Annotated in this window: 452 protein-coding genes, 6 tRNA genes and 1 pseudogene (1 of these 459 running past the window's edge); 252 read left to right on the top strand and 207 right to left on the bottom strand. The window is 58.0% G+C overall.

Annotated features, from left to right (window positions below; all coding sequences use genetic code 11):
* Positions 1-467 carry the 3' portion of a GNAT family N-acetyltransferase gene (locus GS611_RS09510; RefSeq protein WP_371732239.1) on the top strand. 127 nt of this gene lie to the left of the window's left edge, so only the last 467 of its 594 coding nucleotides appear in the window; its start codon lies beyond the left edge, outside the window; the stop codon is at positions 465-467.
* Here GS611_RS09510 and GS611_RS09505 read toward each other — a convergent pair.
* The 3 genes from GS611_RS09505 to GS611_RS09495 all read right to left on the bottom strand — a co-directional run bounded on the left by GS611_RS09505 (position 464) and on the right by GS611_RS09495 (position 2,556).
* Positions 464-1,459: a hypothetical protein gene (locus tag GS611_RS09505; protein ID WP_171634986.1), complete on the bottom strand. Its 996-nt coding sequence runs from the start codon at positions 1,457-1,459 to the stop codon at positions 464-466. The genes GS611_RS09510 and GS611_RS09505 overlap by 4 nt on opposite strands.
* Before the next feature lie 14 nt (positions 1,460-1,473).
* Positions 1,474-1,944, bottom strand: a complete 471-nt coding sequence (greA, locus tag GS611_RS09500) for a transcription elongation factor GreA (protein WP_170346321.1) — start codon at positions 1,942-1,944, stop codon at positions 1,474-1,476.
* A 231-nt stretch (positions 1,945-2,175) separates the two neighbouring features.
* Positions 2,176-2,556 carry a VOC family protein gene (locus GS611_RS09495; protein WP_171206067.1) on the bottom strand — a complete coding sequence of 127 codons (381 nt, stop codon included), beginning with the start codon at positions 2,554-2,556 and terminating at the stop codon, positions 2,176-2,178.
* Between the two features lie 85 nt (positions 2,557-2,641).
* Between GS611_RS09495 and soxR the strand changes: the two genes are divergently transcribed.
* From soxR to GS611_RS09475, 4 genes are all read left to right on the top strand, one after another.
* The gene (soxR, locus tag GS611_RS09490) at positions 2,642-3,097 is read left to right on the top strand and encodes a redox-sensitive transcriptional activator SoxR (protein WP_171634984.1); all 456 of its coding nucleotides are present in this window, start codon (positions 2,642-2,644) and stop codon (positions 3,095-3,097) included.
* A 136-nt stretch (positions 3,098-3,233) separates the two neighbouring features.
* Positions 3,234-4,880, top strand: a complete 1,647-nt coding sequence (locus GS611_RS09485) for an electron transfer flavoprotein-ubiquinone oxidoreductase (protein ID WP_171634982.1) — start codon at positions 3,234-3,236, stop codon at positions 4,878-4,880.
* Positions 4,881-5,025: 145 nt separating this feature from the next.
* Positions 5,026-6,696: a tetratricopeptide repeat protein gene (locus tag GS611_RS09480; protein WP_171635168.1), complete on the top strand. Its 1,671-nt coding sequence runs from the start codon at positions 5,026-5,028 to the stop codon at positions 6,694-6,696.
* Positions 6,686-7,507 (top strand): 4-(cytidine 5'-diphospho)-2-C-methyl-D-erythritol kinase, encoded by an 822-nt coding sequence (locus GS611_RS09475; RefSeq protein WP_171634980.1) that lies wholly within the window; start codon positions 6,686-6,688, stop codon positions 7,505-7,507. The genes GS611_RS09480 and GS611_RS09475 overlap by 11 nt, the downstream gene beginning before the upstream one ends.
* Here GS611_RS09475 and GS611_RS09470 read toward each other — a convergent pair.
* Positions 7,500-8,498 (bottom strand): polyprenyl synthetase family protein, encoded by a 999-nt coding sequence (locus tag GS611_RS09470; RefSeq protein ID WP_171634978.1) that lies wholly within the window; start codon positions 8,496-8,498, stop codon positions 7,500-7,502. The genes GS611_RS09475 and GS611_RS09470 overlap by 8 nt on opposite strands.
* A 56-nt stretch (positions 8,499-8,554) precedes the next feature.
* Here GS611_RS09470 and GS611_RS09465 point away from each other — a divergent pair, with 56 nt between their 5' ends.
* The 3 genes from GS611_RS09465 to GS611_RS09455 all read left to right on the top strand — a co-directional run bounded on the left by GS611_RS09465 (position 8,555) and on the right by GS611_RS09455 (position 9,826).
* Complete coding sequence (locus GS611_RS09465) at positions 8,555-8,770, top strand: DUF2007 domain-containing protein (RefSeq protein WP_152456800.1); 216 nt, start codon at positions 8,555-8,557, stop codon at positions 8,768-8,770.
* Positions 8,767-9,546, top strand: a complete 780-nt coding sequence (locus GS611_RS09460; RefSeq protein ID WP_171634976.1) for a tRNA1(Val) (adenine(37)-N6)-methyltransferase — start codon at positions 8,767-8,769, stop codon at positions 9,544-9,546. The genes GS611_RS09465 and GS611_RS09460 overlap by 4 nt, the downstream gene beginning before the upstream one ends.
* A 115-nt stretch (positions 9,547-9,661) precedes the next feature.
* Positions 9,662-9,826 (top strand): YdcH family protein, encoded by a 165-nt coding sequence (locus tag GS611_RS09455; protein WP_083445267.1) that lies wholly within the window; start codon positions 9,662-9,664, stop codon positions 9,824-9,826.
* Here GS611_RS09455 and GS611_RS09450 read toward each other — a convergent pair.
* The 10 genes from GS611_RS09450 to GS611_RS09405 all read right to left on the bottom strand — a co-directional run bounded on the left by GS611_RS09450 (position 9,823) and on the right by GS611_RS09405 (position 17,827).
* Positions 9,823-10,689 carry a DMT family transporter gene (locus tag GS611_RS09450; protein WP_171634974.1) on the bottom strand — a complete coding sequence of 289 codons (867 nt, stop codon included), beginning with the start codon at positions 10,687-10,689 and terminating at the stop codon, positions 9,823-9,825. The two genes, GS611_RS09455 and GS611_RS09450, sit on opposite strands and share 4 nt — an antisense overlap.
* The gene (locus tag GS611_RS09445; protein WP_171634972.1) at positions 10,686-11,633 is read right to left on the bottom strand and encodes a transcriptional regulator GcvA; all 948 of its coding nucleotides are present in this window, start codon (positions 11,631-11,633) and stop codon (positions 10,686-10,688) included. Before GS611_RS09445 ends, GS611_RS09450 begins: the two co-directional genes overlap by 4 nt.
* A 298-nt stretch (positions 11,634-11,931) precedes the next feature.
* Positions 11,932-12,654, bottom strand: coding sequence for an acetoacetyl-CoA reductase (phbB, locus tag GS611_RS09440; protein ID WP_171634971.1), 723 nt, complete (start codon positions 12,652-12,654; stop codon positions 11,932-11,934).
* 186 nt (positions 12,655-12,840) lie between these two features.
* The gene (locus tag GS611_RS09435; RefSeq protein ID WP_170346332.1) at positions 12,841-14,016 is read right to left on the bottom strand and encodes an acetyl-CoA C-acetyltransferase; all 1,176 of its coding nucleotides are present in this window, start codon (positions 14,014-14,016) and stop codon (positions 12,841-12,843) included.
* Positions 14,017-14,206: 190 nt separating this feature from the next.
* Positions 14,207-15,040, bottom strand: coding sequence for an EAL domain-containing protein (locus GS611_RS09430; protein ID WP_171634970.1), 834 nt, complete (start codon positions 15,038-15,040; stop codon positions 14,207-14,209).
* A 103-nt stretch (positions 15,041-15,143) separates the two neighbouring features.
* A complete protein-coding gene (locus tag GS611_RS09425; protein ID WP_171634969.1) occupies positions 15,144-15,332 on the bottom strand; it encodes a hypothetical protein in 189 nt (62 codons plus the stop codon).
* 93 nt (positions 15,333-15,425) lie between these two features.
* Positions 15,426-16,397 (bottom strand): sterol desaturase family protein, encoded by a 972-nt coding sequence (locus GS611_RS09420; protein ID WP_170346335.1) that lies wholly within the window; start codon positions 16,395-16,397, stop codon positions 15,426-15,428.
* The gene (locus tag GS611_RS09415) at positions 16,394-16,780 is read right to left on the bottom strand and encodes a hypothetical protein (protein ID WP_171634968.1); all 387 of its coding nucleotides are present in this window, start codon (positions 16,778-16,780) and stop codon (positions 16,394-16,396) included. The genes GS611_RS09420 and GS611_RS09415 overlap by 4 nt, the downstream gene beginning before the upstream one ends.
* A gap of 59 nt (positions 16,781-16,839) precedes the next feature.
* A complete protein-coding gene (locus GS611_RS09410; protein ID WP_152456810.1) occupies positions 16,840-17,169 on the bottom strand; it encodes a hypothetical protein in 330 nt (109 codons plus the stop codon).
* 91 nt (positions 17,170-17,260) lie between these two features.
* The gene (locus GS611_RS09405; protein WP_171634966.1) at positions 17,261-17,827 is read right to left on the bottom strand and encodes a TlpA disulfide reductase family protein; all 567 of its coding nucleotides are present in this window, start codon (positions 17,825-17,827) and stop codon (positions 17,261-17,263) included.
* Positions 17,828-17,848: 21 nt separating this feature from the next.
* Here GS611_RS09405 and argH point away from each other — a divergent pair, with 21 nt between their 5' ends.
* The 5 genes from argH to GS611_RS09380 all read left to right on the top strand — a co-directional run bounded on the left by argH (position 17,849) and on the right by GS611_RS09380 (position 23,586).
* Complete coding sequence (gene argH / locus GS611_RS09400; RefSeq protein ID WP_171634964.1) at positions 17,849-19,237, top strand: argininosuccinate lyase; 1,389 nt, start codon at positions 17,849-17,851, stop codon at positions 19,235-19,237.
* Positions 19,219-19,434 carry a hypothetical protein gene (locus GS611_RS09395; protein WP_224854660.1) on the top strand — a complete coding sequence of 72 codons (216 nt, stop codon included), beginning with the start codon at positions 19,219-19,221 and terminating at the stop codon, positions 19,432-19,434. Before argH ends, GS611_RS09395 begins: the two co-directional genes overlap by 19 nt.
* Before the next feature lie 87 nt (positions 19,435-19,521).
* The gene (locus tag GS611_RS09390; RefSeq protein ID WP_171229797.1) at positions 19,522-19,677 is read left to right on the top strand and encodes a hypothetical protein; all 156 of its coding nucleotides are present in this window, start codon (positions 19,522-19,524) and stop codon (positions 19,675-19,677) included.
* A 62-nt stretch (positions 19,678-19,739) separates the two neighbouring features.
* The gene (gene lysA / locus GS611_RS09385; RefSeq protein ID WP_171634961.1) at positions 19,740-21,005 is read left to right on the top strand and encodes a diaminopimelate decarboxylase; all 1,266 of its coding nucleotides are present in this window, start codon (positions 19,740-19,742) and stop codon (positions 21,003-21,005) included.
* A 37-nt stretch (positions 21,006-21,042) separates the two neighbouring features.
* Positions 21,043-23,586, top strand: coding sequence for a TIGR02302 family protein (locus GS611_RS09380; RefSeq protein WP_371732238.1), 2,544 nt, complete (start codon positions 21,043-21,045; stop codon positions 23,584-23,586).
* 3 nt (positions 23,587-23,589) lie between these two features.
* Here GS611_RS09380 and GS611_RS09375 read toward each other — a convergent pair whose 3' ends face one another.
* Positions 23,590-24,330: a zinc-ribbon domain-containing protein gene (locus GS611_RS09375; protein ID WP_171634958.1), complete on the bottom strand. Its 741-nt coding sequence runs from the start codon at positions 24,328-24,330 to the stop codon at positions 23,590-23,592.
* Between the two features lie 182 nt (positions 24,331-24,512).
* On the opposite strand from GS611_RS09375, the gene GS611_RS09370 reads away from it, so the two are divergent.
* The 4 genes from GS611_RS09370 to GS611_RS09355 are packed head-to-tail and all read left to right on the top strand — an operon-like array spanning position 24,513 to position 27,418.
* The gene (locus GS611_RS09370) at positions 24,513-25,190 is read left to right on the top strand and encodes a cell division ATP-binding protein FtsE (protein WP_152456816.1); all 678 of its coding nucleotides are present in this window, start codon (positions 24,513-24,515) and stop codon (positions 25,188-25,190) included.
* Entirely contained in the window at positions 25,187-26,086 is a 900-nt protein-coding gene (locus tag GS611_RS09365) for an ABC transporter permease (protein WP_171634956.1), read from the top strand. Before GS611_RS09370 ends, GS611_RS09365 begins: the two co-directional genes overlap by 4 nt.
* Positions 26,086-26,829, top strand: coding sequence for a 1-acyl-sn-glycerol-3-phosphate acyltransferase (locus GS611_RS09360; RefSeq protein ID WP_171171175.1), 744 nt, complete (start codon positions 26,086-26,088; stop codon positions 26,827-26,829). Before GS611_RS09365 ends, GS611_RS09360 begins: the two co-directional genes overlap by 1 nt.
* Positions 26,813-27,418: a pyridoxamine 5'-phosphate oxidase family protein gene (locus GS611_RS09355; protein ID WP_171634955.1), complete on the top strand. Its 606-nt coding sequence runs from the start codon at positions 26,813-26,815 to the stop codon at positions 27,416-27,418. The genes GS611_RS09360 and GS611_RS09355 overlap by 17 nt, the downstream gene beginning before the upstream one ends.
* Positions 27,419-27,438: 20 nt before the next feature.
* Here the strand turns inward: GS611_RS09355 and GS611_RS09350 are convergent, their stop codons facing one another.
* On the bottom strand, positions 27,439-28,032 hold the full coding sequence (locus tag GS611_RS09350) for an NAD(P)H-dependent oxidoreductase (protein WP_171171173.1): 594 nt from the start codon (positions 28,030-28,032) through the stop codon (positions 27,439-27,441).
* Between the two features lie 102 nt (positions 28,033-28,134).
* Here GS611_RS09350 and GS611_RS09345 point away from each other — a divergent pair, with 102 nt between their 5' ends.
* Entirely contained in the window at positions 28,135-28,713 is a 579-nt protein-coding gene (locus GS611_RS09345) for a TetR/AcrR family transcriptional regulator (RefSeq protein ID WP_171634954.1), read from the top strand.
* A 21-nt stretch (positions 28,714-28,734) separates the two neighbouring features.
* On the opposite strand, the gene lpdA is transcribed toward GS611_RS09345, so the two are convergent.
* The 10 genes from lpdA to mdh form a co-directional block, all read right to left on the bottom strand.
* Positions 28,735-30,123 carry a dihydrolipoyl dehydrogenase gene (gene lpdA, locus GS611_RS09340; RefSeq protein ID WP_171634953.1) on the bottom strand — a complete coding sequence of 463 codons (1,389 nt, stop codon included), beginning with the start codon at positions 30,121-30,123 and terminating at the stop codon, positions 28,735-28,737.
* A gap of 71 nt (positions 30,124-30,194) precedes the next feature.
* Positions 30,195-30,464, bottom strand: coding sequence for a hypothetical protein (locus tag GS611_RS09335; protein ID WP_152456823.1), 270 nt, complete (start codon positions 30,462-30,464; stop codon positions 30,195-30,197).
* A gap of 2 nt (positions 30,465-30,466) precedes the next feature.
* On the bottom strand, positions 30,467-31,981 hold the full coding sequence (gene odhB, locus GS611_RS09330; RefSeq protein ID WP_171634952.1) for a 2-oxoglutarate dehydrogenase complex dihydrolipoyllysine-residue succinyltransferase: 1,515 nt from the start codon (positions 31,979-31,981) through the stop codon (positions 30,467-30,469).
* Positions 31,982-31,984: 3 nt separating this feature from the next.
* Complete coding sequence (locus tag GS611_RS09325) at positions 31,985-34,942, bottom strand: 2-oxoglutarate dehydrogenase E1 component (protein ID WP_171634950.1); 2,958 nt, start codon at positions 34,940-34,942, stop codon at positions 31,985-31,987.
* Positions 34,939-35,481 carry a DUF805 domain-containing protein gene (locus tag GS611_RS09320; protein WP_171634948.1) on the bottom strand — a complete coding sequence of 181 codons (543 nt, stop codon included), beginning with the start codon at positions 35,479-35,481 and terminating at the stop codon, positions 34,939-34,941. The genes GS611_RS09325 and GS611_RS09320 overlap by 4 nt, the downstream gene beginning before the upstream one ends.
* Positions 35,478-35,990, bottom strand: coding sequence for a DUF805 domain-containing protein (locus tag GS611_RS09315; RefSeq protein WP_171634946.1), 513 nt, complete (start codon positions 35,988-35,990; stop codon positions 35,478-35,480). The genes GS611_RS09320 and GS611_RS09315 overlap by 4 nt, the downstream gene beginning before the upstream one ends.
* Positions 35,991-36,112: 122 nt before the next feature.
* A complete protein-coding gene (sucD, locus tag GS611_RS09310; protein ID WP_152456828.1) occupies positions 36,113-36,994 on the bottom strand; it encodes a succinate--CoA ligase subunit alpha in 882 nt (293 codons plus the stop codon).
* 13 nt (positions 36,995-37,007) lie between these two features.
* Complete coding sequence (locus GS611_RS09305; protein ID WP_171634943.1) at positions 37,008-37,835, bottom strand: glycosyltransferase family 25 protein; 828 nt, start codon at positions 37,833-37,835, stop codon at positions 37,008-37,010.
* Positions 37,836-37,932: 97 nt separating this feature from the next.
* On the bottom strand, positions 37,933-39,126 hold the full coding sequence (gene sucC, locus GS611_RS09300) for an ADP-forming succinate--CoA ligase subunit beta (protein ID WP_152456830.1): 1,194 nt from the start codon (positions 39,124-39,126) through the stop codon (positions 37,933-37,935).
* A 309-nt stretch (positions 39,127-39,435) separates the two neighbouring features.
* Complete coding sequence (mdh, locus tag GS611_RS09295) at positions 39,436-40,398, bottom strand: malate dehydrogenase (RefSeq protein ID WP_117870353.1); 963 nt, start codon at positions 40,396-40,398, stop codon at positions 39,436-39,438.
* Positions 40,399-40,565: 167 nt separating this feature from the next.
* Here mdh and GS611_RS09290 point away from each other — a divergent pair, with 167 nt between their 5' ends.
* Positions 40,566-41,321 carry a sulfite exporter TauE/SafE family protein gene (locus GS611_RS09290; protein WP_171634941.1) on the top strand — a complete coding sequence of 252 codons (756 nt, stop codon included), beginning with the start codon at positions 40,566-40,568 and terminating at the stop codon, positions 41,319-41,321.
* On the opposite strand, the gene GS611_RS09285 is transcribed toward GS611_RS09290, so the two are convergent.
* Positions 41,322-41,627 carry a hypothetical protein gene (locus GS611_RS09285; RefSeq protein ID WP_171634939.1) on the bottom strand — a complete coding sequence of 102 codons (306 nt, stop codon included), beginning with the start codon at positions 41,625-41,627 and terminating at the stop codon, positions 41,322-41,324.
* Between the two features lie 170 nt (positions 41,628-41,797).
* Here GS611_RS09285 and GS611_RS09280 point away from each other — a divergent pair, with 170 nt between their 5' ends.
* The 13 genes from GS611_RS09280 (at position 41,798) to GS611_RS09220 (ending at position 51,615) form a co-directional block, all read left to right on the top strand.
* Positions 41,798-42,655 carry a CoA ester lyase gene (locus tag GS611_RS09280; protein ID WP_152456833.1) on the top strand — a complete coding sequence of 286 codons (858 nt, stop codon included), beginning with the start codon at positions 41,798-41,800 and terminating at the stop codon, positions 42,653-42,655.
* A gap of 6 nt (positions 42,656-42,661) precedes the next feature.
* On the top strand, positions 42,662-43,216 hold the full coding sequence (locus GS611_RS09275) for an NnrU family protein (protein ID WP_171634936.1): 555 nt from the start codon (positions 42,662-42,664) through the stop codon (positions 43,214-43,216).
* Positions 43,217-43,228: 12 nt separating this feature from the next.
* Complete coding sequence (locus tag GS611_RS09270; protein ID WP_171634933.1) at positions 43,229-43,435, top strand: DUF1737 domain-containing protein; 207 nt, start codon at positions 43,229-43,231, stop codon at positions 43,433-43,435.
* Positions 43,435-44,463: a MaoC family dehydratase gene (locus tag GS611_RS09265; RefSeq protein WP_171634931.1), complete on the top strand. Its 1,029-nt coding sequence runs from the start codon at positions 43,435-43,437 to the stop codon at positions 44,461-44,463. The genes GS611_RS09270 and GS611_RS09265 overlap by 1 nt, the downstream gene beginning before the upstream one ends.
* Positions 44,464-44,517: 54 nt before the next feature.
* Positions 44,518-45,180, top strand: a complete 663-nt coding sequence (locus GS611_RS09260) for a DUF1194 domain-containing protein (protein ID WP_171171150.1) — start codon at positions 44,518-44,520, stop codon at positions 45,178-45,180.
* A gap of 214 nt (positions 45,181-45,394) precedes the next feature.
* Entirely contained in the window at positions 45,395-45,781 is a 387-nt protein-coding gene (sdhC, locus tag GS611_RS09255) for a succinate dehydrogenase, cytochrome b556 subunit (protein WP_152456838.1), read from the top strand.
* A gap of 13 nt (positions 45,782-45,794) precedes the next feature.
* The gene (gene sdhD, locus GS611_RS09250) at positions 45,795-46,166 is read left to right on the top strand and encodes a succinate dehydrogenase, hydrophobic membrane anchor protein (protein WP_117870336.1); all 372 of its coding nucleotides are present in this window, start codon (positions 45,795-45,797) and stop codon (positions 46,164-46,166) included.
* An 18-nt stretch (positions 46,167-46,184) separates the two neighbouring features.
* Positions 46,185-47,990, top strand: coding sequence for a succinate dehydrogenase flavoprotein subunit (sdhA, locus tag GS611_RS09245; protein ID WP_171634928.1), 1,806 nt, complete (start codon positions 46,185-46,187; stop codon positions 47,988-47,990).
* 24 nt (positions 47,991-48,014) lie between these two features.
* Entirely contained in the window at positions 48,015-48,614 is a 600-nt protein-coding gene (locus GS611_RS09240; protein WP_171634926.1) for a class I SAM-dependent methyltransferase, read from the top strand.
* Between the two features lie 147 nt (positions 48,615-48,761).
* Positions 48,762-49,388 (top strand): sulfotransferase, encoded by a 627-nt coding sequence (locus tag GS611_RS09235; RefSeq protein ID WP_171634924.1) that lies wholly within the window; start codon positions 48,762-48,764, stop codon positions 49,386-49,388.
* Positions 49,389-49,419: 31 nt separating this feature from the next.
* The gene (locus tag GS611_RS09230) at positions 49,420-50,199 is read left to right on the top strand and encodes a succinate dehydrogenase iron-sulfur subunit (RefSeq protein ID WP_152456842.1); all 780 of its coding nucleotides are present in this window, start codon (positions 49,420-49,422) and stop codon (positions 50,197-50,199) included.
* A 121-nt stretch (positions 50,200-50,320) separates the two neighbouring features.
* Positions 50,321-50,461 carry a hypothetical protein gene (locus GS611_RS09225; protein WP_171634922.1) on the top strand — a complete coding sequence of 47 codons (141 nt, stop codon included), beginning with the start codon at positions 50,321-50,323 and terminating at the stop codon, positions 50,459-50,461.
* A 290-nt stretch (positions 50,462-50,751) separates the two neighbouring features.
* Complete coding sequence (locus GS611_RS09220) at positions 50,752-51,615, top strand: DUF1989 domain-containing protein (RefSeq protein ID WP_171634920.1); 864 nt, start codon at positions 50,752-50,754, stop codon at positions 51,613-51,615.
* A gap of 37 nt (positions 51,616-51,652) precedes the next feature.
* Here the strand turns inward: GS611_RS09220 and deoD are convergent, their stop codons facing one another.
* From deoD to GS611_RS09205, 3 genes are all read right to left on the bottom strand, one after another.
* Positions 51,653-52,363, bottom strand: coding sequence for a purine-nucleoside phosphorylase (gene deoD / locus GS611_RS09215; protein ID WP_171634918.1), 711 nt, complete (start codon positions 52,361-52,363; stop codon positions 51,653-51,655).
* A 17-nt stretch (positions 52,364-52,380) separates the two neighbouring features.
* Complete coding sequence (locus tag GS611_RS09210; protein ID WP_171634916.1) at positions 52,381-52,698, bottom strand: H-NS family nucleoid-associated regulatory protein; 318 nt, start codon at positions 52,696-52,698, stop codon at positions 52,381-52,383.
* A 124-nt stretch (positions 52,699-52,822) separates the two neighbouring features.
* On the bottom strand, positions 52,823-54,817 hold the full coding sequence (locus GS611_RS09205) for a protein meaA (RefSeq protein WP_256420053.1): 1,995 nt from the start codon (positions 54,815-54,817) through the stop codon (positions 52,823-52,825).
* A 117-nt stretch (positions 54,818-54,934) separates the two neighbouring features.
* On the opposite strand from GS611_RS09205, the gene GS611_RS09200 reads away from it, so the two are divergent.
* From GS611_RS09200 to GS611_RS09175, 6 genes are all read left to right on the top strand, one after another.
* Complete coding sequence (locus tag GS611_RS09200) at positions 54,935-56,299, top strand: 1-acyl-sn-glycerol-3-phosphate acyltransferase (protein ID WP_171634912.1); 1,365 nt, start codon at positions 54,935-54,937, stop codon at positions 56,297-56,299.
* A 136-nt stretch (positions 56,300-56,435) separates the two neighbouring features.
* Positions 56,436-57,719 (top strand): crotonyl-CoA carboxylase/reductase, encoded by a 1,284-nt coding sequence (gene ccrA / locus GS611_RS09195; protein ID WP_171634911.1) that lies wholly within the window; start codon positions 56,436-56,438, stop codon positions 57,717-57,719.
* A gap of 368 nt (positions 57,720-58,087) precedes the next feature.
* Complete coding sequence (locus GS611_RS09190; protein ID WP_171634910.1) at positions 58,088-58,807, top strand: LuxR family transcriptional regulator; 720 nt, start codon at positions 58,088-58,090, stop codon at positions 58,805-58,807.
* 83 nt (positions 58,808-58,890) lie between these two features.
* Complete coding sequence (locus GS611_RS09185) at positions 58,891-59,529, top strand: acyl-homoserine-lactone synthase (RefSeq protein ID WP_171634909.1); 639 nt, start codon at positions 58,891-58,893, stop codon at positions 59,527-59,529.
* Positions 59,530-59,589: 60 nt separating this feature from the next.
* Positions 59,590-61,122: an ATP-dependent RecD-like DNA helicase gene (locus GS611_RS09180; protein ID WP_171634908.1), complete on the top strand. Its 1,533-nt coding sequence runs from the start codon at positions 59,590-59,592 to the stop codon at positions 61,120-61,122.
* Positions 61,119-61,847, top strand: a complete 729-nt coding sequence (locus GS611_RS09175; protein ID WP_171634905.1) for an SDR family oxidoreductase — start codon at positions 61,119-61,121, stop codon at positions 61,845-61,847. The genes GS611_RS09180 and GS611_RS09175 overlap by 4 nt, the downstream gene beginning before the upstream one ends.
* 3 nt (positions 61,848-61,850) lie before the next feature.
* Here the strand turns inward: GS611_RS09175 and GS611_RS09170 are convergent, their stop codons facing one another.
* The 14 genes from GS611_RS09170 to trpS form a co-directional block, all read right to left on the bottom strand.
* Complete coding sequence (locus tag GS611_RS09170) at positions 61,851-62,618, bottom strand: TIGR02186 family protein (protein WP_171634903.1); 768 nt, start codon at positions 62,616-62,618, stop codon at positions 61,851-61,853.
* Positions 62,619-62,620: 2 nt separating this feature from the next.
* Positions 62,621-63,541, bottom strand: coding sequence for a sulfite exporter TauE/SafE family protein (locus GS611_RS09165; RefSeq protein ID WP_171634900.1), 921 nt, complete (start codon positions 63,539-63,541; stop codon positions 62,621-62,623).
* 91 nt (positions 63,542-63,632) lie between these two features.
* Positions 63,633-64,556 (bottom strand): sulfite exporter TauE/SafE family protein, encoded by a 924-nt coding sequence (locus GS611_RS09160; RefSeq protein ID WP_171634897.1) that lies wholly within the window; start codon positions 64,554-64,556, stop codon positions 63,633-63,635.
* A 90-nt stretch (positions 64,557-64,646) separates the two neighbouring features.
* On the bottom strand, positions 64,647-65,615 hold the full coding sequence (locus GS611_RS09155) for an ABC transporter permease (protein ID WP_171634895.1): 969 nt from the start codon (positions 65,613-65,615) through the stop codon (positions 64,647-64,649).
* Complete coding sequence (locus tag GS611_RS09150) at positions 65,615-66,709, bottom strand: ABC transporter permease (RefSeq protein WP_171634892.1); 1,095 nt, start codon at positions 66,707-66,709, stop codon at positions 65,615-65,617. Before GS611_RS09150 ends, GS611_RS09155 begins: the two co-directional genes overlap by 1 nt.
* Position 66,710: 1 nt before the next feature.
* The gene (locus GS611_RS09145; RefSeq protein WP_171634889.1) at positions 66,711-68,240 is read right to left on the bottom strand and encodes an ABC transporter ATP-binding protein; all 1,530 of its coding nucleotides are present in this window, start codon (positions 68,238-68,240) and stop codon (positions 66,711-66,713) included.
* A gap of 95 nt (positions 68,241-68,335) precedes the next feature.
* Entirely contained in the window at positions 68,336-69,334 is a 999-nt protein-coding gene (locus GS611_RS09140) for a BMP family protein (RefSeq protein ID WP_171634886.1), read from the bottom strand.
* A gap of 139 nt (positions 69,335-69,473) precedes the next feature.
* On the bottom strand, positions 69,474-69,908 hold the full coding sequence (locus tag GS611_RS09135) for an N-acetyltransferase (RefSeq protein WP_171634883.1): 435 nt from the start codon (positions 69,906-69,908) through the stop codon (positions 69,474-69,476).
* Positions 69,905-70,495 carry a tRNA (adenosine(37)-N6)-threonylcarbamoyltransferase complex dimerization subunit type 1 TsaB gene (tsaB, locus tag GS611_RS09130; protein ID WP_171634882.1) on the bottom strand — a complete coding sequence of 197 codons (591 nt, stop codon included), beginning with the start codon at positions 70,493-70,495 and terminating at the stop codon, positions 69,905-69,907. The genes GS611_RS09135 and tsaB overlap by 4 nt, the downstream gene beginning before the upstream one ends.
* A complete protein-coding gene (locus tag GS611_RS09125; RefSeq protein WP_152456863.1) occupies positions 70,485-71,048 on the bottom strand; it encodes a NifU family protein in 564 nt (187 codons plus the stop codon). Before GS611_RS09125 ends, tsaB begins: the two co-directional genes overlap by 11 nt.
* Before the next feature lie 69 nt (positions 71,049-71,117).
* Entirely contained in the window at positions 71,118-71,711 is a 594-nt protein-coding gene (locus GS611_RS09120) for a 2-hydroxychromene-2-carboxylate isomerase (RefSeq protein ID WP_171634881.1), read from the bottom strand.
* Positions 71,712-71,720: 9 nt separating this feature from the next.
* Positions 71,721-72,176, bottom strand: coding sequence for a universal stress protein (locus GS611_RS09115; protein ID WP_171634880.1), 456 nt, complete (start codon positions 72,174-72,176; stop codon positions 71,721-71,723).
* Positions 72,177-72,253: 77 nt separating this feature from the next.
* Positions 72,254-73,117, bottom strand: coding sequence for a branched-chain amino acid aminotransferase (locus GS611_RS09110; protein ID WP_171634878.1), 864 nt, complete (start codon positions 73,115-73,117; stop codon positions 72,254-72,256).
* A 59-nt stretch (positions 73,118-73,176) separates the two neighbouring features.
* On the bottom strand, positions 73,177-74,205 hold the full coding sequence (gene trpS, locus GS611_RS09105; protein WP_171634876.1) for a tryptophan--tRNA ligase: 1,029 nt from the start codon (positions 74,203-74,205) through the stop codon (positions 73,177-73,179).
* An 86-nt stretch (positions 74,206-74,291) separates the two neighbouring features.
* Between trpS and GS611_RS09100 the strand changes: the two genes are divergently transcribed.
* Positions 74,292-74,978, top strand: coding sequence for a rhomboid family intramembrane serine protease (locus GS611_RS09100; RefSeq protein ID WP_171634873.1), 687 nt, complete (start codon positions 74,292-74,294; stop codon positions 74,976-74,978).
* Here the strand turns inward: GS611_RS09100 and murJ are convergent, their stop codons facing one another.
* From murJ to GS611_RS09085, 3 genes are read right to left on the bottom strand one after another with little or no spacing between them, the layout of a single operon-like run.
* On the bottom strand, positions 74,979-76,520 hold the full coding sequence (gene murJ, locus GS611_RS09095; protein ID WP_171634871.1) for a murein biosynthesis integral membrane protein MurJ: 1,542 nt from the start codon (positions 76,518-76,520) through the stop codon (positions 74,979-74,981).
* Complete coding sequence (locus GS611_RS09090) at positions 76,517-79,336, bottom strand: [protein-PII] uridylyltransferase (protein ID WP_371732237.1); 2,820 nt, start codon at positions 79,334-79,336, stop codon at positions 76,517-76,519. The genes murJ and GS611_RS09090 overlap by 4 nt, the downstream gene beginning before the upstream one ends.
* Positions 79,296-80,456, bottom strand: coding sequence for a penicillin-binding protein activator (locus GS611_RS09085; protein ID WP_171634868.1), 1,161 nt, complete (start codon positions 80,454-80,456; stop codon positions 79,296-79,298). The genes GS611_RS09090 and GS611_RS09085 overlap by 41 nt, the downstream gene beginning before the upstream one ends.
* A gap of 88 nt (positions 80,457-80,544) precedes the next feature.
* Between GS611_RS09085 and rsmI the strand changes: the two genes are divergently transcribed.
* From rsmI to gshB, 3 genes are all read left to right on the top strand, one after another.
* Positions 80,545-81,402 carry a 16S rRNA (cytidine(1402)-2'-O)-methyltransferase gene (gene rsmI / locus GS611_RS09080; RefSeq protein WP_171634866.1) on the top strand — a complete coding sequence of 286 codons (858 nt, stop codon included), beginning with the start codon at positions 80,545-80,547 and terminating at the stop codon, positions 81,400-81,402.
* 1 nt (position 81,403) lies between these two features.
* Complete coding sequence (locus GS611_RS09075) at positions 81,404-81,775, top strand: YraN family protein (RefSeq protein ID WP_152456873.1); 372 nt, start codon at positions 81,404-81,406, stop codon at positions 81,773-81,775.
* Positions 81,776-81,836: 61 nt separating this feature from the next.
* A complete protein-coding gene (gene gshB, locus GS611_RS09070; protein ID WP_171634863.1) occupies positions 81,837-82,769 on the top strand; it encodes a glutathione synthase in 933 nt (310 codons plus the stop codon).
* On the opposite strand, the gene GS611_RS09065 is transcribed toward gshB, so the two are convergent.
* From GS611_RS09065 to cobU, 4 genes are read right to left on the bottom strand one after another with little or no spacing between them, the layout of a single operon-like run.
* Positions 82,766-84,280, bottom strand: coding sequence for a YifB family Mg chelatase-like AAA ATPase (locus tag GS611_RS09065; RefSeq protein WP_171634861.1), 1,515 nt, complete (start codon positions 84,278-84,280; stop codon positions 82,766-82,768). The two genes, gshB and GS611_RS09065, sit on opposite strands and share 4 nt — an antisense overlap.
* A 47-nt stretch (positions 84,281-84,327) precedes the next feature.
* A complete protein-coding gene (locus tag GS611_RS09060; protein WP_171634859.1) occupies positions 84,328-85,209 on the bottom strand; it encodes a glutathione S-transferase in 882 nt (293 codons plus the stop codon).
* A 58-nt stretch (positions 85,210-85,267) separates the two neighbouring features.
* Positions 85,268-85,846: a histidine phosphatase family protein gene (locus tag GS611_RS09055; protein WP_171634855.1), complete on the bottom strand. Its 579-nt coding sequence runs from the start codon at positions 85,844-85,846 to the stop codon at positions 85,268-85,270.
* Complete coding sequence (cobU, locus tag GS611_RS09050; RefSeq protein WP_171634852.1) at positions 85,843-86,364, bottom strand: bifunctional adenosylcobinamide kinase/adenosylcobinamide-phosphate guanylyltransferase; 522 nt, start codon at positions 86,362-86,364, stop codon at positions 85,843-85,845. The genes GS611_RS09055 and cobU overlap by 4 nt, the downstream gene beginning before the upstream one ends.
* A gap of 99 nt (positions 86,365-86,463) precedes the next feature.
* On the opposite strand from cobU, the gene GS611_RS09045 reads away from it, so the two are divergent.
* The 6 genes from GS611_RS09045 to GS611_RS09020 all read left to right on the top strand — a co-directional run bounded on the left by GS611_RS09045 (position 86,464) and on the right by GS611_RS09020 (position 93,034).
* Entirely contained in the window at positions 86,464-87,342 is an 879-nt protein-coding gene (locus tag GS611_RS09045) for an RNA polymerase factor sigma-32 (RefSeq protein ID WP_152456879.1), read from the top strand.
* The gene (locus GS611_RS09040; protein WP_171634850.1) at positions 87,339-88,163 is read left to right on the top strand and encodes a ChaN family lipoprotein; all 825 of its coding nucleotides are present in this window, start codon (positions 87,339-87,341) and stop codon (positions 88,161-88,163) included. Before GS611_RS09045 ends, GS611_RS09040 begins: the two co-directional genes overlap by 4 nt.
* A gap of 63 nt (positions 88,164-88,226) precedes the next feature.
* Positions 88,227-89,423 carry a bifunctional phosphopantothenoylcysteine decarboxylase/phosphopantothenate--cysteine ligase CoaBC gene (gene coaBC / locus GS611_RS09035; RefSeq protein ID WP_171634848.1) on the top strand — a complete coding sequence of 399 codons (1,197 nt, stop codon included), beginning with the start codon at positions 88,227-88,229 and terminating at the stop codon, positions 89,421-89,423.
* A gap of 15 nt (positions 89,424-89,438) precedes the next feature.
* Positions 89,439-89,894, top strand: a complete 456-nt coding sequence (gene dut / locus GS611_RS09030) for a dUTP diphosphatase (protein WP_171634845.1) — start codon at positions 89,439-89,441, stop codon at positions 89,892-89,894.
* Positions 89,894-90,943, top strand: coding sequence for a HesA/MoeB/ThiF family protein (locus GS611_RS09025; protein WP_171634843.1), 1,050 nt, complete (start codon positions 89,894-89,896; stop codon positions 90,941-90,943). The genes dut and GS611_RS09025 overlap by 1 nt, the downstream gene beginning before the upstream one ends.
* Before the next feature lie 75 nt (positions 90,944-91,018).
* On the top strand, positions 91,019-93,034 hold the full coding sequence (locus GS611_RS09020) for a M3 family metallopeptidase (RefSeq protein ID WP_171634841.1): 2,016 nt from the start codon (positions 91,019-91,021) through the stop codon (positions 93,032-93,034).
* A 2-nt stretch (positions 93,035-93,036) separates the two neighbouring features.
* Here GS611_RS09020 and GS611_RS09015 read toward each other — a convergent pair whose 3' ends face one another.
* From GS611_RS09015 to GS611_RS08990, 6 genes are read right to left on the bottom strand one after another with little or no spacing between them, the layout of a single operon-like run.
* A complete protein-coding gene (locus GS611_RS09015; RefSeq protein ID WP_171634838.1) occupies positions 93,037-93,969 on the bottom strand; it encodes a glyoxylate/hydroxypyruvate reductase A in 933 nt (310 codons plus the stop codon).
* 15 nt (positions 93,970-93,984) lie between these two features.
* Positions 93,985-95,124, bottom strand: a complete 1,140-nt coding sequence (rodA, locus tag GS611_RS09010; RefSeq protein ID WP_171634836.1) for a rod shape-determining protein RodA — start codon at positions 95,122-95,124, stop codon at positions 93,985-93,987.
* Entirely contained in the window at positions 95,121-97,070 is a 1,950-nt protein-coding gene (gene mrdA / locus GS611_RS09005; RefSeq protein WP_171331337.1) for a penicillin-binding protein 2, read from the bottom strand. Before mrdA ends, rodA begins: the two co-directional genes overlap by 4 nt.
* On the bottom strand, positions 97,067-97,603 hold the full coding sequence (locus tag GS611_RS09000; protein ID WP_171634834.1) for a rod shape-determining protein MreD: 537 nt from the start codon (positions 97,601-97,603) through the stop codon (positions 97,067-97,069). The genes mrdA and GS611_RS09000 overlap by 4 nt, the downstream gene beginning before the upstream one ends.
* On the bottom strand, positions 97,596-98,498 hold the full coding sequence (mreC, locus tag GS611_RS08995; RefSeq protein ID WP_170346418.1) for a rod shape-determining protein MreC: 903 nt from the start codon (positions 98,496-98,498) through the stop codon (positions 97,596-97,598). The genes GS611_RS09000 and mreC overlap by 8 nt, the downstream gene beginning before the upstream one ends.
* Positions 98,499-98,556: 58 nt before the next feature.
* A complete protein-coding gene (locus tag GS611_RS08990) occupies positions 98,557-99,603 on the bottom strand; it encodes a rod shape-determining protein (RefSeq protein WP_039523195.1) in 1,047 nt (348 codons plus the stop codon).
* 155 nt (positions 99,604-99,758) lie between these two features.
* Between GS611_RS08990 and GS611_RS08985 the strand changes: the two genes are divergently transcribed.
* Complete coding sequence (locus GS611_RS08985; protein ID WP_171634832.1) at positions 99,759-100,544, top strand: 23S rRNA (adenine(2030)-N(6))-methyltransferase RlmJ; 786 nt, start codon at positions 99,759-99,761, stop codon at positions 100,542-100,544.
* Between the two features lie 177 nt (positions 100,545-100,721).
* On the opposite strand, the gene GS611_RS08980 is transcribed toward GS611_RS08985, so the two are convergent.
* Positions 100,722-102,290, bottom strand: a complete 1,569-nt coding sequence (locus GS611_RS08980; RefSeq protein WP_171634829.1) for a 2-isopropylmalate synthase — start codon at positions 102,288-102,290, stop codon at positions 100,722-100,724.
* A 288-nt stretch (positions 102,291-102,578) separates the two neighbouring features.
* On the opposite strand from GS611_RS08980, the gene GS611_RS08975 reads away from it, so the two are divergent.
* The gene (locus GS611_RS08975) at positions 102,579-103,244 is read left to right on the top strand and encodes an SDR family NAD(P)-dependent oxidoreductase (RefSeq protein WP_171634821.1); all 666 of its coding nucleotides are present in this window, start codon (positions 102,579-102,581) and stop codon (positions 103,242-103,244) included.
* Positions 103,245-103,248: 4 nt separating this feature from the next.
* Here GS611_RS08975 and GS611_RS08970 read toward each other — a convergent pair whose 3' ends face one another.
* Entirely contained in the window at positions 103,249-104,730 is a 1,482-nt protein-coding gene (locus tag GS611_RS08970; protein WP_171634818.1) for a 2-isopropylmalate synthase, read from the bottom strand.
* 153 nt (positions 104,731-104,883) lie between these two features.
* Here GS611_RS08970 and GS611_RS08965 point away from each other — a divergent pair, with 153 nt between their 5' ends.
* From GS611_RS08965 to GS611_RS08955, 3 genes are all read left to right on the top strand, one after another.
* A complete protein-coding gene (locus tag GS611_RS08965) occupies positions 104,884-106,542 on the top strand; it encodes an NAD+ synthase (RefSeq protein WP_171634816.1) in 1,659 nt (552 codons plus the stop codon).
* Between the two features lie 311 nt (positions 106,543-106,853).
* Positions 106,854-107,078: a hypothetical protein gene (locus GS611_RS08960; RefSeq protein WP_245218113.1), complete on the top strand. Its 225-nt coding sequence runs from the start codon at positions 106,854-106,856 to the stop codon at positions 107,076-107,078.
* Positions 107,079-107,215: 137 nt separating this feature from the next.
* Complete coding sequence (locus GS611_RS08955; protein ID WP_171634811.1) at positions 107,216-108,547, top strand: FAD-binding oxidoreductase; 1,332 nt, start codon at positions 107,216-107,218, stop codon at positions 108,545-108,547.
* Between the two features lie 4 nt (positions 108,548-108,551).
* On the opposite strand, the gene GS611_RS08950 is transcribed toward GS611_RS08955, so the two are convergent.
* On the bottom strand, positions 108,552-109,484 hold the full coding sequence (locus tag GS611_RS08950) for an MBL fold metallo-hydrolase (RefSeq protein ID WP_171634809.1): 933 nt from the start codon (positions 109,482-109,484) through the stop codon (positions 108,552-108,554).
* A 116-nt stretch (positions 109,485-109,600) separates the two neighbouring features.
* Between GS611_RS08950 and GS611_RS08945 the strand changes: the two genes are divergently transcribed.
* Both GS611_RS08945 and gltX read left to right on the top strand, forming a co-directional pair.
* Positions 109,601-110,035, top strand: coding sequence for a DUF1801 domain-containing protein (locus GS611_RS08945; RefSeq protein WP_171634807.1), 435 nt, complete (start codon positions 109,601-109,603; stop codon positions 110,033-110,035).
* 75 nt (positions 110,036-110,110) lie between these two features.
* Positions 110,111-111,436: a glutamate--tRNA ligase gene (gene gltX, locus GS611_RS08940; RefSeq protein ID WP_171634804.1), complete on the top strand. Its 1,326-nt coding sequence runs from the start codon at positions 110,111-110,113 to the stop codon at positions 111,434-111,436.
* Between the two features lie 51 nt (positions 111,437-111,487).
* On the opposite strand, the gene GS611_RS08935 is transcribed toward gltX, so the two are convergent.
* Positions 111,488-112,057, bottom strand: coding sequence for a gamma-glutamylcyclotransferase family protein (locus GS611_RS08935; RefSeq protein WP_171331328.1), 570 nt, complete (start codon positions 112,055-112,057; stop codon positions 111,488-111,490).
* A gap of 93 nt (positions 112,058-112,150) precedes the next feature.
* Between GS611_RS08935 and GS611_RS08930 the strand changes: the two genes are divergently transcribed.
* Positions 112,151-112,597, top strand: coding sequence for an Rrf2 family transcriptional regulator (locus tag GS611_RS08930; protein WP_170346430.1), 447 nt, complete (start codon positions 112,151-112,153; stop codon positions 112,595-112,597).
* A gap of 2 nt (positions 112,598-112,599) precedes the next feature.
* On the opposite strand, the gene GS611_RS08925 is transcribed toward GS611_RS08930, so the two are convergent.
* Both GS611_RS08925 and GS611_RS08920 read right to left on the bottom strand, forming a co-directional pair.
* The gene (locus GS611_RS08925; protein WP_171634801.1) at positions 112,600-115,128 is read right to left on the bottom strand and encodes an ABC transporter permease; all 2,529 of its coding nucleotides are present in this window, start codon (positions 115,126-115,128) and stop codon (positions 112,600-112,602) included.
* Positions 115,125-115,820 carry an ABC transporter ATP-binding protein gene (locus GS611_RS08920; protein ID WP_171634799.1) on the bottom strand — a complete coding sequence of 232 codons (696 nt, stop codon included), beginning with the start codon at positions 115,818-115,820 and terminating at the stop codon, positions 115,125-115,127. Before GS611_RS08920 ends, GS611_RS08925 begins: the two co-directional genes overlap by 4 nt.
* A gap of 27 nt (positions 115,821-115,847) precedes the next feature.
* On the opposite strand from GS611_RS08920, the gene GS611_RS08915 reads away from it, so the two are divergent.
* A complete protein-coding gene (locus GS611_RS08915) occupies positions 115,848-116,513 on the top strand; it encodes an arylesterase (RefSeq protein ID WP_171634795.1) in 666 nt (221 codons plus the stop codon).
* 18 nt (positions 116,514-116,531) lie between these two features.
* On the opposite strand, the gene GS611_RS08910 is transcribed toward GS611_RS08915, so the two are convergent.
* The 3 genes from GS611_RS08910 to GS611_RS08900 form a co-directional block, all read right to left on the bottom strand.
* Complete coding sequence (locus GS611_RS08910; protein ID WP_152456903.1) at positions 116,532-117,086, bottom strand: L,D-transpeptidase; 555 nt, start codon at positions 117,084-117,086, stop codon at positions 116,532-116,534.
* Positions 117,087-117,249: 163 nt separating this feature from the next.
* Entirely contained in the window at positions 117,250-117,456 is a 207-nt protein-coding gene (locus GS611_RS08905) for a cold-shock protein (protein WP_152456904.1), read from the bottom strand.
* Positions 117,457-118,070: 614 nt separating this feature from the next.
* Positions 118,071-119,105: a fatty acid desaturase gene (locus GS611_RS08900; RefSeq protein ID WP_171634793.1), complete on the bottom strand. Its 1,035-nt coding sequence runs from the start codon at positions 119,103-119,105 to the stop codon at positions 118,071-118,073.
* A 309-nt stretch (positions 119,106-119,414) separates the two neighbouring features.
* On the opposite strand from GS611_RS08900, the gene rplO reads away from it, so the two are divergent.
* From rplO to GS611_RS08815, 17 genes are all read left to right on the top strand, one after another.
* Positions 119,415-119,888: a 50S ribosomal protein L15 gene (gene rplO, locus GS611_RS08895; protein ID WP_171634791.1), complete on the top strand. Its 474-nt coding sequence runs from the start codon at positions 119,415-119,417 to the stop codon at positions 119,886-119,888.
* A gap of 109 nt (positions 119,889-119,997) precedes the next feature.
* On the top strand, positions 119,998-121,362 hold the full coding sequence (gene secY / locus GS611_RS08890) for a preprotein translocase subunit SecY (protein WP_171634788.1): 1,365 nt from the start codon (positions 119,998-120,000) through the stop codon (positions 121,360-121,362).
* The gene (locus tag GS611_RS08885) at positions 121,359-122,003 is read left to right on the top strand and encodes an adenylate kinase (protein WP_152456908.1); all 645 of its coding nucleotides are present in this window, start codon (positions 121,359-121,361) and stop codon (positions 122,001-122,003) included. The genes secY and GS611_RS08885 overlap by 4 nt, the downstream gene beginning before the upstream one ends.
* A 200-nt stretch (positions 122,004-122,203) precedes the next feature.
* Positions 122,204-122,572: a 30S ribosomal protein S13 gene (gene rpsM, locus GS611_RS08880; RefSeq protein WP_008757392.1), complete on the top strand. Its 369-nt coding sequence runs from the start codon at positions 122,204-122,206 to the stop codon at positions 122,570-122,572.
* A gap of 15 nt (positions 122,573-122,587) precedes the next feature.
* Positions 122,588-122,977, top strand: a complete 390-nt coding sequence (gene rpsK, locus GS611_RS08875; protein ID WP_008757289.1) for a 30S ribosomal protein S11 — start codon at positions 122,588-122,590, stop codon at positions 122,975-122,977.
* A 114-nt stretch (positions 122,978-123,091) separates the two neighbouring features.
* Positions 123,092-124,108: a DNA-directed RNA polymerase subunit alpha gene (locus GS611_RS08870; RefSeq protein ID WP_117870179.1), complete on the top strand. Its 1,017-nt coding sequence runs from the start codon at positions 123,092-123,094 to the stop codon at positions 124,106-124,108.
* A 130-nt stretch (positions 124,109-124,238) separates the two neighbouring features.
* Positions 124,239-124,661, top strand: coding sequence for a 50S ribosomal protein L17 (gene rplQ, locus GS611_RS08865; RefSeq protein WP_170687292.1), 423 nt, complete (start codon positions 124,239-124,241; stop codon positions 124,659-124,661).
* 159 nt (positions 124,662-124,820) lie between these two features.
* On the top strand, positions 124,821-126,206 hold the full coding sequence (locus GS611_RS08860; RefSeq protein ID WP_171634785.1) for a trypsin-like peptidase domain-containing protein: 1,386 nt from the start codon (positions 124,821-124,823) through the stop codon (positions 126,204-126,206).
* Between the two features lie 3 nt (positions 126,207-126,209).
* Positions 126,210-127,520, top strand: a complete 1,311-nt coding sequence (locus GS611_RS08855; protein WP_171634782.1) for an AAA family ATPase — start codon at positions 126,210-126,212, stop codon at positions 127,518-127,520.
* A 54-nt stretch (positions 127,521-127,574) separates the two neighbouring features.
* Positions 127,575-127,775, top strand: a complete 201-nt coding sequence (locus GS611_RS08850; RefSeq protein ID WP_216598224.1) for a hypothetical protein — start codon at positions 127,575-127,577, stop codon at positions 127,773-127,775.
* Positions 127,776-127,895: 120 nt separating this feature from the next.
* The gene (locus GS611_RS08845; protein WP_171634779.1) at positions 127,896-128,939 is read left to right on the top strand and encodes an RluA family pseudouridine synthase; all 1,044 of its coding nucleotides are present in this window, start codon (positions 127,896-127,898) and stop codon (positions 128,937-128,939) included.
* Positions 128,936-129,607 (top strand): HAD-IA family hydrolase, encoded by a 672-nt coding sequence (locus GS611_RS08840; RefSeq protein WP_171634777.1) that lies wholly within the window; start codon positions 128,936-128,938, stop codon positions 129,605-129,607. The genes GS611_RS08845 and GS611_RS08840 overlap by 4 nt, the downstream gene beginning before the upstream one ends.
* 3 nt (positions 129,608-129,610) lie before the next feature.
* Positions 129,611-130,318: an ATP12 family chaperone protein gene (locus GS611_RS08835; RefSeq protein ID WP_171634773.1), complete on the top strand. Its 708-nt coding sequence runs from the start codon at positions 129,611-129,613 to the stop codon at positions 130,316-130,318.
* Positions 130,319-130,523: 205 nt separating this feature from the next.
* Complete coding sequence (locus GS611_RS08830) at positions 130,524-131,540, top strand: amino acid ABC transporter substrate-binding protein (RefSeq protein ID WP_152456916.1); 1,017 nt, start codon at positions 130,524-130,526, stop codon at positions 131,538-131,540.
* A gap of 126 nt (positions 131,541-131,666) precedes the next feature.
* Positions 131,667-132,899 (top strand): amino acid ABC transporter permease, encoded by a 1,233-nt coding sequence (locus tag GS611_RS08825; protein WP_171205994.1) that lies wholly within the window; start codon positions 131,667-131,669, stop codon positions 132,897-132,899.
* Between the two features lie 3 nt (positions 132,900-132,902).
* Complete coding sequence (locus tag GS611_RS08820; protein WP_171205993.1) at positions 132,903-134,201, top strand: amino acid ABC transporter permease; 1,299 nt, start codon at positions 132,903-132,905, stop codon at positions 134,199-134,201.
* Between the two features lie 12 nt (positions 134,202-134,213).
* The gene (locus tag GS611_RS08815) at positions 134,214-135,005 is read left to right on the top strand and encodes an amino acid ABC transporter ATP-binding protein (RefSeq protein ID WP_171634770.1); all 792 of its coding nucleotides are present in this window, start codon (positions 134,214-134,216) and stop codon (positions 135,003-135,005) included.
* A 49-nt stretch (positions 135,006-135,054) separates the two neighbouring features.
* Here the strand turns inward: GS611_RS08815 and GS611_RS08810 are convergent, their stop codons facing one another.
* The 12 genes from GS611_RS08810 to rpmH all read right to left on the bottom strand — a co-directional run bounded on the left by GS611_RS08810 (position 135,055) and on the right by rpmH (position 145,560).
* On the bottom strand, positions 135,055-135,552 hold the full coding sequence (locus GS611_RS08810) for a histidine phosphatase family protein (protein ID WP_171634767.1): 498 nt from the start codon (positions 135,550-135,552) through the stop codon (positions 135,055-135,057).
* Positions 135,549-136,235, bottom strand: coding sequence for a ferredoxin (locus GS611_RS08805; RefSeq protein ID WP_171634765.1), 687 nt, complete (start codon positions 136,233-136,235; stop codon positions 135,549-135,551). The genes GS611_RS08810 and GS611_RS08805 overlap by 4 nt, the downstream gene beginning before the upstream one ends.
* A 24-nt stretch (positions 136,236-136,259) precedes the next feature.
* Entirely contained in the window at positions 136,260-137,123 is an 864-nt protein-coding gene (argB, locus tag GS611_RS08800; protein ID WP_171634762.1) for an acetylglutamate kinase, read from the bottom strand.
* Between the two features lie 60 nt (positions 137,124-137,183).
* Positions 137,184-137,837, bottom strand: a complete 654-nt coding sequence (yihA, locus tag GS611_RS08795; RefSeq protein WP_171634759.1) for a ribosome biogenesis GTP-binding protein YihA/YsxC — start codon at positions 137,835-137,837, stop codon at positions 137,184-137,186.
* On the bottom strand, positions 137,834-138,571 hold the full coding sequence (locus GS611_RS08790) for an MOSC domain-containing protein (protein ID WP_171634756.1): 738 nt from the start codon (positions 138,569-138,571) through the stop codon (positions 137,834-137,836). The genes yihA and GS611_RS08790 overlap by 4 nt, the downstream gene beginning before the upstream one ends.
* The gene (yidC, locus tag GS611_RS08785; protein ID WP_171634755.1) at positions 138,568-140,391 is read right to left on the bottom strand and encodes a membrane protein insertase YidC; all 1,824 of its coding nucleotides are present in this window, start codon (positions 140,389-140,391) and stop codon (positions 138,568-138,570) included. Before yidC ends, GS611_RS08790 begins: the two co-directional genes overlap by 4 nt.
* 126 nt (positions 140,392-140,517) lie before the next feature.
* Positions 140,518-142,050, bottom strand: a complete 1,533-nt coding sequence (locus GS611_RS08780; RefSeq protein WP_171634752.1) for a bifunctional diguanylate cyclase/phosphodiesterase — start codon at positions 142,048-142,050, stop codon at positions 140,518-140,520.
* Between the two features lie 61 nt (positions 142,051-142,111).
* Complete coding sequence (gene ttcA / locus GS611_RS08775) at positions 142,112-143,005, bottom strand: tRNA 2-thiocytidine(32) synthetase TtcA (RefSeq protein WP_171634749.1); 894 nt, start codon at positions 143,003-143,005, stop codon at positions 142,112-142,114.
* A gap of 43 nt (positions 143,006-143,048) precedes the next feature.
* Entirely contained in the window at positions 143,049-144,665 is a 1,617-nt protein-coding gene (locus GS611_RS08770) for an acyl-CoA dehydrogenase family protein (protein WP_171634746.1), read from the bottom strand.
* A gap of 67 nt (positions 144,666-144,732) precedes the next feature.
* Positions 144,733-144,978, bottom strand: a complete 246-nt coding sequence (gene yidD, locus GS611_RS08765) for a membrane protein insertion efficiency factor YidD (RefSeq protein WP_152456928.1) — start codon at positions 144,976-144,978, stop codon at positions 144,733-144,735.
* Entirely contained in the window at positions 144,975-145,400 is a 426-nt protein-coding gene (gene rnpA, locus GS611_RS08760) for a ribonuclease P protein component (RefSeq protein ID WP_171634743.1), read from the bottom strand. Before rnpA ends, yidD begins: the two co-directional genes overlap by 4 nt.
* A 25-nt stretch (positions 145,401-145,425) precedes the next feature.
* Positions 145,426-145,560: a 50S ribosomal protein L34 gene (gene rpmH / locus GS611_RS08755; protein ID WP_005980833.1), complete on the bottom strand. Its 135-nt coding sequence runs from the start codon at positions 145,558-145,560 to the stop codon at positions 145,426-145,428.
* Positions 145,561-145,855: 295 nt separating this feature from the next.
* Between rpmH and GS611_RS08750 the strand changes: the two genes are divergently transcribed.
* The 9 genes from GS611_RS08750 (at position 145,856) to GS611_RS08710 (ending at position 154,304) form a co-directional block, all read left to right on the top strand.
* Entirely contained in the window at positions 145,856-146,587 is a 732-nt protein-coding gene (locus tag GS611_RS08750; RefSeq protein ID WP_152456930.1) for a TVP38/TMEM64 family protein, read from the top strand.
* A 3-nt stretch (positions 146,588-146,590) separates the two neighbouring features.
* A complete protein-coding gene (locus GS611_RS08745; protein ID WP_171634740.1) occupies positions 146,591-148,009 on the top strand; it encodes an NAD(P)/FAD-dependent oxidoreductase in 1,419 nt (472 codons plus the stop codon).
* A gap of 18 nt (positions 148,010-148,027) precedes the next feature.
* On the top strand, positions 148,028-149,410 hold the full coding sequence (locus GS611_RS08740) for a sensor histidine kinase (protein WP_253284979.1): 1,383 nt from the start codon (positions 148,028-148,030) through the stop codon (positions 149,408-149,410).
* A 65-nt stretch (positions 149,411-149,475) separates the two neighbouring features.
* Positions 149,476-149,552 (top strand) — tRNA-Arg (locus tag GS611_RS08735).
* Between the two features lie 571 nt (positions 149,553-150,123).
* Positions 150,124-151,473 carry a DEAD/DEAH box helicase gene (locus GS611_RS08730; protein WP_216598223.1) on the top strand — a complete coding sequence of 450 codons (1,350 nt, stop codon included), beginning with the start codon at positions 150,124-150,126 and terminating at the stop codon, positions 151,471-151,473.
* Positions 151,474-151,532: 59 nt separating this feature from the next.
* Positions 151,533-151,742 (top strand): cold-shock protein, encoded by a 210-nt coding sequence (locus GS611_RS08725; RefSeq protein WP_170329064.1) that lies wholly within the window; start codon positions 151,533-151,535, stop codon positions 151,740-151,742.
* 577 nt (positions 151,743-152,319) lie between these two features.
* Positions 152,320-153,108 carry a hypothetical protein gene (locus GS611_RS08720; protein ID WP_171634738.1) on the top strand — a complete coding sequence of 263 codons (789 nt, stop codon included), beginning with the start codon at positions 152,320-152,322 and terminating at the stop codon, positions 153,106-153,108.
* A gap of 183 nt (positions 153,109-153,291) precedes the next feature.
* A complete protein-coding gene (locus tag GS611_RS08715; RefSeq protein WP_171634736.1) occupies positions 153,292-153,981 on the top strand; it encodes a hypothetical protein in 690 nt (229 codons plus the stop codon).
* 74 nt (positions 153,982-154,055) lie between these two features.
* Positions 154,056-154,304, top strand: a complete 249-nt coding sequence (locus GS611_RS08710; RefSeq protein ID WP_171634733.1) for a ParB N-terminal domain-containing protein — start codon at positions 154,056-154,058, stop codon at positions 154,302-154,304.
* Here the strand turns inward: GS611_RS08710 and GS611_RS08705 are convergent.
* The 4 genes from GS611_RS08705 to GS611_RS08690 all read right to left on the bottom strand — a co-directional run bounded on the left by GS611_RS08705 (position 154,296) and on the right by GS611_RS08690 (position 158,214).
* Positions 154,296-155,309: a fatty acid desaturase gene (locus GS611_RS08705; protein ID WP_171634730.1), complete on the bottom strand. Its 1,014-nt coding sequence runs from the start codon at positions 155,307-155,309 to the stop codon at positions 154,296-154,298. The genes GS611_RS08710 and GS611_RS08705 overlap by 9 nt on opposite strands.
* A 72-nt stretch (positions 155,310-155,381) precedes the next feature.
* The gene (locus GS611_RS08700; protein ID WP_171634728.1) at positions 155,382-155,588 is read right to left on the bottom strand and encodes a cold-shock protein; all 207 of its coding nucleotides are present in this window, start codon (positions 155,586-155,588) and stop codon (positions 155,382-155,384) included.
* A 378-nt stretch (positions 155,589-155,966) separates the two neighbouring features.
* Complete coding sequence (locus tag GS611_RS08695) at positions 155,967-156,542, bottom strand: carboxymuconolactone decarboxylase family protein (RefSeq protein WP_171634725.1); 576 nt, start codon at positions 156,540-156,542, stop codon at positions 155,967-155,969.
* Between the two features lie 157 nt (positions 156,543-156,699).
* The gene (locus GS611_RS08690; RefSeq protein WP_171634724.1) at positions 156,700-158,214 is read right to left on the bottom strand and encodes an ABC-F family ATP-binding cassette domain-containing protein; all 1,515 of its coding nucleotides are present in this window, start codon (positions 158,212-158,214) and stop codon (positions 156,700-156,702) included.
* A gap of 370 nt (positions 158,215-158,584) precedes the next feature.
* On the opposite strand from GS611_RS08690, the gene GS611_RS08685 reads away from it, so the two are divergent.
* Together GS611_RS08685 and GS611_RS08680 are read left to right on the top strand one after the other, a co-directional pair.
* On the top strand, positions 158,585-159,217 hold the full coding sequence (locus GS611_RS08685) for a tyrosine-type recombinase/integrase (RefSeq protein ID WP_171634723.1): 633 nt from the start codon (positions 158,585-158,587) through the stop codon (positions 159,215-159,217).
* A gap of 320 nt (positions 159,218-159,537) precedes the next feature.
* Positions 159,538-161,451 (top strand): DUF3604 domain-containing protein, encoded by a 1,914-nt coding sequence (locus GS611_RS08680; RefSeq protein ID WP_171634722.1) that lies wholly within the window; start codon positions 159,538-159,540, stop codon positions 161,449-161,451.
* 454 nt (positions 161,452-161,905) lie between these two features.
* Here the strand turns inward: GS611_RS08680 and GS611_RS08675 are convergent, their stop codons facing one another.
* The 12 genes from GS611_RS08675 to GS611_RS08620 form a co-directional block, all read right to left on the bottom strand.
* Positions 161,906-162,508 carry a hypothetical protein gene (locus GS611_RS08675; protein ID WP_171634721.1) on the bottom strand — a complete coding sequence of 201 codons (603 nt, stop codon included), beginning with the start codon at positions 162,506-162,508 and terminating at the stop codon, positions 161,906-161,908.
* A gap of 338 nt (positions 162,509-162,846) precedes the next feature.
* Positions 162,847-164,268, bottom strand: a complete 1,422-nt coding sequence (locus GS611_RS08670; protein ID WP_171634719.1) for a DUF2779 domain-containing protein — start codon at positions 164,266-164,268, stop codon at positions 162,847-162,849.
* A 144-nt stretch (positions 164,269-164,412) separates the two neighbouring features.
* Positions 164,413-165,156, bottom strand: a complete 744-nt coding sequence (locus GS611_RS08665) for a DCL family protein (protein ID WP_171634718.1) — start codon at positions 165,154-165,156, stop codon at positions 164,413-164,415.
* A 3-nt stretch (positions 165,157-165,159) separates the two neighbouring features.
* Positions 165,160-167,790: a DEAD/DEAH box helicase gene (locus tag GS611_RS08660; protein WP_171634716.1), complete on the bottom strand. Its 2,631-nt coding sequence runs from the start codon at positions 167,788-167,790 to the stop codon at positions 165,160-165,162.
* On the bottom strand, positions 167,787-168,734 hold the full coding sequence (locus GS611_RS08655) for a DUF1837 domain-containing protein (protein WP_216598222.1): 948 nt from the start codon (positions 168,732-168,734) through the stop codon (positions 167,787-167,789). Before GS611_RS08655 ends, GS611_RS08660 begins: the two co-directional genes overlap by 4 nt.
* Before the next feature lie 200 nt (positions 168,735-168,934).
* A complete protein-coding gene (locus GS611_RS08650; protein WP_171634713.1) occupies positions 168,935-169,459 on the bottom strand; it encodes a hypothetical protein in 525 nt (174 codons plus the stop codon).
* Positions 169,460-169,815: 356 nt separating this feature from the next.
* The gene (locus GS611_RS08645) at positions 169,816-170,625 is read right to left on the bottom strand and encodes an NAD(P)-dependent oxidoreductase (RefSeq protein WP_171634711.1); all 810 of its coding nucleotides are present in this window, start codon (positions 170,623-170,625) and stop codon (positions 169,816-169,818) included.
* Positions 170,613-171,515: a hypothetical protein gene (locus GS611_RS08640; RefSeq protein WP_171634709.1), complete on the bottom strand. Its 903-nt coding sequence runs from the start codon at positions 171,513-171,515 to the stop codon at positions 170,613-170,615. The genes GS611_RS08645 and GS611_RS08640 overlap by 13 nt, the downstream gene beginning before the upstream one ends.
* Positions 171,516-171,568: 53 nt before the next feature.
* Positions 171,569-172,564 (bottom strand): substrate-binding domain-containing protein, encoded by a 996-nt coding sequence (locus tag GS611_RS08635; protein WP_010437236.1) that lies wholly within the window; start codon positions 172,562-172,564, stop codon positions 171,569-171,571.
* Positions 172,565-172,620: 56 nt separating this feature from the next.
* Entirely contained in the window at positions 172,621-173,607 is a 987-nt protein-coding gene (locus tag GS611_RS08630; RefSeq protein WP_216598239.1) for an ABC transporter permease, read from the bottom strand.
* Positions 173,608-173,609: 2 nt separating this feature from the next.
* Positions 173,610-175,175 carry a sugar ABC transporter ATP-binding protein gene (locus tag GS611_RS08625; protein WP_171634704.1) on the bottom strand — a complete coding sequence of 522 codons (1,566 nt, stop codon included), beginning with the start codon at positions 175,173-175,175 and terminating at the stop codon, positions 173,610-173,612.
* 136 nt (positions 175,176-175,311) lie between these two features.
* Complete coding sequence (locus tag GS611_RS08620) at positions 175,312-175,983, bottom strand: GntR family transcriptional regulator (protein ID WP_010437239.1); 672 nt, start codon at positions 175,981-175,983, stop codon at positions 175,312-175,314.
* Positions 175,984-176,008: 25 nt separating this feature from the next.
* On the opposite strand from GS611_RS08620, the gene GS611_RS08615 reads away from it, so the two are divergent.
* From GS611_RS08615 to GS611_RS08555, 13 genes are all read left to right on the top strand, one after another.
* On the top strand, positions 176,009-176,959 hold the full coding sequence (locus tag GS611_RS08615; protein WP_253284978.1) for an SMP-30/gluconolactonase/LRE family protein: 951 nt from the start codon (positions 176,009-176,011) through the stop codon (positions 176,957-176,959).
* Between the two features lie 26 nt (positions 176,960-176,985).
* The gene (locus GS611_RS08610; RefSeq protein WP_171634701.1) at positions 176,986-178,020 is read left to right on the top strand and encodes a sugar ABC transporter substrate-binding protein; all 1,035 of its coding nucleotides are present in this window, start codon (positions 176,986-176,988) and stop codon (positions 178,018-178,020) included.
* Positions 178,021-178,104: 84 nt separating this feature from the next.
* Positions 178,105-179,628: a sugar ABC transporter ATP-binding protein gene (locus GS611_RS08605; protein ID WP_171634698.1), complete on the top strand. Its 1,524-nt coding sequence runs from the start codon at positions 178,105-178,107 to the stop codon at positions 179,626-179,628.
* Positions 179,625-180,626, top strand: a complete 1,002-nt coding sequence (locus tag GS611_RS08600) for an ABC transporter permease (protein WP_050606102.1) — start codon at positions 179,625-179,627, stop codon at positions 180,624-180,626. Before GS611_RS08605 ends, GS611_RS08600 begins: the two co-directional genes overlap by 4 nt.
* Position 180,627: 1 nt before the next feature.
* Positions 180,628-181,416: an SDR family NAD(P)-dependent oxidoreductase gene (locus tag GS611_RS08595; protein ID WP_050606103.1), complete on the top strand. Its 789-nt coding sequence runs from the start codon at positions 180,628-180,630 to the stop codon at positions 181,414-181,416.
* A gap of 22 nt (positions 181,417-181,438) precedes the next feature.
* Entirely contained in the window at positions 181,439-181,933 is a 495-nt protein-coding gene (locus GS611_RS08590) for a lactoylglutathione lyase family protein (protein WP_171634696.1), read from the top strand.
* Complete coding sequence (locus GS611_RS08585) at positions 181,926-182,957, top strand: C-terminal binding protein (protein ID WP_171634693.1); 1,032 nt, start codon at positions 181,926-181,928, stop codon at positions 182,955-182,957. Before GS611_RS08590 ends, GS611_RS08585 begins: the two co-directional genes overlap by 8 nt.
* A 12-nt stretch (positions 182,958-182,969) precedes the next feature.
* On the top strand, positions 182,970-183,659 hold the full coding sequence (locus GS611_RS08580) for an RraA family protein (protein WP_171634691.1): 690 nt from the start codon (positions 182,970-182,972) through the stop codon (positions 183,657-183,659).
* Positions 183,640-184,560, top strand: coding sequence for a 2-dehydro-3-deoxygalactonokinase (locus tag GS611_RS08575; RefSeq protein ID WP_171634689.1), 921 nt, complete (start codon positions 183,640-183,642; stop codon positions 184,558-184,560). The genes GS611_RS08580 and GS611_RS08575 overlap by 20 nt, the downstream gene beginning before the upstream one ends.
* Positions 184,557-185,183: a 2-dehydro-3-deoxy-6-phosphogalactonate aldolase gene (locus tag GS611_RS08570; RefSeq protein WP_171634687.1), complete on the top strand. Its 627-nt coding sequence runs from the start codon at positions 184,557-184,559 to the stop codon at positions 185,181-185,183. Before GS611_RS08575 ends, GS611_RS08570 begins: the two co-directional genes overlap by 4 nt.
* The gene (locus GS611_RS08565) at positions 185,180-185,881 is read left to right on the top strand and encodes an SDR family NAD(P)-dependent oxidoreductase (RefSeq protein ID WP_171634685.1); all 702 of its coding nucleotides are present in this window, start codon (positions 185,180-185,182) and stop codon (positions 185,879-185,881) included. Before GS611_RS08570 ends, GS611_RS08565 begins: the two co-directional genes overlap by 4 nt.
* A 9-nt stretch (positions 185,882-185,890) precedes the next feature.
* Entirely contained in the window at positions 185,891-186,409 is a 519-nt protein-coding gene (locus tag GS611_RS08560; RefSeq protein WP_171634682.1) for a 2,4'-dihydroxyacetophenone dioxygenase family protein, read from the top strand.
* On the top strand, positions 186,390-186,803 hold the full coding sequence (locus GS611_RS08555) for a methylglyoxal synthase (RefSeq protein ID WP_171634680.1): 414 nt from the start codon (positions 186,390-186,392) through the stop codon (positions 186,801-186,803). Before GS611_RS08560 ends, GS611_RS08555 begins: the two co-directional genes overlap by 20 nt.
* Before the next feature lie 24 nt (positions 186,804-186,827).
* Here GS611_RS08555 and GS611_RS08550 read toward each other — a convergent pair whose 3' ends face one another.
* The 4 genes from GS611_RS08550 to GS611_RS08535 form a co-directional block, all read right to left on the bottom strand.
* On the bottom strand, positions 186,828-187,973 hold the full coding sequence (locus GS611_RS08550; RefSeq protein ID WP_171634677.1) for an alpha-hydroxy acid oxidase: 1,146 nt from the start codon (positions 187,971-187,973) through the stop codon (positions 186,828-186,830).
* Positions 187,974-188,020: 47 nt separating this feature from the next.
* On the bottom strand, positions 188,021-189,304 hold the full coding sequence (locus GS611_RS08545; RefSeq protein ID WP_171634675.1) for a TRAP transporter large permease: 1,284 nt from the start codon (positions 189,302-189,304) through the stop codon (positions 188,021-188,023).
* A 10-nt stretch (positions 189,305-189,314) separates the two neighbouring features.
* Positions 189,315-189,800, bottom strand: coding sequence for a TRAP transporter small permease subunit (locus GS611_RS08540; RefSeq protein WP_171634672.1), 486 nt, complete (start codon positions 189,798-189,800; stop codon positions 189,315-189,317).
* A gap of 78 nt (positions 189,801-189,878) precedes the next feature.
* Complete coding sequence (locus GS611_RS08535; protein WP_171634670.1) at positions 189,879-190,877, bottom strand: TRAP transporter substrate-binding protein; 999 nt, start codon at positions 190,875-190,877, stop codon at positions 189,879-189,881.
* Positions 190,878-190,994: 117 nt separating this feature from the next.
* On the opposite strand from GS611_RS08535, the gene GS611_RS08530 reads away from it, so the two are divergent.
* Complete coding sequence (locus GS611_RS08530; RefSeq protein WP_171634668.1) at positions 190,995-191,666, top strand: GntR family transcriptional regulator; 672 nt, start codon at positions 190,995-190,997, stop codon at positions 191,664-191,666.
* A 511-nt stretch (positions 191,667-192,177) separates the two neighbouring features.
* Here the strand turns inward: GS611_RS08530 and GS611_RS08525 are convergent.
* Together GS611_RS08525 and GS611_RS08520 are read right to left on the bottom strand one after the other, a co-directional pair.
* Entirely contained in the window at positions 192,178-192,900 is a 723-nt protein-coding gene (locus tag GS611_RS08525; protein ID WP_171634664.1) for an AAA family ATPase, read from the bottom strand.
* 315 nt (positions 192,901-193,215) lie between these two features.
* Positions 193,216-193,869 carry a GntR family transcriptional regulator gene (locus GS611_RS08520; protein ID WP_171634661.1) on the bottom strand — a complete coding sequence of 218 codons (654 nt, stop codon included), beginning with the start codon at positions 193,867-193,869 and terminating at the stop codon, positions 193,216-193,218.
* A 213-nt stretch (positions 193,870-194,082) separates the two neighbouring features.
* Between GS611_RS08520 and GS611_RS08515 the strand changes: the two genes are divergently transcribed.
* From GS611_RS08515 to GS611_RS08455, 13 genes are all read left to right on the top strand, one after another.
* Entirely contained in the window at positions 194,083-195,159 is a 1,077-nt protein-coding gene (locus tag GS611_RS08515; RefSeq protein ID WP_216598221.1) for a Gfo/Idh/MocA family protein, read from the top strand.
* 100 nt (positions 195,160-195,259) lie between these two features.
* On the top strand, positions 195,260-196,270 hold the full coding sequence (dctP, locus tag GS611_RS08510) for a TRAP transporter substrate-binding protein DctP (protein ID WP_171634656.1): 1,011 nt from the start codon (positions 195,260-195,262) through the stop codon (positions 196,268-196,270).
* Between the two features lie 30 nt (positions 196,271-196,300).
* On the top strand, positions 196,301-196,876 hold the full coding sequence (locus GS611_RS08505) for a TRAP transporter small permease (protein WP_171634653.1): 576 nt from the start codon (positions 196,301-196,303) through the stop codon (positions 196,874-196,876).
* Positions 196,873-198,168 (top strand): TRAP transporter large permease, encoded by a 1,296-nt coding sequence (locus GS611_RS08500; RefSeq protein ID WP_171634650.1) that lies wholly within the window; start codon positions 196,873-196,875, stop codon positions 198,166-198,168. Before GS611_RS08505 ends, GS611_RS08500 begins: the two co-directional genes overlap by 4 nt.
* The gene (locus tag GS611_RS08495; protein WP_171634648.1) at positions 198,168-200,060 is read left to right on the top strand and encodes a bifunctional sugar phosphate isomerase/epimerase/4-hydroxyphenylpyruvate dioxygenase family protein; all 1,893 of its coding nucleotides are present in this window, start codon (positions 198,168-198,170) and stop codon (positions 200,058-200,060) included. Before GS611_RS08500 ends, GS611_RS08495 begins: the two co-directional genes overlap by 1 nt.
* A gap of 8 nt (positions 200,061-200,068) precedes the next feature.
* Positions 200,069-200,884: a citryl-CoA lyase gene (locus GS611_RS08490; RefSeq protein WP_171635154.1), complete on the top strand. Its 816-nt coding sequence runs from the start codon at positions 200,069-200,071 to the stop codon at positions 200,882-200,884.
* Entirely contained in the window at positions 200,874-202,061 is a 1,188-nt protein-coding gene (locus GS611_RS08485) for a Gfo/Idh/MocA family protein (protein ID WP_253284976.1), read from the top strand. The genes GS611_RS08490 and GS611_RS08485 overlap by 11 nt, the downstream gene beginning before the upstream one ends.
* Positions 202,051-202,725: a hypothetical protein gene (locus GS611_RS08480; protein WP_171634643.1), complete on the top strand. Its 675-nt coding sequence runs from the start codon at positions 202,051-202,053 to the stop codon at positions 202,723-202,725. The genes GS611_RS08485 and GS611_RS08480 overlap by 11 nt, the downstream gene beginning before the upstream one ends.
* Positions 202,718-203,908: a Gfo/Idh/MocA family protein gene (locus GS611_RS08475; protein ID WP_171634640.1), complete on the top strand. Its 1,191-nt coding sequence runs from the start codon at positions 202,718-202,720 to the stop codon at positions 203,906-203,908. The genes GS611_RS08480 and GS611_RS08475 overlap by 8 nt, the downstream gene beginning before the upstream one ends.
* Positions 203,909-204,062: 154 nt before the next feature.
* On the top strand, positions 204,063-204,977 hold the full coding sequence (locus GS611_RS08470) for a sugar phosphate isomerase/epimerase (protein WP_171634638.1): 915 nt from the start codon (positions 204,063-204,065) through the stop codon (positions 204,975-204,977).
* The gene (locus GS611_RS08465; RefSeq protein WP_171634635.1) at positions 204,958-206,367 is read left to right on the top strand and encodes an aldehyde dehydrogenase family protein; all 1,410 of its coding nucleotides are present in this window, start codon (positions 204,958-204,960) and stop codon (positions 206,365-206,367) included. The genes GS611_RS08470 and GS611_RS08465 overlap by 20 nt, the downstream gene beginning before the upstream one ends.
* Positions 206,367-208,148 (top strand): thiamine pyrophosphate-binding protein, encoded by a 1,782-nt coding sequence (locus tag GS611_RS08460; protein WP_171634632.1) that lies wholly within the window; start codon positions 206,367-206,369, stop codon positions 208,146-208,148. Before GS611_RS08465 ends, GS611_RS08460 begins: the two co-directional genes overlap by 1 nt.
* Positions 208,149-208,724: 576 nt before the next feature.
* Positions 208,725-209,866, top strand: a protein-coding gene (locus GS611_RS08455) for an IS3 family transposase (RefSeq protein ID WP_171634630.1) whose coding sequence is annotated in 2 segments (ribosomal slippage) — positions 208,725-208,971 and positions 208,971-209,866 — 1,143 coding nt in all. Because the reading frame shifts where the segments join, the coding sequence is not laid out codon by codon here.
* A 355-nt stretch (positions 209,867-210,221) separates the two neighbouring features.
* On the opposite strand, the gene GS611_RS08450 is transcribed toward GS611_RS08455, so the two are convergent.
* The 4 genes from GS611_RS08450 to GS611_RS08435 all read right to left on the bottom strand — a co-directional run bounded on the left by GS611_RS08450 (position 210,222) and on the right by GS611_RS08435 (position 213,810).
* On the bottom strand, positions 210,222-211,232 hold the full coding sequence (locus GS611_RS08450; protein ID WP_171634627.1) for a DUF2955 domain-containing protein: 1,011 nt from the start codon (positions 211,230-211,232) through the stop codon (positions 210,222-210,224).
* The gene (locus GS611_RS08445; protein ID WP_171634624.1) at positions 211,222-212,178 is read right to left on the bottom strand and encodes an HlyD family secretion protein; all 957 of its coding nucleotides are present in this window, start codon (positions 212,176-212,178) and stop codon (positions 211,222-211,224) included. The genes GS611_RS08450 and GS611_RS08445 overlap by 11 nt, the downstream gene beginning before the upstream one ends.
* Positions 212,179-212,282: 104 nt before the next feature.
* Complete coding sequence (locus GS611_RS08440; protein WP_171634622.1) at positions 212,283-213,362, bottom strand: AI-2E family transporter; 1,080 nt, start codon at positions 213,360-213,362, stop codon at positions 212,283-212,285.
* 178 nt (positions 213,363-213,540) lie between these two features.
* Positions 213,541-213,810 (bottom strand): potassium channel family protein, encoded by a 270-nt coding sequence (locus tag GS611_RS08435; RefSeq protein WP_348539722.1) that lies wholly within the window; start codon positions 213,808-213,810, stop codon positions 213,541-213,543.
* 421 nt (positions 213,811-214,231) lie between these two features.
* Here GS611_RS08435 and GS611_RS21285 point away from each other — a divergent pair, with 421 nt between their 5' ends.
* Complete coding sequence (locus GS611_RS21285; RefSeq protein WP_171634617.1) at positions 214,232-216,883, top strand: AsmA family protein; 2,652 nt, start codon at positions 214,232-214,234, stop codon at positions 216,881-216,883.
* 474 nt (positions 216,884-217,357) lie between these two features.
* On the opposite strand, the pseudogene GS611_RS08425 reads toward GS611_RS21285, so the two are convergent.
* The 4 genes and pseudogenes from GS611_RS08425 to GS611_RS21000 form a co-directional block, all read right to left on the bottom strand.
* Positions 217,358-218,259: pseudogene (locus GS611_RS08425) on the bottom strand (IS5 family transposase).
* A gap of 63 nt (positions 218,260-218,322) precedes the next feature.
* Positions 218,323-219,651, bottom strand: a complete 1,329-nt coding sequence (locus GS611_RS08420; protein ID WP_171634614.1) for a sensor histidine kinase — start codon at positions 219,649-219,651, stop codon at positions 218,323-218,325.
* Complete coding sequence (locus GS611_RS08415; protein ID WP_171634612.1) at positions 219,651-220,310, bottom strand: response regulator transcription factor; 660 nt, start codon at positions 220,308-220,310, stop codon at positions 219,651-219,653. The genes GS611_RS08420 and GS611_RS08415 overlap by 1 nt, the downstream gene beginning before the upstream one ends.
* A gap of 38 nt (positions 220,311-220,348) precedes the next feature.
* Positions 220,349-220,960, bottom strand: coding sequence for a hypothetical protein (locus GS611_RS21000; RefSeq protein WP_216598220.1), 612 nt, complete (start codon positions 220,958-220,960; stop codon positions 220,349-220,351).
* 210 nt (positions 220,961-221,170) lie between these two features.
* Here GS611_RS21000 and GS611_RS08405 point away from each other — a divergent pair, with 210 nt between their 5' ends.
* A complete protein-coding gene (locus GS611_RS08405) occupies positions 221,171-222,292 on the top strand; it encodes a hypothetical protein (RefSeq protein ID WP_171634068.1) in 1,122 nt (373 codons plus the stop codon).
* A 239-nt stretch (positions 222,293-222,531) separates the two neighbouring features.
* On the opposite strand, the gene GS611_RS08400 is transcribed toward GS611_RS08405, so the two are convergent.
* Positions 222,532-222,717 carry a hypothetical protein gene (locus GS611_RS08400; protein ID WP_171634610.1) on the bottom strand — a complete coding sequence of 62 codons (186 nt, stop codon included), beginning with the start codon at positions 222,715-222,717 and terminating at the stop codon, positions 222,532-222,534.
* A 597-nt stretch (positions 222,718-223,314) separates the two neighbouring features.
* Here GS611_RS08400 and GS611_RS08395 point away from each other — a divergent pair.
* The 8 genes from GS611_RS08395 (at position 223,315) to GS611_RS08360 (ending at position 232,733) form a co-directional block, all read left to right on the top strand.
* Complete coding sequence (locus GS611_RS08395) at positions 223,315-223,692, top strand: nuclear transport factor 2 family protein (protein WP_171118898.1); 378 nt, start codon at positions 223,315-223,317, stop codon at positions 223,690-223,692.
* Positions 223,693-223,878: 186 nt separating this feature from the next.
* Complete coding sequence (locus GS611_RS08390) at positions 223,879-225,672, top strand: alpha/beta hydrolase (RefSeq protein ID WP_171634607.1); 1,794 nt, start codon at positions 223,879-223,881, stop codon at positions 225,670-225,672.
* A gap of 273 nt (positions 225,673-225,945) precedes the next feature.
* Entirely contained in the window at positions 225,946-226,932 is a 987-nt protein-coding gene (locus GS611_RS08385) for a zinc-binding alcohol dehydrogenase family protein (protein WP_171634604.1), read from the top strand.
* 577 nt (positions 226,933-227,509) lie between these two features.
* Complete coding sequence (locus tag GS611_RS08380) at positions 227,510-228,856, top strand: substrate-binding protein (RefSeq protein WP_171634601.1); 1,347 nt, start codon at positions 227,510-227,512, stop codon at positions 228,854-228,856.
* Positions 228,857-228,961: 105 nt separating this feature from the next.
* Entirely contained in the window at positions 228,962-229,993 is a 1,032-nt protein-coding gene (locus GS611_RS08375) for a branched-chain amino acid ABC transporter permease (protein ID WP_171118891.1), read from the top strand.
* A 3-nt stretch (positions 229,994-229,996) separates the two neighbouring features.
* Positions 229,997-231,202, top strand: a complete 1,206-nt coding sequence (locus GS611_RS08370; RefSeq protein ID WP_171118889.1) for a branched-chain amino acid ABC transporter permease — start codon at positions 229,997-229,999, stop codon at positions 231,200-231,202.
* Between the two features lie 10 nt (positions 231,203-231,212).
* On the top strand, positions 231,213-231,968 hold the full coding sequence (locus tag GS611_RS08365; protein WP_152459074.1) for an ABC transporter ATP-binding protein: 756 nt from the start codon (positions 231,213-231,215) through the stop codon (positions 231,966-231,968).
* Between the two features lie 9 nt (positions 231,969-231,977).
* Complete coding sequence (locus GS611_RS08360; RefSeq protein ID WP_171634599.1) at positions 231,978-232,733, top strand: ABC transporter ATP-binding protein; 756 nt, start codon at positions 231,978-231,980, stop codon at positions 232,731-232,733.
* 491 nt (positions 232,734-233,224) lie between these two features.
* Here GS611_RS08360 and GS611_RS08355 read toward each other — a convergent pair whose 3' ends face one another.
* From GS611_RS08355 to GS611_RS08340, 4 genes are read right to left on the bottom strand one after another with little or no spacing between them, the layout of a single operon-like run.
* Entirely contained in the window at positions 233,225-234,022 is a 798-nt protein-coding gene (locus tag GS611_RS08355) for an ABC transporter permease (RefSeq protein WP_171634597.1), read from the bottom strand.
* Positions 234,019-234,771 carry an ABC transporter permease gene (locus GS611_RS08350; RefSeq protein ID WP_152459071.1) on the bottom strand — a complete coding sequence of 251 codons (753 nt, stop codon included), beginning with the start codon at positions 234,769-234,771 and terminating at the stop codon, positions 234,019-234,021. Before GS611_RS08350 ends, GS611_RS08355 begins: the two co-directional genes overlap by 4 nt.
* A gap of 9 nt (positions 234,772-234,780) precedes the next feature.
* Positions 234,781-235,545 (bottom strand): transporter substrate-binding domain-containing protein, encoded by a 765-nt coding sequence (locus GS611_RS08345; RefSeq protein ID WP_171634594.1) that lies wholly within the window; start codon positions 235,543-235,545, stop codon positions 234,781-234,783.
* Positions 235,546-235,586: 41 nt separating this feature from the next.
* Positions 235,587-236,384: an ABC transporter ATP-binding protein gene (locus tag GS611_RS08340; RefSeq protein WP_171634592.1), complete on the bottom strand. Its 798-nt coding sequence runs from the start codon at positions 236,382-236,384 to the stop codon at positions 235,587-235,589.
* A 77-nt stretch (positions 236,385-236,461) separates the two neighbouring features.
* Between GS611_RS08340 and GS611_RS08335 the strand changes: the two genes are divergently transcribed.
* Genes GS611_RS08335 through GS611_RS08320 form a run of 4 tightly spaced genes read left to right on the top strand, consistent with a single transcriptional unit; the run spans position 236,462 to position 240,686 of the window.
* Positions 236,462-237,118: a TetR/AcrR family transcriptional regulator gene (locus GS611_RS08335; RefSeq protein WP_216598219.1), complete on the top strand. Its 657-nt coding sequence runs from the start codon at positions 236,462-236,464 to the stop codon at positions 237,116-237,118.
* Positions 237,115-238,299, top strand: coding sequence for a pyridoxal phosphate-dependent aminotransferase (locus GS611_RS08330; RefSeq protein WP_171634589.1), 1,185 nt, complete (start codon positions 237,115-237,117; stop codon positions 238,297-238,299). The genes GS611_RS08335 and GS611_RS08330 overlap by 4 nt, the downstream gene beginning before the upstream one ends.
* A complete protein-coding gene (locus GS611_RS08325) occupies positions 238,296-239,900 on the top strand; it encodes a 5-guanidino-2-oxopentanoate decarboxylase (RefSeq protein ID WP_171634587.1) in 1,605 nt (534 codons plus the stop codon). Before GS611_RS08330 ends, GS611_RS08325 begins: the two co-directional genes overlap by 4 nt.
* A 3-nt stretch (positions 239,901-239,903) precedes the next feature.
* Positions 239,904-240,686 (top strand): dimethylarginine dimethylaminohydrolase family protein, encoded by a 783-nt coding sequence (locus GS611_RS08320; RefSeq protein ID WP_171634585.1) that lies wholly within the window; start codon positions 239,904-239,906, stop codon positions 240,684-240,686.
* Positions 240,687-240,951: 265 nt separating this feature from the next.
* On the opposite strand, the gene GS611_RS08315 is transcribed toward GS611_RS08320, so the two are convergent.
* From GS611_RS08315 to GS611_RS08295, 5 genes are all read right to left on the bottom strand, one after another.
* Positions 240,952-241,827, bottom strand: a complete 876-nt coding sequence (locus GS611_RS08315; RefSeq protein WP_171634582.1) for a copper resistance D family protein — start codon at positions 241,825-241,827, stop codon at positions 240,952-240,954.
* A 2-nt stretch (positions 241,828-241,829) separates the two neighbouring features.
* Positions 241,830-242,120: a copper resistance CopC family protein gene (locus GS611_RS08310; protein ID WP_371732243.1), complete on the bottom strand. Its 291-nt coding sequence runs from the start codon at positions 242,118-242,120 to the stop codon at positions 241,830-241,832.
* Between the two features lie 61 nt (positions 242,121-242,181).
* Positions 242,182-242,613 (bottom strand): cytochrome c, encoded by a 432-nt coding sequence (locus GS611_RS08305; protein WP_171634577.1) that lies wholly within the window; start codon positions 242,611-242,613, stop codon positions 242,182-242,184.
* Positions 242,614-243,643: 1,030 nt separating this feature from the next.
* Positions 243,644-243,719: transfer RNA gene (locus GS611_RS08300), tRNA-Ala, on the bottom strand.
* Positions 243,720-243,862: 143 nt separating this feature from the next.
* Positions 243,863-244,189 (bottom strand): TIGR02300 family protein, encoded by a 327-nt coding sequence (locus tag GS611_RS08295; protein WP_171634574.1) that lies wholly within the window; start codon positions 244,187-244,189, stop codon positions 243,863-243,865.
* A 100-nt stretch (positions 244,190-244,289) separates the two neighbouring features.
* On the opposite strand from GS611_RS08295, the gene GS611_RS08290 reads away from it, so the two are divergent.
* From GS611_RS08290 to GS611_RS08280, 3 genes are all read left to right on the top strand, one after another.
* Entirely contained in the window at positions 244,290-244,985 is a 696-nt protein-coding gene (locus tag GS611_RS08290; protein WP_245217951.1) for a M48 family metallopeptidase, read from the top strand.
* Between the two features lie 30 nt (positions 244,986-245,015).
* Entirely contained in the window at positions 245,016-245,663 is a 648-nt protein-coding gene (locus GS611_RS08285; RefSeq protein ID WP_170346010.1) for a GntR family transcriptional regulator, read from the top strand.
* 113 nt (positions 245,664-245,776) lie between these two features.
* On the top strand, positions 245,777-246,907 hold the full coding sequence (locus GS611_RS08280) for a lytic murein transglycosylase (protein ID WP_171634569.1): 1,131 nt from the start codon (positions 245,777-245,779) through the stop codon (positions 246,905-246,907).
* 3 nt (positions 246,908-246,910) lie between these two features.
* Here GS611_RS08280 and GS611_RS08275 read toward each other — a convergent pair whose 3' ends face one another.
* On the bottom strand, positions 246,911-247,873 hold the full coding sequence (locus tag GS611_RS08275; RefSeq protein ID WP_171634566.1) for an acetyl-CoA carboxylase carboxyltransferase subunit alpha: 963 nt from the start codon (positions 247,871-247,873) through the stop codon (positions 246,911-246,913).
* Positions 247,874-247,976: 103 nt separating this feature from the next.
* Between GS611_RS08275 and GS611_RS08270 the strand changes: the two genes are divergently transcribed.
* Positions 247,977-248,147 (top strand): hypothetical protein, encoded by a 171-nt coding sequence (locus GS611_RS08270; RefSeq protein WP_171634564.1) that lies wholly within the window; start codon positions 247,977-247,979, stop codon positions 248,145-248,147.
* On the opposite strand, the gene GS611_RS08265 is transcribed toward GS611_RS08270, so the two are convergent.
* Positions 248,123-248,719: a LysE family translocator gene (locus GS611_RS08265; RefSeq protein WP_171118858.1), complete on the bottom strand. Its 597-nt coding sequence runs from the start codon at positions 248,717-248,719 to the stop codon at positions 248,123-248,125. The two genes, GS611_RS08270 and GS611_RS08265, sit on opposite strands and share 25 nt — an antisense overlap.
* Before the next feature lie 73 nt (positions 248,720-248,792).
* Here GS611_RS08265 and GS611_RS08260 point away from each other — a divergent pair, with 73 nt between their 5' ends.
* Together GS611_RS08260 and GS611_RS08255 are read left to right on the top strand one after the other, a co-directional pair.
* Positions 248,793-249,245: an Lrp/AsnC family transcriptional regulator gene (locus GS611_RS08260; protein ID WP_171634561.1), complete on the top strand. Its 453-nt coding sequence runs from the start codon at positions 248,793-248,795 to the stop codon at positions 249,243-249,245.
* Positions 249,246-249,364: 119 nt separating this feature from the next.
* A complete protein-coding gene (locus GS611_RS08255) occupies positions 249,365-249,943 on the top strand; it encodes a PA14 domain-containing protein (RefSeq protein ID WP_171634558.1) in 579 nt (192 codons plus the stop codon).
* Positions 249,944-249,986: 43 nt separating this feature from the next.
* Here the strand turns inward: GS611_RS08255 and GS611_RS08250 are convergent, their stop codons facing one another.
* A complete protein-coding gene (locus GS611_RS08250; RefSeq protein ID WP_171634556.1) occupies positions 249,987-250,949 on the bottom strand; it encodes an L-malyl-CoA/beta-methylmalyl-CoA lyase in 963 nt (320 codons plus the stop codon).
* 295 nt (positions 250,950-251,244) lie between these two features.
* On the opposite strand from GS611_RS08250, the gene dgcN reads away from it, so the two are divergent.
* The 3 genes from dgcN to GS611_RS08235 all read left to right on the top strand — a co-directional run bounded on the left by dgcN (position 251,245) and on the right by GS611_RS08235 (position 254,158).
* On the top strand, positions 251,245-252,246 hold the full coding sequence (gene dgcN, locus GS611_RS08245) for an N-acetyltransferase DgcN (RefSeq protein WP_171634553.1): 1,002 nt from the start codon (positions 251,245-251,247) through the stop codon (positions 252,244-252,246).
* A 75-nt stretch (positions 252,247-252,321) separates the two neighbouring features.
* Entirely contained in the window at positions 252,322-253,287 is a 966-nt protein-coding gene (gene dgcA / locus GS611_RS08240) for an N-acetyl-D-Glu racemase DgcA (protein WP_171634551.1), read from the top strand.
* 10 nt (positions 253,288-253,297) lie between these two features.
* Positions 253,298-254,158, top strand: a complete 861-nt coding sequence (locus GS611_RS08235; RefSeq protein ID WP_152459035.1) for a D-amino-acid transaminase — start codon at positions 253,298-253,300, stop codon at positions 254,156-254,158.
* Positions 254,159-254,381: 223 nt separating this feature from the next.
* Here the strand turns inward: GS611_RS08235 and GS611_RS08230 are convergent, their stop codons facing one another.
* Positions 254,382-255,284 carry a LysR substrate-binding domain-containing protein gene (locus GS611_RS08230; protein WP_171634549.1) on the bottom strand — a complete coding sequence of 301 codons (903 nt, stop codon included), beginning with the start codon at positions 255,282-255,284 and terminating at the stop codon, positions 254,382-254,384.
* A gap of 172 nt (positions 255,285-255,456) precedes the next feature.
* Between GS611_RS08230 and ugpB the strand changes: the two genes are divergently transcribed.
* The 7 genes from ugpB to rpsD all read left to right on the top strand — a co-directional run bounded on the left by ugpB (position 255,457) and on the right by rpsD (position 262,367).
* Positions 255,457-256,767, top strand: coding sequence for a sn-glycerol-3-phosphate ABC transporter substrate-binding protein UgpB (ugpB, locus tag GS611_RS08225; RefSeq protein ID WP_170346022.1), 1,311 nt, complete (start codon positions 255,457-255,459; stop codon positions 256,765-256,767).
* 61 nt (positions 256,768-256,828) lie between these two features.
* Positions 256,829-257,710: a sn-glycerol-3-phosphate ABC transporter permease UgpA gene (gene ugpA, locus GS611_RS08220; protein WP_152459032.1), complete on the top strand. Its 882-nt coding sequence runs from the start codon at positions 256,829-256,831 to the stop codon at positions 257,708-257,710.
* A 20-nt stretch (positions 257,711-257,730) separates the two neighbouring features.
* On the top strand, positions 257,731-258,567 hold the full coding sequence (gene ugpE, locus GS611_RS08215) for a sn-glycerol-3-phosphate ABC transporter permease UgpE (protein ID WP_152459916.1): 837 nt from the start codon (positions 257,731-257,733) through the stop codon (positions 258,565-258,567).
* A 3-nt stretch (positions 258,568-258,570) separates the two neighbouring features.
* A complete protein-coding gene (locus GS611_RS08210; protein ID WP_171634546.1) occupies positions 258,571-259,626 on the top strand; it encodes a sn-glycerol-3-phosphate import ATP-binding protein UgpC in 1,056 nt (351 codons plus the stop codon).
* A complete protein-coding gene (locus tag GS611_RS08205) occupies positions 259,626-260,561 on the top strand; it encodes a glycerophosphodiester phosphodiesterase family protein (protein ID WP_171634543.1) in 936 nt (311 codons plus the stop codon). Before GS611_RS08210 ends, GS611_RS08205 begins: the two co-directional genes overlap by 1 nt.
* Before the next feature lie 624 nt (positions 260,562-261,185).
* Positions 261,186-261,506 carry a hypothetical protein gene (locus tag GS611_RS08200; RefSeq protein WP_171634541.1) on the top strand — a complete coding sequence of 107 codons (321 nt, stop codon included), beginning with the start codon at positions 261,186-261,188 and terminating at the stop codon, positions 261,504-261,506.
* Between the two features lie 240 nt (positions 261,507-261,746).
* Entirely contained in the window at positions 261,747-262,367 is a 621-nt protein-coding gene (gene rpsD / locus GS611_RS08195) for a 30S ribosomal protein S4 (protein ID WP_152459028.1), read from the top strand.
* Positions 262,368-262,497: 130 nt separating this feature from the next.
* Here the strand turns inward: rpsD and GS611_RS08190 are convergent, their stop codons facing one another.
* Positions 262,498-262,959 (bottom strand): Lrp/AsnC family transcriptional regulator, encoded by a 462-nt coding sequence (locus tag GS611_RS08190; RefSeq protein WP_171634539.1) that lies wholly within the window; start codon positions 262,957-262,959, stop codon positions 262,498-262,500.
* 102 nt (positions 262,960-263,061) lie between these two features.
* Here GS611_RS08190 and GS611_RS08185 point away from each other — a divergent pair, with 102 nt between their 5' ends.
* The 4 genes from GS611_RS08185 to GS611_RS08170 all read left to right on the top strand — a co-directional run bounded on the left by GS611_RS08185 (position 263,062) and on the right by GS611_RS08170 (position 267,374).
* A complete protein-coding gene (locus GS611_RS08185; RefSeq protein ID WP_171634536.1) occupies positions 263,062-264,477 on the top strand; it encodes an aminotransferase class V-fold PLP-dependent enzyme in 1,416 nt (471 codons plus the stop codon).
* Between the two features lie 64 nt (positions 264,478-264,541).
* Entirely contained in the window at positions 264,542-265,627 is a 1,086-nt protein-coding gene (gene hisC / locus GS611_RS08180) for a histidinol-phosphate transaminase (RefSeq protein WP_171634533.1), read from the top strand.
* Complete coding sequence (locus GS611_RS08175; protein ID WP_171634530.1) at positions 265,624-266,544, top strand: prephenate/arogenate dehydrogenase family protein; 921 nt, start codon at positions 265,624-265,626, stop codon at positions 266,542-266,544. The genes hisC and GS611_RS08175 overlap by 4 nt, the downstream gene beginning before the upstream one ends.
* Entirely contained in the window at positions 266,541-267,374 is an 834-nt protein-coding gene (locus tag GS611_RS08170) for an extensin family protein (protein WP_171634528.1), read from the top strand. The genes GS611_RS08175 and GS611_RS08170 overlap by 4 nt, the downstream gene beginning before the upstream one ends.
* On the opposite strand, the gene GS611_RS08165 is transcribed toward GS611_RS08170, so the two are convergent.
* Entirely contained in the window at positions 267,371-268,369 is a 999-nt protein-coding gene (locus tag GS611_RS08165; protein WP_171634525.1) for a DUF2125 domain-containing protein, read from the bottom strand. The two genes, GS611_RS08170 and GS611_RS08165, sit on opposite strands and share 4 nt — an antisense overlap.
* A 66-nt stretch (positions 268,370-268,435) precedes the next feature.
* Here GS611_RS08165 and GS611_RS08160 point away from each other — a divergent pair, with 66 nt between their 5' ends.
* The 3 genes from GS611_RS08160 (at position 268,436) to GS611_RS08150 (ending at position 271,960) form a co-directional block, all read left to right on the top strand.
* Positions 268,436-268,966, top strand: a complete 531-nt coding sequence (locus tag GS611_RS08160) for a gamma-glutamylcyclotransferase (protein ID WP_152459021.1) — start codon at positions 268,436-268,438, stop codon at positions 268,964-268,966.
* A 69-nt stretch (positions 268,967-269,035) separates the two neighbouring features.
* Positions 269,036-270,214, top strand: a complete 1,179-nt coding sequence (locus tag GS611_RS08155) for a biopolymer transporter ExbB (RefSeq protein WP_152459020.1) — start codon at positions 269,036-269,038, stop codon at positions 270,212-270,214.
* 3 nt (positions 270,215-270,217) lie between these two features.
* On the top strand, positions 270,218-271,960 hold the full coding sequence (locus tag GS611_RS08150; RefSeq protein ID WP_171634523.1) for a peptidoglycan -binding protein: 1,743 nt from the start codon (positions 270,218-270,220) through the stop codon (positions 271,958-271,960).
* 49 nt (positions 271,961-272,009) lie between these two features.
* Here GS611_RS08150 and GS611_RS21105 read toward each other — a convergent pair whose 3' ends face one another.
* The 3 genes from GS611_RS21105 to gloB form a co-directional block, all read right to left on the bottom strand.
* A complete protein-coding gene (locus GS611_RS21105) occupies positions 272,010-272,897 on the bottom strand; it encodes a YHYH protein (RefSeq protein ID WP_171634519.1) in 888 nt (295 codons plus the stop codon).
* Positions 272,898-273,035: 138 nt separating this feature from the next.
* The gene (gene clpA, locus GS611_RS08140; RefSeq protein WP_171168952.1) at positions 273,036-275,360 is read right to left on the bottom strand and encodes an ATP-dependent Clp protease ATP-binding subunit ClpA; all 2,325 of its coding nucleotides are present in this window, start codon (positions 275,358-275,360) and stop codon (positions 273,036-273,038) included.
* Between the two features lie 174 nt (positions 275,361-275,534).
* Positions 275,535-276,302 (bottom strand): hydroxyacylglutathione hydrolase, encoded by a 768-nt coding sequence (gene gloB, locus GS611_RS08135; RefSeq protein ID WP_171634515.1) that lies wholly within the window; start codon positions 276,300-276,302, stop codon positions 275,535-275,537.
* A gap of 61 nt (positions 276,303-276,363) precedes the next feature.
* On the opposite strand from gloB, the gene GS611_RS08130 reads away from it, so the two are divergent.
* The 7 genes from GS611_RS08130 (at position 276,364) to GS611_RS08100 (ending at position 282,723) form a co-directional block, all read left to right on the top strand.
* Entirely contained in the window at positions 276,364-277,098 is a 735-nt protein-coding gene (locus GS611_RS08130) for a class I SAM-dependent methyltransferase (protein ID WP_171634510.1), read from the top strand.
* A 300-nt stretch (positions 277,099-277,398) separates the two neighbouring features.
* On the top strand, positions 277,399-277,959 hold the full coding sequence (locus tag GS611_RS08125) for a F0F1 ATP synthase subunit delta (RefSeq protein ID WP_171634507.1): 561 nt from the start codon (positions 277,399-277,401) through the stop codon (positions 277,957-277,959).
* On the top strand, positions 277,960-279,498 hold the full coding sequence (atpA, locus tag GS611_RS08120; RefSeq protein WP_152459013.1) for a F0F1 ATP synthase subunit alpha: 1,539 nt from the start codon (positions 277,960-277,962) through the stop codon (positions 279,496-279,498).
* Positions 279,499-279,513: 15 nt separating this feature from the next.
* Entirely contained in the window at positions 279,514-280,392 is an 879-nt protein-coding gene (locus tag GS611_RS08115; protein ID WP_171634503.1) for a F0F1 ATP synthase subunit gamma, read from the top strand.
* A gap of 18 nt (positions 280,393-280,410) precedes the next feature.
* Positions 280,411-281,835, top strand: a complete 1,425-nt coding sequence (gene atpD / locus GS611_RS08110; RefSeq protein ID WP_152459011.1) for a F0F1 ATP synthase subunit beta — start codon at positions 280,411-280,413, stop codon at positions 281,833-281,835.
* 12 nt (positions 281,836-281,847) lie between these two features.
* On the top strand, positions 281,848-282,258 hold the full coding sequence (locus GS611_RS08105) for a F0F1 ATP synthase subunit epsilon (protein WP_171168948.1): 411 nt from the start codon (positions 281,848-281,850) through the stop codon (positions 282,256-282,258).
* Between the two features lie 114 nt (positions 282,259-282,372).
* Positions 282,373-282,723 carry an H-type lectin domain-containing protein gene (locus GS611_RS08100; protein WP_171634501.1) on the top strand — a complete coding sequence of 117 codons (351 nt, stop codon included), beginning with the start codon at positions 282,373-282,375 and terminating at the stop codon, positions 282,721-282,723.
* Positions 282,724-282,767: 44 nt separating this feature from the next.
* Here GS611_RS08100 and rpiB read toward each other — a convergent pair whose 3' ends face one another.
* Together rpiB and GS611_RS08090 are read right to left on the bottom strand one after the other, a co-directional pair.
* Positions 282,768-283,217, bottom strand: coding sequence for a ribose 5-phosphate isomerase B (gene rpiB, locus GS611_RS08095; RefSeq protein ID WP_171634498.1), 450 nt, complete (start codon positions 283,215-283,217; stop codon positions 282,768-282,770).
* Between the two features lie 103 nt (positions 283,218-283,320).
* The gene (locus tag GS611_RS08090) at positions 283,321-284,340 is read right to left on the bottom strand and encodes a ribose-phosphate pyrophosphokinase (protein WP_117872500.1); all 1,020 of its coding nucleotides are present in this window, start codon (positions 284,338-284,340) and stop codon (positions 283,321-283,323) included.
* A 107-nt stretch (positions 284,341-284,447) separates the two neighbouring features.
* Between GS611_RS08090 and GS611_RS08085 the strand changes: the two genes are divergently transcribed.
* Both GS611_RS08085 and GS611_RS08080 read left to right on the top strand, forming a co-directional pair.
* Entirely contained in the window at positions 284,448-285,050 is a 603-nt protein-coding gene (locus tag GS611_RS08085) for a 2-hydroxychromene-2-carboxylate isomerase (protein ID WP_171634494.1), read from the top strand.
* Positions 285,047-285,880 (top strand): alpha/beta fold hydrolase, encoded by an 834-nt coding sequence (locus tag GS611_RS08080; RefSeq protein WP_171634492.1) that lies wholly within the window; start codon positions 285,047-285,049, stop codon positions 285,878-285,880. The genes GS611_RS08085 and GS611_RS08080 overlap by 4 nt, the downstream gene beginning before the upstream one ends.
* On the opposite strand, the gene GS611_RS08075 is transcribed toward GS611_RS08080, so the two are convergent.
* Genes GS611_RS08075 through GS611_RS08065 form a run of 3 tightly spaced genes read right to left on the bottom strand, consistent with a single transcriptional unit; the run spans position 285,867 to position 288,303 of the window.
* Entirely contained in the window at positions 285,867-286,901 is a 1,035-nt protein-coding gene (locus GS611_RS08075; RefSeq protein ID WP_171634490.1) for a low specificity L-threonine aldolase, read from the bottom strand. The genes GS611_RS08080 and GS611_RS08075 overlap by 14 nt on opposite strands.
* On the bottom strand, positions 286,901-287,374 hold the full coding sequence (locus GS611_RS08070) for a YcgN family cysteine cluster protein (protein WP_171206268.1): 474 nt from the start codon (positions 287,372-287,374) through the stop codon (positions 286,901-286,903). The genes GS611_RS08075 and GS611_RS08070 overlap by 1 nt, the downstream gene beginning before the upstream one ends.
* Positions 287,371-288,303, bottom strand: a complete 933-nt coding sequence (locus GS611_RS08065) for a bifunctional riboflavin kinase/FAD synthetase (RefSeq protein ID WP_171634487.1) — start codon at positions 288,301-288,303, stop codon at positions 287,371-287,373. The genes GS611_RS08070 and GS611_RS08065 overlap by 4 nt, the downstream gene beginning before the upstream one ends.
* A 260-nt stretch (positions 288,304-288,563) precedes the next feature.
* On the opposite strand from GS611_RS08065, the gene GS611_RS08060 reads away from it, so the two are divergent.
* Both GS611_RS08060 and GS611_RS08055 read left to right on the top strand, forming a co-directional pair.
* On the top strand, positions 288,564-289,145 hold the full coding sequence (locus GS611_RS08060; protein WP_171634484.1) for a methylenetetrahydrofolate reductase C-terminal domain-containing protein: 582 nt from the start codon (positions 288,564-288,566) through the stop codon (positions 289,143-289,145).
* Positions 289,142-290,131: a methylenetetrahydrofolate reductase gene (locus GS611_RS08055; protein ID WP_152459000.1), complete on the top strand. Its 990-nt coding sequence runs from the start codon at positions 289,142-289,144 to the stop codon at positions 290,129-290,131. The genes GS611_RS08060 and GS611_RS08055 overlap by 4 nt, the downstream gene beginning before the upstream one ends.
* Positions 290,132-290,206: 75 nt before the next feature.
* On the opposite strand, the gene GS611_RS08050 is transcribed toward GS611_RS08055, so the two are convergent.
* The 5 genes from GS611_RS08050 to GS611_RS08030 form a co-directional block, all read right to left on the bottom strand.
* On the bottom strand, positions 290,207-290,650 hold the full coding sequence (locus tag GS611_RS08050) for a MaoC family dehydratase (protein ID WP_117872517.1): 444 nt from the start codon (positions 290,648-290,650) through the stop codon (positions 290,207-290,209).
* A 101-nt stretch (positions 290,651-290,751) separates the two neighbouring features.
* Positions 290,752-291,627 (bottom strand): TIGR01459 family HAD-type hydrolase, encoded by an 876-nt coding sequence (locus GS611_RS08045; protein WP_171634481.1) that lies wholly within the window; start codon positions 291,625-291,627, stop codon positions 290,752-290,754.
* Between the two features lie 102 nt (positions 291,628-291,729).
* Positions 291,730-292,806, bottom strand: a complete 1,077-nt coding sequence (locus tag GS611_RS08040; RefSeq protein WP_171634479.1) for a DUF389 domain-containing protein — start codon at positions 292,804-292,806, stop codon at positions 291,730-291,732.
* Between the two features lie 132 nt (positions 292,807-292,938).
* Positions 292,939-293,859: a manganese-dependent inorganic pyrophosphatase gene (locus GS611_RS08035; RefSeq protein WP_171634476.1), complete on the bottom strand. Its 921-nt coding sequence runs from the start codon at positions 293,857-293,859 to the stop codon at positions 292,939-292,941.
* A 110-nt stretch (positions 293,860-293,969) separates the two neighbouring features.
* Complete coding sequence (locus GS611_RS08030) at positions 293,970-294,950, bottom strand: TraB/GumN family protein (RefSeq protein ID WP_171634473.1); 981 nt, start codon at positions 294,948-294,950, stop codon at positions 293,970-293,972.
* 110 nt (positions 294,951-295,060) lie between these two features.
* Between GS611_RS08030 and GS611_RS08025 the strand changes: the two genes are divergently transcribed.
* From GS611_RS08025 to GS611_RS08000, 6 genes are all read left to right on the top strand, one after another.
* On the top strand, positions 295,061-295,735 hold the full coding sequence (locus GS611_RS08025; RefSeq protein WP_171118784.1) for a DUF2161 domain-containing phosphodiesterase: 675 nt from the start codon (positions 295,061-295,063) through the stop codon (positions 295,733-295,735).
* 152 nt (positions 295,736-295,887) lie between these two features.
* Complete coding sequence (gene groES / locus GS611_RS08020) at positions 295,888-296,175, top strand: co-chaperone GroES (protein ID WP_010441779.1); 288 nt, start codon at positions 295,888-295,890, stop codon at positions 296,173-296,175.
* Positions 296,176-296,228: 53 nt separating this feature from the next.
* The gene (groL, locus tag GS611_RS08015) at positions 296,229-297,872 is read left to right on the top strand and encodes a chaperonin GroEL (RefSeq protein ID WP_171634470.1); all 1,644 of its coding nucleotides are present in this window, start codon (positions 296,229-296,231) and stop codon (positions 297,870-297,872) included.
* A 243-nt stretch (positions 297,873-298,115) separates the two neighbouring features.
* Complete coding sequence (locus GS611_RS08010) at positions 298,116-298,958, top strand: DMT family transporter (protein WP_171634468.1); 843 nt, start codon at positions 298,116-298,118, stop codon at positions 298,956-298,958.
* A gap of 38 nt (positions 298,959-298,996) precedes the next feature.
* Entirely contained in the window at positions 298,997-299,770 is a 774-nt protein-coding gene (locus GS611_RS08005) for an alpha/beta fold hydrolase (RefSeq protein WP_171634466.1), read from the top strand.
* Positions 299,767-300,918: an alpha-D-ribose 1-methylphosphonate 5-triphosphate diphosphatase gene (locus tag GS611_RS08000; protein WP_171634461.1), complete on the top strand. Its 1,152-nt coding sequence runs from the start codon at positions 299,767-299,769 to the stop codon at positions 300,916-300,918. Before GS611_RS08005 ends, GS611_RS08000 begins: the two co-directional genes overlap by 4 nt.
* A 67-nt stretch (positions 300,919-300,985) precedes the next feature.
* Here the strand turns inward: GS611_RS08000 and GS611_RS07995 are convergent, their stop codons facing one another.
* From GS611_RS07995 to GS611_RS07980, 4 genes are all read right to left on the bottom strand, one after another.
* Entirely contained in the window at positions 300,986-302,053 is a 1,068-nt protein-coding gene (locus GS611_RS07995; protein WP_171634459.1) for a 5-(carboxyamino)imidazole ribonucleotide synthase, read from the bottom strand.
* A gap of 2 nt (positions 302,054-302,055) precedes the next feature.
* Positions 302,056-302,811 (bottom strand): NAD(P)-binding domain-containing protein, encoded by a 756-nt coding sequence (locus GS611_RS07990; protein WP_171634456.1) that lies wholly within the window; start codon positions 302,809-302,811, stop codon positions 302,056-302,058.
* Positions 302,808-303,293 (bottom strand): 5-(carboxyamino)imidazole ribonucleotide mutase, encoded by a 486-nt coding sequence (gene purE, locus GS611_RS07985; protein ID WP_171634452.1) that lies wholly within the window; start codon positions 303,291-303,293, stop codon positions 302,808-302,810. Before purE ends, GS611_RS07990 begins: the two co-directional genes overlap by 4 nt.
* A gap of 76 nt (positions 303,294-303,369) precedes the next feature.
* Complete coding sequence (locus tag GS611_RS07980; RefSeq protein ID WP_152458986.1) at positions 303,370-303,594, bottom strand: YdcH family protein; 225 nt, start codon at positions 303,592-303,594, stop codon at positions 303,370-303,372.
* A 163-nt stretch (positions 303,595-303,757) separates the two neighbouring features.
* Between GS611_RS07980 and GS611_RS07975 the strand changes: the two genes are divergently transcribed.
* The 3 genes from GS611_RS07975 to GS611_RS07965 all read left to right on the top strand — a co-directional run bounded on the left by GS611_RS07975 (position 303,758) and on the right by GS611_RS07965 (position 305,376).
* On the top strand, positions 303,758-304,171 hold the full coding sequence (locus tag GS611_RS07975; protein WP_058275530.1) for an Hsp20 family protein: 414 nt from the start codon (positions 303,758-303,760) through the stop codon (positions 304,169-304,171).
* Between the two features lie 5 nt (positions 304,172-304,176).
* Positions 304,177-304,401, top strand: coding sequence for a DUF1150 family protein (locus GS611_RS07970; RefSeq protein WP_171168916.1), 225 nt, complete (start codon positions 304,177-304,179; stop codon positions 304,399-304,401).
* A gap of 84 nt (positions 304,402-304,485) precedes the next feature.
* The gene (locus GS611_RS07965) at positions 304,486-305,376 is read left to right on the top strand and encodes a PhzF family phenazine biosynthesis protein (protein ID WP_171634449.1); all 891 of its coding nucleotides are present in this window, start codon (positions 304,486-304,488) and stop codon (positions 305,374-305,376) included.
* A 51-nt stretch (positions 305,377-305,427) separates the two neighbouring features.
* On the opposite strand, the gene GS611_RS07960 is transcribed toward GS611_RS07965, so the two are convergent.
* The 4 genes from GS611_RS07960 to trxB form a co-directional block, all read right to left on the bottom strand.
* Positions 305,428-306,264 carry a hypothetical protein gene (locus tag GS611_RS07960; RefSeq protein ID WP_171634446.1) on the bottom strand — a complete coding sequence of 279 codons (837 nt, stop codon included), beginning with the start codon at positions 306,262-306,264 and terminating at the stop codon, positions 305,428-305,430.
* A 126-nt stretch (positions 306,265-306,390) separates the two neighbouring features.
* Positions 306,391-308,112, bottom strand: a complete 1,722-nt coding sequence (locus GS611_RS07955; protein ID WP_171634444.1) for a bifunctional sulfate adenylyltransferase/adenylylsulfate kinase — start codon at positions 308,110-308,112, stop codon at positions 306,391-306,393.
* Positions 308,113-308,308: 196 nt separating this feature from the next.
* Complete coding sequence (locus GS611_RS07950; RefSeq protein ID WP_171634441.1) at positions 308,309-310,000, bottom strand: adenylate/guanylate cyclase domain-containing protein; 1,692 nt, start codon at positions 309,998-310,000, stop codon at positions 308,309-308,311.
* A 215-nt stretch (positions 310,001-310,215) separates the two neighbouring features.
* On the bottom strand, positions 310,216-311,157 hold the full coding sequence (trxB, locus tag GS611_RS07945; RefSeq protein WP_171634439.1) for a thioredoxin-disulfide reductase: 942 nt from the start codon (positions 311,155-311,157) through the stop codon (positions 310,216-310,218).
* A 227-nt stretch (positions 311,158-311,384) separates the two neighbouring features.
* Here trxB and GS611_RS07940 point away from each other — a divergent pair, with 227 nt between their 5' ends.
* Positions 311,385-311,885, top strand: coding sequence for an Lrp/AsnC family transcriptional regulator (locus tag GS611_RS07940; RefSeq protein ID WP_152458979.1), 501 nt, complete (start codon positions 311,385-311,387; stop codon positions 311,883-311,885).
* A gap of 119 nt (positions 311,886-312,004) precedes the next feature.
* Here the strand turns inward: GS611_RS07940 and GS611_RS07935 are convergent, their stop codons facing one another.
* The 5 genes from GS611_RS07935 to lgt form a co-directional block, all read right to left on the bottom strand.
* Complete coding sequence (locus tag GS611_RS07935) at positions 312,005-312,787, bottom strand: Hint domain-containing protein (protein ID WP_171634436.1); 783 nt, start codon at positions 312,785-312,787, stop codon at positions 312,005-312,007.
* 334 nt (positions 312,788-313,121) lie between these two features.
* A complete protein-coding gene (locus GS611_RS21265) occupies positions 313,122-313,250 on the bottom strand; it encodes a hypothetical protein (protein ID WP_256367481.1) in 129 nt (42 codons plus the stop codon).
* 267 nt (positions 313,251-313,517) lie between these two features.
* Complete coding sequence (gene pgeF, locus GS611_RS07930; RefSeq protein ID WP_171634433.1) at positions 313,518-314,276, bottom strand: peptidoglycan editing factor PgeF; 759 nt, start codon at positions 314,274-314,276, stop codon at positions 313,518-313,520.
* Positions 314,273-315,340 carry a class I SAM-dependent methyltransferase gene (locus GS611_RS07925; RefSeq protein WP_171634427.1) on the bottom strand — a complete coding sequence of 356 codons (1,068 nt, stop codon included), beginning with the start codon at positions 315,338-315,340 and terminating at the stop codon, positions 314,273-314,275. The genes pgeF and GS611_RS07925 overlap by 4 nt, the downstream gene beginning before the upstream one ends.
* Positions 315,337-316,224 (bottom strand): prolipoprotein diacylglyceryl transferase, encoded by an 888-nt coding sequence (gene lgt, locus GS611_RS07920; protein ID WP_171634422.1) that lies wholly within the window; start codon positions 316,222-316,224, stop codon positions 315,337-315,339. Before lgt ends, GS611_RS07925 begins: the two co-directional genes overlap by 4 nt.
* A 97-nt stretch (positions 316,225-316,321) precedes the next feature.
* On the opposite strand from lgt, the gene GS611_RS07915 reads away from it, so the two are divergent.
* From GS611_RS07915 to GS611_RS07895, 5 genes are all read left to right on the top strand, one after another.
* The gene (locus GS611_RS07915) at positions 316,322-316,570 is read left to right on the top strand and encodes an accessory factor UbiK family protein (RefSeq protein WP_152458974.1); all 249 of its coding nucleotides are present in this window, start codon (positions 316,322-316,324) and stop codon (positions 316,568-316,570) included.
* A 321-nt stretch (positions 316,571-316,891) separates the two neighbouring features.
* Positions 316,892-317,392 (top strand): YbjN domain-containing protein, encoded by a 501-nt coding sequence (locus tag GS611_RS07910; protein WP_152458973.1) that lies wholly within the window; start codon positions 316,892-316,894, stop codon positions 317,390-317,392.
* Between the two features lie 39 nt (positions 317,393-317,431).
* The gene (gene proC, locus GS611_RS07905; RefSeq protein WP_171634418.1) at positions 317,432-318,247 is read left to right on the top strand and encodes a pyrroline-5-carboxylate reductase; all 816 of its coding nucleotides are present in this window, start codon (positions 317,432-317,434) and stop codon (positions 318,245-318,247) included.
* On the top strand, positions 318,240-318,578 hold the full coding sequence (locus GS611_RS07900) for a tRNA-binding protein (protein WP_171634415.1): 339 nt from the start codon (positions 318,240-318,242) through the stop codon (positions 318,576-318,578). The genes proC and GS611_RS07900 overlap by 8 nt, the downstream gene beginning before the upstream one ends.
* A complete protein-coding gene (locus GS611_RS07895; RefSeq protein WP_171634412.1) occupies positions 318,578-319,528 on the top strand; it encodes a D-glycerate dehydrogenase in 951 nt (316 codons plus the stop codon). The genes GS611_RS07900 and GS611_RS07895 overlap by 1 nt, the downstream gene beginning before the upstream one ends.
* On the opposite strand, the gene GS611_RS07890 is transcribed toward GS611_RS07895, so the two are convergent.
* A complete protein-coding gene (locus GS611_RS07890; RefSeq protein ID WP_171634409.1) occupies positions 319,525-320,103 on the bottom strand; it encodes a thymidine kinase in 579 nt (192 codons plus the stop codon). The genes GS611_RS07895 and GS611_RS07890 overlap by 4 nt on opposite strands.
* A gap of 354 nt (positions 320,104-320,457) precedes the next feature.
* Between GS611_RS07890 and GS611_RS07885 the strand changes: the two genes are divergently transcribed.
* Both GS611_RS07885 and GS611_RS07880 read left to right on the top strand, forming a co-directional pair.
* Positions 320,458-320,919, top strand: coding sequence for a hypothetical protein (locus GS611_RS07885; protein WP_152458969.1), 462 nt, complete (start codon positions 320,458-320,460; stop codon positions 320,917-320,919).
* A gap of 166 nt (positions 320,920-321,085) precedes the next feature.
* A complete protein-coding gene (locus tag GS611_RS07880; protein WP_171634406.1) occupies positions 321,086-322,888 on the top strand; it encodes a hypothetical protein in 1,803 nt (600 codons plus the stop codon).
* Between the two features lie 18 nt (positions 322,889-322,906).
* Here the strand turns inward: GS611_RS07880 and GS611_RS07875 are convergent, their stop codons facing one another.
* Entirely contained in the window at positions 322,907-324,031 is a 1,125-nt protein-coding gene (locus GS611_RS07875; protein ID WP_171634403.1) for a beta-ketoacyl-ACP synthase III, read from the bottom strand.
* Between the two features lie 159 nt (positions 324,032-324,190).
* Between GS611_RS07875 and GS611_RS07870 the strand changes: the two genes are divergently transcribed.
* The 4 genes from GS611_RS07870 to GS611_RS07855 all read left to right on the top strand — a co-directional run bounded on the left by GS611_RS07870 (position 324,191) and on the right by GS611_RS07855 (position 329,854).
* Positions 324,191-324,658, top strand: coding sequence for a MarR family winged helix-turn-helix transcriptional regulator (locus GS611_RS07870; RefSeq protein WP_171634400.1), 468 nt, complete (start codon positions 324,191-324,193; stop codon positions 324,656-324,658).
* Complete coding sequence (locus GS611_RS07865) at positions 324,655-325,692, top strand: efflux RND transporter periplasmic adaptor subunit (protein ID WP_171634398.1); 1,038 nt, start codon at positions 324,655-324,657, stop codon at positions 325,690-325,692. The genes GS611_RS07870 and GS611_RS07865 overlap by 4 nt, the downstream gene beginning before the upstream one ends.
* 11 nt (positions 325,693-325,703) lie before the next feature.
* The gene (locus GS611_RS07860; RefSeq protein WP_171634396.1) at positions 325,704-328,745 is read left to right on the top strand and encodes an efflux RND transporter permease subunit; all 3,042 of its coding nucleotides are present in this window, start codon (positions 325,704-325,706) and stop codon (positions 328,743-328,745) included.
* A 248-nt stretch (positions 328,746-328,993) separates the two neighbouring features.
* A complete protein-coding gene (locus GS611_RS07855) occupies positions 328,994-329,854 on the top strand; it encodes a hypothetical protein (RefSeq protein WP_171634393.1) in 861 nt (286 codons plus the stop codon).
* Between the two features lie 53 nt (positions 329,855-329,907).
* Here the strand turns inward: GS611_RS07855 and carB are convergent, their stop codons facing one another.
* Complete coding sequence (gene carB / locus GS611_RS07850) at positions 329,908-333,252, bottom strand: carbamoyl-phosphate synthase large subunit (RefSeq protein ID WP_171634390.1); 3,345 nt, start codon at positions 333,250-333,252, stop codon at positions 329,908-329,910.
* 177 nt (positions 333,253-333,429) lie between these two features.
* On the opposite strand from carB, the gene GS611_RS07845 reads away from it, so the two are divergent.
* The 4 genes from GS611_RS07845 to aspS all read left to right on the top strand — a co-directional run bounded on the left by GS611_RS07845 (position 333,430) and on the right by aspS (position 337,683).
* The gene (locus GS611_RS07845) at positions 333,430-334,557 is read left to right on the top strand and encodes an aminodeoxychorismate synthase component I (protein WP_171634384.1); all 1,128 of its coding nucleotides are present in this window, start codon (positions 333,430-333,432) and stop codon (positions 334,555-334,557) included.
* On the top strand, positions 334,512-335,159 hold the full coding sequence (locus GS611_RS07840) for an aminotransferase class IV family protein (RefSeq protein WP_171634381.1): 648 nt from the start codon (positions 334,512-334,514) through the stop codon (positions 335,157-335,159). The genes GS611_RS07845 and GS611_RS07840 overlap by 46 nt, the downstream gene beginning before the upstream one ends.
* Entirely contained in the window at positions 335,156-335,827 is a 672-nt protein-coding gene (locus tag GS611_RS07835) for a CPBP family intramembrane glutamic endopeptidase (RefSeq protein WP_348539720.1), read from the top strand. Before GS611_RS07840 ends, GS611_RS07835 begins: the two co-directional genes overlap by 4 nt.
* A gap of 77 nt (positions 335,828-335,904) precedes the next feature.
* Positions 335,905-337,683: an aspartate--tRNA ligase gene (aspS, locus tag GS611_RS07830; protein WP_171634377.1), complete on the top strand. Its 1,779-nt coding sequence runs from the start codon at positions 335,905-335,907 to the stop codon at positions 337,681-337,683.
* A gap of 172 nt (positions 337,684-337,855) precedes the next feature.
* Here the strand turns inward: aspS and GS611_RS07825 are convergent, their stop codons facing one another.
* Positions 337,856-338,575, bottom strand: a complete 720-nt coding sequence (locus GS611_RS07825; RefSeq protein ID WP_171634374.1) for a response regulator — start codon at positions 338,573-338,575, stop codon at positions 337,856-337,858.
* A 136-nt stretch (positions 338,576-338,711) separates the two neighbouring features.
* Between GS611_RS07825 and mce the strand changes: the two genes are divergently transcribed.
* The gene (mce, locus tag GS611_RS07820) at positions 338,712-339,116 is read left to right on the top strand and encodes a methylmalonyl-CoA epimerase (RefSeq protein WP_170346086.1); all 405 of its coding nucleotides are present in this window, start codon (positions 338,712-338,714) and stop codon (positions 339,114-339,116) included.
* A gap of 24 nt (positions 339,117-339,140) precedes the next feature.
* Positions 339,141-339,413 (top strand): DUF1467 family protein, encoded by a 273-nt coding sequence (locus GS611_RS07815; protein WP_117867937.1) that lies wholly within the window; start codon positions 339,141-339,143, stop codon positions 339,411-339,413.
* Positions 339,414-339,419: 6 nt separating this feature from the next.
* On the opposite strand, the gene GS611_RS07810 is transcribed toward GS611_RS07815, so the two are convergent.
* On the bottom strand, positions 339,420-340,118 hold the full coding sequence (locus GS611_RS07810) for an EI24 domain-containing protein (RefSeq protein WP_171634371.1): 699 nt from the start codon (positions 340,116-340,118) through the stop codon (positions 339,420-339,422).
* Positions 340,115-340,693, bottom strand: coding sequence for a nitroreductase family protein (locus GS611_RS07805; protein WP_171634367.1), 579 nt, complete (start codon positions 340,691-340,693; stop codon positions 340,115-340,117). Before GS611_RS07805 ends, GS611_RS07810 begins: the two co-directional genes overlap by 4 nt.
* Before the next feature lie 135 nt (positions 340,694-340,828).
* Here GS611_RS07805 and GS611_RS07800 point away from each other — a divergent pair, with 135 nt between their 5' ends.
* The gene (locus GS611_RS07800) at positions 340,829-341,104 is read left to right on the top strand and encodes a DUF167 domain-containing protein (protein ID WP_171634363.1); all 276 of its coding nucleotides are present in this window, start codon (positions 340,829-340,831) and stop codon (positions 341,102-341,104) included.
* On the opposite strand, the gene GS611_RS07795 is transcribed toward GS611_RS07800, so the two are convergent.
* Entirely contained in the window at positions 341,092-341,340 is a 249-nt protein-coding gene (locus GS611_RS07795; protein WP_170346090.1) for a hypothetical protein, read from the bottom strand. The two genes, GS611_RS07800 and GS611_RS07795, sit on opposite strands and share 13 nt — an antisense overlap.
* Before the next feature lie 120 nt (positions 341,341-341,460).
* On the opposite strand from GS611_RS07795, the gene GS611_RS07790 reads away from it, so the two are divergent.
* From GS611_RS07790 to GS611_RS07770, 5 genes are all read left to right on the top strand, one after another.
* A complete protein-coding gene (locus GS611_RS07790; RefSeq protein WP_171634361.1) occupies positions 341,461-342,168 on the top strand; it encodes a M48 family metallopeptidase in 708 nt (235 codons plus the stop codon).
* Complete coding sequence (locus GS611_RS07785; RefSeq protein WP_171206242.1) at positions 342,165-342,533, top strand: YigZ family protein; 369 nt, start codon at positions 342,165-342,167, stop codon at positions 342,531-342,533. The genes GS611_RS07790 and GS611_RS07785 overlap by 4 nt, the downstream gene beginning before the upstream one ends.
* Positions 342,534-342,602: 69 nt before the next feature.
* Complete coding sequence (locus tag GS611_RS07780) at positions 342,603-342,854, top strand: DUF6455 family protein (RefSeq protein ID WP_171634356.1); 252 nt, start codon at positions 342,603-342,605, stop codon at positions 342,852-342,854.
* Between the two features lie 14 nt (positions 342,855-342,868).
* Positions 342,869-343,138, top strand: a complete 270-nt coding sequence (locus tag GS611_RS07775; protein WP_171634354.1) for a DUF6455 family protein — start codon at positions 342,869-342,871, stop codon at positions 343,136-343,138.
* Entirely contained in the window at positions 343,138-343,398 is a 261-nt protein-coding gene (locus tag GS611_RS07770; protein WP_171634351.1) for a DUF6455 family protein, read from the top strand. Before GS611_RS07775 ends, GS611_RS07770 begins: the two co-directional genes overlap by 1 nt.
* Here the strand turns inward: GS611_RS07770 and GS611_RS07765 are convergent, their stop codons facing one another.
* On the bottom strand, positions 343,399-343,641 hold the full coding sequence (locus GS611_RS07765; protein ID WP_171634349.1) for a CDGSH iron-sulfur domain-containing protein: 243 nt from the start codon (positions 343,639-343,641) through the stop codon (positions 343,399-343,401).
* A gap of 229 nt (positions 343,642-343,870) precedes the next feature.
* On the opposite strand from GS611_RS07765, the gene GS611_RS07760 reads away from it, so the two are divergent.
* The gene (locus GS611_RS07760; RefSeq protein ID WP_050604769.1) at positions 343,871-344,059 is read left to right on the top strand and encodes a hypothetical protein; all 189 of its coding nucleotides are present in this window, start codon (positions 343,871-343,873) and stop codon (positions 344,057-344,059) included.
* A gap of 136 nt (positions 344,060-344,195) precedes the next feature.
* Here GS611_RS07760 and GS611_RS07755 read toward each other — a convergent pair whose 3' ends face one another.
* Positions 344,196-344,555, bottom strand: coding sequence for a hypothetical protein (locus tag GS611_RS07755; protein WP_171634344.1), 360 nt, complete (start codon positions 344,553-344,555; stop codon positions 344,196-344,198).
* Positions 344,556-344,667: 112 nt separating this feature from the next.
* On the bottom strand, positions 344,668-346,056 hold the full coding sequence (gene rimO, locus GS611_RS07750; RefSeq protein ID WP_171634341.1) for a 30S ribosomal protein S12 methylthiotransferase RimO: 1,389 nt from the start codon (positions 346,054-346,056) through the stop codon (positions 344,668-344,670).
* A 40-nt stretch (positions 346,057-346,096) separates the two neighbouring features.
* Between rimO and GS611_RS07745 the strand changes: the two genes are divergently transcribed.
* Entirely contained in the window at positions 346,097-348,106 is a 2,010-nt protein-coding gene (locus GS611_RS07745; protein ID WP_253284975.1) for an AsmA family protein, read from the top strand.
* A gap of 47 nt (positions 348,107-348,153) precedes the next feature.
* Here the strand turns inward: GS611_RS07745 and GS611_RS07740 are convergent, their stop codons facing one another.
* The 4 genes from GS611_RS07740 to GS611_RS07725 are packed head-to-tail and all read right to left on the bottom strand — an operon-like array spanning position 348,154 to position 352,719.
* On the bottom strand, positions 348,154-349,650 hold the full coding sequence (locus tag GS611_RS07740; RefSeq protein ID WP_171634338.1) for a phosphomannomutase/phosphoglucomutase: 1,497 nt from the start codon (positions 349,648-349,650) through the stop codon (positions 348,154-348,156).
* A 15-nt stretch (positions 349,651-349,665) separates the two neighbouring features.
* On the bottom strand, positions 349,666-350,499 hold the full coding sequence (gene kdsA / locus GS611_RS07735; RefSeq protein WP_171634335.1) for a 3-deoxy-8-phosphooctulonate synthase: 834 nt from the start codon (positions 350,497-350,499) through the stop codon (positions 349,666-349,668).
* A 5-nt stretch (positions 350,500-350,504) separates the two neighbouring features.
* Positions 350,505-352,082 (bottom strand): capsule biosynthesis protein, encoded by a 1,578-nt coding sequence (locus GS611_RS07730; RefSeq protein WP_171634331.1) that lies wholly within the window; start codon positions 352,080-352,082, stop codon positions 350,505-350,507.
* Entirely contained in the window at positions 352,060-352,719 is a 660-nt protein-coding gene (locus GS611_RS07725; RefSeq protein ID WP_152458943.1) for an ABC transporter ATP-binding protein, read from the bottom strand. The genes GS611_RS07730 and GS611_RS07725 overlap by 23 nt, the downstream gene beginning before the upstream one ends.
* Positions 352,720-352,967: 248 nt before the next feature.
* Here GS611_RS07725 and GS611_RS07720 point away from each other — a divergent pair, with 248 nt between their 5' ends.
* Both GS611_RS07720 and GS611_RS07715 read left to right on the top strand, forming a co-directional pair.
* Positions 352,968-353,555 (top strand): uracil-DNA glycosylase family protein, encoded by a 588-nt coding sequence (locus tag GS611_RS07720; protein ID WP_171634328.1) that lies wholly within the window; start codon positions 352,968-352,970, stop codon positions 353,553-353,555.
* A complete protein-coding gene (locus GS611_RS07715) occupies positions 353,548-354,336 on the top strand; it encodes an SseB family protein (protein ID WP_171634324.1) in 789 nt (262 codons plus the stop codon). The genes GS611_RS07720 and GS611_RS07715 overlap by 8 nt, the downstream gene beginning before the upstream one ends.
* Before the next feature lie 60 nt (positions 354,337-354,396).
* On the opposite strand, the gene yghU is transcribed toward GS611_RS07715, so the two are convergent.
* Entirely contained in the window at positions 354,397-355,275 is an 879-nt protein-coding gene (gene yghU / locus GS611_RS07710; RefSeq protein WP_171634320.1) for a glutathione-dependent disulfide-bond oxidoreductase, read from the bottom strand.
* 235 nt (positions 355,276-355,510) lie between these two features.
* On the opposite strand from yghU, the gene GS611_RS07705 reads away from it, so the two are divergent.
* The gene (locus tag GS611_RS07705; RefSeq protein ID WP_171634317.1) at positions 355,511-356,029 is read left to right on the top strand and encodes a YHS domain-containing (seleno)protein; all 519 of its coding nucleotides are present in this window, start codon (positions 355,511-355,513) and stop codon (positions 356,027-356,029) included.
* A gap of 49 nt (positions 356,030-356,078) precedes the next feature.
* Here GS611_RS07705 and GS611_RS07700 read toward each other — a convergent pair whose 3' ends face one another.
* Both GS611_RS07700 and metF read right to left on the bottom strand, forming a co-directional pair.
* Entirely contained in the window at positions 356,079-356,744 is a 666-nt protein-coding gene (locus GS611_RS07700; RefSeq protein ID WP_171634313.1) for a J domain-containing protein, read from the bottom strand.
* A 230-nt stretch (positions 356,745-356,974) separates the two neighbouring features.
* The gene (gene metF / locus GS611_RS07695; protein ID WP_171634310.1) at positions 356,975-357,841 is read right to left on the bottom strand and encodes a methylenetetrahydrofolate reductase [NAD(P)H]; all 867 of its coding nucleotides are present in this window, start codon (positions 357,839-357,841) and stop codon (positions 356,975-356,977) included.
* Between the two features lie 94 nt (positions 357,842-357,935).
* Between metF and GS611_RS07690 the strand changes: the two genes are divergently transcribed.
* Both GS611_RS07690 and GS611_RS07685 read left to right on the top strand, forming a co-directional pair.
* Positions 357,936-358,841 (top strand): LysR family transcriptional regulator, encoded by a 906-nt coding sequence (locus GS611_RS07690; protein WP_171635145.1) that lies wholly within the window; start codon positions 357,936-357,938, stop codon positions 358,839-358,841.
* A 98-nt stretch (positions 358,842-358,939) separates the two neighbouring features.
* Complete coding sequence (locus GS611_RS07685) at positions 358,940-359,725, top strand: inositol monophosphatase family protein (RefSeq protein ID WP_171118687.1); 786 nt, start codon at positions 358,940-358,942, stop codon at positions 359,723-359,725.
* An 18-nt stretch (positions 359,726-359,743) separates the two neighbouring features.
* On the opposite strand, the gene GS611_RS07680 is transcribed toward GS611_RS07685, so the two are convergent.
* Both GS611_RS07680 and putA read right to left on the bottom strand, forming a co-directional pair.
* A complete protein-coding gene (locus tag GS611_RS07680) occupies positions 359,744-360,487 on the bottom strand; it encodes a rhomboid family intramembrane serine protease (protein ID WP_171634305.1) in 744 nt (247 codons plus the stop codon).
* Positions 360,488-360,529: 42 nt separating this feature from the next.
* Entirely contained in the window at positions 360,530-363,928 is a 3,399-nt protein-coding gene (gene putA / locus GS611_RS07675) for a bifunctional proline dehydrogenase/L-glutamate gamma-semialdehyde dehydrogenase PutA (RefSeq protein ID WP_171634302.1), read from the bottom strand.
* Positions 363,929-364,036: 108 nt separating this feature from the next.
* On the opposite strand from putA, the gene GS611_RS07670 reads away from it, so the two are divergent.
* Complete coding sequence (locus GS611_RS07670; protein ID WP_171634300.1) at positions 364,037-364,519, top strand: Lrp/AsnC family transcriptional regulator; 483 nt, start codon at positions 364,037-364,039, stop codon at positions 364,517-364,519.
* 84 nt (positions 364,520-364,603) lie between these two features.
* Complete coding sequence (locus GS611_RS07665; RefSeq protein WP_371732234.1) at positions 364,604-365,116, top strand: hypothetical protein; 513 nt, start codon at positions 364,604-364,606, stop codon at positions 365,114-365,116.
* Positions 365,117-365,230: 114 nt separating this feature from the next.
* Here GS611_RS07665 and GS611_RS07660 read toward each other — a convergent pair whose 3' ends face one another.
* Positions 365,231-366,004, bottom strand: a complete 774-nt coding sequence (locus tag GS611_RS07660) for a FadR/GntR family transcriptional regulator (protein WP_171634297.1) — start codon at positions 366,002-366,004, stop codon at positions 365,231-365,233.
* A 335-nt stretch (positions 366,005-366,339) separates the two neighbouring features.
* On the opposite strand from GS611_RS07660, the gene GS611_RS07655 reads away from it, so the two are divergent.
* From GS611_RS07655 to dld, 4 genes are all read left to right on the top strand, one after another.
* A complete protein-coding gene (locus GS611_RS07655; RefSeq protein ID WP_171634294.1) occupies positions 366,340-367,389 on the top strand; it encodes a TRAP transporter substrate-binding protein in 1,050 nt (349 codons plus the stop codon).
* Between the two features lie 120 nt (positions 367,390-367,509).
* Positions 367,510-369,573, top strand: coding sequence for a TRAP transporter large permease subunit (locus GS611_RS07650; protein WP_171634291.1), 2,064 nt, complete (start codon positions 367,510-367,512; stop codon positions 369,571-369,573).
* 12 nt (positions 369,574-369,585) lie between these two features.
* Positions 369,586-370,737, top strand: a complete 1,152-nt coding sequence (locus tag GS611_RS07645) for an alpha-hydroxy acid oxidase (protein WP_171634289.1) — start codon at positions 369,586-369,588, stop codon at positions 370,735-370,737.
* A gap of 18 nt (positions 370,738-370,755) precedes the next feature.
* Positions 370,756-372,435: a D-lactate dehydrogenase gene (dld, locus tag GS611_RS07640; protein WP_171634286.1), complete on the top strand. Its 1,680-nt coding sequence runs from the start codon at positions 370,756-370,758 to the stop codon at positions 372,433-372,435.
* A 722-nt stretch (positions 372,436-373,157) separates the two neighbouring features.
* Here dld and gph read toward each other — a convergent pair.
* Entirely contained in the window at positions 373,158-373,817 is a 660-nt protein-coding gene (gph, locus tag GS611_RS07635; RefSeq protein WP_171634282.1) for a phosphoglycolate phosphatase, read from the bottom strand.
* A 206-nt stretch (positions 373,818-374,023) separates the two neighbouring features.
* On the opposite strand from gph, the gene hemP reads away from it, so the two are divergent.
* Positions 374,024-374,191: a hemin uptake protein HemP gene (gene hemP / locus GS611_RS07630; protein WP_083445319.1), complete on the top strand. Its 168-nt coding sequence runs from the start codon at positions 374,024-374,026 to the stop codon at positions 374,189-374,191.
* Positions 374,188-374,664, top strand: coding sequence for a hypothetical protein (locus GS611_RS07625; protein WP_171634277.1), 477 nt, complete (start codon positions 374,188-374,190; stop codon positions 374,662-374,664). The genes hemP and GS611_RS07625 overlap by 4 nt, the downstream gene beginning before the upstream one ends.
* Positions 374,665-374,714: 50 nt before the next feature.
* Here the strand turns inward: GS611_RS07625 and GS611_RS07620 are convergent, their stop codons facing one another.
* The 8 genes from GS611_RS07620 to GS611_RS07585 form a co-directional block, all read right to left on the bottom strand.
* Positions 374,715-377,780: an aminotransferase class III-fold pyridoxal phosphate-dependent enzyme gene (locus GS611_RS07620; RefSeq protein WP_171634275.1), complete on the bottom strand. Its 3,066-nt coding sequence runs from the start codon at positions 377,778-377,780 to the stop codon at positions 374,715-374,717.
* A gap of 106 nt (positions 377,781-377,886) precedes the next feature.
* Entirely contained in the window at positions 377,887-378,759 is an 873-nt protein-coding gene (locus GS611_RS07615) for an NAD(P)-dependent oxidoreductase (protein WP_171634271.1), read from the bottom strand.
* Positions 378,760-378,860: 101 nt separating this feature from the next.
* Positions 378,861-379,250, bottom strand: a complete 390-nt coding sequence (gene cueR / locus GS611_RS07610) for a Cu(I)-responsive transcriptional regulator (RefSeq protein ID WP_171634268.1) — start codon at positions 379,248-379,250, stop codon at positions 378,861-378,863.
* Positions 379,247-381,715: a heavy metal translocating P-type ATPase gene (locus tag GS611_RS07605; protein ID WP_171634263.1), complete on the bottom strand. Its 2,469-nt coding sequence runs from the start codon at positions 381,713-381,715 to the stop codon at positions 379,247-379,249. Before GS611_RS07605 ends, cueR begins: the two co-directional genes overlap by 4 nt.
* 80 nt (positions 381,716-381,795) lie before the next feature.
* On the bottom strand, positions 381,796-382,560 hold the full coding sequence (locus tag GS611_RS07600) for an SDR family oxidoreductase (protein WP_171634261.1): 765 nt from the start codon (positions 382,558-382,560) through the stop codon (positions 381,796-381,798).
* Positions 382,557-383,489, bottom strand: coding sequence for an SDR family oxidoreductase (locus tag GS611_RS07595; RefSeq protein ID WP_171634257.1), 933 nt, complete (start codon positions 383,487-383,489; stop codon positions 382,557-382,559). Before GS611_RS07595 ends, GS611_RS07600 begins: the two co-directional genes overlap by 4 nt.
* Positions 383,486-384,388 carry a bile acid:sodium symporter family protein gene (locus GS611_RS07590; protein WP_171634255.1) on the bottom strand — a complete coding sequence of 301 codons (903 nt, stop codon included), beginning with the start codon at positions 384,386-384,388 and terminating at the stop codon, positions 383,486-383,488. Before GS611_RS07590 ends, GS611_RS07595 begins: the two co-directional genes overlap by 4 nt.
* Positions 384,385-385,701 carry an NAD(P)/FAD-dependent oxidoreductase gene (locus GS611_RS07585; protein ID WP_171634252.1) on the bottom strand — a complete coding sequence of 439 codons (1,317 nt, stop codon included), beginning with the start codon at positions 385,699-385,701 and terminating at the stop codon, positions 384,385-384,387. The genes GS611_RS07590 and GS611_RS07585 overlap by 4 nt, the downstream gene beginning before the upstream one ends.
* Before the next feature lie 65 nt (positions 385,702-385,766).
* Here GS611_RS07585 and GS611_RS07580 point away from each other — a divergent pair, with 65 nt between their 5' ends.
* A complete protein-coding gene (locus GS611_RS07580) occupies positions 385,767-386,426 on the top strand; it encodes a TetR/AcrR family transcriptional regulator (protein WP_171634248.1) in 660 nt (219 codons plus the stop codon).
* Positions 386,427-386,682: 256 nt separating this feature from the next.
* Positions 386,683-387,378: a THxN family PEP-CTERM protein gene (locus GS611_RS07575; protein ID WP_209832326.1), complete on the top strand. Its 696-nt coding sequence runs from the start codon at positions 386,683-386,685 to the stop codon at positions 387,376-387,378.
* Positions 387,379-387,768: 390 nt separating this feature from the next.
* Here the strand turns inward: GS611_RS07575 and GS611_RS07570 are convergent, their stop codons facing one another.
* A complete protein-coding gene (locus GS611_RS07570) occupies positions 387,769-388,389 on the bottom strand; it encodes a pyridoxamine 5'-phosphate oxidase family protein (protein WP_171634247.1) in 621 nt (206 codons plus the stop codon).
* A 12-nt stretch (positions 388,390-388,401) separates the two neighbouring features.
* Positions 388,402-388,866, bottom strand: coding sequence for a nuclear transport factor 2 family protein (locus tag GS611_RS07565; RefSeq protein ID WP_171634244.1), 465 nt, complete (start codon positions 388,864-388,866; stop codon positions 388,402-388,404).
* Positions 388,867-389,158: 292 nt separating this feature from the next.
* Here GS611_RS07565 and GS611_RS07560 point away from each other — a divergent pair, with 292 nt between their 5' ends.
* The 3 genes from GS611_RS07560 to GS611_RS07550 all read left to right on the top strand — a co-directional run bounded on the left by GS611_RS07560 (position 389,159) and on the right by GS611_RS07550 (position 392,484).
* On the top strand, positions 389,159-389,722 hold the full coding sequence (locus GS611_RS07560; protein ID WP_171634241.1) for a TetR/AcrR family transcriptional regulator: 564 nt from the start codon (positions 389,159-389,161) through the stop codon (positions 389,720-389,722).
* A gap of 142 nt (positions 389,723-389,864) precedes the next feature.
* Positions 389,865-391,022 carry an acyl-CoA dehydrogenase family protein gene (locus GS611_RS07555; protein WP_171634238.1) on the top strand — a complete coding sequence of 386 codons (1,158 nt, stop codon included), beginning with the start codon at positions 389,865-389,867 and terminating at the stop codon, positions 391,020-391,022.
* A 190-nt stretch (positions 391,023-391,212) separates the two neighbouring features.
* Entirely contained in the window at positions 391,213-392,484 is a 1,272-nt protein-coding gene (locus GS611_RS07550; RefSeq protein WP_171634233.1) for an FAD-dependent oxidoreductase, read from the top strand.
* Positions 392,485-392,486: 2 nt separating this feature from the next.
* Here GS611_RS07550 and GS611_RS07545 read toward each other — a convergent pair whose 3' ends face one another.
* Positions 392,487-393,188 carry an SDR family oxidoreductase gene (locus GS611_RS07545; RefSeq protein ID WP_171634230.1) on the bottom strand — a complete coding sequence of 234 codons (702 nt, stop codon included), beginning with the start codon at positions 393,186-393,188 and terminating at the stop codon, positions 392,487-392,489.
* Positions 393,189-393,291: 103 nt separating this feature from the next.
* On the opposite strand from GS611_RS07545, the gene GS611_RS07540 reads away from it, so the two are divergent.
* Entirely contained in the window at positions 393,292-394,143 is an 852-nt protein-coding gene (locus tag GS611_RS07540) for a LysR substrate-binding domain-containing protein (RefSeq protein WP_171634228.1), read from the top strand.
* Here the strand turns inward: GS611_RS07540 and GS611_RS07535 are convergent.
* Positions 394,134-395,036 (bottom strand): LysR family transcriptional regulator, encoded by a 903-nt coding sequence (locus tag GS611_RS07535; protein ID WP_171634225.1) that lies wholly within the window; start codon positions 395,034-395,036, stop codon positions 394,134-394,136. The genes GS611_RS07540 and GS611_RS07535 overlap by 10 nt on opposite strands.
* Positions 395,037-395,111: 75 nt before the next feature.
* Here GS611_RS07535 and GS611_RS07530 point away from each other — a divergent pair, with 75 nt between their 5' ends.
* From GS611_RS07530 to GS611_RS07510, 5 genes are all read left to right on the top strand, one after another.
* Positions 395,112-398,324 (top strand): reductive dehalogenase, encoded by a 3,213-nt coding sequence (locus GS611_RS07530; protein WP_171634222.1) that lies wholly within the window; start codon positions 395,112-395,114, stop codon positions 398,322-398,324.
* Between the two features lie 125 nt (positions 398,325-398,449).
* Positions 398,450-399,316, top strand: coding sequence for a xanthine dehydrogenase family protein subunit M (locus GS611_RS07525; protein WP_171634219.1), 867 nt, complete (start codon positions 398,450-398,452; stop codon positions 399,314-399,316).
* Positions 399,313-399,792 carry a (2Fe-2S)-binding protein gene (locus tag GS611_RS07520; protein ID WP_171634217.1) on the top strand — a complete coding sequence of 160 codons (480 nt, stop codon included), beginning with the start codon at positions 399,313-399,315 and terminating at the stop codon, positions 399,790-399,792. Before GS611_RS07525 ends, GS611_RS07520 begins: the two co-directional genes overlap by 4 nt.
* The gene (locus GS611_RS07515; RefSeq protein ID WP_171634214.1) at positions 399,792-402,047 is read left to right on the top strand and encodes a xanthine dehydrogenase family protein molybdopterin-binding subunit; all 2,256 of its coding nucleotides are present in this window, start codon (positions 399,792-399,794) and stop codon (positions 402,045-402,047) included. Before GS611_RS07520 ends, GS611_RS07515 begins: the two co-directional genes overlap by 1 nt.
* A complete protein-coding gene (locus GS611_RS07510; protein WP_117868042.1) occupies positions 402,040-402,285 on the top strand; it encodes a MoaD/ThiS family protein in 246 nt (81 codons plus the stop codon). Before GS611_RS07515 ends, GS611_RS07510 begins: the two co-directional genes overlap by 8 nt.
* On the opposite strand, the gene GS611_RS07505 is transcribed toward GS611_RS07510, so the two are convergent.
* Positions 402,282-402,986 (bottom strand): DUF374 domain-containing protein, encoded by a 705-nt coding sequence (locus GS611_RS07505; RefSeq protein ID WP_171634212.1) that lies wholly within the window; start codon positions 402,984-402,986, stop codon positions 402,282-402,284. The genes GS611_RS07510 and GS611_RS07505 overlap by 4 nt on opposite strands.
* 141 nt (positions 402,987-403,127) lie before the next feature.
* Between GS611_RS07505 and GS611_RS07500 the strand changes: the two genes are divergently transcribed.
* Positions 403,128-403,203 (top strand) — tRNA-Trp (locus tag GS611_RS07500).
* A 427-nt stretch (positions 403,204-403,630) separates the two neighbouring features.
* Here GS611_RS07500 and GS611_RS07495 read toward each other — a convergent pair.
* Positions 403,631-404,398 carry an alpha/beta fold hydrolase gene (locus GS611_RS07495; protein ID WP_171634209.1) on the bottom strand — a complete coding sequence of 256 codons (768 nt, stop codon included), beginning with the start codon at positions 404,396-404,398 and terminating at the stop codon, positions 403,631-403,633.
* 378 nt (positions 404,399-404,776) lie between these two features.
* Here GS611_RS07495 and lptF point away from each other — a divergent pair, with 378 nt between their 5' ends.
* The gene (gene lptF, locus GS611_RS07490) at positions 404,777-405,916 is read left to right on the top strand and encodes an LPS export ABC transporter permease LptF (protein WP_171634206.1); all 1,140 of its coding nucleotides are present in this window, start codon (positions 404,777-404,779) and stop codon (positions 405,914-405,916) included.
* A gap of 3 nt (positions 405,917-405,919) precedes the next feature.
* Here the strand turns inward: lptF and GS611_RS07485 are convergent, their stop codons facing one another.
* A complete protein-coding gene (locus tag GS611_RS07485) occupies positions 405,920-406,753 on the bottom strand; it encodes a LysR family transcriptional regulator (protein WP_171634203.1) in 834 nt (277 codons plus the stop codon).
* 101 nt (positions 406,754-406,854) lie between these two features.
* On the opposite strand from GS611_RS07485, the gene GS611_RS07480 reads away from it, so the two are divergent.
* The gene (locus GS611_RS07480) at positions 406,855-407,457 is read left to right on the top strand and encodes an HD domain-containing protein (RefSeq protein WP_152458899.1); all 603 of its coding nucleotides are present in this window, start codon (positions 406,855-406,857) and stop codon (positions 407,455-407,457) included.
* 39 nt (positions 407,458-407,496) lie between these two features.
* Here GS611_RS07480 and speB read toward each other — a convergent pair whose 3' ends face one another.
* From speB to GS611_RS07425, 11 genes are all read right to left on the bottom strand, one after another.
* Positions 407,497-408,339, bottom strand: coding sequence for an agmatinase (gene speB / locus GS611_RS07475; RefSeq protein WP_171634201.1), 843 nt, complete (start codon positions 408,337-408,339; stop codon positions 407,497-407,499).
* Positions 408,336-409,505 carry a carboxynorspermidine decarboxylase gene (gene nspC, locus GS611_RS07470; RefSeq protein ID WP_171634198.1) on the bottom strand — a complete coding sequence of 390 codons (1,170 nt, stop codon included), beginning with the start codon at positions 409,503-409,505 and terminating at the stop codon, positions 408,336-408,338. Before nspC ends, speB begins: the two co-directional genes overlap by 4 nt.
* 52 nt (positions 409,506-409,557) lie before the next feature.
* Positions 409,558-409,752 (bottom strand): hypothetical protein, encoded by a 195-nt coding sequence (locus GS611_RS07465; protein ID WP_171634195.1) that lies wholly within the window; start codon positions 409,750-409,752, stop codon positions 409,558-409,560.
* 60 nt (positions 409,753-409,812) lie between these two features.
* The gene (locus GS611_RS07460) at positions 409,813-411,036 is read right to left on the bottom strand and encodes a saccharopine dehydrogenase family protein (RefSeq protein WP_171634192.1); all 1,224 of its coding nucleotides are present in this window, start codon (positions 411,034-411,036) and stop codon (positions 409,813-409,815) included.
* Positions 411,037-411,061: 25 nt separating this feature from the next.
* A complete protein-coding gene (gene speA / locus GS611_RS07455) occupies positions 411,062-412,951 on the bottom strand; it encodes a biosynthetic arginine decarboxylase (protein ID WP_171634190.1) in 1,890 nt (629 codons plus the stop codon).
* Positions 412,952-413,052: 101 nt separating this feature from the next.
* A complete protein-coding gene (locus tag GS611_RS07450) occupies positions 413,053-414,138 on the bottom strand; it encodes a DUF1513 domain-containing protein (protein ID WP_171634186.1) in 1,086 nt (361 codons plus the stop codon).
* A 3-nt stretch (positions 414,139-414,141) separates the two neighbouring features.
* Positions 414,142-415,152 carry an imelysin family protein gene (locus GS611_RS07445; protein WP_171634184.1) on the bottom strand — a complete coding sequence of 337 codons (1,011 nt, stop codon included), beginning with the start codon at positions 415,150-415,152 and terminating at the stop codon, positions 414,142-414,144.
* A gap of 3 nt (positions 415,153-415,155) precedes the next feature.
* Positions 415,156-416,703: a di-heme oxidoredictase family protein gene (locus GS611_RS07440; protein WP_171634181.1), complete on the bottom strand. Its 1,548-nt coding sequence runs from the start codon at positions 416,701-416,703 to the stop codon at positions 415,156-415,158.
* On the bottom strand, positions 416,663-417,148 hold the full coding sequence (gene bfr, locus GS611_RS07435) for a bacterioferritin (RefSeq protein WP_170346155.1): 486 nt from the start codon (positions 417,146-417,148) through the stop codon (positions 416,663-416,665). The genes GS611_RS07440 and bfr overlap by 41 nt, the downstream gene beginning before the upstream one ends.
* Entirely contained in the window at positions 417,096-417,389 is a 294-nt protein-coding gene (locus GS611_RS07430; protein WP_170346156.1) for a bacterioferritin-associated ferredoxin, read from the bottom strand. Before GS611_RS07430 ends, bfr begins: the two co-directional genes overlap by 53 nt.
* Positions 417,390-417,474: 85 nt before the next feature.
* A complete protein-coding gene (locus GS611_RS07425) occupies positions 417,475-418,746 on the bottom strand; it encodes an imelysin family protein (protein WP_171634176.1) in 1,272 nt (423 codons plus the stop codon).
* 249 nt (positions 418,747-418,995) lie between these two features.
* On the opposite strand from GS611_RS07425, the gene GS611_RS07420 reads away from it, so the two are divergent.
* Positions 418,996-419,553, top strand: a complete 558-nt coding sequence (locus tag GS611_RS07420) for a DUF2796 domain-containing protein (RefSeq protein WP_171634173.1) — start codon at positions 418,996-418,998, stop codon at positions 419,551-419,553.
* A 472-nt stretch (positions 419,554-420,025) separates the two neighbouring features.
* On the opposite strand, the gene GS611_RS07415 is transcribed toward GS611_RS07420, so the two are convergent.
* A complete protein-coding gene (locus GS611_RS07415; protein ID WP_171634170.1) occupies positions 420,026-420,976 on the bottom strand; it encodes a GlxA family transcriptional regulator in 951 nt (316 codons plus the stop codon).
* 167 nt (positions 420,977-421,143) lie between these two features.
* Here GS611_RS07415 and GS611_RS07410 point away from each other — a divergent pair, with 167 nt between their 5' ends.
* The 4 genes from GS611_RS07410 to GS611_RS07395 are packed head-to-tail and all read left to right on the top strand — an operon-like array spanning position 421,144 to position 425,618.
* Complete coding sequence (locus GS611_RS07410; RefSeq protein WP_171634167.1) at positions 421,144-421,854, top strand: GntR family transcriptional regulator; 711 nt, start codon at positions 421,144-421,146, stop codon at positions 421,852-421,854.
* Between the two features lie 7 nt (positions 421,855-421,861).
* Positions 421,862-422,779 (top strand): dihydrodipicolinate synthase family protein, encoded by a 918-nt coding sequence (locus tag GS611_RS07405; protein ID WP_171634164.1) that lies wholly within the window; start codon positions 421,862-421,864, stop codon positions 422,777-422,779.
* A 5-nt stretch (positions 422,780-422,784) separates the two neighbouring features.
* Entirely contained in the window at positions 422,785-424,281 is a 1,497-nt protein-coding gene (locus GS611_RS07400) for an aldehyde dehydrogenase (RefSeq protein WP_171634161.1), read from the top strand.
* Positions 424,278-425,618 carry an FAD-binding oxidoreductase gene (locus GS611_RS07395; protein WP_171634158.1) on the top strand — a complete coding sequence of 447 codons (1,341 nt, stop codon included), beginning with the start codon at positions 424,278-424,280 and terminating at the stop codon, positions 425,616-425,618. The genes GS611_RS07400 and GS611_RS07395 overlap by 4 nt, the downstream gene beginning before the upstream one ends.
* Positions 425,619-425,628: 10 nt before the next feature.
* Here GS611_RS07395 and GS611_RS07390 read toward each other — a convergent pair whose 3' ends face one another.
* The 4 genes from GS611_RS07390 to GS611_RS07375 all read right to left on the bottom strand — a co-directional run bounded on the left by GS611_RS07390 (position 425,629) and on the right by GS611_RS07375 (position 429,830).
* On the bottom strand, positions 425,629-426,363 hold the full coding sequence (locus GS611_RS07390; RefSeq protein ID WP_171634155.1) for an SDR family NAD(P)-dependent oxidoreductase: 735 nt from the start codon (positions 426,361-426,363) through the stop codon (positions 425,629-425,631).
* Positions 426,360-427,091: an SDR family NAD(P)-dependent oxidoreductase gene (locus tag GS611_RS07385; protein WP_171634152.1), complete on the bottom strand. Its 732-nt coding sequence runs from the start codon at positions 427,089-427,091 to the stop codon at positions 426,360-426,362. The genes GS611_RS07390 and GS611_RS07385 overlap by 4 nt, the downstream gene beginning before the upstream one ends.
* A gap of 15 nt (positions 427,092-427,106) precedes the next feature.
* Positions 427,107-428,210 carry a mandelate racemase/muconate lactonizing enzyme family protein gene (locus GS611_RS07380; protein WP_171634149.1) on the bottom strand — a complete coding sequence of 368 codons (1,104 nt, stop codon included), beginning with the start codon at positions 428,208-428,210 and terminating at the stop codon, positions 427,107-427,109.
* A gap of 72 nt (positions 428,211-428,282) precedes the next feature.
* Positions 428,283-429,830, bottom strand: coding sequence for a trimethylamine methyltransferase family protein (locus GS611_RS07375; RefSeq protein ID WP_171634146.1), 1,548 nt, complete (start codon positions 429,828-429,830; stop codon positions 428,283-428,285).
* A gap of 227 nt (positions 429,831-430,057) precedes the next feature.
* Between GS611_RS07375 and GS611_RS07370 the strand changes: the two genes are divergently transcribed.
* The 3 genes from GS611_RS07370 to GS611_RS07360 all read left to right on the top strand — a co-directional run bounded on the left by GS611_RS07370 (position 430,058) and on the right by GS611_RS07360 (position 432,666).
* Complete coding sequence (locus GS611_RS07370) at positions 430,058-431,530, top strand: NAD(P)/FAD-dependent oxidoreductase (protein WP_171634143.1); 1,473 nt, start codon at positions 430,058-430,060, stop codon at positions 431,528-431,530.
* Positions 431,531-432,517 (top strand): alpha/beta hydrolase, encoded by a 987-nt coding sequence (locus GS611_RS07365; protein ID WP_171634140.1) that lies wholly within the window; start codon positions 431,531-431,533, stop codon positions 432,515-432,517.
* A 72-nt stretch (positions 432,518-432,589) separates the two neighbouring features.
* Positions 432,590-432,666, top strand: a tRNA-Met gene (locus GS611_RS07360).
* Between the two features lie 385 nt (positions 432,667-433,051).
* On the opposite strand, the gene GS611_RS07355 is transcribed toward GS611_RS07360, so the two are convergent.
* Positions 433,052-433,126, bottom strand: a tRNA-Thr gene (locus GS611_RS07355).
* A gap of 83 nt (positions 433,127-433,209) precedes the next feature.
* Here GS611_RS07355 and GS611_RS07350 point away from each other — a divergent pair.
* The 21 genes from GS611_RS07350 to GS611_RS07250 all read left to right on the top strand — a co-directional run bounded on the left by GS611_RS07350 (position 433,210) and on the right by GS611_RS07250 (position 450,196).
* Positions 433,210-433,365, top strand: a complete 156-nt coding sequence (locus tag GS611_RS07350) for a hypothetical protein (protein WP_171118532.1) — start codon at positions 433,210-433,212, stop codon at positions 433,363-433,365.
* A gap of 6 nt (positions 433,366-433,371) precedes the next feature.
* Complete coding sequence (gene murA / locus GS611_RS07345; protein ID WP_171634135.1) at positions 433,372-434,640, top strand: UDP-N-acetylglucosamine 1-carboxyvinyltransferase; 1,269 nt, start codon at positions 433,372-433,374, stop codon at positions 434,638-434,640.
* Entirely contained in the window at positions 434,637-435,113 is a 477-nt protein-coding gene (locus GS611_RS07340; RefSeq protein WP_171634131.1) for a DUF2948 family protein, read from the top strand. Before murA ends, GS611_RS07340 begins: the two co-directional genes overlap by 4 nt.
* Entirely contained in the window at positions 435,114-435,635 is a 522-nt protein-coding gene (locus GS611_RS07335; RefSeq protein ID WP_171634128.1) for a GNAT family N-acetyltransferase, read from the top strand.
* Positions 435,636-435,696: 61 nt separating this feature from the next.
* Entirely contained in the window at positions 435,697-436,998 is a 1,302-nt protein-coding gene (gene hisD, locus GS611_RS07330) for a histidinol dehydrogenase (RefSeq protein WP_171634124.1), read from the top strand.
* 98 nt (positions 436,999-437,096) lie between these two features.
* The gene (locus GS611_RS07325) at positions 437,097-437,576 is read left to right on the top strand and encodes a UPF0262 family protein (RefSeq protein WP_171634121.1); all 480 of its coding nucleotides are present in this window, start codon (positions 437,097-437,099) and stop codon (positions 437,574-437,576) included.
* A 3-nt stretch (positions 437,577-437,579) separates the two neighbouring features.
* Entirely contained in the window at positions 437,580-438,032 is a 453-nt protein-coding gene (locus GS611_RS07320; protein WP_171634118.1) for a low molecular weight phosphatase family protein, read from the top strand.
* A 2-nt stretch (positions 438,033-438,034) separates the two neighbouring features.
* Complete coding sequence (locus tag GS611_RS07315) at positions 438,035-438,433, top strand: ketosteroid isomerase-related protein (RefSeq protein ID WP_152458860.1); 399 nt, start codon at positions 438,035-438,037, stop codon at positions 438,431-438,433.
* Positions 438,426-439,019, top strand: coding sequence for a GNAT family N-acetyltransferase (locus tag GS611_RS07310; RefSeq protein WP_171634115.1), 594 nt, complete (start codon positions 438,426-438,428; stop codon positions 439,017-439,019). Before GS611_RS07315 ends, GS611_RS07310 begins: the two co-directional genes overlap by 8 nt.
* 62 nt (positions 439,020-439,081) lie before the next feature.
* Positions 439,082-439,351 (top strand): DUF4242 domain-containing protein, encoded by a 270-nt coding sequence (locus tag GS611_RS07305; protein WP_171634110.1) that lies wholly within the window; start codon positions 439,082-439,084, stop codon positions 439,349-439,351.
* Positions 439,352-439,418: 67 nt separating this feature from the next.
* Positions 439,419-440,294 carry a carbon-nitrogen hydrolase family protein gene (locus GS611_RS07300; RefSeq protein ID WP_171634107.1) on the top strand — a complete coding sequence of 292 codons (876 nt, stop codon included), beginning with the start codon at positions 439,419-439,421 and terminating at the stop codon, positions 440,292-440,294.
* Positions 440,295-440,385: 91 nt separating this feature from the next.
* On the top strand, positions 440,386-440,604 hold the full coding sequence (infA, locus tag GS611_RS07295; RefSeq protein WP_005978431.1) for a translation initiation factor IF-1: 219 nt from the start codon (positions 440,386-440,388) through the stop codon (positions 440,602-440,604).
* A gap of 11 nt (positions 440,605-440,615) precedes the next feature.
* Positions 440,616-441,194 (top strand): nucleoside triphosphate pyrophosphatase, encoded by a 579-nt coding sequence (locus GS611_RS07290; protein ID WP_171634104.1) that lies wholly within the window; start codon positions 440,616-440,618, stop codon positions 441,192-441,194.
* The gene (locus GS611_RS07285; RefSeq protein ID WP_171634097.1) at positions 441,191-442,213 is read left to right on the top strand and encodes a ribonuclease E/G; all 1,023 of its coding nucleotides are present in this window, start codon (positions 441,191-441,193) and stop codon (positions 442,211-442,213) included. Before GS611_RS07290 ends, GS611_RS07285 begins: the two co-directional genes overlap by 4 nt.
* The gene (locus GS611_RS07280) at positions 442,210-442,392 is read left to right on the top strand and encodes a DNA gyrase inhibitor YacG (protein WP_171634093.1); all 183 of its coding nucleotides are present in this window, start codon (positions 442,210-442,212) and stop codon (positions 442,390-442,392) included. The genes GS611_RS07285 and GS611_RS07280 overlap by 4 nt, the downstream gene beginning before the upstream one ends.
* A 79-nt stretch (positions 442,393-442,471) precedes the next feature.
* Positions 442,472-442,546, top strand: a tRNA-Phe gene (locus GS611_RS07275).
* A 99-nt stretch (positions 442,547-442,645) separates the two neighbouring features.
* Positions 442,646-443,827 (top strand): site-specific integrase, encoded by a 1,182-nt coding sequence (locus GS611_RS07270; protein ID WP_253284974.1) that lies wholly within the window; start codon positions 442,646-442,648, stop codon positions 443,825-443,827.
* 55 nt (positions 443,828-443,882) lie between these two features.
* Complete coding sequence (locus GS611_RS07265; RefSeq protein WP_253284973.1) at positions 443,883-444,491, top strand: hypothetical protein; 609 nt, start codon at positions 443,883-443,885, stop codon at positions 444,489-444,491.
* 92 nt (positions 444,492-444,583) lie between these two features.
* On the top strand, positions 444,584-444,952 hold the full coding sequence (locus GS611_RS07260; protein ID WP_171634089.1) for a hypothetical protein: 369 nt from the start codon (positions 444,584-444,586) through the stop codon (positions 444,950-444,952).
* Positions 444,953-446,195: 1,243 nt separating this feature from the next.
* Positions 446,196-448,994 carry a DNA polymerase gene (locus GS611_RS07255; protein WP_253284972.1) on the top strand — a complete coding sequence of 933 codons (2,799 nt, stop codon included), beginning with the start codon at positions 446,196-446,198 and terminating at the stop codon, positions 448,992-448,994.
* Between the two features lie 299 nt (positions 448,995-449,293).
* Positions 449,294-450,196 carry a hypothetical protein gene (locus tag GS611_RS07250; protein ID WP_171634086.1) on the top strand — a complete coding sequence of 301 codons (903 nt, stop codon included), beginning with the start codon at positions 449,294-449,296 and terminating at the stop codon, positions 450,194-450,196.
* A gap of 168 nt (positions 450,197-450,364) precedes the next feature.
* Here the strand turns inward: GS611_RS07250 and GS611_RS07245 are convergent, their stop codons facing one another.
* The 4 genes from GS611_RS07245 to GS611_RS07230 form a co-directional block, all read right to left on the bottom strand.
* A complete protein-coding gene (locus GS611_RS07245) occupies positions 450,365-451,261 on the bottom strand; it encodes a hypothetical protein (protein WP_171634083.1) in 897 nt (298 codons plus the stop codon).
* A gap of 626 nt (positions 451,262-451,887) precedes the next feature.
* On the bottom strand, positions 451,888-452,226 hold the full coding sequence (locus GS611_RS07240) for a hypothetical protein (RefSeq protein ID WP_171634080.1): 339 nt from the start codon (positions 452,224-452,226) through the stop codon (positions 451,888-451,890).
* Between the two features lie 17 nt (positions 452,227-452,243).
* Positions 452,244-452,687 carry a hypothetical protein gene (locus GS611_RS07235; protein WP_171634077.1) on the bottom strand — a complete coding sequence of 148 codons (444 nt, stop codon included), beginning with the start codon at positions 452,685-452,687 and terminating at the stop codon, positions 452,244-452,246.
* 170 nt (positions 452,688-452,857) lie between these two features.
* Positions 452,858-453,538: a recombinase family protein gene (locus tag GS611_RS07230; protein ID WP_171634075.1), complete on the bottom strand. Its 681-nt coding sequence runs from the start codon at positions 453,536-453,538 to the stop codon at positions 452,858-452,860.
* Positions 453,539-453,770: 232 nt separating this feature from the next.
* Here GS611_RS07230 and GS611_RS07225 point away from each other — a divergent pair, with 232 nt between their 5' ends.
* The gene (locus GS611_RS07225; RefSeq protein WP_171634071.1) at positions 453,771-454,199 is read left to right on the top strand and encodes a hypothetical protein; all 429 of its coding nucleotides are present in this window, start codon (positions 453,771-453,773) and stop codon (positions 454,197-454,199) included.
* Positions 454,200-454,286 lie beyond the last annotated feature (87 nt).

The following is a 454,286-nucleotide window of genomic DNA, read 5'->3' as shown; positions in this document are numbered from 1 at the left end:
TTGAAATCGCATTGAACCCGGATTTCGCGCTGGTTGCACGGGATGAAGCGGGCCGGATGCTGGGGCTGGCAGGTTTCAAGACACGCGACGGCTCTTTTGCGGGGGGCAATATGTCTGATCTGGCGCGGGTCTATGGCTGGTTCGGGGCGACCTGGCGCGCCTTGGTTCTGAGCGTGCTGGAGCGCGAACTGAAACCGGGCGTGTTCCAGATGGATGGCATTCTTGTCGCTGCCGAGGCGCGCGGCAAAGGAGTGGGCACGGCATTGCTGAATGCCATCAAGTCCGAGGCCCGCAACCGAGACATCTCAGAGGTTCAGCTTGATGTCATCGACACGAACCCCCGCGCCCGCAGCCTTTACGAGCGCGAGGGATTCCAGCCCTGGGGTCAAGAAAAAACCGGACCGCTGAAGTATCTGTTCAATTTCAGCAGCGCGACCAAAATGTCGTGGATTGTCGGGGCGGATTAATCAAACGTGCCCGCCACGCGACCCAGCAACATGAATGCGCGGGCCGTTCGGGTTTCACCCAGTTCACTCAGTTCCGCATCGCTTGCCGTGGGTTCGAACTCGGCCATCATCTTGTCAAACCGGCGCAGGAAATGGTGCGCGGCGTCGCGGAAAATCGGATCCTGTTTCATCCGGGCTGCCGTCAGCGCAAGTGAGGATCTGTCGCGTACCCCCCCCAGCGCCGCCACGGCGCGCCCGCGTGTGCCCTGGGCGAACTGGCGCCAGATTTCTGGCCGGGCCTTGTCGGGCCGCAGGTCATCCATGTAGATTCCTTCTTGGCTGAGCAGCGTCAGAACATCCTGCGAAGCTTGCACAAGCTGTGCCGTCTTGCGGTCCTTCAATGCAACACGCAGCGCATTGAACCCCTCGGTGTCATCCTGCGTTTCGGGGAAGTTCAGGGCGCGGATGAAAACCTCGGTACTCAGCGGCGGTGTGATCTCTTCCGCAGGTGTGCCCAGCTCCAACGAGGTCTGGTCGCCCTGAGCGGAACTCTGCGCGGCCGTTGCAGAGCGCGCTGTGCGTTTGGTCGAGAACGTTGCCAGGGCGTCTTCGGTTTTCCGTGTGGCCGCAGCGATTTCATCCAGCTTTTTTGTCACCGCAGGTTCATAGGTGCTGGAGGCGCGCTGCTGCTGCGCCACATAGGCCTGCCGGATCGCGTCGATTGCCGTTTGCAACCGCGCACTTTCCTCTCGCATCACCCGGCTGGCGCGCATCGCGGTGGCCGCAACCCAGATCATCGCCACGGGCATGAACACGGCCAGAAAGGCGACGACAAAGCCGCCGTTCTGCCCCTGACCGGGCAGCACGAGAAAGACGACCGACACCACCAGCCATATCAGGCTGAGTACCAGTGCGGCAATCTCGATTTCGGTGACAGCCGGAGTCTTCGGGCGATCATAGATGCCCAGCGACGTCGGCTTTTCGGTTTCCGGGTCAGGTTTTGGCCCCGACATTACATGCGCTCCGGTCAGGCGTACTCGATACTCAGGATTTCGTAAGAGCGCACGCCTCCGGGGGTGCGCACTTCGACACTGTCCCCTTCATCTTTGCCGATCAGGGCGCGGGCGATGGGGGATTTGATGTTCAGCAGGCCGTTTTCGATATTGGCCTCGTATTCACCAACGATCTGCCAGGTCTTTTCTTCATCGGTATCTTCGTCGACCAATGTGACTTTTGCGCCAAACTTGACCGCACCCGACAATTTTGCCGGATCGATGACATCGGCCAGCGACAGAATACCTTCCAGTTCCTTGATGCGACCTTCGATGAAACCCTGTTTTTCGCGGGCTGAATGATATTCGGCGTTTTCCTTCAGGTCGCCCAGCTCGCGCGCCGAGGCGATGGCTTCGATGATCGCCGGGCGTTCAACGGATTTGAGGTTCTTCAGCTCAGCCTCGAGCGCGGCATTGCCCGCAGGCGTCATCGGGATCTTTTCCATACTCTCTACGTCCACGCATAAATTGAGTCGCCCCGCCGCACAGGAGCGTCGGGGCGAATGTTAGATTGGCAGTTACCTGACCCAAATGCCACGTGAATTGCAAGAGGTGACAGCGTCAGCAGCGGTCAATTCGCGACTTCGCGCCGTTTTGATTTGGGGTGGGGCCTGTGCCGATGATCCGGATGCCGCGACCTGCGCCAACGCTGCGATGGGGTGCAAAGCCAAATCATCTCAATCATATTGCACCACTTCGAACTCGATCCCGTTGTCATCGCGAAAATAGAACCGGCGCCCTGGTTCGTAATCGGCATGGTTGTGGGGCTCGAATCCTGCCTTGCGAACCTTGTCTTCGGTGGCATCGATGTCTTCGACCAGAACACCCACGTGGTTCAGCCCGCCGATCACATCATAGCTGCTTTCATCCGACTGTTTCGGGTCATCAGGTTTGTAAAGCGCCAGATACGTATGGGCCGAGCCGACATGCACGGTGTATCCGCCGGCAATTGCGGGGCCTTCCCAACGGGTCTTCCAGCCAAAGACCTTTTGCATCCAATCGGCCGAGGCTTTCGGGTCGCGGACAGTGAAGTTGGTGTGTTCAAGCGTCGCCATCATGGGATCTCCTGTGTTTTTTGGCTTGTCCCGACTCAGCGTAATTTCTAAACCTAACTTTAGGTCAAGGAATTTTCATGAGGGTTTGATGGCGGTATCAGAGGGGCTGGCGATTGGCGCATTGGCCCGGCGCACAGGTCTGGCCGTGTCGGCCATCCGGTATTACGAAGCGCAGGGTCTGATTTCGCCCTGGCGCAACGCGGGCGGACAGCGGCGCTATCAGCGGGCCGATATTCGGCGACTGAGCTTTGTCATAATTGCGCAGCAGTTCGGCCTGACCCTGCCTGAAATCCGTCAGGTGCTGTCGGGCCTGCCAGGAAACCGCACGCCGACGCCCCAGGACTGGAAGGCAATCAGCGTACAGCTGAGGGCCCATCTGGATCAGCGAATCGACACCCTGATGCGGTTGCGCGACAATCTGGATGGCTGCATCGGATGCGGGTGTCTGAGCCTGCCGAAATGTGCGCTCTACAACCCCGATGACCGGGCAAAATCGCATGGTAGCGGTCCCAGGTACCTGATGGGGGATGCACCAGAGGGGTGATGTGTCGAATAGCGCCCTTGTTACGCCGTGTTTCGATTGACCAATGTCTTTCCGACCATGTAATCAGCCGTGAAACAAAATTGCGCAGATCATGCGGTGACAGCGCCAATTCGGAAAGTTAGCTAGGGAGCCCGCGATGGCCGAGATTGAACGCGAAGCGATGGAATACGATGTGGTGATCGTGGGTGCAGGACCTGCGGGCCTGTCGGCGGCCATCCGTCTGAAACAGCTGGATGCCGACCTGAACGTTGTCGTTCTGGAAAAGGGTTCCGAGGTTGGCGCGCATATCCTGTCGGGCGCGGTTCTTGATCCCTGTGGTCTGGACGCGCTGATCCCGGATTGGAAGGAAAAAGGCGCGCCGCTGAATGTGCCCGTGAAGGACGACAAGTTCTACATGCTGGGTGAAGCAGGCCAGGTCCGCATCCCGAACTTCCCGATGCCGCCGCTGATGCACAACCACGGCAACTACATCGTTTCGATGGGCAATGTGTGCCGCTGGATGGCGGAACAGGCCGAAGAACTGGGTGTCGAGATCTTTCCGGGCATGGCGTGCTCGGAAATGGTCTATGGCGACAATGGCGAAGTCAAAGGCGTGGTAGCAGGTGTTTTTGGTCTGGAGGCAGACGGTTCCTACGGCCCCAACACCGAACCGGGGATGGAGCTGCACGGCAAATATGTCTTCCTGTCAGAAGGTGTGCGCGGGTCGCTGTCCAAGGAAGTGATCGCCAAATACGACCTGTCTGCGGGCAAAGAGCCGCAGAAATACGGTGTCGGCATGAAAGAGATCTGGGAGATCGACCCTGCCAAGCACAAGGAAGGCAGCGTGACGCACACGATGGGCTGGCCTTTGGGCAGCAACGCAGGCGGCGGATCCTTCATCTATCATCTTGAAAATAATCAGGTCTATGTCGGCTTCGTGGTGCACCTGAATTACAAGAACCCGCATCTGTACCCCTATATGGAGTTCCAGCGTTTCAAGCACCATCCCATGGTGGCCGATCTGCTGAAAGGCGGCAAGCGGGTCGCTTACGGCGCCCGTGCGATTACGGAAGGCGGCTATCAGTCGATGCCGAAACTGGTCGCGCCGGGCGTGGCGCTGTTGGGCTGTTCGGCGGGCATGGTCAACGTGCCGCGCATCAAAGGCAACCACAACGCTATGCTGTCGGGCAAAGCTGCGGCCGAGGCTGCTTTCGAAGCGATCAAGGCCGAGCGTTCGGGCGATGAGCTGACGGCTTACGAGACCGAAGTTCGCAATGGTGCGATTGGTTCCGACCTGAAAAAGGTTCGCAATGTCAAGCCGATGTGGTCGAAATGGGGTCTGACCGCCAGCCTGATGTTGGGTGGTCTGGACATGTGGACCAACACGTTTGGCTTTTCGCTGTTCGGCACGTTGGGCCATGGCAAGAACGACGCGGAATCGACCGAGGATGCCAGCAAGCACCAGCCAATCGATTATCCAAAGCCGGATGGAACGCTGTCCTTCGATCGTCTGACGAATGTCTCGTTCGCAGCGACAAACCACGAGGAAAGCCAGCCCTGCCACCTGCGTCTGGCCGATCCCGAGATCCCCGTGAAGGTCAACCTGCCTAAATACGATGAGCCGGCACAGCGGTATTGCCCGGCAGGTGTGTATGAAGTGGTCGAGGATGAGAACGGCCCGCGATTCGTCATCAACTTCCAGAACTGCGTCCACTGCAAAACCTGCGACATCAAGGATCCCAGCCAGAACATCACCTGGACCACACCGCAGGGCGGCGACGGTCCAAACTATCCGAACATGTAAGCAAAAAACGGGCAATGGCTGCGCTGTGAAGGCTCTGCCATTGCCTCTTGCCTGCCGAAGCCCTAGCTTACCCCTCAGTCAACGATAGCAAGGCAGGATTTCGGTGTTTTCCCTGGTTCGTCGCGCGGCTTTGTCCGTGCTGTTCATGTCGTCGGTCGCAGTTCCGGCCTATTCGGAAACGGGCGCCGGGTCTTATCTGGCCGGGCGGCAGGCGATTTACGAAAACGACTATTCTGCCGCTGAAAGATACTACGCTCAGGCTCTCAGGTTTGATCCCCAAAATGCGCTGTTGCAGGAAAGCGTTGTCGTTGCACGCATCGCCTTGGGGGAAGTGGCGCGCGCGCTGCCGATCGCCCAGCAGATCGAGGAAGCAAACCTGCCCAGCCAGGCTGCGCGTATGGTAATTTCGGCCAATCTGATCACCGATGGGAAATTTGACGACCTGCTGGCCCGTGACCCTGAAACACAGGGTGTTGGTCCCCTTGTTGACGGCCTGATGATCGCCTGGGCCCATCTGGGGCAGGGTGAGATGACCAAGGCGATGGAACAGTTCGATTCTGTCGCGACACAGGATGGTCTCAGGGAGTTCGCGCTTTACCACAAGGCGATGGCATTGGCGTCTATCGGTGATTTCGAAGGCGCCGAGGCGATACTTGCCGGCAATGATGGAACGGTTGCCCGGTTCTCTCGTCGTGCTGCTTTGGCCCGCACCGAGATTCTGTCGCAGCTGGATCGCAACGAAGACGCCGTTCAGTTTCTGGACGATGTGTTTGTGGCGGGCAGTGACCCGACCATCGAGTCGTATTTGAGCCAGTTGGCGGCGGGTGAAACATTGCCGTTCACCCATGTCCGATCCGCTCAGGACGGCATGGCCGAGATTTTTTTCACCGTCGGTGCCGCATTGAACAGCGAAGCATCAGCCGATTACGTTCTGCTGTACGCACGCCTGGCCAGTTTCCTGCGCCCCGATCATGTGGATGCCATTTTGCTGAGCGCGGATCTGCTGGACAACTTGCAGCAATATGATCTGGCGGTTGAGGCATACCGCCAAGTCCCGGCGGACAGCAACGATCACCATGCGGCCGAATTGGGCCGCGCCGAAGTTCTGGACCGTTCGGGAAAAACCGATGCGGCCGTCGAGGTGTTGCAGAACCTGGCTGCGCAGGACCCTGATTTTCCGGGTGTGCATGTCGCTTTGGCAGATTTGCAGCGCCGACAGGAAAACTATGCCGCTGCCGTGGCCTCTTACGACACTGCGATCGCGCTGACGGATAGCGCGGCGGGTGGGAATTGGTTCCTGCATTACGCACGTGGCATCAGTCATGAAAGGCTGAAGCACTGGGATCAGGCCGAAGCTGATTTCCGCCGGGCGCTGGAACTAAACCCGGATCAACCTCAGGTTCTGAATTACCTTGGGTATTCTCTGGTTGAGCGCAAAGAAAAGCTGGATGAAGCATTGGACATGATCGAGCGCGCAGTAGCTGCGCGTCCGGACAGTGGCTATATCGTGGACAGTCTGGGCTGGGTACTGTTCCGTCTGGGGCGTTATGACGAGGCCGTCGAACACATGGAACGTGCGGTTGAGCTGATGCCGGTGGATCCGGTGGTCAACGATCATCTGGGTGACGTCTATTGGGCTGTCGGGCGCGCGCGCGAGGCCGAGTTCCAGTGGAGCCGCGCCTTGTCCTTCATCGACCCGGAAGACACCGACGGTGAAGCCGATCCGGATCGAATCCGGCGCAAGATCGAAGTCGGGCTGGATGCCGTTCTGGCCGAAGAAGGTTCGGAGCCATTGAAAGTCGCCAATGGAAATTAAGGCGTTTGCGCCCGCCAAGATCAACCTGACCCTTCATGTGACTGGCCGTCGAGACGACGGCTATCACCTGTTGGATTCGCTGGTTGTATTCGCCGATCTGGGTGATCGGCTGACATTCACCCCCGGCCCCGAATTGTCCATGGACGTGCGCGGCGAGTTTGCCGGCGGAGTCCCCACGGACAGCCGAAATCTGGTCTGGAAGGCGGCAGAAGCTGTCGGTTGGACCGGTCATATTCAACTGACCAAGTCCTTGCCCCATGGGGCGGGCATTGGCGGAGGGTCGTCTGATGCCGCGGCCACGCTTGGGGCCCTGGCAGATCAGGGCCACGACCTTCCGCGGGGCCTGCCGTTGTCATTGGGGGCGGATGTCCCCGTCTGCCTGGAAGGTCGGGCGATCAGAATGCAGGGCATTGGCGATCGTTTGACGGCGGTGAACCTTCCGCACCTGCCCGCCCTTTTAGTCAACCCAAATGTCCAGGTGCCCACCGGTGCCGTTTTCAACGCGCTGGCGTCCAGAGACAACCCGCTAATGCCTGAAAGCATGCCTGAGTTTGACAATGCTGATGAGTGCGCCCAGTGGCTGCGCAATCAACGCAACGATCTGCAGGTGCCCGCCATGAACATCGCACCTGAGATCGAGCAGGTGTTGGACGAGTTGCAGATGACCAATCGCGCGCTCATGGTGCGCATGTCAGGGTCAGGATCAACCTGTTTTGCGTTGTATCCGACGATGAAAGACGCGCATTTTGCGGCCTATGAGATCGGCGCAGCCCATCCTGATTGGTGGTGCCGCGCCACGCAGCTCAGTTGAGACGTGAAACCACGTAATCGGCCAATTCGCGCAGCAGACTGCGAATATCGTGGTCAGGCAATACATCCAAAGCGGCTTTGGCCTTGTTTGCCCAACCCAAAGCGTCTTGCCGGGTTTCTTCCAGCGTGGCGTATTTGTTCATCAGACCCAGCGCCTGATCCAGATCCCCGTCCTGTTGGCGGCCCTTTTCGATCGTACGTTCCCAGAAGGCGCGTTCTTCCGGCGTGGATTGCGCCACGGCTTTGATGACGGGCAGGGTCAGTTTCCGTTCACGGAAGTCATCGCCAACATTCTTCCCGGTTGCCTTGCTGTCGCCCTGATAATCCAGCAGGTCATCGGCAATCTGGAACGCGATGCCCAGTGAATCGCCATAGTCGAAAAGCGCTTTGACCTGCTCTTCCGAGGCACCTGCGATCACGCCGCCCACTTCGGTCGCGGCTGAAAACAAGGCCGCCGTCTTGCCACGCACGACCTGAAGGTAAACGCTTTCATCCGTACTCAGATCGGTTGCGGCCGTCATTTGCAGCACTTCGCCTTCGGCAATGGTTGCAGAGGCATTGGCCAGAATATCCAGAACGCGCAGCGAGCCCGTTTCCACCATCAGCTGGAAACTGCGTGAAAACAGGTAATCGCCAACCAGAACACTGGATTTGTTGTCCCAAAGCAGATTGGCGGTCGGGCGGCCCCGTCGCTGTGCGCTTTCATCCACGACGTCGTCATGCAGCAGGGTGGCGGTGTGAATGAACTCGACCGTCGCGGCAAGGCGCACGTGATGGTCGCCGGAATAGCTAAACAGGCGTGCTGCGGCCAGTGTCAGCATCGGGCGCAGGCGTTTTCCACCTGCTTCGACCAGATGCCGCGTCACTTCCGGGATGCGTGGCGCATGGTCCGATGCCATCCGCGTGCGGATCAGCCCGTTCACGGCCTCCATCTCGCCCGCCAGAATTTCAGCGAGACGCTCATGCGGTTTTGAGATCATGTCGACGGTCATCACACTCCTGATACAAGGCTCGACTTTCGCCTCGCCTTGCCCTTACATCCATCCCCATGAAAGAACTGTTGCGCAGTACCGATCCGACAATCCTGGCCTTTGCATCCGCTCTCCTTGAGGGCGAGGATATAGACTGCTTTCAGATGGACGTAAATATGAGCATCCTCGAAGGTGGTATCGGGATTTTCCCTCGTCGGCTGATGGTTCGGTCCGAAGACCTGACCCGGGCCGAGCGTGTGATGCGCGACAACGAGATCCCGCTGGGCCGATGATGCGCTTCGACGACAATGAATTGACGTGCAACGATTTCCTTGGTGGCCGGGTGCGATTGCTGCAACCTGCGTCAGGTTACCGCGCCGGGGTAGACCCTGTTCTGCTTGCCGCATCGGTCCCTGCAAAGGCCGGGCAATCCGTGCTTGAACTGGGATGTGGCGCGGGGGCTGCCATTTTATGCCTGTCCGCGCGGGTGGCGGGGCTGCAAATGGTTGGGATCGAATTGCAACCGGCCTATGCGGATTTGGCCCGCCGCAATTCGGAAATCAACGGCTGTGATCTGGACGTGATCGAGGCTGACCTGAACGCTTTGCCTGATGACCTCCGACAGCGGCACTTTGATCACGTAATCGCGAACCCGCCCTATTACCGTTCTGGGGCGCATAGCCCCGCCAGCGACACAGGGCGAAGCATTGCACTGGGCGAAAATACGCCTCTGATCGACTGGATCACCGTTGCGGCCAAACGCCTTGCCCCTCGGGGGTTCCTGCACGTGATCCAGAAAGCCGACCGTCTTCCCGATATGCTGACGGCTTGTGAGGGGAAACTGGGTTCAATCGAGGTGCTGCCGCTCAGCGCGCGGGTGGGCCGCGAGACCGAACTGGTCATCCTGAGCGCCCGCAAAGGGGGACGCGCGGCATTTCGCCTCCATGCGCCGTTGATTCTGCACGCCGGTGAGCGCCACGAAAAAGACGGTGAAAGCTATACCGAGGCGGTCTCAGCCGTGCTTCGACAGGCCGCTCCGTTGCCTCGGAACTTGTGCCATCGGCAATGACCAGCCGAATTTGTCGGATTTGTTACAGATTCTGTGCGTCTGCAGCGTGACAGGGTGGAAACGATGTGGTCAAATTCTTACGTGACATACAGACACATAAACAAGGAGGATCGCAATGAGCGTGAGCGCACATCTGACGGAACTGAAGAAAAAGCACGAATCTCTCGGTCTAGAAGTGGAACAAGCCCAACGCTCGCCAGGTATCGATGATCTCCATATTGCTCAGTTGAAAAAGCAGAAGCTCAAGCTGAAAGAAGAGATCGAACGCCTGTCCGCTTAAGTTTTCAGGCTGGCGCGGGCCGCTATCAAGGCCCCGCCGGTGATCAGAAAGGCCGCGATCGCAAGCCCCCAGGACGGGGTCGTGATCCCGGCCACCACCAAAGCAAGGGTCGACAGTAACGGGGCCGCATAGGATGAGGTTCCGAGAATTTGGATGTCGCCTTGCTTGACGCCAATGTCCCAGACGTAGAACGCCAGCCCGACGGGCCCAAGGCCGAGTGCCAGCACCGACGCCCAGCCCAGTGCCGTATCGGGCAGTACAGTGTCTTCCACAGCCAGATGCAGCAGACCCGAAGCCAGTGCAGCCGCAAGGCAGAATATTGAGACGGAACTGGTCGGCGTGCCCTCCAGTTTGCGTGATAGAACGGAATAGCCCGACCATGTCAGTGCGCACAGCAAGGCCAATGCGTATCCGGGCAGGTATTGGGCCTGAAAGCCCGCGCCGCCACCCCCGGCAATGATTACAGCGGCCCCTGCGAATCCAAGGCATGCCCCGATCAGGTGGCCGATACGCAGATGCTCACCCGGAAGCAGGCCCGACAGAAGCACAATGAGCAGAGGCCAGAGATAAGCGATCAGCCCGGCCTCGGCAGCCGGCGCCATGCGCAGGGCCGAAAAATACAGCGCGTGATAGCCAAATAGGCCCAATGCGCCAAACAGGTAGGTCGTCCAGGGAACTTGCTTTAGATCGCTCAAACCACCTGTCGCCGTTGCCCAGACAAGCCCAAGCGCACCGCCAATCGAAAAGCAGATCGTGTTCAGCAGCAGGGGCGGCGTGGGCACCGACCCGACAGTGAACAACGCCAGCAAGGCCCATAGCAAGACAGCCACGAAGCCGATGGCCGTTGCGCGCATTTTGGTCATGGGCGGGAAACCTCTTCAATCGGTACAATTTTGAACTCATCCGATATATGCGCGGTTTTTTCAATCTCGGTCAGGAACCAATCGCGAAACGCCGCGATCTGAGGTTTCTTTTCAGCCCCCGGCAGGCACAGAAACCGGAACCGGCCTTGTGTTTCCAGGGCCACCTTGAACGGTGCAACCAGGCGGCCTTCGGTCAGGTCCTTGAGAATCATGGCGCGTCGCCCCAGTGCCACGCCGACACCGGCAACAGCGGCATCAATCGCGTGATCGGCATTGGAAAAATGCGCGCCATGGGTCGGAGTAAAATCCACCCCCACGGCACGGAACCAAGCGGGCCAATCGCAAGGCGGGGTCAGAAAGCTGATCGAATCGTCATGGATCAGCGGGGCGTCGCGCAGGCTGTCTGGCGTGGTGAATTGTTCTGCAAGTTCCGGTGTCATGACCGGGGTCAGCCATTCCTTTCTGACGGGAACGGAATACAGCCCGTCATCGGCCGAATTCCCGAACCGGATGGCGACGTCCACGTCGTCCCGCTCCAGATCCATGTTGCGCAGCGTGGCCGAGAATTTCAGATCGATCTCGGGATGCGCCCGAGCAAATTCGTAAAGCCGCGGCGCTAACCACTTGGCGGTCAAAGCTGGGCCCGCGGTGACGGTCAGGCTTGTGTCATCTTCCTGTCTGCGCACCGCACGCCATGCGGCTTGCAAGGTGGCAAACCCTTCTGCCGCACCAGGCGCAAGGGCACGGCCCGCCTCGGTCAGTTCTACGGCGCGGTTCAGACGACGAAACAGCGGCCGCCCCAGGTGTTCTTCAAGCGACTTGATCTGAAAGGACAGGGCGGCTGGCGTCACATGCAGCTCTTCCGCCGCCTTCGAAAAAGACATGTGCCGGGCTGCGGCGTCAAAAGCACGCAACGCGGTCAGCGGAGGCAGATAGTCACTCATAGTGAAGAAAAACTTAACTGAAGTCTCAAGAAAGCTCGTTTGTCGTGTTTTTTTTTAGCCTCCATATTCACATCAGGTCAAATAAAACTGATTTGAAAAGGAGGCTGTCATGATCGAGATGACAACAAACCCCGCCGCCCAGATGGCGATCCTGCGTGCCCACCAAGAGCGCAGCAGGGTGATCTGGCAGTTTTGGGGATGGATATTCGGTTCCCGCTGATCGCAGCGCGCGCGTTCTTACGGGATCAGAAAGGGCCGGCCCAAAGGGACCGGCCCGTTTTTAGTTCACAACTCTGGATCAGACGAAGAACTGCGCACCGTTGGCCGAGATCGTCGAACCGTTGATGAACTGCGAATCGTCCGATGCCAGGAAGACCACGCAGCGCGCGATTTCCTCTGGCTCACCCAGGCGGCCGGCGGGGATTTGGCCAATGATGGACTCGCGCACCTTCTCGGGCACAGCCATGACCATTTCGGTTGCGATATAGCCGGGGCAGATCGCGTTGGCAGTGATCCCTGCCCGCGCGCCTTCCTGCGCCAGGGATTTTACGATGCCCAGGTCACCCGCCTTGGTCGCTGCATAGTTCACCTGAGCGAACTGGCCTTTCTGACCGTTGATCGAGCTGATGACGATGACACGACCGAACTTGCGCTCTCGCATGCCGGGCCAGACAGGGTGCACCGTGTTGAACACGCCGGTCAGGTTGGTGTCGATCACGTCTTTCCACTGATCAGGTGTCATTTTGTGGAATGGTGCATCGCGGGTGATGCCGGCGTTGGCGACGACCACATCGATGGGGCCAACCTCGGCCTCAACCTTTTCAATACCTGCTTTGGATTCGTCATAATCGGCGACGTTCCACTTGTAGGTCTTGATCCCGGTTTCTTCAGTGAAATTTGCGGCGGCTTCGTCATTTCCCGCATAGGTGGCCGCAACGTTGTATCCTTCGGCTTTGAGCGCCTTGGAAATTGCTGCGCCAATGCCGCGGGAACCGCCGGTAACGAGTGCTGTTCGTGCCATTTATGACTCCTTCAATTTTAGTCGTCTTAGTAATGCTGTTACTCTGAGAGATGGTTGTGCGCAATATTGTTTCGTCTTGAATCTTGGTTTCCGGGCGGCAATATCGTCGCATCCAACGGTTGGAACCTCAATGTAACAAAAAAAGGCGCCCACCGGGCGCCTAATTCTATTTGATTGCCAACGCGCTTAGTCGCGCTCCACACAAAGGGCAACGCCCATGCCGCCGCCGATGCACAAGGTCGCCAAACCCTTTTTTGCATCGCGACGCTTCATTTCGAATAGCAGGGTGTTCAAAACACGGCACCCCGAAGCACCGATCGGATGGCCGATGGCAATGGCGCCGCCGTTTACGTTCACGATCGACGGATCCCAGCCCATATCCTTGTTCACCGCGCAAGCCTGCGCGGCAAAGGCTTCGTTGGCCTCGACCAGGTCCAGATCGTCTACCGACCAGCCTGCTTTTTCCAGTGCCTTGCGCGATGCATAGATCGGGCCGACGCCCATGATCGACGGGTCCAAACCGGCGGTCGCATAGGACGCGATGCGCGCCAGAGGTTCGATTCCCCGCTTTTCAGCGTTTTCGGCTGACATCAGCAGCGTCGCGGCCGCACCGTCGTTCAATCCCGAGGCGTTGGCAGCTGTGACCGAACCGTCCTTGGTGAAGGCTGGACGCAGTTTGGCCATGGCTTCCATGGTTGCGCCATGACGGATGTATTCGTCCTTGTCCATCACGATGTCGCCCTTGCGGGTCTTGATGGTGAAGGGCACGATTTCGTCTGCGAACTTGCCGGCCTTTTGTGCTGCTTCGGCCTTGTTCTGCGAAGCAACGGCGAATTCATCCTGCATCTCGCGGCTGATCTGCCATTTCTCTGCAACATTCTCGGCAGTCTGACCCATGTGATAGCCGTTGAAAGCATCCCACAAGCCATCGCGGATCATTGTGTCGATATACTTCATGTCGCCCATCTTGTGACCGGCGCGCAGCGCGGCGGCGTGGGGCGACAGCGTCATGTTTTCCTGACCACCAGCAGCGACGATTTCCGCGTCTCCCAGCTGAATATGCTGGGCGCCCAAAGCAACGGCGCGCAGGCCCGAGCCACAAACCTGGTTGATTCCCCAGGCCGCGCTTTCCTGCGGCAGACCGGCGTTGATGTGGGCCTGACGTGCGGGGTTCTGTCCCTGGGCGGCTGTCAGAACCTGCCCCATGATGGTTTCGCTGACTTCGCCTTTTTCCACTCCGGCGCGCTCGACAACTGCTTCCAGAACGGCAGCGCCCAGATCATGGGCAGGTGTGTTCGCAAACGAACCACTGAAGCTGCCAACACCTGTTCGTGCGGCGGATGCGATTACTACGTTGGTCATATGATCAGTCCTTTACCGTCATGGGACAGCGGAATTTCTGACGGCGCAGGTCGAAAGATGTCCTCTCGAAACAAGAGCGCCCCGTGATCCCCCGCTCAAGTACTCTTGCAATAGCGTAACGCTGCACATGCAGCAACGGGCAGCTTGTCTCAGTGTCGGAAATGGTAGGAAAATGTCGATGAACAGGCAATCAACTGCCTGTTTTTGATCTGTTTTCCTGCTTCCAGGGTTCCGCAACACTGGGTGCGCCATACAAGAATCCTTGCAGGCAATCCACGCCACTTGCCACCAAGAAAGCGGCATCCTCCTGCGTTTCAACCGATTCGGCCGTGACCAGAATTTCGAATTCACGGGCCACCGCGATCAGGGCCCGCACCAAAGTCTGGTTGTCGGGATCGTTGCTGATGCCCCGCACGAACTGGCCATCGATTTTGGCTGCGTCGAACAGAAACTCGCGAAAATGGCGAAAGCTGAAATTGCTGGCGCCAAAGTCATCCAGCGCAAAAGCGATGCCGCGATCCTGCAAGCGGTCCATGAAGTCGACAACCAGCTCAGGCACTTGCATGGCCGAGCTTTCGGAGATTTCGAGGATCAAGCGTTCGCCCAATCCGGCATCTCGTTTCAGGAATCTGTCCAGTATTCTGGACCAGTTGGAATAACCGATCGAGCGCGCAGACATGTTGATCGACAGGCGTATTTCCGGGTTCCTCGCCAATGTGCGCAACCCAAGCTCCAACGCGACGCAGTCCAGATCGCGGCCGATAGGAGTGTTTTCGACCTGAGGCATGAATTCTCGCGCCGGGATGACGCGGCCGGTTTCGTCCAGAACCCGAATGAACCCTTCGTAAAACGCGACTCGGTACGGGGCGTGCGCCTGTATCACCGGCTGAAAAGCCAGTTTGCACTGCTTATGCTTCACTGCATCGGTTGCCATCTGCACAACCAAACGATCCCGCGTCGAAACGGCCGTATTCAACGGACTTTCCGACCCCTCAGGCAGATGTGCCAGTTTTTTATTTCCCATAAGCGCGGATTCCCATGTGTCCGGGACAGGTGTCCGGTCACAGTCTCGGGGCAAAGAGATGAATCTGCGGTTAAGGGTTCGGAAAAATTTCCGTCTCGCGGGCTCAGCGGGTGGATTGCCACGCGCGTGTCAAAGAAGCTGCCGCGCCAAGTATCGCGCCCATCGCACCTAGCGCCATCATTGCAAAACCCAATGCGATCAGGGCTGCAACGGCGCCCCCAAGGGCTGCGAGCATGGCCATCAACAGGCCGAACAGGCCGAAAAAGGTTGAAATGGTTGTCAAACGATTCATACAGACCCTCGCTCACTCACACACGGCGACTGTCGTCTGATATGGCGCTCAATGGCCGAGATTCAAGGCACAATCAGGGTGCAGCCGGCTGTTTCAAGCCTGTTCTGCTTGTCCGCTGGGCAGCTTTTTGTCCAAATGCTCAAAACCGGGCGTTCCGCGGTCTTCCGGGTGGCGCGCCAGATGCTTGGCCTTGATCTGTTCCGAACTGTCCCGGCTGCCGTCATGGCTGTACCCAGGTGGGGCAAAGCAGTAGGCCAGCCGCTGTTTCAGGGTCAAACCCGGCTGGGTCGCGTCGCGCCAGATGGCCACCCATTCGTGAAAGGCCACCCGCAGGGGATTGAAAGTGCCGATATTGTGCACCAGGCCATAGTCCACCCGGTCGTCCTCCTGCTCGGGGACGAAGGTGCCGAACAGCTTGTCCCAGATGATGAACACCCCGGCATAGTTGCAATCCAGGTAGCGTGCGTTGCGGCCGTGATGGGCGCGGTGGTGACTGGGGGTGTTCATTACCGCCTCGAACCAGCGGGGCATCTTGCCGATGGCCTCGGTGTGAATCCAGAACTGATAGATAAGATTGAGGCCACCGACGAACAAAACCATCGCAGGATGGAACCCAAGCAGGATCAGTGGGGCGCGTACGACCATCATGAAAGTAAACGTATAAGTCCAGGTCTGCCGCAGCGCGGTCGTCAGGTTGTAGTGCTGCGAGCTGTGATGGTTTACGTGGCTGGCCCAGACCCAGCGGATGCGATGGCCAAAGCGGTGGACCCAGTAGTAACGCAGATCGTCCAGGACAAAGCACAGGATGATAACCGGAATTGACGTACCCAGGTTCATCGGCGTGATCTGCCACAGCCACATGAAAAACGCATAGGCGATAAAGCCCAGCAAAAAGCCCGATGCGATGTTGCCGGCCCCCATGATCAAAGAAGTCACCGCGTCGCGTGTTTCATAACGCCCGCCTTTGCCTTTGACTGCGATCCACAGAAACTCGGCCAGAATCGCTGCGATGAAAAAGGGAACGGCCCATTGCACCGCATCGGGAAAACTAATTTGGTCTGTCATGCGGGCTCCATCAGGTCTCGCCAGTGATGGCGTTCGAAATCGTCCAGTCGGATGAGTGTTTTGGGCACCGAGAATTCGTGAAACAGAATCTCAAATCCTTCCGGATGATCCAGAAGATCATAGTCCAGCAGATGCCGGGCCACGGTGTCGGCCCCGAAGGACCAAAGCAACCCATTGCCTGAACTGGTGCGCACCATCGCGGCGTGGCCATCATGGGAAACCGTGACATCGACCACATCATCGTCCGGAAAGTGACGTGCCCATTGTGATCGTGCAATGTCGGGCGTCAGCATCACTTGCTGCGATTTGCCGGTGAGATGCAATAACAGGGTGACACCAGCTATGCCGCCGACGACCAGCGTCAGTAGAATTTCAAGTGGCATTCCATCCTCCTGAGCGCAGAGTGCAAAGGAGTTGAAACTCTGTCAAAGGTGGCGTTGCGTCAGCTGTTTTCCAGCCGTTCCAGTATCTCGTGTTGCACCACACGTTCGACGAAGGGCACCAGCCCCTCGGGGCCGGATGTACGATCCTTCAGATGGATGCAGATATCCGGGCGCCGGGCGGCAATTATGCCCACCATTTCACCACGGATCGTGTCGTCAAGCCCCGCGCCCAAGATGGCGCAGGCAATTCGGGGCTCGGCATCCAGCTGTTTCCGGACCTCGTCCGTGTCATGTGCGCCCAGCCACTGAATCGGCAGATGATCCAGTTGCCGTGCCACATCACCGATCACATTTGGCAACCGTCCGATCAAAAGAACCACCGGCTTCATCGTCGCCTCCTTCCTATAAGGTCACAAACGAAAACCGGCCCAATTGGGCCGGTTCGAGTGTATCACAAACAGGCGGACGCTGCGCCATTCGTCAGCTATTGGATTCCACAAGCGTCGAGATAATCGCCTTCGCACTGTCCGAGTTCCACTCGGCGTCGCCGATCAGCCGGGCGATTTCCTGCCCTTCGGGGTTCAGGATGACCGTGATCGGCAAGGCGATGACGCCGAACTCACGGGCAGCGGCTGAACTGGGGTCCTGGTGACGGGGCAGGTTGGCGATGCCGTTCTCTTCAAAGAACTTTTTGATGCCGGCAGGCGAGTTGCGGCCCGTGGCCAGTGTCAGAACCTGAAACTTGTCGCCGCCGAACTCTTCCTGAAGTTCAGCGATCTGAGGCATCTCTTTGCGGCAGGGCGCACACCAGGTGGCCCAGAAATTCAGCAGCACATACTTGCCCTCATAATCGGCAAGCGTGCCGACACCGCCGTCATCTTCCAGCTGGAATTCGATTGATTTGGCGGGTTTCGGTTCCTTGTGCAGGATCAGACGTTTCAGGCTCTCTTCCCGCAGAGGGGCCAGCGTCTCGGCATCGGTCGCCAAGGCGGCATTTGCACCCAGCGCAAGGGCCATATAAAGGGGGATCAGACGAAATAGGCGCATATCAACTCCGGGTTTTCTTACATGACCGATCAATCCTCGAACCAGATGTGGGGCGGCCGCTTTGCCGCCGGTCCAGACGCGATCATGGAGGCAATCAACGCCTCGATCGGGTTCGATCAGCGGATGGCAGCCCAGGACATCGCAGGCTCGCGCGCCCATGCGGCCATGCTGGCAGCCACAGGCGTCATAAGTGATAGTGACGCCGAAGCCATTCGGGAAGGGCTGCTCACCGTTTTGTCAGAAATCCAGAACGGAGAGTTCCAGTTCTCGACCGCGCTGGAAGACATTCACATGAATGTCGAGGCACGTCTGAAAGAGATCATCGGAGAGCCCGCAGGCCGTTTGCACACAGGCCGGTCACGCAATGACCAGGTCGCAACCGATTTCAAGCTCTGGGTTCGTGATCAGCTGGACGCTGCTGAGAGCGGCTTGCTGGCCCTGATCCGCGCGCTTTTGGCGCAGGCCGAGGCCGGGGCTGATTGGGTCATGCCGGGCTTTACCCACCTGCAAACGGCGCAGCCGGTGACATGGGGCCATCACATGATGGCCTATGTCGAGATGTTTGGCCGTGATCTGTCCCGCGTTCGTGACGCCCGCGCCCGGATGAACGAATCGCCACTGGGTGCTGCGGCGCTGGCCGGGACATCGTTCCCCATCGACCGCCATATGACGGCCGAGGCGCTGGGCTTTGACCGGCCTGCCGCCAACTCGCTGGACGCCGTCAGCGATCGTGACTTCGCGCTGGAGTTCCTGTCCGTGGCCTCGATCAGCGCCGTGCATCTGTCGCGGTTTGCCGAGGAACTGGTGATCTGGTCTTCGGCGCAGTTCCGTTTCGTTACCCTGTCGGATCGGTTCTCAACCGGATCGTCGATCATGCCGCAGAAGAAAAACCCCGATGCGGCAGAGCTGATCCGCGCCAAGGTGGGTCGGATCTTTGGCGCCAACACGGCGCTGATGATGGTGATGAAGGGCCTGCCGCTGGCCTATTCCAAGGACATGCAGGAAGACAAGGAACAGGTCTTTGACGCCGCCGACAACTGGATGCTGGCGCTGGCCGCGATGGAAGGCATGGTCAAGGACATGACCGCCAACCGCGACAGCCTGGCCGCCGCCGCCGGCTCGGGCTTTTCCACCGCGACCGATCTGGCCGACTGGCTGGTTCGGGTGCTGGGCCTGCCCTTCCGCGACGCGCATCATGTTACCGGATCGCTGGTGGCCATGGCCGAGAAGAAGGGCTGCGACCTGCCCGATCTGACGCTGGACGACATGCAATCGGTCCATGCCGAGATCACAAATGACGTCTACTCTGTCCTTGGAGTCGAAAATTCTGTAAACTCACGCCAGTCCTATGGTGGCACAGCTCCTGATCAGGTGCGTGCTCAGGTTGAACGATGGAAGGCAATGGTGTGATGACCGTGCTGCGCGCGATTCTGATTGCAGGGTCCGGCCTGATGCTGGCCGGATGCGGAGCCGATGGTGAGCCCGTTCAGCCAGCGCCCGCTCAGCCAACTGTCAGTGCAACCGTCGGTGTCGGCTCTGGCGGAGCGTATGTAGGCGGTGGCGTAGGTCTGAGCCGTGGCCCGCTGGGGATCTACCTGGGATTCTAAACCACTTTCATATTGCGCATCGGTTTTATATCCACCAACGTGAGTTGGCATGTCGGTGCGCATGTCATCCAAAGAAAAGATACTGAAATGAGAACACTAGGACTGTTTCTGGTATTTGCGGCTTTGACGGCTTGCGAACCTACATCGGCAAGACGCCCGGAACCTGCGGCAGAGCCCAAACAATCGGGCACCGGAGTTTCGATCTCGGGCTATGGCCGGGTTGGAGTTTCGACCCGAAATTAAACTTGGTCGATGGGTTCGGAATCCATTGATCCGAAGCTATCTTCTGGTCTAAGCGCGCAGACATGGATCATTTTCTCTACCGCGACGGCGCGCTATTCGCCGAGGATGTCCCTGTCTCCGAAATCGCTGCCGCGGTCGGAACGCCGTTCTATGTCTACTCCACAGCAACCTTGCTGCGGCATTTTCAGCTGTTTGACGATGCGCTTGACGGCACGGACCACCTTGTCTGCTATGCGATGAAAGCGGCCAGCAATCAGGCGATCCTGAAAACTCTGGCAAAGGCGGGCGCAGGGATGGACGTGGTTTCGGGCGGGGAATACCTGCGCGCCAAGGCGGCGGGCGTTCCGGGCGACAAAATCGTGTTCTCTGGCGTGGGTAAAACGGCGGATGAGATTCGTACCGCACTGACCGGCGGCATCCGTCAGTTCAACGTCGAATCCGAGCCCGAGATGGAAGTGATCAACGCCGTTGCACTGGAATTGGGTGTGGTTGCGCCGATTACTGTAAGGGTGAACCCGGATGTCGATGCCAAGACCCATGCCAAGATTGCCACAGGCAAGTCCGAGAACAAGTTTGGCATTCCGATTGCCCGTGCCTCGGAAGTTTACGCCCACGCTGCCAGCTTGCCGGGGTTGGAGGTGATCGGCATCGACGTCCATATCGGCTCGCAACTGACCGAACTTGAGCCTTATGAGCTGGCCTACACAAAAGTAGCCGAGCTGACCGAACGCCTCCGTTCTGAAGGTCACAACATTCGGCGTCTCGATCTGGGTGGCGGTCTGGGCATTCCTTACACCCGGTCGAACAACGCACCCCCCTTGCCGATTGAATATGGTGCGCTGGTCAAGAAAACATTGGGCCATCTTGGCTGTGAGATCGAGATCGAGCCGGGCCGCCTGATCGCGGGCAACGCCGGGATCATGGTTAGCAAGGTCATCTACGTGAAATCAGGCGAAGGTCGCGATTTTTTGATCCTTGATGGGGCGATGAATGACCTGATCCGCCCGGCAATGTACGAAGCTTACCACGATATCGTCGCGGTGCAGGAACCTGTCGCCGGTGTGGAACAGCGCCCTTATGACATCGTGGGCCCGGTCTGCGAATCCGGTGACACTTTTGCCAAACAACGCAACATGCCGCCGCTCAAATCGGGTGACCTGATCGCCTTCCGCAGCGCGGGTGCCTATGGCGCGGTGATGGCCAGCGAGTACAATACCCGCCCGCTGATCCCCGAGGTTCTGGTCAATGGTGATCAATTTGCAGTCATTCGTGAACGACCAAGCTTTGACGAAATCATAAACCGCGATACCATACCTTCATGGCTTTGACGCGATGACCGCGCGGGCCTAACCCCGGAGGCCCGTCTTGTCCGACCGTTCAAACCTGCCCATTCCGCGCCTGTCCGTGTGGCTGACTCATGTCGGCATGGTGGCAGAACAGGTGTTGCGCGCGTTCTGGCCGGCGTTCTCGATTGTACTTGTTCTGCTTGCGGCTTTGATGCTGGGGCTTCAAGATGTTGTTTCCGTGGAAATTGTCTGGGCGGTCGGCGCGCTGTCCTTGGGGTCGTTTTTGACAGCTGCGGTGCTTGGCCTGAGGGGTCTCAAGTTGCCTTCGCGCGCCGAGGTTTTGATGCGGCTGGATGAGACCTTGCCGGGACGCCCAATTCAGGCCTTGATGGATGATCAGGCTATCGGTGCGGCCGATCGGGATTCTGTGGCGCTGTGGCAAGCCCACAAAGCCCGGATGGAGCAACGGGTCGCGACGGCCGAGGCCGTGAAACCAGACCTTCGGCTGGCATCGCGAGATCCTTATGCACTGCGCTACGCGGCGTTGCTGGCTTTTGTCGTAGCGCTTGTTTTCGGCTCTTTGTGGCGCGTGGGGTCTGTGGCGGACATGGCCCCGGGCACTGCTGCCGCCGGGCAGGGGCCGACTTGGGAAGGATGGGTCGAACCCCCGCGCTATACGGGCCTTCCAACGCTGTATCTTGCGGACCAAACGGATGCAGAGCTTGCCGTTCCCAAGGGCAGTCGCGTTACCTTGCGGCTTTATGGTGAGGTTGGCGCACATAGCCTGACGGAAAACAGCTCGGCCCTGGGGGCCGAGGCGGCGACCGACCCCGAGCAGGAGTTCGTGGCAGAACGCTCTGGCCAATTGCGCATCGACGGGCCAGCGAGGCGGGAATGGGCCGTTGAGATCATTGACGACACGGCACCACAGATAGCCGTGGCTGGATCGGCTGAGGCCGAGGCGGGCGGGCAGATGAAGCTGCCATTCGTCGCAGGAGATGACTATGGTGTGGTTGCAGGCTCTGCCCTGATCGAACTGGATCTGGCTGCCGTTGATCGCCGCTATGGTCTGGCGGCAGAGCCCGAACCACGCGAAGCGATCGCAGTTGAACTGCCTATGCCGATCACCGGCGACCGGGTGGATTTTGCAGAAGATCTGATCGAGGATTTCTCGCAACACCCATGGGCGCATTTGCCGGTTCGGATCACCTTGATGGCCACGGACGCGGCGGATCAGCAATCGTCTTCCGAACCTTATGTGACCGATCTTCCGGCCCGTCGGTTCTTTGATCCGCTGGCCGCTGCGGTGATCGAACAACGGCGCGATCTGCTGTGGTCGCGATCCAATGCGCCTCGGATCGCGCAACTGCTGCGGGCTGTATCTCATCTGCCAGAGGACTTGTTTCGTTCGGAAACTGCCTATTTGCGTCTGAGGGTCGTGCTGCGGCGGCTTGAGACCTTTGATCAATACGGGCTGAAACCCGAACAGCAGGCAGAGATCGCCCAGGCGCTCTGGGATCTTGCCGTGTTGATTGAGGACGGCACGCTTGCGGATGCGCTGGAACGGATGCGGCGCGCGCAGGAACGTCTGACCGAAGCAATGAAGAACGGCGCCAGCGACGAGGAAATCGCGGAACTGATGCAGGAATTGCGCGAAGCGACGCAGGATTACCTCCAACAACTGCAACGGTTGGCCCAGCCGAACGGCGAAGATGGCGAGCGTCAGCAGGGCCAGAACGGCGAGTCCCTGCAAATGACGCAGGATGATCTGCAACGCATGATGGACCGCATTCAGGAGCTCATGGAACAGGGCCGGATGGCCGAAGCCCAGCAGGCACTGGAAGAGTTCCAGCAGATGATGGAAAACATGCGTGTGACTCAGGGCCAGGGCGGAGGGCAGCAGTCCGAAGGTCAGCAGGCCATGGAAGGTCTTGCGGAAACTCTGCGCGAACAACAAGGGCTGAGCGATCAGGCCTTCCGTGATTTGCAGGAACAGTTCAACCCGGGCGCTCAATCCGGTGAAAGCCAGGGCAATGAGGGACGCAATGGCGGGCAAGGCCGGGGGCAAAGCCACGAAGGTCAGGGCGGTCAGGGGGAAGGCTCGGATCAGGCTGGCGAAGGCCAGCAGGGTCAAGGCTCACTTGCGGATCGGCAGCAAGCGCTAAGAGATGAGCTGAGCCGCCAGCAACAGGGTTTGCCCGGCGCCGGTACGCCCGAAGGTGACGCCGCGCGCGAGGCGCTGGACCGGGCCGGGCGCGCCATGGACGAGGCGGAACAGGCCCTGCGTGGGGATGATCTGGCCGAAGCCATCGACCGGCAATCCGAGGCGATGGAAGCCCTGCGCGAAGGGATGCGTTCGTTGGGTGAGGCGATGGCGCAGAACCAGCAGAACCAACCGGGGCAAGGAACGCAGGATGGCGACATGCAAGCCAACAATCGCGATCCGCTGGGCCGAAATCCGGGTGCCGCCGGTTCGATTTCAACAGATGAGAATTTGCTGCAAGGCGAAGACGTGTATCGCCGGGCGCGGGAACTGCTGGATGAAATCCGGCGCAGAACCGGGGAATCGGACCGCCCCCAGATCGAACTGGAATACCTGAAACGTTTGTTGGAGAGGTTCTAGACCTCAGTTCTGGGCACCGGATCCAGCCTGTGCTTCAAGCCAGATACGCGCCTGATCCACAAGCGACACGTATGAGCTGAGCAACGGGTCGGCCTGAGGGACCGCTTCGCTGATCTGTTGGGCATTGCCATAGATCAGATACAGAACCACGCCGATGATCAGCATCAACGCGAAGCCGCGCAGGAATCCGCCCGATTTGCGGGGTGGCTGCGGGACCTCTTCCGACTCGTCAGATCGCATTGTCGAATTGATGGCTTCAACATCCGGCAGCGCGTCTTTCTGCCCGGCATCGACAGCGGTTTCCGAAGCCGAAGGCCGCTTGGGGCGCACCTTGGGTTCTGGTGGCGTATCCAGCCCCAGATCGGGCTGGCTCTCAAGGCTGCTGCCTTCCTGCGCCCGCAATTCCGCTTCGCGGGCAGCTTCCTCTTTCAGAATGCTGGCAACGGACGGATCGACATTCCCTGTAGGCGCAGCGGGTTCTTCAACTTCTGGCTTGTCTTCGGATACCGCTTCTTCAACAGGACCCGGTTCGGCGTCCTGCGGAGCGTCGACCACGTCGGGCGATGTGTCATCCTGTTCGGGGGTTTCCGCTTTTTTGTCCGGTGCGCCTGCGGCTTCGGCAGGGTGCTTCGCTTGAAACCAGGTCTGATCACAGTTGGAACACTGTACGTCGCGGCCTTCCTCGGGGATGACCTCGTCAGGAACCTCGTACTGCGCGCTGCAATTCGGACATGTAAGACGCATGCTGCCTCCTCGGCCGGGCGAAGGGCCGATAATAGTTTTTTCAGGAATGATATTCGGTTAAGACCCAACAGCAAAGAGCGTTTTCGGTTTCGCGGGTCAAGTGTCACCAATTGGACCCGGTAGAGCCATTGAAACCATCACCATGCTCGGGCAAGAAGAGCGGCAAAATAACGGGGGCACGTGTGATCGAGCTGGAAAATGTCAGCTACACCTACGGTGGCGGCGAGTTGCTGAGTGATGTCTCGGTACAATTGCAGCCGGGTTCGTTTCACTTTCTGACCGGGCCTTCCGGGGCGGGCAAGACCACGTTGCTCAAGCTGTGCTATGGTGCCCTGCTGCCGAGCTCGGGGCGGTTGAGCGTGTTTGACCAGGATATTTCAACCCTTGATCGCGACCAGCTGGCCGTATTGCGTCGCCGCGTTGGTGTCGTGCATCAGGATTGCCAGTTCCTTGACCACATGACGCTTGCCGAAAACGTCGCGTTGCCGCTGATGGTGTCCGGGCGTTCGGAAACATCCGAGCAGGAAAACCTGACCGAGCTGCTCAGCTGGGTGGGTCTTGGCGCCAGGCTCGAAGCGCTCCCGCCTGAACTGTCCGGCGGCGAGCGGCAAAGGGCCGCTCTGGCGCGTGCCGTCATATTGTCGCCTGACGTGGTTTTGGCGGATGAGCCGACGGGCAATGTTGACTGGGAAATGTCGCAACGGCTGCTGCGTCTTCTGATCGAACTGAACCGGATGGGCAAAACCGTCCTGATCGCCACCCATGATCTGAGCCTGATCCGCGCGGCCAAAAGCCAGGTACAGGCCCGTGTCCTGCGTATTTCGCAGCGCAAGCTGCAACTGGCGGGGGCGGATCTATGATCAGTCCTGATCTCAAAAATCTGTTGCGCGGTGACAAACGGGCAGACCGGGTTGTTCCCCCAACGGGATATACGGCACACCTGACTCTGTTTGTCGCGGGTGCGATGGCGTTTCTTGCAGTATTCGCACTGGCCCTGTCTCTGGCTTCGGGGCGCATTGCGGATCGCTGGGCCTCGGAACTGGCCGGAGCTGCAACCCTGCGCATCAACGCGCCAGCGGAACAGCGTGCGGCCCAGACCGAGGCCGCGCTGACCGTTCTGAGCCAGACGCCTGGCGTGGCCTCGGCCCGTGCTTTGACGCAGGAAGAGCAGGCGGCGTTGCTTGCCCCTTGGTTCGGGCCGGATCTACCGCTGGATACGCTGCCCGTGCCGCAGCTTATCGAGATTATTGAAACCGAACCGGGCATCGACGTGGCTGGGTTGCGTTTGCGACTGGGGGCCGAGGTGCCGGGCGCCGTGCTGGATGATCATACGCGGTGGCGGGAGCCTTTGGTTGATGCGGCGATGTCCCTGCGTCGTCTGGGGTGGATTTCGATCCTGCTGATCGGTGGTGCGACCGCGGCCATGATTACTCTTGCCGCCAACGCGTCGCTTGCCGCAAATGCCCAGATTATCGAAGTGCTGCGCCTGGTCGGTGCACGCGACGGGTTCATAGCGGGCGCATTCGTAAGGCGGTTTACATATCGCGCATTCTTTGGGGCATCAGTCGGTACATTGCTGGGCATGACCGGTGTTCTGATGCTGCCCGAAGCCTCGGAATCGGGTGGTTTTCTGGCTGGCGTCGGCTTTCAGGGCAAAGACTGGGCGTTGCCGGTTCTTATTCCGATCCTTGGTGCCATGGTCGCGTTTTTTGCTACCTGGGCTGCGGCCCGACGCAAATTGAAGGAGCTTTCCTGATGTTGATGGCTGTTCAATGGGTTAGGTCATTGATCTTCATGATCGTGATCTACGCCTGGATGCTGATCCTTGGCATTGTCTTTCTGCCCTATGCACTGTTTTCCAAGGCTGGCGCCCTGAGGGCGTGCAAGACCTACGCGCGCAGCACCATGTGGCTGGCTCGTTGGATGGTTGGCATTCGGTGTGAAGTGCGGGGTAGGGTCCCAACGAATGAAGTGGTCATAGCCGCAAAACACCAGTCTTTTCTTGATATCATCATAATTTTTGATGCGATTCCGCACGGCAAGTTCATTATGAAGCGCGAGCTTTTGTTTACACCCGTCATTGGAATGTATGCGCGGCGACTTGGCTGTATTCCGGTCAATCGCGGCAAGCGCGGTGCTGCGGTGACCAAGATGGTCAAGGATGTATCGAAAGAGTTTTCGGAACCCGGGCAGCTTGTGATTTACCCGCAAGGGACACGTGTGGCGCCCGGTGCGAAGAAACCTTACAAGGTTGGAACAGCCGTTCTTTACGAAGGGCTCGGCTTTCCCTGCGTTCCGGTCGCGACGAATGCCGGCGTCTTCTGGCCCCGAACGGGTGTCATGCGCAAACCGGGCCTTGCGATCGTCGATTTCCTCGACCCAATCGAGCCGGGTGTTGGTCGGGACGAATTCCTTGCCCGGCTGGAAGATGTGATAGAAACGCGTTCCAACGAGTTGATGCGGGAAGTGGGGTTTGATCCGGATGGAGCACATTCGTGACATCGAAACGCTTGAATCTTTGTATGGTCGGCCCGGTGCTCCGTCCTTGCGAAAGGTCGTTCATCAACTGACGCCCCTCTATCGCAAGTGGATCCTTGCATCGCGCCTCTGTTTGCTCAGCACGGTTGGTCCTGAAGGTGTGGATGGTAGCCCTCGGGGCGATGATGGCCCGGTGGTGAAAGAGCTGGATGCGAATACGCTGGCTCTGCCGGACTGGCGCGGCAACAACCGTCTGGACAGTTTGCGCAATATCGTGCGCGATCCACGTGTTTCGCTGATGTTCCTTGTTCCGGGGTCCAACAACGTCGTTCGGGTGAACGGGTTTGCGCGGGTAACGGCGGATGAGACCCTGCGGCATCAATTCGAGAAGGTCGGCAAACGCCCGGCGACCGTTATCGTCGTTGAAATCGCCGAGATATACAGCCAATGTGCCCGTGCTTTGATCCGGGCGCGCATCTGGTCAAGCGGTGATGACAGCGGCGATCTTCCCACGATAGGTCAGCTTCTGTCCGAGGCATCAGACGGCGCGGAAGGCGGCGCGCAATATGACGAGGAATGGCCTGCACGCGCCGCAAAAACGATGTGGTAGATGTGGGTGTCGGCTGTGGTTCAAACCGCAGCGGCCCCGATCCTTGATACTTTTTCCACCCAGCGATCTACGCTGCCGGGCTTGGGATAGCTTGCGCCGGAAAAATAGGTGAAACGGGTTGGTTTGAAGCCGACGAACCCAAGAATCTGGTCCCGTACCTGACGGATTAGCGCCTGCCGGTATATCAGGCGCATGAACCATCCCGGGGTGTCTGACGTCAGGATGACGCGTGCAGTACGCCCAGTCAGCATGGGCGCCGGAAATCCGATCTTGGTGGTGTTCCGTGTGTCAAAGGTTCGTCCCGGAATGAACATTCGGTCGATCAGTCCTTTGAGTTTGGCTGGAAGGCCGCCCCACCACATCGGGGTGGTCAGGACCAGGTGGTCGCTCCACTCAAAGTCCTGAAGCACTTGTTCCAGAACCGGCTCAAGCGGTTTGAAGTCGTGATAATTGCCCTGACCGAAATCAAAATCGAATTGCAGATCGCTCAGATGAACCAACCGTACATCGTGCCCGTTTTTGCGGGCCGCGTCTCTGTATGTTTCGGCAAATGTGCGTGACAGGCTGCTTTCTGCGGGGTGTCCGTCAAGGATGAGAATCTTTTTCGGTTGCATCGGGTATCTCCTGAAAAATGACCGTGGTCAATTTATAGAATCAAAAAATGACTACGGTCAATAAAAATTTGACCACGGTCAGAAATTATGCGATTGAGCCGTATGCAAAAGACAATTCAGAAACGTACGATCAAGACCCGCGCCAAGCTTCTCTCGGCCGCTGAAGAGGTCATCCGCAATGGCGGATATGAAGCGTTGCGGGTGGAAGAGGTCGTGAAGGCCGCTGGGGTCGCGAAGGGCACCTTTTTCGCGCATTTTCACGACAAGGATGCGCTGATGGAAATTCTGATCGCAGACAAGCTGAACGCCTGTCTGGATCAGGCCGAGGCCGGAACACCGCCCAAAACTGTTGCAGAAATCGTCACTGCGCTGGAACCGGTTCACAGTTTCATGACGTCCGAGCGATATGTATTCGATTTGTTGATCAGGTATTCCGGTGCTACGGCTGTCGCCGAAATAGGACCGGTGGCCTATTGTTTTGAGCGATATTTCCGCATCGTGATGCTGTGGCTCGAAGATGCAGAGGTGCGCAAGGATGTGCCACCCGAGTTGTTGGCCGAAGGTGTGCAGGCCTTTGCCATTCAGGCCATGTCACTAAGATTCTGCGCATTGCATTCCGCGACGACATTCACCGACAGGTTGAAGACCTATCTGGATGCCTGGTTGCCCCCGACAGGCTGATCGCTGCCGGGGGCAAGGTTGTCAGCTGTGGATCGGACCGTCGCCGCAGGCCAGTGCGGCCTCGCGCACGGCCTCGGAATAGGTCGGGTGCGCGTGGCAGGTCAGGGCCAGATCTTCGGCGGATGCGCCGAATTCCATCGCCACGCAGACCTCATGGATCAGGTCGCCTGCGCCGGGGCCGATGATGTGGCAGCCCAGGATACGGTCGGTTTCCTTGTCGGCCAGGATCTTGACGAACCCGTCAGAGGCAAAGTTGGCTTTGGCGCGGCCGTTGCCCATGAACATGAACTTGCCGACCTTGTAGGCACGGCCTTGTTCTTTGAGCGTCGCCTCGGTTTCACCAACATTGGCGACCTCGGGCCACGTATAGATCACACCCGGAATGACACCATAGTTCACATGCCCATGCTTGCCCGCAACCTGTTCCGCCGCGGCCATACCTTCATCTTCGGCCTTGTGCGCCAGCATCGGGCCTTCGATCACGTCGCCGATGGCGTAGATGCCCGGTACGTTGGTCTGCCAGTCCGCACCCACCTTGATCTGGCTGCGCGGGGTCATCTCGACGCCCAGAGCGTCCAGCCCCAGACCATCGGAATAAGGCTTGCGCCCGGTGGCCACCAGCACGGTATCGGCGTCGATCACATGCTCGCTGTCGTCCTTGAGCAGCTTGTATGTCACTTTGGCCTTGGTCTTGGTTGCTTCGGTTTTCTGCACCGCTGCACCCATGATGAAGTTCAACCCCTGTTTCTTGAGGATACGCTGGAATGTCTTCTGCACCTCAGGGTCCATGCCCGGCGTAATGTCCTTGAGGAATTCGATCACCGTTACATCTGCGCCCAGGCGGCTGTACACCGAACCCAGTTCCAACCCGATCACACCCGCGCCGATCACCACCATTTTCTTCGGGATCTTTCCCAGAGACAGCGCTCCGGTTGAGGTCACAACGACTTTCTCATCGACTTCGACACCGGGCAGCGAGGACGGTTCGGAGCCTGACGCAATGATAATGTTCTTGGTTTCATGGATTTCATCGCCAACCTGAACTTTGCCGGCCGCAGGGATCGAGCCCCAGCCTTTCAGCCAGTCGATCTTGTTCTTCTTGAACAGAAACTCGATGCCCTTGGTGTTGCCCTCGATCACCTCATCCTTGTAGGCCTGCATCTGTTTCCAATCGACCGAAGGCGATTTGCCCTTCAGGCCCATCTTGGCAAAGTTGTGTTCGGCTTCATGAAGCTGATGGCTGGCATGCAGCAGAGCTTTTGACGGGATGCAGCCCACGTTCAGACAAGTGCCACCCAGCGTTTCGCGCCCCTCGACCACAGCGGTTTTCAAGCCCAGTTGAGCGCAGCGGATCGCGCAGACATAGCCGCCGGGTCCGGCGCCGATTACGATGACGTCATAGTTTGCCATTACATTCTCCTAAACCGACCGGACGATCCGGCGCTTTCCCGACCCGATCTGGCGGGTCGGGAATATCTTTGTCAAACGGGTTCCAGCAGCTTGATCGAGATATGCGCAATGCCGCCTCGTTCATGGTGCATTGCCAATTCTTCGGATCCGAAAAATGCCTTGGCCTTGTCCAGGTTGATCACCTCGAACATCGCGATCGCATGGTCCTTCTGATCGGGGTCGCGCCAGACATGCAGGTCGCGGATACCCGCGGCCTTGCGCATCGGCTTGTCCTCGCGGAACACTTTCAGCCAGGCGTCGAAATCGGCCACATCGGCCTGCCAGAGTACATGTGTCGCCATGGTCACAGATCCATCAGCAGGCGGCGCGGATCTTCAAGCGCCTCTTTCACGCGAACCAGGAAGGTTACCGCGCCCTTGCCGTCAACAATGCGGTGGTCATAGGACAGGGCCAGATACATCATCGGACGGATCTTGATCTCGCCATTGATGACCATCGGTCGTTCCTGAATCTTGTGCATGCCCAGAATGCCCGACTGCGGGGGGTTCAGGATCGGCGAGGACATCAGCGAGCCGTAGACGCCACCGTTCGAGATTGTGAAGGTACCGCCCTGCATCTCGGCCATCGAAAGCTTGCCATCGCGGGCGCGCTTGCCCTTTTCGGCGATGGCTTTTTCAATGGCTGCAAACGACATGCTGTCCGCGTCGCGAATGACCGGAACCACCAGACCCTGCGGCGTGCCGGCCGCAACGCCCATGTGAACGAAGTTCTTGTAGACGATGTCGGTGCCATCGATCTCGGCATTGACCTCGGGCACTTCTTTCAGGGCATGGCAGCAGGCCTTGGTGAAGAAGGACATGAAGCCCAGGCGCACACCGTGCTTCTTCTCGAACTGGTCTTTGTACTGATTGCGCAGGGCCATGACTTCGGTCATGTCCACCTCGTTATAGGTGGTCAGGATCGCGGCGGTGTTCTGCGCATCCTTCAGGCGCTTGGCGATGGTCTGACGCAGACGGGTCATCCGTACACGCTCTTCGCGAGCCTCATCTTCGGCAGCAACCGGTGCGCGCGGAACCTGAGCAACGGGCGCCGGCGCAGCCGCCGCAGGTGCGGGGGCCGAAGCAGCCGCGACTGCCTTGGCGACATCTTCCTTCATGATGCGACCATCGCGACCGGTGCCGGTGACCTGATCGGCTGACAACCCGGCTTCGGCCATCGCCTTTTCGGCAGACGGCGCATTTGCAACATCCTTGCCGGTGCTTGCCGCAGCAGGAGCCGCGGCAGCAGCTGCCGGTGCAGGGGCTGCGCCTGCGGCCGCGCCCGAGATGACTGCCAGCTTGGCGGTTGCATCAACGGTTGCACCTTCCGGCGCGACGATTTCCGCCAGAACACCCGCAGCCGGGGCGGGTACCTCGACCGAGACTTTGTCGGTTTCCAACTCACACAGCATCTCGTCCTGCGCGACGCTGTCGCCGACTTGCTTGAACCAGGTCGAAACAGTCGCCTCAGTCACAGATTCGCCAAGCGTGGGCACCATCACGTCAACCGACCCGCCCGATGCAGAGGGTGCGGCCTCGGGGGGTGCTGCGGCTGTTGCCGGGGCAGGCGCGGCCGCACCTTCACCGGCAGCAATCGTCGCCAGCAGAGCATCGACACCAACCGTGTCGCCTTCGGCGGCCACAATCTCACCCATCACGCCAGCTGAGGGAGAGGGCACTTCGACCGTCACCTTGTCAGTCTCCAGCTCACACAGCATCTCATCCATGGCGACCGCATCACCGGGCTTTTTGAACCATGTTGCAACAGTGGCTTCGGTGACCGACTCGCCAAGCGTGGGAACACGAACTTCAATCGTCATCGCTTATTTTCCTTCGAGGCTCAGCGCTTCGTTAACCAGCGCTTCTTGTTGGGCTTTGTGTTGGCTGGCCAGGCCCGTCGCGGGCGAGGCCGAGGTTGCGCGACCGACATAAGCCGGACGGGTATGTTTCGCGCCGATCCGGGACAGAACCCATTCGATATTGGGTTCGATAAAGGTCCACGCACCTTGGTTTTTGGGCTCTTCCTGACACCAGACCATTTCGGCATTCTTGAACCGTTCAAGCTCGTTGATCAGAGAATGCGCCGGGAAAGGATAGAACTGTTCGATCCGCATCAGATAAATGTCGTCGATGCCGCGAGCATCGCGTTCCTCCAGCAGGTCGAAATAGACTTTTCCGGAACACATCACCACACGTTTGATCTTGTCATCCGCCACCAGTTTGGTGTCGGAATTGCCCTTCTGTGCATCATCCCACAGTACCCGGTGGAAGCTGGATCCGGTGGTGAAATCATCGGCGGTGCTGACGGCCAGTTTGTGACGCAGCAGTGATTTCGGTGTCACCAGGATCAACGGCTTGCGGAATGTCCGGTGCAGTTGGCGGCGCAGGATGTGGAAATAGTTCGCAGGCGTCGTGCAGTTCGCCACAATCCAGTTGTCCTGACCGCACATTTGCAGGAACCGCTCCAGCCTTGCCGACGAGTGTTCGGGGCCTTGCCCCTCGAACCCGTGCGGCAGCAGACAGACCAGGCCGGACATCCGCAGCCATTTCGATTCACCCGAACTGATGAATTGGTCGAACATGATCTGCGCGCCGTTGGCGAAGTCCCCGAACTGGGCTTCCCACAGGACCAGCGCATTTGGTTCGGCCAACGAGTATCCGTATTCGAAGCCGAGCACTGCATATTCGGACAGCATCGAGTCGATCACTTCGTAATGCGACTGACCTGCGCGAATGTTGTTCAGCGGGTAATACCGTTCTTCAGTTTCCTGATGAACGAATCCGGAATGGCGTTGGCTGAAGGTGCCGCGCGTGGCGTCCTGCCCTGCAAGGCGTACCGGGTAGCCCTCGGTCAGCAAGGATCCGAAAGCCAACGCCTCACCAGTGGCCCAGTCAAAGCCTTTACCGGTTTCAAACATCTGTTTCTTGTGCTCAAGCAGACGACCAACCGTCTTGTGCATGGCAAATCCGCTTGGTGCGCGGGTAAGGGCATCCCCGATTTCGGCCATGGTTTCCGGCGTGATCGCCGTCTCGCCGCGCATGTATTCGTCTTTGTTCTTGTCAAGATGCGACCAGCGCCCATCCAGCCAATCGGCCTTGTTGGGTTTATAGTCCTTACCGGCCTCGAATTCGTCGTTCAGATGAGCCTGGAAGGCCGCTTTCATATCCTCGATCTCACCCTCGGGGATCAGGCCATCCTTGACGAGGCGCTCAGTGTACAAAGACAGCGTGGTCTTATGCGTCTTGATCTTCTTGTACATGATCGGGTTGGTGAACATGGGCTCGTCGCCCTCGTTGTGACCAAACCGGCGATAACAGAAGATATCCAGAACCACGTCCTTGTGGAATTTCTGGCGGAACTCGGTCGCCACCTTGGCTGCATGAACAACTGCCTCGGGGTCATCCCCGTTCACGTGGAAGATCGGCGCCTCGACCATCAGCGCGATATCCGTCGGATAAGGGCTGGAGCGTGAAAAATGCGGCGCGGTGGTAAAGCCGATCTGGTTGTTCACCACGATATGCATTGTCCCGCCGGTGCGATGCCCGCGCAGACCGCTCAGGCCAAAGCCTTCGGCCACGACGCCCTGACCGGCAAAGGCTGCATCGCCGTGCAGCAGAATGGCCATGACCTTGGTGCGGTCCGTGTCGCCCAACTGATCCTGCTTGGCGCGGACCTTGCCCAGAACCACAGGGTTCACCGCCTCAAGGTGCGACGGGTTCGCCGTCAGCGACAGGTGCACGCTGTTGCCGTCGAACTCGCGATCGCTTGAAGCACCGAGGTGGTATTTCACGTCGCCCGAACCATCCACGTCTTCGGGTTTGAAACTGCCGCCCTGGAATTCGTTGAAAATGGCGCGGTACGGTTTGCCCATCACATTGGCCAGAATGTTCAATCGGCCCCGGTGCGGCATCCCGATCACGATATCACTGAGCCCGAGCGCGCCACCACGTTTGATGATCTGCTCCATCGCCGGAATAAGCGCCTCACCGCCATCGAGACCAAAGCGCTTGGTGCCCATGTACTTGACGTGCAGGAATTTCTCAAAGCCTTCGGCCTCGACCATCTTGTTCAGGATAGCTTTGCGGCCTTCCTTGGTGAACTGGATTTCCTTGCCATAGCCCTCAATGCGCTCTTTCAGCCAGGCGGCCTCTTCCGGGTTCGAGATATGCATGTATTGCAGCGCAAAAGTACCGCAATAGGTCCGTTTCACGATCTCGACGATCTGCCGCATCGAGGCGACCTGAAGTCCCAGAACGTTGTCGATAAAGATCGGGCGATCCATATCGGCATCGGTGAAGCCGTAGGTTTTGGGATCCAGTTCCGGATGATTGCTGGCCGCGCGCATGCCAAGGGGGTCAAGGTTGGCGGCCAGATGGCCCCGGATCCGATAGGCCCGGATCAGCATCAGCGCCCGCAGACTGTCCAGCACCGCGCGCTTGATCTGGTCATCGCTGACTTCGACACCTTTGTCGGTGGCCTTTTCCTTGATCTTCTTGCCTGCGGCCTTGGCGTCAATCTCGGCCCACTCGCCGGTCAACGCACCGGTCAGATCATCCGCTGGCATGGGCGGCCAGTCGGTTCGCGCCCACGAAGGCCCCTCGGCCTCGCGCTGAACATCAGGCGCGGCGTCACCCATGGCCTTGAAGAACTCGACCCAGGCAGCGTCTACCGCACCGGGGTTCTTGGTGTACTGCGCATAAAGCTGTTCCAGATATTCGGCATTATGCCCCTGCATGAAGCTGGAGGCGTGAAAGGCAGTATTGGGCGAGTGTTCGGTCATTGGGCTACCTCATGTGGGTTGGGACCGTATTGATTGGTGCCTGGCTGGCTGGGGCGGGTCAGCCACCACAGCACCAGGAGGGGCGACACCACCAGAACGATAAGTGTCGGGATGACGATCAGCAATGTTGCGCGGGTAAACAAAATGTCGAGCGTTCCGCCATGCTGAAAACTCGAGGCGATCCCGATACCAAAGATCAGGACGGCAAAGGCCCCGAGGATCAGCAGGATCGGCAGCAGAGCATACAGCCCGCTGCGCCCGGTATCGTGCATCCGCCGCCACGCAACGGCCAGATGCGGGAAGAAGACGATCAGGCCGACGATGCTCTGCACCGGAGCCGAGGACGTTGCGGTGACGGATTTCACCTCATCGCTTTCGGTGATCGCGACCTGAGTGAAGAACTGCCAGTCGATGATGCCGGCAATGATGTTCCAGATCACGATGAACAGGAAAAAGAACCAGTACTCGGGCCGCGAGGCACGACCTGAGAAGGTGAAGACATTGGCAAAACAGGTGCGGATGGCGTCGGAGAAGGTCATGGTGTCACTCCTCCCTCGGGCGCTCCGAAGCGATTGCTTTGCGGATCTGATGCTACAAGCATCATGCCAAGAACGTTGGCTGCAACCAGTGCGCTTGTGATAAATCCAATAAGGAGCGCTGCGGCGATAAGCACGATGACGAACAACCCGAGAAAGAGGATGCCGAAACCGCTACCGGCTAGCAGGACGAACCCAAGCCAGTATGTCACCTGATAACCTAACCAGAGAATAATTAAAGGCATGAATGGATAGAATGCCTGACGACCCTCCTCACCAGTATCTTGCAACCGGCGGCTCATGGCCGATAGCAGAGGGACACAGGCTACCATAACGACAAACAGTTGCCAGATGCCCCAAATCTCGGCTTTCTGCCATTTAAGCTGTGTTGCTGTTACGATCGGCAAGACAAGCGCGACCGGTGCAAACCACCAGAATTCTGAGCGTGTGGCTCTGCCGGAGCAAACAAAGGTTTTCCGAAATCCGGTCGATATGGCCTGCATTGGTACCATCAATACCCACCTGCCCGGCGACACCGCCGGGCAGCGCCCGACCGCCCCCATGGGCGGGCGCTTTGCACCCACCCGCGGTCGGGCGCTGCCCTCAGCACATATGCGCTATGGGCAATCACAGCTTACCCAATCGCTTCCAGCACAGCCTCGCCCAGCTGAGCCGGGCTTTCGGCCACGACGATCCCAGCACTGCGCATGGCTTCGATCTTGTCCTCGGCACCGCCCTTGCCGCCAGCGACAATCGCGCCCGCGTGGCCCATGCGGCGGCCCGGAGGGGCTGTGCGGCCCGCGATGAAACCGGCGGTCGGCTTCTTGCGGCCCTTCTTGGCCTCATCCGCCAGGAACTGCGCGGCTTCTTCCTCGGCCGAACCACCGATCTCACCGATCATGATGATCGACTCGGTCTCGTCATCGGCCAGGAACCATTCCAGCACGTCGATATGCTCAGTCCCTTTGATCGGGTCGCCGCCGATGCCCACGCAGGTGGACTGGCCCAGACCCACATCGGTGGTCTGCTTGACGGCCTCATAGGTCAGGGTGCCCGAACGCGACACAACACCGACCGAGCCGCGCTTGTGGATGTGGCCGGGCATGATGCCGATCTTGCAGGCGTCGGGTGTAATCACACCGGGGCAGTTCGGGCCGATCAGGCGGGATTTGCTGCCTTCCAGCGCGCGCTTCACCTTCATCATGTCCAGCACCGGGATGCCTTCGGTGATGCAGACGATCACCTCCATCTCGGCATCAATCGCTTCGAGGATCGAATCCGCAGCAAACGGCGGCGGCACATAGATCACGCTGGCATTGGCTTCGGTCACATGCTTGGCCTCGTGGACCGAGTTGAACACGGGCAGGCCCAGATGCTCCATCCCGCCTTTGCCGGGGGTGACGCCGCCGACCATCTTGGTGCCATAGGCAATGGCCTGTTCGCTGTGGAATGTACCCTGCGAGCCGGTAAAGCCCTGACAGATCACTTTGGTGTTTTCGTCGATGAGGACTGCCATTTTGTCCCTTTCTCTAGGCGGTGTTGGATTGATTGGGTTCAGTCGCCGGCAGAACCTGCGGCGCATAGGTAATTTTCTCGAGCGTGGCACGTCCCAGGGCCAGGTTGGCCGTGGTACGCAGGCCGCTGCTGATTTCAGCGATGCCACGCCTTACTTTTTGCCGGATCAGAGGCCAGCCTGTTGGCCGCGCGCGCGGTGCACCCATATTGTATTCGCCGGGCGCTTCGTTGCCCTGTTCGACCATGGCCGGGATCACCTGATAGATGTTGATCTGACGCGCCGCCGGCGAGGCGGACGGGTTGAACAACAAACCATCCAGCGTGATGTCAAAGGGTTTCTGGGCCAGAAAGTGCCGGGCCGCTTCGCGTGTCAGCGCATAAGCTGCACCACCGGGATGGCGCGAGCGCATCAGGCGCAGTTCCCGCCCCAAATGGGACAACCGCTTGCGTCCAAGTGCCACGTAAAGCTTCGTGCTGCGCCAGCGTTCGAACCGGACGATATCGGCATCTGCGGGCCACCATGACGCATCATTCAACCAGTCGGCCAATTCCGGTGTCAGAAACACATCATCTTCGAGGATCAAGGCCTGTTCCGCGCCCGAGGCGATCAGCGCCTCCCATGCTTTGGCATGGCTGAGGGTGCAAGCCATGTCCTTGGTATGGAAATAGCCCCACGGCCCCTCGGCCTTGCATTCGCGCAGGAAATCCTCACGGGTGGCGGCATCGCAGTCAACAGCGTTGACGCGCGTCGCCGACAGGCCTGCCTTTTGCAGCTCCTGCTCCATCAAACGCGCCCGCCCTGTGGCGCGTTCCAAGCCTATGAGGAAGATTGGGATGGTCATCAGATCGATTGCTTCTTTCAGCCTTGCGCGGCAATGTTTTTCAGCTTGGTTTTAACCGCGATGGGGCGGGCCCGAGGCCAGCCCCACTTGAACAAGCTTAACCCTTAACCGCCTTCACGATCTTTTCGGCGCCGTCCTTCAGGTTGTCCGCCGCGATCACGTCCAGGCCAGAGGTGTTGATGATCTCTTTGCCCTTCTCGACATTCGTACCTTCCAGACGCACAACCAGGGGAACCTTCAGGCCGACCTCTTTCACCGCGGCGACAACGCCCTCGGCGATCACGTCACAGCGCATGATGCCGCCGAAGATGTTGACCAGAATGCCTTTGACCTGCGGGTCCGAGGTGATGATCTTGAACGCCTCGGTGACCTTCTCTTTGGTGGCGCCGCCACCCACGTCGAGGAAGTTGGCAGGCTCAGCCCCGTACAGCTTGATGATGTCCATCGTCGCCATCGCCAGACCGGCACCGTTGACCATGCAGCCGATCTCACCATCCAGTGCGATGTAGTTCAGGTCGTACTTGGAGGCTTCCAGTTCCTTGGGGTCTTCCTCGGTCGTGTCGCGCAGTTCGGCGATGTCCGGGTGGCGGTAGACCGCGTTGCCGTCAAAGCCGACCTTGGCGTCCAGCACCTTGAGATCGCCGCTGTCCGAGACGATCAGCGGGTTGATTTCCAGCATCTCCATGTCCTTCTCGACGAAGGCTTGATAGAGCTGACCCATCAGTTTGACGCATTGCTTGACTTGCGGGCCTTCCAGACCCAGCGAGAAGGCGATGCGGCGACCGTGATACGGCATGTAACCGGTGGCCGGATCGACCGAGAAGGACAGGATTTTCTCGGGCGTCGCTGCGGCCACTTCTTCGATGTCCATGCCGCCCTCGGTCGAACAGACGAAGGAAATGCGGCTGGTCTGGCGGTCCACCAGCAGGGCCAGGTACAGTTCACGCTCGATGCCCGAGCCTGCTTCGATATAGATGCGGTTGACCTGCTTGCCTGCCGGACCGGTCTGATGCGTGACCAGTGTACGGCCCAGCATCTTTTTGGCTTCTTCAGCGGCTTCTTCAACCGATTTGGTCAGACGAACACCGCCTTTTTCACCGGCGTCGGCCTCTTTGAACGAACCCTTGCCGCGACCACCTGCGTGGATCTGTGCTTTGACAACCCAAAGCGGGCCGTCCAGCTCACCTGCTGCGGTTTTGGCTTCTTCGGCGCGCAACACGGCGCGACCATCGGACACCGGTGCGCCATAGCTGCGAAGGAGGGCTTTGGCCTGATATTCGTGAATGTTCATCGAAACTGTCCCGTCTGACTGCGTTTAATCGTTATAGGGGTGTCTAGCGGGCAAGTTTAAAGGGTTTTTTGATGCTCGATGGGTTTTTAGCGAAGATTTTCAACATTTGTGATCACGGGTTTTTAGGGTGTGATCACAAAATTTCTGATGCGGCAAAACGATTCGAAAAAACTGCGCCGCGTCAGAAAATCACATTCGAAAAAAGGGATTTGCGGCGTTTGCGCCAACATTTGCGACCGGGACATGCGCGGACCAAAAGAAAACCGGCCCTGAAACGGGCCGGTCTGTTATTCGGACTTCAGAGCTGTTTTACGCCAGCGAGCTGTCAATGCCCTTGCATGCGTCGATCAGACCCTTCACGGCGTTCACCGAGTTGTCGAACCCTGCCTGCTCGTCTTCGTTCAGCTTGATGTCAACGATACGCTCGACGCCGCCTGCGCCGATCACGGTCGGAACACCGACATAGAGCCCGTCTACACCCAGTTCGCCGTTGCAGTAGGCCGCGCATGGCAGAACGCGCTTCTGGTCTTTCAGATAGGCTTCGGCCATTTCGATCGCCGACGTTGCAGGCGCGTAATAGGCCGAACCGGTTTTCAGCAGGCCAACGATTTCGGCGCCGCCGTCACGGGTGCGCTGCACGATGGCGTCCAGTTTCTCTTGCGTGGTCCAGCCCATCTCGACCAGATCAGGCAGCGGAATACCGGCAACGGTCGAGTAACGGACCGACGGCACCATGGTATCGCCGTGGCCGCCCAAAACGAAGGCGGTGACGTCGCGCATCGAGACGTTGAACTCTTCCGACAGGAAGTGTGCAAAGCGCGCCGAGTCGAGCACCCCTGCCATGCCGCAGACCTTGTTGTGCGGCAGGCCCGAGAATTCGCGCAAGGCCCAGACCATCGCGTCCAGCGGATTGGTGATGCAGATCACGAACGCGTCGGGTGCGTGGGCTGCGATGCCTTCACCGACCGACTTCATGACTTTCAGGTTGATGCCCAGCAGATCATCGCGGCTCATGCCCGGTTTGCGGGCCACGCCTGCGGTCACGATGCACACATCCGCGCCAGCGATATCGGCATAGTCGCTGGTGCCTTTCATCGAGGCGTCGAACCCTTCCGAAGGGCCGGATTCAGCGATGTCGAGCGCCTTGCCCTGAGGCAGCCCGTCTGCGATGTCAAACAGGACAACGTCACCCAGTTCTTTGACAGCTGCGAGATGTGCGAGCGTGCCACCGATGTTCCCCGCGCCGATCAGCGCAATCTTGGGTCTGGCCATTTGGAATTTCTCCATATCCGGTCGGTATTGAAATCGCGGTCGTGCTAGTCGTTAAAACGTCAATAGGCAAGAGTTCTGCGACGTGGCATACAACCGCATACTGTTTGCAGGCCCCGCTTTGATTGCGCTAAACGGCCTTTGAGACAAGCCAAAACCGGGACTGTCACATGTTCGAATTGAACTTGATGTTTTTTGCCGTGGCGATCCCTGCCGTGATCTTTGCCGGTATTTCAAAGGGCGGTTTCGGTTCCGGCGTGGCATTTGCCTCGTCGTCGATTCTGGCCTTGATCCTGACGCCCGGGCAGGCTTTGGCCTTGATGCTGCCAATCTTGATGGTGATCGACGTGGCCACGTTAGGTCCCTATTGGAGGCGGTGGAGTTGGCCGGATTCCCGTCTGCTGATCCTTGGCGCGCTGCCCGGTGTGGCGGTGGGTGCGTGGCTTTACCGTGCAACGGATGATGATCTGTTGCGTCTGCTGATCGGTGGCATCTCGGTCGGGTTCGTAATCTGGCACATCGCGCAGTCGAAAGGGTTGGTGCGCGGGTTTGCCAGGCGATTGCCGCCGTCTTCCGGTTTGTTTGCCGGGCTGGTCGCGGGTTTCACAAGTTTCGTCAGCCATGCCGGCGGTCCTCCGGCAGCGGTCTATCTTTTGTCGCAACGCCTGACGAAAACCGAATTTCAAGCCAGTACGGTACTGGTTTTCTGGGTGATCAATATCGCGAAATTCATACCCTATGCGTATCTGGGTATGTTCACATGGCAGACGTTATGGGCGGATTTGCTGCTGACACCCTTTGCGATCCTGGGGGCATGGCTGGGCGTCCGGGCACATTTCATGTTGTCCGAACGCCTGTTCTTCGGGCTTGCCTATGTGCTGTTGACGCTCACCGGCAGCAAGTTGATCTGGGACGCGCTCACCTGATCAGGCATTGGGTGGCAGCGCCTCGGCCACCTCTTCAAAAGCCTGACCCGAAGCCACAAGGCAGGTGATCCCGTTTGGCAAAGTCGCCGTGATCGTCCAACTGCCGGTTTCGTCCGAGGCAAAAAGCTCCATGACGGCGCCTTTTCGGGCCAGTCCCAAACCCCTGCGCGTTTCGCCGTAGGCCTCGTGCAACCGTTCCAGCACAGCCTCTCTGGGCGCACAGTTTTGACCCTGAGCGTGCACATGTTGCGCGGCCAGGACCATGATCCCAAGCCCCATCGTCATCTTGAACACCGTCTTTTGCATGCCGCACCCTTTTTGATTCCAGCTGCCGATCAGGGTGCGTGGCAAGGGACGAAATCCGGTTAAGGGAACGCACGTTGCGTCGGGTTTGCTGCGGTGCGGCGATTTTGTGCTTGAACTTTCCTGCAAAAAATGTCCCATTCCGCGCAACTTTATTTCAATGGGAGTGGTCCATGGATCCTCGTCTGCGCCCCTATCGTTCGGTTCTCTACATTCCTGGTTCGAGGGACCGGGCCCTGGACAAGGCCCGATCTTTGCCTGTGGATGCGATCATCTTCGACCTGGAAGATGCAGTTGCAGCGGACGAAAAAGAAAACGCTCGCGAAACGCTGAAAGGGGCCTTGGCCGCTGGGGGCTATGGTGCGCGGGTCAAGATCGTCCGGATCAATGGGCTGGACACCGAATGGGGGCGTGCCGATGCCGAGGCGGTGCGCGACATGGATGCCGATGTTGTCCTGTTGCCCAAGGTGAATTCGGCGGCTGACGTGGATGCTCTGGCGGCGATCACCGGAGAATTGCCGATTTGGGCCATGATGGAAACGCCGCGCGGAATGCTGAACGCTGCCGAGATCGCGGCGCATCCGCTGATGGCCGGATTCGTGATGGGCACAAACGATCTGGCCAAAGAGCTGCAAACCCGCTTTCGCCCCGATCGCCTGCCGATGATGACTTCGCTGGGTCTGTGCCTGTTGGCCGCCAAGGCCGAAGGGCTGATCATCATTGATGGCGTTTACAACGCTTTCAAGGATGCCGAGGGTCTGGCCGCCGAGTGTGCGCAGGGCCGCGACATGGGCTTTGATGGCAAAACACTGATCCATCCGGCCCAGGTCGATGTGGCCAACACGGCCTTCGCACCATCGGATGACGAGATCGATCTGGCCCGCCGCCAAATTTCGGCATTCGAAGAGACCGAAGCGCAAGGGCAGGGTGTTGCCGTCGTGGATGGCAAGATCGTTGAAAACCTGCACGTTGCAACGGCCCGTGAAATTCTGGCAAAAGCAGAGGCGATTTCAGCTTTGCAAGCGGGGTAAGCCAGCATGGGCTTTGTTCTTCTGATCTTGGGCGTGGCACTGTGGTGGGCCGCGCATCTGTTCAAACGTGTGGCGCCTGAACGCCGTGCCGCGATGGGCGACGGGGGCAAGGGTGCAGTAGCCCTGGCGCTGGTAGCGTCGATCCTGCTGATGGTGTTCGGCTATCGCATGACCGACTTCATCTATGTCTGGGCGCCGCCGACCTTCCTGATTCACGTCAATAATCTGTTGGTTCTGATCGCGATCTTCATGATGAGCCCCGCGGGCACCAAAGGCCGGGTGCTGAACAAGTTTCGCCATCCGATGCTGGGTGGTTTCAAGCTGTGGGCCTTTGCGCATTTGCTGGTGAACGGAGATCTGGCCTCGATCATCCTGTTCGGCGGTCTTCTGGCATGGGCCGTGGTCGAAGTTGTTGTGATCAACAAGACCGAACCCGACTGGACGCCCAGTGAGCCGGGAACCTATGGCAAGGATGCCATGTTCTTTGTGGCGTCGATCGTGCTGCTGGGGATTATCGGATATATCCACGGCCTGGTCGGTCCGTCTCCGTTTGGCTCATGAGGACCTGACCCCATGGCGAAACTCTATCGTTTGTTGACCGAAGAAGACACGTCAGCCTTCTGCCACAAAGTGTCAGATGCGCTGGCGAAGGGATGGGAGCTGTACGGCGACCCGTCCTATGCCTTTGACTCAGCCAACAATGTAATGCGGTGTGCGCAGGCTGTGACCAAAGAGGTCGACGCCGACTATTCCCCCGACATGAAACTGGGACAGCAGTAATGGTAAAAACAAATCCGGGCCGATTCTTCGAGGATTATTCTGTAGGGCAGGTGTTGCATCACGCCGTGCCGCGCACAGTGACCGAGGGCGAACGCGGTTTGTATCACGCGCTTTATCCCGCGCGTCACGCGCTGTATTCTTCGGACGAATTTGCCCGGGATTGCGGTTTGCCGGAAAGTCCGCTTGATGATCTAGCGGCGTTTCATCTGGTGTTCGGCAAAACGGTTCCGGATGTCTCGTTGAACGCGGTTGCCAATCTTGGCTATGGTGAAGGCCGCTGGCTGAAACCCGTCTATGCCGGTGATACCCTGCGATCTGTGTCCGAGGTGATTGGCGTCAAACAGAATTCCAACGGGAAAACAGGTGTCGTCTGGGTCCGCACCCGTGGATTGAACCAATTGGACGAAGTCGTCATCGAATATGTCCGTTGGGTGATGGTGCGCAAGGCAGACGTGAATGCGCCAGCGCCCGAAACGGTTGTTCCCGAATTGAAGAAGGCCTTGACGCCCCAGGATCTGATCGTGCCCGAAGGTCTGGATTTCTCGAATTACGATTTCGCTTTGGCCGGTGAAGCGCATCGATGGGGCGACTATGAAATCGGAGAGAAAATCGACCACGTGGACGGCGTCACCGTGGAAGAGGCCGAACACATGCTGGCCACGCGATTGTGGCAGAACACCGCCAAGGTGCATTTCGATCTGACGTTCCGCCCGGAAGGCAGGTTGATCTATGGCGGGCACGTGATCTCGATGGCGCGGACATTGTCGTTCAATGGGCTTGCGAACGCGCAGATGATTGTCGGCCTGAATGGCGGCGCGCATGCCAACCCATGTTTCGCGGGCGACACGATCAAGGCCTGGTCCGAAGTTCTGGATAAGGCGGAAACCGGTGTTCCCGGCGTGGGTGCGATCCGCCTGCGTCTGGTGGCGACAAAGGGTGGTGATCCGTTCGTGTTGAAGAATGACGAGGGCCGGTATTTGCCGGATGTGCTTCTGGATCTCGATTATTGGGCGCTCATGCCGCAATAGGCCTGCTGACGGTAATGTGAGCCATTTGCGTGCAAGCCGTGTTAGGCTTGCACCATGCATATTCTGCGCGCGATATTGACCAGCGTTTGTCTGGCGCCGGCGGCTCAGGCCTGCGATCTGGCGCTGGCCTTGGCGGTTGATGTTTCCGGCTCGGTCGACGCCAGCGAGTTTCGTATCCAGATGGACGGGTTGGCCGCTGGTCTGCGCGACCCGATCGTGTCCGAGGCATTGGTTCGTGGTCAGGCTCAGTTGATGCTGGTGCAATGGACCGGGTCGTCGCGCCAGCAGGTCACAATCCCCTGGACTCGAGTCGACAGTTTCGCGGCGCTGGATCGTTTCGCCGATCAGGTTGCCGAAGATCCACGCATCTGGCGGAACTTCTCGACCGCGATTGGCGAGGCGCTGCACACGACGCTGGACGCGTTTGAGTCCGTATCCGATTGCAAACGGAGACTGATCGATCTGTCTGGGGACGGCGTATCCAATGAAGGCGTCGAACCGACGCAAGTTCACGCGGCTTTGCGGGACCGAGGCATTGTCGTCAATGCGTTGGCCATTGAAGAAAGTGAACCGGACCTGACGGCCTATTTCTTTGAGAATGTCATCGTGGGCGAAGGCGCTTTTGTCGTTTCGGCCTCGGGCTTCGCGGACTACCCGGAACGAATTCGCAAGAAACTGCTGCGCGAAGTGACGCAGCAAACAGCGGGCCTGAAATGACAGTCAGGAGATTCGTGATCACATGCCTTTGATCTTGAAATCGCTAACATTGATGAAGGGGAATGTTAAATGTGATCACGACAATATTTTGTGTGATCACATACCGGAATAATCCGTCAAATTGCGCTGAATTTAGTGGTTTTTGCACCCGCAGCACGTGACAGTGTCGCAAAAAACAGTAAAACGTTCGGTAGCCAACCGAAAAGGAGCCGCCATGGCCGATGTAAATCGGGGCAACCGCCCACTTTCGCCGCACCTGTCGATCTATCGTCCACAGCTGACGTCGGTCACATCCATCCTGACACGCATCACCGGAAACGCGCTACTGCTGGCGGCGCTGCTGATCGTCTGGTGGTTTCTGGCCGCAGCAACGTCGCCCGAGGCCTTCGCCGTTGCGAACGGAGTGATTACTTCGGTGCTTGGCGATCTGGTGATGGCTCTGTCCGTATGGGGTCTTTGGTATCACACGCTGGCCGGTGTACGGCACCTGATCTGGGACAATGCGATTGGGCTGGACCTTCCCACAGCGACAAAGCTGGGCTGGGCCGTTGTCATCGGATCGGTCGTGCTGACCCTTCTGACCCTTGTCATCGTCGCGTGATTGGAGGCCTGACATGCGTTATCTGACCGACCGCAAACGCGCCGCTGGCCTTGGCTCGGCGAAATCCGGCACCGCCCATTTCTGGGCGATGAAAGTCAGCTCGGTGGCTCTGCTGATCCTTGTGCCTTTGTTTGTTTTCACCTTCGGCCCGGTTCTGGGTCAGCCGTTTGACGTGGTACTTGAATACTATTCGCGGCCCTTCCCTGCCATCGTAGCAGCACTGACGCTGGCAGTTGGCTTCAAACACTTCGCAGACGGTGCGCAGGTGATGCTTGAGGACTATGTTCACGGCACGCTTGAAAAGGTCCTGATCATTCTGGTGACCTGCCTGTCCTACGGTGCGGCTGCGGCCGGCATCTTCGCCATCGCGCGCATTGCCCTCTAATTCCCGGAGCTGAAAGAAATGGCTGCATACGAATACGAAACGCATGAATATGACGTGGTCGTTGTTGGCGCCGGTGGGGCCGGTCTGCGGGCGACATTGGGTATGGCGGAACAAGGCCTGCGTACGGCCTGCGTGACCAAGGTTTTCCCAACCCGTTCTCATACCGTGGCCGCGCAGGGTGGCATTGCCGCGTCGTTGTCGAATATGGGCCCCGACCATTGGCAATGGCACATGTACGATACCGTCAAGGGCTCGGACTGGTTGGGCGATACCGACGCGATGGAGTACCTTGCCCGCGAGGCGCCAAAGGCGGTCTACGAGCTGGAGCACTATGGCGTTCCGTTCAGCCGTACGGAAGAGGGCAAGATCTATCAGCGCCCCTTCGGTGGACACACCACTGAATTCGGAGAAGGTCCTGCGGTACAACGCACCTGTGCAGCTGCCGACCGGACCGGCCACGCGATTCTGCATACACTGTATGGGCAGTCGTTGAAGAACAACGCCGAGTTCTACATCGAATATTTCGCCATTGACCTGGTCATGTCCGAAGACGGTCAATGTCAGGGTGTCGTCTGCTGGAAGCTGGACGATGGCACCATGCATGTCTTCAACGCCAAGATGGTGGTATTGGCGACCGGCGGCTATGGCCGTGCCTATTTCAGCGCCACCTCGGCCCATACCTGCACCGGCGATGGCGGCGGCATGGTGGCCCGTGCCGGGCTGGCCTTGCAGGATATGGAATTCGTTCAGTTCCACCCTACCGGCATCTACGGTTCGGGCTGTCTGATCACCGAAGGCGCGCGCGGCGAAGGCGGGTACCTGACAAACTCGGAAGGTGAACGGTTCATGGAGCGCTATGCGCCCCAGTACAAGGACCTCGCACCACGCGATTACGTTTCGCGCTCGATGACCATGGAAATCCGCGAGGGACGTGGCGTAGGGGCCGAAGGGGATCACATTCACCTGAACCTCAGCCACTTGCCTGCCGAAGCTCTGGCGGAGCGCCTGCCCGGTATCTCGGAAAGCGCCAAGATTTTTGCGGGTGTGGATGTCACGAAGGAACCGATCCCGGTTCTGCCCACCGTGCATTACAACATGGGCGGTATCCCCACGAACTATTGGGGTGAGGTTCTGAACCCAACTGCCGAGGATCCGACTGCGGTCGTTCCCGGTTTGATGGCCGTTGGCGAAGCCGGTTGTGCCTCGGTCCACGGTGCGAACCGACTGGGGTCGAACTCGCTGATTGACCTTGTGGTCTTTGGCCGGGCGGCGGCGATCCGGGCTGGCAAGGTTGTCGACGCCGAATCCCCCAACCCGGTTCTGAACCAGGCGTCGGTCGACAAGGCGTTTGACCGTTTTGATGCGGTGCGTAACGCCAGCGGTTCAATCCCAACCGCCGATCTTCGGCTTGAGATGCAAAAGACCATGCAGGCGGATGCGGCCGTGTTCCGAACCGCCAAGACCATGGCCGAAGGCGTCGAGAAGATGACGGCGATTGCCGCAAAGATGGACGACCTGAAGGTCACAGACCGTTCGTTGGTCTGGAACAGCGATCTGATGGAAACCCTTGAACTGACCAACCTGATGCCAAACGCGCTTGCCACCATCGTCGGCGCCGAGGCCCGCAAGGAATCCCGAGGGGCCCACGCGCATGAAGACTTCAGCGAGCGTGATGACGAAAACTGGCGTGTTCACACGGTCAGCCGGGTCGAGGGCAACAAGGTTGAGCTCAGCTATCGTCCGGTCATCGTTGATCCGCTGACGACCGAGGACCAAGGCGGTATCAGCTTGCAGAAAATCGCGCCCAAAGCGCGGACGTTCTAAGGGCTGGTCAGGAACAGGGGCGAGATGGCAGAGTTTTCTTCGACCGATTATTGGCAACGCCGATATGAGCGCGGCAAGACCTCGGGAGCGGGGTCTTACGGGCGTCTTGCTGTCTACAAAGCGAATTTCATCAACACGATGGTCGAGATGGAAGGCGTGGACTCGGTTGTAGAATTGGGATCGGGCGACGGAAATCAGGCGCAATTGTTTGATATCCCGAATTATACCGGTCTAGATGTCTCGGACCTCTGCGTTCGGCGCTGCAACGAAGTTTTTCGATCCCGCCCCAATTGGGTGTTCAAAAACGCCGATTCCGAGGTTGAGCCGCATGACGTTTCTCTTTCGCTGGATGTCATTTATCATCTGACCGAAGACAGCGTTTTCGAAAACTACATGCGGCGGTTGTTCGGACTGGCAAAGCGTTTTGTCGTTATCTATTCGTCTGATTTTGACCAGAACCCTTCCAACCAGCATGTGCGCCATCGCCCGTATTCCCTGTGGGTTGAAGAATTCATGCCCGGCTGGCAGCTCTATTGTGAAGAAGAGAACCCGTTTGCCGTCAAAGGGCATGCGCATGCCTCAAAGAACAGCTTTGCCGCGTTCAAAGTGTTCGAGCGGAGTTGAACGTGTGACTGGCGCAAGCACCATATCAACCCGGGAAGCCAAACAAGCCGCTTTTGATCATGTCACATGCCGGAGGGGCGTTCAAAAAAGCGCAAGTCATGGTGAAATCCCAGGCGTGCCAAGGCGTATGCTTTGCTGGTGCCCGCAATGACGGTCGAGAAACTCAAATCCGGGCAAAGCGATCCCAAGATCATCCTGATCGGCTTGAACCGCTGTGCGACGACCTCGTTTCACAAGCTGTTTCAGAACAGCGGGATTCCTTCGGTGCATTGGGAAGATGAACAGGGTCTAAACCTTGCACATCGGATGGTAACCAATATTGCCATGGGGCGCAGACCGCTGGATGGGTTTGGTGCCGTCCGGGCCTTCACCGATATCGCCTTTGTCAATTCGCGCTTCATGCTGGACGGCGCGCGTTTCTTTCGAGAGCTGCACGCGGCTTACCCCGACGCCTTTTTCTTGCTGAACACGCGCAATCGCGATGACTGGATCGCATCACGTGCCAACCATTCCGGCGGTAGGTACCTAGAGCGATGCTGCAAGGCCAATGGACAGACGGCCGACGAGGTAAAACGGGGCTGGGCGCATATGTATGACGTGCACCATTCCGAGGTCGAAGCTTTCTTTGACGACAACCCGCGCTTTCTGCGCTTTGATATCGACCGGGACGATCCGCAAAGCCTTGCGGATTGGCTTTCGCCGGATTTCGACGTGAACATCGCCCATTGGGGGCATTATAACCGAGGGGCGTCTGAATGCGCCCGGACAGGCTGAAAGGCGGCCTTGTGCTGAATGGAGAATTGACATGGTTCAACTGACCCTGCCCAAGAATTCCCGGATTACCACCGGCAAGACCTGGCCAAAGCCGGACGGCGCCACGAACGTGCGCAAGTTCCAAATCTATCGTTGGAACCCCGATGACGGGCAGAACCCGCGTGTCGACACCTATTTCGTTGATATGGATACGTGCGGTCCGATGGTACTGGACGCGCTGATCAAGATCAAAAACGAGATCGATCCGACGTTGACGTTCCGCCGGTCTTGCCGCGAAGGCATCTGTGGATCTTGCGCGATGAACATCGACGGGATCAACACACTGGCCTGTATCTATGGCATGGATGAGATCAAGGGCGATGTGAAAATCTATCCGCTGCCGCATATGCCGGTGGTCAAGGACCTGATCCCTGATCTGACTCATTTCTATGCCCAGCATGCGTCCATCATGCCGTGGCTGGAAACCAAGACCAATCGCCCTGCGAAGGAATGGAAACAATCCATCGAAGATCGCAAGAAGCTGGATGGTCTTTATGAATGCGTGATGTGCGCCAGCTGCTCGACCTCATGCCCCAGCTACTGGTGGAATGGTGATCGCTATCTTGGCCCCGCGGCCTTGCTGCATGCCTATCGCTGGATCATCGACAGCCGGGATGAAGCCACTGGTGAGCGTCTGGATGAACTGGAAGATCCGTTCAAGCTCTACCGCTGTCACACCATCATGAACTGCGCCAAGACCTGTCCGAAAGGTCTGAACCCGGCCAAGGCGATTGCCGAGATCAAGAAGATGATGGTCGAGCGCGCGGTCTAAACACAGGCCCGATTTGCGATTTTCGCATGTCCATCTTGCAAAAATAGGCGATGCAGCCCCGGCTGCATTGCCTTATTTTTTTGGCAGGGAGGAGTGATGAGCTTTAGTCAGGATCACTCCAATGAGCAAAGACACATCCAAACGGAAAAGCGCCGCCCAAGACGCGCTGGAACTGCTTGAACAGGCATGGGCCTATTACACGCCCGAACCTGCGAAGGCTGACAAGGAACCAGAGCTTTTCGAATACGCAAACGCAGCCTGATGCAGGCGGCAAGGCTTGCAAACTGACGGTTTATCGGCAAAGCAGAGGGATGCCTGTTCTTCTGCTTCTTCTGGCGGCCGGCGTGTTTGCCTATTTCCTCTGGCGCTCGCGCCATTCCGGGCTGACACGTGATTGCAGGTGGCGGCAGGACAAGAGCCACGGCATCTGGCGGTGCAGCTTCTGCGGTGCCAAAATCACTGCACTGGACCAACCTTTGCAGTGTTTGAAGGCGCGTGACCCCTGAAAGATAGGGCTTTCCGAGGGTTGAATAATGCGCCACTCTACCCGGCATGACCGTTTCAGAAAACACTCTCCACCCGCCTGAAGATGCCGAAGCCCGTCGCGCGGTTTCCCCTGTCATCTGTTACCCGAACGAGGCATTGCCGCGACCGGATGTGACTTGGATGAAGTCCCTTCGCGAACGCGCAAGCAAAACGGGCGAAGTGCTGGTGCCGCCACGTGATGCACGTTGTTTTGAAGTGCCTGCCGGCCATTTCTTTCGCATCACTTCCGTCGAGGGGCCGCAGGTTGGCGATCTGAACCTCTGGAACCGAAACGACCTGTCGGAACGCTTCTATTCCGGAAAAACCCGGGCGCTGCATGGCACGCATCTGACCACCGGAGAGCGGATGTGGTCCAGTTTTCCTCATCTGCGCCCGATGGCCACGATTATTGCGGATACGCTGGAGTGGTACGGGATCGATTCCTATGGGGGGTCGGTTCATGACGTCATCGGCACGCGATGCGATCCGTATACGGGCAACCTTTTGTCCGGTACGCAATATCATCATTGTTGCCACTCCAACCTGACCCGCGCGCTTGCGGATCACCTCAATATTCCGCTGACCGAAGCCGAACCAGCGGTGCACGACGTACTGAACGTCTTCATGTGTACCGGTTTCACCCGCGACACGGGTCAGTACTTCATGAAAGCCTCACCCGTGCGCCCCGGAGATTTTCTTGAATTTTTTGCCGAGATTGATTTGCTGGGAAACCTCAGCGCCTGCCCGGGCGGGGATTGTTCCTCGGAACATTCCTCGGACACGGCTGCATGCCACCCCTTGCTGGTCGAGGTATTCGCTCCTGCCAGTGGTGATTTGAAGGGGTGGGACAGCCCTGCGAGCAATGGTTATGATCGCTCGCACGGGCGTTAGCAAAGGCAGGCACCCGTTTCCTCGTGCCTGCCCACCATCAGCTGTTGGGGAACGCAGCCTGAAGCGCAATTTCCACCATTTCACCAAAGCTGCTTTCACGTTCTGACGATGGCAGGGCCTCTCCGGTCAACAGGTGGTCGGAAACAGTGAGAACGGCCAAGGCGCGGCATTTGTGGCGCGCCGCCAGGATATAGAGTTCGGCCGCTTCCATCTCGACCCCCAGAATGCCGTGACGCACCATCTGTTCATTGAGATCTGGACGTTCGTCATAAAAGACATCTGACGAGTAAATTCCACCAACATGGGTCGGCGTTCCCTTGGCGGCAGCCGCTGTGGCGGCAGCTTGCAGAAGCCCCCAATCGGCGCAGGGCGCAAAGTTGAGCTCTTTCATGATGCCGCGCGACGGCGTGCTCAGCGTGGTTGATGTCATGGCCAGAATAACGTCACGAATTTTGACGCTGTCCTGCATCCCCCCGCAGGATCCGATGCGGATCAGGGTTTTCGCATCGTAATCGCGGATCAACTCGTTTACATAAATGGAAAGGGACGGCATTCCCATGCCGCTTCCCTGAATTGTTACGGGGTTTCCCTTCCAGTTTCCGGTAAAGCCAAGCATTCCCCGAACGTTATTGACCTGTTTGGCATCATCCAAAAACGTCTCGGCCGCCCATTTCGCCCGGTAGGGATCCCCGGGCAATAGAACGGTTTCAGCTATTTCGCCTTTTTCGGCGCCAATATGAATTGTCATTTTCCAAATCGCTCAGATTAGATTTCCAGATCAGAAATATCCGCGCCTGCCGTCAGCGCGTCATGCACCCATTGAGGTTTGCGGCCGCGACCGGTCCAGGTTTGATCGGGATTCTCCGGATTACGGTATTTAGCCTTTGTTTTTGTTGGCTTAACACTGCGCGACGTTTCTTCGGACAGTTCAGACAAAGAGAAGCCGAATTCTGCCGCAGCCTTTTCTGCAGCTTTCAAAGCCTCCTGACGTTCGCGTTTTTCTGCCCTGACCAAAGCTTTTTCAATGTCATTGCGCAAAGCCAAAAGGTCTTTGCGCGACATATTCTCAAGATTGATCCCCATCATTCTTCTCCATCAGATAATAACTACGGTGCACATGAGCGCGCACCGTAATTCCAATTATCAGCGTATTCCATCCCGAATTTTTCAGAGACGGAAACAGGAGAAAAAGTGCCTTGCAGCTAATTTACTCTGCGGCGAGGTTCCGAGGATCCGCCAGAGTAACAATATCGCCCATTATCGAATTGAGTTCGAAGTTTTTCGGGGTGTAGACCTTGGCCACACCCATGGTTTTCAGTTTTTCGGCATCTTCGTCCGGAATAATGCCGCCCACCACTACTGGGATATGAGATAACCCTGCCTGCCGCAGACGTTCCATGACGTCTTTGACCAGTGGAAGGTGGCTGCCGGACAGGATCGACAGTCCAATGACATGCGCGTCATCTTCGCGGGCGGCCGCAACGATTTCTTCGGGTGTCAGGCGAATGCCCTCATAGCTGATGTCCATACCGCAATCGCGGGCACGGAAGGCGATCTGTTCGGCACCGTTGGAATGGCCGTCCAGCCCGGGTTTGCCTACAAGGAACTTCAGACGCCGGCCCAGCTTGTCGCTGACGGCATCAACGGCGGCACGCAGGTCGTCCAGCCCTTCGGTCTTGTTCGAAACAGACCCCGAAACACCAGTTGGGCCGCGATAGGTTCCATAGACTTTGCGCATTTCTTCGGCCCATTCGCCCGTTGTCGCGCCGGCCTTTGCGGCGGCAACGGACGGTTCCATGATGTTTGCCCCGGTCTGTGCCGCTTCACGCAGCGCGGCCAGGGCAGCGGTTACGGCCGCTTCGTCCCGTTCTGCGCGCCACGTGTTCAGGCGGTCGATCTGTTCTTGTTCCACGGCAGGATCAACAACCATGATGCCACCGTCTTCGGTTTGCAGGGGTGATGCCTCGCCTTCGATCCATTTGTTCACACCAACAACAACGGTTTCATTGCGTTCGATCCGGTTCAGGCGTTCAGCGTTGGAATCCACCAGTCGGGACTTCATGTATTCGATCGAAGCGACCGCGCCGCCCATCGAATCCAGGTTGGCCAGTTCGGCCCGCGCGCCTTCTTTCAACTCTTTCACCTTGGCATCGACAGCGGGGTTGCCATCGAACAGGTCATCGTATTCCAGGAGATCGGTTTCGTAGGCCAGGATCTGCTGCATCCGCATCGACCACTGCTGGTCCCACGGGCGCGGCAGACCCAGCGCCTCGTTCCAGGCGGGCAACTGCACCGCTCGGGCGCGGGCATTCTTCGACAGGGTAACGGCCAGCATCTCGATCAGGATGCGATAGACGTTGTTTTCGGGCTGCTGCTCGGTCAGGCCCAGAGAGTTCACCTGCACGCCATAGCGGAATCGACGGAATTTCGGATTTTCAACGCCATAGCGTTGTTGCAGGATCTCATCCCAAAGATCCACGAAGGCACGCATTTTGCACATTTCGGTGACAAAGCGGATGCCAGCATTCACAAAAAAGGAAATCCGGCCGCATAGCGCCGGGAAATCCTCGGCAGGTACACGTGGGCGCAATTCGTCCAGCACGGCGATGGCAGTGGCTAGGGCATAGGCCAGTTCCTGCTCTGGGGTCGCACCTGCCTCTTGCAGGTGATACGAGCACACGTTCATCGGGTTCCATTTCGGAACATTGGTATAGCAATACTCGGCCACGTCCGCGATCATCTTGAGCGACGGCTTGGGCGGGCAAACATAAGTGCCGCGGCTCAGGTATTCCTTGATCAGGTCGTTTTGAACTGTGCCCTGTAGTTTGGATACATCCGCGCCTTGCTCTTCCGCGACGGCGATATAAAGCGCCAAAAGCCATGGCGCAGTGGCGTTGATCGTCATCGATGTGTTCATCTGCTCAAGCGGAATCTGGTCAAACAGAACCCGCATGTCGCCCAGATGACAGACCGGCACACCGACCTTGCCGACTTCACCGCGGGCCAAGGTGTGGTCGCTGTCATAGCCTGTTTGCGTGGGCAGATCGAAGGCCACGGACAGACCGGTTTGGCCTTTCGCAAGATTCCCCCGATAAAGCGCGTTCGAGGCTTTGGCCGTGGAATGACCGGCATAGGTTCGGATGAGCCAGGGGCGATCTTTCTGCGTCTGCGTCATAGCGGGGCCTCGCGTTTCAGTGGGCAATAAAATTACGTCTTAAGGTTCTAAAGCGCAATTTTCGGGACATGTCAATTCGCTGCGTTGCGGCATGTCGCAATTGTTCAGATTGTGGGCGGCTGTGATTGGTGGCAATCTGCCGCCATGACGCAAACCGTGGAACTTCCGCTTTGGCTTTTCGTGCTGATCGTGGTCTTTGCCATGGTCACTTTCGCATCGCATTTCCTGTTTCCATCCGTCCGCTGGTTTTTCCGTCGCAGACTGGAACGCGCGGTGGCGCGCCTGAACCAGCGCCTTCAACGCCCGATCCAGCCCTTCAAGCTGGCGCGTCGGCACGACATGATCCAGCGCTTGATTTATGATCCGCAGGTCGGCCAGGCGGTTCAGCAACATGCCCGTGAAACCGGCATGCCCGAGGCCGTCGCCTCGGAGCAGGCACGTCGTTATGCCCGAGAGATCGTTCCGTCCTTTTCCGCCTTCGCCTATTTCAGCTTTGCGATCCGGTTGGCCCGCTTGCTGAGCAACACATTCTACGAGGTGCGGCTTAGCTATCAGGACGAAGAATCCGTCAGGAGCATTGACCCCGAAGCTACCGTTGTCTTTGTCATGAACCACCGGAGCAACATGGATTACGTTTTGGTCACGTATCTTGCAGCCCGACATTCTGCACTGTCTTATGCTGTCGGAGAGTGGGCCCGGGTCTGGCCGCTCAGCCGATTGATCCGGGCGATGGGGGCGTATTTTATCCGGCGCAAGTCCGGCAGCGAACTCTATCGTCAGGTTCTATCCACCTATGTGCGCCACGCAACCGAAGCCGGCGTAACTCAAGCCATGTTTCCAGAAGGCGGGCTGAGCCTGACCGGGGCTATTGCGCGCCCCAAGCTTGGACTGCTCAAATATATTATGGATGGAACGTCGCCACAGGGGCGCGATGTGGTGTTTGTCCCGGTTGCCCTGAATTACGACCGTGTGTTGGAAGACACCATCCTGACCCGCGCAGCACTTGGGACAGAGCGACGGTTTCGCGCACGGATCGGCGTCATCACGCGCTGGATAGTGAAACAGATCTGGCGTCGTTTGATCGGCCGATACAAGCGGTTCGGTCTGGCGTCCGTCCGGTACGGCAGGCCGATCTCTCTCAGGGAATTCCGGGCTGAAGGCAGTGACGACATGATGACGGATTTGGCCCGGGCGCTGATGCAGCGTATCCAGCATGCTATTCCGCTGGTGCCGGCACCAGCGGCCTGTTTGCTGGTGCGCGACAACGGCCCGATGTCCGAAGAAGACGTGCTGTCACAAATCCGACAGATGATGGAGCGCGATGATCCGCAGACCAAGGACAATTCGCAGGCCATATCAAATGCTCTGGATCAACTGGTTGAACGCCGGATTCTGAACCGACAGGGGAATATGCTGTCCGTATCAGGTCAGCGCGGCGATCTTCTGGACTATTACGCCGCATCCGTCCCAACGGATTCAAGTTACCAGGTTTCTGCAGCCGCAAAATAGCTTTCTGCAACCGCTGGGTCATAAAATTACAATATGGCACCAAAAACGGTTGCAATATTACTCATCGACCAATATTCCAGTCTGTGAAGCGCGCGATTCTGCGTCGCGGCAAAGGCACTGAACAGAGGAGGCCGGCATGGCTTTGGACACCGAAAGTGGTATCGCGTCGTACGAGGCACCTGAAAAAGATCTGTATGAAATGGGTGAAATCCCACCCATGGGATATGTCCCAAAGCAAATGTACGCTTGGGCCATTCGCAAAGAACGTCATGGTGAGCCGAACACCGCCATGCGGCAGGAAGTTGTAGATGTTCCAACCTTGGACAGCAACGAAGTGTTGGTTCTGGTTATGGCCGCAGGGGTCAACTATAACGGCGTCTGGGCCGCTCTGGGGCAGCCGATCAGCCCGTTTGACGGTCACAAAGCACCCTACCATATCGCGGGTTCGGATGCGTCGGGCATCGTTTGGGCCGTTGGCGACAAGGTGAAGCGCTGGAAAGTTGGCGATGAGGTTGTGATCCACTGCAACCAGGACGACGGCGATGACGAGGAATGCAACGGCGGTGATCCGATGTATTCGCCCAGCCAGCGGATCTGGGGCTATGAAACGCCGGATGGCTCGTTCAGCCAGTTCACCCGCGTGCAGGCACAGCAGCTTATGCCGCGCCCCAAGCATCTGACATGGGAAGAAGCGGCGTGCTACACCCTGACGCTGGCAACCGCATACCGGATGCTGTTTGGCCACGAGCCACACGATCTCAAACCGGGTCAGAATGTCCTGGTCTGGGGCGCATCCGGGGGTCTGGGGTCCTACGCAATCCAATTGATCAATACCGCAGGCGCAAATGCAATCGGTGTGATTTCAGACGAAAGCAAGCGTGATTTCGTTATGGGGCTGGGCGCCAAAGGTGTTCTGAACCGTCGCGACTTCAACTGCTGGGGTCAATTGCCCACGGTCAACACACCGGAATATGCCGAATGGTTCAAAGAGGCCCGCAAATTCGGCAAGGCGATCTGGGACATAACCGGCAAAGGCAACAATGTTGACATGGTGTTCGAACACCCGGGTGAAAGCACTTTCCCGGTATCGACCTTCGTTGTGAAAAAAGGCGGTATGGTCGTGATTTGCGCCGGAACATCGGGTTTCAACTGTACATTCGATGTGCGCTACATGTGGATGCACCAAAAGCGTTTGCAGGGCTCGCACTTTGCTCATCTGAAGCAGGCGGCAGCCGCGAACAAGCTGATGGTCGAGCGCCGCCTTGACCCCTGTATGTCCGAGGTGTTCACCTGGAATGACTTGCCCGAGGCCCACATGAAAATGCTGCGGAACGAGCACAAGCCGGGCAATATGTCCGTTCTTGTTCAGGCGCCGCGTACTGGTCTGCGTACCCTCGAGGAAGTCCTGGACGCAGGTTGATAACGCGCCAGGGTTGTAGACAAAAAACGCCCGCGAATCACTTTGCTGGTTCGCGGGTCTTTTGTGTTTTTTAGGCCTCTGACAATCTTTCAAATGCTTGCAATTTTGCCCATCGCTATTTTTGGGGAGTAGAAACCGGTGAATAGGCCAAAAAAGATCATACATGTTATGGTTGTGTTAACCCTTCGTTAACTGTTTCAGAGAGACCCTGATGGCGCAAAATGAGTGGATATTGGACGTATTGTCGGACCTCAATGCTTTCGCCGTTGCGAATGGTTTGACCGCGCTTGCAGAGCAGCTTGATGACACAAGACTGATCGCGGCTGCCGAGATTGCGTCCTTGAAGAACGAGGCACGAGCGCCCGCGAATGGCAACGAAGGTCGATTTGGGTCAAATCCTTCAGGATTTGGAAAACACCAACACGCTTGAAGAACTCAGCGCCGTAGCTGAGCGTTTGCGGGACGCGTTGAAGGTCGAGCACCTGACGTATCACTGGGTTGACGGTGCCGGAGATCAATACGGCTACACCACCTATTCAGACGCCTGGGATGAGCGCTACAGGGAAAAAAACTATCACCGTATCGACCCTGTGATCTTGGGGTGTTTCCAGCGGTTTCATCCGGTTGACTGGAAGTCGTTGGATTGGTCCGGCAAGGTGGCAAAGGCTTTCCTTCTGGATGCGCAAAACCATGGCGTTGGAAATCAGGGGTATTCCATCCCAATTCGGGGTCCAAATGGTCAGTTCGCCCTGTTCACGGTCAACCACAGTTGTGATGATCAAACCTGGAAGAACTTTATCTCGACTTACGGGCGAGATTTGATTCTTGTTGCGCATTACATAAATCGCAAGGCGCTGGAGTTTGAAAAAGACAGGCAGCCGGACTGCCCGCGCAGCTTGTCGCCAAGGGAAATCGACGCGATCACACTTTTGGCGTTGGGATACAGCCGCGCCCAAGTGGCCCATTCCCTGACGATTTCCGAGCATACGTTGCGCGTTTACATTGAAAGCGCGCGCTCAAAGCTGGGCGCACATAACACAACCCACGCAATCGCCACGGCACTCAGCCGGGGATTAATAGTGGTTTAAGAGGCGAACGGCCTCCACACGCAAAATTAACCACGACTCTGTACTCCCTTCGTTCCTGCACAGGACGACAAGGGGAACAAGTCATGTTGCGTTATCTATATGCCGATGAGATACACAGATTTCCGACTCTGGCAGAGGGGATGTTCAAAGATCGTGCGGATCAGTTCAAGACCCGGTTGGGGTGGGATGTCCACGTCAACGAGAAGGGCGAAGAACGGGACGAATACGATGATCTCAATCCGCTTTATGTCATCTGGGAAGAGCCGGATGGCAGCCACGGAGGGTCGATGCGTGTATTGCCTACGACCGGTCGGGTGATGATCAATGAGGTTTTTGGTCATCTGAATGGCGGCAAGCCGATTTGCAGCCCCCTGATCTGGGAGGTCACCCGGTTCTGCCTGTCCCGAACAGCCAGCCCGCATACTGCCGGCGCCATCATGTTGAGCGGCGGTGAAATGATGGAAGGTTTCGGCCTGACGCATATTGCCGGTGTATTCGATGCCCGGATGATCAGAATCTATCGCCTGATTGGGTCATCGCCCGAGGTTCTGGGAACCCAGGGCAGCGGGCGCGATCAGATTTCAGTCGGATTGTGGCCCTATTCCGCGGATGACTGCAACCGTGTGGCAGAGCGTGCGGGCATCCCGCGCGACCTGTCTCGGATGTGGTTCAAGGCCGCATTCGGGCCGAAGAGACAGCACCGGTTCGCCCTGTCCGCTTAAGTGTCGGAAAACGCCAATCGACATCTGGTGATGGCTGGCGCGGCCCTGTAGGGTCGCGCCATGTCCTTGCCGAATGTAACGTTCTCAGATGATCAGGCCGCCGCGTATGACAGCATCGCCGAGATGCTGCGGGCAGCAGGTGTTGATCTGGAAGATGATGCCCTTCTGAAACTGCCGGGCGCAGGAAAATCCGGTGTGATGGCCGTGATCGGCAAAGCCGGCTCGGGCAAAACACTGCTGTTGGCCGAGCTGTACAAGGCACTGGCAGAGACGGGTGTTCAGATCGTGTCCGGCGATTATGAAAGCCGCAAATCGAAAGACAAGCGCAGCCTTGCCATCCTGGCCCCGACGAACAAGGCTGCAAGCGTTCTGCGATTGCGCGGCGTGCCTGCGACCACGATTCACCGAATATTGTACACGCCGGTTTATGATCCGGAATATGAGCGCATTGCGGAATGGCTGGCCGGCAATGACGAACGCCCCGATATCGAAGGTTTGACGGATGAAGCCTTGGATCGTGCGGCTGCTTTTTACCAAAACAACAAATCGATCCCCGGGGCGTTGGCCGCCGCCGGTTTGCGAGGGTCGGATTTCATCACCGGGTGGAAGCGCCGTGATGAACCGCTTGATATCGGGTTCGTCGATGAGGCGTCGATGCTGGATGACCGCCAGTTCGATGATCTCAAAGAGATTTTTCCGACCCTTCTGTTGTTCGGCGATCCGGCTCAGCTGGCACCGGTAAATCAGTCCGGCAGCATGGTGTTCGAGGCTTTGCCCGAGCCCAGGAAGCTGACACTTCAGCGCGTGCACCGCCAGGATGCAGACAACCCAATTCTGGATCTTGCGCATGCGCTGGCTGACCCGGCAATGGGCTTCGAGGATTTCGAGCGACTGATCGAAGAAACAGCCCGTCGGGATGATCGGGTTGTCTGGGGCCAGCGGGTTGAGGTCGATCTGATGGCCCGAAGCCCGGTTCTCGTCTGGCGCAACGCCACGCGCATTCGTTTGATACAGGCCTTCAGGCAAGTTCACGGCGCACCGGATACAGAATTGCTGGCAGGTGAACCGCTCATTTGTGATGGGATCGAATTGCCCCTGAAACATCGCAAGAAACGGCTGGACCTTGAGGCGCGTGGGCTGATCAAAGGAGCTCAGGTGGTATATCTGGGGCCGGGACGAAAGCCGGGGTTCTCGCGTCTTCACGTGGTGGGGGCCGAAGACCCGCAGGTCAGTGCAGCGTCTATTGTGCAGATCGAAAAACCGGACGAGGAAGAGCCTTTTATTCCCTACGCTGCCCGCATGGGGGCGACCTTTTTGCACGGAGCGGCCGTGACGATCCACAAGGCGCAGGGGTCACAATGGGATACGGTTCAGGTGTTCGCTCCGGACCTCTATGCCGCCGCTCGTATGGGCCGGACCGAGGCCGGACAGCCATTGTGGAAGCGTCTGGCATATGTCGCGATCACGCGCGCGCAAGAGCGGTTGATCTGGGTGGTGCGAAATCGCCTGTCAAAGCCCACGCACCCCCTGCGTGTGGATGACTTGAGGGCGATTCCGGCGGCGTCGCTGACATTGGAGGCGGAAGAGACATGAAATCCATCATCGTAACGGGTGCCAGTTCAGGTATCGGCCGGGCAACGGCCCTGCTGTTCTTGTCCCAAGGGTGGACGGTCGGGCTGTTGGCGCGCAGCAAAGACAAACTGGATGCTCTGGCAAAAGAGCATCAGGCAGCCATCGTCCTGCCTGCGGATGTGACCGACCCGAATGCGGTTGGACAGGCTTTTCGGTCTTTTACAGACCGCACCGGGCGGCTGGATGTTCTGTTCAACAACGCCGGGATCTTTGCGCCGGGCGGCACGATCGACGAGATCGCTCTGGACGATTGGTACCAAAGCGTCAACGTGAACCTGAACGGCATGTTCCTCTGCGCGCGTGAAGCTTTCAAAATCATGCGTCACCAAAATCCACAGGGCGGCCGGATCATAAACAACGGCTCGATAGCGGCACATGTTCCGCGCCCGAATTCGGTACACTATTCGGCCACAAAGCACGCCATTACAGGGCTGACGCGCAGCCTTTCGTTGGATGGGCGTCGCTTTGGAATCGCCTGCGGGCAGATTGATATCGGAAACGCGCGTACACAGATGGTTCAGGGCCTTGTTAACGCGGCGCAAGCCGCTGGCGAGACACCGGACCCGACGATGGCCGTGGAAGACGCCGCGCGTTCGGTTCTGCATATGGCAAGCCTGCCGCCCGAGGCCAACGTGCAGTTCATGACCGTCATGGCCACAACCATGCCCTATATCGGCCGAGGATGACGGTTACTTTTCTCGCAACAGCCGGAAGGCTGTCGAGGCGCCCCAGCCTGCCGCGATCGCTATAACCAGCGACATCAGACCGTACCAGACGGGTTGCTGGCGGGACATATTGTACAAAAAACGCTCTAGGCCAACTTTCCGAACATCAATGATCGTTTCATATTGCGAGACGACCTCTCCGCCACGGGTCAGGAAAATCCGGGCGGTATAATCGCCTTCGGTCAGGTCGGCGGGCATATCGATCGAGGTGCGGAACAGGGTCTGTTCATCCACTGCCACGGTATTTTCGCGGATCGAATACAGGTGTTCGTGTTCTCGAATTCTTATTACGGCGTCTGCAAAATCTTGTGCGCCCCGGATATGCATCGCGGCACCGACCGAGCGGATCGCGCGTTCGATCGAAATCCGGTAGCGCAGGTCTTCGGTGTCGGACAGGATGTCGTCAAAGGGTCCGCTGGTTGCGACGGCGTAAAAGCTGGGTGCAAGATCGACAAGAACACTGTCGGTGTTCACCCAGATCCCAAGCTTGCGTTCCTTGCGTCGCACGGTGACAGGCTCGGACGGACCAGCAACCGCGACGATGACTTCGACCGGAGGGCCTGAAGGGATTGGGGTTTCCCGCTTGATTGCCCCAAATATCAGAAGTTCCGATCCGTCGAATGTCGCGGTGATGGCAACCCGGTCCTGGCTGAGACCAAGGACAACCTGCTCTTCCGCCGCCAAAGCGGGCATGCAGAACAAGCACAGGGCGGCAATAAACGAACGCAACATCCTCAGTGCCCTCCACCGCTGCCAAGCGAGTAGAGCTCGGCAGGTTCAATAAGCAGATCAAGTGCCAGCTTGCCACATACGGCCAGTACCAGAGCGGCAAGCAGCACGCGCAATTGTTCCGCCGGCATGCGGGCTCCGATCACGGTTCCGATCTGGGCGCCAATGACGCCGCCCACCAGCAACAAGACCGCCAGAACAACATCAACCGTATAGTTGGTGGTGGCGTGCAGCATCGTGGTGAAGGCTGTCACAAAGATGATCTGGAACAGCGACGTGCCGACAACGACCTTGGTCGGCATACCCAGCAAATAGATCATGGCAGGAACCATGATGAAGCCGCCGCCAACGCCCATGATCGCGGACAAAACCCCAACGCACAGACCGACCAAAGCTGGCGGGATGACCGAGATATACAGGCCCGAGGTGCGGAAACGCATTTTGAAGGGCATGGCATGGACCCAGCCCCGCTGCCGACGCTTGGCAGGGGCCGCGCCGCCTTTCTTGGCTTTACGCAGGGCCCTCAGGCTTTCGACAAACATCAGGCTGCCGATGACGCCAAGAAAAACAACGTAACAGAGTGTCACCAGCAGATCGACCTGACCCAGGCTTTTGAGATAGTTGAAGACAACCACGCCCAGAGCGGCCCCAACAAGCCCGCCAACCAGCAATACCGTTCCCATCTTGAGGTCCACGGTCTTTCGTCGGAAATGTGCCAGAACTCCGGAAAAGGATGATGCGACGATCTGATTGGCTTCGGTAGCAACAGCCACCGCCGGCGGAATACCGATGAAGAACAGCAGCGGGGTCATCAAAAAGCCGCCACCGACACCGAACATGCCGGACAGGATGCCGACCATACCGCCCAACCCCAACAAGAGGAAAGCGTTTACTGAGACTTCGGCGATGGGCAGGTAAATGTGCATGGTACCGTTACTTTGCGTATGGCCGTGGCTTGCCTGTTATGGGTTGAGATTTCAAGGGTGGTAATTGTCGTGTGCCGTGGGTCAAACAACATCAAACTCCCCCGGGTTCCGCCAAAGAAAAGATCTCTTCTGGCGGTAGAAAAAGGTCAAACCCGATTTTACCGGCGACGCCCATGACAAGAAGCGCCAAAAGGATACGCAATTGTTCGGCTTTCAGACGTGCACCAATCTGCGTTCCCAATTGCGCACCCAAAACACCGCCCAGCAACAGGAACAGGGCGAGGACAACATCGACACTGTAGTTGGTCGACGCATGTATCATCGTTGTGAACCCGGCAACGAAAATGATCTGGAACAGGGATGTCCCGATAACCACCTTTGTCGGGATGCCAAGGACATAGATCATTGCGGGAACCATGATGAACCCACCGCCGACTCCCATGATCGCCGACAGAACACCAACGCCGAAACCGACCAGCGCCGGAGGTATGACAGAGATGTAAAGTCCAGACGCCGGGAACCGCTTCTTGAACGGCAGGGCGTGAACCCAGGTTCGCTGACGTCGCTTGGGGGCAGGACCATTGCCTGACCGGCTGGCCTTTCGGATGGCCGCAAGGCTTTCGATAAACATCAGGGTTCCGATGGCGCCCAAAAACACGACATAGCAAAGCTGTACCGCCAGATCGACCTGCCCGAGATGCTTCAGGAAATTGAAAACCACCATTCCAAGGGCCGCACCAAATAGCCCTCCGGCCAGCAGAACGCTTCCCATTTTCAGGTCCACGGTCTTGCGTCTGAGATGGGCCAGCAAGCCCGAAATAGACGAGGCAACAACCTGATTTGCTGATGTGGCCACAGCAATCGCCGGGGGTATGCCGATAATGAACAGCAACGGGGTGATCAAAAACCCGCCTCCAACCCCGAACATGCCGGACAGAATGCCGACAGCCCCGCCGATCCCCAAAAGCAGGAATGGGCTGACAGAAACTTCTGCTATGGGAAGGTATACGTGCATACCCTCTTAGAACGGTTGCGGCATGCAAAATCAACTCTGCATGCCGCTCCGCAGCGAACAGGACTGAAACTCAGTTCGGAACTGGCCTTATCAGCGCTCTTTGACGTAGGGTTCTCCGCCCGCCCGAGGTGGGATGGCTTTGCCGACGAACCCGGCAAGAATCACCACCGTCAGGATATAGGGCAGGGCGTCCATCACCTGCACGGGAATCACGACGCCACCCAGGTCGATATTTTGGAACCGCAGCGCGATCGCTTGCAGCAGACCGAACAGCAAGCAGGCCCACATGGCATGCCACGGGCGCCACTTGGCAAAGATCAGAGCGGCCAAGGCGATAAAGCCACGACCAGCGGTCATTTCCTTGACAAATCCTGCCTGCAAGGCCGTAGCCAGATAGGCGCCTGCAATACCGCAAAGCACACCACAGATGGCGACAGCGGCGAACCGCAGGCCAACAACCGAGACACCGGCGGTGTCCACTGCGGCAGGGTTCTCACCCACCGCCCGCAGGCGCAGACCGAACCGGGTGCGATACAGAATCCACCACGTGGCCGGAACCATCAGGAACGCGACATAAACCAGGATCGAGTGGCCCGAGAGCAATTCGGAATAGATGGGACCAATAATCGGCACACCGCTGAGGGACTCGGCGAATGGGAAGTTGATCGGTTCGAACCGGCCCCCGCCAAACAGGGAGGGTGTCCGCCCACCTTGCTGAAACCAGCTTTGCGCGACCAGGACAGTCAGGCCCGAGGCCAGAAAGTTGATGGCCACGCCCGATATCAATTGGTTGCCCCGAAATGTGATCGACGCCAGCCCGTGCAGGCCCGACAGCAACAATGAGGATGCGATACCGGCCAGCAGGCCCAGCCACACGGACCCTGTGACAGCTGCGATTGCAGCCGAAAAGAACGCTGACATCAACATTTTGCCTTCGAGACCGATGTCGAAAATCCCGGCCCGTTCCGAAAACAGACCGGCCAGACAGGCAAGCAGCAGTGGCGTGGACAGGCGAATGGTCGAATCCAGAACCTGAATGAGGGTTACGAAAAATTCCATCACTCAGCCCTCTTCCGCATACCCAGGAACAGCTTTTCAAGCGGCATGCGCACCATGTTGTCCAATGCGCCGGTGAACAGGATGACCAATGCCTGAATGACCACGATCAGTTCCCGCGGAATCGAAGCCCACAGCGCCAGCTCGGCGCCGCCCTGATACAGAAATCCGAACAAGAGCGCGGCCAGAAACACGCCGAACGGATGTGAACGCCCCATCAGAGCCACGGCGATGCCAATGAAGCCCGCGCCCTCGGTCGAGTTCATAACAAGTCGCTCGGCCTCGCCCATGACGTTATTGATGGCCATCAGCCCCGCCAGTCCGCCGGAAATCAGCATCGCGACAATCGTGATGCGCACAGGTGAAATACCGGCATAGACAGCGCCAGTCTCGGAATGGCCGTAAGCCCGGATTTCATAACCCAGACGCGTGCGCCAGATCAGTGCCCAGACAACGACGCAGGCAAGCAATGCGATGAAAAAGGTGATGTTCGCCGGGGCGCCACGGAAAACAACGTTCTCTGCGGTCGAGAACATTTCCTGGAAAGAGGGCAGATGCACGCTTTCAGAGAACCGCGCGGTGGCCGGGTCCTGCGACCCTTGGGGGCGCATGACATTGACCAGCATGTAATTCAGGAAAGCAGCGGCGATGAAGTTGAACATGATCGTGGTGATCACGATATGGCTGCCGCGCTTTGCCTGAAGATAGGCCGGAATGGCTGCCCAGAGCGCGCCGAACAGCATCGATGCCGCACAGGCGGCAAGCAAGGCAATGCTCCAATGCGGCCAGTCGACATAAAGACAGACCATGGCCACGCCCAGCCCGCCCAGCATCGCCTGACCTTCGCCCCCGATGTTGAACATACGGGCATGGAAGGCGACGGCCACCGCAAGACCGGTAAACATGAAGTTTGTCGCGTAATAGAGCGTATAGCCCCAACCATAGGTCGATCCCAGCGCACCAGTGACCATCAGTTTGACGGCTTCGACAGGGTTTTCGCCGATGGCGAGGATGACCAGCGCCGAAAGGATTGCGGCCAGTATCAGACTGATCAGCGGGATCAGAACGACATCGGCCCATTTAGGCATTTTTTCCATGTTACGCGGCCTCTCCCGCAACACCGGCCATCAGAAGGCCCAGTTCTTTTTCATCTGTCTCATGGGGCAGGCGTTCTCCCATGATATGTCCGTCAAACATCACCGCGATCCGGTCCGAGAGCGAGAAGATTTCTTCCAGTTCGACCGATACCAGCAGGATTGCCTTGCCCTGATCACGCAGCGCGACAATCTGTTTGTGAATGAACTCGATGGCGCCGATGTCCACGCCCCGCGTGGGTTGCCCGACCAGCAACAGGTCGGGGTTGCGTTCAATCTCGCGGGCGACAACGATTTTCTGCTGGTTGCCGCCCGAGAAACTCTTGGCTGCCAACCAGGGATTGGGCGGGCGGACGTCGAATTTTTCGATCTTGGCTTCGGTATCGGCGCGCAACGCAGCGTTGTCCATGAATATACCGCGTTTATAGGCCGGGTCGCGGTGATACCCGAAGGCCACGTTTTCCCAGGCGTGGAAGTCCATGATCAGGCCTTCGCGCTGCCGGTCTTCGGGCACGTGGGCAATGTGTTGCGCGCGGCGGGCCTGACCATCTGATCCGGCCCCACTCAGTGCCAGCGGTTCGCCGTTCAGCTTGATCGTGCCCTGTCCGGGGCGCATTCCACCAAGAACTTCCAGCAGTTCGGATTGACCATTGCCCGCCACGCCGGCGATGCCGACGATCTCACCTGCGCGCACGGTCAGGTCGATGTTTTTGACCCGTTCAACGCCCGCCGAATCAAAAACGCTGAGATTTTCGATCTCAAGAATGGGTTTGCCGGGCGTCGCGGGCACTTTGTCGACTTGCAGCAGAACCTTGCGGCCGACCATCAGTTCGGCCAACTCCTCGGGGCTGGTCTCGGATGTTTTGACCGTGGCCGTCATTTGCCCGCGCCGCATAACCGACACCGTGTCGGTGTTTTCCATGATCTCGCGCAGTTTGTGCGTGATCACGATGACTGTTTTGCCCTCGGACCGCAGTCGGTCGAGAATGCGGAACAGCTGATCGGCTTCGGCTGGGGTCAACACGCCGGTCGGCTCGTCCAGAATCAGAATTTCTGCCTTGCGGTACAGTGCCTTCAGGATCTCGACCCGCTGCTGCATCCCCACGCCAATCTCGTCGATGCGCTTGTCGGGATCGACAAACAGTTCGTATTCTTCCTCGAGCTCTTTCAGCTCTTTGCGGGCTTTTGCCAGTGATGGCGCCAGCAACCCGCCATCCTCGGCGCCCAGTACGATGTTTTCCAGAACTGTGAAATTTTCCACCAGCTTGAAATGCTGGAACACCATCCCGATGCCCGAGGCGATGGCAGCCTGGCTGTCCGGGATGTCGGTCTTTGTCCCATTGATCCAGATCTCACCTTTGTCGGCTTTGTAAAAGCCGAAGAGAATGCTCATCAACGTGGATTTGCCCGCGCCGTTTTCACCGATGATCCCATGGATCGTACCGGGTGCAACGCTGATCGAGATGTCTTTGTTGGCCTGAACTGGCCCAAAGGCCTTGGATATCCCTTTGAGCTCAATGGCTGGGACGGTCATGTCTTGCCCTCAACTGCCGAGAAACCCATCCAGCTGTCCGCTCGGATGGCGAAGTGGGTGGCGAGGCGGAAGGCACTCTCCCGCCCCGCGCGTAATCAGAACTGCAGTGCCGGGCAGCTGTCGTTCTCGTAATAGCTTACAACATTGATGTCGCCGTTGATGATCGCCTTGCGGGCTTCGTCGACGGCGTCGCTCATGCGAACCGAAACAAGCTCTTTGTTGTTTTCATCCATGGCAACGCCAACCCCATCTTCGGCCAGACCCATGGTGAAAACGCCGGTTTCGACGTTTTCGCCTGCTTTCATCGCTTCATAAACAGCGACGTCCACACGCTTCAGCATCGAAGTCAGCACTTTGCCTGGGTGCAGGTGATTCTGGTTGCTGTCCACACCAATCGACAGGATGTCTTCGTCAGCTGCAGTTTGCAGAACGCCTACGCCGGTTCCGCCGGCAGCAGCGTAAATCACATCAGCGCCCTGGCTGATCTGTGCTTTTGTAAGCTCCGAACCTTTTACCGGATCGTTCCAGGCAGCAGGCGTTGTTCCTGTCATGTTGGCAACAACATTGATGTCTGGGTTCACGGCCTTCGCGCCCTGGGCATAGCCGCATCCGAAATGGCGAATCAACGGGATGTCCATGCCTCCGATGAAACCAACGGTGCCGGATTTCGATGCCATGGCGGCCATCATGCCGACGAGGTAGGACCCTTCGTGCTCGGCAAAGCCAATCTGGCGGATGTTTGGAGCGTCCAGCCAAGTCACGTCAACAGCGACGAATTTGGTGTCGGGGTAGTCACTTGCAACAGCGGCCAGGGCGTCAGCGATTCCGAACCCCATGGTGATGATCGGATTTGCACCGGATTCCGCAAAACGGCGCAGGGCCTGTTCGCGCTGCGGTTCTGCCTGAATTTCGATTTCCAGATACTTGCCGCCGGTTTCATTCGCCCAGCGCTGCGCGCCGTTATAGGCGGCCTCGTTGAAGGACTTGTCGAACTTGCCGCCCAAGTCAAAGATCACCGCCGGCTCGGCCAGAACCGCTCCGGCTGACATTGCGACCGCAGCGGCAGCACCCATCAAGGATTTCATCAGGGTCATTTCAGTCTCCCAATATTATTTTGTTGGCACAGGGTCAGATTAGCCCCGTTCACCCACTTTTAGCGAGCATAACTGTTGTGATGGCGGGTATTAAGGGGGTTTGCAACCACCATGGTCAAATGAATTCTGACCAAATGGTCTAAAAAACGGGCGATTGCCGTTGGGGCAGGCGGCATTCCATTACAAGTGCATCAATTTTTTGGCCCGTTTCGCGTGCATAGTACGCCTTGCGCAGCCCGCACTGCCGATATCCGCATCGATCGTACAGGGAGATGGCCGCAATGTTGTCGGCCGCGACATCCAGAAAGGCACGCGTTGCCAGCAAATCGATCGCCTGATCATGCCATTCCTGCATGAGTCGAAGTGCCAGGCCCTGCCTTTGAAACGAAGGGTGGGTCGCAATTGTCAGCAACTCGGCTTCGCCCGCAATCACCTGAAACAGTGCAAAGCACCGGGAATCTCCGACGGCATAAGTAAAGCGGTTTTTAAGAAGGGCGGCGAATTCGTCTTCTGTCCAGCCGCGCGATTGCGAAAACGCTGCGGCATGGGTCGATGCCATCTCGTGCGGTGTCATTCGTTCAGCAGGACAGGGGGTGTATCGCGGGACGGAGCCGCATCGGCGGGCCTTACGTACAAAGGTGCAGGTGGCAAGCTGGTGCGATCCCAGTGCCGTGCGGCCAGCCGGGCGATGGCTTGTGCCAGCAAGGCAGGGTCAGAGCAGGAATACAACGGCCCGCCAAGTTCCGCTTCGGCCCGAGGCAAGAGACACGGATCGGCACCGGGCATTTTCACATAAACCTGATCGCGCGGGGCAGGGATCGCCGGTATCTGCCCGTCTTCCGCCAGCTCACGCAAGGCATCGAAGCCGGAAACTCCGACCGCAGGGATTTCAAGCCCAAGTGCAAGACCGCGCGCGGCCGAGACCGAAATACGGATGCCGGTGAAGTTACCGGGCCCTATCCCAACGCCGATCGCGTCCAAACTGGCCCAATCACATCCGGTTTCCGCCAGCACGCCTTCCAACAGCGGAAACAATCGTTCGGCTTGTCCGCGTGACATTGCTTCGGCACGAGACGTCACGATTTCGCCATCACGCAACAAAGCGGCCGCGCAATGCGCGGCCGATGTGTCAAACGCCAGAATCGTCGGGTTAGACGGCAACAGGGCGAACCTCGGTCACTTCCGGAATGTAATGGCGCAGAAGGTTTTCGATACCCATCTTCAGGGTCAATGTCGAAGACGGGCAACCCGCGCAGGCCCCCTGCATGTGCAGATAGACCACGCCGCGATCAAACCCGTGGAACGTGATATCACCCCCATCCTGAGCCACGGCAGGACGCACACGGCTGTCCAGCAAGTCCTTGATCTGGTTGACGATATCAGCGTCCTCACCAGAGTGCTCGGCATGGCCCGAGGCCCCGGCGGAATCTGCGCCCATAACAGGCTGGCCGGATTGATAATGCTCCATCACCGCGCCAAGAATGGCCGGTTTGATGTGGTCCCACTGTACGTCGTCCGATTTGGTAACGGTGACAAAATCGTTGCCAAAAAACACGCCAGTCACACCGTTGACCGCAAATATGCGTTTGGCCAGAGGCGATTTTTCGCCCGCTTCCGCAGTTGGGAAATCCGCTGTTCCAGCTTCCAGCACCGTTTGGCCGGGCAGGAATTTCAACGTGGCCGGATTGGGGGTGGATTCGGTCTGGATGAACATGAGGGCGCTCCGTCTGATGTGCTTCTGATATGCGCGCAGGCGCACGGGAAGTCAAGATTTGGAACGATTCTAAATTGCGGAAGAGTATTCTAATGCGTCATCCAGACGGTCATCGCCCCAGAACAACTCTTCCCCGGCCAGAAAACTTGGTGCACCAAACAGACCAAGCGCCTTGGCGCGGGCAGATTGTTCAAACAGGGCCTGTTTTATGTCCGTGTCCCCTGCGCGGTTCATCACGCTGCTGTGCACCCCTGCTTCGTCGAGGCAGGAAGCCAGAACGCTGTCCTCGGAGATATTCTGCCCGGCGCCGAATTCGGCGCTGAAGACGGCCCGAACAAACGCCGCCCGTTCCCGATGATCCTCGATGGCCAGAACCAGACGCGCTGCCCTGAGCGAATTCTGCGGAAAAGGATCGGGCTTTGCAAAAGGAAGCCCGCGCGCCTTGCACAGACGTTCCATATCGCGCCACATGTACCGGCCTTTGGCCGGATACAGGTTGAAAGGTGAGGTGCGCCATCCCTGTTCCGCGAAAATCGGACCCAACAGGAACGAGTGCCATTCAATGGCGACGCCTTTGTCTTGCGCGGCCGCTTCGATCCGCATCGCGCTGAGGTAGGAATAGGTCGAGGCGAATTCGAACCAGAACTGTATCGTGTTCGCCATCGCCGCTCCTCAGGTTATTTCTTCCAGTTTCTCTTTGCTCAGATTACCTGGAACGATCGTGATCGGAATCGGCAGGCTACCCGAGTTCTTTGTCAGTTGAGTCACCAACGGACCGGGACCTTTCTTGTCGGTCCCCGCCCCAAGAACGAGAACACCAATCTCGGGATCGGACTGAACATGTTCGATGATCTCTGGCACGGGATCGCCTTCGCGAATGGCCAGTTCAGGTTCCACGTTCTGTTTGTCCCGCATCCATTTGGCAAACACTTCGAAATGCGCGTGGATACGTTCGCGGGCTTCTTCACGCATGGTTTCGGCCACACCGATCCAGTGATTGAACTCGTCAGGCGGGATGACGGAAAGGACCGTCACACCACCTCCGGTATGGGCAGCCCGCATTGCGGCAAACCGCATCGCGTTCAGGCATTCGCGGCTGTCATCCAGAACGACTAGGAACTTACGCATGGGTATCCTCTTTAGGTTTCCGGGATCATGCCCGACCGATCGCGCGCTGGCAACTCGGGCAAGCCTGGGGCATTGCGCTAGCGTTCGCTTGCAGCCCAATCCCAATAGAGCGCGCGGGCACGGCGAGCAATAGGACCCACCTGAAATTGCGTATCCTCCAGCGCAGTTACCGGTGTGACCTTGCTCATGTTTCCGGACATGAAGACCTCGTCGGCCTCGTGGAAATCCTCGAAGCTCAGAACCGTTTCGTGGACCTTCACACCATCCGCGCGCAGGTTTTTGATATGCCGGGCCCGGGTAATGCCGGCCAGGAAAGTTCCGTTCGGGATCGGTGTAAAGACTTCGCCATCCTTCACCATAAAGATGTTGGCCGTCGCCGTTTCCGCTACATGCCCCATCGCATCGGCCACCAAAGCGTTGGAAAAGCCTTTCGAGCGTGCCTCTTGCAGCATGCGGGCGTTGTTGGGGTAAAGGCACCCCGCTTTGGCGTTTACGACCGCGCTTTCCAGAACCGGGCGGCGGAAGCGCGTGGTCGACAGAGTGGCCGACGAGGTTTCCGGGGCCATTGGGATTTCTTCCAGGCAGATGGCAAAACCGGTGCTGTTTTCCTGCGGGACTATTGCCGTGCTGTCACCGTCGATTCCCCAGTACATCGGACGAATGTAAACGGCTGTGTCCGGGCTGTAGGCCTGCAACCCTTCGCGTACCAACTCGACCATCTGTTCGGTCGTCATGGTCGGCGTCAGCATCAAGGCTTCGGCTGACCGGTTCACCCGTGCGCAATGGGCCTCCAGATCCGGGGCCACCCCGTCAAAATACCGCGCGCCATCAAAGACCGAAGATCCCAGCCAGGCGCCATGATCCGCCGCGCGCATGATGGGTGCGTCCCCCTCATGCCATTGGCCTTGAAAATAGGTCCGGATGTTCGTGCCGGTTGCCATGACGCCCTCCTTTGATTCAGGCAAACCCTAGGAGGGCGTCAGGCGAAGGTCCAGTGCAATCAGCGTGATGCGGCGCCGACCATGCCAACGATTTCGTAGGTCTTTTGCAGGATCGGAGCAGCGATTTCACGTGCGCGCTCGGCACCGCGGGCGAGAATCCGGTCAATCTCGGCCTGATCCCCCATCAGACCTGACATTTCGGTCGAGATCGGAGCCAGTTTCGCCACTGCCAGATCGGCCAGCATCGGTTTGAACTCACCGAACTGCTTGCCGCCTACTTCGGACAGAACCTGTTCGATGGTTTGATCGTTCAGGGCCGCGTAAATATTGACCAGGTTACGCGCCTCGGGGCGGTCCTCGAGCCCTTCGGCTTCTGACGGCAGAGCATCGGGGTCGGTCTTGGCTTTGCGGATTTTCTTGGCAATCGCTTCGGCGTCATCCGTCAGGTTGATCCGGCTCATGTCAGAAGGGTCGGATTTCGACATCTTCTTGGATCCGTCCCTCAGGCTCATGACACGTGTGGCCGCACCTTCGATCACTGGCTCGGTGACGGGGAAGAAATCGACGCCGAAATCGTTGTTGAACTTGATGGCGATGTCGCGGGTCAGCTCAAGATGCTGTTTCTGGTCTTCGCCGACCGGTACGTGGGTTGCGTGGTAGATTAGAATGTCCGCAGCCATCAGAGCAGGATAGGCAAACAAGCCAAGCGAAGCGTTCTGCTGGTTCTTGCCGGCCTTGTCCTTCCATTGGGTCATGCGCTGCATCCAACCCATACGAGCAACACAGTTAAATATCCAAGCCAGTTGCGCGTGTTCCGGCACTTGGCTTTGATTAAACAAAATCGATTTTTCGGGGTTTAGTCCAGAAGCGATGTAACCGGCACAAAGCTCCCGCGTTGCATGCTGTAACTCGATTGGATCTTGCCAGACCGTGATTGCATGAAGATCGACCATGCAATAGATGGTTTCAAATTCCTCGCTTTGCATTCTCACCCAGTTCCGAAGCGCACCGAGATAATTGCCGAGGTGCAGGTTACCCGAAGGCTGTGCGCCGGAAAACACGCGGGGCGTGAACTGGGTCTCGGTCATCAAAGGGAACTCCTGTCTGGAAAAATCAGCCTCCGTCGCTTACCCATGAGGCAAAGGGACGTCAACAGCCGCGAAAGGCCATCCCAATGAGCAGTGAGCATTACACACCCGCCGTTAACCCGTTGCCGCCCGTTGTGGTGGCGCTGGTTCTGTTCATCATCGGCGTCGAACTGGCCTTCACGCTGGGATCGCGCGGTTTGATCGGAGGACCGGCGGCCGTGGGTTGGCGTCTGGACGCGATACAGCACTATGCCTTCTCGGCGGATATTTTCGATTGGATGGTGCTGAACGGGCGTTGGCCGTTCGAACATCTGGTCCGGTTCGTGACCTATCCCTTTGTATCCGCCAACTTTACGCAGGCGATTTTTGTCTGTGTCTTCGTTCTGGCGATGGGAAAAATGGTTGGTGAGGTTTTCGGTGGTGTCCCCATGCTGCTGATCTTCGTCGTCTCGGGGATTGGCGGCGCGTTGAGTTATGCCGTTTTGCTGGACCCGCGCTATCCCCTGATCGGAGGGTTTCCACCTGTTTATGGCCTGATCGGAGCATTCACGTGGTTGTTGTGGCGCAAACTGTCGCTTGTGGGGGCAAATCAGGCGAGGGCGTTTCAGCTGATCGCCGTTCTGATGGGCATTCAGTTCCTGTTTGGTCTGATCTTCGGCGGAAACGTGGAATGGGTCGCCGATCTGGGCGGGTTTGCCACCGGCTTTGGCATGTCATTTCTGGTGGCGCCGGGGGCCTGGGCCCGGATCGTCGGGCGCATCCGCCGCGATTGATCAGGCCCGGCGCAAGGCGCGTTTGAACTCTGACAATTTGAACGCTCCCAGGACATGACCAAGACAGAAATACGAGACGGCGGCGACCACGATCAGGACCAAAAGCGCAAGATAGCGCCAGCCGGGAATGTCCAGCGTCCAACCCAAGAAGTGGATCAACGCAAACAAGACCGCGCCCATGCCGACCGAGGCAAGAACGATCCGTCCCGCACGTGCCCTGAAACGGTCATCGAAACGCGCTTCTTCGCCCATGCGACGTGCCCCGATCGCCAGAAGAACAACCATGGCCCAGCCGGCAGTTGACGCGGCAATCGCAGGGGCGATCCAACCCACCAGCGGAAATAGGCCAAACGCCAAGGCCGCGTTCACGACCATTGCGACCACCGCATAACGGAACGGGGAACGCGTATCCTCGCGCGCAAAGAAAAGGGGTTGCAGCAATTTTTGCAGCATGAATGCAGGCAGACCGATGCCATAGATCGCGACCGCCAGCGCTGTCGCAGCGGTATCCTCGGGGCTGAACTGTCCCCGTTCGAACAGCACCGAAACCAGCGGGTTCGGGATGATCAGGAACGCCACGGTCGACGGCAGCGTCAACAGCAGCATAAATTCCCCGGCGCGGGAAAACGCGTTGCGGGCTCCTTCCTTGTCGTTGACGCGCAGGCGGCGGGACAGGTCTGGCAGCAGGACAATGCCAATGGCGATTCCGACGACGCCCAAAGGCAGTTGGTACAGGCGATCCGCGGCAAACAGCCAACTCACGGCCTTTTCAGTCTTTGATGCCACCAGTTGTCCGACCACCAGATTGACCTGCGTAACCCCCATGGCCAAGGCGGCGGGAACCGCGATGCGGACCATCCGGCGCATCTCGGGCGTCAGGTGGGGCAGGCCGGGTCGGATACGGATACCGGCACGCTCGGTCGCCACCCAGACCAGCACCAGTTGTGCGACGCCGGCGACCGGAATGACCGAGATCAGCCATCGTATCACCTCACCGCCAGAGATGGCCCCGGCGATCAGCGCGGTGCAGGCAAAGATGTTCAGCAAAACAGGTGCCGCTGCGGCCGCTGCGAACCTGCCGGTGGCGTTCAATACACCCGAAAATAACGCCGCCAAGGACATGAAAAGGATATACGGGAACACGACATAGCCATAGTCCACGGCCAGGCCGAAACGTTCATCCCCATGGAACCCTTCGGCCGTCAGCCACACCAGACCCGGCATGAAAACCATGGCCAGCCCGACCAGCGCCAGAACGGCCACGGCCAACAGGTTGAACGCATCCTGCGCGAACCCCTGGGGGTTCTCGTCCGCCTCCAGCCGTTTCGAGAACATGGGCACAAAAGCCGCGTTAAACGCGCCTTCGGCGAAAAAGCGGCGGAACATGTTCGGCAGGCGAAAGGCCGCGACGAAAGCATCCATCACCGGCCCGGGGCCGATGAAGGCGGTCAGCAGAATTTCCCGCAGAAACCCCAGTATTCGACTGGCCAGCGTCCAGAAACCGACCGTAAACAGGCCTGAAAACAAACGGATTTGCTTCATGAGGCCGCACGCTCGGCGCCTTCGGTGATCGCCTTGCGCAGCTTGGCCTCAAGCCCACGTTGCTTGTTTTCCGAATGATATTTCAAGCCGAACATATCCTTGACGTAAAACGTATCGACCACCTGTTCGCCATAGGTCGCGATCACGGCATTGGCGATGTAAACATTCGCTGCCGCGAGGGTCCGGGTCAGATCAAACAGCAGACCCGGACGGTCGCGGGTGTCCACTTCGATGATCGTGTATATTTCAGAGCCGTCATTGTCGAAGGTGATATGCGTTGGAACGTTGAAGGCACGCTCGCGTTTCTTGATCTTGTCGCGTGATTTCAACGCCTCCTTCGCAACCACTTCGCCGCGCAGCGTCTTGTGGATCATCTGCGTAAGACGTGGCAGGCGTGAGGCTTCAAACGGGTGCCCTTCGGCGTCCTGAATCCAGAATGCATCGGTGACATAGCCGTCTTTGGTCGTATAGCTGCGCGCATCCACGACATTCGCGCCGACCAGGGCCAGCGCGCCGGCAATGCGGGCAAAGATACCGGGGTGGTCGCCCATTGCAAAACAGGCTCGGGTTGCGTCGCGATCCTCGTCCGGTTGCAGGCGGATCTCCATCGCGCCGGGGTCGCCGCTTTGTTCCAGCGCACGCAGCATGTTCGCAAACTCGACATGTGTGGCCAGATTGAGACCCTGCCAATACGGGTCATAGTGGCGCCCCGTCTCGGATTTGAGATCGGCCTTGGACCAGGCCGCCAGTTCGGTGCGCAGGGCCTTTTTTGCCTCGGCGCCGCGATTGGCGCGGTTGAGGTCCTCCATCCCGGTCTCCAGCGCGCGCTTGGTTTCGGCGTGAAGGGCACGCAAAAGCGTGGCTTTCCAGTTGTTCCAGGTGTTCGGTCCCACGCCGCGAATGTCGCAGACGGTCAGAACGGTCAACAGGTCCAGCCGTTTGACGGTTTGAACTGCCTTGGCGAAATCGCGCACTGTGCGGGGGTCTGAAATGTCACGTTTCTGTGCCATGTCGGACATCAGCAGGTGATAACGCACCAGCCATTCGACCGTTTCCGAATCTGCTTTGTTCAGGCCCAGTCTTGGTGCCACCTTGCGCGCGATCTGTGCTCCAAGAATCGAGTGATCCTCGGGTCGCCCCTTCGCGATATCATGCAGCAACAGGGCGACATATAGCACCTTGCGATTGACCCCACCTTTCAGAATCGAAGAGGCAAGAGGCAGCGATTCAATCAACTCTCCGCGTTCGATCTGGGCCAGGTTCACGATGCACTGGATGGTATGCTCGTCCACCGTATAGCTGTGGTACATGTTAAACTGCATCATTGCCACGATGGGCTCGAACTCGGGCAGGAAGGCTGACAGCACACCCAGTTCGTTCATCCGCCGCAAGGCACGCTCTGGGTTGCCGTGTTTCAGCATCAGGTCCAGAAAGATGCGCCGCGCCTCTTTGTCATTGCGCATTTCGTCGTCGATCAGATGCAGATTTGCCGCCACCAGACGCATGGCATCCGGATGGATCAGCATTCCTGTTCGCAAGCCTTCTTCGAACAGGCGCAGAAGGTTTACCTTGTCGGACAGAAATTTGTCAGGGTCCGCTACGTCCAGACGACCGTGAACAACCCGGTATCCCGCTTTGATCCGCCGGCGTCTGCGAAAAATGCGCTCCAGCAATGGTGCGCCTTTCACGTGCAGCGCCTCAAGCTTCGTCAGAAAAATCCGCGTCAACTCGCCGACACGCGTGGCCTCGCGGAAATAGCGTTGCATGAACACCTCGACCGCCCGGCGACCGGCGTGATCTTCATAGCCCATGCGCGCTGCAACCTCGACCTGCATGTCAAAAGTCAGTTGCTCGGTGGCGCGACCCGTCACCAGATGCAGATGCGAACGAACGGCCCAAAGAAATTCTTCGGCCTGAACGAAGGTCTTGAACTCTTCCGGGGTGAACAGACCCAAAGGCACAAGTTCGGCCACGTCCTGAACGCCATAGATGTACTTTGCGATCCAGTAGAGGGATTGGAGGTCGCGCAACCCCCCTTTGCCCTCTTTCACGTTGGGCTCGACCTTGTAGCGTTCTCCCTGTTTCAGGTGCCGCTCATCTCGTTCGTTCAGTTTGGCTTCGATGAACTCCCGCTCGGTTCCTTTGAACAGCTCGGTTTTCAGGCGCCGTTCAAGCTCGTCGGCCAGCGCCTTGTCACCCGCCAGATAACGTTGTTCAAGCATTGCTGTGCGGATCGTGAAATCCTCGGTGCCCAGCCGAAGGCAGTCTTTGATCGTGCGCGAGGAATGCCCGACCTTAAGCCTGAGATCCCAAAGGATATAAAGCATCGATTCGATGACGCTTTCGGCCCAGGCCGTGATTTTATAGGGGGTCAGAAACAGCAGATCGACATCCGAAGAGGGCGCCATTTCACCGCGCCCGTATCCGCCAACGGCCAGAACGGCGATCTTTTCACCTTGCGTTGGCGTCGCAAGCGGGTGCAGGCGCGTGCTGGAGACCAGCATCGCGGTTCCGACCAGCTGGTCCGTCAGGTAAGTATAGGAGCGGGTCAGCGCGCGCGCGTCGAACGGACGCTCGCTGAAGGCATCGGCGATGGCTTTGCGACCCGCTTTCTGAGCGTCGCGCAGAATGCGCACTGTTTCAGAGCGCATTTTGCTATTGTCAGAGCTGGTCTCGAACACCTCGGCCAGCGCATCATTGACGCTGACGCTGTCAAAGATGTTTTCGGCAGGGCAAATTAGCGCGCCATCCGGCGCCATGGTCTCGCCCGATCGCTCAGAAACCGGCACCAGAGAAGCTTTGCGGGGCAGGGTCAATCACAACCACCTGTTTATTCTGAATCGTCGCTACGGCAAGGCCGCGTTCATTGGTGCCGTTCGGGCGGAGGCGGAAGATACCGCCAACACCCTGGAAACCGGCATTTTGGGTCAGGGCAGCACCGGTCAGCGCATCGGATTTGCCCTGGCTGACCAAAGCACCAATCGCCGCAATGCCGTCATAGGCCAGACCGCTGATCGGATGAGGCGCTTCTCCATATGTCGCGTTATACCGTTGACGATAGGCTTGGGCCTTTGACGGGTCGGGCAGGGCGAACCATCCCCCTTGCACGCCTGGCAGCTCCAGCGTTTGCGGGGGGATATCCCAACGGGTCAGACCGATGAATTGTGTCGTCGCCGGAGAAACGCCGGCCTCAGGCAGCAATTGCGAGAAAAGTGGCAAGGCACCCGCTGTCGTTGCCGTCATGAAAATCGAGTCCGCCCCTGTCGAATCGACGGTGGCCTTGATGGTGGGAACCGAGTTGATAACACCCTGTTGCGACCGGTCGTATCCGACCGTTCCCGCATTGTTGACCCGGCTGTTTGCCAGTGCATTGGCGATGGCAGCTTGCCCCACTTGCCCCGCGGCATCATTGCTGTGCACGATAACCGTGTTCGTTTTGCCTTGCCTGCCCGCATAATTTACCAGCCGGTTGGCGGTGTTTTCAAAGGTCGGTCCAAGTACAAATACATTGCCACCCGCAATGCTGGTGTTGTTCGAGAACGACAGGACATTCACGTTATTGTTCAGTACGGCCAGCCCGGCAGCGTTTGCCGCCTGGGCGTAAACAGGGCCGACAATGATCTTGGCGCCTTCGGCAACGGCCTGCTGGGCCACCGCTGTCGCCGTGGTCGGATTTCCTGCCGTATCGTAAACACGCAGGTCGATTTTGACGTTAGGCAGATCGGACATTGCCATACGGGCCGCATTCTCAAGGCTCTGCGCCAGCGCGGCGTCGCCCGAGCGGGGAACCAGCAAAGCAACCGGAACAGGATTCGACGTGTCAATCGAAGGGCCACCCCCAACGCCGCCGGGCTCACAAGCGGCCAGAAACGCTGCGGTCGTCAGGGCAATGGCGGCTTTCGCCAGCTTGCTTACGGGCTTGCAAACGGTAAACATCTAAATGAAAACTCCCTGATCCGGCGGCTGTGAATGCTTCTGTTCTGTTGAGCCGCGATAATAAACGTCACGCTGTGAGGGTCCAGCTTTGAATTTCCAAAAGATCAGATTGGCTGCGGGCCTGTATTTTGTTGCCACTCCGATCGGAACCGCGCGCGATATTACGCTCAGGGCGCTGGATGTTCTGGCCTCGGCCGATGTGATAGCGGCGGAGGACACCCGGAGCCTGCGGCGGTTGATGGAAATCCATGGCATCCCGCTGGAGGGTCGGCATATCCAGGCCTACCATGATCACAGCGGCGCCGGGGCGCGTGGCAGACTCATGGATGCCCTGGCGCAGGGGCAATCTGTCGCCTATGCATCCGAGGCGGGTATGCCACTGATCGCTGATCCGGGATATGATCTGGGCAAGCAGGCGGCCGAAGCCGGGCATATGGTGACCTGTGCGCCCGGGGCATCCGCTGCCATAACAGCGCTGACCCTGGCGGGCCTGCCAACGGATTCATTCTTCTTCGCAGGTTTCTTGCCCAATGCATCGGGCGCACGCCGGACTCGGATTGAGGCTTTGAAAAACATACCAGGCACCTTGGTGTTCTACGAATCCCCCAAACGCGTCTCGGCCAGCCTTGCAGATCTTGCGGATTGCCTGGGGGCAGACCGTCAGGCGGCCTTGTGCCGTGAACTGACGAAAAAGTTCGAAGAAATCCGCCGTGGAAGACTGGCCGATCTGGCGGCAGAAATTCAGGAAAAACCGGTCAAGGGTGAGATCGTTCTGCTGGTGGACCGTAGTCATTCGCAAACTGTTAACGAATCCGACGTAGAAGAGGCTTTGAAGCGAGCTTTGGAAACCCACTCGGTTCGGGACGCAGCGGATCTTGTGTCAGAAATGTATGATCTGCCGCGCCGTCCGATTTACCAGAAAGCTCTGAAACTGGGAAAGGGATGACATGGGGCGGCGTGCAATTCAGGGCTCGGTTTCCTATCAGGCGGGGCAGTCGGCCGAGCTTCGGGTCGCCTCGGACTATGAGCGCCGGGGTTTTGCAATTGCGCATCGCCGGTGGCGGGGTGCCGGTGGTGAAATCGATCTGATTGTGCGGGATGGCGACGGGCTCGTGTTCATCGAGGTCAAGAAAAGCTCCAGTTTCGAAAAAGCTGCAGCCCGGATCAGTCAAAGACAAATTGACCGAATCTGTGCCTCGGCCGCGCAATACTTGGAAAACGAACCGGGTGGGCAATTGACCAATGTCCGATTTGACGCGGCACTGGTAGATGGCACTGGCGCGGTTCAAATCATCGAAAACGCCTTCGGTCACGCCTAAGCCCCATTGAACCCTCAGGCCTGCTGGGCCATGTATCTTGCGTGAAACTGAGGGACACGACATGAAAATCGCCTTTCAAATGGACCCGATCGGGGCCGTGGACATCAACGCCGACAGCTCATTCCGTCTGGCGGAGGAGGCGCAGGCGCGCGGTCATTCGTTGTTTTTCTATGGGCCGGATCAGCTGGCCTATCAGGAAGGTCGTATCACGGCGCGCGGCCATGACATGACCGTGCAGCGGGTCGCCGGCGATCCGGCGATTCTGAGCCCCGAACGTGAAGTTGACCTGGCCGATTTCGACGTGGTCTGGCTGCGTCAGGATCCACCCTTTGACATGCATTACATCACGTCCACCCATCTGCTGGACCGCCTGAAAGGGCAAACGCTGGTGGTCAACGACCCGTTCTGGGTGCGGAACTATCCTGAAAAACTGCTGGTTTTGGATTTCCCTGACCTGACGCCGCCGACAACGATTGCCCGTGACATAAAAACGATCAAGGCGTTCAAGGAAAAGCACGGCGATATCATCCTAAAGCCGCTTTATGGCAATGGCGGTGCGGGCGTGTTCCGACTGGATGCCAATGACCGCAACCTGACCTCTCTGCACGAGCTGTTCACGGGGTTCTCGCGCGAGCCTCTGATCGTGCAAAAGTTCCTGCCGGATGTCAGCAATGGCGACAAGCGGGTGATCCTCGTGGACGGTGAACCGGTTGGCGCAATCAACCGGGTGCCAGCCGCGGGCGAAACGCGGTCAAACATGCATGTGGGCGGACGCCCGGAAAAGGTCGGGTTGTCAGAGCGTGATCTGGAGATCTGCGCCGCCATCGGACCGCTACTGAAAGAAAAAGGCCAGATTTTTGTCGGGATCGACATCATTGGCGACTATCTCACCGAAATCAACGTGACCTCGCCCACCGGCATTCAAGAGCTGGAACGGTTCGACGGCGTGAACATCGCCGAGAAGATCTGGCAGGCGATTGAAGCCAAGATCTAGGCCATGACCCGGGCGCTGATGCGAAAGCTCAGCGCCTCTGCAACATGTGGCCTGCGGATGTCGGCTGAACCGTCCAGATCGGCGATCGTCCGCGCCACCCTCAGGATCCGATGAAAGGCACGCGCCGATAGGCCGAACCGATCTGCGGCCTTCAGCAAAACGGCTTTTCCTTCTGCATCGGGTGTTGCGATCTGTTCCAGAACTTTGCCTTCGGCGTCGGAATTCTGACGCAGGTCCGGCATTCCCCGAAACCGCTCTGCCTGTATGGCGCAGGCGTTTTCAACCCGCGCGGCAACTGTCGCCGAGCTGTCGCCGGATGGGGGCAGATCAAGATCGGTGAAGCCCACAGGCGGAACTTCGATCCGCAGGTCGAACCTGTCCATCAGAGGCCCCGAGATACGGTTCAGATAATCCTCGCCGCAGCCGGGTGCGCGAGAGCAGGCGCGCGATGGATCCGTCAGGTAGCCGCATTTGCACGGGTTCGCGGCGGCCACCAGCATGAAACGGCAGGGGTATTTCACGTGGGCATTGGCACGCGCCACCATGACTTCTCCGGATTCTATTGGCTGGCGCAGGGTCTCCAGAACCGTACGGGGAAATTCGGGGAACTCATCCATGAACAGCACGCCGTTATGCGCCAACGAGATCTCACCGGGCTTGGCACCTTTGCCCCCGCCGACAATGGCTGCCATCGAGGCCGTATGATGCGGTTCCCGAAATGGACGCGTGCGGTTGATGCCGCCTTCATCCAGCAACCCGCACAGGGACTGGATCATCGAAGTTTCCAACGCTTCGACTGCGGTCAGCGGTGGCAAGATGCCCGGAAGCCGTGCGGCCAGCATGGATTTGCCCGACCCCGGCGTGCCGATCATGATCAGATGGTGACGCCCGGCTGCCGCGATTTCCAAGGCGCGCTTGGCGCGTTCCTGCCCCTTTACATCGCGCAGATCCCGCACGCTGGGCGCCAGATTCACCTCGCCGGGTTGTGCCGCCGGCAAAGGGCACTGTCCCGAGAAATGGCGGACAACATCGCCCAGGGAACCCGCGCCGATAACCTGAGTGGCGTCGACCCATGCAGCCTCGGCGCTGGAGGCTTTGGGACACAGCAACATGCGATCTTCTGACGCGGCCGTCATGGCCGCGGGCAGGGCGCCGACGACAGGCACCAGAGATCCATCAAGCGACAACTCTCCCAGTGCAACTGTTCCTTCGGCGGCATCGGCTGGGATGACCTCGAGTGCCGATAACAGTGCGACTGCGATGGGCAGGTCGAAATGGCTGCCTTCCTTGGGCAGATCCGCAGGAGACAGGTTGATCGTAATTCGTTTCGACGGCAGAGCGATGGCCATCGCACTCAGCGCGCTGCGGACACGGTCGCGGGCTTCGGACACGGCTTTGTCGGGAAGGCCAACGATGGAAAAGGCCGGCAAGCCGGGCGATACGGCACATTGCACCTCGACCGGGCGGGCTTCGACGCCGTGAAAGGCAACAGTGTGGGCGCGGGCGACCATGGCAGTCCTGTTCTTGGTTAACAGGGTGTTGCTGCCATGATTGTGGTTTAAGAGTCGTTAACGGTTGCGCGCAATGCAGCGAATTTTGGCCACGCGTCGGGATCGGCAATTGTTTTGTCGCGGCAGAATGGATTGCAGAAGCCCCAGCATTTTCCATCCAACTCCAGAAATTCCGCAACGGGTTTGCCGGAATACGGGCAAACTTGGTTGATTGACGGGCCGGAGACCGGCTTGGCGGTTGAAACCCCTCCGATCGGCCAGGGCTTGGACGGCAAATCCTGACGATAGGGAAAAGGGTCGTATCTGACAGTCAGGCCCATTGCGCGCCATTGTCTGACGGCGGGGTCTGACAACAGGTCCAGGCAATAGGTCCGGTTCGCCTTGGAAACTGGCAGCCCATATCCGATGATCCGCGCTGCGACAGGTGAGTAAAACACGTCCACCAGCGAATACGCGCCGAACAACGGGCCTTGTCCCGCACCGGACACTTTGCGTGCATGGTCCCAGAGTATTTCGATGCGTGCCAGATCTGCCAGTGTTTCATCTGAGGGGTCGAAACCTTGCCAGACGTGCAGCAATTGCATCGGGCATTCATCCCGCATGGCACCAAACCCTGCCACCATCTCGGCGCATAGCCAGCGGGCGGTTGCCCGGGCGGCGGGATCTGATGGCCACAACCCGGCATCAGGGTGGCGCTCGGCCAGGGTTTCAGCCATGGCCAGGCTTTCGCCCACCACAGTTCCTTCCGGCAGGCGCAGGGCAGGCACAAGTCGCGCTGGGGCCAAGGGCTCCATATCCTGTGCCATGGTGCCCGAATACAGGCCAATCATGTGGCTTCTGTAGGGAAGGTTGAATTTCTCAAGCATCAACCAGCCACGCATTGACCAGCTGGAGAAGAGGCGGTCGCCGATATGCAAATCATATGTCATACGCAGACGATGCCGCAGGTTCGCAACCCGGTAAAACAGTGATTTGTGTGGGGTCTGTTCACGGAAGGTGATTGATCGTACCGACGGACCACCTGCCTGCGTCGATCAGGATATCCGTTACCGACAGGTTGTCGATTCGGTGTGAAAAGGTCTGTTGTCCGTCCAGATCAAGGGCGCGCTGCACCTGAGTAAGGATAACGCCGAAATGCGCGACGATGACCAGATCGCGGCCTGAATGTACTGAAACAAGCGTGTCGATCGCCGCATCAACCCGATTGCGGACGTCGTTCCAGCTTTCACCTTTCGGAGCGCGGACATCGCCGGGGTTGTCCCAATATGAAAAGGCCAGTTCCGAGTCTTCGGCTTCGATTTCGGAAAATCCGCGCAACTCCCAGTCGCCAAAATGGATTTCCCGCAAGCCCGGATGATGGGGAAGGCGTTGACGTTGACCTTGTATGGCCGTGGCGGTGTCAACCGCCCGTGACAGATCGGACGAGACCACAAGCGCCTCGGGCGGCAAATGGTTGTGCAGACGTTTCAGTGCGGCTGTATCGCTAAGGTCAGCGGGCAGGTCGGACCAGCCGACCATGGTTTTCGCATGTGTCGGCCCGTGTCGAACAAGGTGAAGGCGCATCACGGCATTTGCCCTTTCAGAACCAAGGGCAACCCGGCAGTGATCTGCACCACCAGATCGGCCTGCGCTGCAAGCGCGATGTTCAGCCGCCCCTGTGCTTCGCGAAACCGGCGGGCCAGGGCGTTGTCCGGGACAATGCCGTGGCCAACTTCGTTCGAGACGATCACGATTTGCGCAGGGCATGCACGAAGGGCGTCAAGCAGGGCGGTTTGTGCCGCTTCCAGATCGGTTTCGGCCAGCAGGTGGTTGCTCAGCCACATGGTGGCGCAGTCAATCAGGCAAATCTGATCGGGCGACAACGTGGCCAGAATCGGCCCCGGGTCGAAGGGTTCTTCAACCGTGGTCCAACCGTCGCCGCGCTGCTCAAGATGGCGCTCAATCTTCTGGCGCATCTCGTCATCAAACACTTGTGATGTCGCAAGGTAAACTCGGCTTTTCCCCTGAGAAACAACCAGTTCTTCGGCGAAAACCGACTTGCCCGACGCGGCCCCGCCCAGAACCAAGGTTAAATCCGGCGACACAGTACTTACCTATAGTTGATCCGTTTGGTGCTGTTTTGCGTAATGGTCATAGGTCGGCAAAGCAAGTCTGACCAGTACCTGCAAACAGGGGAGAGGTTTATGGCACTGGATAATGCGACGGACTTTTCGATGTCCCGGCAAGCAATGAAGGCCGAGCTGCTGGATGCGGAAACCGAACTGAAACTGGCTTATGCATGGCGTGATGAGCGTGATGAACAGGCGTTGCACCGTCTGATCACCGCCTATATGCGTCTGGCGATTTCGATGGCGGCCAAGTTCAAGCGCTATGGCGCGCCGATGAATGATCTCATTCAGGAAGCAGGCCTTGGCCTGATGAAGGCCGCAGACAAGTTCGACCCAGATCGCGGCGTGCGGTTTTCGACCTATGCCGTATGGTGGATCAAGGCAAGCATTCAGGACTATGTGATGCGGAACTGGTCCATGGTTCGGACCGGGTCAACCTCATCTCAAAAATCGCTGTTTTTCAACATGCGTCGCGTTCAGGCCCGGCTGGAACGGGAAGCCGCCACCGAAGGGCAGGAATTGGACCGTCATCAGTTACACCAGATGATCGCCACGGAAATCGGTGTGCCGCTGCGCGACGTCGAGATGATGGAAGGTCGTCTGTCCGGCTCTGATTTTTCGCTGAATGCGGTGCAATCCGCTGATGAAGATGGGCGCGAGTGGATCGATGCCCTGGAAGATGACCGCGAGCAGGCAGCCGAAGCAGTTGAACACAGCCATGATACCGAACAGTTGCGCAAGTGGCTGTTGACGGCGATGAATGCCTTGAATGATCGCGAGCGTTTCATTGTGCGCGAGCGCAAGCTGCGAGACCCTGCGCGAACCCTGGAAAGCCTGGGAACCGAGCTGGGTCTGTCAAAAGAACGTGTACGACAGCTTGAAGCCGCAGCCTTTGCTAAAATGCGCAAGAACCTTGAAGCCCAGTCGCGCGAGGTGCAACACTTCATCGCATGAAACAGTTTGCGATTCTTGCGTTTGTTCTGGGTCTTACGGTTGCGGCAGCGCGACCGGGGCTGGCAGATAGACTTGTTCCCGCTGATGCCATGTCCGCGATGCGGGACGCCGATGTCTTGATATTGGGGGAAGTTCACGACAACCCGACGCATCATTTGGTGCAGGCCGAGGCGCTTGAAGCTGTTTCACCTTCGGCCGTCGTCTGGGAAATGGTCACGGAAGAGGGCGCGCAGAGACTCGCTCAGAAAGCTGTGTCAAACCCGGAAGAACTGAGCCGCATTCTGAAATGGGCTGAAAGTGGCTGGCCGCCGCTCAGCATGTATTATCCGGTGTTCGAGGCGTCAGGCGCGCCGGTTTACGGGGCTATGGTTCCGCGAGCTGCCGCGCGTGCCGCGATGGAACGCGGTGCCGCCACGGCGTTGGGGGCAGACGCGGCGCGTTATGGCCTGACGGTGCCTCTATCGCCCGAAGAACAGGCCGCGCGCGAAGCCGACCAGTTGGCGGCGCATTGCGATGCGCTTCCGGCTGAAATGTTGCCCCAGATGGTAGCGATCCAACGATTGCGCGATGCTGTGCTGGCCCGTGCCGTGGTCCGTGCGATGGACGAAACCGGGGGTCCGGTTGCCGTGATTACTGGAAATGGTCACGCGCGAAAGGACCGGGGCATACCGACCTATCTAGCGCGCCTCAGACCAGGTTGGAAAGTCGTGGCCGTCGGACAATCCGAGGATGGAGCGATCGACGGAGAATTCGATATCGTGATTGATAGCCCCACGGCCGAGCGCGAAGACCCCTGTGCGGCATTTCAGGTTCAGAATTAATCGCTGGAACTACCTGCGGGCCTTGCCTAATGTCGGGGCCGACCGGGACGGGAAGGGCTGAACATGCTGTCATCCAAACGCATTCTGCTGATTATCGGTGGCGGAATCGCGGCCTACAAATCGCTGGACCTGATCCGCAGGTTGCGCGAGCGTGGCGCGGACGTAACCCCTGTATTGTCGCGCGCTGCGGAAGAGTTTGTGACGCCGCTGTCCGTATCGGCTCTGGCAGGTGAAAAAGGCTATCGCGATCTGTTTGATCTCACCGATGAGGCCGAGATGGGGCATATTCAACTGTCCCGCTCTGCGGATCTGATCGTCGTGGCCCCCGCAACGGCGGATCTGATGGGCAAGATGGCCGCAGGGTTGGCCAACGATCTGGCCTCGACCCTTCTGATGGCCACGGACACACCCGTTCTGTGTGCGCCCGCGATGAATGTGCGGATGTGGACCCACCCGGCAACACAGCGAAACCTGAAGCAGCTGCAAGCGGATGGCGTGCGCTTTGTGGGCCCGAACGAAGGCGACATGGCCTGTGGCGAATACGGCCCGGGGCGCATGTCCGAGCCGCTGGAAATTGTCGCGGCGATTGAGGCTCGGTTGTCTGCGGGGCCTTTGACGGGCAAGCGGGTGCTGGTGACGTCCGGCCCGACGCATGAGCCGATAGATCCGGTCCGGTATATAGCCAACCGCTCGTCCGGGGCCCAAGGTGCCGCCGTAGCCCGGGCGCTGGCGGAATTGGGGGCCGAAGTAACCTTTGTGACTGGCCCGGCAGACGTGCCGCCCCCGGCGGGTGTGCGGGTCGTACCTGTCGAAACCGCGCAACAGATGTCTGATGCGGTTGATGCAGCTCTGCCCGTCGATGCCGGAATATTCGCGGCTGCGGTCGCGGACTGGCGTGTCGCCAGCGCGTCGGACAAGAAGCTGAAGAAAAGCCGCGATGGCCTGCCGGTACTGGAATTCACCGAAAACCCGGACATTCTGAAACGTGTTTCCGGGATGGGCGCGAACCGTCCGCCATTGGTTGTCGGCTTTGCGGCCGAGACGGACAATGTGATTGAACACGCCACGGCCAAGCGTCTGCGCAAAGGCTGTGACTGGATCGTCGCCAACGATGTCAGCCCTGCAACAGGCATTATGGGCGGGTCAGAGAATGCGGTCATCCTGATTTCGGACAACGGGGCCGAGGAATGGCCCCGTATGGGCAAAGACGAAGTTGCCCGGCGTCTGGCGGCGAAAATCGCGGACGCGTTGGCAGGCTGAAGGAAAGGCAAGGGCATGGTTGCAATCCGGGTGATCCGCGAAGACGGGGCAGACCCCGCCGTGGCGCTTCCCTCTTACGAAACCTCGGGGGCGGCCGGCGCGGACGTGCGTGCCAATCTGCCCGACCGCGCGCCGATTACGCTGGACCCCGGTCAGCGGGCGTTGGTGCCGACCGGCCTGCGCATTGAAATCCCGCAAGGGTATGAAGTTCAGGTTCGGCCCCGCTCGGGCCTTGCGTTGAAACATGGGATTACACTGCCCAACACGCCGGGCACCATTGACAGCGACTATCGTGGGCCCTTGGGCGTGATCGTGATGAATGCGGGCCAGGAACGGTTCGAGATCGCCCACGGAGATCGTATCGCGCAGCTTGTGGTCGCGCCGGTGGTGCAGGCCAGGTTTGAACTGGCTCAGGCGCTGGGCGAAACAGATCGTGGGGCTGGCGGTTTCGGCTCGACCGGGCGCGGCTGATGCTGTTGGTTTTCATCCTGGCTGCGGGGCTTTGGGGCGTCGGTTATATCGCCGGCACGTCGAAAAAAGCGCGCATGGTTTCCGTGAGTGTGTTGTTGGCCGGCGTCATACTGTCCCATCTGATCTTGCCGGATGGGCACCCTCTTCGCGAAGCAACGGGTGGGTCTGCGGCGCTTTGGCTGATCCTCGTGGGTTTCGCGGCGCTGGCTTTGCTGTATGGCAGAATACTCAAAGCCTTACGCAACCGCGCAGTTTCAACTTCGGAACCGGAGCCCGACATGCCCTCGGACCGATTTACCGAGGCCGAGCTGGACCGCTATGCCCGCCATATCGTTTTGCGCGAACTGGGTGGGCCCGGTCAGAAAAAACTTAAGAAAGCCCGCGTACTGGTGATCGGCGCAGGTGGTCTGGGCGCACCTGCGCTGCAATATCTGGCGGCTGCGGGTGTCGGCACGATCGGGATCATTGACGATGACGTCGTCGAGAATGCCAACCTGCAACGACAGGTTATTCACCGGGACGCGGATATTGGAATGCCCAAGGTCTTTTCGGCCCAGCGGGCAATGGAGGCGCAAAACCCGAACGTCGTTGTTCTGCCCTATCACCGCCGCTTGAGCGAGGAAATCGCCACCGACCTGTTTGCAGACTTCGATCTGATTCTTGACGGAACCGACAATTTTGAGACCCGGTATCTGGCAAACCGAACCGCTGTCGCGCTGGGCAAACCGCTGATTTCGGGGGCTTTGTCGCAGTGGGAAGGTCAACTGAGTGTGTTTGACCCCACCAATGGCAGCCCCTGCTATCAGTGCATCTTCCCAGAGGCCCCGGCCCCCGGTCTGGCCCCGTCCTGTTCCGAGGCCGGAGTGATCGGCCCGCTGCCGGGCGTCGTCGGATCAATGATGGCGGTCGAGGCGATCAAGGTGATAACGGGCGCCGGCATGGCGCTGCGTGGCGAGATGCTGATCTATGACGCGCTGTACGGTGAAAGCCGCAAGATTGTTCTGACCCGCCGGGGCGATTGCCCTGTTTGTGACATGAGAAACGATTAACCTTTCTTCACATGGGTTGGGTGTTCTGGAACACCCGGCCGTGGCGACATAGCTATGGGATCAAAGGAGATCCGCATGACCAACCCGATCCTGTCCAACTGGACCACACCGTTTGAAATCGCCCCTTTTTCCGATATCTCGGATGATGATTTCTCGCCGGCACTGGAGCAGGCGATGAAAGAGCATAACGCCGAAATTGACGCGATAGCGGCAAATCCGGATACCCCCACATTCGCCAACACGATCGAGGCGCTCGAGGCTGCGGGCGGGCAACTGGACAAGGTTCTGTCGGTCTTCTTCACGATTGCGGGCGCGGACAGCAACCCCAAGCGGGAAGAACTGCAACGCGCGTTTTCCCCCAAGCTTTCGACGCATTTTTCGGGCATTTCTTCCAACAAGTCGCTGTTCAAGCGTGTGGCCGACCTATGGGCACGGCGCGATGATCTTGACCTGACCGAGGAACAGGCGCGTGTGCTGATGCTGACCCACCGGGGCTTTGTGCGTGCCGGTGCGGCTTTGGAAGGGGACGAAGACACCCGTATGCAAGAGATCAAGTCGCGCCTTGCGTCGCTGGGCACCTCGTTTACCCAGAACCTGCTGGCGGATGAGCGGGACTGGTACATGGATCTGACCGAAGGGGATCTGAACGGCCTGCCGGATTTCGTCGTGGACGCGGCGCGTGCCGCGGGGCAGGAGAAGAAAGCCAAGGGGCCGGTGGTCACCTTGTCACGGTCGCTGATCGTGCCGTTTCTGCAATTCTCGCCCCGCCGGGACCTGCGTGAAAAAGCCTATCGCGCCTGGGCCGCACGCGGTGCCAATGGGGGCGAGACAGACAACCGAGACATCGCGGCCGAGATTCTGGCCTTACGCCAAGAACGTGCCAAGCTTCTGGGCTATGACACGTTCGCCGACTACAAGCTGGAAACCGAGATGGCGCGCACGCCGGATCGGGTGCGTGAACTGTTGATGCAGGTTTGGGAACCGGCCAAGTCCCGCGCAGACGCCGACGCGGATGTTCTGACGCAGATGATGCAGGAAGACGGCATCAACGGCCCGCTGGAAGCTTGGGATTGGCGGTACTATGCTGAAAAGCGGCGCAAGGCGGAACACGATTTGGATGAGGCCGCGTTGAAACCCTATCTGCAACTGGATCGTATGATCGAGGCTTCGGTTGCCTGCGCCAACCGGCTTTTCGGGCTGGATTTCAAACCGTTGGACGTACCCCTCTATCACCCGGATTGCCGGGCTTGGGACGTTACCCGCGACGGGCAGCATATTGCCGTATTTATCGGAGACTACTTTGCACGAGGGTCCAAGCGGTCAGGCGCCTGGTGCAGCGCGATGAGGGCGCAGGCCAAATTCCCGAAGAAGCAGACACCGGTTGTCATCAATGTCTGCAACTTTGCCAAAGGGGATCCCGCCTTGCTGTCCTATGATGACGCGCGGACCCTGTTTCATGAATTCGGCCATGCCCTGCACCAGATGCTGTCCAACGTGACATATGAAAGCATCTCGGGCACGTCCGTGGCGCGCGATTTCGTAGAATTGCCCAGCCAGCTTTACGAACACTGGCTGGAAGTGCCCGAGGTTCTTGCCGAGTTTGCGACCCATGCGGAAACGGGCGAGCCGATGCCGCAGGAAATGCTGCAAAAGGTGCTGAAGGCGGCCAATTTCGATCAGGGATTCCAGACGGTGGAATATGTCGCCTCGGCCCTTGTTGATCTGGCCTTCCACGATGGCGAGGCACCGGCAGATCCGATGGCGAAACAGTCAGAAGTTTTGGCCAGGTTGGGGATGCCGAAAGCCATTGGAATGCGCCACGCTACTCCGCATTTCGCGCATGTCTTTGCAGGCGATGGCTACAGCTCGGGGTACTACAGCTATATGTGGTCCGAAGTGATGGATGCCGACGCCTTTGCCGCCTTTGAAGAGGCGGGAGGTGCCTTTGACCCCGAACGCGCCAAAGCGTTGGAGGACAACATCCTGTCCACTGGCGGTTCGCGCGAGGCAGAAGACCTGTATCTGGCGTTCCGGGGAAGATTGCCGGGGGTTGACGCCCTGTTGAAAGGCCGCGGTCTGATCGCGGCCTGAAATCAGTAGCCCAAAGCGCGATCCACCAGGTGCACGAAGGGCTCTCCGGCTTCGCCACGCCGGATGTTTTCGCAAATGACCTGCGCGGCTGTGACCGGGCGGGTCTCGGACGCGATATGAGGGGTCACCGTCACGTTCGGATGTGCCCAATACGGATGATCGGGGGGCAGGGGCTCGACCCGGAACACATCCAGCGTCGCGTGACCGACCTGACCCGCGTTCAAGGCATCCAGCAGCGCATCGTCATCGATCAGGGGTCCGCGACCCGGGTTGATGATCCGCGCGCCCTTGGGCAGCAGGGCCAGCGTTTCAGCATTCAACGCGTTTTCGGTGGCAGCGGTGTCAGGCAGCAGCAGAACCAGTATCTCGGCCCGGGAAAGCGCGTCACGCAGACCGTCAGGACCATGCAGGCAGGTTACGCCGGGGATGCCCTTGGCGGTGCGGCTCCAGCCTGTGACCGTGAAATTCAGCGAGGCCAGGGTGCGGGCCGCGGCTTTGCCCAACGCGCCGAGGCCCAGAATGCACACTTTGCGCTCTTGCGCCAAAGGTGGGGCATCCGGGGCCCAGACGCCATCCTGGATGGTGATGTGGCGATCCATTCCCAGATGATAGCGCAGCACATGGCCCACCACCCATTCGGTCATACCTTGCGTCAGCCCGTGATCCACCATTCGCGCCAAGGGGACGGTCAGAGTGTCATTGTCCGCGATCTTTTCAACCCCGGCCCAGAGGCTCAGAACCGCCTTCAGGCGTGTAAAGGGCGAAAAATCCAGTAACCCGCCATTCGGAGCGTAGACAACGTAATCGACCTGATCCGGGTCAAATTCCGTACCGAGCCGCGCCTCAACGCCGGCCTCCGCAAGGTATCGAGTGAGCAGCGGTTCATACACGGGCCACAGGGCAGGGCGCGCGGAAAACAGTACGTTTACGGGCATCGGGGGCCTTTCGGATCAGCGGGGACGATGGATATGAGCGCTTTGGACGATGCCGAACGCGGCCATCAGCACCAGCATGGCCGATCCGCCATAGCTGACCATTGGCAGTGGGACGCCCACAACCGGTGCCATGCCCATCACCATCGACATGTTGACGGCAAAGAACAAGAAGAAGTTTAGCGCGATGCCCAGAGTAACCAGTGACGAGAACCGATCCTTGGTGGCCAGTGCGGTCGCCATGCAGAACACAAGGATCAGGGCATAGAGAATCAAGAGCGTGATGCCACCGACGAATCCGAATTCCTCTGCGAGGGTGGTGAAGATGAAATCGGTGTGTTTCTCGGGCAGGAAGTTCAGCCGGGATTGCGTACCCTGCATGAAACCGCGCCCGTTCCAGCCCCCGGAACCAAGGGCGATCTTGGATTGCGTGATGTGATACCCGGCACCCAAAGGATCGGTAGAGGGGTCAAGAAACGTGTCGATCCGGCGGAACTGATAATCCTTGAGCAACTGCCATTCGGTCCCGCGACTGTTGAACACGGCGGCGATCAGGCCCACGACGGCGGCAATGACGGCTGCAAAGTAGGCCCAGTGGACACCCGCAAGAAACATCAGCCCGCCACCGGCAGCCAACAGCAGGATCGACGTGCCGAGATCCGGCTGTTTCAGAACCAGCAGGGTTGGCAGGACAATCAGGGCCACGGGAACAAAGACCCAAAGAGGGCGCGACGTCTTGTGCGATGGCAGCCAGTCGTAATACGCCGCCAGAACCATGACCAGGGCCACCTTCATGACTTCTGAGGGTTGCAGGCGCATGAACCCAAGGTCGATCCAACGCTGCGCGCCCATGCCGATGGTGCCGAACAACTCCACGAATACCAGCAACGCGACCGACCCGAGATAGGCCAGCACGGACATGTTGCGCCAGAACCAGATCGGAACCAAAGCAATGATGAACATCGCGATCAGGCCAAGCCCGAACCGCTCCATCTGTGGTTCTGCCCAGGGTGTCCACGACCCGCCTGCAACCGAATACAGCATCAGGAACCCTGCGCTGGCCGTGCTGATCAGCAACAGGGTCAGCGGCCAGTTCATGTACAGGAATTTCCGAAACCCCGACGGAGTGGATTTCACGGCATATTCAAGATAGCTCATGCGCGGTCCTTTCCGTCGGGACGCGCTTTGGGGCGACGGTCGCCCTCGAGCCGTTTTTGCTGTTCCTTGATCCGCTCGCGGTCGGCAACCGGATATGCCTCAAGCGGCGGGGTACCGTTGTAGAGCGCCTGAAGCATGATATCGCGGGCCACCGGTGCCGCCGCCTTGGACCCGCCGCCGCCATGTTCAACGACCACGGCAACCGCGTATTTCGGATTGTCATAGGGCGCGAAGCAGACGAACAAGGCGTGGTCGCGACGCTCCCATGGCAGGTCTTCGTTGCGGATCACGCCGGCGGCACGTTCGGCCTTGGTGATGTTGCGGACCTGGCTGGTGCCGGTTTTGCCGGCCATGCGGAACTCGTCCGCGATGATGCGGCTGCGATAGGCCGTCCCACGCCGATCGTTCGAGACCGAGTACATGGCCTTGCGCACCTGTTCCAGATTGTAGGCGTTGATGTCCAGCGGTTCCCCTGCGCCCGAAGGCTGTTCGACACCGTCGATCGAACGTACAAGGCGCGGTGTCACCGATCGGCCGGTGGCGATACGAGCCGTCATGACGGCCAGTTGAAGCGGTGATGCCAGCATGAACCCTTGCCCGATGGACGCGTTGGCCGTGTCGCCCACCAGCCAATCCTGACCGTGTGTCCGCTGCTTCCATTCCTGATTGGGGGCAAGTCCAGCGGCGACCGCCGACATCGGAATATCGTGTTTGACGCCTAGGCCCAAAGTACGAGCCATTTCGGATATCTTGTCGATCCCGACCCGCAAAGCCACGTCGTAGTAATAGACGTCGCAGCTGCGTTTCAGCGACAGGTTCAGATCGACCGTGCCATGCCCGCCGCGCTTCCAGCAGTGGAACCTGCGGCTGCCGACCTTTAGATGCCCGGGGCAATACACTGTGTTTCCAGGGCCTATCACGCCGGCCTCCAGCGCGGCCAATGCGGTGACCATCTTGAAGGTCGACCCCGGAGGATAAGTGCCTTGCACGGACTTGTTGGCCAGAGGGCGGTACTTGTCCCCCGTCAATGCCCGATAATCCGCGACCGAGATACCGCGCACAAACAGATTTGGATCAAAACTGGGTGTAGAGCTGACAGCGCGCAGGTCCCCGGTTTCGCAATCCAGAACAATTGCCGCCGCGCTCTCTCCTGCCAGCCGCGCTTGCGCATATTGTTGCAGGTCGGCATCGATCGCCAATTGCAAGTCCGCACCCGGCTGACCTTCCTGCCGGTCCAGCTCGCGCATGACCCGCCCTGTGGCATTGACTTCGACACGCTTTGCACCGGCTTTGCCACGCAGGGCTGTTTCCTGCTTGGCTTCCAACCCGACCTTGCCAATCTGAAACCTGGGAATTCGCAAAACCGGCTCGGGGTCTTCGAGCTTGCTGAGATCGTAGTCGCTGACCGGGCCGACATAGCCGACGATATGGGCGAAATCCTCATAGCGTGGGTATTGCCGTGTCAGGCCCACTTCGGGCGTCACACCCGGAAGGGCCGGGGCATTGACTGCGACTTTCGAGATGTCTTCCCAAGTGACCTGATCCGCCAGAGTGACCGGCAGGAACGGGGCTGATCGGCGCATTTCGGTCCGGGCGCGTTCGATCTCATCATCGTTCAGCGGGATGAGTTCCGACAATTTGGCAATCACCTTGTCGACGTCACCTGCGTCTTCACGCACGATGACGATGCGATAGGATGGTGAGTTCTGACCGATGATTTGACCATTGCGGTCATAGATACGTCCACGGGTTGGCGGGATGAGTCGAATGTTGATGCGGTTTTCTTCGGCCAGCAGGCGGTATTCGTCGGCCTGATCCACCTGCATGAAACGCATCCGTGCGGCCAGCCCGCCGATAAAAGCCGCCTGCAAACCGCCCAGCAGCAGCGCCCGGCGTGGCAGGCGTTTATAGGCAAGGCCCTGCGACTTGGGTTTGCGTTGTTTCATGCTCCGCCCCCTACGGCTCCGGCATCCGCAGCAGACAGGCGGTGGACGCCAAATACGCTTTGGCTCAACAGCACGATGAACGGGTAGAAGGCGATTGTCAGCACAAGTTGCATAACGACTGGCCACAAAGCGGCCTGCTGCACAGACAAGATCGACAAAACGACTCTGTTCGTCAAAAAGACCATGGCAATCACCACACCGACAGACATCCATTCTCCGACAAACCCAGTGTCCTTCATACCCGGAGCGGCAGAGCGCAGATAGGCTGTGCCAAACACCACCAGCGCAGCCAGAAGGCCGGGCGGGCGTTGCAGCAACAGATCCGCCATCAGCATGACAAACGCGACCAGCAGCGTGGGCACATAGTCGGGGCGCCGCAATACCCAGGCAAAGGTCAGCGCAATCAATACATCAGGAAAAGGCCAGCGATCCGGTTGCGCATCAAGCGGCAGCAAATGCAGAAACAGAACGACAAAGGCCAGCGCAACGTAAAGGCCGCGCATGGCCCAGTTGTATGAGGCGGGCCTATCCATCGCTGACCTCATCCGGCACAAGCGCAGTTTCGGGCCGAGTTGGCCCGACGATCCCACCCGGATCCTGAATCGGCGGGGGCGAATGGAAGCGCAGAACACGAAGAAACTCGAGCCGTTCAAAATCTGCTGAAAGGCGAACGCGCAGGCGGCCGCCCGGATCTGCGGCGATCTGGCCGATCAAAAGGCCTGCCGGAAAAACGCCACCGTCGCCGGATGTGATCACCCGATCACCGGGGCGGACCAGCTCTCGGTTTTCAAGAAACTCGACCACTGGGGCCGGAGTATTGTCTCCTTTGATCAACGCGGTCTGGCCAGAAGGCTGAATTGTTGCCGGAATGGCACTGGTGGCATCCGTCACCAGGATCACCCGAGCCGTGTCTGGCCCGACGCCGGAAATTCGGCCAACCAGCCCGATTCCATCCATCGTGGCCCAGCCATCAACGATCCCGTCGCGTTCCCCCACATTCAACAGGACGGACTGCCGAAAGGGTGATCCGCTGTCGGCCATCACAACACCCGTGATGTATGTCAGGCGCGGGTCGAGGCGGACATTGTTCAGATCCAACAGCCGCGCATTTTCCTGCTCCAATTGCAGTGCGGCCTCTTTCCAGGCACGCATCAGGCGCAGTTCGCTGCGCAGCTCGCGGTTCTGCTCGCTCAGACGCTGGTAGCTTTGGAAATCGCGCACAAGGTTCACAGCGGCGGTCACGGGCACCATGGCCCAATCCATCGACGGTACGACCGCGTCCACCACCTGCGCGCGGAACCGCTCGACGCGCGGGCTGTCGATCCGCCAGACCAGAAAGATACCCAGCAAGCACAGGATGACGATCCCCAGCAACAAGCGGCGCAGAGGGGTCGTGTAGTCATCGCGCTGTGATCGGTCTTTTGCCACAGGTTACCTTCCCGTGCTGCTCGTGCCGAATTCAGACTGCCCCTAAAAGGTGCGCGCCTCAGCTTTCGTAGTCAATCGCGTGGCGCAGCTGTTTTTCGTATTCTAGCGCCTTGCCGGTGCCCAAAGCCACACAATTCAGGCTTTCGTCCGCGATGGACACGGCCAGGCCGGTCTGTTCGCGCAGGGCCAGATCCAGATCACCCAGCAATGCACCACCGCCTGTCAGCATGACGCCCCGATCCACGATATCGGCGGCGAGATCGGGCGGAGTGGTCTCCAGCGCGGTCATCACCGCTTCGCAGATCTGCTGGACGGGTTCCGACAGCGCCTCGGCGACCTGGGCCTGGCTGATCTCGATTTCCTTGGGTACGCCGTTCAACAGGTCACGACCCCGGATATGCATCGACTGGCCGCGGCCATCATCAGGCATCCGCGCCGTGCCGATCGTCGTCTTGATGCGTTCCGCAGTGGATTCACCGACCAGCAGGTTCTGCTGACGGCGCAGGTACGAGATGATGGCTTCGTCCATGCGGTCGCCACCTACGCGGACCGAGCGGGCATAGACGATGTCGCCCAGCGACAGAACGGCCACTTCGGTCGTACCACCGCCGATGTCGACGACCATGTTGCCGGTCGGGTCGGTGATCGGCATGCCCGCGCCGATGGCGGCGGCGATCGGTTCCGCGATCAGGCCCGCGCGGCGCGCGCCTGCGGACAAAACCGACTGACGGATTGCGCGTTTTTCGACTGGGGTCGCACCGTGAGGTACGCAGACGATGATCTTGGGTTTCGAAAAGGTCGAACGTTTGTGCACCTTGCGAATGAAGTGCTTGATCATTTCCTCGGCGGTGTCGAAGTCGGCGATCACGCCTTCACGCATGGGGCGGATGGCTTCGATCGAACCGGGCGTTCGTCCCAGCATCAGCTTGGCATCTTCGCCGACGGCCAGAACTTTCTTAACGCCGTCCTTGACGTGATAGGCTACGACCGAAGGCTCAGACAGGATGACACCGCGCCCCTTGACGTAAACCAGCGTGTTCGCCGTTCCAAGGTCGATGGCCATGTCCGCTGTGAACAGGCCGCCCAGATTGCCAAAGATCCCCATGTTTCCCCTGATCCTGTATGTCGGTTTTTCTACTGCCCGCGACTCGACGGTTCCGGGACGGATGACTTATAGGGTGCCATCACGCCCGGTAAAAGGGCTGATTCCGCGACAATCAGCACCTTTCCGCCTTATTGAATGGGACTTTAGAAGGCAAAATGCTCTCTTATCAACATATTTACCACGCCGGGAATCTGGCTGATGTCCAAAAGCACGCATTGCTGGCCTGGGTGCTGAATTATTTGACGCAGAAGGACAAGCCGCTCAGCTATGTCGAAACGCATTCCGGGCGGGGGCTGTACCAGTTGGACGCGGACGAATCCATGCGGACGGGCGAGGCGGCGGCGGGAATCGAGCGCGCGAAACGAGAAGGGTGGTTCGGCCCCGGACATCCGATGGCGCGGGTTCTGGAAAACACACGGGCCCGGCACGGCGACGCGGCCTATCCGGGATCGCCGATGATTGCAGCACATCTGTTGAGGGATCAGGACAGTCTGCATTTTGCCGAGCTGCACCCCCAGGAACATGCCGCGCTGTCTTTGGCTATGTCGCCGTTCGGGGCGAAGGTGTATCGGCAGGACGGGTTTGAACTGGTGCAATCCCTGCTGCCTCCGACGCCGCGTCGGGGGCTATTGCTGATTGACCCAAGCTATGAGGTGAAGACCGACTACGATCGACTGCCCGCAGCGATTGCCAAACTGCACCGGAAATGGAATGTCGGGGTGATCGCGCTGTGGTACCCGGTTCTGAAGGACAAACGCCACGCCCGGATGATCGCGACGCTAAAAGCGCAAAACTTCCCCAAGGCCATTTGCCATGAGGTGACATTCCCACCGGTGCGCGAGGGGCATCGGATGGTGGGGTCAGGGATGTTCATTCTGAACGCACCATTCGGCATCGAGGAAGAGACGACACGCCTGTCGCAGCTATTTGCAGGTCTCTGAGGCCAGCCAAAGAAATGCAACCGATACTCCCGCCCTGTTTGCCTGCATCAGAGATGCCGTCAAACATGTTGGGCCCGGCAGCGCGCCGCAGGCGCGCTGCCGGGCCCAAAGCTGCAAGGGTGCTCGGCGCAGCCGGGCACCCGCAGGTGCGGGAGCCCCTCACCGCGCCAATTATGATCAGGTCAGGTCTTTGTAGCTGATTTCGCGGGCATCCGCGCCCGGGCCGGTCTTTTCCCGGCGCACGATCAGGCGGTTCAGCGCGTGGATATAGGCTTTGGCCGAAGCCACGACAGTATCCGTGTTCGCCGACTGACCCGTGGCGATCATGCCATCTTCTTCCAGCCTGACCGAAACCGTGGCCTGCGCATCGGTGCCTTCGGTCACCGCATGAACCTGATACAGCTGCAAACGGGCCGTGTTGGGGTAAATCGCACGGATCGCCTTGAAGGTTGCGTCTACCGGCCCGTCACCGTGTTCAGTTGCGATGACGTCCTTGCCGTCGACTTCCAGCTCGACAGTCGATTCCGCCTGGCCGCCGGTGCCGCAGGTGACTTTCATCGACACCAATTGCAGATAGTCGTCCGCCTCGTCCAACGTCATCAGCGCAATGAGATCGTCGTCGAACACTTCTTTCTTGCGATCCGCCAGATCCTTGAACCGCACGAAGATGTCTTTGAGTTGATTGTCGCCAACTTCAAAGCCCAGCGTTTCCAGTTTGTCGCGCAGAGCCGCGCGGCCCGAGTGCTTGCCCAGAGGCAGGGACGTGCCCGACAGGCCGATATCCTCGGGGCGCATGATCTCGAAATTGTCGCGGTTCTTGAGCATGCCGTCCTGATGGATGCCGCTTTCGTGGGCAAACGCGTTCTTGCCGACGATGGCCTTGTTGAACTGCACGTTGAAGCCCGACACCGTAGCGACCCGGCGCGAGATATGCATGATCTTGGTCGTGTCGATCCCGGTGTGGAAGGGCATGATGTCATTGCGCGTGCGCATTGCCATCACGACCTCTTCCAGGGCGGTGTTGCCGGCGCGTTCGCCCAGGCCGTTGATGGTGCATTCGATCTGGCGTGCGCCACCGATGACCGCCGCCAGCGAATTCGCTGTCGCCATGCCAAGGTCGTTATGACAATGGGTGGCAAAGATCACCTCATCTGCGCCCGGAACCGTTTCGATCAGGCGTTTGATCAGGTCAGCGGATTCCAGAGGCGCAGTATATCCCACGGTGTCGGGGATGTTGATGGTGGTTGCCCCGGCCTTGATCGCGATTTCGATGACGCGGCACAGGTAATCCCATTCGGTCCGGGTTGCATCCATCGGCGACCACTGCACGTTTTCGCACAGGTTGCGCGCGTGGCTGACCGTTTCGTGAATTTTGTCCGCCATCTCGTCCTGAGTCAGGTTCGGAATGGCGCGGTGCAGTGGAGAGGTGCCGATGAAGGTGTGAATGCGGTTCTGTTCCGCGTGTTTGACCGCCTCCCAGCAGCGATCGATATCGGCGAAATTGGCGCGGGCCAGACCGCAGATGCGGCTGTTTTTGGATCGTTGCGCGATCTCGGTTACCGCTTTGAAGTCACCTTCGGATGCGATCGGAAAACCGGCTTCGATGATGTCGACGCCCATGTCATCCAACAGTTCGGCAATCTCGAGCTTTTCGTCATGGGTCATGGTCGCGCCGGGGCTCTGCTCGCCGTCGCGCAAAGTGGTATCGAAGATCAAGACGCGGTCTTGGTCGGTCACGTTGGTCATGGGAATCTCTTTCTTGTCTGTCCTAAAGCCTGTTGGCGCGCTGGCGTCCTCCTCTGAGCGGGCGCGCCGGATGGCACGCTCAGAGGCGGATTAGGATCAGTAGGCCACGCAGAACCGCGCCGCGAGGGGCGGCTTTGGCAAAAGGGATATCTGCGCAGTTGATCATGGCTCTGAGGTTATACAGACGCCGCCGGGAATGAAAAGAACCAATTTTCGACAAGTTGCGGTGCAGGGGGTTGGAAATTCCCGTCCCTTGATTGATCCGTCCATGCCGCTAGCTGGTCACAGATGGATACTGCTTTGATCATTGGTGCGTCCGGCGGGATTGGTGCGGCCGTACGCGAGCAATTGGAGGCACAGGGCGTTGCGGTGACGTGCCTCTCGCGCTCTGTCGAGGGGTTCGATCTGATGGAGCCAGATCAAGCGAGCCGGATGCTTGATCGCTTATCGGGCCCGTTCGATCTTGTTCTTGTCGCTTCCGGGGCGCTGGAAATTTCAGGCAATGCGCCCGAAAAGACCATTCGATCTGTTTCGGCAAGGGCAATGATGGACCAGTTTGCTCTGAATGCCGTTGGTCCGGCGTTGGTGCTAAGCCGGGCCCATCAGTTGTTGCCGCGACAGCGGCGTTCGGTATTTGCTGTATTGTCCGCGCGGGTCGGGTCCATTGGCGACAATCGGATGGGCGGCTGGATCAGCTACCGCGCGGCCAAGGCCGCGGTCAATCAAATCGTCCATACTTCGGCAATTGAATTGGCCCGGACCCATAAACAGGCGATATGTGTTGCGCTGCATCCCGGCACGGTCAAGACAGAGTTTACTCGGAAATATCTGGGACGGCACCCTGCCGTTGAACCCGGTGAAGCCGCGCGCAACCTGATGTCCGTGATCGGCGGGTTGCGCCCGGCGGATACCGGTGGGTTCTTTGACTGGGCCGGAAAACCTGTTCCCTGGTGAGCGATCATTCGCCAGACGGATCTGGTTGTGCCGCCTCTGAATCCGGGTCTGTCTGCTGTGCCGGAGCGTCTGCGCCGCCCTGCTGGTCCGGGGTTTGATTTGGCAAAACACCGTTTTCCCAGATACCGGTTTCTTCTTGCCCGTTGGCATAGCGCATGGTTCCGCTGCCCTGCCTTTTGTTGTCGACAAAGTTGCCCTCATAGACGTCGCCGTTCGAATAGGTCGCTATGCCTTCACCGTTGATTTTGCCTTCGGACCAGTCGCCGACATACTTGAACCCGGCAGGGGTCACGATTTCTCCTTTGCCGTGACGCTTTCCGTTCACGAAGTCCCCGGTGTAGACCGTGCCGTCAGAGTAGGTCGCCTTGCCTTTTCCCTGACGGACCCCGTTGACCCAGTCTCCGTCATAGATCGAACCGTCCGCGCGGGTCATCACACCCTTGCCGTTGCTTTGCGCGTTTTTGAACTGGCCCCTGTAGATCATGCCGGTGGCATAGGTCGCCGTACCCTGACCTTCGATAACGCCAGCGATCCACTCACCCTCGTAAGTGGAGCCGTCGGGATAGGTAATGCGGCCGTTTCCTTCCGCCAGATCGGCCACGAAATCGCCCACGTAAACCGAACCGTCGGGATAGGTCAGCTCACCCAGGCCTTCTATCTGACCCTGGTTCCAGTCGCCGGTGTACACAAATCCATCGGTTCCGGTGAACGTGCCCTTGCCATGGCGGCGATCATCGACAAAGTCGCCCTCATAGACGTCCCCTGACGCGTGAGTTACTTTGCCTTTGCCCTGACGGCGCCCCTGCACAAGCTCGCCTTCATACACATCACCATTGGCATAGGTCAGGCGACCAGTTCCGGTGATCTGGTCCTGCGTCCATTCGCCTTCGTACACCATTCCGTCAGGCATCGTCTGGGTGCCTGTGCCATCGCGCAAGCCGGCGTTGACATCACCTTCGTAAACGCTGCCATCGGCATAGGTGATCGTGGCCTTACCTTGCCGCTGACCGTCCACCCAGTCGCCACCGTAGACATATCCGTCGGGAAAGGTCAGTTTGCCCTTGCCGTGCCGTTGCGCGTTCCTGAACTCACCCTCATAGCGCGAGCCATTGGCAAATTCAGCGATGCCCGTGCCGTTAATGGATCCGTTGGACCATTCACCGTCATAGCTGCTGCCATTGGCGTAAACGATCTTGCCGCGCCCGTCCGGCTGACCTTTGACGAACGCGCCTTCATAAACCGATCCATCCGGGTACTTGGTGACGCCTTGGCCTTGAATTTCGCCTTCCACCCACTGGCCGGTGTATTCGAACCCGTTGGGCAGCCGATACGTACCCGTCCCGTGGCGCAGGCCATTCTCATAAGTGCCCTCGTAGACGCCGCCCACTTCGTCATCCTTGACGATAATCGTGCCGTCCTGCGCAACAGCGGTCGCAGCTGCCAGGCTCATGGCCACAGCCCCAATTGAGTTTCGGATCACGTTCATTTTGGTCCTGCCTGCCGGATCATCGTTGGTTGCATCCCTGGGCGCAAAACTAGGACACCGTCGAGGGCAGGGCAACGGGTTTTGCCGCATTGGCCTTTTACTCGCGCGGTGATCTGCTAAATGGCAGTAGGACTGACGAGGCAAGAGGGCAGCATGGCCGACCGTTTCCGTATCACTCTGGCGCAACTGAACCCGACCGTAGGGGATATCGACGGCAATGCGGCCAAGGTCGTTGCCGCGTGGGAACAGGGCAAAGCGGCGGGCGCCGATCTGGTGGCGTTCCCCGAGATGTTCATCACCGGATACAACACGCAGGATCTGGTGCTGAAGCCGGTGTTTCATCGCGCGGCCATGGATGCGGTCGAGACTCTGGCCGGAAAATGCGCCGATGGACCCGCGATTGCCCTGGGTGGTCCGTGGGTCGATGATGGCAAGTTGTACAATGCCTATCTGATCCTGAAGGGGGGGCGGATCACCAGCAAGGTTCTGAAGCACCACTTGCCGAATGAGACTGTTTTCGACGAAGTGCGCCTGTATGATGCGGGTCCTCTGGGCGGTCCGTATTCGGTTGGCAACTTCCGGATCGGCAGCCCCATCTGCGAGGATAGCTGGCACACTGACGTCGCCGAAACGCTTGAGGAAACCGGGGCCGAGTTTCTGCTGATCCCCAATGGGTCGCCCTATTTTCGGAACAAATACGATGTACGGCTGAACCATATGGTCGCGCGCGTGGTCGAAACGGGTCTGCCGCTGATCTACCTGAACATGGTCGGCGGGCAGGACGATCAGGTCTTTGACGGCGCCAGCTTCGGTCTCAACCCGGGCGGGGAGCTGGCCTTCCGGATGCCGGTATTCGACGAAGTGGTTGCGCAGGTGGATCTTGAGCGTGGCGACGATGGCTGGCGCATTGTGCCGACAGAAATCGTGCCCCAGCCGGATGTGTGGGAGCAGGATTATCGCGCGATGGTGCAGTCCCTGCGGGACTATATGTGCAAGACCGGTTTCAAAAAAGCAGTTCTGGGACTGTCCGGAGGGATCGATTCCGCGTTGGTGGCGACCATCGCGGTGGATGCCATCGGGGCCGACAATGTTCGCTGCGTGATGTTGCCGTCGGAATATACCAGCCAAGCGTCATTGGACGATGCCGAGGCCGTCGCCAAGGCGCTGGGTGTGCACTATGACCATGTGCCGATTTCGGAAAGCCGGGCTGCCGTCACCAACACGCTCGCTGCGCTATTTGCGGGGTTGGACGAAGGCTTGACCGAGGAGAACATTCAGTCGCGCCTGCGCGGGCTTTTGCTGATGGCGATCTCGAACAAATTCGGCGAAATGCTGTTGACCACCGGCAACAAGTCCGAGGTCGCGGTGGGCTATGCCACGATCTATGGTGATATGAATGGCGGCTACAACCCGATCAAGGATCTGTACAAGACCCGCGTGTTCGAAACCTGCCGCTGGCGCAACGCCAACCATCGAGACTGGATGATGGGGCCTGACGGAGAGGTCATTCGCCCGTCCGTCATCGACAAACCCCCCAGCGCCGAACTGCGCGAAGATCAGAAGGACAGTGACAGTCTGCCGGACTATCCCATACTGGACGCGATACTTGACATTCTGGTCGATCAGGATGGCTCCATCGCGGATTGCGTCGCCGCCGGATTAGACGAGGCGGACGCGCGAAAGGTCGAGCACCTGATCTATATCAGCGAGTACAAACGGTTCCAGTCCGCTCCGGGCACACGCTTGAGCAAGCGGGCATTCTGGCTGGACCGGCGGTACCCGATCGTAAATCGCTGGCGTGATCGTCACTGAAATCGAAGCCAAACCCGTCAGATCGGAAACAGTGGAGTTTTCGCGCTGCGCATTGTCCCCTGATCGAGGAGCAAAGCCCGTGCGCCGGGGCGAAAAAGGCCATCCCTGGCTTGCTTGGGTGACATTTTTCTGACACATTTTTGCTTGGAAGTTGCCCAATGTGGGGCGGATGCGACGCATTGTTGTTGATGGCGAGGGCCTGACGTGGTGATCGCGGCGTATCCGGGGTTGGATGTCTGAGTGAATGGTTTGGTGTTAAAATGTACGAGAATGTTGAAAGATCGCTTCCTGCGCCTTTGAAATGGCGCACAATGGAATCTTTGCCGCAAGATTTCGATGAAGAAAAGCTGGATGCGGCAATTGCCGATCTGTTGAATGAGCAGCGGCAGTCGGAAGATCAGAAAGCGGCCATGTTGCGGCCAGAGTTTCCGCAATTGCTTCCACAGGAAGACGTATCCGCGCAAGCGGCGCTGAAGGAAAACCGGTTGTCCGCGATCTTGCGTCAGAAATGGGCGGAACTGTCCGGCGCAGCGTAACCTTTGGCCCCGCGCTATTAACCTCAGGCGTCTGGGTCACAGAAGCCGAAAATCGTATGTTGCGGTGGCAGTTTGTATTGCCCATGCTTTGTCTTTTGGTCTCCATAGCGGTCCAAGTGACAGAGTAAGGCTTATTGATGACCGCGCCCAAACCGACTCCTGTAGAACCTGATCTTGCCCTGCCCAAAACCGTGGATGTCGTGGTCATCGGCGGCGGAATCATCGGCGTTTCAACCGCATTGGAACTGGCAGAGCGGGGCGCTTCGGTTCTTTTGTGCGAAAAAGGGCAGATTGCAGCCGAACAAAGTTCTCGCAATTGGGGTTGGGTCCGTCTTGGGATGCGGGACCCAAGAGAGATACCCCTGATGCAGGAATCGTCGCGCATCTGGCAGACGCTCGATGACCGGCTGGACCGCAAGACAGGTTACACCCGATCCGGTATCCTTTTTGGCGCATCCGGCAAGCGGGATGCCGGCAACATGGAACGTTGGCTGCACCATGTCGAAGGATTGCAGACCGGCGCGCGGATGGTTTCGGGCGGTGAGTTGGAAGACCTTTTGCACGGCAACCAATCGGGCTTTGAATCCGCTTTGTACATGCCGCAGGACGGTCGTGCCGAACCTCAATGGACAGCCCCCGCCATTGCCGAAGCTGCGCGGGCTCGGGGCGCGGTGATCATGACGAATTGCGCCGTGCGCAGTTTGGACATTCAGGCTGGACGTATCGCCGGTGTTTTCACCGAGCGCGGCAAAGTTACCAGCGGCCGCGTCGTTCTGGCCGGGGGTGCGTGGTCGCGCCTGTTTGCAGGAAATGCTGGGATCGAGCTGCCGCAGTTGAAGGTTCTGAATACGGTCCTCCGCACATCCCCTATCGCAGAGGGGCCCGAGGCGGCGTTGTGGTCGGATGACTTTGCGATCCGAAAACGGGCAGATGGCGGGTACACTATTGCGTCCGGTCATGAGAATACCGTGGACATCGTGCCGGACAGTTTTCGATTGGCGATTCAGTTCCTGCCGGCTTTTGTGCAGGAGTGGAAATCTCTGCGCTTTCGCCTGTCCAAACGCTGGACGATCGAAGCACAACAGAACCGAAGATGGCTGCCAACCGATGTGACACCATTCGAACAGTGCCGGATCCTGGACCCTGAGCCGTCTCAAAAAACGTTGCGACGCGCCTGGGCCAGTGCATGCAAGGGATACCCCGCTGTGCAAACAGGCGAGATCGTACAAAGCTGGGCAGGTATGATCGATGTGACGCCGGATGCCATTCCCGTCATCTCGGGCGTGGATGATCTGCCGGGAATGTACATTGCCACGGGGTTTTCGGGCCATGGTTTCGGAATCGGGCCCGGGGCGGGGCGGCTGATGGCCGATCTGGTTGCCGAAACAACGCCTTGCGTGGACCCGGCCGCCTTTCGCTTGTCGCGGTTCAGTGACGGTTCAAAAGTACGGCCGGATCCGGGGTACTGAACGCTCAGCCCATCATCTGGTAGCTGACCGGGACAAAGCGAAAGCCTTCTCCACGGGTCTCAACATACCCGGCGCCGGGGAATGGCATGTGATAGCCGACCATAGGTACCTTGTCGGCAGCCAGCATGCCAAGAACATCACGGCGTGCGTCAGTGGCTGCGGCCTTGTCCATGTCAAACCGGACTTCCCATTCGGGATGGGCGAAAGACCAGACATAGTGGTTGGCCAAATCCGCCGTCAGCACCAGACGTTGCCCGTTACTTTCCAGATGGTAGACCGTGTGGCCCGGTGTGTGGCCATAAGCGGCCACTGCGGTAATGCCCGAGGCAACCTCGCCTCCGTCTTCGACAAAGGTCATTTTCTCGGCCAGCGGTGTGACTTTTTCAGCGACCAGATCGCCCACGCGATTGCCTGCGTCCTGCGCAGCCCAGAAATCATACTCCGGAGACGCCGTCACGTAGCGCGCATTGGCGAAGGTGGGCGCGCCTTCGGTGGTCATGCCACCGATATGGTCAGGGTGCATATGCGTTATCACGACCACATCGATCTGATCCGGGGTCACACCCGCATCTGCCAGCGCGGCCTGTATGCCACCTTGCCCCAGACCGGTATCAAACAGAACCAGCTCTGATCCTGTGTTGACCAGTGAGGGGGTAAAGAAAAACTGTGCGACGTCTGCCGGAATGAAGTTTTCAGCCGAAACCTTGGCAAATTCATCGTCCGTCGCTCCGCCCCCAAAAATCTCTTTGGCTCCGTCGCGTGGAAAGCTGCCATCCAGCAGGGTCGTGACCGTGAAGTCGCCAATATGAAATGACCTTGCGATGGTCGAGTTTGCTTTGGTTTCCGGGCTGGCGGCCAGAACCGGTGCGGCCGCAGCAGCAAACGGCAAGGCAGCGGCACTTCCCAAAGCGGCGCGGCGTGTAAGTTTTATTGTCATCTTCGTTCTCCCTGTCAGGACATCAATGTTGCAGTTAGGGCGTCGAGAGTTTCTTGCCAGTTTATACGCCATTCAGATGGGGTGCATGGATGAATAATACGTGTTAATTTTTGTTCATGGCGCGATCAGACAATAAGACAGTTCCGACAGATCAAAGCGTCGAGAATTTCCTGAAAACGGTTCAACCGGCGCGCCGTGCTGAAGACGCGCACCAGCTTGACAAGTTGTTTCGCGCCACCACCGAGTTTAAACCGGTCATGTGGGGCCCGTCGATCGTCGGGTATGGCCGCTACCATTATCGCTACAAAACGGGTCGTGAAGGGGACTTTCTGGCAACCGGTTTTTCGCCGCGCAAATCAGCTTTGGTGATTTACACCATGCCGGGTTACGCAGATTTTGCGGATCTCATGGCCAGATTGGGAAAGCACAAGCTGGGCAAGTCCTGTCTTTACGTCAACAAACTGGCGGATATCGACAGGGGTGTTTTGCGCGAACTCATTCGCGCCGGACTGGACGACCTCGACAGGGTGTGGCCGGTGAAACCTTTCTGAATCACCTGATGGATCAAGCGGCGGCTGGACAAAATCGCGCCTTTGTGACAAGAGCCGCGCCAACAGGAGACACCCATGACAACCACCCGTTTCGCCCCGTCGCCCACCGGTTACATCCATGTGGGCAACCTGCGCACCGCCCTGATGAACTATCTGATCGCCCGCAAGGCAGGCGGCACTTTCATCTTGCGTATCGACGACACTGATCCTGAGCGGTCGAAAGAAGAATATGTCGACGCCATCAAGCAGGATATGGAGTGGCTGGGCCTGCATTGGGACCGGATTGAACGTCAGTCCGAGCGTCTGGACCGCTATGCCGAGGCCGCCGACAAGCTGCGCGAGATGGGCCGGTTTTATGAAGCTTTCGAGACGCCCACCGAGCTGGACCTGAAGCGCAAGAAGCAACTGAACATGGGCAAGCCTCCGGTCTATGATCGCGCCGCGCTGAACCTGTCGGATGCCGAGAAAGAGGCCCTGCGCACTGAGCGCGGCAACGGCGTCTGGCGCTTCAAGCTGGATCATGAACGGATCGAATGGACCGATGGCATCTTGGGTGACATCTCGATCGATGCGGCGTCCGTTTCGGACCCGGTGCTGATCCGCGGCGATGGTCAGGTTCTTTATACGATCGCGTCGGTGGTGGATGACACCGAGATGGGCGTCACGGATGTAGTGCGCGGCTCGGACCATGTGACCAACACGGCGACGCAAATACAGATCATCAAGGCGCTGGGGGGCACCTGCCCGCGCTTTGCCCACCATTCGCTGCTGACCGGCCCGCAGGGTGAGGCGCTGTCGAAACGTCTGGGCACGCTGGCGTTGCGCGATCTGCGCGAGCAGGGTGTGCAGCCTATGGCGCTGCTGAGCCTGATGGCACGTCTGGGCTCGTCTGACCCGGTTGAGCTGCGCTCGGAAATGGCCGAACTGATCGAAGGGTTCGATGTGAACCGGTTTGGCGCCGCGCCGACCAAGTTCGATGTGCAGGACCTGTTCCCGCTGACTGCCAGGTATTTGCAATCGCTGTCGCTGTCCGATGTGGCCAGTGCCGTTGCGGATGCCGGTGTTCCCGATGAATTGGCAGAACCTTTCTGGGCAATGGCCCGTGAAAACATCACCACCCTGGCCGATCTCAAGGGCTGGTGGGAGCTGTGTCGTGACGGGGCCGATCCCCTGATCGCCGATGAAGATCGGGAATTCATTACCCAGGCGATGGCTTTGCTGCCCGAAGGCCCGTTCGATGGTGACACGTGGGGCACCTGGACCAAAGCCGTGAAAGAGGCAACCGGTCGCAAGGGCAAAGGCCTGTTCATGCCACTGCGCAAAGCGTTGACCGGCATGGAGCGCGGCCCGGAAATGGCTGCGCTGATGCCGTTGCTACAGGTGATCCGCGCGCGCGGCTAACGTGGTGGCACACCAATTTTCTGGGCCACGTCATCGGCGTGGCCCTTTTTGTTACGCCGGCTGTACGAACCGAACCGACAAACTTGTCAGGCGGTCATCGACAAAATCACGTTCGACAGGTTTAAGTTGCTGGTGGCGTGGGTAACGCGGTTCGGCGCGATCATTCAGGATCGGGGCGTCCCAGCCTGTTGTCGTCTCAAAGAATCGATCCGCGCCGTCCTCGCCGAATGCCCGCAAGTAACCCTGCACGACAACATCGATATAGCTGAGCAGCAACGGGTGGTGATTGCTGGGCTGGCTGTGCCGATCCTGCGGGACGGCGTAGACAGCTATTTCGACGTCGTGCGTCAGGGGATGTGAAACCGACTGCGTTGCAGGAATCCGGTCATACGCCCATTCCCGTTCATCCAGCGCGGCCCAGTCATTATTGGGAACATGCGCAATCATGCCTTCGATCTCTGACTTCGGGTCGGGCACGGCAGTCAGAAACGCCACGGGTCGCAGATCGGTGTGCCGCCAGGCCCGCCGCCAACCCTTCAGTCGCGCGGGGCGCGGATCGGGGAAATCATGCGTCGCGAGGTTCACGAGGCTGCCATAGCCAAAGAAATAGGGGTCGGCCATCCAAGAAGTGTCCTTTGGGTCGATTGATGTATGTCAAACCGCTTTTTTCCCGGACATGCAATAAGGTTGCATCTTGAATTTAGGGAGGCCCTCATGCGGATTACCAAAAGGACGAATATCGCTGTGCGCCTGTTGATGTATTGCGCAGCTCACCCGGACAGGCTGGTCACGAAATCCGAAATCGCCGAAGTGTGCAACATTTCGGAAAACCATCTGGCGCAGGTGATCAATCAGCTGAGCCAGCTGAACTATCTGAGCACACAGCGCGGTCGTAACGGTGGCATGTCACTGGCGCGCCCCGCGGATCAGATACGCATCGGTGCGGTGTTCCGGCATGTTGAAGGGGCTTTGCCCATTGCCGAGTGTTTCGCCGACGCGGACAACACGTGCCCGCTCACGGATGCCTGCCGGCTGAGGCTTGCGCTTCAGGACGCGGCAGAGGTGTTCTATGCGTCCCTCGACGATGTTACCCTGGATGCGCTGGTATGTGACAATGATCCGCTGCTGAGGCTCTTGCAGCCCGTGGCCTGCGTGCGCTGATTTCAATCGCTCGCGCGCAATATGCGCGCCGGACGCACCGAAAGTGGACGCAGGGCAAATGCCAGCCCAGCACATAACGTGACGCCTATCCCGGCCAGAACGATGCCGAAGGCCGATGACCAGATGACCGTGAACTCTGTGTCGAAGATGTAGGTGGCAACGGCCCAGCCGCCCAGAATGCCAACGAACAGCGCGACGCAACCCGCGGCGGCCCCAAGCAGAACGGATCGCAGGCCAAAGCTGCGCAGGATACGGCCACGGTCCGAACCCAATGTCCTGAGGATCGCTGCTTCGTATCTGCGGGCAGGTTCGCCCGCCGCCGCTGCGCCGATCAGAACCAGAAATCCGGTCAGCAGCGATACTCCTGCACCGTACGAGGTCGCTGCGGCGATGCCTGCCAGCAGGCCCGAGACGCGATCAATGGCGTCGCGCACCCGGATGGCCGTGATATTGGGGAACTGGCCGGCAAGATCCCGCAGGATGGCCGCTTCGGCCTGTTCTTCGGCATAGACCGTCGCGATAAAGCTGTGCGGCGCACCGGCCAGCGCCGAGGGGTTCATCGACATGACAAAGCCCATTCCCGCGGTAGAGAAATCCACCTCGCGCAGGGACGTCAGCTCTGCCGTGATGTCACGCCCCAGGATATTGACGGTCAGTTGGTCGCCCAGGTTCAGGCCCATCTCTTCGGCTTCTTCTGCGGCAAAGCTGACCTGCGGCGCACCCGCGTAATCTTCGGCCCACCATTTCCCTGCGGTCAGGCGTGCGTTCGGCGGCGGTTGAACCGAATAGGTCACGCCGCGATCTCCTTCCAGCACCCAGTGATCTCCGGCCACGTCCCGAGCGGGCCGGCCGTTGATCTGCGTGATGATCCCGCGCAACATCGGCGCGCTTTCAATGCGGCTGACCGCGGGGTCGCTTTGCAGGCGTTTGGTGAAGCCGGGCATTTGATCTTTCTGGATGTCCACAAAGAAGTACGACGGCGCAACATCCGGCAGGTTGCCCGAAATGGCGTTGCGCAGGGTCCCGTCGATCTGCCCGACCGCAGCCAGCACCGACAGGCCCAGCCCCAGTGACAGAACCACAGATCCTGCACCTTCGCGTGGGTCCGAGATGGCCGACAACGCCCATCTGACTGTGGGCCGCCCGCGGGCCAACGCAGTCCCGACCCGGGCCAGTTTGCGAATGGCATAAGCGGCGAGGGCCAACAGCGCCAGTGCACCGACAAGCCCGCCGCCGGTCCAGACAGTAAGCCGCGTCGAGCCGCTGAACCATGATGCCAGGGCGATCAGCAACAACAGCCCGGCAGCGGTTGCCACGACGTAAATCAGACGTGGAAAGGGGCGGGCCGAGCTCAGCGCGTCGCGAAACAACGTCGCGGCGCGCACATCCTCGGTACGGGCCAATGGCCAAAGGGTGAACAGGAACGCTGTGAGCAGACCGTATATTGCCGCCTCGATCAGCGGCTGTGGATAAAGGGAAAACACTGCTGGAACCGGCAATTGGCTTTCCAGCAGCGGGGCCAGAACAAGCGGCGCCAATCCACCCAGCGTCAGGCCGATCGCGATCCCGAAGACGGACAGAACGCCAATTTGAATCATGTAGGTTTGAAAAATGGTGGCGCGATCGGCCCCCAAGGTGCGCAGTGTCGCAACGGTTTCCGTCTTCTTCGCCAGATAAGCACGCACGGCGGCAGAAACGCCGATGCCGCCGACGGCAAGTCCGGACAGACCGACAAGGACAAGAAATGCACTCAGGCGATTGACGAACTCGGATATCCCGGGGGCACCGTTGCGCGCATCCGTCCAGCGCATTCCCGTGCCTTCGAATGCCGCGTCAGCCCTTGCGGATACATCCGAAAGATCTGCGTTCCGGGGCAGGATCATCCTGTATTTTGTTGAAAACAGTGTTCCGGGTTCCAGCAGACCGGACGCCTGCAACGCCTGGGTTCGCACAAGGGTGCGCGGCCCAAGGCCAAACCCATCCGCCGCGCTGTCGGGCTCGTCCAGCAAGGCAGCCGTCAGGATGAACTCTTGCGTCCCAAGTGAAAACCGATCACCGACGGACAACCCAAGCCGGTCCATCAGCACAGGTTCCATCACGGCCCCGGGCAAGCCGGAACTGCCGTTCAGGGCGTCTTCCAGCGGGATCTCGGGTTCCAGCCGTACCGAGCCGAGAAGTGGGTACGCGTTGTCGACCGACTTGACCTGAGTCAGCGCTCGTTCCGGACCTGTCGCGCCGGGCACAACGGCCATCGAGCGGAAATCGACAACCTCGGACATCCGGACGGATGTCTGTTGCATCCAGGCGCGCTCGGCCTCATCGGCAAAACGATAGGTGAATTCAAGTTCGGCATCGCCCCCCAGCAGCGAGGCCCCTTCTTGCGCAAGCCCAGCCTGTATGGCTTGCCGCACCGACCCGACGGCCGCGATGGCTGCGACCCCCAACGCCAAGCAGGCCAGAAAGATCCGAAAACCGCTCAGGCCTCCGCGCAGCTCGCGGCGGGCGAGCCGCCCGGCTATCCGCAGGCTCATTCCGCGGCCTCCTGCCGGGTCTCTTCGGCGATCCTGCCGTCACGCAACCGAACGACCCGGTCACATCTTTCGGCCAATGAATGGCTGTGTGTCACCAGAACCAGGGTTGCATCGTATTTCCGGCGCAAACCAAACAGCAAATCAACAATTGCGGCCCCGTTGGTTTCGTCCAGATTCCCGGTCGGTTCATCAGCCAACAGGATTTTGGGGCGCGGCGCAGATGCTCGTGCCAAGGCAACACGCTGTTGTTCTCCGCCCGACAGTTGCGCCGGGTAATGATCGCGACGGTGCGACAGGCCAACGGCGTCCAGCTCTTGCTTGGCCCGGTCGAACGCATCCTTGTGCCCCGCCAGTTCCAGTGGGGTTGCTACGTTTTCAAGCGCGGTCATCGTCGGGATCAGGTGGAAGTTCTGAAACACCACCCCCATACTATCGCGTCGAAACCGGGCTAGAGCGTCCTCATCCATGTCGGTCAGCTCCTGACCCAGCGCCATGATTTGACCGCGCGTCACTTGTTCCAACCCCGCCATCAACATCAGCAGCGAAGACTTGCCCGAGCCAGAAGGCCCGATAAGCCCCAGAGTCTCGCCTTTGCCCACAGTCAACGTAATGTCATGCAGAATATCGACCCGCCCGGCATTGCCATCCAGTGACAAAGAGGCATCTTGGAGGGCGAGAACAGCAGTCGTCATGGGTCTACCCGAAAAAGGAGCGGTCTTTTGGGATATGGAGCGATCACCGCATTGCGCAAGGCTTTGATAGCAGGCCTTTTCACGTGGTGCGGTTTTGCGGCCACAGCCGAACAAGTGGTGATTGCGGCATTGGGGGACTCGCTGACTCAGGGCTATGGGCTGGTGGAGGAAAGCGGGTTTGTTCCGCAGCTTGAACGCTGGTTGCAGACGCAGGGCGCGGATGTCCGCGTCATCAACGCAGGCGTTTCGGGTGACACGACGGCGGGCGGGGCCGCACGTGTGGACTGGACCCTGACACCGGATGTGGATGGCATGATCGTTGCCCTTGGCGGCAACGACCTGCTGCGGGGGATCGACCCTGCCGTATCAAAGGCTAATCTGCGCAGGATCCTGGACGTGGCGCGGGGCGTGAATGTACCGGTTCTGCTAATCGGTATGCAGGCGCCGGGCAACTACGGGGCCGATTACAAGCAAGCTTTCGACGGGATGTACCCAGACCTGGCGAAAGAGTTCGACGTCCTCTTCACCGCCAGTTTCTTTGAAGGTCTTGCGGCAGAGGGCGACCCCGGTGCGGTATCGCAGTTCATGCAGTCGGACGGAATACATCCAAACGCGGATGGGGTGGCAAAGATCGTTGAATCACTGGGGCCGTCCGTTCTGAAGCTTGTTGATCAGGCGGGTCAAGCGGAATAGGCGCCCATCCATGGGCACCTAGACGACCGTGACAACTGTTCCGATCGGGACCCGGTTGTACAAATCGATCACATGCTCGTTCAGCATCCGTATGCAACCGTTGGACACTGCCCGGCCAATGGTCTGCGGCTGCGTCGTGCCGTGGATGCGGAAATAGGTATCGACACCGTTCTGGAACAGGTACAGCGCGCGCGCGCCCAGCGGGTTATCTCCGCCGCCGGGTTGGACATAGTCATTGTCCTTGAATTTGGCGTAAGCGACGGGATCACGTTCGATCATCTCATCCGTCGGGCGCCAGGTCGGCCATTCCTTTTTCACATCGATGGTGGCCGTGCCGGTAAACTCCAACCCCGCTTTGCCGACGCCGCATCCATAGCGGATCGCCTTGCGAGGTTCCGTGACGAAGTAAAGGTAGAACGACCGGGGCGCGACCAGCAGCTGTCCTGGTACGAACTGTTTCTTGATGCGCACGAATTGCGGCGTCGGATCATACTCGACCGCCTTTTTGGCGCGGGCGATGCCCGGCAACATGCTTGCTGCTGTTCCGGCCAGAAAAATACGGCGTGTAAACATCGAAACCCTCGTCGAATGACCAATGAAACTGAAACCAATTTCATCATCATATGATATTTGGTCAATTCTAGGGCAGTCATCACGTGGACGTGATGTGTCCTGTCTGCCACCCGAGGTTGTGGCGGGAAAGGGGCGAGGGGGATCCCCTCACCCGATATCAAGCTCAGGCCAGCTGGATGCTGTCGGCGCTTTCGCGGCCGTCACGACCGGCGCGCAGCTCGTACGTGACTTTCTGGTTGTCGGCCAGACCGGTCAGGCCCGAACGTTCGACAGCCGAGATGTGTACGAATACATCTTTGCCGCCCTCTTCCGGTGCGATGAAGCCGAAGCCTTTGGTGGTGTTGAACCATTTTACGGTGCCTGCTGGCATATCCGTGTCTCCTGTTTGAGTGCTGCCCACGGAGTTGCGGCAGCCTGGCGTCGTCGGTCTGTATCGATAGACTGACTGCCGATGAAGGAGACAGTAGGTCGAATAGAAAAACGTAAGCTCTTTGCATATGGCATCGGGGCGGGGGTGTGACAAGGGATTTCGTTCGATTTGTGCAAGGGCATGACCGATTTCTGCCGTGCCCACATGCGCGGGGGGCGAGTATTATTTTACGGTGCCCACGCCTTGCCCAGTGTCGACGAACGGGTTGAACGGCCGCATTTGGTCATCACAAATGCCGTGCAGAGTGGTGTTCATGTCACCAGATGGTCACGCGACCTTTTCGCAGCAATGCAGGGCGCGATGCGGTTTGCGTCAATCGTGATCGATGTCCCGTCCAGGCGTCGGCGACCAAACCAGCCGCGATCCGGATGAAGATGTCTTTATCTCGCCTGCGTTTGCTTCGGCTGAATACTGGTTTGTGACGCGCGCATTCTCTGTCAACATAACGCCCACCAAAGTCGTCGCGATGGATGGAGATTGTCCCGCGCCACACGCCTGCCGTTGACGCAAGGCATGCGCTTTGATTTCAGAAATGAAAGCGCCGGGCATGCCTGTTACCCATAAAGTGCGCGGGCCTCGGCGAAGGACAAAAGACGACGGTTCTTCTCGTCCCACAGGTGAAGCCGCGCATTGGCGAGGCTTTCCCGGATGGTCATTCGGTTGCTGTTTGCCAGTTCTTCATGATCGCGCAGCACTTCGGTCAGACGGTAGAACGGAATGCGGCTGTAGAGGTGGTGTACATGGTGGATGCCGATATTGGCACTGAACCACTGCAACACCGAGGGCAGGATATAGTGCGAACTTCCGTGCAGCGCCGCTTCATGCAGTTGCCAGTCTGCATCGGCGTCCCAATGCGTGTTCTCGAACTGGTGTTGTACATAAAACAGCCAAACGCCGGCCGTTGCGGCAATCAGAGTCGACGGCAGAAAGATCAGCAACATCGGCATCAGCCCGCCAAAATAGTAGATGGCCACAAGGGCAACCAGAATCGCAAGATTCGTCGCCATCGCGCTGACCCAGAACCTGACGCTGTCTGTCAGGCCCAGCGGAAGGCGGTTTTGAAACAGGAACAGATAGCCAGGGCCAAGCACGAACAAGGTGATCGGGTTTCGGTACACGCGGTACCAGAACCTGTTCAGTGGTGTTTTGGCCCGATATTCCGCCACGGTCAGGGTGTGGATATCGCCCATCCCGCGCTTGTCCAGGTTGCCGGAACTGTTGTGATGCGTGGAATGCGTGCGGCGCCAGACATCATATGGTGTCAGTGTCAGAACCCCGATGCCGCGCCCGATCCAGTCGCTGACGGCGCGGTTTTTGAAGAACGCGCCGTGCCCGCAATCATGCTGGATGGCAAACAAGCGCAACAGAAAGGCAGCATTGAGGACGGAAATCACAAAGGCCAGCCAATAGCTGACTGACAGTGACATCCAGGACAAAGCCCACAGCCCGAAAAAGGGGACAATGCTCACGCCCAGCTCAAAAGAGCTGCGCATTTGGTCCGGTTCGCGATATTTGGCAAGCGTTGTTACCCAGTCACGTGCGGCGGTGGTCTCCGGCTTGTCGCGGAGGGAGAGAGAGGGTTCAGTCATATGCCTGCCAGTCAAGTGTTTGCAGGCCACCGGATAGACGACCCCCCCGACATAGCAAGCGGTTTTTGTAAAGGTCGCCGCATTTCACGGTCACTTTTCGGTCAAAGGCCGGCAGAGGTGCCCTTTGCGTAACACTGGGCTCAAGACCTCATGCCGGCATCCCGCGGCGCAGGACAATCTACAGGCTTGTCAAGTGCGGTCATCGGGCCTATACGCCTGCGGTGGCTTTCCGCCACGAGAATCAAAACCAAGAAATGCCGTGTTTGGCCCATCACGCTTCGGGGTCACATCCGGCTTAGGAGAAGCGATATGAAACTGAACGAACTGCGCGACAATCCTGGCGCCGCACCGAAACGCACCCGCGTTGGCCGTGGTCCCGGTTCCGGCAAAGGTAAAATGGGTGGCCGTGGTATCAAAGGCCAGAAATCCCGTTCGGGTGTGGCCATCAATGGCTACGAAGGCGGCCAGATGCCGCTGTACCAGCGACTGCCCAAGCGCGGCTTCAACAAGCCGAACCGCAAGGAATTCGCCGTTATCAATCTGGGCCTGATCCAGAAATTCGTCGACGCCGGCAAGCTGGACGCTTCGGCTGCGATCACCGAAGACGCTTTGGTTGCGTCCGGTCTGGTGCGCCGCAAGCTGGACGGTATCCGCGTTCTGGCCAAAGGCGAAATCAGCGCCAAGGTGAACCTTGAAGTAACCGGTGCTTCGAAATCTGCCGTCGAGGCAGTTGAGAAAGCGGGCGGTTCACTGAAGGTCACAAAAGCTGCTGCGGCAGAGTAATCGCTTGTGAGCGGGCAAAGACCCGCTTACATAGACCTCAGAGTTTTCCAAGACGCCGTCCGAGCCGGAAAACGGTTCCGGGCGGCGTTTGCATAAGAGAGACCGATTTATGGTATCAGCAGCAGAACAAATGGCAGCCAACACAAGCTGGGCTGCTTTGGGCAAGGCCACCGATCTGCGCAACCGCATCCTGTTCACGCTGGGTTTGCTGATCGTCTATCGTCTGGGCACCTTTATTCCGGTGCCGGGGATTGACGGAGCAGCTTTGCGCGAATTCATGGAGCAGGCGGGGCAGGGCATCGGCGGCATGATTTCGATGTTCACCGGCGGGGCGCTGGGGCGGATGGGTATCTTTGCCCTCGGCATCATGCCTTACATCTCGGCCTCGATCATCGTTCAACTGCTGACATCCATGGTTCCCGCGCTCGAACAGCTCAAGAAAGAGGGCGAGCAGGGGCGCAAGAAGATCAACCAGTACACCCGGTTCGGCACCGTGGCTCTGGCCACCGTTCAGGCCTACGGTCTGGCCGTTTCGCTGGAATCGGGCGATCTGGCGACTGATCCGGGGCTCTATTTCCGCATGTCGACCATGATAACGCTGGTTGGCGGCACCATGTTCCTGATGTGGCTGGGTGAACAGATCACCGCGCGCGGGATCGGCAATGGTATCTCTTTGATCATCTTCGTCGGCATCATCGCCGAGGTTCCGGCTGCTCTGGCGCAGTTCTTTGCAAGCGGCCGCAGCGGAGCGATCAGCCCTGCCGTGATCGTTGGCGTGATCGTCATGGTAATCGCGGTCATCACCTTCGTGGTGTTCATGGAGCGCGCCCTGCGCAAGATCCACATTCAGTATCCGCGTCGTCAGGCCGGTATGAAAATCTACGAAGGCGGCTCAAGCCACCTGCCGGTCAAGGTCAACCCTGCGGGTGTCATTCCGGCGATCTTCGCCAGCTCGCTGCTGCTGCTGCCGGTCACGATCTCGACCTTCTCGTCCGGTGCTGCCAACGGGCCGGTCATGTCGTGGCTGCTGGCCAATTTCGGCCCCGGACAGCCGCTGTATCTGCTGTTCTTCGCGTCGATGATCGTGTTCTTCGCCTATTTCTACACGTTCAACGTGTCGTTCAAGCCGGACGATGTGGCGGACAACCTGAAAAAGCAGAACGGGTTCGTGCCCGGTATCCGCCCCGGCAAGAAAACCGCCGAGTATCTGGAATACGTGGTCAATCGCGTGCTGGTTCTGGGTTCGGCCTATCTGGCCGCCGTGTGTCTGCTGCCTGAAATCCTGCGGGGCCAATTTGCCATCCCGTTCTATTTCGGTGGCACCTCGGTTCTGATTATCGTCTCTGTGACCATGGACACGATCCAGCAGGTTCAGAGCCATCTTCTGGCGCATCAATACGAAGGGCTTATCGAAAAGTCCCAGCTGCGCGGCAAAGGCAAGAAACGCGGCAGGAAGGGACCCTCTCGTCGATGAATATCATTCTGTTGGGCCCCCCGGGGGCCGGGAAAGGAACGCAGGCGCGTCATCTGGTGGAAACACGCGGGATGGTGCAGCTCAGCACCGGAGATATGCTGCGCGAGGCCAAGACCAGCGGAACCGAAATGGGCCAGAAGGTTGCTGCGATCATGGACGCGGGCAAGCTGGTCACCGATGAGATCGTGATCGGCCTGATTGAAGAGAAACTGACCACCGAAAAAGGCGCCGGTTTCATCTTTGACGGTTTCCCTCGCACTTTGGCACAGGCCGACGCGCTGTCGGCTCTGCTGACCAAGCTGGGCCAGTCCCTGCATACCGTGATCGAGATGCGCGTGGATGACGATGCTCTGGTGGAACGGATTACCGCACGGTCAACCTGTGGCGGATGCGGTGAGGTCTATAACGACAAGACCAAGCCGATCCCGGCTGACGGCAAGTGCACCAACTGCGGCAAGGAAAATGACTTCGTTCGTCGCGCCGACGATAACGAAGACAGCCTGCGCACGCGGTTGATGGAGTACTACAAGAAGACCTCTCCGCTGATCGGCTATTACTACGCCAAGGGCGATCTGCGCCCCGTGAACGGGCTGGCGGACATCAAGGAAGTCACGGCGTCGATCGAGGCCATTCTCGGCTGATTTCAATATGGGCTTGACGGCACCGCCAAAAGCCCATATCGACCCCCATCCCTAAAGGGAATCAAGACCGCGTGCGGGATTCGTCCCAACCGCCCCGACCACCTCGAATAATGCTGAACCCTCTGGCCACACTGCCACGGTAAAGCGTTGTGAAAAAAGGTTCTGGAGTTACGGAACCGCAACGAAAAGGAAAGTGACACGTGGCACGTATTGCCGGCGTAAACATCCCGACTGCAAAGCGGGTACCTATCGCCCTCACATATATCACCGGTATCGGAAACACTTCGGCCAAAGCGATCTGCGAAGCCGTGGGCATTGAAGCGCACCGTCGCGTCAACGAACTGTCCGACGCCGAAGTTCTGGCCATCCGCGAGCACATCGATGCAAATTTCACCGTTGAAGGTGACCTGCGTCGCGAAGTTCAGATGAACGTCAAACGTCTGATGGACCTGGGCTGCTATCGCGGTCTGCGTCACCGCCGCAACCTGCCGGTTCGCGGTCAGCGTACCCACACCAACGCTCGTACCCGCAAAGGCCCCGCAAAGGCCATCGCTGGTAAGAAGAAATAAGGGAGGGTCTGACCGATGGCACGTGACAAGACTCGCGTTAAGCGCAAAGAGCGCAAGAACATCGCATCGGGCGTTGCCCATGTGAATTCGACCTTCAACAACACCAAGATCCTGATCTCGGACGTACAGGGCAACGCCATCTCGTGGTCGTCTGCCGGTACCATGGGCTTCAAGGGATCGCGGAAATCGACCCCCTACGCCGCTCAGATGGCTGCCGAAGACGCAGGCAAGAAGGCGCAGGAACATGGCGTTAAGACGCTGGAAGTCGAAGTTCAGGGCCCCGGTTCGGGCCGTGAATCGGCACTGCGCGCGCTGGCTGCAGTGGGCTTCAACATCACGTCGATCCGCGACGTGACACCGATTGCTCACAACGGCTGCCGTCCGCCGAAGCGTCGTCGCGTCTAAACGATTTTGAATTGAGCTGGGGCTGTGTTTCTGCACGGCCCCAGCACGTCATTTTGAACCTCGGGCGTCTGCACCTTGTTGGTCATGGGGCGCGGACAGGAATGGAGGGATTACATGATCCACAAGAATTGGGCAGAATTGATCAAGCCGACCCAGCTGGAAGCCAAGCCGGGCAATGATCCTGCACGTCAGGCCACCCTGGTTGCCGAACCGCTGGAGCGTGGCTTTGGTCTGACCCTGGGCAACGCCCTGCGCCGCGTCCTGATGAGCTCGCTGCAAGGCGCGGCCATCACCAGCGTCCAGATCGACAACGTTTTGCACGAGTTCTCGAGCGTCGCAGGCGTTCGCGAAGACGTCACCGACATCATCCTGAACCTCAAGCAGGTTGCCCTGCGCATGGAAGTCGAAGGCCCCAAGCGCCTGTCGATCAATGCCAAAGGCCCGGCAGTCGTCACCGCGGGTGACATCAGCGAAAGCGCCGGTATCGAGGTTCTGAACCGCGACCACGTCATCTGCCACCTCGACGATGGCGCTGACCTGTTCATGGAACTGACCGTCAACACCGGCAAGGGCTATGTCTCGGCCGAGAAGAACAAGCCTGAAGACGCGCCTATCGGCCTGATCCCGATTGATGCGATCTATTCGCCGGTCAAAAAGGTCGCTTATGACGTTCAGCCGACCCGTGAAGGTCAGGTTCTGGACTATGACAAACTGACCCTGAAGATCGAAACCGATGGTTCGATCACGCCGGAAGACGCACTGGCCTTTGCCGCTCGTATCCTTCAGGATCAGCTGTCGATCTTCGTCAACTTCGACGAGCCGGAATCGGCAAGCCGTCAGGACGAGGACGATGGTCTGGAGTTCAACCCGCTGCTGCTGAAGAAGGTGGACGAGCTGGAACTGTCGGTCCGTTCGGCAAACTGCCTGAAGAACGACAACATCGTCTATATCGGCGATCTGATCCAGAAGACCGAAGCCGAGATGCTGCGCACTCCGAACTTCGGTCGCAAGTCGCTGAACGAGATCAAGGAAGTTCTTTCCGGCATGGGCCTGCACCTGGGCATGGATGTCGAGGACTGGCCGCCCGACAACATCGAAGATCTGGCGAAGAAATTCGAAGACGCGTTCTAAGCGCGTCTTCCCCAATGCCCGGCCCGAAGTGGGAATATCCGGGGACAATATGGGCATTTCCGCCCCAAGGAGAGCCGGTGACACGCATCGCCGGCCAGACAAAGCAAAACGCGAAAGAAGGAACTAGAAAATGCGTCACGCACGTGGTTACCGCCGCCTGAACCGTACTCATGAGCACCGCAAGGCGCTGTTTGCGAACATGGCTGGCTCGCTCATCGAGCATGAGCAAATCAAAACGACTCTGCCCAAGGCAAAAGAACTGCGCCCGATCGTTGAAAAACTGATCACTCTGGGCAAGCGCGGCGACCTGCACGCCCGCCGTCAGGCCGCAGCACAGCTGAAGGAAGACAAAGACGTCGCCAAGCTGTTCGAAGTTCTGGGCCCCCGCTACGCCGAGCGTCAGGGCGGTTATGTCCGCATCCTGAAAGCTGGCTTCCGCTATGGCGACATGGCCCCGATGGCGATCATCGAATTTGTTGATCGTGACGTCGACGCCAAGGGCGCGGCCGACAAAGCCCGCGTTGCCGCCGAAGAGGCAGCAGACGAAGAATAAGATCTGACCCAGGGTCAAGGTCGAACCTCCGTTCGGGAAACCGGACGGAGGTTTTTTCGTTATGGCATGCCGGCATGTTGCGGGGCATACCCGACCGCCGACTTGCAATTCGGATTTTGTGTCAGCATATCTGGGCCAATCGCAAAAAACGGAGCCACCATGATCCGCGTAATGCTGACCCTTGTTGCCTTGACCTGCGCGACGCAAGGAATGGCCGAAACGAAAGTTCCGCAGTCACAGGCCGAGATTTCGTTGGGATTTGCCCCGGTCGTGAAACAGGCATCACCGGCGGTTGTGAACATCTATGCCAAGATCGTCCGGCAGGGCCGGGCAAGCCCGTTTTTCTCGGACCCGTTCTTTCAGGATTTCTTTGGCCGGGGATTTGGCGAACCACGTCAGCGGGTTCAAAACTCGTTGGGTTCCGGGGTTATCCTGTCGGACGATGGGTATGTTGTTTCCAACTATCACGTGGTTGGCTCTGCGACCGAGATCCGGGTTGTCACCACGGATCGGCGCGAGTTTTCGGCCGAGGTTGTGCTGGGCCATGAGGAAAGCGATATTGCGATCCTGCGCTTGAAGGAGGCCGAAGATCTGCCCTACCTGACCCTTCGCGATTCCGACCAGGTCGAAGTCGGAGAGCTGGCGCTGGCCATCGGAAACCCGTTCGGGGTGGGGCAGACGGTATCTTCCGGCATCATCTCGGGGCTGGCGCGCACGGGCACGGCAACCGGGAATGGCCGCGGATATTTCATCCAGACGGATGCGGCAATCAACCCGGGCAACTCCGGTGGGGCGCTGATCGATGTGAATGGCCAGCTTATCGGGATCAATACCTCGATTCTGACCCGATCGGGTGGGTCAAACGGAATAGGCTTTGCCATCCCCGCCAATCTGGTGGCGCAATTCCTCAAGCAGGCGCAGCAGGGAAACGAAACCTTCGTCAGCCCGTGGGCAGGAATGTCGGGTCAACATATGAGTGCGGATATCGCGGAATCCCTTGGTTTGGCCATCCCGTTGGGCGTTGTGGTCTCTGATCTGCATGAGCTCAGCCCTTTGCGCGACGCAGGGTTCAGAGTTGGAGACGTGGTAACCCATGTGGACGGGGATGAGGTCAATTCACCCGCCGAGATGAAGTTTCGGATGTCGGTCGCCGGAGTGGGCGGAACCTCGGTTCTGACCCGTCTGCGCGGCGACCAAAGTGACCAGGTTGAGGTGGCGCTTATCAAAGCCCCCGATGTTCCGGCCGCCGAAGAAACGACGTTGAACGACAGAACCGTTCTTCCGGGGTTGGTGGTGTCCCGGGTCAACCCCGCGGTGATCACCAGGATGGGATTGCCGCTGTCGCTGACGGGTGTCGTCGTGGTGGATCCCGGCCCGTATGGCGGAAGGGCGGGATTGCGAACCGGTGATATTCTTGAAAGCATCAATGCCGATGAGATCCAGCGCCCCCGGGACGTTGAGACCGCGCTGACCGATCCGGGCCGTTACGTGCAGATAGGTCTGGTGCGCGGGGGGCGGTCCGTCTCTTTGCGGTTCCGGCTGTGACCTGTGAGTGATCTGTTCGATACCGGGGCGGCAGAACCCGCCGCTTCTCCTCACCGGCCTCTGGCTGACCGGTTGCGGCCTCGATCCCTGGCCGAGGTGATCGGGCAGGAGCAGGTGCTGGGCCCCGAGGCCCCTCTGGGTGTCATGCTGGCGGCAGGCAGTATGTCCAGCCTGATCTTCTGGGGCCCACCCGGAGTTGGAAAGACCACGATTGCACGGCTGTTGGCACAGGAAACCGATCTGCATTTCGTTCAGATCAGTGCGATCTTTACCGGTGTGCCGGATCTGAAGAAAGTCTTCGAGGCCGCGAAAATACGCCGCCAGAACGGGCAGGGCACCTTGTTGTTCGTGGACGAGATTCACCGCTTCAACAAGGCTCAGCAAGATGGGTTTCTGCCCCATATGGAAGACGGGACAATCCTGTTGGTCGGCGCAACCACCGAGAACCCGTCATACGAACTGAATGCCGCTGTGCTCAGCCGGTCGCAGGTGCTGGTGCTGGAACGGCTGAGCCTTGCCGATCTGGAGCGTCTGACCCAGCGGGCCGAGAAAGAGCTGGGCCACGCGTTGCCATTGACGCCTGCCGCCCGCGATGCGTTGCAAGGGATGGCCGATGGCGACGGTCGGGCTTTGCTGAACCTGATCGAACAGGTTTCGGCGTGGAAGGTGGATGCGCCGCTGGGCCCCGATGCGCTGTCTACACGTTTGATGCGGCGGGCTGCAAAATACGACAAGTCTGGTGATGAGCATTACAACCTGATCTCGGCCCTGCACAAGTCGGTGCGCGGATCTGATCCCGATGCGGCCTTGTATTGGTTCGCGCGCATGCTGACCGGGGGCGAAGACCCGCGGTATCTTGCGCGCAGGATCACACGCATGGCGGTCGAGGACATAGGCCTGGCCGATCCGCAGGCGCAGGCCATTTGTTTGCAATCGTGGGAAACCTACGAACGTCTGGGTTCACCCGAGGGCGAGTTGGCGCTTGCTCAGGCGCTGGTCTATCTTGCCCTGGCGCCAAAATCCAACGGCGCCTATGTCGGCTACAAGGCGGCAATGCGGCTGGCCAAGCAATCCGGCAGCGAGCCACCGCCCAAGCATATCCTGAACGCGCCGACCTCTTTGATGAAGGAACAGGGTTACGGCGCGGGCTATGCCTACGACCACGATGCCGAGGACGGGTTTTCCGGTCAGAACTACTTCCCCGAGACGATGAAACGCCCGGTTTTGTATCAGCCGGTCGAGCGCGGTTTCGAGCGTGAGCTAAAGAAACGCTTCGATTATTTTGCCAAGCTGCGGACACAGCGGAACAGCTAGTTACGCGGGGTCAATCGTAAAGGTTCCGCGGCGCCACAGGCGACTGGATTGAAATTGGACGCTTCCCCTGGGTCAACGCTTGCAGCGGAGGACTTGATATGCCGGTCGATCATCGAAACGCGTGGAATGCCGGTTTGTGACGCGCTTAAGGTTGAATGGGCCAACGGGTTGGATGTCATTCGCCGCGAAGGAACCGCTGGTGCGACCCGTTTCCGGGACGGAGCAAGGCGGCACGGCGACTTCTCGAACATCTGAGATCCAGAGCCAGATACCTTGACTCTTGCCGCGTTGCGCGCGACAGACGCCCATGATTTCTGGGACACGGATAAACACGCAATCCGGGCGGATCACCCGCGCGGAACAAGGGGTAATGGCATGAGTGGCGTGCAGATGATTACAGTCGCTGAAGGTGATGGGGACCAACGCGTGGATCGCTGGCTGCGCCGCCTGTTTCCGCATGTCAGCCAGGGGCGCATTGAAAAGATGTGCCGCAAGGGAGAATTGCGTGTTGACGGTAGCCGCGCCAAGGCCTCGACCCGGCTGGAGGCCGGGCAGGTTGTTCGCGTGCCGCCCTTGCCGGACGCTGATCACAAACCGGCTGAGGCCAAGCATCACATCTCGGATGCGGATGCCAAGATGATCCAATCCTGCGTGATCTACCGTGACGATCACGTTCTGGCGCTGAACAAGCCGCATGGTCTGCCGGTGCAGGGCGGCAGCGGGCAGACAAGGCATGTTGACAGCCTGTCCGAAGCGCTGCGGTTCGACTATGACGAGAACCCTCGGCTGGTCCATCGGTTGGACAAGGACACGTCAGGTGTTCTGCTGCTGGCCCGCACCCGCGAAGCCGCCAAGGGTTTGACGGCCGCTTTCCGCCACCGCGATACGCGCAAGATCTACTGGGCGCTGGTTGCCGGGGTGCCGACACCGTATCTGGGTGAGATCAAGACCGGCCTTGTCAAGGCGCCTGGTCATGGCAAGCACGGCGAGGGCGAAAAGATGATCCCCGTGCATATGAACGAAATTGACAGCACTCCGGGCGCGAAACGCGCGCATACGCATTACGCAACCCTTTATCGAGTTGCCGGCCGCGCCGCCTGGGTCGCGATGGAGCCGATCACCGGACGTACGCACCAGTTGCGGGCGCATATGGCCGCAATCGGACATCCGATTATCGGCGACGGAAAATACGGCGGTTCGGGTCAGGAAAACCTTGGCGACGGATGGGGTGCGCAACTGGGTGGGATCATCAGCAAAAAGCTGCATCTGCACGCACGGCGGCTGTCCTTCCTGCATCCGGTGACGCGGAAACCAGTGACCGTGACGGCGCCCTTGCCCGAGCATATGAAGCACAGCTGGGACACGTTCGGATGGAGCGAGGATCTGGCGGCTGATGACCCGTTTGAGGCGCTGCAATGAGCGCACCCTTGCGGCTGGTCCTGTTCGACGTCGACGGTACTCTGGTCGACAGTCAGGGCAGTATCGTTCATTCCATGACCGCCAGCTTTCAGGCCGCCTTCGTGCCGGTTCCGACGCGAAAGGCGATCCTGTCCATTGTTGGCTTGTCGCTGCCGCATGCCATCGCCCGGTTGGCGCCGGAACAGCCCCTCTCGGTCCAGAACGATCTGGTCGACGGGTATAAAGAGGCCTATCACGCCCATCGTCTTGAATTGGGCGCGGCAAGTTCGCCGCTGTACCCCGGTGCGCGCGAGGCGATTGAAGCGATGCATGCCATACCCGAAGTGCTTCTTGGCGTAGCAACCGGCAAGTCGCAGCGCGGGTTGGACGCATTGATCGAAGCCCACGGGCTGGAACCGTATTTCGTGACCCGGCAGGTCGCGGATCACCACCCGTCAAAGCCGCATCCGTCCATGGTGCAGACCGCATTGGCGGAAACCGGGGTCGATCCGGCCTGTGCAGTGATGATCGGCGACACGAGCTTTGACATGGATATGGCTGCGGCCGCCGGTGTTCGCGGCATCGGCGTCACCTGGGGCTATCATGACCGATCGGCTCTGACCGCAGCTTCTTGCATTATCGAAACCTTTGACCAGTTGCCCAATGCGCTGGCTGGGATGTGGGATTGAAAGATGAGTGACTGGAAACCGAAACGCTTTTGGAAGGACAGCACCGTTGTCGCGGTTGATGGCGGCTTCACCGTCGAACTGGATGGCCGCAGGGTCAAAACACCCGCCAAGGCAGACCTGATCCTGCCAACCCGCCCCATGGCCGAAGCGGTGGCAGGGGAATGGGACGCGCAGGAAAAAGAAGTTGATCCTGCCGTGATGCCGTTCACCCGTTCTGCAAATGCAGCGATTGACAAAGTCCGCATCCAGCACGGGGAAGTGGCCGACATGCTGGCCGATTACGGCGATTCCGATTTATTGTGTTATCGCGCAACCCACCCGCAGGAGTTGCAGGATCGTCAGAGCGCCGAATGGGACCCCGCCCTGGATTGGGCCGAGACCGCGCTGTCTGCCCGTCTGGTTCCGGTTGCGGGCGTCCTGCATCAACCGCAGCCGGAATCCGCCCTGGCGACATTGCGTTCTCGAGTGCACGGGCTGGATGCGTTCCAACTGGCCGCTTTTCACGATCTTGTCAGCTTGTCGGGGTCATTGATTCTTGGCTTTGCGGCCGCCATGAATTGGCGCAATCCGTACGAAATATGGCGCATTTCAAGATTGGATGAAACCTGGCAGATTGAACAATGGGGCCATGACGAAGAAGCCCATCAGGTTGCCGAGGCCAAGAAAGCAGCCTTTATGCATGCCAAACGCTTCTTTGAATTATCGGTTTGATCCTAAATTCCGGTTTTTTGAGCAAATCTGTAAACAGCTTGGGGCCTGATCCATCGATTTCGATGATCCGGCCCTTGACGTTTGTTTATGAATACGCCCAAACTCGGTGCCACTAAAGGGGAGACACCTTTGGGGTAACCTATCCGGCATCCACTTGCCGGGCAGAGCCGTCTCGGACGGGGCGGAAAATCAGGAAGAGGTAAAAATGAAAAAATCCGTAATCTTGGGCGCGGCAACGATTGCCGGTCTTGCTGCTGGCGCAGCCATGGCAGGGACCGTTGACGACGTTAAAGCACGCGGCAAGCTGAATTGTGGTGTGACCACCGGTCTGGTTGGTTTTGCTGCGCCCGACGCAAATGGCGAATGGCAAGGCTTTGACGTATCGCTGTGCCGCGCCGTTGCTGCTGCCGTTCTGGGTGACGCCAACGCCGTTGAATTCGTTCCGACCACTGGTAAGACACGTTTTACCGCTCTGGCCTCGGGCGAGATCGACATGCTGGCAAGGAACACCACCTGGACCTTCAGCCGCGACGTCGACCTGAAGTTCGAATTCACCGGTGTGAACTATTATGACGGTCAGGGCTTCATGGTTCCCAAGGCGCTGGGCGTCAGCTCGGCCAAGGAACTGGACGGCGCCCGTGTCTGCATCCAGACCGGCACCACCACCGAGCTGAACCTGGCCGATTTCTTCCGCGCCAACAACATCAGCTACGAGCCGGTTCCGATCGAAACCAACGCCGAAGCGCAGCAGCAGTACCTGGCTGGTGCATGTGACGTTTACACCACCGATGCATCGGGCCTCGCCGCAACCCGCGCCACCTTCGAAGCGCCGGACGAGCACATCCTGCTGCCCGAAATCATCTCGAAAGAGCCGCTGGGCCCGCTGGTCCGTCATGGCGACCACGAGTGGGGCGACGTTGTTCGTTGGACCCTGAACGCACTGATTTCGGCTGAAGAGCTGGGCGTGACCTCGGCAAATATCGACGAGCTGAGCGCTGGCACCGACAACCCGGAAATCAACCGCCTGCTGGGTACGGAAGGCACTCTGGGTGAAATGCTGGGTCTGGACGCCGACTGGGCGGCCAAAGCGATCAAAGCTGGCGGCAACTATGGTGAAATCTTCGCCAAGAACATCGGTGAAGAAACACCGATCGGCCTGGCGCGCGGCCTGAACGCACAGTGGACCGAAGGCGGCCTGCTGTACTCGCCGCCGTTCCGTTAAGGCATCAATGGAAGAGGGCGCGGGGCAACCTGCGCCCTCTTCTACAATAAATTGCTGCGGGCAGATGCAGAGCGGGGAAAACCTCGCCGAAATGAAACAGCTCGCAAGCCACGGGGATCCCAAAATATGTCGACTATGACTGACCCACCGAAAGCTGATTTTCGGTTGTCTATGCTCATAAACGATACCCGCTATCGCTCTCTTACATTTCAGGTGATTGCGGCCATCGTCATTGCGCTTTCCATCTGGTATCTGGGCAACAACCTGATCCAGAACCTCAGGGCCGCAGGGCTCAATATTTCCTATGCTTTCCTCGGCGATTCCGCCGGGTACGACATCAACCAGCGTCTTGTTGAATATGACAGTCAGTCATCGCATGCACGCGCGGCACTTGTCGGTTTGCTGAACACTTTGCTCGTGGCCTTCCTGGCCTGTATCACCGCAACGGTTTTCGGTGTGATCGCGGGTGTTCTGAGACTGTCGAACAACTGGCTCGTGTCGAAGCTGATGGCAGTATATGTCGAGATCTTTCGGAACATCCCGGTTCTGATCTGGATCATCATCATCTTCACGATCATGACGGCCGTGTTGCCGGCGCCCAGCGCGTTCCGGGGGGAAAACCCGACGTCTTCAATGCTGTTTGGGTCCTTTGCCTTTACCAATCGAGGCATTTATTTTCCCCGTCCCGAGTTCGCCAATGGCCTGTTTGCATCGACAGCCCTGAACTGGTTGCTGGTCATCGCCGTCCTGATCGGATCGTGGTTCGTCAGTGGCGAAGTCGAAAAACGCGCGACCAAGAAGCAGGAGGAAACCGGCGAGCGTCCCGCGACGCTGTTGCCGAAACTGGCAATCTGGCTGGTGCCTTTTGTGCTGTTGATGATCATCATGGGCCTGACCTGGGATGTCCCCGAACTGAAGCGCTTTAACTTCAGCGGTGGAATGAATGCCGGCGGCCCCCTGATTGCGCTGTGGTTTGCCCTGTCGATCTATACCGGTGCCTTTATCGCGGAAAACGTGCGTGCGGGTATTCAGGCGATCAGCAAAGGTCAGACCGAGGCTGCCGCCGCGCTGGGCCTGCGTCAGGGACGGATCATGAAACTGGTCATCCTGCCCCAGGCATTGCGGGTCATCATCCCGCCGCTGATCTCGCAGTATCTGAATATCACCAAGAACTCGTCTCTCGCGATTGCCGTTGGCTATGCGGATATCACCGCAACACTGGGTGGTATTACTCTGAACCAGACCGGCCGGGCGATTGAATGCGTTCTTCTGCTGATGTTGTTCTACCTCACGGCCTCGCTGCTGATTTCGACGGGGATGAACATCTACAACGCTTCCGTCAAGCTGAAGGAGCGCTGAGCCATGAGTGATCAAGCAACAAACCCGATCGCCTTCGTGGCCGAAGGCACCATCCCGCCCTCACCGCCGCCGGCAAATGAGACCGGCGTCATCAAATGGCTGCGCGAGAATCTGTTTTCAGGGGTCGTCAACTCGATCCTGACAGTTCTGTCGCTGATCTTGATCTACATTCTTCTCAAGAATACCTTGCCATGGATTCTGAACGGAGTGTGGAATGCCAACTCGCTCGCGGAATGCCGCGAGATTCTGGGGGACAAGACCGGAGCCTGTTTCGCGGTTCTGACGGAACGCTGGCCGCAGCTGATCTATGGGTTCAAGTACCCCGTCGATGCCTATTGGCGGCCGAACCTGGCCTTTGTGCTGATGCTGGTGGCGATTGCGCCGGTGCTGTTCTTTGACTTGCCTCGCAAGATGCTGTTGTTCACTGCGGTCTATCCCTTCCTGGCTTTCTGGCTGATCTGGGGTGGCACGATCCTCGTGCCTCTGGTTGCGCTTGTTGGCTGCATGGCCGCCGGTGGTGTCTTCCAGAAGCTGGGCAACAACAACTTTGCCGCCGGGTTCTTCGGAGCGATTGTGACGGCACTGGTCATCTGGAACGTCGGAGGGGCCCTGATCCCGGAAGGCGCATCAGAAAACGCGTGGCTGACGGCCGTTCCCAGCCGTGATTTGGGCGGTTTCATGCTGAACATGATGCTGGGCGTGACCTGTGTGTCGCTGTCGGTACCACTTGGGATCGCACTGGCCTTGGGGCGACAGTCGAACATGCCGCTGATCAAGTGGGTCTGCGTCATCTTCATCGAGTTCATCCGCGGCGTGCCTCTGATCACGCTGCTGTTCGTGGCTTCGGTGATGCTGGCCTATTTCTTCCCGCCTGACAGCACGGTCGACCTGTTCCTGCGCGTTGTGATCATGATCACCATGTTCTCGTCCGCCTATATCGCCGAGGTGATCCGCGGCGGTCTGGCAGCGCTTCCGCGCGGGCAGTACGAGGCCGCAGACAGTCTTGGGTTGGATTATCCGCAGGCGATGCGGCTTATCATCCTGCCGCAGGCGCTGAAGATCTCGATCCCCGGGATCGTGAACGTGGCCGTGGGCCTGTTCAAGGATACGACACTGGTTTCGGTCATTTCGATGTTCGATCTGGTGGGTATGATCCGGGGACCCATCCTGGCGTCGACTGAATGGAACGGCGTCTACTGGGAGCTTCTGGGCTTTGCCGCGCTTCTGTTCTTCGTCGTCTGTTACGGCATCTCTCAATATTCTCAGTGGCTCGAGCGTCGCCTTGCCACAGATCATCGTTAAGGAGTTCAACACATGTCTGAACTTGCAATTGACCGCGAAATCGACCGCTCCAAGATGCAGGTGAGCGACGAGGTCGCCATCGAAATCAACAACATGAACAAGTGGTACGGGTCCTTCCACGTGCTGCGCGACATCAATCTGACCGTCAATCAGGGCGAGCGGATCGTGATCGCGGGCCCGTCAGGGTCGGGCAAGTCCACCCTGATCCGCTGCCTGAACGCACTGGAAGAACACCAGCAAGGCAAGATCGTGGTGGACGGGATCGAGCTGTCGAATGACCTGAAGAACATCGACAAGATCCGGTCCGAGGTTGGAATGGTGTTCCAGCACTTCAACCTGTTCCCGCATCTGACCATTCTGGAAAACTGTACGCTGGCCCCGATCTGGGTGCGCAAGACGCCCAAGAAAGAGGCTGAAGAGAGGGCGATGCACTTCTTGGAAAAGGTGAAAATCCCCGAGCAGGCTGACAAGTTTCCCGGTCAGCTTTCCGGCGGTCAGCAGCAGCGTGTGGCGATTGCCCGCTCACTGTGCATGATGCCACGGATCATGTTGTTCGATGAACCGACATCGGCGCTGGACCCCGAGATGATCAAAGAGGTGCTCGACACCATGATCGAACTGGCCGAAGAAGGTATGACCATGCTGTGCGTGACGCACGAGATGGGCTTTGCCCGTCAGGTCGCCAACCGCGTGATCTTCATGGATGCCGGTCAGATCGTGGAACAGAATGAACCCGAAGAGTTCTTCAACAACCCGCAAAGCGAGCGGACCAAACTTTTCCTGAGCCAGATTCTGGGTCACTGACCTGCACAAAGGCTGAATAAATGAAGGCGGGGTATTGCCCCGCCTTTTTCTATTCGATCAACTCACGCGGGATGGTGAACCCCAGCACTGTCCCGGTTTGCCATCGGACCTCGGCCCAGCTGTTTATTTCGAACGACATGACGGTTGTTGCACAGGTTGGATAATCGAAAAAGCGTGTATGATTTGGCGGTTGCCGCACCAGACGGTTGGCAAAATCGGCGATCCCGGGATTGTGGCCCATCATCAAAACAGCCGGTTCCGTAGCACCTGAAAGTTCCCGCAGCATGACCTTTGAATCAGCGTGGTAGAGCGCGCTGTGAAAGCTGACTTTTTCGGCCTGCAAACCCATGCGATCCCATGTCTCGCGGGTGCGGGTTGATGTAGAGCTTAGGACTTCATCCGGCAACCAGTCGTGGTGACGCAACCAAGCAGCGATGGCCGGGGCTGACTTTCGTCCACGTTTGTTCAGCGGGCGGTCATGATCGCCAAGACCCGGGCTATCCCAGCTGGATTTCGCATGACGTGTCAGGATCAGAATTCGGGTCATGACGGATGAAAGGCTTTCATGTGATGGGCCGATTGTTCCGGGTCGCGTCCTGCGCCCGCGCTCAGAGGGCAGGCAAGGCGGGCCAGACACCCGCCCGCCATACAGGTCTGACCTTCAGCAGTGCCCAGATGGTCGTGGCATGCAGCGACGTCATATAACTCCTGCGCGTTCAGCGCACTGACCGGACAGGTCGTCGTGCAAGGCGCGGCGCAGGTTTCGCAAGGCGACACGCCGGAAGGTGTTGGGATGGCGAACTCTTTGGCAAAATGCAGTGCGCCCCGATAGGAAATCATCATCCCAACGGTATCATGCACCAATGCCCCGACCGGGCTGCTGAACGTTCGCCCAGACTTGAGTGCCCAGTCAATGAATGGCGTGTACGGAGGGCCGCCGAACGGGAAATACGCCTGTGCGCCGAGCCTTTCGGCCATCTGACCGACGACCCTTTTCGACCATCGGTCAACGGGGTCGGCCCGGTGCCATTCCGGTGAGGCTTTCAGTACGGGCCAGAATTCCGGCCCGGCCCCCAACAGGATCAGCGTGCCGGTTTCGAGGTCTTTGGCTGCAACGTGGCGAGGATGCAGTGCGCCCATGACCAACAAACCAGTATCAAGGGCGGCGTTTTCAACCTGTTCATAGGGCGTCGCGTCAGGATCAGAGGAAGGCTGTACAAGATGTGTCATGTCTCCTCCTCCTCTCTTGCGGGGTCAGTCCGGGCGTATCAGCGACCCGGCCCCATGTTCGGTGAACAGCTCCAGCAGCACGGCATTGGGTGCGCGCCCATCAAGTATGACGACAGCCCGAACGCCGCTGTGCAGGGCGTCCAGTGCGGTTTCTGTCTTGGGTATCATACCGCCTGCAATGGTGCCTTCGCGGGTCATTTCCCTTATCTGACCGGCCTTGAGTTCGGTCACGACATCGCCCGCCGCGTTCTTGACACCGGAAACATCCGTCAGCAGCAACAGACGGTCTGCCTTGAGCGAAGAAGCGATTGCTCCGGCTGCCGTGTCGCCATTGACGTTGAATGTTTCACCGTCGCGGCCTGCACCAAGCGGGGCGATGACCGGGATTACGTCATGTGAAAACAGATCATGCAGGATCTTCGGATTCATCTCGGCAGGAGTGCCGACAAAGCCCAGCGATGCATCCGTCTGATTGCAGACCATCAGGCCTGCGTCCTTGCCAGACAGGCCTACGGCTGATCCGCCCTGATCATTGATCGCCTGTACGATGCGCTTGTTCACGAGCCCGGACAGAACCATTTCGACCACTTCAACCGTGGCCTTGTCGGTCACTCGCTTGCCGTTCACGAATTCGGATTGAATGTCCAACTTGCCCAGCATTGCATTGATCATCGGACCACCGCCGTGGACGACCACCGGGTTTACACCCACCTGGCGCATCAGAACCACGTCCCGGGCAAAGCTTTCCATCGCCTCGTCGCTGCCCATGGCGTGTCCGCCAAGTTTGATGACGACGATGGCTCCGTCATAGCGCTGCAGATAGGGCAGGGCGCTGTTGAGTGTGGCTGCGGTGGCGATCCAGTCCCGGTTCATATCTCGTGTCTTCATTGCTAAAGTCCTTCTGGAAAACCGTGTTAGGACCTTTGCCCCACGCTGCCAAGGGTGAAGCTATTCCAGATGCGCAATGATGGACCGCAGGGTCGCAATGCCGTCACCCTTTTCGGAAGAGGTAAGCACGATTTCCGGAAATGCCGCGGGATGTTTGGACAACGCGGCCCGGGTTTTTTCCAGAACCTTTTCACGATCCTTGGCTTTGACCTTGTCTGCCTTGGTCAGAACGCATTGAAATGTCACGGCGCTGGTGTCCAGCAACTTCATAATTTCGTCATCGACCGGTTTCACCCCGTGGCGCGAGTCGATCAGGACAAAGGCGCGGCGCAGTGTCTGGCGCCCGCTGAGATATTGTTTCAGCAGCTTCTGCCACTTCTCGACCACTTTCACCGGGGCGTTTGCATAGCCATAGCCCGGCAGGTCCACGAGATAGAGTTCAGGGCCTTGGGTGAAAAAGTTGATCTCTTGCGTGCGGCCGGGCGTGTTGGATGCGCGGGCCAGACCCTTCGTGCCGGTCAAGGCATTGATCAGGCTGGATTTGCCCACGTTCGAACGCCCCGCAAAACAGACTTCCAACCGGTCAGGTGCGGGCAGGCCATTCATGGCGACAACGCCTTTGACGAACTCGGACGGGCCTGCAAACAGCTTGCGGCCTCGCTCCAGGGCGAATTCATCCGGGTCTTCGGCCAGGGGGAAGGGAAGCGTGGTCATAGCACCTGCACCTCATCGTTGACGCGGATTTCGCCGCCCTGAACGACCTCGGCGTAAACGCCGAAATCCTGATGGTCCCAGCTGTTCAAGGCGCGCAGGGTGTCTGCGTCCCTCTCACCGGTTTCGGGATTGGCGGTGGTGGCCATACATCGCGTGATCCGCTCGCGGACGCGAAGCACGGCCTCGCCAATGCGCAGGTCCCGGCCCAGCCAGTCAAACTCATCCCACAACGGCAGACCTTCGAACCAGAAATTGCCGCGCCACCGAACAATGGACAGAGTCTGGCCCAGCTTCTGTTCGACTGCGCGATGCGATGCCATGTTGCACAGGCTGATCGATGGAAAGTCGCTGTCCGTCATACCGCGCCCCGGAACCCGAACGATCCGGGCAGATGCAGCGCGGTTCGCCGGCATAAGTGGCTTTACCCAGTCCAGAAAAGCTTCTTGTTCGGTGTCCGGCGCAAAATCGAGATCCGGTCGCTGCGGGTGGCGCAATGTAACCCGGTCGCCCTGCAATTCGGCCGAAATGGCCATCAACTGAGGCGCTTTTGAACCGCGGCTGAAATTGAAGCAGGGTGCCCATTCCGAACCATCGGTTTTGGCGGCCTCATGAGCGACCGCCCAAACGCGATCCCCGGGCATGGTCTGCCCGGGGATGAGTGTGACTTGGCTCAGGGCTTCTCGCCCATGGCTTTTGATCGGGTGGCGCCAAAGGCTTGAGACCGTTCCGCTCATTTGTTGTCCGTTTTTGGCGTCCGCTTGAAACCGGACTTTATGTTTCCGAATACATCCGGCTTATAGCCCTGGCTGCGCATGATCAGATATTGCTGTGTGAACGTGATCGTGTTGTTCGCGATCCAGTACACGACCAGACCACTGGCGAAACCACCCAGCATGAACATGAAGACCCAAGGCATCCAGGCAAAGATCATGGCCTGCGTCGGATCGGTTGGCGCCGGGTTCAGTTTCTGCTGCAACCACATCGAAATACCCAGCAGCAGCGGCAGAATACCGATGAAGATCAGCGCCATCAGGCTGTCAGGTTGCGGCCCGGCCCATGGCAGCCAGCCAAAGAAGTTGAAGATCGAGGTTGGATCAGGTGCGCTCAGGTCCCGGAACGGGCCGAACCATGGGGCCTGACGCAGTTCGATCGTCACGAAAATCACCTTGTACAGCGAGAAGAAGATCGGAATCTGCAACAGAATAGGCAAGCAGCCTGCGGCAGGGTTCACCTTTTCCTTTTTGTACAGCTCCATCATGCCCTGCTGCATTTTCTGGCGATCATCGCCTGCGGCTTCTTTTAGGGCCTCCATTTGCGGCTGCAATTCCTTCATCTTTGCCATCGAGACGTAGGACTTGAAGGCAAGCGGGAACAGGATGGCCTTTATGATCAGCGTCAGGCCGATGATCGACCAGCCCATGTTTCCAATCAGGGCATTGATGTTGTGCAGCAGCCAGAAGATCGGCTTGGTCAGGAAGTAGAACCAACCCCAGTCGATGCTGTCGATGAACTTCTGAACACCTTCCGCCTGATACTCCCGGATAGTTTCCCATTCCTTGGCACCGGCGAACAGTCTGGTCGTGACCTCTTCCGTTGTACCGGGAGCGACTGTCAGTGTCGGCAGCACCGTTTCCGTTTGATAAATTTTGCGACGTGAATCGTATTTGGCAGCGGCCTTGAACGCTGCACCCTCGGCCGGGATCAGGGTGGTCATCCAGTAGTGATCCGTGAACCCAATCCAGCCGCCTTCTTTGACCTGATAGACCTCGGCCTGTGCGCGTTCATTGGGGTCGATATCGAAATCGCGCACATCGCCATAGTCGATCTCATCCAGAACGCCGTCAGCCATGACCATGACGCCTTCGTGAAGAATAAAGAAGTTCTTCAGGCCCGGCAGGTCACCGTCTTCGCCCATGCCGTGGCGTGCCAGAATGCCGTAGGGGGCCATGCCGACCTCGGCGTCCGTGGCGTTCTCGACCGACTGGGTGACCGAGAACATATAGTCTTCATCCACGGCAATGGTGCGGCGGAAGGTGAGGCCGTTACCATTGTCCCAAGCCAGCGTGATCGGAGTGTCAACACCCAGAGTTTCGCCCTGCTCAAGCGTCCAAAGAGTGTTCGGGCCGGGAACGTCCGTGACCGACAGGCCCGCGCCGGGGGCCCAGCCATAAAGCGCATAATAGGCAGAGTCACTTCCAACCGGGGACAGAAGTTCGACGATCGGAGAATCCTCAGCCAGTGAAACCTTGTAATCCTTCAGCGACAGCTCATCAATTCGGCCACCGGCAAGCGACAGGCTGCCCGTCAGGCGGGGCGTGTCGATGCTCACGCGGGGCGCCTCGGCTTCGGCTTCAGTGGCGCTTGCAGTTGCTTCGCCGACCGTTCCGGTATCAGCGGCGCTGGGCGTCTGAACCTCATTCCCTTCGATGCTGGCGATTTCAGCCTGTTCCGTGGTTGGCGTCTGTTCCGGCGGAGGGAACAGCACGAACCAGACCAGGATCACGAGAAAGCTGAGCGCGGTTGCGAGGATGAGATTCTTGTTCTGATCGTCCATCTGGGACAGCCACCTTGAGCAGTGAAAGACACCCGCAGGGTTCAACAGAGTGCAGGCCCAAAGGTCAAGCGGAATCGCTCGTTATTTCGTCACGGATTGGTCTTCTGTGGCGCAGTTTCCGGTTCTTCAGCCCGTTTGCCGCCCGATTTTGGGCATTCCGTCGATCTTGTCGCGATGAGACGTGATCCAGTCCTCGGTTTTTTCGAAAGGCATGGGCTTGCCGATGCCAAACCCCTGAACATGGTCACATCCCAATTGCGCCATCAAGGCGTGTTCTCCGGGCGTCTCGACGCCTTCAGCAAGGGTTTCCAGATTCAGCCGTTCTGCCATGGTCAGAATTGCGCTGGCCAACTGCTGCTGGCTTGGGTCCTGGTCCGCCTTTGTCACGAAAGAACGGTCGATTTTGATCCGGGACACGTTGAACCGCTTGATTGAAGCGATCGAGGCATGCCCTGTGCCGAAATCGTCCAGATCGATACAGCACCCCATCGCGGCCAAGCCCGTGACATTGCGGGTGATTACGTCATCCGGTCCTCTGGAAAACACGGTCTCCAATACTTCGACCGCCAATCTGTCCGGGGTCAGATCGCATTGATCCAATTCCCATTTCAGGCGGTCGATCAGCCCCGGGTCGCGCAATTCGTCCGACGAGAAGTTGATGCCGATGCGTGGTACGGTCAGACCGGCGCGATCCCATTCGCGCATTGCGCAAAAGGCGTGATGCCGCATCGCCTGTCCCAGTTTGCCCATCAACTCTGCCTGTTCGGCAAAGGGCAGAAAGATATTGGGGCCCAGCACTCCCTTTGCCGGGTGTTCCCAGCGGGCCAGAGCCTCGAACCCGGACACACGCCCGGTATCCGTCGAGATCTGCGGTTGAAACCATGGTCTAATTTCACCGCTTTCCAGCGCCGCATCAAATTCCTTGCGCAGATTGGTTCTGACCTGAGCTCGGCGACGTGTTTCGGACGAAAAGGCACGAATCGTTGACGGCCCGTTTTGCTGTGCTTCTTGCAGCGCGTTGTTAGCAGCGTTGCACCAGTCTTTCGCGGTGCCGTCGGGGACATTGCTGCTGAGGCAGAAACCGATGGAGCAGGACATGTAAACTCCGGTTCCGTTCAGCATGATGGGGTCTTCGACCGCGGATTGTATTCGTCCCGACATCTGAATGCAGGTTTCCAGATCAAGCTGTTGCGTCGGGTGCAGAACAACCATCATCTTGTTTCCATCGATCCGGGTTGCGGTGTCACTGGAGCGGATCATGGACATGATGCGCAAACAGAATTGCTGCGCCACATGGTTCGCTGCTGCTTGGCCATGCAGATCGAGCATTTGCATATAGTCGTCCAGGATCACAGCGAAACAGGCCGACGTTTCACCTTTGCGGCGACTATCCCAGAGCACCTCAGCCAGAACGGTTTCGAACTGGTCATTCGGCAGCAGGCCACCCTGTTGCCGTTTCCTGTCTGCCGGGTTGGGGGCCATTGCCCCTATGCCGGCAATCATCAGGGGCAAGCCCAGGGCCACCGCGACCAAAGCGCGTTCACCGCCAAGCCAGAACGCCCCCAGGCTTGTTGCCGGAACAAAGGCCAGAAAGGCTGGGCCGTATGCCACGTTTCTAAAAGCTTCAATAATACGGTCGACGAAAGGATGATTCCGCATCGGGTCCTGACCTTGGGCATGAATGGTATGCCGAGCCTAGGAAACCAGTCTGAGTCAGTCGTTAACGCAGAAGCGGTATTTCTTCCAAATTTTCCGATTTTTCGTCAGAGTTTATGGAAAGATTAACAAAATCAAAGAGTTTCGCATCCAACAGGTGCGACGGGCGCGCGTTTGTTAACGCGCGGAACATAACCTGACGCCGACCTGGACTGTTCTTTTCCCACTGGTCGAGAATCTGTTTGACCTGCTGCCGTTGCAACCCGTCCTGACTGCCGCACAAATCGCAGGGGATGATCGGATACTGCATGGCCTTGGCAAATTTCTCGCAGTCGGCTTCGGCGACGTGGGCAAGCGGGCGAAAGACAAAAAGATCTCCCTCTTCGTTCACCAGTTTCGGTGGCATGGTGGCCAGACGGCCTCCGTGGAAGAGGTTCATGAAAAACGTTTCGAGAATATCGTCGCGGTGGTGTCCCAGCACGACGGCGGAACAGCCTTCTTCCCGGGCAATGCGATACAGGTTGCCGCGGCGCAGTCGCGAGCACAGGGCGCAATATGTTCGGCCCTGCGGGACCTTGTCCATCACAACAGAGTATGTGTCCTGATACTCGATCCTGTGTGGCACACCCATGCGGTCCAGAAACTCGGGCAGGACCGTTGCCGGAAATCCGGGTTGTCCCTGATCCAGATTGCAAGCCAGAAGATCGACGGGCAACAATCCGCGCCATTTGAGTTCGTAGAGGACAGCCAGCAGCGTATAACTGTCCTTGCCGCCCGACAGGCAGACAAGCCAACGCGGCGGTGTGCCGTCCTTGTCATGGGCGGACGGGTCCACCATCCCGTATTGCTCGATCGCTTCGCGGGTCTGGCGCACGATGCGTTTGCGCAGTTTCTTGAACTCGGTGGTCGAGGGCGCGCCGGCAAAGAGCGGGTGGATATCGTCTGCATCATCAAACATGCGCTGCCCCTACAGCAGATGGCGCAACCGGGCAAGTGGCGGGTCAGCCAAGCCGCGCCAGCAGGGCGCCGGTATCCAACCCGGCTACTGCTCCGGGAATGCGGCCGCTGTCATCGGAAAGACGTGTGGCAACAAAGCCGTCAGCCACAGCGCCGGGCGCATGGCGCAGCAATTGCGAGGCCGTCAGCAGCAGTGCCGTACGTTCAGCGTACCAGCGCGCTTCGGCCTCGGGCGGAAGACCGGGCCAGCGGTTGCGATGCGCGGTCAGAGCTGCGTCATACCTTCTGTCCGTGCCTCTTACCGCATCCAACTCGGCCCCCAGAACCTCGGCGGCCAGCGCCTCACGCGTCAGGGTGCGCAGGATATCGAGGCAGATCACATTGCCTGACCCCTCCCAGATGCTGTTCAGGGGCGCTTCACGATAGATCAGGGGCAAGGGCGTGTCTTCGACGTAGCCCATGCCGCCCAGTATCTCCATCGCTTCGACGACGACGACCGGGCAACGCTTGTTGTTCAGGAACTTGGCCAATGCGACGCCGATCCGGGCAAAGGCCTTGTCTTCGGGTGTCTGGCCGTCAAATGCCTGCGCCACACGCATTCCCAAGGTCACAGCGCCTTCCCAGTCCAGAACAAGGTCGGACAGGACCGCACGCATCAGCGGTTGATCAATCAATCGGCGCTGAAATGCGCTGCGGTGTTCCACCCAATGATGCGCTGCGCTGAGCGCGGCACGCATCAGCCCGGCCGGTGCCATGGCTGTATCAAGCCGCGTGTGGTGCACCATTTCCAGTATGGTGCGCACGCCCGCGCCTTCTTCGCCCAACTGATAGGCCAGCGCGTCATGATACTCGATTTCCGAGGATGCGTTGGATTTGTTGCCCAGCTTGTCTTTCAGGCGCATCAGGTGGATCGCATTGCGTTCGCCTTCGAGCCAGCGGGGCACCAGAAAACAGGTCAACCCGCCGGGCGCCTGCGCCAGTGTCAGGAACCCATCCGACATTGGCGCGGAACAGAACCACTTGTGCCCTCGCAAGCGCCAATGATCCCCGTCGCGTGCCGCAATGGTCGTATTGGCGCGTATGTCCGAACCGCCCTGTTTTTCGGTCATCGCCATCCCCAGCGTCGCGCTGGTCTTTTGACCGATCGGTTCCTTCGAAGGATCATAGTGGCGGGCCATGAGTTTTGGCTGCCAGAGCGAGGCAATGTGTTCATTGGCGGCCAGTGCAGGGATTGCTGCATAGGTCATGGTCATCGGGCAGCAATGCCCGGGTTCGACCTGTCCGGCCAAATAGACCATCGCCGCATGGGTCGCATGCCCTCCGGGTTGTCCATCCCAGGCCAGTGCGGCATAGCCCGCCGATTGGCTGATCTGCATCATCTGATGATAGGCCGGGTGAAACCGCACCTCGTCCAAGCGCCTGCCGCCGGGATCGAACAGCCGCAACTCTGGCAAATGCCGGTTGGCTTCCCGACCCAGTTCCCGCGTTTCTTCGGTTCCGAGTGTTTTGCCATATGCCGCCAGCTCCAAAGCGCGCGCGCCCGCTGTCTTTGCTGCGTCTTGCAGGACCGGATCGGACAGCCAAAGATCGGTGCCGCCGCGCGTGGGCGGTTGGTTCAGGACATCGTGGGTTGGCAGGGTGTCGCGCGCTGGGGATTTCATAGGGACCTCGGGTTGTGCAGGTCCAACTGTTCAGGCGCGGCACTTGCCGGTCAAGTCTGACGAGGGGTCAGGACGAAGGGTCGTTATGCTTGTCGTCAGGTACCGGATCATATCCGTCGCCGCCCCAAGGGTGGCAACGGCAGATCCGGTGAGCGGCCAAGTAGGATCCTTTGACCGCCCCGTGTTTCTCCAGCGCCTCAAGCGCATAGGCGGAACAGGTGGGTTGGTAGCGACAGTTGAAACCGACCCATGGGCTGAAGATCAGCCGATACGCCCGAACAGGCAGGGCGACGATATGGGACAGGAAGGTCATTTTTCAGCCGCATGCACCTTGCGGAGCGCATAGCGCAGGTCGTCCAACAATGCGTCATAGGGGCGGTTGGCGGTAACTTCGGCACGGCCGATCAGAACGTAATCCCACCCGTCGCGGCCGGCTTCGGGCAACACGGCCCGCGCGGCTTCGCGCAGACGGCGCTTGGCGCGGTTGCGGGCCACGGCATTGCCCACTTTTTTCGAGCAGGTGAACCCCACGCGAATCCCGATGCCCTCGCCGAGGCCACGCTTGCGGGCCTGCACCATCATCGAAGACGTGCCTTGTCGGCGGGCACGCGCCGCTTTCAGAAAGTCGGACCGTTTCTTGAGAACGGTCAGGGGTGCAGATGCACAAACGGACGCCGCCGGGGGCTTGTTCCCGGGGTGGTTCCTACCAACCTCAGGGGCCTCCGGCGGCGTCATGTTCATAACCTGATCGGTGAGCGGTTTACGCGCTCAGCGATTTGCGGCCGCGTGCGCGGCGTGCATTCAGGATCTTGCGGCCGGCCTTAGTGGCCATGCGCGCGCGGAAACCGTGGCGGCGTTTGCGAACCAGGTTCGAAGGCTGATAGGTGCGTTTCATCGCTCCGTCTCCAATCTATGCGGTCGGGTGCGGCGCGGATTCGCCTGCCCGTGGTGTTCGAAGCCCGTCCTCTACTGCCAAGCGGGGGGTAAGTCAAACCCCAACGGCCAGGTTTTCGCAGCTTTTGCAACAATTCTGTAACCGGCAACGGCAAAAGGTTTCAAAATACCCGTTTATCGCCGAAATTCCTCACATTCGGTGCCACAAAGATCAAGGCCCCGTGATCCCCCTATTGCTGGCCCGTCAGTCAGCGCATCTTGGGCACAAGATGAAGCACAAAGAACCGGAAAATCTGATGTCCGACACAAGCCAGGCGCCGCGCAACGGTTTCGCACGCCACATTCCGCTGCTTGTAATCCTGAGCGTAGCCGTTGTCGGCTTTTTCACGCTTGGGGATTACCTGACTTTCGAGACCTTGCGGGACAATCGCGAGGCGCTTCTGGCGTGGCGGGACGGTCACTATTGGATCATGGCAGCCGCTTTTGTCGCCATATACATCGTCATAGTGGCCTTTTCACTGCCCGGTGCCGCGGTGGCTTCGATGACGGGCGGTTTTCTTTTCGGTCTTTTTGCGGGAACTGTTTTCAATGTCGTGTCCGCCACCATCGGTGCGTCGGCGATCTTTCTGGCGGCGCGCTGGGGCTTGGGCGAAGCCCTGACGTCGCGCCTGGAATCATCAGAAGGCACGGTCAGAAAACTGAAGGACGGTCTGCGGGAAAACGAAATCTCGGTGTTGTTTCTGCTGCGTCTGGTGCCGGTGGTGCCGTTCTTTGTTGCCAATCTCGTGCCGGCTTTGGTCGGTGTGAAGTTCCGCAATTTTCTTTTGACGACCGCGCTGGGCATCATTCCCGGAGGTATCGTGTACACTTGGATCGGGGTCGGTTTGGGCGGTGTATTCGACCGTGGGGAAACGCCTGATGTTTCGTTGCTGTGGGAACCGTTCGTGATCGGGCCGATTATCGGGTTGTGTATATTGGCCGCCTTGCCCATCGTTTTCAAAGCACTGCGCGCGAAAAGAGGCACCTGAACCATGAAAGAGTTGAAAACCGACCTCCTGGTCATTGGCGCCGGGTCCGGAGGATTGTCCGTCGCCGCGGGTGCCAGCCAGATGGGCGCGGATGTTGTCCTGCTGGAAGGGCACAAGATGGGTGGGGATTGCCTGAATTTCGGCTGTGTCCCGTCGAAGGCGCTGATCGCAAGCGGCAAAGCGGCCCATGCTCAGGCGCATTCCGTTCGTTTTGGCATCGCTGATACAATCCCTCAGGTCGATTACGCCGCAGTAAAGGATCATGTTCATGATGTGATCGCGCAGATCGAACCGATGGACAGCCAGCAGCGGTTCGAAGGCTTCGGCGTGAAGGTCATTCGCGAATATGGCACGTTCATATCCCCTGAAAAGGTGCAGGCCGGGGATCATGTCATCTGTGCACGTCGCATCGTCATCGCGACCGGTTCATCACCGCTGGTGCCGCCGATTCCGGGGTTGGACACGGTGCCCTATTATACGAACGAAACCATCTTTGACTTGAGAGAGCGGCCAGATCACCTGCTGATCATCGGGGGCGGCCCGATCGGGATGGAGATGGCGCAGGCCCATATACGCCTCGGCAGCAAGGTGACGGTCGTCGAAGGGTTCAAAGCCTTGGGCAAAGACGATCCCGAGGCTGCCTCCGTGGTGCTGGATACCCTGCGCAGTGAAGGCGTGGACATCCGGGAAAACGCCATGATCGCTCAGGTGCACGGAACAGAGGGCGCTGTGGAGGTCGTTGCCGAAAACGGTGAAATTCACCGGGGCTCTCATCTTTTGATCGCTGCCGGTCGCAAAGCCAATATCGAGCGTCTGAACCTGGAAGCAGCCGGAATTGAACGCACAAAAACCGGCATCAGAACGGATGACGCGTTGCGCACGGCCAATCGCCGCGTCTATTCGATCGGAGATGTAACGGGTGGCCTGCAATTCACCCATGTTGCAGGGTATCATGCAGGTGTCATCATTCGTTCGGCCCTGTTCGGTCTGCCGTCCAGGGCGAAAACGGCACATATCCCTTGGGCCACCTATACGGATCCAGAGCTGGCCCAGGTCGGACTGACCGAAGCTCAGGCCCGCGAGGCGCATGGAGAAAAGCTCGAAATCGCCCGCTTTGACTATCTCCACAATGACCGGGCGATTGCCGAGCGCAAAACCAAAGGCTTCGTCAAGGTCATGGTCGTGAAAGGCCGACCCGTCGGCGCCACAATCGTCGGGCATCAGGCGGGTGAGTTGATCAACTTGTGGTCGTTGGCTTTGGCCAATAACCTGAAGATGGGGCAGATCGCCGCCATGGTTTCACCCTATCCGACGATCGGAGAGCTTAACAAACGTGTGGCGGGTGCTTATTTCTCGCCAAGGCTGTTTGAGAATCAGACAGTTAAACGAGTGGTCCGGTTCGTCCAGCGCTGGATTCCCTGACCTGAGGAGGGGCGCAAATTGAACTCGCTGTCGGGCCGATTTCTGATCCTGACGACGGTCTTCGTCATGTTGGCCGAGGTTCTGATCTTTGTCCCGTCGATCGCCCGGTTCCGCGAGGACTTTCTGCTGAACAGGCTCGAACGCGCGCAGATCGCCTCGCTGGCTTTGCTGGCGGACGACATGCTGGCCGAAGATCTTGAGGCAGAACTGCTGGAAAACGCAGGCGTCTACAATGTCGTATTGCGACGGGATGAGGTTCGGCAACTGATGCTGTCGTCGCCGATTCCTGATCCAATCGCCGACACGTTCGATTTGCGGGATGCAAGCCCCTGGATTCTGATCCGGGATGCGATTAGCCGCTTTCTCAAACCCGAAAACGAAGTCATCCGGGTCATCGGAGAACCGGTCAAGGGGGCGGGCCTTCTGATCGAAGTCACCATGGATAGCATGCCGTTGCGAATGGCGATGATTGACTACGGGTTGCGTATTCTCGGTTTGTCCTTTGTGATCTCCATCATCACAGCGTTTTTTCTGTTTCTCGCCGTGCGAGTCGTACTTGTGCGGCCCATCAAAAGCGTCGTCGGCTACATGCAACGCTATGCCAGTGCGCCAGAGGACGCGCGTGGCATAATCTCGCCGAACTCGAAGGTGACGGAGTTGCGAGAGGCCGAGGAGGCACTGAAGATGCTGCAAACGGACCTGACCCAGGCGCTCAAACAGCGGGAAAGGCTGGCGCAGCTTGGGGGGGCCGTCGCCAAAGTCAGCCATGACTTGCGCAATATCCTGACGTCGGCGCAGCTGTTTACCGACCGGATCGAGGCCAGCGATGATCCGCTGGTGCGGCGGATGGCGCCGAAACTGGTGAATTCCATCACCCGGGCCGTGTCCCTTTGTGAAAGCACATTGGCCTTTGGCCGCGCGGAAGAACCCGCGCCCACTCTGACTATGGTTCCGATCCGCGCAATCGCGGCGGATGTCGCGGCCAGCGAACAACTCGCCGTCGCGGATGCCTGCGTCGAAATCGTGAACGAAGTGCCGGACGCGCTTGTGGCCCGCGCCGACCCCGAACAATTGTACCGCGTCATCATGAACCTCGTGCGCAACGCAAGACAGGCTCTGGTTGCCTCGGGAAAACCTGGCCGGATTACGATTGCGGGGTGTGAATACGACGATGCTTGGTGCATCGAAATCCGCGACACGGGGCCGGGTCTTCCCCCCAAGGCGCGCGAAAACCTGTTTACACCTTTTCAGGGTGGGGTCCGAAAGGGTGGCTCGGGTCTGGGGCTGGCAATCTCGCAGGAGCTGGTGCGCGGCCATGGCGGGGACCTGGTTTTGAAAGAGACCGGACCCGAGGGAACAGTCTTTGAAATCAGCCTTCCGCGCGGGGATATGACTTTTTGATTTTTTTTTTGAAGAATCGGCTTGCACGTCTCGGGCAGCAGGTCTAAACACCGCCTCACCAACGCGGACCGATAGCTCAGCTGGATAGAGTACTTGACTACGAATCAAGGGGTCGGGGGTTCGAATCCTCCTCGGTCCGCCACTGGTTTCCTGTTGAACGTCACACGAACCTGACCCAACCGTCACAGTTGGACCAGAAACAAGGTGGACGTTCGACACTGGAAGGCACCCCAAAAAATTCTCCTATTGGAAACGAAAACAGTGCTTGAGCTGCTGATCAGTTGCTGGAGCTAGAAATTAGTTCCAACTTCTTGGGTGTTGGTTAGCTGTTACTCGCGGCCCAGAGCCGACATCCAACCCGCTATCTTGATGCTGCAGTTGCACCCGCTTTGCGGACATTCAAACCGCACATGATAAACCTACCCAAAACCGCGCTTTCGCCGCATGGTTCATGGACGCGCAAGACGCGGGCAAACCCAACCTCGGGCAAATATTTGCTCTCAAATGAGTTGTTGCTTTCTTAACCTTTGCCCTGTAGGGGAAGCGCAACGCCGCGTGTGGATGACCAAATCAGCGGCAAAGTATTCTCGCCCGTGATCCCCAGATCGTTGTCTTGAATAGCTCCTTGAGAGCAACGAAACGACGGCGGCTATTTCATACGAGCTTCCCAGTAGATTAGAGAGACCAAGTGCCGATAGCGGTGAACCGCGTTTATGGCACGAGACCAAACGCTTTTGACGACATTTGACACCCTCGGCCTTGCCGAGCCCATCCTGAAGGCCATCAAGGCTCAAGGATATTCGACCCCTACGCCCATTCAGGCCAAGGTCATTCCGCTGCTGCAATCTAAGCGCGACGTGATCGGCATTGCCCAGACCGGCACAGGAAAAACCGCCTCATTTGTATTGCCCCTGTTGCATCGGATTGAATGTGAAATATCGAAACCCGCTCCAAAACACTGCAACGCATTGATCCTGACGCCCACGCGCGAGCTTGCGGCGCAGATCGTGGACAACATCCGCGCTTACAGCCAGTTCAGCCGCATTTCCACGACCTTGGTCGTCGGAGGCGTGCGTCCAGGAGGGCAGATCAAGGCCCTCAGTGCCGGCATAGACATCGTGGTGGCAACACCAGGACGCTTGCTCGACCACCTTGACACAGGCGTCATCGATCTGTCCGCGACCAAAGCCATTGTGGTGGATGAGGCTGATCAGATGCTGGATCTGGGCTTTCTGCCCAGCATTCGCAAGATCATGGCAAAACTGCCCGAGAAACGCCTGACGGCACTGCTTTCGGCAACAATGCCGGGGCAGATCAGAAAGCTTGCCGATGACTTCCTGAACGATCCGGCAGAGGTTCAGGTGGCGGCTGTTTCAACGCCGATTGAACGGATCGCGCAGAGCGTCCGGCATGTGGCCAAGCAGGACAAACGCCGTGTTCTGGCAGATATTCTGTCGGACAAGGACGTGCATCGTGCGGTCGTGTTTACACGCACCAAACGCGGTGCCGACAACGTCTGCAAGTATTTGTTTGCCGCCGGGATCAACTCCGCATCCATTCACGGGAACAAAAGCCAGCCTCAGCGCGAACGTGCCATGGCAGGTTTCCGATCAGGCGCAACTACCGTCCTTGTGGCCACCGATATTGCGGCACGGGGCATCGACATCGACGATGTGTCTCATGTGGTGAATTATGAGCTTCCGAATGTGCCGGAATCCTACGTGCATCGCATCGGCAGGACCGCTCGCGCAGGCAGAACCGGCACCGCAATTTCACTGTGTGATCGCGAAGAGATGTCCCTCCTGCGGGATATCGAAAAGCTGATCGGCAACAGGCTGCCAAGCGGCTCAGAAGCGCAAGACGTGCCTGCAGAGCAAGGCCGCGATGAGAAGCTGCAGCCCCGTACTACCAAAGCGGAATTTTCAGCCAAACTGCGAGCGGTAGACCACGTAGCACGCAAGCAGAACGGATACAAACAACACAAGATCGATCCGGCTCAGGCGCAAGACGGTCTTATGCGAATGCTCTCCAATATTGGTGAGTTCACCCAACCTGCTGCATGAGCGCAGCAAGCAGCCTGGCCAATCCTGGTAGGCGCAAATGTCATTGAAAGGATAATCTCATGACTACCGGAACAGTAAAATGGTTCAACGAAACCAAAGGCTACGGCTTCATCGAGTTGGATAACGGCAGCGGCGACGCGTTCGTACACATCAGTGCCGTTCAGCGCTCTGGCCTCGATAGCCTGAAAGAAGGCGCAAAGGTCGGCTTCGATCTGAAAGAAGACCGGATGCGCGGCAAGACCTCCGCCGAAAACCTGCAATTGCAGTAGGCAATTCACAAACGATGCCAGATAGCGGTTGCTATTGCCGCTGTCTGGAAGCACAGCCAAAGACTGGTTGATCGGTTCGGATTGGGATTGAGACACAATATGTAAGCGGTCACCTATTGGTGGCGTATTAATAGCTTCGAGCTTCTGCCAGCCCTTAGCAGAGCTCGGTCCCTGTTAGTTCGTCAACGGCCACGTTTCAAAGGTGATGTCACGCTGAATTTTGTCTCTCAATTATTCTCTAAGCCTCCTGGTCAAACACCAGTCTCTAGAATGAGATATCTCCGCAGCAAAGGCTTCGTGACGACGGTGCGGCCTTGACTCTATGCTGGCTAAGAACCACAAGAGTGTATTGGTAAAAATTACTCGATGCCGCGATGCTGCCGGCTTCGCAAATCCAATGGCCTTCAGACTAACTGTAGCATGTGCCCCAGCATAGGAACGGGTTTCGCTGGGGTTTTCGCTATGAGCTCGTTCCTCGCAAGCATTCGCAACCGTCACATGACATGCTCCAGTCATCGCGTGACCCATGAAAGAAGGCGCCGAATGAACAGCACATGGCTCATAAACAGCGTGCTTGATGCTCGATAGATCAGGTCTTACGCTCCGTTTCGATCAGTCTTTCATCGTGTTTACGCGCTGCATTCTTTGTTTGATCCCGACACTTTTGGTGTTTCTCTCAGGAACGCAGCTTCCTGCCCAGGTCGCGGGCAATGCCGATGGGTCTGTTTGTGACGAAGGTTTCGAAAACGAGAACGGATCCTGCCAAAGAACAGACTTACCAGAAAACGCATTTTTGACGGGTAGCGCCTATGGCAGCGGCTGGGAATGCAATCACGGTTTTCAGATTGTCGGAGAACTCTGTGAGGAAATAAGAGTTCCTGAAAATGCCTATCTTGCATCAACCGGAGATCAGTGGGCGTGCAATCGGCTGTTCCAGCGTGCCGGAGAAGAGTGTGAAGAAGTGATTTCGCCCCAAAATGGGTACGTCGAAACCCGGTTTGGCGTGCAGGAAATACACTGCAACTGGGGATTTCGTAAGGAGAACCAGGATTGTGTTGCAATAGAAGTCCCAGAAAACGGTCGTCTGAGCGACAGAGGAAGCTCGGATGGTTGGGTATGCCTCAGAGGTTACAGGGCAGCGGATAGCGGCTGTGAGCCCGTGGCAGTTCCACAGCATGCATATCTTGCGCCTGAAACTTATTCCGGATGGAAGTGCGAACGTGGTTTTCGCGCAAACCGAGACAGGTGCGTTGCGATCCTTGTCCCTTCAAACGCGCATTTGAATCGAAGAGGTGATGGTTGGGAATGTAATCGGCCGTTCACGAGACAGAACGACAAGTGCACCGAAAATGTGGCGCGACAATAAGTTGGTGGAAACCAAAGCCGCCTGACAAATCCGGAAGGACTACGCCGTGAACCATAACTCGATTGACGAAAACCTGGGTAAAAGTCTCAAAGCCGAAAAGGCGCGTCGCCGGTCCAATGGGATAAAGATATCTATTGCATCGGCGGTGTTTGTCGCAGCGATAGTTGTAGTGGTGTTTCTCTGATGCGCAAAAATACCCGTCAAATAACCCTTTCTGGTTCAAAGATGTCAGCTCGAGGTCTGGAACAACGAGCATTTCAGGACCGCAGTGTTCGTAAGTCGCGGAACGCTGACGTATCAGGAGTGATTGAGGAAGAGTTTGGAAAGTACTTGATCAAGGCCGGCGTTCTGAGCGGCGATAGTGTTGCACGGGCATTTCCCAAACCGCCGGCAAAAACGCAGACAATGATTGCCGATGCAGTTGGAGAAACACCAGCATTGGCTATAGAAGCCTTAAAAGAAATTCTCGAAGAACGAGACAGGAAGCGTAGCGGTCAACGCCGTTTGGAGGGAAACTCCGGAACCCTCGTTCCCAGTGAAAGAGAATATGCCGAGGCATTGCGCCAGATCAGGCTCACCCCCGCGCAGGTCACATTGCTCAAAGCACTCACAATCGCAGGCAAGGAAGGTCTGACTATTGGTCACTTGTCTCAGGCAGCTGGTTACAAATCGCGCGAGGCCTCCATCAAGGTTTTCAAGAAAATCGGACTATTGATCGCAGAATATCTGGAACTGGACCTACCCGAAGCCGGATCGGTACAGAATGATGGCGCCGCTCAGGTCCTGGCATTTTCTCACATCGAAAGTGACGATGAGCCAGCAACTTGGATTATGCATCAGGAACTGCGCGACGCTGTTCGTTCGGTTCTATGACGTACGTTCCAGCCCCCGCTTTTGAAGCGAGCTCTGAACCGGAACAAATGCACGAAAGGTTGCTCACGTAGCTAATGTTGGAGAAAAGACCATATCCGCTCGACCTGATCTATGTTCCTATGAAACGGGCGAAAACGCTTGATCAACAAAAAGTTCTGACGCTGGCCGAAGATATCCTGAAGAACGGCCAGAAGACCCCGATCCAGATACGCTCGGACAACAAGAGGTTCGTGCTGATTGAAGGCCTTCACCGACTAGAGGCCATTCGCGCCCTCGGAGGAGATACTGTCGAAGCCTACTTGGTGCGCGCCAGATTACACTAAATTCTTGTTGGGATTGGCGTTCGACAAAGCCTCGGAAAATGTTAGCAGACGTTGACTTCTTTCATCCCAAAGATGCAATCGTGCACAATGAAAGCTCTCATATAGAGTAATACGCTGGCAATTTTCCAACTCCGAATGGTCGCGCAAAACCTCGTTTAGCCGATAGAACGGTATGCGACTGGCAAGGTGGTGAACATGGTGCACACCAATATTGGCAGAGAACCAGCGCAGGATGCCGGGCAGGGCATAGTGAGAACTTCCATAGAATGCGGCGTTCTGAAGATTCCACCCTTCTTCCCGCTCCCAGGATGTATGTTCAAACTGGTGCTGAATGTAGAAAAGCCAAATACCAATCGACGCGGCGACGATCATGGTTGGCAGGAATACATAAACCAATACATCCAGGCCCCCGGTCCAAAAAATCAGAGCCAGGACCACCGCAATCGCGGCGTTTGTTCCCATAGCACTTGCCCAATACAGCCAGCCTGACCGCATGAACCCAAAAGGCAAACGATTTTGAAGAAAGAACGTGTAGACCGGTACGATACAGAACAGGAAGAAGGGGTTCCGGATTAACCTGTAAGCGGCACGCCCGACCCACTTTCGCTTCAGATATTCCTCTACAGTTAACGTAGGGATATCGCCCATCCCGCGCCGATCAAGGTTGCCGGTTGAGGCGTGGTGAATCGCGTGGCTTTGTCGCCAGACGTCATAAGGTGTGAGGGCGAGAACACCCAAGACCCGGCCTGTCCAATTGCAAACGGTACGGTTCTTAAAAAATGATCCGTGACCACAATCATGCATGATGATGAAGAGACGCACCAGAAATGCAGCGTTAAGGGTTGCCAGTGGAATAGCGACCCAGACACCAAGGGAAAGCGCAAACCACGCTGCGCCCCATAGCGCGAAAAAAGGGATAACAGTAATTGTCAGTTCAAAAACACTACGCTTCGTATCGGGTACGCGGTATTGAACGAGCGCCCGGGTCAATTCCTGCTGTTGCAACTGACTTGTTCTCCAACGGCTCTTGGGAACCCTCTGAGCAACCGGGCACCCCAAAAGGATGCCCGTAGCAGGCTATGCGAGTGCCAGGTTGGAAGCGCTGTCGCGTCCGTCACGGCCAGCTTCGACGTCGAAGGTAACCTTCTGGCCATCCTTCAATTCGCTGATGCCGGAACGTTCAAGTGCTGAGATATGCACGAAAACATCGCGCTTGCCATCTTCAGGCTCGATAAAGCCAAAACCTTTGGTCGAGTTGAACCATTTTACTGTGCCATTTGCCATGGTGGAAGTCTCCAATTGCGTGTCGCCCGCATCAATGCGGCGACCCGGCGTGGTCGGTCTAAATCGAAAGACTGAACGCCGAATTGAGGAGACAGCAGGTCGAAAAAGAAAAACGTAAGCTTTATGTATATGGACTTCGAGTACCCACAATACAAGCATTGATGCGGTGGAGGACAACAGAGAGATCCTGCCTGCCTAGCAAAACTTAGGTAAGGTGTCGCTGTTCGCTGTCTTTCGAATACGTGACTGGAGCGGGACGAAGCGCCAATACGCTGCACTTGTGCCTAAGTCCGTTTTCGAAGAATGGACGCGGCGCAAAACGGTGGTAATTGTCTGTGACAGGAAAGTATGAGTTTTGTCGTCAGGCACCACCTGACTCTACGCAGAGGCTTGCTGCTTTGTCATCTCTAAGAAAACCAAGTAGGAGTCCTTAGCCGCGTCTGGGCCAGCTTTCTGCAAGGTGTGACCCTGAGTACGCCCACCATAGTCAAAGGTGACGCCGCCGCCTTCGACGATGCGGTTCATCATGTTAAAAAGCCCGGTTACCTCAATTGCTTCGAACAGCGCTTCCTCAACCCACCCCTGTTCAAGAACGGCATCGACATCGGCCTGAACGAGTTTGTTTGGCAAGGTGTTGAGCTTCTCGACATAACGCAGCATCGGTTTCATCTTCTCTGAAACATCCGAAGCCTCGATGTCTTCCAAAAGCTGTTTAATAAGACCGGGATCAATGCCTAACGTTTCAGCATGGATCACGTGCGAACCATAACAAAATCGGCAGGAATTGAGCCCTGATACAAACGCTGCAATGAGCTCCCGTTCTCCGATGGTCAGTTCTCCGTTAGACCGAAGGACTGAGTTCACAAAAGTCATCAAGGGTTCAATATTCTTGGGAAAGCGTGCCAAAAGGTCTCGAAGGTGAGCGCCTTCTGGCAGAGAAGGCAATCGCGGCATTCTTCGAACTCAATTGTTTGGGTTTTTGAACATACCACGGATCGCGTGCGAGTCATCTTTCGGCCAGACGCGAAACAAAGTGAGCTTTGGCTTAAATCACACGAAAGTCCGTTTCGATGCCTTCCGCACTGCACAAAATGTTGGAACAAAATTATCACTACGAACCCATCTCACTTGCCAAAAACGGCTCGGGGCTGCCCGTTTCTTCCAGACCTTTATCTGTGACAAGCCAAAACCGATTGCCAACATTTCGCAAAAAGCTGCGGTCGTGACTGACAAGCAAACATGAAGCGCCGTGTGTGATCAGTTCATCCTCCAGAGACTCTTGTCCTTCAATGTCGAGATGGTTCGTCGGCTCATCAAGTAAATAGAAATTCGGATTTTTGAGCCGCAATATCAGCATCGCCAAGCGCGCCTTTTGCCCCCCAGACAGTGCACCGATTTTGGTGCCTTGCATCTGTATGTTCACACCGGCGCCCGCCAAAACGCCACGTGCGCGTTGATCACCAATGTCAAACTGCCCCGTAACAGCGACCATCGGTGTGTCGCTGTCCGAAAGCTGGCTCAGATGCTGGTCTGAATAGGCTGGCACGACCGAAGGGGCACATTTGACCACCCCACTATTCCCTGAAAGTGCACTTTGCACCATCTTTATCAATCGGGTTTTGCCGGTGCCATTGGCCCCCAGAAGCACGATGCGATCTCCTGGCAAAATCCATTTCCGCCCGGTCTTGTACAACAAGCGACCGTCAGGCGTCTCAACCCGTGCGTCATCTAATGTGACCAGAGCTTTGGCATGAGTTCCGCTGTTGACCAGTCTGATATCACCAGCGCTGCGTTCGTAGTGGGCAGGTTTGGCAGATGCTTCAATCTGCGCCGCGCGATCATTTAGCTGTTTGGTCTTGTTCACCAGAAGATCAGACCCAGAATTGATGCCGATGTTCTTCAGCTTCGCCGCCTGCTTGCGTAGCTGCTGCGCTTTGTTCAATTCATTGGCAAACCGCCGTTGGTCAGCAGCATCCGCTTCATCAAGCGCCGCCCGTGCTGCCGAAAATGGGAGTGAAAATACACGTGACTTTTTCGCGCGCAAAAACAGCGTTTTGTTGGTGGTCGCATCAAGAAATGCTCGATCATGAGAGGTCACTACAATGGGCACTTCACGTGGCAAGGCAGACAACCAGTTCTGGAGCAAGCCTATACGATGCAAATCCAAATGATTGGTTGGTTCATCCAGCAATAGGATATCTGGCTCCTGAATCCACGCGGCAGCCAACAATGCAGTCCGCTGCCACCCACCGCTCAATTCGTTGAGCAGGCGATGCTGCAACTCGAGCGGAACACTCAGATCACCAAGCACGACATCCACACGCCAGCTTTCGTATTCTGCCTGCTCGGCAGGAAGGGCACCCAGCACCCACTCATAAAGCGTTTTGGCATAGGCGCGTTCCGGCACGTATTGGGTTACATATCCCGCTCGCAAACCGCGCGCCCGGACGATACTCCCGTTGGTCGGTTCAGATTGGCCGGCCATGCATTCCAAAAGTGTTGTCTTACCGCGCCCATTTGCGGCAACCAATCCAATACGATCACCCTTGGAAATTGTCAGGTTCAGTTCATCGAAAAGGAGGTCGCCACGGATTACGCTTAAAGCGTTGATGTTCATCACAGTCATCAGAGTCTCTGCTCATAGAAAGGGGTGCCGAAGTGCGGCTTTGGGCAGACCGATAGAAAGGTTGTTTCTCGGGCCCGCCCTGCAAACGCATTTACAGGGCGAAACGGGGACCATGCTGAAGTCGGCGGGTGATACGCATGTTCAGCTTGTGCCCTCCCGTTGTAGATTGTGACTATGTGCTCAGACCTTAAAAAACAATTCCCGTCTCATCAAGCGGCTCGACAAGAAAAGCAGACCTTTGCCGGATTGCAAAAAAACCGGTTTGGGCTCTTGATCCAACATCGGATGCGGCGCGGCATGTTGTGATAGGATACTCTGGTCAACGTCAGGTTGTCGTTTTGGGAGGACATGGCGGATCGGAGGATCAGCCATGGAAACACCAAACTTACCTGCCATTCGTGCGCTTCGGCCAGCCTGGAACAAAGGACGCATCGTCGGTCAGAAGCGACCATTGAAACCAAAGCATGTCTGGGCAATCCGCGTCCGACTTGACCTGGCCGAAAACCATCGCGACCTTGCGCTGTTCAACATTGCGATCGATAGCAAGTTGAGGGGCTGTGATCTGGTGAAGATGAAAGTCGTCGACGTCATGGCGTCCGGTCAGATCAAAGAAAGGGCGTCGGTCTTACAAAGCAAAACGCAGAAGCCGGTGCGCTTCGAAATTTCTGAAGGCACACGCGCCTCGGTTGAGAAATGGATGGAAGATGAACTCATGGTCGGCTCAGAGTACCTGTGGCCGGGTCGGTTCCATGAGCGCCTGCACATCTCAACCCGGCAGTATGCAAGGATTGTCCGCGACTGGGTTACGTCGATCGGTCTCGAGGCGAGTGCTTACGGTACCCATTCGATGCGCAGAACCAAAGTCACCCAGATATACAAGAAGACTGGCAACCTTCGAGCCGTTCAGCTTCTTCTCGGTCACACCAAGATGGACAGCACGGTCCGGTACCTAGGCGTTGAACTCGAGGATGCGCTGGCCATCGCCGAAGCCATTGAAATCTAGCGTATTTGGGTCGCCTTCATTGGCGGCCCATTCCGGACATTCACCAACTGGTCGACCTGCTGCGGCGCGGCCCGTGGAACCTGCCATTCGCTGCAAATGCAAAATCTCGACGTCTGCGAACCACAGGATGCGGACTTTGCATCCATCTGCATTCTTGCTCCTCTGGGCTGCAATCAACCCAAAGCGGTCCTTCAAAAACGAGTCTTGGACAGGTCCACGCGCGCGGATGGGGGACGGCGGACCCCACTCACTTGAATATTTGATTTTATGCATGCTTTGTCATACACTTTTGCTTTGGTTTTTTTGTCTGGGGGGCAGTCATGAAAACTCATTTTGAACCCACGATTATGTTGCATGCTGCAACCGCCTTGGCGCTTTCATTAGGAACGCAAGCAGTTGGCTTTGAAGGCGAAGTACCTCCAGATAAGGTGGTTCCTGCACAGACCTACTCTCCGTTTGTCGACCGATCTTATCCTGATCAGGTTCTATTTGGTGATCTTCACTTCCATACTGAAATCTCATTCGACGCAGGGCTTGTTGGGACTTCTTTGAACATCCACGACGCCTTCCGCGTGGCCCGCGGTGAGAGGATAACCTCAAATACCGGACAACCTGTTCAACTCATTAGGCCCCTCGATTTCCTCGCGATTACTGAACACGCGGAAATGTTGGGACTTGCGACCGCCGTTCGAGCAGCTGACCCTCGGCTTTTGGCGGACGAATGGGGTCGTTTGACTTACGAAAGGTTCAATTCCGGGCAAGAAGGTCGGATGGAGGCGTTCGCTGATATCATCGAAATCGCATCAATCGAAGGGCGAGACCCGACCGCTGGATTGGATTTGGACGGTGACCTTTGGCAACAAATCGTGGAAACGGTCGACGAATACTACGAACCCGGCGTCTTCACATCATTGGCTGGGTACGAGTGGACATCAACTCCGAGAGGTAACAATCTCCACCGGGTGGTGATCTTCGGAGACGGCGCCGATAAGACCGGTCGAACCCGCCCATTTACCTATTTTGAAAGCGAAGACCCTGAGCCGTTGTGGGACTATCTGGCTGCGTACGAAGAAGAGACGGGTGGAAGCGCAGTATCTGTTCCCCATAACGGAAATATATCCAATGGAATAATGTTCGCGCCTACGAAATTCGACGGTACACCTATGGACGCGGAATACGCCGCCAAACGCATTCGTTGGGAGCCGATGCATGAGGTAACCCAGATCAAGGGGGACGAGGAAACGCACCCATTCCTGTCACCTGATGATGAGTTTGCGGATTTCGAAACCTGGGACGTTGCGAATATCTCGGGCACCGTCGCAAAGACCCCTGAAATGTTGCGCTACGAGTATGGGCGCTCTGCCTTGAAGGTCGGGCTCGAAGTTCAGCGGGAGACAGGCGTTAACCCCTTCAAGTTCGGCTTCTACGGCACGACGGACACGCACACCGCGCTCCCAACCACGCGGGAAGACAACTACTTTGGTAAGTACCAACACACAGAGCCTTCAGCGAACCGTCACAACTTTGATGTAATCCCGGCCGAAGACCCGGCATTGCGCATCATTACGGCGCAAGAATCGGCTGCAGGCCTCACCGCTGTTTGGGCGCGCGAAAACACCCGCGAGGAAGTCCACGGAGCAATCAAGCGCAAAGAGGCCTACGCTACGACCGGACCGCGAATGCGAGTCCGGGTCTTTGGCGGTTGGAATTTTGATGCCGATGATCTGTACGCCTCGGATTTTGTTTCCAACGGGTATAAGAACGGCGTGCCGATGGGCGGAGACCTTAGGAACGCGCCGGATGGGGTTTCTCCCAGATTCCTGATCCGGGCGCTGCGCGACCCAGACGGCGCGAACCTCGACCGAGTCCAAATTATCAAAGGCTGGATCGACGAGAGTGGCGAAACTCATGAGCGGGTCTTCGACGTGGCCGTCTCCGATGGCCGAGAGATTGGAGAGGATGGCCGTGCACACGAACCAGTAGGCTCGACGGTAGACATTGGAAGCGCGACATACAGCAACTCAATCGGTTCCGTGGAACTCGCCGGTTATTGGCAAGACCCAGATTTTGACCCGAACAACAACGCGTTTTACTATGTGAGAGTGATCGAAATTCCAAAGCCGCGATGGACGACCATAGACGCAGCTTTCTACGATATACCGCTGCCCGAGGCGGTTCCCGCAGAAGTCCAGGACCGTGCTTACACATCGCCGATCTGGTTCAGCGCTGAATAGTGAAGCTAGTATTGCGACAAAGCTGGTTTTGAGCAATTTCGATTCCCACGGAACACGTCGGCAACCAGTTCCAATGGCTCGGAAACGTCCAAAGCGTGAGGACGCCTTCTGGCTCTGTTGCAGTACAAATCAAACCCGTTCTGATGCCACCGCGTCTGCTCGCTGGTAACGCCGGCAGTGGCCGCACGCTGTTCTTTGCAAAGTCAACTTTCTGCGCATTGCTGTCATTGGGCATCGTGCAGCATTGGTCAAAATGGGCTCGATGCCGACATCGGAGCAGGTGCGGCAAGTCCCTTGCCCCATGTCATACTGCCACCGAGGACGGCCCACAACTGCCTATGGTCGAACCTGTTTCTGCTGCAGTGCAGCTTCCCCAAAGCTGACTTTGGACTGCGGAACAAACTTGGAACTCAAACCCGCGGAGAGTATCAAAACACAATTCGGCAAAACCCGCTCAAAATCGCGCATCGTTATGCGCCGATGCAAACGCGTGGTAAAGTGCCCATGCCTCTTCATCATTGCCGAGTGCAACCTGGTTCAGCACTTGTAGCAACATAAGTGACCCAGGCGTTATACGGTCCACATCGAATTCCTCGCCTGCCAATTCCGGATCGGTCGCTAGATCGACATTAAAGATCCACCATCTATCGATTTTGGCAACAAGGTGAACCAGCTTGGGGAACAGACTTTCGAAATCATGCTCAATTGTGCCGCCGAGCACGTTTCGCAGTTCATGTGCTAGACGATTTCGTTCTTCGGTCAACTTTCGGATTGAAACCTCATCGTCTTCATCGATCGCCTCCATTTGTCGAAGCCATGCGACACTCGCTCGAAACGGATCGTTCTTACCTTTAGGATCCAGCGACAAGACCTTCTCACGATAGTCTGGGCTCGGCTTCCAGCCGTCGTTATTAGTCCAAGTGTTTGAATAGAAGTCATGTGTCCGATCTTTTATCGCACTCAACAGCATCTCATGGGCAACGAGAAACAAACCAGTTCGCAAGAGCCGGGTTCGAACTACATCCGGATTAAGAAAGTCCGCCCAGTCATCCGCCATATGATGGTGTTATAGGGGTTTGGGTTACGAGGCAATCTGAACGCCTTGAAAGACGGAAACGGGCCGCGCAAAAGGCTGTTGAACGTGCATCTTGGATGCAGTGGGTGCAGCTCGTGTTACCGATAAGTCGCTGGATCCACAGATATGGACGTATGACGCCTGCCCCAAGCTTAATGCGGTGAGAATGAGCGATATGCGGTCGTACCCCGCCAAGACAGTTTACTCGAGAAAACCTGTTCCGAACCTGGAAAAAATGAACAAGACCGTTTGGTGCCCTGCATACGTTGACCGACCTACAAAGGAAAGTCACTTGTCGGCATACCACGGATAGGTCCCAATCAGACGCGTTCCATCTCTTCAAAAATCCGAACCATGGCGTAGGTATCAAGTTTGCAGTATTCCAGCATGTTCGCCTTAAGCACATCACGTTCTTCACCATCTGGCATCGCGATGAGCCTCTCCCAGGCCTCCATGGCATCCGTGCCATTGGCAACCTCCATGCCAGCGTAGTCCAGATCACTTGCCAGAACCGGCAAGACCTTCTTAATGGATGTCGACCCGCCGAAGGCGATGTCAACATAGGCCGACGCAAATATGTCTTCGAGGTCAAGCGTCCTATCGATCAAGCTGTGCAGGAACTCTGCCTTATCAGGAAACTGCTTTGCCATGGTCTTGTTCTGGGTGTTCTCAAATGAAGCATGCCACGAAATGACACTGCCCTCCGGCCCGATATATTGCTCCATGTGTTCGATCATGGCACGCGGCAAAGCAGCCTCGTCAGCCAAGTATTCGACGTGAACCAACTGCGTGTCATCAGCCGTGCGTTTGATGTGTAGCGAGTATTGGAACGGGATCGGCGCTTGCGGGCGCGCGCCGTCCACAAGCGGGATCGCGGAGGCATAGGTTTCATAGTCGAGGAAGTAGAGCGGGTATTCCGCCTTGCTGAACCAGCGCATCAAAGCCGCCTGATCAATCACGGGCTCTTTGAGCTGCGCTGACCGCAGGACGTAACCCTGCTTTTCAGTGACTTCGTCAAGGCCGATCTCGTCCAGATCAAAGCGTCCCTCGCCAACGAACGCCTCAAGTTTGGCTTTTGAGATGCGGGGGAGATTGTAGATTGAAGGTTTTGGGATGCCCTTGTTGAAATGCTCGAAGCTGTCGCAATGGTTCGCTTGGCTTAGCGTCAGGCATGAGCAATTGGTTTCGTCAATTTTCTCAGCCTGAAGCAGATCCAAGGCTTGATCGATTTCAATTCCCGTTTCGGCCTCGACTTCTCGCACCTCGGACGTGACGTTGGCAAAGGTCAAAAGCGCGCCGGGATCGACCTCGCCGTCACGTAGATAGTCGCCATTCAGATGAACGATGAAGATGTCGCGAACGTCTTGTCCAACCTCCTCGGCGATGATCATCTGAAAGCAGGCATCCTTGACCTGATTGTGCTTTGCGTCTGTCTTTACCCTGGTCGAAGATTTGATCTCGTAGAGATTGACGGAGCCGTCTTCGTTCTCTCTAACCATGTCCGATTTGGCGTAAAGGCCACGGCCTGTTTGGAATACCGTTTGAAAAGAGAACCGGGCGGCATCCTCGCCAAGTTCGACCAATTCGCGCACATAGGCTTCCACTTGATAGCCCTCAGCGGCAAGCTTCTTAGCATAATCGGAAAACTCGCCGTTCGGATAAGCCTCAGGTTTATGTTTCAGCAGCCAAAGGGATTTTGGGCAATGCAGGAATTGGATGAAGTCTGTTTTGGAAATGTGCATCGACGACTCTAGCTAACTCAATATCCTCACTGTACCGCAGGCCACCGCTCAATCACAGGAAAAGAACTGGACATACCCTCCACTTAGAAGGGAGTACCCGAAATGGATCTATGATTGTGTCTAGTGTTTGAGCGCTTTGGCATTTCAAGGTTCCAATCGAACTGCACGATTCACTAAACGCCCCTGATCAAGAAACGCGCCATGTGTGGGGTCCTTGCTCACAACATGAAGAACCGCCTTTTTGTGGTGAAAGGTCCTGAACGCCGTTGCGTCGTTCTCATCTAGAAATGAAGTAGAAATCTGCGAGTCGCCCGCCGTTGTCAGGCGTTCCTTCAAATCGGCTTTGGCCCAACCCTGTTGTTGGCGAAACTCCTCAACAATTTGTCCGAACTGAGGATCAGCATGTCGTAGCTGTGCTTGGGAGAAGGAAATGAGCACGCCAGACACATCACACGCAATCTTACCGTCAGCGTCGGAAAAATGGTCAAACTGCCGTTGCTTTGCTGCCGCAAGGTCAGCGCCGACGGCTGAGCGGCAGGCAGCATAGTATTCTTCTATGGCTGTCGCGGGTGTGCCCCTGATCGCCTTCGGACAAGAGAAATCCGTTTCAGTGCCATCAATTCGCACGACCCAGAAACCGGGGGACGAGTATCCTTCGCCGCGGTTGAGCCGCCGTTCAAAGTGGTGGATACCCGGCCCAACCTTTGATGGGCCACCCAGCTCAAGCAAGTCATAGCGTTCCAGAATGGCAACAAGGTCGTCGTGGTCCTCTAAGCGATCAACGATTTGATCGTTCTTGTAACGGCCAAGCATTTCTTTGAAGTGTTGCAAAGCCTCCTTTTGGGTTCGCCAAAGTTTACCGTTTGGCAGTTCGATAGGCTTGACCAAAGTCTACGTCCCTCCGTCTTCAGCGACACCCACTTCATTCGGTTGAAGGATTTTGGTGCGCACTTCCCGCAATACTATATTCGGCAGTTCTAACGCTTCGAGATTGTCTTCCCGTTCTCTTAGCCATGCGATGCATTCCTCTTGGCTTAGGCGATCGAGAGCAATTCGCTCGTAAAGCGCAACGGCGCTAATCCGCGATAGACCAAACTCCATTAGGGAGACGAGCGTCTGCGTCGAGACACCAAACTCAAGAGCGACACCGAGGTCCAGATCATCATCGATCAAGTCCTCTCGCCCCTCCGCAATCAAGTGTAGTTTCAGGACGTCCAGATAAGCTCCAAGGTATTTTGGTGCACGGAACCTAGCGGTCTGCTCTATGAGTTCCATCGTGTTGCGTATAACGTTGGCGATGTTGTAGGACTGCCCGTTTCTCTCGTGATATTCGGTGCGACGTCGAATGATCGTGGCAAGTGAGAAACCTCTCAGCCATTCGATCACGATCAAGGCGTGCAAAGGGACCAGTCCCGGCGGTTGAAACGCCGGAAAGACCTTCGCGTTGACAATTTCCATGACGGATACAAAGCGGTCGTACGCGTCATCACTTTCGGCCGGCGCTGGCAGCAGGTCTTCGAGGTCCCCCGTAAATGACCTAAACCAGTCGAGCAATCGCTGCAGGCTAACAATACTGACACCAGGATGTCGAATGGCAACCTCGACGGGGATATCGACTGCTCCGGCCAATTGCGCCAGTACCGTTTCAATCTTTTCTATGTCGGCTTGAGCGTGCCGCTTTGCAAAGGGAGCCGAGGTGATCGTGCCGATGCGGAGAAATGTTGTCAGCAGATATGCGGCTACCTGTTCGTATTTTGCAGCGGTTTTGAAGTCATCTTCCGGGACGCTGGTGTGGGTCTCAAGGAATTCCGTGAGCTGATCTGGCTCGTTCATGACAGCGTCGGTTTCACGCTGTATTGGGTACTTTGATCGCTTAGGAACACCCGATGGCCAAGCGCTTGTGTCGCTCGGCTTTATACATATGATGTTTCCCTGAAACTCATTTCCCCACCGGCCTGCTCGTCCGGCGAGGTTCCAGAAATCATGTGGTTCCATCGGAATGCCGCGACCCTTCTTCGGGTTGCGGACAATGATCGTCCTGCAGGAGAGGTTGACACCTTCGATCAGGGTAGATGTGCAAATAAGGAACTTGATCTTTCCTTCGCGAAAAAGCCGTTCGACTTCCAGTCGCACGAGCGAAGGCATGTTACCGTAATGGAACGCCACGCCCTTCTCTACGAAGTCTGCCAACCTGTAGCGGCGATGCACACATTTACGGATCAGATCCGCGAGGTCCGAAAGCTCTTCGCTTTCATCATCGACCACATTCGTGAGCTGAGAAATCAGGTGGGCGAGGTCCTCGGCTTCTGCAGCACCATTGGCGTAGACAAGTGTCCCTCCGCGCTTTCCGACCGCGGCGGCGATGAAAGCCAACTGCTTCTTTACACCCATTGGCTTGCTTTGAAGATAGAGAGTCCCGAGGTCGTGCAAGCTTTCGCCATTGCGGAGCCGCAGATTCCACTCCTTCGGTTTTCGTCGAACTTGCTCCGCGAAGATGACGTTCTGAAGAACAGTTGGAGTGTCACTCTCGATCGACTTGCGGTCCACACCTTCAGGCGCATCTGTCAGAAGCTCGGCCGGGTTTTGCGTTGCCGGGCTCACGAAGACGGCTTGTAGAGACGGATTGATGCGCGTCAGCCGTTCGATGGCGTCCTGAAGAACGACCCCACGCTGATTGTCCCCGATTTTGTGCGCCTCATCCACCACGAGAAGATCGGCCTTGATCTCGTCGTCCAATGCGTTTGCCAAGAGATGAAGTCTCTCCTGCGTAAGCACAAAAACAACCTTCGATCCACCCGCTACTGCGGACAGATACTTGTCAGCCAAAGGCAGGGAAGTCACCTCGACTGTGTTTGCACCGAACTCCTTTTGGGCAGCCCGGACACTTTCCTCAACTTCGGTGACCAGTGCGCGCGTTGGCGCAATGTATACGGCCACATTGCATCCAGCGTCGAAAAGCGTGTTGAGGAGCCACCGCGAGACGAGAAAAGTCTTTCCCGAGGCAGTCGGTGCTGAGGCTGACATCCAAGCACTCCGCTCTCGGGCACCTTCCCAGAAACCGAGTTGGAAATCATTTACGGGAATACGTTGCCCGGTAGCATCGAGCAGCACCGAGTGCTCAAGCGTGCGTCGCTGCGCTTCCAGCCTCTGCGACACACCAAGGCGCTCGTGCAACCGGTCGGTGAGGACTTCCCGCGCTTCCCCAAGCGCTACTGCGCGATGGTTGCCGAGTTTCTCAAAAAGGATTGCACCGGCATCTCGGACGATGCTTTTGTCCGACATCAGTATTGCCGAAGTTGCGATTCTAAGCGCGGCGACAGTGTGCTCTCTAGCCTCCGATTGCGATAGGACGCTACCGGCGAGAAGCAATCGATCCCAGTCAAGCTCGGCGACCAATTCTTCTGCATTGAATGATGGCGTGAAGTTATCAAATTCCTTGACTACGGTGATCCGCGCGATGTGCTCAAGCTCTTCTGCAACACCGTTCTGAAGTAGCCATTCTCGGAGCTCGTTTGGTGTCATTCAGTGAGCCCTAAAGTTTGCCGGAACAGGGTTCGGAATGCATCAACCGACGGCAACGGAACACAGAGAAGCTGGATTTCAAACGCACTCAGTTTTTCGGCTGTTAGGTGATTGGAGACGTTCTGTAGGATCTTCTTAATTTCCAGCTGCGCCTCGTCGATCATCTCGTCGGCCACTTTCTGAGCATCGTCTGCGGGATAGAAATTAACATCGAAGCAAACGAGCGCTACACCGCAATATCTCACACGGTTAGATTTCGGAGAGCTTTTGTCGAAAAATGCCTTCAGAGCGTTGGTCAATTCGGGATCATTGAGGTCGGCCTTGTCGCTCAACAACACAAGGTCGCGCTCCCTGACCGAACCTTCATGATTATCCTCTATCAAGAACGGCGCCAGAGATCTCAGACATTCTCGAATCGCATCCGCTGCGTTCTGATACATCTTCGACTCGCCCCAGTAGAGCTTTAGAAGGCCGTCCTCGGTTATCCCAGCATGGACAGCGTCTGCTCCGTGATAGTGCATCTGCGGGTCCGTCTTCAGGTCCATTTTACAGAGGATTTGAGGCAATTCGAGAAAACGTTCTGCCAATAAGAAAAGCAATAGTTCGCCACCTTCGCCGGTCTTGGCCAAATCGGTGAAGGTCGCCTTCGCTTCGTGGAAGAGACCCATTATTGCCCGCGTAGAATTGTGCTTTTCGTCTCGCTCCTTTGCTTGCGCCATCTTGCTGCGCGGTATGGCGTAATCTGTCAAGGAATCCCGCATGTACTCGACCAACCGGATCGGGTTGATTTTTCCATTACCGTCGAGTGTCAGGCAGTGACAGTGCACCCGAACTTGCTGCCCTTCAATATGAATGTCGCGATCGACCAACTGAAGGTGAACTCCAATTTCTTCTGGATCACCGGAAAGTATATCTAGGAAATGTTCTAATGTTAGTTCAGTCAAAGGGGACACTCAAAAAACCTAAAGGTAGTATGCAATTACTTTGAATAACGCTGCAATTGAAATTTGGAATAATGGACCGTGAACAGTTGGAAAAGTCACTCTAGATACGGCCGCAGTTGCAGGACATTCGGTTGTCCGCTTTCATTATCGAGACCAGATTGTTTGCATCTGCAGCGAATGACCGGATTCCGCCCTGCATTTCAAGGCGTTTTGGCTTTTGTGCCCCAAGAGGTTGTCATCCAGGCGGGTAGTACGAGAAGAAATGCGGTCAGCAGAGAACCTGCAAGCAACAAGTCGTGATACAATTGGTGTGACTGCCACCCACCGATCGAGCGTTGAAACAGTTCGATTGCGATTACAGCCGCTGCGGTCAAGTAGGCGGTAAAGATCGTGTTCTCAACTGCCCGACGTGCAGGCGTAAGCTCGTTCCTTAGCCTTTCTCGGCTTGAAACTCGAAAGCGCCTTATTCTCGCGAGCAGGTTTCTTTGCAAGGGGCTTTGATCGAGAGTTTCAGTCAGTTTTTCCGCCTTGTGCATTTCACGATACTGGGCTGTGATTAAACAAGGATCTTCCTCTGGGTCAAATGGGTTTACGTCGAGGCCGCTTAATCTGCAGAGAGTTCGACGCAGATGCAGTGGCATCTGGGTAATCGCATTCTCGTAGTTATGTATCGTTTTTTCTGTGCATCTAAGAAGACTGCCCATCTCCTTCTGAGTAAGGTTCATGCTCGTCCTCAATCTAAAGAGCCTTTCCCGGTATGCAATGGCGGTGACGCGCAACGTCGCAACCTTTATCTGCACGCAGGATCAATGACGCCTATCAGCCGGAGTGGAATGATGGTGCGATTGACCCGCAGATAAATGGATCACTCAACCAGAGATCGCTTCACATAACACCCGTTCAGCGACGTTTGCGGTTTGTTATCGAAGTATCTAACATCAATGGTTGCCAAATCTGGCGCTCGTTATGTCGCTGTCCGTCGACCGCGAAGAGGACAACGCTGACCTTTTCAGCGCTTACTTCGATGTGAGGTTTCGGAAACTGATTGCGCGACGCGAAAACAATACCCGGGCCTTGTACTCTACCAATCCGGAAAACGTGTTGTGAAATAGCTGGGGAGCCGGACTGTAAACAGCTGCTGCAGCATTGATCTCAAGGAAATGCCCACTGTTATTTTTGCGGGGCTTCCATCCTTTGGAGAATAGCCAATCGCTTGTCGTGTTTCGGTGATGTCCCAGCGCATACCTGGGTTATCTGACATTAGGTTCAGGGCTGCGAAGGAAATATCCTTGGCATCTATTGCGGCGCGCATTCCGCCTAGAAAGTCCCGATCACTCAACCACATTTCCTGACCCCACCGGCCCATCGCCATGTGTGTGCCGGGTTGGTTGCCGTGAGTCCATTGCGTCCAGCCGATGCGCAAGCAGATGACCGACAGTCCGTGATGCTCGGCGAAATAGGCCCCTGTCCGTTCACAGAATAGTTTTGACATGCCATAGGCGTTTACTGGCCCTGGTGATGTCGTGCTGTTGAGCACCTCATGCGTGAACCTTTTGTCGCCGTGAACCCAGTTGGAGCTGGCAAGAACCACGCGGCTGACGCCCATGGCTGCCGCATGGTGATAGAGAGAAAGCGTTGCATCCATATTGTGTTTGATCGCGGAGGCCCAAGTGGCGGAGGGCTCTCGGTCTCCGGCAAGATGCACGATAACGTCCACTCCCTTAAGCAAACTGACCCAACTGCTGTCGTCGGACAGGTCTGCGGTGTGAATGTCGGGATGGTCAACGGGGCGAATGTCGATGCCAGAAACGGTGTAGTCGGGGTCGCTTTCTAGCGCGTCAAAAAGTTTGCGGCCGAGATGCCCACCAGCGCCTGTAATCAGGACATGCATGACAGGAACTCCTTGTTGTTTGCGAGTCCCAATGGCATTTGGGATGCATCTTCCTCCGCCAAGACGCGGAACGTCTGTCGAAAATTCAGCGTTTCATTCGGTGCGAGGTTGCGTGCCGGGGAGTGCCACTCCGCTTCGCAATAGGCGTAATCGCCCGAGTTAAAGACCTCAAACGGAAAGTCGTGTGCAAATTGATCGCCCTGTTGAGGTTCTGGTACCGAGCACATTAGCAACGGGGTATCAGCGCCGCACCGTATCAATGTACGACCGTTGGGGTTCGGTAGCCCGACCTTGAATTCCTGCTGTCTGTTGCAATCCACGACAATGCCGTTGCCGTGCGTAGCTATCATCCCTTCGGCAGAGCCAAAAACAGGATAAAATGCAGGGTCTTCCAATTCGACACCGACCTTGGTGGGGGTGTTAAGCATCATGACTGACCAAATGCCGGTCAGGCGCGAGGAGGTCCCATGGTTGACCACGATGTGTTCTATTTCCCAGCTTTCCGCCGAGGTCAGCGTGATGCGGCGCGACACTGACAAGTGCGAGGTCGGGCATAATGCGCTGGTCATGTCGATACGAGTGCTGCTTCTTGAAGTGATCTGGTAAGAGCCGCTGTCCAACACGGGAAACGGAGCGCCGTTTACCCAGGATGCATCTGGGGCGATCCACGTCTTCTCGCCGCCCCAGAGTGGAAAACCAAATTGTGGAGAGCGTGTGGGCAGATCAGTAAGCCGTGTGTCATCGACATCCAAACCGTCGAGATCTGCGTTTTGAAATAGGAGGGAGCGACCTTGGAAGTTTATATCCCATAAGCGGCCCCCGATGCCGGGCAGGAGTGTCAGCTGCAGATCGTTTTGCTGCAGGTGAAGAACGCTCCATCTGTCCGACATTTAACCCCCTCCTATCGGTTTCCCGGCGCGATAGAATGCACCGGGACAATCCCTTAGGTGTGCTTGAACTGGACGACGTTCTCGGCAGTGATCGGCATAACCCCGGTTTCAACACGCTCTGGCAAAGGATTGATGCCAGCCGCCTTCCAATCGGGCAAGACCTTCAGCGCGTCAGTGTTCTGCCAATGCATCATGTGGAAGGCGAGAAAGATCTCCAGATAGGATTTCTGAGCCACAGCGCCGTGAATTGTGCCGTCTTCGATATAGGGAAGCATATCATCATTTCGGTCCATCGCGACGATCTTGATGTCCTTGCGTCCCGCCTCATTGACTGCAATTGCCGCGCCTTTGCCGCTGTCTCCGTCCGTGCCGCCAATGCCAACAATATCCGGGTTCGCCTGAATTGCCTGAAGGTAGGCTGTCGGCGCATAGGACGGGTCGGCCTTATCGTTGACGACGTCGACGACCTCGATATCCGGGTATTTCTCGGCAAAGATTTGTTTGTACCCTTCGACACGCTCCAATGTGGAAGGGGCAGGGAAAGTGCCGAGGATAACCTTGCCTTTCCCGCCAATCGCTTGCGCCAGCATCTCGCCGCCGACACGTCCTGCCTGAACGCCGTTGATACCAAGGAATGTGGACCGGGGACTGTCGGGAATATCGCCAATACAACATGTGACTGGAATGCCAGCCTCTACCGCACGTTCGACGCCGGGGGCCAGAGTGGCTGGATCACCGGGGAAGATAAGGATGCCTGCGGGACGTCTTGCGATCAGTTCATCCAACTGGCGTGCTTGTGCGGCCGTGTCGAAATCCAACGGGCCCGTGAATGTGGCCTTGATGCCCATCAGTTCCTCAAGGTCTTCCATCGCATTTCGATAGTCCACCCAGAACGGCACCTGCGTGACGATGGACAGGAACACATACTCCTTGCCGGCCGCTTGCGCCATGGCTTCTTTGGACAGCATGGGCAGTCCGAACGCTGCGGCCAATCCAGCGGTGGTGCCCGCTGTCAGCAGCCTGCGCCGATTCACATTCAATTCAGTCATCGTAGTCTCCCTGTTTTGGATCTTTAGTTGTTGTTGAGTTTTGGAAAGCTTCGGGCTCAGCCCCGTTTGCTTCGGATCAGCATGTCCAAGGCGACCGCTGTAACGAGTACACCGCCGATGACGATCATCTGCCAGTAGATCGATACGGCCAGCATCGTCATAGTGTTGTTGATCAACGCGACGAAAACGACGCCGAGGAAAGCACCAAGAATAGTACCTTCGCCGCCGCGTAGGGATGCGCCACCGATGACAGCCGCTGCCAGAACCTGAAGTTCGATACCGTTTCCTGCCGTGGGCGTGCCGCTCATCAGACGGGAGGCCAGCAATACACCCGCCAAAGCAGCCAGAATACCGGTCAGTGCGTACAGAATGATACGCACGCGTGTGACATGGATGCCTGACAACATCGCGGCCTTTTCATTGGCGCCGATGAAATAGACCTGACGGAAAAAGCGCGTATGGCGGACGGCTAGGTCAAACAAAACGACGAGCAGAATGGTGAACAAGACGATTACCGGAAAGCCGCCTATGTCAGCTTTGCCGATCCAGGCAAATGATGCCGGCAGGCTTGAGACAGAAAAACCTTCGGTCAGGACAAGAGCGATGCCTCGCGCGATCGACATCGTGCCGAGGGTCGCGATAAGCGGATTGATCCCGAGGCCGGTCACGAGCAAACCGTTGACTACCCCGACAATTCCACCCAACACTAATCCGCATACCACAGCGAGCGGAATTGGCATGCCAATCAAAAGCAGCATGGCTACGACGGTAGAAGACAAAGCCATAACCGATCCAACGGAAAGATCGAACCCGCCGGATGCAAGTAGGATCGCCATACCGATCACGATGATCGCGGTTGGGGCCATGCCCACGGCCACGGCTCGAAAGTTCGAGAAGCTGAGGAAATAGGGATTAACGTTGGACATCACGATGATGATGGCGGCGATCAGAACGATCAGCGTCAGTTCACGAATATCGACAAAAGCTTGTAGAACACGGCGCAGCAGCGGACGCTTCATGGGCAAGTTGGCTTGAGCGGTCATGGTCACGTCGCGACTCCTGATTGATTGGTTTGGGGTGCGTCCACAATAGGAACGGAATTTCCAGCGGCCATTTGAAGAAGCGTGGTTTCGGTTGCCTCAGCGGCTGCGATGTCTCCCATGAGGCGACCGTCGTGGACGACAAGGATGCGGGTCGAGAGAGAGACCAGTTCGGGAAAATCGGATGACACGACGAGGATGGCCATTCCCTCGGCTGCTCGACGCAAAAGTTCCGTGTGGATTTGGAATTTGGCTCCGACATCGACCCCTTTTGTGGGCTCCTCAATGATCAGAAGAGCTGGCGCGCGTTTGAGCCACTTGGCCAACATTATCTTTTGCTGATTGCCCCCTGAGAGATCACCAACAAGTTCGTTGATCCCGCTGGTTTTGACACTGAATGCGTCAATGGCTGTTTGGCTGGCTTCTTTGATCGAGCCCGAACGCATGAACCCAGCAGACGCATGATCGGAAAGACTGGCCGCGATCAGGTTGTCGCTGAGTGATTGTTCCAGAAAGAGGCCTTCAGTCTTGCGTTCCTCGGGAACGAACCCGACCCCAGCACGCATCGCCCGCCGCAAAGACACAAAGTTAACAGGCTCGCCGTGCAGTCTGATCTCCCCGGTCGCGCCATGCATCAGCCCGACAATCGATCGAACAATCTCGCTGCGGCGAGCGCCCATCAACCCTGCCATCCCTACAATCTCTCCGGCTTTAATGGAGAAAGAAATGTCTTCGAATTCACCTGGATGGGTTAATTCTCGGACATGCAAAACCTCTTCGCCGTTAACCTTACCTGACCGCGTGACATCACCGGGGTGAGCACCGCCGATCATCTCGGCGACGACTTGTTCCTGAGAAGTTTCCGAAACCGGTAAAGTGCTGATGTGGCGCCCATCTCGCAAAACGGTAATGCGATCCGAGATCTGGAAAATCTCGGCCATATGGTGGCTGACATAGACGATGCCAATCCCTTTCTTTGTCAGGGACTTTAGGACTTCGAATAGTGCGTCTACTTCGTCGGGTGCCAATGCTGATGTCGGTTCATCCAGCAAAAGGACGCGGGAATTCAACGACAGCGCCTTGGCGATTTCAACAATCTGGCGGGAGCTTATTGGCAAGTTTTCCACGGGTGTTGAGACGTCGATATCCAGACCGAATTCCGCCAGTAACGCCTCCGCACGGCGGCGCAGTTCAGGCCAGTCAACTACGCCAAACCGGGTGGGTACGCGCCCCGCATAGATGTTTTCCGCAACAGAGAGCGCGCCAGCGAGGCTGAGTTCTTGAAAAACACAGCCGATGCCCAGGGATTGCGCGTGCGATGGGCTTTCGACTCGCTGTTCCTTGCCGTCGCAGAGGATACGCCCAGCAGAAGGTTGGTGAAGTCCATAAAACAGGCCGAGACAAGTGGATTTTCCGGCGCCGTTTTCCCCGCATAGCGCGTGAACTTCGCCGGGTCTCAATTCAAAGTCGACTCCATCCAAAACAATGTTCGTGCCGAAGCTTTTGCCAACCCGATCCAGCTGGATCAGTGGCTGTAGCCCCGGTGAGTCAGGTTTCATTGCTGGCGTCATACAAGCTTCCTTCCGCCTTTTGATTGGCATCTGATATCTCAGATGTCAACTGAAAAAGAAAAGACCGTGAGGTGCCCAAAAGAAAGGGGCGGCGCCGTTCTGGCCCGCCCCCGTCACAACGAAGCTACGTTTTTTGCTAGGATGCGGTCGCTCCTTCGAGGACGATGGCGGCGCTTTTGTAGGCTTGTCTGGTGCGGTCAATATGCGCTGTGAGAAGAGATTTGATTTTGGCCATGTCACCTTCGCGAACGGCAATAGCGATTTTCGAATGCTCGTCGAAGGAGAGCTCAGTATGCTGTGGCAGCTTCGCCAAATGGGTTCGCAATGCGGCAATCTTACCGATGTAGCGTGTATAGCTGGCCGTCAGATAATCGTTACCGGCATGTTCAAAAATCAACTGATGAAATGTGGTATCCAGTGAAAGGTAGCCCTTTTCGTTACCTCGCCTGCGTTCCTTCTCCATGTCCTTCACGACCCGCTGCATGTCGTCGGCAAGACCTTCCGGGTTCCGCAACAACGCAAGTTCAAAGGCGGCAGTTTCGATAGCCTGTCTGAAATCGCAGATCTGAGTCACTTCCGGCTCTGACAGCGAAAAAACACGTGCGCCTTTTTGAGGCTCGATACTGACCAACCCTTCGTCACGTAGTTGAGCGAGTGCTTCGCGGACTGGCGATTTCGATACGCCCAGCTCTTCGGAGATTTTTCGCTCCGACAAAACCTGACCCATTTTAAGGGAGCCATCGATAATACTATTCCGCAAATGTTCCAGTGCGAGTTCACGCAAAGACTTAGGTCTCTCAAGCGCCATCTGAGGATATCTCCAAAAAAAGGTGTTGCCAGATGCAAGATATCTGATACACCAGATTAGGCAAGCTGGTATATCAGATATCAGAATGTACTTAGGAGATCAAAAAGTGCGCGCAGAGTTGGTCGTCGATTGTAAGAATCAGCACGGGGAAGGGATTTTCTGGAATCCCACCGATGGCCTTATCTGGTGGACCGACATTGAAGGCTGTGCGCTTTGGTCATTTGATGCTGCAACGTCAGAAACTGCCTCTCATGAGATGCCGGAGCGCGTGTGTTGCTTCGCGCCGCGCGCGTCTGGCGGTCTGATCGTTGCTTATGCGCATCGGGTTGTATTGTTCGATTCGCCCAATAGCGAGGAAACCCTCGTGACGCGATTCGAGCCGAACAATCCGGAGACACGGCTGAACGACGGGCGAACCGATCGCCAGGGGCGATTGATTGTTGGAGGCATGAACGAAGTTTCTGGCAAGGCCGACTCGTCGGTCATCTGCGTCGATACAGATTTGAGTGTACAGACGATCATCGAAGGAGTGTCTTGCGCCAATTCGACTTGCTTTGCGTCCGACGGTGAGACGATGTTCTTCGCGGATACCCCGGATCGGGAAATCGTCGCATTTGATTACGACACCCGTAGTGGAACCGTTTCGAACCGTCGGCAGCACGCTTCTTTCAATGATGAACCTGGCTTGCCTGATGGGTCCTGTGTTGATGCCGAAGGGGGTGTCTGGAACGCAGAATGGGAAGGCCATCGCGTTGTTCGCGTCGCACCTGACGGCACGATAGATCGCGTGATCGCGGTGCCGGTCTGGAAGCCCACCTGTTGCGCTTTTGGTGGCCGTGATCTCGACACGTTGTTCATCACGACCTCAAGGCTGATGAGTGACGAAGCAGCTTTAACAAAAGAACCGGAATCCGGCGGCCTCTTTGCTGTGAAACCCGGCGTTCGTGGCGTGATCGACGCGCCATTTAAAGGATAACCAACGAAATTCTGGAGGAGAAAACTATGTTGAAAACGCTTATGACCACTACGCTTGCCGCGGGGTTCGCCACGCTGGCAACGGTCGCTCTGGCGGAAAATTATCCAACACCGGTTCCACTTGAGGACGGGGCACAAGCGCCAATCGATGCAATAGAACCCAAGAACGATACGTTCCGGATCGCGTATATGCCGCCGGCGACCGAGTTCAACTACTACATCGCCATCGGTGAAGGTATCAAAGCGGTTGCTGCTGAGGCCGGGGTCGAAGTCTTCATGCTTGCGCCCCAGTCCGGTGCGGACATCAACGGCCAGATGGGTATGATCCAGGATGTGCTGACGCAGGATGTGGATGCGATCATCTTTGGTACACACGATGAATTTGCTGCCGCACCACTGCTTAAGCAGGCCGTCGACAAGGGCATGGCAGTTTTGATGATCAATTCGGACATCCCGAACTTCCCGACACCAATTCATGGCGTTGTCGGGTACTCTCAGCGTAATGGCACGCATGCTATCGCTGATTGGGCTATTGAAACTTATGGTGATCGACCGCTGAAGGTCGGCATTATCGAAGGGCAGCCTGGCTATCACTCGACCGAACGTGTGGGCGGCTTCCTCGACGGTATCGAGGGCAATGATAACTTCGACGTTGTGGTATCCATTGATGGTAAATGGAACGTTGAAGGCGGCAACACTGCTGGTATGGATATCCTGCAGTCGAACCCCGATCTCGACATGATCTTCGCGGCGAACGACTACATGATCATCGGGGCATCCTTTGCTGCGAAGGCACTTGGCCGCAATGACATCGTTCTTTTGGGTAACGATGGCGACACGTCCGGCCTTGAAGAAATTGCGGCTGGCAACATCACGGCAACCGTCAACACCTCACCGTTTTTGATGGGTAAAGCGGCTATGCACGCAACCATTGATGCGCTCAACGGGTCCTATCCCGGCGGTTGGATCGAAACGCCCACATCGATTGAAGACAAAGACGGAGCGATAAGCGTGCTGCAAGAGCCAGAAAAGCTCTTCCCGCAGCCGTCCAAAGAGTACTGAGCTTTCTCCCCGCTTCCCGGTGGCGCGTGCGCGTGCTGCCGGGTCGCAACTCAACCGAGTTTCACTTTTGTCGAGGCAATCGCAATGACACCCGCAACGCCACTTTGGGAGTTTGTCGATATCACCAAGGCCTATCCTGGGGTACTGGCGAATGACAAGGTCAGTATCCGGCTTATGCCCGGTTCCATTCATGGGCTGCTGGGTGAAAACGGCTGTGGCAAGTCGACTATGATCAAGACACTGTCCGGCGTGCAGCAACCCGATAGCGGTCAAATCCTGCACAATGGCAAGCCGGTCACGATCAGCGACCCGCAGGCGGCACGTGAACTGGGCGTCGCAACAGTTTTTCAGGAATTCTCTATCGTGCCCACCTTGTCGGTTGGCGAAAACATCTTCCTTGGCAATATGCCTCGGTCCCGCTTTGGCGTGATCGACTGGGCCAAGGTCCACAACGAAGCCGCGCGCGTTTTGGCGGAAATGGATGTCGATGTTTCTCCCGAAACGATCACCGGCTCGCTATCGGTAGGCGAGCAACAACTGGTCGAGATCGCGAAAGCCGTCGCGATGGACGCCCGCATGATCATCCTGGATGAGCCAACGGCGGCATTGGGTGAAGATGAAATTGAACGCCTGCACCAGTTACTGCGCAATATGCGTGAACGCGGAACCGCTATTCTCTATGTGTCGCACAGGCTGGATGAGGTTGAACGGATCGTTGATGAAGTGACGATCTTGCGCAACGGCTGTGTTGTGCGAGCGAGTGGCGAGACCAAGATCAACGTCTCTGAGATTGTCAGCGCAATGGTCGGTCAGGACATTGGTGAGCACTATCCTAAGGAGCAGAACGCGACCAAGGATGTTGTGCTGGAAGCGGCAGGTCTGGGCACCAATTCGGGCGTGAAAAATGTATCGTTTTCGTTACACCAGGGTGAAGTTCTTGGCTTGGGTGGCGTATTGGGCAGTGGCCGCACGGAGATCGCTCGTGCCCTGTTCGGAACAGACGAGCTAACAGGCGGACAGATAACACTAAATGGCAAACCGGTTCGCTTTCGTCGGGAAATTGATGCGATCCGTGCGGGCTTGGCTCTTGTCCCAGAGAATCGAAAGTTTGACGGGTTGTTCTTCAATTTCCGCGCAAGTGGGAACGTCACCGCAGCGTCCCTTGGCGGGCTAAGCCGGTTCGGCGTGTTGAATCTTAAGGCGGAAGAACAAGCTACCCATGACCTGATCCGCGATCTGGAAATCTCAACCCAGGCTGAGGAAAAGACGGTCAACTTTTTGTCTGGTGGCAATCAACAGAAGATTGTTATTGCGCGTTGGCTGTTCTCAGCCTCGGACATTCTGATCCTTGATGAGCCGACGCAGGGGATCGATATCGGCGCGAAAATCGCTGTTTACAAGCTGATTAACAGGCTCACGCGGGCGGGAAAATCGATCATTCTGATCAGTTCAGACCATGATGAGTTGCTTGCGATGAGCGATCGAATTGCCGTCGTGCAGCACGGAACGATCGTGCGCACGGTCGATGCATCCGACCTTACTCATGACGACCTTGTGCGCGCGTCCGCCGACACTCCTCAATCCAAGCCTAAGGAGGCTTTCGCATGAAGCGGATCTTTGACACCCAGTTGATCGGACCATTTGCAGCAATGGTGATCGTCGCACTGATCGTGGCACTTACGACGGAACGCTTCCTGAACCCGGGTAACCTTTCAAACCTGTCCCTTCAGGTAAGCATCGTGGCCTTGATCGCAATCGGGTCTACTATCGTGATCTTCGCTGCGGGCATCGATCTGAGCTCCGGGTCTATGGTGGCTTTGCTGACCATGATCCTTGCGCAGATGTTGAAATTTGTTGGCATTCCACTGGTTCTGGCGTTGCCACTCATTCTCCTCATGGGCGGATTGCTTGGTCTGTTCATTGGGCTGATAACAGCCTACGGGCGTATTCCATCTTTCATCACAACATTGGCGGCGTTGATTGCCTTCAGGGGCCTTGCGCTGACTTTCAACAATGGATCGCCGATCTTTTCGCTGGATCCGGCTCTGGAGCCAATCTTTTACGGCAAGCTGTTCGGCGTTCCGATGCCATTCTTCTACCTCGTGTTCTTCTACGTCCTTGCCGCGTTCACTATGAACTTCACGAAACTCGGCCGTGAGATCTATGCCGTGGGTGGTAACCCAGCCGCTGCCGTTCTGACGGGTATTAACGTACGTAAAGTTCAGACGACGACATTTGTCATCGCGGGTTTTATGACTGCGGTTGGTGCGATCCTGATGTCAGCGCGCCTCAACTCTGGTTCGCCCAACTATGGCCAGACGCTGGAACTGCAGGCCATTGCCGCTGCTGTTGTCGGCGGAGCCAGCCTTGCAGGCGGACGCGGCAACATCCTCGCCACGCTGATGGGGGCGATGACAATCGTTATCGTCCAGAATGGTTTGAACCTAAACGCTGCGCCATCTTCGGTTCAGAATATCGTGCTGGGCCTGATCATTCTGTTGGCCGTCGGCATAGACATGTGGCGCGCGGAAATTTCGGGCTTGATGGGTCGAATGTTCGGCCGCCCTTCATCGCAGCAGTCATCTAACGTCAAGAAGGAGGCCTGAGATGGATCTGGGGCTCAAGAATAAACTGGTCCTGGTGACTGGCTCAGGTTCCGGCATCGGCAAAGCCACTGCCCGGGTCTACCTGGAAGAAGGCGCGCGGGTCATCGTGCATGGCCTGACCGAGGCGGAAGTGTCCGACTGCGTCGACGACCTGTCATCTCTGGGCAAGGTCGAAGGCATTGCGGCCGACTTAACCAAAACCACTGATGCGGAAACTCTGGCAGAGTTTGCTCGTGCGCGCGGTGCGGTGGACGTTCTTGTGAATAATGTTGGCATCTTTTCGGTCAAACCGTTCGAAGATCTCACGGATGACGACTGGATGCATTACTTCAACATCAATGTCCTGTCCGCCGTTCGGATGAGCCGGATTTTCCTGCCTGACATGCTCGGCCGGGATAAGGGATCCATCATCAACATGGCCAGCGAAGCGGCAGTGAAACCACTACCTCAGATGGTGCATTATTCTGTCACTAAAACTGCCATGTTAGGTCTGACACGTGGCATGGCAGAATTGACAAAGGGGACAAAAGTCCGGGTTAACTCGATCCTGCCTGGTCCAACCTGGACCGAAGGTGTCGAGGCCTATTTTGACGGCCTCGCCGATCAAAAGGGTGAGCCGCTCGACACGATCGTCGACAATTACTTCAAATCAGATGAGCCCACATCGCTCATACAACGCTTTGTCCAACCAGACGAAGTCGCCCGCATGATCGTCACGATCTCAGCAAGCACGGCCTCCAATGGTTCTGCGCACCGGATCGAAGGCGGCATCGTTCGCAACATTCTTTAACTTCTAACTGGAGGAGCCCTACATGGCCGCTCTCACTTTCTCTCACATCGGCATCACAGTTCCCGACCTGGAAAAAGCCGTGAAGTTCTATTCCAAGGCATTTGGCCTTTACGTGCTGATGGAGCCAACTGAAATCCTACATGACGAAAGCGCCATCGGTCAGATGTGCGACGATGTGTTTGGGGAAGGTTGGGGAAGCTTCCGTATTGCGCACTTGTCGATGGGTGACGGTGTTGGCATCGAATTGTTTGAGTTCCCGAAGACCGTCGAAGAAGAACGCCCGTTTGAATATTGGCGGCGTGGCTTGTTTCATTTCTGCGTACAGGACGAGGATCTGGAAGGCCGCATCAAGGTTATCGAAGACCTGGGCGGGCGCCAACGCATGAGCCAAGTGCGCAAGTATTACCCAGGTGAAAAGCCCTATCGCATGGTCTATATGGAAGACCCGTTTGGCAACATCTTCGAGCTCTACAGCCACTCGTACGAGTTGACCTATTCGGCGGGTGCTTATGACTGATCGCCCCGCCTTTCCCCCCAGGACGGACAAACCCAAGGTCGTGATAACCGATTACGACTTTGGTGATGTTGCCGTTGAGACGGAAATCCTGGAAGCCGCGGGAGCCGAGGTGATTGCGCTTCAGGCCAAGCGTCAGGAAGACCTGTTCGATGTCGCGCCGCATTGCGCAGCGATGATGAACCAATATGCCCGGATCGGGAAAGAAACGATCACGCGGATGCGAAACTGCGAGGTCATCGCGCGCTATGGCGTAGGTGTAGATATCGTGGATGTCGGCACGGCGACGGAAAAGGGCATTCTCGTCACCAATGTGCAAAACTATTGCACCGAGGAAGTCGCCGATCACGCGATTGCCCTTTGGCTGACCCTGGCGCGCAAGTTGCCCGACTATGATCGAGCCACTCACGCAGGGGTCTGGCAATGGCAAAGCGGGCAGCCGGTCTACCGGTTGCGCGGGCGGACCATGGGTGTCGTTTCGCTGGGTAAAATAGGGCAAGCCATCGTAGCGCGGGCGCAATCTTTCGGAGTTAGGGTCATCGCCTACGACCCGTATTTGCCGAGAGAAGTCGCCGCGAAGCTTGGGGTCGAGCTGGTGAGCAAGCCTGAATTGCTGGCAAGGTCCGACTATATCCTGATGCAGGCGCCGATGACGCCGAACACGCATCACTTTCTGTCGGATGCCGAATTCTCGGTCATGAAACCCGGTGCGATACTCGTGAACACTGGACGCGGACCAACGGTCGACAACAAAGCCCTGTTCCGGGCGCTGACCGAAGGTCATCTGGCCGCTGCAGGGCTCGACGACCCCGAAGAAGAGCCGGCAAAGCGCGCCAACTGGACGCCTGATGACAACCCTTTGTTCACACTGCCCAACGTCCTCGTAACGCCACATGCGGCCTACTATTCCGAGGAATCCATACACGCAGCGCGGGTCACCGCGGCCACTCAGGTGGCCAAGGTCCTGACAGGACAAAACCCCGACTATACCGTCAATGCCGACGCATTGGCCGTATCTACCGCATAACAGGAGACAAGTATGCCAGACGTCAGCACGGACCTCAGGGTTTTCAATGATTTTGAAAGAAACCCGGAACTTCTCAAAAAATTCGACAAGGTGTTGGAGGCGTACTCTGCTGCTGCCATTTTTGCGGATGTGCAGTACCGAACAGGGGTGATGGACAGCGCCATCAAACCCGCCTTCCGCGCCAAGGTGACAGGCCAGGCCGTGACGGTTCAGCTTTCAAAAGGCGACCTGGTCGACCCATTGCGAGCGCTTGAAATGGGACAACCCGGAGACGTGATCGTTGTGGACGCGGGTGGTGATCGTCAAACGTCAGTCTGCGGCGGTTTAATGGGTGGCCTGGCCAAGAACCGTGGCATTCGCGGTATGATCGTAGATGGCACTGGGCGTGACACAGATGAGTTGGAAGACATCAACTGGCCAATCTGGACGCGCGCGATCACGCCGCGCGGAACGCACACGATGTTCTCGGAACGTAAAGAAGAACTTTCGATCAATGTGCCAATCGCCTGTGGGGGCGTCGTGGTAAACCCCGGAGATTTCATCGTAGCTGATCTTATGGGCGTCGTCGTGGTTCCACAGGAAATTGCCGATGAAACCGTGCGCCTTGCCCAAGAGCAGGCTGACCGTGAAGAGGAAACCCGTAAATGGGTGGCCCAAGGCAAAACCGTTGAGGATCTGCTGAATGAATTCGGTCGCATCTGAGCCAGCGCTGATCGGCGTAGATTGGGGCACGTCATCGTTCCGTGCATTTCTAATCGGTGCGGAGGGCGAGGTGATCGATGGGGTCTCGTCGCCTGAAGGCATCATGCAGGTTGCGGGGCAAACCTTTGACGCGGTCCTTGATCGTCTCATCGGCCCTTGGGTCTCCAACACCAACCTGCCGATCCTGGCATCCGGCATGATCACCAGCCGCAATGGCTGGGTCGAAACTCAATATGCCGAAATGCCGCTGGGTGCTGGCGGTCTGGCGCGGGCGTTGGTCCCCCACGAAGCGGCCAACGGAGCGCGTATTCATTTTGTGACTGGTGCTTCGACAGAACATGCCGGAGGACCCGACGTAATGCGCGGCGAGGAGACCCAGATCATCGGGGCATCTTCGCTAGGCTTGAGCGAAGGTATGTTCGTGATGCCGGGAACGCACAGCAAATGGGTTCAGGTTGCGGATGGGAAGATCGTGGATTTCTCGACCTACATGACAGGTGAAATCTTTTCGGCACTGAAAGAACACACGATCCTTGGCACCTTGATGAAGGAGGACGCCTTCAGCGAAGACGCGTTCGTGATGGGCGTCAAGGCGGGCCTCAGTGGTGAGGCGAACTTGCTGCACAGCCTGTTTCATGTTCGGACACTTCCTCTCATGGGCAAAATCCCGAAGGTTGCTACGGCCGACTACTTGTCGGGCTTGTTGATCGGGACCGAGGTTGCCGCTGCGACCGACGAAGTAAAAGACGTCGGCACGATCACTGTTGTTGGACGCAGCGACTTGTCCGACCGATACGAAATAGCGCTTCGAACTGCTGGTTTCGACAGCCGTCGCGCTCCGGATGATATCGTTGCGAAAGGGCATTTTCTGATTGCTCGTGCTGCGGGGTTGGTCGGATGATTGACCTCACCGCAGCTCTTGCCGAGAACCCGCTGATTGCGATTTTGCGGGGGCTGGCACCAGAAAATGCGCGCCCGGTGTCTGATGTGCTCTTCGATGCCGGGTTTCGGATAATCGAAGTGCCGCTCAACTCACCGGACCCGCTGGAATCGATAGGGCAGATCGCCGTGAAGCATGGCGCTCAGACCATCGTCGGCGCTGGCACAGTATTGACTGTGGATCAGGTCGCGGCGGTTGCTGATGCAGGCGGGCGTATCATCGTGTCGCCCAATATGAACCCGGACGTTGGGCGCGCGGCTGTCGCACGGGATCTGTATTGGTGTCCAGGTGTCATGACCCCCTCCGAGGCCTTTACGGCATTGGATATCGGGGCATCGGTCCTCAAATTCTTTCCGGCGGAAATGGTGCCACCAGCTGCCATCGCTGCCATGCGCGCCGTATTGCCTGCAGACGCAATCATCGCTGCGGTAGGGGGCATAACGCCGGATACGATGGCGTCGTATCATGCCGCGGGTGCAAATGGATATGGGCTGGGATCCGCGCTGTTCAAACCGAGCTATACATTGGATGATATCGGCAGGCGCGCGCGCGCCTTCACCAGTGTATTGGAGGAACTTGGATGAAACAGGCCCTTGTTACGGGCGGTACGCGAGGAATCGGTGCGGGTGTTGCACGGTCTCTGGCAGACGCAGGTTGGTCCGTCATTGCCGCATCCGCCTCCCAATCCGAACTGGATGCATTCGAGCCTCGGGACGGGTTAAAGGTGCAGCTCTTGGATGTCACCGACCAGACGTCCATCAATGATGTATTCGGCGAACTCACGGGTCTCGATGCCTTGGTGAACTGCGCAGGTATTCTTTTGCGTGGCGAAGAATATGACATCGACGTCTTCGCCAAGGTGCTCGATGTGAATCTGACAGGCACCATGCGCTGCTGTCTTGCCGCGCATCCATTGTTGGCTGAAGCGAGTGGGGCCATCGTCAACACCGCCTCTATGCTCAGCACTTTTGGTGGACCTTTGGTGCCGGCCTATTCCGCTTCCAAGGGCGGCGTGGCACAGTTGACCAAGGCACTGGCAGGTCGCTGGGCCGAAGACGGTATCCGGGTCAATGCCATCGCGCCGGGCTGGATCGAGACAGAGATGACCAAAGGCCTTCGGGAAGACCCTGAACGAACGGCGGGGATCATGGCGCGTACGCCGATGAAACGCTGGGGAAAACCCGAAGAGATCGGCGCGCTTGTGCAATGGCTTTTGAGTGAAAACGCCAGTTTTGTGACCGGATCGATCTATCCGGTCGATGGCGGCTATCTCGCTATGTGAGGAAAATCTATGAATGACGATGACACCGCCCGAATGCCATATCAATTGCCATTCCCCAAGGATGCGCAAGACGAAATCGTGATCCCGAATGCCGTGAGTGCGGACGACAGACTATGGGTTCCGCAGGCAGAGAACGTCTGGTTCCGACCGCTCTGCCTGAACCGCTCGCAAGGTTATTGGATGAACCTCCTCAAAGTACGCAAAGCTGGTGTTCTTTCGCGGCACCGCCATCCACAGCCAGTCCACGGTTTTGTCCTGAAAGGGCGCTGGCATTATCTGGAACATGATTGGGTTGCGGAAGAAGGGGGATATGTCTTTGAGCCGCCGGGTGAGACTCATACTTTGGTCGTTCCCGACGATGTCGAAGAGATGGTCACCTATTTCCAGGTCAATGGCGTGATGTGCTATGTTGATCCGTGGGGCAAGGTCACTGGCTACGAAGATGTCTTTACCAAGATTGATCTGTGCCGAAAACACTTCGCGGAAGTCGGTCTTGGAGAAGATTACGTTGAACAATTCATCAGGTGATGCGCCCCGTTTCGCGCTGGTGGCCCATGATGCGCGAAAGGACGAAATCGTTGAATGGGTGAGTCTGCAATTGGCCCGCCTGTCCAGAGTACAAATCTTTTCGACAGGGACCACCGGCAGTCGCATTAAGCAAGCCTATCCAGAACTGGATGTTACCTGCTTGAAAAGCGGACCACTCGGAGGCGACCAACAGATCGGCGCCATGATCTGCGAAGAGAAACTGGATGCACTGGTTTTCTTTGTCGACCCTCTGTCGCCCATGCCACACGACGTCGACGTTAAGGCTCTGACCCGTCTCGCCACGGTATATGATCTGCCAATGGCATGTTCACGCTCAACTGCGGATCTGATCGTGGAGGGACTGATTGACGGGGATGACAACACGCCTGTCTGATACGCCGCACGTCGGAATTGCCGATCAGCTGGTTCTCAGAAGGTGCTCTGCCAGACTGCCGAGGTTTTCGCTGCCAAGCTGGCTCATGTTGGCCTCTATGTCAGCTTTCAGGATGTGAACGAGATGGTCGATCCCTCGTGCTCCGAACGCTGCAACGGCATATTGAAAGGCGCGTCCGACCATGACGAAATCTGCACCTTTCGCCAAGGCACGCATGATGTCCAATCCCCAGGCAACGCCAGAGTCATAGATCAGTGGCACATCTGTTCCGACCGCCTCGCGGATGTTTGGGAGTTGGTCAATGACCGCGGGTCCGGCTTCGAATTGACGCCCGGAGTGGTTTGAGACCCAGATGCAATCCACGCCCTCGGCCACCATTTCTTGCGCGTCCTCCGGCCGCAGGACACCCTTGACGATCAGGTGACCCTCCCATTCCTGTCGCAGTTCGCGCAGGTAGTCCCAATCTGGAATCCCACGGATCAGAGCGCCTGCATGGGTAAAGCTTTCTCGCCCGCGTGTCGGGACGTAATCGTCAAAGAACCGCATACGTGGCATGATGCCCTCGCGCAGATGCGCAAGGCACCAGGAGGGTCGTGACGCCATTTCTTTCAGCGTGCGCAGGTCAGCTTTTGGAGGCACCGTCAGATTGGCGCGGCGCTGTCGTTCGCGCCGGCTCTCTTCTGGAACGTCCACCGTGATAATCAGCGTATGAAATCCCGCTGCCTTAATCCTCGGCAGCATCGCGCGGCGCAGATCGCCGGAGTTCACCGGGTAATGCTGAAACCATCCGTTTTTTCCAATGTAAGGTGCCACATCTTCCGGTGAAGCAACCGCCACGCTGGACAACGAAAACGGAATATTGTGGGCAACCGCAGCCTTTGCAAGCATCCGCTCTGCTCCTGCCCACATCAGGCCGGACATACCTACCGGTGCTATCCCGAATGGCAGATCGTAAGTTCTACCCATCAATGTAGTCTGTAGGTCGGCCTTTGTTCGGCCGCATAGTACACGCGGCATGAATCCGATGGCGTCAAGTGCGTCACGGTTGACCTTCAGTCCCAGCTCCCGGCCGGTCGCGCTGTCGAGGTATTCGAAAGCAAACTTCGGAATGCGCTTCTGTGCGGTTCGCCGAAGGTCTTCTATCGACGGGTGAGAAAGGTCCAGATCCATCCGGGTCCTCTGGTGTTGTTGTCTAACGTTAGAAGGGCTTCAGCCGGTCACCAAAGGGATGGCAAGGCCAAGGAAATTGCGGGCACATAAGTGATGAACATCAACAAGATCAGCATGCCGACAAAGAATGGCAGGATCGCCCGGCTGAGGCTTTCGATGGAAACCTTCGAAATGCTACTGGCCACGAACAGGTTCACACCCAATGGCGGTGTGCAGAACCCAATGGCCAGGTTGACCGTCAAGATGACACCAAAAACGATCGGATCGACACCCAGTGCGGTTGCAACAGGCAGCAGGATGGGCGTCATGATGATGATCGAAGAAATCGTCTCCATGAACATGCCGATCACCAGCAAAAGCAGATTGATCAACAACAGAATGATGATCGGATTGTCGGACAGGCTGGTGATCGTTGTTGCGAGCTCTGTTGGGATTCTTGCGAGCGTGATCAACCTGCCAAAGGCGGTCGCCATGATCACCAATATCAGAATGGTCCCGCTGGTCTTTGCACTGCCCGCCAAAACCTCTGGCAGATCCTTGAGGGTGATGTCGCCATAGACGAATATGCCGATGAAAGCGGCATAGACTACGGCCACGGCACCGGCTTCGGTTGGGGTGAAGATACCGCTGTAGATGCCCCCAAGGATAATTACCGGCACCAGTAGCGCCCAGATAGAAGAGCGGAAACTCTGCCAGACACCCGGACCTGAGAACGTAGTCGTCGATTGCTGAACAACCTCGTCCTTTCTCAACAGAACCCGAGCCACCAACATGAACATGAGGGCAAAAAGGATGCCAGGAACAACACCTGCAAGAAACAGTTTGCCGATCGAAACCTCGGCAGTAACTCCATAGATGATGAATGGAATACTTGGCGGTATCATAACGCCGATCATTCCTGAGGATGCCGTCAATGCGCCGCTGAATTTGCGCGTATAGCCGACCTTTTCCATCTCGGGGATCATGTTCGACCCGATGGCGGCTACGGTCGCAGGAGACGAACCGGATATGGCGGCAAAGAACACGCAGGCAAGTACGTTCACATAAGCCAGCCCACCCCGGATATGCCCGATCAGTGCATTGGCGAACCCAACCAGTCTACGAGACATTCCGCCGTGCTGCATCAGGTCGCCTGCCAAAATGAACAGAGGGACGGCAATTAGAGGAAACGAGTCCGCGCCTGTTACCACTGACCGTGCCAGAAGAACCATGGGTGGCGTGCCATCCACAAAGGCCATCACGATCATAGTGGCTAGGCCCAAACAGATGCCAATTGGCACGCTGAAGAGCAACAGGGCAAAGAGCGTCAAGAAAAGCGTTGTTGCAAGCATGCAGGGTTCCTCACGCTTTGGTTCCTGCGATCAGACGCAGGGTTCGGATCAGATGTTGAGTGACGCGGATCGCGGACAGGCCCGCGCCAATCGGTGCCGAAGCATAAAGGATTGGGATCGGTAGCCCCAAAACGACCGACGTCTGGCTGGCCACAAAGGGCTGTCGGATAAGCTTGATGCATTCAATTGTCAGAACGACCAGAAATCCAAGGACAAGAAGCGCGATCACAACATCCGCGTAAAGCCTTGCCCGCTCGCTTAGGGCATCACGCAGGACCGTGATACGCACATGATCTCCTGTGTGGAATGCATAGCTGACGCCAAGCCAGACAAACCATACAAACAGCCAAAGCGTTAGCTCTTCGCCCCATGAAAGAGAGGCATTCAGAATGTAGCGCATGAACACATTTCCAAAGATCAACAAGACAATCGCGGCCAAAAGTGCACTGGCTAAGACCTTTTCGGCATTCATATCGATCCATTTGATAACCGACACCGTTCACCTCCCCTTGAACGAAAGGGGCACCCGAACTTTCATGGCGCGGGTGCCCGTATTGGCTGAGTAGTCCGAGGGTCAGCTTTCGCTCGCTGCGGAAACCGCTGCTACCCAGTCGTCATAGGCTTCAGCGCCAACCTCGTCGCGATACTGCAGACGGACGCTTTCGGTTTTGTCGGCAAAGGCCTGTCGCTGCTCTGCAGTCAGTTCCAGAACCTCGACACCAGCAGCACGAATCTGTTCCAGTTGTTCCGCATCTTCGCTCGCGACCAGTTCAGCCTGATATTCACGTGCGGCGGCCATCGAGTCCCGGACCAGTTTCTGATGCTCTGCGGACAGCGAGTCAAAGAACGGTTTGGAGATGACGGGCATATAGACCGCAAAGACATGGCCCGTGGTCGAAAGGTATTTCTGAACCTCGTAGAAACGCTGTGAGGTAATGATCGCCAGTGGGTTTTCCTGGCCGTCGATCACGCCTTGCTGGAGAGCAGAATAGACCTCACCAAAGTTCATTGGCGTCGGGTTGGCCCCGAGCGTTTCGAATGTCGCCACATGCGCCGGAACCTTCATGGTACGCAGCTTGACACCCTCGAGATCCGCAGGGGTTGCAACCGGACGGACATTGTTGGTCACATTGCGTACACCCAATTCAAGCCAGCCAAGACCGACCAATCCCTGGTTTTCGACCCGTGCAAGCATCCCATCACCAGCATCACCATCAAGAACATCAAAGGCGATGTCCTTGGAGGAATACATGTAGGGCAGTTCAATTACTGCAAAAGCCGGATCCCAGCCCGCGAAGAAAGAGGAAGGAGGAATGGCCATTTCCAGAACGCCGGTTTGAACACCTTCGATCATTTCGCGATCAGGGCCCATCTGCGACGAAGGGAATATCTGTACGTCGATCTCACCATTCGAGCCAGCTTCGACCAGTTCTTCAAATTTCAGTAGCGCGCGATGCATATGAAACGCTTCTGCTGCGCCATGCCCAACCTTAATGACTGTTTCAGCGGATGCTGCAAAAGTAAGCCCGGCTGACATGACGACGCCAAGCGCCAATGTTGATTTCTTGAACAAGGTATCCTCCCACGGATTTAGTTATTTTCGATCTATTATCTGAGATATCAGATATAATATAGAAATCAAGCTTACATGTGCTATTGTGTTAGAGAGACGAAATAGGACGAAGTGAAAATGACCGAGATTTTGCCGATTAAGCGCCCGGATTCGTTGAGTAAAACTGCTGAAGAGCATATCCGAAAAGGCATAATCAATGGCACGTTTCAATTGGGTGAATCGTTGCCGGAAGTGAAGTTGTCAAATGCCATGGGCATCAGCAAAACTCCGATTCGCGAAGCTCTATCAGCTTTGAATCTTCAGGGCCTCGTTCAGATCTTTCCTCATCGAGGAGCCTTTGTATTCTCTCTTTCTCAAGAGGACGTGGTGCAGCTTTGCCAGTATCGGCTAATCCTAGAATCTGCAGCTTTGGATCAGGCGCTTGAAAAGAACCCTTCGGTTCTGATCAATGAGCTGTCTACAATTGTTTCGAAGATGTCGGAAGCGCAGGAAGCGGATGAATTCGAACAGTACTTGGAACTTGACGCCGAGTTTCACGACGCGTTTTTCAGGTCCTGCGGAAACAGTTACCTGCGGGATGGATATCAAAAAGTCAGTGATATCGTCCAAACTATGCGGACACACCTGTCCAAACGTTCCAATCGAACGAAGAAATCTTTCAAGGAACATCAAGCGATCACATCGCTATTGGACGAGGGTAAAGTAAAAGCAGCAACGAACACCCTCAAACGTCAAATCACTCGCGGTGAGCGTTCTTACTCCGATTTGGTTGGTCTAAGGCAAGCATAGGTGCCCACCATTTGGTCACGATGTTCACCAAAAGCGCATCTGGCAGCAAATCTAATGCCGCGTGCGTGGGCAACATAAGTTCAAAGTGGCGGAGTTGGGCTGTTCTTAGACAAGGGCCGTGGCCACGATTAGAGGGCGGTTTTTGTGTTGGGTCAGAAATGCTTGACGATTGGGTCAGAAATGAATGACGGAATTTACCGATTTGTTGAGGTTTTGAATGTCAATTGAGTCAAATATCAGTGACGTTCCACATTTCCTTGTCAGGCGACACATAGTTCTGCCACCAGCGACAGAACCTTGCCATTTTCGCCTCACTTTCTTCATCCAGCACCTAAACCGATTTCAATGATCCCGACTTCCCTTTTGGGAAAATCAGGTCTGATTTGCGGATCAGACGCCGAAGGCACCTGTTCCTGCTGATCTGCCACTTGGCGAACGCGGATGGGGGCGAGGCAATGCTATTCGACAGTAGTGGTGCGGCCCGCAGGCTCAGGCGAGGACACGGTGTTGTCTAATAGGGTTGCGGTTCTTCAACCAGCACCAGATGTAGTGGTTCGTATTGAACGTCATCGTTAGCATTGGCAGCCTCGCCGACGCGCATCCAAGAGTCGCGAAAGCTCATCAACCTGAAAATCATCGAAATTAGGTTTTGGTATCCGAGCCCATTGTTGTTTTCTGGAAGCTGCAGCAGCGGCACCATATCTTCGCTTTCCGTAGGGGCCACATCAACGACAAATGTTACAGCCGAAGAGTGATTTAACCCGTCGATTGCCTTTAATCTTGTAGAAACCTTTGGTTTCGGGTCTGTTACGCTTGGGTAACTCATTTCTTCAACTTCACTAAATGCAGCTGCGAAGCTTTCGGTTAGCTTTTGATCAAACGCGTCTTGCGCCGCTTCAATGGCTTGAAGCGCGCCTAAATCATTTGCATCAGGTCCTTTCGCCGGATCGAGGTGTTTTGAATAGTAGCTGCGGAGTTGATCCGAAAGCTTGCTACCAGGAGATCCTGCGGGAGCGTCGTCGTCTTCCTCGCCTGCCGCTTCTTCACCGAATCCACGCTGCGCAGGGATATCGTGAATTCGTACTAGCCCTTTCAATGGCTCACCTTCGTAAGGAAGACAGTTTGACGGCAATTCCTGCAAGGCCGCTTGTCCACGTACAGGGTCGGCAGCTTTTGCAGGGTCAAGCGGATAGAGCTGTCGGCTATGAAATACGCGAACCAGCCATTCATACAATCACTTTCAAAGCCTGCTTTGTCCCGCGAGGCTGCCTTATGCACTCGTTCCACTGAAGGGCCACCTCTCAACCAGAGATCGCTTCACATAAAACCGTTTCAAGGATGTTCGCGGTTTGTTGTGGTGGTGCAAAGCAACCCTTGGTTGCGGAAGCTTAGCGTTCTCATCCCTGTTTAAACGGCTGCCTGATGTAGCGGGTTCGGATGTCGAATCATAAACTTACGGAATTCGTCTGGTAAGCACAGTAATTAAACTTGCCTTTCAGGTCCCGTGCCGCTGATTCAGGTGATGGAGATAGGCGGCAACAACAGCGAGCTACATAGCCTCCAGCGTATGTGAAAGGCCGTTTCGAATGTGATCTTCCAACAGCCTCTTTGCCGTGTCGGCGTCTCTGGCCAGCGCGGCATCGAACATGCCCTTGTGCTCCTTGACCGCTTCTTCGCCGCGATAAGTCAGCACAAGCATCTGATACCGCAAGTATTTGTCGTAGATGATGGAGTGCAGAGACAGAAGGTTCTTGGAGTTGCAGGCCGCGATCATCGCTTGATGAAACTCCCAATCATATCGTTTCCAGGTTTCTTTCTCGGACTCGTCGCCCTTGAGAAGCTGCTGTTCCATCAGGTGCAGTTTGTGGTGCGCGGCAACGAGGTTGCCTTCCCAGTCCGTGTCGCCATTCGCAATGGACAACTCCAACGCGTGGCATTCCAGCAGGACACGCAACTCTGATATCTCGGTCAGGTCTTCGCGAGAGACCGGCGTAACCAGGAAGCCTCTTTGTTCGGGAGCTTCGACAAAACCGTCGCTGGCAAGCCTGTTCAGGGTTTCACGAAGTGTTGAAAGGCTTGCTGAGTAGCGCTCTTTCAATGCGTCCAGCTTCAGTTTGGAGCCGGGTTGCAACTCTCCGAAGATGATATCCCGCTTGATGCGCTGATAGGTGCTTGCACCTATCGTAGACGGCTGTTTCGCCATGCGTTTCACCCGATATTTTTAGATTCCTCCTTCAAATACCACTTTATAGAGTTATCAGCAATCCAATCTGATGTATGGTAGAAATAAAAATATCATACATTATTGTGGAATCGCAAAAACCCCAATACGGTCGAATTCAAGTTGGGCAAAGCAGCTCAGTCATAAACATTGGTTTCGGAGTTTCCGAACCCTCTGGAAGGAAGCAAAGTGTCAATGAACTTTCGCATTGCCATTGTCGGCATTGGCCTTGTTGGACGCCGCCACGCAGACGCGATCCGCGCGTTGCGTCATGTCGATCTTGTTGCGGTTGTTGATCCCAGTGACGAAGGGCGCACCTACGCTGCGGAGCATGGCGTTGCGTGTTACGAGACCCTCGAGAATATGTTTGCAAATCAGACGCCGGACGGAGCTGTGCTCGCGACGCCCACGACGCTTCATGTCGAACAAGGGCTCACATGTGTTCGGCATGGTTGTCCCGTACTCGTCGAAAAACCGATCGCCGTGGAAGCCTCCGCTGCACTGGAGCTTGTCCAAGAAGCGGAAAAGGCCAATGTGCCACTGATGGTCGGACATCATCGTCGGCACAATCCTCTGATCAAGTCAGCGAAGGAAGCCATTGTCGACGGGAAGATTGGAGATGTGCGCGCTGTCCATGCGAATTGCTGGTTTTACAAGCCCGATGAGTATTTTGACGCCGCACCCTGGCGTAAGAAACCCGGTGCGGGGCCTATCTCGGTCAATCTTGTCCATGATGTCGATCTTCTGCGGTACCTGGCCGGAGAGGTCGTGACCGTACAGGCGCAGTCGGCTACCTCGCAACGCGGCTATGACAACGAAGATGTCGCCGGAGCGCTATTGACGTTTGAAAGCGGAGCGATTGGGACCATTAGCGTATCCGACAGCATTGTTGCTCCGTGGAGCTGGGAGATGACGTCTCAGGAATATCCAATCTATCCGTCGACCACTGAGAGTAGCTACATGATCGGTGGCTCTCATGGGTCGTTGTCTGTCCCTGATCTAAGATTATGGACCTACCAGGGTGAGGAAAGGGATTGGTGGATTCCAATTTCGTCAACCGCGCTGAAGAAGGGTTCCTCTGACCCACTGGTCAATCAACTCGGGCACTTTGTTGACGTTGCTCGGCACGAAGCAGATCCGATTGTGTCCGGCTGGGAAGGCTTCAGAACACTTCAAGTCATTGAAGCTATTCAGAATTCCTGCAGAACAGGTGATACGGTCAAGATCAAAAACTTACAAAAAACACCAATGGCAGGTATGACGGCAGTCTAAAATATCAGATATTTTGCAAAACATCTTGCAAAATGTCCAAAATAGGTCAAAACTCTGAATCGCAAAAAAGAAGCATCATGATGTCTCAGGGAGGAGCAAAGTGATTACCAAACTTACCCGCCGGGCTGCTGTATCGGCCCTGGTCGCAACCGGTGTTCTGTTTAGCGCAACAAGTGGTGTGCTGGCGGAAGACAAAGTGCAACTTCGCCTCGCAACATCAGGATCGGAGACCGATCAGCGCTCGGTCGCTATGGCCGAGGTTTTCGCGCCCATGGTCGCTGATTTCGCAAGCTACGAGCCCAGCTATAATGGAACCATCTTCGCCCAAGGCACCGAGTTGGACGCCATCAGCCGGGGTAACCTGGAAATGTCGATCACCTCGGCGCAGGAACTGGCCCAGTTCTTCCCCGAGTTTTCGATCTTTACCGCAGGCTATGTCCACCAGGACGCCGCGCATCAGGTGGCTGTCTTCAACGATCCCTTGATGGATGCCTTCAAGCAAAAAGCTGAAGAAGAGCTGGGCGTCAAACTGCTGTCGGTCATGTATCTGGGCCGTCGTCAGGTTAACCTGCGCCAACCCAAGGATGAGCTGACAGTCACGACGCCAGCAGACTTGGAAGGCGTGAATCTGCGGATGCCGGGCACCGACGCATGGCAGTTCCTTGGCAAAGCGCTGGGTGCCGCGCCGACACCGATGGCCTTCTCCGAAGTCTATACCGCGCTGTCGACCGGTGCCGTTGACGGGCAGGATAATCCGTTACCGACCGTCGTCGACGCCAAGTTCTATGAAGTGACCAATCAGATCGTCCTGACATCGCATCTGGTCGACTTGAACTATATCGCCATCGGCAAAGAGGTTTGGGACGGGCTTACTCCGGAACAGCAAGCCAAGGTTCAGGAAGCTGCGGACGCAGCAGCTGAATCAGGCCGCCAGAAACAGCTTCAGAAAGAAGAGGATCTTGTCAGCTTCCTGAAAGAGCAGGGCATGGAGATTTACGAACCCGATCTCGCTGCGTTCCGCGATCAGGTACAGTCTATGTACCTGGAAAGTGAATTCGCCGGATCATGGCCGGACGGTGTGCTTGAGCAGATCAACGCTCTGGGCAACTAAAGTCGTCTGAAGAAGGGAGGGAGAACCATAATGAAAGCCTTTATGAAGGGGTTCTCCCGACTGACCGAAGCGATTGCCGGCGGGATGCTGGCGGCAATCTTCCTGATCTTCCTATTGCAAATACTCTTGCGCTACTTCTTTACCCCCGCCGGATGGACGCTTGAACTCATCGGCATTCTGTGGGTCTGGGTGATCTTCTTCAGTTGCGCTTTCATAGTGCGAGAACGGGATCACGTGAAGTTCGACATTATCTACCTTTCCGTACCGATGCGCGTGCGGCAGGTCTTTGCGATGCTGGCGGCCGCAGCGATCGTGGTCGGTATGCTCTACAGCTTCCTTCCGACGTGGGACTACATCGACTGGATGAAAATCCGCAAGACATCGACTGTCCGCAATCCGTTCTCCGGCGAGAAGATACCGCTGCGCACAGTATTCTCGATTTACGCGGTATTCATGCTGGTCGTCGCAGCGCGGTACGCGTGGCTATTCTTCGACGTCATGCGCAATGGCCCACCAAAGACAGAGTTGGAACTGGTCGTTGGGTACAACGTCGTTGACGACCATCCGCGTGTCGACGTCGAAGAGGGCGAGGAAGTTAAGAAATGAGTTTTGAACTTCTTTCCTGCCTGCTCGCTCTCTTTCTTCTGGCAGGCATCGGGACACCTATCGGCTATTCCATCCTTTTGGCCTCATTGGTGTATCTGGGCACGGCCGGATTGGACGTCGCCCTCGCGGGCGAGAAAATCCTGCAAGGCTTCTACAAAAGCACGATCCTGCTTGCCGTGCCTTTGTTCATCGTCGCCGCGAATATCATGAATGCTGGGTCGATCACGGACCGTCTGCTGAACTTCTGCGTAGCCGCTGTCGGTCGTTTCAAGGGCGGCCTCGGGCACGTAAACGTGGTAGCGTCTCTGATCTTTTCCGGTATGTCCGGCTCGGCTGTCGCGGATGCCGCGGGGATCGGCAAGATAATCATTGAAATGATGACCAAAGATGGCCGCTACAGCCGAGGCTACGCAGCTGCAATCACGGCGGCGTCGGCAACGATCGGCCCTATTATTCCACCCTCGATCCCGATGGTTTTGTACGCGCTCGTTTCCAAGGCCTCTATTGGGTCGCTGTTCCTGGCCGGTATTCTGCCGGGTCTGATCATGGGCGTCGTTCTGATGGCGATGAACTACTATCTGGCCGGAAAGCGGAACTTTGCTTTGGAAGAACCTGTTCCGCTGCGCGAGTTGCCCGCAAAAACCGCCAACGCGTTTCCGGCGCTGCTGATGCCTGCAATCCTGCTGTACGGAATCTACGGCGGCGTCACCACTCCGACCGAGGCTGCAGCAGTGGCTGCTTTCTATGCGCTGCTTCTCGCCGCCCTGTTCTATCGTGCCTTGACTTTCCGTGGCCTGTATCAAGTGTTCGTCGACAGCGCGCGCTCTTCCGCCGCCGTCGGGGTGGTCATTGGCGGCGCGTTCATTCTGAACTTCATCGTCATTCAGGAACAGATTCCACAGTCGATCTCGGTACTGCTGGAGGGTTCAGATGTTAGTCCGATTGTTTTCCTGATCCTGGTTAACCTGCTGATCCTCGCGCTGGGTTGCGTGTTGGACGCGACAACGATCATTCTTGTGATCGTGCCCCTGTTCATTCCAACCTGCGAAGCGCTTGGAATTGATCTGGTGCATTTCGGAGTGCTGGTCGTCGTGAACTCGATGATCGGTCTGATCACGCCTCCCTATGGCATTCTACTCTTTGTGATCAACGCCGTGACGGACATTCCGCTGCGTGAAATCATCTCGGAAATCTGGGCCTTCCTGGCGGTTCTCATCTTCGCCTTGGTGATCATGATGCTGATGCCGGATCTGGTCCTGTGGTTGCCGCGTATGTTTGGATATCAGGGATAATGTGCCTCTCGGTTTCGACAACGTCGATCCCCGGTGATCTGGCTGAAAAGCTGAGTACTATCGCTGACGCGGGATTCGGGGGTGTCGAATTACACGAGCCGGATTTGACTGCTTTTGACGGGTCGCCATCTCAGATCCGGAACATTGCGTCAGATCTCGGCCTAAAGATTTGCCTGCTGCAACCCTTCCATAACCTTGAAGGCCAGTCCGGCGGTGGACGGGAGCGCGCCTTTGATCGGCTGAAACGCAAACTCGACCTGATGACCGAGTTGGGAACGGAATTACTGCTAATCGGGTCTGCCTTCGACGTCGATGCCGCTGCAACCGAAGAACAGGTAATCGCAGATCTTGGCGAGGCGGCCCAAATCGCTAAAGAAATAGGGATGCGTCTGGCCTATATGGGCTTGCCATGGTCGGATCTTATTCGCTCGGATGAGCAGGCGTTACGCGTCGTGGAAGCCATCGACAGCCCCCATTTCGGGCTGGCCCTGAATTCCTTCTTCTCGCTTGCCGATGGGTCCAAACCAGCCCGCCTTCGGGACATTCCCGGAGAGCGGCTGTTCCATGTGCAACTGTCCGATGCACCCCGGCTTGAGATGGATATCCGCAGGCTCAAGCGGCATTTCGGGCTTTTGCCCGGGCTCGGATCGCTGAACCTTGCGGGCTTCGTGCGGGTGTTGTCGCGCGCCGGTTACAAGGGGCCTTGGTCCATTGCGCGCGTCAACGAAGCGGCGCCGCAACCCGGAGGCAGGACGCTGGCCCGAGACAGCTACAGGTCGCTGGTGAACCTCCTGGATGAGGTATCTCGGACCGAACCGGGAACCGATTTCGGTATCCCGGACCTGCCGGAACGCGTCTATGTATCAGGCTTTGAGTTCGTCGAATTTACAGCTGATGAATTAAGCGGCGCGCAGCTTGCAGAGATGCTGTCAGCAATGTGCTTTCGAATGGAGCGAAAACACGTCACCAAGTCCGTCGAGCTGTGGCGGCAGGGTGCCATAAACATCGTTGTGAATACCGAAAAGGAAGGTTTTGCCCATTCGGCGTTCCTGGGTCACGGCCCCTCCGTTTGTGACATGGGGTTGCGTGTCAAAGATGCAGATCAGACGGTTCAGCGGGCGACCGCGTTGGGCGCGCCGAATTTCTCACAGCCGGTGGGAACAGGGGAACTGGATATCCCGGCCATTCGGGGTGTTGGTGGCAACGTCGTTCATTTCATCGATGAGAAATCCGATCTGCATCGGGTTTGGGACATCGAGTTTGAGCCAGTCGCCAAGACCAAAGCGACCCAGCCCGCCGGTCTGCGCCGCATCGACCATCTGGCACAGACGATGCGTCACGATGAGATGCAGAGCTGGCTGCTCTACTACATTTCGACTTTTGAGATGGCAAAGTCTCCTATTGTGAACGTCGCCGATCCGTCCGGCGTCGTGCAAAGCCAGGCTATCGAAAGTCCAGAAGGCGAAGTGCGCCTGAACCTGAACGGGGCCGTTGGGCGCCAAACTCTGGCGGCGTCATTCCTTGAAGATGGCCTTGGCGCCGGTGTTCAGCACATTGCCTTCCAATCGGACGATATTTTTGAAACTTCAGCCCAGTTGCTCAAGTCCGGCTTTCCCAGCCTGTCCATCCCGGAGAACTACTACGGTGATCTGCAAGCGACATTCGGATTGGATGACGATTTGGTCGCCCAATTGCGCAGGGGGAACATTCTCTACGATCGGGCGGCGGGTGCTGAGTATTTTCAGATATACAGCCGCCCCATCTTTAACGGCTTCTTCTTCGAAATTGTTGAACGCCGTATGGGCTATGCCGGTTATGGCGCGCGCAATGCACCCATTCGCCTTGCTGCGCAAAGCAAAACCCAGCCGGTGAAAGAGGTGCAGACGCAATGACCGCGCAGATGAAAGACGATGAGCGCGCCGTTCGCCAATGGTGGCGTACCTCCATCATCGACATGAAACCCGGACAGATCTCTTTTCGTGGAAACGCCATAGAGGACCTGATCGGAAACGTATCTTTCCCGCAGATGATCTGGCTTATGGTGCGGGGCGATCTACCCAGCGACGCGCAAGCGCGCCTGTTCGAAGCCGCTTTGGTCGCAGGCGTGGATCACGGCCCACAGGCTCCCTCAATCGCGGCTGCGCGTATGGCCGCCACCTGCGGGGTAGGTCTCAATAATGCGATGGCGACTGCGGTGAACATGCTGGGCGACGTGCACGGCGGGGCAGGAGAGCAGTGTGCAGAGCTGTACTATGATATCGCAGCTCGCATAGATGCGGGAGCTTCGCTGAATGACGCTGTTCGGGATGGCTTGGACAGCTGGCGCGAGACCTACGGCAAGATCGTATCGGGCTTTGGTCACAGGTTTCACAAGCCTGTCGATCCACGCGCACCACGATTGATGCAACTTGTTCGTGATGCGGCGGCAGAAGGCACAGTATCTGGCCGGTTTGCCGATATCGGAGAAGAGGTTCGCGCCGAACTCGGTCGTCAACGCGGCGGTCGGCCAATTGCCATGAATATCGACGGCGCGACAGCTGTGATCTTCTGCGAACTTGGCTTTCCTGCGCCCTTGTCGCGGGGGCTGTTCTGCCTGTCCCGCTCGGTCGGAATACTTGCCCACGCCTGGGAGCAGACGAGCCAGGGCGGTCGGAACAAAGGACCGATGCCCCCGAATTACTTACCCCTCTACGAAGACAGGAATGATGACACGTGAGACATCGAAATCCTTCCGGGTCGGCCTTATCGGCTGTGGTCGTATCAGCGATATTTATCTAAAAACACTATCCAAATCCTCAAACGTTGAGGTCGTGGCTTGCGCAAGCCTTGACCCTTCTGAAAGCCGCGCCAAAGCGGATCAATACGGTGTCGCCAAGGCCTGTGCGCCAGATGAGGTGTTTGACGATCCGACGATTGACTGTGTTCTGAATCTGACAATCCCGGCGGCGCATGCGGAAATCAGTTTGCGCGCGTTGGAGGCGGGGAAACACGTCTATTCCGAAAAGCCACTGGTCATGAACCGAACGGATGGTAAGGCGATCCTGCACATGGCCTCTGAAAAGGGGTTACTGGTCGGTTGCGCACCCGACACATTTCTGGGCGGTCGCTGGCAGACCGTTCGGCGCTTGATCGACGAGGGTGCCATTGGCAAACCGACAGGGGCTTTTGCCCATGTCGGGACCCACGGGACGGAGCGCCACCATCCCAACCCGGATTTCTACTATAAGGCGGGTGGTGGGCCATTGCTGGACCTTGGGCCGTACTACCTGACCGCCATGATCTGCTGCCTTGGTCCCGTTGACCGGGTTGCCGGAATGGCTCGGCGCACGTTCGACAATAGGATGATCGAAAACGGCCCTCGCAACGGCGAATGGATAGATGTCGAGGTCGACACGCACTCTCTAAGCCTGCTGCAGTTCTCTTCCGGAGCTATAGGGTCGATGACCATGAGCTTCGACGTCTGGGACAGCGAAACTCCACGGTTCGAGATCTACGGTGAAAACGGCACCATCAGCATCCCAGACCCAGACCCGGTTCATGGTGCCAATATCTTTCAAGGGGATGTCTGGCTGAAAACGCGGGAGACCTCGCGCTGGTCTCATCAGCCTCGTCCAACCGGTCGCGAAGACTGGCAGGTGGTCGAAAACAAACACGGGTTCAATGAAGACAACCGCGGGCTCGGCCTTTTGGATCTGGCCCTGGCGGCGCAAGAAGGACGCCAACCCCGTGCAAGTGGAGCGCTTGCCTACCATGTATTCGAGGTCATGGACGCGATTGAACGGGCGCCGAAATTTGGTGCCTATCAGACGATAGAAAGCCGTTGCGAGGCTCCGGAACCTTTGCCGGTCGATTTCCTGAACGATGAGAGGAAGGAGTTGGTCCATGCCGATTGAGACACTCGACTTTGCTCAGCCATTCTTTCGCGTCCAGCACATAACTGACGAGCGCAGAATTTCTATAGAGGGTCGCGCCATCGTCCTTAACCTTGGGGGGCGAAATCTCTCTGTCGAGGATCAGACCATTGCACCGCTTTCGTCTGTGATCGTGCAAGACAGCACGCTTAGCGGCGTGGAACGTGCAGTCATTGTCCACGATTTCGACGCCCATGCGGATGACAACGAGTTGTTCGCATGGGTGAAAGATACATGGCCATCTGCTTTTGATGTTCGCCAAGAGGAGCGTTTGCGCGGTGTCAGCCACTACATGTCGCCAAAGGTCTTTGTAGGTAACGTTGGACTGACCATGTACCATTCCGGTTCGGTCCCATTGAATGTCGGATTGCACAAGGATCATCCGTTCTGCCCGGTACCGGGGTTTCGCGAAGTGCATACGCAAATCGTAGGCTTTGGCAAAATGCAGCAATGCCGTGAGCGGGATGTTGAAACCCTTTACCTCGAAGAATTCATGGCCCCCGGCACGACGCACAAACCGATGTATGACGCTGAAGGCAACTATCCCTGGCATCAGTACGAGACGATTACCCCCAGCATTTTCATGGCGGTGGAAATGCTGCCGGAAGGCGTACGGGCCCCGGAAATAGAGGTTCAGAATGGCTGAGAGACTTTTACCCAAAGACCTGAACTTTGACGGACCTTTCCCCCGGTTGTCTCGCCGTTTGCGGCTGGGCGTTGTTGGCGGCGGACGGATCTCTGTCACGCAGGCAACGGCCGCGCGGATGACCGACCGGTGGGAGGTCACCGCAGGCGCGCTCAGTTCTGACGCCGCGCGAAGCAAGGCGCGCGGGGCCGAGTGGTTCCTGCCGGCAGACAGGTGCTATGCGTCGTTCGACGAGATGGCGCAGGCCGAGGCGACGCGCCCGGATGGCGTAGATGCCGTCATGATCACGACCCCGAACCACGTTCATTTCGAAGCTGCCAAAGCGTTTCTTGAGGCGGGCATTGACGTGCTGTGCGACAAGCCCCTGACCAACGAAGTTGCCGAGGCCGAGGGGCTTGAGGAGATCGCCGCGCGCACGGGAAACATCTTTGCTGTCGGATATACGATGTCATGTTTTCCAGTAATCCGTCAGGCCAAACAAATCGTGGCGGAAGGCGGCATCGGTAAAATCAACCAAATCCACGTCGAGTTCATGCAAGACTGGATGACGCCCGATGATGTGGCTGATGCGCCCCACGTCAAATGGCGGCTGGACCCAAAGATTTCTGGTCCGACCAGCTGTGTCGGCGATATCGGCACCCATGCAGCTCATCTCGCCAGTTTTGTCTCGGGCCTGCCCTTGACCGACCTACGGGCCGAGTTTCATGTCTGCGGTGCGCCAAAGCCTTTGGAAGACACGGTTTTCATGTTCACCCGCTATCAAAACGAGGTTCCAGGAACCCTGATGGCGACACGCCTTGCCCCCGGAAATCGGGGTGGGTTGCGGTTGCGGATATTCGGGAGCGAAGGCGGTCTTGAGTGGGACTTGGAGAATTCGGAACAGCTGAAGTTCAATCGGTTCGGTGAGCCGGATCGTATCATCAGCCGAGGTCACGGGCACGGCATTGGCCCCGGCGCGGAACGTCTGGTCCGTACCGCGCGCGGCTTTCCCGAAGGGATTATCGAAGCCTGGGCCAACCTCTATACTGAATTTGCCATGGCAGTGGCCGCGCGCCGGGATGGTGTCACAGTTCCGGATGATTGGCTTACTTATCCCAGTGTCGAACAAGGTGCAGATGGCGTCCGGTTTATTGAAGCCTCCGTGCGCTCTCACCAGTCCGGAGGTGACTGGGTCACTCTCTAAGGCTCTGCCAACAAGATTGTAAAACACGCCCGGGCAGTTGCCCGGGCGCTTTCATTTCCTGCTCAGTATTAAAAGTTGATATTTTAAAAAATATCAGATATTTTTTACTACATGTGATGAATTTAAGATTCGCAGACACGTGGAGCTGTCGTTCATGGTGAAACCCGAAGAGGCTGGCGCAAGCCCCACTCTCTATTCCTTGGCGCATCTGACGCTGATTGGCTGTACGCCGCCCGAGTTGGTCTATATCGCCGCGCGGGCCGGTTACGATGCCGTCAGCCCCCGCTTCATTCCGATGCATGTGCCCGGTGAATTCACTCAATCTCCAATAGACAAGGCACAGGTGCATGCCACCAAAACTGCTCTCTCTACCACTGGCTTGAAAGTCCTCGATGTCGAACTTGCGCGCATAACAGAAGATGTCGATCCGCGCAGTTTTGAGCCTTCTCTTGAGATCGGTGGGGAATTGGGTGCCAAGCGCATGATCATGAGCGCGTGGACCAATACCCGCGATGATCGTGACTTCCTGATCGACGTCTATTCTGAAACCTGCGAACTGGCCGCGCCCTACGGGTTAACGGTGGACCTGGAGTTCCCAAGTTTTTCCCGCCTGCGCACTCTGGATGAGGCTCTGGATATTGTCCGCGCTTCCGATCAGCCCAACGGCGGTATCCTGGTCGACACGCTCTATCTGCACCTCAGCCGAGTGGATCTTGGAGAGCTGTTGCACGTCCCCTCGGACCTCTTTCACTTCCTGCATATCTCAGATTGCCTGCCCGGAATCGCTGATACGCGCGAAGGCATGATCCAGCTGGCCCGTGATGCAAGGCTGTACCCCGGCGAAGGCTGGATCGATTTCACCGGCATCATCGAACGGATGCCACCCGTCGACTATTCCATCGAACTGCCCAACCAAAGCCGCGTTGCCGAGTTGGGATATGAAGAACACGCGCGTCGCTGTCTCAGCCACGCCAAGCGGACATTCGGCGCGGCGCGATCTCAGCGTCGTATGACCGATGCAGCAATTCCAAAACACCAAGAGGATTATCATGGGCAAAGAGCTCACTGAGAAAGACCGCAACATGGCGGCCGATATGCTGGCGCGCGCCCGCGCTGCCATGGCCGAGATCGAGGATTGGGGTCAGGACAGGCTGGACCGCCTGTCTCAGGCCATTGCGTGGTATGCGGGGAACGAGAAGACCTTCACGCGTTTGGCCCAGCAGGGCGTGGACGAAAGCGGTATCGGAGATCGCGCAGGGCGTCCTGCGAAGCGCTTCAAGATTCACATGGTGCTGCGAGATGTCTTGCGCACACCCTCGACGGGTATCGTCGAGGTGGATGAGGAAAAAGGTCTGGTGAAATATGCCAAACCTGCCGGTGTGATCGCCTCCCTGATCCCGATGACCAACCCGGCAATGACTCCACCAGTGACCGGCGTGTCCGCCGCGAACGCCCGGAATGCGGTCGTCTTCAGCCCGCATCCGCGAACCGCCCATACCACCTTTGAAATGGTCGAGGTCATGCGTGCAGCTTGTCGTGCTGCCGGTGCCCCCGAGGACTTGTTCCAATCCATTCGCAAACCGTCGATCCCATTGACGCAACATCTGATGGAGATCTGCGACCTGACGCTGGCGACGGGTGGCAAGCCCATGGTCAAAGCAGCCTACAGCTCGGGACGTCCGGCCTATGGCGTGGGCGCGGGCAATTCGTCCATCGTCATCGATGAGACCGCAGATCTGGACATTGCCGCTCAGAACACTCGTATTTCTAAGACCTCTGACTTTGGGTCTGGCTGCTCGGCAGATGGCAACATCATCATCCAGCGCTCGGTCTACGACGATATGATCAAGGCACTTGAGGCCGAAGGTGGATATCTCTGTTCGGATGAAGAGAAGGCCATGCTCGAAGCGGCTATGTGGGATGATAGGGGCAACCGCACGTTCCCGACCATAGCTTGTCCGCCTCAGCAAACGGCCAAGGTCGCCGGGTTCTCGATCCCCGAAGATCGCAAATTCCTGATGGTTGAAAATCAGGGGCAAATCGGCCCGCAGCATAAGTTCTCCAAGGAAAAACTGACCACGTTAATGGCGCTATATCACTTCGAAACTTTCGATGATGCGCTGGAAACGGTCAGCCAGATCTACAACACCGGGGGCAAGGGCCATTCCTGCGGCATCTACAGCCACAATGACGATCACATCGACCGGTTGGCGCGTCTGGCTCCGGTCAGTCGCATGATGGTTCGACAGCCTCAGTCCAAGGCCAACGCGGGTGCGTGGACCAATGGCATGCCTATGACCAGCAGCCTTGGTTGCGGCATCTGGGGTGGCAACATCACAAATGAAAACGTCACCATGAAACACATGATGAACTACACCTGGGTCAGCCGTCCGATCCCTGAGGATCGCCCCTCGGAGCCGGACCTGTTCGGTGAATTCTACGGACAGGAGGTCGCGTGATGGACGCAAGCAAACTCGACGGTAAAACCGTCGCCGAACACATCGTTGATTTCCTCGAACGCCGTGATGTCAAGCATGTGTTCGGGCTTTGTGGCCATACAAACATCGCAGTTCTGGCTGCACTGGCCGAAAGTCCGATTGATTTTGTCACGGTGCGGCACGAACAAATCGCCAGCCACGCGGCGGACGCATATGCCCGCGTGACGGGCAAGGCCTCGGTGGTGTTGTCACACCTCTCCCCAGGTTTGACAAACTGTGCCACCGGGGTCGCCAACGCGGCGCTGGACTGTATCCCCATGGTCGTGATCGCGGGCGATATTCCCACGCATTACTATGGCAAGCATCCGCATCAGGAAGTGAACCTGCACGCAGACGCGGCCCAATGGGAGATTTATCGCCCCTTCGTCAAACGTGCTTGGCGGGTGGATCGCTCCGACCTGATGGCCGAAATCTTGGAAAAGGCGTTCCATCTGGCTGAAAGCGGTCAGCCCGGGCCGGTGCTGGTCAATGTGCCGATGGACATCTTCTCCGAGGTGATCCCCTCGGACAGCTTCGACCGTATCCGCGATAACACGCGCGCGCTCAAGAAGCCGTCGATTGACGATGAAACCGCACGTGAAATCATTGAGGCTCTGGCACAGGCCGAAAACCCGGTTGCCTATGTCGGCGGCGGTATCCTGTTGGCGCAGGCCAGTGAGGAGTTGCGAGAATTTGTTGAACATATGGGCCTTCCAGTCGCGCATTCCCTGATGGGTAAAGGCGCGTTGCGAGACGACCATCCGCTTGTGCTGGGAATGACCGGGTTTTGGGGCACCGAATTGGTCAACCAGTCCTGCTTGAATGCGGACTACATCTTTGCCGTGGGCACTCGGTTCAAAGAGGCCGATTGCTCCAGCTGGTACCCCGGCTATACGTTCAACATCCCCGGTTCCAAGGTCATTCATATCGACATTGAACCGCAGGAGATCGGCCGGAACTACCCCACCGAGATCGGAGTCGTTGCTGACGCCAAGGCCGCTTTACTAGTCCTCAACCGGGTCGCCCGCGAGATGTATCCGGAGGGCCTCCAACGCCCCGTGCTGGAGCAGAAGATCGCTGACTTTCGGACGGACTTCAAAGCGCGCAATGTGGAAATGGCGACCTCATCAGCCTTTCCGATGATGCCCGAGCGCATTCTGGCAGATGCCCGCAAGGCACTGCCTGAGGATGCCATCATCACCACGGACGTTGGGTGGAACAAGAACGGTGTCGGACAGCAATTCGATATCCTGACCCCTGGCTCAATACTGACCCCGGGCGGGTTCGCGACGATGGGTTTTGGCCCTCCGGGCGCGATCGGCGCGAAATTGGCAGCACCTGATCGAGTCGTACTAAGTTTAGTTGGCGATGGTGGCTTCGGTCAAAACCCGTCGATGCTCGCAACGGCCGTCGAACTCAATCTGGGCATCATCTGGCTGGTCATGAACAACAACGCCTTCGGAACGATCGCAGGCCTTCAAAAAGCTCATTACGGTTTGACCTATGGAACCACGTTCCCCGGATCAGCCGCAGCTCCTGCAAACGGACCGGGTTATGCAGATATTGCAAAAGCTTATGGTGCAGAAGGGCACAGGCTCAGTGCTGCTGATGAATTGTTGCCCGCATTGGAAGCGGCAATCGCCAGCGGCAAACCAACCGTTCTTGATGTCCCAATGATCAACAACCCAACACCAACCACCGGACATTGGAACATCTTGGACATATACTCGCCGGACAGGGATGTTTCGCACGTTGCCACCTAGATCAATTTGGAGTGTGCGATCCGCCTGTGCATACGGCTTTTGCCTGTAACTGTTTAACAGAAGGGCAATTGCCGCTATGCGATGGCTTAAGCTTGATGGAAAACCTTTGAGTCGCAAATGGCAAGACTCGTGCCTCGTGCTATTCTAGGGAAGTTTAAAATCAAAGGCTTAGATGTCGATGAATGGCAAAAATATGTGTCGCCCGACATTCCTTGTGGGACGACACATAGTTTTGCCATTTGGCACCCATAGTCGTTCCATTGGTGATAGACGCTTCGTTTTTTGTTGGTTCGCTATGTGCCAGTCGGTGATGGCTGATGCCGGAATCGGATTGGGCAGAGGTGGTTGGACCTGGTCGCATTTTTCATGACCTTGGGTATGCTCACTTGAGGTGCGTGCGCGTAACGACGATTTGCCGAGTTTTCTTTGGCTGAACTGGTTAGTTTGAATTTTGCCAAAACTAACGAATATCCTCGGTCACTGCTGGACAGCTGTTCACCACACTTGCCTCATGACCCAACCACCTGAAATCAGGCCACTGAGGTGTTAGTAATCCGTCCAAGCAAAGGATGGACTATGAAACGCAGATTTTCGGACGAACAGATCATTGGAATGATCAAGGAATACGAGGCTGGAGTTAAAGCACAGGAGTTGTGCCGCAAGTACGGGATCAGCGATGCAACGTTCTACAAATACAAGGCCAAGTTCGTCGGGATGAACGTGTCGGATGCCAAGAAGCTGCGTGCACTGGAGGATGAGAACAACCGCCTGAAGCGCATGCTGGCAGATGCGATGCTCGACAATGCGGCATTGAAGGATCTCGCGACAAAAAACTACTGACGCCCGATGTCAATAGACGGGCCGTGTCAGACGTGATGGATCGACACGATTTGTCTGAGCGTCGGGCGTGTGAACTGGCCGACCTGCACAGGTCTGTTTTCCAGTATCAGAAACAGGACGAGAATGACGCGGCCCTGCGCAAGCGCTTGCGCGAACTGGCGAACGAACGTCGTCGGTTCGGCTACCGGCGTTTGGGCATCCTATTGGCCAGAGAGGGCTTTGAAGTGAACCACAAGAAGCTGTTTCGTCTCTACCGTGAGGAAGGATTGGCTGTGCGCCGTCGTCGGTCGCGCAAACGAGCTTTGGGCACGCGAAGGCCTATTCTTGTGCCGGATCGGGCCAACCAGCGGTGGTCGTTGGACTTTGTGTCCGACGCCTTTGAGGATGGTCGGCGGTTCCGTGTGTTGTGCATCATGGATGACTGCACCCGAGAGGCACTGGCAACTGTCGTGGATCGTTCGTTGTCAGGCGCGCGGATGACCCGTGAACTGGATGATCTGATCCGCAGGCGTGGCCAGCCGGACATGATTGTCAGCGATAATGGAACGGAAATGACATCTCATGCCGTTCTTCGATGGTGCCAAGACACTGGCGTTGGCTGGCACTACATCGCACCAGGCAAGCCCATGCAGAACGCATTCGTGGAGAGCTTCAATGGTCGACTGCGTGACGAATGCCTGAACGAACATATCTTCGGCAATCTCGCAGAAGCCCGAAAGATCATTGAAACCTGGAGGATCGACTACAACACTCAGAGACCACACACATCGCTTGGCGGACTGGCACCGGCCGTTTACGCCAATCTCAACCGTGCCGCCCGGCCTGCTTCGCTTGAGCTACGCAAAGGCTCCGCTCAACAGGCTTTGACCGCAACCTAATCACGAGAAAAAAACAGGAACGGATTCTACATCCAAACGGCCCGGATCAAGGGGCTGGGTCAAAGATCAAATGGCATGGGCAGCTGTGGTGACAAAGAAAGAAGATCGCCACGATCTCATTGACGAGGGTAATAACTTGCTGCGGTACATCGTTAAGGAATTTGCCAAGGCTTGAAATGCCATTGTCGAAGGTACGTGAGAACAGGTCGGGCACTCAACCAGAGATCGCTTCACAATAAACCACTACTGCGATGTTTGCGGTTTGTTATGGCGCTGCAACTCGTGCGGTGGTTGCGAAAATTGGTCAAACTGGGAACTCTGCTGGTTTCAGCGCCAAGTTTTGTCGCAACTAACTTCATTGAGTCGCCTGGGGCTCTTTCTCCGGCCAAAACTCATCTACCACAACATATGCGATGATTACAAAAAAAGCGGCGCTGGCAACTTGCAATACGCGAGTGATGCTCTTGACGTCAGCCTCGTCTGAAAATGGTGCAACCGAACCGCCATATACTATCAGAGCTGTCGTAATAGCGGAACCGGCGGCGGCGGCGAGCGGGACTTTTGACTTTCCAAGTGCTCCGAGTGTTAGGCAAAAGAAAAAACACAGCAAAACGGGGGTGAGAATAACCGGAGCTATTACGTTTATTTCATAACAAATGATGGATACTGCGGCCCCAAGTAGATTTGCCGTCAGCATAGCTTTTGCAACTGTTTTGCCTGCAGCAGGCATTGCCGCAAGTTGCTGGCTCAGCAGGGCGACAAAAAACAGGACCAACAAAGCAGAAGCGCCGGAAATAAAGAACGCCATAGCAAAGGGCACTGTGACCAGAGACATCCTGACTATTCGGCGATGTGAGTCGAAGTCCGGCGATGTTGCAGCTTTCTTTTGAGGTGCCGTTTGAGGTGCAGCGGGTATCAACACGAACATCAGCGTCGATACAAAGCCTGCAAACAGCAGATTCAGTGGTATCCAATACACGAGCACCAAGGCCAGATCCTGTGATTGCAAAACCAAGTTCGGGATCATCAACGCTCCCATGAGGGCGATGACACCGGGCAATACTCCGGCACCGGAAACGGACCATATGAAAGACAGGATTATTCCAATCGCCACTAGGATCAGGAACACAACAGGATATGGTGAGAAGATTGAGGAAAGCAGGAATGAAGTGAACATCAATCCAATCGAGAAGACAAACAGCTTGCCAAACGCTGCCAAAGGCAATGCGGCAGGCGCTTGAAGAAAAAGGGCAGTGAAAACCGCTCCAATGATGGCGAGTGGCCACCCGAGAAACAGGCCCAATGCAAATACACCGGTAACACCCAGCGCAAGCCGGGTGACAGAGCGTTGGTTCTCAGTATGCATAGGAGAAGATTGAAACCACGCGGATGTAGGCGCGGCCTACGAGGTTCAGCAACGAGTTGTCGCTTAGATACATGATTACATCGGCCTGCCCGTTCAGTTGAAAGCGAAGATCGTCTTCGGCACTTCCAGCTTCATAGCCGGGTAAAACAATCCTGACCGGAAACCTTTCGGGCTCCCGCAAAAATCCCTTGGTGCTTGGCGGGCTCGCCAATTGCCCTGGCTCATCACTGCCACTCAAAGAAACAGCAGCACTAAAGCTCTCAATGACGCCCGGAACAATCTTACCTGGATGCATATCCAACACCACATCAACCGGAGACCCTATTGAAGCTCTTCCCAGATTGTTCTCGGTAAAATACGCCTCGATCCAGACGTCGGTTGCATCCAGAAACGTCAAAAGATCCTGGCCGGATCGCGCATACGTTCCGGGGGCAATCAGCAGATTAGAAATGACACCTGTCGCAGGAGCACGCAGTTCGGTCCATTCAAGGTTCAGTTCCGCATCCGCCAAGGCCGCCAGTGCGCGCTGGATTTTCGGGTTTTCAATCCCATCGTCACCAAGCCTTTGCTTTGCTTTTTCCAGATCAGCTTTTGCGTTCTCAAAGTTTGCCTCGGATTCTGCCAGTTGTCCTCGTGCATCATCGGCTTTTGAGACGGCAATCAACCCTTTCTTTTCGAGCGCAAATACACGTTCCGTCTGAATGCGCATCGTATCCAGATCGCTCTGCGCCCTTGCGAGTTTGGCTTGTGCCGCACTTACCTCTGCCGAAGACGCACCCACCTCTTGGGTTGCCGCTTCAAGATCAGCTTCCGCCTTTGAACGCTCGATTTCGTAGGGTCTGGAATCTATTCGAACCAGAACATCACCTGCCGAAACGATTTGGCCGTTTTCTACCAAGACTTCCGTTACCGTTCCGGTCACCTGAGGCACGATTTGGGTGGCCACAGCTTTTACTCTGGCGTTCCCGGTAAAAGGTGTTTTTCGATCAGCGACCAGATACCAGACAAGGAAAATCAGAATGACAGCCAGGGTTGTCCATATCGTTTTCCTCATTTCGTCGCACCTTCGACAGTGCCCTCGGCTTCAGGTGAGGTATCAATCCAAACCTTGAACAGCTCATAGAAGACAGCAAAGAGTACCGGTCCCATAAAAACGCCGATCAACCCGTACGCCATCATACCTCCGAGAACACCGATGAGGATGACCAGCATGGGAGTCTCAAGGCCTTTTGAGATGAACACGGGTCTTAGGAAACTGTCCATTATCATGACGGGAACGGCCAATATGGTGAAGATCAAAGCAGTTCCACCGGACATAGAACTCCACGCGTAGATAATAACTGGTATCAGAACCAGTCCGGGCCCGATTTGGATAATTGAGAGTATGAGGCAGATAAATGCCAGCGTGGCGGCCGAAGAAATCCCAAACAATGCCAACAGTATCCAAACGAAAACTGCCTGAATGGCTGCTACGCCAATCACGCCTTTTGTAACGTTTCGGATCGTTGCGCCTGCCAGTGTCACGAATTCACCGCCGCGCGGCGCAAAGACACGGTTGGCAAAGCGCTGAAGACCCTGGACCAAATTTGGCCCGGGGCTGAACAATGCCCCCATAATCAACACGGACAGAGCTAAGCCAAGAAGCCCGATACCAATGCCCAACACCTTTCCGAAGAGCGATTTGGTGATTTCAAGGATTTGCGCGCCGTATTTTGCAAGCGCACCGTCCAGATTCCGTTCAAACATACTCCAGACATCGGCAATCTTGCTTCCGATCAGTGGTAGTTCCTTGATCCCCTCAGGGGCAGGGGGGATTTTCAACTCACCCTTGTCTGCTTGTTCCGCAAACTCGGACCCTAGTTCAGCAGCCCCGGACACCGCAGTTGCGACTGGCCCGAGGGTCAGAACAAGGCCCAACAAAACCAAGATCGTTGTGGCAAGTTTTTTCCGCCCTCCCAGCTTGGACTGGAGCCAATCAAATGCCGGGTAAAGCGCCACACAGAGGATCGTTGCCCAGATAACCACGCTCGCAAGCGGGGCCACCATAACCAGGGCGCTGTAGAGGAATAGTCCAAGAAATAGCAATCGTATCGCTAGATCGACAATCTTCGCGTCCTGAGTCTTTTCCATTCCATCCCTCCGTGAACTTTTTTTGAATGTTACACTCAAAAAATCTAATATGTATATTTTTTTAGAATTTAGTGGTCATCTATCAGCTTGAAGACACAAATTAATCCGGGCCACGGCTTGAGATGCCCAGTCAAATCAATGCCTGGGCATGAGTTCGGGTTGGCCAAATTGGGATAATCTACTTGTCCGCTTTTTTGTCGTCTTGGGACAAGATTGTATCCGCCACTGTGGTTGCTGCAGTCACGAAGACACCGAGTCCTACAATGATGTATACCATCGTAAAGATCTTCCCTGCCGCGGTTTCGGGTGAGAAGTCACCAAACCCTACGGTCGAAATGGTCACGACAGAAAAGTAGATTGAGTCGAGCCAACTCCAACCTTCGACAAAGTGGTAGAAGACCGAGGCCCATAAAATCATTCCGACTGTAAAGGCAAGAAGGCCTTTCACTCTACCATCCTTGAAAGCAACGCCAATCCCACGTGTGATTCTAGTTAGCGAATTCATTGTGTCCCCATCGTTTGAATAATTCACATATAACAGTAATTAGATGGATGTGAGAATTGAAGTATTTTAGCCGCCACTAGTTTGGTTGGGAGTCGGGTCGCAGTAATCAAAGCTAATGCAATGTGCCCGTTTACGAATCGTTAAACGCGTTTCAAGCCAGCTATTTTGAAACTGGGTCAGCAGCACATCCTAAATTTAGTCCTTTAACCGTTTCTTAGCCGCCCGACCAATTCCGCAAGAGCAGTCGGCTAAATGGTCAAGGTCATTTAGGGTTCAGCAAAATGAGAAGCCACATATTCCATTAACATGATGCTTTAATGGTCTAGTCTGCCCAAAAAAGGAATCAGAACCTTAGGAGAAAAGCGTGCGGTTCATCACAAAAGGTGTCATGGTTTGTTGCGCTGTCGCGTTCGTCGCGGTTGTTGTGGCATGGCTTTTCCTGTCCTCTGCGTTGTTTTCTTCTGTCAGAGCCACTTTTGTTGAAAACCTGATCTCGAAGAAACTTGGTCAGGACGTGTTAATCGATGATGAAGTGCGTCTAGGCCTTGGTCGGCAACTGCATGTATCAGCAGCGGGATTGGTACTACCCGGCGCGATCAGAGCCGAAGCGAATCTGGCAGCAATCGACAAACTTGAGTTCAAAATTTCTGCCCGCGACCTTTGGAACAGAAAATTGTCGCTGAGTGAGCTTTCTCTCTCGGGTGTTCACCTCAACTTGATCACGGACAAAGACGGTGTCGGAAACTGGCAGTCCGCTTCCCAAACGGGCGCCAGAGCCGGGGATCCGGCCAAACCTGCAAACCTGTCTGTGGCTGGAATTCTAACGGACCACAAAATTGACCTGACCGACGTCACCGTTCTTTACCAGAACGATCTAAACGGGCTTGGTCTGGATCTGCAGCTTCCTGAGCTGAATTTAAAGCGTGATACGGAAACCGACGTTGTGACCGCGGTTGGGGCTGGTGCACTAAACGGAGAGAAGTTTACTCTGAACGCGAGCATTCCTGCGGACGACTCGTTTCAGGTCGCGGTGAACTTCGATCAGATTGCGATTGCCGCCGAGGAAGTCCCTCAAGAGAACGGGCTACAAGTGAATACGACCATAGAGGTTGCCGAACTTGGTCAGCTTCTTGATATCCTGAAACTCAATCGCGTTCTGGAGGGTTCAGGGAGTATTGGTGCAGCATTCAAATCAGTCGACGGCGTAGCCCGGATTGATGACCTGGCTGTATTGACTGAATTGGATGGTGGGCAAAGCCTTTCGCTGACGGGACAAATCGGAGAGTTGGGAAACCCAGAAGACGTATCCCTAACAACCCGAATTAGGTTGTACCCAGAAGATGCGGAACCAGCCCCAGCCGCCTCGCGGTATGATCTTAAACTTATCGCAGTCGACATGGTTATCGACAGCGTGCCTGGGCAGGTGCCGCAGCGACAAATGGTCATTAAGACCAACGGTTTCACGTTGGACACGTCCGGCGAAGGCCCGCCCCCGATTAAGTTCTCCGAGCTTTCCAGAACACCAGAAGGCGCTTTAAAAGTCGGAAACATCAACCTTAGAATTGGCAACCCAGCCGATCCGTTTATCATTTTGAACGGTTCGGTCGATGACGCGCTTCAGTTGCAAGGCATTTCAGCAGAAGGCCTAGTGGATATACCGGCAAGCAGTTTGATCTCGCCAGAATTGTTGGGACCAGACGACCAGCTTGGCAGGTTTTCCGGTAACTTCCATTTGAACGGCGACATCAATCAGCTTTCGCTGACGAACTTGGATGGAAAGACAAGCGATACAGACGTCTGGAACCTTGAGGTGCATGGCACTGTCGAGAATGTACTCAAATTCGAGGACCTGGATTTGGCAATTGATGTCGCAGTTCCATCCGGAGCGGATCTTTTGCAGGCACTATCGCTTGAACGTGTGGAAACCGGGCAGGCTCGCCTTGAAATCAATCTTGTTAGCGAAGGCACTGATTGGAACGCGAGTGCCAATGTTGAGGTCGCCGACTCTATCTTGCAGATTATGGCCGATCTTGATAATGCAACAAGCGACCCGGTGCTGCAGGGTTCCATTGAGAGTGACCTGATAATGATAGATCAGATCCGAACTATCATTCAGGCTGCCGCACAGTTGCGGAAATTAGGCGGCCCAAATCCGGAAGAGAAAGAACCTAAGAAAGAAGACGAGGGCAACCAAGGCGCGTTAAGAGATGTAACGCTTAAACCTATCGGGCGCTCAATTCTCTTGTCCGGCATGGATATGGATGTCGACGTTGACCTTCGGCACATCGAAGGTGCCAAGGGCATCAGCAGTCTGCAGAGCGAAGTGACGCTCAACAAAAACGCGCTTAAGGCAGGACCACTGAAGTTTGAATACGGAGGCGCTCATTTCGACGTCAGTGGGCAAATAGATCTATCGAACGACACACATCTGCTCACGTTGACCGGCAAGGCAGGTGGCTGGCAACTGGATGAAATTCTTCACAGCCTGAACTTCAAAAAGGGCGCAAGCGGTACAATCTATGCAGATTTTTCGGTGACCGGCGGAACCGATTCAGTTAAGCATTTTGCCAATAGCATGAGCGGCAATGCCACAGTTTCAATGCGTGATGGCTCGATCGAGACCCAGCTTTTAGATCTGGCAGGATTGGGGGTGCTACCTTGGGTGTTTACCAAAAAGAAACAGAAGGTTGCTCCAATTGTATGTTTGCGCGCGCCGATTAGTATTTCAAATGGAAGTATTTCGACGAAACAAACCACATTGGAGACAGATCATGTCCAAGTCGTCGTCTTTGGCGGTGTTAATGTGGCGGGCAAGGTTTTGGACCTAAATCTGCAGCCCCGCAAGATTGGCGAACCTCTTTCGAAGAGCCCTTGGCCCGTGACCTTGAAGGGTCCACTAGCAAAGCCGAATATAAAGGTCAAAGACGGTCCGAAGCGGCTGAAACGATCGGATGGTGCGGACAAAATGCCGGCAAGAAGACAGCTTTGCGTTCCGGACATTTTACAACTGCAGTAGTGGCGGAGGCAGTCGATAAAAGACCATTCTTAAAGTTCAAAAAGAATGGCATCGCTTTCTGAAAGCGATTTTTGCTTTGGGTTTTCTCTCGATATATTCCGCACGTTAGGCGAATAGAGACTCTCGTGGAGTTCAGCGGACATGATGGAAGACCTTTGAGACGCAAATGGAAAAACGTGTGCTCTGTTGAAATGGTAGCTAAAGCGAAATCAATAGCTTAGTTAAGCGTGAGTGGCAAAACTATGTGTCGCCCGACACTTTGAATCCATTGGAAAAATCGGCGGTTTTTACCAGCTACCCGCCAACATACCCACCTACCGATTTGAATGGCTGCACGAAGATTGTGTTCCCAACCATCGCGATTTCTCTCCGCAGCCTTCGATGAATCCGATCAAGTAGCGCCCGTGATATGCCCTTGAGTTTCCACGCGATCTTATGGACACAAATCAAGGTTTGGATAAGTACCTGGGTTGATTAAGACTGGCCATTAGGGTCAGAATTCAAAGCCAAAAAGATGACGGTAGCCGCCCGTGCGATGGCTGAGAGGAAGACCTTTGGGCACCTGTCGTATCGGGTTGCCACACGTCGCCAATCTTTCAACCTTCCGAACATGATCTCGTATCACTGCCCGACAGTGCATTGCACAGCAATGTCACGAGAGGGGGGTTGTGACTATGTAGCGACGCTTGTCGTACTTCACCGCTTTTTTTGGCTGCTTCCGGCTTGGGATGCACATGCGTATCCCTTTGTCTTTCAACGTTTCCCGGAACTAATCAGCGTCATATCCGCGATCTCCGAGCAGCCATTCGACATCTGGCAGGCTGCTCAACAATGCTCGTGCGCCGATGTAATCACTCATCTGCCCAGGCGTCACAAACATGTTGAGTGGGCGCCCCCTGCCGTCGCGGATGACACGCCGTTTGGTGGTCATGCCGCCCTTGGTTCGGCCCCTCTCGGCAGCATCCTTCGGATGCGCCTGCCAGGCAGTGAATCAGGTGTCCACGCCCCCTTTTTGACGCTCATGCTGGTCGCTGTGCGGTGCGCCTTCAGGTAGGTCGCGTCCACTGCCCGGCAGTCGAAACGCAGTTTCGATGAGAGGGGATCATCACGGTCTTATCTTCTCCGTGCTCAGCGGCCAATCCGGCCATCATCCGCGCAAAGATGCCCTTGTGGCTCCAACGTTTCCAGCGGTTGTAGAGCGTCTTATGCGGGCCGTATTCCTTCGGCGCATCGCGCCAGCGCAAACCATTGCGATTAATGAAGACTATCCCGCTCAACACCCGCCGGTCATCGACGCGGAATTTGCCATGAGACTTTGGCAAGAAGGGCTCAAGACGCGCCATCTGGGCGTCGGTCAGCCAAAACAGATCAGACATGTTCACCGCCCGTTTTTCGAACCGTGAGTCACGCAACCCCGCTGAAATCAATGGGTCCTGACCCTAGCTCGAGATCTCGACCCGACATTCGAGACCACCGAGGGTACTGGAAGCGCCCAAAATCAGATGGGTGTCATAAGCTTTCAGCAAATCGACTGCTATCGTCAGTCCTAGCCCGCTGCCGGTGACCGATGTGTCCAAACGACCGCCGGACCGAAGTGCATCGCGGCGGGCGTCTTCCGGAATCCCGGGGCCGTCGTCTTCGATGCTGATTTCGATGCAACCGGGGTTGCGCTTGGCCGTCAAGCGTACACTTTTCCGGCACCACTTGACTGCGTTGTCCAGCAAGTTGCCCAACACCTCTTCAATATCTTGTGCATCCATGCGTACCCAGAGACCGGGGTCACGCACGATCTGCAGAGATTTGCCTTCGCGATCCGCTATTGTTGCAAACAGCCGTTCCAGCCTGTCGATAGCGTTTGTCAAATCCGTTCTCGAATGGGTTAAGTCCGCGGTATGCAAGGCTCTCAATCTGGCGAGAGATCGGCTCAATTGAGCATCGATCCGGTCCAACGCCTCCCGCGCGGTGCCCGTTGCAACTCCTGCGCCGGAAAGCGTTTCCAGTTCGTTCCGCAAAATTGTGGCAGGAGTTTTCAAAGCGTGGGCCAAGTCGGCTGCCTGACGGCGAGATCCTGACACGATCTCACGATTCCGACGCAGAAGTTTGTTCAGGTCTTCAACCAGTGGAGCGACCTCTTCCGGATAATCAGCTGGTCTGAGATCTTCATCCTGATCCCAGCGATGCGCGACATCGGAACGCAATCTTCTTAAAGGCCCAAGTATGATAGTCATCAATAGAAGAGATCCGGCCACCCCTATCAGACCGACAAGGGCAAATACGGGCAATAGGCTTTGTTGTGCGGCACGGCGTTCGGCGGCAAGTTGAACCCGACTTTCGGCGACACTTACGCCCCAGACAGAGCCGTCTTCGTACGTGATTTTTTGAAAGGCACTGCGCAGGACCTCACCTTCGGGGCCATTCGTAGTCCACAGCGTTGGCGTATCTGGGTTGCCGGAAGGCTCGGCGATAACTTCGTCAAACAGTGACGCAGACGTAAAGATTTCTCCTTCGTCGTTGCTAACTTGCCAGTATCTACCAGAGTATGGAGAACTGTAAGCCGGATCGAACATCAGATCCCGGAGTGAATCGGGGCTTTGGGTGGTGACGCTCAATCCCACTACAAGCTGTGTGTGGCGGTCCAACAAAGCAGTGTCGAAGCGATCTGATACGCGGTTGTTGATGTAAGAAAAGACGGCAAGTGTACCTAATCCAACAGACACGGCTCCGGATGCAAAGCCTCCTAACAATGCCCGTTGACGCAGTGACAACATCAGGCAGAGTCAATCATATATCCGCGGCCCCGTACCGTTGTAATCAAGTCGGAGCCAAGTTTTTTGCGCAGACGGGTTATGAAGACTGCAATGGTATTGGAATCCCGGTCGCCGTCGTATTCATAGATATGTTCAGAAAGCTCGGTTCTTGAAATCATGCGCCCGGCATTGAGGGCCAGATAGGTAAACACAGCGATTTCCTGAGCCGTTAGATCGATCGGAACGCCATCAACCGTCACTCGCCCGTTGCGCGTATCCAGAACGACGTTACCCATCTCGATCACCGGGTTCAACTGGCCACTTTGCCGCCGCAAAATGGCGCGGACCCGGGCCGCCAGTTCTGGCATGTGGAACGGTTTGGTCATGTAGTCGTCCGCACCGGCATCAAGCCCGTCGACACGCTCACTCCAGCCATCGCGGGCGGTAAGTATCAGAACCGGGGTTTGCACGCCCGAACCACGCCACTCGCGCAGCACCGAGATACCGTCCCGTTCCGGCAGGCCGATATCCAGAATGATCACGTCGTACGGTTCGGTCGCGCCCAGATGTAACGCGTCGAGACCGTTGTTTACCACATCCACTACGCGACCTTCGGCATTCAACAGCTTTTTGATCTGATCGCAGAGGTGCGGTTCATCTTCTGCAAGCAAAACTCTCATGCACCAGCACTATATGCGCGTGTCTCGAAGTTTAAACATCATCTTTTTCCGCCGCTGTTTCCCCCGCCATTGCCGCCGGAGTTTCCACCACCGTTGCCGCCGCTGTTTCCCCCGCCATTGCCGCCGGAGTTTCCACCACCGTTGCCACCGCCATTACCGCCGGAGTTTCCGCCACCGTTGCCGCCGCTGTTTCCCCCGCCGTTACCGCCGGAGTTTCCGCCACCGTTACCACCGCTGTTACCGTTGCCGCCACGGTTTCCATTGATGCCATTGTTCGCCGACTTCCCTTGCGATGCAGCAGCAGGATTGCCTGGCGCTGTCTTGGCAGCTTCAGTTACCTGCCGCCCAACACTTGACCGATTGGGTACAACAACACCAGTTTTTGCATTGACGATAACGCTGATTATCTTTCCATTCGGCTTTTTGACCAGAATTCGATAATAGACTTCATCTGTCTGAAAGGCACGCGCATTAACTGGGGTGCCGCCAAAAACTCGCTCTACACCCTTGATAACCTTTTTAAGCCGAATGGCTTGTCCCGAACTTGTCGCCTTGCGTAACTCCGCCTGCTTCAGTTCGCGGGCAGCCGCATCGCTTTCTCCGGGCTGGAGAACCGCGAAAAGGCAGGCAAGGATCAAAAGCTTTTTCATCTTCGGTACTTTTTACGGCGCTGACGCCCGATCAACCTAACGAAGGTTACATGAACCGTTGATGAACGACCAGTTTCCCGTGGGTTCAACATCAATGGGGTTAGATGACAAAAACTAGGACAAGAACCCGGCAAGGACATACGGCCTGTCGGAATCAAGTTTGTAATAGCGCTGACGACAGAAACTCAAAATTGAACAACGAGAAACGCCATGAAAAACACAATGACCGGATTGTTGAAAACCTCAGCTGTTGCCATCGCCCTGATGAGTTCCGCCGCGCTCGTTGGGGCGGTCGCCTTTCCTGATTCTGCCTACGCGAAAGGCGGCAACGGAAAAGGCGGCGGCAACGGCGGAGGAAACAGCGGCGGCAACGGTGGCGGCAACGGAGGTGGTAACGGAGGCGGTAACGGTGGCGGTCACGGCGGAGGGAACTCTGGCGGTAATGGCGGTGGGAACGGAAATGGCCATGGTAGCGGAAATGACGGAGCCGGAAACAGTAGTGGCAAAGGTTTAGGAAAGGGCGCATCCAAAAATGCAGGAAAGTCTGCAACTGGCAAGACAAGTAACAAAGCAACTGGAATCTCAGGATCGCGATCCCAATCTTCAAAAGGGAAAAAATTCTCTTTGAAAGAGATATTTGGTGGCAGGAAGTCCAAGGCCAATAAACCCAAATCCAAAGCAACGAAAACCGCGCGAACAATCACGTCATCGCCTACGGTCACCAGTTCAGTGCGCCCGGAAAAGCGTCCGACAGGACACAAAATGGCTTCGTTACTTGGGGCTCATCCGTCAGAGTTGGGCGCGTTGAACGCAGCAAATGCGAGTGAGACGGCCCTACTGAACGCCGCACCCAACTCACGAGTCGGCCGAATTGCTACTTATCGTGAAACGGTATTGGCTGGCGATGATCTGCGGGCGGCGCTGGAGGAGCAGCAGGATCTTCTGGACGGGATGACGCCGCCAGATCGTTCTGTTTCTGAAATCGAACAGGATCTTGAAGCGGCACAAACTGATGTTCAGGAAAAGCAGGATCGTGTGACCGAACTTGAAGAGGCGCTGGAAGACGCTGGTGGCACCGACCCAGACATCGAGGCAGCGCTTGAGGAAGCAAACAACGATCTACAGGACGCCATCGACACGGCTGAAAGTTTGGAAACCGAGAAACAGGATGCCGTCGAATATGAAGAAGCGGTTGCTGAGGTCGAGGACTTGACTGAGGCCGTTGAAGATCAAGGGCTGACTGAACGCGAAGCACTGGAAAACGCGGCAAACAAGCCCGTTACAGACGAGGTTGAGGCGGCAGTAAAATCACTGCTTGGGTTAGATGGCTAACAGTATTGGCTTGTTATTCTGCAAGCCGATGGTGGCCGGGTCGACCATGTCTTTACCACGAGCATGGCCGGCCCGGCGTCGTGTCGACACCACCTGATTAGATGGATGGAGATACGCTTATAGCGTCGTGAACGCATTGAGGTTTCTCAATAATAGACCCGCTCCGATACGGAGCGGGCTTTGCAGTATCCTGATTTGGTCGCCGTAACCTGGAAGCGTGATGGCTTGTAATCGTCTTTTCAGGCGTCCTTGTTTGTCTCATCCAGTCGCTTGTTGTTAATGATGTCAGTTAGTGCATTCTCGATAGGAGGGAAGCGATTGGTGCTCGAATTTTCGGCGTTGGAACGCGCGCCGTGAACGGCGACATTTGAGGACTGCATAGTTGCAGGAACACAAGGCTCAACCCCAATGGCAGACTTGATCATTCTTTTCCCCTTCGACAAAGACGGGCTTTTTTTAGATAGCCCTGCGGGGAGTAGTATGAGCTAAACACTTTGAACACTCAGAGAATACATTGTTCACGTTCGGTTAATGTTGTCGCCCCGGTGTGAACAAACGGTTGGGATAATCTTGCTGCTTGGAATAACCCGCCAATCAGGCGAACCCATCCAGCAGTGGCATTATTTGAGCAGGACGGTTCAAATAATGCTGTTGTTTTTAATCGGTATTGCGCTTCTTAGCTGGTACCGTTGTTCTGGATTCATGGAAACCGCCTTGCCAGCGGTGACATGTTTATTCGAGATGCTGCGGTATTTTATGTGGTACTCTTAGATTCAGATTATTAAAAATCTAATAAAAACATAAAATTATGATATAAATTCGAAGACTCCTCGGTCCGCCACTGGTTTCCTCTCGCCCAACGATTGGCGGCGACTTGCTGCGCCCAAATTCGCAAGGCGCTGTTCTGCCTGTTCCTAAGCAAGTCCGGTGGCCAATCTTTGCAGGGCCGTCTCATTTTGATCTTTGTCAAGGTTGAACGCGGGCCGCCGAGATACAGTCACCAATGTATCAGGAGGTCTTGCATGGAAAGACTGGTCGAAATTGGGCGGACATTTGTTCAGGCGATGCGTGATCGCAACGGCTTGGCAAGTGTTGACGAGATGTATGCGGAAAACGCTCAGTCAATAGAGGCGGTTGTGCCTCCGGTGCGGCAATTTCGGATTACAAAGGGTCGCGACGCCATCAAGGCAAAGCGGGAAGATTGGCTGAAAACGCATGAAATCCAAACGCTTACGGCAGATGGCCCTTTTGTTCATCCGCCCAATCGCTTTGGGGTGCGTTTCAATGCCGAGGTCGTGCAGAAAGACACCGGACAACGAATGAACCTTAGCGAAATTGCCATTTATTCAGTTGAGGATGGCAAGATTGTATTGGAAGAGTTCTTTATGTTGCCAAAATAGCGAACGGTACCTGGCAACACGGCTTCCCAAGCGCTCGCTGCCATTTCAGGAAGCCTCGCCTGGTCCGGCGCTGCAATCAAGTACGTCCAATCAAAATGGGCGGTTGACTGGTCGGTCCGGGGCCTGGTGGGCAGATGGAATTAGGTTTGCAGCATTTTAGCACTCTGCCCGGATCGGAGAACCCAGATGACCGAACTCTCACCTGACAGGCTGTCTGCTGAGGCAGGGGTTTGTGCGGCAGATACCGACGAGAATGCCCCGCCACACCCCTATGAGAAACTTGACCGCGCAACGCGCGCGGCCCTTGCCCGTGCCACCGCCGGTGTTTCCCCGCATTCGATAATGGCCACCTGGATCGATTGGGCCCTGCACCTGGGTCGTTCCCCCGGCCGCCAGCTTGAACTGACAGAACGCGCGGCACGCGATGCGGCCAAACTTTGGGTCTATGCCAGCGAGATGGCGACCGGCGCGAAGGCCACTCCGCCTTTTCAGCCATGTAAGCAGGATCACCGTTTCAATGCGCCCGGCTGGCAGCAGGCGCCATTTTCCCTATGGCAGCAGGCTTTTCTGAGCGCGCAGGATTGGTGGCAGGCCGCAACGGACGAAATGCCCGGCATCGCCCCCCGCGACGCCGAACGCGGGCAATTTCAGGTTCGTCAGGCGCTTGATCTTGTCTCTCCTTCGAACTTCCCGTGGTCAAACCCGGAAATCATCAATCGCACCTTTCAGACCGGCGGTCGCAATTTGATAGAGGGCGCCGCTCACTTTCTTGAGGATGTTGCCCATACCATAACGCAACAGCACGAACCTGCCCCTGAGGGTTATGAAATCGGTAAAGACATTGCCGCGACCCCCGGCAGGGTTGTTTATCGCAACGCGCTGTTCGAGCTGATTCAATACACACCAAGCACCAAGCGCGTGCAGGCGGAACCGATCCTTTTCGTGCCTGCATGGATCATGAAATATTATGTGCTCGATCTGTCCCCGGAAAACTCCATGGTGCGGCATCTGGTCGAGCAGGGCTTTACCGTGTTCATGATTTCCTGGGTCAACCCCACCGCTGATCAGGCTGGTCTCAGCCTCGAGGATTATCGCCTGAACGGTGTCATGGCCGCGATCGAGGCCATCGAGAAAATCGTTCCGGGCCAAAAGATCCACGCCAATGGGTATTGCCTTGGCGGCACACTTCTGGCGGTTGCTGCCGCGGTGATGCAACGCGATGGCGATGACAGGCTTGCAAGCGTTACGCTGATGGCGGCGCAGGTTGATTTTGCCGAAGCCGGTGAGCTTTTGCTGTTTATCGATGACAGCCAGGTCGCTTTTGTAGAAGACCTGATGTGGTTGCAGGGCTATCTTGACCGCCCTCAGATGACGCGAACTTTTACGACAATCCGCGCCGAGGATCTGATTTATGCCCGGGCTGTCCGTCGCTATTTTCTGGGTGAAGACGACCTGCCTACGGATCTGACCGTCTGGAACAATGACACGACCCGGATGCCGGCGCGAATGCATTCCGAATATTTGCGCGGTCTGTTCCTGGAAAACCGGCTGAGCGCTGGGCGCTTTTCTGTCGAAGGTCGGGTCGTTGCGCTCAAGGATATACGCGTACCCATGTTTGTGGTCGGAACGGAATCCGACCATATTGCCCCGTGGCGATCAGTGTACAAAATTCGGCTGTTTACCGACGGAGACCTCACCTTCGTGCTGACCAACGGTGGTCACAATGGCGGCATCCTGAGCGAGCCGGGGCACAAGCACCGCCACTATCGGTTGGGCCACAGGCCGGCGGACGCGCTGTATACCTCGCCGGATGAGTGGTTCGAGTCGGCCGAAGTAAAGCAAGGTTCCTGGTGGCCTGCGATGGTGGATTGGATCAAAGACCGTTCATCGGGCGAAACCGCGCCGCCGCCGATGGGCGGAAAGCGAAGGGGGGCTGAAAACCTGCCCAAAGCGCCGGGCAGCTACATTCTTCAGGCCTGAAACCGGCGGCGAAGGTCAGACCCGTCAGTGCCCTGTCGATCTCCTTTGGACGTCCTGCGCAAGCCCTTCAGGTGCAGTTGAGATTTTGGTCGCTCGGTTGGATCTGGGACTTTGCGATGGATCAAGCCTTGCTGCGGCGCAGGTGTGTTATCGTGCAGGTCGTCGAAACCCTGTGCCACATTTGCGGGTTAGTCGAAGGCCAAGCCCGCAATTTGCAACGAAAAGAGGCAATACACAGATGATTTCGGGCGGATGTATCTGGAGAGTTGGACCATGACACGCGCAATGGTTTTGAACGAGGCCGGCCGCGCGCTGAGACTGGAAGACATGGAACTTCCGACGCCGGGCCCTCATGATATCGAGATCCAGATCGAGGCTTGTGGTGTTTGCCGAACGGATCTTCACATCGTCGATGGTGACCTCGAACATCCTGAATTTCCACTGGTTCCGGGCCACGAAATCGTTGGGCGGATCGTGCGAAAGGGGGATGCCGTTACAGGGCTGGATGCCGGTCAGCGCGTGGGTGTGCCATGGCTTGGATCCACATGTGGGAAATGTCCGTATTGCCATCGCGCACAGGAAAACCTGTGTGACGCGCCGGTGTTCACGGGATACACGCGAAACGGAGGATTTGCCGAAGCCTGCCTTGCGGATGCACGGTATGTCTTTGCCCTGCCAGAGGTTGCCGATCCGGTTGCACTGGCGCCGTTGTTATGTGCCGGGCTTATCGGGTTTCGCTGTCTGCGAATGGCCCAGGATGCCAAGAATATCGGCTTTTATGGCTTCGGAGCTGCCGCGCATATCCTTGCACAACTGGCCGTCTGGCAGGGCCGGAATGTATATGCGCTGACCCGGCCCGGCGATATCGAGGCACAGGAGTTTGCGCGTGATCTTGGTGCGGTTTGGTCTGGTGGGTCTGACGAGCGACCACCGGTGGAACTGGATGCTGCAATCATATTCGCACCTGTCGGGGCCCTTGTGCCCAAAGCGCTGCAAGCTGTCCGCAAGGGCGGCCGCGTGGTTTGCGGCGGAATTCACATGAGCGACATTCCGTCCTTTCCCTACAGCGATCTTTGGGGGGAACGCCAAATCCTGTCTGTCGCAAACCTGACGCGCCAGGATGGTGAGGCGTTTTTTGCAATGGCCCAAGCCGCTGGCATCCAGACACGGACCCAAAGATATTCACTGAAGGACGCCAACACAGCCCTCGCGGATCTGAGCGCCGGACGATTGCAAGGGGCAGCGGTATTGGTTCCCTGACCAATGGTCTGTCGCGCCCCGCACCGGCTTGACAAGTCACAGCGGACGTCAGCATCCGAAATTAGGGTGGTGGCTTAGGCAAACGGATCCTGATCGTGGAATGGACGAAACACCGGAACACGAAAGACGGCTCAGCGTACTGGGATGTCGCCCACGCGTGCAGGATATGATCATACCGGCGGCCTCGTGGACGATCATGCGCTAACAGTCAAACTGGACCCGTCATATGAGGGAAGGGCAGAGAGCTTGTTTCCATTCAGCGTGTTGAAAATGCTGGCTTTGTATTGCAAATCGGCTTTTGGTGCCGCAGAGAACGAATATTGGTGTCATGCCTGACAGCCGTGTCATTGATATTTACATTTAAATATAAGAAAAATATGTATTTAAATTAAATCAAACAAAAAAGTTTTTCAAACGATCTTGGTTTTCGTCAAGACGTTTACAAAATTTTGTTTCAAATCCAGTAATTTGTTGTGAAATTTTCCACCGCCTTTCCATTATTGAAATGCACATAAGTGCGCTTTCGTCTGCTGGAAGAGGAGCCAGACGACGAGAGAAAGGGAAATGGGAGGAATTAATGACCAATAAATCTGTCACACGCCGCGGCGTGCTGAAGTCTGGTGCCGTTGCAGGCACCGGTCTGGCCCTGCCTACGATCTTCACGGCTTCGTCGGCGGCCGCTTACACCAACGAACCAACCGGAGGGTCCGTGACCCTGGGCTTCAATGTTCCCCAGACCGGGCCGTATGCGGAAGAGGGCAATGACGAGCTGCTGGCGCAACAGCTGGCGGTGGAACACCTGAACGGAGAGGGTGACGGCGGTTGCCTGAACACCTTCACGTCGAAGGCGCTGAAGGGCAATGGCATCCTCGGCAAGAAGGTCGAGTTCGTCACAGGTGACACCCAGACCAAGTCAGACGCCGCACGTGCGTCCGCAAAGTCGATGATCGAAAAAGACGGTGCGATCATGATCAACGGCGGGTCGTCCTCGGGCGTGGCCGTTGCGGTTCAGGGCCTGTGTCAAGAAGCGGGTGTGATCTTTATGGCGGGTCTGACCCACGCCAACGACACGACCGGCAAGGACAAGAAGGCCAATGGTTTCCGCCATTTCTTCAACGCCTACATGTCGGGCGCTGCGCTTGCGCCGGTGCTGGCGGCCGAGATGGGCAACGACCGCCGCGCCTATCACCTGACGGCGGACTACAACTGGGGCTGGACTCAGGAAGAGTCGATCGTCGCCTCGACCGAAGCCCTGGGATGGGAAACGGTCAACACCGTCAAAACGCCGCTCGCGTCAACAGACTTCTCGTCCTACATCACTCCGGTTCTGAACTCGGGCGCGGATGTTCTGGTTCTGAACCACTATGGCGGCAATATGGTGAATTCGCTGACCAACGCGATTCAGTTCGGCCTGCTCGACAAAGTTGCCAACGGCAAGGACTTCAAGATCGTCGTGCCGCTGTATTCGGAGCTGATGGCCGCCGGTGCGGGCGAGAACATCAAGGGCGTGCTGGGTTCAATGAACTGGAACTGGCAGTTGCAGGATGAAGGCACAAAAGCCTTCGTGAAATCCTTCGGCGAGAAATACGGCAAGCCGCCGTCCAACTCGGCCCAGACCTGCTATGCCCAGGTTCTGTTGTACGCGGATGCGTGCGAACGCGCCGGCACCTTCAACCCATGCGGCGTCGTCGAGGCCTTGGAAGGCTTCGAGTTCGACGGGCTGGGTAACGGTCCGACCCTGTACCGCGCCGATGACCACCAGTGCTTCAAAGACGTGCTGGTCGTGCGTGGCAACATGAACCCGACCAACGCCTATGACACGCTGGAGATCGTCGAGATCACCCCACGCGCGCAGGTCGAATACGATCCGGAGCATCCGATGTTTGCCGGTGGCGCACTGGGTGAGTGTAACCCGGGCGCATAAAACCGCGTATCAAAGTCTGGCTGCCAAAATGGTGGCCAGACATCTACAGCAGGGTTGATCCTGTTGTGCCACTCAATTCACACTGACCAACCCTGAGGTGGGCCAATGGACGCCATCCTATTGCAAATTCTGAACGGTCTGGACAAAGGGTCGGCTTATGCGCTGATTGCGCTGGGGCTGACGCTTATTTTTGGGACGCTCGGCGTTGTGAACTTTGCCCATGGGGCCCTGTTCATGATCGGTGCGTTCTGTGCCGTCACTTTGCAAAAGCTCATGAACCTGAGCTTTGTAACCATCGACGAGAGCCAAACCGACTTTCTTGGCAACCCGCTGAAAGTGGAAACCCCTTATGTCGAGGCATGGTTCGGCCCGGAGTTTGGTGCGACGATCATCGACTGGTCCGTTCCATTGGCAATCCTGTTTGCGATCCCGATCATGCTGGCGGTTGGTTATGTGATGGAACGCGGGCTTATCAAGCATTTCTACAAGCGCCCTCACGCGGACCAGATCCTTGTCACGTTCGGCCTGGCGATCGTGTTGCAGGAAATCGTAAAGTACTTCTTCGGTGCCAACCCCATTCAGACGCCGCCGCCCGACGCGCTGAGTGGCTCTATCGACCTTGGCACGATGATCGGGTTTGATCCCAACGCGATCATCTACCCGATCTGGCGCCTGGTCTATTTTGGCTTTGCGGTTGCCATTATCGGTGCCGTCTTCTCATTCCTGCAATTCACCACCTTCGGCATGGTTGTTCGCGCCGGCATGGCGGATCGCGAAACTGTGGGTTTGCTGGGGATCAATATCGACCGGCGTTTTACGATCATGTTCGGTATCGCTGCCGCGGTGGCCGGTTTGGCGGGCGTCATGTACGGGCCGCTCAACCCACCAAACTATCACATGGGGATGGATTTTCTGGTCCTCAGCTTCGTTGTGGTTGTCGTTGGTGGCATGGGGTCTCTTCCCGGCGCGGTGCTGGCTGGCTTTCTGCTGGGCATTCTCGAAAGCTTCGCCTCTACGACCTGGGCCACAACGACGATCCCGGGCATCAACCAAATCATCATCTACCTTGTTGCCATTATTGTGCTGCTCACACGTCCGCGCGGTTTGATGGGACGCAAAGGCGTGATGGAGGAATAATCGATGTTGGGACTGAACAAAAAAGACACCAGCCTGCTGATCATCGTCGGCATCCTGACGATGCTGGCACCCTTCATCCTGAATCCGTTCCCGGAAGGCAGCGCCATGGCGCAGTTCAACGCGGGCTATCCGGATCTGATGCAGCGTTTTGTGATTTTCGGCATCTTTGCCATCGGCTTCAACATCCTGTTCGGCCTTACCGGATACCTGTCATTCGGACACGCGGCCTTTCTGGGCGTTGGATCCTATTCCGCCGTATGGATGTTTAAGCTGCTGAGTTACAACATCATCCCGGCCATCGCACTCAGCGTTGTGGTCGCCGGGGTATTCTCATTGCTGATCGGATTTGTCAGCCTGCGCCGGTCGGGCATCTATTTTTCGATCCTCACGCTGGCCTTCGCCCAGATGAGCTTTGCGTTGGCTTACTCGGTGTTGTCCAACCCCAAGTTCAACTTGACGAACGGGGAAACGGGATTGCAGGTTTACGCGGATGATCCACAGATTCTGCAAGGGGCGAACTCGCCGGACCTGCCGCATCTGTTCGGGTTGCCGATGCGCGCAACCTACACGCTGGACGTGGGCGCATGGAGTTTTGATTTCAACGCGGGATACTATCTGTGTGCGGTGATCATGATGGTGGTATTCTATCTGTCCATCCGAATTTTTCGTTCACCTTTCGGGATGATGCTGCGGGCCGTCAAATCAAACCAGCAGCGGATGAACTACACTGGCCTGAACTCGAAACCGTACACGCTGGCAGCTTTTGTCATCTCGGGCATGTATGCCGGCCTGGCTGGTGGGCTGATGGCCGCAATGGACCCGCTGGCAGGTGCCGAACGCATGCAGTGGACCGCATCGGGCGAGGTCGTTCTGATGACGATCCTGGGCGGCACCGGCACACTGATCGGGCCGGTGCTGGGTGCAGGCTTCATCAAGTACTTCGAAAATATTTTCTCGAAGATCAACGACAACGTGTTGCACAGCTGGTTTGCATTCCTGCCTGACGGGCTGGAGGACGCTGTGGTTTTCTTGATCCATCCGTTCATCGGCAAGGGATGGCATCTGACGCTGGGCATTCTTTTCATGCTTGTCGTTATCTACTTGCCGGGTGGTCTTGTCGAAGGTGGTCAGCGTTTGCTGAACCGGCTCAAGCGCAAGAAATCAAAATCCGACGACGCGACGTCGGGCAAAACGGAACCGGCGGAATAAGGGGCGAGCCATGGCAATTCTAAGAGTCAAAGACGTCAGCAAGCGCTTCGGCGGCCTCAAGGCGCTCACGGATGTGAATCTCAGCGTCGAGGAGAATTCGGTTCACGCAATCATCGGGCCCAATGGTGCGGGCAAGTCGACCTTGCTGAATTGTCTGGTCGGCAAGCTCATGCCAGATACCGGGTCCGTATTGTTCGACAACGCATCGGTCTTGGGGCTTGAACCCTTCCAGATCAACCAGATGGGCATAAGCCGCGTGTTTCAAACACCAGAGATTTTTGGTGAATTGACGGTGATGGAGAACATGTTGATTCCGATCTTCGCCATGCGGGATGGCGCGTTCCGGATGCATGCATACGAGACCATCGCCAACGAAAAAGCTGTTGTTGAACAAGCCGAAGCCATGCTGGAAGAGATGAACATGGCCGACAAGCGTGAGATGCATGCGGCCTCGCTGTCGCGCGGCGACAAGCGCCGGCTCGAGATTGGCATGTGCCTCAGCCAGAATCCGAGGCTGTTGCTGCTGGACGAACCGACGGCGGGGATGGCGAGGGCGGATACCAACAACACGATCGACCTGCTGAAACAGATCAAGGAAGAACGCGACATCACCATCGCGATCATCGAGCATGACATGCATGTTGTCTTCAGCCTTGCCGAACGCATCACTGTTCTGGCCCAGGGGACACCCCTGGTTGAAGATACTCCTGAAAACATCCGCGGAAACCCAAAGGTTCGCGAAGCCTATCTGGGCGAGGCTGCGTAAGGAAACGCTATGAACGAGAAACCTGACTTTTCGAAAAACGCCAATCTGGCCAGCACCGCCCCTGCGTTTCTTTCCGTTTGGGATATGCACTCCTATTACGGAGAAAGCTATATCGTGCAGGGTGTCAGCTTCAATGTGCATGAAGGCGAGATTCTTGCTCTTCTTGGGCGAAACGGTGCGGGCAAAACCTCGACACTGCGCTCGATTGCAAGGGTCGCAGAACCCGAAGTAAGACATGGCGAAATCTGGTTGGACCACAAACCGCTGCACAACATGACAAGCTATGAAGCAGCAGCGGCTGGCCTTGGCCTTGTACCGGAAGACAGGCGCATTATTCCCGGCTTGACAGTCGAAGAAAATCTGCAACTTGCACAGATTGCTCCTCCGATCGGATGGTCCCTTGAACGGCTTTACGAGCTGTTTCCGCGTCTCGGTGAGCGCAGGAAGCAGGAAGGGATTACATTGTCGGGTGGCGAACAGCAGATGCTGTCAATCGCCAGAGCGCTTGCCAGGGACATCAAGGTACTGCTTTTGGATGAGCCGTATGAAGGTTTGGCGCCTGTTATCGTCGACGAAATCGAAAAAACCCTCATACATGTCAAGCAGCAGGGTATGACCACGATCATCGTTGAACAGAACGCCGTGCGCGCTTTGGAGTTGGCGGACCGCGCGATCATTCTTGACACCGGTACCATCGTGTTCGACGGAACGGCAAAAGAAGTGCTTGAGGACACCAGTCTTCGTGAGGAGTATCTGGCGATCTGAGCGTTGTTCTGATTGGCAAACAGACCCGATGGGTATCACCAGTTCGTGGCTCACCATGACCCGCGTTCAGGGCAGACACTGCCCATTCGCGCGATCAAAGGTGTTTCACCCCAAAAAATGATGATCGTCGGCTCAAACCCGAATGCGGGTTTGCGGCATTAGGTTCTGTCGGGCCTGCGCTGAATGCGCGCCTCATGCAACACGCCCCAAAGGACGAGGGGCAAGTTTGCAATGCTTCGCGACATCCGCCACTGCGCCGACCAGAAGATTGCGCCGCGGTGTTCCAGGTCGTTGTGCAATGGATAAGAAAGTCAGGCTCTGCCCCTGGGCTGCCAGTGCCTTCGCCGCAGGGGCCAGCAAGCCGAACCTTCCCCAAATCATTTCGGGCAACCGTTTGATCGTGTGCCCATGGTTTCGATCGATCTGCAAACGCGCCGACGAAATCTGTGCCCGGAGTTGGGCAGTGGGTCTCGCTTTACTTCCGGCTTGTACTATCCGGCTGGCCCATTTCGGCTTCCGGTTCCCAGCACCTTCACTTCCAGCCAGTGGAACATCAGGGCAATAATACCGGCAACGAGAATGTAGAATACGGCCAGCAGGATGAGCGGCTCGTAGATGATGAACGTGTCGGACCGCACCCGCGATGACACGGCATAGATATCAACCACCGTAATCGTGGCGACCAAGGGCGTCGCCTTCAACTGGAGGATGGTTTCACCGCCCAGGGTTGGCAGAACGTTGCGGATTGCCTGCGGTAGCCAGATGCGGCGGAACATTGTCAGCCTGGGCATGCCAAACGCCCTTGCCGCCTCCAGCTGACCTTTGGCGACGCCTTTGAAGGCTCCGCGCATTACCTCACCTTCGTAGCCGGCATAAGAAAGCGTTAGTGCCAGCACCGCATAAGGCCAGGCCTGACGCAGATACGGCCAAAGCTCGGACGATCGTATCCAGGGGAATTGAGGGAACAATGAGCCGAGGCCATAATACAGCAACCAAAGCTGCAAAAGCAGGGGTGTGCCCCGAATGATGGTGCAAAACGCCTTGGCGGGGGCCGCAAGGTACCAGGGTCCAACGGCCTGGGCCAACCCGAGTGGTACGGCCAGCAGAAATCCGAGAACGACGGTGACAACAAGCAGCCAGAGCGTGGTCCAGATTCCCTGCAAGGCAAGCGGGGCGTATTTTGGCAACCAGTCCCATCGCAAAGACATGGCACACCAGATTACGATCCCGGCAAAGATCAGCATCATCACGATGCGATGGGGTTGCATCAAAGACCTGAGATCGATCATCTGCCACCTCCTTTCAGAGAAGGTTGACCGCGACGCGCCCATTTTTCGATCCGCGCGAAGATGGCACCCGAAAACAGGGTGACCATGAGATAGAGAAAACCCGCCGCCAGAAAGAAGGTGAAATAGGCGCGTGTGCTGCTGGCGGCCTGCCGGGTTTCCAGTGTCAGTTCGTTGAATCCCACGACCGCGAGCAGGGCGGTGTCCTTGGTGGCGATCAGCCACAAGTTGGCCAGGCCGGGTACGGCAAAGCTCATCATGGCGGGGATCGTCACGCGGCGCATGGTCATGAAGGCGGGCATCCCGTAGGATTTGGCGGCCTCGATCTGTCCGGGTGGAACCGCCTGTATGGCTCCGCGCAGGATCTCGGTTGCATATGCGCCCTGTACAACGCCCAGAACCCAAATGCCCGCAGCGACGCCATTGACCTCGACCCGACCTCCGCCCATTGCAGCAGAGATTTTGTTGATGATGTCAGATCCCACGTAATACAGGATCAGGATCAGGACCAGTTCCGGCACGGCCCGGATCACGGTCGTGTAGATGGCAAGAAGATCGCGCGTGACCTTCCCGCCATAAAGCTTGCCATAGGCTCCGAACAATCCGATCACGAGGCCGAGCGCATATGCACCAAAAGCGATCTGCAATGAGTGGGACAATCCGCGCAGCAGATTGCCCCCCCAACCCGGTGGCGACAGCGACAGAAGCTCTGCGCTCTGCGCCAATCCAAGCGATTCCAACAGTCCGGTCACGGCAGCCGCTTAGTAGATGCTGGCCGAGAAATAGTTCGAAGTGATCTTCTCGTGCGTTCCATCGGCAAGAATTGCCGCGATGCCCTTGTTCAGCGCTGCAAGCAGGTCATCGTCGCCCTTGCGAACACCCGCACCAACACCCCGGCCCAGGATGGCCGGATCATCTGCGACGGCGCCTTTGATTTCACAGCATGCCCCGGCATCCGAGTTCACGAAGTCCGCCATGGCAATACTGTCGGCCTGAGTGGCGTCAATACGACCTGCGAACAGGTCCTGGTTGGCCTCATCCTGAGTTTGATAAACCTTCAGTTCGGAATCCTTGAAATATTCCTGCGCATAAGCCTGGTGGATGGTCGACGCCTGAACGCCGACAACCTTACCGGCCAGCGACTCGGGGGTCGCTTCGATATCCATCGATTTGTCCGCGACGATGACGGCAGGTGTGTTGTAGTAAGGATCGCTGAAATCAATGGTTTTCAGCCGCTCTTCGGTGATCGACATAGACGCCATGATGGCGTCGATCTGCTGTCCGGTCAGCGACGGGATGATACCATCCCAGGCGACCGGCGTGATGACACAGTCAAGTTCCGCAGCAGCGCAGACAGCGTTGATGACATCGATTTCCCAGCCGACCCAATTGCCTGAACTGTCCAGCGACGCGAATGGCGGGTAAGGTTCGGCTGCGATGCCGATCTTGACCTCTTCTGCACTGGCGATACCAGCCGAAAGGACAGCGGCGGCAAGGCCGGACGCGAGCAGTTTCTTGACGTTCATTTTGATACTCCCTTTTGGTTTATTTGTTTTGTTATTCCGATTCAGGCGACCGAGCTGAGGAACTGCTTCAGGCGCTCTGATTTTGGGTTTCCGAAGACCTCGGCAGGTGGGCCCTGCTCTTCGATGCGGCCCTCGAAGAGATAGACAACGTGGTCTGCGACTTCGCGTGCGAATTTCATTTCATGGGTGACAAGCAGCATTGTGCGCCCTTCGGCGGCAAGATCGCGGATCACGGTCAGAACTTCGCCAACAAGCTCGGGATCAAGCGCCGACGTCGGTTCATCGAAAAGCATCACCGAAGGATCGACCGCAAGCGCCCGGGCAATGGCGGCGCGCTGTTGCTGACCACCCGAAAGATAGGCCGGATAGGTGTCAGCCTTGTCGCCAAGGCCCACCCGCGTCAGCAATTCATGCGCCCGTGCGATCGCCTGGGCCTTTGGCACCCTGAGCACATGCACTGGCACTTCGATCACGTTTTCCAGAAGCGTGCGGTGTGTCCACAGATTGAACTGCTGGAAAACCATGGCCAGACGCGTGCGGATACGTTCGATCTGGCGGCGGTTGGAGGGGCTGCCATCGGTGTGCATTTCAACGGGTTCCCCGCCGATGGTTATCTTTCCGGAACTCGGCGTTTCCAGAAAGTTGATGCAGCGCAGCATGGTGGATTTTCCAGAGCCTGACCCCCCGATAATGGCAACAACATCCCCCTTGTTTGCGGTCAGGGATACGCCTTTCAAAACCTCCAGCGTGCCAAAGGATTTGTGCAGATCCTCAACCTTGATCGCTTCGTCGGGCGTGGTTGTTTCGGGTGCGGGTGAAACTGCTTTGGCTGTGTCCATATCCAAGAATCTTCTGATTTCAGCTTGCAGTAAGCCCCGAATCTCGCAATTATGCAAGTGTATAATAACTCCGTGCCATGGATGACACTGACGTGCAGGACGAAAGCCGCAAATTCAAACGTGAGTCTGCCGAGGTTCGCCGCGAGGCGCTGATTCTGGCGACTTTGGACCTGATCGCCGAGATGGGCGTTCGGGGTGCCACGGTACGCGAGATCGCAGCCCGTGCGAATGTGACCCAAGGTTTGATCCGGCACTATTTCTCATCCAAGGACGAACTGGTTCAGGCGGCGTATGAGCACCACATGAATACGCTGACGGACCAGACAGCGGCGTCATCAGGAACCGGAAGCGCGGTTTCTCAGTTGACCAACTTCGTCGACGCGTCACTGCGACAGCCGATCGTCGATCCAAGCGCCGTGGCGTTGTGGGCGGGTTTCCTGAACAAGGTGCAGCATGACCCGAAAATGCAGCGCATTCACCAGCGAACCTATGACTATTTCCGGGATCACCTCGAGAAGCTGATCGTCGCGGCATTGCAGGAAGCCGGGCGTTCGGTTGACGCGTCAGAGGCAATGCAACTGGCCATCGCCTGCAACGCGGTGATCGACGGCCTGTGGCTGGAAGGGGGCGCGCTTCCGGATGCGTTTTCCGAAGGCCAGCTGGCGCGGATCGGTTTGGATTCCGTCAGCGCCATCGTCGGGATTCCATTGACCAAAGGGGTGGAGCAGTCATGAAGACCACATCGGTGACAGAACGGTTGGCGGGCTTGGGTGGCGCCAAATGGGGCGTACATCTGAAAGCCCGCGACCTTATCAAGGCCGGAGCGGACATCGTCGAAATGACGATAGGAGAACCGGACGTTCCGGTGCCGGACGTGCTGGTCGAAGCCACCGTTGCATCATTGCGGGCGCAGCGGACAGGGTACTCCAACGGGCGCGGTGAAGCAGGGCTGCTTGACGCTCTGGCTGCGCGCTATTCTGCCTCTCGCGGGCGGGCTTTCGAGCCCGGGAATTTTCTGTGCTTTCCCGGCACGCAAACCGCCCTTTTCGCAGCCATGGCCGGGGTCGCCGAGGCGGGCGACGAAGTTCTGGTCGGCGATCCGATGTACGCGACCTATGAAGGTGTCATTCGTGCATCCGGGGCCGAGATGGTACCCGTACCGCTGCGGCCCGAGAAAGGGTTTCGCATGCAGGCCGCAGATATCGCGGCCCGCATCACTCCGCGCAGCCGCGCCATTCTTCTGACAACACCGCATAACCCGACTGGCGCGATCCTGACCGCCGCGGACATTGCCGAGATCGGGCAGCTGGCGATTGCGCGTGATTTGTGGATCATCTCGGACGAGGTCTATGAAGAACTGATCTTTGACAGTGCACGATTTGTTTCACCATTGGCAGATCCGGAACTGGCGCATCGTGTCATTGGCGTATCATCCATCTCGAAGTCTCATGCCGCTCCGGGATTCCGCAGTGGCTGGTGTGTCGGGCCCGCCGCGTTCTGCGAAGCGCTGCTGCCCTATTCCGAGACCATGCTTTTTGGCAATCAGCCGTTCATCGCGGACATGACCGAAAAAGCGATCCGTGACGGGTCCGAGGTTGCCCCCGGGATGGCCGCCCGCTTTTCTGGCCGCGCCACCCTGTTGGCCGATCGTCTTGAAGCTGAAACGGATCTGATTGTTCACCGGCCCGAGGCGGGAATGTTCGCACTCATCAATGTCTCTGCCACCGGGCTGGATGGCGAAGCATATGCCTGGGATCTGCTACAGGCCGGGGTGGCCGTCATGCCGGGATCCGCCTTTGGTGACAGCCTGAAGGACTGGGTGCGGGTCGCTTTGACGATCAATGACACGGATTTTGGTACTGCGGTTTCCCGTATCATCGATCACGCCAACAGCAAATCACGCGAGGTCGCATGAGCAGTATGACAGTTGGCGAAGCTCTGGTTGCCGGGCTGCGCCAGCGGGATGTGACCTGCGTCTTCGGAATTCCGGGCGTTCACACGGTGGAACTGTACCGAGGGCTTGCCGCTTCGGGCATACGACATGTGACGCCCAGACACGAACAGGGGGCGGGTTTCATGGCCGATGGCTATGCCCGTGTGTCGGGCAAACCGGGTGTTGCCTTTGTGATCACCGGCCCCGGATTGACCAATACGCTGACGCCGATGGCGCAGGCGCGGGCCGATTCAATACCGATGCTGGTGGTGTCCGGCGTCAACAAAACCGGATCGCTTGGCAAGGGCTTGGGGCATCTGCACGAGTTGCCAGACCAAATCGGGCTGGCGAAAACGGTTGCGTTGGTGTCCGAACAGGTCACCGGCCCCAGCGCTCTAGCCCCGGTTTTGGACCGCGTTTTTCACGGCCTCAGCAATGGTCGCTGCGGGCCGGCGCATATCGAGGTTCCGTTGGATGTCGCAGCGGCGTACTATCAGGAAACAGCAGTCGAGACGCCTGACCCTGATCCTCCGGTCAGCCCGGCATTGATTAGACAGGCCGCAGGGCAACTGGCTGAGGCAAAGAAAGTCGTCATTCTGGCGGGCGGCGGCGCGAAACGTGCCGAGGCGGGATTGCAAGCACTGGCCGAAGCTCTGGGTGCCCCTGTTGTGCAAACCGTCAACGCGCGCGGCTTGATGCACGGACATGCCCTGACCGTTCCGGCCAGCCCCAGCCTGAACGCGGTGCGCGCATTGTTGGAAAGCGCCGATTGCGTTCTGGCCTTGGGAACCGAGCTGGGGCCGACCGATTATGACATGTATGCCACCGGCCAGTTTGCGAAACTGCCAAACCTGATACGGGTTGATCGGTGCAGCGATCAGCTTTCGCGGCATGATGCAGCGATTGCCATTCAAGGTGACGTAGACTTGGTTGTGCCAGCGCTGTGTAAGGCCCTGCCGCAGAGGGCACGGCAAAGCGACGGTGCGGACCGTGCCAGAAAAACGCGCGATGCGGCCTGGCAGGAGATTGGTCCGGATTATCGCCAACAGGTGGAGATACTGAATGCGATGCGCTCGGCGTCTCCAGATGCTCTGATGGTCGGGGATTCCACCCAGCCAATTTATGCCGGCAATCTTTACTATGACCACGACCGGGCTGGCGGCTGGTTCAATGCGGCAACGGGCTATGGTGCGCTTGGTTATGGCATACCCGCAGCCATCGGTGCGTCGATTGCCGATCCAACGGCGCGGGTAATATGCATCGTCGGCGATGGCGGGGCGCAGTTTTCTATGCCGGAAGCAATGGCCGCAGTAGACGAAAACCTGCCGGTCACGTTCGTGATCTGGAACAATCACGGGTACCGGGAAATCGCCACATCGATGCAGGATGCAGGCGTGACGGTCATTGGATGTGACCCCACACCCCCCGATTTTGCAGCAACGGCCAGATCCTTTGGCATTCCACACACCAGGGTTCCCGAAAAGCCCCAGTCCATCGCGCAAGCGTTACGCGAAACGGCGTCCATGGGCGGGCCCGCGATGATCGAAGTCACCGCCCGAAAATTCGAACCTCAGAGAGATTAAAGCATGTCAGACCCAACTTTTGAGTTTTCCCGCGCCATCACCCGGCGCCCGGCACCGACCATCGCTGACGGATTGCGCGCAGAAGATATCGGAAACCCGGATTTCGATGGGATGACGGCCGCGCATGAGGCATACGTGGCAGCGCTGAAAAGCACCGGGGCCGAGGTGATCGAGCTTGATCCCCTGGATGCGTTCCCTGACGCGCAGTTTGTGGAAGATACGGCCCTGTGCCTGCCGCAGGGTGCTGTGCTGATGCGGCCGGGCGCGCCTTCGCGAATGGGGGAAGTGGCCGAGATCGCCCCGGCACTGCGGACCTGCTATGAAACGGTCACACAGATCAATGGTCCCGGCCATATCGAGGGTGGAGACATCCTTGTAACCGGCCGCGAAATTCTTGTGGGCCGGTCAGACCGCACTGACGCGGAAGGTGTTGAAGAACTGGCGAAAATCACCTCGGAATGGGGTCACAAACTGCGGGAAGTGTTCACACCCGAGGGCGTTTTGCACTTCAAAACGGATTGTTCGCTGATGGATGCCGAGACAATTCTAGCGACCCGGCGATTGGACGCTTCGGGCTGTTTTGAAGGCTACCGGGTGCTGCATGTAGCTGACGGCGAGGAGGCAGCGGCAAACGCGATTAGGTTCAACAATCTGGTGCTGATGGCCGCTGGGTTTCCGCGCACCGCAGAGATGCTGGACCGCGAAGGCTATGAGGTCGTTGAAATTGACAATACCGATTGTGCAAAGCTTGATGGTGGCATGTCCTGTCTTTCATTAAGGTTCTGAGGGGCAGCTGCAGGGTTCAGACCCCAGTGAATTCGGCAGGTCGCGTGTTGATGGTTCGAAAGACAGGCGGTGAGCAAGCTTGATTTCTTCCGGTTGACCGGCGGGCAGGTGGCACTGTTTGAACCCTGTTTGCCAAAGCCCAATGGCTAGGCCCCGCGGCAAGGGTCGGCGGGCCCTGAGTGGGATTGTCTTCCTTGTTCGCATCGGATCGTGCACCGCCGCTGCCGTTGCTGCACACTGCGCGCGCACCGGTGTCTGGCCCGCTCTAATGGCCCGAATTCGGAAGCGCCAGAACACTCGTGAGTGTTGCCGTTGTTGCCAGCACCACCAACACCATCAATGCCTCAACCTGGATGGAGCGGGCGAGGCGTTGCGCTGCCTTGACCTCTCCACCTTGCATGGCCGGAACAAATCGGAGCTTGTTTGCGGCGGCAAGAAACAATAGCAGCGCCACAAAAAACACTTTGAGCAACAACGCCTGCCCGTAGCCAGTGAACAGCAGCTCTTGGAGATTGCCGACAAGCAACCAGGCCATCCAAAGGCCCGCCACGATCAACGCCGGCACAAGCCAAGTGGCAGCTTGCCCAAAGACATGACCGAGTTCAGCAGCATCCTTAAGGTGTTCAGGAGCAAGGGCCATATTCCGCAGCGGGCTAAAGATGCCCACCCAGAAAGCTACACACAACAGGTGCAGCAGGAGCAGGAGCTGGATACCAAAGCTCTCCAGTTCCGGCACGTGCCCGATCTGCGCAAACGACCATAGAGCGATCGTGCCACCCAACAGCGCGATCCACTGACCAAAGCGAGGAACGGACAGCCCCACAAGGATCAACACTGCGCCAGAAAGGCGATAAACAAGTGCGTCGCCCACGGATGTCTGCCACAGCAGGCCAAGCATCTTCGGATCGACCATGCCGTCAACCCCGCCTGTCAAGGCGGCCCCACGAAGCAAGAAGCCAACTGCTGTCGCGACAAGAGCAAGCCATGCCAAGGCCCTGGCATGGCGCGTCATCGCAAGGTTCACCGGCGCGACAAGGCCGGAATAGAGGCATCCAACAATCACAAGCCCGGCGGAGCCCGCAAAGCCGATGTAGAGCACCAGCTTTGCGAGGATCGCGCCAATCGCCCAGATGTCTGGCATGCTCAATCCACGGTAAAGGAAAACGCGCCCTGCATCGCATGGCCGTCTTCACCCAAACCGCGCCATTCGATGACATAGGTGCCCGTTCCATTGCTCGGCAGTGGGATCGTGAACGCCTGACCAAAATTTGTCTGGTCACCCAAATCCAAGCTTACTGCCGAGTGTTCTTCATGGGCCATTTCTATCCGTGTCAGCCGGATGTTTTTTGAGAAGTTGAGGCCAATTTCAGCAGGCACATCCGTTATCCTGGAGCCGTTGGCAGGGGTTGTTTCTTCGACCTTGGAATGCGCCAGTGCGCCGTTGGCAAGCGCAACCATAAGCGCAAATGTCATGATCTTCTTCATTGGGTTACCCTCAGTTTATTCCGTTGGCACGCTGGATTTCGCGAATGTAGGCGATCACCATGGCAACGTCACCTCGTGTCAGCCCCTCCACGGGCGGCATGTCGCCAAATTGCCAATGGTGGCTTCTTACACCTTGTGAAACCGCCCTCTGAAAGGCTTCATCCGCATGGTGACTGGGTTCGTATATTTTGTGGATCAGGGGCGGCCCCGCACCCTCTACACCGACCGCGTTGGCGCCGTGGCATGACGCGCAGGAGACCTCAAAAACACGCTGGCCGATTGCGGCATTGCCTTCGATGGTCGGCATCCGAATTGCGACCATGGCGTCGCCTATGCGTGTTTCATGCGGTGTGGCTTCTTCGATTCCGCCGGGGCGAAGAGTTATGAAAGCGGCGACCGCAGCGACAGTGCATGCGCCGATTAGAAAGTGACTTTTATTCATGGATTGGTCCTGACATTTTGGAAGCTAGTAACGCTGCGGCACATCGCGAACAGCCGCACGTGCTGGTCGCGTACATCCGCAGGGATTCGTGCTGCTTCAAAGGTCAGGGGGCCTGTAGATTGCGCCCGGTTCACTCAGCTTGACTTGGGTTCCAGCATGGAGCTCCGGGTCAGTATCACGCCGACCCTTGGCATCTTCACTGACTTGGAACGGCAATGCAACGGCTTGGCAGATAAAGGGATTGCACTCTCCGGTTTCGGAACTCTCCGGATCATGATGATGACCTGAAGCCGAGACGTCTTCGCTCGTTGCCAATGCAGAGTGTTCGGAAGGTTGCGTATGGTGCTCACAGTGAAGGCCCACGCAGCCCTTCGACAGCGCGTGCGCAACACCGCCAATGCCGGTCAGGATGACCAGAACGCCAACCAATAGAACAAGTGAATATCGCCGGATGACCATGGTGCTGGACGCTAATGCACGGGAGCGCCCGTGACAACGCCATACAGTTCATCCCCCCGGAACAAGATCGCTTACTGGTGGTCTGAGATGCAAAATAGCAAACCGTGTCTGCGATGCGGTTTTGTGCGCTGCATTCTCACCTTAGTCTTCATGGCCCAATTCGCAGTATCGAATGGTATCAATCATGCGCTCCCTCTGAGACTCATTGAAAAGGCTGAATTTATCCCACGCGCCTTTGTCCTTGCCAAAGCACTCTTGAGACCCCGGGCATCATTGTGCGTAGTTCATGCCCGACTGTTATTTGTGCTTTTTTATTGCGTCGCCGCACGCTGCAAGACGCCGTGCCAGAGTACCAGCCTCTTTAGGGCATCTTGTACGCAAAGACATACGAAGGGTCCTACGTGTGATGTTTGGTCTAGTGTGGGGTTTTGGTTTTGTGTCGGGCAGGGGGCCAACGGAAGTAATAGATCCCATGTCTGGACAGTGAGAGATACGCACGCAGCTTCATTTTGTGTCACACCTGTGTGTCACACCGCCCTAATGCTTGCTATCTAGTTGTATTGTTAGGTTTTGGTGGAGCCTAGGGGAGTCGAACCCCTGACCTCTTGCATGCCATGCAAGCGCTCTCCCAACTGAGCTAAGGCCCCATCTAGGTACCGCTGATGCGGTGGACGGACGTTTAGGAGACAGTGACGACGAGTGCAAGTCCAAAAATGGAATCGAACGCGAATTTCCGCACTAAGCTGTCCGTGGAACGAAAAAGGCGACCCTGTGGTCGCCTTTGACTTGATCAGTTTTCGTCTTCTGAAGACATGTCGGTGATATCATCCAGCGACACGTCATCACTGGTGTCATCATCGTCATCCAGCAGATCGTCATCCAGTTCGACGTCGACAGAGTCGTCGTCATCCAGAACCAGATCCTCTTCCGACGCGTTTTCACGCGCTTTGACCGAGGCGGCATCTTCTGCATCGGCCGCGATCATGCGGCTTTTGGATGTTTCAAGCTCCACGATCTCGCCAGTGTAGGGGCTGATGATCGGGTCCTTGTTCAGGTCGTAGAATCGCTTACCGGTGGTCGGGCAAACGCGCTTTACGCCCCATTCTTCCTTGGGCATGTCAAATCCCCTTGATATCAGGTGAGTCGTCTAAATGATTCAGCTCACCTGCCACAGGCAGAGAGCACTGTCAAAGTCTTTGCGCAAGAGAGGTCGCGATATGGGAGAGCATGCACTGCCAGGGACACCACCGGTGCCGCTGAGGCTGCGCAAATCCGCCCGGGCGCGGCGCATCAGTTTGCGAATTTCTCAACTGGATGGCAGGGTTACGCTGACCTATCCGGTCGGTGTGCCTGAATCCGAGGCGCTGAGTTTCGCACGTACCAAAGAAGAGTGGATTCGCCAGCATTTGCAGGACAGGCCGGAAACGGCCGTGGTGCAGTTCGGACAGAAGATACCGATTGAAGGCGTTGTCCGGCGAATCGTGCCCGCCAAGGGTCGGCGTGTTCAGTTGATGGCGGATGAGGTCGCAGTGCCCGAAGGGGCCGAGGCACGCAGATTGGCCCGGTTTCTGAAGGAATTGGCGCGGGACCGATTGATTGGCGCGTGTGATGATTACGCGGCAATGCTGGGGCGGTCGTACAGCACGCTCGGCCTGCGCGACACGCGGTCACGTTGGGGATCATGCAGTTCACAGGGTGGATTGATGTTCTCGTGGCGGCTCATTCTCGCGCCGTCCGAGGTGCTGCACTATGTGGCCGCGCATGAAGTGGCGCATCTTGTCGAGATGAACCACTCGCCCGCGTTCTGGGAACAGGTGGAAAGCATTTTCGGCCCCTGCCAGCAACCCCGCCGCTGGTTGCGTGACAACGGGGCAGAGCTGCATCGTTACAGGTTTGACGCAAAGCCGAGTTGACCTTGCACTGTTTTGTGATCACATAAGCGGATGTTGAGCACACGCCCGTCTGACACCCAAACTGCCACTCATGACCGGGTGTACCGAGCCCTGAGGTCTCGAATCATGCATGGTGAGATGGCGCCGGGACAGGCGCTGACCTTGCGTGGCATCGGCAAGGAATTCGGCGTCTCGATGACCCCGGCGCGAGAGGCCGTGCGCCGTCTGGCCGCCGAGGGGGCTTTGTTCCTGTCCAATTCCGGCCGGGTCTCGACACCTGAGTTGACCAACGACCGGATAGAAGAATTGGCGGCGTTGCGCGCGTTGCTGGAAGTCGAGCTGGCCAGCCGGGCTTTGCCCCGGGCGCATATTGCGCTGATCGACCGCTTGCAGACCATCAACATGACCGTTGCCGAGATGGTGACCAAGCGGGACGCGGTTGGGTACATCCGTTCAAATCTGGAATTTCACCGCACCCTTTACCTGCGCGCTCAGGCGCCCGCGATGTTGGCCATTGCCGAAACGGTCTGGCTGCAACTCGGGCCGACGATGAGGGCGCTTTACGGGCGTCTCAGGCGCACTGAGCCACCGCATTATCACAAGCTGATCATTGCGGCCCTCAAGGCCGGGGACGAACCGGGCTTGCGCCTGGCGGTCCGTTCGGACGTGACGCAGGGATTGCGCTTGCTGGTGAGCTGAGCGGCATCCCGCCGACATTCCCGCGCCTACTGCTCAAGGTTTCACCGTTCTGGCCTGTTCAGTCCGACTGGGTTACTCTTGAGGCAAATCACAAACAAGAGCAGACCACAGCCATGATCACTCGACGGACTTTTTCCATTTGCCTTGGATCAACATTGTTGGCCGCCTGCACGGGTGGCGGTGCGCCATCCAGCGCGCCTGCATCGCGTATGCGGGCTGTTCCCAACGCGGGTTGGGATGCCTGGGTGGCCGGGTTCAAGGGCAGGGCGGCATCGCAAGGTATTTCACAATCCACGATTGATCGCGCCTTTCAGGGGGCAGGGTATCTGCCCGATGTGATCGAGCGCGACCGCAATCAGGTAGAGTTCAAACGCTCGCTCGAAGACTACCTAGCCATTGCCGCCTCGGACGAGCGGATCAGCACCGGCCAGAAGATGCTGCGGCAATACAACGGGACGCTGTCGCAGATCGAGGCGCAGTACGGGGTGGACAAGGAAATCGTCGTTGCAGTGTGGGGGCTGGAAAGCCGCTATGGCGCGCGTCGCGGCGATGTGCCCGTTGTGTCAGCCCTGTCGACGCTGGCCTATGACGGGCGGCGTGGTCAGTTCTTTGAAAGCCAGTTGATCGCGGCGCTCAAGATCCTTCAGAATGGTGACACCACGCCAGACAGGATGACCGGCAGCTGGGCCGGTGCGATGGGGCACACGCAATTCATTCCAACCTCTTACCTGGCCTATGCCGTGGATTTCACCGGCGACGGGCGGCGCGATATCTGGTCGGACGATCCGACGGATTCGCTGGCTTCGACCGCTGCTTACCTGTCGCGCGCAGGCTGGGTGCGGGGGCAACCCTGGGGGGGCGAGGTCGGAACCGTTTCCGGCACGCCGGTCGCCGTGCTGCAACCGCAGAAACCCGGGCCGCGCATTGCCGTCTTCCGCAATTTTCAGGTCATCAAGCGCTATAACAATTCGGACAGTTACGCGATCGGGGTCGGTCATCTGGCGGACAGAATCGCCGGTGGCGCGCCGTTTCAGGCCTCGTTCGGGCCAGATGCAAACGGTCTGACATTGGACGACCGCAAGGAATTGCAACGGCGGCTGACATCCCAAGGGTATGATACGAAAGGCGCGGACGGGGTGATCGGCAAAAACACGACGTCTGCCATCAGCGCGTATCAAAGCGCCAATGGCCTGGCGGTCACCGGAGAACCCTCGGTTGCGTTGTTGCGCAGGTTGGGCGGCTGACGGTTACGCCGCCAACCCTTTCGAGCCGATGTCGAGGAATTTTTGACGGCGGTCCTGTATCAGGGTCGCCGCGTCTTTGCCGTCCAGTTCCGCCAGCATATCGGTAAGAGCCGTGCGTACAGCCTCGACAGCGGCCGGACGATCGCGATGCGCGCCGCCCTTGGGTTCAGGGATGATCCGGTCGCAAACGCCAAGCTTGTGAAGATCCTGAGCGGTCAGACGCAGCGCCTCGGCCGCTTCACGCATCTTTTCTGCATCTTTCCAAAGAATCGATGCGCAACCTTCCGGCGAGATCACCGAATAGACCGAGTGTTCCAGCATTGCCACGCGGTTGGCGGAGGCAAAGGCCACGGCCCCGCCCGAGCCGCCTTCGCCGATGATGACCGACACCAGGGGCACGCCGATCTTCAGACACATCTGGGTCGAGCGGGCAATCGCTTCGGACTGACCGCGTTCCTCGGCGCCTTTGCCGGGATAGGCGCCCGCGGTGTCGATCAGGGTGATCACTGGCAGGCCGAACCGCCCGGCCATCTCCATCAGCCGGACCGCCTTGCGATAGCCTTCGGGACGGGCCATGCCGAAATTTCGTTCGATCCGCGATTTGGTGTCGCTGCCTTTTTCATGGCCGATCACCATGACGGGTTGATCGTTGAAACGTGCAAGCCCGCCGATCACGGCCAGATCATCGGCAAAATTGCGATCTCCGGCCAGAGGGGTGAATTCGGTGAACAGGGCATTGACGTAATCGTTGCAATGCGGGCGTTCCGGGTGTCGGGCGACCTGGCATTTCCGCCATGGGGTCAGGTCGGCATAAAGCTCATCCAGAAGCTTGGCGGCTTTGGCGTCCAACGCGGCGGCTTCTTCGGTTACGTCCATCTCTTCGTTGGTGCGGGCCAACGCACGCAGTTCTTCAGCCTTGCCTTCAATTTCAGCCAGCGGTTTTTCGAAATCCAGATACTGGGTCATGACGCCTCTCAACGCGAAAGTTCCCTGCTATATGGCCTGACGGTGCTCCGGATGCAACTCGGCAAGACCCGAGTGGTGAAGATGTTCGATTTCAGATGGGTGAATGAAAAACCGGATACTGAAGGCCACCGCCAAGAAAGACCCCGCGCTGCGCGCTCTGGCCTGCACCCACGACAAACTAACGCGGCGTCTGACCCTGTACCCACCCGGCACCGCGCCCGAGGATGTGCTGGCCGAAACCTGTCTGGGTCAACTGGGCCAGAGAACGGGATAGAGCGAGGCCACAAGCAGCACCGCCATTGTCCAGTTGAACGCAACCAGCCTGCGCGGGTTCGTCAGCACCCGCGACATCTGCTGCCCGAGAAAGGTCCATGTGCTCACCGATGGCAGGTTGACCGCCCCGAAAACCAACGCCACAAGCGCAATCGCATGCAGGGTCTGACTGGGCGTGTAAGCGGTTGTGGCGGTCAGGGCCATGGCCCAGGCTTTGGGGTTCACCCACTGAAAGGCGGCGGCTTGCAAAAACGTCATGGGTGTCCCCGCTGCCAAATCGCCTGCGGCTGGCGCGGCATGCGCGATCTTCCATGCCAGATAAAGCAGATAGATCACCGACACGACCTTCAGCACTGAATAGCTGACCGGGTACCGGTCAAAGACCTGAACCAGCCCTGCACCGACCAGCAGCACCATGAGCGTGAAGCCAAGGCCAATGCCCAGCATATGCGGGATCGAACGCCGAAAGCCGAAATTCGCACCCGATGCCATCAGCATAAGATTGTTCGGCCCGGGCGTAATGGATGTCACGAAGGCAAAAGCGATGAGCGCCAGAAGGATGTCGTAAGTCATGCTGCGAAGTATCGTCTGACCGGCAGCAAATGAAATTGCTTTTTCGTGCGCATTTCCGCTATTTCTGCAACTTATGATGAAGAATGATCGGATAAATCGGCAGATATTGCACGAACTGACCCGTGATGGGCGCATCAGCAATCTGGAGTTGGCCGAACGGGTCGGGCTGTCTCCGTCCGCCTGCCTGCGTCGCGTTCAAGAGCTTGAGAAGGCCGGCGTAATCACCGGCTATCGTGCGGTTCTGAAACCGGCCGCGATGGGTGTCGGCTTTGTCGCCTATATCGGGGTCGGTCTTGGTGAACACACGAAAGCGGCGCAAGAGGGGTTCGAGCGGGCCCTGCAACAAGCCCCCGAAGTGGTCGAATGCCACAACATAACCGGTACAATCGAATACCTGCTGCGTGTCGAATGCGCCGATCTGCCGTCCTACAAGACCTTCCATACCGAGGTGCTGGGAACGCTGCCTCATGTCACGTCGATCACATCCTATGTGGTCATGGGGTCACCCAAGGATCTGCGTGCTTAACCACTGGAAATGTGAAGCCACACTCTCTTGCAGCGCAAATTTTCAGGGCCTAGTGTCATTGTAATGACGTTGCCAAGGGAAACGCCCAGCCAAAACGGTGCGCAAACAGGGAGATTACGATGAAACTCGTTCGAACAGTGGCGACCGCAGTTGCCATCTCGGTCATTGCCGGGGCTGCTTTGTCTGCCCCGTTGAAACTGCAACCTGCCAATCCACAGCCATCTCCGAAGGCGGGGTTGAATGTCAAATACTCTGGTACAGGCAATCAACACAAGAAGATCCGGGATCTGAGTCAGGCAAAAAGCATGCTGTCTCAGGCCAAGCCCGGAAAGCCGTTGCGCGGGTTGGATTACAGGGACACCAGTAAGGGTGAGGATGTCTTGACCTTCGACGAGGCCTACAACGTTGCCGCCGAGGTCACAGGCTATATGCGGTTTGACTCACCGGGCGTTTACGAGCTGGAAACCTGGTCGAATGACGGGATAGAGGCTTGGGTTGGCGGTCAGCAGATTGGCCGGGTAAATGGCATTCAGGGCTGTGAAGCCAATCAACGCACCGAAGTGGAAGTGCCCAAGGCGGGCTGGTATCCATTGAAGATCGTCTATTTCCAGAAACTGGGAACCTCTTGCCTGATGATGAAGTCAGGAAAGAAGGGGGAACGCTTCACATGGACGCCCAATGACGTTTTTGGCCGTTGAAGAATTCAAAAAAGGGCGCTCGATGGAGCGCCCTTTTTTTGGCTTAGCTGCCCGCCGCAATCAGTTCGGCCTGCGCCACGATGACTTCGGCCTGCTTGATTGAGGCGATGTCGACAAGGCGGCCTTTATAGACGGTTGCACCCTCACCGTTGGCTTTGGCCTGTTCCATTGCGGCCAGGATTTCGCGCGCCTCGGAAACGGCCTCATCCGACGGGGTAAAGACCTGATTGGCCAGTGCAATCTGCTTGGGGTGGATCGCCCATTTGCCGACCATGCCCAGCGTGGCCGAGCGTTTCGCCTGAGCGATGTATCCCTCATCATCGCTGAAATCCCCGAATGGCCCATCCACTGGCAGCACCCCATGGGTGCGGCAGGCGGCAACGATGGCGGCTTGGGCCCAGTGCCACGGATCGGACCAGTGTTTTTCACCCTCGCGCAGCATGTAATAGTTTTCCTGTGTGCCGCCGATGCCCGTGGTCTGCATTCCCATCGAGGCCGCAAAATCTGCGGCTCCAAGGCTCATGGCCTGCAAACGGGGAGAGGAGGCTGCGATCTCTTCCACATGCGCGATACCGGCTGCGGATTCGATAATGACCTCGAAGCTGATCGGTTTGGTCCGGCCCTTGGCGCGTTCAATGGCGGTGGCAAGGGCATCCACGGCATAGACATCCGATGCGCAGCCGACTTTGGGAATCATGATCTGGTCCAGACGGTCGCCTGCCTGCTCCAACACGTCGACAACGTCACGATACCAATAGGGGGTATCCAATCCGTTGATGCGAACGGACATATATTTGTTACCCCAATCAACAGTGTTCAGGGCTTCGATGACATTGGCGCGGGCTATGTCCTTGTCCGAAGGCGCAACCGAATCCTCAAGGTCAAGGTTGATCACATCCGCAGCAGAAGCTGCCATTTTCGGGAACAGTTTGGTATTCGATCCCGGACCAAACAGTTGGCAGCGATTGGGTCGTGCAGGCGCGGCGGGTTGGATGCGAAAGCTCATCTGGACCTCGTGTGGGTAATGAAATTGCGATTTTCTCGCCCAAAGAGGTATTAAATTGCGCAACTTGGCGCAAGGGAGATTGTGCATCTGCGGCAATGCGGGTGCAGAATGCTGCATGTCAGCAGCTGGGAAGTGGTGATTAAAGTTTAATCATTTTAAAAACTTCGAAGAATTTTGCGTGTTTAGTGTCCGTGGCGCAAGAATATCGCGTACCTGCCGTGTTTGGCGGACCAAAACGCGAAACGCTCGTTTAAACGCTTCTCTAGCTTAGGCCGGAATCAAAGGAGTGACCGCAATGATCGAGACACCGTACCTGCTGTTTTTGGGCGATGCGCCCGACCAATTGGCGGCCAAAGTGGCTGTGGGCATCAAGGATTGGCGCCCGGAAAACGCCGTCGGCCAATATCGTATGGACGGCTGCAAGGCTGATCTGGGTCTGAAGGATATGACCCTGACCGAGGCCAAAGCGGCCGGCGCTAAAACGCTGGTTATCGGTGTCGCCAACCGTGGCGGTGTGATCAGCAATGCCTGGAAAGAAGTTTTGATTGAAGCGCTGGAAATGGGCTTTGATCTGGCTTCGGGCTTGCACAACCTGCTGCGCGATGAAGGTGATCTTGTTGCCGCGGCACAAACGCATGGTTGCACCTTGCATGACGTGCGTGTGCCGACTGTCGGATACCCGATCGCAAATGGCCGCAAGCGCACTGGCAAGCGTTGCCTCGCAGTCGGAACCGATTGCTCGGCAGGCAAGATGTACACGGCGATGTCGATGGATGCCGAGATGCGCAAGCGCGGCATGAAATCCACATTCCGTGCCACAGGCCAGACAGGCATCTTGATCACCGGGCAGGGTGTTCCGCTGGACGCGGTCATTGCAGACTTCATGGCTGGCTCGGTCGAATATCTGACACCGGACAATGACGAGGATCACTGGGACCACATTGAAGGGCAGGGGTCGCTGTTCCATGTCTCTTATTCGGGTGTGACCATGGCGCTGATCCATGGCGGGCAGCCCGACGCACTGATCCTGTGCCACGAACCGACCCGGACCCATATGCGTGGTCTGCCCGAGTATTCCCTGCCGACACTGGCGCGATTGCGTGACACGGCCCTGCCGCTGGCGCGGATTGCAAATCCGGCCTGTCAGGTTGCGGGTGTGTCGGTCAACACGCAGAACCTGAGCGAAGACGACGCCAAGGCTTATCTGGCCAAGGTCGAGGAAGAGCTGGGTCTGCCCGCAACCGACCCGTTCCGCTTCGGTGCCGGTAAGCTGGTGGACGCGCTGGCCGCAATGTGATCTGAACAATGCGCCGGTGGCGGGGGTGTTTCGCCTCCGGCGTGAGTATTCCGGAAAAGAAGAAGGAGCGGGTGCGTGCAGATAGAGGTCTCTCGCGATGTGTTTCAGTTGGCGCAGGTGTTTACCATCTCGCGCGGGTCACGGACCGAAGCAAAGGTGCTGACGGTGCAGGTGTCGGACGGAACGCATCAGGGCTGGGGCGAATGCGTCCCTTATGCGCGTTATGACGAAACGCTCGAGTCGGTCGAGGCCGAGATCGCCGGTCTGCCTGCTGAGTTTAGCCGTCGGTCGCTGATGGACCTGCTGCCTGCCGGTGCCGCCCGGAACGCCGTGGATTGTGCTTTGTGGGATCTGGAAAGCAAGCGCGCAGGAAAACGCGCCTGGGATTTGGCGGGCCTGCCGGTGCCCGGACCCGAGATCACGGCCTATACTCTGTCGTTGGATGCTCCGGAGGCAATGCAGTCTCAGGCGGCCGAGAACGCGCACCGCCCGCTTCTGAAGATCAAGCTGGGCACGCCAGATGACATGCCCCGGCTCGAGGCCGTGCGCGCAGGTGCTCCGAACGCCAGGATCATCGTGGATGCGAACGAAGGCTGGTCGGCCGAGGTTTACGCCGACCTCGCCCCGCATCTGGTGCGTTTGGGCGTGGCACTGGTCGAGCAGCCATTGCCGTCTGGTGACGACGACGCTTTGATCGGAATGGACCGCCCGGTGCCCGTCTGCGCCGACGAGTCCTGCCATGATCGCGCCAGCCTGCCCGGGCTTAAGGGGAAATACGATGTCATCAACATCAAACTCGACAAGACCGGTGGCCTGACCGAGGCGCTTGAACTGCGCAAAGCCGCAATCGCGGAAGGGTATGACATCATGGTCGGCTGCATGGTTGGCAGTTCGCTTGCCATGGCACCCGCGACACTGTTGGCGCAGGGTGCGGTGGTGACGGACCTTGACGGCCCGCTTCTGTTGGCCGAAGACCGCGACACCCCGCTGATTTTTGACGACGCCGGAGTTCACCCGCCCGAAGCGGCGCTCTGGGGCTGAGGAGACAAACATGACCCGAACCGTTTATGTAAATGGCGAATACCTGCCCGAGACCGAGGCCAAGGTATCCATCTTTGACCGTGGCTTCCTGTTTGCAGACGCGGTTTACGAAGTGACCAGTGTGCTGGATGGCAAGCTGATCGATTTCGAGGGCCACGCGGTGCGCCTGAAGCGGTCTCTGGACGAGCTGGAGATGGCCGAGCCCTGCACCAAGGAAGAGCTGCTGGAAATCCACCGCAAGCTGGTTGATCTGAATGGCATCGAAGAGGGCCTGGTCTACCTTCAGGTTTCGCGCGGCAGTGACGGCGACCGGGATTTTGTCTTCCCTTCGGCCGATACCAAGCCAAGCCTTGTTCTGTTCACCCAGAACAAGCCCGGGCTGGCTGACAGCCCGGCGGCACGGAAAGGTGCCAAGATCATCTCTATCGAGGACATCCGTTGGGGCCGCCGCGACATCAAAACCGTGCAACTGCTTTACCCTTCGATGGGCAAGATGATGGCCAAGAAAGCGGGGTGCGACGATGCATGGCTGGTCGAGGACGGCTTTGTAACCGAGGGCACCAGCAACAACGCCTATTTCGTCAAGAATGGCAAGATCGTGACTCGCCCGCTGTCCAACGACATCCTGCACGGGATCACTCGTAAGGCCGTGCTGCGCATGGCAGCCGAAGCACAGATGGAAGTTGAAGAGCGGCTGTTTACCATCGACGAAGCCAAAGAGGCTGATGAGGCCTTCACGACCTCGGCCAGTGCTTTCGTGATGCCGGTGGTGGAAATTGACGGAGTCACGCTGGGTGATGGTACACCCGGTCCGATTGCCAAACGCCTTCGTGAAATTTACCTGGATGAAAGCCGAAAGGCCGCGATCTGAAGAAACACCATGTTGGACGGCGTTGCAGCAGACTGCAGCGGCGCCGTGTCGACATCAGTCGGGTCCAAGGGGCCGTGAAGTTCGCTGTAAATCCCGCCAAGCATGAGCAGTTCACATACGGCTTTCGGCCGAAAGGCAGGTCACTTACAAGGTTGAGCCGGAACACTGGTATTATCGTCGGACCAGTTCCTGCTGTGTCACAGGAATAGGGTTGAAGGCGGGGTTACCCGACCTTGAAAGGGCTCAGGCTTTCCTGAAACTGTTCGATGAATTCCAGTGTTACCAATGACGGTTGCTTCAAAATTGGACGCACCAACGAGAGGGTATGCGTCAAGGACGGCTTGAACGGCCGATAACTCAATCCCCACGACGTGTATTGGACAGCATCCAGTTCGCTAACGACCGAGACACCAACACCTTCAAGCGCCAATTCACATGCTGCCGTGAACTGCCTGACCTCGATATGCGAGTTCAATTCGACATTGGCATGTTGAAACACTTTTGAAAGCCGCCCGAAAAAGTCGCTGTCGCGTCGGGTGTGGATGATTTTGCTGTGTGCAAGATCCGCCGGAGTAATTTCGGACAGGCCTTCCAACTCGTGCCCAGTGGGGAACACGCACACCGTGCGAACGTCGATGTTCCTGCTTTCTACGGCCGGATGACCGTGAAAGCTGTCAGTGATTCCGAAATCATACTGCTCGCCGATCATCCATTCCAGAATGCGTTCAGGTCTGTCAGGTTCGATCGTCAGGGTGACACCGGGCCGATCCTTCAGGAAACCGGCGACGACTTTGGGCAAATGGCTGGTGGCAAATCCCGGCAGGCACGCGACACGGATGTGCCCTGCTTTGCGTTGCGTGATATCCTGGCTGACATCCGAAATCTGTCTCATCAATTCGAGAACGCGCTCGACACTTGGCAAGAGATAGCGAACCTCCTGCGTTGGCACCAATCGGCCTTCCCGGCGGTCAAAAAGCTGAAACCCAAGCGATTTTTCAAGATCGGACAGCAATCTGCTGACAGCTGGCTGGGTCACGCCCAGATCAGCCGCTGCGGCCGTGACAGACCCTTTGGTGGTCACGGCCATCAGGGCCTCCAACTGCCGAACTCTCAGAATTTGACTCATTGCCGATCCCGATCTGCTGCGCCATTTCATAACACTATGTTATTTTTTCACCAAGTAGATAGGCCTTGAATTATATTTTTGTAACGTTAACGTCGTGAAATCGTCATGTGTGCCGTTTACGCGTTGCGGTCGGTAATCAACGAAGCATCAACCCTGATGCATGGGAGGAATCATGAAAAAGAATCTGCTTGGCGCTCTTGCCATAACCACGGCCTTGTCCCCCTTGGCGGCAATGGCGCAGACCGAAGTCCAGTTCTGGCATGCCTTCACCGGTCGCCTTGGGGAACTTGTCAAAGGACAGGTTGAAGAATTCAACGCCAGTCAGGATGAGTTCGTCGTGGTCGAAAGCCACAAGGGCAACTACTCGGAAACCCTGAATGCCGGGATTGCTGCATTCCGGGCCGGTGAGCAGCCGCATATCCTGATGGTGTTCGAAGTCGGCACGGCGACAATGATGTCAGCCAAAGGGGCGATCAAGCCGGTCTATGAAGTGATGGCCGAAAGCGGCGCGTCTTTTGATCCCGACGCGTATATTGGCGCCGTCAAAGGCTACTACACAACCACTGACGGAGAGATGCTGTCGCTTCCCTTCAACTCCTCGACGCCGGTCCTGTGGGTCAACCGCGATGCCATGCAAGCGGCGGGTGTTGATCCGGACACGGATCTGTCCACTTGGGAAAAAGTCGGCGAAGTCCTTGAACAGCTGAAGGCGGGTGGCGAGGATTGCCCGCTGGTGACGGCATGGCAAAGCTGGATTCACCTTGAAAACCTTTCAGCCTATCACGACGTTCCCTTTGCCTCACGTGACAACGGATTTGCCGGTCTGGATACCGAACTGATGCTGAACGGTCCGGTGCAGGTTGCACATCTGACCGCAATGGGTGACTGGGCCAAGGACGGCAAGTTCATCTATACCGGTCGCAGAAACGAAGGCGGTGCGAACTTCCGGTCAGGCGAGTGCGCATTGTTCACCGAAAGTTCGGCCGGATACGCCGGCATCAAGGCCGAGGCCGAGTTCGATTTTGACGTGCGTCCGCTGCCCTATTGGGAATCCGTCACCAGTGAACCGCAAAACACCATCATCGGTGGCGCGTCTCTTTGGGTAATGGAGGGTCATGAGCCCGAAGAGTACAAAGGCGTCGGAGAGTTCCTGAGCTTCCTGTCATCACCTGACGTACAAGCGGCCTGGCACCAGAACACCGGTTATCTTCCAATCACCACAGAGGCGGGTGAGGTTACGCGCGCCGCTGGTTTTTATGACGAAAACCCGGGCACCGACGTCGCAGTGATCCAGATGACCGCGAAAGAGCCGACCGCAAATTCGAAAGGCTTGCGCCTGGGATCGTTCGACCAGATTCGCGGCATCATCGACGAAGAGCTCGAGGCGATCTGGTCCGGTGAGAAAACGGCTCAGGAAGCGATGGACAGCGCGAAGGAACGCGGCGATGCGTTGCTGCGCCGGTTCGAATCCGCCAATCAATAAGTCGTAACGTCATGCGGGCCTTTTCAGGGCCCGCATTTTCTTTCTTCGGTGGGTTTTCAGGATGGAAAAACGCGTCACCTTTCGCGGCTGGCTGCTGCCATTGGCGTTGATCGCCCCTCAGGTCATCATTTCCGCTGTTTTCTTTTTCTACCCCGCCGGTCAGGCCATATGGCAGTCGCTGTTCATACCTGACCCGTTCGGGCTGTCGTCCCAGTTCGTGGGGCTCGGCAACTTTGAATTCCTGCTGAGTGACAAGTTTTATCGCGCCTCTTTCGTGACAACGGCGGTGTTTTCCACGCTGGTCACGTTGTGCTCGATGATCCCTGCCTTGTTTCTTGCGGTCATTGCGGATCGATTGATCAAAGGGTCCGGGGTCTATCGGACTTTGCTGATCTGGCCCTACGCTGTTGCCCCGGCGGTTGCGGGCGTTCTGTGGCTGTTCATGTTCAACACGCGCGTCGGCGTCGTGTCGTGGTACCTCGGCCAGCTTGGGTATGACTGGAACCACGTTCTGAACGGCACCGAAGCCATGGGGCTGGTGGTCGTTGCCTCTGCCTGGGGGCGCATAAGCTATAACTTCCTGTTCTTTTTCGCTGCCCTGCAATCCGTTCCAAGATCCGTGATCGAGGCGGCGGCGATTGACGGCGCGCATTTCTGGCGCCGGTTCTTCACGATCGTGCTGCCGTTGCTGTCGCCGACGGCGTTCTTCTTGCTGGTGGTGAACGTTGTTTATGCCTTTTTCGAAACCTTTGGTGTGATCCACACAATCACCGGTGGCGGGCCGCAACAGTCGACCACAATCCTTGTCTACAAGGTTTTCTCGGATGGGTTTGTGGGGCAGGACCTCGGCTCGTCTTCGGCGCAATCGGTCATCTTGCTGATCGTCGTGGGCCTGTTGACGGTCATCCAGTTCAAATACGTGGAAAAGAGGGTGCATTACTGATGGCAGCCCAACAACACGGAATGGTCGAAAAACGCGGCGCGGGCATCTGGTTGTCCCATGCTTTGATGATCCTCGGTGTCCTGATCATATTCTTCCCGATATGGCTTGCCTTCGTGGCTTCGACCGTGACCCAGGCCGAGATCGTCTCACCGCCGATGCCAGTCGTGCCCGGCGATCAGTTCTGGGTGAACTACAAGGCGGCGCTGTTCTCGGGGGTAAATGTGCCCGTGGCCACGATGCTGTTCAACAGTCTGGTGATGGCAATCGGAATTGCAGTCGGCAAAATCATCATCTCTCTGCTGTCGGCTTTCGCGATCGTCTATTTCCGCTTTCCCGGACGAACGACGTTCTTCTGGCTGATCTTCCTGACCCTGATGCTGCCGGTCGAAGTCCGCATCGTTCCGACGTTCGAAGTTGTCGCCGGGTTCGGTATGCTCAACAGCTATTACGGGCTGATCTTTCCCCTGATCGCCTCGGCCACGGCAACCTTCCTGTTCCGTCAGTTCTTTCTGACCATACCCGATGAGCTGGCCGAGGCCGCCCGGGTCGACGGCGCGCGACCGATGCGGTTTTTCATCGATATCGTCGTCCCCATGAGCCGGACCAACATCGCCGCACTGTTCGTGATCCTGTTCATCTATGGGTGGAACCAATATCTTTGGCCGCTGCTGATCACGACCGATCCCGAAATGAATACCATCGTGATGGGTATCAAGCAGATGTTCCCGTCCGGTGACGACTTTGCGCATTGGCCGACGATCATGGCGACGTCCATTCTGGCGATGATCCCACCGGTCATCGTGGTGGTGTCGATGCAAAAGCTCTTTGTCCGTGGCCTTGTCGATAGCGAGAAGTAAGAAATGGCAACAGTTACCCTAGAGAATGTCAAAAAGAGCTTTGGCCCGACGGATGTGATCCACGGCGTTGATGTCGATATCGCCGATGGAGAGTTCATCGTGATCGTCGGCCCGTCAGGCTGCGGCAAGTCCACATTGTTGCGGATGGTGGCGGGGCTGGAAACGGTCACGTCCGGGGAAATCCGGATCGGCGGTGAACGCGCCAATGACAAAGAGCCCATGGATCGCGACATCGCCATGGTGTTCCAGAACTACGCGCTCTATCCACATATGTCCGTGCGTCAGAACATGGGGTATGGCCTGAAGATCGCGGGGCTGCCCAAGGCTCAGATCGATCAAAAGGTGACCCAGGCGGCTAAGCTGTTGCAGCTTGAACCTTTGCTGGATCGCAAGCCCAGGCAATTGTCCGGCGGTCAGCGCCAGAGGGTCGCGATGGGCCGGGCCATTGTCCGCGAGCCCGCTGTTTTCCTGTTTGACGAGCCGCTCTCGAATCTGGATGCCAAGCTTCGTGTTCAGATGCGTCTGGAAATACGCGAACTTCAGGAAAAACTTGGGATCACGTCACTTTACGTCACGCATGACCAGGTCGAAGCAATGACGATGGCGGACAGGATGATCGTGATGAACGGCGGCATCGCCGAACAGATCGGCACGCCGCTCGAGGTCTATGAAACTCCACAAACGCTGTTTGCCGCGCAATTCATCGGCAGCCCGGCAATGAACATATTCGAAGCACGGCGCCAAAACGGGGCGGTCAAGATCGGAGAAATCGAAGTCGGCCCCTCTGGGGGTCCGGACTGCGCCGTGAAGCTTGGCATAAGACCGGAGCACCTGTTGTCGGATGACAACGGCCCGCTTGAAGCCGCGATTCAGATGGCTGAACCGCTTGGGGCCAACACGTTGCTGCACGGTCACCTGTCGGGCTCTGAAAGCGCGATCACGGCAAGCCTTCCCGGTGTCCACCCGATCGAAGGACGCCATCCGATTATGCGGTTCTCGGTGGCACCTGAGAACATGCATTTGTTTGACCACTCGACAGGCAAAAGGCTGGAAGGCTGATGGCGTCTCAACAGGTTGAGGCCTTTCGCGGCGGGGAGAACCTGATCCGGGTCGTGGGGCATCGAGGGGCACGGGGCGTGTTGCCTGAAAACAGCATGATCGGCTTCGACTTTTCACTTTCCATCGGCGTCCCGCTTCTTGAATTTGACGTTGTCCTGACAGCCGATGATGTGCCGGTCATTACGCACAATCATCGTCTGCATTCGGCCAGTTTCCGTGATTGCAATGGCCTGTTTCTGACCGGGGAAGAGCCAAAAGTTTCCTCGCTGACTTACGAACAGATCCGACAATTCGATATTGGGCGTCTGGACGGCCATTCCGCCTATGGCCAACGCTTCCCGGATCAGGCGCAAATAGACGATGTTCGTGTTCCAAGGCTGTTGGATCTGCTCGATTTGGTCAATGACCCGAATTACAGTGATGCCCATTTGATGCTCGAGCTGAAGTCGGACCCCGACGTGGCCCATGATGCGCTTTACCGGGAAAACTTTGTCCGCAGAGTACTTCGGGATGTTCGCGGCAAGGGTTTATCTTCGCGCGCGGTGCTTCACAGTTTTGATTGGAACCTGTTGGCGGAGTGTCAGAGGCAAGCTCCGGAAATACCTTCATCCTACCTAACGCAACTTCCGGATAATGCCGACGATGTTGGCGAGGATTCCTCAAAATCCGTTTGCCCGGACTTTCGTGGCCGTCGCGACGAAATTCCAAACTTGGTAAAGCAGGCTGGCGGTTCGCTTTGGTGCCCGTACTTTGCGGATGTAACACCCGAAAACGTCAAGCGCGCAAAAGAGCTGGGCCTGTGCGTCGTCGTGTGGACAGTCAATGAACACGAAGATATCGGCAGGATGATCGATCTGGGAGTGGACGCAATCGTATCCGACTATCCCGGGCGGGTTCAAAGACAACTGTCGGAGTCAGGCTTCCGTTGGCAGTAGCGTACCGGTGATCCCGGCACCCCGAGGGTGACGTGGATGAATTTCTTGCGCCGATTGAAAATTGCCTCAAACAAAGGCCCTTCAGCCCGTTATCGCTCAGGATCAGTATTTTTTTTCAACATGATTTGATGAGAGCCTTTGCTCAGGACACCGTTCTTGGGCCCGCGGCTGACGGAAATCCGGAACGCTGCCCCCATTTCTCTGAGCGTCACGCTTGCGGTTGTCGGGATAGTGTTCCGTACCTTTGGGCGATGAAGAAGAATTGATACCTGCACATCAGTTCGTTCAATGCCATCAGGTTTTTTTGGTATTGGTTTCGGCCATCGCTGGTCACAACCGTCATCGACGGGCCGGCGCCCCTGACGAACAGCGCCAAAAATTGAGTCACATTAACAACAATCTTGGGTTTGCTACAGTTCTGTCTCTTTTCCGCCGGAATTTGTGCTGATAAGGAAAAAATTGAGTGTTGGGGTGTTGGTAAGTGCGAGTGGGCAGATGAGAGCCGGAACAAACGGTCAAATAGCTATTACTTGGTGTCAGACGGAAATTGATGGGCTAGAAGACGCGCCCCTTTCCTGTATGACGGTCGGAGCAGCATGGTCATGGCGTGGACAAGCAATCGTCATGAGTGAGACTGCCGAGCAAAGCATCGGAAAAATCGGAAATGTCGGGGGCGTTTCCAGCCCGGTGACCAGCCACTTTCCTATTGTCCGTGAGATTTCGGGCGATGTGACCGGAACCCTTACCCTTACCAACGGTGCGCAGAAGTTCTCTGCCAAGCTTGTTGCCGATGGCAACGATACGTCGCGGGCTCTTGTGTTCGAAGGCGCTTGCCCGCCACGGGACGAAGAGTTCTGGATTGTCGATGTGACCGAGCTTGCGATGATCCCAAACCCCGCCGCGAAAAGCGGCGCGACGGTAGTTTCTTTTCCGGCCTCAAACTAGGATTTCAAGGCGCCGCCTGGCGGTTTGGGTGCGGAGCCCGGTCCGCTGGTTGTCTGCCCTGATCGTTTTTCTGAACTTTGCGGGATGTTGTGTTGACTCCGCCAGCATTGCGGATATAAGCGCGGCTTCATTGGTGTTGGTGGCCCCCGCAAGGGGATGCCTGTCATGGGGGAGACCTCAAGAGGACAACGCCCTTCATAGTGGCCCGTCAGGGCTTCGACCTAACGAAGGAGATCAGCCGTGACCAAACGCACGTCTGCCAAGTACAAAATCGACCGCCGGATGGGCGAAAACATCTGGGGTCGTCCGAAATCCCCGGTCAACCGTCGCGAATACGGCCCCGGCCAGCATGGCCAGCGCCGCAAGGGCAAACTGTCTGACTTCGGTCTGCAACTGCGCGCCAAGCAGAAGCTGAAAGGCTACTACGGCGACCTGACCGAGAAGCAGTTCCGCCGCATCTACGCTGAAGCCGAGCGTGTGAAGGGCGACACTGGTGAGAACCTGATCGGCCTGCTGGAGCGCCGCCTGGACGCTGTGGTCTACCGCGCCAAGTTTGTCGCAACTGTTTTTGCCGCGCGCCAGTTCGTGAACCACGGCCACGTCAAAGTGAACGGCAAGCGTGTCAACATCCCGTCCTACCGCGTCAAAGAAGGTGACGTGATCGAGGTGCGTGACAAATCCAAACAACTGGCTGTTGTCCTGGAAGCCGTCGCACTGGCCGAGCGTGACGTTCCTGACTACATCGACGCCGATCACTCGAAAATGACCGCGACGTTCGTGCGCGCGCCGGGCCTCAGCGATGTGCCTTACCCGGTCGTCATGGAACCGAACCTGGTCGTCGAATTCTACGCGAAGAACTGATCTTCGCCGAAATCGAATTCCGAAAGGCCGCGCTTTTGCGCGGTCTTTTTTTTGGTTTGCCCATGGCGCAGCCGTCATCGCGACATTGCCTGCGACTCCTTAGGGTGTTTTTGGGCAAATGTAGTGCGTGTCAGATCGGCAGGGGCCTGCCTTCGGCGATCGCTTCCATCGCGAAATACGAGGTCACGCTGTCCAGCTCGACCTTTTCGATCAATCGTTGATAGACCTTGTCATATGACGACATGTCCTGCGTTACGACTTTCAGCTGATAGTCGTAATCCCCTCCGATCCGATGAAAATCCACGACTTCCGGGATTGTCAGAACATGGCTCCGAAACGCCTGAAGCCACTGGGCAGAGTGGTGTCGGGTGCGGAGCATGACGAAGACCACAAGGCTCAACCCCAGTTCTTCTCGTGCGATGCGGGCCGTGGATCCGATCAGCACACCGTTTTCGTTCAGGGCCTTCAAGCGCCGCCAGCAGGCATTCTGGGACAGGCCAACCCGATCCGCCAATTCCCGCTGTGACAGGGTGGCGTCCTTTTGCAGCTCTTTCAGTATGCGTGTATCAATCTGATCTATTTTTGATGCCATAACTGATCATATGACACAAAAATTCAAAAATCCACGCAAAGATATGTGAAGTTTCCTCGGGCCAGAAATATCACATTGGTATGGCAGTAAGGAGCCAATGCCATGACCCTGTCCAAATTCCGTGCGGAACTCTGTTCCACCGCTCACAATTCAAATCTGCGCGATTGGCTGATCGGCGAGAACGTTCTGATCCCGGGTCTGCTTGGAGACGTGCCGCTTGTCTATGCGGATTACGTCGCTTCGGGCCGCGCGTTGCGGCAGGTCGAGGATTTTGTGGCGCAGGACGTTTTGCCGTTTTACGCAAACAGTCACACCGAGGCCTCCTACTGTGGGTCCTACATGACACGTCTGCGCCGCGAAGCGCGGGCGGAAATAGCCCGCATTGTTGGTGCTCGGGAAGAGGACGCGGTGATCTTTACCGGGTCCGGCGCCACTGCGGGGCTCAATCGGTTGGTCAGCCTGCTAGGGGTGGCAGAGGCTGACCAGCCGATTGTCTTGATCGGCCCGTATGAACATCACTCAAACATTCTGCCGTGGCGCGAAAGCAAGGCACGTGTCATCGAAATCCCCGAGGCCGAGGGCGGTGGCGTGGACTTGCATGCACTGAAAGCCGCGCTGGAGGCCCATGTGGATGCCGATTTGGTGGTCGGATCGTTTTCTGCCGCGTCCAACGTAACGGGCATTGTCACCGATCCTGATCCGGTCACGCGGATGCTCAAGGCGTATGGTGCCTTGGCCGTTTGGGACTATGCCGGTGGTGGGCCCTATCTGCCGATGGACATGGGGTCCGAAGGGGCCCGCAAGGATGCGATCGTGGTTTCGCCGCACAAGTTTCCCGGTGGCCCGGGCGCGTCAGGCGTTTTGGTTGTGAACCAATCGGCCGTTAAACGGACGTGCCCCAGCTGGCCCGGCGGTGGAACCGTCAGTTTCGTTTCACCGTGGCGGCATGACTACAGCACCGATCTGTCCACCCGGGAAGAGGCCGGGACGCCCAACGTGATCGGAGACATTCGTGCGGCGCTGGCCTTCATCGTCAAGGATGTCGTCGGAACGGACGAAATCGCCCGGCGTGAGGCGCAGTACAATCAAATGGCGCTGGACGGCTGGAAAAACAACCCGAACCTGACCCTGCTTGGGGTCGAGAAAGCGCACCGTCTGCCGATCTTTTCCTTCCTGGTGCGCGACACTGCGGGCCAGCCCGTGCATCAGCAGCTGTTCACGCGGATGCTCAGCGATATCTACGGCATTCAGGCGCGGGGCGGCTGTGCCTGTGCCGGACCCTACGCCCACCGCTTGCTGGGGATCGATCGGGCAACTTCAGAGGCGCTGCACGCTGCCTTGTCCGCTGGGGAAGAAATGAAAAAACCCGGCTGGGTGCGTCTGAATTTCTCATATCTGATGAGCGAAGAGACGGTTCAGTTCATCATCGACAGCGTCAATGACCTGTCGCACCGGACCGAAGAATTCACGCCTTACTACAACGCTGACCCGGCAACAGCGCGCTTCAAGGCCGCATGAGGGAATTGCCGCTTTTCTCAACCCTTTGAGACAGGTATGAGAGGCCCATTCAACGGAGCCTCTCATGACCAAGATCACCCCACAACCCGGCATTATGGACATCGCGCTGTATCAGGGCGGTCAGTCGTATGTGGCGGGAGTGGAGCATGTGATCAAGCTGAGCTCGAACGAGAACCCGTTTGGACCCAGCCCCAAGGCCATAGAGGCGGTGCGCGACAGCGCGGCCACTCTGCATCGTTATCCCAGCACCGACCACGCGAGCCTGCGCGCGGCCATCGGCGCACGCCATGGGCTGGACCCGGCGCGGATCATCTGCGGTGTCGGCAGCGACGAGGTATTGCAATTCGTCGCCCAGGCCTACGCGGGGCTGGGGGACGAGGTGATCTATACCGAGCACGGGTTTTCCATGTACCCGATCATCGCCCGCATGGCCGGCGCGACGCCGGTCATGGTGGCCGAACGTGACCGCAAGGTGGATGTGGATGCCATTCTCGCCGCGGTGACGGGGCAGACGCGGATCGTGTTTGTCACCAACCCCGGCAATCCAACTTCGACCATGATCCCGAACGACGAACTGGAACGTCTGGCGCTGGGTCTGCCCGACACCTGCCTGATGGTTCTGGATGGCGCTTATGCGGAGTTTGTCGATGGGTTCGATGGCGGGGCGTCGCTGGTTGACGCCCATGAGAATGTAATCATGACGCGCACCTTCTCAAAAGTGTACGGGCTGGGCGGTATGCGTGTCGGATGGGGCTATGCGCACCGCCCGATCATCGACGTGCTGAACCGGGTGCGCCAGCCCTTCAACCTGTCAATGACCGCATTGGCGGCGGCTGAAGCTGCGGTAAAGGATGTGGAATTCCTGACCTTCTGTCAGGCCGAAAACGCGCGCCTTCGTGTGTGGCTGGCCGATCAATTGGCCAAGACAGGCGTGCCGTCGGACCCGTCCTGCACCAACTTCATCCTAACGCGTTTTGCCGATCAGGCCGAGGCCGAGGCCTGCGATGACTACCTGAAAACGCAGGGTTTGATTGTCCGCCGGGTTGCAGGCTACAACCTGCCGAACGCCTTGCGGATCACCGTGGGCGACGAAGAAGCCTGCCGCCGTGTGGTTGCGGCGATCACTGCATTCAAAGAGGGCGCAGCATGAGCCAGATTTACGACCGCGTTGCGCTGATCGGGCTGGGCCTGATTGCTTCGTCCATGTTCTGGGCGATGAAACGTGCAGGGCTGGCCGGGGAAGTGACGGGTTATGCCCGGTCTGAAAAGTCCCGTGAAACCGCGCGCAGGATCGGATTGTGTGACCGTGTTTGCGACACGGCACGCGAGGCGGTCGAAGGCGCCGATCTTGTCGTGCTCTGCGTGCCTGTGGGGGCTATGGGCGCAGTTGCAGAAGAAATTGCACCCGTGCTGAAACCCGGTGCCACCGTTACGGATGTGGGTTCGGTCAAGCGGGGCGTCATTCGGGCGGTACAGCCTCATATCCCCGACGGAGTGCATTTCGTTCCCGCGCATCCCTTGGCAGGGACCGAGCATTCCGGCCCTGAATCCGGGTTTGCCGAACTGTTTGACAATCGCTGGTGCCTGTTGGTCCCGGTCGAGGGTTCGGACCCGGATGCCATTGCCCGTCTGCGCGCGCTCTGGGAGGGCATGGGGTCGAATGTCGATGAGATGGATGCGGATCACCACGATCTGGTCCTCGCCGTAACGTCCCATGCGCCGCACCTGATTGCCTACACGATGGTTGGCGTGGCCGACGATCTGCGACGGGTAACCGACAGCGAAGTCATCAAATATTCGGCCGCCGGCTTCCGCGACTTCACCCGGATTGCCGCGTCCGACCCGATCATGTGGCGGGATGTGTTCCTGTCCAACAAGGATGCGACGCTGGAAATCCTGGGCCGGTTCACCGAAGAGCTTTTTGCCCTGCAACGCGCCATACGCACTGGCGACGGCGATCATTTGTTTGACTACTTCACCCGCACCCGTGCTATTCGTCGCGGCATCATCGATGCCGGGCAGGATACGGATGCGCCGGACTTTGGGCGGGGAAAGGCAAGTTCATGAGACTGCGCTGGGGGCATATTCTGATCGGGGTCGTGGCTTTGAGCGCCGCGCCGGTTCATGCCGCGCCCCTTGACCAGTCTTTGGTGCCCCTCATGCGCCCTTTGACTGTTCAGCAGGCTGTCAGCGCGCCTGCCCCTTCTGACATTGCCAACCTGCGTCCGGTTTCGCGTCCGGTTTCGCCGCAAGTCACGGCTGCGGCGGCGCGCCCGTCGGAGCTGCCACTTCTGGGGCCGGACACATCCTTGATGCCTTATTTGCGACCCGAGTCTGTCGAGCAGCAGGTGTTGTTCAAAAGGCGCAAGCTGCGCAAAGGGTCTGTTTGCGGGGATATTGCCATTCAAGGCAAACCTGTTGGCCGTGTGGGCAGCAAGAATTCAGCCTGTGGTGTCAAGGATGCGGTGCAGATCACCTCGGTTTCGGGTGTGATGCTCAGCCGCCCCTCGACGATGGATTGCGGCACCGCCATTGCGTTGAACAAGTGGGTCGACAAGACCGTCAAACCCACCTTCAAACGCCGCGGGCCCGTGGTCGAGCTGCAAATCGCCGCCCATTATGCCTGCCGAACCCGCAATAACCGCAAAGGTGCGCGGATATCCGAACATGGCAAGGGTCGTGCGATCGATATCTCAGGTTTCAAAATGGCTGACGGTGAGGTGGTGACCGTCCTGAACGGGTGGCGCAAGAACCCGTCTCAGAAACAGCTCAAGAAGATCTGGCGCGGGGCGTGCGGCCCGTTTGGTACCGTGCTGGGACCGAATTCCGATCGCTATCACAAGGATCATTTCCACCTTGATACGGCCCGCTATCGCAGCGGACCCTACTGCCGTTAACGCAGGATCAGGCGCGGGGCAGGGCCCAAAGGCAGCGGCCCGAGCGCCACGAAACCATCGCGGAAATTCAGTTGCAGATCCAGCGCGTTGGGGTTTCCGCCCAGCCCTGCCAGAAAGTTCAGCCCTCGGGTGACGGGATCTACGGCCTGATCAGGAAGGGCTCCTGCCGCGTTTGCCATTGCGATCATATCCCGCCAGTTTTCGGCTTTGACGGCAATCTCTCCGGTCGGGATACCTTGGGCGTCCACATCCAGATCGCCTGTCGCGAACAGGCGCAGCTCACCCCATTTGATCTCGGCCAGACGCAGATCGATGGCCACGGGCTGCGGACGGCTGTCTTCGAGGGCGGACCGGCTCCAAACCTTGTCGAAAGTGGTGACCATATCCAGTTCCAGCGTCTCAAAGCTTTGCGGTAATGAACTTGCGGAATGCATCAGGGCTCGCAGTTTTTCCCCCGGTGTAAACCCATCCGCGCGGGCCGTGATGGAATAGGCTTCTGAAATTGGCGTTTGTTCCATGATCAGGCTCAGCGTGTCGCCCGAGGCCAGCGTGGTGGAGTTTTCCGTCACCGACCAGGCCTCGGCCGTCAAAGCCATTTTCTCCAGCACGAGCGAGACGCCGGGCTGCAATTGTAGCTCGGCCAGCAATTCGTCGGCCACGATTGTTGATGTCTGGTCGAAATATGACAGGCGTTGCGGTGTGTCCGCGAACCGCAATACCTGACGACCGGGCCAGACGGCGGGGCTTTTGAATTCGATCCAATCCGCGCTCCATGCCGTGCCGTTCACCGGATCCGCCAGTGCCGGATTGTTCAGACGGGTCATGTGGTGGGTCGGATAGCCCGCTGTCGCGACATTCGAGAAATCCGCTTGCCAGCCGCGCGCCTCCTGCTGTTCGAACCAGCCAGTGATCGCAGAGCGCAGGCCATACCCGGCCACGAACCAATAGGCGCTCCATGCCAGGGAAACAAAAATCAACACTCGTATCATACGCATTCGAAAGGCCCTTTTTCCCGCCTTGGAATTGATGTTTATAGGCCGAAACAGGCAAGGACCAGTGCAATGACGATGTGGGTATTCGGATATGGATCGCTGCTGTGGAATCCGGGCTTTCCGGTGGCACGCAGTGAACGCGCGACACTTCATGGTTATTCCCGCTCCTTCTGCATGAGCTCGATCCACCATCGTGGGACCGAAGAAAAACCCGGCCTGGTGCTGGCACTGGACGAACAGGAGAACGCAAGTTGCACCGGTTTGGCCCTTGCGGTCGAGGCGGGTCACGAAGACCGTACGCTGCACGAGCTGCGCGAGCGCGAGCTGATTTCCTCGGCCTATGTTGAACGTATGCTGGATGTGCACCTGGAAAACGGCGAAATCGTTAATGCCGTTACCTATGTGATCGATGCCGACCACGTCCAGTATTGCGGCGGGATGCCGTTGGAGGAACAGGCCCGGATCATCGCTCATGCGGTTGGCGGGCGCGGTCCGAATGACGAATACCTTTACAACACCGTAGAACATCTGGCCGAGATCGGGCTGCGTGACCATGATCTTGAGTGGTTGGCGCAACGGGTGCGCGACATTACCGCATAAACTCTTGGCGTCACGCGCGGAATCCCGCTAGATTCGACGCAAAGCAGGCAAATACCGGGAACCACGCGCATGGCGCAGGCACATCAGGGCGCGAGACCCCATTTCTCGCATCCCATTCGACAAATTCTGTTGATGTTGATGGCGATCGGCTTGTCCGGGCTGGGCGTGTTTCTGGCACTGCCTTACGTATTGCCGGTTTTCTATGCCAATCCGTATCTGAATGGTTTCATTCTGATCGTATTTCTTATCGGCGTCCTCGCTTGTTTTTATCAGGTTACGCAACTGATCGGGTCCGTGCGCTGGATCGAGGCCTTTGTCGGGGGCGTCGTTCGCGAAGATGCGCGTACACCGCAATTGCTGGCGCCTTTGGCTTCGCTGCTGCGGGAGAGAGGCGCGCGCTCACAGATCAGTTCCACCTCAACCCGGTCCATTCTGGACTCCGTGGCCGAGCGTGTCGAAGAAGAACGGGAAATCACGCGTTATATAACCAATGTTCTGATCTATTTGGGTCTGCTGGGTACATTCTTTGGCCTGGCGACAACCGTTCCAGCCATTGTCGACACCATCCGCAGCCTGAACCCGCAAGAAGGCGAAGAGGGGCTGGCCGTCTTCAATCGCCTGATGACCGGACTCGAGGCGCAGTTGCAGGGGATGGGCGTTGCGTTCGGGTCCTCTCTGCTGGGTTTGGCGGGATCGCTGATCGTTGGTCTGCTCGAAGTGTTTGCCGGGCACGGGCAGAACCGCTTTTATCGCGAGCTCGAAGAATGGCTGTCCTCGATCACCCGCGTCGGATTTGCCGGTGGTGAAGAGGGCGGGGCAGAGATCGCCGTACTGACACCTGTGCTGGATGCCATGTCCGAACAGATGGATGCGTTGCAGGATCTGTTTGCCGCTCAGGAAAGTGAGCGGGCTGAGGTTTCGGCCAAGCTGGGGCAACTGGTCGATGTGATTGCCGAGATGAACAATCGCCAGGCCAATACCGAAAGCGTCACTTCGGCTCTGGAGCGTGTTGCGCTGGGGCAGGATGCGTTGCTTGACCACATGCGCGAACACGGTGCAGGCGATGGCATCGATGCCGAAAGCCGGATGCGCCTGCGCTCGATGGACGTGCAGTTGCTGCGCATTCTCGAAGAGATTTCGGCGGGTCGTCAGGAAAGCATGAACGAATTCCGCAAGGATATCGAACTGCTGGTCAAGGCCCTGACCCTGCCGCGAGGCGCGGTGCGCACCACGCCGGAAGGAGAGTAACCCATGGCGCTGTCCCGCCGCACCGGTCAACGCTTCCAGGGCTCGGTCTGGCCCGGATTCGTGGACGCGATGACCGGGCTGCTGATGGTGCTGACATTCGTTTTGACCATCTTCATGGTGATTCAGTTCGTTCTGCGCGAAACCATTTCGGGTCAGGAAGACGAACTGACGACGCTGGCAGACGAGGTTGCTGCGCTTGCGGGCGCGCTGGGTTTGGAAGAGCGTGAAAACAGCCGCTTGCAGGCAAGGCTGGGTGCGTTGAACACGACGCTGTCGCAGGCCGAAGACGATCTGGCGCAAGCGCAGTCGCTGATCGCCTCTCTGACCACCGAACGCGACCGTCAGGCCGCCGCGTTGAATCAGGCGCAGACCCGTATCACGAATTTCGAAGCACAGGTTGCGGCGCTGCTTGCCGAGCAGGAACAGGCTTTGGGCGACATCGCAGCGCTTGAGACTGAGCGCGAGCGATTGCTGACGGAACAAGAGGCGCTGAACCTTGCCCTTGCACAAAGTCGCGAGGAAATCGATGCGCAGACGGAAGCTGCCCGATTGGCAGCCGCCCGCCGCGAGGCACTGGAAGCATTGGTTGCGGATCTGGAGCAAAGCGGCGATGAACGCGCGGCGGAAATCGCCACCCTTGAACAGCAACTGAGCGATGAAGAAGCCGCCCGCCTGGCCGAAGCCGCTGCTGCCGAGGCATTGCGAAACCGCCTTCAGGATGCGGATGCCGAGCTGACGGCCATGACGCTCGCGTTGGAGGCACAACGCAAAGAGGCCGAAGATACGCTGACCCTTCTGGCCGCCGCGCAAGCCGCGCGGGCCGAGCTTGAGCGACAATTCGGCGACGTGAATCCTGATGAATTGCGCGCCCAGCTCGAAGCCGCCCTGGAGGCGCAAACGCAAGCGCAGGCGGATGCTGATGAACAACGCACCCTGGCCGAACAAAGGCAGGCTTTGCTGGCTCTGGCAGAATCGACATTGTCGGAAGAGAAAGAAATCTCAGCCGAGGCCCAGCGTGAGGCGGCTCTTCTCAACCAGCAGATTGCCGCGCTGCGCGGGCAGTTGGGGTCCTTGCAGGCCCTGCTGGACGATTTCGAAGAGCGCAACGAGGCCGCCGAGATCCAAATCCAGACTTTGGGTCAGGACCTGAATGCCGCGCTGGCCCGTGCCGCTTCGGAAGAACGCCGGCGCCGCCTGCTGGAAGAAGCCGAGCGCCTGCGTCTCGAGGCCGAGGCCGAAGCACTGGCCGGTCAGAATGAGGAACTGGCAGCGCAGGCGGAAGATCTGCAACGCTATCGTTCGGAATTTTTCGGACGTCTCCGGGATGTCCTTGGCGATCAGGAAGGTGTGCGGATTGAAGGTGACCGCTTTGTCTTTTCATCCGAGGTTTTGTTTCCGACAGGATCAGCCGTGCTGTCCGCGGAAGGGCGGCAGGAGGTTGCGAAAGTTGCCAACATCCTGCGCAGTGTCGCCGCTGAAATTCCGCCCGGTCTGAACTGGGTGATCCGGGTCGACGGCCATACCGACAACGTTCCGCTGGCCGGTTCGGGCCGATACCGGGACAACTGGGAACTCAGCCAGGGTCGCGCGTTGTCTGTTGTGCGCTATATGGTCGACGCGCTGGGCATCCCACCCAATCGTCTGGCGGCAAACGGGTTTGGTGAATTCCAGCCGGTCAATCCGGCTGACACGCCCGAGGCGCGGGCACAGAACCGCCGGATCGAGCTGAAACTCACGGAAAGATAGCAAACCCTTGCCTCTTGCCTGGGTAATCTGCGTGATGGGATCAAACCGATTACCGTCTGCCAAAGCGAAAGCTTTGATCCGGAGTGCCCATGAAGCAGCGGGGTACCACGGGGTAATCCTCGGTCAGAAAATACGCATAGGTTCCTGAAGGGTATTCTGCTGAAACGGTGAAGACGCCGTTGCATTGGTCCAAATTGCCGTGACCCTGAACAAAAACGTAGTCCTCGTTGAAGGTGCCGTCATGCCGCCCGCCCGGCGCAGCGCCACCCGGCCGGTTGCCGGGTTTCAGACGATAAGACGACGTCATTTCGGTCACTTTGCCCCCTACGACGCCAGTGACGGCATATATCGGGAAACCATCTGCAGCATAGCCGATCAAGGGTGAATGCTCGGTCGGTGACCATCCCAGCAGCTTGACCAACCCTGTCGGTACACCGTGATAGTGATACTTTCCATTCGGCTGTACATGGGCATAATTGGCGTCCAACCCCAAGGAAACAGCGCCACCCAAGGCATTGTAGGACCACCCGGACCTGGGGTCGCCATGCCAGAACTCGGCCGCCTGCGGGTCGAACACAACCCCGTTGAGTGACACGCCAAAGTTCCACCCCATTTGCAGCGGCGTGATTGCACCTTTGGTCGTTGGATTTGCAGGCAATTTCAACCTGACCTTCTGCTGTTCGATCTGGTGCGGGTTGCCTTGGTTTGGAAACCGGCCAACCAGATGATCAGGAATGCCGTTGCCCGTCACTTTGATTTTTCCGCCTTTTTCTTTCACCGAGGCGCTGCTTTTCCCGGGGTTTTCGGTTGCGGGCACCAACCTCAGCGTTTCTGCGGTCGTTTCGTCGTGATAGCGAAACCTGTGCTGTGCAGTTGCCACAGCGGCAACGGCGGATAGGGCAAAGGCGGCGCCCCAGAGAATTGAAATTTTGCTCACGTGTCGATCCCTGTCTTGCGTTCATCATTGAAGATGACACGCGGCAGAAGTCTTTTTCCGTCGCACTTTATGCTGTCAGCAGAGAAAAAGCCCGGCGATGGGGATCGCCGGGCTTTGAAGGAGTTGTCTGTATTTTGGTCAGTCTGCCGTCAACAGAGGTGGTTTGTCTCCTGAAATGCGCCGTTGGTCCGGGCCAAGAATTTCAAGATCCAGTTCGCCCTTCTTGACCGAGACACGAACCACACCGCCCTTGGCCAGCTTGCCGAACAACAGCTCTTCGGCCAGCGGCTTCTTGATGTGCTCCTGAATGACACGACCCAGCGGGCGTGCACCCATCTTGTCGTCATATCCCTTGTCGGCCAGCCACTCGGCAGCTTTTGGGGTCAGGTCGATGGTCACGCCACGATCCAGCAGTTGTGCCTCAAGCTGTAGGACGAATTTCTCGACCACCTGCAAAATGACCTCTTTCGGCAGCGGTGCGAAGGAGATCACGGCATCCAGACGGTTGCGGAATTCCGGTGTGAACATGCGTTCGATCGCGGCCGTGTCTTCGCCTTCGCGCCGATCGCGACCGAAGCCGATGGCGGCCTTGGCCTGTTCCTGCGCGCCCGCATTCGAGGTCATGATCAGCACTACGTTGCGGAAATTCACCGTGCGACCGTTGTGATCGGTCAGCTCGCCATGGTCCATCACCTGCAACAGGATGTTGAACACGTCCGGGTGGGCCTTTTCTATCTCATCCAGCAACAACACGCAGTGCGGATGCTGGTCAACACCGTCGGTCAGCAAACCACCCTGATCAAACCCGACATAGCCCGGAGGGGCACCGATCAGGCGGCTGACGGCATGTTTCTCCATGTATTCCGACATGTCGAAACGCAGCAGTTCCACACCCAGGGTATCTGCAAGCTGTTTCGCCACCTCGGTCTTGCCAACCCCCGTCGGACCGGCAAACAGATAGTTGCCGATGGGTTTTTCAGGTTCACGCAGACCGGCGCGGGCCAGTTTGATCGCGCTGGACAGCGCCTCGATTGCCAGATCCTGACCAAACACCACCCGTTTCAGCGATGCTTCAAGGTCTTTCAGCACCAACGCATCATCCTTGGTGACGTTCTTGGGCGGAATGCGCGCGATCTTGGCGACAACCGCCTCGATCTCTTTGACGCCAATGGTCTTGCGCCGCTTGCTTTCCGCGACCAGATGCTGCGCCGCGCCGGCCTCGTCGATCACATCGATGGCCTTGTCGGGCAGCTTGCGGTCGTTGATGTAACGCGCCGACAGTTCGACCGCCGTCTTGATCGCATCGGCGGTGTATTTGATGTCATGATGCTCTTCGAAATAAGGCTTCAGCCCGCGCAAGATCTTTACGCTGTCTTCTACCGAAGGCTCGTTCACGTCGATCTTCTGGAACCGGCGGCTCAGCGCACGGTCCTTCTCGAAGTGCTGACGGAACTCTTTGTAGGTGGTCGAGCCCATGGTGCGCAGTTTGCCGCCCTGAAGCGCAGGCTTCAGCAGGTTCGAGGCATCCATAGCCCCACCCGAGGTCGCCCCGGCACCGATCACGGTATGGATTTCGTCGATGAACAACACCGCGTCCGGGTGATCCTCCAGTTCGGTCACAACCGCTTTCAGACGTTCTTCGAAATCACCGCGATAGCGGGTTCCGGCCAGCAGCGCGCCCATGTCCAAGGAATAGATCGTGGTATTGGCCAGCACATCGGGGGCCTCGCCACCGACGATCTTGTGCGCAAGGCCTTCTGCGATGGCGGTCTTGCCCACACCTGGATCCCCCACCAGCAGCGGGTTGTTCTTGCGGCGGCGGCACAGCACCTGGATGCAGCGTTCCACCTCATCCGAGCGTCCGATCAGCGGATCGACATCGCCAGCTCGAGCCTTGGCGTTCAGATCCACGCAGTATTTTCCCAGCGCGCTTTCTTTCTGTTCGGCTTCGCCGGATGTGGTCTGGGCGTCTTCTTCCACCTGATCCGCACCGGATACCGAGCGGCTTTCGCCATAGGCAGGATCCTTGGCGACGCCATGCGCGATGAAATTGACCGCGTCGTAACGGGTCATGTCCTGCTCTTGCAGGAAATAGGCGGCATTGCTTTCGCGTTCGGCGAATATGGCGACCAGAACGTTGGCGCCGGTCACTTCGGTCCGGCCCGAGCTTTGAACGTGGATCGCGGCGCGCTGAATGACGCGCTGGAACGCTGCGGTGGGTACGGCTTCGGATCCGTCGATATCCGTGACCAGATTCGAAAGATCCTCGTCGATGAACTCCACCAAAGTGCTGCGCAGCTCGTCCAGATCGACACTGCACGCTTTCATGACGCGCACGGCATCGGGTTCTTCCAGAAGGGCCAGCAGCAAATGCTCCAGCGTTGCGAATTCATGGCGCCGTTCATTCGCAGCCGCCAGGGCCGCGTGTATGGCTTGTTCCAATGTGCTCGAGAATGAAGGCACGCGGGTGCTCCTCTGTCTTGGGTCAGAAGGGGGCGGTTTCTTGGCCGGAACCCCATCCCAACCATGTCCTCATACTATTAGAGTTTGGTTGATCGTGGCCCGGCTTCAAGGGTTTTCTTTCACTTGACAGTCACATTTGTTGTGACCGTGGCTCTGAAGAGGAGCAAATAGGCATCAGAACCGGTCTTTTCTAGCCCGAATTTCGGCGAAAACGGCCTCGGGGTCAGCACCCACCATGCCTAATTTCGCCTGAATCGCCGGATCGGTGGCCCTCAGGAACGGATTTGTGGCCTTTTCAAGGGCCAGAGTCGAAGGAACAGTGGCCTTCCCGGCCGCACGCGCGCGGTCGATATCCGCAATGCGATCTTTCAAGGCTTGGTTTTCGGGATCGACTGTAATCGCGAATTTGGCGTTGGATTGTGTGTATTCGTGCCCTGAACAGACCAAAGTGTCGTCCGGCAGGGCGGCCAGCTTGTTCAAAGAGGCCCACATTTGCGCGGGTGTGCCCTCGAACAGGCGCCCACAACCCAGCGCCATCAGGCTGTCGGCGGTGAACACGGCGGAACTCTGCGGCATGTAGAATGCGATATGGCCATCCGTGTGCCCGGAAACGTCCAGAACCTGAACCGGTTCGCCGCCGATCTCGAAACTGTCGCCCTCTTTGACCTGCTGATCCAGCGGCGGCAGGCGGTTTGCGTCAGCGGCGGCCCCGATGACCTTTGCCGGTTGTTTGGCCAATATTCCCGCAAGCCCGTCCACGTGATCCCAGTGATGATGGGTCAACAGCACATGTGACAGCGTCCACCCCCGGTCATCCAACGCCTTCAGGACCGGTGCGGTCTCGGGCGCGTCGATCAGGGCGGTCTGGCCAGTGACGGCGTCATGCGCCAGAAAGGCGTAATTGTCGCTCAGGCACGGGATTGTAACGATTTCAAGAGGCATGGCCTTTTGCCCTTTCATTGCTAGACTGCGCCCAGCTAAGCCGATTGACCGGATGTCCGCAATGCATCTTGATGTACAGGATCTGAGGAACTTCTATTACCGCAGCACGTTGGGGCGTGCGGCGCAGGCGGCTATTCGCGGGCGTCTGATCGAGCTTTGGCCCGAAGCAAAAGGCCAGACAGTGGCGGGATTCGGTTTCGCGGTGCCTTTGCTGCGCCCTTACCTGTCGGATGCGCGCCGGGTCATCGGGTTGATGCCGGGACCACAGGGCGTGATGCCATGGCCGGCAGGCATGCCCAACGTTTCGGTCCTGACCGAAGAAACCCTCTGGCCGATCGAGACCGGCCACGTGGACAAGCTTGTGGTGATGCATGGGCTGGAAACGTCGGAACGGCCAAACCAGTTGCTTGACGAATGTTGGCGCGTGCTGGGCCCCGGTGGCCGGGCCGTCTTCATCGTTCCAAACCGGGCGGGTCTGTGGTCACGGTCGGACAAGACCCCGTTCGGGTTCGGGCGCCCGTACTCTGCAACTCAGCTGGAAAACCAGCTTAAGGCGCATCACTTCCTGCCCGAGGTGCATTGCTCGGCCTTGTATATGCCTCCGTCGTTCCGGCGATTCTGGTTGAAATCCGGCAACCTGATCGAAAAGACCGGCCAGCGGATTCCGACGGTGATGGCGGGTGGGGTGCTGATGGTGGAAGTCAGCAAACATATCCGCCCGCCAAGCGGCAGCGTGACCAAAGACGCGGTCAAAAGACCGATCAAAGCGCTGGACGGCTTGCTGAAGCCCGCCTGAGACCCCGGGCAATTCCATGCGAAAAATTGAGGAAAAAAAGTCACAGGAATCGCAAAAACCTGCATATTCGTAACATTTTTCAACTGGGCCAATGTGTTCAAACCGTCGCACTTGCCGTAAGTTAATGAAAAATAACAATTTGTGGATAAATCCGTTACCGCTATAGCGTATTGCTTGGTTGGTTCGGCTCTGCTACATCCCCGGTGATTTTGATCCCCGACCGTCTGGCCGGGGTTTCTTCACGCCCCCGGGGTAGCTGCCGCACGCGAATTCGGGGCCCAAAATATCGGAAGGGTGGACGTGTCCGAACCAGCTTCGATTTCCACTGGCATCGCCGAGCGCTATGCCACCGCGGTCTTCGAGATCGCAAAAGAGAACAACGACCTTGCAGGTCTGGAATCCGGCATCAATGATCTGGCAGCCGCGCTGGACGACAGTGCAGAGCTGCGCGACCTGATCGCTTCGCCGCTGGTTTCCCGCGCTGAACAGGAAGGCGCGATCACTGCGATCGCAGACAAGATGGGTCTGAACGCCATCCTGCGCAACACGCTGGGTCTGATGGCGCAGAAGCGTCGCCTGTTCGTCGTGCCGCAACTGCTGAAGGTTCTGCGCGACATGCTGGCCGAAGAGCGTGGCGAAGTGACCGCGGATGTCGCCTCGGCCAAGGCGCTGACCAAGACGCAAATGGAAAAACTGTCCAAGACGCTGTCCGAGCGTGTGGGCAAGACCGTAACTATCAATGCGACCGTGGATGAAAGCCTCATCGGCGGTCTTGTCGTTAAAGTGGGCTCGAAAATGATCGACAGTTCGATCCGTTCGAAGCTGAACTCCCTACAGAATGCAATGAAAGAGGTCGGATAAATGGGAATCCAAGCTGCAGAGATTTCTGCAATCCTGAAGGACCAGATCAAGAATTTTGGTCAGGAAGCCGAAGTGGCCGAGATCGGTCGCGTGCTGAGCGTCGGTGACGGGATTGCCCGTGTATACGGTCTGGACAATGTGCAAGCCGGTGAGATGGTCGAATTCCCCGGCGGCATCATGGGCATGGCGCTGAACCTGGAAAGCGACAATGTCGGTGTCGTTATCTTCGGTTCCGACCGTGACATCAAAGAAGGTGACACCGTCAAGCGTACCAACTCGATCGTGGACGTTCCGATCGGTGACGAGCTGCTGGGCCGCGTTGTGGACGGTCTGGGCAACCCGCTGGACGGCAAAGGCCCGATCAACGCAACCAAGCGTGGCGTTGCAGACGTAAAAGCGCCCGGCATCATCCCGCGTAAATCGGTTCACGAGCCGATGGCAACCGGCCTGAAATCGGTTGACGCGATGATCCCGATCGGCCGTGGCCAGCGTGAGCTGATCATTGGTGACCGTCAGACCGGCAAAACCGCCGTTGCTCTGGACGCCATCCTAAACCAGAAAACCTACAACGACGCAGCAGGCGACGACGAGTCGAAGAAACTGTACTGCGTTTACGTAGCGATCGGTCAAAAGCGTTCGACCGTTGCGCAGCTGGTGAAGAAACTGGAAGAGTCCGGTGCGATTGAATACTCGATCGTTGTGGCCGCAACCGCTTCGGACCCGGCACCGATGCAGTTCCTGGCACCCTACGCCGCAACTGCGATGGCTGAATACTTCCGCGACAACGGCCGCCACGCGCTGATCATCTATGATGACCTGTCGAAACAGGCTGTGTCTTATCGTCAGATGTCGCTGCTGCTGCGTCGTCCGCCCGGACGTGAAGCCTATCCTGGCGACGTTTTCTACCTCCACTCCCGTCTGCTGGAACGTTCGGCGAAGCTGAACGAAGACTTCGGCGCGGGTTCGCTGACCGCTCTGCCGGTTATCGAAACTCAGGGTGGTGACGTTTCGGCGTTTATTCCAACCAACGTGATCTCGATCACCGACGGCCAGATCTTCCTGGAAACCGAACTGTTCTATCAGGGCATCCGTCCTGCCGTGAACACCGGTCTGTCGGTTTCGCGTGTGGGCTCTTCGGCCCAGACCAACTCGATGAAGTCGGTTGCGGGTCCGGTTAAACTGGAACTGGCTCAGTACCGCGAAATGGCGGCCTTTGCGCAGTTCGGTTCAGACCTCGACGCCGCAACCCAGCAGCTGCTGAACCGTGGTGCGCGTCTGACCGAGCTGATGAAACAACCGCAGTACTCGCCGCTGACCAACGCTGAAATCGTCTGCGTCATCTTCGCAGGTACCAATGGTTACCTCGACAAGATCGATGTGTCCGACGTTGGCCGTTACGAAGCTGGCCTGCTGGCGCACCTGCGTGGCAAGCACGCGGATCTGCTTCAGTGGATCACGGACGAAGACCCCAAGATCAAGGGTGACGCTTCCGACAAGATCAAGGCTGCGCTGGACGAATACGCCGCAACCTTCGCTTAAGGGAGAGGCGGGCATATGCCAAATCTTAAGGACCTTAAAAACAGGATCGAGTCGGTCAAATCGACCCGCAAGATCACCAAGGCCATGCAGATGGTCGCGGCTGCAAAACTGCGCCGCGCCCAGGAATCTGCCGAAGCGTCGCGCCCCTATGCCGAGCGGTTCAATGCCGTGATGGCAGGGCTGGCGGCTTCGGTCGGGGGCAGCGACAGCGCCCCCAAGCTGCTCCGTGGTACGGGCAGTGACGATGTCCATCTGCTGGTTGTCATGACAGCTGAACGCGGCCTCTGCGGCGGCTTCAACTCGAACATCGCCAAGCTGGCCCGCCAAAAGGCGGAAGAGCTGCGCCTGAAAGGCAAGACGGTCAAGGTTCTGACTGTCGGCAAGAAGGGCCGCGACGCGCTCAAGCGTGATTTTGGCGATCTGTTCGTTGGACATATCGACCTGAGCGAGGTCAAGCGCATTGGGTACAACAACGCGCAAGACATCGCCAAGGACGTCCTGTCTCGCTTTGACGCGGGTGAGTTCGACGTTGCCACGATCTTCTACTCGAAGTTCGTCAACGTCGTGACCCAGATCCCGACGGCGCAGCAGGTCATCCCCGCCTCGTTCGAGGGCGAAGCGGCGGGTGACGACAGCGGTGCCATCTTCGATTACGAGCCCAGCGAAGAAGCCATTCTGGCCGACCTGCTGCCCAAGGGGGTTGCGACTGCGATCTTCTCGGCTCTGCTCGAAAACGGAGCGTCTGAACAGGGTGCACGGATGTCCGCGATGGACAACGCGACACGCAACGCGGGTGAGATGATCGACAAGCTGACGATCCAGTTCAACCGCTCGCGTCAGGCCGTGATCACCAACGAGCTGATTGAAATTATTTCCGGCGCCGAAGCGCTGTAAGAAAACCGGAGACGAAACATGGCGAATGCAAAAGGCAAAGTCACACAGATCATCGGGGCCGTCGTCGACGTGCACTTCGAAGATCAGCTGCCTGAAATTCTGAACGCGCTGGAAACCACCAACAACGGCAAGCGCCTGGTGTTGGAAGTTGCTCAGCACCTGGGTGAAAACACTGTCCGCACCATCGCGATGGACGCGACCGAAGGTCTGGTCCGCGGCGAGGCCGTGACCGACACCGGCGCACCGATCTCGGTTCCGGTCGGCAACGCCACCCTGGGCCGCATCCTGAACGTGGTCGGCGAACCGATCGACGAAAAGGGCCCGGTCGAAGCCACCGAAACCCGCGCCATTCACCAGCCCGCGCCCGAGTTCGACGAACAGTCGACCGAGTCGGAAATTCTGGTGACCGGCATCAAGGTTGTTGACCTGCTGGCCCCCTACGCCAAAGGCGGTAAGATCGGCCTGTTCGGCGGTGCCGGCGTTGGTAAAACCGTTCTGATCATGGAACTGATCAACAACATCGCAAAAGTGCACTCGGGCTTCTCGGTGTTCGCGGGTGTTGGTGAACGGACCCGTGAAGGGAACGACCTGTACCACGAGATGATCGAATCGAACGTGATCAAGCCCGACAACCTGTCGGAAAGCCAAGTGGCCCTGGTGTACGGTCAGATGAACGAACCTCCGGGTGCGCGTGCGCGTGTTGCTCTGACCGGTCTGACCCTGGCGGAACAGTTCCGTGACCAGTCCGGTACCGACGTTCTGTTCTTCGTCGACAACATCTTCCGCTTTACGCAGGCGGGTTCCGAGGTGTCGGCTCTGCTGGGTCGTATTCCTTCGGCGGTGGGCTACCAACCGACACTGGCCACCGACATGGGCGCCTTGCAGGAACGCATCACCTCGACCAAGTCGGGCTCGATCACGTCTGTTCAGGCGATCTACGTGCCTGCGGACGACCTTACCGACCCTGCGCCGGCAACCTCGTTTGCGCACCTCGACGCGACCACCGTTCTGAACCGTGCGATCTCGGAAAAGGGTATCTACCCGGCGGTTGACCCGCTCGACTCGACCTCGCGTCTGCTTGACCCGGCCATCGTTGGTGAAGAGCACTACAAGGTTGCGACGGACGTTCAGCAGATCCTCCAGCGCTACAAGTCGCTACAGGACATCATCGCCATCCTCGGCATGGACGAACTGTCGGAAGAGGACAAACTGACCGTGGCCCGTGCCCGTAAGATCGAACGCTTCCTGTCGCAGCCGTTCGACGTGGCCGAAGTCTTCACCGGTTCGCCCGGCGTTCAGGTTCCTCTGGATGTGACCATCGCGTCGTTCAAGGCCGTTGTGGCCGGCGAATACGATCACCTGCCCGAAGCGGCCTTCCTGATGGTTGGTGGCATCGACGAAGTGATCGCCAAAGCGGAGAAGATGGCCGCAGAAGCCGCCTAAGGAGTATCCCTGATGGCAAACACGATGCAATTCGACCTCGTCAGCCCCGAGCGGAGCCTTGCTTCGCTTCAGGCGAGCGCGGTCCAGATTCCCGGCGCGGACGGGGACATGACGGCGATGCCCGATCATGCCCCCACCATCACCACGCTGCGCCCCGGTCTGCTCAAGGTCGAGGCACCCGAAGGGTCCAGCGAATACCTGGTCACCGGCGGGTTTGCCCAGATAAACGGCGACAGCCTGTCGGTTCTGGCCGAAAAGGCCATCCCGGTGGCGGAAGTAACCCGCGCGCATCTGGACGAGCTGATCGCCGAGGCACGCGCCTCGCACGAAGTGGCGAAGGAAAACGGCGAACAGACCATTGTCGACGATGCAGCCAAGCTGCTGGCCGACATGGAAGCGCTTGGAACGCATATGAGCCTGTAACGGGCCCACTAGTGAAAAATTTGAGCGGCCTCGCAATTGCGGGGCCGTTTTTTTGTCGTGCTTTTGCCGAAATGCCGGGGTAAGTTGCGGGAATTCAAGAATAATGATGATAAGATGAAAAAGTTTCTAACCCATCCCATTGGAATTGAGCAGGGTGAAAATGTCCTGTTCTCGGAGTTTGCCGAAGGCGGCGATATGTGGACCGGGCAGGGGCCGCGTGAACGCCGCGCAAACATTCGGTTCAAAGAAGCATTTCGGACCCCGCCTATGGTGCAGATCGGGATCTCGCTGTGGGATGTCGACACGTCCTCGGCGCTGCGCGCAGAGGTTCAGGCCGAACATATCACTGCCGAGGGTTTTGACGCAGTATTCCGGACCTGGTCCGACACTCGGATTGCCCGCATCCGGGCAAGCTGGACCGCGATAGGAGAGGTGGCACACCCGGACGACTGGAATATTTCCTGATCCGGGTTCGCCATGTTTTCAGGCGTTTGAACGACTGATTGGGTTCAGTCGTCCTGCGCTTCGATCATGTCCACGCGTGTGGCGTGGCGGCCGCCTTCGAATTCGGCATTCAGAAACGCGTCAACGATGTCCAGCGCCAGACCCTCACCGACAACCCGCGCGCCAATCGACAGCATGTTGGCGTTGTTGTGCTGGCGGATCATGCGGGCCGAGAATGCGTCGGAACAAACGCCACAGCGAATGCCGGGCACTTTGTTCGCAGCCATCATGATACCCTGCCCAGTGCCGCAGAGGACGATACCCAAGCTGCAATCGCCCGAGGCAACGGCCTGCGCTGCGGCCTTGCCGTGCTTGGGGTAATGGGTGCTTTCCGGGGTTGTCGGGCCGATATCAACCACGTCCCAACCTTGCTGTGCGATGTGGTTGGCCACGGACTGGCGCAGCTCGATCGCCGCGTGATCGCTGGAAAGAACAATACGTTTGTTGGCAGTCATGGAGGTGATTCCACTTGTGTCGCCGATCGCGCCCCATGGTCAGATATCCGCGCAATCGGTATTTCAGATATCAGGGGGCGACATGTTTGGCCGCCCCTGTTGCTCAATCCATCTGATACATGGATTCGTAGATTGGGGTCAGCGTCTTGTCTTCGAACAGCGAAGACACACTGGTTCCGTTCCAGATGTTCAGGATCGCCTGGGTGAAGATCGGCGCAGTCGGAACGATGCGGATGTTCTTTGCCTTCAAAATCTCTTTGGTCGGCTGGATCGTGTCGGTCAACACCAGCGACTTCATAACCGAGTTCGTCACCCGCTCGACCGCGGGGCCGCTCATGACACCATGCGTGATGTACGAATGAACTTCCTTGGCGCCATTGTCCAACAGGACCTGCGCGGCCTTGCAAAGTGTTCCGGCGGTGTCACACATATCGTCGACGATCAGGCAGATCTTGTCCTTCACATCTCCGATAACGGTCATTTCAGCGACTTCGCCTGCTTTCTCACGCCGCTTGTCAACGATCGACAAGGGGGCGTTGATGCGCTTGGCCAGTTCACGCGCGCGCGCCACGCCGCCCACGTCGGGTGAAACCACCATGATCTCATCCAGATTGTCCTTGAACTGGTTTTTGACATCCAGCGCAAAGATCGGCGAGGCGTACAGATTGTCGACGGGCATATCGAAAAACCCCTGAATCTGCGCGGCATGAAGATCCATCGTCAGAATCCGCTCGATCCCTGCGCCGGTCAGCATATTGGCCACCAGCTTGGCGCTGATGGGCGTGCGGGCCTTGGTGCGGCGATCCTGGCGGGCATAGCCGAAATAGGGGATCACGGCCGTGATCCGTTGCGCCGACGAGCGGCGCAGTGCGTCGGCGATGATCAGCAGCTCCATCAGGTTGTCGTTGGCCGGGTTCGAGGTCGGCTGGATAATGAACATATCCTCGCCGCGTACGTTCTCGAACACTTCGACGAAGATCTCGCCATCGTTGAACCGTTCGACGCGTGCATCGACCAATCCCTGGTCGACACCGCGATACAGGCTCATGCGACGGGCGATGGTTTTGGCAAGTGGAAGGTTGGCGTTCCCAGCGATAAGCTTGGGTTCGTGAAGTGTCGGCATCGGCTGAGGTCCCCGGGCAGCAATGGCAATGTGACAGATTCGTGATGTTGACACCGCTTAGCATGGCCTTACCGTCCCGCAAAGGTAACGCAGCGGAGAAAGTGAACATGTCCCGGATTGACTACTTTTTTGCGACAATTTCGCCCTACAGCTATCTTGCGGGGAACCGGCTGGAAGAGATTGCGGCGAAACACGACGCAACGATTAACTACAAGCCGCTGGACATCATGGCCCTGTTCGCACGTACCGGGGGCACGCCGCCGAAAGACCGTCATGTATCGCGCATCGAATACCGCGCTCAAGAGTTGCTGCGCCAATCGAAGAATCTGGGGATGGAGTTCAACCTGCAACCGGCGCACTGGCCGACCAACATGGCGCCGTCTTCCTATGCGATCATCGCCGCGATCAAGGATGGTTCGGGCGACGTGGGCAAGTTGTGCCAGTTGATACTGCGCGCCTGCTGGGCCGAAGAAAAGGACGTCGCTCAGGATGATGTGATCCGGGACTGCCTGGCAAATGCCGGGTTTGACCCGGAACTGGCCAACAGCGGTCTGCTGGTCGGGGCCGAAACCTATGCCGCCAATCTGGAAGAAGCCGTGGATCGCGGCGTGTTCGGCGCGCCGTTCTACATCACGCCGGATGGTCAACGCTTCTGGGGGCAGGATCGCCTGGATGATCTGGATCGGCATCTGTCCGAGATCGATGGATGACAGCCCCGACGGCGATGCAATCCGGTTTCGTGAGACGATTGGGTGACGGAGGGCGCAATTTGCTTGCCCTTCATTGCACCATTGCACATTCCGGCGCGTGGTCCGGCCTGGCCAAGGCATTGGATGGCAGCGTGTGTCTTGTTGCACCGGACATGCTGTCTCATGGGCGCAGTCCGGATTGGGACGGTCAAAGCGATTTCTTTGACGCTGTGACAGGGCTGGCGGCGGTCGAATTGACCGAGCCCACGGATCTGGTCGGCCATTCCTTTGGGGCGATCGTTGCGCTCAGACTGGCCATCGAGCACCCGGACCGTATTCGAAGTTTGACCCTGATTGAGCCTGTGTTCTTTGCGGTGGCAAAACAGGACGCGCCCGGTTTCTACGATCAGCACCTGCGAGAGTCCCAGCCGATTGAAGCAGCGTTCCAAGCAGGCGACGAAGCGCTGGCCGCGCGGTTGTTCAACCGGATGTGGAGCTCTGGCATCAGCCCCAAATGGCCTGACCTGCCAGAGCGGACGCGCGCCAGCATGGTACGTGGGATTCATGTTGTTCCCGCGTCTTATCCCGTTCTGTACGATGACCGGGAAGGGTTGCTTGACCCCGACAGATGTAAGCGCGTATCGATGCCAACCCTGTTGCTGAGCGGATCAAAGACCCACCCGACGATCCCCGCAATCTGTAAAGGATTGCAGCGCCGTCTGCCGAACGCACGCCATGAGGTCGTTCAAGGTGCGGGGCACATGCTGCCCATTTCGCACCCTCGTGAAACCAGCGCGCTGCTTCAGGCGCTCTGGAAAGCTGGCCACGGGACGGGTGTTACAACAGGTTGAGAAACTGATCGATCTCGGCTGTTCCGATCGACCAGTCGCAGACCAGTCTGCACGCAAGGCTTTCATCGTCATCGTCACCTTCAAGCTCGGCCCCCCAAAGGTGGTAGATTGCCCCGGCCTCATGCAGCTGTTTGTGCTTTGCGCGTGAAAAGGCGGCAAAGATCATATTGGCCTGCGGTTCGTGCAGGAACTCGGCCCCTTTTGCACGCAAGCCATCGGCCAGCCGGGCACAGTTTGCATTGGCCTGACGCGCCAGCTTCAGCCACAGATCATCATTAAGATAGGCCGCCATCTGAGCGGACAGGTAGCGATGCTTGGAAAACAGATGCGCCCCGCGTTTGCGCCGCAGCTCGAATTCCCAGGCCTTGCTCTCGTCAAAGAACACCACGGCCTCGACGCCCATCAGGCCGTTTTTGGTACCACCGAAGCTGACTGCATCCACCCCGGCTTTCCATGTCATGTCAGCCGGAGAGCAATTCAGGGCCACCAGGGCATTGCTGAACCGGGCCCCATCCAGATGGACGGGCAAGCCATATTCCTTTGCGACCCCGCACAGCGCCTGCAACTCCTCCAGCGAATAGACCGATCCGCGCTCGGTGACCTGGGTGATCGACACCGGCCCGCGCTGCGGCCCGTGAACACCACGGGTTTCTTCGCCCAAGATGGACCCGCGCAGCGCGTCCGGCGCCATCTTGTCACCGCCGGGAACAAGGGTCAGCTTGGCCCCGGTGTAAAACTCGGGCGCGTTGCACTCGTCTTCGTGAATATGGGCAACCGGAGAGCAGAAGATCGTTTCCCAAGGGTTGGACAATGTGGCAAGAGCCAGAGAATTTGCCGCTGTCCCCGTCGCCACCAGATAGACGGCCGCCCCCGGAGCTTCAAAGATGCTGCGAATGCGGTCACGCACCTCGTTCATCATCGTGTCGGCGCCATAGGCCATCTGATAGCCCTGATTGGCCTCGGCCAGTTTGGCCATGACCTGCGGGTGAACCGGCCCGGAATTGTCAGATGCGAAATACATCAGCTAGGCTCCTCGATAATGTAGTCTTCCCACTCTTCCATGGGGGTTTCGAACTCGGACACCGTGCGCCCTCGGACCGACACGCCTGCGGCGTGCACGGTTTCCGGCGTACCAGACAACAATGGGTGCCAGTCGTAAAGCGGTTTGCCCTCCCACAGCAGCCGATAGGCGCAGGTTTGCGGCAACCAATAGGCGTGTTCGTCGATATTGTCGGGCGTCATGACGATGCATTCAGGGACGAATTGATGCCGGATGTCGTATTGCGTGCAGCGGCAGCTTTCATCGTCCAGCAGGCGGCAGGCGACGCAGGTCAGGGCAACTTCGCCCGAGTCTTCATCTTCCAGCTTGTTGAGGCAGCACTTGCCGCAGCCGTCACACAGGGCCTCCCACTCGCGCTGGTTCATCTTGCGCAGGGGTTTGCGTTCCCAGAACCGGGCGGGCAGGCCGGTGCGTTCAATCGGATCGGCGCTCATAGGGCGGCCAGAATGCCCCGGGCCTGTTCACAATCGGCATTCATCTGCGCGATCAGACCATCCAGCCCGTCAAATGTCATTTCAGGGCGCAGGAATTCGATCAGCCCCACCGACAAGGTCGCCCCGTACAGGTCGCCGGAAAAGTCGAACAGGAAGGTTTCGATATTTGGCACTTCGCCATGGAACATCGGGCGGACCCCAACCGAGGCCGCGCCGTTATAACTGCCCCGATGCGGGCCATCCAGCACGTCGACCAATACGGCGTAGACACCGAACTTGGGCGGGTGGAGCCCTTCGATGGACATGTTCGCGGTTGGGAAACCCAGCTCCCTCCCGCGCTGCTCGCCCCCGATCACCTCGCCTTCGATCCTGTGCCAATGGCCCAGCATCGCGGCGGCATCCTTTGGGCGACCCTCGCTCAACGCGGTTCGGATGGCGGTTGACGAGACCACGTTTTCCGACCGCTGCATCAAAGGGGCGATCGTCACGCCAAATCCCATCTCTTGCCCGAACCGAACCAGATCGTCAGCCGTCCCGCTGCGGCCCTTGCCAAAACAGAAATCGGCCCCGACCACGACATGGGACAGGCCCAGCCCGTCACAAATCACGTTGCGCGCAAATTCATCGGGGGAAAGCCCGGCCAGCGCCGCGTTGAACGGCAGTTCATACAGTTTCTTCACACCCAGCTTCTCAAGCCGGTGCGCCCGCGCATTGCCGCGCATCAGGCGGAACGGAGGAGAGTCCGGCGCAAAGTATTCACGCGGATGCGGCTCGAAGGTCATGACCCCCAGTGGCGCATCCGGGGCCGCGTCGCGGGCCAGTTCGATCACCGACTGGTGCCCCACATGAACGCCATCAAAATTCCCGATCGCAACGCTGGCGCCGCGATCTTCTGGCTCGACAAACTGGAAATCCCGGATGATGTGCATAGGCGATTGCGTAGCGTTGCGTTGCGATTTGTTCAAGCGGCAGTTTGAGTTCAAGGCGCGCGTTCTGGCGAAACACACCAAAACCATTTGCCGGACATGATTGCACACGGGGCATCCCTGGAATGCTGTACAACATTCGGTCAACTGCTTGATCCAAAAAAAATACTGGGTGTAGACTGGGTTTCCGGCCCTCGGACCACGCTGGGCGGCGGACGATGACCCGGCCAGGTTGAAATGAACCCAGCACAGGAGGCAGACCCATGTATCGATTGCGACTGTTCGCGATTCGCAACGCCCGTGCGTTCGAATGGATTTACAAATGTGTCGAACGGGGCATGGTCGCGATGGATCCGGTCTTTGCAAAGATCGGCTACAACCGCGTTGAACGCCCCATCGCGCTGGTCGAAAAAGGCGTCAAAAGTCTTTTGTTTGATTGCAAGATGTGCGGACAATGCGTTTTGTCTTCGACGGGTATGTCTTGCCCGATGAACTGCCCCAAGCAACTGCGCAACGGCCCGTGCGGCGGTGTACGTCCCGGTGAGTTCTGCGAGGTGAAGCCCGATATGAAATGCGTCTGGGCTTTGGCCTGGGACGGCGCCAGCCGCATGCAACACGGGGGCAACAAGATAAAAGAGGTTCTTCCGCCCGTGGAACACACGTTGAAGGGATCATCATCCTGGCTGCGGGTCAGCCGCGAGATCGCCGCACGGGAACGCGAGGCCCGGGACGCTGCCCGCGAAACGCTTGCGCAGGCGTTCCCGGAGGCGCGTGAAAACGAACCCTCTGCGGCACCTCTGGCTGCAGAACCCCCCAACGCGGTGAACCGGGAGCTGAAGAAATGAATGATGCCCATCGCAGCGAGGTCGAGCCGATCGGCTATGTGCCTGTTCCCGAAGGCTATGTCTCGCACAGTCGATTGGAAAGAGTTCTGCGTTCGGGTCGCTTTGCGGTGACTGCTGAACTTAACCCGCCAGACAGTGCTGACCCCGAGGATGTGTTTCAGGCGGCACAGCCGCTGGGCGAAGTGGCGGATGCGATCAATGCAACCGATGCGTCTGGTGCCAACTGCCACATGTCTTCGATAGGGATCTGTGCGTTGTTGACCCGCGCAGGGTATTCTCCGGTCTATCAGATTTCCTGCCGAGACCGGAACCGGATCGCCATTCAGGGGGATGTTCTGGGGGCTGCTGCGCTGGGCGTCAGCAACGTGCTGTGCCTGACGGGCGACGGTGTCGGGGTTGGGGATCAACCGGGCGCAAAACCTGTGTTTGACTTTGATTCCCTGACCTTGCTGCGGACGATCCGAACGATGCGCGATCAGGGAAAGTTTCTTTCCGGCCGCAAGATCACGCGCCCCCCTCAACTGTTTTTGGGTGCAGCGGAAAACCCCTGTATACCGCCCTATGACTGGCGCCCGGAACGTCTTGCAAAGAAGGTCGAGGCGGGGGCCGAGTTTATTCAGACCAACTATATCTACGACATTCCGCTCTTTGAAAGGTTCATGGACCGGGTTCGGGATGCCGGTCTGGACGAAAAAGTATTCATCATCGCGGGTGTCGGCCCAATAGCTTCGGCACGCGCGGCACGCTGGATGCGCAGCAATGTGCCCGGAATTCACATCCCGGATCATGTCATCGAGCGGATGGAAAAGGCCGAAAAGCCCGCGGAAGAGGGCAAGAAGATCTGTATCGAACTGATCCAGCAGATCCGGGACATCGCCGGTGTTTCCGGGGTTCACGTGATGGCCTACAGACGTGAACACGTGGTGTCGGAAATCATTCTGGAATCAGGTGCGCTGAAAGGGCGAAAAAGAACCCGTTCTTCCTGACGACCTTGTGTGCATTTGAGTGCCCAAACAAAAAAGGCGCCGGTCCGGCGCCTTTTGCGAGACTGTGTTTGCCAGTCAGTCGAACTTGCGCGACGGGGCAAGCACCATCGCTTCGCCGATCAGGACCTTCTTGCCCTCGACCGAACAATGGCAGTCCAGCTTGACGCGGCGCTTGGCAAAATCGATGTCGATCACTTTCACCTCGGCATAGACCATGTCACCCGGACGCACAGGTGCCAGGAACTTCAGTGACTGACCCATGTAAACGGTGCCATGACCCGGCAGTTGTTCACCAATCACGGCCGAGATCAGACCCGCCGTCAGCATTCCGTGGGCAATACGGCCTTCGAAGATCGTATCGCGGGCATAGTCGTCGTCCAGATGCACCGGATTCCGGTCGGTCGAGACCTGCGCGAACATTTCGATATCTTCATCCGTCACCACTTTGCGCAGGTGGCGGGACATGCCCATTTCGATGTCTTCGATACAGATCGTTCCGCGCGGAAGATTGTCCAACATGTTGCCCTCACTCGAAATCGGCCGTGAAAGAAAAAACCATCATTTGGCCAAGGTTGGCAACTTTATTACTTCGCAGTTGCAGAAAATCAAGTCTTTTCTTATTACCTCAAGCGCCCGATCGTGTAGGTTGGATTGATCTTTTCCCTTTCAATATAGGAGGTTAGAGATTCGTGGTGCGGATGATGCGACGTTTTTGTTTCTGCCGCGGCCAATCCGCCCGAGATGAACAGAGAATCAATGCCCTCTCCCATGCCGCCCAGAATGTCCGTGTGGGGGCCGTCGCCGATCACCAGAATGTCGCTGTCGGGGATGTCGTGCCCCAGTTCCTGCAACCTGCGGCGGGCTAGATCATAGATCGGGGGATGCGGTTTGCCGAAATACAGGCTCTCGCCGCCCATTTCGGTGTACAGCCTGGCCAAAGCACCGGCGCACCATTCGCGCACCTCGCCGCGGTCCACGACAATATCAGGGTTCGCACAAAGCAGTTTCATCCCCATCTGCTTGGCGTACAGGAAATCCGGCCGGTTCACATCCGGGTCGGCCATCGGGTCGAACGGACCGCAGCAGACAATACCCTCGGCTTCCTTCAGCGGCACACGCTCGATATGGATGGGGTGATCCAACAGTTTCAGCGGTTCGAAAAAGCCCGCATCGCGCTGCCACTCGCCCATGAAGTAAACCTTGTGCCCCACAGCACCCCGGAACATCGCAGATCGCGCGGAATCCCCGCTGGTGGCGATGGTGTCATACGCGTCGGCGGGGACGTTGAATTGCACGAGCTGCTCTGCCACCCCGGCGCGAGGTTTGGGAGAGTTCGTGACCAAGACCACCAGTCCACCCTTGGCGCGATAGGCCTTCAGCGCTTCGACCGCCTCGGGGTAGGCCGTGATGCCGTTGTGAACACAGCCCCAAAGGTCGACGAACAATGCCTTGTAACGGTCCGAGATCTCGGAAAGCGAGGAAACGATCTGGGTCATGGGTGCCTCTGGGTCTGATATCGCGCTGGCGACAGCTATGGCAAAGCTTGGGCCCGAACACCATCCCGCATTCCCGTTTGCGCCAAGGAATGGGTGAATCTGCTACTCGTCTTCGGTAATTTTCGTGACATCCGGGGCCTGCTGAACGTTTTCCGTTCCCAGGATGATCTGGGCCCCGATACGCGGCTGATACCGGATAATGGCCAAGTATCCGGGTCCTAGTTCCTCCTCCAACACCCCGACCAGAGGGGTCTCACGCAGCTTGGGTGGCAGCAAACCGGCAATGGAAGAAACCTTGAACTGCGCTTCGGCCGGCAGATCGACGATCAGCCAAACCTCGGCCCGCTTGCGCTGAGCGTTGACGTCGATGCGGATGATTTCCACGGAAACCGGATCGGCCCATGCACGAATGGACTCGGCCAGTTGCGCCTCGGTCCGCGTTTCCAGATAACGGTTGTAGGTGGACTTCCCAAGCTGCAGGACGACGACGACCAGAAACGCGATCGCGACAAAGACGCTGGCGGTAAAGTTCAGTTTGCGCTTTCCCTTGCTGAAAACCACGGAGCGCGCGGCATAGACAAGATAAACCGCGCAGGCTGACAGAATGATCGCGCCAAGGTTCGTTGCGAAAAGCAGCCCTGCCTCATAGGCCTCGGCGGGTTCGTCAAAATATAAAAGAATGCCCGAGGCCGACAGCGGGGGAACAAGCGAAACACCGATGGCCGCGCCGGGTAGAAGGCTCAATTCGGACTTGTTGATCTGAACATAGGCCCCGGCCACACCGGCAGCGAGCGCGACGATCAGGTCTTCGGTGCCGGGATCGGTGCGCGCCAGGACCTGGTCGGGGATCAAAATGCCACGGGGAACATCTGCGACATAGACCAGAAACCATGCCATCATCACGCAGACAATGGCAGCCAGGCAAACCGTAAGCGCCAGCGTCACCGCGCGTTTCAACCATCCCATGACCATCGCGGCGGCCACCCCGAGGATCGGGGTCATCAGCGGCGCCACAAGCATGGCCGCGATCACGACAGCGCCTGAGTTGCGCAGCAAACCCATGGTGGCAATCACGACCGACAGCGTCAGCAACATTGCAAAACGTCGCCAATACGCCGCCTTGTCGGCACCTTCAAAAAGAAGGATGCTGCGGGTGGTGCTCAGTTTTCGTACGACCATTGCATTTACCTGACCTGGGATAGGCTTTTGACCCCCGGTCAGACTAACAACCGGCAACGCCTCCGCAAATGGCTGTCAGCAAAGAAAAAAGGCGCCCGAATTGGACGCCTTCATATTTGGGTCGCTTGAGGATCAGACCTTCAGGTTCGGAATGATCTGCTTTTTACGGCTCATGATACCGGGCAGAACTACGGCGTCGCCGTCCACGGTTGCGCCAAAGCTTTTCTCGGCCACGGTTTTGACCAGATCATTGGGGACCAGCAGCGTGGCCTCTTCGTTCAGGATATCAACCACGAACAGCAGCACCTGCTCGACGCCGTCTTCCTTGGCAACGGCCACCATCGAGTCCGCCAGGCTGGCCTTGCGGTCCAGAACGACGCCGGGAGCGGTGGTTTCCAGAACCGAGACCCGGAATTTGGTGCCGTCGACCTCGTATTCTTTACTGTCCATGCGGATCAACTCGGCGTCCGAAAAGGACGAGACATCCGATTTCGCCGCGAACATGTCTGCGGCATATGCCGAAATGTCCAGCTCGAGCTCGGCCGCCAGACGTTCTGCAACCTCGCGGTCATGCGCCGTGGTGGTGGGTGAGCGGAATTCCAGAGTATCCGACAGAATGCAGGTAAGCGCGGCGCCCTTGATGGCGTCGGGCATCTTGGCCGCATCTTCGCCCATCAGATCAACCATGATGGTGGCGGTGCAGGCCAGGGGGCGCACTGTGATGTCGATCGGGCCTTTGGTTTCCAGGCCACCGACCAGCTTGTGATGGTCGATGATGGCGCGGATGTCCGCGTCGTTGATGTTGGCCGGCAGTTCGGCGGGGTTGTTGGTGTCGACGATAACCACCGGCGTTTCCGCGGGCAGGTCCTCAAGGATCCGCGGCTTGGGCAGGTCCCAGTTTTCCAGCATGAATGTTGCTTCGGTGTTGGGTTCACCCAGCAGTACGGGTTCGGTCTGCTCACCCTTGACCTCGTTCAGGTACCACGACCACAGGATCGGCGAGCCTGTGGAATCTGTGTCGGGGGATTTGTGGCCAAATACTAGCGTCGTCATGTCAGTGTCCTGCGGAATGGAAATTTGCGCGCCTTATAGGGCGGCTAAAGGCCGTTGTCACGCCGCTGAGCACTGTCTGCGACGCTTGGTCTGAAAACCGCTGGGCCCGTTCAGAACTCGGCGCGTGTCAGAACGTATCCGGCTTCTTCCAGCTGATTCAGCAGGCCGTAATCATCGCTCAGGTGCCCCGCGCCGACTGCAATCACAACTGTCTGATCCCTGATGTCCAAAATCTGCGCCATCCAGTTGGCATTTCGCTGCACCAGCAATTGCTGCTCGAAATCCCGCCATTCCGCATCGAAAGCTTCGGGGCTCAGGCCCGACTGCTCCAGCCCTTGTAAACGGGCAAGCTGTATGATCTCGGCGTGCTTTTCTTCAAGATACGCGTTGGCCATGGTGGCCAACTGGTCTGCATTGCCCTGCATCGCCCCGGACAGGCGCACAAGCGACTCGACCTGTTTCTCAAGCGGATAACTGTCGAACATGGCCATCAGGTCTTCGATTCGTTCCAGCGAGTGCTGCGGGATACCTTTTTCAACGGCCAGATCGTTCAGGCGGGCGTCCATTCCATAAGTTGAATTCGGGTCTTCGATCATGCAGGGCGGAATGCTCAGCATCATGGTCAGGAACCACGGACGCATTTTCGCAGCCATCCAGCCGGGGATGCCGCGCTGGGCCAGGGCTGCGGACAGCGCATCCCAGTCGTCTTCCGCCATCAGGTCGATCAACGTAGGGCCTGAGGTAATCAATACCGCACTCAGGTCGTTGGCCATGGTCTTTTCGAAGGCGTCCATGTCGTGCTGAGTGACTTCGAAATAAAAGGCGTCCGCTTTGCTGAGTTCGGGCGACAGGCGGTCAATCACGTCTTCCATGCGCGGATCGTAACTGTGCAACGTGCCGATGATGTGCAAAACCGTGTCGCCCTTGCGTGCAATCCAGTGATTGCCTTCGGGATAAGCGATCTGGGCCACTGCACTTTGCAATTTTGTCCGGGTTTCCTCGGGCAGTTGTGGCCGCAGGTCCACCCCCTCGCACGCGGCCTGAGCCGAGATCGGAAGCAGAAGGAACGCAAGAAACGTGAGCAAACGCATGGTGCCAGCCTGAATGGTGTCAAGAAGTTGAACCCAGACTTAGCCACGCCACCTGCCGATGTTCAAGCCGCCCGTCTGGTATTCCCTGGCAATCTGCGTAGCATGGCCACATGAACCGCGAGCAGGATCTCTATCCCCCGGTCAAGGCGCTGCTGGAGCGTCAGGGATACACCGTCAAGGGTGAAGTCGGCGCAGCCGACATCGTGGCGGTGCGCGATGGGGATGCGCCGGTGATCGTCGAACTGAAACTGCGGTTCACGCTGTCCCTGTTTCATCAGGCGATCACCCGGCTGAAACTCACCGATCTGGTCTATGTTGCCGTCTGCAAACCCACCGGCCGAACGGCCCGGCGGGCGCTGAAAGATAATCTGGCACTGTGTCGTAGGCTCGGCCTGGGCCTGATCACCGTGCGGGCTGATGGTACGGTCGAGGTTCAGTGCGATCCCGGCCCCTACGCGCCCCGAAAGAACAAAGCCAGGGCCGCACGGTTGCTGCGCGAATTCGACCGGCTGCAAGGCGACCCGAACGCTGGGGGCGCGACGCGCCATGGTATCGTGACGGCGTATCGGCAGGATGCGCTGAAATGTGCGGCCTATCTGGCCGAGAATGGCCCGTCCAAGGGGGCGGACGTCGCCAGATCGGTCGCGGTCCCGGTCGCGACCCGGCTGATGCGGGAAAACCACTACGGGTGGTTCGAGAAGGTTGAAAAGGGCATCTATGGGCTTACGTCAGAGGGCGCAGAAGGGTTGAAGCATTGGGCCTATAGCTGGGAACAGGCTGACTGATTCAAGTTGCAAAAAAATCTCTCACAAATTGTTGACTCGGACTTTTAGACTCCCTAGCTATGCGTCGTTATCACTCACACACCCCGAGTGCTAACGCCTCGTCGGAAGGCGGGGGGAGGATAGATAAACTTTGAGCCCAAGGAGCTACAAAGATGGCATTGAAACCGCTTCATGACCGTGTGCTGGTTCGCCGCGTAGAGAGCGAAGAGAAAACCGCAGGTGGCCTGATCATTCCTGACAGCGCAAAAGAAAAGCCAAGCGAAGGCGAAGTCGTCGCAACCGGCGAAGGTGCGCGCAAGGACAGCGGCGAACTGATCGCAATGGCTGTCAAGGCTGGCGACAAGATCCTGTTCGGCAAATGGTCGGGCACCGAGGTTCAGGTCAACGGCGAAGAGCTGCTGATGATGAAAGAAAGCGACATCATGGGGATCATCGAGTAAGCGCGCGCTTTCTCTGATCTTCATTTCAAATCAATTTCTCAAGGAGAAACGACATGGCTGCAAAGGACGTCAAATTCGACACCGATGCCCGCAACCGTATGCTGAAGGGTGTGAACATCCTGGCCGACGCGGTTAAAGTGACCCTGGGCCCCAAAGGCCGCAACGTGGTTCTGGACAAATCCTTCGGCGCGCCGCGCATCACCAAAGACGGTGTTTCGGTTGCCAAGGAAATCGAACTGGAAGACAAGTTCGAAAACATGGGCGCGCAGATGGTGAAAGAAGTCGCCAGCCGCACCAATGACGAAGCCGGCGACGGCACCACCACCGCAACCGTTCTGGCACAGGCGATCGTAAAAGAAGGCCTGAAGCAGGTTGCCGCTGGCCTGAACCCGATGGACCTGAAGCGCGGCATCGACCTGGCAACTGCCAAGGTTGTTGAAGGCATTAAAGCTGCTTCGCGCGAAGTCAAAGACTCGGCAGAAGTCGCTCAGGTTGGCACAATCTCGGCCAACGGCGAAGCGGAAATCGGCCAGCAGATCGCAGACGCGATGCAGAAGGTTGGCAACGAAGGCGTTATCACCGTCGAAGAAAACAAAGGTCTGGAAACCGAGACCGACGTTGTCGAAGGTATGCAGTTCGACCGTGGCTACCTGTCGCCTTACTTCGTCACCAACGCAGACAAGATGATCGCAGAACTCGACGACTGCATGATCCTGCTGCACGAAAAGAAACTGTCCTCGTTGCAGCCGATGGTTCCGCTGCTGGAGCAAGTGATCCAGTCGCAGAAACCGCTGCTGATCATTGCCGAGGATGTTGAAGGCGAAGCGCTGGCAACTCTGGTTGTCAACAAACTGCGCGGCGGCCTGAAAATTGCTGCTGTCAAAGCACCTGGCTTCGGCGATCGCCGTAAGGCCATGTTGCAGGATATCGCAATCCTGACCGGCGGTCAGGTTATCAGCGAAGATCTGGGCATGAAGCTCGAGTCCGTGACCATGGACATGCTGGGCACCGCCAAGAAAATCGAAATCACCAAAGACGAAACCACCATCGTCGACGGTGCTGGCGAGAAAGCCGAGATCGAAGCACGTGTTGCTCAGATCCGCACTCAGATCGAAGAAACCACCAGCGACTACGACCGCGAGAAGCTGCAAGAGCGCGTTGCCAAACTGGCAGGCGGCGTTGCCGTTATCCGCGTCGGCGGCATGACCGAAGTCGAAGTGAAAGAGCGCAAAGACCGTGTGGACGATGCTCTGAACGCAACACGCGCTGCCGTTCAGGAAGGCGTTGTTGTGGGCGGTGGTGTTGCTCTGGTCCAGGCCGGTAAAGCACTGGAAGCTCTGAAAGGTGCAAACGCCGATCAGGACGCAGGTATCAACATCGTTCGCAAGGCAATCGAAGCGCCGCTGCGTCAGATCGCCGAGAACGCAGGTGTCGACGGCGCGGTTGTAGCCGGCAAGGTCCGCGAATCGTCGGACGCAGCATTCGGCTTCAACGCGCAGACCGAAGAATATGGCGACATGTTCTCGTTCGGTGTGATTGACCCGGCCAAAGTGGTTCGGACTGCTCTGGAAGACGCTGCATCGGTTGCTGGCCTGCTGGTCACCACCGAAGCAATGGTTGCCGACAAGCCGGCCAAGGAAGGCGCGGCACCTGCCGGCGGCATGCCCGACATGGGCGGTATGGGCGGCATGATGTAAGCACGTCGAATTCGCCCCGGCGAATTCTGACGACCCGACAGGCGCTTGGCGATATCGCCAAGCTGCCGATAGGGAAGCCGTATAGCTTAAGAACGGGGTCGCCTTCGGGCGGCCCCGTTTTGTGTTGACAGTTCTGTTTTCAAGGCGTGTTTAGACGCTGCTTTGTCCGGCGCCGGATTTCTGTTCCCACAACCTTCGCGAAAGTGAGTGTGCAAATCCCGCCCAAACGGCTATGCGGATGGCATGAGATTGTTTTTGCTCACCGCCCTGACCATGTGTGCCTTTGCGGCGAACTCCATTCTGAACCGGTTGGCCATCGACAGCGGAGCCAGCGATCCGACCGGATTTGCCATCGTTCGGGTTTTGGCGGGGGCCGTGGTCCTGGCCGCTCTTGTGCTGGCACGCGGAGGGCGCCTTCCGCTGCGCAATCGAAGGCGGATCATTGGCGCGGGGTCGTTGACGCTCTACATGATCGGATTTTCAATCGCCTACCTGACGCTGGATGCAGGCTTGGGCGCATTGATTCTGTTCGGCGTGGTGCAAATTACGATGTTTTCTGTCGGCGCATTGACGGGTGCTACTCCGACCGCACGGCAGGTGGCAGGGGCAGGGGTCGCGCTTGCTGGTCTTGCCTATGTGCTGTGGCCGACTGGAGCCGTTCAGGTCGACTTGGCTGGCGCGGCTTTGATGGCCGCCGCCGGTATTGGTTGGGCCCTTTACTCGATAGCGGGCCGTTCTGAAACAAACCCGCTGGAGGGAACGGCCGCCAATTTCATCGTCGCATTGCCGTTGACTGCCCTGGCGATGCTTGCCGGCGGCAGCGTCTGGCAGATGAGCGGGGCGGGATATCTGCTGGCCGTCCTGTCCGGCGCGGTAACATCCGGGCTTGGCTATGCTTTGTGGTATCGTGTTTTGCCTCAATTGGCCCCGTCCGTGGCGGCTGTCGTTCAACTCAGCGTGCCGGTGATCGCAATTCTCGGCGGTGTCGTCTTTCTGGGCGAGATTGCCGGAGCACGGCTGATCATCGGCGCCACGCTTGTTTTGGGCGGTATCGCGCTGGCCGTGCTGCGACGTCATCGGGGCTAGGGCTTTTATCAAAGGCTGATAGGCTTTATCTGGCGGTTATGAAACTTTTGATTGCCTTGCTCTTCTGCCTCGTTCCTGCCGCAGCCAGTGCGAAATGCGTGATCCTTCTGCACGGCCTTGCGCGCACCGAGGCCTCGTTCACCGTGATGGAGCAGCTGTTCAAGGCGCATGACTATACCGTTGTGCGCCACGGGTATCCATCGACCGAAATCGGTATTCCGGAACTGGCAAGGCAAACCATACCGGACGCGCTTGCGGCATGTGGCGATGACAAAGCCAATGTCGTTGCGCATTCCATGGGCGGTATCCTGTTGCGCTATTGGCTCAAGGACCATCGGCCCGAAAACCTGGGTCGTGTCGTCATGCTCGGCCCGCCCAATCAGGGCAGCCAGTTGGTCGATGAGCTGAGCGCATGGGAAGTGTTCGGGTATCTGAACGGCCCGGCGGGCCTGCAATTGGGCACAGGTCCCGAAGGCATTCCGCGCCGCCTGCCGCCGGTGGATTTTGAACTGGGGGTGATCGCGGGTGAGAATTCGCTCAACCCGCTGTTTTCCTCGCTGATCGACGGGCCGGATGACGGCAAGGTTTCGGTTGAAACCACCAAGGTCGAAGGGATGAAGGATCATCTTGTTCTTCCGGTGACCCACACTTTCATGATGAACAACCCGCGGGTTATGGCTCAGGCGCTGCATTTCATCGAATTTGGCCAATTCGATCAGCAGATCACCTGGCTGGACGGCGTGATGGAGATAATCGACGAGATCTGCATCGGGCAGGATTGCTCGGAACCTGACTCGGAGCCCACACAATGACTTTTCTGGATCTGACGTTGACCGGCGCAGAGGTTCTGTTGCCGGAGGATGGTCTGTCGCGCTGCGATCTCTCGATGGCGGAGGGCGTTATTCAGCAAGATCGGACCGGGCGCAGGGTTGACCTGACCGGTTATCTTGTCCTGCCCGGTATCGTCGATCTGCACGGGGACGGGTTCGAACGCCACATCGCCCCGCGCCGGGGCGCAATGAAGCAAATGAACGAAGGTATTCTGGCAGCCGAAGCCGAACTGGCCGCCAATGGCATCACCACCGCGGTGCTGGCGCAGTTCTACAGCTGGGAAGGTGGCGTGCGCGGCCCCGAGTTTGCCGCGCAGGTATTTCGGGCCATCGCTGCGGTCAAGAACAGCACCGTCACGGATCTGATCCCACAATTGCGGTTCGAGACCAACATGCTGGAGGACTACGAAGGTCTGGCCCATCGTATCGCCGAATGGCAGGTGCCCTATGTGGTGTTCAATGATCACCTGCCGCATGATCGTTTGGCGCAGGGCAAAAAGCCGCCGCGCCTGACCGGGCAGGCGTTGAAGGCCGGACGCAATCCGGATGCGCATTTTGAGATGCTGCTCAATATGCATGCCCGCAGGAACGAGGTTCCCGCTGCCGTCGAAGCACTCAGCGCCGAACTTGTCTCAATGAGGGTGCGTTTGGGCAGCCATGATGACGCGACCGCCGAGACTAGGGCATGGTGGCGCGACCGGGGCGTGCGCATTGCTGAATTCCCCGAAACGCTTGAAGCCGCCGAAGCCGCGCGTTCTGCCGGGGATCACGTTATCCTCGGCTCTCCCAACGTTGTGCGGGGGGGATCACACAAGGGGAACGCAAGCGCCGTCGAACTGATCGCCATGGGGCTCTGTGATGCGTTGGCCTCGGATTATCACTATCCCAGCCCGCGCCGCGCGGCGCTGATGCTGGCCAAAACCGGTCTGCTGGATCTGGCCAGTGCCTGGGCGCTGGTCTCGTCCGGCCCCGCGCGGGTGCTGGACATGCAGGACAGGGGCACGCTCGCGCCGGGAAAACGCGCGGATCTGGTCATCCTGGATGCGGACACCCATCGCGTTGCAGCCACCCTGGCCGGTGGGCGCGTCAGTTACATGTCAGGCGACATCGCCGCCCGGTTTCTGGGTTAGGCACCGCAAAACCTTCATCTTTTCCCAAATACTCTCGCCGAAGGCGTCGCGCGCAGGCGCGATAGCCTCAACGTTTGATGCGGTTGAAGTGCCCCATTTTGCGCCCGGCCTTTACCTCGGCCTTGCCATAGAGATGCAACGCAACATCCCGCTCGCGCGCCAGCTCAGGCACGCGGTCCATATCGTCGCCGATCAGGTTCTCCATCACGACGTCGGAATGGCGCTGCCCGTCCCCCAAAGGCCAGCCCGCCACCGCGCGGATGTGCTGTTCGAACTGATCCACGGCGCAGCCATTCTGCGTCCAGTGGCCCGAATTATGCACGCGCGGCGCGATCTCGTTCACGATCAGCCCGCCGGGTGTCACGAACAGCTCAACGCCCATGACACCGACATATTCCAGCGCGTTCAAGATATTGGCCGCCAGCAGGATGGCATCGGTGCGCTGGGCGGGGGACAGTCGGGCAGGAATGGTGGTGGTGTGCAGGATGCCGTCGCGGTGCACATTCTCACCCGGGTCAAAACAGGCCACCTGACCGTCCAGCCCCCGCGCTGCAATGATCGAAACCTCGTGTGAGAAATCAACGAACCCCTCCAGAAGGGCAGGCGCACCAGCCATATCGGCCAGCGCGGCCTCGGCATCCCGGGGGGTGCGCAATCTGGCTTGTCCTTTGCCGTCATAGCCAAAGCGGCGGGTCTTCAGGATGGCGGGCGTACCGATTTCTTCGATGGCCGCATTCAGGCTGTCCAGATCGGTGATATCCGCAAACGGAGCCGTTTTCAGGCCAAGCCCTTGCAGGAACGTCTTCTCGGTCAGGCGGTCCTGACTGACCCTCAATGCCTCACGCCCGGGACGAATGGGGCGGTGCGCTTCCAGAATGTCCAGCGCTTCGGTCGGGATGTTCTCGAACTCGTAAGTGATGACATCGACCGCATCGGCAAAGGCTTTCAGCGCGTCTGCATCGTCATAGGCCGCAGTGGTGACGCGATCCGCAACCTGCCCCGCAGGTGGGTTTGCACCCGGCTCATAGATATGGCTGACAAAACCCAGCCTGGCGGCTGCCACGGACAGCATCCGGCCCAGCTGACCACCCCCCAGAATCCCGATCACTGCACCTTGGGCGAGCATTTCCGCCATCTTCAACTCTCCAAACGTTTGCCAATTGCCCCAAGCGCGGAACGCAGCGCCTTGTGCGCGCCCCCGTCTTTCAGGGCGTCCGTCATTTGCAGGCTCAGCGTGCCCTCCGTCGCCAGCGCGTCACGCTCCTGCGCCAACCGCCCGGAAGTGCCTTTTTCCATCGAGGCCAGAAAACCCGCCATCAACTGCGTTGTATAGAACTCGGCCCCGTCCGCATCACCGGTTGCGTCACCCAGCCATTCGGCACCCGTTGCCATCAGGTCCAGAATGCCGGGAACCATGGCACAAATGGCGAAATGCGCGTTCAGCGCGGCTTCATCCGCAACCTTGATCACCGGGTTCTCGGGCTCGAACAGTTCCGCTAGCAGGCGATCATTGCCAAAGGCGGCCATCGGGCAGCCGCCGGTTTCCAGAAAACCCAGCGGGATGGTCTGCACGAAATCCGACGCCGGGGCGCAAAGCGCGGCCAGATGCTCGGCCGAAACCGCCGCCATGACCGACACGATCTGCTGATCGGCGCGGAATGTCAGCGGGTCCAGAGCCTCGGCCGCGATATGCGGGCGCAGGCACAGGAACACGATGTCCGAGGTGTCAATCACGGCCTGAGGCGCAGCGACGGTCACACCCAGTTCGGCCTTCAAGGCGGCTGAAACCTTGGCGTTGCGCTCGGTCACGCTGATCTGGTGCCCCTTGGCGGCCATCAGCCGCGCAATCGGCGCGGCGATATGGCCGGTGCCGATAAAGCCGATCCGGCTCATCCCTGCGGTTCCTGGGGGATCGAGGCTGACAACGCGTCACGCCATCTGTCCAGCCGTTCGGCCAAAGCATCATCCTGCAATGCAAGAATGCCCGCCGCCATCAGGCCGGCATTGGCCCCGCCGGCGGACCCGATCGCCATGGTCGCCACCGGAAATCCCTTGGGCATCTGCACGATGGAATACAGCGAATCCACGCCCGACAAGGCACGGGTCTGCACCGGGACGCCAATCACAGGCACCCGCGTTTTCGACGCCATCATGCCCGGAAGATGCGCAGCCCCACCTGCACCTGCAATGATCACCTGCAACCCACGCGAAACAGCGGTTTTGCCATAGTCCCACAGCCGGTCCGGCGTGCGGTGAGCCGATACGATGCGTGCTTCGTAGGCGACGCCCAGTTCGTCCAGAATATCCGCGGCCTCCTTCATCGTGGGCCAGTCCGACTGGCTGCCCATGATGATCCCTACTTTCACATCGCTCATCCGCATACGTCCCCGCGCTCAGAAAGAGCGCGCACTATAGCCAAATCCGGTTGGCTGGCAATGCGGTACAGGGCGTTCAGGCGATGATATCGGGCGTCAGGCGGTCTTCGATCAGGCGAATGATGTCTTTCAGGCGCAGTTTCTCTTTTTTCAGGCGCCGCAAGGTCAGTTGGTCGGCCGTTCCCTTGTCATGCAATGCCTGAATCGCCTCGTCCAGATCGCGGTGCTGTCGGCGGAAGACCTCAAGCTCAACACGCAATACTTCATCTGTTTTCATCGAAAGATCGGTAGGCGCGTTCATTGGCGACTCGAGTTGGTTGTGGTGCTTGGCCAACAAGATAGTGTGTCAGACGTTATCGCGCCAGACCTTGTGGACATCCTGGTTTCTTCCCATATTCTATTGCAGGCGGTTGCCAGAACGGGGCCGCACACCACGTCGCTTTTACAAAGAAGGACGAAAATACGTGTCGAAACTTACTCTAGGCTCATACCCGCATCTTTTGGGGTTCGAGCAGTTGGAACGCCTTCTGGAACGGTCTGCAAAGGCCGGAAATGAGGGATACCCGCCCTATAACATCGAACAGACCTCGGATTTTTCCTATCGCATCACTCTTGCGGTGGCCGGGTTTGCCGAAGAGGATCTGTCAATCACGATCGAGGATCGCCAGTTGGTGATCCGGGGCCGTCAGCGCGACGACAGCGAGGGGCGCATCTTCCTGCATCGCGGCATTGCGGCGCGTCAGTTCCAGCGCATGTTCGTGCTGGCCGATGGCGTCGAAGTGGGCGAGGCGATCATGGAAAACGGTCTGCTGCATGTGGATCTGACCCGCGCCGTGCCGGAAACCGTGGTTCAGACGATCAACATACGGAAGGGGTAAGAGCAATGAATACACCGATTGAAATCAACGCCCAGGGCAACCGTATTGTCTATGTCAAAACGGTTGAAGTATCTGAATTGCCTCGGGAAGTTCGTGAACAGGCCGGCGATCTGGATCAGCTTTACGCCGTCCACGATTCCGACGGGCAGCAACTGGCGCTGGTCGCTGACCGCAAGCTGGCCTTCGTGCTGGCGCGCGAACATGACCTGTCTCCGGTGGCGGTTCACTAGGTGGCCTGAAACACTGCTGAAAAAACGTGACATTCTCCGCCTATGCAGTGATCGTGCCACAAATGCTAAAGCAGGAGTGGCTTCATGGGCTGGTTTGACTTTGACTGGGTGGACGCCTTCAGTGATCGCGCCTTCGGTGGCAACGGATGTGCCGTCGTCCATGAAGGTGCGCGCCTGACGCAAGAGGTCTGCATGGCCTATGTGCGCGAAACCTCTCTGGTCGAATGCACCTTTACCGGGCCGTCCGACGTGGCCGACATCCGCGTCCGCTACTTTCTGGCCAGCCGCGAAATTCCCTTTGCGGGGCATCCGACTATCGCCACCGTCGCGGCGATGCGATCCCGCGGTATGATCTCGGGCGATGGTCTGACGCTGGAAACCGGTGCCGGCCTGGTGTCGATCCGGTTGCAGGGGGATCAGATCGAAATGACTCAGGTCGCACCGCAATTCGGTACGCGCGTTCCCGCGGAACTGGTGGCGGCAGCGGTCAGTCTGCCAACGGGAGCCATCATTTCTCCGCCTCAAATGGTTTCGACCGGCTTGCCGTTCTGCATCACTGTTCTGCGGGATCATGCGGCCTTGCGGGCCGCTCAACTGGTTGAAGGCCCGTTGCGCAAAGTGGCTGAAACTGCTGGGTATTCCGGCTCGGACATGGCCGAGCCGTTTCTTGTCACGCTGCAAGGGGCAACCGATGAGGGGGATACGTTTTCGCGCCTTCTCATGGCACCGCCCAGCCCGCCCGAAGATCCGTTTACCGGGTCTGCCACCGGTGCGATGGCCGCCTATTTGTGGAAACATGGCTTGATGCAAAAGGAAAGCTTCATCGCCCAGCAGGGTCACGATATGGGCCGCCCCGGGAAGGCCATCGTCACGCGTGTCGGCCCGCCTGATGCGATGACGGGCATCAGGGTTTCTGGTCAAGGGCATATCCTGATGCGCGGGCAGGTCGACCTGCCGGAAACGCCGACACACTAGGCGGGCGTTGACCAAGGGCTGACCCGCGAAACCCTGGCCGGATGCGACGGGCTACATCCAGGCCAACCGCAGAATCGGGGCCGTACTTGGTTCGATCCCATGTCGTTTGCACAACCTGTCCAGATATGACCCTGAAACCGGCAGCCCGCCCATCCGGTTGGCCATCAGTTTCTTTTGGTGGCCGTAGATGTGTACCGAATGCACGGTTTCGGTTTCGATTTCGTTCGTCGCGATGCGCGGATCGTGTAGCTTCCACAATTCCTCCTGCGCCAGCGGATAAAAGGTTTCAGCAGTCATGGCATGGCGGTCCTCTGCCGTCTGGCGCAGGAAATGGCCAAAGGCTTTGGGCCCCGAACTGGCCCAGGGCAGGGCTTCGATGCCCCAGCGTTCCCCTCTTGCGGTTCGTTCCCGATTGTGGCGCTGCAATCTGCGTCCACGCCAGGGTTGGGACGGGTTAGACGACATGACAAATTTCAGCATCTGTTCCAGGGTCGCCGATCTTGTGGGCAGGCGCAGCACACCCGTCGGGAAGTCGCCCCGCCTGGAGCGACCGAACACGAAATCCGTCGAAAAGTCGAACGCCCGTACGCAATAGGCATCCAGATCGACCCAGATCACCTCGCTTTGCCGCATCAAGTGCAGCCGGAAAATATCCGAGAAGACGGCAACGCCCTGCCTATCTTCGGCATCGACCACAAAAGGTGGCGGCCAGAAAACGTCGCTGGCAGGGCGGGTTTCGACACCTGCCGGAATGCCTTTTACCTCGTGCGCGACATAAAGGACGAAGCGGTGGCCATGATCCAGAAAGGACTGAAGGCAGAGTTGCTCCAACCAACTCAGATCGGATCCAAACCAGAAACTGGCAATGGTCGGAGACTTGTTCGTCATCTCAGTTTCACACCCGCCTTGAGGTCCTGAAAAGCATCAGGACCAGCGGCAATTGTCAATTGGCGACCAAAAAAGGAACGGCCCCCGGAATGACCGGGGACCGCCAAACAAGGTCAGATGAGACCGTTATCCGTTTGCTGCGATCAGGCCCATGCTTTCCAGTTTCAGCAGCACCTGATGGGCGCAGTTGTCGACCTCGACATTTTCGGTCTCGACCCGCAGCTCGGGGTTCTCCGGAACATCGTAAGGGTCCGAGATGCCGGTGAACTCTTTGATCTTGCCCTCGCGCGCCAGCTTGTACAGACCCTTGCGGTCGCGGCGTTCGCATTCCTCGATGCTGGTGGCCACATGCACCTCGCAGAAGGCACCGAACTGTTCGATCTCTTCCCGCACGGCACGGCGCGTGGTGGCATAGGGCGCGATCGGGGCGCAGATGGCGATGCCGCCGTTCTTGGTGATCTCGGACGCCACATATCCGATGCGGCGGATGTTCAGGTCGCGGTGTTCCTTCGAGAAGCCCAGTTCCGAGCTGAGATTCTTGCGCACGATGTCGCCATCCAGCAGCGTCACCGGGCGGTCGCCCATCTCCATCAGCTTGACCATCAGCGCGTTTGCGATGGTCGACTTGCCCGAGCCCGAAAAGCCGGTGAAGAACACGGTGAAACCCTGCTTGGAGCGCGGCGGGAAGCGGCGGCGCAGTTCCTCGACCACTTCGGGGAACGAGAACCACTCGGGGATTTCCAGCCCTTCACGCAGGCGGCGGCGCAGTTCGGTGCCCGAGATGTTCAGGATCGTGACGTTGTCCTTGTCGAGAATCTCGTCATTCGGTTCGTACTGGGCGCGTTCCTGCACATAGACCATGTGCTTGAAGTCTACCATTTCAACGCCGATTTCGTCCTGGAACTGTCGGAACAGATCCTGCGCGTCATAGGGGCCGTAGAAATCCTCACCTTTGCTGTTCTTGCCGGGGCCCGCGTGGTCGCGGCCGACGATGAAGTGGGTGCAGCCGTGGTTGGCGCGGATCAGCCCGTGCCAGACGGCTTCGCGCGGGCCAGCCATGCGCATGGCCAGGTTCAACAAGCTCATAGAGGTGGTCGAAGCGGGGTACTTGTCCAGCACCGCCTCGTAACAGCGCACGCGGGTGAAATGATCGACGTCGCCCGGTTTGGTCATGCCCACGACCGGGTGGATCAGCAGGTTGGCCTGTGCCTCTTTGGCGGCGCGGAAGGTCAGCTCCTGATGCGCGCGGTGCAGCGGGTTGCGGGTCTGGAAGGCCACGATGCGGCGCCAGCCCAGCTTGCGGAAATAGGCGCGCAATTCGTTCGGGGTGTCGCGGCGCCCACGAAAATCGTAGTGCACGGGTTGTTGGATTCCGACCACCGGTCCGCCCAGATAGACCTTGCCGGCCACGTTGTGCAGATAGTTCACTGCCGGGTGGGCATCGTCATCGGCGCCAAAGACCTTCTCGGCCTCGCGGGACTTGTCCGGAGTCCAGCGGTCGGTCACGGTCATGGTGCCCAAGATCACGCCTTCCTGATCACGCAGAGCGATATCCTGCCCAAGTTCGATCAGATCCGCGAAGTCTTCGCTGACATCCAATGTGATGGGCATTGGCCAAAGCGTTCCATCGGCCAGGCGCATATTCTCGACCACATTGTCGTAATCCGCTTCGCTCAGAAATCCCTTGAGCGGGTTGAACCCGCCATTCATCAGCAGTTCCAGGTCGCAGATCTGACGCGGGCTCAGATCCCAGCTGGTCAGGTCGGCCGCTTCCACCTTCAGCTTCTGCGCCGAATCGTATGACACATACAGTTCGGGGATCGGGGCCAGATTGCTTAACATCGTCATTGGAATTCTCTTGTCGCAGTGTTGATTTGCCAGTGGATATCAGGCGGTTTCGAGGCGTTTGCACCGACTGACAGGCGAAGTCCACAGGCGGGAATGTAACAAAGGAGGATATGCGCCGAATATTTTTGAATTGGAAGGAATTTCTAATTCACAAGTCAAATCGATGATCTGATCCTAACGATCAGAGGTTATTGCTTCATGCAGAGAATTCCTGTTCCTGTTTTGTGGCGTTCTGCTCAAGTGTGGATGCACGGGTGACGGGCAGGGCGGGAATCGGTTCAGACACGCCGCGCAGCTGGAACAATCTGATATCGTCCTGGGGCACGACTACACCGGCGGCCTCCAGCAACTCTTGCGAGACCAGCAGTTCGACCTTCAGCGCCTTGGTTTCGCTTTCCAGACGACTGGCGACATTGACGGCGTCGCCGATTATGGTTTTTGACGCATGGCCCGCGGCGCCGATCTCACCCACCACCAGATCCCCAAGATGCAGACCCATCCCGATGCGAATGCCGGGGCTGCCTTCGGCCTCGAGCTGTGCGTTGAATTCATCAAGGGCGTGACTGATGTCGATGGCGGCTTGCAACCCGGCACGGGCGGACGCCGCCGCATTCGGCTTTTCAAAAACGGCAAGCAGCCCGTCTCCCATATATTTGTCCACGACACCGCCTTCCTTGGTGATGGCAGGCACGACCGCATCGAAAAACCGGTTCAGCAGGAACACGATGTCATAAGGCAATTGGCCGGTCGTACGCGCAGTAAAGCTGCGCATGTCCAGAAACAAAACAGCCAACTGACATTCCTGACCCTGGCTGGCATGCCCGCGTATGCGCCCGCCATCTGGCCTGAAAACCCGAAAAACGGTGGTGGGTTCCGTAGGGCGTATCTGGCAGGCCAGTCGCGTCTGCGGCGAGGCGCCCACAGCAGCAAGGCTGCGTGCTTCGACGTCGCCGGGCGGGGGCAGGGCGTCGCTGCCATCCTCTACGATGACTCGGCATGTGGTGCAGCGCCCCTTTCCACCGCACAGGGCGGCGTGCGGCACGCCGTTCACCTGCGAAATCTCAAGCAAAGTCATGCCTTTTTCCGCGACCACCTCGGGGCCTTTGGCGTAATTCACGCGCACCGAATGCCTGCGCCGCCACAGTTTGCGCCCGATGTAAACCAGACCCGTCGCCCCCAGAGCCAGCCAAAAGATCAAAAGGCCATAGTCTTTTACACTGAACAGGGTCTGGAAGGTCTCGGGCGATGGCCAATTGTAGTGCTCGATATATTGCTCGCGCAGGAATTCATCAGCAAAGTCGGCCCATATGCGTCGACCTTCGGTCAGCAATCCGGCCAACGCGAATAATGGCACGAAAACCGCAACGCCGATCAGATAGGGCACGACCCGCGGCCACCACCGGGTCAGCCGCAACCACATATGCAAACCGATGCAGCCGTGTATCCAAACAATCAGCAGCAAGGCGCTTTGCATCCATACGGCGATACTGGGCCACATCAGGATGATGATATATCCCATCTCGTCATTGACGTCATAGACTTCGTGCGCGACCCGCGTCTGAACGATGTGCGAGATCAGTTGCAGCGGAATCAGCAAACCCAGAACGACCTGCAACGCCGTGCTGAATGGCATGCGCAGGGTTCTGCGTTGCGCGATCGATGTCAGGGCCAGACCTGCATGCGTGAACAGGGCAGCATAGAAAAGCACGCTCATGACATCGTGGCGTGTGACGGCCTTTCGACCGTCCTGCATCCCGTGCAGGTAATCCGTGTGAAACAGGCCCAAGCCAATATTTATGAAATGAAAGAATGCGAACACAAACAACACAAGACCACTGACGATCCTGAGTCGGGTTGACCACCCGCCGCGCCAAAGAGCGTTGTTCAAATGTTCACCTGTTTTTCGCTTTTCCCTCAGCAATCCTGATACGCCGCTGGCTGGGGGTCAAGGGATTGGCAGGTGGCATCGGCTGCCGATCAGTGATTGCAGCGCAGCGTATGCTTTGCAGTGCCCCCTTAAACCCCGGGGGCACTGTACTGAAAAGGCTGACGGCCTTCGGATCTGAATTCACCGGGGCAGCCCTGCAAAATTCAGAATTCGCGTTATTCGGTTTCCGCCAGGAACCGTTCGGCATCCAGTGCCGCCATGCAGCCCATACCGGCGCTTGTGACCGCCTGACGATAGACGTGATCGGTCAGATCGCCCGCTGCGAACACGCCCGGAACCGAGGTTTCCGTGCTGCCCGGTTTGGTGACGACATAGCCACCCATATGCGTTTCAAGCGTGTCCTTGACCAGCTCGTTCGCGGGTGCGTGGCCGATGGCAACAAACACGCCTTTACAGGGGATTTCAGTGATCTCTCCGGTTTTGACATGCTTGACGCGTACGCCCTCGACGCCCAGCGGCGCGTCGGTGCCGATCACTTCTTCCAACTCGTGGAACCACAGTGGCTCGATTTTGTCGTTCTTCATCAGCCGGTCTTGCAGGATCTTTTCCGCGCGCAGCTCATCGCGGCGATGGATCAGAGTCACCTTGCTGGCGAAATTGGTCAGGAACAGGGCCTCTTCCACGGCCGTATTGCCGCCGCCGATCACCACGATTTCCTGTCCACGATAGAAGAACCCGTCGCAGGTGGCGCAGGCTGAAACGCCAAAGCCCTTGAACTTCTCTTCCGACGGCAGGCCCAGCCACTTGGCGCGCGCGCCGGTCGCCAGAATGACGGCGTCCGCCGTATAGGTGGTGCCGCTGTCGCCCTTGGCGGTGAAGGGGCGCTGGCTGAGGTCCAGATCGTTGATGATGTCTCCGATCACTTCGCAACCCATGGCCTTGGCATGATCCTGCATCCGGACCATCAGGTCGGGGCCCTGTACCTCGGTGTCGCCGGGCCAGTTCTCGACCTCGGTCGTTGTCGTCAGCTGGCCGCCGGGCTCGATACCCTGCACCAGGATGGGTTCCAGCATGGCGCGGCTTGCGTAAACGCCCGCAGTGTATCCTGCTGGCCCCGATCCGATGATCAGAACCTTGGTGTGTCGTGTGTCGGCCATGGTAACTCCGCTCGAATTGCCTGAATTGGGCTTTTGGCCCGTCGCCCCGATATAGCGACCGACAGACCCGGCTTAAAGCCCCTTACTGTTCAAGCCCATTCAAGCCACCTTGCGCAGGGTGAGGGCGAAATGAGAGATTTGAAAACAAAGAAAATTGCGCATGTACGAAACATTATTGCGCGCACGTGGGGGGCTGATATAAGAACCGCAAAAATCAGGAGCATTTGATGGTCACGACTCGGCTGGATGATATCGACCGCAAGATTCTGGCGGAACTACAGGCAGACGGTCGGATGACCAATGTGGAACTTGCCAAACGGGTCGGAATTTCGGCGCCGCCCTGTCTGCGCCGGGTGCGCACCCTGGAAGAATCCGGTTATATCACCGGTTACCACGCCGAGGTGAATTCCCGCGAGCTGGGATTTGAAGTGCAGGTGTTCGCCATGGTCGGTCTTGACAGTCAGGCCGAGACCGAGCTGCGCGCGTTCGAAGAACGCTGCCGCGAATGGCCTCTGGTCCGTGAATGCCACATGCTGAACGGCGAGGTGGACTTCATCCTGAAATGCGTCGCACCCGATCTCAGCAGTTTTCAGCAGTTCTTGACCGGTGAACTGCTGACCACGCCAAATGTGGCCAGCGTCAAGACATCGCTTGTTATCCGCGGCGCAAAAGACGAGCCAGGCGTGCCGTTCGACGTTCTGGAAGAACGAATGAACCGGACGGCGTAACCCCCAGACGTTTTGCAGGTGCGGTGTTCGGTGGCAGCATGGCAGCCACCGCCAAGGATAGAATCCAACTTAGTAACAGCTGCATGATGCCCCCCATAATGCAGTAATCGCTATCGTACTCAGGCTGTCATCGCGTTGATTTCTCCGTCCCCGGCGCGCGGCATCAGCAGCGGACCAAAATCGTTGAGCGACTCGATATGCGCAAACAGGTTCAGATAAACCGACCGCAAAGAGTGGCTGATCATCCGGACCGCGTTCACACCTGGGTGATACGTTTCGAACTGTAAACCATCTACCCGAATAACGGAATGCCGTTTCAGACAAATGTGAAACAGTTCAACTGGCGTCGGCGGCATTGTTTCAATCACACCCGTTCCATCCTGAAATTCGGACACAGGTGTCAGAATCGGGTCATTTCCATACAAATGCCGTAAATGCGTCGGTGTGCCCACGATCCGTGCCGCAGGCCCGGCGATTACACCCGACATCGGCTTTTGGATCCCGAATGTATCTGCCGTGACGCGCGTAAGCGGCCGCGTGCGGCCCCGCGAATCCGGACGTCCCGGGATCAGAGTGACAGATCCCTTCCACAGCACGGTTTCCGACGCGCCATCCTGAGTAAGGACAGTATCCCCCGGCATCAGGTCTTCGATGGCCATGGGCCCATGTTCCGTTTCAACCAGCGATCCGCGCGTGAAGGCACAAAAGGCGTCTTCGAACATTGGCAGGGCAGGCGCTATGTGTCTGGTCTGAACCACGTTTCCGTTTTTCAACAGGGTGCTGACTTCATACCGGCGCAGCTGGGCCTTTGGTTTCGCAACCGGTCGCGGTGCGTCCCGCAGCATGGCTGTCGTTTCGATCGCATTTCTGGCCGCACGGGCCAGTGAACTAGGAATAGTCATAAATATTCCTTCCCCTCAAATTGTCCGGTCAGGCGCGGCGTAACCCCGTACAGGCCAACCTGGCGAACTGGTTCTTTGTCTTGAAACAAATGGGTGACCCTTGGGCGGCGGTCGGTCGGACCCCGCATTGCGACAAAATCTCGCTTTCCAATGGTCAACACATTGACCCCCCAGACAAACTCGTACTTCACGGGCGAAAATTGCCCGCACACACACAACTCCTGAATCCGTCTCGACCCCCTCAGATCGCGACGCATCACACATCGGGCAGGAGCAAGCCCGAAGCGCGTTCACCCAATCGAGACCGGCAGCTTGGCCTCGGGGTGTTTCTGTCTCAGCGTCGTGCCGCGATGCGGCTGGCGACCCTGACAGAATGGCTTGATACCCGCTTCCACGGCATTTCCAGCTTCTGGCTCCGCGTGGCGGCAACCATGGCTTTGAGAAAGCGAGATTTGGTTTTCATTTTCTGGTCCTGCTCCGAACGGGTTTGTTTCCCGCATCCGTTATGAACCTTTTGTGACGCACGTTTGCGGCATGGATAAGGCTTATCCGGGATGTTTTGCAGACAAGAAATTTATACTCGGTCCATCCTTCCACTCAACTCGCCAGCGTCCGAAACAAGGACGTCAGAAGACCATCTGATAGCTGGCAAAACTCGTTACGATTCTGAGTCCGGTAAACACAACAAATGTGGCGGAAAAGTGGCGCGACGCCTAAATCTGGGCCAAAATCACAATCTTATGACCGAGATCAACCGCCCGTAATCGGCCTCGTTTGCATGTGTTGTGCGGCGATATGAATAGAACCGGTCCGGGTCGGAATATGTGCAGTGCCGGGTCCATTCCGCCTGCCCGACACCGGCCTGCCGCAATCGGTGCAAACCAAAGGCGGGCAGGTCGAATTGCAGCCGGTCATCCTGTCCGTTCGCAAAGAACCGGGTGTTGTCTGGGGAATCGGCGATAAATGCGTCCAGAAACTCGGGGCCCACTTCGTAGGCGCGTTGTGAAATGCTGGGGCCGATGACGGCGTTGATATTCCGGCGTGCCGCGCCAAGCGCTTCCATGGCGTCCAGAGTCGCCTCAAGCACACCGTCGAGTGCGCCGCGCCAGCCCGCATGCGCTGCTCCGATCACATTGGCCACGGGATCGGCAAACAGAACTGGCTGGCAATCTGCCGTCAAAATTGTCAGCGCCAGACCAGGTGTCGCCGTCACGACCGCGTCCGCGCGTGGTTTTTCACCTTCCAGGGGCTGTTCAACCGTCAGAACTGTTGGGGAATGAACTTGATGCACGCCGATCATCGCCTCGGGCGCGACGCCCATCGCATCGGCAACCCGCCGACGGTTCAGTGCGACAATTTCGGTTTGATCAGACGATCCATAACCGCAATTCAACCCGTTGAAGATACCAGAGGACGCCCCGCCGCGACGGGTGAAGAACCCGTGACGAAATGGGGAAAGCAAGTCCGAAGTCAGAATTTCCAGTGTCATGGCTCTAATCCCGGCGGTGGTGCAGCATAGGCCGGATAGAGGCCCATCACCTTGAACAGATTTCCCATTTCGGCCGGATGCGTCAACCGGCGATGCGCGGCAGCCAGGGCATCCAGCTCGGAACCGCTCAGCGACCGGGACAAAGCCTGTGCCCGGGCGGTTATGCCAAGCCGTTCCAGAAACACGCCCTGCGGTGTCAGGCGTGTGTGCCTGGCTCCACAGGCGCGGGTCGCAATGGCCAGAGGCTCAAAATCCACATGTGCCGTCAGGTCTGCCTGACCGGGTGACGCCAGCGGATCGGCGGGCTTGTGGTTTTGCAGGGCTTGCAGTGTATCGCCCAAAGAATGCCAGTCGCCATAATCGACGATCAGCGCGGCACCTCCGTGGCTGGCGATCCGACCGGCAATCACGGTCAGAATGGGGATCGCAGCCGCGCACAGCTCGACCAGATCACCATCCTTGGTGTCCGAAAGCCTGTCCGCCAGCGCCACTTGTGGCCCATTGGGCCCTCGCCCAAACAGCAATTCGCCGTCGCGCTCGCCGACCAGGCGTTCACTCCAGCCGTCACCGTCGCGCAGGAACTGCCGGACAGGCAGCGCGTCGAAGAACTCGTTCGCCACCAGCAGCAGTGGCTGGTCCGGCAACTCTGCGACACTGTCAGCCCAGTTCGGTGTGTAACCCTTCAGGGTGTCCGCCTGCACCTGCTTCAGGGCAGGCGAGGCCTCGACCAGCAAAATCCGGGCAGCATCGTGAAATCCCTGCACGGTTCGGGTGGCACGCAATATGTCACTCATCAGAGTGCCGCGCCCGGGCCCCAATTCGCACAGGGTGAATGGCGCGGGACGGCCCTGATCCATCCAGCATTGCGCAAGGCACAGCCCGATCAGTTCGCCAAACATCTGGCTGATTTCCGGTGCCGTGGTGAAATCCCCGTCAGCCCCCAACGGATCACGCGTCGTGTAATAGCCCAGCGTGGGATGCAGAAGGCATTCGGCCATGTAGTCGGCCACGCTCATCGGGCCATCCTGTCGGATGCGGGCGATCAGGTGATCGGTCAGGCTCATTTTGCCCGCCCTGCGCGCAAGACACACCACAGGCCAAGCGCGATCATGGGCAATGACAGGATCTGGCCCATGGTCAGGCCATATCCGCCCACATGCCAGGCCAATCCCAGCGGATTGCCGGGCGACACGAACTGCGCATCCGGCTGGCGGAAGAATTCAACAATAAAGCGCGATGCGCCGTAGCCGGCCAGAAACGTGCCCATGATCAGGCCGGGTTTCTGAAAGGCTCCCCGGCGATAGACCAGCCACAGCAACAACGCGCCCAGCAACACGCCTTCCAACGCCGCTTCGTACAGCTGCGAGGGGTGCCGGGCGCACATTCCCGCAACCACGCCGGGGCAGTCCTGCGCGGCAAAACCGGGAAAGATGACGGCCCAGGGCAGCTCGCTCGGGCGGCCCCACAGCTCGGCATTGACGAAATTGGCAAGCCGCCCCAACAGCAGGCCGGGTGGCACGGTGTAGGCAACCAGGTCGCCCAGCGACAGGGCCGGAATCCGATGGCGCCGGGCAAACAGATACGAGGCCAGAATCACGCCCAGCAGCCCCCCATGAAACGCCATACCGCCCTGCCAGACCTTCACGATCTCGAGCGGATGCGACAGGTAATAGCCAGGTTGGTAAAACAGCACAAAGCCCAGCCGCCCGCCCAGGATCACGCCCAGAATGATCCAGGTGACCAGATCCTCCAGTTGGCCCGGTTTCATCGGCGGGCCGTCCGCAGGCCACAGGGCGGGGCGGCGCAACGCCACGACTGCCAGCCGCCAAGCAATCAGGATACCCGCGATATAGGCCAGCGCATACCACCTCAACGCGAACTCCATCCCGAACAGCGAGATCGAGAACAATTCGGGCGACAGATCGGGGAAATTCAGAACAGCCTGCATGTGCGTCTCATTGCCCGGGGTTTGCAGGGCAAGTCAACCTTGAGCCTGCGGCAATCTTTCCCCATATAGAGATCAACCGCGATACCGGAGTAAAGATATGCAAACCCGCAACAAGATACTGGACGACATGTCCCAGCTGATGACCAACGCCATGGGTGTCGCGCAGGGCGCGCGGGAAGAGGCCGAGAACGCGATGAAGTCGATGATCGACCGCTGGCTGGCCGACCGTGATTTCGTCACCCGCGAAGAATTCGATGCCGTCCGCGCCATGGCCCAGAAAGCGCGCGAAGAAAACGCCGCACTCGAAGCCCGCATTGCCGCACTCGAGGCGAAACTGGACAAGTAACGCCGCGGGCGTTCCCTGATTTCACAGTTTTGGACAAACTCTGCCGCCGCGCAATCCGACCGGGATTGTGCGGTGTCGTGCATTCTGACGTATTGCGGGATTTAATCAAGACAAAGCTGACCCGACAGCCAATATTTTGATCCACGTTGCCTTCTGTCCACAACTTATTGCTGTTATCCCCAACAAATAGGGTTGCCAGAACCCACGCCACATCGCACCATATTTAGTACAGGCCTATGGGGGAAGCCCGGTTTGTAGAGCAGGCAACTAGCGCTGGGGCGCTGCCAGCCCCAAGATGCTAGAGATTAGTGAGGTGGCATTATGGCCCTTTCCGAGCAGTATCTCGAAGAAGACATTCATCCGATCGACATTGTTGAACATCTGGCCGAACACCACGACTGGGATTTTGACCGCATTGGGGACGATCAGATCGCCATGGCTGTCGAGGGCCAGTGGCGGACGTATTCGATCACCCTCGCCTGGTCCAACTATGACGAAACGCTGCGGATGGTGTGTTCGTTCGAAATGGAACCACCGGCCGAGCGGGAAATGCAGCTCTATGAGCTGCTCAACAAGATGAATGATCAGTGCTGGGCAGGTGCCTTTACCTATTGGGCGAACCAGAAGCTGATGGTGTACCGGTACGGGTTGGTCCTTGCCGGGGGGCAGACAGCCAGCGCCGAACAGATCGACACGATGATCACCGCTGCCGTCATGAGCGCGGAACGGTACTATCCGGCGATTCAACTGGTCACCTGGGGCAATCGAGAGCCAGAAGAAGCCATGCAAGTGGCCATTGCAGAGGCCTACGGCCGGGCGTAAAGCTTTGCCCCGAACCGACATGTAACGCGGGAGGGGCAAATGGACATGACGCGTGTGGCCGAACAGGGGCTTGTGCTTCTGGGGTGCGGAAAGATGGGGTCCGCAATGCTGGCGGGATGGCTGGAACACGGCCTCCCGCCAGCGTCCGTTTGGGTGATCGATCCGCACCCGTCCGACTGGCTGAAGGCGCAGGGCGTCAACATCAACACACCCTTGCCCGAAGCCCCTGCCGTGGTTTTGGTCGCGGTCAAGCCGCAGATGATGGGCGAGGCCTTGCCCGCCATTCAGGCGCTGGGCGGTGGCAGCACGCTGTTTGTTTCGGTCGCGGCGGGCACCTCGATTGCCACGTTCGAATCCGTTCTGGGCAGCGATACGCCGATCATTCGCGCCATGCCCAACACCCCCGCCGCCATCCGTCAGGGCATCACCGCGCTGATCGGCAACAGCCACGCCTCTGCCGAGGATCTGGCTCTAGCCGAAAACCTGCTGTCGGCGGTGGGTGAGACGGTTCGTCTTGAAGATGAGACGCAGATGGATGCGGTCACCGGCCTCAGCGGATCCGGTCCTGCCTATGTGTTCCATCTGATTGAAACACTTGCCAAAGCCGGCGAGGCGCAGGGCCTGCCGCATGACCTTGCGATGAAACTGGCCAAATCGACGGTGGCCGGGGCCGGCGCACTGGCGATGGCCGCTGACGAGGATCCGTCTCAACTGCGGATCAATGTAACGTCGCCGAACGGCACGACCCAGGCCGCGCTTGAGGTGCTGATGCATGAAGAACGGGGCTTCCCCGACCTGCTGCACCGTGCCGTCAAGGCCGCAACCGACCGATCCAAGGAGCTGTCACGTGAGTGAGATTTCTTTCGACGATTTTCTCAAGGTTGATATCCGCGTGGGCGAGGTGATCCGCGCCGAACCCTATCCCGAAGCCCGCAAACCCGCGATCAAGATGTGGATAGACTTTGGTGATGAGATTGGCGAACGCAAGACCTCGGCCCAGATCACCGCGCATTATGATCCGTCGACCTTGGTGGGCAAACAGGTCATGGCAGTGGTCAATTTCCCCCCTCGCCAGATCGGCAAGTTCATGTCCGAGGTTCTGGTGCTTGGCCTGCCCGATGATAGCGGCGAGATCGTTTTGATCGGCCCTGACGGTAAGGTTCCTACAGGCGGGCGGATGCACTGATGAAACTGCTGATCACGCGCTCGATGACTCCGGCAGTCGAATCGCGCGCCCGCGCCGATTTCGATGTGACCATCCGGGAAAACACCCTGCCCATGGCGCGGCAGGAGATGCTGGCCGCTCTGGCCGATTACGACGTGGTTGTCCCGACGCTGGGCGATCAGTTCTCGGCTCAGATCTTTGCCGAGGCCGGTCAGCCGCGCTGCAAGCTGCTGGCCAATTTCGGTGTTGGCTTCAACCATATCGACGTGGATGCTGCACGCACGGCCGGGATTGATGTAACCAACACCCCTGGCGCTGTCACCGACGCCACGGCCGATATCGCCATGACCCTGCTGCTGATCACAGCCCGGCGCGCCGGTGAGGGTGAGCGGCTGGTGCGGTCGGGTCAGTGGCAGGGCTGGCACCCGACGCAGATGTTGGGCCAACATGTGACCGGCAAGCGCGTGGGCATCGTCGGCATGGGCCGCATCGGGCAGGCCATCGCGCGCCGCTGTCATTTCGGGTTTGCCATGCAGGTGGCCTATCAGTCCCGCAATGCAAAAGATCTGGATTTCCCGGCAGAATTTACACCTGACCTTGAAGCCCTTGCCGCCTCGGTCGATTTCCTTGTGCTTGCGGTTCCCGGCGGTGCGGAAACCCGCCACCTGATCAATGCGCAGATTCTTCAGGCGATGAATCCTTCGGCCATTCTGGTCAATATCGCGCGGGGTGAGGTCGTGGACGAAGCGGCCCTGATCGCGGCGCTGCAATCGGGTCAGATTGCCGGGGCCGGGCTGGATGTCTATGAGTTCGAGCCCAAAGTGCCCCGGGCCCTTTGTGAAATGGAAAACGTCACCCTGCTGCCCCATCTGGGCACGGCCACCGAAGAGGTGCGCAGCAGCATGGGGCAAATGGCACTGGATAACGTGGCGGCATTTGTGGCGGGCGAGGCGTTGCCCAACCTGGTCTAGTCGCCCACCGCCTCGCGCCAGTGTTTGCGGCACAGCGAAACATAGGTCTCGTTGCCGCCGATCTGAACCTGGGCACCTTCGGTGATGGCGTTGCCGTTTTCGTCCTGACGTATCACCATCGTGGCCTTGCGTCCGCATTTGCAGATGGTGCGGACCTCGCGCATCTCATCAGCCAGAGCCAGCAGCGCGGCTGATCCGGGAAACAGCTTGCCCTGAAAATCCACCCGCAGCCCGTAGGCCAGCACCGGTACGTCCAGATCGTCGACGGCCCGGGCCAGCTGCCAGACCTGCGCTTCGGACAGGAACTGTGCCTCATCGATGAACACGCAGGTTACCGGACCGTCGCCCAGTCTGTTTCGGATCATCGCGAAGACGTCGTCGCCGGGCGTGAAGGTATCGGCCTCCTCCGAGATGCCGATGCGTGATGCGATCCGTCCGGCACCCGCCCTTCCGTCAATGGCCGCGGTCATCAGGTATGTCTGCATCCCACGCTCGCGGTAGTTGTGCGAGGCTTGCAGCAATACGGTCGATTTCCCCGCGTTCATGGTTGAATAGTTGAAATACAGCTTTGCCATGGCGCGGGTCTAAAACGCTTGGGGAAAAGGAACAAGATACCAATCTTTTTGATGGAGCGACGTCGCCGTTGCGTTCGCAGAGGCCGAGCTACGCTCTAGGGGATGGAACCCCCACATCTGCAACAGCGACGCCGTCGGCCAACATGTGGCCAAAACGCAGCAAGGCTTAACAATATCACCCCGCAATCACTCATTACCGGCTTGAACTGCCGCCACTCACTCACAAAATCCCCCGCATATCTGAGGGATAGCCAATGTATGACATTTCAATTATGACTTGGTTATGGGAAATTTACCCACGCTTTCCCCCGTTTGGACATCGGGCAGGCGTTTGCAGGTAACAAAGGTAAAACAATGGCAGATATCGGGGCCTATCTGAAAAAACACACAGAAGCGCTGGTCAAAGATGTTGGAATCGAAGCCGCGTGTGAAATTACGGGGAAATCCAAGGCCACTTTGGGACGATACTATTCCGACAATGCTGAGCACGAGGACAGGTTCATGCCTGTGGACGCGGTGGCCCGCCTTGAAAACGCGGCGACTTACCCGCACGTGACGTCGGCTTTGGCGGATCTGAAGAACATCACCTTGTCCTATAGCGACCGCAACACCTCTACCCCCCGCACCGGTGGCGTCAATTCGGATGTCATTGCGCTGAGCCAGCGGTTTGCGATGTTGATGACCGAGTATCAGGCCGCAATCGAAGACGGAATCATCACCGTCAACGAAGCCAAACGGTTGCTGAAAGAAACCAGTTTGCTGCAACAGGTTCTGATCGAGATGAAGCTGCATCTGGAAGAAGAAAGCGTCAGCTAGCCGGGGTCAGGAACCGTTGCGCTCATGACCGGCCAGTTTTCGCCTGTGCGGCTTACCTGTTTTCATGCTCGAAAAGTCAGAAACGCTGACTGTGCCTGTTGCCTCAATTCAGTCACGTCTGTCTTGTAAGGTCCGTCGCGGGCAAGATCGTCAAGGGCAGAGAACCATGCAGAAATCGCAGGGAACATACAGGATTTTCGCAGACCGGGTGGTTCTGCGATTTTTTGTATGCGCCTATGTGGCACTTCTGGTTCTGATGACCCTGAGTGGTCATCAGGATGGCTCTGACGACGTGATGCGCTGGGTGGTCGTGCAGGATCTGTTGCAGGGGCAGGGCTGGTTCGACAACCATCAGTATCGGCTGGGTCCCGAGGGCGGTACATTGATGCATTGGTCCCGATTGATCGACGCGCCGATCGCCTTGCTCTACGGAACATTCGGTTTGGTTTTGCCGCCCGATACGGCCCTTCAGGTGACGGCATTCGCCTGGCCCTCACTTTTGGCCGGCCTGGCCTTGTGGGCCTTTGCGGTGACAGGCAGCGTTTTGGGCGCGCGGGAAGGCGCTGTTTCGGCACTGGTTGTGGGTGTGCTGGCGCTCGAACACTCCAGGAAGTTCGACTATTTTTCGTTTGATCACCACAATGCTCAGATTCTTCTGTTCGCCACGGCCCTGATGCTGTTTGCGTTGCGCAGGGACAAACCATATGCCGGATGGCTGCTGGGTGCCTGCCTGGCGCTTTCGGTGTCGATAGGCACCGAATCGATATTGCAGATCGCACTTGTCGCCGTGTTTTTTGCCATTGACTGGATCGTCAACGGTGAACCGACCCGTCGCCGGACCATGGCATTCGGTATCGGGTTGGTCGTGACGCTTGTACTGACCAGCCTTGCGACAACGGGACACGAGGCCTTTCTGTTTCCAAGCTGTGACGCCCTGACTCTCAGCGTGGCGTTGCCGGCGAGCGTTGCCGCGGCGGGGCTTTGCATTGTGGCCTGGATCGGGTCTGGCTGGTCACTTTGGGGCCGGGTCGGCGCATGTGTTGCAATTGGCGTGGTGACATTGGCCTGCGCTTACGATTTCGCCCCGCATTGTCTCAGCAATCCGATCGAAGCCCTGCCTCAGGACATGCGCGACTATTGGCTGAGCCAGGTGGCGGAAGCCCAGAAAATCAACGTCACTCTGCAACGGCACCGGGGCGAAGCGCTGGCCCTGATCGCGATGTCGATCCTGTGCGTGGCAGCCGCCCTGATCTTTGCAGTCAGATCGCCCTTCAGACTGGAATACGCCCTGTTTCTGGCCCTGATCGTGACCGGCCTGGTGGTGTTCCTCTATCAGTCCAGAATGATGACATTCCTGGGCGTTTCGCTGGTGGCTGTCCAGGCGCAGATCCTGCGTGCCCTGTACACCTCTTATGCAAGCAGTCGCCGCGCGATGTCAGGGCTTGCGATGGTTGCTTTCATCCTCTGCATCTCGCCGAAAACCGGCGCCAGCATCGATGAGCAGTTGGGGCGCTTTGCCGAGCCGTCCTTTGCCGCATCCGCGATGCCGGCCCGACAGTCACAGCAAAATTCGGGGGCATCCTGCAAAACGCCCGAAGCCTATGCAGCCCTGCATGGCCTGCCAACCGGCAGAGTTCTTGTTGATTTCGACTTTGCCGCGAACGTGCTGCGCCATACCGACCATTCCGTATTGGCGGGCAATTATCACCGGAATCAGGCTGGAATTCTGGCGCAGATCGAACTGTTCCGATCGGACGCCGACCAGATCGGATCACGCCTGACCGAGCTGGACGTGGATTACGTCATGCTCTGCACGTCCGCACCGCGCGCCGAATTCTGGTCCTGGGCGTCACAGGGCCGTGGTTTGCAACCGCGATTGATTGCGGGTGAAATCCCGGCCTATCTCAGACGGATACAAGCTGCGGAAGGTACAGCCTTTCAGGTCTTTCAGGTGAGTGGGGCAGGCTAGGCCACACAAGATCAACCGTCAGGCGTGGCGCTTCACGATCACCGAACCGACGGAATACCCGGCGCCGAAGGAACAGATCAGGCCCAGATCACCTTCCTGCAAGTCGTCGGAATACTTAGAAAACGCGATGATCGACCCCGCAGAAGACGTGTTGGCATAATCCTGAAGGATGTTGGGTTGCTCGCCCGGCTCGGGTTCGCGGCCCAGGACTTTCTTGCCGATGAAGTCGTTCATCGTCTTGTTGGCCTGATGCAGCCACAGGCGTTTCAGATCAGAGTTTCTGACCCCTTCGGCATCCATGTGGTCGCTGATATGCTTGCTGACCATCGGCAGTACTTCCTTGAATACTTTCCGACCGTTCTGCATGAACTGCATGTCGCGCCGATCGGTCAGCCCGTCAGGGCGCGAGCGGCGCAGAAAGCCGTTGTTGTTGCGGATATTGTTGGAAAACGCAGTAGCACAGCGGGTCGACAGGATTTCGAAATGCGGGCCTTTGGCGTCTTCGATCCGCTCGATCAGCGTTGCCGTCGCCACATCGCCAAAGATGAAATGACAATCCCGGTCGCGCCATTCCAGATGGCCCGAGCAGATCTCGGGGTTGACCACCAGCGCCGCTCGCACCGATCCAGACCTCACCATATCCGCCGCGGCCTGAATGCCGAACGTGGCCGAAGAACAGGCGACGTTCATGTCAAAGCCGAACCCGTTGATCCCCAGTTCCTGCTGAATTTCGATCGCAATCGCCGGATAGGCGCGCTCGTGGTTCGAGGCCGCGCAGATTACCAGATCGACATCCGCCGCTGTGCGCCCCGCCTGCGCCAGCGCCTTCCTGCAGGCATCCACTGCCATCTCGGTCATGATCCCGGGCTCGTCATCGCTGCGCTGGCGCAGCGTCGGGTGCATCACGTCCGGGTTCAGCACCCCGGCCTTGTCCATCACGTAGCGGTTTTCGATCCCCGACGCCTTGACGATGAACTCTTCCGAGGAATGCTGCATCGCCTCCATCTGCCCGGCGGCGATGGCTTTGGCATTCTTCGCGTTCTGTTTGTCGGCATAAGCGTTGAATGCTTCGACAAGCTCGGCATTGGTGATGACGTTTTCCGGCGTGAAGACACCGGTACCGGTGATGGCGGGGGTATACATGGCTAGCCCTGAGTGTTTCGGATTTGCCCAAAATGCAGTCACGGTGTGATTTGATCAAGGTATGTTGACCTAAGGGAATGTGCATAAAGCTGTAGCTTCATATCTTGAAAAGTTCAGAAACTGAAGTATATGACCGCTCCAAACGCGCGGAGATCCCCGATGCCCGACGATATCAGCACCAGGCTTGGCCGCCTCAGCCCCGAGATTCAGGCGATCATGGGCGTCTATGCCCTGTACTGGAAACTGGAAGAGACCTTCGACTGTATCGAAACAGACCTGAGCCACCCCGAATGCCATATGCTGATCAAGCTGGATCAGCCGAAACGCATGGGGGTTTTGGCTGCAGATATGCTGAGTGTACCGTCCACAATCACCGCCACCGCGGATTCGCTGGAAAAAGCCGGCTATCTCATGCGCGAGCGTGACCCCGAAGACCGCCGCGCCTGGTTGCTGGTGCTGACCGAGCGTGGCGAAGAAGCCCGCAACATGCTGGTGGCCGAGGCCGGAGACCTTTTTCACAGGGCCTCGGGCCTGAACGACGAAGAAACAGCCGAATTCGCGCGACTGGCGCGCAAAATCCGTGACAACGTTTTGAAAACGGGAATTCCCGAGGGACTGAAGAAATGAAACTCCTGACCTCTCTGGGCCTTGCACTGGCCGTTCTGGCAACTCCGATTACCGCTCAAGATACTCCGAAACCGGTCAAGCTGATGCAGGTGCACGAAACAACGCCCGGCTTCACCCGCCAGTTCTTCGGTCGTGTTGCCGCGCGGCAGACGGTCGATCTTGCCTTTCAGGTTGCCGGTCAGATCGTCGAAATGCCGGTCAACGAAGGGTTTGTCATCCCCAAAGGCGGCCTGATTGCGCGACTGGATCAGGAGCCGTTCGAACTGCGGCTTGAGCGGGCGCAGCTGCAAAAGGAACAGGCCGACCGAACCGTCGCACGCCTGTCGCGTTTGCGGGGCACCACGGCCAGCCAGGTGGCGGTCGATGACGCGGAGACCGAAGCGCAACTGGCCGCGATCGCACTGCGCGATGCCGAATACGAACTGGAACACGCGACTCTGACCGCACCATTTGACGCGCTGGTCTCCAGCCGCGCGGTCGAGGCTTTCACCACCGTATCGGCGGGCACGCCGATCGTCCGCATCCACGACATGTCCGAACTGCGCATCGAGGTGGACGTGCCCGAGATTCTGTTTCAACGCTCGGGCCAGAACGACGATATCACCATCACCGCCAAATTCCCCGTAAGTGATGAAGTCTTCCCGCTGGAAATCCGTGAATTCGACGCTGAAACCTCAAGTGTCGGGCAGACCTTCCGCATTCAGTTCGGCCTGACCCCGCCCGAGGGGCTGCAAATTCTTCCCGGCTCGTCCGTCACCGTCAACGTAAAGGTCCGGGATGAGCGCACAGGCATCGTCGTGCCGGCGACAACCATCATCGCGGATGCAACAGGTGAGCTGGGCGTCATGGTGTTCTCTCCCGCTGGCGCGGATGAAGGCACGGTCCGCCGCGTTCCGGTGACAATCGAACCCACGCAGTCGGGCGATGTTCGGGTGTTGAAAGGCTTGTCCGACGGTGACGAAGTTGTTGTGGCTGGCGGTGCTGTGCTGACAGACGGTCAGTCCGTGCGCCGGTTCACCGGCTTCGCGAACTGAGGGGCAGACAGATGAACATCGCGCGCGCCTCGATTGATCGACCGCTTTACACATGGCTGATCATCCTCATTGCACTCTTTGGTGGCATCTGGGGATTCACGTCGCTTGGTCGTTTGGAAGACCCGGCGTTCACCATCAAGAACGCGGTCATCGCCACCCAATATCCCGGTGCCACGGCGGAACAGGTGGCGCTTGAAGTGTCCGAACCCCTTGAATCCGCGATCCAGCAGATGGGCGAGGTGGATGTCATAACCTCTGTCAACCAACCCGGACAATCGCTGATCGAAGTAGAGATCAAGTCGACCTACGACGGCACCGAACTGCCCGATATCTGGACCCGCCTGCGGGCCAAGGTGCGCGATGCCGCCCGCGGGCTTCCGTCGGGTGTCAGCCAACCCTATGTGAATGACGGGTTCGGAGATGTGTTCGGCCTGTTCTATGCGGTGACTGCCGAAGGGTTTTCGGACGCCGAAAAGCATGAACTGGCAACGTTTCTGCGTCGCGAACTGCTGACCGTGGACGGCGTCGCCGATGTCGAGGTTCAGGGCCTGCCGGACGAGGCGATTTTTGTAGAGCCCGATCTGGCGATCTCGGTGAACCAGAACGTCCCGCTGCAAGCGATCAACGAAGCCATAGCCAACGCGGATTCGGTGAATTCCTCGGGGTCTTTGCGGTCTGAAGATGCCCGCACCACCATTCTGACGGCCGAGGGTTCGGACAGTGTCTCGGCCATTGCGGGCCTGTCTGTCGGTTCGCAAGGGCAGGTGATCAACCTGTTCGACATGTCCGATGTCTATCGCGCCCGTCAGAACGATCCGGACATCATGATCCGCTATAACGGGACCGAAGCCTTTACCCTCGGTATCGCCGGTCTGGCGACGGAAAACATCGTCGAGGTCGGCAAGCGGGCTGACGCCAAATTCGCCGAGCTGGATGCGAATATCCCCTTCGGTGTCGATATTCTGCCGATCTATCAGCAACATGTGGTGGTCGAACAGGCCTCGAACGACTTTCTCGTGAACCTTGCCATGTCGGTGGCCATCGTGGTCGCCGTTCTGGGCATCTTCATGGGCTGGCGCGCGGCCATTGTTGTCGGTTCGACCCTGTTGCTGACCGTAGTCGGCACGCTTCTGTTCATGTCACTGTTCTCGATCGAGATGGAACGGATTTCCCTGGGTGCGCTGATCATTGCCATGGGTATGCTTGTGGACAATGCCATCGTGGTGGCCGAAGGGATGCAGATCGCGATGTTGCGTGGCCAATCCTCGCGCGATGCGGCTGAGGATGTGGCGTCCAAAACCCAGATCCCGCTGCTTGGGGCCACCGTGATCGGCATCATGGCCTTTGCCGGGATCGGGCTCAGCCCGGATGCGACGGGCGAGTTTCTGTTTTCCCTGTTTGCGGTGATCGGCATTTCGCTGCTGCTCAGCTGGATACTTGCCATCACGGTCACGCCTTTGCTGGGGCACTATTTCTTCAAGCAGGGCAAGGAGGGTGAGATCGACGCCTACGGGGGCATCCTGTTCCGCACATATGGCGCGATCCTGCGGTTTGCGCTCCGCTTCCGGTGGCTGGTTGTTGCGGGTCTCATCGGCGTAACCGTTGCGTGCTATGCCGGGTTCGGGTTGATGAAACAACAATTCTTCCCCAACTCGAACACGCCTTTGTTCTTTGTGCATTACAAGCTGCCTCAGGGCACGCCGATTGCCCGCACGGCTCAGGACATGGCGGTATTCGAAGATTGGCTGACCCAACGCGATGACGTGGTTTCGGTCACGACATTCGTCGGTCAGGGGGCAACCCGGTTCATGCTGACCTATTCGGCGGAAAAACCGAACCCGAGCTATGGTCACATGATCATCCGCACGGAAAGTCTGGATAACATCCCGGCCTTGCAGGCGGATCTGGAAGCGTTCGGGTCGGTCCAGTTCCCAGAAGGCGAGTTCGGAACCAAGCGCCTGGTCTTTGGCCCCGGTGGCGGTGATCCGATCCAGGCCCGGTTCTCGGGCAGCGATCCGGTGGTCCTGCGTCAACTTGCGGACGAGGCCGTACGGCGCATGGCGGCGGCGTCGCCCAACGCGCTGCTCGTTCATCATGACTGGCGCGAACAGGAACTGGCGGTGCAGCCGATCTATGCCACAGAACGGGCCCAGACCGCGGGTGTTACGCGCGAAGACATTGCGGCCACGCTGCAATTTTCGACCGATGGCATCACGGGCGGTGTGCTGCGGGAACGTGACCGCCTGATCCCCATCATCTTGCGTCGTCCGGCGGACGGAGATTATTCCATCGTCGATCAGGTGGTGTATTCGGACCAATCCGGGAAATTTGTACCAATCGAACAGATGGTCGATGGATTCGAGTACAAATCCCTCAATACGCTGGTTCATCGCCGCGATCGTGTTCTGACCATCACCGTCGGCGCGGACATCCCGACCGACCTGACGGCGGCTCAGGTACACGCCGAAGTTCGGGACGCCATCGAGGCAATCGAATTACCCCCCGGATACAAGATGGAGTGGGGCGGTGAGTTCGAAAACTCGCGTGACGCGCAGGAAAGCCTGGGCAAACAGTTGCCGTTGAGCCTGCTGATCATGGTGCTGATCTCGGTTCTGCTGTTCAACGCGATCCGACAGCCGATCATCATCTGGCTGCTGGTTCCGATGTCGGTCAACGGCGTGGTCATCGGCCTGTTGGGCACAGGGCTGCCCTTTACCTTCACGGCCCTTCTGGGCCTGCTCAGCCTGTCGGGCATGCTGATCAAGAACGGCATCGTTCTGGTGGAAGAGATCGACCTGGTTCGCGCCACGGGCAAACCCTTGCGCGCATCCATCGTCGAAGCCTCGGTCTCGCGTTTGCGTCCTGTGATGCTGGCTGCGATCACCACTATTCTGGGCATGGCGCCGCTGCTGACCGATGCGTTCTTCGTCTCGATGGCGGTGACGATCATGGGCGGGCTGGCTTTTGCGACCGTCCTAACAATGGTCGCCGCGCCGGTGTTCTACCTGCTTTTCTTCGCGGGCGATGAAAAACGCCAACTTGCAACGGTGTGATCCCTTTTCAAGATTGCAATAGAATCCCAGCTAAAACACACCGATCCTTGTGTGCCAGTTTAATCGTACCGAACCATTTAAAGTGACTCAGATCAGAAGGCGTCGGGAGGGTCGTAGAATGGTCGCCTGAGGGGCGGCCTTCATGGAACTCGTTGCTTGACGATGGTCGCCGCTCATCGAGAAACGCAAGGCTTGCCAGGCTCTTCTTCATTTGCTTCAGTGTGTTAGGAATTTGCACGAGGAATTCAATGGATAACAAAATTGGCGTGGCGGGCGTCGCTGGGGGGTTGGTCGGTATAGGGACCTTGTTATACACATACATTGATGGGGAACGAGCCAACGCGCGTGAGCAGGATTTGGGATTTAGCCAGTTTGCTGCAAAAATTTCTCGTCTCGAGGCAGATCTTGAACAAATAGACGAAGAACTCACTTTAAAGGATCAGGAGATATCTTCGTTGCGCGACGCGTTGAGTGCCATCGGCGAACGAGCACCGGTTGATCTTACGTTGCTGGAAAAACGCCTTAGCGATCTTGAGGAACAGCCTGTCGGGCAAGGACAAGCCGCTTCTGTAGAGGCTGTGGCAGCTTTTTTAGTACAGAACCACTTGGATGAGCTGCGCGGACCACAGGGACTGGCAGGTCCGCAAGGCCCGGTGGGTCCAAAGGGGGAAGCCGGGGCTGCTGGTAGCTCGGCGGCACTGAATCCGCGTGCTCCTATCGAAGTCACTGGCGACTTTTCGACAGATTTTGAACCGCAGTATTTCGGGTCGACCAAAGCGAACCTCGTGGGATGTGCAGGAAAGGGCGTGCGGGTTTCCTGCACCATGCTTTTGGAACCAGAAGATGCCGCGTCATATCACTTTCAGGCCAGAGGAGACAAAATTCGCCTGGCATTGCCGACGGCGGAATGGGTCCAGGCGAAAGAATTCAAAGTTGGTTCACAAAAAAACTGGGTTGTCGGGGGCAATTTGTCCGCGGGTATCCCCCAGCGTGTAGATATTGCTTTCGACCTGCCGAGCGGTGGGCACAAAGGATTTCTGGCATTGGAAGTTTTTGAAGGTCAAAGCAGATCAACCGCCGTTTGGAAAGACATCCCTTTGGCAGAATGATGAGGAAGCTCTGGAGGATATCCAGAGCTTCTTAACGCTGATAGCCACGGCGCTTATCCCTGTAGCGACTTCACCTCGACATCCCCTTCGGCCTGCGCCTTGATCGCCAGAGCGGCAGCATGGCTTGCAGCGGCAGTGGTGTAATACGGGATCTTGTCATAAAGCGCGATGGACCGGATGGCCTTGCTGTCCTCGACCGCCTGCGCGCCTTCGGTGGTGTTCATCAGCAGTTGAACCTGACCGTCTTTCAGCATGTCGACCACGTCCGGGCGGCCCTCATAGACCTTGTTGACCACGTCGCATGGCACACCCTGTTCCGCCAGCCAGCTTTGCGTGCCGCGGGTGGCGACCAGCGTGAAGCCTTGTTCGACCAGAACCTGTGCGGCCTCGAGCATCGCCGCGCCCTTGTCGGCATCCTTGATCGAAATAAAGGCCCGGCCCGAAGTCGGCAGCACCATGCCCGCGCCCATCTGCGCCTTGAGGAAGGCGCGCGGGAAATCGCGGTCCCAGCCCATGACCTCGCCGGTCGAGCGCATTTCCGGGCCAAGGATGGTATCGACGCCCGGGAAACGGGCGAAGGGCAGGACCGCCTCTTTCACCGAGAACCATGGCATGTCCGGGTCGGCCAGCGTCATCTGATCCGCGATCTTTGTGTCGTCCACGGTCTTGTAGGGCGGACGCTGCGGGAAGCTCGCCAGCTTTTCGCCTGCCATGACGCGCGCGGCGATGGACGCAATCGCGCTGTCGGTGGCCTTTGCCACGAACGGCACGGTGCGCGAGGCGCGCGGGTTGACCTCGATCAGGTAGATCTCATCATCCTTGATCGCGAACTGAACATTCATCAGGCCGACAACGTTCAGCGCCTTGGCCAGCTTGAACGCCTGATCCTTGATCTGCGCGATGATCTCTTTCGACAGCGAATAGGGCGGCAGCGAACAGGCCGAGTCGCCCGAGTGCACGCCGGCCTCTTCGATATGCTGCATGATGCCTGCCACATGCACATCGGTGCCGTCGCACAGCGCGTCCACGTCCAGCTCGACCGCGCCAGCCAGATAGCTGTCCAGCAGAACGGGGCTGTCGCCGGAGACCACCACGGCCTCGTTGATGTAGCGTCGCAGCTGGTCCATGTCGCGAACGATCTCCATCGCGCGGCCGCCCAGAACGTAGGACGGGCGGATCACCAGCGGAAAACCGATTTCCTCGGCGATTTCCAGCGCCTGCGCGTCGGTCGAGGCGATGCCGTTCTTGGGCTGTTTCAACCCCAGTTCATTGACCAGCGCCTGAAAACGCTCGCGGTCTTCGGCCAGGTCAATCGCGTCAGGCGTGGTGCCCAGGATCGGGATGCCCTCGGCCTCGAGCGCGTTGGCCAGTTTCAGCGGTGTCTGTCCACCGAACTGAACAATGACGCCGTGCAGCGTGCCGTTTTCCTGTTCCTTCGTCAGGATTTCCATGACGTGTTCAAAGGTCAGCGGCTCGAAATACAAGCGATCCGAAGTGTCATAATCGGTCGAAACCGTCTCGGGGTTGCAGTTGATCATGATGGTTTCATACCCCGCTTCGGTCAGCGCGAAGCAGGCGTGGCAGCAGCAATAGTCGAACTCGATGCCCTGACCAATGCGGTTTGGGCCGCCGCCAAGAATGACGACCTTTTTGCGGTCGCTCGGGCGCGCCTCGCATTCGACCTCGCCCATCATGGGCGCTTCGTAGGTTGAGTACATGTAAGGTGTCTGCGCCTCGAACTCGGCGGCGCAGGTGTCGATGCGTTTGAACACCGCTGAAACGCCCAGATTGCGGCGCGCGCGGCGGACGTTGTCTTCGTCACGGCCCGTCAGCTTGCCCAGACGCGCATCGGTGAATCCCAGCATTTTCAGCTTGCGGATACCATCCTCGGTGACGGGCAGACCGTCCTTGCGGAGCTGACGCTCGGCCTCGACGATCTCGCGGATGCGAGCCAGGAACCAGGGGTCGAACTTGGTGACGCCGAAAATCTCGTCATCGCTCAGGCCATGGCGCATCGCTTGTGCAATGGTGCGCAGGCGGTCGGGTGTCTGCTGGCTGATCGCCTTGATCACGGCGGCCTTGTCGTCGGCCTCGTCCCAGAGGCCTACGTTCAGGCCGGGGATTTCGACCTCATCAAAGCCGGTCAGGCCCGATTCCATCGAGGCCAGTGCCTTCTGCATCGATTCGTGGATCGTACGGCCAATCGACATCGCCTCGCCCACCGACTTCATCGCGGTGGTCAGATAGGGTTCGGAACCGGGGAATTTCTCAAACGCGAATTTCGGAATTTTTGTCACGACATAGTCGATTGTCGGCTCGAACGAGGCGGGGGTGACTTTGGTGATGTCGTTGTCCAGCTCGTCCAGCGTATAGCCCACGGCCAGTTTTGCGGCGATCTTGGCAATCGGGAAACCGGTCGCCTTGGATGCCAGCGCCGACGAGCGCGACACGCGCGGGTTCATCTCGATCACGACCATGCGACCATCGACCGGGTTGATCGCCCATTGCACGTTTGAGCCGCCGGTTTCGACACCGATTTCGCGCAGCACGGCAATCGAGTGATTGCGCATGATCTGGTATTCTTTGTCAGTGAGCGTCAGGGCAGGGGCCACGGTGATCGAGTCACCCGTATGCACGCCCATCGGATCGACGTTTTCGATGGAACACACGATGATGGCGTTGTCGGCAGTGTCGCGCACCACCTCCATTTCGTATTCTTTCCAGCCCAGAAGGCTTTCGTCGATCAGGATTTGACCCACGGGCGAGGCATCCATACCCGAGCGGCAAATATGGATGTAATCCTCACGGTTATACGCCACGCCGCCACCGGTGCCGCCCAGTGTAAAGGCCGGGCGGATGATGGCAGGAAGCCCCACGGTTTCAAGGGTTTCAAGCGCCAGCGCCACGCCAGCGTCCAGGTCTTTCTTGCCGCTCTCGTCCTTGGGGGCGGTCACAATCTCGGCCTTGGGGTTTTCGATGCCCAGCCGGTCCATCGCCTCGCGGAACAGGGCGCGGTCTTCGGCCATTTCGATGGCATCGCGCTTGGCGCCGATCATCTCGACGCCGAACTTGTCCAGCACGCCCATTTCTTCCAGTGCCAGCGAGGTGTTCAGGCCGGTCTGTCCGCCCATGGTGGGCAACAGGGCGTCAGGGCGTTCTTTCTCGATGATCTTGGCGACCACTTCGGGTGTAATCGGCTCGATATAGGTGGCGTCGGCCAGACCGGGGTCGGTCATGATCGTCGCCGGGTTCGAGTTCACCAAAATGACCCGGTATCCTTCCTCGCGCAGGGCCTTGCAGGCCTGAGCACCGGAATAGTCGAATTCACAGGCCTGACCGATAACAATGGGGCCCGCCCCAATGATCATGATCGACTGGATGTCGGTTCTTCTCGGCATGGCCTTGTTCCTTCGATTGTCCGCGAGTCAGGGCACCGCCCCAGCGCCCAAATTGTCCTGCGTTATAGGGACCGCGCAAAAAGGTGCAAGAGGTATCGGAAACAGGGACGAAATTGCCGCTTTCCCCTCTTTCACTTGGCAGAGTATTCTCTATATGGCCCCTCACGGCAAATGAGGATGCAAGTGCGTATTCGTTTCGATCAGGGACCGGCCGGGCGAGGAACCCGGTTTCAGCGTCCGTCTCAGGTGATCCGCGCGGATGTGGCGGAGGACGTGCCCCAGGCTCTGGCGGCGCTGGACGAGGCGCGCGCAGGCGGTGCCTGGCTGGCAGGGTATGCCAGTTACGAGCTGGGCTATGCGCTTGAACCCCGGCTCAATGGTCTATTGCCGGAAGAACGACGCCTGCCTTTGTTGTGCTTTGGGGTCTATGATGCACCGGATCGTGTCGCCCTTCCGTCGCCTGCGGGTGAAGTGGGCGCATTCCGGCCGCGCTGGGATGAAGCGCGCTACGGCAAGGCCTTCAGGGCCGTGCATGACGCCATCGGTGCCGGCGACATCTATCAGGCCAATCTGACATTTCCGATTGATCTGTCCGTCTCGGGCAACAGCGAAACGCTCTATGCCGCGCTGGCGGTGGGGCAGCCAGTGGGCCACGGAGCACTGGTGCAGCAGGATGGGCTGCCCGATCTGCTCAGCCGCTCGCCGGAGTTGTTTTTCCGCACCGATGAGGGTGGGCGGATCGAAACCCGGCCGATGAAGGGCACGCAACCGCGCAGTGAAGACCCGGATGAGGATGCGCGCCGCCGAGCTTTTCTGAGCGCGGACGAAAAGAATCGGGCCGAGAACCTGATGATTGTTGATTTGCTGCGCAACGATATCAGCCGCGTCGCGCTGCCCGGATCCGTTCATGTGCCTGACCTGTTCCGGGTGGAAACCTATGCCACCGTACATCAGATGGTCTCGCTGGTGCGGGCGCAGCTGCACAAATGCGTGGGGTTGGGTGAAATACTGACCGCCCTGTTTCCCTGCGGGTCGATCACCGGAGCCCCCAAGATTCGCGCGATGGAAATTCTTGCGGAACTGGAGCCATGGGCGCGCGACATCTATTGCGGGACGATTGGCTGGGCCGCGCCTGATGGTCGGTCCGAGTTCAACGTGGCCATCCGCACCTTGATGCTTGAGGATGATCAGGCCACTCTGAACGTAGGTGGCGGTGTCGTTTGGGACAGCACCGCCCCGTCAGAGTATGAGGAGGCGTTATGGAAAGCCCGCTTCGCGCGCCAGCTGAACCTGATTTCAGCCTGATTGAAACACTGGCCTTCCGCCCGGATCAGGGCTTTGTCAGGCTGGACCGCCATCTTGCACGAATGGCCCGTACTGCGCGGGTGTTCGAGATTCCTTTCAACCCCGATGAAGCGACCGCCCGACTGAATGGCGCTGCTTGTGACACCCCGCTGCGTTGCCGCCTTACGCTGGATGTGTCGGGATCGTTCGATCTGTCGACCGGCGAACTGGTGGACAATCCCAGAATCTGGCGCGTCGCTCTGTCGGATCAGCGTCTGGCTTCGAATGACCTGTGGTTGCGTCACAAGACCACGCGCCGTGCGCTCTATGATGCCGCGCGCGCAGCGCTGCCCGAGGGGGTGGACGAACTGTTGTTTCTGAATGAACTGGATGAGCTTTGTGAAGGCACAATTACGAACCTGTTTCTGGAAATGCCTGATGGCCGGGTTCTGACGCCCGCTCTGTCCTGTGGGCTCTTGCCGGGGATACTGCGCGAAGAACTGCTGGACAACAAAGCGGTCACCGAAGCTGTGCTGACCTTGACCGACCTGAAAAATGCGCAAACTGTGCGGATCGGAAATTCACTGCGCGGACTGATCGAGGTGGAGCTGATAGACGGGTGACAAAAAACAGCATGATGATCGGACCGCCGGTTGCATTGCGACAGCTGCGGCTGGAATTTGGCCTGTTCTATATTGGCTTGCCGCTGCTGATCGCTGTTCTTTTCCCTCCGAACTGGATGTTTCCGGCGCTTTTTGCGCTGACCGGGCTTGGTATCGTGCTATTGCACCGGACGCCCGGGTTTCAATGGGCCGAACTTCGTTATGACTGGGCCAACTGGACCCTGCGCGAGGTGGCTTTGTTCTCTGCCATCGTGGCTGCCTTTTGTGTTGGTCTGATTCAGATCACGCGCCCGGATGCCGCGTTCTTCCTGCTTGTGCAGCGCCCCGAAATGCTGGCCTTCATCTGGGTCGGCTACCCACTTTTGTCAGCGCTGCCGCAAGAGCTGCTGTTCCGTCCTCTGTTTTTTCGCCGCTATCACGCGATCCTTCCGGATGGGCGTGCGGCCTATCTGCTGAACGCGGCCATATTCTCGTTCGCGCACCTGATGTACTGGAGCTGGATCGTCGCGCTGATGACATTCGCCGGCGGCCTGCTGTTCACATGGGCCTACCGGCAGCGAGGGTCATTCTTCTATGCGGTGTTGCTGCACGCGATTGCGGGCAATATCATTTTTGCGGTGGGGCTGGGCGTATATTTCTACTCGGGCAATGTGCAAAGGCCGTTTTGAAGGGGCAACCCGCCTTGACTTTCCGGGGCTGACAGGGTGTATCGGCGCGACTAATTCTGCGCCCGAAGGGATATTCCATGCACGCCTATCGCAGCCACACCTGCGCCGCCTTGACCGCCGCCAATGTCGGAGAAACCGTTCGCCTGTCCGGTTGGGTGCATCGGGTTCGAGATCATGGGGGCGTGCTGTTCATCGATCTCCGCGACCATTTCGGTGTAACCCAGATCTTGTGCGACGGCGACAGCGCCGCCTTTGCCGAGCTGGAAAAGGTGCGGTCCGAATGGTGCATCCGTATCGACGGCACCGTCAAAGCCCGTGACCCGGACTTGGTGAACCCGAAACTGCCCACCGGCGAGATCGAGGTTTACGTGCGCGAACTGGAAGTTCTGGGGGCCGCCGACGAATTGCCGCTGATGGTCTTCGGCGATCAGGAATACCCCGAGGAAACGCGTCTGCGCTATCGCTATCTGGACCTGCGCCGCGAGGCGATGCAGCGGAACATGACCCTGCGCTCGGACGTGGTAGCCTCCATGCGCAAGCGTATGTGGGATCAGGGCTTTCGCGAGTATCAGACGCCGATCATCACCGCCTCGTCGCCCGAAGGCGCGCGTGACTTCCTAGTGCCGTCGCGTCTGCACCCGGGCAAATTCTACGCGCTGCCACAGGCACCTCAGCAGTTCAAACAGCTGATCATGGTGTCGGGCTTCGACAAATACTTCCAGATTGCACCATGCTTCCGTGACGAAGACCCGCGCGCCGACCGCTCGCCCACCGATTTCTATCAGCTCGACCTCGAGATGTCCTTTGTTGAACAGCAGGACGTGTTCGACACGATCCAGCCCGTTCTGACCGGCGTGTTCGAAGAGTTTGGCGGTGGCCGCAAGGTCGATCAGCACTGGCCGCAGATCTCGTACAAGGACGCGGCGCTGTGGTACGGCACCGACAAGCCGGACCTGCGGAACCCCATCAAGATGCAGGTTGTATCCGACCACTTCCGCGGTTCCGGTTTCGCGATCTTCGCCAAGCTGCTTGAACAGGAAGGCACCGAGATCCGCGCGATCCCCGCGCCGGGCGGCGGCAGCCGCAAGTTCTGCGATCGCATGAACACCTTTGCCCAGAAGGAAGGTCTGCCGGGCATGGGCTATATCTTCTGGCGCGATCAGGGTCAGGGGATGGAGGCTGCGGGACCGCTGGCCAAGAACATCGGCCCCGAGCGCACCGAGGCAATCCGTCAGCAACTGGGTCTGGGCGTTGGCGATGCGGCGTTTTTCCTGGGCGGCAAGCCAAAAGCCTTTGAAAAGGTTGCCGGCAAGGCGCGTGACGTGATCGGTGAGGAATTGAACCTGACCGAAAAAGACCGTTTTGCCTTTGCCTGGATCGTCGATTTCCCGATCTATGAGCAAGACGAGGAAACCGGCGCGATCGATTTCGAACACAACCCGTTTTCGATGCCGCAGGGCGGTATGGAGGCGTTGCAGGGCAACCCGCTGGATGTGCGCGGCTACCAGTATGATCTGGCGTGCAACGGGTACGAGCTGGTTTCAGGCGCGATCCGGAACCACAAGCCGGAAATCATGCTGAAGGCCTTTGAACTGGCGGGCTATGGCGAGGATGAAGTGAAATCCCGCTTTGGTGCCCTGTTCAATGCCTTCCACTACGGCGCCCCGCCACACGGTGGATGCGCGGCTGGTATCGACCGGATCGTGATGCTGTTGGCAGATGAGGCCAATATCCGCGAAGTCATGATGTTCCCGATGAACCAGCGAGCCGAAGATCTGATGATGGACGCACCTTCGGACCCGACCTCGGATCAGTTGATGGAGCTGGGTCTTCGCATTATCCCTCAGGACCAGTAAAAAAACCGCCCGCTTGTCGCGGGCGGTTTTTTTGCACGCAGGCAGTCTGTGTCAGTCCAGCGGGTCTTTCAGATTGGTTCGGTTGACGCGGATGGAACGCGCGGCCTGCCGTGTTTGGCGGTACAGCCAGATGCACAAAAGGGTTGCAGTGATGAAATACGCTGTCACCATTTCAAATCGCCTCTCGCTGTTCCAGTCGGTTCTGCACCATCCCGGCAACCTGCGCCGCCTGCGCCATGATCGGCGTCCCATTCGCGCGTGACAATGCCAGCTTTCGCGCTGCTTCCGCCAAGGGCCTGTCATTTGCTTCGCGCGCGACGCCGTGCAGGAACTGTGCGGCGTAGTCCAATGTACGGTGATCGTTGGGACCTGCGAGCACATCGGCGATATGGGCCATGTCGTCCTGATAGGCCAGAGGGTCCGGGCGGATGATTTCATCGCGCACGGCATGAAGCCCGCTGGGGCGCCGGTCCTCTGGCAGGCGTTCCAGAATGGATTTCTGAAAATGGGACATTGATTTTAGCGGCTTGGACAAAAAACCATCCGCGCCGGCCGCAAGAGCCATGTCTTCGCTGCCGTCATCGCCCGAAAGGCCCATGATGACACTGATACGGGGCGTGGCCTCGGCCAATTCGGCGATCAGGTCGGCGCCGGAACCGTCCGGCAGGCCCATATCGACCAGGATAACCGAAGGCCGATAGATCTGTAGGTGCCTTCGGGCCGATTTCAGGCAATCCGCACGGCGAATGCGCGCGCCGCTGTGCAGGCACATCAGGCGGATGGCATCGCAAGCGTACCGGCTGTCTTCGACAACCAATATGGTCTGACCCAGCAAGGGTCGAGTCGCGGTAGGCGCGGCGGCGGTGGTGGCAAGTAGGCCCGAATCGTCCATGGCAGCTCTCCTATGCAGCAGATGCTTCACGCTAGGAACTTCTGGCTAACACGACGTTAACGCGCGATTTGGCGCACTTGTCCTTTGGCGGATCAGCCCCCATAACCCATGCAACGCAGGACAGCAGGAGTGAGACATGATTGGACGTCTGAACCACGTCGCCATCGCCGTACCGGATCTTGAGGCGGCGTCTGAGCAATACCGCAACGCGCTGGGCGCCAAAGTCGGCGCGCCGCAGGACGAGCCGGATCATGGTGTCACGGTCGTGTTCATCGAACTGCCCAACACCAAGATCGAACTTCTGTATCCACTGGGTGACGACAGCCCGATCAACGGGTTCTTGGAAAAGAACCCGGCCGGCGGCATCCACCATGTATGTTACGAGGTCGAGGATATCATCGCGGCCCGTGATCATCTGAAAGCGACCGGAGCCCGGGTTCTGGGATCAGGTGAGCCCAAGATCGGTGCGCATGGCAAACCGGTTCTGTTTCTGCACCCCAAGGATTTCAACGGCTGCCTGGTCGAGCTGGAGCAGGTATAACCCCCCAGCCCCGGAGGGCCTGAAATGACCATTACTGCCGCGCTGGTGTTGTTCGCCGTCATCTGGTTCATGACGTTATTGGTGGTGCTGCCCATTCGCATCAAAACCCAGGGCGATCTGGGCGACATCGTTCCCGGCACGCATGCGGGCGCGCCGGAAGTGCATCACATGAAAAGAAAGATGTGGATCACCACCGGTATCTCTGTGGTTCTGTGGGCGATCATCGCCGGGATCATCCTGTCGGGCGTGATCTCGGTGCGGGATTTCGATTGGCTGAACCAGTTGGAGCCAAGGTAATCCCCGTCAGGCCTTTTGGCCTGACAAGGCATGATAGATATGGGTGAACGTGGCGGCCCCGATGATCGGGATCACGAGGTTCACCAGCGGCACTGAAAGCGGAATGGCCATCAGTGTGCCCGCCACCCAGATCGTCGTTGAATGTTTGGCCCGCAGTTTGCGCGCGCCGTCGCGCCCGATCCTTCGCATCGCGGCAAGGGTAAAATATTCACGCCCCAGCAAAAATCCGTTCATCGCCCAGAAGATGAAAGGCGCAAGCGGGGTGAAAATCGCATAGAGGATCAGCGCCAGCAGGTTTGCCACAATCAGAAGGCCAAGGAAGCTGAGACCGTCCATAAGCGCCTCTGACACCGGGATGCGCCGTGCGGGCGGCAATGTCGGAAAATGTTTGTCCTCAACCGCCTGGGCCACCTCGTCCAGAAAGATCGAGGTGATGGCCGACGCGACCGGCACCATCAGGAAAACGGGCAGGATCAGAACGAGCACGATACCGGAATAGTTCAGAACGTCGTTCAGCCACGGCACAGCTCCCACAAACGGCAGTGAGATTTCGCTGCCGGACAGCCAGTTGATCAACCAAATCGCACCTGCACAGGCCAGAACCAGCAGCAGAATGGTCAGGCCCACGCCGCGCAGCAATACGGCGCGAAACCTGGGGTCTCCGGTCTGGCCAAGTGCGCTGAAAAAGGCGTTCAGGATGATCATTCCGAAACCCACTCTGTCAACGCGGCCACGTTGGGCCGCGGGCGTTCCGGCGGGGTCGCTCCCTCGGTGGCGATATGAATCAAACCGGCCACGCGTTCGTTTTCGGCAAGCCCGAAAGCATCGACACAGAATTCGCGATCATGTGTTTGCCAACCCGACAGCCAATTGGCGCCCCAGCCCGCAGCCAGCGCGGCATTCAGCAGCGCCAGACAGACCGCGCCAGCAGAGTAGGATTGTTCGATGGCCGGAATCTTTTCGGATTGTTTGCGAACCTCGATGACCGCGACGGCCAGATGCCCCATATCGAACTGGCTGCGCGCTTTGGCGATGTCTTCCGGGCTCTTGTTCAGCCTTTGTCCGCAGGCCTCGGTCAGGGTCGCCAGGCGTGACATGGCGCCCTTTTCCAGAACGATAAATCGCCAGGGCTCCAGTTTGCCGTGATCAGGGCTGCGGGCTGCGGCCGTCAGCAACGGCAGCAACTCTTTCCGGGTTGGGGCCGGAGCAACCAGTGTCTTGGCCGGCCGGGACCGGCGCGACTGCAAAAACACCAGAGCAGCGGGGTTTTTCAGGGACATATGTTAACTTCCTTTACATCGGGACTCTGTATCTTGGTCGGTATTCTGCCCGTTTCAAGGGCACGCCAATGGATTGCGTGGATCAATTTCATTACGACGTGCTTCGTGCAAGACTTTGAGAAAAAAGAGGAGACAATGGCGAAAACCAAACTGCGCGATCTGCCGGATCTCAGCGCAATGGCGCAGGCCGGGGCCGTGTTCAAACTGAAGGTGACGCCCAAGGCGGCCCGCGATCGGGTGAGCGTCGAAGACGGGCAGATCAAGGTATCCGTTACGGCCCCGCCGGAAAACGGCAAGGCCAACAGGGCCGTGCAGTTGCTGCTTGCAGAATGTCTTGGCGTCGCGCCCTCGACCCTGACGCTGAAGCAGGGGCCAGCCGCACGGATCAAGCTGTTTTCCTATGACCCCTGAGGTCCGGTTTCGCGAATTTGATAAACACCTTCGGGCAGATCCAGCGCGGCCGCCAGATCCCGCACCTGCTCGGGTGACAACGTGATCTTCTGTATTTGATCGGTGCGGGGATCAAGTTGTTCCAGCGTGACGCATTCCGCGAAATTGTTGATCACCACATCTTCCTGCAAAGGTTGTTCACCTTCGTCCACAAGCGTAATGACCGTCGAGTCGAATTCATGCTCAATCGTAAACATGAGGCCAGAGTGCAAGCCGCTGGGGCGCAATGCAAGCCGTTCGTTGAACCGGTGGTGTGGTTTCGCCGGCACGGGCGTACTATGTTGAAATCACGGCCATTCGGTCTCAAAGGATATGACATGCACAGATGGTTTGTTTTATTGCTGTCCCTGCTGCTTGCGGCATGTGGAGGGGGGGCCTTGCGCGTCCAACCCGCCGAGGAATGGCTGGGGGACGAGCCAGAGGCCGAACCGATGGTGCAAACCTTCCGAGAGGTCAGTCGCGCTGTTGGAGCGGAAGCCCGCAGCCAGTGTCTGAAACAGACGACCGGGCAGAATTGCGACTTTCGGATTCTTGTCGACCTGAACCCTCAGGCTTCGGTCAATGCATTCCAGACGCTGGACGAAAACAAGCAGCCGGTGATCATATTCACCCGCTCGATGATCGAATCCACCCAGAACGCGGATGAACTGGCGTTTGTCATGGGGCATGAAGCAGCTCACCACGTGTTGGGGCATATCGGCAGGCAGAGTGAAATCGCCAGCGCCAGTGCGGCTGAGTTCGGGCGGGTGGCAGAGTTGCGCGGCGGGGATGCCGCCGCCATTGAAGAGGCACAAAAGCTGGGCGCCCAGGTTGGCGTTCAGGCTTATGTGAAAGACTTTGAGCTGGAGGCAGACCAGTTGGGAACCATCATCACGTATAATGCGGGATACAATCCGTTGGTCGGGGCAAGATTCTTTGATCGCATCCCGGATCCTGGTGACAGGTTTTTGGGAACCCACCCACCAAATGCACAACGTGTGCAGATCGTGCGGGAAACAGCAGAGCAATTGGGTTTGTCCCAATGACCGAACTTACATGCTTGGGTGTTGTCATGACGGATCGCGGCTCGAAATACGCGGTGTCCGGGGCGCAGGTCACGACGCGGGCTGAAATCGATGCCGTTCTGAACGATTTGAAATCCGACAAGAGCTATGCCAAGGCCACCCACAACACCTGGGCTGCGGCTTTGCCGACCGGCGCGTTGAAAGCTGATGATGGGGAAAGCGGCGCGGGCATGGTGATCCTTCGGATGATCGAACGCGCCGGGCTGAAAAATCACGTAATAATCGTGACGCGCTGGTATGGCGGCAAGAAACTGGGCGGGGACCGCTTTCGCCGTGTTCAGGATGCCACGCGAGCCTATCTGGATCACATCGGCGTCCAATCTTGACCTGAGTCAAAGTTTGCCTTCGCAGATGCGCTACCCTTTGGACACAGCGTGAAAGCGAAAGGAAACAGCATGCCCTCCCACGAGACCCTGCGGCTGCATGCCGGATTGGTGGACGATATGGCCAGAATGCTGGACATTGATCTTGAGGAAGCCGCCATTGACGGGTCCGTTTCCGTGGACCAGATTTCTGATGCTGTTTTGCGCTGTACCGACTGCCCGAACCCAGATCACTGCAAGAGTTTGCTGAACAATCCCGGATCTGCCCGGCGGACGCCCGAATACTGCCGAAATCAGGAATTGCTTCACAATCTCCTGCCTTGACACAAAGGTCTGCCATGACACATCTGGGCGAAATCATGACCCATCTGCGCTTGGTGTTGCGTATGGGGCAAACAACCGGAACCGATTTGGCTGCGGCCTATCGGAAAGGTCATCTGAAACAGCAAGAATGGGCTGAAATCGTGCAGCAGTGTCGCGGCTGTTCCTGGGCCAGGGACTGCCCGGAATGGTTGGAACGGCGCGAGCAGGTTGAACAGGCACCGACGACATGCCCGAATCGCAAGTACTTTACTGCCCTCAAAACCAAGCAGGTGGAGAACGCTTGATGTCTCAGGTCACGTTGGGGGAAATCGAAAAGCACTTTTGGCTTACGCGCTCGGTGTCACGCTGTATGGGCATTTCAATGACCGAAGCGATGGCCGAAGGACGTCTTTCACCTGAAAAATACGCCGAGCTTGTCACGCGGTGCCGTGCTGCCGGATGTGACGTACAATGCGAGTTTTGGCTTGCCCGGCAACAGGGCACAGCGACCACTGCCCCGGATTTTTGCCCCAATGCCGAGATACTGAATGGGCTGAAAACCTGATCAAAGCCCGTTGTGCGTTCCGTCGCACAAAGGCGGTTTCGAGCTTTGCTTGCACCCACAAAAGAAGACCTTTTTGCTGTTTTCCGCAGTATATTTCACAGGCTCTAACCCGGTGCCTTTGTGCGATCCGTCGCAAAACGGCTGGCGGCTGGATTTGCCGCAGGCGCACCAGAAATAGGTTTTCCCTTCGACGACCTCGACCGGAAAAGGCGATTTTCGGGCAATGATGGGTGCGTTTGACATATGGCTTCTCCGTCTTTGGATGAATTCGCTGCAACAGTTTAGGGCGCCGGAGTCAGAAGGATAGGTTTTACGCCTCAAAGAACGTCATTGCGCCATTGGATTGGCATGGATTCGCTGTGACTCACGAAGACGTGATCGATTCAGTTGCCAGATTGTCGTTCAGCCCGTATTCTTAACCTGGCCCCGAAAAGCTGGGCAATATCAGAAAAGTAATAAAGGATTGACGGACATGAAACTGAAACTCGCTGCCGTTGGCGCATTTGCACTGATCCTGACTGCCTGTGCGCAGCAGGAAGAACCGACACCTGTTTACGTTCAGCCCAGCTATGACAAAGCCGGCACACCCAGCTGTCCAGGTGGTTATCAATTGGCCACAACCGAGGCTGGCCAAACGGTCTGTGACCCAATCACTCAGTAAGCCATTCGCAGGCGGCCCGGACCCGGACCGCCTGTACGCTTTCGGGAAAAACCGCCACCAGTTGTGGCGGTTTTTTCTTGCCTGCGATTTCTCGGCTATCGGACAGGTTGCGTTCTTCGCGTTGCGTGAACCCTGTTTAGTGCCTTTTGAAGCCGTAGGTATGCTTGAACTTGAATGACTTGAATTTCTGTCGCTTGACCGACCCGTAGGGGATATGCCCGATGACACGCCGTTTGGGGGCGGTGTATCGATAAACCGGGGCCGGCTTTTTGATATGCGCCTTGGGCCGCTTGGCATGTGACCTGGCCTTCGGGGCCACGTAATACCAGTTTATCTTGTGATGGCCGTTTTTCTGAAAGCTCAGGTGTTTGCCGCCAACCGTAATGAATCCGGCAGAGCCGACCTGTGTAGGCTGGGCGTAACCGGGAGTGGCCACGAAATGCGCGGCCATCAGGAAAACCACGCAATTCAGGCCAAGCTTGAAGATACTAGACATGAAAACCTCCATGATTGGCTTTCAGTCCAAGATCGGGTCTGACCGCGTGTTCGGCCAATAAACTCGGTTCACGCTTTGCCCATATGCCGTGTGCTCGACGCGGTGTCAGACCTTAGACGGGTTTGCCCCACAAATCGTATTCTCCGGCCTCGTCCACTTCGACCGTGACGATGTCACCGGGCCTGAGGTTTTCGAACCCCTCATCGATGAACAGGTTACCGTCGATCTCGGGCGCGTCTGCTTTGGTGCGGCAGGTGGCGGCCTCGTCGTCGACCTCGTCCACGATCACCTCAAGCGTCTGTCCGACCTTCGCCCGCAACTTGGCCTCCGAGATCGCCTGTGCCTTTTCCATGAAGCGATCCCAGCGTTCTTGCTTGATTTCGGCCGGAACGTGATCGGGCAGGTCATTTGACCGCGCGCCATCGACGTTTTCATACTGAAAACACCCGACCCGATCCAGTTGAGCCTCGTCCATCCAGTCCAGCAGGGTCTGGAATTCCGACTCCGTCTCACCCGGATAGCCGACGATAAAGGTCGACCGCAGGGTGATATCCGGGCAGATCGCGCGCCAGGCCTTGATTTCATCCAACGTTCTGGCCGACGCGGCCGGGCGGGCCATGCGTTTTAGCACATCCGGGTGGGCGTGTTGAAACGGGATATCCAGATAAGGCAGCACGTTGCACCCGGCATCCGCCATCAGTGGGATCAGGTCCCGCACATGCGGATAAGGGTACACATAGTGCAGCCGCACCCAGGCATCGAGCTGCCCCAGCTCGCGCGCCAGATCGGTGATATGGCTGCGCACTTCACCGTCTTTCCACGGGTTGATGTCGTATTTCCGGTCCAGCCCATAGGCCGAAGTGTCCTGGCTGATGACCAGCAATTCGCGCACGCCGTTTTGCACCAGTTTTTCCGCCTCGCGCAGAACCGCATGCGCCGGGCGACTGGCCAGTTTTCCGCGCATGTCGGGGATGATGCAGAACTTGCACTTGTGGTTGCAGCCCTCGGAAATTTTCAGATAGCTGTAGTGGCGCGGCGTCAACTGCACACTGCTGGCGGGCAACAGGTCCACGAACGGATCAGGATCGGGGGGCACGGCGGCGTGCACCGCATCCAGCACCTGCTCGTATTGGTGTGGGCCTGTGACAGCCATGATGCGAGGGTGATGCTCGCGAATGTAATCCGGCTCGGCCCCCAAACAGCCGGTCACGATGACCTTGCCGTTTTCCACCAGCGCCTCTCCGATCGCGTCCAGCGATTCCGCTTTGGCGCTGTCGAGGAACCCGCAGGTGTTCACAATGACGGCATCGGCCCCGGCATAATCTGGCGAAATGCCGTATCCTTCGGCACGTAGTCGGGTCAGAATGCGTTCACTGTCGACCAACGCCTTCGGGCAGCCCAAAGACACCATGCCGATGGTTGGCTGGTTCGATTGGGGTGTCTCGGTGATCCGGGCAGAAGGCGCCAGGTCGGGGCGGAGGTTCGGAGGGTTTGTCGTCATGCGCGGCATATAGTCGGGAAAGCTTCCCCTTGCAAATGTGATGCGTGATTTGAATGATCACGGCAATGACAAGCCAAAAGGCGGAGAGCAGAAAATGAAATGGCTGATGCGCATCCTGTTTATCGTTGTCGCCGTGATCGCGTTGATCATCGGCGCGCTGTTGCTGATGCCGGGGGAAAAGCTTGCCGCGATTCTGGCCGAGCAGGTCAAAGCCCAGACCGGCCGTGATCTGACGCTGACCGGTGATGTGCGCATTTCCTTCTGGCCGGTGGTCGGGATGGAAACCGGGCCGGTACGTTTCGGCAACGCAAGCTGGGCCGGACCGGAGCCGATGCTCAGCGCGGATAGCCTGGCTGTCGGAGTGGACGCTGCCGGGCTGTTGAACGGGGATTTGCGGATCAAACGTGTTTTTGCAGACAATCCCGTGTTGCGGCTGGAACGATCCGATGGTCGCGGCAATTGGGAATTGAGCGCCCAGACAACCGCGACAACTGCGGTCGCGACCGGGGGCACGACGCCCGCTGAGCATTCGGGGCAGGTCACGCTGGATCAGCTGGAACTGACGAATGCACGGCTGATTTACGTGGAAAACGGTTCGACGCAGATGGATTTCTCGGGCGTGACACTATCTGCGAGCTGGCCCGAGGTGGCGGCCCCGTTGGTGATGGAGGCCGCCATGCCAGTGCCCGGAGGTGCGGTTCAGGTTGACCTGAAAATCCCGGACTTGCCGGCATTTGCCGCCGGGTCAGTGACTGATCTGGAATTGGCTTTGACGGCCCCGGGCGGAGAGATCGGATTTGACGGGCGCGTCAATCTTGCGGGTGAAATGGATGGAACCACCAAGGTCGTAACGCGTGACACTGAAGGGATGCTTGCCGCCTTCGGTCAGGCTGGCACATCCGTACCGCCCGGATTGGGCGAGACTGCCGACATTTCAGCGCATATGACGTATACGCAGGATGGGCGGGTTTCCATGCGGAACATGGTTGCGCAATTGGATGACAACCGGTTCGTGGGTGAGGCGGATATCACCATTTCGGACCCGCCGCGTATCGTGGCCCGTCTGGAAGCCGGTGATCTGGATCTGTCGCGGATTTCCGAAACTGCTTCTGCCTCAGGCGGCACGTCTCAGGCAAACGCTCCTGCACCTGAGGGGTGGTCGACGGCCCCTATTGACGCATCCGCTCTGGCGCTAGCGAATGGTAAGATCCGCCTGACGGCGAACTCGATCGCCGTGTCCGGGATGACGTTCGGCAAAAGCGATCTGACCCTGTCGCTGGATCAGTCGCGGGCCGTTCTGGAAATGCACCCGGCCACGCTGTTTGCGGGTCAGTTGCACGGTCAGGTGGTGGCCAACAACCGCAACGGTCTGTCTGTGGGCGGCAACGTGACCGCCACCGGGATCGATCTGAAACAGGCACTGACCACGATGGCCGGGGTCAAACGCCTGTCGGGAACCGCTGCGGGAGCGTTTGAGTTTCTGGGTGTCGGCCAGTCAGAGGATCAGATCATGCGGTCCCTCAGCGGCAAGGGAAACCTGGATGTCGGTCCCGGAGTGATTTCCGGGCTCGATCTGGACCGATTGATGGGGCAGGGTACCGGATCAGGCGGAACCACCGTGTTCAACAGCCTGACGGCCAGTTTCACCATCGACCAGGGCGTGTTGACGAACAGCGATCTGCTCATGTCACTGAAGAATTTCCGCGCAGATGGCACCGGCACCGTGGATCTGGGGGCTCGCAACATCGACTATCTGTTCACGCCCGTGGCGCTGCGGGCCAATTCCGGGCAGGGGATATCGGTTCCCGTTCGCATCAAAGGCCCCTGGAGCGACCCGTCGATCAAGCCGGACCTGACCAAGGTGATCGAGGCGGCGGCGGATGTGAAGGTCAAAGAACTGGAAGACGACGCCAAACAGAAGGTTTTTGAAAAGGTCGGAAACGAATTGGATACGACGATCACCGACAGTGACCAGATCGAAGACGCCATCAAGAACAAGCTTGAAGAAGAGGCAAAAAAAGGTCTGCTCAAATTATTCGGCGGCGACTGAGCAACCATCGTGCTTGGGGCATCGGGATATGCCCCAAGCAGTTGTTTTCAGATGGTTTGGTCGTAATCGCCGACACCGGGCTCGGTTCGGATGACGGCGTCAATGTCCGCGAAGATGGCGCGCATCTCAGCCTCGCTTTCGCTGCTTTCACAGACGACGACCAGATTGGGGGTATTGGACGAAGCCCGCACCAGACCCCAGCTGCCGTTGTCCAGAATCACACGTGCGCCGTTCACCGTAACCACTTCTTTGATTGCGCGGCCTGCGAGTGTTTCGCCCGCATCTCCCTTGGCGACCAGCTTGTCGACCAGCCGCTGAAGGATATCATATTTCTGGGTATCGGCGGCGTGGGGTGACATCGTGGGCGTGGACCAGGTCTTGGGCAGGGCCTTGCGCAGGTCCGACATGCTCTTGCCCGGGTTGCGGTCCATCAGTTTGCAGATTTCGACTGCGACACGCATCCCGCAGTCGTATCCACGCCCGATCGGTTCGGCCAAAAAGTAGTGGCCTGATTTTTCGAACCCTGCCAGTGCCCCGATTTCCTTGACGCGGCGCTTCATGTGGCTGTGGCCGGTCTTCCAGTAATCGGCTTTGACGCCCAGGGCCTGCAACTCGGGGTCGCTGGCGAACAGACCGGTGGATTTCACATCCGCAACAAAGGTCGATCCGGGGTGAAGCTTGGCCAGGTCGCGGGCCATGATGACGCCAACCTTGTCGGCAAAAATCTCCTCACCCTCATCATCGACGACGCCGCAGCGGTCTCCGTCACCGTCAAACCCCAACGCCAGATCGGCACCGCTGGATTTCACCGTGGCGGCCATGTCGTGCAGCATCTCCATGGCTTCCGGGTTCGGGTTGTAGTTGGGGAAGGTATAGTCCAGCCGGTTATGGCTGGGCACGACCTCAACCCCGATCCGTTCGAAAATCTCTGGCGCAAAGGCCGAAGCCGTACCATTCCCGGTCGCGCAGACCACTTTCAGTGGACGGGACATTTTGAAATCCCCGACCAGGTCGTCGATATAGGCCTGTTTGACGCCATCGACGAACTCGTACGAGCCGCCTTCGCGCGCGACGCCCTCGCCGTTCAGTACGATGTCACGCAGTTCCGACATCTCATCCGGGCCATGGGTCAGCGGGCGGTCAAAACCCATTTTGACCCCGGTCCAGCCGTTCGGGTTGTGGCTGGCGGTGACCATGGCCACCGCAGGCACATCCAGATGGAACTGCGCAAAATAGGCCATGGGGCTGAGCGCAGGGCCGATGTCTTTGACGCGGATACCAGCCTGCATCAGGCCCAGCATCAGGGCATTTTTGATCGCCAGTGAATAATCGCGATAGTCGTTTCCGACCGCGATCACAGGCTCTATCCCGCGCCTGTGCATCTGTGTGCCAAGTCCCAGCCCAAGCGCGGTCATGCCGGGCAGGTTGATCTCTTCAGGATATTTCCAACGGGCATCGTATTCACGGAACCCGGTGGGCGTGATCATCGCGTCGCGCAGAAAGGTCCAGCTGTTGGGTGTTACCTCGGTGAGGGGTTTGATCATAAGAAATCTCAATCGTTAAATCTGAATCGGATTCTCTTTAGCAAGCGCATCAAATTGCATCAATGTGTCAACAAGTTGGGGCATCTGATCGAGCGGGATCATATTTGGCCCGTCCGATGGGGCCGAGTCCGGATCCTGATGGGTTTCAATGAACACGGCCCCGACACCCAGAGAAACCGCGGCGCGCGCCATCACCGGTGCAAATTCGCGTTGTCCGCCCGAAGACCCGCCCTTGCCTCCGGGTTGCTGCACGGAATGGGTGGCGTCCATCACCACCGGATACCCGGTCTTCGCCATTTGGGGCAGCGCTCGCATATCGGCAACCAGCGTGTTGTAGCCAAATGAGGTGCCACGTTCGGTCAGCAGGATATTCTGATTCCCGGTGCTTTCGATTTTGTCGACGATGTTGGTCATTTCCCAAGGTGCAAGGAATTGCCCCTTTTTCACATTGACCGCTTTTCCGGTGTTACCGGCCGCCAGCAGCATGTCGGTCTGACGGCACAGGAATGCCGGAATTTGCAGAACGTCCACCGCCTCGGCTGCGATGGCGCATTGCGCTTCGGTATGAACATCGGTCAGAACCGGGATGCCCATCGTTTTGCGGATGTCATCCAGTACCTTCAGCCCCGCATCAATGCCCATGCCACGCTTGCCCGACAGAGATGTCCGGTTCGCCTTGTCATAAGACGCCTTGAAGACATATTGCGCACCGGCTGCATCGCAGGCTTCTTTCATCTTGCCCGCAATCATCTGCGCATGGTCTGCCGTTTCAAGCTGACATGGCCCAGCTATGATGGTCAGTGGAAGGTTGTTGCCGACTGTCAGGTCGGAGATTTTAACATGTTTCATGAGTTTTATGAGGATACCTGTTCACGAAGGACCGACGCGGTAAGCGAGATCATCAGGTAGATACCAGCAAACAACAGGAATGCCAAAATCGTATTTTCGAACTTGCGCGGATAGCTGGGTTCCTGACTGGGAACCGGGTTGACCGAGACGGTCAGATAGCGCACCTGCCGGTTGGCTTCTGACCGGGTCGATTCCATTTGCTGCATTGCCGTTTGCAGCATCATGTCACGCGCCGCCAGGTCCGCCTGCGCGATTTGGATACGCACGCTCAGCCGCGCCAGCGAGTTTTCGCCGTCCGAGGCATCCTGCATCTCGGCATTCAGTTCTTTGAGAACCTTTTCCAGACGGGTGATATCTGCCTTGACGCCATCAACTTTTGCCTTGTTCGGGCGCAGGTTGTCCTGAAGCGCGGCGAGCTCAAGCTCTTTGTCCTGAACCAGTATTTCAATTTCGTTGATGCGGGCACGCAGGCTGGCAATGACGTTTTCGGGGTCAAGAACAGCGCCCTGAAGCTGAAGCTCGATCAACTCTTCCTGAGCCTGCCTGCGCGCTTCCTGCGCCGCTTCGAAACTTTGCAGCGCGTCGCGCATCTGGTCTTCGCGTTTTTTTCCGGACAAGGCGTTCACCCGGTCTTCGGCATAAGAAATCAGGCGCTCGGAAAATTCGGTCGATGTTTGCGCGTCGGGGGCGGCAACCTCCATCCGAATGACCCCTTCGGTCGGGTCATAGCCGATGGTAATCATGCGTTTGAACAGCTTATAGGCGTTTTCAAGCGAGGCGTCTGGCGCCAGTCTTTGAATCGGGTCGATCCATTCCTGCTTGAAAACATCAGAAAACCCGGCATCGCGGTCCAGCAACAGCAAAGCTTCTTTCGATTCCAGAAAGGACTGAACCGAGATCGAATCCTGTGTGGTGGCGAATTGCGTGCCGGCAAGCAGACCGCCGATATTGCCCGGTCCGCCATCCGCTTGCAGGATCAGGAATTCGGAATCGCTAGCATACATCGGCGTGGCGATGCGATAGAAATAGAAGCCGACAATGAAGGTCGGCAAGAACACAAAGGCCGCCAGACGCGCAAACAGTCCAAACAATTTACGCTTGCGACGACGGGCGATGTCTTTTTGGATTTGGCCAATTTCAAAATTGCGCCGCTCAACCGGGCTGAGCTCGGGACCGGGCAGATTTGTTTTCTCGGCACCCATGGACTGCGGCAGTTGAACGTTGATCCTGTCCTTGGGGTTGTCACCCTCGTCCGATGGCCTTGCGGCGGCAAGGTCCAGAAGATTGGTGCGCTGGAAGGGGTCGATGCCCTTTTTGCGCAGCAATCGCACCGCGTCATAGTCCGACGTCGCGGCCAGACCATGTTTCTGCGCCAGACGTCGTGCGATACGCAATTGACGGCCCGTCAGGCCTTCGCGCTTGATGTCGTCCAGCTGCGTCCCGGGCTGTGCTTCGTCGGCGGCCGCAGGGCCTTGCGTCGCGTTGCGAATACGCGAGATGGCGTCCGATCGCGCCTCGGCCGAGTTTTCCGTCTGGCGTCTGCGGCGCCAGTTGTATTTTCTAACCTTGGGTTTCGTAGTCATACAGCTGCTTTGCCTCTTCCAAGGAGTCAAACATATACAATTGCCCGTCCAGAAGTACGGCCGCTTTCTGGGCGAATTTCTCCAACACGGACGGGCTGTGCGATACGATTACCAAAGTCGTCGTGCGCAACCTTTCCTTCAGGATCGCCCCTGCCTTTTCGTTGAATTCGACATCTGTTGTCGCCGGCATCCCTTCGTCGATGAGATACATGTCAAAGTCCAGCGCGAGCATCAAAGAAAAGGTGAAACGCGCCCTCATCCCAGAGGAGTAAGTGGCAAGGGGCTGGTCGAAATATTCGCCCAGACCGCAGAGCCATTTGCAATAGGCCTCGATATAGTCGGGGTCCATACCGTAGATCTTGGCGATGTAGCGCGCGTTCTCAAGCGCTGACAGTTTTCCCGACACGCCACCGGTGAACCCCATGGGAAAGGACACCCGGCATTCGCGGCGGACCACGCCTTCGTCGGGTTTCTCCAGGCCGGCCATCATGTTGATCAACGTGGTTTTTCCGGTTCCGTTCGGGGCCAGAACGCCCAGTGAGGTGCCCAGTTCGACCCGAAACGAGACCCGATCCAGAATCACCTTGCGGCGCGTTCCGGTCCAGAAGGATTTGCTGACGTTGTCGAATTCTAGCATTCGGGGTCTGCTGCTCGTTTCGTTCGTGTTGTCGCACTTGCGGGCGGCCAGAAAAGGTATTTTTTACCGGCCCATGTTGGCTACATTATGTCGAATTATGAAACAAATGATCAATGCGGTCCGGATGCGCGCATGAATGTCTGATTGGTTGCAGCAAAGGTTATCGGTCACTTGGTGCCGCGTCAGGTCGTTATTATCTGTTTTGGCAGCCGACAACAGACGGGATGGGCAGGGGCCTTCACGATCATATGAACGCTTTACGTCAGGAAATCCGCGCCTGCCGCTTGTGTGCCGACAGGTTCGCGCAAACAAAAACCGCACACGAGCCGCGCCCGGTGGTCTGGTTCCGCCCCGGAACACCGATCCTTGTCGCGGGGCAGGCACCGGGCGCCCGTGTGCACGAGTCGGGGCGGCCCTTCACCGACCCGTCCGGCGACAGGCTGCGGCACTGGCTGGGGATTGATGAGACGGTTTTTTACGATCGCGACCGTGTTTCGATTGTACCGATGGCGTTCTGCTTTCCGGGGTATGATGCGCGCAATGCTGATCTTCCGCCACCTGCGATTTGCCGCAAGACCTGGCATGACCGGGTGATGCAGGACCTGGGGCGTGTGCCGCTGACCGTGTTGGTCGGAGGTCATGCACACAAGTTTCATCTTGGCGCGCGCGGGTCGGTGACGGACACCGTCCGCAACTGGCGGGACCATGCGCCGCGGGTCTTTGCCTTGCCTCACCCGTCCTGGCGCAATACGGCATGGTTGAAGAAAAACCCGTGGTTCGAGGCTGAACTGCTGCCTGTTTTGCGTGCACGGGTCCAAGAGGTGCTGAATGATTGAATCCACGGCGTTGGACACTGCGCATGCCGCGATGCAGGCGGACCCGACAAGTGATGCCGCTCGTCTGCGTTTCTTCGAACGGCTTGCGGATAGCGAGCTGTTTATGATGCTGACCGAAGAAGCGCGGGACGAGAATATCTCGCCCGAATTGTTCGATGTGGCTGACGGGCGCTTTGTTCTGGCCTTTGATCGTGAGGACCGGCTGGCGCAGTTTGCCGGGCGGCCCGTGCCTTATGTGGCGCTGTCGGGGCGGGTGCTTTCGGGGATGCTTTCGGGGCAGGGCATCGGGCTTGGTCTGAACCTGGAGACTGCGCCATCTTCGATGCTGGTCCCGGCGGAAGCCCTGGAATGGTTGGCTGAAACGTTGCAGCACCGCCCGCAAAAGGTCGAGGAAGAGCTTGCCGAGTTTTTGCCCCCTGCCGGCCTGCCGCAGGCCCTGCTGACCGCGCTGGATGCGAAACTGGCGACGGCAGGCGGACTTGCAAGCGCGGCCTATCTGGTTGCCACCAAGTCCAAATCGGGCGCGCAGGGCCATCTGTTGGGATTTGTCGATGCCATCGAGGGGGCCGAGCCCGCTTTGGCCAAGGCCGCGTCCGAGGCGCTGACCTTCTCCGGGATTGAGGCAGGCGCGATGGATGTCGGGTTTTTCACCGCAAGCGAGGCCGCCGCCGCGCTTCTGGCCAAGGTGGGCCTTCGGTTTGATCTGCCCCAGCCGCAAATTGCCGAAGCGGTCCGCGAAGCCCCCGGCAGCAATCCGGACAACCCACCCATTCTGAAATAACCATCCAAACACAAACACGCGGCGCAAGCTGCACCGCGTGTCATAGCGCCTAAGATATGTTTATTCCGCTGCCGCTTCCAGCTTGTCCTGCGTGCGGGTTTCGAAATCGCTGGCGTCGTGGCGTTCGTGAAGCTGCGTGTGCGGCTCGCCAAAGGCGCGGTTGACCATGCGGCCGCGCTGAACCGCCGGGCGCGCGTCGATTGCCTTGGCCCATCGCATGACGTTCCTGTAGGATTTCACGTCCAGGAACTCTGCCGCGCTGTAAAGGCGGCCCAGAACCAACTGGCCATACCAGGGCCAAATCGCCATGTCGGCGATTGAATAGTCTTCGCCCGCGATGAAGGTTTTTTCCGCCAGTTCACGATCCAGAACATCCAGTTGGCGCTTGGTCTCCATGGCGAAACGGTTAATCGGGTATTCCCATTTCTCGGGTGCATAGGCGTAGAAATGCCCGAACCCACCGCCCAGGTAAGGCGCGCTGCCCATCTGCCAGAACACCCAGTTCATCACCTCGGTCCGCTCGGGGCCGGATGCGGGCAGAAACGCGCCGAACTTTTCAGCCAGATGAAACAGGATCGAGGCGCTTTCAAAAACACGAACAGGTTTGTCACCTGACCGATCCCAAAGCGCGGGGATTTTCGAGTTCGGGTTGGCCTCGACAAAGCCCGAGCTGAATTGATCGCCTTCTCCGATGTTGATCAGCCAGGCGTTGTATTCAGCGCCTTCATGACCAAGTGCCAACAGCTCTTCCAGCATCACCGTGACTTTTACGCCATTGGGTGTCGCGAGCGAGTAAAGCTGAAGAGGATGCTGTCCGACCGGCAGGTCCTTCTCATGGGTCGCTCCGGCGATCGGTCGGTTGATGTTGGCGAATTGTCCGCCACTTTTACTGTCCCAGGTCCAGACCGCTGGAGGGGTATACGAGGATTGGTCGCTCATCTCTTGCCTTTCTTGCCTATGTCAGGGCTGCCATACAGCTAATATTGCAAACCGCCGAGTCCAACCCCACTCAACTGGCGTATTCTGTAACAATCCGCCTCCAAACTCTCACGTTTTCTCGTGTCGGGTCACAGCGGCGTTAGGGGGACTACGCACCGCTTGGGAATCGCATATTGTCCTGTCAGACCTGCCGCAAGGCATCACGGATTTAGTTGACCCGAAAAGGATGAACGACATGAAACGCTTTGCATTGACACTCGCTGCGGCCATAGCTCTGGCGGTTCCGGCTTTTGCCGGCCCTCAATATATCGACGGCACAGGTTTTGCTGTTTCGGGTTATGATGTCGTTGCCTATCGCAGCCTGGATCAGATGCCTGTGGGCCAGTCGCAGCCCGAAGGTGTGCGCGGAAATGCCAACATCACCGCCGAGTACAACGGTGCGACCTGGGCATTTGCGACCGAGGAAAACCGCGACAAATTCCTTGAAAACCCAGCATACTACGCGCCGCAATATGATGGGCACTGCGCTTACGGCGTGTCGCGTGGTGGCAAGGTTCCTGCAAATCCAAACCTGTGGCGGATCGTGGATGACAAGCTGTATCTCAACATCACCGACGTGGTTGTCGGATTTTTCGAGGAAGACATTCCAGGCAATATCAATCTTGCCGAAGGAAACTGGCCCGGTATCGAACCAAGCGACGCTTCGACCAATGTGATCCCGAAATTCACGTCGGAAGGCCCGGTCTCGAACTGATCCGGCATCAAAAGACCCAAGCCCGGCTGGTCCAGCCGGGCAGAGGCCGTTACCCCGCAAGCCAGAATTGATCCCGAATATCCTGATCGGCATCAAACCTGATCCGCACACTCTTGGCCCCCGGAAATTTCCGTTCGCGGATCGTATCGGGGATGATGACCTCTCCGGCGCCGGTATCTTTTGACTGAAAGCTCAAAATTTCAGCCTCGGTGTGGCGCGCGTTGGTCAGGACGGTCGTCGGCAAGGCCACGCGATTTGCCCCATGATGCACGGGCGTGGTGACAAAATAGGTCAGATGCCGCCCGTAACACCCGACCGCGTCGGGAATGTGATCCGAGACACATGCATCAGATCTGTCCTGAACATCCGCTTCATCGTGCATTTGCGGCAACCTCTGGTCGGGATTCAGCATCGCCTTGCAGGCGGCGATATCCTCCAGCGGAAGTTCGATGATGCGCTTCTTCAAACGGGGTCGGCGCGGTTGCGGAGGGCCGGAACTGGCACCACCTTTCATAACCAAACCTTCTTTGCGCAGAAAATCATAAGCCGCCTTGGCGCGCGAAAAACCGGAACTGTCCCCATCCTTGTGATCGGGGTGTGAATGGAATGCGATCTGCCTCCATGCGTCCCTGATCTCTTGGGAACCGGCGCAGGGGCTCAACCCCAGATCAGCCAACGCATCCGCGCGTGCCCGCACTTTATCGACAGGTTCCATACTCAAAACACTCTTTACAAACTACACAGTACCAGTGTGGTCACAGTCATAGTTTTGTCAATTTTCAAGGATGATTTGCGGGGCTGGTGACAACAATCGCGATGTTGAGATTCAATTGTCCCTCAAAGGCGCCGTTTTATAGGCGTGGTTGTGAAACAGTACACATCTTCCGAAACGACAAACGCCCGGGCGTAAACGTAACCCGGGCGAACCATTGGATTTTTTGAAAGTCAGGCAACGTTTTCCAGTTCAACGCGCGGTGTAATGCCCAGTGCGAAGCAGACATCGCGCGTCAATTCGGGACGGTTCAGGGTATAGAAATGCAGCTTGTCCACGCCGCCTTCGATCAGGTCTGAACACAGCTCTGTGCAGATTGCCGTGGCCAACAGATCCTCACGCCCATCGCGCACCGCCTTTTCAAACGCCTGTTCGACCCACTGGGGAATATGCGTGCCACAGCGCTTGGCGAAGTTGCGGGCGCCTGCCCAGTTCTCGATCGGCAGGATGCCCGGCACGATCGGTTTGTCGATGCCGGCCTTGGCGCAAGCATCGCGGAACCGGAAAAAGGTTTCGGCTTCGAAGAAGAACTGCGTCAGCGCTTCGTCTGCACCTGCGTCCAGCTTGGCCTTCAGCCAGTCCACATCCGCAGCCATGTTTGCAGCCTCGGGGTGGGTGTCGGGATAGGCCCCGACACGAATGCTGAACATTTCGGTTTCGGCCAGTGCCTCGATCAGTTCAACAGAACTGGAAAACCCGTCGGGGTGCGGCACAAACTTGTCCTGACCCTTTGGCGGGTCGCCGCGCAGGGCGACGATGTCCTGCACGCCGGCGCGGGCAAAGGTGTCTGCGATCTCCAGCGTTTCCTGCCGCGAAGCATCGACACAGGTCAGATGAGCGGCCACGTTCAGGCCCGATGACTTGTGCAGGGTCGAAACCGCGTCGCGCGTCAGTTCACGCGTCGTGCCACCAGCGCCGTAGGTGACGGAAACAAAACGGGGATCCAAAGGGGCCAATGTCTGGACCGTGTCCCAAAGGCGGAAAGAGGCTTCCAGAGTTTTGGGCGGAAAGAACTCGAAGGAAATTTCAGGTTTGGACATCGTGGCCTCACTGGATCAACTGAGCCTCTTGTGCCATGGCATGCATTGTGAAACAAACTCATATTACTCAACAACAACATGAATGCTGTTTGAAATGCATATTGAATTCCGGCACCTGCGCACCATCAAGGCGATCCATGAATGCGGCGGGCTGGCCCGCGCTGCGGATCAGTTGAACATCACCCAGTCCGCATTGAGCCATCAAATCAAAGGGTTGGAGGATCAGGCCGGGGTCGAGCTGTTTCTGCGCCGCTCCAAACCCATGAAACTGTCGGCTGCCGGTTTGCGGCTTTTGCGCCTGGCCGAGCAGATACTGCCGCAGGTCGAAGCCGCCCAGAATGAGTTTTCTTCGCTGCGGGACGGGCGCACGGGGCGGATGCATATAGCCATCGAATGCCACGCTTGTTTCGAATGGCTGTTCCCGGTGCTCGAATCCTTCAGGAAATCCTGGGGCGACGTGGATGTCGATATCCGCCCTGGTCTTGCCTTCGACGCGCTTCCGGCCTTGCAGAAGGAAGAGGTCGATCTGGTGGTCTCGTCCGATCCCGAGGACCTGCCGGGTGTCGAGTTTGTCGAACTTTTTGATTATAACGCGGTGTTTGTGGCCGCTTCGACCCATCCCCTGGCCAAGAAAGACTATGTCGAGGCCGAGGATTTTCGCGGCCAGACCCTGATCACCTATCCAGTGGAACGCACCCGCCTGGATGTGTTCAGCCAGCTGTTGATCCCGGCGCGGGTTGAGCCTGCCACGATCCGGCAGGTGGAACTGACCGCCGTCATCCTTCTGCTGGTGGCATCGAACCGGGGCATTTCAGTGCTGCCGGATTGGGTCGTGCGCGAAGTCAAATACAACTCGGACTACGTCACCAGACCCCTGACGAAAGAGGGCATTACACGGCGTCTCTATGCCGCGATCCGTTCGGAAGATCTGGAGAAACCCTTTGTGCAGGAACTGGTGAAACTGGCCCGGGAAGAAGCGCGCAAGCTGCAATCCCAGTAACGGCGTTTCCTGCGGGTCTGTTATGCGCATCATTCCTCTTGGCAAGGGCGCATTGCGGCAGTATACGCGCGGTTTGACCGAACAGGAGCCTTTTGACAATGGTTGGCAGCGCAAATCTCAACATCATGATCAAGGCCGCGCGCAAGGCGGGGCGTTCTTTGGTCAAGGATTTCCGTGAAGTCGAGAATCTGCAGGTGTCGATGAAAGGCGCCGGTGATTTCGTCTCGAAGGCCGACATCGCCGCCGAAGCCATCCTGAAAGAAGAGCTGCTGGGCGCACGACCGACCTATGGCTGGCTGGCCGAAGAGGGCGGCTCCATCGATGGTGAGGATCCGACCCGCCGCTGGATCGTCGATCCGCTGGACGGCACCACCAATTTCCTGCACGGCCTGCCGCATTGGGCGATTTCCATAGCACTGGAACACAAGGGCAAGATCGTTGCCGGCGTGATCTATGACGCCGCCAAGGACGAGATGTTCTTTGCTGAAAAAGGTGAGGGCGCTTGGATGAACGACACCCGTATTCGCGTGTCGGGTCGTCATCGCATGATTGAATCGGTCTTCGCGACCGGTCTGCCCTTTGGTGGCCGCTCGGATCTGCCTGCGACTTTGCAGGATCTGGCGCGTCTGATGCCCGCCTGCGCCGGTGTGCGTCGTTGGGGCGCCGCCGCGCTGGATATGGCATATGTGGCCGCAGGCCGGTACGAAGGCTTTTGGGAACGCCGCCTGAATGCGTGGGATCTGGCTGCCGGTGTGATCATCGTCAAAGAGGCTGGCGGCTTCGTGCAGGCGCTTAACCCTGAAGGCAACGTGCTGGAAGATGGTGAAGTGATCTGTTCGAACGAACCGATCTTCGATCAGTTCGCCAAGGTGATCCGGGGCTAGGCGCCCTTTGAACCGGCTTTAGCGGCGCGGAACGCGCGGAATGCGGGATTGTGACAGCTTGTACCTCGCTTCCGGGTGGGGCGGATGTCCGTGGGTGCGATCCCAGAACTGAATTCCGCCGCGTCTCAGCCACAGCGGGATGCACAGGATCAGGCCAACGGCAAATCCCCCGGTATGGGCCCAATAGGCGATGCCGCCTTCGTCTGGATTGCTGGTGACACTGCCAAAGAACTGTATCGCCAGCCAGACGCCCAGCATGATGAAGGCGGGGATGGTAAAGACCCTGAAATAGACGATCAGGATCAGCAGGATATCCACCCGTGCTTTCGGGAACAGCAGCAGATACCCGCCCATCACGCCCGCAATCGCGCCCGAGGCCCCAACAGTGGGAACTTGGGATTCGGGCCCGGTGATGACGTGAATCAGGCCCGCGCCGATTCCTGCCGCCATGTAAAACAGCAGGAAGGGCAGATGGCCCATCTCGTCTTCCAGATTGTCACCGAAGATCCACAGAAACAGCATGTTGCCGGCCAAGTGCATCCACCCCCCGTGCAGGAACATGGATGTCACCAGGGTTTCCAGCCCGAACCCGTCGCTGACCCGCGCCGGAATAATGGCGTAGTCGAAAAACAGCCTGCCGATCCGTGGCCCATCATTCATGATCCCCACATAGCTGAGGAAGATCAGGATATTGGCCGCCAGCAAGGCATAGACAACATAAGGTGTGCGCCCCGAAGGGTTATGGTCGCGGATCGGAAACATGCCGTGACGCTGGGCTTTTGTGCGCCCAGCGTCAAGGCAAGCTTATGCCGCACCTCCCAACAACACGGCGTTTCCACCCGCCGCGGTCGTGTCCACGCAGACATGGCGTTCACCCAGAACACGCGCGCGGTCGGGCTTGCCGGGAATAAGCGGCAGAATCGGGCCGTCGCGGCGCGCCAGATGGTGTTCGATCTGCCCCGCTGTTTCCTCGTCTCCCCACCACAACACGCCCGAAATGCCGGTCAGGTTTTCCAACCGGTGCAGGTCAAGCATCCCGGTCGCCTGAATGGCGGTGCCACCCAGCGCAGATACAGCATCGGCCTGCGCACGCGCTGCGGCCTCTCCGGGTCCCAAGCAAAGAAGAGGCGGACGGGGATACACGCTCAGGCGGTTCGATTCACCGGTCGGGCCGGGCAGGGACCGGGTTTTGACCGGCACAGGTTGACCTTGTGCAGCAGGCAGATCAGCCACGGCGCCCCAGGTATCCGCCGTGCTTTGACGGTCGGGTGCGCAGAACCGGATCATGTAGTTCGGCCCACCCGCCTTGGGGCCGGTGCCTGACAATCCTTCGCCACCAAAGGGCTGAGACCCGACGATGGCGCCGATCTGGTTGCGGTTTACATAGATGTTGCCCGCATGGATTGCCTCGGTCACATGCTGCACGCGGTCGTCTATGCGGGTGTGCAGGCCGAAGGTCAGGCCGTATCCGGTGGCGTTGATATCGGCGATGATTTTGTCGATCTCTTGCGATTTGAACCGGGCGACGTGCAGCACCGGGCCGAACACCTCGCGTTCCAGCGCGGCGATGCCGGGGATCTCGATCAGCGTCGGAGAAACAAAGATGCCTTCGGGCGGCAACGGAAGCTCCTTCAGCACCCGCCCTTCGTTGCGCGCCTTGGTCACATGTTCGGCGATGCCCTGACGGGCCTGTTCGTCGATCACCGGTCCGCAATCCGTCGACAAAAGCCAGGGGTCGTCGACCGACAGCGCATCCATCGCCCCTTTGAGCATGGTCAGAACGTCATCGGCGATGTCTTCCTGCAAATACAGGCAGCGCAGGGCGGAACAGCGCTGGCCCGCCGACTGAAAGGCGCTTTCGATGATCGATTGCACGGCTTGTTCGGGAAGGGCGGTGCTGTCGACGATCATCGCATTCAGACCGCCGGTTTCCGCGATCAGCGGCGTACCGGGGCGCATGGATCCGGCCATCGCCGCACGGATTTTCAGCGCGGTGGCTGTTGACCCAGTGAAGGCCACGCCCGAGATGCGCGGATCCGACGTCAGCGCCGCACCCACGGCAGGCCCACCCGGCAACAGTTGCAGCACATCGCGTGGTACCCCCGCCTCGTGCATAAGCTGAATGGCACGATGTGCGATCAGGGGCGTCTGGGGCGCAGGCTTGGCCAGAACCGCGTTTCCGGTTGCCAGCGCAGCAGAGATCTGCCCAGAGAAAATCGCCAGCGGGAAGTTCCACGGGCTGATGCAGGTGAAAATCCCCGCGGGTTCGGCATCGGGGATGTTGGCTGCATAGTAACGCAGAAAATCCACCGCCTCGCGCAGTTCGGCCACCGCATCGGGCAGCGACTTCCCGGCCTCGCGCGCCAGCAGGGCAAACAACTCACCATAATGCACTTCGTAAAGATCGGCTGCGGCATTGAGGATGCGGGCGCGTTCGGCAGCGGGGGCATCCCAGGGGTTGGCCGAGGCCAATGCCATTTCCACATCCGCCGCGCTGGCTGGGGCCATCGCGCCGGGCTTGTCCTGAGGCCGTGCCGGATTGATCACCGGCTCATCCGCATCGGGTTTAGCCGCATCGGCCAGCAAGGGTTGCGCATACCAATGATGGGCGCGGAACTGATCCCGTGCCGCATCAATCTGATCCAGGGTTGGTGTGTGATGCAGGTCAAAACCCTTGGAATTCGGTCTTTCAGGCTGGAACAATTCCGGCCCGGTCGGCAGTGCGGGCGGAGGGGTCCGGACCGCAACAAACGGATCGGCGGCGACCACTTCCGGTGGCACATCTTCGTCCACAATCTGGTTGACGAAGGATGAATTCGCGCCGTTCTCCAACAGGCGCCGAACCAGATAAGCCAGCAAGTCGCGATGCGCCCCCACAGGTGCATAGATGCGGCACCGGGTGTTCTGCTTGTCCATCACGATCTGATGCAAGGTCTCGCCCATGCCGTGCAGGCGCTGGAACTCGAACGGTTGATCCTTGGCCATGTGAAGGATGGCGCTGACCGTGTGCGCGTTGTGCGTGGCAAATTGCGGATAAATCCGATCGGTCATGCCCAGCAGTTTGCGTGCATTGGCGATATAGGAGATGTCGGTTGCCGCCTTGTGCGTGAAGACGGGAAAGCCATCCACACCTTCGACCTGCGCGCGTTTGATCTCGGTATCCCAATAGGCGCCTTTGACCAATCGCACCATAATCTGGCGATCGTGACGTTCGGCCATGCCATACAGCGTATCCAGTACCAGGCCTGCGCGCGGGCCATAGGCCTGAACCACGATGCCAAACCCGTACCAGCCGGCAAGGGCCGGGTCGGACATCACCGCCTCTATCACCTGCAACGACAGCGACAGGCGATCCGCCTCTTCTGCATCGACGTTCAGGCCCATTCCGGCCGCCTTGGCCAGCAGTGCCAGTGCCCGCAGCCGCGGCACCAGCTCGTCCATCACACGCTGTTCCTGTGCCAGCTCATAACGGGGGTGCAGGGCGGACAGTTTTACCGAAATGCCCGGGTTGGCGCGGATATCGTCATGGGTGCAGGCCTCGGCAATGGCCGAGATGGCGCGGGAATAGGACAGGTGATAGCGCGCCGCGTCCGCTTCGGTTCGGGCCGCTTCGCCCAGCATGTCGTAGGAATAGGTATAGCCCTTCTCCTCCATCCCGCGTGCGCGTTCCATGGCGGACTGAATGGTTTCCCCCAGAACGAACTGCCGGCCCATCTCTTTCATCGCGCGTGCCACGGCAGTGCGGATCACCGGCTCGCCCAACCGCTTGATCGCACCGCGCAGCGCCCCGACCGGAGACGCCTTGCCCTCGTCCAGCACCTTTCCGGTCAACATCAGTGCCCATGTCGAGGCGTTCACCAGCGAGGACGAGGATTGCCCCAGATGCTTGCCCCAATCGGAGGGCGCGATCTTGTCTTCGATCAGCGCATCAATTGTGTCGGCATCCGGCACACGCAGCAACGCCTCGGCCAGGCACATCAGGGCGATGCCTTCGTCGGTGGACAGGCCATATTCGGCCAGAAACACCTCCATCAACCCCGGAGAGGTGCTGGACCGGATATCGCGCACAAGCTGCGCAGCCGCGGCGCCGATGGCGCTGCGATCCGTGTCCGTCAGGCTGGCCTGAGAGATCAGTGTCTCAAGAACTGCCGACTGATCGGCATAGGTGGAAGTATCGATGAGGGTGCGCAGGCTGTGTGACATATGTCCTCCGGTCTTTGCGATAATATAATGCGGAAAAATCAGGACAACGGACTGAGTTTGATATATTTGAAGGAGGATGATCTGAATTTTTAACAGCGGACAGTTCAAATGAGTTTTCCTGATCTTGATCGGTTTGACCGGTCGATTCTGAGGATTCTGGCTGAGGACGGCCGTATCTCGGTGGCCGATCTTGCGCGCGAGATCGGGCTGTCGAAATCTCCGACGCAAGCGCGGCTCAAACGGCTTGAGGCGAGCGGAGTGATCCAGGGGTATCGGGCGATGCTGGATCCGATCCGGCTGGGTCTGGATCACGTCGCGTTTGTCGAGGTGCGTTTGACCGATACCCGCGAAAAGGCGCTGGCCGAGTTCAACGCAGCCGTCCGCAAAACCGCCGAGGTCGAGCAGGCGCATATGATCGCGTCCAATTTTGACTATCTTCTGAAAGTGCGCACCGCCACGATGTCGGAATACCGCCGTGTATTGGCCGAGAAGATCTCGTCTCTGCCGCATGTCGCCAATACTTCAACTTTTGTTGCGATGGAGGCCGTGAAGGAAACCGGTATGCTGGGCGGTTTTGAACATCAGCCTTGACGCGGTGGAATTATGGTCCACCCTTGTTTCGTAATGCGAACCTGTGCTGCAACGTTTTTACTGATCGCGTGTTCATGCTCGGCCATGGCCGAGACATGCCCCGCGGCTCCGGATCATATCGAAGGTGTGGATGCGCTGATCAAGCAGGTCCAAAAGGCGCAATCGCAAAGCGACGCCCGGGTCATCTCGAATAAAATGTGGGAACTTTGGACAGACGCGCCGGATGCCCGATCGCAGACCCTGCTGGATCGTGGAATGGCGCGACGAGAGGCGTGGGATTTGTCGGGCGCATTGGACGATTTCAACCAACTTGTCGAATATTGCCCGGATTACGCCGAAGGCTACAATCAGCGGGCTTTTGTAAACTACCTGAGGCAGGATTTTGACGCGGCATTGCGCGACCTGAATGTCACGATCGAAATGTCGCCAAACCATATCGGTGCGCTAAGTGGGCGGGCTTTGTCCCTGATGGGGTTGAGACGTTTGGAAGACGCGCGTTCAGCACTGTCCGAGGCGCTTGAGCTCAACCCGTGGCTGTCCGAGCGGGCCTTGTTGGAGCCAGGCGGCCTTCTGGAGCCGCCCGGAGAAGATATCTGACAGCCGGATCGGGCAAGTTTGGAAACCGGTCGCAAATCGCCAAACAGGTGCCTTTCGCGGCCACCTCGGGGACTGGGGCACCGCAATCAGAAGGGCAAATGGGTGACAAAGCCGTCAGCGTGACAGTATCCGGCGCTTTTCGGCCATGGCTTCGCGTCGCCTCTGCTCGATCCCGAGTTTGAAAGATTCTTCAACAAAGTCGATGTGGTCCTTTGCCGCTTTTTCGGCCCGCTTTTCATCTCCTTCGATCACCGCGCGACCAAGTTCGAGATGTTGTTGCAGCAGCTTTTCGCCGGTCCCGTCAATCGTGCGCAGGAAGTCACGATTGTAGAAAACGCCCTTGCGGGTGAGTTCGTAGATCGACGCCATCATGTGGATCAGGGTCGCGTTCTGGCTGGCATCCACAATCGCGGAATGCAGCGCAAAGTCCGCCTCTTGCGAAGCCTTGGCGTCCTGCTCTTGCCAGGCACGCTCGTTTTCATCAAGGATCTCGGAAATCCGTTCCTTGTCTGCCTTGGTGGCGCGACGTGCGGCAAGCCGGGCCGCGAAACCTTCCTGCTCGCGACGATACTCAAGATAGTCGAAGAAAGCCGGCTCGTGGCGTTCGTACAAAGCAAGAAGCGCGGGCATCATGGCTTGTCCGGTCAGGGCCGCGACGAATGTCCCCTCACCGTGTTGCGTTGTGACCAGCCCGCGTTCCTCCAGCACCTGAAGGGCCTCGCGCAGCTTCGGGCGCGACACGCGCAACATCTCGGCCAGATCACGCTCGGAGGGCAGTTTCCGGCCCTGCTTCAGGATGCCCGAAGCGATCAGGTCCTCGACCTGTGAAACCACCGCATCAGCCAGCGATTCGTGTCCAACCGGTTCAAAAATCGCCGTGGTTTTCATGAGATGCTGCCCCGTGTGACGCTATAATAACCAGAATAACTGGTAAACAAAGATAACCATATCCGTTCAGATTTCAAGCGCGAGGCTGTTCTTCCCGGACGTGAATTACGTGTCTGTTTAAGAATGATTTTTGGAGAATCTGTTGGCTTTTTGAAGCAGTCGCATCGGGATTTTGCAGGGCTTGTCGAAGGCGAACTTCCAGTTTCGGTTAGCGCAAGTGGTAAACAAAGTTATTGACTGGTTTGAGTTGGTAAAGTTAGTTTACCACCGGAGCGGCGCTGGAAGAGCCTGCGCCACTGATCGGAGAAAACCCGACCAAACCTGGAGGAGATTTCATGAAGAAGACCCTGACAAGCCTGGCCGTGGCCGCCAGCCTGCTGGCGGCACCCGCAGTTGCGGCGGACAAGCTGCTGCTGAAAACACCGATTGCCTTTTCGACCGAACTGCCGGGCCTGGGTTCACCTATTCCACGTGTGGCTGATCAGCTGGAACTGATGTCCGGCGGCACGATGAAGATGAAGGTGTACGAGCCGGGAAAACTGGTGCCGCCCTTCGAAATTCTGGACGCCGTGTCCACCGGCAAGATCAACTCGGGCTACACCACGGCTGGTTACTGGGCCGGAAAAATCCCGGCTGCGCCGCTGTTCTCGGCCGTGCCGTTCGGCCCCGAGGCGGGCGAATACATGGCTTGGCTGTATTATGGCAACGGCATGACCCTGTATCAGGAGATGTATGATCAGGCCGGTTACAACGTCAAAGTACTGCCCTGCGCCATCATCGCGCCGGAAACCTCGGGCTGGTTCGCTTCCGAGATCAATTCGCCCGAAGACCTGAACGGGCTGAAGATGCGTTTCTTTGGTCTGGGCGGCAAGGTGATGCAGAAACTGGGTGTAGCGACCTCGCTACTGCCAGGTGGTGAGATCTTCCCCGCATTGGAAAAAGGCGCGATTGACGCGACCGAGTTTTCGATGCCTGCCATCGACGCGCGTCTGGGCTTCCACAAGCTGGTCAAGTTCAACTATTTCCCCGGCTGGCATCAGCAGGCGACCGTGTTTGAACTGCTGATCAACAAGGACGTCTGGAACGAAACCAGCGATCAGCACAAGGCAATCATCGAAAGCGCCTGCAAGGCTTCGATGGCGGACAGCTTTGCCGAAGGCGAAGCCATCCAGCACGCGGCCCTGATCGACAACGTTGAAAACAACGGCGTCACCATCAAGCAGTGGTCGCCCGAGATGCTGGATACCTTCCGCGCGACCTGGGAAGAGGTTGCCGCAGAAGAGGCCGCCAATGATGCCTTCTTTGCCAAGGTTCTGGCCGACATGAACGAATTCCGTGACGGCTATAACCTCTGGAAGACGAACGCCTTCCTCCCACGTCAGTAATCTCTCCCTCACTGACGTTGCCGGGGCGGCCCGATCCGCCGCTCCGGCCTCTGCTTTTCGATCTTCGGACTTTCTAACCTTTCACTGCCCGTATTCCGGGTTGCTGAGCGAGGAATGACCATGACAACCCAAAAGAACCTCAACGATCCAGTCGAAGCCTATGAAGGCATCCTGGAACACCCCGAGTCCGACCGCCAGAAAATCGCCGTCGCGATCGACGCCGGGGTCAAGGCTGTGGGTCATGTCGTCATGTGGGCCAATGTCCTGCTGATGGGCGCGATCTTCGCACAGGTCTCGTTGCGCTACCTGTTCAGCCAGAACTACCCGAAACTGGATGAGATCCAGTGGCATTTCTATGGAATCGTCACGATGATCGGCATCTCGTATGCCTTGATCACCGACAGCCATGTGCGTGTGGACGTCCTGCATATGCAGCTTTCGCGCCGCGCGCAGCGGATCATCGAGGTGATCGGCATCCTGACCCTGCTGACCCCGTTCATCTATCTGATGGTCGATCAGGGCTATGATTATTTCTACGAAAGCTTCCGCGTCAACGAACGCTCGGACAGCCCAACCGGCCTGCCTGCGCGTTGGGCTTTCAAGGCGGTCATTCCGATCAGCTTTGTACTGTTGGCGCTGGCCGCGTTGGCACGGTTGATCCATGACGGGCACGCGCTGATCTACGGGCCGGCCTCGGAACGTGAAGGCGCGCCGCTGCGCCGTGTTCTTCTGGTGCTGGCGGTATTCGCAGCCGTCTGTGTTGGCCTGACCTTCCTGGTCGAAACGACCGAGGAAAAGCTGGTCATCGCGATGTTCCTGACCTTCATCGCGCTTTTGTTCACCGGTTACCCGGTGGCGTGGGTGCTGGCCGGTGTCGGCGTCGCCTATTGCGGTCTGGCCTATCTGTTCGACAACGATCTGATGCTGTGGACCGGGTTGGAAAGCACCTTTACCGGGCTTGATTATCTGACGCTTGGCGCGGTGGTGAACCGGGTCTACGCGACCATGTCCAACGCGGTTCTGGTTGCCCTGCCGATGTTCATCTTCATGGGGCTGATGCTGGACGAATCCGGAGTGGCCGAGCGTCTGATGTCCTCGATGCAGCGCCTGTTCGGGACGGTGCGCGGAGGACTGGCCATCACCGTGACCCTGATCGGGATCATTCTGGCGGCTTCGACCGGCATCATTGGTGCCTCGGTTGTACTGCTGGGCGTGCTGTCGCTGCCGTCGATGATGCAGCAGAAGTACCAGCCGACGCTGGCTGCGGGCGTGGTTTCGGCCTCGGGGACCTTGGGCATTCTGATCCCACCCTCAATCATGTTGGTGATCATGGCCGACCAGATGGCGTTGTCCGTCGGAGACCTGTTCATGGCCGCGGTTTTCCCGGGCGTGATCATCGGCGCCTTGTACCTGACCTACATCTTTATTCTGGCTCTGGTGAAACGCGACGCGGCTCCCGTGCCTGAAGGTGCGAAAGCCCCCGACTGGGCAGCCGTGAAGGACGTTCTCATTGCCGTCATCCCTACGCTGATGCTGATCCTTGCCGTGCTGGGGTCGATCTTTGCCGGTCTGACCACACCAACCGAAGCGTCCGGCATCGGTGCCTTGGGTGCGACCTTGCTGGCGCTGGGCTATCGCAAGCTGACCTTTGCCAAACTGTGGAACGTGCTGGTGTCGACCTTCAACACCACCGCCTATATCTTTGCGATCTTCCTTGGTGCGACTGTGTTTTCCTATGTGCTGCGCGAACTGGGCGGGGATGAACTGATCGAACATGTGGTGCAATCCACCGGCTTTGGTGCCAACGGAACAATTCTGTTCATCCTGTTCATCGTCTTCCTGCTGGGCTTCGTACTGGACTGGATCGAGATCACGCTGATCGTGCTGCCCCTGATGCGCCCCATCGTGAACGGTCTGGGCATCGACATCCCCGGCTTTGGCGTACTGGATGAACCGGCGCTGGTCTGGTTCGTGATCCTTGTCGCTGTGACGCTGCAAACCAGCTTCCTGACGCCGCCCGTTGGCTTTGCCTTGTTCTATCTCAAAGGTGTTTGCCCGCCCGAGATCAAGCTGACGCATATCTATAAGGGCATCATCCCATTTGTCCTGCTGCAATTGACCGGTTTGGCGCTAGTGTTCCTGTGGCCGACCCTTGCCACCTGGTTGCCGTCGGTCGCCTATTAAGGAGCTTATCGGATGCGTCTGAACCAATGTCATAACTTCCACGACTTCCGGCGGCTGGCCAAACAGCGGCTGCCGGGGCCGATCTTCAACTATATCGACGGTGGCGCGGATGATGAGGTGACGTATCGGGAAAACACTAAGGCGTTCGACCGCTGCGATCTGTTGCCTTCGGTCCTGCGCGGGGTTTCGGACGTGGACATGTCCGTCACGGTGATGGGGCAGAAACTGGACATGCCGGTCTATTGCTCACCCACCGCGTTGCAGCGCCTGTTCCACCATCAGGGTGAGCGCGCGGTCGCGGCGGCGGCCGAGAAATACGGCACCATGTTCGGAGTTTCCTCTCTGGGAACCGTCTCGCTGGAGGAGCTGCGCCAAAAACACAAAAACCCGCAGGTCTATCAATTCTACTTTCACAAGGATCGCGGGTTGAACGCCGCCATGATGCAGCGCGCCAAAGAGGCGGGTGTTGAGGTCATGATGCTGACCGTCGACAGCATCACCGGCGGCAACCGCGAGCGTGATCTGCGCACGGGGTTCTCGATCCCGTTCCGCTTGACGCTGGGCGGCATGATCCAGTTCGCGATCAAGCCGATGTGGGGGATCAACTATGTCACCCATGAAAAGTTCCGGCTGCCTCAGCTTGAGGAACATGTGGATATGGGCGGTGGGGCCAGCTCGATCGGCGGGTATTTCACCGACATGCTCGACCCGTCGATGAACTGGGATGACGTGGCGCAGATGGTGCGCGACTGGGATGGTCAGTTCTGCCTGAAGGGGATCATGACCGTCGAAGATGCCAAACGCGCGGCTGAGATCGGTTGTACCGGCATCATCCTGTCGAACCACGGTGGCCGACAATTGGACGGATCGCGCACGCCGTTCGATCAACTGGCCGAGATTGTCGATGCCGTCGGCGACAAACTGGACGTGATGATGGACAGCGGCATTCAGCGTGGCACCCATGTGCTCAAGGCGCTGTCGATCGGGGCCAAAGCGGTGGGTATCGGGCGGCACTACCTGTATCCTCTGGCTGCCGCGGGGCAGGCTGGGGTCGAACGGGCCCTTGGGCTGATGCGTGCCGAGATCGAGCGCGACATGAAGCTGATGGGTGTCACCAGTGTTGGCCAGCTCAGCCGCGAGAATATTCGTTTCCGCAATCCCTAACCCGAAACGGGGGCCGATATGACCAATGACGCGTTGATCAAACATTTCCGCTCTATCGTCGGTACGCGTCACGTGCTGATCGGAGCGCGCGCGACAGAGCGCTTTCGGCGCGGTTTCCGCTCGGGCGAGGGTGAGGCGCTGTGCGTCGTTCAGCCGGGGACCCTGCTGGAGCAATGGAAGATCCTGCAAGCCTGCGTTGCAGCCGACAAGATCGTCATCATGCAGGCGGCCAATACTGGTCTGACCGAAGGGTCTACGCCGTCCGGCACCTATGACCGTGACGTGGTTCTGATCAACACGCGCCGGATGGATACTCTGGTGCCCTTGAACGACGCAGAGCAGATCGTCAGCTTTCCGGGCGCCACGCTTTTTGCGCTGGAAAAACTGCTGGCCCCGTTCGGACGCGAGCCGCATTCGGTGATCGGTTCGTCCTGCATCGGCGCGTCGATCGTGGGTGGGGTATGCAACAATTCCGGCGGTTCTCTGGTAGAGCGCGGTCCGGTTTACACGGAACTTTCCGTCTATGCGCAAATCACCGAACAGGGTGAATTGGAACTGGTCAACCATCTGGGCATCGATCTGGGCAGCACGCCGGAAGAGATCCTTGCAAACCTCGATGCAGGCAGGTTCGAACGCAATCCCGGGGCAACCAACAAACGCGCATCGGCCAGCGACTACGCACAGATCGTGCGGGACGTGAATGCGCAAACGCCTGCGCGGTTCAATGCGGACAAGGCCAGGCTTTTCGAATCTTCGGGTTCGGCCGGGAAGCTGGCCGTTTTTGCGGTGCGCCTTGACACCTTTCCCAAGAACGAGGTTGAGAAGGTGTTCTATATGGGCACCAACAATCCCGACGATCTGGCGGACCTGCGGCGCCACATATTGTCAGAGTTCAAATCGCTGCCGGTTTCGGCCGAATACATGCATCGCGAAGCGTTCGATATTGCAGCACGCTATGGCAAGGACACGGTCGTGATGATCGACAAGCTTGGCACGGACCGTCTGCCGATGTTCTTTGCGATGAAAGGCGCCGTGGATGCCCGCCTGCGGCGCATTCCGTTTTTGCGAAATTTCACTGATCGTTTCATGCAGGCAGCAATAGCTTTGTGGCCACGTGTCCTGCCCAAACGTATGACGGATTTTCGCGACAAATACGAACATCACCTTATCCTGAAAATGAAGGATGAAGGTGTATCCGAGGCCGCTGAGTGGTTGCCGCGATTTCTGAGTGGCCGGGATGGCGGATTTTTCGAATGTGATGCGCGCGAGGCCAGAATCGCAGGCCTTCATCGGTTTGCGGCGGCAGGCGCGGCGGTGCGTTACATGGCGATCCATTCGGACGACGTCGAAGATATCATCGCACTGGACGTCGCACTGCGCCGCAACGACCAGGACTGGCTGGAGAAGCTGCCGCCTGAGATCGAAGACCAGTTGGTTCACAAACTCTATTACGGGCACTTCATGTGCCACGTGATGCATCAGGACTACATAGTCAAAAAAGGAGCTGACCCAAAAGCTCTGAAGGCCGCAATGTTGAAACTGTTTGACGAACGCGGCGCGGAATACCCTGCTGAACATAACGTGGGGCACCTTTACAAGGCCAAGCCCGACCTGGCGGCACATTACAAATGCTGCGACCCGACCAACTCGTTCAATCCCGGTATCGGCAAAATGTCCAAGGCGAAGAATTACCAATAACCGGTTTTCCGGCGCGGCAGGGTGCTGTGAAAACGGCCCGCAGATACACCGGGTTCTGATGAAAAGGGTGTTGGTGCCCGACTGTCTGATATCCTGAGCGCAACCCCGCAAGCATCTGCCGCGCAGAAGGCTGCCAAAACCGAATGAGCGTCGCGTGTCAGGTATAGGGGAGATTCGGAAGGCGCAGTCGGGGTCGTCGGAATCGGCAGAGAATGTCGCGTTGAGACGCGGAATTCAGTAGCGTTTGACGCAAATCGTTTGGTCTTGAGTATCACAAACACGCATTTGACAGGCTGTCCGGGATCTGAACCGGCGGGTTCATGCGGTCAATTGACAGAGCACCTTTCTGTTCAGGTAATTTCAGGGTCGCGTGATTTCTGGCAGGTTTTCCTAGGGTTACCCTTGGCTTGCAATCGGCTGCAGATCACCCCTGTGAAGCTGCGGGCCGGAAGCCTGTCTTGCATGCGAAAATTTGCAGATGACCGGGGCCGGGAAAGCGCCACTTATCCCTTATTTTTCGCGTTTTTTGGGGAACTACGGGAAACCCCCAATTTCGCGCCGCGACAAACAGGGGTAAACATATTTTACCGTACTTACCACACAAACACACACGGTACTAACTTTCCCCGATGAGGGGCTGGTCACACCCCCTCGGCCGGCCCCTCTTAACTTTTGGGGTCCATGGCAGTTGGGGTCAGTGGTCATGCGGATCGTTGCCGGTGTCAGCTTTTGACCAATTTGGCGACGAGGGCGGGCAAATCTTGTGATGCGCCATAGGCCACGGTGTGTGGAATTTCGGCGACCGGCGTCTTCCGGTATCCTTCAGTAAACAGCAAAAACGGGATCTTCGCACGCGCAGCCGTTTCCGCGTCAACTTCGCTGTCGCCGACGAACAGACGCGGGCCGGACGCCTGAAGCGCATCGAAGCTTGCGAACAGATGGTTGGGATCCGGTTTTCGCGTCGAAAGGCTGTCGCCACCCAGAACCGCGTCGAAAAACCGGGACAGGTTCAGTGCCTCCAGCACATGCCGCGCCGGTGTTTCGGGTTTGTTGGTGCAGACGCCCAGAACGCATCCCATTTGCTGCAATTTGGCCAGTGCCTCCGGGATGCCGGGGTAGGGAACGGTCGTTTCGCTTGCAGCGGAATTGTAGTGTTTGAGGGTCAGTTGGGTCAGTTCCGCATGGCGATCCAGCGGCAGCCCGCAATGCCGGATCATGCGTTCGACCAGCTTGGGTAAACCGTTGCCGACGAATCCTTTGATGATATCCGTCGCCAATGGATCATGCCCAACGTCGTTCAGCGTGCGGTTGGCCGCCGCCGCCAGATCGCCCAGGCTGTCCACCAGCGTTCCGTCCAGATCGAATACAACTGCTGCGGTCATGTTTGCTTGCCCTTCATCGCCCGACCCAAGACCTAACCCGCCCTGTACCGAGGGGCAATCGCCTGTTTCAAAACCATGCTTGACAATCCTTACTAAAATAATCAGATTAAGCGGCAGGAACAGAAAGCCAACCCTTTCGGGGTCAGCCAAATCAAGTGAAACGCGATAGATATGGCACCATGCCGAAACGCTCTGGAGATGTCCCGATGAACGTACAGAACCCGACCCCAACCCAAGGTTACGCTGTCTCGATGCTTCCCGCGCACAAGGCCGAGGATCTGACCAAGGGCGGCAACCTGGCCCATATAGAACTTGGCGATCAACTCTATACCCTGCGCATCACCCGTGCAGGCAAACTGATCCTGACGAAATGAGCGCGCCTTTCAAGCGCGGCGGTGCAGCGGTTGGCCGCCTTGCCGATCTCGATCCCATCGAAGCGGGAGCCGTTATGTATCTGCGGATGTGGAGCGAAGGCGAGGGCGGTCGTGCCGACGTTGCCAGCGATTTCCAAGTCGCGCTGGGCGCGGATTGCGGGCGTGCGGCAATGCTGACTTTGGATCGTTTATGCTCGCTATGTGCCACCCATGGCCGCCGCCCGCTGATCCGGCATGGTCTTGGATGTGCATGCCTTGGCGCGGACGAGAATTGCTTTGCACAGATGATCGCGGCAGCGTCCGAAGGGGCGCGTGAAGATGCGATGATGCTGGCGTCTTTGATCGTACGTCCGGATTTTGCCCCCGCGCTGGCATCTCTGTCGGAAGAACTGGGGCTGACTCTCAGACGTATGACCGCAGGTTTCAAAATGCCGACCACCGGCCACCAGACCCCCTCGGCCGTGCTCCACTGACCCTGAGTGTGGAACGGTTGAACCCCGGCGCTGCGCCGGGGTTTTTTCGTTCAGCAGCACCCGCATCCGGCATGGTGATGGTCATGATCGCAAACAGGGGCAGGGGTAAAGTCGCCCACCTCGGACAACACATCCCGCAGCGCCCAGAGGATCATGTCAACATCCTCGGCCTCGATGGTCAGGGGCGGACGGATTTTCAGGATGTTGTCTTTGGGCCCTTCGCTGCCGATCAGGATGCGATGATCGCGCATCCGGTTTTTGACATAGCTGCAAATCTCGGTGCCTTCGCTTCCATCGGGGTTGATCAGCTCCACGCCGAGAAACAACCCCATACCCCGCACGTCGCCAACGCAACCAAAGTCGGCTTCGATCTGGCGCAGTCCCGCCATCAGACGATCCCCCATCCGGCGGGCATTGTCCTGCAACCCCTCGTCATCGACGATATCCAGCACCTCTTTGCCGATCCGGCAGGACAGGGTCGAGCCGCCAAAGGTCGAAAAGAACTCGATCCCGTTGTTGAAGCTGTCCGCGATCTCGCGGGTTGTCACCAGCACGCCCAGTGGGTGCCCGTTTCCGATTGGCTTGCCCATCACTACGATATCCGGAACCGCGCCCTGGTGTTCGAAGCCAAAGTAATACTCACCCAACCGTCCCAGACCTGTCTGCACCTCATCGGCGATGCAAACACCCCCCGCAGCACGTATTTTTTCGTAAACCGCAGGCAGATAGCCCTTGGGCGGAATGATCTGACCGCCGACCGACGGGAAGGTTTCCGCGATGAACCCGGCCACGCCCTGTCCTCTGTTGCGAAGGGCGGCAATCGCCGGATCGACAAGATCAGCAAATTTCTGTGCCCGGTCCGCATCGTCCCGCCTGAATGACCCGCGATAGTCATCGGCAACCTCGACCAGTTCAACCCAGTCGGCTTTCCCGATGCCGCCCGGTTTGTTGAATTTGTAGGCCGAGATCGCCACCGCAGCGTTCGTGTTCCCGTGATAGCCGTGATCCGGCGTCACGATCCCCTTTGCGCCGGTATGGGCGCGGGCCAGCCGCAGGGCCAGTTCGTTTGCCTCGGTGCCCGAGTTGACGAAAAAGCAGACCTGTAGGTGATCCGGCATCTTCGACAGGATCTTGTCGGCAAATTCCACCTGTGCCGGATGCAGATAACGGGTGTTCGAATTCATCCGCTTCAGCTGATCCGCCGCCACGGCCTGAATGCGTGGATGCGCGTGCCCCACATGCGGCACGTTGTTGTAGGCGTCCAGATAGGGGCGTCCCCATTCGTCGAACAGGTGATGCTTCCAGCCGCGCACCAGCATGACCGGATCGTCATAGGTCAGGGATAGGTTGCCCCCGAACTGCGCCCGCCGTTTGTGCAGGATTTCCGCTTTGTCAGTTGGGTGATAGAACACCTTGTCATCCGGCAGGTTCAGCAACGCCGCCGGGTTCGGGCAGACCGCGTGCCACAGCTCCAGTTCGTCCGGGTCTCCGACACCGGGCCAGTCCGCTTCCATGCCATCGGTGGTCAGGGCCAGCTGGAAATGCACATGCGGGGCCCATCCGCCATTCTGGTCGGCATCGCCCAACCGCGCAAACGCGGCCCCCTGTGCCACCGGGTCGCCGGGTTTCAGCCGGTCACAGCATTCCGGATCCAGATGGCCATAGAGCGTATAGAACGGGTCGCCTTCGGGCGTTTCGTGATGCAGGATGATCACCCCGCCGTAGTCAAGGTGCTGGTCGCGGTTTTCGACCACTTCGATCCGCCCGCTCATCGGTGCATGCAGAACCGTCCCGGCAGGCGCAAACACATCCACGGCCAGATGAACCGTCCGCCTGTCCGAGGCTTTCCACGGGCCCTTGCGGAACCCCGGCTCGGCATAGATCAGGCGGGGCTCGTTATAGTAACCCAGCCACAGGTCCTGCCCGTATTCCTCGCCAACGCGCGCGGCCTCGGCCAAAGGCATGTGGAACGGGTTCCGGGGCCAGACGCAGTTTTCGACCGAAAGCGAGCCCATGGGCACATCGCCCAGGTCCTGGCCGAACATGTCGGTAAAATGCCCCCGGTGTTCCTGAAGATAGGCGTGGATGCGTTCAGCCCCATCAACCACGGGCAAGCCGCAAGCCGCCCGCAACCGCGCCGACATCAGCCCGCCATTGACTGACGTGTTCTCAAGGAACCGCCAAGCAGGCGCCTGAGAGATCGTCACATAGGGATCATCCGGATTCTCGGCCGCCATCAGGGTCGAATTGACGACCGATACGGCAAGCCGCATCCTCAGCAACGGCCAGATCAGGTCAACCTCATCCGCCCGCAGCCGGTTGGCCGCGTGATAGCCCTTTACCAACGCAGCCAGTGCCCGTTCCGGCTTGGGGTGATCCAGCACGACATACGCGCCGGCAATCGCCAGATCGCAGATGCGCGGCGCGGCGCACATGTCGCCCAGATCAATCAGGCCCGAGATCCGCCGCCGCTCGCCCAGTTCCCCTTCGACCAGAATGTTGTAGTCATTGGCGTCATTGTGGATGGCCTGTTTCGGCAGGTCCGCAAGGACATCCGCGATTGCAGCGAACCCCTCACAGATTTCCGTCAGCTGTGCCTGCCGCGCGGGGTCAGAGATCGCGTTTAACTTGTCAGCAATCCAGCCCGCCTGCATCAGGTCCCATTTGAAACCGACCCGGTGCAACCCTTCATGCTCAAACCCTTCCAGGGCCCGGTCGGTTGCCCCCAATACGCGGCCCAGTTTCAGGATCAGCTCTTCGGATTTTGGGGCGGCCTTCGCGTAACATTGGCCCGGCAGGCACTCCAACAGCAAAACCAGCCTGCGCTGTCCTTCAGAATCGGCAATCTCGGGCAGCATTGCTCCGGTCAAATCAGGGAACACCTTGGGAAACGGCAACCCCGGTGCCTCAGAAGCGATATGCGCCAGCGCCTTGATTTGCAAATCAACCAGATCCGCATCGCATCCGGCCCGCATGGCCTTAAGCACATAATCCTGACCATTGGTGGCGTGCACCAGAAAGTTCAGATCATATTCACCATCCAACCGCGTCAAGCGGGCGTCCAGCCCCCAGAGCTGCCGCAGCGCGGCCGTCCAAAAAGCACTTAAATCGTCCATTCCCGTCTCCGCTCCGATCGCGCCGGAGCCCTCTTCATCTGGCCAAAAATATCCTCGGGGGGAATCGCGCCTTGGCGCGATGGGGGGCAGACAGCCCCCCCCCGCGTTACCCCAGGGCCCGCAGGCGCTTGATCAACGACGAGGTGTCCCAGCGGCCACCGCCCAGTTTCTGAACATCCTTGTAAAACTGATCGACCAGAGCGGTAACAGGCAGGGACGCACCGGTTTCATTGGCGGTATCCAGACAGATACCCAAATCTTTGCGCATCCAGTCGACGGCAAAGCCATGTTCGAACTGATCATCCAGCATGGTCTCATACCGGTTTGCCATCTGCCAGCTGCCAGCGGCGCCCTGGCTGATCACCTCGACCACGGCCCTTCCGTCCAGCCCGGCCTTCTCGGCGAAGTGCAACGCTTCGCTCAGGCCCTGAACCAACCCTGCGATGGCGATCTGGTTGCACATCTTGGTCATCTGGCCCGCGCCGCTGTCCCCGATGCGGCGGCAGATCTTCGCATAGACCTGCATCACCGGTTCAGCCGCATCATAAGCCGCCTGATCTCCGCCGCACATGATGGACAGAACACCGTTTTCGGCGCCTGCCTGGCCGCCCGAGATCGGCGCGTCCACAAAGGCGATGCCCTGTGATTGGCCGGCAGCGTACAATTCCCGCGTGACCTTTGCAGAAACCGTGGTGTGGTCGACGAAAACAGCCCCGCTGGACATGCCGTGAAATGCGCCGTCCTCGCCCGTGCAAACCATGCGCAGATCGTCGTCATTGCCGACGCAGGCCATCACAAACTCGGCGCCTTCAGCCGCGTCCTTCGGGGTGGCTGCCATCGATCCGCCATGCTGCTTTACCCAGGCTTCGGCCTTGGCAGCCGTGCGGTTGTAGACAGTGACGTCATGGCCTGCGGCCTGAAGATGCCCAGCCATGGGATAGCCCATGACGCCCAGGCCAAGGAACGCGACTTTTGCCATTTTGTGATCCTCTCCGCTGTTCGGTCGGCTTCAGCGGTGCGTGCCTGGCCGAAATGTTTGGCGAAGACAAAGCAAAGCTGCGCCCAAAGGGCAACCCCAAGTCAGCCCTTCCCGCCCAGATCCTGGAGGATCGGGCAATCCGGCCTGTCATCCCCGGCGCAGGCGTCGATCAGGTGGCTCAGCGTTTCGCGCATCGCGTTCAGGTCGGCGATCTTGGCTTCGATCTGCGCCAGATGGTCCCGCGCGACCTGTTTCACATCTGCGCTGGCGCGGGTTTCATCCTCGTAAAGCGCCAGCAATGTCCGGCAATCCCCGATGGTGAATCCCAAAGCCCGGGCACGGCCCAGAAAGTTCAGCTTGTGCACATCCTGATCGCGAAATCGGCGATAGCCGTTGTCGTCGCGCAGCGGTTTGATCAGGTCGATGTCTTCATAGTACCGGATCGTCTTTGCAGGCAGGCCGGTGCGGGTGGACACATCTCCGATATTCATGCGTGCACCTCCTTGGCGAGCGGGATCGGGGTTTCCGGCACGCTGGCTTGAACGCGACGCAGACGCAGCGCGTTCGAGACGACAAAGACACTCGAAAGCGCCATCGCGCCCGCGGCCAGCGCCGGAGACAACAGATGGCCTCCGAACGGGTACAGCGCACCAGCGGCGACCGGGATCAGCAGGACATTGTAACCGAATGCCCATCCCAGGTTCTGGCGAATGTTTCGCATCGTTCTACGGCTGATCTCGGTTGAATTTGCAACCCCGCGCAGATCGCCGGACATCAGAACGACATCAGCCGTTTCGATGGCCACATCGGTGCCCGTCCCGATGGCGATGCCGATGTCAGCCGTTGCCAGCGCCGGGGCGTCGTTTATGCCGTCGCCGACGAAAGCCAGCGTTCCGAACTGGTCCCGCAAGGCGGTGATCGCATCCACCTTGCCGTCGGGCAGCACTTCGGAGGTGACGTGATCGATCCCCAGCCGATCAGCCAAGGCCTGCGCGGTGCGCGCGTTGTCTCCGGTGACCATGGCCACGGTCAGACCCATTTGGTGGAGCCGCTCCAGCGCCTCTTCGGTGCCGGGTTTGACCGGGTCGGACACAGAAAACGTGGCTGCGGCCTGCCCATCCAATGCGACGAACAATGGTGTTGCCCCTTCGGCGGCGCGGGCCTCTGCCTCGCTTGCCAGGGGACCAAGGTCGATCCCGCGTTGTTGCATAAGACGGTGCGACCCGATCAACACGTTCCGGCCTTCAACCAGCCCCTGCATGCCAAGCCCGGTAAGCGACAGGACGTCCGTCGCCTGTGGCAGCGTCGCAGGCCCGGCCCGGGTGATCGCCGAAGCTATCGGGTGTTCCGACCGCGCCTCGAGGGCGGCGGCCAGCCGCACAACCTCATCCCTGTCAAACCCGTTCGCCGTCAGAACATTGTCCAGTTCCGGGCGGCCCAGTGTCAGGGTCCCGGTCTTGTCCAGCGCGATGACGCGTGCCTGCTGAAGCTGTTGCAAGGCATCGCCCTTGCGGAACAACACCCCCAGTTCGGCCGCGCGCCCGGTGCCGACCATGATCGAGGTCGGAGTGGCCAGACCCATGGCGCAGGGGCAGGCTATGATCAGCACGGAAACCCCGGCGACAAGCGCCAGCGGCAGGGCGGGGCTTGGGCCGAAGATCAGCCAGGCTGCGACGGTGATCACGGCGACCAGGATGACCGCCGGGACAAAGCGATATGTAATCCGATCGACCAGACCCTGGATCGGCAGTTTGGCCCCCTGCGCCTGCTGCACCATGCGAATGACCTGGGCCAGCACCGTGTCGCCCCCCACGCGCGTCGCCCGAACCCGCAAGGCGCCGGTGCCATTCACGGTGCCGCCGACAACAGCCGCGCCGGCTGATTTTCCAACGGGTATCGGCTCGCCCGTGATCATGCTTTCATCGACGTAAGAGGTGCCCTCGAGCACTTCGGCATCCACCGGCACGCGTTCGCCCGGGCGGATGTGCAGGATGTCGCCCACCGCAATCTCGGCGATAGGGCGGTCTTCTATCCGGCCATCGATTTCGACCCGCGCGCTTTTGGGCTGAAGGCCCGCCAGTTTACGGATCGCGGCCCCGGTTTTGCCCTTGGCGCGCGCCTCCATCAGACGGCCCAGAAGGATCAGAACGACAATCACAGCCGCCGCCTCGTAATAGACGTTGGCAGTTCCCATCGGTAACGCGCCGGGGGCGAATGTGGCTACCACCGAATACAGATAGGCCGCCCCGGTTCCCAGTGCGACCAGCGCGTTCATATCCGGCGTGCCCCTCAGCAACGACGGGATGCCCTTGCGATAAAACACGCGACCGGGCCCCAGCAGCAGGGCCGTTGTCAGGGCGAACTGAATCAACTGGCTGGTCTGCGTGCCGATGGTGGCGTGTACCCAATGGTGGAAGGCGGGGATCATGTGCCCGCCCATCTCAAGAATGAACACGGGCAGGGCAAGAGCGGCCGCCAGCAGAGTGGCCCGGGTCAGCCCTGCTGTTTCAGTGTCTGCGCGATCTTCGGGTGTCGAAACGGCTTGAGGCCGCGCCGGGTAACCGGTGTCGGTGACCACCTGTGCCAGCGCCTGTGGCGATGTTGCCCCCGCGGCGTAGGTCACCGCGGCAGTTTGTGTCGCCAGATTGACCTGCGCTTCGATCACACCGGGGCTGGCCGTCAGCGCGCGCTCGATCTTGGCCACGCACGAGGCGCAGTTCATACTTTCAATGCTCAGATCCGCCCGGCTGGTCTCGGCCGGATACCCTGCCGCGTCCAATGCCTTGGTCAGCGCCGAAGCCGGCCCGTCAAAAGCCACCTGTGCGGACTTGGTTGCAAAGTTGACCGAGGCCGTTTCAACCCCGGGCACATCACGCAGCGCCTCTTCAACGCGTCCCACGCAGGATGCGCATCCCATGCCCGTGATTTTCAGCTCTGTCAGTGATTTTTGCGCCATGCGACTCGCCCATGAAGTTTCCTTACCCACCAGATGGGGGTTCCAGTGACGGGAAGGTCAAGGGCCTGGGGCAGCTTTTTTTAGTGCCCCGAGCCGCGCATGTTTCGTTCCATCATGCGCTGATAGAGGCGCGGTGACAGACGGTTGAGCCACCAGGACAGGCGCGCCACGCGGCCAACCGGGATCATGGGCTGCGATTTGTCCAGCCCGCGCAGGATCGTTTCAGCGGCGGCCTCGGGGCTCATTTCGTCCATCCCGTCCTTCGCCGATCCGGGGCGCGCTGTGCCATCCGCCTGCTCTTGTGCGTTGCCGGGGTTGGTGGCCACAAAGGAGGGCGCAGCGATCAGAACGTCAACGCCATGAGGGGCTTCTTCCGAGCGCAGCGATTTGAAGAACCCCTCCAGCGCGTGTTTCGAGGCAGCATAGGCCGTCCGATGGTAAAGCGGTGCAAACCCGGCCACCGATGAGATGGCCAGATGTGTCCCCTTTGACGCCCGAACCGGGTGCAAGAACGCGCGGGCCATTTCAACGGCCGCAAAATAGTTGATGTCAAACAGAGTTCGGTGGCTGGCCGCGTCGGACTTTTCAAAGCCCCTGATTTGCGTGACGCCGGCGTTGTAGATGACCAGATCGATACTGTCACTGGTCGCGATCACCTTTTGAGTTGCCCTGGCAAGCTGGTCGGGATCCGTTAGATCGCAGCCAACAGGCAACTGGTTCGGCCCGGTGTCCAGACCTGAAACATCGCGATCCAGCAGCACCACCCGCCACCCGCGACTTTGCAGAGCATGGCTGAGGGCCCGCCCCAAACCGCCCGCCCCGCCGGATATGACAGCCGTCTTCATAGCCCCGCTTGCTTTTGCCAGAGCGAGAATACCTGGGCGCTGGTTTTTTTCGGAGTGTAACCGAAGTCGGATTTCAGGGCGGTGTTGTCCAATACCGGTCGATATTGCAGAAATCGCACCTGTTCCGGCCCATAGCGGGACAGACCCAGCGGACGTGCAGCGGCCAAAGCCGATTTCAGCGCCCAAGCGGGCAGGCGCAGAACCGGTTTCCCCATCGCACGCGCCAGATCGGTCACGCCCATCGCGCCGTCCCCGGCGACGTTGTAAACGCCAACCGGCCCGTCGGTTGCCGCGCGCTTCAGGATGCGTGCCAGATCATGCGTCCAAATGAACACAAACGGGCTTTCGCTGCCGACGACGGCCAGCAGGCGGGGTTTGCGAAACAGGGCGGTGATCTGGTTTTCGGACCCGGCCCCCAGAACCGTGCCCACGCGCAGCACGACCTGTTCCAGATCGGGGGCGGCACTGCGAACCTCGGCCAGCATCTCTTCGACCTGCCTTTTGTGATCGGAATACGGAAACTCGGGGTTGCCGCGCAACGGATCATCCTCGCGCAGGGGCACGGGGTTGTCCGGGTGATAGCCGTAGGCTGCACCCGAGGATGTGACCACCAATCTTCGCACTCCGTTGGCAAGGGCCGCGTTCACCACCTTGCGGGTGCCCTCGACATCAACCGCATATGCCGCCGCCCGTTCCATTTTTGGCGGAGGCGTCACGATGGAGGCCAGATGCACTATGACATCAGGCTTCACGTTGGAGATCACGCGCGCGGGCGCGTCGGTCGTCACATCCAAGGGCAGATAGTGGACGTTTTCCGGCATGCTGTCGGGGCGTTTGATATCCGTTGCAAAAACATCGTGCCCCTTGAGTTCGGGCAACAGTGCCTGCCCGACCATACCGGCGGCGCCCGTGATCAGGATACGGCTCATCGCGCGGCCTCGGTTCGGGCCATGAACGACGCCAGGGCAATCCCCGAGATCGCGTGCCAGATGCCCCAGAACGCGGCCACCACGGCCATGCCGCCCAGCCCGTGAAAAAAGGCAAAGATCAGCACCAGCCCAAGGCCGGAATTCTGAATGCCGGTTTCGATGGTGATGGCGCGGCGATCGAAAGGGGACAGCCGGGTCAGAGTGGCCACAACCCAACCGCCCCCCAGCGCCAGGGCGTTGTGAAGGATCACAAGCCCGGCAACAGCCCCGGCAAAGCTGAGGAAGAACCCCCAGTTCGCGCCCAGGGCAAGTAAGATGAAAGCCGAAAAAATACCCATCGACAGGTATTGCAGCGGCGCACGCAACCGTGCGGTCATGGCCGGGCGGCGCTGGTTCAGAGCGATGCCCAGGACCAGAGGCAGGATTAACATCAACCCGACAAGGATTGCGATTTGCACCGGGTCAATCTGGGTCTGTTGCAGGATCGCGCGTGTCGGCGGATACAACCCGCCCCAAAGCGCAATGTTGAAGGGCGTCATGAAAATCGCGCCGATGGTGGCAAAGGCGGTCATCGACACCGACAGCGCCGCATTGCCACCGGCGCGGTGCGTAATGAAGTTCGAGATATTGCCCCCCGGACAGGCTGCGACAAGGATCAGCCCAAGCGCAATAGACGGTCGAGGGGCCGTCACCCACACAAGCGCAAAAGTCAGCGCCGGCAGGACCAGGAATTGGGATACCAGCCCGACGATCACTGGCTTCGGCGCGCGCCTGAGGCGATCAAAATCCCTTGGTGTCAGATCGATCGCAATCGAGAACATCACGATCGCCAGTATCGCATTCAACAGCGTCAGAGAGGCCGGGCTGAAATTCAGCGTAATTTCGTCGATACCACTCATACGGCGGCTTTCCGCAGCCGTTCGATCCATCCGGTGACAGCCTTTCTGTAGGTGGCCTTGTCCACGTAGTAAGCCATTCGCGGCAGATCGATATAGCTCATGCCTCCGGTGGCGCGCGTATAGTCTTTTTGTTTTTTGGATTTCAGATCGGCCGCCACCGGGCAGCCCTTTTGAAGACCTTTGATATAGCGCGCCACCATTTCGGCCTGCTCGTGCCTGCCTTGCCAGCCCAGACCCGTGGCCTCGACCATGCCCAGCACAAAAAGATCGTCCCGTTCGGGGTGCATCGCGTTCAGGTACAGATGTGGAGCATCGCCCTGCCAGTTCAGCAGGCCCTGGTCGATGAACGGATAGTGCAGCTTGTATCCGGTCGCGGCGAGAATCATGTCATAGTCTGCGCGCGTGCCGTCCTTGAAATGCACGGTTTTGCCTTCCAGGCGGTTGATATCGGGGCGAATGCGCAGGTCGCCATGGCCCGCGTGATACAGGACAAGCGAATTCACCACCGGGTGGCTTTCGTAAAGCTGATAATCGGGCTTGGGAAAGCCGTATTTCTGCGGATCACCGACAAACCAACTGAGGATGAGGCTGTCCACCTTGCGCTTCAGCCACATCGGCAGGCGGATCTTGCCGCCCATCGTGTCGGCCGGTTTGCCGAAAACGTATTTCGGCACGAAGTAATAGCCGCGCCGCATCGACAGATCGCAGCGTTTTGCGTGATGGATTGCGTCAACCGCAATATCACAGCCGGAATTGCCCGCGCCCACGACCAACACGCGCTTGCCGTCGAACTGGCTGGGGTACCGATATTGCGAGGCGTGGATCAACTCGCCGTCAAACGTGCCGCGAAAGCTGGGCATATTCGGTTCCGACAAGGTGCCGTTTGCAACCAGAACCCCTGCGAATTCGGCCTGATGTTCACCTTGGGCGTCCCGCCAGCCAACACGCCAACCATCACCGGATTGGCCCAGCGGAGTGATCTGGGTGACTTCTGCATTGAACCTGTAGCTTTCACGCAGGCCGAAACGATCGGCAAAGGACCGGAAATAGTCGCGCATCGCCCGGTGCGAGGGGTACTCGGCCACCGCCTCATCCATCGGGAAATCCTCGAATTCGGTCATGCGTTTTGAAGAGATCAGATGCGCCGATTCATACATGGTTGATCTGGGGGCATCGATATCCCACAGACCGCCCACATCCGAATGCAATTCGAACCCCTGAAAGGCGATGCCCTGTTCCTTCAGCACCTTGGCTGCGGCCAAACCCATCGGCCCCGCCCCGATCAGGGCGAATGCGTTGCGCGTCTGTGTCATGAACCCTCCCGAAGTTCGTGACGCTTAACTTGAACGAACGACCAAAATAAGGCAAGATGAAATTCATGAGTCCAAAAAACATCGAAAAACCAAGGCAAAGAGCCCCGTCCAGGCGATCGCTTGAAACCAAGGCGCGGATCATGGATGCGGCTGAAACCGTCTTTGCCGAACGGGGATTCGAGGGTGCGTCGATCCGGGATATCGCGGCCTTGGCAGGGGTTCAGATTGGTCTTGTGCACCATCATGGTGGTGGCAAGGAGGAATTGTTTTACAAAACCGTGGCGCGGCGCGCGGACGCGCTGGCGCAGCTTCGGATCGACGCGTTGAACAGGGCCAAGTCCGTCGCTCCGCTGACGCTTCACAGCATTCTGGACAGCTTTATCCGACCCTATGTGGACCTGGCAGAAACGGGTGGGCCCGGATGGATGGCATATGGGCGGTTGGTGGCCCACGTATCGGTTGACCCCAGGTGGCGCGATATCGCAGCGGAATGTTTCGACCCTACCGCCCAGCTGTTCATAACCGAGATCGCCACGCTTTACCCGGATGTCGATCCTGCGGTTTTGGCAAGTGGCCAGGTTTATTCGGTCTCGGCGATGCTGGCCCATCTCAACAGCGGATGGCGGGTCAAAGCCCTGTCGCAGGGCGGTGACGTATCAGGCATGGAGCGTCTGGTGGACTTTTGCGCCGCCGGTATCGAAGCAATGGTACGATCCGACCATTGATGAACCATCACGCGGTGCCCGGTTGCGTGTTCAATCGTTCAGTTGGCGCCTTGTATCCGAAGTATCTGTTTCCAAAAGTTGGACAATTGGTGCATACCAGATGATTGTGTCCTTTTCGACGCTCTTTGGGGCGTCATTCGCCTTGATTGAGGTGAAAACGTGGCGTCAATGTGGCGTTTGAGCTAGGAATATGATCCTGTTGTGCTGCTCTTTCCCAGAGTGGTTTGTAACGAGTATTCATACGTAAGGTGGGCACATGACATTGATACGAAACATAGCTGCGATCGCTGTTGCAGGTGTGATGGCTGCAAGCGGTGCGTCGGCGCTGACCATTTCCAGCATCTCGCCCTCTTGGCAAAACGTAAATCCAAGTTCCGGCGTTACTGAAAGCACCTCTGGTTCTACGATTTCTCTTCGGTGGGGAAGTGGCAGCAGCTCAAGTGGTTACGATTTCACGCCAACTGGCACGCCAATTTCAGGTCTGTTGCCTGGAACGGCATTTGCTCTGGGTCAGTTCTCGCATCTGAATTTCCCGATCACTGGAACAACACTGAGCTCGGTCGACCTTCTTGTCGATATATTGATAAGCGGTGGCCCTCTGGTGTCCTCTTCGTTTGCCCTGACGCATAACGAGACATTGAATCGCCCAGCGAACTGTCCGGCGGATTCCACCCCTTGTGATGACATCGTGACCATTGCCAACAATTTGGGCTCTCAAAGCTTTAATTTCCGTGGACAAAATTATGTGTTCTCGGTCCTCGGTTTCTCTCAGGACGGCGGCAGCACCATTTCTAACGGCTTCAGCACAACGGAAAACATGCAAAACGTCGCGACGCTGTATGGGGAATACACGATTGCCCCCGTGCCGCTGCCCGCTGCTGGCTGGCTGCTTCTTGGCGGCATCAGCGGTTTGTTTGTGATGGGGCGTCGGAAAAAGCGCAGCACGGCCTGATTTGGCTTTACATGCTCTCACCATTATTGGTGGTGAGAGCAGACCCGGAACTGTGCCGATCTTTTTCGACCAGGATTTTCAGCCTGACAGCGCATGCGCCCCCTGGGTTCGACTTGATAGCTTTGGCTGGAATCGACAAGCGCGCTTGTTGGACACCTGTCGCGGTGACGCGCGGTCATCATTCTTGCTGCAAATGTTCGAACAAAATCTTGCTGAATACCGATGGCGGCGATGTTCGTACCGCACTGGGTGAAGCGAAAAAACCGAACATGATGATCAGAATGATCAGAGCAGTACCGGCAAGGCAAGCCGCCGAGAGGTGAAAGACCGAGCGAACCATTGCGACACTCCCTTCTCTTGATATCCGTAAATTTTGTGAGGGCTGAAACGTCAACCTGACTTTGCCAATTGCTGTTTCAGCCTTTGGTTTTCCGCCTGCAACTCTGCCAACTGCTGCCCCAGCCTGTTCAGATGAGGGCGCAACTCTGCTTCGGTGAAGCGCGGCGTGATGTGGCTTGGGCAGTTCCAGTCCAACGCCTCGACGCGGATGACCACGGCCCGTTCGGCCGGTGCCTCGGCCTCTTCCGGGTAAAGGGTGGCGGCCGCTGTTTCGCCTTCCGTGAACACGACACGCCCAAGGATCTTGAGACGGCGTCGGTTGGCGTAATCCATCAGGATCATTGCAATACGATCATTGCCGTCCAGATTCCCGCGCGAGATATACTGTTTATTGCCGGAAAAATCCGCATATCCGATGGTCTGAGGGCCAAGCACCTTCAGAAACCCTGTCGGCCCGCCCCGATACTGCACATAGGGCCAGCCGGTCTCGGACACGGTGGATTGATAGAACCCGTCCCGCGCCTGAATGAACTCTTTCTCGGGGTCTCCGATCAGATGGCCTTGCCGCGGGCCACCTGCAATGAACTTGGCATAGGTTCTGGCCGATCCCATCCTTTCTTGATGGGCGCGGACTGCGGGTGTGAAGGTCAGTTCGGAAAAAGCGCGGGGCATTGGAAAATCCTTTCAAAGACCCAGTTCGGACAACCCGGGGTGGTCATGAGGGCGTTCGCCCAAGGGCCAATGGAACAGCCTGTCATCTTCGGCTATCGGAAGATCGTTGAGCGAGGCATGGCGATGTGACATGCGCCCGTCATCGGCGAACTCCCAGTTTTCATTGCCATAGGATCTGAACCACTGACCGCTGTCGTCGCGCCATTCATAGGCATAGCGTACGGCAATGCGATTTCCGGCAAAGACCCACAGTTCTTTGATCAGGCGATAATCCAGTTCCTTCCGCCATTTGCGGGTCAGAAAGGCGTGGATGTCGGCATGGCCGGACAGGAATTCAGCCCGATTCCGCCATTGACTGTCATCCGTATAGGCGGGCGTCACGCGGTCGGGATCGCGGCTGTTCCAGGCATTTTCCGCCGTGCGCACTTTTTGAGTGGCAGTTTCCAACGTGAAGGGAGGCAAGGGAGTTCTGGACATTTCGCAAAGGCTTTCAGGTGAGGGAGGCGGCAAGAAGAGCAATGGTCAGAAGGAAGGGGACGTACTGAGGTGGAAAAATGCTGGCGCGACGTTTCATCGGTCAAATCCTCGGGTGTACAGATCGGTTAACTTATAGGCAAAGTGTACCGATCTGTAAACTTTTGCAAGTGGAAATTTCATGGTGAGACAAGGCGCCTGGTAAAACTATTTCAAAACAACGCTTTGGCCTGGGGTCATTGTACTTCACGCTCCATGGTAATATGTACAGAACGGTACACCATGGAGCCGAATCATGCGCCCAAACAAACGGGATGAGTTGGTCAGCAAGGCCCTGAAGGTCTTTTACCGCGACGGGTTTCACGCAACCGGCATGGACAAGCTGGTCGTGGAAACAGGCGTGTCCAAGACGTCGATGTACAAGCATTTCCGCACCAAGGAAGACCTGATCGTCGCCGCGCTGCGCTTGCGGGATGAGAACTTTCGCGACTGGTTCTTTCAGCGCATCGACGAGATGGCGGAAACACCGGCCGAGCAGATCATCGTCAGTTTCGATGCCCTGAAAGAGTGGTTCGAAGAGGACGGGTTCCGGGGCTGCATGTTCATCAAGGCCGGGGCCGAGTATCAGGACAAGGATCACCCGATCCATGTACAGGCCGCCGAACACAAACAGCTTTTGCTGGAACACTTCACGGCCATAGCCCAGCAGGCCGGCGCGCATGATCCTCGGAAGCTCGCGAGTCAGATCGTGTTGTTGCAAGAAGGAGCCATCGTTTCCGCCGTTCTGCTCAAGAACTGCGATCCGGCGGAAGACGCCAAGGATGCGGCCAAGCACCTTTTGGCCAAAGCACTGACTTAACCCCGCCAGCCAATAGGTATTCTCTGACATCGTAGGCCAGGGAACGTTGCGTTGTTCCGCAAAGGGACGCGGCGTCACAAGGATTGGCGTGAACCGAACACGGCGCTAGCCTTTTCCGGAAAGACCGATTGGAGGGCGTTCAATGTCACTTTTCACTTCGACTGCGGCATGGGTCACTGATGAACACCGCATGTTCGCGGATATGGCGGGTCGGTTCATGGATGACGAACTGTCGCCTAATATCGAAACCTGGGTTGAAAACGGCGTTGTGGATCGCGATTTCTGGCGCAAGGCCGGCGAAACCGGGCTGATGGCAGGTGCGGTCCCCGAAGAATATGGCGGCGTCGGCGGCGGCATGGGCTTTGACGCCATCACGGCCTACGAACAGGGCGCGCGGGGTGATGCGGGTTGGGGTTATGGCATCCAGTCGATCGTGACCCACTATCTCACCGCGTATGGCAGCGAAGATCAGAAGAAGAAGTGGTTGCCCAAACTGGCGTCGGGTGAATTGGTCGGCGCGCTGGCAATGACCGAACCCAGTACCGGTTCGGACGTGCAGGCGGTGCGGATGACTGCCGAGAAGGACGGCAACTCCTACCGGTTGAACGGGTCCAAAATCTTCATCACGAACGGACAGACTGCGGATCTGATCATCGTGGCCGCCAAGACCGACAAGACCGCTGGCGCACGCGGCGTTTCGCTAATCGTGGTGGAAACCGACGGGTGTGATGGTTTTCGCCGGGGGCGGAACCTCAAGAAACTGGGCATGAAGGGCAATGACACTGCCGAACTGTTTTTCGAAGATGTCAAAGTGCCGATGACAAACCTGTTGGGCCCCGAGGAAGGGCAGGGATTCTATCAGCTTATGAAACAGCTGCCGTGGGAACGGCTGAATATCGCGATCATGGCGCTGGGCGCGATCGATTTCGCCATCGGCGAAACCGTGAAATACGTGCAGGAACGCAAAGCCTTCGGGCAGCGGGTGATGGATTTTCAGAATACCCGGTTCAAACTGGCGGAATGCAAGACCAAGGCCGAGGTTCTGCGCAGTTTCATCAATGATTGTATCGGGAAACTGGAAGCAGGCGAATTGGACGCGGCAACTGCTTCGATGGCCAAATACTGGGGGTCCGAGGTGCAGAACGAGATCATGCATGAATGCCTGCAACTGTTCGGCGGCTACGGGTTTATGATGGAATACCCGATTGCGCGTCTTTACGCGGATGCCAGGGTGCAGATGATCTATGGCGGCACCAATGAGGTCATGAAAGAGCTGATCGCGCGATCGCTCGACGTCTGAGCCCACCACGCGGGCCCTCCCGCCCGTCGTCTTCATTCCTGACGGAATGACTCCTCCGGTTGGGCCCGGCAGGCCCGGGCAAAGCCCGGGCCTGCCGGGCCTGTTTCGTTGTCGCAGCACGGGTCAAAAGGCCGCTTGCAAAGGGGGGGTGTCGGTATGATGATCCGCCGACAAGACTCAGAGGCCCGACGTGAACGATCCCGAACAATCACTTTGGCAGACCACCTGCACCGAGACAGTCCCCGCACCGCCCCTGACCGCTGACGCAGCGGTTGATCTGGCTGTCATCGGAGGTGGCTACACCGGCTGTTCAGCGGCTTTGACCGCTGCCCGCGCCGGCTCGTCGGTCTGCCTGCTCGAGGCGCAGGAGATCGGGTTTGGCGGTTCGGGGCGCAATGTCGGTCTGGTCAATGCGGGGCTGTGGCTGCCGCCGGATGACATCCGGGCGCATATCGGTATTGAACCGGGGAACCGTTTGATCGACTTGCTGGCCAAGGCGCCGGCGGATGTGTTTGCCTTGATCGATGAATATGGCATCGCGTGTGAGCCCGTGCGCAGCGGAACCCTGCATTGCGCTCATTCCGCGTCGGGTTTGAAGGACCTGCATACGCGTCATGCGCAGTTGAGCGAAGCCGGAGCGCCGGTTGTGCTGTTGTCGGCGGACCAGGCCGGTGAACGCACCGGCAGCCAGGCCTTTCACGGTGCCTTGTTCGATCCACGGGCAGGAACCATTCAACCTTTGGCCTATGCGGTGGGTTTGGCACGCGTGGCGTCACAGGCCGGGGCGCGGATACATACGCAAAGCCCCGTGCAGACCATGACATATGAGGGCGGGCACTGGGTTCTGGTGACACCGGGCGGGACGGTTCGGGCAAGATCGGTCATTCAGGCGACGAATGCCTATCATCTTGCGCTGCCGGATACCGCGCCTGCCTATGTGCCGGTCTATTATTTCCAGTACGCCACGGCCCCGCTGACGGACAATTTGCGCGCCAGTATCCTGCCACGGAAAGATGGGTGCTGGGATACCGGGCTGATCATGACGTCATTCCGGCTGGATCAGGCGGGGCGGATGATCATTGGCGGCATGGGGGATCTGGGACACGCCGGCCGGGTTGCACATTCCGGTTGGGTCCGGCGCAAGCTGGCCGAGCTCTATCCGCAATTGGCCAACCAGTCGTTGGAACACGGGTGGCACGGGCGGATCGCAATGACATCGGATCATATTCCAAAGATCACGCAGATCGGCCCCAACGCTTTGGCCGCACACGGGTATTCCGGTCGCGGCATCGGCCCGGGCACGGTGTTCGGCCGCATGATGGCCGAAAGCCTTCTGGCCGATGATCTCTCGCTTCTGCCGGTTCCCGCCGTGTCGGAACACCGCGAAAACTGGACGCGCGTGCGCCGCGCATTTTTTGAATCCGGCGCGGCGCTGACGCATCTTGTAAAGGCGCGGTTCTAAGTTCAGACAGACCGGGTGATACCGCCGTCCACCCGGATATTCTGTCCGGTGATGTAACCGCCGCCTTCCGAGGCGAGCAGAGCGACGACCGAGGCGATCTCGTCGTAGCTGCGCCCATAACGACCCATCGGAATGCGGCTGCGGAATTCTTCTTTCTCGGGCAGGCTGTCAATGAAGCCCGGAAGAATGTTGTTCATGCGGATATTCTCGGCGGCATATTTGTCCGAGTACAGCTTGGTGAAGGCGGCCAACCCGGCGCGGAACACGCCCGACGTCGGGAAAACCGGATCCGGCTCGAAGGCGGCAAAGGTCGAGATGTTGATGATCGAGCCTCCTCCCTGCGCCTGCATGATCGGGGTCACAAGCCGGGTTGGGCGCACCGCGTTCAGGAAATAGACATCCATGCCGGTGTGCCAATCCTCATCCGTCAATTCAAGGATCGGGGCACGGGGGCCGTGACCGGCAGAATTGACCAGAACGTCAACACGCCCCCAATGGGCCATGGCGGCATCGACAAGTTTCTGCAAATCCTCGGTGGACTGGTTCGAGCCGGTAATACCGACACCGCCCAGCTCTTTTGCCAAAGCTTCCCCTTTGCCCGAGGAGGACAGAATGCCGACCTTGAAACCGTCCGCCGCCAGCCTCCGGGCGGAATCCGCCCCCATGCCACTGCCGCCCGCTGTGATAAGTGCTACCTTTTCCATCTGACATCTCCGTTTTCAGTTGATCCCAAGATGGCTGTCGGACAGTGGTTTGACCAATCAGTTCTGCTGCCTCTATTCTGTAGAAAATCTACAGGATAACAGCATGACCGCCCTTCCACCCCTTAACGCCTTGCGCGCTTTCGAGGCTTCTGCCCGTCACTTGAACTTTCGACTGGCCGCCGAAGAGCTGGGCGTGACGCAGGGCGCCGTGGCGCAGCAGGTGCGCGGGCTTGAGGCGCGATTGAACGAGGTTCTGTTCGACCGCCTGCCGCGCGGGTTGCGCCTGACGGATGCCGGGCGGCGGTTTCACGCGCCCCTGCGACGTGCTTTCAGGTTGATCGAAGAGGCTGTGGCCGACTTGTCTCCGGACCGGCGGATCACATTGTCGGTCACGCCCAGCTTTGCCTCGAAATGGTTGGTGCCGCGTTTGTCGGGCTTCACGGACCTGTATCCGGACGTCTCGGTTCAGGTGGATGCGCGCGAGCGTCTGGCGGATTTCAGTTCGGATGGCGTCGATCTTGCAGTCAGGCAGGGTCGGGCGCCGTTTGCGGCGGAACTGGAGGCGGTGCCTTTGTTCTCGACCGAATTCATCCCGGTATGCAGCCCTTCTGTTGCGGGCGGAATCAGCACCTCTTCTGATCTGCTGACGCAAGTGCTGCTGAACGACACCCACGGATTGTGGCCCTTGTTCCTTGAACGGGTGGGGGTAAGCGGAAAACCCAGAATGATGAGCTTCAGCCAGACCAGCCTTGCGATCGATGCCGCAGTTTCGGGGCAGGGGATAGCACTGGCCAATGCGCCTCTTGTCGCGCCCGAGGTGGCCTCGGGCCGTCTTGTTCAGCCGCTTGCGGATGTCCTGGTTGCAGATCTGGGGTTTTACGTGGTTGCGCCCCGCAAGCCGCGCCAGCCGCAACTGGTCAGGATCATGCGCGACTGGCTGTTGTCTCAGGTCTGAAGAGACGCGGCGATCGCCTCGATCCGGGCCCGCAACCAGCGATGTGCCGGATCATTGGCCGACCTTTGGTGCCAGACCATGTAGATCGACACCGGGGCGCATTCGAACGGCAGTGGCGCGCAATCCAGCATGGCCAGCGGGCCCTGTTTCATCAGCGCCGTGTCGGTCGAGATCAGGTCGCTGCCCAGTATGAAGGCCGGGATGGCGTTGAAATGCGGCAAGGTCACCACTGCTGGCCTGATCTGGCTTTGATCGACGCCACGCATGACGGCGCGGGCATTGCGGCCATCGGCAAAGCGAACCTCGACATGATCGCAGTTGCAATAGGCGTCCCAACTGTCCGGCGGCGTGCGCTGTGTGGCGTCATAGAACAGCATCAGCGGGCTGGTCATCAGGCGTTTTTGAAAGATATCCGGCCCATCCGGTGGCAACGGGGTCAGCATCAACTGGCATCTGTCACTGCGCAGCAGCTCGGGGTCGGGCACGCCTGAAGGAATGAATTCCAGCCGCAGACCTGCGTCTTCGGCACGTGTTTCTCGTAACAGCTGCGGAAAGATCAACTCGCGCGGCATGTCATTGGTGGCGATGCGGATCCTGATCTGTTCAGACTGCGGATCGAACGGCCGCCCTTCGGTCAGCGCCCGCATTCCGTCCAGCACCTTTTGTGCGGGCTCCTTCAGGGACAAGGCGCGCTCGGTCGGGGTCAGGCCCTGACCGGACCGAACAAACAACGGGTCGCCCAGCACCAGCCGGAGCTTGGCCAGCGTGTGGCTGATGGCCGATTGCGTGACGCCCAGCCGATCCGCAGCTTTCGAAACCGAGCTTTCCTCGAGAATGGTCAGAAAGGTGCGCAGAACCTTGCCGTCGAGATCAGTGAAATCGATTTTCCTCATACCACTTATGATTATGCATGAATGGTTTCGCTGTCCATGACGGGGTAGGGGATGGATGGCAACAGGAGGCGCATAATGGGAATCCGCTTTTTCTCGGACAAGAACCGGCCCGTTCACATGGGGCGATACCCGTTGGAGCGTTTGACCCGACAAGATACCATGCCGGATTTGTCGCGCGTGCCCGCCATGGGCGAACTGAGTTTCCTCCGGCCGGAACGGCCCTACAGCATCGTCAACGCCATGGGCGAGTTTCAGGCGATGCTGGACGCGATCCGCGACGGGTTGGTGAACCCGATTGCATCCGAGATCCCCTCAGATCCGCAGGAGCGCGCCAACCATCTAAAGGCATTTGGGTATTTCAACGACGCATCGATGATGGGCTGTGGGCCGTTGCCGTCGGATGCACTGCTGGAGGAACCACGCCGCAACCCCGATATCGACCGGCTTGCCCACGCATTGCGCACGCGCCAGACCAAAACGCTGGCCTCTGGGATCGATCTCATCATGGCCGATCTGAAAGACAGTATGGAGGCCGCGCCCAAGCCGATTAACGACCACCGTCACGCCATCGTCTTTCTTTACGAACACAACCGCGACCCTGACCCTTCCGAACCCGGTGCGGACTGGATCATCGACGCGCAGGATCATCGAGCCTGCCTGCTGGCAACCGAGAATGCGGTGGTCATCGCCAACTATATCCGACTTCTGGGTTTTGACGCCCGCGCGCACAGCATGATGTCGTCCGAAGTTGATCTGGGCAAGCTGGCCATGGCCGCCGGTCTGGCCTCGGTCGAGGGCGACCAGCTGGTTGCGCCTTGGCTGGGCACCCGGTTTGGCCTTGCTGCCGTGACGACCGAGATGCCCATCGCGCATGACCGGCCGCTGAGGCCCATGGCGCAACAGCCGTGGTTTCGGACCCAAGGTCCGGCATGGTGGCTGGGCACGGGATTTGCCAAGAACGCCCTCAACCGTGACCCATATGCCAAACGACGCTATGTGGACGGGGCCCATCCCTTCGAAAAGCTCAAACGGGTCGAGGCTCCGACAACCTATATCGACGAAGAGAATGTGGCCCGCGTTCCCAAGCGCGCCGACATGTTCGCCCGCGCCCAGTTCGGCGACATGGGCAAGTCATTGCAGGACGCCGCGAAAGGCGGGTACTACGTGCGCAAGGCCGCGCCCAGCTTTGCCCAGCGCCGCGCGCTGGGTGCATTCGTTCTGTTGCAGGATGGTGAAAGCGCCGAGGTCGCCGGATCCACCGATGCCGAGCGCAATGCGGCGAACATCAAGGCGGCGACCTATTTCCTTGGGGTCGATGCGGTGGGCCTCAGCTGCTGCCCGGAATGGGCGTGGTATTCTCATGACGCCACGGGCGAAGAAATCGTGCCGCCGCATGATCAGGCCATCAGCATGATCATCGATCAGGGCTATGAAACGATGGAAGGTGCCAGCGGTGACGACTGGATCAGCGTCGCCCAATCCATGCGCGCCTATCTGCGCTTTTCGCTGCTGGGCGGCGTGATTGCCCAACAGATCCGCAACCTGGGCTACAAGGCCAAGGCGCATACGGTGATGGATGGCGAGGTGCTGCAACCGCCGCTGTTGCTGCTTTCGGGGTTGGGAGAGGTCAGCCGGATCGGAGAAGTGATCCTGAACCCCTATCTGGGCCCGCGCCTGAAATCAGGCGTGGTGACGACCGACATGCCGATGGCGCATGACAAACCCATCGATTTCGGCCTGCAAACCTTTTGCGAATCCTGCAACAAATGCGCCCGCGAATGTCCCTCGGGCGCGATCACCGCCGGACCGAAGCTGATGTTCAACGGTTACGAAATCTGGAAATCCGACAGCCAGAAATGCGCCACGTACCGTGTGACGACCCCGGGCGGCGCGATGTGCGGGCGCTGCATGAAGACCTGCCCGTGGAACCTCGAAGGCCTCTTCGCTGAACGCCCGTTCCGCTGGGCTGCGATGAACATCCCCACCGCCGCGCCCGCGCTGGCCAGGCTGGACGATGCGGTCGGCAATGGCGGGCTGAACGACACCAAGAAATGGTGGTGGGACATTGAGTTGCAGCCCGACGGCGCCTATCGCCCTACGACGCACCCGTTGAACCGGCGCGATCTGCAAAAGGATCTGGACCTGAAATACGAGGATCAGACCCTGGCCGTCTATCCCGCTTATCTGGCTCCGCACCCATGGCCCTATCCCTTTGCAATGGACCGAGAGGCCGGGATTTCAGCCTATGAGGCCATGGTGACGGCTGACGAGTACAAGGCCCGCAAGGCAGGCGGGGACATGTCGATCATCCATCGCTATCAGATCGCTGGTGATGCGCCTGTGATGCGGGTCGCCGTGACCAAGGTTGAAAAGATGACGGCGGATGTCACGAAATACGAATTTGCATCGCTGGACGGTGCGCCCCTGCCGGGATGGACAGCGGGCGCACATCTGGACGTTCTGGTCGCGCCGGAATTCCTGCGGCAATATTCCATGTCCGGCGACCCGTCGGATCGTACGAAATTTCAGATCGGAGTGCTGCGCGAGGATGACGGGCGCGGCGGGTCCGCGTTGTTGCATCGCATCTTCACCGAGGGCCGAAAGGTTTTCGTGTCCAATCCGATCAACCACTTTGAATTGGATGAAAGGGCCACCAGAACATTTCTCATGGGTGGCGGCATCGGCATCACCCCGATGATCGCATTTGCCCATCGTCTGCATGCGCTGGGCCGCGAGTTCGAATTACACTATTCGGCCAGCACACGGGGCGGGGCGGGGTATCTGGATGATCTGGCCGCCATGCCCTGGGCGGATCGCGTTCATTACCATTTCTCGGATGAAGGCACCCGCGCCGACCTGAATGTAATTCTGTCCGGCTACCGGGATGGATGGCATGTCTATACCTGCGGGCCGGATCGTTACATGGACGGCGTGGTTCAGGCGGCCGAGCAGCAGGGCTTTCCCGAAGAGGCGCGTCACCTGGAATATTTCTCGGTTCCTGAAACGCCTGAATATGAAAACCACGCGTTTGAGCTCAAGCTTGCGCGTTCGGGCCGGACACTGCCCGTGCCCGCAGACAAGGACGCCGCACAAATTCTGAACGAAGCCGGTATTCATGTGGATGTGAAATGCGCAGACGGCATCTGCGGCGTCTGTAAATGCGGTGTCATTTCGGGCGAGGTCGAGCATCGGGATTTCGTTTTGTCCCGCAAACAGCGCGAAGGCGCCATGATCCTGTGCCAAAGCCGCGCGGCGGAACCTGATGGGGTGATCGAGATCGATCTCTGAACCCTGTCCAAAAGCGACATTTGGAAGTTGAATTTTGATCGCTCGGCCCATGGACGCCGGACGAGGGGTGAATTAACGTCGCCGCGAACCCAGATATTCCTGACCAACAGGTACGAGGTAGCTTCATGGATTATCACAGCCCTGCCAGCTTTGCCGAAGCTTCGGCTCTGGCCGCGAACGCGACGGGCATCACACGTTTTCTGGCGGGCGGTACGGATGTACTTGTGCAACTGCGCTCGGAACTGGTGACGCCCGATACGCTGATCGACATCAAGAAGATCGACGGCGTGCGTGACATCACCCGCAATGCCGACGGCAGTTGGACGATCGGCGTGGCCGTCACCGGCGCCGAGATGAGCGAGCACCCCGAGCTTGGCCGCGACTGGCCCGGTGTGGTCGAGGCGATGGACCTGATCGGTTCAACTCAGGTTCAGGGCCGCGCGACGCTGACGGGCAATCTGTGCAATGGCTCACCTGCGGCTGATTCCGTGCCCGCCATGGTGGCCGCAGGCGTGACCGTCACCGTAACCGGCCCCGATGGCACGCGTGACGTTGCGGTCGAGGACATCCCGACCGGGCCCGGCAAGACCTCGCTGGCGAAGGGCGAGTTGATCTCGGCCGTCAACATCCCTGCCCGAGGCAAGAATGGGGGCGACGCCTATCTGCGGTTCATCCCCCGTACCGAAATGGACATTGCGGTGGTGGGCGTAGGTGTGAACCTCCGTCTGGACGGTGAAGTCATCACCGAGGCGCGCGTGTCGCTGGGTGCCGTGGCACCGACCGTTCTGTTGGTTGAAGACTGTGCCAACGCGATCATCGGCAGCACTTTGGACGATGCCGCCCTTGACGCACTGGCCGCGGCCGCGTCCGCCGCCTGCAATCCGATCGACGACAAACGAGGTACGATCGCATTCCGTACCGAAGTCGCCGGCGTTCTGGCCAAACGTGCCGCAAAGATCGCCTATGCCCGCGCGAAGGGAGAAAACGCATGAGCAAGCTCCACATATCCACCACCGTGAACGGGGACGCAGTCGAATACCTGTGCGACCCGCGCGAAACCCTGCTGGACTGTCTGCGCGACAAACTGAACCTGACCGGCGCCAAAGAGGGCTGCGGCACCGGTGATTGCGGCGCGTGTTCGGTCACCGTCGATGGCCGCCTTGTGTGCTCGTGCCTGATGCTGGGTGTCGAGGCCGAAGGCAAGCAGATCGAAACCGTCGAAGGGATTGCGGATGGTGACATCCTGCACCCGTTGCAGAAGAAGATGATCGAATACGCCGCGCTGCAATGCGGCATCTGCACCCCGGGCATTCTGGTGGCGGCGAAGTCGCTGCTGGAGAAGAACCCCAATCCGACCGAGGAAGAAACGCGCTATTGGCTAGCGGGCAACCTATGCCGCTGCACCGGTTACGACAAGATCATTCGCGCCGTGATGGACACGGCGGCTGAGATGCGGGAGGCGTCATAATGGCTCTGGACGATCGCAAAACTGACTTCACCTTCGTTGGCACCCGCCCCGATCGCCCTGACGGTCTGGACAAGGTGACGGGCCGGGCCAAGTTCGGTGCGGATATCTCGGCCCCCGGCATGTTGCACGGCGCGATTCTGCGCTCACCCCATGCCCATGCCCGGATCGTCAGGATTGATACCTCGAAAGCCGAGGCATTGAAGGACGTCAAAGCCGTCGTGACCCGCGCCGATTTCGCCGATGTCCCGTTCAAGCCCGGGCTTGAAGGCGAATTCTGGAATGTGCTGGAAAATGTCATGGCGGGGGAAAAGGCGCTCTATGACGGGCACGCGGTAGCTGCGGTGGCGGCCACATCTGCCTTGGCGGCACGTGATGCGCTGAAACTGATCGAGGTCGAATACGAGGTGCTGCCGCACGTCACCGATGTGGACAAAGCGATGGCCCCGGATGCGCCGGTGATCCGGGAAGGTGCTGCGGATTATTCGGTGCCGGAAGGGATGCACCCGAACGTCGTGCGTTATCACGAAAGCGGTCACGGTGACGTCGAGGCGGGCTTTGCCGAGGCCGATCTGGTTATCGAAGACAGCTTTGTCACCGAGGCGACCCATCAGGGCTATATCGAACCGCATGCCTGCCTGGGCATGCTGGGCAATGACGGCAAGGGCGAGTTGTGGTGCACAACCCAAGGCCACTGGATCGCGCAAAAGACCTGTGCGGCGCTGCTGGGAATCGAAACCTCACAGCTGCGCGTCACGGCGTCTGAAATCGGCGGCGGTTTTGGCGGCAAGACCACGGTGTTCATCGAACCCGTCGCGCTGGCGCTCAGCCGCAAGGCAAACCGTCCGGTCAAGATCGTGATGACCAGGTCCGAAGTTTTTCGTGCCACCGGGCCGACCTCTTCGGCGTCGATGGACGTGAAGATCGGCATGAAGAAAGACGGCACGATCACGGCGGCGCAGGGTGTCTTCCGCCTGCAAGGCGGGGCCTTCCCCGGCGCCCCGGGCGATATGACGGCCATGTGTGCCTTTGCGCCCTACAACCTGACCAACGTCAAGCAGATCGGTTACGATGTGATGTCGAACCGTCCGAAACAGGCCGCGTACCGCGCGCCGGGCGCTCCGATGGGCGCTTTCGCCGTTGAATCCGTCCTTGATGAGCTCTGCAACAAGCTGGGCCTCGATCCTATTGATGTGCGTCTGAAAAATGCCGCGCATGAGGGCACGAAGGCCAGCTATGGCCCGACCTACGAACGCATCGGTCTGGTGGAAACGCTTGAGGCTGCCAAGGCGCATCCCCATTACGCGGCACCGCTGAAGCCGGGTCAGGGGCGCGGGGTTTCCTGCGGTTTCTGGTTCAACCACGGGGGCGAGACCAGCGTCTCATTGGCACTGTCCGAGGATGGTTCGGCGCAGTTGATGGTCGGCACACCCGACATTGGCGGGTCGCGCGCATCCATGGCCTTGATGGCGGCCGAGGTTCTGGGCATTCCGTATGAAAATATCCGCGTGACCATCGCCGACACGGCGACGCTGGGTTACAACGACGTGAGCCATGGTTCGCGCGTGACCTACGCGTCGGGCCTCGCGACGATCAAGGCAGCAAGACACGCGGTCGAGAAACTGTGCGAACGTGCGGCGGCCAAGTGGGGCATCCCGGTCGATGCGGTGAAATGGGAAGACGGCTGCGCGGTGCCCTCGGGGCCCAATGCGGGGGATTTCGACGCGATGCCTTTGGCCGACATCACGGCGGATATGGGATCGACCGGAGGCCCGATTTCGGGCCATTTCGAAGCAACCCCCGAAGGCGCGGGCGTATCCTTTGGCACCCATATCGTCGATGCCGAGGTCGACCCGGAAACCGGCAAGACATCGATCACCCGGTACACGGTCATTCAGGACGCCGGCAAGGCGATCCACCCGACTTATGTGGAAGGGCAGTTTCAGGGTGGCGCCGCACAGGGCATCGGCTGGGCACTGAACGAGGAATACATCTATGGCGAAGATGGCCGGTTGCAGAACTCGATCTTTCTTGACTACCGGATTCCCGTTGCCAGTGACCTGCCGATGATTGACACGGTGATCGTCGAAGTGCCCAACCCGGGCCACCCGTTCGGGGTGCGCGGCGTGGGCGAGACGGGCATCGTGCCGCCCCTGGCCGCCATTGCCAATGCGGTGTCCAATGCGGCGGGTGTTCGGATGAAGCAACTGCCGATGTCTCCGCCGCGCATTCTGGCGGCCCTGAAAGAAAATGGTTGAGGTCCACCTTTGGTCCGGCCTCCGGTCACTGACCGGGGGCCAGCAAGTGGTTAAGGTCGAGGCCAAAACCACCGGAGAGCTATTACGGGCTTTGGTCCGTGCCCACCCACAGCTGCAGGCCCCCATTGATGCAGGGGTCTCCATCGCGATCGACGGGCGCGTCATAGCCACCGGGCTTACCGAGCCGATTCCCGAAGGCAGTGAAGTCTATCTGATGCAACGTCTCAGGGGCGGTTAGGCGTCAGGTGACCAGGGCTCGCGCCCGACCATCCGGTCAGCTTCTGCCGTGATGTCGTTCATGTGCTGCTCCAGGCTCAGGCGCAGGGTCTCGATTTCCTCTTCGCTGGCCTTGCGGGGCACTGTTTCAGTCCATTCCCGGCACAGAAACACGCCTTCATTTCGCCAGGGGCGGGGCATCAGAAGGTGATCCCAGGTTCCCGCTTCGCGACCATGTTTCGCGGAAAAGGTGATACCGAATACGCGCTTGCCCGAGGTGCGCGCCCATACCAACGGAACCGTCGACAGAACCCGTTCCGGCCCGCGCGGTCCGTCTGCCGCGATCCCAATAGAGATACCCTGCTTCATCTTGCCCAGAACCTGGCGTGACAAGGCAACGTGGCGTGTCTTGCTGGCCATGGCGATCGTGTCCATGCCAAACAGCTTTTGTACCCGGCCCACCATGCTGCCCGCCCGGGCAGACGAGGTGATCGAACAGATGCGCCCCTTGTCCAGCGGGAAGAAATAGGGCGACTGCGCCAGCCGTTGGTGCCACAGCACAACGATGACCGGTTCACCTTGTTCGGCCAGCTGATCCAGTTCTTCGTATCCGATGCGCTGCCAGCGTGTGTTGCGGTTGACCAATCGAATGTAAGTGGCGATCCGGCGGGCCACCCAGTTCAGCACGGCTTCGCTGTCTGCGATCTTCTTGCGGAGGTTCACACGGGGTTCCTTTTGCTGACCGGACCTTGTCTTAGCGCACTGCACATTTTGCGCAACTTGTTTGTCGGCTCAGATAGTGGCGTGGAATTCGAAAAAGCCTCTTGAGTCCGCCGCGCGGCTGTCATATCTGGGGCTCACCATAGGGGTATAGCTCAGTTGGTAGAGCGACGGTCTCCAAAACCGTAGGTCGCGGGTTCGAACCCTGCTGCCCCTGCCATCCGCATTAAAACACCATTCGGCAATCGTGCCTGGCGCGTTTCCAGCGCGCGCGGCTTTCGGCTATGGCCGGGGCGGACCGGCAATAAGAACGCATGCAGGCTTTGTGAGCCGCAGTGCAGCCAAACCCTATATGCCATCTAAAAATACCGGCCCAGAGTGTGAACAGCGTCACTGACTGACATCGGGAAGTCTGGTTATCTGAGGATGTCAAAGAGTTGGCGTTCAGGTTCTGCACAGAACGCAGGTTTTCAGTTTCTCCCTTGTGACTGGGGCGCGCTTGTGGTCGAGCGCGCCCTTTCCGTTTCTGGTCAGCAACCCATAGTGACGATATCAGAACGTGCAGAGAATCCGTCCAAAGACGGTACTTGAGCAGAACCCGCAAAATCGGGCTTTGCACCATAGAAAGGTGTTGGGCGACCGGTCAGTCAGGCCAGCAGCGCCAGATCCCCGATATTTGTCTTGTGCCGGGTCGGCATCGTTTTTGCCGGATGGCCGTCGATCGTCAGGGCGAGGTCCTCATAAAACCCGCCGCTGTCGAACCACCAGCGATGCGACTTCATCATCTTGCGCTGCCCTTTGGGGACGTCTCGTTGATATTGGTGGTCACAGAAAATATCCCAATGACCTTTCGAGGTCAGCTTCGGCATCCCGACACGACCAGCGCGACGCCGACCGCCGTGAACAATCCCGCCGGCCAGGGCCAGCACCTTGTCTTTCCGGCTATAGTAATTGGTGAATCGCTTGCACCGTTTTTTCAGGACCAGATCGCCCCATGCGCCCTTTTCCAGCCATTCTGAATCGATGTCCGCTGACGCAAACATGACCTGATCCGCCGACCATATCTTGTTGCCTGGCCCGGCCGAATCCCCGAAGTCCGAGAAAGCGCGCAGTACCACCAACGCCCCCATGGAATGCGCGATCAGATGCACCTTGGGGCGTGGCGACATCCCCAACAGCGGCAAGATCCCGTCCCCCACCAGATGCGGCGCCACCGCCTTGGCATCGGAGCGGTCCGAGTCGTAGGTGTGCACCGATCCGTCGCTGGGCCAGTCAAAGGCAACGACCGCGCCCTGATACCCGTTGCCCCTGAGATTGGTTTCTATTTTCCCCAGCCGGTCCAGCATGTCCTTCTGGCTGGTGTTGAACCCGTGAACATAGATCAGGACGGCCGAATCCCCGCCCTCCTGTCGCACGAGATCCAGCCATTTGGTTTTTTTGATAATACTACCCTTACGAATTTTTCCACCAGGGCTTTGCTGGGTGATGTGAACATACCTGGTCTTTGCCGCCGGCTTAAACGTGAACTTTTTCTTCGGGGCGTTATAAGTGCGGCGTGAAAAAAACAGTGCCAAGTCGGAAACTCCCTTCTGAACAATTCCTGAATTGTGCCACGAACTGCCATTTTCACAAAGGGTTGGCCTTTAACCTCTTCGGGGCCAAATCGGCGTCGTTGGGAGAATGCGGGAATGCGCCAAGGTTGCATACCGGGGCATCCTGACGTCCAATGCCTGTTTCCTCTGCCGGCTTAATGCCCTAGTGTCCGCTGCAAACGAACACACGCACGAGGCCCCATGTCGCGTTTTGATGGATATTTCCTGCGGCAATTGCTGATTCTGTTTGGCTTTTTCACCCTGGTGCTTGTCGGTGTGTTCTGGATCACCCGGTCTGTCAGCCTGTTTGACAGGGTCATCAGCGGTGGGCAGTCGGCGATGGTCTTTCTGGAATTCACCGCGCTGACTTTGCCGACCCTGATCCGCACGGTCATGCCCATGGCGGTGTTTGCCGCCGCCGTCTATGCCACAAATCGCCTGAGCCGCGAAAGCGAACTGACGGTTATGCTGGCCACCGGATCCAGCCCTTGGCGGCTTGCCCGGGCGGTGCTGCTGTTCGGTGTGATTACCGGGGTGATGATGGCGATCATCAGCGTGTTCCTGCGCCCGGCCTCGGTTGAACAGCTGGAAATCCGGCAGGCTGAAGTGGCCGGAGATGTGACGGCTCAACTGTTGAACGAAGGCGAATTTCTGCACCCCGCCGAAGGTGTCACGGTTTACATAGGCAGGATTGATCTGGACGGCACACTTCATGAAGTCTTCGTGTCTGATCGCCGCGATCCTGAAAACGCGGTCAGCTATTCAAGCGTAACGGCCTATCTGGTCAACAATGATGCTGGCATTCACCTTGTGATGGTTGATGGGGTTGCATTGCGCCTGAACAAGGAAGGCAAGGTGTTGTCATCGACCCTGTTCCAGGACGCGTCCTACGACATCTCGGAACTGACGAATACAAATCCGATGGCCCGGCGCAGCCTCGAAGCCATTCCAACCGCCGACCTGATCCGCAACCGGGATGAGGTTTCAGCCACGGAAGGGTTCAGCCAAGGCAAACTGATCGAAGAGCTGCACCAGCGGTTCTCGTGGATTGCGATTTGCATCGCCGTGGCGCTGGCCGGGTATTCAACCCTGATGCTGGGCAGCTTTTCCCGGTTTGGATTGTGGCCTCAGATATTGGGCGCCTTCACCATTCTTGTGCTGCTTGAAGGTGTGCGCGGGTTTGTTTCCCCGGTGGTGATCGATGACCCGGAGCATTGGTTTCTGCTGTACCTTCCCGCAATCATAGGGGTGCTGATCTCGGGCCTTTTCCTGCTTGTTGCTGGTCGGCCGCTTGTGCGAAAACGGCAGCGCGATCCCCAGATCATGCCGACACCGGCCTGAGTTCTAGCCGCGAAGATCCACCAAACAGCTGTGAATGTCGTCAAATTCCTCGCGATCACCGCGGGTGACCAGACACATGGGCAGCGGCAAGCTGATACTGTCCTCGACCCGCTCCAGAGCACCCGAGGCCAGATGTTCGGAAATGACGTAATCGGGGAAATAGCCGTTTCCGCCTCGGTGCAGAACATATCGCAGCGCCATCATGCAATTGCCAAGAAACACTGTCTGACCCGACGCCCGTCGCGCAGCCGATCTGACATGGTCCTGATAGACCTCGCCCAGTTCAAGGTTGACGAAGATCGTGTCATCGTCCGTGCCGTCAGCCTGTGGCGTCCGGACCAGGGACAATAGCTCGGGTTCAAGCGCGTACCATGTGACACGCCGGTCCGCCGGCTTTTCATGTGTGATCGCCGCGTCCAGCACATGGGTTGCCACCGCTTCGACCATGTTCAGGTCGTGGTCATAGTTCAGCGTCAACAGCAATTTGCCAAAGCGCTGTTCAAACCGAACCGCCAGGTCCACCAGCAACGGATCCCAGATGCTGAGCTGGCCGCCCAACCGCAGTGCCGGGCGGTTCTGTGCCTGTCCCGGCAGGTCGCGCGATGCGAAGCCCCAAAGGGACAACATCTGTTCCGCATAGGGTTTGAACTGCCGGCCGAACTCGGTCAGCGCCGTTCCTCCGGCACCGCGCGTGAACAGCGCCCTGCCGGTTTCCTCCTCGATCAGGCGAATACGCGCGCTGACAGCGGTCTGCGTCACATTCAACTTGCGAGCGGCGGCATGAAAGCCACCGGCTTCGGCCACGCAGAGAAAAGTTTCCAGAGCTTTGAATTGCATGTCGAAAGTATTTTTTGATCATTGCGATAAAATCAATTCATTTTTTTGAAGGGTGGTTTCGAACTACGCTTTCGCTCAGGACACATGCCAAAGGATCAGCCATGCTGGACAAAAGCCACAAACCCACCTGGACCAGTTTCGAAACAGCCACCAAGGCCGACTGGGACGCCGTGATGGAGTATGAAGAGGCGTATAATGCGGCCCTGCCAGACCGTATCCTCGATGCCATCCGCTCGTTGGACGAAGAATGGACGCCCTATCCGGTCAACCGCTACCAGCACAGCCTGCAAGCCGCGACCCGTGCTTACGAGGACGGTGCGGATGAGGAACTGGTGGTGGCGGCGTTGATCCATGATACCGGCGATATTCTGTCGCCCTACAATCACGGAGAGCTGTCAGCGGCGATGATGAAGCCTTACGTCAGCGAAAAGACGTATTGGATTCTCAAGCATCATTGTGTGTTTCAGGGGTACTACTACAACCACCATCTGGGCGGCGACCGCAACGCGCGCGACAAATATCGCGACAGTCCTTATTGGGAAGATTGTCGCTATTTCTGCCATGAATATGATCAGAAGGCGTTTGACCCGAATTATCCGACCAAGCCGCTGGAGTTCTTCGAACCTATGCTGCGCCGCGTCCTGAACAGGGGCGAAGGCCATATGGAGCTGAACGAAACCGCCGATGACGGCAAAACTGGCTAGGAACCGGATCAGGCGGGCCAGCCCGGCCCGCCTGTCTGATCAGCAGCTCGCCATCAGGCGATAGACGATCTGCGCCGCGGTGAAATCCCAGGCGGCATTGCCGTCGGGGGCCAGTTCGACCACGTCGAAGCCGACGCATTTACGACCCTTCAACGCATGTTCCACCAGGCGAAGCGCCTGATAGTATCCCAGCCCGCCCGGAACAGGCGTGCCGGTCGCGGGCATCTGCGCCGGGTCCAGCCCATCAACGTCAAAGCTGACATAGACCAGTTCGGGGAAGTCGTCGGGCAGGTCGACGGCATGGATGTTGCCGGTCACCAGCTCTTCGGCATCCACGTGGAAGACGTGGTTCCTCAGGCGGCTTTTGGCTTCCTCGGTGGAAAAGGCGCGCACGCCGAACTGGGCCAATGGGATACCTTCCTCGGCCAGCAGATGCATCACCGAGGCATGCGAGTGTTTTTCGCCCTGATAGGCGTTGCGCAGATCGGCATGGGCGTCGATCTGCACGATACCGACGGGCTGGCCCAGGGCGCGGGTCACACCCATGACCGCGCCATAGCTGAGCGAGTGTTCACCGCCCAGCGTGACCGGCACCTTGCCGGCACGGACGGCGGCCTCGGTGTGCTGGGCGAGGCGCTCCATGACGTCCGGCAGCGGGCCGGCGCAATCCAGTGGGGCTTCGGTAAAGATGCCTTCGACGCAGGGTTCCGCGTGACCCGTGATGCGTTCGAGTTCATTGCTGGCCTCGATGATCGCTTCGGGGCCTTTGGCGGTGCCAGACCCGTATGAGACCGTGCGCTCCAGCGGCACCGGGATCACACGGAACCGGGCGTCTTCGCTGCGTTCGGCCTCGGTCAGTTCGCTGTCGAGGAAAATGCTCATGAAAGTCTGTCCTTAAAGTCGTCATAGCCGAATTCCCTGATGATCTTCAGGTCATCGGTTTCGCTGTTCCACAGGGCGATGGTGGGCAGGGGCACGCCGTTGAACGTGTTGGTCTTGACCATCGAGTAATGCGCCTGATCGAGGAAGGCAAAGCGCTGCCCGATCCGCAGCGGCTCGGCCCAAGTGTAGTCGCCGATCACGTCGCCCGCCAGGCACGAGGGGCCGCCGAGGCGGTAGGTGTGGCCAGCTTCGGCCTCGTCCATCAGGGCGGGCCGATAAGGGGCCTCGATCACGTCGGGCATGTGGCAGGTGGCCGAGATATCGGTGATGGCGAGGTTCATGCCATTGGTGGGCAGGTCAAGGATTTCTCCGACCAGAATGCCTGCGTCCAGGGCGACGGCCTCACCGGGTTCGAGGTAGACGTCGACGCCATATGCCTCGCGTATGGTTTTGATGAAAGCCACCAGACCCTCACGGTCGTAATCGTCGCGGGTGATGTGGTGACCGCCGCCGAAATTCAGCCATTTGAGCTGGCCCATGAATGGCCTGAGTTTTGGTTCGACAGCCGCCCACGTGCGTTGCAGCGGCTCGAACCCTTGTTCGCAGAGTGTATGCATGTGCAGGCCGTCAACTCCGGTCAGAGTCTCGGCAGTCAACTGGCTGACCGGCGTGCCCAGGCGTGAGCAGGGCGCGCAGGGATCGTATTTCGGCACCTCACCTTCGGAATGTTCCGGGTTGATCCGCAGGCCGACCTGAACGCCCGCGGCCTGGGCTTTGGTCAGGAACCGGTCTTTTTGCGCCGGAGAGTTGAAGATGATGTGATCGGACAGCGACAGGATTTCGTCGATATCCGCGTCCTTGTATCCGGCGCAGAAGGTGGCAACCTCGCCGCCATATTCTTCGCGGCCGAGCCGTGCCTCGTAGATGCCGGACGCACAGGTGCCGCCGAGGTGCTGGCGGACCAGCGGGGCCAGTGAGAACATGGAAAACGCCTTGAGCGCGCTCAGGACATGCGCGCCGGACCGGGTGCCGATGTCGGCGAGGATGCGCAGGTTTCGCTCAACCGCTTTTTCATCGACCACAAAGCATGGGGTTGGCACGCGGCTGAGATCGAAATTGCGAAAGGCACCGGCATCGCCGGCTTGTGTGGTCATCATGTCTGCCATGAGAATCCAATCCCTTTCATTCTAACCGCGGCCCCTCAAGTTCTAGGCAGTTTCAGAGGAGGCCCATCATCCAAAGTGGCACAATGAATGACAGGAGATGGGCGATGAGAGCGACAGGATTTTCTACTGCCACACGAATGGTGGATTTTTCCAAGCGGAACATTTCGACCGTATCTGTCCTATAACGCTTGGAAAAAACAAGAAGGAGTGCGTAGGTTCCGAGCATCGACCCGATCAGAACAGCCATTTGCTTATCTGACGACATTGTTTCTACACGCTCCTTCCTTTGTTTTAGGACGATTGAGCTTCAGAACTCGACCGGGCCGTCGAGTTCGTGGACCTGCCAGGGCAGGCCGTGTTCATTCAGCATGTCCATGAAATCATCCGGATCGAGCTGTTCCATGTTCCACACGCCGGGCTCGCGCCAGTTGCCTTTCAGCACCTGTGCTGCACCGATCATGGCGGGGACGCCGGTGGTGTAGCTGACGGCCTGAGAACCAACCTCGCGGTAGCACTCTTCGTGATCACAGATGTTGTAGATGTAATAGGTTTTCTCGCCTGAGCCGTCCTTGGCCTGACCCGTGGCGATGTCGCCGATGCAGGCCTTGCCCTTGGTTTCGGCGCCCAGATCGCCGGGATCGGGCAGCAGGGTTTTCAGGAACTGGATCGGGATGACTTCCTTGCCGTCATGCATCACCGGGTCGATGCGGGTCATGCCGACATTTTCCAGAACTTTGGCGTGAGTGATGTAAGCGTCACCGAAGGTCATCCAGAAACGCGCGCGTTCGATCTCGGGGAAGTGGGTCGAGAGCGACTCCAGTTCTTCGTGATACATTAGGTACATGTTCTTGGGGCCGATGGCGGGGAAGTCGAACTCGACCTTGTGGGTCATGGCGGGGGAGTGTTTCCACTCGCCACCTTCCCAGTGGCGCACTTCGGCCAGCACTTCGCGCAGGTTGATCTCGGGGTTGAAGTTGGTGGCGAATTCTTGGTCGTTGCTGCCGCCATTGGCGTCGAGCACGTCGATCTGGCGGATCGTGTCCAGCTTGTGTTTCTTGAGCCACTTGGCGAAGACGGATGTCACGCCCGGATCGAAACCCGAGCCGAGGATGGCGGTCAGGCCAGCCTGTTTGAACTTGTCCTGATAGGCCCATTGCCAGTGATATTCGAACTTGGCCTCATCCTCGGGCTCGTAGTTCGCAGTGTCGAGATAGTGGCACCCGGCCTCGAGGCAGGCGTCCATCAACACCAGGTCCTGATAGGGCAGGGCCAGGTTCACCAGGATCTCGGCACCGGTTTCCTTGATCAGCTTGACCGTGTCCTCGACCTTGTAGGCGTCAAGCTCGGCGGTGGCGATGTCAACGCCCACGCGCTCTTTCACCGATTTGGCGATGGCGTCGCATTTCGACTTGGTCCGGCTGGCCAGTGTGATTTCGGTGAAGATGTCCGAATTCATCGCCATCTTGTGCACGGCGGCGTGGGATACGCCGCCCGCGCCGACAACCAGTGTTTTGCCACTAAGTGAACCCATGGGGGTAATCTCCTCTCACAGGGGGTTATTCGTAATAGGTGTAGCCGTTGATCGAGTCGCGATAAGCGCTCATCAGGGTTTTGCGGTCCTTGGCTTTCAGAGTACCGGTCGAGATCGCCTCGTCCACCATTTTGCGGAAGGCGGCGACGCAGTCGGTGGGGTCGAATTCGACATAGGACAGCACCTGACTGATCGTGTCGCCCTCTTGTTCGTGCAGCAGGTCGAACCCTCCGTCAGCGCGCAGGTCGATGGTGACGACGTTGGTGTCGCCGAACAAGTTATGCAGATCGCCCAGCGTTTCCTGGTAGGCGCCGACGAAAAAGACGCCCATGAAATATTCATCATCTTCCGGCAGGGTATGCACCGGCAGACTGGGTGAAACACCGTCGGCCAGGATGAACCGGTCGATCTTGCCGTCGCTGTCGCAAGTGATGTCGGACAGGACTGCGCGGCGGTCGGGTGTTTGGTTCAGGCCCTGCAAGGGCACGATCGGATGCAGTTGGTCAATGGCCCAGACGTCTGGCAAGGACTGAAACAGAGAAAAGTTGCAGTGGTAGATATCGGCCACTTTCTCAAGCTGGTCGTCCACGTCGGTTTCCAGATCGTCACTGGCCGCCAGCGCCTTGAGGCGGGCCATCAGCGACAGGTAGATCCGTTCGGCCCGGGCCATCTGGCGCAGGTCTACATATCCACGGCGGAACAGGGCGCGCAATTCGTTGCGATAGAAGGTGGCGTCGTTCCAGCATTCCTGAAGACGGTCTTTGCTGAGATAGCCGTGCACCGCGGCAAGGTCTGAAACCATGTGGTGATCGTCGGCTTCAACCTCGGGGCCGTTGGGCGCATCATAGAGCGTGCTTTCCAGCACGTTGAACACCAGCAGCGACGACGTCGCCACCACCGCGCGGCCGCTTTCGGTAACCAGCGTCGGGTGGTCCACCTCGGCCTCGTCCATGGCATAGGCCACGGTTTCCACCACATTAGCGCAATATTCCTCGACCGTGTAGTTGATCGAGTTTTCAGCCGCCTTCTTTTCACCGGTATAGTCCACCCCCATACCACCGCCGAGGTCCAGATGGGTCAGCGGCACGCCCTCGCGCGTCAGTTCGGTGTAATAGCGGCAGGCCTCGCCCACCGCGCGGCGCACGTCGTTGACGTCCTGCACCTGAGAGCCCAGATGCGAATGCTGCAACTTCAGGCAATGCAGAAGGCCCGCGTCGCGCAGCTTGTCCACCGTGGCCACCAGTTGATCGGTGTTCATACCAAAGGCGGACCGGTCGCCCGAGCTTTCTTCCCATTTGCCGCTGATCTGGTTGGTCAGCTTGACCCGCACGCCAATCAGGGGTTCAATGCCCAGCTCTTTGTATACTTCGATCACCGTGTCAGCCTCTTTCGGGCTTTCAAGAACGATCACCGTGTTGAACCCGATCTTGCGGGACAGGATGGCCAGCTGGATGAATTCGGCATCCTTGACACCGTTGCAGACGATCAGCGCTTCGCTGGCCAGCCGATGTGCCAGCGCGATCACCAGTTCGGGTTTGGACCCGGCCTCGAGCCCATAGTTGTACTTCTTGCCGAATTCGACGATCCGGTCGACGACCTGGGCCTGCTGGTTCACCTTGATCGGGAACACACCGCGATAGCTGCCCCTGTAGCCGACGCGGGCGATGGCTTCGCGGAAGCTTTCGTTCAGATGCGCGATCTCGTGTTCCAGATAGGAAGAGACGCGCAGAACCATCGGGGCCTTGATGCCTCGGTCGTTCAGATCGCTGAGAATACCTGGCAGGCTGATCGCGCCAACATCGGGAGCCAAGGGATTGCGCAGACCGATCTCGCCCTGCTCCGTCACCTCGATGAGGCCTTTGCCCCATTTCTCAACTCCGTAGATCGAATGCGGTGCGTCGGGCGTCTGTTTCAATCAAGTCGGTCCTTAACGTTGGGGTGCCAGTTTCGCGCCCGGCAATACGGCAGCTGTTTGATTCTTCCAAGTCTAAACTATGTGACGGAAAAATCCGAATTTCATGCCGGTGGGCTGATCGGGACCAGATGATTGTCCCACTGGCACTTCGCGCGGGTCCGGATCTCGGGGTGCGCAGTGGTCAACGCACCGAACACACCGGTTCCGGTGGTGAAAACCAAATCGTTTGGGCCGGAACCAAGCCCGCAGACATCCTCAAGCTCGAACGCATCGCTGAATGTGCCACTGGCCACGTCGAACCGCTGCAACGCATTGCCGCGTGGACAGGTGATGGCAACGGTTGCACCATCCGTCGAAAACGCGATGCTGCCCGCATAACCTTGCAGCGTGCTCTGATCCTGCACCGGCGCAGACAGAAGGTGCGGGTTTTCCCCCTGACGGTGCAGGCCCAGCAAGGGCGGATGTTCGGCTTTGCTGCCCTGCCACTGCATCGCAAAGCCCACCAGCCCGTCGCGACGGACCGCCAGATGGCGGATCGAGTTCTTGTGAAGCGCAGGCGACAGCGACACCTGTTCCTGAACCAGGCCCGTCAGGGAAAGGTAGGTCAGGTTGGGCTTCATCGTCGGCAGGTTCAGCTTCGTGCGCCCGGTTTCGGGATGAGTTTCGATACCGCCATTGGCAATCACAAGCGTTTTCCCACCCGGCATCAACCGCATGTCATGCGGCCCGACGCCGCCGGACGGGAATTCGCCCAAGCGCGCAAAGGTTTCAGCGTTCCAGACGCCTATGATACCTTTTCCGGCCTCGTAATCGTTTTCGGTGGCAAAGAAAATCGCGCCGTCGGCTGAAAAAGTACCGTGACCATAGAAATGCCGGCCTTCCGGCGCCGTCAGCCGCGCGATCGGTGATCCCGTCACGCAATCAATCACCACGGCAAAGGTGCCCGGACGGCGCGCAAAGGCGACGGCCTGTGCTTTGACCGGATGTGCCGCCGCCGCATGCCCGCGCGCGGGCAGGGGCACGGAAAACAGAAGGGTTCCCTGTGCATCCAGCCCGGCCAGTCGATACGAACCATCCGGAAACAGCGCTGCGGCCAGGAACTCCGGCGTGCCCACCGAGGCCCATCCATGGATCGGAGGAAGAGAGGTTGCAGCAAGCCCTGCAAGGAAACGGCGGCGCGATGTCACGGATCAGTCTCCGTCCAGAGAATTGAAGCCTGCGCTGACGCCCAGCGTCGGGCCAAGTTCAGTCGAAGCAATTGCGCGAATATCGTGGATGGACTGTTGCAGGGCCTCGATACGGAACCGGGCCTGCGGATCCGCAACGCCGGCCAGCGCCGGGTCGTCAATGGCCTGCGCATTCTCAATGGCGCGCGCAAAAGCAGCATCCAGATCCGCGGCGATATCGGGATGATCAAAGGCCAATCGCGATGCAAGATCACGAAGGGCCATCAGCGAAAGTTCGACATGGCGCAAGGATCGCTTCGACCGCCACGCTTCGGCGCGGTTCGGACGCGGGCGGTCGAACGTGCCCAACGGGCGACCAAGCCGAGTGTCGGCCGTGAATTCAAGACCCGTGGACAACGCCTTGAACAGTTCCTGCATCGCTTCGTCCTGCGTTCTGAAGCGGCCGTTCTCGCCGGGCTGGGTCAGGCTGGGGGCATAGCTTTGCCAGTCATCGGCCATCGCCTGCGCGTTGGCATCAATATCCGCCGTGATCGCCTGAATCAGCGCGCAGCGGTAATCCGCATTGCCCTGCTCTGCAAAGGCGGGATCGAACAGCATTCGTTCCAGCGCAAAGAACCCGCGCCCGGCTATGGATGTCTCGGCATAGGCTTCGGGGTCTTGCACGGCGTCATCCTCGGTTGCGATATGCTGGGACAGGGCTTTGGTGGTGAACCCTTTCGTGTCGGGCCAGAACGCCATGGCAAATGCACGATCATCGACCTCGGTCGGACCGAACCGCAGGTGACTGGCGGAAATCCAGCTGTCGAAGGCCGCATCGTAAGCCGCGCGCAACGCAGGTGAGGTCGGATCGCAATCCACCCGCGATGCACTGACCAGAGCCCCGGTCGTTTCCGGCAGCTTGTCGAACCTGGGCAGAATATGTGTCTCGGCAACGTCCATCAGGATCGGTGCGCGGTCCTGAGCCTGTGCGGCAAGCGGCATCATCAACGCGGCAATAATCGTAAGAAAACGCATGGGTCAGAGGCTCTCCAGAAAACGGATCAGGGCGTCGCGGTCAGTTTTCGGCATCGACACAACCGCATCGCGCGCGGCCTGGGCTTCGCCGCCGTGCCACAGGATCGCCTCGAGCAGATTGCGTGCCCGCCCGTCATGCAGAAACTGCGTGTGGCCCGAGACGCGTTCGGTCAGACCTGTGCCCCACAAAGGCGGCGTCCGCCATTCGCGCCCCGTCGCGCGGGCCTCGGGGCGGTGATCCGCCAGACCTTCGCCCATGTCATGCAGCAGCAGGTCGGTATAGGGCCAGATCAGCTGAAAACTGTGCTCGGGCCGATCTTCCAGCCGGTGGGTGACATGGGCCGGAGCATGACAGGATGCGCAGCCGGTCGTGTGAAACACCTCTTTGCCGCGCAACACCTCGGGGTCGTCGACATCACGGCGGCCGGGCACGCCCAGATTGCGGCTGTAGAAATCCACCAGGTCCATGCCCTGCTGATCGATCTCGAACTCGCGGGTATCGGTGTCGCCATGCGGGGCCTCGACGCAGTTCACCTGCAAGTCCGTGCAGTCCCCCTGAGGTGCCGGGTAAAGCGGGCTTGAAATACCGATATCCCCGGCAAAGGCTGCGGCGGATTGCTCCATCACCGTCGGCATGCCTGCCTTGTGCCCGAACCGGCCCATCATCGGGGCGCCGTATTCAACAGACCAGACGATGTTCGGACGGCCCGAGATGCCATCCCCATCCACGTCGTCGGGATCAGCCTTGGCCAGAAGGTCTTCGACCGGGATCGCCTCGAGCAGGCCAAGCCCGATCATCTGTGGTGCGACCCGCGGGCTCAGCATTGCATCCGGGTGCAGAGGGCCATAGCCCAGATCAGCGGCCCTGTAAGTCGGGCGGCGCAGTGACGCGGTCTCGCCGTCAGAGAGTTCAACAGGGACTTCTTCGTAAGAGATATCCAGCCGATATTCCGCCGGATGCCCCGCAAGCGCGAAATCCTGCATCTGCCCGCCATAGTTGGGATCGGGCCGGGTGGCGATGTAATCCTCGATCTCGGCATACCCGTCTTCCGGCGCGCCGGGGATCGAGACCCGAAGGAACATCGAGACCGCGTTGTCATCGGGCCCGTTCGGTGTGTGCCCCCGCCCATCCTTTATATGGCAACGCTGGCAGGATCGCGCGTTGTACAGCGGCCCCAACCCGTCAGAGGCCAATGTGGATGATGGTGACGACACCCAGATTTTCTTGAACAACCCGTTGCCGACCTTGAAATCCAGCTCCTGCTCGAAGCTCAGATTGCCCGAGGGTTGCGAGAACGCATCCGCGTCGTTGCGGACCCGGACAGTTGCCGCCCCGGCAGAGAGTTCTTCGAACGGCTGCGACACGCCAAAATCTTGCGGGGGTGCCGTCACGGCGGCAATGCGGGCGCGTTCCTCGTCGGTGCGGGGGGTGAATTTCAGATGCAGGTCCCGCAGCTCGGCTGCCAGGGAGGGGGTGGCCGCAAGGGCGGCCACTGACAGGGCAAAAAGACTATTCGCCTTCGTCCATTTTCGATGCGTTGAGTTGCGCATAATTGGCTTCGCCGATCCTTTCATACAGGTCGAGCTGCGTTTCGAGGAAGTCGATATGTCCCTCTTCATCGGACATCAACTGTTCGAACAGCGACATGGAGACAAAGTCGCCGGCCTCCCGACAATACTCGCGCGCTTCCTTGTAAAGTGCCCTGGCGTCGATCTCGGCCGCCAGGTCGCATTCCAGCGTTTCCTTCGGCGTCTGACCGATCCGCAACGGGTCCAGTTTCTGAAGGTTGGGGTGACCTTCCAAAAAGATGATCCGTTCGATCAGCTTGTCCGCGTGGCCCATCTCTTCGATGCTTTCCTCGCGGCTTTTCTTGGCCATATGGCCAAGGCCCCAGTCTTCTTGCAGGCGGTAATGCAGCCAGTATTGACTGACGGCAGTCAGCTCATGCCGCAGAGACTTGTTCAGATATTCGATGACCTTCGGATCGCCCTTCATCAGCTTTCTCCTGTGTTGCTCCGGCACGCAATGTGCGGAGTTGCATCGGTACGCCCAGATTACCGCTGGCCCGCATTGTGTCTAGGAACAGCGGCATGCACCCGCCACAATCCGCCGATTTGCCAAGGGCATGGTAGATTTTGCCGGGGGTGATGATGGTCTGCGGATCCGCCGTGCGCATCCAGTCGATGGCCGCGCGGATGTCGTGATCGGATATGTTGGTGCAGTGGCAGACAATCATTGGTCTTGGCTCGTTTCGCCGCCCTTACAGGCGATCAGAAAGGGTTGCACGGGCCGGAAAGAAACCCTCTCCGGCCCGCTTGGGGTTAGTGAAAGACGGCGTCCGGGTTGTCCAGGCTGTCTGACCCTTCAAACGCAACCCCGTCCAGTTCCAGCGCAGTTACGATGCGCTCGATGGTCTTGGTCTGATCGATCAGGCCGTTGACGCCGCCCATGATCAGGGCCTCACCGCCTTTGTTGCCGCGCTCAAGCATCTGGTCATAGGCAAATCCTGCCTCGGCTGTTGTCTTGATCTTGCCCAGGGCCTGCATGGTGGCGGCCAGTTTCGCTTTCATCTCGGTATCCAGCGCCGGATCGGTGGCGATGACCAGATCGGCCAGAGATGCGCCCGAAACCGGGGTGCCATCTATGCGGGTATAGCTGCCCAGATAGACGTTCTGGATGCCCAACCCGTCATAGTAATGGCTGTTGTGGGTGTTGTCCGAGAAGCAGTCATGTTCTTCTTCGGGATCGTTCAGCATCAGGCCAAGGCGCATCCGTTCACCGGCTTGCTCACCATAGGAGAGAGAGCCCATGCCGGTCAGGATCGCGCTGATGCCTTCTGCTTCGTTCTCCATCAAGGCTGCGCGCGCCGCTCCGCCGTCTTTCCACTGATCCGCCATCCAGGCCAAGTCGCTGACCAGCAGTTCGGTCGCAGCGCTCAGGTATTGCGCACGACGGTCGCAATGGCCGCCGGTACAGTCCTCGCCCTGCGCATAATCGGTGGCCGGGCGGTTGCCGGCGCCAGCGCCATGGCCGTTCATGTCCTGGCCCCACAGAAGGAACTCGATGGCGTGATAGCCGGTTGCCACATTCGCCTCGATACCATCGGCTTCGTGCAAGGTGTCGCTCAGCAGTTCGGGGGTGATTTCGCTGGCATCAATGGTCTCGCCCGACAGTTGGAAGCTGGGGTTGGCGATGACATTCAGCACGGCAAACTCGTTTTCGTCCGTCGCGCCGCCATAGGCCGCGTCAACATAGTCGATCAGACCTTCGTCCAAGGGCCAGGCGTTCACCTTGCCTTCCCAGTCATCAACGATGGCATTGCCGAAGCGATAGACTTCCGTTTGCTGATAGGGAACACGGGCAGCAACCCAGGCCGCGCGCGCCGCGTTCAGCGTTGCGTCCGACGGATCGGCGATCAGTGCGTTGACCGCATCCTGCAATTTCCTGGCTGAAATCAGGCTGTCCTCAAATTTGGCTTCCGCAATATTGGCATAGGTGTTCAGTACATCCGCCTTGGTGGGGGCATCACCCGAGATCGCGGCGGTTGCCATGCAGAACGTCAGGGCGCTGGCAGTGGTGAATAACTTGGTCATAGGAGTTCGGTGCTTTCCTGTCAGAACTGTCGGATCGTGCGGGAATGCCCCGCGGGTTTCGCGAAGAAATAACTGAGTTATTTAGTCGGCAATGTCAACCTGAGTTTTATTGTCAGATATAGGCGGGGGCTGTTGAACCCAACAAGCCTCCCCATATCTGGCGGGCTCCGATCCGAGGGATAGCATTGCGTGGCAGGTGATTCGCGTTAAAATCACTGGTGTGATTCTGTTTAAGGCGGTTGTTGGTTAATGAAGTGCTCTGTTCTGGCCTTGTCTCTCTTTCCGGCAGCTCTTGCTGCTCAGGCGACGCAGATCACGTCCACCCATCACCATGGGTCCGGTCAATTGGAAATCGTGCTCACGGACACGGGATTTTCGCTGTCCCTCAGGGTTCCAAGCATTGACATCATCGGGTTCGAGACCCCGGTAGCCAGTGATGACGAGCGCACGCGTGTCGCCATCGCGATTTCCGAACTGTCCAAGCCGCTGGACCTGTTTGTCGTCCCGCCCGAGGCTGTGTGCTTTACTGCGTCTGCAAACGTGATCCTGACGCATGATGTCCCGGGGCAGCAGGACACCGCGGGCGAGGGGGGCACGTCATCCGCGACGGGAGAACATTCGGAATTTCAGGCTGACTACGTTGTTCAATGTCAGGATATGGATGCGCTGAACGCGATAGAATTTGCGTATTTCCAGCGGTTCAGCGGGACAAGGAAGCTGAACCTTCGCGTCGGAGCAGGCGCGGAGAACAGCACCCATGAAATCACGCGCGCCGCGCCCAGGCTGGATATGACGCAAATCCGTTAGAGATGGCGCTTGAGCGCCTGTTGGGCGGTGTCAGGCACGCAGCCGAAGCTGTCGAGCCAAGATTGCCCCGTCCATCCCTGCGGCACCGGGCAGAAAACGAACACCTCAGATCGAAGCAGATTGTTTCCCGGTGCGGTCCCTGAATGCGGCAATGAGTGAAGCCCATGAATTATTTTTTTGCAAGATGTCATGATCTTTGAGGCTGCCGGATTCCGCTGAATCACAAATCTCCAATTGAGGCAAAGATTAACGAATAAGGGCACAAGAATCGCATGGATGACAAGTTCTCGCAAAACTTATGCCAATATCCAAATCTATTGGTACATCATCCTGTCGATCTGTTGACTAGTCCGGTTTTAATGAGGGGGTATCTCGGCAGGGTTAGGGGGATGCCCGTTCAGGCCCGTCATGGGCCGACAAAGCGCGGCATCCCCTGCCGTTTCGATTGCGGCAAACCCACTACCACACAATGTCAGTCGATCTTGTTGCGTTGCGCGTGCGGGGTGACGCCAAAGCTTGATCGGTAGACGCGCGAAAAATGGCCCGGGTTTTCAAAGCCGCAGGCCACGGCAATCTCGGTGACGGATGCTTCGGTCTGAAGCAGCAGTTTCTGGGCGCGTTCCAGCCGCATTTCCATGAAGTATTTCTTGGGCGACGTGTTGAGGTATTTTCCAAACAGCCGCTCAAGCTGCCGAGTTGAAATGCCAAGTTCTTCTGCAATGAACGAAGGGGAAACCGGGGTTTCGATACTGTCCTGCATGATTGTAATTGCCTTGGCGAGGTGCGCATTGCGCATTCCGTTGCGTGATTGCAGGGAAACCCGTTGTTTGGCCGTGGCATTGCGTACCGCGTTATAGACCATCTGATCCGCCACATCGATGGCCAGTTCTTCACCGTGATCGCGTTCGATCAGGTGCAGCATCAGATCCGCCGTTGCTGTTCCGCCAGATGCGGTAATGTGCTTTTCATCGGCCACGAACACGCTGCGTACCAGGTTGACCTCGGGAAAGGCCTCCATGAACGCGTCGTGATATTCCCAGTGGATTGCCGCTTGCATTCCGTCGAGAAAGCCAGCCTCGGCCAGCACCCATGCCCCCGAGCACAGGGCGCCGATTTTCGTGCCGCGCGCGCGTTCGCGGCGCAGGGTTGCAAGCAGGGGGCGGGTGACGTGGTCACGCATGTGAATGCCCGACAGAACAAACAGCTGATCACATTTGGCCAGACCCTGAAGCCCGGAATGCACCAGCGTGATGGATCCGTTCGAGCACACGGCCTGCTCGCCATGTTCTGACACAAAGGACCAGCGGTACAGTTCTTCGCCGCTCACAAGATTGGCGATCCGCAAGGGTTCGACTGCGCATGAAAACGCAAGGTGCGAGAACTCCTCGACAAGGATGAAAGTGATGTGCCGCGTCTGAGGCATGAGCAGTACCGTTTGCAAGCTGGGACAAAGCCCAGAACATGAGTCTATTTCGCAGGCCATATGCTGCACGAATTATTATTGTATACAAGTTGTATTTTTATGGAATACAAAACTGTGACCGCACGCGATTCGACCGCGTTCGCCGAACAGAAGGATGAGGCCAAAGCATGAAAGACGAAGCCAAGTCTCGCAAAAACGCGCTGAAAGAGCACCTGAAAGTGTCCATCCTCACGCTGCGCCTGCGCCCGGGCGCCGATCTGGACGAGGCGCACTTGTCCGAGGAATTCGGCTTGTCGCGCACGCCGCTGCGCGAGGTGTTTCGACAATTGGCTGGCGAAGGCTATCTGGATCTGCGGACAAACCGCAGCGCCCGGGTTTCGGAAATGTCCTACACCACACTGCGCGACTTCTTCCTTGCCGCGCCCATGGTATACGGAGCGATCCTGCGTTTGGCGGCTTTGAATGCGTCGAACGCCCAGATCAATGATTTGAAAGAGGCCCAGCAGGCGTTCAAGGCGGCCCTTCGGTCCGGGTCCGGCGAGGACCGAGCCTTGGCCAACAACCGCTTTCATGACGTGACCGGCGAAATGTCCGGCAATGTCTACCTGCTGCCGTCGTTCAACCGGCTGTTGATCGATCACGCCCGGATCGGCATGACGTTTTACCGGCCTCAGACGGCTGAGATGTCCGAGAACCTGTCCGAAGCAAGCCGCCAGCACGACGCCATCATCGCCGCCATCGAGGCGCGTGACGAGGCGGCTGCTGCGCAGCTGGCCGAAGATCACTGGAACCTGTCACGCGATCAGATCGAGATGTTCGTGATGCCTGACGCGCTGGATGTCCCGATGGGAATCCCGCCCCTTTCGAAACCTGCATGAGGACGGAATGAACCCGATTTTCAAGTTTGAGGGGATTTATACCCCTGTGGTCACGCCCTATCACGACGATGGCAGCGTGAATTGGGACACGCTGTCCGACGTGATCGAATACCTGATCGAAAACGGCGTGCATGGCCTGATCTCGGGGGGCTCGACCGGTGAGAACTATGCCCAGACCGTCCACGAACGTGTCGAACTGGCCCGGTTCACGCATGAGCAGTTGAAGGGTCGGTTGCCATTGGTGGTTGGCACAGGCGCGATGCTGACGCCGGATTCGATTGCCTTGGCATCTGGCGCGCGTGAGATCGGCGCCGATGCGATCCTGCTGGCCAGCCCGCCGTATTCGGTGCCGACTGATCGGGAAAACGCGCTGAATGCGCTGGCCATCGACAAGGCCGCGGACCTGCCGGTGATGCTGTACAACTACCCGCACCGCACCGGCACGATGATGGGTGAGGAATTCCTCGACCGCGTTGGCCGCAGTCGCAACTTCTGCGGCATCAAGGAAAGCTCGGGCGATATCAACCGGGTGCATTTGCTGGCCCGCGACTATCCGCATATCCAGCTTGGCTGCGGCATGGATGATCAGGCGCTCGAATTCTTTGCCTGGGGTGCGCCGTTCTGGGTGTGCGGCGGGTCCAACTTCCTGCCTGCCGAACATGTGGCTCTGTATCAGGCCTGCGTGGTCGAAGGGAATTTCAACAAAAGCCGCCGGATCATGTCTGCGATGATGCCGCTGATGCGGGTGCTGGAACAGGGTGGCAAGTTCATCCAGACCATCAAGCATGGCGTGACCATGAACGGGATCGATGCGGGCGCTATGCGGCCTCCGTTGAAGGGCTTGAACAAGGACGACAAACGCGCGCTGGAACAGGTCACGCGCGTGCTGAAAAAGACAATCGCCGACATCGTGGCGGAAGGGTAAGAGACATGGATCTGCTGACACAGGACGAATACAAATCCATCGCCGCAGGCCTGAACCTGCCGACCGGGGCGTTCATCGACGGCGCATTCCGCCCGGCGATCTCGGGTGAGACGTTTGCAACCGTGAACCCGGCCACCGGCGACAGGCTTGCCGATATCGCATCCTGCGGTGCGGCGGATGTGGATTTTGCAGTCGAAAAAGCGCGCGAGGCCTTCGACGATGGCCGCTGGTCGAAACTGCACCCGTCCGAGCGCAAGGACGTGCTGATCCGGCTGGCCAAGCTGATGACCCGCAATGCCCGCGAACTGGCGGTGATGGAAAGCCTCGACAGTGGCAAGACCATCTATGACTGCGAAACCGTGGACGTGCCGGAAACCATTCACTGCCTGAAATGGCATGCCGAGGCGATCGACAAGATCTACGATCAGGTCGCACCTGCCAGCGACGACCATATCGCCATGGTCGTGCGTGAGCCGATCGGCGTCGTGGGGCTGGTACTGCCGTGGAACTTCCCCCTGCTGATGCTGGCGTGGAAGATCGGCCCGGCACTGGCGGCGGGATGTTCAGTGGTTGTGAAACCCGCGGCTGAAACCACACTGACCGCGCTGCGTATGGCCGAACTGGCGATGGAGGCTGGCCTTCCCCGCGGCGTGCTGAACATCGTACCGGGTGGCGGTGCCGACGTGGGCGAACCCATCGGGCGGCACATGGATATCGACATGGTGTCCTTCACCGGCTCGACGGTGACGGGCAAACGGTTCCTGACCTATTCGGCGGAAAGCAACGCCAAGGAAGTGGTGCTTGAGATGGGCGGCAAGAACCCTGCCATCGTCATGGATGACGCCGAAAACCTAGACCGGGTGGCGGCGCATGTGGTGAACGGTGCGTTCTGGAACATGGGCGAGAACTGCTCTGCCTCGTCGCGCCTGATCGTGCACAAAGACGTGAAAGCCGAACTGCTGGACCGCATCGCGCATCACGCCAAACAGTGGAACATCGGCGACCCGCTGGATCCTGAAACCCGCATGGGCGCGCTGGTCAGCGAAGGGCATTACAACAAGGTCTGCGGATATCTCGATCAGGTTGAAAACGTGGTGATCGGCGGCAAGGCCGATAAAGGCTTCGTCGAGGCGACCGTCGTCGAAGTGCCGGGCAATGACGCCGTGCTTGCCCGAGAGGAGATCTTCGGCCCGGTCCTGTCGGTGATCGAAGTGTCGGGCTTTGACGAGGCCATCAAGATCGCCAATGACACCGACTATGGCTTGTGTGCCTCGATCTTTACCGCCAACGCCAAACGGGCCATTCGTGGTGCGCGGGCGATCCGGGCGGGCACCGTGACCGTCAACAGCTTTGGCGAAGGCGACATCACCACGCCGTTTGGCGGCTACAAGCAATCGGGCTTTGGCGGGCGCGACAACTCGATCCATGCGCATGATCAGTACACCCAGCTGAAAACCATCTGGATCGATCTTGCAGACGACGCCGGCGAGGCTGTGGATTGACACGATACGAGGCAAAAAGACTGCCGCGGCAGACCGGTCCGGCGGGATGGAATGCCATCCTGCCGCCCCAGGACCCTCTGCCAGAGCTCGAACAGGACCTGGCCGCCGACATCACCATTGTCGGCGGAGGGTTTGCCGGGCTGACGGCGGCGCGGCGATTGCACCAACTGGACCCTTCGCTGAAGATCGCCCTGCTGGAAGCGGGCCGATTCGCCGATGGTTCGGCGGGGCGGAACTCGGGGTTCATGATCGACTTGCCGCATGATCTGGCCTCGGACAATTACGCAGGCGATGGGCTGGAAGCGGATCGCGCCGCCATTGCCCTGAACCGCAAGGCCATCGCCTTCGCGGCCGAGGTCGCCGCCGATTGCGACCTGCCGCAGGAAATGTTCGACCCTTGCGGAAAATACAATGCAGCCGCCACACGGGCAGGAGACGCCCATAACCGCGCCTTCGCCGAGCATCTGACCAAACTGGGTGAGCCGCACACGCTGTATGACCAAAAGCAGATGCAAGAGATCACGGGCAGCCCGCATTATGTTTCGGGGCTGTTTGCGCCGGGGACGGTGATGATCCAGCCCGCAGCCTATGTACGGGCGCTGTCGGGTCAACTGGCTGGCCAAATCAACGTATTCGAGAACGCGCCAGTCACCAGCTTTGAAAAGCAGGGCGCAGGTTGGGTGGTCAACACCGCCAGGGCCAAAGTCAGCACCGGGCGGATCGTTCTGGCCAACAATGGCCATCTGGAAAGCTTCGGATTCTACCAACGGCAATTGATGCATATCTGCCTCTACGCCTCGATCACGGCGCCGCTGACCGAGGCGCAGATCAAGACACTGGGCGGGCAACCGCGCTGGTCGGTGACCCCGGCGGATCCGATGGGCACCTCGGTCCGGCGCATTTCGGGCAGCTATGGGGATCGCATCCTGATCCGCACCGGGTCCAGTTTTCACCCGACGATAGAAACCACCCGGATGCGGTTGCGCAATGCCGGCTGGGTGCATGACCGGAAGTTCCGTGAACGCTTTCCGCATCTGCCCGATGTACGGATGGAGCATCGCTGGGCCGGGATGCTGTGCCTCAGCCGCAATGGGTCTGCGGCGTTCGGCGAAGTGGCGGATGGCGTGTTCTCGGCCTGCTGCCAGAACGGCCTGGGCATCGCCCGAGGCACCCTGCAAGGCATGGGCATCGCGGAACTGGCGCTGCAAGGCGGATCAGAGATCGCGGATCACTTTCTGGCGCAGCCGGATCTTCCGCGATTGCCGCCCGAGCCATTCGCCTCGCTTGGGGCGAACAGCTATCTGATCTGGAAAGAATGGCGGTCCGGCAAGGAATGACGCGTGGGCATCAGGGCAAGCTCAGCTTGGCCATACGCCCACCATCTATCGTAAAGACCTGCCCGGTGATGAAACCCGCATCCCCGGACGCCAGAAACGCGACGAGCGCGGCAACTTCTTCAGACCGCCCTGTTCGGGCCACCGGGTGGATCTTGGCGATGTCGCGACGGAATGCGGGCGGGTCGGGCATGGATTCGATGAAATCCTCGTTCAACTCGGTATCGATCCAACCGGGCGCGACGGCGTTGCAGCGGATACCTTCGCCCCCGTGATCCACGGCAACGGCGCGGGTCAGGCCGTGCAACCCTGCCTTTGATGCGCAATAGGCAGCGTGACCGGGATTGCTGCCCAGGCCTTCTATGGATCCGGTGTTGACGATGGCGCCCTTGGTCTGGCGCAGATGCGGCAGCGCGGCCTTGATCATCAGGAACGGGGCGGTCAGGTTCACCGTCAGGTTGCGGTGCCAGTCCTCAAGGCTCATTCCTTCGACCGAGGCTTCCTGCATCATGCCGGCGTTGTTGACCAACACGTCCAGACGCCCGGCTTTCGCGATCACTTCGTTGACCACCTGTGCCGGGCTGTCGGGAAGGGTGAAATCTGCAGCAATGCCTTGGAATTCGGTGTCCTGACCACGTTGGGCGGTGAAGACCAGTGCGCCTTCGTCGTGCAAACGCCGGGCAATGGCCTTGCCGATGCCGCTGCTCGCGCCGGTGACCACTGCCACCTTTCCATCGAACCGCTTCATGATACCGGTTTCCCTCCATTGACCTCGACGAGCGTGCCGCAAACATAGCGCGACGCGTCCGAGACCAGGAACATGATGACGTCGGCGATGTCCTCGGGCTCGGCGATCCGGCCCAGCGGCACGGTCCGGCCCAGTTCGGCCACGGCTGTATCGGGGTCAAAGCCCCGCTTTTCAAAGCCTGATCGCAGCATCGGGGTATTCACTTCGTTCGGGCAAACGGCGTTGATGCGGATACCCTGATGGGCGTGATCCATGCCCATGCACTGGGTCAGGGACGCGATGGCCGCCTTGGTCATGCAATAGACCGCATGATTGGGGCCGGGGCGCAGCCCCCAGCAGGACGCGGTGTTGACGATGGCCCCGCCGCCGGCGTCCGCCATGATCGGAATTGACGCACGACAAATGCGGAACGGGGCTTCGACATTGACACCCAATGACAGAGACCAATCCGCATCAGACGTATCCGTGACCGACCCGCGCGTGATGACGCCCGCATTGTTGATCACGATGTCAAGCCCGCCCAATGCGGACGCGGCTGCGCCGGGCAGCTGGTCTGCATATTCGGGAACAAGCAGATCACCGGGCAGATGTGCCTCGGCCTCGATGGCATCGACAGCCCGGTCGGCGACTGCGACCCGCGCCCCGACGTTGCGCAGGCGTTGAACGATTGACGCCCCGATGCCGCCAGCCGCGCCAGTGACCAGAGCCGATTTTCCTTTCAGGTTCATATTGTCATCCATTTCTTAGAATGATGCGACAGGTGTGCCGAGCAGGCTTTCATCAGGAACCACGCCCAGCCCCGGCCCGGTTGGCAGCGCGATATGCCCGGCGTCGACCCGGATGCCGTTTTCGGGATCGTAGTTGCCTTCGATATATGGCGCAGCCAGCCAGACGCCTTCCAGCAGGTCGGGCCGAACGGTTGCACCGATATGGGTACATGCAGCGGCGATGATATCCCCGCCCCAGCTGTCATCGCAGGTATGGGGCAGGTTGCGCGCCTCGCAGATGTCGCGGAAGGCGCGCATCGGATGCAGGCCACCGATGCGGGTGACCTTCATGCCGAACCCGTCGACCAGACCGGTGCCCGCCGCCGAGATCACGGTGTTCAGGCTGGTGCTGTTTTCATCCATATAGATGCCATGCGTGACCTGAGGCCGGATCTTCCTGAGATCTTCGATTGTGTTGCAGGGCTGTTCCATGATGAAGGGGATTTCGGGGCATTCGCGGCTGACCCGCAGGGCGTCTCGTGTGGTCCAGCCCCGGTTGCCGTCGACAGCCAGACGCATACCCGATCCCTTGACCACGTCCCAAACCTTTCGAATGGTTTCGATGTCGATCTCGACCGGGCGGCCTCCGACCTTGATTTGCAGACGCGGGTAGCCTTCGGCCATTTTCTCGGCAGCCAGTTTCGCAATGTCGTCGGGTGCACCGACGCCCGTGGCATAATAGGACGGCACCTTTTCCGAGACCGCTCCGCCCAGCAAATCGGAAACCGGAACACCCAAGTGTTTGCCACGCAGGTCGTGCGCCGCAATGTCGATGGCGGCCTTGGCATAACCATGACCGTTCAACAGCCCATCCATCCGGCGATGCAAGGCCAGAGGCAGGACCTCTGTTCCGATCAGGCCCGGGGCCATTTCGACCAGAGCGGCGCGCGCCCCGGCGGCGTGCGCCTCGGCATAGGTCGGGCCAACCGGGCAGGTCTCGCCCCAGCCGGTCAGACCGTTGTCCGACACGATTTTGACCAGCGTGGTATCCAGCGCCCAGACCTGAGCGTTGGCCATTGTATAGGGCCCGTTTTTGACCGGCAGGTCGTGGCTGTAGATATGCAGTTCGGCGATCTTCATCTTGGTTTACGTGTCTTGAGTGGAAAAAAGGGCCCACCCGGATGACGGGTGGGCAAGTACGGGGAGTGCGGATCAGTATGTTTGGTTCAACTCGTCCGCCGCCGGGATTTCCCTTTCGCGACGCGCGATATAGTCCACAAGGGCCTCGTTCTTGGCCTCGTCCAGCTTTGGTTCTTCATATTCGGCCAATAGTTTCCGCGCATGTTTCAGGGCGCGTTCGGTGATTTCCACCTCCCCCTCGGCCACCCATTGCTCGATCGAGTTGTTGTCGAACAGTTCCGGCATGAAGAACGCGGTCTGAAAGTTGTCCTGCGTGTGCGGATGACCCAGATAATGCCCGCCGGGCCCCACATCGGGAACCGCTGCCAGGGCCTGGTCGAAATCGTGCCACTTTGGGCCTTCCGCCATCCGGTAAGCCATCGCGCATTGTTCGGCGTCGACGATAAACTTGGCGACCGAACAGTGCATGCCCGCCTCGTTCCAGCCTGCCGAATGCCAGATATAATTGGCCCCGGCGTGAATGACCGCACTGAGCGTCGTGGCGGATTCGTACCCGGCCTGTGCATCAAAGGTCTTGGCCCCACCCAGAGTGTTCGAAGTGCGCCACGGTACGTCGTAGAAGCGCGCCATCTGGCCGATCATGAAGTTCATCAGGCTGATTTCGGGCGTGCCGGCCATCGGCGCGCCGGATTTCATCGAAACGGTCGACAGGTAATGTCCCCAGATCGCCGGGCAGCCCTTGCGGATCACCTGCGTATAGGCCAGCGCCGAAAGCGCCTCGGCGGTCAGCTGCGCCACGGTCGCGGGCACCGATGCCGGGGTGTTCGCGCCACCCAGAACAAAGGGCGAGCACAGAACCGGCTGATTGCGGTGGCAGAAGGCCCGCATCGCACCCAGCATGGTTTCGTCCCACACCAGTGGGCTGTTGCCGTTGCAGTTGCCGGTGGTGACCGGATGATCGTCAATGAACCCTTCGCCGAACAGGATATCGCACATATCCATCACATCCTCGGCATTCCTGGGCGAGGTGGTCATGCCCATGAAGGTCTTGTCCGAGTACTTCATCGACGAATAGGTGATGCGCAGGTGCCGCTGGCTGATCGGGTGGTCGTAGGGCTCGACAATGTGATGGGCCGAGCTGTGCAGCGCCGGCATCATGTGCGACAGCTTGTGGAACATCGCCAGATCATCCAGCGTCGGGTTCCGGCGCACGTCATCCAGATCGCGCAGGAAAGGGGCCCCGGTCATTGGCACGAAGATCGCGTGCTTGCCACCCAGTGCAAGGTTCTTTTGCGGATCGCGCGCGTGATAGGTGAACTGCGCCGGAATGGTCGAGATCAGCTCGCGCACCATATTTCGGTCCAGATAGACCAGTTCGCCGTCAACCTTGGCCCCGGCTTTTTTCCAGTCTTCCAGCGCGATGGGGTCGCGGAACTGAACGCCGACATTTTCCAGAATATCCATCGCCGCATTGTCGATGCGCTCAACCTGGGTTGCGTCCATGACCTCGCACAGCGGGATGCCTCGGGTCAGGCCCGGCAGCATGTCGAAATTTGGAGCGGTGCGTTGGGCTCGGCGGGCAGAACGTCCGCCGGAACGCGTGACAGTGCGAGTGGTCAAGGGGCAATCCTCCAATTTAGAAACAAACTGACGGATTCGCGGCGCAACCACCTCTCTGATTGCGATATGTGCTTGCAATAAGCGACACGGGTCATTCCAAATAATTTTGTCCCTGCGTAACGAAAAAGACGCCGGGTCATTGTTACCTGTGTGACCTACTTCACAGCCAGGCAAGTGCATATATCTGCAACAGATAAACGCAGGGTTGTTTCAGAAGGCACTCACTCATGCACCACAAAACAGAGATGCTGATCGTCGGCGCCGGGTTTGCCGGGCTGACGATGGCGCTTGAGGCGCGCAAGCGCGGTATCAATGATATCGCGATTTTGGAAAAGGCCGATGATATCGGGGGGACATGGCGCGAAAATACCTATCCCGGTGTCGCCTGTGATGTGCCGTCGCATCTGTATTCCATGGCGACCCATCTCAACCCGCATTGGAGCCGCGCCTATGCCGGTGGCGCGGAAATTCAGGCTTATCTGCAAAATGTCGCGCGTCAGGAAGGGTTGTATGACCTGTGCCATTTCCGGCAGGAGCTGAAATCGGCCAGGTGGGATGAAACGCGATGGCAAGTTGAAACGATGGATGGCCAGCAATGGTCGGCGCGGTTTCTGGTCTCGGCCATTGGCGCACTTCATTATCCCAGCATCCCGGATATCCCCGGCGCCGACGGTTTTTCGGGGCCCAGTTTCCACTCGGCCGAATGGAATCACGAAGTCGATCTGACCGGCAAGCGCGTGGCGGTCGTTGGAACCGGCGCATCCGCCGTTCAGTTTGTACCCGAGATCGCCAAGAATGCAGGCCACGTCGCGATCTTTCAACGCAGTGCGCCTTACGTGATGCCGCGCCCGGACGGTCCGATTGCGCCCTGGGTGCGCAGCCTTTACGCTTGGCTTCCCATTTTGCCCCGCATTCGGCGCAAGCTGATATTCATGATCTTCGAATTTCGCCACCGCGTGTTTCGTGGTGAGGAACGCGCGGTGAATTTTGCCTTGAAGATGTGGCAAAAGGCATTGGAGCGCGCCATCACCGATCCGGTCGAACGGCGGACTCTGACCCCCGACTATCGGATCGGCTGCAAACGTATCCTGAGTTCGAACGATTGGTACCCGACCCTGGCCCGCGACAATGTCAGCGTTGTTCCGAAGGGCGTCGCTCGAATCGAAGGTGACACGGTCATCGCGGCGGATGGCACCCGGACCAAGGCGGATGTCTTGATCTGGGGCACCGGGTTTCACGTAACCGACGTGGTCGAGCGTCTGGACATTACCGGTACGGACGGGCTGACGCTGCGCTCTGCCTGGTCGGATGGCATGTGCGCGCATCTGGGTACCGCAGTTTCGGGTTTTCCTAATTTCTTCCTGCTTCTGGGGCCGCATACCGGGTTGGGGCACAACTCGGTCGTGCTGATGATCGAGGCCCAGGTTGGCCATATCGGCCGGGTCCTGAGCGAGATGCAGCGCGAAGGGTTGTCCGCAATCACTCCAGACGCCGCAAAACAGGCGGCGTTCACGCGGGAAATGCACAGCCGCCACGCGGACGGCGTCTGGCAGGCCGGCGGCTGTACATCCTGGTACATGGATGCGGAAGGCCGAAACACGACCTTGTGGCCCGGCACCGTTGCCGAGTTTCAGAAACGCATGGCACAATCGGGGCTGGAACAATACGGACCCGCCGCCCCTGGCAATGGAGAAAGTTGAATGACAACCGTTCTGATCGCAATCGCCGTCCTTGTTGCGGTTCTGTTTGTCTTGAACCTGTGGACCCGGAAGATTACCCGCCGGGGTCGTGAAACCGTGCCGCAGCTGGGTCAGATCACACCCGTTCGCGGCGGCAGCATCCACTATGTGGAAAAGGGAAATCCCGAGGCGCAGACCATCGTCATGATTCACGGTCTGGCCGGGCAGTTGCAGCACTTTACCTATGCGCTGGTGGATCTTCTGGCCGACGACTACCACGTTATCGCGCTGGACCGGCCGGGATGCGGGTATTCAACGCGCGATACGGCCGAGCTGGCGCAATTGCCCCACCAGGCAGGCATGATTGCCGAGTTTCTGGACAAAAAAGGCGTGGACCGCGCTGTTCTGGTCGGCCATTCACTGGGGGGCGCGGTTTCACTAGCGATGGCACTGGACCATCCGGCCCGGGTCGCCGGTCTGGCGCTGCTGGCGCCGCTGACGCACAAACTGCCCGAAACCCCGGCGATCTTCAAACCGCTTGAGATCCGCTCCGAATGGATGCGCAGCCTGATCGGCAACACGCTTGCCGTTCCCCTTGCGTCCAGAACCGCGCCGCACACGCTGAGCACAGCGTTTGACCCGGAAACCCCGCCGGACGACTTTCTGGACCGGGCAGGCGGCGCGCTTGGCCTGCGGCCTTCCGCCTTTGTCACGGCCTCTCAGGACGTTGCCGGGGTCGATGCAAGTATCAATGCGCAGGTCGCGCGCTATCCGAAACTGACTGTCCCCGGGGGCATCTTGTATGGCCGTCAGGACGCGATACTGTCACCGCCGCTGCACGGGCCGACAATGACCGAGTTCGGGCTGAGTTACGAAGAGCTGGACGGGTTCGGCCACATGATTCCGATCACAGAGCCCGAAATCTGTGCCGCCTTCATCCGCAGGATGACCGAAGCGACCACATCCCCCCGGATATTCTTGCAGGACAAGCCATATGAGCGGGCGTGAAAGAAATCTTGAGGTTGGTTGATTTCCCTCTTGACCCTCCCGGGCCCCTCGCTTACATCGCCTCTCACTCACGGCGGAGTAGCTCAGTTGGTTAGAGCAGCGGAATCATAATCCGCGTGTCGGGGGTTCAAGTCCCTCCTCCGCTACCAAAACCCTTCCCATTTTGTTGTATGGTTTGAGGCCGCAACGCCGGGGATCCTCCTTCGCTTGTTTATCTACGTATCCAGCCGGCAACACCCGTCTTTGTGCAGATGCTGCCAGCTTGTTCTGGCGTGCCTTGTGCGTCAGATCCGCCCCATGCCGTTAAACAGCCGGGGGTCTGCGTCCTTGATCGCCCGGCGGCCGTGCTTTACCCGTGTGTGTTGTCGATCACGGCGATATCCCCGTCCTGCCAGTTGATTTCGACCGTGCAGCTTTCGGCGATGTCGTGTTCTTCGTTCGTCAAGAAAACCTCCGCCGCCCCAAATCAGGGAATTTACAGGAAGTGTCCCGAGAGTCCGAGCATATCTACAACATCGACTAAATCGGAAATCATGGTGCTGCTGGAGAGAATTGAACTCTCGACCTCTCCCTTACCAAGGGAGTGCTCTACCTCTGAGCTACAGCAGCGCTGTGGGCGGGTGATTAGACTCAAACGAAACGCGGCGCAAGGGTGTCTGGACGGTTTTTTTCGCCTCCTGTAGAGAAAGATCATGACGAATAAAAATTCACCCAAAAAACAAGGCAAATCCGGGGATGCGCGCGAAGAGCGGCTGAAAGCGGCGCTGAAGGCCAATATGGCCCGGCGCAAGGCGCAGGCCAAGGCGCGGGCGACCTCTGGGGACAAGGCCGACAAGGACAAGGGATAAGAGCAGATGGATTCGATTCTGGTGACGGGCAACGGCCCGCTGAATGGTCAGATACCGATTGCGGGGGCCAAAAACGCGTGTCTGACGCTGATGCCTGCAACCTTGCTGAGCGAAGAACCGCTGACGCTGACGAACGCACCACGCCTCAGCGACATCAAGACCATGACCGCTCTGCTGCAATCACTGGGGGCCGAGGTGTCGTCGCTGCAAGATGGTCAGGTGATCGCGATGTCGAGCCATAGCCTGACCAGCCAAACGGCGGATTATGACATTGTGCGCAAGATGCGTGCCTCGAATCTGGTGCTGGGCCCCTTGCTGGCGCGGTTCGGGCAGGCGGTTGTTTCTCTGCCAGGTGGCTGCGCGATTGGTGCCCGTCCGATGGACTTGCATGTGGAAGGGCTCGAGGCGCTGGGCGCCGAGATCGAGCTGAAAGACGGGTATCTGCACGCCAGGGCTCCGGGAGGGCTGAAAGGCGCGGTGCACGAGATGCGCTTTGCCTCGGTCGGGGCCACCGAAAACATCGTCATGGCGGCGACGCTGGCCAAGGGCACCACGGTGCTCAAGAACGCCGCGCGCGAGCCCGAGATCGTCGATCTGGTCGAATGCCTGCGCAAGATGGGTGCGCAGATTTCGGGCGAGGGCAGCTCGACCATCGAAATTCAGGGCGTCGACCGGCTGCACGGTGCCACCCATCAGGTTGTCACCGACCGGATCGAACTGGGCACCTATATGCTGGCCCCGGCGATTTGCGGTGGCGAGGTCGAACTGCTGGGCGGGCGCATGGCGCTGGTTGAATCCTTTGCGGCCAAGCTCGACGCGGCGGGGGTCAGTGTCACCGAAACCCAAAACGGCTTGAAAGTGGCGCGCAAGAACGGCCGTGTGCAGGCTGTGGATGTGGTGACCGAACCCTTCCCGGGCTTCCCGACCGACCTTCAAGCGCAGATGATGGCGCTGATGTGCACGGCTGAGGGCACCTCGGTTCTCGAAGAACGCATTTTCGAAAACCGCTTCATGCATGCCCCGGAACTTGTGCGCATGGGCGCGAATATCGAGGTGCACGGCGGCACTGCCACCGTCACGGGTGTCGAAACCCTGAAAGGCGCCCCGGTGATGGCGACGGATCTGCGGGCTTCGGTGTCGCTGATCCTCGCCGGATTGGCGGCAGAAGGTGAGACGACGGTAAGCCGGGTCTATCATTTGGACCGCGGATATGAACATGTGGTGCGCAAGCTGGAAGGCGTGGGCGCAAAAATCGAACGGATCAAGGGCGAATGACGGACGCAAGTTTTGAAGACGGGCGCGAAGCCCCGCTGAATCTGGGGGCTGAGGATGCAGATGACCTGAAGGTGATCTCGACCCTGGTGCAGGATGCGGTTTTTCCCGTGACCGAGATGAAATGGCAACCGTCGCACCGCCGCTTTGGCCTGTTGCTGAACCGTTTTCGCTGGGAAGACAAAGATGCCGCCGCCCGCCGTGACCGCCCGTTTGAACGGGTGCAGTCGGTGCTGGTCTTCGATTCCGTTCTGTCCGCGGCCAGTCAGGGCATTGATCGCAGCGAGAAAGACATGGTCATGTCGCTGCTGTCCGTCGAATTCGAACCCGGTGAGGATGGCGCGGGCCAGGTCTTGCTGACCCTGGCGGGTGACGGCGCGATCCGCCTGACGGTCGAGGCGTTGGATGCCACGCTCAAGGACGTCACGCGCCCATATCGGGCCCCATCCGGCCGGGCGCCGCAGCACCCCGAATAGATGCAGAACAAGCGCGGCATTTCTCAGGCGTTTTCAAATGTGCCCGAGGGTATTGCCCTGCGTCCCGCGACCGTGTTCGATGTGTTCGACATCAGTCGCGTGCTGATACGGTCGATCACGCAGCTTTGTGTGGCCGATCACAACAATGATCCCGGCCATCTGGAACAATGGACCGCACACAAGGACCCGGCGACCATCCGGGGCTGGTTCAAGCCGGGATCACAGATCTGGCTGGCCGAGCGTGAAGGTCAGGTGGCCGCGGTCGGTGGGTTGTTCGAAACCGGCAAGATCACCTTGCTCTATGTTGACCCGGATCACGTCGGCAGCGGGGTGGGGGCCGCGTTGCTCAACCGGCTGGAACGGCAACTGGCTGCGTGCGGCTGTACCGAGGTGCATCTGGACGGCACGAAAACCGCCCGGGAATTCTATTTGCGCCACGGCTGGAAGGTCACCGGTCAATGCAGTGACAGTCGGGACCTGACCTGCTTTGCCATGCGCAAATCGCTGCACCCCCAGGGCTGAGGGTTGAGGCCGCGCCCCGTGGGCGATATGTCCCGTGGCGCAACGCCCGGAGTGCCAGATCATGCCCGTTTTCCTTGACGCCACATCACCCGATTTCGAAACCGCCTTTCAGACCCTGCTGTCCGCCAAGCGCGAGGACAGCCCGGATGTGGACGCGGTTGTGGCGCAGATCATCGACGATGTCCGCAACCGGGGTGACGCGGCGGTCATCGAACTGACTACGAAATTCGACCGGCTGGAGCTGACGCCCGAAACGCTGGCCTTCAGCGCTCAGGAAATCGTGGACGCGGTGACGCAGGTCTCAGCCGAGGATCGCGCGGCGCTGGAACTGGCCGCCGCCCGCATCCGGGCCTATCACGAAAAGCAGATGCCCAGCGATCACAGCTGGACGGATGAGGCCGGGGCCACGCTGGGCTGGCGCTGGTCGGCGGTTTCTGCCGCAGGGCTTTACGTGCCGGGCGGGCTTGCCTCGTACCCGTCATCGGTGCTGATGAATGCCGTCCCGGCCAAGGTGGCGGGGGTTGAACGGCTGGCCATCGTGGTGCCCACCCCGGACGGGCAGGTGAACCCGCTGGTGCTGCTGGCAGCGCAGCTGTCGGGTGTGGACGAGGTCTATCGCATCGGCGGCGCGCAGGCCGTGGCGGCGCTCGCCTATGGCACCGACACCATCGCGCCGGTCGACAAGATCACGGGCCCGGGCAACGCCTTTGTTGCGGCGGCCAAGCGCCGTGTCTTTGGCAAGGTCGGCATCGACATGATTGCGGGCCCTTCCGAGATTCTGGTTATCGCCGACAAGAACAACGATCCCGACTGGATCGCGCTGGACCTGCTCAGCCAGGCCGAACACGATGAAAGCGCGCAGTCGATCCTGATCACGGATGATGCCGCTTTTGGCCAAAGTGTCGCTAAGGCGGTCGAAAAACGCCTCGAAACCCTGCAACGCCGCGCCATCGCCGGGGCCAGCTGGCGCGACTTCGGTGCCATAATCACCGTCCGTGATCTGGATCAGGCTGCAATCCTATCGAACCGTATCGCCCCGGAACATCTGGAGCTTTGCGTCGCAGACCCGGTGGCGCTGAGCGAAAAAACCATCCACGCCGGGGCCATCTTTCTGGGCCAGTACACACCTGAAGCCATCGGTGATTATGTGGGCGGTCCCAACCACGTGTTGCCCACCGCGCGTTCGGCACGGTTTTCGTCAGGCCTCAGCGTGATGGATTTCCTCAAACGCACCACGCTCAGCCAGATGACCCCCGAAGCCCTGCGCGCCATTGGTCCTGCCGCCGAACAGTTGGCGTGCTCGGAAAGCCTCGAGGCGCATGGCCTCTCGGTCACCGCGCGCCTGAACCGCCTGAATGGCTGAAATGACGCAAAGACCTGGCGCATATGGCGTTTCTGTGCGTTGCCCGTTGAATATCATTGCTATAGGTCTGTGCTGACGCAAGGAATGTGACTGTAAAGATGACCCGCATCTCGTATATCGAACTGGATGATAGAAATCTGCCGCCGCCCACGCCCGAGATCGAGCAGGAACGCAAGGTTGCCATCTATGATCTGCTGGAAGAAAACAGCTTCTCGCTGCCCAAACGCGACGACCGCGTTGTGCCCGAAGGCCCCTATCGCCTTCAGCTTTCGATCCGCGACAAACGGCTTGTCTTCGACATTGAAACCGAGGCCAACGAAAAAGCGGCCGAGTTTCACCTGTCGCTCGGTCCCTTCCGGCAGGTGGTCAAGGATTACTTCCAGATCTGCGAAAGCTATTTCGATGCGGTGAAATCACTGCCGCCCAGCCAGATCGAAACCATCGACATGGCCCGCCGGGGTATCCACAACGAAGGCAGCCGCGTGTTGCAGGAACGGCTGGAAGGCAAGGCAGATGTCGACACCGACACCGCCCGTCGCCTGTTCACGCTGATCTGCGTTCTGCATTTTGGGGGCTGACGCGTGAAGCCTCTGCCGCAGTCGGTCTTGTTCTGTTGCGACCACAACGCGGTTCGGTCCCCGATGGCCGAGGGGCTGATGAAGAAATTCTATGGCACCGGCACCTATGTTCAGTCCGCCGGCGTGCATAACGATCTGGAAATCGACGGCTTCAGCATCGCCGTCTGCCACGAGGTCGGCGTGGAACTGTCCCGCCACCGCTCACGCTCCTTTGACGAGATGCAGGAATGGGGTGATGACCTCAGCTCGTTTGATCTGGTGGTGGCGCTTTCACCCGCCAGTCAGCGGCAGGCGCTGGAACTGACCCGGGTTTTTCACCTCGATGTCGATTATTGGCCAATAATGGACCCTACCGGGTTGGGCGAGACCCGCGAAGAAAAGCTACATCACTACCGACAGACCCGCGATCAGATCATCAAACATCTGAAAGACCGCTGGGGCGAACCTACGGAGTGACCATGAACCAGACCGTCAAAACCTATTTCGAAGCCTTCAATGCCGGTGACGTGGATGCCATGCTGGCCTGCCTGTCCGATGACGTGGCCCATCACGTGAACGAAGGCCAGATCCGCATTGGCAAGGACAAGTTCGCCGCGTTCTGCGCGCATATGAACCGGTGCTACAAAGAAAACCTGACCGACATCGTCGTGTTCGAAGCCGAAGGCGGCACCCGCGCCGCAGCCGAATTCATCGTCAACGGCACCTACCTGGAAACCGATGATGGCCTTCCGGATGCGCATGGCCAGACGTACCGCCTGCCTGCCGGTTCGTTCTTCGACCTGAAGGATGGCAAGATCACCCGCGTCACCACTTTCTACAACCTGGCAGACTGGACCAAACAGGTTTCGAATGGCTGAGGTCACCGACGTCCGCCCCCTGACCGGAACGGCACTCGGGGCCGCTCTGGACGATGTCGCCCGCCTGCGGATCAGAGTGTTTCACGCCTGGCCCTACCTCTATGACGGCGATCTGGAATACGAACGCAAATACCTGCAATCCTACCGCGACAGCGACAAGGCCATCGTGATTGGCGCCTTCGACGGCGACCGCCTGATCGGCGCCTCGACCGGCGCACCGCTGACTGACCACGCTGACGATTTCGCGGCGGCCTTCGAGGGCTCCGGGTTTGACCTGCATGACATCTTCTATTGCGCCGAATCGGTGCTGTTGCCCGACTATCGTGGGCAGGGTGTCGGCCACAGGTTCTTTGACGAACGCGAAGCCCACGCCCGCGCGCTGGGTTTCACCAAATGCGCGTTCTGCGGTGTGCAACGCCCGGCAGATCATCCGATGCGGCCCGACAATTACCGCCCGCTGGATGCCTTCTGGCACGCGCGGGGGTATGAACCATTGCCCGGTGCGATCGCACAGTTTTCGTGGAAAGACATTGGGGAAGAGGGTGAGACGCTGAAGCCGTTGCAGTTCTGGATCCGGGATCTCTGAACGCCAAACGCAAAAAAATTCCCGAATCATGGTAGTGTTGGGTTTTCTGTGGGGGAATTGCCATGAAACGCTATGTTATCGAACGCGATCTTCCGGGTGTCGGTTCCATGTCCGGTGACGAACTGTGCGGCGCGTCTGCGAAGTCGAACGAAGCGCTGGCGCAAATACCCGGCGTGCAGTGGGAGCATTCCTATGTTGCTGGTGACAAGACCTTTTGCATCTATCTGGCCGAGAGCGAGGACGCGATCCACAAGCATGCGGAACTCAGCGGGTTCCCGGCCAGCACGGTCACCGAAGTGACCAGGATCATCGATCCGACGACCGCAGGGTAATTGGGCTGTACTCCGGTCTGCGTCCGCGACTAAGGTCACGCGAATTTGACCGAACGGGGACGCTGCCATGAAAGTCGCAACTGCCGCCTACAACCTCGACTGGCTGAATAGCTGGGCGCAATACGAAGACAAGCTTGAGGGGTGGGTGTCCCAGGCCGCAGGGCAGGGGGCCGAATTGCTGGTCTTTCCCGAATATGGCGCGATGGAGCTGTCGACCCTCGAAGGGGCCGAGATTGCCGGCGATTTGGAGCGGTCGATCCGGGCCGTGTCCGACCGGATGGAGGATGTACAAAACCTGCACACCCGCCTCGCCAAGACGTACAAAACCTACATTCTGGGTGCGTCGGCGCCGGTTGTTGATGGCCCCGGGCGTCCGGTGAACCGTGCCGCCTTCTACGCGCCGGATGGCAGTTTCGACCATCAGGACAAACAGATCATGACCCGGTTCGAACGCGAGGATTGGGACATCGCCCCGGGGGGTCCGCTCAAGCTGTTCGACACCGCACTGGGCAAGATCGGTGTGTTGATCTGTTATGACAGCGAGTTTCCGTTGCTGGGCCGCGCGCTGAGCGAGGCAGACCTGATCCTTGCGCCATCCTGTACCGAAGCGCTTTCGGGTTACTGGCGCGTGCGGATTGGCGCAATGTCAAGAGCTTTGGAAAATCAATGCGTTACGGTCATGGCCTCGCTGGTCGGGAACAACCAGTGGTCCGAGGCGGTGGATATGAACACCGGGACCGGAGGCGTCTTTGGCCCGCCCGACAAGGGGTTCCCGGCCACCGGTGTGCTGGCCGAAGGCACTTTGAATCAGCCGGGCTGGACCTATGCGGATGTCGACCTGTCAGCCATCGCCGAGGTCCGCGCGGACGGTCACGTGCTGAACCGAACCCATTGGGAGGAACAGGCCGCCCGAGTCGAATCGGTCACAATATCCGCTCTTTAGGTGATTCCGCCCTTGAAATAAGGCCGAAATAGGCTCATTTAAGCGCACACCCCCGCAGATTCTGCGGGTGCAACGTAATGATGGAGACAACATGGCCAAGGAAGATACGCTCGAATTTCCCGGTGTCGTGAAGGAACTCCTGCCTAATGCGACGTTTCGGGTCGAGCTGGAAAACGGCCATGAGATCATCGCACATACGGCAGGCAAGATGCGCAAGAACCGCATCCGTGTTCTGGCCGGCGACAAGGTTCAGGTCGAGATGACCCCATATGATCTGACCAAGGGTCGGATCAACTATCGCTTCAAGTAACGCCTGCCGCAATGGCGTTCATTCTCGGATCGGGCAGCCCAAGACGGCTGGACCTGCTGGCCCAGCTCGGCGTGCGGCCCGATGCCATTTGCCCTCCTGACATCGACGAAACGCCCTTGAAGGGCGAGCTTCCGGTTCCGTATTGCCACCGCATCACGCGCCAAAAAGTGCAGGCTGTTCAGGCAGATAGAGGTGACGTTACCCTCTGTGCAGATACCACCGTGGCCTTGGGGCGTCGGATTCTGGGAAAGCCCGAGGATGCGGGGCAGGCGGCAGAGTTTCTGCATTCCCTGTCTGGTCGTCGTCACCGCGTGATCACCTCGGTTGCGGTCCGGCGCGGAGACCGTGTGCTGCAGCGTGATGTCGTCTCACAGGTCAAGGTCAAACGTCTGTCGGATGTCGAGATCAACGCCTATCTGGCGACCGGAGACTGGCGCGGCAAGGCAGGCGCCTATGCGATTCAGGGGCCCGCAGGGGCTTTCATTCCATGGATTTCGGGGTCGTTTACAGGCATCGTTGGCCTGCCCCTGTCCGAGACCGCGGCCTTGCTGCAAGGCATCGGCTATCCACTGTATCGAGAGGCATCATGAAAGGTCGCACCATTGTTCTGGACCACATCCAAGGCCGCGAAGCGGCTGCGCTGATGGTCGACGGCAAGTTGGATGACTTCTTGATCGCCACAGACGCACCCGCGCCCGGCACGATCTATCGCGCCCGCGCTGACCGCCCGGTCAAGGGGCAGGGCGGCATGTTCCTGACCACACCAGATGGCCCTGCTTTCCTGCGACAAGTCAAAGGCTTGGGTCCCGGTGCCCTGTTGTTGGTACAGGTTACCGGCTTTGCAGAGCCAGGCAAAGCCATACCGGTGAGCAATCGCATCCTCTTCAAAAGCCGCTATGCGATTGTTACGCCGGACGCTCCGGGCCTGAACATTTCGCGCAGTATCAAGGACGAGGACACACGCGATCAACTGCTTGAAATCGCCCACGAGCAGATGGGTGACAGCGCCTATGGATTGATCCTGCGCTCCTGCTGCGCCGGTGCGGATGCCGAAGAAATCGCGGAAGACCTCTCGGCCATGTTGACGCAGGCCGAGCAGGTGATGAATGACGACGGGACCGAGCCTGAACTTCTCAGCGAAGGTGACAGCCCCCATATCCTTGCCTGGCGCGACTGGACCGACCCGGCCGAAGTCGTGACACAGGCGGGCGGGTTCGAAACCCACGGCGTTCTGGATGCGCTGGATACCGTGCGTGGAGCGTCCGAGCCTTTGCCGGGCGGAGGGTATCTTTACATCGAACCCACACGCGCGTTGGTCGCCGTGGATGTGAACACCGGAGCGGACACCTCGCTGGCGGCGGGCACCAAGGCCAATTTCGCCTGCGCCAAGATGCTGCCCCGTGCTTTGCGCGTACGTGGGCTGGCTGGTCAGATAACGCTGGACCTCGCTCCCATGCCAAAGAAGGATCGCCGCGGGTTTGAGTCCGCTTTGCGTGCCGCGTTCAGATCAGACCCGGACGAGACGATTCTTGCAGGCTGGACCCCGCTGGGCCACTTTGAGTTGCAGCGAAAGCGTGGTCGCGTTCCTGTAATGGAGATCCTGAAATGAACTGCCCGATTTGCGGAGGCGAGACCGAGCAGAAGTTTCGTCCGTTTTGTTCCAGGCGGTGTGCGGACATTGATTTGGCCAAGTGGCTGAACGGGTCCTACTCGGTTCCGTCGCAGCGCGAAGATGACCTTGAAGCCGAGGATGACACGCAGGACTTCACGCCAAAGCGACCGCATTGAAAAAATGTGAAAAAGCCTCTGGACACCGCTGGTAGCAAGTCATAGAAGGCCCCCACCCAACGACGAACGTCGTTCCCGTGCCCGGGTAGCTCAGGGGTAGAGCAGTGGATTGAAAATCCTCGTGTCGGTGGTTCGATTCCGCCCCCGGGCACCATTAAATCCCTGAAATGCTTGATGAATTTTGATCGTTGAGAGTTCTGATTTTCAGCCGTAAAAGCTATGCACAGGTATGCACTCCTCTCACGGTTCCGACTTGGCCAAAGATTCCAAAAATCGAATACTCAAGATAAAACACCTGCGTAAAGGGCTGGCCATCCTAATGTATGCCCGAAGCCCCTATTGGTATGTTCGCCTTAGAGACCCGATAAAGGGTGGTTATGTACTGCGTTCTACGAAAGAAACATCACGGGTCGAAGCCCGTGAGGCGGCTGAGGAATTTGCAGATACGTTCCGCAGCAAGGCCAACAGCGACCATGCCAAGAAGAAAGCCACCAGCTTTGAGCACTATGCCAAAAAGCTGATGGCAGTGCAGAAGGGCAAATCCAAGTGGTCGGATGGTGACAATAAGCTTCTCAACCGATCCAAGGACGGGCTGATCTGCTACTTCGGAAAGTACGATGTCAGCAAGATCACCACGGGGATGGTACGGGATTATCTGATTCATTTGGACGAGAACAGACCAAAGCGGTTGGCTGAGTCAACCAAGGCCAAACACACTATCATCATCCGCAAAGTCCTGACATTGGCTGTTGAGGATGGTCTGCTGGATGTACTGCCGGTGATGCCGAAGCAAAAGACCGTCGACAGCCCCCGAAACGCTTTTACAGATGATGAATACAAACGGTTCATGAAAGCCGCCGGAGAGTGTGCCAAACGGGGTGACAGGGTTCGTGGCGTTGAGATCATCGGCCACCACGCCAAGATGTTCCGCTTTATGGTTCACGCATTCCTCCGCCCAACTGAGGGGGAGTTGTTCGGCCTGAAGCACAAGGACATACAGTTCAAGACCGGTCCAACTCGTCTCGATCTGAATGTGCGGGGTGGCAAAACTGGAGGACGCTCCAGCTTCACCATGCCGCTAGCAGTGCCGCTTTACCAAGCCACTTTGAATCCATTCGATGAAAAGGGGCCGGACAAGAATGGCTACGTCTGGATGCCGGAATATCCAAACCGAACGACGGCGATCAATACGGCCCGCCGTATCTTCAACCACATATTGGACAAGGCCGATCTATTTGATGAAGACCGTAAGCTGTATCCTTACTCCCTCCGCCACTATGCGATCCAAGCACGGCTCAGAGGGTCAAATGGAAAGGTCAACCTGCACACTCTTGCAACGGTCGCTGGCACGTCCGTGGATCAGTTGGAGCGGTTCTATCTGAAGAACATGGTCCCTACGAAAGAACTCATGGAGAACTTGCAGCACAGGGAGTGAGGGGCAGGTAATGCTTTGCCCGAGTTGATTTCGGTGAATTCCAGTTGGAGGCACCTTGGATTCTGGTGGTGAAACTCTATTTTGGGAAGATAAAAATCTAATTCTAAACAACATTTTGGAACAGGGGTCAATGGAAGTACTGGGTCCAGACAATGCAATTTGGATTGATGGTGAGTGGATCAGTTGGGATGGCATTATTGATCCCGATGAGGTCAGATATAGCCGATTAGCTGAGTTAGAGTTGGAAGCAGAACTTCGGCACAAGTACCCAAAGGCCGACCTTACCCTAGTTCCGTATTTTCATGACCTGCTTGCATTGGCACAGGTTTACTTCAATGACACAGGGCAACATCTAAATGTTTATGGCGACATAGGTGAGCTTTTCGGTGCCATCATGTACGGTATCAAACTTCACAAAAATCACGCCAAGGGCTCTGATGGTAGATTGGGTGATGAGCTTGTAGAGATCAAAACGATAGCCCCAACCAATACAAAGGAACAAACCAGTGTTCGTCTGGATGATCGGCACTTCAGCACATTGCTCGTCGTCAAAATCGACGCTGACTTCAATGTTTCAGGTCGTTTAATCAAGCGCACGAACCTTCCGAAAAGAGATTCCAAGAACATCCGGCTGTCGTGGGATGGGTTGGCCGACTTAGAGTAATTGAGTTGTCAGTATTTAAGTGCGCAAGCTCGAAGCCCGTTGCCTGCAATCGTGAGCCATAGGACGCCGTTGGGGTAGCAAAGGAGATCCCAATGGCACTTGAAAAGCAATTCAATCTGGAAGCAGCAGAAAAGCCCAAGACGACCCAGCCTTCCCATCAGCGTCGTCAGAAATTCATCGCAGCCATCGACAAGCAGTTGGCCGGAATGGCGGCGGGGGAAGCCTGCAATACCTCGAAAAGCACTTGGGTCTGGCAGTCGAGCAAAGGGGAATGGTTCATCTCGCCAAGGTATGGCAAAGCGTCACTCGAACTGGCTCCCGGCCTGTCAGCGATCAAATGCACGGATGCAGATGACGTGGTGCAAAACCTCGAAAAGCTGAAGAACCTCACGAGTGACGGCAAGCTGGATGCGGTCCTTGAGGCGGCTGCGACAGCAATACGCAGCCGATTCGGAAAGTGACATCTGCCGGTTACTTTGAAAACTAGAATGGTCCCGTTGGGTTCGGATGAAACGCAATGGGACCTTTTGCTTTCCGGCTTGACCCAATCACGAGCGTCAACACCAAAATCATGCGAAGCACTTCACGAAGTGAAGTTGGTAGCCAAATAATTGCTGGGCAGTGGCGATGGGTGGCAAATGTTGATCTCATTGAGGGCTCTCAGGTCCAAAATGGATGGCAATGGGATCAAGTTCATCAAATAGCCAGCAACAGTTGACCTATGATCACCAAGTACATGCGAAGCATTTCACGAAGTGAAATTGATGGCTATCCATTTGCTGGTGGATGGCAATAGGTAGCAATCATCATTCCATTATGGTCCTGACAGCCACCAGATCGAACGCCATAGGACCAAATACTTACCCCGGCCAGCCCAACCAACCGGTTGAAACAAGCTAGCACATGCGAAGCACTTCACGCAGTGAAGCAGGTAGCAATCTGTTGGCTATCTTCTGGCAATGATTTGTCAATCGCTTGCTTCGCAAGACATTCGCTACGCGAATGTTATTCCTTTTTGGTAAATTTGGATTTTGGACATACTTCTCCTGTCCGTTGAGGAGAAGTCCGACGAACCTGTTGGTTCTGTCATACCATCCACACACGATTGCTTTTCAAAGCACGGCTGGCGGTTATCCGGTCTCAGCCTACGTGCTGCTTAAACAGCGGACCGATATGCTAGCTTTGCGTGGATAGCAGCTGGGCTAGCTCGGTGACGGCACTTCCCCGTCTCGTGATGACAATTATTTTGCTCTGGCTCTCTTATGGGGGCTTTCATCCTTCCCCCGCTTTCGCTGTTTCCTGACCCTACTATTCGATGACGTCATGTCTGCTGGCCTACTGAATTCGGTTCGTCACCATCCGGCGGAAAGTACCTTCTGATCGCATGACGCTTCGGGCTGTCTATATGTGGTTTGCATCGCGGTCCTGATGCAAGAGAGCTACGAGCTGTGTTCGATTTGGCGATGTGTATCGTCGTGTGCGGTGTGTGTGTTTGCGTATGATCTATTTAGGGGGCACAGATCGAAACTTGGTCGTGAATCCGTGATTAAATCGGGGTCAGCACAAATTCGGGAGAATGTCCCACGTCATGCCGGAATCGGGGCAAATTCTCCCACGGCCTTGTGATCCGGCATCAGCAAAAATAGTAAAAGGTCTGTTTGGGTGTAAGGGATTAACAATTACCATTTTTGACGATAAGGCAGCATGGCACGTTCCATCACTTTGATCCGAACTCGGGGTTACATGCAAGCCAAACTCACTTTTCGACCTGATCAGTTTTATCCTCAGAACAGAAAGGGCATGCCTTCGCCTCGTTACCTCGTCATCGGCTTTGACACCGAGTACCAGCGGGAAGTCTTTGTGAATGCAGATGGGTTGGCCGAGGTCCGCAATCAGGTGCTGTCCTATCAATATAGCTGCCACGTCATCTCGCCGGACAACGCAGGGGATGAACAGCACTGGTCAGGGATTGTGCAGCCAAAAGGGCTTGATGACGACGACCGGCTGACGTTGACCGAGTTTGTAGAATATGCGCTGCGGGATGGGTTTGCTCAACATCCCAATCTGAAGGTGCCAGTGAATGTCTATCTGGTGGCTCACTTCACACGTGCAGATGTGCCGGGGTTCTCTGACTTCAAGGACGAGAAGTCCCGGAAGGCCATGAATCTGGAGAACGTCCGCAACCTGTTCATGAACGTCAGCGACAAAATTGTGGTCAAGCTGAAGCGAGGTGAAAAACTCAAGCCAATTCAACTTGATGTCAAAATCCGGGACACGATTGCCCTTGCCCCGGCGGGAGCCAAAAGCCTTGCCAAGCTGGGAGAAATCCTTGGGTTTGAGAAGATGAAGCTGTCGGACGATCCAAAGCAGGAGCAATACTACAAAGAAAACATGGGGGAACTGCTGGAGGCCAATTGGCCTTTGTTCCGGGATTATGCCATTCGGGATGCCGAGGTTTGTGCGCAATACACGGTTCTCATGATCCGGCTCTATTTTGAGAAGACGGGTAAGTTCAAGCTGCCCGTCACGCTGACCTCAATTGGTGTCGATCTCATTGAGAAGCATTGGATGTCCCAAGGGCTCGATCCGCTGGTAATCGTCGGCAAGGAGAAAGTGACTGAGAAGTATTGGAGCAACAAAAGCAATCGCTATGTGACAAAGACTGAAGCCAAGACGGTTCAGAAACTGTTCTGGAGCGAAGACTTCTTTACCGAATGCTATCACGGTGGCCGCAATGAGCAGTTTTGGTTTGGTCCTGCACCCGAGGGGGTCTGGTATGATTATGATCTGACCAGTGCGTACCCAACGGCAATGGCGCTCATTGGGGAACCTGATTGGGATACGATCACGCATATCACCAGCACCGATGAACTTCTTGGTGGCGGTTTGACAGTCGAAGACCTGGCTTTTGCCAATGTGGATTTTGAGTTCCCGGAGGATGTGCGATACCCGGTCTTGCCAGTGCGGACCGAAAACGGGTTGTTGTTCCCCCGCAAAGGCAACAGCACCACCCATATCAGTGAAATCCTGCTGGCCAAGAAATTGGGGGCAAAGATCAAACTGGTGGAGGGGCGGCGGATCAACTCTGACCGTGTTATCAGCCGTAGGGAAGATGGCGGCAGGGAATATGGGGGTCATGCTGAGAAACCGTTCTTGAAGTTTGCCCGTCACTGCATTGAGGAGCGGGCCAAGCATCCGAAGAAGACACTGCACAACCTGTTTTGGAAGGAGCTGGTCAATTCCACATACGGCAAGACGGCTCAGGGTCTGCGGGAGCGACGAATTTACGATCTGCGGGATGCTGAAACCAAACGTCTGGAGCCCAGTCCAATCACTAACCCGGTCTATGCCGCTTTCATCACCGCTTTCTGCCGGGGTGTGCTCAGCGAGATCATGAACGCTCTGCCTCGTGATGTGCAAATTTTTAGTGTCACGACGGATGGCTTTTTGACCACGGCCACGGATGAGCAAATGCGGGAGGCTGCAAAAGGAACGCTGGGCCGAAAGTACCTGAACTCCCGAATTGGGTTGGCCGGGCAATGGGGCATCTATGAGGTCAAGCATATCATTCGTCAGCCAGTGGGGTGGCGCACACGGGGGCAGGCCACATTGGTGTCGTCCGCACCTGAAGACTGGGACGGAACAGGCATGGTGCCCAAAGAGGATGAGACAGTTGTACTGGCCAAGGGCGGTATTAAACTGGACGCCATCCTGTCGAAGGCTGAGCAGAACAACAAAATTGTCGATCTGTTCTTTGACCGCAAACCCACCGACACGATGACCGTCACGATGGGGGTTGGCATCCGGGAGATGTATGAACAGGGCATGGACTTCGTTGACAAGACGATGACCAAGCGGCTGTCAATGGAGTTCGACTGGAAGCGTAGGCCAGAGGCAGCTGGTGATGTCGCTGTCACAACCAAAGATGGGCAAAGCCGCACCCACTTGGCATTCTCTACTCAGCCGTGGGACACCGTAGATCAATTCAACACCACTCGGGCGATATGGGCTGACTACAACAAGCAGGCTGGGCATTGCCTCAAAAGCGTGAGCGACTACCAAACATGGTCCGAATACTTTGAGGGCAAGCTGGCCGCTCAAGGTCCAGCGGGGGCCTACATCGCCAAAGAGGATGGTGTCCTGAAACGTCTGCGCCGCGACCTGAGCATTGCGCATAGGCTGCGGAAAGCTGGAACCCACAAGATTAACGTGGAGTCGTTCCAGCGGGATAACATCACCCCCGACTACAAGCTCAAGGTGAAAGAGTTTGCCCAAATCCTGAATGATGGCTTTGGCATTCCCTGTACCAAAACGGATGTGGATAATGCCCGAAAGAAAAAAGTGTTCGTGCCGCATCAAGTTCCACGAACGGCAAAATCCGTTGAGCTGCTGGTAAACATCAAGCAAGCGCTGTTCCCCGAATTGGATGTGGAGCAATTTCTGACGCCGAAGGCGGCTTTCGATCTGACAGTGAAAGAGGCTTATATGATGGCGTCAGCTTAACAAAAAAACGGGTGTAAAGGCATTCCTGCTAGTGAGGTGATTAGCGGAAGACTGCGTTTCAGGCGCTGATTGAGAGCTTCAATTTTGAGACATCTGCTTTGAGCATCAGAGGCTAACTGCTCAAACACTGAGTTTATTGTTAAGCTCTTGTGGTGATGTTGCTCAGGGTCGGCGTGCCAATATGAATGAGACGAAGATGAACTAGTAATATCAGCTGTCCCAATAAACCTCCACATAAACTTCAATATCTGATATCATGTGTTTCATAATGAATATTTTTTTTGAAATAGGTTTGTTCTATGCAGTTTCATGTTGATCCTGACAAAGCTTCACAACTTAATTTAAGGAGCGGTATTAAGCCTGCTACCATACTTGCAGTGCTTCCTGCCGAAACCAATGTCACCAAGATTTCGGAACACCCTTCGGATTCAGTTTGGTGGGTAGTTAACGCTGACCTGAACGGTGACACTGTCCAAGGACATGTGCATTCCAGTTACTTAAAGCCAGGTCATGTCGAAGATGTGACACCTGTGCTTTCCGGAGATTACCCAGAAGCACACATGAAGATGAATGGTAAGTCGCGATCAATGGATGGTGGCCGGGCGTTTCCTTTAGACGAAGCGAGTATGCCTCTTCGAACGAGCAATTCGGCATCCGAGCTTGTAAAAATAATCAATTTCCTCGAACCGGACAATGCTTCACACAAGCGTTACATTGCAACTGGCGGAAAAACCTTCTGCAATATTTATGCCTACGACTACGCATGCCGGTGTAGCGTCTATCTACCGCGCGTTTGGTGGACAGACAAAGCTCTTATAGCAATCGCGCAAGGTCAGCATGTCGACGTTAAATACGCCAAAACAGTACGAGAATTGAATGCCAATATGCTTCACGACTGGTTCATTGACTATGGGAATACCTTTGGCTGGAAGAGGGTTTTTGAGCCTTCGGATCTACAATCTGCTGCAAATGGGGGGCGAGTTGCGATAATCGTAGCGAAGAGGGTTAACTTGTCTCGCTCAGGTCATATCGTTGCAGTTGTTCCAGAGCATGACGGTATAACTGCAGGGAAAAAATCAGGTACAATTACACGGCCCGTACAAAGTCAAGCTGGGCATACTAACTTTAAAGCAAAGCCTTCCTCCAAAATTTGGTGGGATGACGCACGATTTCAGTCCTTTGGGTTTTGGGTGCATGACTAGTGCGAATTGACTTTTAGCGAACGTAAAAGGCTTGGCCTCCTACTGTTCCTTTGACCATGCTGATAGAGTTAAGTGTTTAAAATCAGTTAAAAAACCTCAACACAAAGTCATCTAAAGGGCTTTCCTCTAAATTGGCATATAGCGGTAGATCGGTGATCTATCCTTAGGTTAAGTTGGACTCACTTGTCCTCCTAATAGCTGTTGTCGCAACTGGCATGGATATGGTGGTTCTGTGTTGGTCGCCCAGCATTGGACAGGAAGACATACTTCTTCCAATTGTTCCAAATTCCCCACGTTTTTCGACAACACATAGTAGTTCAGAAAATCTACTCGGCATGTATTGTGAGAGAAATCCTTGTAGCGCTCCCAAAGATTGTTGTTTAGTCGTTCTCCTGCATTGATTATTTGCTCACAAAACAAATTCCGAAACCCCTCAATTTCGGGAAAAATTCCGGAACACGTAACTCTTTTGTTGCACGTTCCGTCTTCCACGCAATTAAGCATCTCCACATGAGAGGCAACAACCGTAGTAAACGCTTGAGCGGCCCCCTCTTTCTGCAGACTGGAGATTATATAATTTCGAGCGGCTTCTAATTTTTCTTGGGTGGGCTCTTCCGCATTCTCAGCAAGTTCCTCAAGCCCTTCTGTTGTAAGTTCCCAGCTGCCTCCGAGTAGTTTTCTGGCGGAGACAACTTCTTGATTTGAAAACTTATATTGATCTATGAGGCGTTTGGCCTCAATTTCTCCATCGTCAACTGTAAGGCTTGCAGGCGTAAAGAAAAACAATATGACAAATACCGCAAAAGCTGCGGCCGCTCTTATGTAGCCTCTTCGAAATATTGGGAATTGTATCTGTAGGTGCCCAGTAAGAGCGACTGCAAAGCCGGCCCCTCCTAAAGCGATTATTATTCTGTAAATCACAAACTGCGTTGGGGATGGATCCTCACCGAACGCCACAATGCCGAGGATGAGCAGAAGAAAGACTGACCCTACTAAAAAAGGCCAAAGGAGTGATATTCCTTGGGGATTTTGCAGTTCGTTGTTTGGATCTGGATTGTCAGCCATTACTTATTCCAATCCGTTGCTACAGCATCCGCACATCTGGCAGAAATTTGGGAAGAAAGTGTCCTTTGGGCCGCCAACTTCGACCGAGAATAGATCTCCTGCTTGGTCGCTATATGGTTCCCACAATATTCTTCGACCGACTCCCGTCAATTCTGAGTGAGAATCGTTGTTTGCAGATCGCAAGAACAAGTACAGGTAATCCCCCTCCAACCCCGACATATTTCCGTATGTCTCAGGGATAAGTTCTTTTGGAACTTTGATCGTCATTGCATGGGAGGAATCCGCATTTGGGCAATTGGCAAGACCAATTTCGCTCATGCTTTTCGCGGAAACCGCAAGTGCTGCCTGCGATTCAGAGATGTCGTTACACCAAACAGATACAGCGCGATCTGAAGTGTCGGTGTACGCGCGGATTGCCTCGTTCCAGTCCGAAGATTTGCTGATTCTTGCTAACTGACCCGTGTCTAGTCTTATGTCTGAAGTTGGAAGGACAACAAAGTTTGTCCCGCTTTCGGCTGCGACTTGGATTGGACAAAGTAAGCTAAGTATCAACAAACAGCGTGACAAAGTCTTTTCTAAGAACATTTTCCCCTCCACTACAATTGTCCAAGAGTTAAAGCATAGGCTTAGATCCCGATTGCATCGAACGCCGAACTAACAACGAGGCTGATCAAGCCTGTGCGAAAACGCTCAAGTCGAGCTTGCGCCAAGCCGACTGCCTTTAGCGCGTGCATTTTGGCCAAGTCCTTTTGCCCACCAACTAGATATTCGAAGTCGTCTTTTGTTATCTTGCCTTGCGCTAAAGCATCACCCCAGCGACGAATTGCTTGTTCACTGTCTTCTATGAACGCTTTGGCATCTTTTTCAGCCTGGTCAAGCGCGTCTTGAACCGTGTTCTTAGCTAACGTTTTTAGGCCTTCCTGAACCGAATTTACGAATTCATCCCAATTTCCAGACAATGACACTTCATATCTCCTGAATCTTATTTTTCACAAACGGACGCTTCACGTTTATTGATTTCAACACAGATAATTGTGTCGAAAGCTTCACCAACTTGCATTTCAATTTGTTCGCGAATAAATGGGCTGAGCGTTCCAGAATTACGCCATCTCTTTGCAAACCCACCAAGTAAATTTCCGTCTGGATTACGTAGGGTATCCCATTGCGCGGAAACTACATCGTTGTTCGGAAGACCGTTTGCGTACTCATAGGCCGCATCAACGTCAACGAGCAGGTTCTCTACTTCGACACGATGCGAGGAATACGATTGTCCAGACTTTGCGATGAGAGCTAAGCTTCGGGCTTTCAGAGTTGTGGCATTTTTGTAGGCTTCTTCGGTGAATGGGCTGATGAATGGGGCGCAAGCCGCCAAAAAAATCAAGCACGAAATAATAGGCAAAACCCTGTTGGGAAAGAACTTATGCATCAATTTTTTCCTTAAAATATCTGCTAGTGTAACATGAGTCCCTGTTCCGACAAAATGTTATCGTCGCGGGACATTACTTTCGCACGATAAGAGCTTTCAGACCAAAAGCTTCGTTTGTGAAGTCTGCTCTGATTGCAGGAAAAAAATCACTAAAAGCGAACATCTTCGTTTTAGGTTGCTGACAGATGCTCGAGGGGCAAGGACCGCAATGGAATTCGACCGTCGGATAGAGTAGTGTAATTCTTGACGGTCTGTGGATGCCACCATCCACCCTTACACGTCGTCACACCACGTTCGTTGAGCAGTCTTGCCGCACCTGAATATGATCCGGCCTCAGCCAACGCCTGTTCAAAATCGTCACGGATGGATTCGAAGAAATCCCGCTTCTCTGCCTGCCTTTGGGTCGCCAGAGCATGTGCATTCCGACCGAGGACGGTTCCCCGGTTCTTCGCCGCTCTGAGTGCGGCTCTGGTGCGTTCTGATATCTGTCGGCGCTCCTCCTCAGCAAAGCAGGCCAGCAGGTGCAGGAAGAACGTTGAGACGTTCGGGTGTTCGCAGACGACAAGTTCAATCCCTTGGTCGATAATCCCGGATATGAATGACACCTCCCGGGAAAATCTGTCCAGCTTCGGAATCAGCAGCTTCGACCGGGTCTTCTTCACAAGGTTGATGGCATTCCATAATTCGGCCCGATCATCCCGTTTGCCAGATTGGATTTCCGTGAACTCAGCAATCACCTGATCGGTGGGTGTCAGGAATTGTTCCACCATCGCCCGCTGCGCTTCCAACCCGAGGCCGGATCGTCCCTGCCGTTCAGTCGAAACCCGGTAATAGACAACGTACTCGGCCATGCTTCATCCCTCCGTCACCGACAAACGTTGGTTTGTCGTAGAAGGGGTCGGATTTTTCGGGCGGGGTGGCAACGGGTTAGGCTGCAACAGTTTTTTGATTTCATGTGGTTTATCCCAATGACGGAAATGACCCAGCAAAGTTTTTTCACATGCTTCTTGCATTTCCGGTCAAATGCGGTCAGTTGTTCCAAATGGAACGAAAAGTTCCAATTGGAACTTACGGAGAATGATGATGAAATTTTATAAGAAGGGTGATCGCATACCTGCAAGGGCACAACAGATTTGGTTGATCCTAACTGCGCATGCGGTGCTAAAACCTGACGGCATTTACGAAGAAGACAGTGGATGGAGCGGATGGGGAAAAGGACTCATTTCCTATGGCGATCTGGCCGTTTTGATGGGAATGGACAAAAGGGCTGCTGTTACCCTTTCAAAGCATCTCGGGGTCATAGGATACTACTGTAAACAGGAAGGATTGCCGCCGCTAAATGTAATTGCAGTAAATGACGAAACTGGGGAGCCGGGGTTCGGCGTTGTGGAAACTTCTGGCTTTGAGAAGGATCAGATGAGTGTTTGGGACGCTCGCTGGTTTTCTTACCGTCCGCCAACCATCCGCGCTCTTAGGGCTGTATATGATGAGCATTTTGCATCGTCGAACTAGCTTGTTCGAGCAGTATTGCGCAGTTGGACCGCTAGGGTCAGGATTCATAACCAGTAAATGACTATAGCCGCGAGTGCGATGGCTGAT

Origin of the sequence: Ruegeria sp. HKCCD6119, from assembly GCF_013110585.1 — a bacterium.
Lineage (GTDB): Bacteria > Pseudomonadota > Alphaproteobacteria > Rhodobacterales > Rhodobacteraceae > Ruegeria.
This window is presented reverse-complemented; position numbering and strand designations above follow the sequence as displayed.

Coding starts and splice junctions, on each gene's coding strand:
- GS611_RS09505 (WP_171634986.1), bottom strand. CDS start 1,459: ATGTCGGGGCCAAAACCTGACCCGGAAACCGAAAAGCCGACGTCGCTG.
- greA (WP_170346321.1), bottom strand. CDS start 1,944: ATGGAAAAGATCCCGATGACGCCTGCGGGCAATGCCGCGCTCGAGGCT.
- GS611_RS09495 (WP_171206067.1), bottom strand. CDS start 2,556: ATGATGGCGACGCTTGAACACACCAACTTCACTGTCCGCGACCCGAAA.
- soxR (WP_171634984.1), top strand. CDS start 2,642: ATGGCGGTATCAGAGGGGCTGGCGATTGGCGCATTGGCCCGGCGCACA.
- GS611_RS09485 (WP_171634982.1), top strand. CDS start 3,234: ATGGCCGAGATTGAACGCGAAGCGATGGAATACGATGTGGTGATCGTG.
- GS611_RS09480 (WP_171635168.1), top strand. CDS start 5,026: ATGTCGTCGGTCGCAGTTCCGGCCTATTCGGAAACGGGCGCCGGGTCT.
- GS611_RS09475 (WP_171634980.1), top strand. CDS start 6,686: ATGGAAATTAAGGCGTTTGCGCCCGCCAAGATCAACCTGACCCTTCAT.
- GS611_RS09470 (WP_171634978.1), bottom strand. CDS start 8,498: ATGACCGTCGACATGATCTCAAAACCGCATGAGCGTCTCGCTGAAATT.
- GS611_RS09465 (WP_152456800.1), top strand. CDS start 8,555: ATGAAAGAACTGTTGCGCAGTACCGATCCGACAATCCTGGCCTTTGCA.
- GS611_RS09460 (WP_171634976.1), top strand. CDS start 8,767: ATGATGCGCTTCGACGACAATGAATTGACGTGCAACGATTTCCTTGGT.
- GS611_RS09455 (WP_083445267.1), top strand. CDS start 9,662: ATGAGCGTGAGCGCACATCTGACGGAACTGAAGAAAAAGCACGAATCT.
- GS611_RS09450 (WP_171634974.1), bottom strand. CDS start 10,689: ATGACCAAAATGCGCGCAACGGCCATCGGCTTCGTGGCTGTCTTGCTA.
- GS611_RS09445 (WP_171634972.1), bottom strand. CDS start 11,633: ATGAGTGACTATCTGCCTCCGCTGACCGCGTTGCGTGCTTTTGACGCC.
- phbB (WP_171634971.1), bottom strand. CDS start 12,654: ATGGCACGAACAGCACTCGTTACCGGCGGTTCCCGCGGCATTGGCGCA.
- GS611_RS09435 (WP_170346332.1), bottom strand. CDS start 14,016: ATGACCAACGTAGTAATCGCATCCGCCGCACGAACAGGTGTTGGCAGC.
- GS611_RS09430 (WP_171634970.1), bottom strand. CDS start 15,040: ATGGGAAATAAAAAACTGGCACATCTGCCTGAGGGGTCGGAAAGTCCG.
- GS611_RS09425 (WP_171634969.1), bottom strand. CDS start 15,332: ATGAATCGTTTGACAACCATTTCAACCTTTTTCGGCCTGTTCGGCCTG.
- GS611_RS09420 (WP_170346335.1), bottom strand. CDS start 16,397: ATGACAGACCAAATTAGTTTTCCCGATGCGGTGCAATGGGCCGTTCCC.
- GS611_RS09415 (WP_171634968.1), bottom strand. CDS start 16,780: ATGCCACTTGAAATTCTACTGACGCTGGTCGTCGGCGGCATAGCTGGT.
- GS611_RS09410 (WP_152456810.1), bottom strand. CDS start 17,169: ATGAAGCCGGTGGTTCTTTTGATCGGACGGTTGCCAAATGTGATCGGT.
- GS611_RS09405 (WP_171634966.1), bottom strand. CDS start 17,827: ATGCGCCTATTTCGTCTGATCCCCCTTTATATGGCCCTTGCGCTGGGT.
- argH (WP_171634964.1), top strand. CDS start 17,849: ATGACCGATCAATCCTCGAACCAGATGTGGGGCGGCCGCTTTGCCGCC.
- GS611_RS09395 (WP_224854660.1), top strand. CDS start 19,219: ATGGAAGGCAATGGTGTGATGACCGTGCTGCGCGCGATTCTGATTGCA.
- GS611_RS09390 (WP_171229797.1), top strand. CDS start 19,522: ATGAGAACACTAGGACTGTTTCTGGTATTTGCGGCTTTGACGGCTTGC.
- lysA (WP_171634961.1), top strand. CDS start 19,740: ATGGATCATTTTCTCTACCGCGACGGCGCGCTATTCGCCGAGGATGTC.
- GS611_RS09375 (WP_171634958.1), bottom strand. CDS start 24,330: ATGCGTCTTACATGTCCGAATTGCAGCGCGCAGTACGAGGTTCCTGAC.
- GS611_RS09365 (WP_171634956.1), top strand. CDS start 25,187: ATGATCAGTCCTGATCTCAAAAATCTGTTGCGCGGTGACAAACGGGCA.
- GS611_RS09360 (WP_171171175.1), top strand. CDS start 26,086: ATGTTGATGGCTGTTCAATGGGTTAGGTCATTGATCTTCATGATCGTG.
- GS611_RS09355 (WP_171634955.1), top strand. CDS start 26,813: ATGGAGCACATTCGTGACATCGAAACGCTTGAATCTTTGTATGGTCGG.
- GS611_RS09350 (WP_171171173.1), bottom strand. CDS start 28,032: ATGCAACCGAAAAAGATTCTCATCCTTGACGGACACCCCGCAGAAAGC.
- GS611_RS09345 (WP_171634954.1), top strand. CDS start 28,135: ATGCAAAAGACAATTCAGAAACGTACGATCAAGACCCGCGCCAAGCTT.
- lpdA (WP_171634953.1), bottom strand. CDS start 30,123: ATGGCAAACTATGACGTCATCGTAATCGGCGCCGGACCCGGCGGCTAT.
- GS611_RS09335 (WP_152456823.1), bottom strand. CDS start 30,464: ATGGCGACACATGTACTCTGGCAGGCCGATGTGGCCGATTTCGACGCC.
- odhB (WP_171634952.1), bottom strand. CDS start 31,981: ATGACGATTGAAGTTCGTGTTCCCACGCTTGGCGAGTCGGTCACCGAA.
- GS611_RS09325 (WP_171634950.1), bottom strand. CDS start 34,942: ATGACCGAACACTCGCCCAATACTGCCTTTCACGCCTCCAGCTTCATG.
- GS611_RS09320 (WP_171634948.1), bottom strand. CDS start 35,481: ATGACCTTCTCCGACGCCATCCGCACCTGTTTTGCCAATGTCTTCACC.
- GS611_RS09315 (WP_171634946.1), bottom strand. CDS start 35,990: ATGGTACCAATGCAGGCCATATCGACCGGATTTCGGAAAACCTTTGTT.
- sucD (WP_152456828.1), bottom strand. CDS start 36,994: ATGGCAGTCCTCATCGACGAAAACACCAAAGTGATCTGTCAGGGCTTT.
- GS611_RS09305 (WP_171634943.1), bottom strand. CDS start 37,835: ATGACCATCCCAATCTTCCTCATAGGCTTGGAACGCGCCACAGGGCGG.
- sucC (WP_152456830.1), bottom strand. CDS start 39,126: ATGAACATTCACGAATATCAGGCCAAAGCCCTCCTTCGCAGCTATGGC.
- mdh (WP_117870353.1), bottom strand. CDS start 40,398: ATGGCCAGACCCAAGATTGCGCTGATCGGCGCGGGGAACATCGGTGGC.
- GS611_RS09290 (WP_171634941.1), top strand. CDS start 40,566: ATGTTCGAATTGAACTTGATGTTTTTTGCCGTGGCGATCCCTGCCGTG.
- GS611_RS09285 (WP_171634939.1), bottom strand. CDS start 41,627: ATGCAAAAGACGGTGTTCAAGATGACGATGGGGCTTGGGATCATGGTC.
- GS611_RS09280 (WP_152456833.1), top strand. CDS start 41,798: ATGGATCCTCGTCTGCGCCCCTATCGTTCGGTTCTCTACATTCCTGGT.
- GS611_RS09275 (WP_171634936.1), top strand. CDS start 42,662: ATGGGCTTTGTTCTTCTGATCTTGGGCGTGGCACTGTGGTGGGCCGCG.
- GS611_RS09270 (WP_171634933.1), top strand. CDS start 43,229: ATGGCGAAACTCTATCGTTTGTTGACCGAAGAAGACACGTCAGCCTTC.
- GS611_RS09265 (WP_171634931.1), top strand. CDS start 43,435: ATGGTAAAAACAAATCCGGGCCGATTCTTCGAGGATTATTCTGTAGGG.
- GS611_RS09260 (WP_171171150.1), top strand. CDS start 44,518: ATGCATATTCTGCGCGCGATATTGACCAGCGTTTGTCTGGCGCCGGCG.
- sdhC (WP_152456838.1), top strand. CDS start 45,395: ATGGCCGATGTAAATCGGGGCAACCGCCCACTTTCGCCGCACCTGTCG.
- sdhD (WP_117870336.1), top strand. CDS start 45,795: ATGCGTTATCTGACCGACCGCAAACGCGCCGCTGGCCTTGGCTCGGCG.
- sdhA (WP_171634928.1), top strand. CDS start 46,185: ATGGCTGCATACGAATACGAAACGCATGAATATGACGTGGTCGTTGTT.
- GS611_RS09240 (WP_171634926.1), top strand. CDS start 48,015: ATGGCAGAGTTTTCTTCGACCGATTATTGGCAACGCCGATATGAGCGC.
- GS611_RS09235 (WP_171634924.1), top strand. CDS start 48,762: ATGACGGTCGAGAAACTCAAATCCGGGCAAAGCGATCCCAAGATCATC.
- GS611_RS09230 (WP_152456842.1), top strand. CDS start 49,420: ATGGTTCAACTGACCCTGCCCAAGAATTCCCGGATTACCACCGGCAAG.
- GS611_RS09225 (WP_171634922.1), top strand. CDS start 50,321: ATGAGCAAAGACACATCCAAACGGAAAAGCGCCGCCCAAGACGCGCTG.
- GS611_RS09220 (WP_171634920.1), top strand. CDS start 50,752: ATGACCGTTTCAGAAAACACTCTCCACCCGCCTGAAGATGCCGAAGCC.
- deoD (WP_171634918.1), bottom strand. CDS start 52,363: ATGACAATTCATATTGGCGCCGAAAAAGGCGAAATAGCTGAAACCGTT.
- GS611_RS09210 (WP_171634916.1), bottom strand. CDS start 52,698: ATGGGGATCAATCTTGAGAATATGTCGCGCAAAGACCTTTTGGCTTTG.
- GS611_RS09200 (WP_171634912.1), top strand. CDS start 54,935: ATGACGCAAACCGTGGAACTTCCGCTTTGGCTTTTCGTGCTGATCGTG.
- ccrA (WP_171634911.1), top strand. CDS start 56,436: ATGGCTTTGGACACCGAAAGTGGTATCGCGTCGTACGAGGCACCTGAA.
- GS611_RS09190 (WP_171634910.1), top strand. CDS start 58,088: ATGGCAACGAAGGTCGATTTGGGTCAAATCCTTCAGGATTTGGAAAAC.
- GS611_RS09185 (WP_171634909.1), top strand. CDS start 58,891: ATGTTGCGTTATCTATATGCCGATGAGATACACAGATTTCCGACTCTG.
- GS611_RS09180 (WP_171634908.1), top strand. CDS start 59,590: ATGTCCTTGCCGAATGTAACGTTCTCAGATGATCAGGCCGCCGCGTAT.
- GS611_RS09175 (WP_171634905.1), top strand. CDS start 61,119: ATGAAATCCATCATCGTAACGGGTGCCAGTTCAGGTATCGGCCGGGCA.
- GS611_RS09170 (WP_171634903.1), bottom strand. CDS start 62,618: ATGTTGCGTTCGTTTATTGCCGCCCTGTGCTTGTTCTGCATGCCCGCT.
- GS611_RS09165 (WP_171634900.1), bottom strand. CDS start 63,541: ATGCACATTTACCTGCCCATCGCCGAAGTCTCAGTAAACGCTTTCCTC.
- GS611_RS09160 (WP_171634897.1), bottom strand. CDS start 64,556: ATGCACGTATACCTTCCCATAGCAGAAGTTTCTGTCAGCCCATTCCTG.
- GS611_RS09155 (WP_171634895.1), bottom strand. CDS start 65,615: ATGGAATTTTTCGTAACCCTCATTCAGGTTCTGGATTCGACCATTCGC.
- GS611_RS09150 (WP_171634892.1), bottom strand. CDS start 66,709: ATGGAAAAAATGCCTAAATGGGCCGATGTCGTTCTGATCCCGCTGATC.
- GS611_RS09145 (WP_171634889.1), bottom strand. CDS start 68,240: ATGACCGTCCCAGCCATTGAGCTCAAAGGGATATCCAAGGCCTTTGGG.
- GS611_RS09140 (WP_171634886.1), bottom strand. CDS start 69,334: ATGACCCTGATGAAATCCTTGATGGGTGCTGCCGCTGCGGTCGCAATG.
- GS611_RS09135 (WP_171634883.1), bottom strand. CDS start 69,908: ATGACACCGCACGAGATGGCATCGACCCATGCCGCAGCGTTTTCGCAA.
- GS611_RS09125 (WP_152456863.1), bottom strand. CDS start 71,048: ATGTTCATCCAGACCGAATCCACCCCCAATCCGGCCACGTTGAAATTC.
- GS611_RS09120 (WP_171634881.1), bottom strand. CDS start 71,711: ATGGCGAACACGATACAGTTCTGGTTCGAATTCGCCTCGACCTATTCC.
- GS611_RS09115 (WP_171634880.1), bottom strand. CDS start 72,176: ATGCGTAAGTTCCTAGTCGTTCTGGATGACAGCCGCGAATGCCTGAAC.
- GS611_RS09110 (WP_171634878.1), bottom strand. CDS start 73,117: ATGGCAACCGGCACGAACATCCGGACCTATTTTCAAGGCCAATGGCAT.
- trpS (WP_171634876.1), bottom strand. CDS start 74,205: ATGACCGAGACCCAGTTCACGCCCCGCGTGTTTTCCGGCGCACAGCCT.
- GS611_RS09100 (WP_171634873.1), top strand. CDS start 74,292: ATGAGCAGTGAGCATTACACACCCGCCGTTAACCCGTTGCCGCCCGTT.
- murJ (WP_171634871.1), bottom strand. CDS start 76,520: ATGAAGCAAATCCGTTTGTTTTCAGGCCTGTTTACGGTCGGTTTCTGG.
- GS611_RS09085 (WP_171634868.1), bottom strand. CDS start 80,456: ATGTTTACCGTTTGCAAGCCCGTAAGCAAGCTGGCGAAAGCCGCCATT.
- GS611_RS09075 (WP_152456873.1), top strand. CDS start 81,404: ATGGGGCGGCGTGCAATTCAGGGCTCGGTTTCCTATCAGGCGGGGCAG.
- gshB (WP_171634863.1), top strand. CDS start 81,837: ATGAAAATCGCCTTTCAAATGGACCCGATCGGGGCCGTGGACATCAAC.
- GS611_RS09065 (WP_171634861.1), bottom strand. CDS start 84,280: ATGGTCGCCCGCGCCCACACTGTTGCCTTTCACGGCGTCGAAGCCCGC.
- GS611_RS09060 (WP_171634859.1), bottom strand. CDS start 85,209: ATGACATATGATTTGCATATCGGCGACCGCCTCTTCTCCAGCTGGTCA.
- GS611_RS09045 (WP_152456879.1), top strand. CDS start 86,464: ATGGCACTGGATAATGCGACGGACTTTTCGATGTCCCGGCAAGCAATG.
- GS611_RS09040 (WP_171634850.1), top strand. CDS start 87,339: ATGAAACAGTTTGCGATTCTTGCGTTTGTTCTGGGTCTTACGGTTGCG.
- coaBC (WP_171634848.1), top strand. CDS start 88,227: ATGCTGTCATCCAAACGCATTCTGCTGATTATCGGTGGCGGAATCGCG.
- dut (WP_171634845.1), top strand. CDS start 89,439: ATGGTTGCAATCCGGGTGATCCGCGAAGACGGGGCAGACCCCGCCGTG.
- GS611_RS09025 (WP_171634843.1), top strand. CDS start 89,894: ATGCTGTTGGTTTTCATCCTGGCTGCGGGGCTTTGGGGCGTCGGTTAT.
- GS611_RS09020 (WP_171634841.1), top strand. CDS start 91,019: ATGACCAACCCGATCCTGTCCAACTGGACCACACCGTTTGAAATCGCC.
- GS611_RS09015 (WP_171634838.1), bottom strand. CDS start 93,969: ATGCCCGTAAACGTACTGTTTTCCGCGCGCCCTGCCCTGTGGCCCGTG.
- rodA (WP_171634836.1), bottom strand. CDS start 95,124: ATGAGCTATCTTGAATATGCCGTGAAATCCACTCCGTCGGGGTTTCGG.
- mrdA (WP_171331337.1), bottom strand. CDS start 97,070: ATGAAACAACGCAAACCCAAGTCGCAGGGCCTTGCCTATAAACGCCTG.
- GS611_RS09000 (WP_171634834.1), bottom strand. CDS start 97,603: ATGGATAGGCCCGCCTCATACAACTGGGCCATGCGCGGCCTTTACGTT.
- GS611_RS08990 (WP_039523195.1), bottom strand. CDS start 99,603: ATGGGGATCTTTGGCAATCTGGGCGGCCTGTTCACAGCGGACATGGCC.
- GS611_RS08985 (WP_171634832.1), top strand. CDS start 99,759: ATGCTCTCTTATCAACATATTTACCACGCCGGGAATCTGGCTGATGTC.
- GS611_RS08980 (WP_171634829.1), bottom strand. CDS start 102,290: ATGACCAACGTGACCGACCAAGACCGCGTCTTGATCTTCGATACCACT.
- GS611_RS08975 (WP_171634821.1), top strand. CDS start 102,579: ATGGATACTGCTTTGATCATTGGTGCGTCCGGCGGGATTGGTGCGGCC.
- GS611_RS08970 (WP_171634818.1), bottom strand. CDS start 104,730: ATGAACGTGATCCGAAACTCAATTGGGGCTGTGGCCATGAGCCTGGCA.
- GS611_RS08965 (WP_171634816.1), top strand. CDS start 104,884: ATGGCCGACCGTTTCCGTATCACTCTGGCGCAACTGAACCCGACCGTA.
- GS611_RS08960 (WP_245218113.1), top strand. CDS start 106,854: ATGGAATCTTTGCCGCAAGATTTCGATGAAGAAAAGCTGGATGCGGCA.
- GS611_RS08955 (WP_171634811.1), top strand. CDS start 107,216: ATGACCGCGCCCAAACCGACTCCTGTAGAACCTGATCTTGCCCTGCCC.
- GS611_RS08950 (WP_171634809.1), bottom strand. CDS start 109,484: ATGACAATAAAACTTACACGCCGCGCCGCTTTGGGAAGTGCCGCTGCC.
- GS611_RS08945 (WP_171634807.1), top strand. CDS start 109,601: ATGGCGCGATCAGACAATAAGACAGTTCCGACAGATCAAAGCGTCGAG.
- gltX (WP_171634804.1), top strand. CDS start 110,111: ATGACAACCACCCGTTTCGCCCCGTCGCCCACCGGTTACATCCATGTG.
- GS611_RS08935 (WP_171331328.1), bottom strand. CDS start 112,057: ATGGCCGACCCCTATTTCTTTGGCTATGGCAGCCTCGTGAACCTCGCG.
- GS611_RS08930 (WP_170346430.1), top strand. CDS start 112,151: ATGCGGATTACCAAAAGGACGAATATCGCTGTGCGCCTGTTGATGTAT.
- GS611_RS08925 (WP_171634801.1), bottom strand. CDS start 115,128: ATGAGCCTGCGGATAGCCGGGCGGCTCGCCCGCCGCGAGCTGCGCGGA.
- GS611_RS08920 (WP_171634799.1), bottom strand. CDS start 115,820: ATGACGACTGCTGTTCTCGCCCTCCAAGATGCCTCTTTGTCACTGGAT.
- GS611_RS08910 (WP_152456903.1), bottom strand. CDS start 117,086: ATGTTTACACGCCGTATTTTTCTGGCCGGAACAGCAGCAAGCATGTTG.
- GS611_RS08905 (WP_152456904.1), bottom strand. CDS start 117,456: ATGCCAGCAGGCACCGTAAAATGGTTCAACACCACCAAAGGCTTCGGC.
- GS611_RS08900 (WP_171634793.1), bottom strand. CDS start 119,105: ATGACTGAACCCTCTCTCTCCCTCCGCGACAAGCCGGAGACCACCGCC.
- rplO (WP_171634791.1), top strand. CDS start 119,415: ATGAAACTGAACGAACTGCGCGACAATCCTGGCGCCGCACCGAAACGC.
- secY (WP_171634788.1), top strand. CDS start 119,998: ATGGTATCAGCAGCAGAACAAATGGCAGCCAACACAAGCTGGGCTGCT.
- GS611_RS08885 (WP_152456908.1), top strand. CDS start 121,359: ATGAATATCATTCTGTTGGGCCCCCCGGGGGCCGGGAAAGGAACGCAG.
- rpsK (WP_008757289.1), top strand. CDS start 122,588: ATGGCACGTGACAAGACTCGCGTTAAGCGCAAAGAGCGCAAGAACATC.
- GS611_RS08870 (WP_117870179.1), top strand. CDS start 123,092: ATGATCCACAAGAATTGGGCAGAATTGATCAAGCCGACCCAGCTGGAA.
- rplQ (WP_170687292.1), top strand. CDS start 124,239: ATGCGTCACGCACGTGGTTACCGCCGCCTGAACCGTACTCATGAGCAC.
- GS611_RS08860 (WP_171634785.1), top strand. CDS start 124,821: ATGATCCGCGTAATGCTGACCCTTGTTGCCTTGACCTGCGCGACGCAA.
- GS611_RS08845 (WP_171634779.1), top strand. CDS start 127,896: ATGAGTGGCGTGCAGATGATTACAGTCGCTGAAGGTGATGGGGACCAA.
- GS611_RS08840 (WP_171634777.1), top strand. CDS start 128,936: ATGAGCGCACCCTTGCGGCTGGTCCTGTTCGACGTCGACGGTACTCTG.
- GS611_RS08835 (WP_171634773.1), top strand. CDS start 129,611: ATGAGTGACTGGAAACCGAAACGCTTTTGGAAGGACAGCACCGTTGTC.
- GS611_RS08830 (WP_152456916.1), top strand. CDS start 130,524: ATGAAAAAATCCGTAATCTTGGGCGCGGCAACGATTGCCGGTCTTGCT.
- GS611_RS08825 (WP_171205994.1), top strand. CDS start 131,667: ATGTCGACTATGACTGACCCACCGAAAGCTGATTTTCGGTTGTCTATG.
- GS611_RS08820 (WP_171205993.1), top strand. CDS start 132,903: ATGAGTGATCAAGCAACAAACCCGATCGCCTTCGTGGCCGAAGGCACC.
- GS611_RS08815 (WP_171634770.1), top strand. CDS start 134,214: ATGTCTGAACTTGCAATTGACCGCGAAATCGACCGCTCCAAGATGCAG.
- GS611_RS08810 (WP_171634767.1), bottom strand. CDS start 135,552: ATGACCCGAATTCTGATCCTGACACGTCATGCGAAATCCAGCTGGGAT.
- GS611_RS08805 (WP_171634765.1), bottom strand. CDS start 136,235: ATGACACATCTTGTACAGCCTTCCTCTGATCCTGACGCGACGCCCTAT.
- argB (WP_171634762.1), bottom strand. CDS start 137,123: ATGAAGACACGAGATATGAACCGGGACTGGATCGCCACCGCAGCCACA.
- yihA (WP_171634759.1), bottom strand. CDS start 137,837: ATGACCACGCTTCCCTTCCCCCTGGCCGAAGACCCGGATGAATTCGCC.
- GS611_RS08790 (WP_171634756.1), bottom strand. CDS start 138,571: ATGAGCGGAACGGTCTCAAGCCTTTGGCGCCACCCGATCAAAAGCCAT.
- yidC (WP_171634755.1), bottom strand. CDS start 140,391: ATGGACGATCAGAACAAGAATCTCATCCTCGCAACCGCGCTCAGCTTT.
- GS611_RS08780 (WP_171634752.1), bottom strand. CDS start 142,050: ATGCGGAATCATCCTTTCGTCGACCGTATTATTGAAGCTTTTAGAAAC.
- ttcA (WP_171634749.1), bottom strand. CDS start 143,005: ATGTTTGATGATGCAGACGATATCCACCCGCTCTTTGCCGGCGCGCCC.
- GS611_RS08770 (WP_171634746.1), bottom strand. CDS start 144,665: ATGAAATCCCCAGCGCGCGACACCCTGCCAACCCACGATGTCCTGAAC.
- yidD (WP_152456928.1), bottom strand. CDS start 144,978: ATGACCTTCCTGTCCCATATCGTCGCCCTGCCTGTTCGGGCGTATCGG.
- rnpA (WP_171634743.1), bottom strand. CDS start 145,400: ATGACGCCGCCGGAGGCCCCTGAGGTTGGTAGGAACCACCCCGGGAAC.
- rpmH (WP_005980833.1), bottom strand. CDS start 145,560: ATGAAACGCACCTATCAGCCTTCGAACCTGGTTCGCAAACGCCGCCAC.
- GS611_RS08750 (WP_152456930.1), top strand. CDS start 145,856: ATGTCCGACACAAGCCAGGCGCCGCGCAACGGTTTCGCACGCCACATT.
- GS611_RS08745 (WP_171634740.1), top strand. CDS start 146,591: ATGAAAGAGTTGAAAACCGACCTCCTGGTCATTGGCGCCGGGTCCGGA.
- GS611_RS08730 (WP_216598223.1), top strand. CDS start 150,124: ATGGCACGAGACCAAACGCTTTTGACGACATTTGACACCCTCGGCCTT.
- GS611_RS08725 (WP_170329064.1), top strand. CDS start 151,533: ATGACTACCGGAACAGTAAAATGGTTCAACGAAACCAAAGGCTACGGC.
- GS611_RS08720 (WP_171634738.1), top strand. CDS start 152,320: ATGCTCGATAGATCAGGTCTTACGCTCCGTTTCGATCAGTCTTTCATC.
- GS611_RS08715 (WP_171634736.1), top strand. CDS start 153,292: ATGCGCAAAAATACCCGTCAAATAACCCTTTCTGGTTCAAAGATGTCA.
- GS611_RS08710 (WP_171634733.1), top strand. CDS start 154,056: ATGTTGGAGAAAAGACCATATCCGCTCGACCTGATCTATGTTCCTATG.
- GS611_RS08700 (WP_171634728.1), bottom strand. CDS start 155,588: ATGGCAAATGGCACAGTAAAATGGTTCAACTCGACCAAAGGTTTTGGC.
- GS611_RS08695 (WP_171634725.1), bottom strand. CDS start 156,542: ATGCCGCGATTGCCTTCTCTGCCAGAAGGCGCTCACCTTCGAGACCTT.
- GS611_RS08690 (WP_171634724.1), bottom strand. CDS start 158,214: ATGACTGTGATGAACATCAACGCTTTAAGCGTAATCCGTGGCGACCTC.
- GS611_RS08685 (WP_171634723.1), top strand. CDS start 158,585: ATGGAAACACCAAACTTACCTGCCATTCGTGCGCTTCGGCCAGCCTGG.
- GS611_RS08680 (WP_171634722.1), top strand. CDS start 159,538: ATGAAAACTCATTTTGAACCCACGATTATGTTGCATGCTGCAACCGCC.
- GS611_RS08675 (WP_171634721.1), bottom strand. CDS start 162,508: ATGGCGGATGACTGGGCGGACTTTCTTAATCCGGATGTAGTTCGAACC.
- GS611_RS08670 (WP_171634719.1), bottom strand. CDS start 164,268: ATGCACATTTCCAAAACAGACTTCATCCAATTCCTGCATTGCCCAAAA.
- GS611_RS08660 (WP_171634716.1), bottom strand. CDS start 167,790: ATGACACCAAACGAGCTCCGAGAATGGCTACTTCAGAACGGTGTTGCA.
- GS611_RS08650 (WP_171634713.1), bottom strand. CDS start 169,459: ATGAACCTTACTCAGAAGGAGATGGGCAGTCTTCTTAGATGCACAGAA.
- GS611_RS08645 (WP_171634711.1), bottom strand. CDS start 170,625: ATGCATGTCCTGATTACAGGCGCTGGTGGGCATCTCGGCCGCAAACTT.
- GS611_RS08640 (WP_171634709.1), bottom strand. CDS start 171,515: ATGTCGGACAGATGGAGCGTTCTTCACCTGCAGCAAAACGATCTGCAG.
- GS611_RS08635 (WP_010437236.1), bottom strand. CDS start 172,564: ATGACTGAATTGAATGTGAATCGGCGCAGGCTGCTGACAGCGGGCACC.
- GS611_RS08630 (WP_216598239.1), bottom strand. CDS start 173,607: ATGACCGCTCAAGCCAACTTGCCCATGAAGCGTCCGCTGCTGCGCCGT.
- GS611_RS08625 (WP_171634704.1), bottom strand. CDS start 175,175: ATGACGCCAGCAATGAAACCTGACTCACCGGGGCTACAGCCACTGATC.
- GS611_RS08620 (WP_010437239.1), bottom strand. CDS start 175,983: ATGGCGCTTGAGAGACCTAAGTCTTTGCGTGAACTCGCACTGGAACAT.
- GS611_RS08610 (WP_171634701.1), top strand. CDS start 176,986: ATGTTGAAAACGCTTATGACCACTACGCTTGCCGCGGGGTTCGCCACG.
- GS611_RS08605 (WP_171634698.1), top strand. CDS start 178,105: ATGACACCCGCAACGCCACTTTGGGAGTTTGTCGATATCACCAAGGCC.
- GS611_RS08600 (WP_050606102.1), top strand. CDS start 179,625: ATGAAGCGGATCTTTGACACCCAGTTGATCGGACCATTTGCAGCAATG.
- GS611_RS08595 (WP_050606103.1), top strand. CDS start 180,628: ATGGATCTGGGGCTCAAGAATAAACTGGTCCTGGTGACTGGCTCAGGT.
- GS611_RS08590 (WP_171634696.1), top strand. CDS start 181,439: ATGGCCGCTCTCACTTTCTCTCACATCGGCATCACAGTTCCCGACCTG.
- GS611_RS08585 (WP_171634693.1), top strand. CDS start 181,926: ATGACTGATCGCCCCGCCTTTCCCCCCAGGACGGACAAACCCAAGGTC.
- GS611_RS08580 (WP_171634691.1), top strand. CDS start 182,970: ATGCCAGACGTCAGCACGGACCTCAGGGTTTTCAATGATTTTGAAAGA.
- GS611_RS08575 (WP_171634689.1), top strand. CDS start 183,640: ATGAATTCGGTCGCATCTGAGCCAGCGCTGATCGGCGTAGATTGGGGC.
- GS611_RS08570 (WP_171634687.1), top strand. CDS start 184,557: ATGATTGACCTCACCGCAGCTCTTGCCGAGAACCCGCTGATTGCGATT.
- GS611_RS08565 (WP_171634685.1), top strand. CDS start 185,180: ATGAAACAGGCCCTTGTTACGGGCGGTACGCGAGGAATCGGTGCGGGT.
- GS611_RS08560 (WP_171634682.1), top strand. CDS start 185,891: ATGAATGACGATGACACCGCCCGAATGCCATATCAATTGCCATTCCCC.
- GS611_RS08550 (WP_171634677.1), bottom strand. CDS start 187,973: ATGGATCTGGACCTTTCTCACCCGTCGATAGAAGACCTTCGGCGAACC.
- GS611_RS08545 (WP_171634675.1), bottom strand. CDS start 189,304: ATGCTTGCAACAACGCTTTTCTTGACGCTCTTTGCCCTGTTGCTCTTC.
- GS611_RS08530 (WP_171634668.1), top strand. CDS start 190,995: ATGACCGAGATTTTGCCGATTAAGCGCCCGGATTCGTTGAGTAAAACT.
- GS611_RS08520 (WP_171634661.1), bottom strand. CDS start 193,869: ATGGCGAAACAGCCGTCTACGATAGGTGCAAGCACCTATCAGCGCATC.
- GS611_RS08515 (WP_216598221.1), top strand. CDS start 194,083: ATGAACTTTCGCATTGCCATTGTCGGCATTGGCCTTGTTGGACGCCGC.
- GS611_RS08505 (WP_171634653.1), top strand. CDS start 196,301: ATGAAAGCCTTTATGAAGGGGTTCTCCCGACTGACCGAAGCGATTGCC.
- GS611_RS08500 (WP_171634650.1), top strand. CDS start 196,873: ATGAGTTTTGAACTTCTTTCCTGCCTGCTCGCTCTCTTTCTTCTGGCA.
- GS611_RS08495 (WP_171634648.1), top strand. CDS start 198,168: ATGTGCCTCTCGGTTTCGACAACGTCGATCCCCGGTGATCTGGCTGAA.
- GS611_RS08490 (WP_171635154.1), top strand. CDS start 200,069: ATGAAAGACGATGAGCGCGCCGTTCGCCAATGGTGGCGTACCTCCATC.
- GS611_RS08485 (WP_253284976.1), top strand. CDS start 200,874: ATGACACGTGAGACATCGAAATCCTTCCGGGTCGGCCTTATCGGCTGT.
- GS611_RS08480 (WP_171634643.1), top strand. CDS start 202,051: ATGCCGATTGAGACACTCGACTTTGCTCAGCCATTCTTTCGCGTCCAG.
- GS611_RS08475 (WP_171634640.1), top strand. CDS start 202,718: ATGGCTGAGAGACTTTTACCCAAAGACCTGAACTTTGACGGACCTTTC.
- GS611_RS08470 (WP_171634638.1), top strand. CDS start 204,063: ATGGTGAAACCCGAAGAGGCTGGCGCAAGCCCCACTCTCTATTCCTTG.
- GS611_RS08465 (WP_171634635.1), top strand. CDS start 204,958: ATGGGCAAAGAGCTCACTGAGAAAGACCGCAACATGGCGGCCGATATG.
- GS611_RS08460 (WP_171634632.1), top strand. CDS start 206,367: ATGGACGCAAGCAAACTCGACGGTAAAACCGTCGCCGAACACATCGTT.
- GS611_RS08450 (WP_171634627.1), bottom strand. CDS start 211,232: ATGCATACTGAGAACCAACGCTCTGTCACCCGGCTTGCGCTGGGTGTT.
- GS611_RS08440 (WP_171634622.1), bottom strand. CDS start 213,362: ATGGAAAAGACTCAGGACGCGAAGATTGTCGATCTAGCGATACGATTG.
- GS611_RS08420 (WP_171634614.1), bottom strand. CDS start 219,651: ATGTTGTCACTGCGTCAACGGGCATTGTTAGGAGGCTTTGCATCCGGA.
- GS611_RS08415 (WP_171634612.1), bottom strand. CDS start 220,310: ATGAGAGTTTTGCTTGCAGAAGATGAACCGCACCTCTGCGATCAGATC.
- GS611_RS21000 (WP_216598220.1), bottom strand. CDS start 220,960: ATGAAAAAGCTTTTGATCCTTGCCTGCCTTTTCGCGGTTCTCCAGCCC.
- GS611_RS08405 (WP_171634068.1), top strand. CDS start 221,171: ATGAAAAACACAATGACCGGATTGTTGAAAACCTCAGCTGTTGCCATC.
- GS611_RS08400 (WP_171634610.1), bottom strand. CDS start 222,717: ATGATCAAGTCTGCCATTGGGGTTGAGCCTTGTGTTCCTGCAACTATG.
- GS611_RS08395 (WP_171118898.1), top strand. CDS start 223,315: ATGGAAAGACTGGTCGAAATTGGGCGGACATTTGTTCAGGCGATGCGT.
- GS611_RS08390 (WP_171634607.1), top strand. CDS start 223,879: ATGACCGAACTCTCACCTGACAGGCTGTCTGCTGAGGCAGGGGTTTGT.
- GS611_RS08385 (WP_171634604.1), top strand. CDS start 225,946: ATGACACGCGCAATGGTTTTGAACGAGGCCGGCCGCGCGCTGAGACTG.
- GS611_RS08380 (WP_171634601.1), top strand. CDS start 227,510: ATGACCAATAAATCTGTCACACGCCGCGGCGTGCTGAAGTCTGGTGCC.
- GS611_RS08375 (WP_171118891.1), top strand. CDS start 228,962: ATGGACGCCATCCTATTGCAAATTCTGAACGGTCTGGACAAAGGGTCG.
- GS611_RS08370 (WP_171118889.1), top strand. CDS start 229,997: ATGTTGGGACTGAACAAAAAAGACACCAGCCTGCTGATCATCGTCGGC.
- GS611_RS08365 (WP_152459074.1), top strand. CDS start 231,213: ATGGCAATTCTAAGAGTCAAAGACGTCAGCAAGCGCTTCGGCGGCCTC.
- GS611_RS08360 (WP_171634599.1), top strand. CDS start 231,978: ATGAACGAGAAACCTGACTTTTCGAAAAACGCCAATCTGGCCAGCACC.
- GS611_RS08355 (WP_171634597.1), bottom strand. CDS start 234,022: ATGATCGATCTCAGGTCTTTGATGCAACCCCATCGCATCGTGATGATG.
- GS611_RS08345 (WP_171634594.1), bottom strand. CDS start 235,545: ATGAACGTCAAGAAACTGCTCGCGTCCGGCCTTGCCGCCGCTGTCCTT.
- GS611_RS08340 (WP_171634592.1), bottom strand. CDS start 236,384: ATGGACACAGCCAAAGCAGTTTCACCCGCACCCGAAACAACCACGCCC.
- GS611_RS08335 (WP_216598219.1), top strand. CDS start 236,462: ATGGATGACACTGACGTGCAGGACGAAAGCCGCAAATTCAAACGTGAG.
- GS611_RS08330 (WP_171634589.1), top strand. CDS start 237,115: ATGAAGACCACATCGGTGACAGAACGGTTGGCGGGCTTGGGTGGCGCC.
- GS611_RS08325 (WP_171634587.1), top strand. CDS start 238,296: ATGAGCAGTATGACAGTTGGCGAAGCTCTGGTTGCCGGGCTGCGCCAG.
- GS611_RS08320 (WP_171634585.1), top strand. CDS start 239,904: ATGTCAGACCCAACTTTTGAGTTTTCCCGCGCCATCACCCGGCGCCCG.
- GS611_RS08315 (WP_171634582.1), bottom strand. CDS start 241,827: ATGCCAGACATCTGGGCGATTGGCGCGATCCTCGCAAAGCTGGTGCTC.
- GS611_RS08305 (WP_171634577.1), bottom strand. CDS start 242,613: ATGAATAAAAGTCACTTTCTAATCGGCGCATGCACTGTCGCTGCGGTC.
- GS611_RS08295 (WP_171634574.1), bottom strand. CDS start 244,189: ATGCCCAAGGAAGAATGGGGCGTAAAGCGCGTTTGCCCGACCACCGGT.
- GS611_RS08290 (WP_245217951.1), top strand. CDS start 244,290: ATGGGAGAGCATGCACTGCCAGGGACACCACCGGTGCCGCTGAGGCTG.
- GS611_RS08285 (WP_170346010.1), top strand. CDS start 245,016: ATGTTGAGCACACGCCCGTCTGACACCCAAACTGCCACTCATGACCGG.
- GS611_RS08280 (WP_171634569.1), top strand. CDS start 245,777: ATGATCACTCGACGGACTTTTTCCATTTGCCTTGGATCAACATTGTTG.
- GS611_RS08275 (WP_171634566.1), bottom strand. CDS start 247,873: ATGACCCAGTATCTGGATTTCGAAAAACCGCTGGCTGAAATTGAAGGC.
- GS611_RS08270 (WP_171634564.1), top strand. CDS start 247,977: ATGAAAAACCGGATACTGAAGGCCACCGCCAAGAAAGACCCCGCGCTG.
- GS611_RS08265 (WP_171118858.1), bottom strand. CDS start 248,719: ATGACTTACGACATCCTTCTGGCGCTCATCGCTTTTGCCTTCGTGACA.
- GS611_RS08260 (WP_171634561.1), top strand. CDS start 248,793: ATGATGAAGAATGATCGGATAAATCGGCAGATATTGCACGAACTGACC.
- GS611_RS08255 (WP_171634558.1), top strand. CDS start 249,365: ATGAAACTCGTTCGAACAGTGGCGACCGCAGTTGCCATCTCGGTCATT.
- GS611_RS08250 (WP_171634556.1), bottom strand. CDS start 250,949: ATGAGCTTTCGCATCCAACCCGCCGCGCCTGCACGACCCAATCGCTGC.
- dgcN (WP_171634553.1), top strand. CDS start 251,245: ATGATCGAGACACCGTACCTGCTGTTTTTGGGCGATGCGCCCGACCAA.
- GS611_RS08235 (WP_152459035.1), top strand. CDS start 253,298: ATGACCCGAACCGTTTATGTAAATGGCGAATACCTGCCCGAGACCGAG.
- GS611_RS08230 (WP_171634549.1), bottom strand. CDS start 255,284: ATGAGTCAAATTCTGAGAGTTCGGCAGTTGGAGGCCCTGATGGCCGTG.
- ugpB (WP_170346022.1), top strand. CDS start 255,457: ATGAAAAAGAATCTGCTTGGCGCTCTTGCCATAACCACGGCCTTGTCC.
- ugpA (WP_152459032.1), top strand. CDS start 256,829: ATGGAAAAACGCGTCACCTTTCGCGGCTGGCTGCTGCCATTGGCGTTG.
- ugpE (WP_152459916.1), top strand. CDS start 257,731: ATGGTCGAAAAACGCGGCGCGGGCATCTGGTTGTCCCATGCTTTGATG.
- GS611_RS08210 (WP_171634546.1), top strand. CDS start 258,571: ATGGCAACAGTTACCCTAGAGAATGTCAAAAAGAGCTTTGGCCCGACG.
- GS611_RS08205 (WP_171634543.1), top strand. CDS start 259,626: ATGGCGTCTCAACAGGTTGAGGCCTTTCGCGGCGGGGAGAACCTGATC.
- GS611_RS08200 (WP_171634541.1), top strand. CDS start 261,186: ATGAGTGAGACTGCCGAGCAAAGCATCGGAAAAATCGGAAATGTCGGG.
- GS611_RS08190 (WP_171634539.1), bottom strand. CDS start 262,959: ATGGCATCAAAAATAGATCAGATTGATACACGCATACTGAAAGAGCTG.
- GS611_RS08185 (WP_171634536.1), top strand. CDS start 263,062: ATGACCCTGTCCAAATTCCGTGCGGAACTCTGTTCCACCGCTCACAAT.
- hisC (WP_171634533.1), top strand. CDS start 264,542: ATGACCAAGATCACCCCACAACCCGGCATTATGGACATCGCGCTGTAT.
- GS611_RS08175 (WP_171634530.1), top strand. CDS start 265,624: ATGAGCCAGATTTACGACCGCGTTGCGCTGATCGGGCTGGGCCTGATT.
- GS611_RS08170 (WP_171634528.1), top strand. CDS start 266,541: ATGAGACTGCGCTGGGGGCATATTCTGATCGGGGTCGTGGCTTTGAGC.
- GS611_RS08165 (WP_171634525.1), bottom strand. CDS start 268,369: ATGCGTATGATACGAGTGTTGATTTTTGTTTCCCTGGCATGGAGCGCC.
- GS611_RS08160 (WP_152459021.1), top strand. CDS start 268,436: ATGACGATGTGGGTATTCGGATATGGATCGCTGCTGTGGAATCCGGGC.
- GS611_RS08155 (WP_152459020.1), top strand. CDS start 269,036: ATGGCGCAGGCACATCAGGGCGCGAGACCCCATTTCTCGCATCCCATT.
- GS611_RS08150 (WP_171634523.1), top strand. CDS start 270,218: ATGGCGCTGTCCCGCCGCACCGGTCAACGCTTCCAGGGCTCGGTCTGG.
- gloB (WP_171634515.1), bottom strand. CDS start 276,302: ATGCCTCTTGAAATCGTTACAATCCCGTGCCTGAGCGACAATTACGCC.
- GS611_RS08130 (WP_171634510.1), top strand. CDS start 276,364: ATGCATCTTGATGTACAGGATCTGAGGAACTTCTATTACCGCAGCACG.
- atpA (WP_152459013.1), top strand. CDS start 277,960: ATGGGAATCCAAGCTGCAGAGATTTCTGCAATCCTGAAGGACCAGATC.
- GS611_RS08115 (WP_171634503.1), top strand. CDS start 279,514: ATGCCAAATCTTAAGGACCTTAAAAACAGGATCGAGTCGGTCAAATCG.
- atpD (WP_152459011.1), top strand. CDS start 280,411: ATGGCGAATGCAAAAGGCAAAGTCACACAGATCATCGGGGCCGTCGTC.
- GS611_RS08105 (WP_171168948.1), top strand. CDS start 281,848: ATGGCAAACACGATGCAATTCGACCTCGTCAGCCCCGAGCGGAGCCTT.
- GS611_RS08100 (WP_171634501.1), top strand. CDS start 282,373: ATGAAAAAGTTTCTAACCCATCCCATTGGAATTGAGCAGGGTGAAAAT.
- rpiB (WP_171634498.1), bottom strand. CDS start 283,217: ATGACTGCCAACAAACGTATTGTTCTTTCCAGCGATCACGCGGCGATC.
- GS611_RS08090 (WP_117872500.1), bottom strand. CDS start 284,340: ATGCCGACACTTCACGAACCCAAGCTTATCGCTGGGAACGCCAACCTT.
- GS611_RS08085 (WP_171634494.1), top strand. CDS start 284,448: ATGTCCCGGATTGACTACTTTTTTGCGACAATTTCGCCCTACAGCTAT.
- GS611_RS08080 (WP_171634492.1), top strand. CDS start 285,047: ATGACAGCCCCGACGGCGATGCAATCCGGTTTCGTGAGACGATTGGGT.
- GS611_RS08075 (WP_171634490.1), bottom strand. CDS start 286,901: ATGTATTTCGCATCTGACAATTCCGGGCCGGTTCACCCGCAGGTCATG.
- GS611_RS08070 (WP_171206268.1), bottom strand. CDS start 287,374: ATGAGCGCCGATCCGATTGAACGCACCGGCCTGCCCGCCCGGTTCTGG.
- GS611_RS08065 (WP_171634487.1), bottom strand. CDS start 288,303: ATGCACATCATCCGGGATTTCCAGTTTGTCGAGCCAGAAGATCGCGGC.
- GS611_RS08060 (WP_171634484.1), top strand. CDS start 288,564: ATGTATCGATTGCGACTGTTCGCGATTCGCAACGCCCGTGCGTTCGAA.
- GS611_RS08055 (WP_152459000.1), top strand. CDS start 289,142: ATGAATGATGCCCATCGCAGCGAGGTCGAGCCGATCGGCTATGTGCCT.
- GS611_RS08050 (WP_117872517.1), bottom strand. CDS start 290,650: ATGTTGGACAATCTTCCGCGCGGAACGATCTGTATCGAAGACATCGAA.
- GS611_RS08045 (WP_171634481.1), bottom strand. CDS start 291,627: ATGACCCAGATCGTTTCCTCGCTTTCCGAGATCTCGGACCGTTACAAG.
- GS611_RS08040 (WP_171634479.1), bottom strand. CDS start 292,806: ATGGTCGTACGAAAACTGAGCACCACCCGCAGCATCCTTCTTTTTGAA.
- GS611_RS08035 (WP_171634476.1), bottom strand. CDS start 293,859: ATGACGACGCTAGTATTTGGCCACAAATCCCCCGACACAGATTCCACA.
- GS611_RS08030 (WP_171634473.1), bottom strand. CDS start 294,950: ATGCGTTTGCTCACGTTTCTTGCGTTCCTTCTGCTTCCGATCTCGGCT.
- GS611_RS08025 (WP_171118784.1), top strand. CDS start 295,061: ATGAACCGCGAGCAGGATCTCTATCCCCCGGTCAAGGCGCTGCTGGAG.
- groES (WP_010441779.1), top strand. CDS start 295,888: ATGGCATTGAAACCGCTTCATGACCGTGTGCTGGTTCGCCGCGTAGAG.
- groL (WP_171634470.1), top strand. CDS start 296,229: ATGGCTGCAAAGGACGTCAAATTCGACACCGATGCCCGCAACCGTATG.
- GS611_RS08010 (WP_171634468.1), top strand. CDS start 298,116: ATGAGATTGTTTTTGCTCACCGCCCTGACCATGTGTGCCTTTGCGGCG.
- GS611_RS08005 (WP_171634466.1), top strand. CDS start 298,997: ATGAAACTTTTGATTGCCTTGCTCTTCTGCCTCGTTCCTGCCGCAGCC.
- GS611_RS08000 (WP_171634461.1), top strand. CDS start 299,767: ATGACTTTTCTGGATCTGACGTTGACCGGCGCAGAGGTTCTGTTGCCG.
- GS611_RS07995 (WP_171634459.1), bottom strand. CDS start 302,053: ATGGCGGAAATGCTCGCCCAAGGTGCAGTGATCGGGATTCTGGGGGGT.
- GS611_RS07990 (WP_171634456.1), bottom strand. CDS start 302,811: ATGAGCCGGATCGGCTTTATCGGCACCGGCCATATCGCCGCGCCGATT.
- purE (WP_171634452.1), bottom strand. CDS start 303,293: ATGAGCGATGTGAAAGTAGGGATCATCATGGGCAGCCAGTCGGACTGG.
- GS611_RS07980 (WP_152458986.1), bottom strand. CDS start 303,594: ATGAACGCGCCTACCGATCTTTCGATGAAAACAGATGAAGTATTGCGT.
- GS611_RS07970 (WP_171168916.1), top strand. CDS start 304,177: ATGAATACACCGATTGAAATCAACGCCCAGGGCAACCGTATTGTCTAT.
- GS611_RS07965 (WP_171634449.1), top strand. CDS start 304,486: ATGGGCTGGTTTGACTTTGACTGGGTGGACGCCTTCAGTGATCGCGCC.
- GS611_RS07960 (WP_171634446.1), bottom strand. CDS start 306,264: ATGACGAACAAGTCTCCGACCATTGCCAGTTTCTGGTTTGGATCCGAT.
- GS611_RS07955 (WP_171634444.1), bottom strand. CDS start 308,112: ATGACGATGTTAAGCAATCTGGCCCCGATCCCCGAACTGTATGTGTCA.
- trxB (WP_171634439.1), bottom strand. CDS start 311,157: ATGGCCGACACACGACACACCAAGGTTCTGATCATCGGATCGGGGCCA.
- GS611_RS07940 (WP_152458979.1), top strand. CDS start 311,385: ATGGTCACGACTCGGCTGGATGATATCGACCGCAAGATTCTGGCGGAA.
- GS611_RS07935 (WP_171634436.1), bottom strand. CDS start 312,787: ATGACTATTCCTAGTTCACTGGCCCGTGCGGCCAGAAATGCGATCGAA.
- GS611_RS21265 (WP_256367481.1), bottom strand. CDS start 313,250: ATGAAAACCAAATCTCGCTTTCTCAAAGCCATGGTTGCCGCCACGCGG.
- pgeF (WP_171634433.1), bottom strand. CDS start 314,276: ATGACACTGGAAATTCTGACTTCGGACTTGCTTTCCCCATTTCGTCAC.
- GS611_RS07925 (WP_171634427.1), bottom strand. CDS start 315,340: ATGAGCCTGACCGATCACCTGATCGCCCGCATCCGACAGGATGGCCCG.
- lgt (WP_171634422.1), bottom strand. CDS start 316,224: ATGCAGGCTGTTCTGAATTTCCCCGATCTGTCGCCCGAATTGTTCTCG.
- GS611_RS07915 (WP_152458974.1), top strand. CDS start 316,322: ATGCAAACCCGCAACAAGATACTGGACGACATGTCCCAGCTGATGACC.
- GS611_RS07910 (WP_152458973.1), top strand. CDS start 316,892: ATGGCCCTTTCCGAGCAGTATCTCGAAGAAGACATTCATCCGATCGAC.
- proC (WP_171634418.1), top strand. CDS start 317,432: ATGGACATGACGCGTGTGGCCGAACAGGGGCTTGTGCTTCTGGGGTGC.
- GS611_RS07895 (WP_171634412.1), top strand. CDS start 318,578: ATGAAACTGCTGATCACGCGCTCGATGACTCCGGCAGTCGAATCGCGC.
- GS611_RS07890 (WP_171634409.1), bottom strand. CDS start 320,103: ATGGCAAAGCTGTATTTCAACTATTCAACCATGAACGCGGGGAAATCG.
- GS611_RS07885 (WP_152458969.1), top strand. CDS start 320,458: ATGGCAGATATCGGGGCCTATCTGAAAAAACACACAGAAGCGCTGGTC.
- GS611_RS07880 (WP_171634406.1), top strand. CDS start 321,086: ATGCAGAAATCGCAGGGAACATACAGGATTTTCGCAGACCGGGTGGTT.
- GS611_RS07875 (WP_171634403.1), bottom strand. CDS start 324,031: ATGTATACCCCCGCCATCACCGGTACCGGTGTCTTCACGCCGGAAAAC.
- GS611_RS07870 (WP_171634400.1), top strand. CDS start 324,191: ATGCCCGACGATATCAGCACCAGGCTTGGCCGCCTCAGCCCCGAGATT.
- GS611_RS07865 (WP_171634398.1), top strand. CDS start 324,655: ATGAAACTCCTGACCTCTCTGGGCCTTGCACTGGCCGTTCTGGCAACT.
- GS611_RS07860 (WP_171634396.1), top strand. CDS start 325,704: ATGAACATCGCGCGCGCCTCGATTGATCGACCGCTTTACACATGGCTG.
- GS611_RS07855 (WP_171634393.1), top strand. CDS start 328,994: ATGGATAACAAAATTGGCGTGGCGGGCGTCGCTGGGGGGTTGGTCGGT.
- carB (WP_171634390.1), bottom strand. CDS start 333,252: ATGCCGAGAAGAACCGACATCCAGTCGATCATGATCATTGGGGCGGGC.
- GS611_RS07845 (WP_171634384.1), top strand. CDS start 333,430: ATGCAAGTGCGTATTCGTTTCGATCAGGGACCGGCCGGGCGAGGAACC.
- GS611_RS07840 (WP_171634381.1), top strand. CDS start 334,512: ATGGAAAGCCCGCTTCGCGCGCCAGCTGAACCTGATTTCAGCCTGATT.
- aspS (WP_171634377.1), top strand. CDS start 335,905: ATGCACGCCTATCGCAGCCACACCTGCGCCGCCTTGACCGCCGCCAAT.
- GS611_RS07825 (WP_171634374.1), bottom strand. CDS start 338,575: ATGGACGATTCGGGCCTACTTGCCACCACCGCCGCCGCGCCTACCGCG.
- mce (WP_170346086.1), top strand. CDS start 338,712: ATGATTGGACGTCTGAACCACGTCGCCATCGCCGTACCGGATCTTGAG.
- GS611_RS07815 (WP_117867937.1), top strand. CDS start 339,141: ATGACCATTACTGCCGCGCTGGTGTTGTTCGCCGTCATCTGGTTCATG.
- GS611_RS07810 (WP_171634371.1), bottom strand. CDS start 340,118: ATGATCATCCTGAACGCCTTTTTCAGCGCACTTGGCCAGACCGGAGAC.
- GS611_RS07805 (WP_171634367.1), bottom strand. CDS start 340,693: ATGTCCCTGAAAAACCCCGCTGCTCTGGTGTTTTTGCAGTCGCGCCGG.
- GS611_RS07800 (WP_171634363.1), top strand. CDS start 340,829: ATGGCGAAAACCAAACTGCGCGATCTGCCGGATCTCAGCGCAATGGCG.
- GS611_RS07795 (WP_170346090.1), bottom strand. CDS start 341,340: ATGTTTACGATTGAGCATGAATTCGACTCGACGGTCATTACGCTTGTG.
- GS611_RS07790 (WP_171634361.1), top strand. CDS start 341,461: ATGCACAGATGGTTTGTTTTATTGCTGTCCCTGCTGCTTGCGGCATGT.
- GS611_RS07785 (WP_171206242.1), top strand. CDS start 342,165: ATGACCGAACTTACATGCTTGGGTGTTGTCATGACGGATCGCGGCTCG.
- GS611_RS07780 (WP_171634356.1), top strand. CDS start 342,603: ATGCCCTCCCACGAGACCCTGCGGCTGCATGCCGGATTGGTGGACGAT.
- GS611_RS07775 (WP_171634354.1), top strand. CDS start 342,869: ATGACACATCTGGGCGAAATCATGACCCATCTGCGCTTGGTGTTGCGT.
- GS611_RS07770 (WP_171634351.1), top strand. CDS start 343,138: ATGTCTCAGGTCACGTTGGGGGAAATCGAAAAGCACTTTTGGCTTACG.
- GS611_RS07765 (WP_171634349.1), bottom strand. CDS start 343,641: ATGTCAAACGCACCCATCATTGCCCGAAAATCGCCTTTTCCGGTCGAG.
- GS611_RS07760 (WP_050604769.1), top strand. CDS start 343,871: ATGAAACTGAAACTCGCTGCCGTTGGCGCATTTGCACTGATCCTGACT.
- GS611_RS07755 (WP_171634344.1), bottom strand. CDS start 344,555: ATGTCTAGTATCTTCAAGCTTGGCCTGAATTGCGTGGTTTTCCTGATG.
- rimO (WP_171634341.1), bottom strand. CDS start 346,056: ATGACGACAAACCCTCCGAACCTCCGCCCCGACCTGGCGCCTTCTGCC.
- GS611_RS07745 (WP_253284975.1), top strand. CDS start 346,097: ATGCGTGATTTGAATGATCACGGCAATGACAAGCCAAAAGGCGGAGAG.
- GS611_RS07740 (WP_171634338.1), bottom strand. CDS start 349,650: ATGATCAAACCCCTCACCGAGGTAACACCCAACAGCTGGACCTTTCTG.
- kdsA (WP_171634335.1), bottom strand. CDS start 350,499: ATGAAACATGTTAAAATCTCCGACCTGACAGTCGGCAACAACCTTCCA.
- GS611_RS07730 (WP_171634331.1), bottom strand. CDS start 352,082: ATGACTACGAAACCCAAGGTTAGAAAATACAACTGGCGCCGCAGACGC.
- GS611_RS07725 (WP_152458943.1), bottom strand. CDS start 352,719: ATGCTAGAATTCGACAACGTCAGCAAATCCTTCTGGACCGGAACGCGC.
- GS611_RS07720 (WP_171634328.1), top strand. CDS start 352,968: ATGAACGCTTTACGTCAGGAAATCCGCGCCTGCCGCTTGTGTGCCGAC.
- GS611_RS07715 (WP_171634324.1), top strand. CDS start 353,548: ATGATTGAATCCACGGCGTTGGACACTGCGCATGCCGCGATGCAGGCG.
- yghU (WP_171634320.1), bottom strand. CDS start 355,275: ATGAGCGACCAATCCTCGTATACCCCTCCAGCGGTCTGGACCTGGGAC.
- GS611_RS07705 (WP_171634317.1), top strand. CDS start 355,511: ATGAAACGCTTTGCATTGACACTCGCTGCGGCCATAGCTCTGGCGGTT.
- GS611_RS07700 (WP_171634313.1), bottom strand. CDS start 356,744: ATGGAACCTGTCGATAAAGTGCGGGCACGCGCGGATGCGTTGGCTGAT.
- metF (WP_171634310.1), bottom strand. CDS start 357,841: ATGTCCAAACCTGAAATTTCCTTCGAGTTCTTTCCGCCCAAAACTCTG.
- GS611_RS07690 (WP_171635145.1), top strand. CDS start 357,936: ATGCATATTGAATTCCGGCACCTGCGCACCATCAAGGCGATCCATGAA.
- GS611_RS07685 (WP_171118687.1), top strand. CDS start 358,940: ATGGTTGGCAGCGCAAATCTCAACATCATGATCAAGGCCGCGCGCAAG.
- GS611_RS07680 (WP_171634305.1), bottom strand. CDS start 360,487: ATGTTTCCGATCCGCGACCATAACCCTTCGGGGCGCACACCTTATGTT.
- putA (WP_171634302.1), bottom strand. CDS start 363,928: ATGTCACACAGCCTGCGCACCCTCATCGATACTTCCACCTATGCCGAT.
- GS611_RS07670 (WP_171634300.1), top strand. CDS start 364,037: ATGAGTTTTCCTGATCTTGATCGGTTTGACCGGTCGATTCTGAGGATT.
- GS611_RS07665 (WP_371732234.1), top strand. CDS start 364,604: ATGGCCGAGACATGCCCCGCGGCTCCGGATCATATCGAAGGTGTGGAT.
- GS611_RS07660 (WP_171634297.1), bottom strand. CDS start 366,004: ATGAAAACCACGGCGATTTTTGAACCGGTTGGACACGAATCGCTGGCT.
- GS611_RS07655 (WP_171634294.1), top strand. CDS start 366,340: ATGAAGAAGACCCTGACAAGCCTGGCCGTGGCCGCCAGCCTGCTGGCG.
- GS611_RS07650 (WP_171634291.1), top strand. CDS start 367,510: ATGACAACCCAAAAGAACCTCAACGATCCAGTCGAAGCCTATGAAGGC.
- GS611_RS07645 (WP_171634289.1), top strand. CDS start 369,586: ATGCGTCTGAACCAATGTCATAACTTCCACGACTTCCGGCGGCTGGCC.
- dld (WP_171634286.1), top strand. CDS start 370,756: ATGACCAATGACGCGTTGATCAAACATTTCCGCTCTATCGTCGGTACG.
- gph (WP_171634282.1), bottom strand. CDS start 373,817: ATGACCGCAGCAGTTGTATTCGATCTGGACGGAACGCTGGTGGACAGC.
- hemP (WP_083445319.1), top strand. CDS start 374,024: ATGAACGTACAGAACCCGACCCCAACCCAAGGTTACGCTGTCTCGATG.
- GS611_RS07625 (WP_171634277.1), top strand. CDS start 374,188: ATGAGCGCGCCTTTCAAGCGCGGCGGTGCAGCGGTTGGCCGCCTTGCC.
- GS611_RS07620 (WP_171634275.1), bottom strand. CDS start 377,780: ATGGACGATTTAAGTGCTTTTTGGACGGCCGCGCTGCGGCAGCTCTGG.
- GS611_RS07615 (WP_171634271.1), bottom strand. CDS start 378,759: ATGGCAAAAGTCGCGTTCCTTGGCCTGGGCGTCATGGGCTATCCCATG.
- cueR (WP_171634268.1), bottom strand. CDS start 379,250: ATGAATATCGGAGATGTGTCCACCCGCACCGGCCTGCCTGCAAAGACG.
- GS611_RS07605 (WP_171634263.1), bottom strand. CDS start 381,715: ATGGCGCAAAAATCACTGACAGAGCTGAAAATCACGGGCATGGGATGC.
- GS611_RS07600 (WP_171634261.1), bottom strand. CDS start 382,560: ATGAAGACGGCTGTCATATCCGGCGGGGCGGGCGGTTTGGGGCGGGCC.
- GS611_RS07595 (WP_171634257.1), bottom strand. CDS start 383,489: ATGAGCCGTATCCTGATCACGGGCGCCGCCGGTATGGTCGGGCAGGCA.
- GS611_RS07590 (WP_171634255.1), bottom strand. CDS start 384,388: ATGAGTGGTATCGACGAAATTACGCTGAATTTCAGCCCGGCCTCTCTG.
- GS611_RS07585 (WP_171634252.1), bottom strand. CDS start 385,701: ATGACACAGACGCGCAACGCATTCGCCCTGATCGGGGCGGGGCCGATG.
- GS611_RS07580 (WP_171634248.1), top strand. CDS start 385,767: ATGAGTCCAAAAAACATCGAAAAACCAAGGCAAAGAGCCCCGTCCAGG.
- GS611_RS07575 (WP_209832326.1), top strand. CDS start 386,683: ATGACATTGATACGAAACATAGCTGCGATCGCTGTTGCAGGTGTGATG.
- GS611_RS07570 (WP_171634247.1), bottom strand. CDS start 388,389: ATGCCCCGCGCTTTTTCCGAACTGACCTTCACACCCGCAGTCCGCGCC.
- GS611_RS07565 (WP_171634244.1), bottom strand. CDS start 388,866: ATGTCCAGAACTCCCTTGCCTCCCTTCACGTTGGAAACTGCCACTCAA.
- GS611_RS07560 (WP_171634241.1), top strand. CDS start 389,159: ATGCGCCCAAACAAACGGGATGAGTTGGTCAGCAAGGCCCTGAAGGTC.
- GS611_RS07555 (WP_171634238.1), top strand. CDS start 389,865: ATGTCACTTTTCACTTCGACTGCGGCATGGGTCACTGATGAACACCGC.
- GS611_RS07545 (WP_171634230.1), bottom strand. CDS start 393,188: ATGGAAAAGGTAGCACTTATCACAGCGGGCGGCAGTGGCATGGGGGCG.
- GS611_RS07540 (WP_171634228.1), top strand. CDS start 393,292: ATGACCGCCCTTCCACCCCTTAACGCCTTGCGCGCTTTCGAGGCTTCT.
- GS611_RS07535 (WP_171634225.1), bottom strand. CDS start 395,036: ATGAGGAAAATCGATTTCACTGATCTCGACGGCAAGGTTCTGCGCACC.
- GS611_RS07530 (WP_171634222.1), top strand. CDS start 395,112: ATGGGAATCCGCTTTTTCTCGGACAAGAACCGGCCCGTTCACATGGGG.
- GS611_RS07525 (WP_171634219.1), top strand. CDS start 398,450: ATGGATTATCACAGCCCTGCCAGCTTTGCCGAAGCTTCGGCTCTGGCC.
- GS611_RS07520 (WP_171634217.1), top strand. CDS start 399,313: ATGAGCAAGCTCCACATATCCACCACCGTGAACGGGGACGCAGTCGAA.
- GS611_RS07515 (WP_171634214.1), top strand. CDS start 399,792: ATGGCTCTGGACGATCGCAAAACTGACTTCACCTTCGTTGGCACCCGC.
- GS611_RS07510 (WP_117868042.1), top strand. CDS start 402,040: ATGGTTGAGGTCCACCTTTGGTCCGGCCTCCGGTCACTGACCGGGGGC.
- lptF (WP_171634206.1), top strand. CDS start 404,777: ATGTCGCGTTTTGATGGATATTTCCTGCGGCAATTGCTGATTCTGTTT.
- GS611_RS07485 (WP_171634203.1), bottom strand. CDS start 406,753: ATGCAATTCAAAGCTCTGGAAACTTTTCTCTGCGTGGCCGAAGCCGGT.
- GS611_RS07480 (WP_152458899.1), top strand. CDS start 406,855: ATGCTGGACAAAAGCCACAAACCCACCTGGACCAGTTTCGAAACAGCC.
- speB (WP_171634201.1), bottom strand. CDS start 408,339: ATGAGCATTTTCCTCGACAGCGAACTGACCGAGGCCGAACGCAGCGAA.
- nspC (WP_171634198.1), bottom strand. CDS start 409,505: ATGGCAGACATGATGACCACACAAGCCGGCGATGCCGGTGCCTTTCGC.
- GS611_RS07465 (WP_171634195.1), bottom strand. CDS start 409,752: ATGGCTGTTCTGATCGGGTCGATGCTCGGAACCTACGCACTCCTTCTT.
- GS611_RS07460 (WP_171634192.1), bottom strand. CDS start 411,036: ATGGGTTCACTTAGTGGCAAAACACTGGTTGTCGGCGCGGGCGGCGTA.
- GS611_RS07445 (WP_171634184.1), bottom strand. CDS start 415,152: ATGCGTTTTCTTACGATTATTGCCGCGTTGATGATGCCGCTTGCCGCA.
- GS611_RS07440 (WP_171634181.1), bottom strand. CDS start 416,703: ATGCGCAACTCAACGCATCGAAAATGGACGAAGGCGAATAGTCTTTTT.
- bfr (WP_170346155.1), bottom strand. CDS start 417,148: ATGAAGGGCGATCCGAAGGTCATCGAATATCTGAACAAGTCTCTGCGG.
- GS611_RS07430 (WP_170346156.1), bottom strand. CDS start 417,389: ATGATTGTCTGCCACTGCACCAACATATCCGATCACGACATCCGCGCG.
- GS611_RS07425 (WP_171634176.1), bottom strand. CDS start 418,746: ATGACCAAGTTATTCACCACTGCCAGCGCCCTGACGTTCTGCATGGCA.
- GS611_RS07420 (WP_171634173.1), top strand. CDS start 418,996: ATGAAGTGCTCTGTTCTGGCCTTGTCTCTCTTTCCGGCAGCTCTTGCT.
- GS611_RS07415 (WP_171634170.1), bottom strand. CDS start 420,976: ATGCCTCAGACGCGGCACATCACTTTCATCCTTGTCGAGGAGTTCTCG.
- GS611_RS07410 (WP_171634167.1), top strand. CDS start 421,144: ATGAAAGACGAAGCCAAGTCTCGCAAAAACGCGCTGAAAGAGCACCTG.
- GS611_RS07405 (WP_171634164.1), top strand. CDS start 421,862: ATGAACCCGATTTTCAAGTTTGAGGGGATTTATACCCCTGTGGTCACG.
- GS611_RS07400 (WP_171634161.1), top strand. CDS start 422,785: ATGGATCTGCTGACACAGGACGAATACAAATCCATCGCCGCAGGCCTG.
- GS611_RS07390 (WP_171634155.1), bottom strand. CDS start 426,363: ATGAAGCGGTTCGATGGAAAGGTGGCAGTGGTCACCGGCGCGAGCAGC.
- GS611_RS07385 (WP_171634152.1), bottom strand. CDS start 427,091: ATGAACCTGAAAGGAAAATCGGCTCTGGTCACTGGCGCGGCTGGCGGC.
- GS611_RS07380 (WP_171634149.1), bottom strand. CDS start 428,210: ATGAAGATCGCCGAACTGCATATCTACAGCCACGACCTGCCGGTCAAA.
- GS611_RS07370 (WP_171634143.1), top strand. CDS start 430,058: ATGCACCACAAAACAGAGATGCTGATCGTCGGCGCCGGGTTTGCCGGG.
- GS611_RS07365 (WP_171634140.1), top strand. CDS start 431,531: ATGACAACCGTTCTGATCGCAATCGCCGTCCTTGTTGCGGTTCTGTTT.
- GS611_RS07350 (WP_171118532.1), top strand. CDS start 433,210: ATGACGAATAAAAATTCACCCAAAAAACAAGGCAAATCCGGGGATGCG.
- murA (WP_171634135.1), top strand. CDS start 433,372: ATGGATTCGATTCTGGTGACGGGCAACGGCCCGCTGAATGGTCAGATA.
- GS611_RS07340 (WP_171634131.1), top strand. CDS start 434,637: ATGACGGACGCAAGTTTTGAAGACGGGCGCGAAGCCCCGCTGAATCTG.
- GS611_RS07335 (WP_171634128.1), top strand. CDS start 435,114: ATGCAGAACAAGCGCGGCATTTCTCAGGCGTTTTCAAATGTGCCCGAG.
- hisD (WP_171634124.1), top strand. CDS start 435,697: ATGCCCGTTTTCCTTGACGCCACATCACCCGATTTCGAAACCGCCTTT.
- GS611_RS07325 (WP_171634121.1), top strand. CDS start 437,097: ATGACCCGCATCTCGTATATCGAACTGGATGATAGAAATCTGCCGCCG.
- GS611_RS07315 (WP_152458860.1), top strand. CDS start 438,035: ATGAACCAGACCGTCAAAACCTATTTCGAAGCCTTCAATGCCGGTGAC.
- GS611_RS07310 (WP_171634115.1), top strand. CDS start 438,426: ATGGCTGAGGTCACCGACGTCCGCCCCCTGACCGGAACGGCACTCGGG.
- GS611_RS07305 (WP_171634110.1), top strand. CDS start 439,082: ATGAAACGCTATGTTATCGAACGCGATCTTCCGGGTGTCGGTTCCATG.
- GS611_RS07300 (WP_171634107.1), top strand. CDS start 439,419: ATGAAAGTCGCAACTGCCGCCTACAACCTCGACTGGCTGAATAGCTGG.
- infA (WP_005978431.1), top strand. CDS start 440,386: ATGGCCAAGGAAGATACGCTCGAATTTCCCGGTGTCGTGAAGGAACTC.
- GS611_RS07290 (WP_171634104.1), top strand. CDS start 440,616: ATGGCGTTCATTCTCGGATCGGGCAGCCCAAGACGGCTGGACCTGCTG.
- GS611_RS07285 (WP_171634097.1), top strand. CDS start 441,191: ATGAAAGGTCGCACCATTGTTCTGGACCACATCCAAGGCCGCGAAGCG.
- GS611_RS07280 (WP_171634093.1), top strand. CDS start 442,210: ATGAACTGCCCGATTTGCGGAGGCGAGACCGAGCAGAAGTTTCGTCCG.
- GS611_RS07260 (WP_171634089.1), top strand. CDS start 444,584: ATGGCACTTGAAAAGCAATTCAATCTGGAAGCAGCAGAAAAGCCCAAG.
- GS611_RS07255 (WP_253284972.1), top strand. CDS start 446,196: ATGGCACGTTCCATCACTTTGATCCGAACTCGGGGTTACATGCAAGCC.
- GS611_RS07250 (WP_171634086.1), top strand. CDS start 449,294: ATGCAGTTTCATGTTGATCCTGACAAAGCTTCACAACTTAATTTAAGG.
- GS611_RS07245 (WP_171634083.1), bottom strand. CDS start 451,261: ATGGCTGACAATCCAGATCCAAACAACGAACTGCAAAATCCCCAAGGA.
- GS611_RS07235 (WP_171634077.1), bottom strand. CDS start 452,687: ATGCATAAGTTCTTTCCCAACAGGGTTTTGCCTATTATTTCGTGCTTG.
- GS611_RS07230 (WP_171634075.1), bottom strand. CDS start 453,538: ATGGCCGAGTACGTTGTCTATTACCGGGTTTCGACTGAACGGCAGGGA.
- GS611_RS07225 (WP_171634071.1), top strand. CDS start 453,771: ATGAAATTTTATAAGAAGGGTGATCGCATACCTGCAAGGGCACAACAG.